The sequence below is a fragment of the Rhodanobacter sp. IGA1.0 genome, from assembly GCF_040208325.1.
GTDB lineage: Bacteria > Pseudomonadota > Gammaproteobacteria > Xanthomonadales > Rhodanobacteraceae > Rhodanobacter > Rhodanobacter spathiphylli.
In genome coordinates, this window is record NZ_CP157948.1 from 284,251 (window position 1) to 739,245 (window position 454,995).

Annotated in this window: 396 protein-coding genes, 2 tRNA genes, 1 other RNA gene, 2 pseudogenes and 2 riboswitches (2 of these 403 cut by a window edge); of the genes and pseudogenes, 208 read left to right on the plus strand and 193 right to left on the minus strand. The window is 67.8% G+C overall.

All coding sequences use genetic code 11. The features are described from left to right. Positions 1-574, plus strand: the 3' portion of a protein-coding gene (locus ABNK63_RS01240) for a YbaY family lipoprotein (protein WP_350016462.1). It extends 308 nt beyond the left edge of the window; only the last 574 of its 882 coding nucleotides appear in the window; its start codon lies beyond the left edge, outside the window; it ends in the stop codon at positions 572-574. A gap of 267 nt (positions 575-841) precedes the next feature. On the opposite strand, the gene ABNK63_RS01245 is transcribed toward ABNK63_RS01240, so the two are convergent. From ABNK63_RS01245 to mnmG, 4 genes are all read right to left on the minus strand, one after another. After that, positions 842-2,695 (minus strand): autotransporter domain-containing protein, encoded by a 1,854-nt coding sequence (locus ABNK63_RS01245; protein WP_007808665.1) that lies wholly within the window; start codon positions 2,693-2,695, stop codon positions 842-844. A gap of 86 nt (positions 2,696-2,781) precedes the next feature. Next, positions 2,782-5,115 carry a Tex family protein gene (locus tag ABNK63_RS01250; protein ID WP_350016463.1) on the minus strand — a complete coding sequence of 778 codons (2,334 nt, stop codon included), beginning with the start codon at positions 5,113-5,115 and terminating at the stop codon, positions 2,782-2,784. Positions 5,116-5,266: 151 nt separating this feature from the next. Further along, positions 5,267-6,046, minus strand: a complete 780-nt coding sequence (locus tag ABNK63_RS01255) for an RDD family protein (protein WP_007808670.1) — start codon at positions 6,044-6,046, stop codon at positions 5,267-5,269. 63 nt (positions 6,047-6,109) lie between these two features. After that, the gene (gene mnmG, locus ABNK63_RS01260; protein ID WP_350016464.1) at positions 6,110-7,987 is read right to left on the minus strand and encodes a tRNA uridine-5-carboxymethylaminomethyl(34) synthesis enzyme MnmG; all 1,878 of its coding nucleotides are present in this window, start codon (positions 7,985-7,987) and stop codon (positions 6,110-6,112) included. Positions 7,988-8,593: 606 nt separating this feature from the next. Here mnmG and ABNK63_RS01265 point away from each other — a divergent pair. Beyond that, entirely contained in the window at positions 8,594-8,779 is a 186-nt protein-coding gene (locus ABNK63_RS01265; protein WP_007808674.1) for a hypothetical protein, read from the plus strand. A 92-nt stretch (positions 8,780-8,871) separates the two neighbouring features. On the opposite strand, the gene pepN is transcribed toward ABNK63_RS01265, so the two are convergent. Then, positions 8,872-11,526 (minus strand): aminopeptidase N, encoded by a 2,655-nt coding sequence (gene pepN, locus ABNK63_RS01270; RefSeq protein WP_050981450.1) that lies wholly within the window; start codon positions 11,524-11,526, stop codon positions 8,872-8,874. A 66-nt stretch (positions 11,527-11,592) separates the two neighbouring features. Here pepN and ABNK63_RS01275 point away from each other — a divergent pair, with 66 nt between their 5' ends. Then, complete coding sequence (locus ABNK63_RS01275; protein ID WP_007808678.1) at positions 11,593-12,594, plus strand: aldose 1-epimerase; 1,002 nt, start codon at positions 11,593-11,595, stop codon at positions 12,592-12,594. Next, positions 12,588-13,541: a pyridoxal-phosphate dependent enzyme gene (locus tag ABNK63_RS01280; protein WP_238530943.1), complete on the plus strand. Its 954-nt coding sequence runs from the start codon at positions 12,588-12,590 to the stop codon at positions 13,539-13,541. The genes ABNK63_RS01275 and ABNK63_RS01280 overlap by 7 nt, the downstream gene beginning before the upstream one ends. Here ABNK63_RS01280 and ABNK63_RS01285 read toward each other — a convergent pair whose 3' ends face one another. Next, positions 13,542-14,423, minus strand: coding sequence for a DMT family transporter (locus ABNK63_RS01285; protein ID WP_007808682.1), 882 nt, complete (start codon positions 14,421-14,423; stop codon positions 13,542-13,544). It lies immediately after the preceding gene. Between the two features lie 79 nt (positions 14,424-14,502). Here ABNK63_RS01285 and ABNK63_RS01290 point away from each other — a divergent pair, with 79 nt between their 5' ends. The 7 genes from ABNK63_RS01290 (at position 14,503) to ABNK63_RS01320 (ending at position 20,510) form a co-directional block, all read left to right on the plus strand. Then, positions 14,503-15,090, plus strand: coding sequence for a DNA-3-methyladenine glycosylase I (locus tag ABNK63_RS01290; protein ID WP_007808684.1), 588 nt, complete (start codon positions 14,503-14,505; stop codon positions 15,088-15,090). 45 nt (positions 15,091-15,135) lie between these two features. After that, positions 15,136-15,813, plus strand: coding sequence for a hypothetical protein (locus ABNK63_RS01295; protein WP_007808687.1), 678 nt, complete (start codon positions 15,136-15,138; stop codon positions 15,811-15,813). 107 nt (positions 15,814-15,920) lie between these two features. After that, positions 15,921-16,802 (plus strand): threonine/homoserine exporter RhtA, encoded by an 882-nt coding sequence (rhtA, locus tag ABNK63_RS01300; RefSeq protein WP_040673367.1) that lies wholly within the window; start codon positions 15,921-15,923, stop codon positions 16,800-16,802. 110 nt (positions 16,803-16,912) lie between these two features. Further along, complete coding sequence (locus tag ABNK63_RS01305; protein ID WP_007808691.1) at positions 16,913-17,419, plus strand: hypothetical protein; 507 nt, start codon at positions 16,913-16,915, stop codon at positions 17,417-17,419. Between the two features lie 46 nt (positions 17,420-17,465). Beyond that, entirely contained in the window at positions 17,466-18,533 is a 1,068-nt protein-coding gene (locus tag ABNK63_RS01310) for a histidine kinase (RefSeq protein WP_007808694.1), read from the plus strand. Continuing rightward, on the plus strand, positions 18,530-19,273 hold the full coding sequence (locus tag ABNK63_RS01315; protein ID WP_007808695.1) for a LytTR family DNA-binding domain-containing protein: 744 nt from the start codon (positions 18,530-18,532) through the stop codon (positions 19,271-19,273). The genes ABNK63_RS01310 and ABNK63_RS01315 overlap by 4 nt, the downstream gene beginning before the upstream one ends. A gap of 109 nt (positions 19,274-19,382) precedes the next feature. After that, positions 19,383-20,510, plus strand: a complete 1,128-nt coding sequence (locus tag ABNK63_RS01320) for an acyltransferase (protein WP_350016465.1) — start codon at positions 19,383-19,385, stop codon at positions 20,508-20,510. Positions 20,511-20,528: 18 nt separating this feature from the next. On the opposite strand, the gene ABNK63_RS01325 is transcribed toward ABNK63_RS01320, so the two are convergent. Next, positions 20,529-22,052, minus strand: coding sequence for a LytTR family DNA-binding domain-containing protein (locus ABNK63_RS01325; RefSeq protein WP_350016466.1), 1,524 nt, complete (start codon positions 22,050-22,052; stop codon positions 20,529-20,531). A gap of 348 nt (positions 22,053-22,400) precedes the next feature. Between ABNK63_RS01325 and ABNK63_RS01330 the strand changes: the two genes are divergently transcribed. Next, positions 22,401-23,687, plus strand: coding sequence for an alpha/beta hydrolase (locus ABNK63_RS01330; protein ID WP_350016467.1), 1,287 nt, complete (start codon positions 22,401-22,403; stop codon positions 23,685-23,687). Between the two features lie 48 nt (positions 23,688-23,735). Here ABNK63_RS01330 and ABNK63_RS01335 read toward each other — a convergent pair. Further along, positions 23,736-24,023: pseudogene (locus ABNK63_RS01335) on the minus strand (malonyl-[acyl-carrier protein] O-methyltransferase BioC); the annotation flags it as partial. Between the two features lie 307 nt (positions 24,024-24,330). Between ABNK63_RS01335 and ABNK63_RS01340 the strand changes: the two are divergent. After that, positions 24,331-25,290: an IS30 family transposase gene (locus ABNK63_RS01340; protein ID WP_350016373.1), complete on the plus strand. Its 960-nt coding sequence runs from the start codon at positions 24,331-24,333 to the stop codon at positions 25,288-25,290. Positions 25,291-25,496: 206 nt separating this feature from the next. Here the strand turns inward: ABNK63_RS01340 and bioC are convergent, their stop codons facing one another. From bioC to bioB, 5 genes are all read right to left on the minus strand, one after another. After that, the gene (bioC, locus tag ABNK63_RS01345) at positions 25,497-26,375 is read right to left on the minus strand and encodes a malonyl-ACP O-methyltransferase BioC (protein WP_350016468.1); all 879 of its coding nucleotides are present in this window, start codon (positions 26,373-26,375) and stop codon (positions 25,497-25,499) included. A 10-nt stretch (positions 26,376-26,385) separates the two neighbouring features. Next, positions 26,386-27,159 (minus strand): pimeloyl-ACP methyl ester esterase BioH, encoded by a 774-nt coding sequence (gene bioH / locus ABNK63_RS01350; RefSeq protein WP_350016469.1) that lies wholly within the window; start codon positions 27,157-27,159, stop codon positions 26,386-26,388. Then, positions 27,156-28,151: a sulfurtransferase gene (locus tag ABNK63_RS01355; RefSeq protein ID WP_350016470.1), complete on the minus strand. Its 996-nt coding sequence runs from the start codon at positions 28,149-28,151 to the stop codon at positions 27,156-27,158. The genes bioH and ABNK63_RS01355 overlap by 4 nt, the downstream gene beginning before the upstream one ends. A gap of 28 nt (positions 28,152-28,179) precedes the next feature. Further along, positions 28,180-29,391: an 8-amino-7-oxononanoate synthase gene (gene bioF, locus ABNK63_RS01360; protein WP_350016471.1), complete on the minus strand. Its 1,212-nt coding sequence runs from the start codon at positions 29,389-29,391 to the stop codon at positions 28,180-28,182. Positions 29,392-29,541: 150 nt separating this feature from the next. After that, on the minus strand, positions 29,542-30,579 hold the full coding sequence (gene bioB / locus ABNK63_RS01365) for a biotin synthase BioB (RefSeq protein WP_007808711.1): 1,038 nt from the start codon (positions 30,577-30,579) through the stop codon (positions 29,542-29,544). A gap of 149 nt (positions 30,580-30,728) precedes the next feature. On the opposite strand from bioB, the gene ABNK63_RS01370 reads away from it, so the two are divergent. Further along, positions 30,729-30,935, plus strand: coding sequence for a hypothetical protein (locus ABNK63_RS01370; RefSeq protein WP_007808713.1), 207 nt, complete (start codon positions 30,729-30,731; stop codon positions 30,933-30,935). An 8-nt stretch (positions 30,936-30,943) separates the two neighbouring features. Further along, a complete protein-coding gene (locus tag ABNK63_RS01375) occupies positions 30,944-31,651 on the plus strand; it encodes a ComF family protein (RefSeq protein ID WP_007808715.1) in 708 nt (235 codons plus the stop codon). A 7-nt stretch (positions 31,652-31,658) separates the two neighbouring features. Here ABNK63_RS01375 and ubiA read toward each other — a convergent pair whose 3' ends face one another. The 16 genes from ubiA to ABNK63_RS01455 form a co-directional block, all read right to left on the minus strand. Next, entirely contained in the window at positions 31,659-32,552 is an 894-nt protein-coding gene (ubiA, locus tag ABNK63_RS01380; protein ID WP_350017173.1) for a 4-hydroxybenzoate octaprenyltransferase, read from the minus strand. Between the two features lie 285 nt (positions 32,553-32,837). Further along, positions 32,838-33,689: a hypothetical protein gene (locus ABNK63_RS01385; protein ID WP_350016472.1), complete on the minus strand. Its 852-nt coding sequence runs from the start codon at positions 33,687-33,689 to the stop codon at positions 32,838-32,840. Positions 33,690-33,692: 3 nt separating this feature from the next. Next, entirely contained in the window at positions 33,693-34,931 is a 1,239-nt protein-coding gene (locus ABNK63_RS01390; RefSeq protein ID WP_350016473.1) for a hypothetical protein, read from the minus strand. 200 nt (positions 34,932-35,131) lie between these two features. Further along, positions 35,132-36,745 (minus strand): threonine ammonia-lyase, biosynthetic, encoded by a 1,614-nt coding sequence (gene ilvA, locus ABNK63_RS01395; protein ID WP_350016474.1) that lies wholly within the window; start codon positions 36,743-36,745, stop codon positions 35,132-35,134. Then, positions 36,742-36,990, minus strand: coding sequence for an acetolactate synthase small subunit (gene ilvN / locus ABNK63_RS01400; protein WP_158755904.1), 249 nt, complete (start codon positions 36,988-36,990; stop codon positions 36,742-36,744). Before ilvN ends, ilvA begins: the two co-directional genes overlap by 4 nt. Positions 36,991-37,160: 170 nt before the next feature. Continuing rightward, positions 37,161-38,987, minus strand: coding sequence for a biosynthetic-type acetolactate synthase large subunit (gene ilvB / locus ABNK63_RS01405; protein WP_350017174.1), 1,827 nt, complete (start codon positions 38,985-38,987; stop codon positions 37,161-37,163). A 180-nt stretch (positions 38,988-39,167) separates the two neighbouring features. Further along, positions 39,168-40,178 (minus strand): ketol-acid reductoisomerase, encoded by a 1,011-nt coding sequence (ilvC, locus tag ABNK63_RS01410; protein WP_350016475.1) that lies wholly within the window; start codon positions 40,176-40,178, stop codon positions 39,168-39,170. Continuing rightward, positions 40,175-41,878 (minus strand): dihydroxy-acid dehydratase, encoded by a 1,704-nt coding sequence (locus tag ABNK63_RS01415; RefSeq protein ID WP_350016476.1) that lies wholly within the window; start codon positions 41,876-41,878, stop codon positions 40,175-40,177. The genes ilvC and ABNK63_RS01415 overlap by 4 nt, the downstream gene beginning before the upstream one ends. A 284-nt stretch (positions 41,879-42,162) precedes the next feature. Then, the gene (leuB, locus tag ABNK63_RS01420) at positions 42,163-43,341 is read right to left on the minus strand and encodes a 3-isopropylmalate dehydrogenase (protein WP_007808731.1); all 1,179 of its coding nucleotides are present in this window, start codon (positions 43,339-43,341) and stop codon (positions 42,163-42,165) included. Next, positions 43,338-43,919, minus strand: coding sequence for a 3-isopropylmalate dehydratase small subunit (leuD, locus tag ABNK63_RS01425; protein WP_350016477.1), 582 nt, complete (start codon positions 43,917-43,919; stop codon positions 43,338-43,340). The genes leuB and leuD overlap by 4 nt, the downstream gene beginning before the upstream one ends. An 82-nt stretch (positions 43,920-44,001) precedes the next feature. Then, entirely contained in the window at positions 44,002-45,411 is a 1,410-nt protein-coding gene (gene leuC / locus ABNK63_RS01430; protein WP_350016478.1) for a 3-isopropylmalate dehydratase large subunit, read from the minus strand. After that, positions 45,411-46,361, minus strand: coding sequence for a branched-chain amino acid transaminase (locus ABNK63_RS01435; protein ID WP_350016479.1), 951 nt, complete (start codon positions 46,359-46,361; stop codon positions 45,411-45,413). The genes leuC and ABNK63_RS01435 overlap by 1 nt, the downstream gene beginning before the upstream one ends. Further along, positions 46,358-47,956, minus strand: a complete 1,599-nt coding sequence (locus tag ABNK63_RS01440) for a 2-isopropylmalate synthase (RefSeq protein WP_350016480.1) — start codon at positions 47,954-47,956, stop codon at positions 46,358-46,360. Before ABNK63_RS01440 ends, ABNK63_RS01435 begins: the two co-directional genes overlap by 4 nt. Before the next feature lie 452 nt (positions 47,957-48,408). After that, positions 48,409-49,728, minus strand: a complete 1,320-nt coding sequence (thrC, locus tag ABNK63_RS01445) for a threonine synthase (RefSeq protein ID WP_007808741.1) — start codon at positions 49,726-49,728, stop codon at positions 48,409-48,411. Continuing rightward, the gene (locus ABNK63_RS01450; RefSeq protein WP_350016481.1) at positions 49,725-50,717 is read right to left on the minus strand and encodes a homoserine kinase; all 993 of its coding nucleotides are present in this window, start codon (positions 50,715-50,717) and stop codon (positions 49,725-49,727) included. The genes thrC and ABNK63_RS01450 overlap by 4 nt, the downstream gene beginning before the upstream one ends. Further along, the gene (locus ABNK63_RS01455; RefSeq protein WP_350016482.1) at positions 50,714-51,865 is read right to left on the minus strand and encodes a homoserine dehydrogenase; all 1,152 of its coding nucleotides are present in this window, start codon (positions 51,863-51,865) and stop codon (positions 50,714-50,716) included. The genes ABNK63_RS01450 and ABNK63_RS01455 overlap by 4 nt, the downstream gene beginning before the upstream one ends. Before the next feature lie 398 nt (positions 51,866-52,263). Here ABNK63_RS01455 and ABNK63_RS01460 point away from each other — a divergent pair, with 398 nt between their 5' ends. From ABNK63_RS01460 to ABNK63_RS01475, 4 genes are all read left to right on the plus strand, one after another. Then, positions 52,264-53,019: a c-type cytochrome gene (locus ABNK63_RS01460; protein ID WP_350016483.1), complete on the plus strand. Its 756-nt coding sequence runs from the start codon at positions 52,264-52,266 to the stop codon at positions 53,017-53,019. Further along, positions 53,016-54,308 (plus strand): cytochrome c, encoded by a 1,293-nt coding sequence (locus ABNK63_RS01465; protein WP_350016484.1) that lies wholly within the window; start codon positions 53,016-53,018, stop codon positions 54,306-54,308. The genes ABNK63_RS01460 and ABNK63_RS01465 overlap by 4 nt, the downstream gene beginning before the upstream one ends. A 908-nt stretch (positions 54,309-55,216) precedes the next feature. Further along, the gene (locus ABNK63_RS01470; RefSeq protein WP_350016485.1) at positions 55,217-55,531 is read left to right on the plus strand and encodes a hypothetical protein; all 315 of its coding nucleotides are present in this window, start codon (positions 55,217-55,219) and stop codon (positions 55,529-55,531) included. 244 nt (positions 55,532-55,775) lie between these two features. Continuing rightward, on the plus strand, positions 55,776-56,078 hold the full coding sequence (locus tag ABNK63_RS01475; protein WP_350016486.1) for a hypothetical protein: 303 nt from the start codon (positions 55,776-55,778) through the stop codon (positions 56,076-56,078). Positions 56,079-56,623: 545 nt separating this feature from the next. Here ABNK63_RS01475 and ABNK63_RS01480 read toward each other — a convergent pair. After that, complete coding sequence (locus ABNK63_RS01480; RefSeq protein ID WP_350016487.1) at positions 56,624-58,651, minus strand: bifunctional 2',3'-cyclic-nucleotide 2'-phosphodiesterase/3'-nucleotidase; 2,028 nt, start codon at positions 58,649-58,651, stop codon at positions 56,624-56,626. 251 nt (positions 58,652-58,902) lie between these two features. On the opposite strand from ABNK63_RS01480, the gene ABNK63_RS01485 reads away from it, so the two are divergent. The 4 genes from ABNK63_RS01485 to ABNK63_RS01500 all read left to right on the plus strand — a co-directional run bounded on the left by ABNK63_RS01485 (position 58,903) and on the right by ABNK63_RS01500 (position 63,075). Then, entirely contained in the window at positions 58,903-60,600 is a 1,698-nt protein-coding gene (locus ABNK63_RS01485) for a sulfatase-like hydrolase/transferase (protein ID WP_350016488.1), read from the plus strand. A 122-nt stretch (positions 60,601-60,722) separates the two neighbouring features. Continuing rightward, complete coding sequence (locus ABNK63_RS01490) at positions 60,723-60,980, plus strand: hypothetical protein (RefSeq protein ID WP_238530868.1); 258 nt, start codon at positions 60,723-60,725, stop codon at positions 60,978-60,980. Between the two features lie 83 nt (positions 60,981-61,063). Beyond that, positions 61,064-61,810, plus strand: a complete 747-nt coding sequence (locus ABNK63_RS01495; RefSeq protein WP_350016489.1) for a lysoplasmalogenase — start codon at positions 61,064-61,066, stop codon at positions 61,808-61,810. Next, positions 61,807-63,075: a sterol desaturase family protein gene (locus ABNK63_RS01500; protein ID WP_350016490.1), complete on the plus strand. Its 1,269-nt coding sequence runs from the start codon at positions 61,807-61,809 to the stop codon at positions 63,073-63,075. The genes ABNK63_RS01495 and ABNK63_RS01500 overlap by 4 nt, the downstream gene beginning before the upstream one ends. 69 nt (positions 63,076-63,144) lie before the next feature. On the opposite strand, the gene ABNK63_RS01505 is transcribed toward ABNK63_RS01500, so the two are convergent. After that, positions 63,145-65,643, minus strand: coding sequence for a TonB-dependent receptor (locus tag ABNK63_RS01505; RefSeq protein WP_350016491.1), 2,499 nt, complete (start codon positions 65,641-65,643; stop codon positions 63,145-63,147). Positions 65,644-65,840: 197 nt separating this feature from the next. Here ABNK63_RS01505 and ABNK63_RS01510 point away from each other — a divergent pair, with 197 nt between their 5' ends. Next, a complete protein-coding gene (locus ABNK63_RS01510; protein WP_350016492.1) occupies positions 65,841-67,340 on the plus strand; it encodes an amino acid permease in 1,500 nt (499 codons plus the stop codon). A 186-nt stretch (positions 67,341-67,526) separates the two neighbouring features. On the opposite strand, the gene ABNK63_RS01515 is transcribed toward ABNK63_RS01510, so the two are convergent. Beyond that, complete coding sequence (locus ABNK63_RS01515; RefSeq protein ID WP_350016493.1) at positions 67,527-68,600, minus strand: GGDEF domain-containing protein; 1,074 nt, start codon at positions 68,598-68,600, stop codon at positions 67,527-67,529. Positions 68,601-68,884: 284 nt separating this feature from the next. Between ABNK63_RS01515 and ABNK63_RS01520 the strand changes: the two genes are divergently transcribed. Both ABNK63_RS01520 and ABNK63_RS01525 read left to right on the plus strand, forming a co-directional pair. Further along, complete coding sequence (locus tag ABNK63_RS01520) at positions 68,885-70,786, plus strand: M61 family peptidase (protein ID WP_350016494.1); 1,902 nt, start codon at positions 68,885-68,887, stop codon at positions 70,784-70,786. Between the two features lie 152 nt (positions 70,787-70,938). Beyond that, positions 70,939-71,015 (plus strand) — tRNA-Arg (locus ABNK63_RS01525). 265 nt (positions 71,016-71,280) lie between these two features. Here the strand turns inward: ABNK63_RS01525 and ABNK63_RS01530 are convergent. After that, entirely contained in the window at positions 71,281-71,475 is a 195-nt protein-coding gene (locus ABNK63_RS01530) for a hypothetical protein (RefSeq protein ID WP_162098627.1), read from the minus strand. A gap of 664 nt (positions 71,476-72,139) precedes the next feature. On the opposite strand from ABNK63_RS01530, the gene recC reads away from it, so the two are divergent. From recC to recD, 3 genes are read left to right on the plus strand one after another with little or no spacing between them, the layout of a single operon-like run. Beyond that, positions 72,140-75,802, plus strand: coding sequence for an exodeoxyribonuclease V subunit gamma (gene recC / locus ABNK63_RS01535; protein ID WP_350016495.1), 3,663 nt, complete (start codon positions 72,140-72,142; stop codon positions 75,800-75,802). Further along, entirely contained in the window at positions 75,799-79,422 is a 3,624-nt protein-coding gene (locus ABNK63_RS01540) for a UvrD-helicase domain-containing protein (protein ID WP_350016496.1), read from the plus strand. Before recC ends, ABNK63_RS01540 begins: the two co-directional genes overlap by 4 nt. Continuing rightward, entirely contained in the window at positions 79,419-81,287 is a 1,869-nt protein-coding gene (recD, locus tag ABNK63_RS01545) for an exodeoxyribonuclease V subunit alpha (protein WP_350016497.1), read from the plus strand. The genes ABNK63_RS01540 and recD overlap by 4 nt, the downstream gene beginning before the upstream one ends. A gap of 21 nt (positions 81,288-81,308) precedes the next feature. Here recD and ABNK63_RS01550 read toward each other — a convergent pair whose 3' ends face one another. Next, positions 81,309-81,461, minus strand: coding sequence for a DUF3309 family protein (locus ABNK63_RS01550; protein WP_350017175.1), 153 nt, complete (start codon positions 81,459-81,461; stop codon positions 81,309-81,311). 397 nt (positions 81,462-81,858) lie between these two features. Here ABNK63_RS01550 and ABNK63_RS01555 point away from each other — a divergent pair, with 397 nt between their 5' ends. The 3 genes from ABNK63_RS01555 to ABNK63_RS01565 all read left to right on the plus strand — a co-directional run bounded on the left by ABNK63_RS01555 (position 81,859) and on the right by ABNK63_RS01565 (position 86,629). Continuing rightward, positions 81,859-84,294 (plus strand): TonB-dependent receptor, encoded by a 2,436-nt coding sequence (locus tag ABNK63_RS01555; RefSeq protein WP_350016498.1) that lies wholly within the window; start codon positions 81,859-81,861, stop codon positions 84,292-84,294. Between the two features lie 3 nt (positions 84,295-84,297). Beyond that, complete coding sequence (locus ABNK63_RS01560; protein WP_350016499.1) at positions 84,298-85,341, plus strand: alpha/beta hydrolase; 1,044 nt, start codon at positions 84,298-84,300, stop codon at positions 85,339-85,341. A gap of 223 nt (positions 85,342-85,564) precedes the next feature. After that, a complete protein-coding gene (locus tag ABNK63_RS01565) occupies positions 85,565-86,629 on the plus strand; it encodes a glycerophosphodiester phosphodiesterase (RefSeq protein ID WP_350016500.1) in 1,065 nt (354 codons plus the stop codon). A 45-nt stretch (positions 86,630-86,674) separates the two neighbouring features. On the opposite strand, the gene ABNK63_RS01570 is transcribed toward ABNK63_RS01565, so the two are convergent. From ABNK63_RS01570 to ABNK63_RS01580, 3 genes are all read right to left on the minus strand, one after another. Continuing rightward, the gene (locus ABNK63_RS01570; RefSeq protein ID WP_350016501.1) at positions 86,675-87,244 is read right to left on the minus strand and encodes a hypothetical protein; all 570 of its coding nucleotides are present in this window, start codon (positions 87,242-87,244) and stop codon (positions 86,675-86,677) included. 159 nt (positions 87,245-87,403) lie between these two features. Continuing rightward, on the minus strand, positions 87,404-88,228 hold the full coding sequence (queF, locus tag ABNK63_RS01575) for an NADPH-dependent 7-cyano-7-deazaguanine reductase QueF (protein ID WP_350016502.1): 825 nt from the start codon (positions 88,226-88,228) through the stop codon (positions 87,404-87,406). A 121-nt stretch (positions 88,229-88,349) separates the two neighbouring features. Then, the gene (locus ABNK63_RS01580; RefSeq protein WP_007804266.1) at positions 88,350-89,342 is read right to left on the minus strand and encodes an aldo/keto reductase; all 993 of its coding nucleotides are present in this window, start codon (positions 89,340-89,342) and stop codon (positions 88,350-88,352) included. 103 nt (positions 89,343-89,445) lie between these two features. Between ABNK63_RS01580 and ABNK63_RS01585 the strand changes: the two genes are divergently transcribed. Beyond that, a complete protein-coding gene (locus ABNK63_RS01585) occupies positions 89,446-90,345 on the plus strand; it encodes a LysR family transcriptional regulator (RefSeq protein WP_007804264.1) in 900 nt (299 codons plus the stop codon). 123 nt (positions 90,346-90,468) lie between these two features. On the opposite strand, the gene ABNK63_RS01590 is transcribed toward ABNK63_RS01585, so the two are convergent. Further along, positions 90,469-91,221, minus strand: coding sequence for a glutathione S-transferase family protein (locus tag ABNK63_RS01590; RefSeq protein ID WP_350016503.1), 753 nt, complete (start codon positions 91,219-91,221; stop codon positions 90,469-90,471). Positions 91,222-91,481: 260 nt separating this feature from the next. On the opposite strand from ABNK63_RS01590, the gene ABNK63_RS01595 reads away from it, so the two are divergent. After that, positions 91,482-93,818: a DPP IV N-terminal domain-containing protein gene (locus tag ABNK63_RS01595; RefSeq protein WP_350016504.1), complete on the plus strand. Its 2,337-nt coding sequence runs from the start codon at positions 91,482-91,484 to the stop codon at positions 93,816-93,818. 60 nt (positions 93,819-93,878) lie between these two features. On the opposite strand, the gene ABNK63_RS01600 is transcribed toward ABNK63_RS01595, so the two are convergent. The 8 genes from ABNK63_RS01600 to glnK form a co-directional block, all read right to left on the minus strand. Beyond that, on the minus strand, positions 93,879-95,777 hold the full coding sequence (locus ABNK63_RS01600; protein ID WP_350016505.1) for a M56 family metallopeptidase: 1,899 nt from the start codon (positions 95,775-95,777) through the stop codon (positions 93,879-93,881). 1 nt (position 95,778) lies between these two features. Next, positions 95,779-96,165, minus strand: coding sequence for a BlaI/MecI/CopY family transcriptional regulator (locus ABNK63_RS01605; protein ID WP_007804256.1), 387 nt, complete (start codon positions 96,163-96,165; stop codon positions 95,779-95,781). A 99-nt stretch (positions 96,166-96,264) separates the two neighbouring features. Further along, positions 96,265-96,708 carry a nuclear transport factor 2 family protein gene (locus tag ABNK63_RS01610; protein WP_350016506.1) on the minus strand — a complete coding sequence of 148 codons (444 nt, stop codon included), beginning with the start codon at positions 96,706-96,708 and terminating at the stop codon, positions 96,265-96,267. Positions 96,709-96,756: 48 nt separating this feature from the next. Continuing rightward, positions 96,757-97,626, minus strand: coding sequence for an AraC family transcriptional regulator (locus ABNK63_RS01615; RefSeq protein WP_350016507.1), 870 nt, complete (start codon positions 97,624-97,626; stop codon positions 96,757-96,759). A 33-nt stretch (positions 97,627-97,659) separates the two neighbouring features. Further along, entirely contained in the window at positions 97,660-98,685 is a 1,026-nt protein-coding gene (locus ABNK63_RS01620; protein ID WP_350016508.1) for a ribonucleotide-diphosphate reductase subunit beta, read from the minus strand. 149 nt (positions 98,686-98,834) lie between these two features. Continuing rightward, complete coding sequence (locus tag ABNK63_RS01625; RefSeq protein WP_007804247.1) at positions 98,835-99,059, minus strand: hypothetical protein; 225 nt, start codon at positions 99,057-99,059, stop codon at positions 98,835-98,837. Between the two features lie 16 nt (positions 99,060-99,075). After that, a complete protein-coding gene (locus ABNK63_RS01630) occupies positions 99,076-101,514 on the minus strand; it encodes a ribonucleoside-diphosphate reductase subunit alpha (protein ID WP_350016509.1) in 2,439 nt (812 codons plus the stop codon). A gap of 151 nt (positions 101,515-101,665) precedes the next feature. Beyond that, positions 101,666-101,881, minus strand: a riboswitch (cobalamin riboswitch). An 89-nt stretch (positions 101,882-101,970) separates the two neighbouring features. Then, the gene (gene glnK, locus ABNK63_RS01635; RefSeq protein ID WP_007804243.1) at positions 101,971-102,309 is read right to left on the minus strand and encodes a P-II family nitrogen regulator; all 339 of its coding nucleotides are present in this window, start codon (positions 102,307-102,309) and stop codon (positions 101,971-101,973) included. 182 nt (positions 102,310-102,491) lie between these two features. Between glnK and ABNK63_RS01640 the strand changes: the two genes are divergently transcribed. The 3 genes from ABNK63_RS01640 (at position 102,492) to ABNK63_RS01650 (ending at position 106,274) form a co-directional block, all read left to right on the plus strand. Next, complete coding sequence (locus tag ABNK63_RS01640) at positions 102,492-102,752, plus strand: accessory factor UbiK family protein (protein WP_040672624.1); 261 nt, start codon at positions 102,492-102,494, stop codon at positions 102,750-102,752. A 161-nt stretch (positions 102,753-102,913) separates the two neighbouring features. Beyond that, a complete protein-coding gene (locus ABNK63_RS01645; protein ID WP_083845887.1) occupies positions 102,914-104,407 on the plus strand; it encodes a YifB family Mg chelatase-like AAA ATPase in 1,494 nt (497 codons plus the stop codon). 79 nt (positions 104,408-104,486) lie between these two features. Further along, positions 104,487-106,274: a sodium:proton antiporter gene (locus ABNK63_RS01650; RefSeq protein ID WP_007804237.1), complete on the plus strand. Its 1,788-nt coding sequence runs from the start codon at positions 104,487-104,489 to the stop codon at positions 106,272-106,274. 92 nt (positions 106,275-106,366) lie between these two features. Here the strand turns inward: ABNK63_RS01650 and aceA are convergent, their stop codons facing one another. Continuing rightward, positions 106,367-107,665: an isocitrate lyase gene (gene aceA / locus ABNK63_RS01655; RefSeq protein ID WP_007804234.1), complete on the minus strand. Its 1,299-nt coding sequence runs from the start codon at positions 107,663-107,665 to the stop codon at positions 106,367-106,369. Between the two features lie 48 nt (positions 107,666-107,713). Continuing rightward, entirely contained in the window at positions 107,714-109,327 is a 1,614-nt protein-coding gene (gene aceB, locus ABNK63_RS01660) for a malate synthase A (RefSeq protein WP_007804232.1), read from the minus strand. A gap of 122 nt (positions 109,328-109,449) precedes the next feature. Here aceB and ABNK63_RS01665 point away from each other — a divergent pair, with 122 nt between their 5' ends. After that, positions 109,450-110,487 carry a LysR family transcriptional regulator gene (locus ABNK63_RS01665; protein WP_007804229.1) on the plus strand — a complete coding sequence of 346 codons (1,038 nt, stop codon included), beginning with the start codon at positions 109,450-109,452 and terminating at the stop codon, positions 110,485-110,487. Between the two features lie 26 nt (positions 110,488-110,513). Here the strand turns inward: ABNK63_RS01665 and ABNK63_RS01670 are convergent, their stop codons facing one another. From ABNK63_RS01670 to ABNK63_RS01700, 7 genes are all read right to left on the minus strand, one after another. Next, positions 110,514-111,110, minus strand: coding sequence for a 1-acyl-sn-glycerol-3-phosphate acyltransferase (locus ABNK63_RS01670; protein WP_007804227.1), 597 nt, complete (start codon positions 111,108-111,110; stop codon positions 110,514-110,516). Beyond that, a complete protein-coding gene (gene arfB, locus ABNK63_RS01675) occupies positions 111,107-111,529 on the minus strand; it encodes an alternative ribosome rescue aminoacyl-tRNA hydrolase ArfB (protein WP_007804225.1) in 423 nt (140 codons plus the stop codon). Before arfB ends, ABNK63_RS01670 begins: the two co-directional genes overlap by 4 nt. A 128-nt stretch (positions 111,530-111,657) precedes the next feature. Beyond that, a complete protein-coding gene (locus ABNK63_RS01680) occupies positions 111,658-112,410 on the minus strand; it encodes a pseudouridine synthase (RefSeq protein ID WP_350016510.1) in 753 nt (250 codons plus the stop codon). Positions 112,411-112,431: 21 nt separating this feature from the next. Further along, a complete protein-coding gene (gene ubiB / locus ABNK63_RS01685) occupies positions 112,432-114,081 on the minus strand; it encodes a ubiquinone biosynthesis regulatory protein kinase UbiB (RefSeq protein ID WP_350016511.1) in 1,650 nt (549 codons plus the stop codon). After that, on the minus strand, positions 114,078-114,728 hold the full coding sequence (locus ABNK63_RS01690; RefSeq protein WP_350016512.1) for an SCP2 sterol-binding domain-containing protein: 651 nt from the start codon (positions 114,726-114,728) through the stop codon (positions 114,078-114,080). Before ABNK63_RS01690 ends, ubiB begins: the two co-directional genes overlap by 4 nt. Positions 114,729-114,852: 124 nt before the next feature. Continuing rightward, a complete protein-coding gene (gene trmL / locus ABNK63_RS01695; protein ID WP_007804216.1) occupies positions 114,853-115,326 on the minus strand; it encodes a tRNA (uridine(34)/cytosine(34)/5-carboxymethylaminomethyluridine(34)-2'-O)-methyltransferase TrmL in 474 nt (157 codons plus the stop codon). A 32-nt stretch (positions 115,327-115,358) separates the two neighbouring features. Further along, positions 115,359-115,580: a hypothetical protein gene (locus tag ABNK63_RS01700; RefSeq protein ID WP_007804214.1), complete on the minus strand. Its 222-nt coding sequence runs from the start codon at positions 115,578-115,580 to the stop codon at positions 115,359-115,361. A 273-nt stretch (positions 115,581-115,853) separates the two neighbouring features. Here ABNK63_RS01700 and ABNK63_RS01705 point away from each other — a divergent pair, with 273 nt between their 5' ends. Next, positions 115,854-118,730 (plus strand): pitrilysin family protein, encoded by a 2,877-nt coding sequence (locus ABNK63_RS01705; RefSeq protein ID WP_350016513.1) that lies wholly within the window; start codon positions 115,854-115,856, stop codon positions 118,728-118,730. A 142-nt stretch (positions 118,731-118,872) separates the two neighbouring features. Further along, positions 118,873-119,271, plus strand: coding sequence for a DUF4156 domain-containing protein (locus ABNK63_RS01710; RefSeq protein WP_007804210.1), 399 nt, complete (start codon positions 118,873-118,875; stop codon positions 119,269-119,271). Positions 119,272-119,340: 69 nt separating this feature from the next. Here the strand turns inward: ABNK63_RS01710 and ABNK63_RS01715 are convergent, their stop codons facing one another. After that, complete coding sequence (locus ABNK63_RS01715) at positions 119,341-122,853, minus strand: patatin-like phospholipase family protein (protein WP_350016514.1); 3,513 nt, start codon at positions 122,851-122,853, stop codon at positions 119,341-119,343. A 166-nt stretch (positions 122,854-123,019) separates the two neighbouring features. Here ABNK63_RS01715 and pssA point away from each other — a divergent pair, with 166 nt between their 5' ends. After that, positions 123,020-124,420, plus strand: a complete 1,401-nt coding sequence (pssA, locus tag ABNK63_RS01720; protein WP_007804206.1) for a CDP-diacylglycerol--serine O-phosphatidyltransferase — start codon at positions 123,020-123,022, stop codon at positions 124,418-124,420. A gap of 65 nt (positions 124,421-124,485) precedes the next feature. Here the strand turns inward: pssA and ABNK63_RS01725 are convergent, their stop codons facing one another. Together ABNK63_RS01725 and ABNK63_RS01730 are read right to left on the minus strand one after the other, a co-directional pair. Next, positions 124,486-125,085, minus strand: a complete 600-nt coding sequence (locus ABNK63_RS01725; RefSeq protein WP_350016515.1) for a GNAT family N-acetyltransferase — start codon at positions 125,083-125,085, stop codon at positions 124,486-124,488. Positions 125,086-125,104: 19 nt separating this feature from the next. Next, on the minus strand, positions 125,105-125,311 hold the full coding sequence (locus ABNK63_RS01730) for a DUF465 domain-containing protein (RefSeq protein ID WP_007804203.1): 207 nt from the start codon (positions 125,309-125,311) through the stop codon (positions 125,105-125,107). 136 nt (positions 125,312-125,447) lie between these two features. Between ABNK63_RS01730 and ttcA the strand changes: the two genes are divergently transcribed. Then, positions 125,448-126,308, plus strand: a complete 861-nt coding sequence (gene ttcA, locus ABNK63_RS01735; RefSeq protein WP_007804201.1) for a tRNA 2-thiocytidine(32) synthetase TtcA — start codon at positions 125,448-125,450, stop codon at positions 126,306-126,308. A gap of 33 nt (positions 126,309-126,341) precedes the next feature. Further along, on the plus strand, positions 126,342-127,544 hold the full coding sequence (locus ABNK63_RS01740) for an amino acid aminotransferase (RefSeq protein ID WP_350016516.1): 1,203 nt from the start codon (positions 126,342-126,344) through the stop codon (positions 127,542-127,544). Between the two features lie 93 nt (positions 127,545-127,637). Here the strand turns inward: ABNK63_RS01740 and ABNK63_RS01745 are convergent, their stop codons facing one another. Next, positions 127,638-130,232, minus strand: a complete 2,595-nt coding sequence (locus ABNK63_RS01745) for a LuxR C-terminal-related transcriptional regulator (protein WP_350016517.1) — start codon at positions 130,230-130,232, stop codon at positions 127,638-127,640. Positions 130,233-130,604: 372 nt separating this feature from the next. On the opposite strand from ABNK63_RS01745, the gene ABNK63_RS01750 reads away from it, so the two are divergent. From ABNK63_RS01750 to ABNK63_RS01785, 8 genes are all read left to right on the plus strand, one after another. Continuing rightward, positions 130,605-132,125 (plus strand): M4 family metallopeptidase, encoded by a 1,521-nt coding sequence (locus ABNK63_RS01750; protein WP_350016518.1) that lies wholly within the window; start codon positions 130,605-130,607, stop codon positions 132,123-132,125. 100 nt (positions 132,126-132,225) lie between these two features. Beyond that, positions 132,226-137,616, plus strand: coding sequence for a hypothetical protein (locus tag ABNK63_RS01755; RefSeq protein ID WP_350016519.1), 5,391 nt, complete (start codon positions 132,226-132,228; stop codon positions 137,614-137,616). 74 nt (positions 137,617-137,690) lie between these two features. Next, a complete protein-coding gene (locus tag ABNK63_RS01760) occupies positions 137,691-138,899 on the plus strand; it encodes a TIGR03032 family protein (protein ID WP_350016520.1) in 1,209 nt (402 codons plus the stop codon). Further along, the gene (locus ABNK63_RS01765; protein WP_350016521.1) at positions 138,896-139,360 is read left to right on the plus strand and encodes an EF-hand domain-containing protein; all 465 of its coding nucleotides are present in this window, start codon (positions 138,896-138,898) and stop codon (positions 139,358-139,360) included. The genes ABNK63_RS01760 and ABNK63_RS01765 overlap by 4 nt, the downstream gene beginning before the upstream one ends. 9 nt (positions 139,361-139,369) lie before the next feature. Continuing rightward, on the plus strand, positions 139,370-139,945 hold the full coding sequence (locus ABNK63_RS01770; RefSeq protein WP_007804188.1) for a hypothetical protein: 576 nt from the start codon (positions 139,370-139,372) through the stop codon (positions 139,943-139,945). Positions 139,946-140,105: 160 nt separating this feature from the next. Then, complete coding sequence (locus tag ABNK63_RS01775) at positions 140,106-141,041, plus strand: recombination-associated protein RdgC (protein ID WP_350016522.1); 936 nt, start codon at positions 140,106-140,108, stop codon at positions 141,039-141,041. A 116-nt stretch (positions 141,042-141,157) separates the two neighbouring features. Further along, the gene (locus ABNK63_RS01780; protein WP_007804184.1) at positions 141,158-141,928 is read left to right on the plus strand and encodes a YgjP-like metallopeptidase domain-containing protein; all 771 of its coding nucleotides are present in this window, start codon (positions 141,158-141,160) and stop codon (positions 141,926-141,928) included. A gap of 98 nt (positions 141,929-142,026) precedes the next feature. Then, complete coding sequence (locus tag ABNK63_RS01785) at positions 142,027-142,605, plus strand: isoprenylcysteine carboxylmethyltransferase family protein (RefSeq protein ID WP_350016523.1); 579 nt, start codon at positions 142,027-142,029, stop codon at positions 142,603-142,605. Between the two features lie 179 nt (positions 142,606-142,784). Here the strand turns inward: ABNK63_RS01785 and ABNK63_RS01790 are convergent, their stop codons facing one another. From ABNK63_RS01790 to ABNK63_RS01830, 9 genes are all read right to left on the minus strand, one after another. Beyond that, the gene (locus ABNK63_RS01790; RefSeq protein ID WP_007804180.1) at positions 142,785-143,372 is read right to left on the minus strand and encodes a sterol desaturase family protein; all 588 of its coding nucleotides are present in this window, start codon (positions 143,370-143,372) and stop codon (positions 142,785-142,787) included. Between the two features lie 304 nt (positions 143,373-143,676). Then, complete coding sequence (locus ABNK63_RS01795) at positions 143,677-144,621, minus strand: alpha/beta fold hydrolase (RefSeq protein WP_350017176.1); 945 nt, start codon at positions 144,619-144,621, stop codon at positions 143,677-143,679. Positions 144,622-144,742: 121 nt separating this feature from the next. Continuing rightward, complete coding sequence (locus ABNK63_RS01800) at positions 144,743-146,596, minus strand: M1 family metallopeptidase (protein ID WP_350016524.1); 1,854 nt, start codon at positions 146,594-146,596, stop codon at positions 144,743-144,745. 229 nt (positions 146,597-146,825) lie between these two features. Beyond that, positions 146,826-147,467 carry a glutathione S-transferase family protein gene (locus ABNK63_RS01805; protein WP_350016525.1) on the minus strand — a complete coding sequence of 214 codons (642 nt, stop codon included), beginning with the start codon at positions 147,465-147,467 and terminating at the stop codon, positions 146,826-146,828. Positions 147,468-147,558: 91 nt separating this feature from the next. Next, complete coding sequence (locus ABNK63_RS01810; RefSeq protein ID WP_350016526.1) at positions 147,559-148,035, minus strand: DUF2269 domain-containing protein; 477 nt, start codon at positions 148,033-148,035, stop codon at positions 147,559-147,561. Then, complete coding sequence (locus ABNK63_RS01815) at positions 148,032-149,324, minus strand: DoxX-like family protein (RefSeq protein WP_350016527.1); 1,293 nt, start codon at positions 149,322-149,324, stop codon at positions 148,032-148,034. The genes ABNK63_RS01810 and ABNK63_RS01815 overlap by 4 nt, the downstream gene beginning before the upstream one ends. A 44-nt stretch (positions 149,325-149,368) precedes the next feature. Continuing rightward, positions 149,369-150,322 (minus strand): prolyl aminopeptidase, encoded by a 954-nt coding sequence (gene pip, locus ABNK63_RS01820; protein WP_350017177.1) that lies wholly within the window; start codon positions 150,320-150,322, stop codon positions 149,369-149,371. 219 nt (positions 150,323-150,541) lie between these two features. Further along, positions 150,542-152,236, minus strand: a complete 1,695-nt coding sequence (gene acpA / locus ABNK63_RS01825; RefSeq protein ID WP_350016528.1) for an acid phosphatase — start codon at positions 152,234-152,236, stop codon at positions 150,542-150,544. A gap of 23 nt (positions 152,237-152,259) precedes the next feature. Further along, positions 152,260-152,754, minus strand: a complete 495-nt coding sequence (locus tag ABNK63_RS01830) for an Lrp/AsnC family transcriptional regulator (protein ID WP_056716064.1) — start codon at positions 152,752-152,754, stop codon at positions 152,260-152,262. Positions 152,755-152,894: 140 nt separating this feature from the next. On the opposite strand from ABNK63_RS01830, the gene ABNK63_RS01835 reads away from it, so the two are divergent. Both ABNK63_RS01835 and ABNK63_RS01840 read left to right on the plus strand, forming a co-directional pair. Then, positions 152,895-153,812: a DMT family transporter gene (locus tag ABNK63_RS01835; RefSeq protein ID WP_350016529.1), complete on the plus strand. Its 918-nt coding sequence runs from the start codon at positions 152,895-152,897 to the stop codon at positions 153,810-153,812. A gap of 19 nt (positions 153,813-153,831) precedes the next feature. Continuing rightward, a complete protein-coding gene (locus ABNK63_RS01840; RefSeq protein ID WP_350016530.1) occupies positions 153,832-154,530 on the plus strand; it encodes a glutathione S-transferase family protein in 699 nt (232 codons plus the stop codon). 14 nt (positions 154,531-154,544) lie between these two features. On the opposite strand, the gene ABNK63_RS01845 is transcribed toward ABNK63_RS01840, so the two are convergent. The 3 genes from ABNK63_RS01845 to ABNK63_RS01855 all read right to left on the minus strand — a co-directional run bounded on the left by ABNK63_RS01845 (position 154,545) and on the right by ABNK63_RS01855 (position 156,713). Further along, positions 154,545-155,159 (minus strand): hypothetical protein, encoded by a 615-nt coding sequence (locus ABNK63_RS01845; RefSeq protein WP_007810395.1) that lies wholly within the window; start codon positions 155,157-155,159, stop codon positions 154,545-154,547. Continuing rightward, entirely contained in the window at positions 155,159-155,425 is a 267-nt protein-coding gene (locus ABNK63_RS01850; RefSeq protein ID WP_007810393.1) for a DUF2249 domain-containing protein, read from the minus strand. The genes ABNK63_RS01845 and ABNK63_RS01850 overlap by 1 nt, the downstream gene beginning before the upstream one ends. Before the next feature lie 262 nt (positions 155,426-155,687). Beyond that, positions 155,688-156,713, minus strand: coding sequence for an acyltransferase family protein (locus ABNK63_RS01855; protein WP_007810392.1), 1,026 nt, complete (start codon positions 156,711-156,713; stop codon positions 155,688-155,690). Positions 156,714-157,102: 389 nt separating this feature from the next. Here ABNK63_RS01855 and ABNK63_RS01860 point away from each other — a divergent pair, with 389 nt between their 5' ends. After that, a complete protein-coding gene (locus ABNK63_RS01860; protein WP_157582390.1) occupies positions 157,103-159,328 on the plus strand; it encodes a reprolysin-like metallopeptidase in 2,226 nt (741 codons plus the stop codon). A 118-nt stretch (positions 159,329-159,446) separates the two neighbouring features. Here ABNK63_RS01860 and ABNK63_RS01865 read toward each other — a convergent pair whose 3' ends face one another. From ABNK63_RS01865 to ABNK63_RS01885, 5 genes are all read right to left on the minus strand, one after another. Next, complete coding sequence (locus tag ABNK63_RS01865; RefSeq protein WP_350016531.1) at positions 159,447-160,154, minus strand: TMEM175 family protein; 708 nt, start codon at positions 160,152-160,154, stop codon at positions 159,447-159,449. A gap of 39 nt (positions 160,155-160,193) precedes the next feature. Continuing rightward, the gene (gene ubiE / locus ABNK63_RS01870) at positions 160,194-160,961 is read right to left on the minus strand and encodes a bifunctional demethylmenaquinone methyltransferase/2-methoxy-6-polyprenyl-1,4-benzoquinol methylase UbiE (RefSeq protein WP_007810385.1); all 768 of its coding nucleotides are present in this window, start codon (positions 160,959-160,961) and stop codon (positions 160,194-160,196) included. Between the two features lie 28 nt (positions 160,962-160,989). Further along, positions 160,990-163,632, minus strand: a complete 2,643-nt coding sequence (gene plsB / locus ABNK63_RS01875; protein WP_350016532.1) for a glycerol-3-phosphate 1-O-acyltransferase PlsB — start codon at positions 163,630-163,632, stop codon at positions 160,990-160,992. A gap of 31 nt (positions 163,633-163,663) precedes the next feature. Next, positions 163,664-164,590: a hypothetical protein gene (locus ABNK63_RS01880; RefSeq protein ID WP_350016533.1), complete on the minus strand. Its 927-nt coding sequence runs from the start codon at positions 164,588-164,590 to the stop codon at positions 163,664-163,666. A 294-nt stretch (positions 164,591-164,884) separates the two neighbouring features. Continuing rightward, positions 164,885-165,781, minus strand: a complete 897-nt coding sequence (locus ABNK63_RS01885) for an HAD family acid phosphatase (protein ID WP_350016534.1) — start codon at positions 165,779-165,781, stop codon at positions 164,885-164,887. Positions 165,782-165,919: 138 nt separating this feature from the next. On the opposite strand from ABNK63_RS01885, the gene ABNK63_RS01890 reads away from it, so the two are divergent. Next, a complete protein-coding gene (locus ABNK63_RS01890; protein ID WP_007810381.1) occupies positions 165,920-166,951 on the plus strand; it encodes an AI-2E family transporter in 1,032 nt (343 codons plus the stop codon). Between the two features lie 43 nt (positions 166,952-166,994). Here the strand turns inward: ABNK63_RS01890 and ABNK63_RS01895 are convergent, their stop codons facing one another. Continuing rightward, on the minus strand, positions 166,995-168,977 hold the full coding sequence (locus ABNK63_RS01895; RefSeq protein WP_350016535.1) for a UvrD-helicase domain-containing protein: 1,983 nt from the start codon (positions 168,975-168,977) through the stop codon (positions 166,995-166,997). 104 nt (positions 168,978-169,081) lie between these two features. Here ABNK63_RS01895 and ABNK63_RS01900 point away from each other — a divergent pair, with 104 nt between their 5' ends. From ABNK63_RS01900 to ABNK63_RS01910, 3 genes are all read left to right on the plus strand, one after another. Then, a complete protein-coding gene (locus tag ABNK63_RS01900; protein ID WP_350016536.1) occupies positions 169,082-170,425 on the plus strand; it encodes an NAD(P)/FAD-dependent oxidoreductase in 1,344 nt (447 codons plus the stop codon). A gap of 130 nt (positions 170,426-170,555) precedes the next feature. Beyond that, the gene (locus ABNK63_RS01905; protein WP_350016537.1) at positions 170,556-171,188 is read left to right on the plus strand and encodes a thymidine kinase; all 633 of its coding nucleotides are present in this window, start codon (positions 170,556-170,558) and stop codon (positions 171,186-171,188) included. Positions 171,189-171,210: 22 nt separating this feature from the next. Next, positions 171,211-171,981, plus strand: coding sequence for a hypothetical protein (locus ABNK63_RS01910; protein ID WP_350016538.1), 771 nt, complete (start codon positions 171,211-171,213; stop codon positions 171,979-171,981). 68 nt (positions 171,982-172,049) lie between these two features. Here the strand turns inward: ABNK63_RS01910 and ABNK63_RS01915 are convergent, their stop codons facing one another. The 6 genes from ABNK63_RS01915 to ABNK63_RS01940 form a co-directional block, all read right to left on the minus strand. Then, the gene (locus ABNK63_RS01915; protein WP_350016539.1) at positions 172,050-172,649 is read right to left on the minus strand and encodes a nitroreductase family protein; all 600 of its coding nucleotides are present in this window, start codon (positions 172,647-172,649) and stop codon (positions 172,050-172,052) included. A 252-nt stretch (positions 172,650-172,901) separates the two neighbouring features. Next, complete coding sequence (gene mutM / locus ABNK63_RS01920; protein ID WP_350016540.1) at positions 172,902-173,729, minus strand: bifunctional DNA-formamidopyrimidine glycosylase/DNA-(apurinic or apyrimidinic site) lyase; 828 nt, start codon at positions 173,727-173,729, stop codon at positions 172,902-172,904. A gap of 213 nt (positions 173,730-173,942) precedes the next feature. After that, positions 173,943-174,440, minus strand: a complete 498-nt coding sequence (locus ABNK63_RS01925; RefSeq protein ID WP_350016541.1) for a hypothetical protein — start codon at positions 174,438-174,440, stop codon at positions 173,943-173,945. 3 nt (positions 174,441-174,443) lie between these two features. Beyond that, the gene (locus tag ABNK63_RS01930; protein WP_350016542.1) at positions 174,444-175,799 is read right to left on the minus strand and encodes a GldG family protein; all 1,356 of its coding nucleotides are present in this window, start codon (positions 175,797-175,799) and stop codon (positions 174,444-174,446) included. Continuing rightward, positions 175,799-176,554 carry an ABC transporter permease subunit gene (locus tag ABNK63_RS01935; RefSeq protein WP_350016543.1) on the minus strand — a complete coding sequence of 252 codons (756 nt, stop codon included), beginning with the start codon at positions 176,552-176,554 and terminating at the stop codon, positions 175,799-175,801. Before ABNK63_RS01935 ends, ABNK63_RS01930 begins: the two co-directional genes overlap by 1 nt. Further along, a complete protein-coding gene (locus ABNK63_RS01940; RefSeq protein ID WP_350016544.1) occupies positions 176,551-177,312 on the minus strand; it encodes an ABC transporter ATP-binding protein in 762 nt (253 codons plus the stop codon). The genes ABNK63_RS01935 and ABNK63_RS01940 overlap by 4 nt, the downstream gene beginning before the upstream one ends. Positions 177,313-177,475: 163 nt before the next feature. Here ABNK63_RS01940 and ABNK63_RS01945 point away from each other — a divergent pair, with 163 nt between their 5' ends. Both ABNK63_RS01945 and ABNK63_RS01950 read left to right on the plus strand, forming a co-directional pair. Continuing rightward, positions 177,476-178,669: a fatty acid desaturase gene (locus tag ABNK63_RS01945; protein ID WP_350016545.1), complete on the plus strand. Its 1,194-nt coding sequence runs from the start codon at positions 177,476-177,478 to the stop codon at positions 178,667-178,669. A 75-nt stretch (positions 178,670-178,744) separates the two neighbouring features. Then, positions 178,745-179,857, plus strand: coding sequence for a saccharopine dehydrogenase NADP-binding domain-containing protein (locus ABNK63_RS01950; protein WP_350016546.1), 1,113 nt, complete (start codon positions 178,745-178,747; stop codon positions 179,855-179,857). Here ABNK63_RS01950 and ABNK63_RS01955 read toward each other — a convergent pair. From ABNK63_RS01955 to rpmB, 4 genes are all read right to left on the minus strand, one after another. Continuing rightward, positions 179,847-180,263 (minus strand): thiol-disulfide oxidoreductase DCC family protein, encoded by a 417-nt coding sequence (locus tag ABNK63_RS01955; protein ID WP_007810361.1) that lies wholly within the window; start codon positions 180,261-180,263, stop codon positions 179,847-179,849. The genes ABNK63_RS01950 and ABNK63_RS01955 overlap by 11 nt on opposite strands. Continuing rightward, positions 180,253-180,828: a DUF4166 domain-containing protein gene (locus ABNK63_RS01960; protein ID WP_350016547.1), complete on the minus strand. Its 576-nt coding sequence runs from the start codon at positions 180,826-180,828 to the stop codon at positions 180,253-180,255. The genes ABNK63_RS01955 and ABNK63_RS01960 overlap by 11 nt, the downstream gene beginning before the upstream one ends. Positions 180,829-180,917: 89 nt before the next feature. After that, the gene (gene rpmG / locus ABNK63_RS01965; protein WP_007810357.1) at positions 180,918-181,085 is read right to left on the minus strand and encodes a 50S ribosomal protein L33; all 168 of its coding nucleotides are present in this window, start codon (positions 181,083-181,085) and stop codon (positions 180,918-180,920) included. A gap of 10 nt (positions 181,086-181,095) precedes the next feature. Continuing rightward, positions 181,096-181,332, minus strand: coding sequence for a 50S ribosomal protein L28 (gene rpmB / locus ABNK63_RS01970; RefSeq protein ID WP_007810354.1), 237 nt, complete (start codon positions 181,330-181,332; stop codon positions 181,096-181,098). 292 nt (positions 181,333-181,624) lie between these two features. Between rpmB and secB the strand changes: the two genes are divergently transcribed. The 7 genes from secB to ABNK63_RS02005 all read left to right on the plus strand — a co-directional run bounded on the left by secB (position 181,625) and on the right by ABNK63_RS02005 (position 191,526). After that, positions 181,625-182,128, plus strand: a complete 504-nt coding sequence (gene secB / locus ABNK63_RS01975) for a protein-export chaperone SecB (protein WP_007810352.1) — start codon at positions 181,625-181,627, stop codon at positions 182,126-182,128. 9 nt (positions 182,129-182,137) lie between these two features. Further along, on the plus strand, positions 182,138-183,163 hold the full coding sequence (locus ABNK63_RS01980) for an NAD(P)H-dependent glycerol-3-phosphate dehydrogenase (RefSeq protein WP_350016548.1): 1,026 nt from the start codon (positions 182,138-182,140) through the stop codon (positions 183,161-183,163). A 263-nt stretch (positions 183,164-183,426) separates the two neighbouring features. Continuing rightward, complete coding sequence (locus tag ABNK63_RS01985) at positions 183,427-186,444, plus strand: DEAD/DEAH box helicase (RefSeq protein WP_350017178.1); 3,018 nt, start codon at positions 183,427-183,429, stop codon at positions 186,442-186,444. A 121-nt stretch (positions 186,445-186,565) separates the two neighbouring features. After that, positions 186,566-187,231 carry an ABC transporter ATP-binding protein gene (locus ABNK63_RS01990; RefSeq protein WP_350016549.1) on the plus strand — a complete coding sequence of 222 codons (666 nt, stop codon included), beginning with the start codon at positions 186,566-186,568 and terminating at the stop codon, positions 187,229-187,231. After that, positions 187,215-189,107, plus strand: a complete 1,893-nt coding sequence (locus ABNK63_RS01995) for an HlyD family efflux transporter periplasmic adaptor subunit (protein WP_350016550.1) — start codon at positions 187,215-187,217, stop codon at positions 189,105-189,107. The genes ABNK63_RS01990 and ABNK63_RS01995 overlap by 17 nt, the downstream gene beginning before the upstream one ends. Next, positions 189,104-190,297, plus strand: a complete 1,194-nt coding sequence (locus ABNK63_RS02000; protein WP_350016551.1) for a hypothetical protein — start codon at positions 189,104-189,106, stop codon at positions 190,295-190,297. The genes ABNK63_RS01995 and ABNK63_RS02000 overlap by 4 nt, the downstream gene beginning before the upstream one ends. Next, positions 190,294-191,526, plus strand: coding sequence for an ABC transporter permease (locus ABNK63_RS02005; protein ID WP_350016552.1), 1,233 nt, complete (start codon positions 190,294-190,296; stop codon positions 191,524-191,526). The genes ABNK63_RS02000 and ABNK63_RS02005 overlap by 4 nt, the downstream gene beginning before the upstream one ends. A 15-nt stretch (positions 191,527-191,541) precedes the next feature. Here the strand turns inward: ABNK63_RS02005 and ABNK63_RS02010 are convergent, their stop codons facing one another. The 4 genes from ABNK63_RS02010 to glk all read right to left on the minus strand — a co-directional run bounded on the left by ABNK63_RS02010 (position 191,542) and on the right by glk (position 194,995). Further along, a complete protein-coding gene (locus ABNK63_RS02010; RefSeq protein WP_007810339.1) occupies positions 191,542-191,856 on the minus strand; it encodes a hypothetical protein in 315 nt (104 codons plus the stop codon). 112 nt (positions 191,857-191,968) lie between these two features. Then, positions 191,969-192,652: an HAD family hydrolase gene (locus ABNK63_RS02015; RefSeq protein WP_007810337.1), complete on the minus strand. Its 684-nt coding sequence runs from the start codon at positions 192,650-192,652 to the stop codon at positions 191,969-191,971. A gap of 24 nt (positions 192,653-192,676) precedes the next feature. Beyond that, positions 192,677-193,921, minus strand: coding sequence for a hypothetical protein (locus tag ABNK63_RS02020; RefSeq protein ID WP_040673629.1), 1,245 nt, complete (start codon positions 193,919-193,921; stop codon positions 192,677-192,679). 57 nt (positions 193,922-193,978) lie between these two features. Further along, a complete protein-coding gene (glk, locus tag ABNK63_RS02025) occupies positions 193,979-194,995 on the minus strand; it encodes a glucokinase (RefSeq protein WP_007810333.1) in 1,017 nt (338 codons plus the stop codon). Between the two features lie 160 nt (positions 194,996-195,155). Between glk and hemB the strand changes: the two genes are divergently transcribed. From hemB to pyrC, 3 genes are all read left to right on the plus strand, one after another. Continuing rightward, the gene (gene hemB, locus ABNK63_RS02030; RefSeq protein ID WP_350016553.1) at positions 195,156-196,148 is read left to right on the plus strand and encodes a porphobilinogen synthase; all 993 of its coding nucleotides are present in this window, start codon (positions 195,156-195,158) and stop codon (positions 196,146-196,148) included. A 48-nt stretch (positions 196,149-196,196) separates the two neighbouring features. Then, positions 196,197-196,700: a hypothetical protein gene (locus ABNK63_RS02035; RefSeq protein WP_350016554.1), complete on the plus strand. Its 504-nt coding sequence runs from the start codon at positions 196,197-196,199 to the stop codon at positions 196,698-196,700. A gap of 766 nt (positions 196,701-197,466) precedes the next feature. Further along, positions 197,467-198,519, plus strand: coding sequence for a dihydroorotase (gene pyrC / locus ABNK63_RS02040; RefSeq protein WP_350016555.1), 1,053 nt, complete (start codon positions 197,467-197,469; stop codon positions 198,517-198,519). Positions 198,520-198,648: 129 nt separating this feature from the next. Here pyrC and ABNK63_RS02045 read toward each other — a convergent pair whose 3' ends face one another. The 5 genes from ABNK63_RS02045 to ABNK63_RS02065 all read right to left on the minus strand — a co-directional run bounded on the left by ABNK63_RS02045 (position 198,649) and on the right by ABNK63_RS02065 (position 204,122). Further along, positions 198,649-200,016: a glutamate--cysteine ligase gene (locus tag ABNK63_RS02045; RefSeq protein WP_007808142.1), complete on the minus strand. Its 1,368-nt coding sequence runs from the start codon at positions 200,014-200,016 to the stop codon at positions 198,649-198,651. Positions 200,017-200,166: 150 nt separating this feature from the next. Then, a complete protein-coding gene (locus tag ABNK63_RS02050) occupies positions 200,167-201,246 on the minus strand; it encodes an acyltransferase (protein ID WP_007808141.1) in 1,080 nt (359 codons plus the stop codon). 71 nt (positions 201,247-201,317) lie between these two features. Beyond that, complete coding sequence (gene rho / locus ABNK63_RS02055) at positions 201,318-203,153, minus strand: transcription termination factor Rho (protein WP_350016556.1); 1,836 nt, start codon at positions 203,151-203,153, stop codon at positions 201,318-201,320. A 187-nt stretch (positions 203,154-203,340) separates the two neighbouring features. Continuing rightward, the gene (trxA, locus tag ABNK63_RS02060) at positions 203,341-203,667 is read right to left on the minus strand and encodes a thioredoxin TrxA (RefSeq protein ID WP_007808139.1); all 327 of its coding nucleotides are present in this window, start codon (positions 203,665-203,667) and stop codon (positions 203,341-203,343) included. A 218-nt stretch (positions 203,668-203,885) separates the two neighbouring features. Continuing rightward, a complete protein-coding gene (locus ABNK63_RS02065) occupies positions 203,886-204,122 on the minus strand; it encodes a hypothetical protein (protein WP_157582156.1) in 237 nt (78 codons plus the stop codon). 98 nt (positions 204,123-204,220) lie between these two features. On the opposite strand from ABNK63_RS02065, the gene ABNK63_RS02070 reads away from it, so the two are divergent. From ABNK63_RS02070 to ung, 5 genes are all read left to right on the plus strand, one after another. Then, positions 204,221-205,972, plus strand: a complete 1,752-nt coding sequence (locus ABNK63_RS02070; protein ID WP_350016557.1) for a DEAD/DEAH box helicase — start codon at positions 204,221-204,223, stop codon at positions 205,970-205,972. Between the two features lie 148 nt (positions 205,973-206,120). Then, positions 206,121-206,798 carry a cell division ATP-binding protein FtsE gene (ftsE, locus tag ABNK63_RS02075; RefSeq protein WP_007808137.1) on the plus strand — a complete coding sequence of 226 codons (678 nt, stop codon included), beginning with the start codon at positions 206,121-206,123 and terminating at the stop codon, positions 206,796-206,798. Continuing rightward, entirely contained in the window at positions 206,795-207,784 is a 990-nt protein-coding gene (gene ftsX, locus ABNK63_RS02080; RefSeq protein ID WP_350016558.1) for a permease-like cell division protein FtsX, read from the plus strand. Before ftsE ends, ftsX begins: the two co-directional genes overlap by 4 nt. A 120-nt stretch (positions 207,785-207,904) precedes the next feature. After that, positions 207,905-208,747, plus strand: coding sequence for a response regulator (locus ABNK63_RS02085; RefSeq protein ID WP_007808134.1), 843 nt, complete (start codon positions 207,905-207,907; stop codon positions 208,745-208,747). Then, the gene (ung, locus tag ABNK63_RS02090; protein ID WP_350016559.1) at positions 208,744-209,454 is read left to right on the plus strand and encodes a uracil-DNA glycosylase; all 711 of its coding nucleotides are present in this window, start codon (positions 208,744-208,746) and stop codon (positions 209,452-209,454) included. Before ABNK63_RS02085 ends, ung begins: the two co-directional genes overlap by 4 nt. Here ung and thiD read toward each other — a convergent pair. Genes thiD through thiC form a run of 7 tightly spaced genes read right to left on the minus strand, consistent with a single transcriptional unit; the run spans position 209,400 to position 215,599 of the window. Beyond that, the gene (gene thiD / locus ABNK63_RS02095; RefSeq protein WP_238530924.1) at positions 209,400-210,218 is read right to left on the minus strand and encodes a bifunctional hydroxymethylpyrimidine kinase/phosphomethylpyrimidine kinase; all 819 of its coding nucleotides are present in this window, start codon (positions 210,216-210,218) and stop codon (positions 209,400-209,402) included. The genes ung and thiD overlap by 55 nt on opposite strands. Positions 210,219-210,229: 11 nt before the next feature. Beyond that, the gene (locus ABNK63_RS02100) at positions 210,230-211,216 is read right to left on the minus strand and encodes a HesA/MoeB/ThiF family protein (protein ID WP_007808131.1); all 987 of its coding nucleotides are present in this window, start codon (positions 211,214-211,216) and stop codon (positions 210,230-210,232) included. Further along, a complete protein-coding gene (locus tag ABNK63_RS02105; protein ID WP_350016560.1) occupies positions 211,213-211,821 on the minus strand; it encodes a thiamine phosphate synthase in 609 nt (202 codons plus the stop codon). Before ABNK63_RS02105 ends, ABNK63_RS02100 begins: the two co-directional genes overlap by 4 nt. Further along, on the minus strand, positions 211,818-212,588 hold the full coding sequence (locus ABNK63_RS02110; protein ID WP_350016561.1) for a thiazole synthase: 771 nt from the start codon (positions 212,586-212,588) through the stop codon (positions 211,818-211,820). Before ABNK63_RS02110 ends, ABNK63_RS02105 begins: the two co-directional genes overlap by 4 nt. A gap of 3 nt (positions 212,589-212,591) precedes the next feature. After that, the gene (gene thiS / locus ABNK63_RS02115) at positions 212,592-212,789 is read right to left on the minus strand and encodes a sulfur carrier protein ThiS (protein ID WP_007808128.1); all 198 of its coding nucleotides are present in this window, start codon (positions 212,787-212,789) and stop codon (positions 212,592-212,594) included. 12 nt (positions 212,790-212,801) lie between these two features. Next, complete coding sequence (locus ABNK63_RS02120) at positions 212,802-213,761, minus strand: FAD-dependent oxidoreductase (protein WP_350016562.1); 960 nt, start codon at positions 213,759-213,761, stop codon at positions 212,802-212,804. Between the two features lie 5 nt (positions 213,762-213,766). Further along, positions 213,767-215,599 (minus strand): phosphomethylpyrimidine synthase ThiC, encoded by a 1,833-nt coding sequence (gene thiC / locus ABNK63_RS02125; RefSeq protein WP_350016563.1) that lies wholly within the window; start codon positions 215,597-215,599, stop codon positions 213,767-213,769. Between the two features lie 69 nt (positions 215,600-215,668). Continuing rightward, positions 215,669-215,769, minus strand: a riboswitch (TPP riboswitch). Positions 215,770-216,071: 302 nt separating this feature from the next. On the opposite strand from thiC, the gene rpoH reads away from it, so the two are divergent. Continuing rightward, complete coding sequence (gene rpoH / locus ABNK63_RS02130; RefSeq protein ID WP_040673288.1) at positions 216,072-216,935, plus strand: RNA polymerase sigma factor RpoH; 864 nt, start codon at positions 216,072-216,074, stop codon at positions 216,933-216,935. Between the two features lie 95 nt (positions 216,936-217,030). Here rpoH and ABNK63_RS02135 read toward each other — a convergent pair whose 3' ends face one another. Together ABNK63_RS02135 and ABNK63_RS02140 are read right to left on the minus strand one after the other, a co-directional pair. After that, positions 217,031-218,404, minus strand: a complete 1,374-nt coding sequence (locus ABNK63_RS02135) for a S41 family peptidase (RefSeq protein ID WP_007808120.1) — start codon at positions 218,402-218,404, stop codon at positions 217,031-217,033. Between the two features lie 131 nt (positions 218,405-218,535). Beyond that, complete coding sequence (locus tag ABNK63_RS02140; RefSeq protein WP_238530925.1) at positions 218,536-219,672, minus strand: peptidoglycan DD-metalloendopeptidase family protein; 1,137 nt, start codon at positions 219,670-219,672, stop codon at positions 218,536-218,538. 175 nt (positions 219,673-219,847) lie between these two features. Between ABNK63_RS02140 and ABNK63_RS02145 the strand changes: the two genes are divergently transcribed. Beyond that, positions 219,848-220,621, plus strand: a complete 774-nt coding sequence (locus tag ABNK63_RS02145) for an NRDE family protein (protein ID WP_350016564.1) — start codon at positions 219,848-219,850, stop codon at positions 220,619-220,621. A gap of 107 nt (positions 220,622-220,728) precedes the next feature. Next, positions 220,729-222,417, plus strand: a complete 1,689-nt coding sequence (ligB, locus tag ABNK63_RS02150) for an NAD-dependent DNA ligase LigB (RefSeq protein WP_350016565.1) — start codon at positions 220,729-220,731, stop codon at positions 222,415-222,417. Positions 222,418-222,573: 156 nt separating this feature from the next. On the opposite strand, the gene ABNK63_RS02155 is transcribed toward ligB, so the two are convergent. The 5 genes from ABNK63_RS02155 to dinG form a co-directional block, all read right to left on the minus strand. Continuing rightward, positions 222,574-222,975, minus strand: coding sequence for a YchJ family metal-binding protein (locus tag ABNK63_RS02155; RefSeq protein WP_007810019.1), 402 nt, complete (start codon positions 222,973-222,975; stop codon positions 222,574-222,576). Between the two features lie 194 nt (positions 222,976-223,169). Further along, positions 223,170-223,763, minus strand: coding sequence for a DUF938 domain-containing protein (locus ABNK63_RS02160; RefSeq protein WP_007810017.1), 594 nt, complete (start codon positions 223,761-223,763; stop codon positions 223,170-223,172). A 12-nt stretch (positions 223,764-223,775) separates the two neighbouring features. Continuing rightward, positions 223,776-223,973 (minus strand): hypothetical protein, encoded by a 198-nt coding sequence (locus ABNK63_RS02165; protein WP_350016566.1) that lies wholly within the window; start codon positions 223,971-223,973, stop codon positions 223,776-223,778. Positions 223,974-224,055: 82 nt separating this feature from the next. Then, a complete protein-coding gene (locus ABNK63_RS02170) occupies positions 224,056-224,616 on the minus strand; it encodes a HutD family protein (RefSeq protein ID WP_350016567.1) in 561 nt (186 codons plus the stop codon). Then, on the minus strand, positions 224,613-226,730 hold the full coding sequence (gene dinG, locus ABNK63_RS02175; protein ID WP_350016568.1) for an ATP-dependent DNA helicase DinG: 2,118 nt from the start codon (positions 226,728-226,730) through the stop codon (positions 224,613-224,615). The genes ABNK63_RS02170 and dinG overlap by 4 nt, the downstream gene beginning before the upstream one ends. A gap of 218 nt (positions 226,731-226,948) precedes the next feature. Here dinG and ABNK63_RS02180 point away from each other — a divergent pair, with 218 nt between their 5' ends. After that, positions 226,949-229,900, plus strand: a complete 2,952-nt coding sequence (locus ABNK63_RS02180) for an EAL domain-containing protein (RefSeq protein ID WP_350016569.1) — start codon at positions 226,949-226,951, stop codon at positions 229,898-229,900. Between the two features lie 9 nt (positions 229,901-229,909). On the opposite strand, the gene ABNK63_RS02185 is transcribed toward ABNK63_RS02180, so the two are convergent. The 4 genes from ABNK63_RS02185 to ABNK63_RS02200 form a co-directional block, all read right to left on the minus strand. Then, entirely contained in the window at positions 229,910-230,563 is a 654-nt protein-coding gene (locus ABNK63_RS02185; RefSeq protein WP_350016570.1) for a DsbA family oxidoreductase, read from the minus strand. A gap of 77 nt (positions 230,564-230,640) precedes the next feature. Continuing rightward, a complete protein-coding gene (locus ABNK63_RS02190; protein ID WP_350016571.1) occupies positions 230,641-232,284 on the minus strand; it encodes an NAD(P)/FAD-dependent oxidoreductase in 1,644 nt (547 codons plus the stop codon). Positions 232,285-232,371: 87 nt separating this feature from the next. Further along, the gene (locus ABNK63_RS02195) at positions 232,372-232,878 is read right to left on the minus strand and encodes a DUF1993 domain-containing protein (protein ID WP_007810005.1); all 507 of its coding nucleotides are present in this window, start codon (positions 232,876-232,878) and stop codon (positions 232,372-232,374) included. After that, on the minus strand, positions 232,875-234,257 hold the full coding sequence (locus ABNK63_RS02200; protein ID WP_350016572.1) for a TCR/Tet family MFS transporter: 1,383 nt from the start codon (positions 234,255-234,257) through the stop codon (positions 232,875-232,877). The genes ABNK63_RS02195 and ABNK63_RS02200 overlap by 4 nt, the downstream gene beginning before the upstream one ends. Before the next feature lie 127 nt (positions 234,258-234,384). On the opposite strand from ABNK63_RS02200, the gene ABNK63_RS02205 reads away from it, so the two are divergent. Continuing rightward, complete coding sequence (locus tag ABNK63_RS02205) at positions 234,385-236,121, plus strand: hypothetical protein (protein WP_007810001.1); 1,737 nt, start codon at positions 234,385-234,387, stop codon at positions 236,119-236,121. A 40-nt stretch (positions 236,122-236,161) separates the two neighbouring features. On the opposite strand, the gene ABNK63_RS02210 is transcribed toward ABNK63_RS02205, so the two are convergent. Together ABNK63_RS02210 and hemH are read right to left on the minus strand one after the other, a co-directional pair. Beyond that, positions 236,162-236,992, minus strand: coding sequence for an alpha/beta hydrolase (locus ABNK63_RS02210; protein ID WP_040673592.1), 831 nt, complete (start codon positions 236,990-236,992; stop codon positions 236,162-236,164). Further along, positions 236,985-238,121: a ferrochelatase gene (hemH, locus tag ABNK63_RS02215; RefSeq protein WP_040673591.1), complete on the minus strand. Its 1,137-nt coding sequence runs from the start codon at positions 238,119-238,121 to the stop codon at positions 236,985-236,987. Before hemH ends, ABNK63_RS02210 begins: the two co-directional genes overlap by 8 nt. A gap of 129 nt (positions 238,122-238,250) precedes the next feature. On the opposite strand from hemH, the gene ABNK63_RS02220 reads away from it, so the two are divergent. From ABNK63_RS02220 to tatC, 4 genes are read left to right on the plus strand one after another with little or no spacing between them, the layout of a single operon-like run. Then, positions 238,251-238,940 carry a lipid-binding SYLF domain-containing protein gene (locus ABNK63_RS02220; protein WP_050981476.1) on the plus strand — a complete coding sequence of 230 codons (690 nt, stop codon included), beginning with the start codon at positions 238,251-238,253 and terminating at the stop codon, positions 238,938-238,940. Positions 238,941-239,000: 60 nt separating this feature from the next. Further along, positions 239,001-239,240: a twin-arginine translocase TatA/TatE family subunit gene (gene tatA, locus ABNK63_RS02225; protein ID WP_007809992.1), complete on the plus strand. Its 240-nt coding sequence runs from the start codon at positions 239,001-239,003 to the stop codon at positions 239,238-239,240. Positions 239,241-239,257: 17 nt separating this feature from the next. Beyond that, positions 239,258-239,707 (plus strand): Sec-independent protein translocase protein TatB, encoded by a 450-nt coding sequence (gene tatB, locus ABNK63_RS02230; protein WP_007809989.1) that lies wholly within the window; start codon positions 239,258-239,260, stop codon positions 239,705-239,707. Further along, positions 239,694-240,443 carry a twin-arginine translocase subunit TatC gene (gene tatC / locus ABNK63_RS02235; RefSeq protein ID WP_007809987.1) on the plus strand — a complete coding sequence of 250 codons (750 nt, stop codon included), beginning with the start codon at positions 239,694-239,696 and terminating at the stop codon, positions 240,441-240,443. Before tatB ends, tatC begins: the two co-directional genes overlap by 14 nt. A gap of 16 nt (positions 240,444-240,459) precedes the next feature. Here tatC and ABNK63_RS02240 read toward each other — a convergent pair whose 3' ends face one another. Both ABNK63_RS02240 and ABNK63_RS02245 read right to left on the minus strand, forming a co-directional pair. Further along, complete coding sequence (locus ABNK63_RS02240) at positions 240,460-242,634, minus strand: primosomal protein N' (RefSeq protein WP_350016573.1); 2,175 nt, start codon at positions 242,632-242,634, stop codon at positions 240,460-240,462. 387 nt (positions 242,635-243,021) lie between these two features. After that, complete coding sequence (locus ABNK63_RS02245; RefSeq protein ID WP_350016574.1) at positions 243,022-244,242, minus strand: DUF3667 domain-containing protein; 1,221 nt, start codon at positions 244,240-244,242, stop codon at positions 243,022-243,024. A 107-nt stretch (positions 244,243-244,349) separates the two neighbouring features. Between ABNK63_RS02245 and ABNK63_RS02250 the strand changes: the two genes are divergently transcribed. Beyond that, positions 244,350-245,735 (plus strand): MATE family efflux transporter, encoded by a 1,386-nt coding sequence (locus ABNK63_RS02250; protein ID WP_350016575.1) that lies wholly within the window; start codon positions 244,350-244,352, stop codon positions 245,733-245,735. Positions 245,736-245,781: 46 nt separating this feature from the next. Further along, complete coding sequence (gene sppA / locus ABNK63_RS02255) at positions 245,782-247,641, plus strand: signal peptide peptidase SppA (RefSeq protein WP_350016576.1); 1,860 nt, start codon at positions 245,782-245,784, stop codon at positions 247,639-247,641. A gap of 17 nt (positions 247,642-247,658) precedes the next feature. Here sppA and ABNK63_RS02260 read toward each other — a convergent pair whose 3' ends face one another. After that, the gene (locus ABNK63_RS02260) at positions 247,659-247,862 is read right to left on the minus strand and encodes a hypothetical protein (protein ID WP_007809979.1); all 204 of its coding nucleotides are present in this window, start codon (positions 247,860-247,862) and stop codon (positions 247,659-247,661) included. 102 nt (positions 247,863-247,964) lie between these two features. On the opposite strand from ABNK63_RS02260, the gene ABNK63_RS02265 reads away from it, so the two are divergent. Then, entirely contained in the window at positions 247,965-248,747 is a 783-nt protein-coding gene (locus ABNK63_RS02265) for an SDR family oxidoreductase (protein ID WP_350016577.1), read from the plus strand. Between the two features lie 40 nt (positions 248,748-248,787). Here ABNK63_RS02265 and ABNK63_RS02270 read toward each other — a convergent pair whose 3' ends face one another. Further along, a complete protein-coding gene (locus ABNK63_RS02270; protein WP_007809975.1) occupies positions 248,788-249,732 on the minus strand; it encodes a DegV family protein in 945 nt (314 codons plus the stop codon). A 195-nt stretch (positions 249,733-249,927) separates the two neighbouring features. Between ABNK63_RS02270 and ABNK63_RS02275 the strand changes: the two genes are divergently transcribed. Continuing rightward, on the plus strand, positions 249,928-250,719 hold the full coding sequence (locus ABNK63_RS02275) for an AMP nucleosidase (protein ID WP_007809973.1): 792 nt from the start codon (positions 249,928-249,930) through the stop codon (positions 250,717-250,719). Between the two features lie 105 nt (positions 250,720-250,824). Here ABNK63_RS02275 and ABNK63_RS02280 read toward each other — a convergent pair whose 3' ends face one another. Further along, complete coding sequence (locus ABNK63_RS02280; protein ID WP_350016578.1) at positions 250,825-253,824, minus strand: TonB-dependent receptor; 3,000 nt, start codon at positions 253,822-253,824, stop codon at positions 250,825-250,827. Positions 253,825-254,686: 862 nt separating this feature from the next. Next, positions 254,687-255,298: pseudogene (gene grxD, locus ABNK63_RS02285) on the minus strand (Grx4 family monothiol glutaredoxin); the annotation flags it as partial. Between the two features lie 114 nt (positions 255,299-255,412). Here grxD and ABNK63_RS02290 point away from each other — a divergent pair. Further along, the gene (locus tag ABNK63_RS02290) at positions 255,413-256,111 is read left to right on the plus strand and encodes a TetR family transcriptional regulator (protein WP_350016579.1); all 699 of its coding nucleotides are present in this window, start codon (positions 255,413-255,415) and stop codon (positions 256,109-256,111) included. Beyond that, positions 256,095-256,880 carry an SDR family oxidoreductase gene (locus ABNK63_RS02295; RefSeq protein WP_350016580.1) on the plus strand — a complete coding sequence of 262 codons (786 nt, stop codon included), beginning with the start codon at positions 256,095-256,097 and terminating at the stop codon, positions 256,878-256,880. Before ABNK63_RS02290 ends, ABNK63_RS02295 begins: the two co-directional genes overlap by 17 nt. A 17-nt stretch (positions 256,881-256,897) precedes the next feature. Here ABNK63_RS02295 and ABNK63_RS02300 read toward each other — a convergent pair whose 3' ends face one another. Together ABNK63_RS02300 and ABNK63_RS02305 are read right to left on the minus strand one after the other, a co-directional pair. Continuing rightward, a complete protein-coding gene (locus ABNK63_RS02300) occupies positions 256,898-257,506 on the minus strand; it encodes an SGNH/GDSL hydrolase family protein (protein WP_350016581.1) in 609 nt (202 codons plus the stop codon). Between the two features lie 5 nt (positions 257,507-257,511). Further along, the gene (locus ABNK63_RS02305; RefSeq protein ID WP_350016582.1) at positions 257,512-258,753 is read right to left on the minus strand and encodes an aminotransferase class I/II-fold pyridoxal phosphate-dependent enzyme; all 1,242 of its coding nucleotides are present in this window, start codon (positions 258,751-258,753) and stop codon (positions 257,512-257,514) included. A gap of 171 nt (positions 258,754-258,924) precedes the next feature. On the opposite strand from ABNK63_RS02305, the gene rsgA reads away from it, so the two are divergent. The 5 genes from rsgA to aceE all read left to right on the plus strand — a co-directional run bounded on the left by rsgA (position 258,925) and on the right by aceE (position 267,070). Next, a complete protein-coding gene (gene rsgA, locus ABNK63_RS02310; protein WP_007807475.1) occupies positions 258,925-259,980 on the plus strand; it encodes a ribosome small subunit-dependent GTPase A in 1,056 nt (351 codons plus the stop codon). A 63-nt stretch (positions 259,981-260,043) separates the two neighbouring features. Further along, entirely contained in the window at positions 260,044-260,532 is a 489-nt protein-coding gene (locus ABNK63_RS02315) for a hypothetical protein (protein WP_350016583.1), read from the plus strand. Next, positions 260,529-261,818 (plus strand): flavohemoglobin expression-modulating QEGLA motif protein, encoded by a 1,290-nt coding sequence (locus ABNK63_RS02320; RefSeq protein WP_350016584.1) that lies wholly within the window; start codon positions 260,529-260,531, stop codon positions 261,816-261,818. Before ABNK63_RS02315 ends, ABNK63_RS02320 begins: the two co-directional genes overlap by 4 nt. A gap of 104 nt (positions 261,819-261,922) precedes the next feature. Further along, positions 261,923-264,214: an NADP-dependent malic enzyme gene (locus ABNK63_RS02325; RefSeq protein WP_007807468.1), complete on the plus strand. Its 2,292-nt coding sequence runs from the start codon at positions 261,923-261,925 to the stop codon at positions 264,212-264,214. 156 nt (positions 264,215-264,370) lie between these two features. Next, positions 264,371-267,070 carry a pyruvate dehydrogenase (acetyl-transferring), homodimeric type gene (gene aceE / locus ABNK63_RS02330; RefSeq protein ID WP_007807466.1) on the plus strand — a complete coding sequence of 900 codons (2,700 nt, stop codon included), beginning with the start codon at positions 264,371-264,373 and terminating at the stop codon, positions 267,068-267,070. An 80-nt stretch (positions 267,071-267,150) separates the two neighbouring features. Here aceE and ABNK63_RS02335 read toward each other — a convergent pair whose 3' ends face one another. The 4 genes from ABNK63_RS02335 to ABNK63_RS02350 all read right to left on the minus strand — a co-directional run bounded on the left by ABNK63_RS02335 (position 267,151) and on the right by ABNK63_RS02350 (position 270,521). After that, positions 267,151-267,483, minus strand: a complete 333-nt coding sequence (locus ABNK63_RS02335) for a hypothetical protein (RefSeq protein ID WP_007807459.1) — start codon at positions 267,481-267,483, stop codon at positions 267,151-267,153. Between the two features lie 87 nt (positions 267,484-267,570). Continuing rightward, positions 267,571-268,239 carry a glutathione S-transferase gene (locus ABNK63_RS02340; protein WP_350016585.1) on the minus strand — a complete coding sequence of 223 codons (669 nt, stop codon included), beginning with the start codon at positions 268,237-268,239 and terminating at the stop codon, positions 267,571-267,573. Positions 268,240-268,308: 69 nt separating this feature from the next. Next, positions 268,309-269,226, minus strand: coding sequence for an arginine deiminase-related protein (locus ABNK63_RS02345; RefSeq protein ID WP_350017179.1), 918 nt, complete (start codon positions 269,224-269,226; stop codon positions 268,309-268,311). Between the two features lie 29 nt (positions 269,227-269,255). After that, positions 269,256-270,521: an MFS transporter gene (locus tag ABNK63_RS02350; RefSeq protein WP_350016586.1), complete on the minus strand. Its 1,266-nt coding sequence runs from the start codon at positions 270,519-270,521 to the stop codon at positions 269,256-269,258. 146 nt (positions 270,522-270,667) lie between these two features. Between ABNK63_RS02350 and ABNK63_RS02355 the strand changes: the two genes are divergently transcribed. Then, complete coding sequence (locus ABNK63_RS02355; protein WP_350016587.1) at positions 270,668-270,970, plus strand: DUF3247 family protein; 303 nt, start codon at positions 270,668-270,670, stop codon at positions 270,968-270,970. 3 nt (positions 270,971-270,973) lie between these two features. Here ABNK63_RS02355 and ABNK63_RS02360 read toward each other — a convergent pair whose 3' ends face one another. Further along, positions 270,974-272,173: an acyltransferase family protein gene (locus tag ABNK63_RS02360; protein WP_350016588.1), complete on the minus strand. Its 1,200-nt coding sequence runs from the start codon at positions 272,171-272,173 to the stop codon at positions 270,974-270,976. A 144-nt stretch (positions 272,174-272,317) separates the two neighbouring features. Here ABNK63_RS02360 and ABNK63_RS02365 point away from each other — a divergent pair, with 144 nt between their 5' ends. The 3 genes from ABNK63_RS02365 to ABNK63_RS02375 all read left to right on the plus strand — a co-directional run bounded on the left by ABNK63_RS02365 (position 272,318) and on the right by ABNK63_RS02375 (position 274,528). After that, entirely contained in the window at positions 272,318-273,184 is an 867-nt protein-coding gene (locus tag ABNK63_RS02365) for a LytTR family DNA-binding domain-containing protein (RefSeq protein ID WP_350016589.1), read from the plus strand. Positions 273,185-273,263: 79 nt separating this feature from the next. After that, positions 273,264-274,001, plus strand: coding sequence for a hypothetical protein (locus ABNK63_RS02370; RefSeq protein WP_350016590.1), 738 nt, complete (start codon positions 273,264-273,266; stop codon positions 273,999-274,001). Positions 274,002-274,069: 68 nt separating this feature from the next. Further along, a complete protein-coding gene (locus tag ABNK63_RS02375; protein WP_350016591.1) occupies positions 274,070-274,528 on the plus strand; it encodes a DUF6491 family protein in 459 nt (152 codons plus the stop codon). Between the two features lie 22 nt (positions 274,529-274,550). Here ABNK63_RS02375 and ABNK63_RS02380 read toward each other — a convergent pair whose 3' ends face one another. Then, the gene (locus tag ABNK63_RS02380; RefSeq protein ID WP_007807445.1) at positions 274,551-274,967 is read right to left on the minus strand and encodes a universal stress protein; all 417 of its coding nucleotides are present in this window, start codon (positions 274,965-274,967) and stop codon (positions 274,551-274,553) included. 268 nt (positions 274,968-275,235) lie between these two features. On the opposite strand from ABNK63_RS02380, the gene ABNK63_RS02385 reads away from it, so the two are divergent. From ABNK63_RS02385 to ABNK63_RS02425, 9 genes are all read left to right on the plus strand, one after another. Further along, positions 275,236-275,694, plus strand: coding sequence for a hypothetical protein (locus ABNK63_RS02385; protein ID WP_040673132.1), 459 nt, complete (start codon positions 275,236-275,238; stop codon positions 275,692-275,694). A gap of 101 nt (positions 275,695-275,795) precedes the next feature. Next, positions 275,796-275,957 (plus strand): hypothetical protein, encoded by a 162-nt coding sequence (locus tag ABNK63_RS02390; protein WP_350016592.1) that lies wholly within the window; start codon positions 275,796-275,798, stop codon positions 275,955-275,957. After that, complete coding sequence (locus ABNK63_RS02395; RefSeq protein WP_350016593.1) at positions 275,957-276,430, plus strand: hypothetical protein; 474 nt, start codon at positions 275,957-275,959, stop codon at positions 276,428-276,430. Before ABNK63_RS02390 ends, ABNK63_RS02395 begins: the two co-directional genes overlap by 1 nt. Before the next feature lie 53 nt (positions 276,431-276,483). Then, on the plus strand, positions 276,484-277,338 hold the full coding sequence (locus ABNK63_RS02400; protein WP_007807438.1) for an energy transducer TonB: 855 nt from the start codon (positions 276,484-276,486) through the stop codon (positions 277,336-277,338). 92 nt (positions 277,339-277,430) lie between these two features. Then, positions 277,431-278,270 carry an energy transducer TonB gene (locus ABNK63_RS02405; protein WP_007807436.1) on the plus strand — a complete coding sequence of 280 codons (840 nt, stop codon included), beginning with the start codon at positions 277,431-277,433 and terminating at the stop codon, positions 278,268-278,270. A 121-nt stretch (positions 278,271-278,391) separates the two neighbouring features. Next, on the plus strand, positions 278,392-279,150 hold the full coding sequence (locus ABNK63_RS02410; protein WP_350016594.1) for a DUF2884 family protein: 759 nt from the start codon (positions 278,392-278,394) through the stop codon (positions 279,148-279,150). A gap of 84 nt (positions 279,151-279,234) precedes the next feature. After that, positions 279,235-279,810, plus strand: a complete 576-nt coding sequence (locus ABNK63_RS02415) for a DUF924 family protein (protein ID WP_350016595.1) — start codon at positions 279,235-279,237, stop codon at positions 279,808-279,810. A gap of 56 nt (positions 279,811-279,866) precedes the next feature. Then, positions 279,867-280,175 carry a DUF2845 domain-containing protein gene (locus ABNK63_RS02420; RefSeq protein ID WP_350016596.1) on the plus strand — a complete coding sequence of 103 codons (309 nt, stop codon included), beginning with the start codon at positions 279,867-279,869 and terminating at the stop codon, positions 280,173-280,175. A gap of 116 nt (positions 280,176-280,291) precedes the next feature. Continuing rightward, on the plus strand, positions 280,292-281,143 hold the full coding sequence (locus ABNK63_RS02425) for a mechanosensitive ion channel domain-containing protein (RefSeq protein ID WP_007807428.1): 852 nt from the start codon (positions 280,292-280,294) through the stop codon (positions 281,141-281,143). Positions 281,144-281,172: 29 nt separating this feature from the next. Here the strand turns inward: ABNK63_RS02425 and ABNK63_RS02430 are convergent, their stop codons facing one another. Continuing rightward, positions 281,173-284,760, minus strand: a complete 3,588-nt coding sequence (locus ABNK63_RS02430) for a M1 family aminopeptidase (RefSeq protein WP_350016597.1) — start codon at positions 284,758-284,760, stop codon at positions 281,173-281,175. 95 nt (positions 284,761-284,855) lie between these two features. Continuing rightward, positions 284,856-285,740 (minus strand): ABC transporter ATP-binding protein, encoded by an 885-nt coding sequence (locus ABNK63_RS02435; RefSeq protein ID WP_007807425.1) that lies wholly within the window; start codon positions 285,738-285,740, stop codon positions 284,856-284,858. A gap of 226 nt (positions 285,741-285,966) precedes the next feature. Between ABNK63_RS02435 and aceF the strand changes: the two genes are divergently transcribed. Together aceF and lpdA are read left to right on the plus strand one after the other, a co-directional pair. Further along, the gene (gene aceF, locus ABNK63_RS02440) at positions 285,967-287,370 is read left to right on the plus strand and encodes a dihydrolipoyllysine-residue acetyltransferase (RefSeq protein ID WP_350016598.1); all 1,404 of its coding nucleotides are present in this window, start codon (positions 285,967-285,969) and stop codon (positions 287,368-287,370) included. 14 nt (positions 287,371-287,384) lie between these two features. Then, positions 287,385-289,196 carry a dihydrolipoyl dehydrogenase gene (gene lpdA / locus ABNK63_RS02445; protein ID WP_007807423.1) on the plus strand — a complete coding sequence of 604 codons (1,812 nt, stop codon included), beginning with the start codon at positions 287,385-287,387 and terminating at the stop codon, positions 289,194-289,196. A gap of 167 nt (positions 289,197-289,363) precedes the next feature. Here the strand turns inward: lpdA and ABNK63_RS02450 are convergent, their stop codons facing one another. Then, positions 289,364-289,867: a Spy/CpxP family protein refolding chaperone gene (locus ABNK63_RS02450; RefSeq protein ID WP_007807422.1), complete on the minus strand. Its 504-nt coding sequence runs from the start codon at positions 289,865-289,867 to the stop codon at positions 289,364-289,366. Between the two features lie 133 nt (positions 289,868-290,000). On the opposite strand from ABNK63_RS02450, the gene ABNK63_RS02455 reads away from it, so the two are divergent. Beyond that, entirely contained in the window at positions 290,001-290,702 is a 702-nt protein-coding gene (locus tag ABNK63_RS02455) for a response regulator transcription factor (protein WP_350016599.1), read from the plus strand. Next, a complete protein-coding gene (locus ABNK63_RS02460) occupies positions 290,699-292,051 on the plus strand; it encodes a HAMP domain-containing sensor histidine kinase (RefSeq protein WP_007807420.1) in 1,353 nt (450 codons plus the stop codon). The genes ABNK63_RS02455 and ABNK63_RS02460 overlap by 4 nt, the downstream gene beginning before the upstream one ends. A gap of 951 nt (positions 292,052-293,002) precedes the next feature. On the opposite strand, the gene ABNK63_RS02465 is transcribed toward ABNK63_RS02460, so the two are convergent. Further along, entirely contained in the window at positions 293,003-293,299 is a 297-nt protein-coding gene (locus tag ABNK63_RS02465) for a hypothetical protein (protein WP_157582045.1), read from the minus strand. A 666-nt stretch (positions 293,300-293,965) separates the two neighbouring features. Between ABNK63_RS02465 and dapB the strand changes: the two genes are divergently transcribed. Beyond that, positions 293,966-294,766: a 4-hydroxy-tetrahydrodipicolinate reductase gene (gene dapB / locus ABNK63_RS02470; RefSeq protein ID WP_007807418.1), complete on the plus strand. Its 801-nt coding sequence runs from the start codon at positions 293,966-293,968 to the stop codon at positions 294,764-294,766. Between the two features lie 4 nt (positions 294,767-294,770). Here the strand turns inward: dapB and ABNK63_RS02475 are convergent, their stop codons facing one another. After that, positions 294,771-295,250 (minus strand): hypothetical protein, encoded by a 480-nt coding sequence (locus tag ABNK63_RS02475; RefSeq protein ID WP_350016600.1) that lies wholly within the window; start codon positions 295,248-295,250, stop codon positions 294,771-294,773. Further along, positions 295,247-295,822 (minus strand): sigma-70 family RNA polymerase sigma factor, encoded by a 576-nt coding sequence (locus ABNK63_RS02480; RefSeq protein ID WP_007807416.1) that lies wholly within the window; start codon positions 295,820-295,822, stop codon positions 295,247-295,249. The genes ABNK63_RS02475 and ABNK63_RS02480 overlap by 4 nt, the downstream gene beginning before the upstream one ends. A gap of 123 nt (positions 295,823-295,945) precedes the next feature. Here ABNK63_RS02480 and ABNK63_RS02485 point away from each other — a divergent pair, with 123 nt between their 5' ends. Beyond that, positions 295,946-296,272: a DUF6249 domain-containing protein gene (locus ABNK63_RS02485; protein WP_007807415.1), complete on the plus strand. Its 327-nt coding sequence runs from the start codon at positions 295,946-295,948 to the stop codon at positions 296,270-296,272. 59 nt (positions 296,273-296,331) lie between these two features. Then, positions 296,332-296,958 (plus strand): trimeric intracellular cation channel family protein, encoded by a 627-nt coding sequence (locus tag ABNK63_RS02490; RefSeq protein ID WP_040673152.1) that lies wholly within the window; start codon positions 296,332-296,334, stop codon positions 296,956-296,958. Positions 296,959-297,010: 52 nt separating this feature from the next. Here the strand turns inward: ABNK63_RS02490 and ABNK63_RS02495 are convergent, their stop codons facing one another. Beyond that, positions 297,011-297,961 (minus strand): DUF4892 domain-containing protein, encoded by a 951-nt coding sequence (locus ABNK63_RS02495; protein ID WP_350016601.1) that lies wholly within the window; start codon positions 297,959-297,961, stop codon positions 297,011-297,013. Positions 297,962-298,379: 418 nt separating this feature from the next. On the opposite strand from ABNK63_RS02495, the gene ABNK63_RS02500 reads away from it, so the two are divergent. From ABNK63_RS02500 to ABNK63_RS02570, 15 genes are all read left to right on the plus strand, one after another. Next, complete coding sequence (locus tag ABNK63_RS02500; RefSeq protein WP_007807412.1) at positions 298,380-298,664, plus strand: hypothetical protein; 285 nt, start codon at positions 298,380-298,382, stop codon at positions 298,662-298,664. Positions 298,665-298,780: 116 nt separating this feature from the next. Beyond that, entirely contained in the window at positions 298,781-300,361 is a 1,581-nt protein-coding gene (locus tag ABNK63_RS02505; RefSeq protein ID WP_350016602.1) for a pilus assembly protein TadG-related protein, read from the plus strand. Between the two features lie 47 nt (positions 300,362-300,408). Further along, positions 300,409-301,380, plus strand: coding sequence for a hypothetical protein (locus ABNK63_RS02510; RefSeq protein ID WP_350016603.1), 972 nt, complete (start codon positions 300,409-300,411; stop codon positions 301,378-301,380). Positions 301,381-301,401: 21 nt separating this feature from the next. After that, positions 301,402-302,313 (plus strand): TadE/TadG family type IV pilus assembly protein, encoded by a 912-nt coding sequence (locus ABNK63_RS02515; RefSeq protein WP_157582039.1) that lies wholly within the window; start codon positions 301,402-301,404, stop codon positions 302,311-302,313. Further along, on the plus strand, positions 302,303-302,965 hold the full coding sequence (locus ABNK63_RS02520; RefSeq protein WP_007807407.1) for a hypothetical protein: 663 nt from the start codon (positions 302,303-302,305) through the stop codon (positions 302,963-302,965). Before ABNK63_RS02515 ends, ABNK63_RS02520 begins: the two co-directional genes overlap by 11 nt. Positions 302,966-302,982: 17 nt before the next feature. After that, a complete protein-coding gene (locus ABNK63_RS02525) occupies positions 302,983-303,189 on the plus strand; it encodes a hypothetical protein (RefSeq protein WP_007807405.1) in 207 nt (68 codons plus the stop codon). A gap of 4 nt (positions 303,190-303,193) precedes the next feature. Then, entirely contained in the window at positions 303,194-303,985 is a 792-nt protein-coding gene (gene cpaB / locus ABNK63_RS02530) for a Flp pilus assembly protein CpaB (protein ID WP_007807403.1), read from the plus strand. Between the two features lie 2 nt (positions 303,986-303,987). Beyond that, complete coding sequence (locus tag ABNK63_RS02535; RefSeq protein ID WP_350016604.1) at positions 303,988-305,340, plus strand: pilus assembly protein N-terminal domain-containing protein; 1,353 nt, start codon at positions 303,988-303,990, stop codon at positions 305,338-305,340. A 10-nt stretch (positions 305,341-305,350) separates the two neighbouring features. After that, positions 305,351-307,069, plus strand: coding sequence for an ATPase, T2SS/T4P/T4SS family (locus ABNK63_RS02540; protein WP_350016605.1), 1,719 nt, complete (start codon positions 305,351-305,353; stop codon positions 307,067-307,069). Continuing rightward, a complete protein-coding gene (locus ABNK63_RS02545; RefSeq protein WP_007807398.1) occupies positions 307,066-307,914 on the plus strand; it encodes a type II secretion system F family protein in 849 nt (282 codons plus the stop codon). Before ABNK63_RS02540 ends, ABNK63_RS02545 begins: the two co-directional genes overlap by 4 nt. Then, complete coding sequence (locus ABNK63_RS02550) at positions 307,911-308,801, plus strand: type II secretion system F family protein (RefSeq protein ID WP_350016606.1); 891 nt, start codon at positions 307,911-307,913, stop codon at positions 308,799-308,801. The genes ABNK63_RS02545 and ABNK63_RS02550 overlap by 4 nt, the downstream gene beginning before the upstream one ends. Before the next feature lie 8 nt (positions 308,802-308,809). Then, positions 308,810-309,151: a DUF192 domain-containing protein gene (locus tag ABNK63_RS02555; protein ID WP_235580623.1), complete on the plus strand. Its 342-nt coding sequence runs from the start codon at positions 308,810-308,812 to the stop codon at positions 309,149-309,151. Then, positions 309,136-309,648 (plus strand): tetratricopeptide repeat protein, encoded by a 513-nt coding sequence (locus tag ABNK63_RS02560; RefSeq protein WP_350016607.1) that lies wholly within the window; start codon positions 309,136-309,138, stop codon positions 309,646-309,648. The genes ABNK63_RS02555 and ABNK63_RS02560 overlap by 16 nt, the downstream gene beginning before the upstream one ends. After that, positions 309,645-310,301, plus strand: coding sequence for a TadE family protein (locus ABNK63_RS02565; protein ID WP_350016608.1), 657 nt, complete (start codon positions 309,645-309,647; stop codon positions 310,299-310,301). The genes ABNK63_RS02560 and ABNK63_RS02565 overlap by 4 nt, the downstream gene beginning before the upstream one ends. Beyond that, positions 310,298-310,948 (plus strand): hypothetical protein, encoded by a 651-nt coding sequence (locus ABNK63_RS02570; protein WP_350016609.1) that lies wholly within the window; start codon positions 310,298-310,300, stop codon positions 310,946-310,948. Before ABNK63_RS02565 ends, ABNK63_RS02570 begins: the two co-directional genes overlap by 4 nt. A gap of 4 nt (positions 310,949-310,952) precedes the next feature. Here ABNK63_RS02570 and dinB read toward each other — a convergent pair whose 3' ends face one another. From dinB to ABNK63_RS02585, 3 genes are all read right to left on the minus strand, one after another. Beyond that, positions 310,953-312,026 carry a DNA polymerase IV gene (gene dinB, locus ABNK63_RS02575; protein ID WP_350016610.1) on the minus strand — a complete coding sequence of 358 codons (1,074 nt, stop codon included), beginning with the start codon at positions 312,024-312,026 and terminating at the stop codon, positions 310,953-310,955. 58 nt (positions 312,027-312,084) lie between these two features. Beyond that, complete coding sequence (locus ABNK63_RS02580) at positions 312,085-312,990, minus strand: hypothetical protein (protein WP_350016611.1); 906 nt, start codon at positions 312,988-312,990, stop codon at positions 312,085-312,087. Positions 312,991-313,075: 85 nt separating this feature from the next. Next, positions 313,076-313,399 (minus strand): hypothetical protein, encoded by a 324-nt coding sequence (locus tag ABNK63_RS02585; RefSeq protein ID WP_350016612.1) that lies wholly within the window; start codon positions 313,397-313,399, stop codon positions 313,076-313,078. A 116-nt stretch (positions 313,400-313,515) separates the two neighbouring features. Here ABNK63_RS02585 and ABNK63_RS02590 point away from each other — a divergent pair, with 116 nt between their 5' ends. The 7 genes from ABNK63_RS02590 (at position 313,516) to ABNK63_RS02620 (ending at position 323,516) form a co-directional block, all read left to right on the plus strand. Continuing rightward, positions 313,516-314,853, plus strand: a complete 1,338-nt coding sequence (locus ABNK63_RS02590) for an amino acid permease (protein ID WP_007807381.1) — start codon at positions 313,516-313,518, stop codon at positions 314,851-314,853. Between the two features lie 14 nt (positions 314,854-314,867). Continuing rightward, the gene (locus ABNK63_RS02595) at positions 314,868-317,000 is read left to right on the plus strand and encodes a beta-agarase (RefSeq protein WP_350016613.1); all 2,133 of its coding nucleotides are present in this window, start codon (positions 314,868-314,870) and stop codon (positions 316,998-317,000) included. Between the two features lie 246 nt (positions 317,001-317,246). Then, positions 317,247-317,867, plus strand: coding sequence for a transcriptional repressor LexA (gene lexA, locus ABNK63_RS02600; RefSeq protein WP_040673126.1), 621 nt, complete (start codon positions 317,247-317,249; stop codon positions 317,865-317,867). After that, positions 317,867-318,490 carry a translesion DNA synthesis-associated protein ImuA gene (imuA, locus tag ABNK63_RS02605; protein ID WP_007807376.1) on the plus strand — a complete coding sequence of 208 codons (624 nt, stop codon included), beginning with the start codon at positions 317,867-317,869 and terminating at the stop codon, positions 318,488-318,490. Before lexA ends, imuA begins: the two co-directional genes overlap by 1 nt. A 12-nt stretch (positions 318,491-318,502) precedes the next feature. Beyond that, positions 318,503-319,903: a DNA polymerase Y family protein gene (locus ABNK63_RS02610; protein WP_040673124.1), complete on the plus strand. Its 1,401-nt coding sequence runs from the start codon at positions 318,503-318,505 to the stop codon at positions 319,901-319,903. Further along, complete coding sequence (locus ABNK63_RS02615) at positions 319,900-322,968, plus strand: error-prone DNA polymerase (protein ID WP_350016614.1); 3,069 nt, start codon at positions 319,900-319,902, stop codon at positions 322,966-322,968. Before ABNK63_RS02610 ends, ABNK63_RS02615 begins: the two co-directional genes overlap by 4 nt. A gap of 119 nt (positions 322,969-323,087) precedes the next feature. After that, on the plus strand, positions 323,088-323,516 hold the full coding sequence (locus tag ABNK63_RS02620) for a hypothetical protein (protein WP_040673122.1): 429 nt from the start codon (positions 323,088-323,090) through the stop codon (positions 323,514-323,516). Between the two features lie 39 nt (positions 323,517-323,555). Here the strand turns inward: ABNK63_RS02620 and ABNK63_RS02625 are convergent, their stop codons facing one another. The 3 genes from ABNK63_RS02625 to ABNK63_RS02635 are packed head-to-tail and all read right to left on the minus strand — an operon-like array spanning position 323,556 to position 325,345. Further along, positions 323,556-323,960 carry a hypothetical protein gene (locus ABNK63_RS02625; RefSeq protein ID WP_007807369.1) on the minus strand — a complete coding sequence of 135 codons (405 nt, stop codon included), beginning with the start codon at positions 323,958-323,960 and terminating at the stop codon, positions 323,556-323,558. Next, entirely contained in the window at positions 323,957-324,427 is a 471-nt protein-coding gene (locus tag ABNK63_RS02630) for an Mpo1-like protein (protein ID WP_350016615.1), read from the minus strand. The genes ABNK63_RS02625 and ABNK63_RS02630 overlap by 4 nt, the downstream gene beginning before the upstream one ends. Positions 324,428-324,448: 21 nt before the next feature. Next, positions 324,449-325,345, minus strand: coding sequence for a phosphoribosylaminoimidazolesuccinocarboxamide synthase (locus tag ABNK63_RS02635; protein WP_007807367.1), 897 nt, complete (start codon positions 325,343-325,345; stop codon positions 324,449-324,451). 124 nt (positions 325,346-325,469) lie between these two features. On the opposite strand from ABNK63_RS02635, the gene ABNK63_RS02640 reads away from it, so the two are divergent. From ABNK63_RS02640 to rpe, 3 genes are all read left to right on the plus strand, one after another. Continuing rightward, positions 325,470-325,796: a c-type cytochrome gene (locus tag ABNK63_RS02640; RefSeq protein WP_007807366.1), complete on the plus strand. Its 327-nt coding sequence runs from the start codon at positions 325,470-325,472 to the stop codon at positions 325,794-325,796. Then, on the plus strand, positions 325,793-326,605 hold the full coding sequence (gene djlA / locus ABNK63_RS02645; protein WP_350016616.1) for a co-chaperone DjlA: 813 nt from the start codon (positions 325,793-325,795) through the stop codon (positions 326,603-326,605). The genes ABNK63_RS02640 and djlA overlap by 4 nt, the downstream gene beginning before the upstream one ends. Before the next feature lie 187 nt (positions 326,606-326,792). Continuing rightward, positions 326,793-327,473 carry a ribulose-phosphate 3-epimerase gene (gene rpe / locus ABNK63_RS02650; protein ID WP_007807364.1) on the plus strand — a complete coding sequence of 227 codons (681 nt, stop codon included), beginning with the start codon at positions 326,793-326,795 and terminating at the stop codon, positions 327,471-327,473. A gap of 144 nt (positions 327,474-327,617) precedes the next feature. Here rpe and ABNK63_RS02655 read toward each other — a convergent pair whose 3' ends face one another. After that, a complete protein-coding gene (locus ABNK63_RS02655; RefSeq protein WP_350016617.1) occupies positions 327,618-328,265 on the minus strand; it encodes a class GN sortase in 648 nt (215 codons plus the stop codon). After that, positions 328,256-330,217 (minus strand): marine proteobacterial sortase target protein, encoded by a 1,962-nt coding sequence (locus ABNK63_RS02660; RefSeq protein ID WP_350016618.1) that lies wholly within the window; start codon positions 330,215-330,217, stop codon positions 328,256-328,258. Before ABNK63_RS02660 ends, ABNK63_RS02655 begins: the two co-directional genes overlap by 10 nt. A gap of 649 nt (positions 330,218-330,866) precedes the next feature. Between ABNK63_RS02660 and pdsR the strand changes: the two genes are divergently transcribed. From pdsR to trpE, 4 genes are all read left to right on the plus strand, one after another. Beyond that, complete coding sequence (gene pdsR / locus ABNK63_RS02665) at positions 330,867-331,556, plus strand: proteobacterial dedicated sortase system response regulator (RefSeq protein WP_007807361.1); 690 nt, start codon at positions 330,867-330,869, stop codon at positions 331,554-331,556. Continuing rightward, positions 331,556-332,134, plus strand: a complete 579-nt coding sequence (locus ABNK63_RS02670; RefSeq protein WP_350016619.1) for a hypothetical protein — start codon at positions 331,556-331,558, stop codon at positions 332,132-332,134. The genes pdsR and ABNK63_RS02670 overlap by 1 nt, the downstream gene beginning before the upstream one ends. 27 nt (positions 332,135-332,161) lie before the next feature. Beyond that, entirely contained in the window at positions 332,162-334,186 is a 2,025-nt protein-coding gene (locus ABNK63_RS02675) for an ATP-binding protein (RefSeq protein ID WP_007807358.1), read from the plus strand. Positions 334,187-334,277: 91 nt separating this feature from the next. Beyond that, entirely contained in the window at positions 334,278-335,750 is a 1,473-nt protein-coding gene (trpE, locus tag ABNK63_RS02680) for an anthranilate synthase component I (RefSeq protein WP_193385062.1), read from the plus strand. 46 nt (positions 335,751-335,796) lie between these two features. On the opposite strand, the gene ABNK63_RS02685 is transcribed toward trpE, so the two are convergent. Both ABNK63_RS02685 and ABNK63_RS02690 read right to left on the minus strand, forming a co-directional pair. Further along, positions 335,797-336,105: a hypothetical protein gene (locus ABNK63_RS02685; protein ID WP_350016620.1), complete on the minus strand. Its 309-nt coding sequence runs from the start codon at positions 336,103-336,105 to the stop codon at positions 335,797-335,799. Beyond that, complete coding sequence (locus ABNK63_RS02690) at positions 336,102-336,770, minus strand: hypothetical protein (RefSeq protein WP_007807353.1); 669 nt, start codon at positions 336,768-336,770, stop codon at positions 336,102-336,104. The genes ABNK63_RS02685 and ABNK63_RS02690 overlap by 4 nt, the downstream gene beginning before the upstream one ends. Before the next feature lie 171 nt (positions 336,771-336,941). Here ABNK63_RS02690 and ABNK63_RS02695 point away from each other — a divergent pair, with 171 nt between their 5' ends. From ABNK63_RS02695 to ABNK63_RS02710, 4 genes are all read left to right on the plus strand, one after another. Beyond that, positions 336,942-338,498, plus strand: coding sequence for an efflux transporter outer membrane subunit (locus tag ABNK63_RS02695; protein WP_350016621.1), 1,557 nt, complete (start codon positions 336,942-336,944; stop codon positions 338,496-338,498). Then, positions 338,495-339,670 (plus strand): efflux RND transporter periplasmic adaptor subunit, encoded by a 1,176-nt coding sequence (locus tag ABNK63_RS02700; RefSeq protein WP_350016622.1) that lies wholly within the window; start codon positions 338,495-338,497, stop codon positions 339,668-339,670. The genes ABNK63_RS02695 and ABNK63_RS02700 overlap by 4 nt, the downstream gene beginning before the upstream one ends. Continuing rightward, on the plus strand, positions 339,667-342,786 hold the full coding sequence (locus ABNK63_RS02705; RefSeq protein WP_350016623.1) for a CusA/CzcA family heavy metal efflux RND transporter: 3,120 nt from the start codon (positions 339,667-339,669) through the stop codon (positions 342,784-342,786). The genes ABNK63_RS02700 and ABNK63_RS02705 overlap by 4 nt, the downstream gene beginning before the upstream one ends. Before the next feature lie 76 nt (positions 342,787-342,862). After that, positions 342,863-343,597 (plus strand): hypothetical protein, encoded by a 735-nt coding sequence (locus ABNK63_RS02710; RefSeq protein ID WP_202946797.1) that lies wholly within the window; start codon positions 342,863-342,865, stop codon positions 343,595-343,597. Here ABNK63_RS02710 and ABNK63_RS02715 read toward each other — a convergent pair. The 8 genes from ABNK63_RS02715 to ABNK63_RS02750 form a co-directional block, all read right to left on the minus strand. Further along, positions 343,587-344,354, minus strand: a complete 768-nt coding sequence (locus ABNK63_RS02715) for an N-acetylmuramoyl-L-alanine amidase (RefSeq protein ID WP_007807343.1) — start codon at positions 344,352-344,354, stop codon at positions 343,587-343,589. The genes ABNK63_RS02710 and ABNK63_RS02715 overlap by 11 nt on opposite strands. Next, positions 344,354-345,409, minus strand: a complete 1,056-nt coding sequence (locus ABNK63_RS02720) for a serine hydrolase domain-containing protein (RefSeq protein ID WP_350016624.1) — start codon at positions 345,407-345,409, stop codon at positions 344,354-344,356. Before ABNK63_RS02720 ends, ABNK63_RS02715 begins: the two co-directional genes overlap by 1 nt. 31 nt (positions 345,410-345,440) lie before the next feature. Then, complete coding sequence (locus ABNK63_RS02725; protein WP_350017180.1) at positions 345,441-346,127, minus strand: M15 family metallopeptidase; 687 nt, start codon at positions 346,125-346,127, stop codon at positions 345,441-345,443. A gap of 215 nt (positions 346,128-346,342) precedes the next feature. After that, positions 346,343-347,860, minus strand: a complete 1,518-nt coding sequence (locus tag ABNK63_RS02730; RefSeq protein WP_350017181.1) for a serine hydrolase — start codon at positions 347,858-347,860, stop codon at positions 346,343-346,345. Positions 347,861-347,939: 79 nt separating this feature from the next. Beyond that, complete coding sequence (locus ABNK63_RS02735; RefSeq protein ID WP_350016625.1) at positions 347,940-349,151, minus strand: dipeptidase; 1,212 nt, start codon at positions 349,149-349,151, stop codon at positions 347,940-347,942. Beyond that, positions 349,148-350,449, minus strand: a complete 1,302-nt coding sequence (lysA, locus tag ABNK63_RS02740) for a diaminopimelate decarboxylase (protein WP_350016626.1) — start codon at positions 350,447-350,449, stop codon at positions 349,148-349,150. The genes ABNK63_RS02735 and lysA overlap by 4 nt, the downstream gene beginning before the upstream one ends. A gap of 80 nt (positions 350,450-350,529) precedes the next feature. Continuing rightward, entirely contained in the window at positions 350,530-353,592 is a 3,063-nt protein-coding gene (locus ABNK63_RS02745) for a TonB-dependent receptor (protein WP_350016627.1), read from the minus strand. Between the two features lie 53 nt (positions 353,593-353,645). Continuing rightward, a complete protein-coding gene (locus ABNK63_RS02750) occupies positions 353,646-355,172 on the minus strand; it encodes a transglutaminase-like domain-containing protein (RefSeq protein ID WP_350016628.1) in 1,527 nt (508 codons plus the stop codon). 165 nt (positions 355,173-355,337) lie between these two features. Here ABNK63_RS02750 and ABNK63_RS02755 point away from each other — a divergent pair, with 165 nt between their 5' ends. The 11 genes from ABNK63_RS02755 to ABNK63_RS02805 all read left to right on the plus strand — a co-directional run bounded on the left by ABNK63_RS02755 (position 355,338) and on the right by ABNK63_RS02805 (position 366,626). Continuing rightward, complete coding sequence (locus ABNK63_RS02755) at positions 355,338-356,489, plus strand: DUF819 family protein (RefSeq protein ID WP_350016629.1); 1,152 nt, start codon at positions 355,338-355,340, stop codon at positions 356,487-356,489. Between the two features lie 26 nt (positions 356,490-356,515). Continuing rightward, complete coding sequence (locus tag ABNK63_RS02760) at positions 356,516-357,925, plus strand: SH3 domain-containing protein (protein WP_350016630.1); 1,410 nt, start codon at positions 356,516-356,518, stop codon at positions 357,923-357,925. A 145-nt stretch (positions 357,926-358,070) separates the two neighbouring features. Further along, complete coding sequence (locus ABNK63_RS02765; RefSeq protein WP_007807323.1) at positions 358,071-359,168, plus strand: dipeptide epimerase; 1,098 nt, start codon at positions 358,071-358,073, stop codon at positions 359,166-359,168. Then, complete coding sequence (locus ABNK63_RS02770; protein WP_350016631.1) at positions 359,168-360,016, plus strand: MurR/RpiR family transcriptional regulator; 849 nt, start codon at positions 359,168-359,170, stop codon at positions 360,014-360,016. Before ABNK63_RS02765 ends, ABNK63_RS02770 begins: the two co-directional genes overlap by 1 nt. Positions 360,017-360,119: 103 nt before the next feature. After that, the gene (locus ABNK63_RS02775) at positions 360,120-360,905 is read left to right on the plus strand and encodes a L,D-transpeptidase family protein (protein ID WP_350016632.1); all 786 of its coding nucleotides are present in this window, start codon (positions 360,120-360,122) and stop codon (positions 360,903-360,905) included. Next, on the plus strand, positions 360,902-362,152 hold the full coding sequence (locus ABNK63_RS02780; protein ID WP_350016633.1) for a dicarboxylate/amino acid:cation symporter: 1,251 nt from the start codon (positions 360,902-360,904) through the stop codon (positions 362,150-362,152). Before ABNK63_RS02775 ends, ABNK63_RS02780 begins: the two co-directional genes overlap by 4 nt. Positions 362,153-362,203: 51 nt before the next feature. Next, entirely contained in the window at positions 362,204-363,328 is a 1,125-nt protein-coding gene (locus ABNK63_RS02785) for an FAD-dependent oxidoreductase (protein WP_007807314.1), read from the plus strand. Between the two features lie 83 nt (positions 363,329-363,411). Beyond that, positions 363,412-364,008 carry an aminodeoxychorismate/anthranilate synthase component II gene (locus ABNK63_RS02790; protein WP_007807312.1) on the plus strand — a complete coding sequence of 199 codons (597 nt, stop codon included), beginning with the start codon at positions 363,412-363,414 and terminating at the stop codon, positions 364,006-364,008. After that, positions 364,005-365,075 (plus strand): anthranilate phosphoribosyltransferase, encoded by a 1,071-nt coding sequence (gene trpD / locus ABNK63_RS02795; protein ID WP_007807310.1) that lies wholly within the window; start codon positions 364,005-364,007, stop codon positions 365,073-365,075. Before ABNK63_RS02790 ends, trpD begins: the two co-directional genes overlap by 4 nt. A 61-nt stretch (positions 365,076-365,136) precedes the next feature. Next, positions 365,137-365,931, plus strand: a complete 795-nt coding sequence (trpC, locus tag ABNK63_RS02800) for an indole-3-glycerol phosphate synthase TrpC (protein ID WP_007807308.1) — start codon at positions 365,137-365,139, stop codon at positions 365,929-365,931. Positions 365,932-365,936: 5 nt separating this feature from the next. Continuing rightward, a complete protein-coding gene (locus ABNK63_RS02805) occupies positions 365,937-366,626 on the plus strand; it encodes a haloacid dehalogenase-like hydrolase (RefSeq protein WP_350017182.1) in 690 nt (229 codons plus the stop codon). Between the two features lie 29 nt (positions 366,627-366,655). On the opposite strand, the gene ABNK63_RS02810 is transcribed toward ABNK63_RS02805, so the two are convergent. Both ABNK63_RS02810 and crp read right to left on the minus strand, forming a co-directional pair. Continuing rightward, positions 366,656-367,402: a sulfite exporter TauE/SafE family protein gene (locus ABNK63_RS02810; RefSeq protein ID WP_007807305.1), complete on the minus strand. Its 747-nt coding sequence runs from the start codon at positions 367,400-367,402 to the stop codon at positions 366,656-366,658. A 92-nt stretch (positions 367,403-367,494) separates the two neighbouring features. Then, positions 367,495-368,196: a cAMP-activated global transcriptional regulator CRP gene (gene crp / locus ABNK63_RS02815; RefSeq protein WP_007807303.1), complete on the minus strand. Its 702-nt coding sequence runs from the start codon at positions 368,194-368,196 to the stop codon at positions 367,495-367,497. Between the two features lie 288 nt (positions 368,197-368,484). Here crp and speD point away from each other — a divergent pair, with 288 nt between their 5' ends. Further along, positions 368,485-369,270 (plus strand): adenosylmethionine decarboxylase, encoded by a 786-nt coding sequence (gene speD / locus ABNK63_RS02820; RefSeq protein ID WP_007807301.1) that lies wholly within the window; start codon positions 368,485-368,487, stop codon positions 369,268-369,270. 95 nt (positions 369,271-369,365) lie between these two features. Here speD and coq7 read toward each other — a convergent pair whose 3' ends face one another. Then, complete coding sequence (gene coq7 / locus ABNK63_RS02825; protein WP_350016634.1) at positions 369,366-370,007, minus strand: 2-polyprenyl-3-methyl-6-methoxy-1,4-benzoquinone monooxygenase; 642 nt, start codon at positions 370,005-370,007, stop codon at positions 369,366-369,368. A gap of 290 nt (positions 370,008-370,297) precedes the next feature. On the opposite strand from coq7, the gene rplM reads away from it, so the two are divergent. From rplM to ABNK63_RS02845, 4 genes are all read left to right on the plus strand, one after another. After that, positions 370,298-370,726 carry a 50S ribosomal protein L13 gene (gene rplM / locus ABNK63_RS02830; protein WP_007807297.1) on the plus strand — a complete coding sequence of 143 codons (429 nt, stop codon included), beginning with the start codon at positions 370,298-370,300 and terminating at the stop codon, positions 370,724-370,726. Between the two features lie 9 nt (positions 370,727-370,735). Beyond that, positions 370,736-371,128, plus strand: coding sequence for a 30S ribosomal protein S9 (rpsI, locus tag ABNK63_RS02835; protein ID WP_007807295.1), 393 nt, complete (start codon positions 370,736-370,738; stop codon positions 371,126-371,128). 12 nt (positions 371,129-371,140) lie between these two features. Next, positions 371,141-371,214 (plus strand) — tRNA-Gln (locus ABNK63_RS02840). Positions 371,215-371,396: 182 nt separating this feature from the next. After that, positions 371,397-373,295: a chloride channel protein gene (locus tag ABNK63_RS02845; protein WP_350016635.1), complete on the plus strand. Its 1,899-nt coding sequence runs from the start codon at positions 371,397-371,399 to the stop codon at positions 373,293-373,295. 64 nt (positions 373,296-373,359) lie between these two features. On the opposite strand, the gene rpiA is transcribed toward ABNK63_RS02845, so the two are convergent. The 6 genes from rpiA to ABNK63_RS02875 all read right to left on the minus strand — a co-directional run bounded on the left by rpiA (position 373,360) and on the right by ABNK63_RS02875 (position 375,980). Further along, the gene (gene rpiA / locus ABNK63_RS02850) at positions 373,360-374,001 is read right to left on the minus strand and encodes a ribose-5-phosphate isomerase RpiA (protein ID WP_007807292.1); all 642 of its coding nucleotides are present in this window, start codon (positions 373,999-374,001) and stop codon (positions 373,360-373,362) included. A 34-nt stretch (positions 374,002-374,035) separates the two neighbouring features. Beyond that, positions 374,036-374,488, minus strand: coding sequence for an EVE domain-containing protein (locus ABNK63_RS02855; protein ID WP_350016636.1), 453 nt, complete (start codon positions 374,486-374,488; stop codon positions 374,036-374,038). Then, positions 374,485-375,105 carry a 5-formyltetrahydrofolate cyclo-ligase gene (locus ABNK63_RS02860; protein ID WP_007807287.1) on the minus strand — a complete coding sequence of 207 codons (621 nt, stop codon included), beginning with the start codon at positions 375,103-375,105 and terminating at the stop codon, positions 374,485-374,487. The genes ABNK63_RS02855 and ABNK63_RS02860 overlap by 4 nt, the downstream gene beginning before the upstream one ends. Positions 375,106-375,172: 67 nt before the next feature. Continuing rightward, positions 375,173-375,359: non-coding RNA, 6S RNA (gene ssrS, locus ABNK63_RS02865), on the minus strand. 67 nt (positions 375,360-375,426) lie between these two features. Then, positions 375,427-375,741, minus strand: coding sequence for a cell division protein ZapA (locus ABNK63_RS02870; RefSeq protein ID WP_007807286.1), 315 nt, complete (start codon positions 375,739-375,741; stop codon positions 375,427-375,429). Beyond that, positions 375,741-375,980, minus strand: coding sequence for a TIGR02449 family protein (locus ABNK63_RS02875; RefSeq protein WP_007807283.1), 240 nt, complete (start codon positions 375,978-375,980; stop codon positions 375,741-375,743). The genes ABNK63_RS02870 and ABNK63_RS02875 overlap by 1 nt, the downstream gene beginning before the upstream one ends. Before the next feature lie 110 nt (positions 375,981-376,090). Here ABNK63_RS02875 and ABNK63_RS02880 point away from each other — a divergent pair, with 110 nt between their 5' ends. Both ABNK63_RS02880 and ABNK63_RS02885 read left to right on the plus strand, forming a co-directional pair. Further along, positions 376,091-376,654: a UPF0149 family protein gene (locus ABNK63_RS02880; protein WP_007807279.1), complete on the plus strand. Its 564-nt coding sequence runs from the start codon at positions 376,091-376,093 to the stop codon at positions 376,652-376,654. 71 nt (positions 376,655-376,725) lie between these two features. After that, positions 376,726-377,991, plus strand: a complete 1,266-nt coding sequence (locus tag ABNK63_RS02885; protein WP_157582056.1) for an aminopeptidase P N-terminal domain-containing protein — start codon at positions 376,726-376,728, stop codon at positions 377,989-377,991. Positions 377,992-378,151: 160 nt separating this feature from the next. Here ABNK63_RS02885 and cydX read toward each other — a convergent pair whose 3' ends face one another. The 7 genes from cydX to ABNK63_RS02920 form a co-directional block, all read right to left on the minus strand. Then, positions 378,152-378,292 (minus strand): cytochrome bd-I oxidase subunit CydX, encoded by a 141-nt coding sequence (gene cydX / locus ABNK63_RS02890; protein WP_007807273.1) that lies wholly within the window; start codon positions 378,290-378,292, stop codon positions 378,152-378,154. 15 nt (positions 378,293-378,307) lie between these two features. Continuing rightward, a complete protein-coding gene (gene cydB, locus ABNK63_RS02895) occupies positions 378,308-379,438 on the minus strand; it encodes a cytochrome d ubiquinol oxidase subunit II (RefSeq protein WP_007807271.1) in 1,131 nt (376 codons plus the stop codon). A 117-nt stretch (positions 379,439-379,555) separates the two neighbouring features. After that, a complete protein-coding gene (locus ABNK63_RS02900; protein WP_350016637.1) occupies positions 379,556-381,133 on the minus strand; it encodes a cytochrome ubiquinol oxidase subunit I in 1,578 nt (525 codons plus the stop codon). After that, positions 381,130-381,360, minus strand: coding sequence for a cytochrome oxidase putative small subunit CydP (gene cydP, locus ABNK63_RS02905; protein WP_007807266.1), 231 nt, complete (start codon positions 381,358-381,360; stop codon positions 381,130-381,132). The genes ABNK63_RS02900 and cydP overlap by 4 nt, the downstream gene beginning before the upstream one ends. An 82-nt stretch (positions 381,361-381,442) precedes the next feature. Next, entirely contained in the window at positions 381,443-382,759 is a 1,317-nt protein-coding gene (pepQ, locus tag ABNK63_RS02910) for a Xaa-Pro dipeptidase (RefSeq protein WP_007807264.1), read from the minus strand. Between the two features lie 286 nt (positions 382,760-383,045). Continuing rightward, positions 383,046-383,393: a PilZ domain-containing protein gene (locus tag ABNK63_RS02915; RefSeq protein WP_007807260.1), complete on the minus strand. Its 348-nt coding sequence runs from the start codon at positions 383,391-383,393 to the stop codon at positions 383,046-383,048. Beyond that, on the minus strand, positions 383,390-385,762 hold the full coding sequence (locus ABNK63_RS02920; protein WP_350016638.1) for a DUF1631 family protein: 2,373 nt from the start codon (positions 385,760-385,762) through the stop codon (positions 383,390-383,392). Before ABNK63_RS02920 ends, ABNK63_RS02915 begins: the two co-directional genes overlap by 4 nt. Before the next feature lie 392 nt (positions 385,763-386,154). Here ABNK63_RS02920 and ABNK63_RS02925 point away from each other — a divergent pair, with 392 nt between their 5' ends. After that, on the plus strand, positions 386,155-386,976 hold the full coding sequence (locus ABNK63_RS02925) for a LysM peptidoglycan-binding domain-containing protein (protein ID WP_238530909.1): 822 nt from the start codon (positions 386,155-386,157) through the stop codon (positions 386,974-386,976). A gap of 47 nt (positions 386,977-387,023) precedes the next feature. Here ABNK63_RS02925 and ABNK63_RS02930 read toward each other — a convergent pair whose 3' ends face one another. The 5 genes from ABNK63_RS02930 to rph all read right to left on the minus strand — a co-directional run bounded on the left by ABNK63_RS02930 (position 387,024) and on the right by rph (position 392,068). Continuing rightward, positions 387,024-388,733, minus strand: a complete 1,710-nt coding sequence (locus tag ABNK63_RS02930) for a protein kinase (RefSeq protein WP_350016639.1) — start codon at positions 388,731-388,733, stop codon at positions 387,024-387,026. 10 nt (positions 388,734-388,743) lie between these two features. Further along, a complete protein-coding gene (locus tag ABNK63_RS02935; RefSeq protein WP_350016640.1) occupies positions 388,744-389,328 on the minus strand; it encodes an FHA domain-containing protein in 585 nt (194 codons plus the stop codon). Between the two features lie 107 nt (positions 389,329-389,435). After that, the gene (gene hemW / locus ABNK63_RS02940) at positions 389,436-390,617 is read right to left on the minus strand and encodes a radical SAM family heme chaperone HemW (RefSeq protein WP_350016641.1); all 1,182 of its coding nucleotides are present in this window, start codon (positions 390,615-390,617) and stop codon (positions 389,436-389,438) included. Beyond that, positions 390,614-391,216, minus strand: coding sequence for an RdgB/HAM1 family non-canonical purine NTP pyrophosphatase (rdgB, locus tag ABNK63_RS02945; RefSeq protein ID WP_350016642.1), 603 nt, complete (start codon positions 391,214-391,216; stop codon positions 390,614-390,616). The genes hemW and rdgB overlap by 4 nt, the downstream gene beginning before the upstream one ends. Before the next feature lie 120 nt (positions 391,217-391,336). After that, positions 391,337-392,068, minus strand: a complete 732-nt coding sequence (rph, locus tag ABNK63_RS02950) for a ribonuclease PH (protein ID WP_007807245.1) — start codon at positions 392,066-392,068, stop codon at positions 391,337-391,339. Between the two features lie 91 nt (positions 392,069-392,159). Here rph and ABNK63_RS02955 point away from each other — a divergent pair, with 91 nt between their 5' ends. From ABNK63_RS02955 to ABNK63_RS02985, 7 genes are all read left to right on the plus strand, one after another. Beyond that, complete coding sequence (locus ABNK63_RS02955; RefSeq protein WP_007807243.1) at positions 392,160-393,020, plus strand: YicC/YloC family endoribonuclease; 861 nt, start codon at positions 392,160-392,162, stop codon at positions 393,018-393,020. A gap of 96 nt (positions 393,021-393,116) precedes the next feature. Continuing rightward, positions 393,117-393,749, plus strand: coding sequence for a guanylate kinase (gene gmk, locus ABNK63_RS02960; protein ID WP_040673107.1), 633 nt, complete (start codon positions 393,117-393,119; stop codon positions 393,747-393,749). A 74-nt stretch (positions 393,750-393,823) separates the two neighbouring features. Next, entirely contained in the window at positions 393,824-394,660 is an 837-nt protein-coding gene (locus ABNK63_RS02965; protein WP_007807241.1) for an ATP-binding cassette domain-containing protein, read from the plus strand. Beyond that, positions 394,657-395,430, plus strand: coding sequence for a lipid asymmetry maintenance ABC transporter permease subunit MlaE (mlaE, locus tag ABNK63_RS02970; protein WP_007807240.1), 774 nt, complete (start codon positions 394,657-394,659; stop codon positions 395,428-395,430). Before ABNK63_RS02965 ends, mlaE begins: the two co-directional genes overlap by 4 nt. A 34-nt stretch (positions 395,431-395,464) precedes the next feature. Next, positions 395,465-396,316 (plus strand): outer membrane lipid asymmetry maintenance protein MlaD, encoded by an 852-nt coding sequence (gene mlaD / locus ABNK63_RS02975; protein WP_007807239.1) that lies wholly within the window; start codon positions 395,465-395,467, stop codon positions 396,314-396,316. 50 nt (positions 396,317-396,366) lie between these two features. Next, positions 396,367-397,044, plus strand: coding sequence for an ABC transporter substrate-binding protein (locus ABNK63_RS02980; RefSeq protein ID WP_007807238.1), 678 nt, complete (start codon positions 396,367-396,369; stop codon positions 397,042-397,044). Further along, on the plus strand, positions 397,041-397,355 hold the full coding sequence (locus ABNK63_RS02985) for an STAS domain-containing protein (protein WP_007807237.1): 315 nt from the start codon (positions 397,041-397,043) through the stop codon (positions 397,353-397,355). Before ABNK63_RS02980 ends, ABNK63_RS02985 begins: the two co-directional genes overlap by 4 nt. A gap of 106 nt (positions 397,356-397,461) precedes the next feature. Here ABNK63_RS02985 and ABNK63_RS02990 read toward each other — a convergent pair whose 3' ends face one another. Next, a complete protein-coding gene (locus tag ABNK63_RS02990) occupies positions 397,462-398,289 on the minus strand; it encodes a VacJ family lipoprotein (RefSeq protein ID WP_007807236.1) in 828 nt (275 codons plus the stop codon). Between the two features lie 195 nt (positions 398,290-398,484). On the opposite strand from ABNK63_RS02990, the gene rpoZ reads away from it, so the two are divergent. The 7 genes from rpoZ (at position 398,485) to ABNK63_RS03025 (ending at position 406,849) form a co-directional block, all read left to right on the plus strand. Further along, positions 398,485-398,775 (plus strand): DNA-directed RNA polymerase subunit omega, encoded by a 291-nt coding sequence (gene rpoZ, locus ABNK63_RS02995; protein WP_007509529.1) that lies wholly within the window; start codon positions 398,485-398,487, stop codon positions 398,773-398,775. Positions 398,776-398,901: 126 nt separating this feature from the next. Further along, complete coding sequence (locus tag ABNK63_RS03000) at positions 398,902-401,067, plus strand: bifunctional (p)ppGpp synthetase/guanosine-3',5'-bis(diphosphate) 3'-pyrophosphohydrolase (RefSeq protein WP_007807234.1); 2,166 nt, start codon at positions 398,902-398,904, stop codon at positions 401,065-401,067. A 191-nt stretch (positions 401,068-401,258) separates the two neighbouring features. Further along, positions 401,259-401,642, plus strand: a complete 384-nt coding sequence (locus ABNK63_RS03005; protein ID WP_007807232.1) for a RidA family protein — start codon at positions 401,259-401,261, stop codon at positions 401,640-401,642. Between the two features lie 95 nt (positions 401,643-401,737). Further along, positions 401,738-403,852: an ATP-dependent DNA helicase RecG gene (recG, locus tag ABNK63_RS03010; protein WP_350016643.1), complete on the plus strand. Its 2,115-nt coding sequence runs from the start codon at positions 401,738-401,740 to the stop codon at positions 403,850-403,852. A 129-nt stretch (positions 403,853-403,981) separates the two neighbouring features. Further along, positions 403,982-404,917, plus strand: a complete 936-nt coding sequence (locus tag ABNK63_RS03015) for a nucleoside hydrolase (RefSeq protein ID WP_350016644.1) — start codon at positions 403,982-403,984, stop codon at positions 404,915-404,917. Between the two features lie 81 nt (positions 404,918-404,998). Further along, positions 404,999-405,253, plus strand: a complete 255-nt coding sequence (locus tag ABNK63_RS03020) for a type B 50S ribosomal protein L31 (protein ID WP_007807226.1) — start codon at positions 404,999-405,001, stop codon at positions 405,251-405,253. Positions 405,254-405,553: 300 nt separating this feature from the next. Beyond that, positions 405,554-406,849 carry a citrate synthase gene (locus tag ABNK63_RS03025; protein WP_007807225.1) on the plus strand — a complete coding sequence of 432 codons (1,296 nt, stop codon included), beginning with the start codon at positions 405,554-405,556 and terminating at the stop codon, positions 406,847-406,849. A 63-nt stretch (positions 406,850-406,912) separates the two neighbouring features. On the opposite strand, the gene ABNK63_RS03030 is transcribed toward ABNK63_RS03025, so the two are convergent. Together ABNK63_RS03030 and ABNK63_RS03035 are read right to left on the minus strand one after the other, a co-directional pair. After that, a complete protein-coding gene (locus ABNK63_RS03030; RefSeq protein ID WP_350016645.1) occupies positions 406,913-407,587 on the minus strand; it encodes a hypothetical protein in 675 nt (224 codons plus the stop codon). A gap of 67 nt (positions 407,588-407,654) precedes the next feature. Then, entirely contained in the window at positions 407,655-410,180 is a 2,526-nt protein-coding gene (locus ABNK63_RS03035; protein WP_040673103.1) for a penicillin-binding protein 1A, read from the minus strand. Between the two features lie 272 nt (positions 410,181-410,452). Here ABNK63_RS03035 and ABNK63_RS03040 point away from each other — a divergent pair, with 272 nt between their 5' ends. The 11 genes from ABNK63_RS03040 to ABNK63_RS03090 all read left to right on the plus strand — a co-directional run bounded on the left by ABNK63_RS03040 (position 410,453) and on the right by ABNK63_RS03090 (position 422,825). After that, positions 410,453-411,511, plus strand: a complete 1,059-nt coding sequence (locus ABNK63_RS03040) for a pilus assembly protein PilM (RefSeq protein ID WP_350016646.1) — start codon at positions 410,453-410,455, stop codon at positions 411,509-411,511. Beyond that, on the plus strand, positions 411,511-412,230 hold the full coding sequence (locus ABNK63_RS03045; RefSeq protein WP_350016647.1) for a PilN domain-containing protein: 720 nt from the start codon (positions 411,511-411,513) through the stop codon (positions 412,228-412,230). The genes ABNK63_RS03040 and ABNK63_RS03045 overlap by 1 nt, the downstream gene beginning before the upstream one ends. A 2-nt stretch (positions 412,231-412,232) precedes the next feature. Then, positions 412,233-412,892: a type 4a pilus biogenesis protein PilO gene (gene pilO / locus ABNK63_RS03050; protein ID WP_007807213.1), complete on the plus strand. Its 660-nt coding sequence runs from the start codon at positions 412,233-412,235 to the stop codon at positions 412,890-412,892. Next, the gene (locus ABNK63_RS03055; protein ID WP_350016648.1) at positions 412,889-413,434 is read left to right on the plus strand and encodes a pilus assembly protein PilP; all 546 of its coding nucleotides are present in this window, start codon (positions 412,889-412,891) and stop codon (positions 413,432-413,434) included. The genes pilO and ABNK63_RS03055 overlap by 4 nt, the downstream gene beginning before the upstream one ends. A gap of 55 nt (positions 413,435-413,489) precedes the next feature. After that, positions 413,490-415,649 (plus strand): type IV pilus secretin PilQ, encoded by a 2,160-nt coding sequence (locus ABNK63_RS03060; protein ID WP_350016649.1) that lies wholly within the window; start codon positions 413,490-413,492, stop codon positions 415,647-415,649. A gap of 180 nt (positions 415,650-415,829) precedes the next feature. Beyond that, positions 415,830-416,825 (plus strand): MoxR family ATPase, encoded by a 996-nt coding sequence (locus ABNK63_RS03065; protein ID WP_007807207.1) that lies wholly within the window; start codon positions 415,830-415,832, stop codon positions 416,823-416,825. Then, on the plus strand, positions 416,822-417,757 hold the full coding sequence (locus ABNK63_RS03070) for a DUF58 domain-containing protein (protein WP_350016650.1): 936 nt from the start codon (positions 416,822-416,824) through the stop codon (positions 417,755-417,757). Before ABNK63_RS03065 ends, ABNK63_RS03070 begins: the two co-directional genes overlap by 4 nt. Beyond that, positions 417,754-418,260, plus strand: coding sequence for a DUF4381 domain-containing protein (locus ABNK63_RS03075; protein ID WP_350016651.1), 507 nt, complete (start codon positions 417,754-417,756; stop codon positions 418,258-418,260). Before ABNK63_RS03070 ends, ABNK63_RS03075 begins: the two co-directional genes overlap by 4 nt. Next, positions 418,253-419,239, plus strand: a complete 987-nt coding sequence (locus tag ABNK63_RS03080) for a VWA domain-containing protein (RefSeq protein WP_007807202.1) — start codon at positions 418,253-418,255, stop codon at positions 419,237-419,239. The genes ABNK63_RS03075 and ABNK63_RS03080 overlap by 8 nt, the downstream gene beginning before the upstream one ends. After that, positions 419,236-421,128, plus strand: coding sequence for a tetratricopeptide repeat protein (locus tag ABNK63_RS03085; RefSeq protein ID WP_350016652.1), 1,893 nt, complete (start codon positions 419,236-419,238; stop codon positions 421,126-421,128). Before ABNK63_RS03080 ends, ABNK63_RS03085 begins: the two co-directional genes overlap by 4 nt. Continuing rightward, positions 421,125-422,825 carry a BatD family protein gene (locus ABNK63_RS03090; protein ID WP_350016653.1) on the plus strand — a complete coding sequence of 567 codons (1,701 nt, stop codon included), beginning with the start codon at positions 421,125-421,127 and terminating at the stop codon, positions 422,823-422,825. Before ABNK63_RS03085 ends, ABNK63_RS03090 begins: the two co-directional genes overlap by 4 nt. Before the next feature lie 36 nt (positions 422,826-422,861). On the opposite strand, the gene ABNK63_RS03095 is transcribed toward ABNK63_RS03090, so the two are convergent. Beyond that, entirely contained in the window at positions 422,862-423,380 is a 519-nt protein-coding gene (locus tag ABNK63_RS03095; RefSeq protein ID WP_350016654.1) for an O-acetyl-ADP-ribose deacetylase, read from the minus strand. Between the two features lie 71 nt (positions 423,381-423,451). On the opposite strand from ABNK63_RS03095, the gene ABNK63_RS03100 reads away from it, so the two are divergent. The 4 genes from ABNK63_RS03100 to ABNK63_RS03115 all read left to right on the plus strand — a co-directional run bounded on the left by ABNK63_RS03100 (position 423,452) and on the right by ABNK63_RS03115 (position 429,127). Then, positions 423,452-423,907: a MarR family transcriptional regulator gene (locus ABNK63_RS03100; protein ID WP_007807192.1), complete on the plus strand. Its 456-nt coding sequence runs from the start codon at positions 423,452-423,454 to the stop codon at positions 423,905-423,907. A gap of 205 nt (positions 423,908-424,112) precedes the next feature. Beyond that, on the plus strand, positions 424,113-425,225 hold the full coding sequence (locus tag ABNK63_RS03105; RefSeq protein WP_350016655.1) for an efflux RND transporter periplasmic adaptor subunit: 1,113 nt from the start codon (positions 424,113-424,115) through the stop codon (positions 425,223-425,225). Positions 425,226-425,495: 270 nt separating this feature from the next. Continuing rightward, complete coding sequence (locus tag ABNK63_RS03110) at positions 425,496-428,621, plus strand: efflux RND transporter permease subunit (protein WP_350016656.1); 3,126 nt, start codon at positions 425,496-425,498, stop codon at positions 428,619-428,621. A gap of 116 nt (positions 428,622-428,737) precedes the next feature. Further along, positions 428,738-429,127, plus strand: coding sequence for a hypothetical protein (locus ABNK63_RS03115; protein WP_007807187.1), 390 nt, complete (start codon positions 428,738-428,740; stop codon positions 429,125-429,127). Between the two features lie 47 nt (positions 429,128-429,174). On the opposite strand, the gene ABNK63_RS03120 is transcribed toward ABNK63_RS03115, so the two are convergent. The 3 genes from ABNK63_RS03120 to ABNK63_RS03130 form a co-directional block, all read right to left on the minus strand. Further along, a complete protein-coding gene (locus ABNK63_RS03120) occupies positions 429,175-430,611 on the minus strand; it encodes a M20/M25/M40 family metallo-hydrolase (protein ID WP_350016657.1) in 1,437 nt (478 codons plus the stop codon). 150 nt (positions 430,612-430,761) lie between these two features. Next, positions 430,762-431,175 carry a large-conductance mechanosensitive channel protein MscL gene (mscL, locus tag ABNK63_RS03125; RefSeq protein WP_350016658.1) on the minus strand — a complete coding sequence of 138 codons (414 nt, stop codon included), beginning with the start codon at positions 431,173-431,175 and terminating at the stop codon, positions 430,762-430,764. 77 nt (positions 431,176-431,252) lie between these two features. Next, positions 431,253-431,939 (minus strand): fumarylacetoacetate hydrolase family protein, encoded by a 687-nt coding sequence (locus tag ABNK63_RS03130; protein ID WP_350016659.1) that lies wholly within the window; start codon positions 431,937-431,939, stop codon positions 431,253-431,255. Positions 431,940-432,105: 166 nt separating this feature from the next. Between ABNK63_RS03130 and ABNK63_RS03135 the strand changes: the two genes are divergently transcribed. The 4 genes from ABNK63_RS03135 to ABNK63_RS03150 all read left to right on the plus strand — a co-directional run bounded on the left by ABNK63_RS03135 (position 432,106) and on the right by ABNK63_RS03150 (position 436,896). Continuing rightward, positions 432,106-433,392 carry an efflux RND transporter periplasmic adaptor subunit gene (locus tag ABNK63_RS03135; RefSeq protein WP_238530908.1) on the plus strand — a complete coding sequence of 429 codons (1,287 nt, stop codon included), beginning with the start codon at positions 432,106-432,108 and terminating at the stop codon, positions 433,390-433,392. A gap of 67 nt (positions 433,393-433,459) precedes the next feature. Next, positions 433,460-434,146, plus strand: coding sequence for an ABC transporter ATP-binding protein (locus ABNK63_RS03140; RefSeq protein WP_350016660.1), 687 nt, complete (start codon positions 433,460-433,462; stop codon positions 434,144-434,146). A 250-nt stretch (positions 434,147-434,396) separates the two neighbouring features. Then, a complete protein-coding gene (locus ABNK63_RS03145; RefSeq protein WP_007807178.1) occupies positions 434,397-435,557 on the plus strand; it encodes an ABC transporter permease in 1,161 nt (386 codons plus the stop codon). 10 nt (positions 435,558-435,567) lie between these two features. Continuing rightward, on the plus strand, positions 435,568-436,896 hold the full coding sequence (locus ABNK63_RS03150; RefSeq protein ID WP_350016661.1) for an ABC transporter permease: 1,329 nt from the start codon (positions 435,568-435,570) through the stop codon (positions 436,894-436,896). A gap of 43 nt (positions 436,897-436,939) precedes the next feature. On the opposite strand, the gene ABNK63_RS03155 is transcribed toward ABNK63_RS03150, so the two are convergent. From ABNK63_RS03155 to ABNK63_RS03165, 3 genes are all read right to left on the minus strand, one after another. Then, positions 436,940-438,328: a TIGR00366 family protein gene (locus tag ABNK63_RS03155; RefSeq protein WP_350017183.1), complete on the minus strand. Its 1,389-nt coding sequence runs from the start codon at positions 438,326-438,328 to the stop codon at positions 436,940-436,942. Positions 438,329-438,549: 221 nt separating this feature from the next. Next, positions 438,550-439,461, minus strand: a complete 912-nt coding sequence (yedA, locus tag ABNK63_RS03160) for a drug/metabolite exporter YedA (RefSeq protein WP_007807173.1) — start codon at positions 439,459-439,461, stop codon at positions 438,550-438,552. Positions 439,462-439,564: 103 nt separating this feature from the next. After that, a complete protein-coding gene (locus ABNK63_RS03165) occupies positions 439,565-439,837 on the minus strand; it encodes a hypothetical protein (RefSeq protein ID WP_007807171.1) in 273 nt (90 codons plus the stop codon). Positions 439,838-439,914: 77 nt separating this feature from the next. Here ABNK63_RS03165 and ABNK63_RS03170 point away from each other — a divergent pair, with 77 nt between their 5' ends. Beyond that, on the plus strand, positions 439,915-440,271 hold the full coding sequence (locus ABNK63_RS03170) for a Rieske (2Fe-2S) protein (RefSeq protein WP_350016662.1): 357 nt from the start codon (positions 439,915-439,917) through the stop codon (positions 440,269-440,271). Positions 440,272-440,444: 173 nt separating this feature from the next. Here the strand turns inward: ABNK63_RS03170 and ABNK63_RS03175 are convergent, their stop codons facing one another. The 7 genes from ABNK63_RS03175 to ABNK63_RS03205 all read right to left on the minus strand — a co-directional run bounded on the left by ABNK63_RS03175 (position 440,445) and on the right by ABNK63_RS03205 (position 446,874). Further along, the gene (locus ABNK63_RS03175) at positions 440,445-442,559 is read right to left on the minus strand and encodes a YjbH domain-containing protein (RefSeq protein WP_350016663.1); all 2,115 of its coding nucleotides are present in this window, start codon (positions 442,557-442,559) and stop codon (positions 440,445-440,447) included. A 262-nt stretch (positions 442,560-442,821) separates the two neighbouring features. After that, the gene (locus ABNK63_RS03180) at positions 442,822-443,595 is read right to left on the minus strand and encodes a capsule biosynthesis GfcC family protein (protein ID WP_350016664.1); all 774 of its coding nucleotides are present in this window, start codon (positions 443,593-443,595) and stop codon (positions 442,822-442,824) included. After that, positions 443,592-444,305 (minus strand): YjbF family lipoprotein, encoded by a 714-nt coding sequence (locus tag ABNK63_RS03185; RefSeq protein ID WP_350016665.1) that lies wholly within the window; start codon positions 444,303-444,305, stop codon positions 443,592-443,594. Before ABNK63_RS03185 ends, ABNK63_RS03180 begins: the two co-directional genes overlap by 4 nt. Before the next feature lie 103 nt (positions 444,306-444,408). Continuing rightward, on the minus strand, positions 444,409-445,428 hold the full coding sequence (locus ABNK63_RS03190) for a polysaccharide biosynthesis/export family protein (RefSeq protein WP_350016666.1): 1,020 nt from the start codon (positions 445,426-445,428) through the stop codon (positions 444,409-444,411). 171 nt (positions 445,429-445,599) lie between these two features. Continuing rightward, positions 445,600-445,869, minus strand: a complete 270-nt coding sequence (locus ABNK63_RS03195) for a hypothetical protein (protein WP_350016667.1) — start codon at positions 445,867-445,869, stop codon at positions 445,600-445,602. Positions 445,870-446,081: 212 nt separating this feature from the next. Beyond that, complete coding sequence (locus ABNK63_RS03200) at positions 446,082-446,405, minus strand: hypothetical protein (RefSeq protein ID WP_350016668.1); 324 nt, start codon at positions 446,403-446,405, stop codon at positions 446,082-446,084. A 193-nt stretch (positions 446,406-446,598) separates the two neighbouring features. Next, a complete protein-coding gene (locus ABNK63_RS03205; protein WP_350016669.1) occupies positions 446,599-446,874 on the minus strand; it encodes a hypothetical protein in 276 nt (91 codons plus the stop codon). Between the two features lie 300 nt (positions 446,875-447,174). On the opposite strand from ABNK63_RS03205, the gene ABNK63_RS03210 reads away from it, so the two are divergent. The 7 genes from ABNK63_RS03210 to ABNK63_RS03240 form a co-directional block, all read left to right on the plus strand. Further along, positions 447,175-447,609, plus strand: coding sequence for a low molecular weight protein-tyrosine-phosphatase (locus ABNK63_RS03210; protein ID WP_350016670.1), 435 nt, complete (start codon positions 447,175-447,177; stop codon positions 447,607-447,609). Positions 447,610-447,652: 43 nt separating this feature from the next. Next, positions 447,653-449,857: a polysaccharide biosynthesis tyrosine autokinase gene (locus tag ABNK63_RS03215; protein ID WP_350016671.1), complete on the plus strand. Its 2,205-nt coding sequence runs from the start codon at positions 447,653-447,655 to the stop codon at positions 449,855-449,857. Between the two features lie 394 nt (positions 449,858-450,251). Further along, positions 450,252-451,529 (plus strand): Vi polysaccharide biosynthesis UDP-N-acetylglucosamine C-6 dehydrogenase TviB, encoded by a 1,278-nt coding sequence (gene tviB / locus ABNK63_RS03220; RefSeq protein ID WP_350016672.1) that lies wholly within the window; start codon positions 450,252-450,254, stop codon positions 451,527-451,529. 14 nt (positions 451,530-451,543) lie between these two features. Further along, positions 451,544-452,554 (plus strand): NAD-dependent epimerase, encoded by a 1,011-nt coding sequence (locus tag ABNK63_RS03225; protein ID WP_350016673.1) that lies wholly within the window; start codon positions 451,544-451,546, stop codon positions 452,552-452,554. A gap of 42 nt (positions 452,555-452,596) precedes the next feature. After that, positions 452,597-453,781, plus strand: coding sequence for a hypothetical protein (locus ABNK63_RS03230; protein ID WP_350016674.1), 1,185 nt, complete (start codon positions 452,597-452,599; stop codon positions 453,779-453,781). Further along, a complete protein-coding gene (locus ABNK63_RS03235; RefSeq protein ID WP_350016675.1) occupies positions 453,775-454,338 on the plus strand; it encodes an acyltransferase in 564 nt (187 codons plus the stop codon). Before ABNK63_RS03230 ends, ABNK63_RS03235 begins: the two co-directional genes overlap by 7 nt. Position 454,339: 1 nt before the next feature. Further along, positions 454,340-454,995 carry the start of a hypothetical protein gene (locus ABNK63_RS03240; RefSeq protein WP_350016676.1) on the plus strand. 676 nt of this gene lie beyond the right edge of the window, so only the first 656 of its 1,332 coding nucleotides appear in the window; it begins with the start codon at positions 454,340-454,342; its stop codon lies off the right edge, out of view.

Below are 454,995 nucleotides of genomic sequence, written 5' to 3' on the forward strand. Positions count from 1 at the left end.
CTTCAACCCGGCTGACGTGAAGCCGAACGACCTGTACGTGATCCAGGCCACCATCACCGACGGTGATCGCCAGTACACCATGCCGATCCAGGCGCCGGTGCTGGCCAAGGGCAGCAACAACGACGCGGTGGCGATCCAGTTGCAGTCGGAGCAGACCCCGTCGGAGAAGCTGCTGGCCGAATTCGGCGAGGTCAAGGCGCAGATCGGCGGCATGAAGATCAGCCATGGCACCAAGCTCGAGGCCAATGACTCGCGCGGCTGGCAGCTGTTCCGCCAGGCCGGCGAAGTGAAGTACATCCGCGAGGAAGTCGACTACGGCGACAAGGGCTACACCAGCACCGACTATGCCTACAAGAACGGCAAGCCGTGGGTGATCGTGCAGGAAACCAAGGCGAACCGCGACGGCAAGCCCAGCGCAACCGACCGGGCCGGCTGGAGCGAGGACGGCACCTTGGTGCTCAAGCAGCACCAGGTCGGCGCCGACGTGCAGCCGCTCGACGCCGCCGCTGCCGCCACCATGAAGAAGGACGCGCTGTCGATTCTCAGCCTCGCCACCGGCGGCAAGAACAAGTAAGCCGTCCGGACGTCCAAAAGAAAAGCCGCCGGGAGACCGGCGGCTTTTTTGTGCCTTGCGAAAACTCGGAGCCTGTGAAGAAACCCACTTCCTGTGGTTTTCTTCCATCGCAAGTCCGGTACATGCCGGGACGTGCTCACGTGAATCCGTCATTCGCGTGACCGATCCACGTCCGGCCATCGGGCAACTGCTCCTGCGTTGCCTCAACTCGGGCATCCATGCCCTCGCCATGGCCGGGCTCCGGGGTTGAAAAAAAAACACAACCTCTCAGAACTTGATCCGGAAGCCCATGTTGAAGGCGTTGTAGCGCTGGCTGGTATCGCTGAAGCGGGCGTTGTAGCCGATCCAGCTGGTGACCTTCGGGGTGAGCTGGGCGGACAGGCCCAGGTCGGCCGTGCCCCAGGCCTTGTCCGGAATGAAGCCGACCATCGAGAACGAGCCGTTCATGCTGTTCAGGCCGGTGGTGACCGCGCGCACGGAGTCAGCCTTGCTGTCGCGCGTCCAGGCCAGTTCGGCATAGGGCGACATGACCAGGTTGGCCACCTGCCACTGACCCTGCAGTCGCCAGCCGATGCTGCCCAGCAAGGCGCGGCGGCGCTGCTTGCCGAACCACATGGCAGTGGCGTCGCTGCCGATCTCGGCGTAGCCGTCGACCTTCGCGTCCTGCCATTCGAGGCTGGCAAACGGGCCGGTGCGGATGTCGTCGAAACTGAACCACCAGCCGCCGTTGATGTTCGCGCCCAGGTGCGAACCGTCGGTGTTGCCGACTTCGCTGATGCGCGCCGCGCCGACCTGGAAATTGCGTTCGATGTGCTTGAAGTTGGACTGGCCGTAATGGACGATGCCGCCCACGTAGCCGCCGCCGGCCTGCCACGTCACGTAGCCGAGGCCCGAGTAGTCGACCAGGTGGTAGCCACCGCCGCCGTTCATGTGCGCGGTGTCACGGGCGATGCCCAGCGCCACGCCGGCGGACAGGTTCTCGTTGACCCGCACGTCGTAGCCCAGCGTGAAGTGCGCGTTGTCGCTGTTCACCGACGGCGAGCTGGGGCTGGCATCGAAACGCTGCTGGGCGTAGTCGATGTTGACGAAGGCGCGGGTGCCTTCGCCCAGGCTGTCCTGCAGGATCTGGTTGTGCAGGGCACGGCCGTAGGCGCTGATCGCGGACAACGGCGCTTCGCCGAGCAGGGAGATCTGTTGCGGCGCGGCCAGTTCGGACGACACGACCTGGCCGAGCATCCGGTGCGCGGCGGTCGTGGGGTGGACGCCGTCGGCGAACAGGTAGTTCTGGTCCGCGCCGGCGGCGACCAGAGTCGTGCCGTCGCAGTCGTGGGAGCTGGACGTGGTGCAGGCAGGCGTGGTGACGTTCACGAAACCGTACTTGCCCGGATCGGCCAGCACCTGGTCGAACAGCGCGTAGGCATTCACCGCCAGCGTGTGGTCGCCCAGGCCGGCATTGAGGATCTGGTTGTAGGACTGCGACACGTCGGTGAGCACGCCGCTGATGCCGGGCACCAGCGCCTCGTTCGCCCGGGCCGACGGGGTGGCGCCGATGTTGGGCAGGTTGAACACCACCAGGTGTTGCGCGCCAGCCTGCTTGAGCTGGTTGATCAGCGCCACTTCCTGGGTGGCTGCGGCGTTGATGTTCGTCGTCGCCTGCTGCAGGGTTTCGCCGTAACCGGGGATGACCACGCCCACACCGTACTGGGTGGAGTGATAGAAGATGTCGTTCGCGCCGCCCCAGATCATGTACAGGCTGTGCGGATCGGCCCTGGCGCCGTTGGCCAGATAGCCGTTGACCTGCTGGGTGATCGTCTGGATCTGCGGTGCGGGATCGCTGTTGGTGGTGACGCCGGCGCCGCCGTAGGCGTAGTCGCTGCCGCCCAGTCGGGACGGCTGCAGGTCGAGGCCCAGCTGGTCGGCCACGTTCTGCACGGCAACCTGGCCGGGATTGGTGGTGAACTTGTCGTAGGCGCCGGCGGTGTTGGGCAGGTTGCCCGCATCACTGAGGCTGTCGCCGAACACCACGACATGGTTGAAGGTGGAGCGATCGGTGGCCTGCGCGGCGTTGGCCAGCAGCATGGCGGCGGCGATCGCGCCGGCCAGATGACGTGTGCGAAGCATGCATGGACTCCTGGAGTAGCGGCCCCGGCAGGGGCCGCGTAGATATTCACTAAAGTAACGGAAAGCCTGCGGCTGCACCATCGACGTCAGTTCTTGCGGGCTTTCGCGAAAGCGTCCGCGAAGGCGCCGCTGGCGGGAGGCGGCGTGGGCATGGGCAGTCCTGCGCCACGGCTGGGCGAACGGCCATCGCGTGGTCCGCGGCCGTCCGCTGCGCCGGCGCCGCGTTCGCGCGTCTGTCCGGGCTCGTCGTCCAGCCGCATGCTGAGGCCGATGCGCTGGCGCGGCAGGTCGACCTCCATCACCTTCACCTTGACGATGTCGCCGGCCTTCACCGCGTCGCGCGGGTCCTTGACGAAGGTATGCGACAGCGCCGAGACATGGACCAGGCCATCCTGGTGCACGCCGATGTCGACGAAGGCGCCGAACGCGGCCACGTTGGTGACGCGGCCCTCGAGGATCATGCCCGGCCGGAGGTCCTTCACGTCCTCGACGCCTTCGGCGAAACTCGGCGCCACGAACTCCGGGCGCGGGTCGCGGCCGGGCTTCTCCAGTTCCTTCAGGATGTCGCGCACGGTCGGCACGCCGAACTTCTCGTCGGTGAACTGTTCGACCTTCAGCCCGCGCAGGAAGCCGGTGTCGCCGATGATGTTGCGCACCGCGCGGCCGCACTGGGCGATGATCCGCTCGACCACCGGATAGGCTTCCGGATGCACCGAGCTGGCGTCCAGCGGGTTGTCGCCGTTCGGCACGCGCAGGAAACCCGCGCACTGCTCGAATGCCTTGTCGCCCAGCCGCGGCACTTTCAGCAGCGCCTTGCGGTTGGCGAACGGACCGTTGGCGTCGCGGTGCTTCACCACGTTCTCGGCGACGCTGGCGCTGAGCCCGGCGACGCGGGACAGCAGGGCGGCCGAGGCGGTGTTGACGTCCACGCCGACGGCGTTGACGCAATCCTCGACGCGGGCATCCAGCGCCCGGGCCAGCTTGATCTGGTTCACGTCGTGCTGGTACTGGCCCACGCCGATCGCCTTCGGCTCGATCTTCACCAGTTCGGCCAGCGGGTCCTGCAGGCGGCGGGCGATCGACACCGCACCGCGCAGGGTGACGTCGAGGTCGGGGAATTCCCTGGCGGCGGTTTCGGACGCCGAATACACCGAGGCGCCCGCCTCGCTCACCACGATCTTGGCGATGGTGTGCGAGGCGTCGGCCTTGGCCAGGCCCTTGATCAGTTCGCCGGCCAGCTTGTCGGTCTCGCGCGAGCCGGTGCCGTTGCCGATCGAGATCAGGTCGACGCGATGCTGCTTGCACAGCCGCGCCAGCGAGGCCAGCGATTCGTTCCACTGCCGCTTCGGCTCCAGCGGGTAGATGGTGTCGGTGGCGAGGACCTTGCCGGTGGCGTCGACCACGGCGACCTTGCAGCCGGTGCGGATGCCGGGGTCCAGCCCCATCACCGTCTTCGCGCCCGCCGGGGCGGCCAGCATCAGGTCCTTCAGGTTGTCGCCGAACACGCGGATCGCCTCGTCCTCGGCGGCCTCGCGCACGCGGCCGAACAGGTCGAGGGTGAGGTGCAAGTGCAGCTTCACGCGCCAGGTCAGGCGCACGGTTTCGCGCAGCCAGGCATCGGCGGCGCGGCCGCGGTTGTGGATGTTGGCATGTGCCGCCACGCGGCCCTCGGCTTCGGCGTGGCCCTGCTCGCTGTCGGCGGCAGGTGCCAGTTCGATCTCGATCACGCCTTCGTTGCGGGCGCGCATCAGTGCCAGCAGGCGGTGCGAGGGAATCTTGCCGATCGGCTCGACGTGGTCGAAGTAGTCGCGGAACTTCGCGCCCTCGTTCTGCTTGCCCTCGACCACGGTCGCGCGGATCTGCCCCTGCGTCCACAGCCAGTCGCGCAGCTCGCCGACCAGGTGGGCGTCTTCGGCGATCGATTCCATCAGGATCGCGCGGGCGCCATCCAGCGCCGCGCGCACGTCGGCGACGCCTTTCTCCGCGTCGACAAAGGACTCGGCGAACGCTTCCGGGGTCAGCGTGGGATCGTCGCGCAGGCCCAGCGCCAGCGGTTCCAGCCCCGCCTCGCGGGCGATCTGCGCCTTGGTGCGGCGCTTGGGCTTGAACGGCAGGTACAGGTCTTCCAGCCGCGCCTTGGTGTCGGCGGCGAGCAGGTCGGCCTTCAACGTGTCATCGAGCTTGCCCTGTTCCTCGACGCTGGCGAGGATCGCCGCGCGGCGTTCTTCCAGCTCGCGCAGGTAGCGCAGGCGTTCCTCCAGCAGGCGCAGCTGGGTGTCGTCAAGGCCGCCGGTGACCTCCTTGCGGTAGCGTGCGATGAACGGCACGGTGGCGCCGCCGTCGAGCAGTTCGACCGCGGCGCGGACCTGAGCGGTGCTGGCGGCGATATCGGTGGCGATGCGTTGTTCGATGCTTTGCATGAGCGACTTTCGATTCCTTGCAACGGCGCGTGGCGCCGGATAAACGGGACTGACCCCCGATGATAACAAGTGACCCCGAGGGTGCTGCCCGCCAAACAAAACGGCGCCGCGGATCGACCGCGGCGCCGCTGCCGTGCGATTCAGCCCGGGATCACGCGTTGAACGAGTTGTTCTTCCTGGCGGCGGGCGCGCCGTTGAACTCGCTGGCGCGGCCGTTCAGCACCAGGGTGCCGCAGATCATGTCGTGCAGGCCCTGCTTGCGCTGGGTCCAACCGGCCATCAGGAAGCCGACGCCGAGGATGATCGCGCTGAGGAACTTGGCGAAATAGCGGCCCAGTGCCTTCAGGAAGCTGATCCGGTTGCCGTCCAGATCGGTGACCCGGATGCCCAGCGCCAGCTTGCCCACCGTGCCCTGCCAGGCCGAGCTTTCGCAAACCACGAAATAGAGGATGCCCACCACCATGATCAGCAGCATCGCCGGCCACATCGTGCCGTAGTAATGCGCATTGGCGGCCATCATCGCGTCCGGGTTGCCGGCGCCATCCAGGATCGCCTGCTGCAGCGCGGCCTTCGCCGCGGTGCCACCGAACGCCTTCTCGATCAGTACCTGCGGGATGTACAGGATGATCGCGTCGAGGATGTAGGCGGCGAAGCGCTTCCAGAAGCCCGCATAGTCTTCCAGCGCGGCGGCCGTGGTCTGCGGCAGCAGCGGTGCGGCAGGCGCGGCGTACGGATTGCTGCCCGCGGCGGCTGCAGGGGGTGCCGCGCTTACCGCGTCGGGAAACAGCACCGACAGCGGCTGCCAGTCGGCGAGGCCTTCGTACCAGGCCAGGTCGGCCGGGCTGACCTGGCCGCTGCGCAGCCACTGGCGCACGTCTTCTTCCTTGTAGGGGCCATGTCGTTCACCGTCGCGGCCGATCCAGATTTCCATTGCGCACTCCCCATGCTGGTCAAAGTGGGCATGATGCCATGACCGGCCGCGATTGCCGCAAGCTCAGGCCGCGTTGCGGCGCTTCAGGTGCACCAGCAGCAGCGAAATCGCGGCGGGCGTCACGCCGCTGACGCGGGCGGCCTGGCCGACGGTGGCCGGCAGCGAACGCTTGAGCTTCAGCAGCACTTCGGCGGACAGCCCGCGCACCTTGTCGTAGTCGAACCCGGCCGGGATCGGCAGGTGCTCCTGGCGTCGCTGGCGCTCGATCTCCTCGCGCTGGCGCTCGAGGTAGCCGGCGTACTTCACCTGCACCTCGACCTGCGCCACGACGTCCTCGGCGGTCAGCGTCGGCCCCAGTTCGGCGACCTCGGCAAGCCTAGCGTAGTCGAGTTCGGGACGGCGCAGCAGGTCGGTCGCGCTGGTCTCGCGGGTGACCGTGATGCCGAGCTGCCGCTGCACGGCCGCGCCCAGCGCATTCGTCGGCGAGATCCACAGCGAGCCCAGCCGCTGCAGTTCGCGCTCCACCGCGTCGCGCTTGGCGCGCAAGGCATCGAAGCGCGTCTGCTCGACCACGCCCAGCTCGAAACCCCGTTCGGTGAGGCGCAGGTCGGCGTTGTCCTCGCGCAGGTGCAGCCGGTATTCGGCGCGCGAGGTGAACATGCGGTAGGGCTCGATCGTGCCGTTGCTGGTGAGGTCGTCGATCAGCACCCCGATGTACGCCTCGTCGCGACGCGGATACCACGGTGCCTTGCCCTGCACGGACAGCGCCGCGTTGAGGCCGGCGATCAGGCCTTGCGCCGCGGCTTCCTCGTATCCGGTGGTGCCGTTGATCTGGCCGGCGAAGTACAGGCCGGGGATCGCCCTGGTCTCCAGCCACGGGTTCAATCCGCGCGGGTCGAAGTAGTCGTACTCGATCGCGTAGCCGGGGCGGGTGATGTGGGCGTGCTCGAAACCCCTGATCGACTGCACCAGGGCCAGCTGCACGTCGTACGGCAGCGACGTGGAGATGCCGTTCGGATAGATCTCGAAGGTGTCCAGCCCTTCCGGCTCGATGAAGATCTGGTGCGAGGACTTCTCGGCGAAGCGCACTACCTTGTCCTCGATCGACGGGCAATAGCGTGGACCCACGCCCTCGATCTGGCCGGTGTACAGCGGCGAGCGGTCCAGCGCGCCGCGGATGATCTCGTGCGTGCGCTCGGAGGTATGCGTGATCCAGCAGCTGACCTGGCGCGGGTGCTCCTCGCGCGAGCCGAGGTAGGAAAACACCGGTGCCGGCGTGTCGCCGGGTTGCTCGTCGAGACCGTCGAAATCGATGCTGCGCAGATCGATGCGCGGGGGCGTGCCGGTCTTCAGCCGGTCGGCGGCCACCGGCAGTTCGCGCAGCTTTTGCGCCAGCGTGCTGGCCGGTGGATCGCCCGCGCGGCCGCCGGCGTACTGCGCCTGGCCGATGTGGATCTTGCCGGCGAGGAAGGTGCCGGCGGTCAGTACCACGCTGCGGGCGCTGAAGGTGAGGCCCATCTGGGTGACCACGCCGCAGACGCGGCCGCCCTCGATGATCAGGTCGTCCACCGCCTGCTGGAACAGTTCGAGGTTGGGCTGGGTCTCCACCATGTAGCGGATCGCCGCCTTGTACAGGGCGCGGTCGGCCTGGCAGCGGGTGGCGCGCACGGCCGGACCTTTCGAGGCGTTCAGGGTGCGCCACTGGATGCCGGCGCGGTCGGCCGCATGCGCCATCGCACCGCCCAGCGCGTCGATCTCCTTGACCAGGTGGCCCTTGCCGATGCCGCCGATGGCCGGGTTGCAGCTCATCTGTCCGATCGTCTCGATGTTGTGGCTGAGCAGCAGGGTGCGCGCGCCCGTGCGGGCGGCGGCCAGCGCGGCTTCGGTGCCGGCGTGGCCACCGCCGATCACGATGACGTCGTAACGGGTCGGGTGGTGCATCAAACTGACCTGAGCGTGCAAAAAGTGACGAAACGGGGCGACATGGTAACGCCATCAAGGGTTTGAGCGCCCGACCCGACGGATGGCACGCTTCCTGCTTTGAATACGGCAGCACTTTCCAGGGCAGACGCTGCGCGACTACGCGCGCCGAGATCGAACTGACAGGGGTTCGATCGCGTACCGGGAAAGGAAGCAAGACGGCACCCCTCGGGGTGCCGTCGTCTTTTGTGCCATCCGAACCGCTCTGATGCCTCCGGATCGACCAAATGACGAGGCCCCGCGGTGGTGGCCGCGGGGCCTCGTGCTTTTAGATCTGGCGCTCGGCGGTCTCAGGAACAGGGGGAATCCAGGATGACCGTATTGCCGAACGCCAGAAACCGGAAATTCGCTGAAACGAAAGCAGCGTCTGCCGTCTCGTGGTGCGGGTCGATATTCACCGAAAATGCGTGAACAAAGGGTGACTGAAAAGGAGTTTTGTGTCCGATCACGGCAGCTGATGACGTGCTGCGTCAGTCGTGTGATCCATGCCCGGAAAAACTGTGATGCACATCACACATGGCATGGCGGTTGCATCCATTTCGCTACCAACCACGAAGGGGATATGTCATGGACATGAGCTTCGATTTCCAGCCCGTCTATCCGCATCATGACCTGCTGGTCGAACTGGGTCAGGTCGAAATGGACATCGACGAGCTGTACGACCGCAATGACAGCGAGCGTGACGCGCTGCAGCCCGACCTGGAATCGCGCATGCAGAGCCTGCTGGACGCGCTCGATCATCTGGCCGTCTGAATGAAAGACCCCGCCCACGTGCGTGGTGACACCACCACGCACCGCAGGGCGAGATACCGGGGCAGCCCCACTGCGCGGCACCCCGTCGACGGTCAGTGATTCAACACGCTGCCGATGATTTCGGCGAGGTTGCGGGACAGCCCGCGATGCGCCGCCAGCTCCACGATCACCGTACGCGCCGCCTCGCGCCGCCGCGACTCCAGCCGCTGCCAGCCATTGAATGCCGTGGCCAGTCGCGCCGCGACTTGCGGATTCAACGCATCCAGCGACACCAGGCGCTCGGCCAGCAGGCGATAGCCGGCACCATCGATGCGATGGAAGCCGCTGGGGTTGTTGCGCACGAACGCGCCCAGTAGCGACTGCACCCGGTTCGGATTCTTCAGCGTGAACGCGTCGTCGCGCTCCAGCAGTTGCACGCGCTCAAGCGCGGGCTCGCCCGGCAACTGCGCCTGCACCGCAAACCACTTGTCCAGCGCCAGCGCATCGCCGGCATGACGTGCGCGGTATTCGAGCAGGGCCGTGGACGCCTGCGGCGCGCCACCGCGCACCAGCACGGACAGCGCGGCGAGGCGATCGGTCATCCCCGGCGCGTCGCGGAACTGTGCAGCCGCCAGTTCGGCCGCGCCGTCACGGTCCAGCAAAGCCAGCAATTCCAGCACGCGGCGCTTGAGCCTGCGACGCGCCTGGCTGACGGCATCCAGCGCGATGCTGGTGTGCGCGGCCAGCGCGGCGTAGCGCTGGCGCAGGGCGTCGGCGCCCAGGCGCGCGGCCAGCCGCTGCTGCAGTTCCTGGCGCAACTGGTGAATGCGCTGCGGATCGATCGCCGACTCGCGCTCGGCCAGTTCCACCTCGCCCGGCGGGGTCAGCAGGTCGGCCAGCAAGGCGTCGTCGATCGTGGCGTTGCCGAACAGCGAGGCCAGCGCATCGCACCAGGCCAGCAAGGCGTCGGACGCGTTGCCGTCGCGCAGGTTCTCGTAGGCGCGCGCCGCCAGTTGCTGGCCGGCTTCCCAGCGGTTGAAGCCGTCGATGTCGTGGGCCAGCAGCAGGGCCAGCTCGTCCGGCGCGTAGTCGCACTCCAGCACCACCGGCGCGGAAAAGCCCCGCAGCAGCGACGGCACCGGCGCGGTGACCACGTTGGTGAACACGAAGTCCCGCTCGGCCTGATCCAGCACCACCACCATCTCGTTCGATGATCCGGACGTCTGGCCGTCCAGATGCAGGGGCAGCATGTCGCCGTGGCGGGTGAACAGCGCCAGCTTCACCGGGATCGGCAGCGGCGGCCGTGCCTCGGCGCCGTTGCCGCCAGGCGCGCGCTGGCCCAGGCTCAGCGTGTAGGTATGCGCGGCTGCGTCGTACTGGCCGTGAGCCTTCAGTCGCGGCGTGCCGGCCTGGCCATACCAGGCCAGGTACGGGGTGAGGTCGGTGCCGTTGGCTTCGCCCAGCGCGGCGAGGAAGTCCTCGATCGTGGCGGCGCGGCCGTCGTTGCGCTCGAAATACCGGTCCATGCCGCGACGGAAGCCGTCCTGACCCAGCGCACCGGCCAGCATGCGCACCAGCTCCGAGCCCTTCTCGTAGACGGTGGCGGTGTAGAAATTGTTGATCTCGCTGTACTGCGCCGGGCGCACCGGATGCGCCAGCGGGCCGGCGTCTTCGGGGAACTGGGCGCGACGCAGCAGCGACACGTCCTCGATCCGCTTCAGCGGCGCCGAGTTCATGTCGGCCGAGAAGCTCTGCTCGCGGAACACGGTGAGCCCTTCCTTCAGGCTCAGCTGGAACCAGTCGCGGCAGGTGACGCGGTTGCCGCTCCAGTTGTGGAAATACTCGTGGGCGACTACCGCTTCGACGTGGCGGTACTCGTCGTCGGTGGTCGAATCCGGATCGGCCAGCAGGCACTTCGCGTTGAAGATGTTGAGGCCCTTGTTCTCCATCGCGCCCATGTTGAAGTCATGGGTGGCGACCACGTGGAACACGTCCAGGTCGTAGTTGCGGCCGTAGGCCTGCTCGTCCCAGCGCATCGAGCGTTCCAGCGCGTCCATCGCGTAGTGGCAGCGGTCGATCGCGTCGGCCTCGGCCCAGATCTTCAGCTGCACCGCGCGGCCGTCGGCGGTGACGTAGTCGCGCTCCAGCACTTCAAGCCGGCCGGCGACCAGGGCGAACAGGTAGCTCGGCTTGGGATGCGGGTCGACGAAGCGCGCCCAGTGCCGGCCGCCCTCGAGCTCGCCGGCGCCATCCGGATTGCCGCCGGCCAGCAGCACCGGGAACCGCTCGCGATCGGCACGCAGGGTGACCGTGTAACTGGACAGTACGTCGGGCCGGTCGGGGAAGAAGGTGATGTGGCGGAAGCCCTCGGCCTCGCACTGGGTCAGCAGGAAGCCGGCCTCGCGCGAGCCGGACAGGTACAGGCCTTCCAGCGCGGTGTTCGCCGCCGGGCGCAGCCGCACACGGGTCTCCAGCACGCTGCCGTCGTGGGCGCCGTCGACTTCCAGCACGTTGCCGGCGTAGCGGTAGGCGGTGGCCGGCAACGGCACGCCATCGAGGCTGATCGACAGCAGTTGCAGGTTTTCGCCGTCAAGGCGCAGCGGCGCATCCTGCGCGGGGTCGCGGCGCAGGCGCAGGCGCGAACGCAGTTCGCTGGCGTCGATGCCAAGGTCGAAATCCAGCTCGACCGTCTCCACGCGCCAGGCTGGCGCACGGTAGTCGCAAAGACGGATCAAGGCCGGGGCGGCTTGCTCGGGGAGTGCATGCATGGGGGAGAGATGGGGCGTGGGGAACGAAAAGGATACCATGCACCTGTTAAACCACAGGAAAATCCCATGGGTGCGACGCGCTACACCGCCCGGCTCAGCCGCCTTGGCGATCAGGACATCGTGGTGCTGACCGACGTCGACGGCGGTCGCTGCATCCGCATCGCGCGACGTGGCGCGGCCCTGCTCAGCTTCGAGGCCGATGTCGACGGCACAACCCGCGACCTCGCCGCCGGCTATGAAGACGCCAGCGAGATCGTGCACCGGCCGGGTTCGCGCTTCGCGATCATGGTGCCGTTCGCCGGCCGCATCGCCGATGCGCGCTACGACTTCGACGGCCAGCCGCAGGATCTCGATCCGGGCGTCACTGGCGCCGATCGGGCCAGCCGCCACGGCTTCGTCCGCGACGCGGTGTTCGAGGTCGCCGATCTCGGTGCGGACGACGATGCCGCCCGGGTCACCTTGCGCACCAGCGCGATCCGCCCGCAACCGGGTTATCCGCACGCGATCGACCTGGCGGTGACGTTTGTTCTCGACTACGCCGGGCTCACCCTGGAGGCCGTCATGCGCAACGTCGGCGACAGCGCGGCGCCATGCTTCTTCGGCTGGCACCCGTACTTCCGCGTGGCCGATGGCGAGGTCGACGACTGGCAGCTGCAGATTCCCGCGCAGACCCTGATCCGCACCGGCGCCGACCTGATCGCGCTGGCCGGCGCCGAGGCATATGTACCGCTGGACGCTGCGCCGGCGCTGGATTTCCGCCGGCCGCGGCTGCTCGACGACAGCATCCTCGACCAGGGCTACACCGACCTGGCGGCCGACGCCGATGGCCGCATCCGCACCCGCCTGGTCGACCCGGCCAGCGGCTTCGCCATCGCGGTATGGCAGGAGCGCGGCGTGATGCATGCGTTCACCGCCGACACGGTGAGTCGCGATGCGCGCCGCGCGATCGCGCTGGAGCCGATGGAATGCATGGCCGACGCGTTCAACCGTCCCGAATGCGCCGCGGCGATCCGGCTGGGGCCCGGCGCCGAGCGCATCTTCCGCTGTGGCGTGGAGATCGAATCGTGAAAGATGCCCTGCCGCGTTTCGACGACATCCGCGATGCCGCCGCACGCATCGCACCGCACGCGCGACCCACCCCGATCCTGCGCAGCGCCCGGCTGGACGCGCTGGCCAACGCCGAGCTGCACTTCAAGGGCGAGCACCTGCAGCGTGGCGGCGCGTTCAAGTTCCGCGGCGCCTGCAATGCCGTGTGGTCGCTCGACGACGCCACGGCGGCGCGCGGCGTGGTCACCCATTCCTCAGGCAACCACGGCAACGCGCTGGCGCTGGCCGCGGCCACCCGCGGCATCGCCGCCCACGTGGTGGTGCCCGAGGGCGCGGTGCGCGCCAAGCTGGAGGCGATCGAGCGCGCCGGCGCGATCCTGCATCGCTGCGCGCCGACCCAGGCGGCCCGCGAGGCGAAGTGCGCCGAGGTACAGCGCGACACCGGCGCCGAGCTGGTGCATCCGTATGCCGACACGCGGGTGATGGCCGGGCAGGGCACGCTCGCCCTCGAACTGCTGCAGCAGGCCGGCGCGCTGGACGCGCTGATCACCCCGGTCGGCGGCGGCGGCCTGGCCAGTGGCGTGGCGATCGCCGCCCACGGCATCGACCCGGCGCTGGCCCTGTTCGGCGCCGAGCCGCTGGGCGCCGACGACGCGGCGCGCTCGCTGGCCCAGGGCACGCGGGTCACCAGCGTGGTGCCCGACACCGTCTGCGACGGCCTGCGCGCCCTGGTCGGCGAGCGCAACCTCGACGCGCTGCGCGCTCATCATGTCGAGGTGATCACGGTCAGCGACGCGGAGACCATCGCGGCGATGCAGTTGCTGTGGTCCGAGCTGAAGCAGGTGGTCGAAGTGTCCAGCGCCACCGTGCTGGCGGCGATCCTGCAGCAGCCGCAACGCTTCGCCGGCAAGCGCGTCGGCGTGGTGCTGACCGGTGGCAACGTGGATCTCGCCGCGTTGCCGTGGTGATCAGGCGCGGCGTTTCGCACCCACGCCGCTGACCGCCACCAGCCCGGCCAGCACGAACACGATGCCGAGCAGCTCCATCATCGACGGCTGCTCGTGCAGGATCAGCCAGGCCAGCAGCACGCTGACGATCGGAACGCCCAGGCTGGAAATGCTGGCCACCGTGGTCGGCAGCCGCTGCAGCACGATCGACCACAGCCACCAGGCCAGGCTGGAAGCCAGCAGCACGCTGTAGGCCAGCCCCGCGACGAAGGCCGCGTTCCACTCGATCGCCCGCTCGGGCACGGCCAGCGCGATCGCGCCCAGCGCCACGCCGCCCAGCAGCATCTGCCACGCGGTGAGGTTGAGCACCGACGGCGCGTGCCGCTGGAACATCCGCTTGCTGAGCACCGTGCCGGCCGCCCAGGCCGCGCCGCCGGCGATCGCCAACGTGGTGCTCAGCGCGCTGCCCAGGTCATGCCACGGTTCGATGATGCAAAGCAGCCCGATCGCCGCCAGCCCCACGCCGATCCAGTGGCGTCGCGTGGGCCGGTCGCCCAGCACCAGCCAGGCCAGCAGCACCGCCCAGAACGGCATGGTGTAGGCGAGCAGGGCGACATGGCCGGCGCCACCGCCGATCAGCGCCCATTGCTCCAGCCCCTGGAACGCGGTGGTCTGGCACAGCCCGATCAGCAGGGTGGGCAACAGCGGCGGTGGCCGCAGCGATTGCCGCGACAGCAGCAGCGCGCCGAACAGCACGGCAGCGCCGAGCAGGTAACGCAGCGCCGCGAAATGGAACGGGCCGGCATACGCCAGCACCTGTTTCATCACGACCCAGCTGTACGCCCAGATCAGGATGGTGACGAACAGCGCGGACAGCGCGCCGCGTGAGGGCGAGGGCGACATGGGAAACCGGGCGCGGATGGGGCGACAAGTCTAGCGGGCTGGGTTAGCTTGTGCGGCACCTCGTGAGCACAAGCCAGCCATGACCAGGACCACCGAACCGCACCGTTGCCAATGGGCCGCCGCCGGCGACGCCCTGATGCGCGACTACCACGACACCGAATGGGGCACGCCGCTGCACGACGACCGCGGCCTGTTCGAGTTCCTCTGCCTGGAAGGTGCCCAGGCCGGCCTGTCGTGGCGCACCGTGCTCAACAAGCGCGACAACTACCGCAAGGCCTTCCACGATTTCGAGATCGCCCGGGTGGCTGCGATGACCGATCGCGAGCTGGAAAAATGCCTGCTCGACCCCGGCATCATCCGCAACCGCCTCAAGGTCTCCTCGGTCCGCGACAACGCCGTCGCCGCGCAGAAGGTGATCGGGGAGTTCGGCAGTCTGGACGTCTGGCTGTGGTCCTTCGTCGACGGCAAGCCGCTGCGCAATCGCTGGCGCGAGCAGGCCGAGGTGCCGGCCAGCACCGAACTGTCCGACCGCATGAGCAAGACGCTGAAGAAGCGCGGCTTCCGCTTCGTGGGCACCACCATCTGCTACTCGCTGCTGCAGGCCACCGGGATGATCAACGATCACCTGGTGGGCTGCTTCCGGCACAGGGCCTGCACGGAAGCTTGAGTCGCCGGGCCACAGGCTGAACCTTCGAATCCCCGGAGTCTTCGCATGCGCAATCTGGATTTCAGTTCGTGGCACGGGCTGCTCACGACGCTGCTCGGGCTGGCGGTGATCACCCTGATCGGCGTCGGCATCCGCCTGCTGGCGATGCAGACGATCCAGCAGCGGCGCGAGCGCGAGAACCGGCAGATCAACGAACGCCTGCGCACGCTGATCGCGGCGTACAAGACGCTGGGCGGCTCGTTCACCGGGAACCTCGCGGTCGACCCCAGCCACCTGCGAGACCTGCGCCGCCGGGCCGAGCCGGACGGCACTTCGGCGGCTGAACCGATCGGTCACGAAGGCGCCGGCAGCGACCGTTCGCGCCGCATCCGCGATGCGGTCGAGGCGGCGTTGTCGGACATCATCCTGCTGGGCACCGAAGAACAGGTGCAGCTGGCGGCGAAGGCCGCCGCGGACATGGTGGCCGGGCGTCCCGCCCACATGGCCGAACTGGTCGCGTCGCTGCGCAACTTCATCCGCCGGGTGCTGGACCTGGAACCGGTACCCTCCGGCCTGGCCATCCCGCAGCAGGGGCCGACCCGGATACCTGCATCGCGCGGCAAGGGCGACGGCGGTGCGAAGGATGGCGCCAGGGGAGGCGGCGGCAAGGGCATGGGCGGCGGTGCGGGCGGCATGGGCCTCGGCGCGAGCGGCGGCGATGACGACCACGAGCCGCGTCACTGAAGGCGTGGTGCCGGCGCTGATGTGAGCCACGCGGCGAGCGGTGCCGGCAGTAGGCGACCGACCCCGCTGCAGGCATCATGGCCGTCGTTGCCCCGTCGGCCCCACCCGTGTCCCCACGTTCCGACTACGCCCCGGTGTTGTTCGCCGTCGCCATGCTGCTGGTCAGCATGGTGTCGTACCAGTGCGGCGCCGCGCTGGCCAAGCAGCTGTTTCCGCTGATCGGTGCGCAGGGCGCCACCGCATGCCGGCTGGGTCTGGGCGCACTGATCCTGCTGCTGGTGCGGCGGCCGTGGCGTTCGCCGCGGCGCGTGCGCGACGTGCGTGCGCTGTGGGGTTACGGGCTGTCGATCGGCGCGATGAACCTGGTGTTCTACATGTCGCTGCGCACGATCCCGCTGGGCATCGCGGTGGCGCTCGAGTTCACCGGACCGCTGGCGCTGGCGCTGTTCGGTTCGCGTCGCTGGCTGGATTTTGCGTGGATCGCCCTGGTGCTGGCGGGACTGGCCCTGCTGTTGCCGTTGCGCGGGCAGGCGCACGCGCTCGATCCGATGGGCGTGATGTACGCGCTGGCCGCCGGCGTGGGCTGGGCGCTGTACATCGTGCTGGGCCAGAAGGCGGGCGCGGCGCACGGCGCGGACACGGTGACCCTGGGCAGCTGCATCGCGGCGCTGCTGGCCATCCCGTTCGGCGTCGCGCACGCCGGCAGCGCACTGTTCGCCCCGGCGTTGCTGCCGCTGGCGCTGGGCGTGGCCGTGCTCAGCTCGGCCCTGCCGTACTCGCTGGAGATGCTGGCGCTGACCCGCCTGCCCACGCGCAGCTTCGGTACCTTGCTGAGCCTGGAACCGGCCATCGCGGCACTCGCCGGCGTGGGCTTCCTCGGCGAACACCTGAGCGTGCTGCAGTGGCTGGCGATCGTGGCGATCATCGTCGCCGCGGCCGGCACGGCGCTCAGCGTGCGCCGGCCGGTGGCCGAGCCGCCGCCCAACTGAGCGTCCGCCTTCGTCTCGTCGACGGCAGCGCACGGCTCGTCGCACGACGCTCGCCGCAGCGGCATGCCGCCGGCTTCAATGCGGTCTCGACCCCACTTCAGGAGAGACGCATGCGGAAGATCATGGTGGTTTCCGGTTTGCTGGCCGGCCTGGCCTGCGCCGGCGTGACTGGCCCGGCGCGGGCAACGGACGATGCCGCGGCGCAGGCGCAGATCGGCCAGCTGGTGAAGCACTTCCAAGCCGCGATCATCGCCCACGACAAGACCGCGCTCGAAGGCATGTTCGTGGCCGAGGGCGGTTCCTGGTTCGAGGTGCTGGGCGAAGATGCGTACCGGCACATCAAGGCGAGAAAGCCGGATCTGTCGCGCGTCCACGCCGACGACCATCGCCACTTCGCGGCCTTCATCGGCGACAGCAAGCAGCCGATCGAGGAGCAGTTTTCCAACGTGCGCATCCAGACCGACGGCGCGGTGGCGTCGGTGTATTTCGATTTCGTGTTCCTGGTCGATGGCAAGCGCAACAACGTGGGCAGCGAAACCTGGCAACTGGTGCATACGGGCGAAGGCTGGAAGATCAGCGCGATGGCCTATTCGAGTTACCCGGATCGCACGCGCTAAAGTGGCGGGCAAGGTGCGGCTCGCGCGCCGTTTCTCAGGAGTCCGCATGATGCGTGTCGCCGCCGCCCGCGATGGGGCGGCCTCCATCTGGCTGCCGTGGCTGGCCGGCGCGCCGCTGGTGCTGTGCATGACGGTGATGGCCTTGCCGGAGATCGGCCACGAGCATGCGCTGGCGTTTCGCGGCGTCTATACGATCGCCTACCTGCTGTGGACCTTGCCGCTGGCCGTCGTGCAACGCTCGCTGCAGCGTCGCGTGAGCTGGCCACTGACCGTGTTCGCCCTGCTGGCGCTGACCTATCTGATGTCGATCGCCAACAACGCGATCGCCCTGCTGCTCGCCGTGCACTGGAAGGCCGTGCCGGCCTACGACTGGCATCGTCTGTTCGGCGGGCTGGATGGCTGCTGGCTCGCGCTGATCGCGTTCTGTGCGATCCATGCGGTGGTCGATCGCTACCAGGCGTTGCAGGCCGAGCGCAGCCGCGTCAGCGAAGCGCTGGCGCTGGCCCGTGACGCCGAGCTGCGCGCGTTGCGCTACCAGTTGCACCCGCACTTCCTGTTCAACACGCTCAACGCCATTTCCACCCTGGTCGCCGAACAGCGCGGCGCGGATGCGAACCGCATGCTGGCGCGGCTGGCCGACCTGCTGCGCGCCACGCTGGAACGCGGCGAGGTGAACGAGATTCCGCTGGCCGAGGAGTTGGCCCTGACCGGCCACTACCTGGACATCGAGAAGATCCGCCTGGGTTCGCGACTGACGGTGGATCTGCGCGTGGGCGCCGACCTGTTGCAGGCGGCGGTGCCGGCGCTGTTGCTGCAACCGCTGGTCGAGAACGCGATACGCCACGGCATCGCGCCGCGCAGCCACGGCGGCCGGCTGAAGTTGCAGGTGGAGCGCGTGGGCGGGCAGCTGCAGCTGCGCATCGACAACAACGGCGTGGCCTCAGCGGTCGATGCGAGGGCCACGCCGCGGCCGGCGATCGGCCTGCACAACGTGCGCGAGCGGCTGGCCCATCTTTACGGCAGCGCGCACGAGTTCGACTTTGCGCTGGCAGCGGACGGGGATTGCAGCGTGCGGATCACGATGCCGTTCCGCCCGATGACGGTCGCCGCGTGAGCCTGCGTGTGCTGATCGTCGACGACGAGCCGCTGGCGCGTGCCGGCGTCCGCGCCCGGCTGGACGGCCATGCCGACGTCAGCGTGATCGGCGAGTGTGGCGATGGCGCGTCGGCGCTGGCCTCACTGCGCTCGCAGCCGCCGGACCTGCTGTTCATCGACGTGGAGATGCCGGGGCTGAGCGGCCTGGAGGTGCTGGAAGCGCTGGCACCGGAGCAGCGCCCGCTGACCGTGCTGCTGACCGCCTACGAGCAGTTCGCGCTGCGCGCCTTTGAACTGCGCGCGCTGGACTACCTGCTCAAGCCGGTCGACGAGGAGCGCTTCGCCGATGCGCTGGAGCGGGCGCGCGACATGCTGGCCTTGCGTCGGGGTGAGGGCGCTGGCGTGCAGGCGCCGTGTCATGCCACGCGCTTCCAGGTGCGCCTCGGTCACCGCGTGCAACTGGTGCTGGCCGAAGAGATCGACTGGATCGAGGCGCAGGGCGACTACGCCGGCCTGCATGTGGGCGCGCACATGCACCTGTTGCGTGAGCCGCTGCAACGGCTGGGCACCCGGCTCGACCCGGCGCAGTTCGCGCGCATCCACCGCTCGACCATCGTGCGGCTGGATCGGGTGGCCGAGATGCAGGCGCTGTCCAACCGCGATCATCTGCTGCGCCTGCGCGACGGCACCGTGCTGCGTGCCAGCCGCACTCATGTCGATGCGCTGCGGGCGGCCTTGCTGACGGGCGAACCCGCCTAGCACCCGCCACACGATTGCCCGCCGGTTGCCCCGGTTTTGCCCTTATCGACGCGGGCCGTCTGGTCAGACTCGCAACCTTCCACGTTTCACCCCGATACCAGGAAACCTCATGCAGCGACTCCCCGGACTGGACCTGCTGCGCAGCTGGGCGATCGTCTGGGTGATGCTGTTCCACTCCTACATCGTGGGCGGCGTCGGCGAGCATTTTTCCTGGCTGTCGAACTACGGCTGGATGGGCGTGGACCTGTTCTTCGTGCTCAGCGGCTACCTGATCGGCTACCAGTTGCTGGCGCCGCTGGCGCGGGGCGAGCCGCTGGCGTGGCGGGATTTCTATCGCCGCCGCGCGTTCCGCATCCTGCCGGCGTTCCTGGTGGTGCTGGCCATCTATGTCGCCTTCCCGACGTTGCGCGAAGCGCCCGGCCTGCAGCCGGCATGGCAGTTCCTCAGCTTCACCCTCAACCTGCTGATCGACTACCAGCACAACCAGGCGTTCTCGCACGCATGGTCGCTGTGCGTGGAGGAACATTTCTACCTGCTGTTCCCGTGGCTGGCGTTCTGGATGACGCGCCGGCCGTCCACGCACCGCATGGTGGCCTTGGGGCTGGCGGTGGTCGCCTTCGGCATGATCGTACGCGGCTACGTCTGGCTGCACGACATGGCGCCGCTGCGCGACCAGGACGGTCCGGCGTTCGGCCTGCGTTTCGTCGAAGGCATCTACTACCCGACCTGGGCGCGGCTGGATGGCTTGCTGGCGGGCGTGGCGCTGGCGGCGCTGCGGATCGGCCGGCCGCAGCTGTGGCGTCGCTGGCAGGCACGTCGCAGCCTCCTGCTCGTGGCGGGCATCGCCGTCTTCGCTCTGGCGCTCTGGCTGTTCCACGATCGCCTCGGCTTCTGGCCGTCCGTGCTGGGCTACCCGCTGCTATCGATTGCGCTGGCGCTATGCGTCGCTTCCGCCACGGCATGGCCGGCGCATTGGTCGATTCCCGGTGCGGGCTGGCTGGCGCGAACTTCCTACAGCCTTTATCTGAGCCACAAACTGGCGCTGCATGCGGTGGCGACGTGGGTCGTGGGGCCTTGGCACGTGCACGGAATGGCAGCGTTCGCGCTGTACGCCGCCGGGGTGCTGAGTGTGGGCGCTGCATTGCATTACGCGGTGGAGCGGCCGTTCCTGCGCTGGCGTGAGCGCATCGATACCCGCCAACCGATCGGCGCCGCGCGGGCTTCCATCACCTCATGATGCGTCGCGGCCTTCGCACTAATCCGAACCGATGGTCCGTCGCACCATCGGCATGATCCGACGGCTCACTGGCACGACGGCTCCCGTGCTGATGCGCAGCTGGCCGATGCCGGAAGATTCCCGGCGGAGCGACTCGACGAAGGCGGTATTGACGATATGCGAGCGATGCACGCGCAGGAAAGCAGACGGCAGCTCCCTTTCCATCTCGTTGAGGCTGCCGTTGTGCAATCGCTTGCTGCCGTCGGCGAAGTTGAGTTCGACATAGTCTCCCGCGCCACTGCAATGGGTGATCTGGTCGGTTGAAACGAGCTCGATGCGGCTGGTGTCGACAATCCGGATCGTCTGCGATGGCAGCTGCTTTGGGGTGCGCGCCTGGTCCAGTGCGGCCTCGAGCTGCCGCGCGTGGCTGGCCAGCGCAATCCCCAGCTTCTGTTCACGGGCAAGCGCGGCGGCCTGCTGTGCGAACAGGAACAGCAGCAGTGCCGCGACCAGGTAGAAGAAGGCGACGTCGAGAAACTTTCCACCCAGGAAGAGGCTGAGTGCGCCGAACACGACCAGCGCAACGCAGTACACGGCAGCCCCTGGCTTGTGCTTCCACGACCAGCATGCGGTGCCCAGCGCGCAAGACAGCACCGGGCACAGCATCGCAAGCAGGGCCTTGCCGTCATAGGAAGCGGTCAGCACCACCCCTGCCACGGTCACCAACGCGACCACCGCGAACGACAGCCACGGTCGTCGCGGCTGGAACCTGCGAATGACATGGGCGGTCAGGCACAGCCCGAACCCGAGTGAGCACAGAACGATCAGCACCAGCCGCAGATCGTGGAACGGATAGCGATAGGCCAACAAGCCGCGTGAGGCCTCGGCCAGCAATTGCCCGGCGGCGAACAGCGAGATCAGGCAAAGCAGCGCCGCGCCCGCACGGTCGCCCCCGCGAAATGTCCCGACGCCGAAGTACAACGCGCCCAGCAGGAAGATGCCGAAGGTACCCAGCGAAGGCCAATAGGCGCGAAGAATCAGGTCCGTCGGGTTGGCATACGTGCCGATCATCAACGCCTGCATGGGTGAGTCCAGGCGAAGGAATCCCGAGACCCCCGACAGCTGCAGGGCGATCTCGTTGGCGCCCGCGTGGAGCAGGCCTGACGGAATCGGGATCACCGCATCCATCCGGCCCGGCGTCTCGCTGCGCCGACCGGCTCCGGGCCGGCCATTGCTGCCGATCAAGCGGCCGTTCACCCACGCGGTACTCGCCGCCTTGCCGGAAATGAACAGGCCCAGCGGGGGCGACTGTTCCAGCATGCTGCGGGGAACGGCAACGGTTGCCCGCAGCCAGAGCGTGCCGTGTTGGGGATCGACCGTCGGGATCTTCTCGGTCCGGCAGCCCGGAGCAGAGAAATCCGGCGGTGCGGTTTCGGCTTGCTGCGCCGGGCAAGTGATGACGTTGTCCACGTCGATCCACTGCGTCGATTGCGCCGCCGCCGATAACGGCAGCCAGGGCAGACACAGGCAAAGAAAAAGCGCGAGGCGGGAAATAGTCGACATACCGTCGGGCGAATATACCGTGCCGCCGTCAGGACGATGGCCGCCGCTCACCGAACCGACGCCGCCGTTGGCAGATCGGCCAGCGGTCGAGGCATCCGGCGCGCTTAGGCTGGCTCCATTCCATCAACGACCTGGAGCCTTCCCATGACGCATGCCCCCGTAAAACGCGCCGGCCTGAAACAGGCACTCATTGCCGTTGCCTGCCTCTGCCCGTTCGGCGCAGCCAGTGCGACAACACCCAAGGCGGTCGCCCAGACCTTCGTCTTCAAGAGCGTCGACGGGCAGACCACCGAGGCGATCCACGGTTCGTTCCAGGTGCCGGAGAACCGCGCCGATCCGCACAGCCGCATGCTGACCCTGCGCTATGTCCGCTTCCCGGCCACTACCAGCAAGCCAGGGGCGCCGATCGTCTATCTGGCCGGTGGCCCGGGCGGCTCCGGTATCGAGACGGCGAAACACCGACGCTTTCCGCTGTTCATGGCCATGCGCCAGTTCGGTGACGTGATCGCCCTGGACCAGCGTGGTACCGGTGCCTCCGATGACACGCCGGTGTGCAAGGCGTCGAAGACGCCCTCGGAATCCCAAGCCCTCACCGACCAGGCCTTCGCCGCCGCCTACCGCGCCGCGGCGCTCGAATGCGCGGCGTTCTGGAAAGCCAGGGGCGTTGACCTGCGCGGCTACAACACCAACGAGAGCGTCCGCGACCTGGACGCGTTGCGTCGCCACCTGGGGGCCGGGAAGATCACGCTCTGGGGCATTTCTTACGGTACCCATCTGGCACTGGCTGCGCTCAAGTCGATGAGTCCCCATCTGGACCGCGTCGTGATCGCCAGCGTCGAAGGGCTCGATCAGACCGTCAAGCTGCCAGCGCGCACCGACGCCTATTTCGATCGCCTGCAGGCCGCGGTGGACACCAACCCTGAAGCCCAGGCGGCTTATCCCGATATCAAGGCGTTGATCGCGCGCGTCCATGGCGCGCTGCAAGCCAAGCCGGTCATGCTGCACCTGAAGGACGCCAACGGGAAGGACGCCGCTGTGCTGCTGCAGCGTCGCACCCTGCAGATGATCGAGGCCGGAGCCATCTCCGACCCTGAAGGCGCGGTGCAGATGCTCGCGGTCTATCGCGCCGCCGACGCGGGCAACTACCAGCCGATCGCGGGCATCATGCAAAAGTACTTTTCACCCGGCGCGCCACTGGAAATGCAGGCGATGCCGCTGGCCATGGATGTGGCCTCCGGCATCGACGAAAAGCGCCTGGCGCTGGTCGAGCAGCAGGCCCGCACCGCGCTGCTCGGCGACCTTCTCAACTTCCCGATGCCGCAACTCGGCGGCGTGCTTCCGCAGCTCGATCTTGGCGATGCGTTCCGCACGGCGCCGCACAGCCACGTGCCAACCCTGCTGCTCAGCGGAACCCTGGATGGGCGCACCTATCCCGACAGCCACCGCGAAGCTACCGCAGGCCTGGACCACCTGCAGGCGATCACGGTGGTCAATGCCGGCCACAACCTGTTCATGGCGACACCGCAGGTCACGACGGCGATCGAGCGTTTCATGCGCGGCGAACCGGCGGCATCAACGCAGATCATCGCGCCGCTGCCTGATTTCAAGCCGGTGCTGCCGCCGTCGAAGAAATGAAGCGGTGGGTCGTGCCGGCCTCAGGCAAGACCGAAGGCCGGCTTCGCGCTACTTTCGTCGCGAGCCACGCAACGAATCGAGTGAGAACGTGGCCACCTCGCCGCCCGGCACGCGACGCGGCTGGCCGATCGGCGGGCCCCAGGCGTGGGCGCTGACCACTTCCCAGGTGGCCGGGATGCGGCCGTCCACGCGCATCGTTTCGTAGGCGGCCAGCATGCGCTGGTAGCGTGCCTTGCCGGCGAGGCCGCGCGAGCGCGCGCGGTCGGCGTTGGTGGCGCCCAGGCCTTGCAGTTCTTCCAGCAGCTTGCGCGGTTCGCTGTAGGTGAGGGTGTAGCGGGAACAGTCAGAGGGTCACCATTTCGCCGTCCGTGTCAACACCGTCAGAGGGTCATGTCTTGCTTTAACACGTCACGGGGTGTTGATTACCAGCCATCTTCTGCAATGCCCGGATGGTCATGCGGCAAAGCAAAGCCTGATGCTGAGGCTTTTTCAGCAAGAATGTTTAGTAGTTCATGGATTTAATGCCACATGGTAAATCGTGTAAAGATGTTCGGCGAGTTCAATTCTGAAGTGCACCACCCCCAGCGGTAGAGCGGCGCAGGTGCGGTAGCCTGCACAGCTTCACCGCCAAGTGGAACTGCACATGAGCTACACACACCTGAGCCAAGACGAACGCTATCAGATTCAGCATTTCCATGGGGGCGGCTTTTCAGCTCGAGAGATCGGCGCGGAGTTGAAGCGCGCGGCGACGACAATCAGTCGCGAGCTTCGACGCAACTCGAGCGAGGCGGCCAAGTATCACGCGCGGGCTGCACAGCGACAGGGCGCCAAGCGCCGGCGTGCGGCGAGCGCGCAACCTCGGATCGGACCGGAGCAGTGGGCCACCGTGGAGGCACGGCTGACAGTCGAGCAATGGAGCCCTGCGCAGATTGCCAGCGAGGTGTCCATCAGCCACGAACGTATCTATCAGCACATTGCTGTCGATCGTCAGCGGGGTGGCAAGTTGTGGCTACATCTGCGCTGCCGCCGCAAGCAACGCCGCCGACGTCATCGCTGTGGCACTCCGCGGCAGCGTCAACGCTTCCACGGGCGGCGCATCGCCGAGCGGCCGGCTATCGTGGAGAGCCGCAAGCGGGTGGGTGACTGGGAAGGCGACACCATCGTGGGCAAGGGGCTTGCGCGGGTCGTGACGCTGGTCGACCGCAAGTCCGGCCTGCTGCGCATGCGGCTCGTACCCAACGGCGAGGCCGACACGGTCATGCGCGCCATCGTCCATGCCCTGCATCCCCTGCGGGCTCGCGTGCATACCCTGACCTGGGACAACGGCAGCGAGTTCGCCGAACACGCTTTGGTCGATATTGCCTTGGTTGCCAAGAGCTATTTCGCCGAGCCGTACTCATCCTGGCAGCGCGGCACCAACGAAAACACCAACGGGCTGATACGGCAGTACCTGCCCAAAGGGTGCGACCTCAGTGTTTACTCCGACGCCGACATTCAAGCGATTGAAGACAAGATCAACCAACGGCCACGAAAGCGTTTAGACTTCCGTACACCACAATACGTTTTCGATGCTTCCTTCAATCGTGGTGCACTTCGTAGTTGAATCCGCCAACCAACAAACCGGCCGCCAGCGTGAGGTTGTAGGCTGGCGCGGTCTGCTGGCGAGCGCGCCCGTCATGGGCAGGCAGGAACCGTTTAACTACCTCCGTCCCCTTAAATTCCCGGCTCGACCGTCCGCTGTCCAGCGACGACTACATCTGCCGCACCGTGACGCTGCCCGCGTCCTATACGCCGGGGCGCTGAAGGGGCTCAGCGTCGCCGCGAGCCGCGCAGTGAGTCGATCGAGAACGTGGCTACTTCTCCGCCCGGCACGCGACGCGGCTGGCCGATCGGCGGGCCCCAGGCGTGCGCGCTGACGACTTCCCAGGTGGCCGGGATGCGGCCGTCCACGCGCATCGTTTCGTAGGCGGCCAGCATGCGCTGGTAGCGCGCCTTGCCGGTGAGGCCGCGCGAGCGCGCGCGGTCGGCGTTGGTGGCGCCCAGGCCTTGCAGTTCTTCCAGCAGTTTGCGCGGCTCGCTGTAGGTCAGGGTGTAGCGGAACACGTCGAGCACGGGGTCGCGCAGGCCGGCGGTGAGCATCGCGTCGCCGACGTCGTGCATGTCGAGGAAGCGGGCCACGTGTGCTTGCTGGTCGGCTTCGGCCCAGGCCGCGCGCAGTTCCATCAGGGTGTCCGGGCCGAAGCTGGAGAACGCCATGAAGCCGCCGGGCTTCAGCACGCGCATGCATTCGCCGAACAGCGCAGGCAAATCGTCGACCCACTGGAAGCACAGGTTGGAATACAGCACGTCGACGCTGTGGTCGGCCAGCGGCAGATTCGTGGCTTCGGCGCAGACGCGGCGGAACGGCTTCAGCCAGCTGTTGTGCTGCCTGGCGGCCTGCAGCATCGGCAGCGCCAGGTCGATCGCGATCACTTCGGCCTTGGGGTATTTCTGCTTCAGCAGCGCCGTGCCGCGACCGGTGCCGGCGCCGACGTCAACCACCCGCGCGGGCGTCTCCAGATAGAAATCCAGACGTTCCAGCAACGCCGCCTGCACCTCGCGCTGCAATGCGTCGTGCTGTTCGTAGCTGCTGGCGGCGTGGCCGAAGTTGCGGCGCACGCGCTGTTGATCGAGTTGGAACGTACTCATCGGATCAGGCTCATCGAACGAAAGTTGCCAGCAGCGGCTGCAGTGCCTGCACCACCGCGTCGGCATGGCCGAAGAAGGGCGCGTGACCGGCCTGCTGGACGTCGGTATACGTGCCGCCGCACTGGCTGGCCGACCATTGCATCGCCTGCGGCGGCACCAGCCGGTCACGGCGGCCGCTGATCCAGGCGTTGTGCACGCGCAGGTCGGGCAGGGCGGCGCGGCGGTCGCTGGTTTCCAGGATGCGGATGCCTTCCTGCAATACGCGCAGGTCCGGCTCGCCGCGGGCGAACACCAGTTCGCGCAGGTGGCGCAATTCGGCGCGCGGATCGGCGCTGCCCATGGTTTCCAGGGCGAGGAAACGATCGAGCGTGGCGCGGTAATCGGTTTCCAGATCACTGGCCAGTTGATGCACCAGCTGGGCATCGCTGCCGTGCGGCCAGCTGGCATCACGCACGAAACGCGGCGTGGCGCACAGCATCGCCAGCGCACGTACCTGGCGCGGCATCTCCAGCGCGGCGGTCAGTGCGATGGTGCCGCCCAGCGACCAGCCCAGCCAGATCGCCGGCGGCGTCGCGGCGGCGATCGCGGCGGCGCAGGCGCGCGGTTCCAGCGGCAGTCCGCAGTCGCGCGAGTAGCCGTGGCCGGGCAGGTCGACCACGTACATCGTGCACTGGTCCTCCAGTGCCTCGACCAGCGGTGCCAGCACGCCGCCGTGCATCGCCCAGCCGTGCAGCAGCACGAGTTGCACCGGGCCGTGGCCGCGCTGGTCGATGTACAGGCTCATGCCCCGCCCTCATGAAGCATCGCGCTTGTTGCGTTCGCCCCTTCTCCCCCTCGGGCGACCCTTGGGGAGTCCCCTTGCGGGTGAGAAGGTTGGGATGAGGGGCGGGTGCTCGCTGGGAAGTCCATCGAAGCCGGCTCTGAATCAGCTCCTTCCTCGGCGTGGCCCCTCACCCCAGCCCTCTCCCCGCGGGGGGGAGGGACTGGTACGCGCTTCGAATCAGCCTCTTCCTCAGCGTGTTCCCTCTCGTCAATCGCAGGGAGAGGAGGCGAAGGCAGGAGCGCTTTGTCTATGGCCACGCGTCCGTCGAACACGAAGCAGTCGCCCTGCCAGTGCTTGCCGTCGGTCTGTTCCAGATACTTCAGGATGCCGCCTTCGAGCTGGTAGACGTGCTGCAGGCCCAGGTCCTGCATGTGCAGTGCGGCCTTCTCGCAGCGGATGCCGCCGGTGCAGTACGAGACGATGGTCTTGCCGTCGTAGCGCGCGCGATCGGCGGCGATGGCGGCGGGGAATTCGGTGAAGCTGGCGATGCGGTAGTCGACGGCCTGCGGGAATTTGCCGAGTTCGGTCTCGTAGTCGTTGCGGGTGTCGAGCAGCACCAGTTCGCGGCCGTCGTCGTCGTGGCCCTGGTCGAGCCAGCGTTGCAGCGTGGGCGCGTCGACCGCCGGCGCGCGACCGCCTTCGGGGCGGATCGTGGGCAGGCGCATGGTGATGATCTCGCGCTTGATGCGCACGCGCAGGCGGCCGAACGGCACCTCGGCGGACAGCGATTCCTTCGGCGCGACATCGGCGAAGCGGGAGTCGTCGTGCAGGCTGGCCATGAAGCCGTCGATCTGCGCGCGGCTGCCGGCGAGGAACAAGTTGATGCCTTCGGGCGCCAGCAGGATCGTGCCCTTCAGCGCCAGCGCCTCGCAGCACGCGAACAGCCGCTCGCGCAGCGCGGGCAGGTCGTCCAGGCTGATGAACTTGTAGGCGGAGATGTTGACGATCGACATGCGGGGGAATCGGCAGAGCAGGCGGCGATTATACGGGGTCGCCGCCGGCTGCCCGGGATGCGGCCGGCAGACGCAGCGTTTCCAGCGCGGCCAGCAGCCGGTCGACGTGGGCCTCCTCGTGTGCCGCGGACAGCGTGATGCGCAGCCGCGCCTGGCCCGCGGGCACGGTCGGCGGACGGATCGCGGTGACCAGCAGGCCTTGCCGCTCCAACGTCTGTGCCGCGGCCAGCGCGGCGTCGGCGCCGCCCAGCAGCAGCGGCTGGATCGCGCTGGGCGAGGCCGCCAGCGGCAGGCCGAGTTCGGCGGCACCGTGGCGGAAGCGCCTGATCATCGCCGCGAGCTTTTCGCGTCGCCACGCCTCCTTCTGCGCCAGTTGCACTGCTTCCAGCGCGGCCCCGGCCAGCGCCGGCGGCATCGCGGTGGTGTAGATGTACGGTCGCGCGAACTGGACCAGACCTTCGATCAGCGGGGCCGAGCCGGCCACGAAGGCGCCGCTGCAACCGAGCGCCTTGCCCAGCGTGGCCATCAGCAGCGGCACCTCGTGCTGGCCGAGGTTCGCGGCACCGAGGCTGCCGGCGCCGTCGTCGCCGAGCACGCCGAAGCCGTGCGCATCGTCGACCAGCAAGGTGGCCTGCTCGCGCGCGCACAGCTGGGCCAGCTCGCGCAGCGGCGCGACGTCGCCATCCATGCTGAACACGCCATCGGTGGCGAGCAGGGCGGCTGCGTTCGGGTGGGCGGCGAGTTGCCGCGCCGCGGCGTCCACGTCGGCGTGCGGATAACGCTTCAGCTCGGCGCCGCTGAGCTTCGCGCCATCGAGCAGGCAGGCGTGGTTGAGCTTGTCCTGCACGCAGAGGTCGCCGCGCGCGAGCAGTGCCTGCAGCACGCCGAGGTTGGCCATGTAGCCGGTGGAAAACAGCAGCGCCCGTTCGCGCCCGGTCCAGGCTGCCAGCGCCTCCTCCAGCTCGGCGTGTTCGCGGCGATGCCCGCAGATCAGATGCGCCGAGGTGCTGCCGACGCCTTCCTCGCGGGCGGCGCGGTTGAGCGCGGCGATCAGCTGCGGGTGTTGCGCCAGGCCGAGGTAGTCGTTGCTGCAGAACGACAGGAGGCGCCGGCCGCCGATCTCCAGCCATGGCCCCTCGGCGCGGTCGATGGTGCGCAGGCGGCGGCGCAGGTTGGCGCTTTCGCGTTCGGCCGTCTGGACGGCCAGTCGGTGAAGGAGGTCAGGGCGGGGCGTGGTCATTGTTCGGCACAGGTTGAAGAGCACCCCCTCCCAACCTCCCCCTGCGATGCAGGGGGAGGAGCCAAGCCGGTGCTGCACGCTGTGCTCCCTCCCCTGCTTGCCCCAAAGGGACTTCCTTCGGTCGCAGGGGAGGGTTGGGCTGGGGTGCTCTCAAGCCGCCGCACTGCAGCCGCAACCCTGCCCGCAGCTTTCGCCTTCGCCGATGTCCGCATGCACGGTACCCGCACTCTCGACCACGTCCATCGGATGCAGGTCGAGCCGGCGGAACAGCGCGCGATCGGCTTCCACGTCCGGGTTGCCGGTGGTCAGCAACTTCTCGCCGTAGAAGATCGAACCGGCGCCGGCGAAGAAGCACAGCGCCTGCACCGCGTCGTCCATCTGCTGGCGGCCGGCGGACAGGCGCACGATGGACAGCGGCATCAGGATGCGCGCCACCGCGATCGCCCGCACGAACTCGAACGGATCGAGCGGCTCGGCATCGCCCAGCGGTGTGCCGGGCACCGGCACCAGCTGGTTGATCGGCACCGATTGCGGATGCTCGGGCAGGTTCGCCAGCGCCTGCAGCAAGCCGGCGCGCTGTTCGCGCGTCTCGCCCATGCCGACGATGCCGCCGCAGCAGGTCTTCAGGCCCGCGTCGCGCACCTGCTCCAGGGTGACCAGGCGGTCCTGGTATTCGCGGGTGTGGATGATCTCGCCGTAGAACTCCGGCGCGGTGTCGATGTTGTGGTTGTAGTAGTCGAGGCCGGCATCCTTGAGCTGCTGCGCGTGGCCGTCGCCGAGCAGGCCCAGCGTGGCGCAGGTTTCCAGCCCCAGGTCCTTCACCGCGCGCACGATCGCGGCGACCTTGGGGATGTCGCGATCCTTCGGTCCGCGCCATGCCGCGCCCATGCAGAAGCGGCTGGCGCCGGCGGCCCTGGCGGCGCGGGCGCGTTCCAGCACGTCGTCGACGTCCATCAGCTTCTGCGCGGCGACGCCGGTGTCGTAGCGCGCCGCCTGCGGGCAGTACGCGCAGTCCTCGGGGCAGCCGCCGGTCTTGATCGACAGCAGGGTCGACACCTGCACCGCGTTCGGGTCGTGGTGTTCGCGATGCACCGTGTGGGCGCGATGCAGCAGTTCGTTGAACGGCAGCGCGAACAGCGCGGACACCTCGGCGCGGCTCCAGTCGTGACGGAGGACGGTTTCGGCCATGGAATGCCACTCGCTTCAGGAACAAGCGCGAGAGTGTGGGAGCCGCTCCGAGGTGTGTCAACCAGGCCATGTCGATCGTGGTTGACGAGACTTGGCCACTCCGCTCCCGCTACCATCGCGCCTTCGCGATACCAACTGGGGGCGGTCGGATGAGTGAAGGGCAAGGCAGTACGGGCAACGTGCTCGCGGCGATCTGCAGTTTTTTCATTCCCGGCCTGGGCCAGCTGGTGCAGGGGCGATTGCTCAAGGCGATCATCATGTTCGTGCTGGCGGCGGTGTTGTGGATCGTGCTGCTGGGCTGGCTGATCCATCTGTGGTCGATCCTCGACGCAGCACTGTACAAGCCCGCGCGCTGAGCCCCCGGATGAACTTCCTGGCCACGCCGTGGCGAACCCTGCAGCGCTTCGTGCTGCCCTTGCATTGCCTGCTGTGCAACGCCCGCGGCGAGCACGACATCGATCTGTGCCAGGCCTGCGCCGCCGAATTGCCCCGCAACGGCAGTTGCTGCGCGCGCTGCGCACTGCCGCTGGCCACGCCGGCGGCAGTGTGCGGCGAATGCCAGCGCAGCCAGCCACCATGGGACAGCGCGTGGGCACCCTTCCGCTACGGCTGGCCGCTGGATCGACTGGAATCGCGCTACAAGTTCTCTTCCGATCTCGCCGCTGGCCGCGTGCTGTCGATGCTGTGGCAGCGCGAACCGCAACCGTCCCGCTTGCCCCAGCTGTTGCTGACCGTGCCCCTGCATCGCAGCCGCCTGCGTCGGCGCGGCTACAACCAGGCGCTGGAGCTGGCCCGCCCGCTGGCCAGCAAGCTTGGCGTGCCGCTGTCGCATGACGCCCTGCTGCGTCGTCGCTCCACCACCGCGCAGACCGAACTCGACGCCGTCGCCCGTCGCCGCAACGTGCACGGCGCCTTCGCGCTGCGCGAAGGCGTCACCCTGCCCGCGCACGTGGCGATCCTCGACGACGTGATGACCACCGGCGCCACCCTGGCCGAATGCACCCGCGTGCTGCGCCGCGCCGGCGTGCGGCAGGTCGACGTGTGGGCGCTGGCGCGGGCAGGCAACCGCTAAGAGCGGACTACTTCACCGCCAGTGCCAGCACGATGCCGATCCACACCGCCAGGCCCAGCCAGTTGTTGTGGCGGAAGGCGGCGAGGCAGGCGTCGCGGATGCGGTCGCGGATCAGCCAGTGCTGGTAGCCGAACAGGCCGGCCGCGACCAGCAGGCCCAGCCAGTACGGCCAGCCCAGCGCGGCGCGCTGGCCGATGAAGAACATGGTCAGCAGGAAGGTGCCCATCAGCATGCCGAGGATCGGCAGGTCGGCATCGCCGAACAGGATTGCGGTGGACTTCGCGCCGACCTTGAGATCGTCCTCGCGGTCGACCATCGCGTACTCGGTGTCGTAGATCACCGACCACAGGATGTTGCCGATGAACAGCAGCCAGCCGACCGGCGGCACGCTGCCGGCGACCGCGGCGAACGCCATCGGGATCGACCAGCCGAATGCAGCGCCCAGCACCACCTGGGGCAGGTAGGTCCAGCGCTTGGTGAACGGGTAGATCGCCGCCAGCGCCGCGCCGGCGAACGACAGCTCGATGGTCAGCCGGTTGGTGAACAGCACCAGCACGAAGGCGAAAGCCAGCAGCACGGCGAACACGATCAGCGCCTCGCGCGGGGTGACCCGCCCCGAGGCGATCGGTCGTCCGGCGGTACGTTCCACCTGGGGGTCGAGCTTGCGGTCGGCGTAATCGTTGATCGCGCAGCCGGCCGCACGCATCGCGAACACGCCCAAGGTGAAGATGACCAGCGGCTTCCACGGCGGGAAGTCGCCCGCGGCCAGCCACAATGCCCACCAGGTCGGCCACAGCAGCAGCAGCGCGCCGATCGGCCGATCCATCCGGGTCAGCACCAGATAATCCAGCGCCTTCTCGCGATACGGCGCCGGCAGCCTCTGCAGCAGCCAGTTCAGCACCCGCGTGGCGCGGGTCGAACTGTCCGCCGGCTGCGCGGCTTTGGGGGCAGCTTTCTTCACACCCGGCCGCGGCCGCAGCGCCGGCGAAGTTGAAGGCGAGGCGGCAGGCTTGCGTCGCTGGCGTTTGCGGGGTGGAGGGGCCATCCGCCGAGTTTAGCGTGCCAACCGGGGATGGACAGCATGGCGGGTCACGAACGGCAACAACAGGAGCAACGACAGGGCGGGATCGGGTTCACCTTGCCGAACAGCAGGACGTGAACCTGGCCTGCGTCAGAGATGATCGTTTCAGTCGGCACCGGGCAGCGCCTTGCGCTGGCAGGCAATGGATTTCACCAGCGTCTCGCAGTCTTCCAGAAACAGATCCCACCAGTCTTCCCATGGTTCGGAGTTCATGCGGACGATGTGAAAGTCCACCGTCAGCAGCACGTCGGGCAACAGCGTCGTGGTGTAGTTGAGTGCTTCCGGCATGGCCGGTCTTGGTGCCCAGAGGTAGCGCAGCCAATGCATGGCATTGCAGGTCAATACTTCGTAGCTCAGGGGCGGGGCCAATAGGCCGTTCTCGATAATGTGGTCGATCTGGTACTGCGGCAGCGGATCGCCGGTAATGGTCTTGCCGTTAAAAGCCTCGTCGCGCACCTTCCAGTTGGGGCCGCCCTCGGACTCCAGATAGGCGGTGTAGTCATGCCGCAGGTAGTCCTCAAGCAGGGTCGTGTCATCGGGCTTGAGTTGGATGTCGTGCTTGACCCGTTCGAGTTGCCAATGGGCCGTTATAACGGCATAGGGCGGATGCGGGACGGGGTAGAAGCGCGAGCTGTGCCAGCGTGGCAGGTGGTAGATCCAGTTGCTGAGGCCTAGCTTGATCATCGGGTGGTACGTGCGCGAATCACTGAGGTTTGATTCTTTGAAAGCGTTGGTGTCAAGGCTGACGCGATCGGAGTCGGGTGTACCCATGCCCTCGCCGAAGGCGGCCGAGGGTTCGAGAAAGCGCAGGATGAATGACCCGCAATCAACTTGCCGGGGTATGACACGGGCTACTGGAATGCCGCCTTGTGGGGCATGAAACGCTGCAGTGGCACGTTTGTACCAAGGGCGCGGAGGGCGCTTGAAGGGAGCGGCTGATACGGGGTGCTTGGTCATCGCTCAAGCCATCTCGGAGGGGTGGAACTGCCGCGCATAACGAGCAAGCTCATGATGGCCGGTGAACGCCAATTGTTCCACATAGGTGTCCAGACCCAGATAGGGCAGGGAATGCGGACTGGCGAGTGGGTCATCGCCGAGCACCAGGCCGCGGAACTTCAGGGATCGCGCCAGCCCGCCCAGGCTGAGATCATTCGGACCGGCAAGGTTGGGCACCAAGTCGAACGGATTGTTGCGCACGTGCTCGATTGTGATACCGGCGCGGGTGCAAGTGAGTTCGGCCCGCTTGATGTTGCAGCCGGCGCTGTGCAGGCAGACGCTGTGGCAATCCAGACGCATGCCGTAGTGCTTCAATGCAAACTCGACGGCGGTGCTGAAAATGATGGCACCCTGGCTATGCGCCACCCATCGCGTGCGGTGGCCGCGCTGTTGCGCCTCCTTGAGCACGGCGGCCAGATGCTGGCTGTTGAGACTGCAGGCAACGACGCTCTGCTTGTCGTAGGCGCACTCGAACAGATCCCGACGCGCACCGTCGGTGGGGTTATGGAACAGGGTGTAACTGTCCACAGGATGGGTCGCCTCGGTGTAGGCCGTTTCGAGGTGCGTGCCCATCAGCCAGGCGGCCTTGCCCAAGTTATTCAGCATGCCGTTGACGGCCGCGTGGAGGGTGTCAACGCGATGGGTAGGCAAGGGGGCTCTAGTGTCCCAACTACGAGCCAAAGCATCGACGACATCTCCGGGCTCGTTGCCCAAGCGGTTGAACTCAGGCGTAAAGCGGGCGCTACCGGCTCTGTCCACGCGGTACAACGCATTGCGTTGCACTGAATCCGGCAAATCCGGTCGCAGTAATTCCCGGTCCATGAAAATGTCCGCTATCAGCACCGGTTCGCCCGGCCTCATCGCGTAGCTGATCTTGTAGTGGTAACCCTTGAACGGATACCGGCTGGGCAGCAGCCGCTGAAACCAGTTTCTGCGACCAATGTCGGCGTCGATCCGGTTGGGGTGCTTGGCGATTTCCAGTAGCTCGTCCGCCACCTTGCGGCGGTCGAAGTCGTTCAGTGCGCACAGCATCTGCAACGCCTGGTCGCCAAGCAGGAGTTTCTTGTCGAGCGTGCGGAATGTGGGGCTTTGCGCACCGAACAAGGCGGCGATCTGCGGTGCCTTGGCCGCGGCGTCATGCCATGCATGGTTTTGCGCGGCGCGCTGGCGCAACTGTTCACGGCTCAGCAATTGTCGACTCATCGTCACGGATCCTTGTGATGGTGTGGCGGCGCAGGCGGAGCGCAGCCGGTGGTCCAGCTTCCAGCTTGGAAACAACCAGGACAGCAGCAAGGGCAGGTGTCGAGAAGACCGTGCCCTGGCGGAAGATATCATCGCCGCAAGAAGACGGACGCTTCGGTTTCCAGTTTCGGCGACGCCGGGCGTTTCGCCGACAAGCTCAATCAGATTTGCCTGTCGCCATGCGGGATATCCGTGCTTCCTGGCGGAAACGGCACATCGTCGACCGCGCCGTCGCGCAACAGCAGTCGATAGGCCGGATGTTCGCTGTCGTTGCGGTGCGGATAGCCGAGCGTGGCGAGGAAGCTCTGGAACAGTGGCCGCTCGGCGGCGGGCACCTGGATGCCGACCAGGATGCGGCCGTGGTCGGCGCCGTGGTTGCGGTAGTGGAACAGGCTGATGTTCCAGTCCGGGTGCAGTTTGGCGAGAAAGTCGGTGAGTGCGCCGGGGCGTTCGGGGAATTCGAAGCGGTACAGCAGTTCGTTCCGTGCCAGCACGGAGCGGCCGCCGATCATATGGCGCAGATGCAGCTTGGCCAGTTCGTCGTCGGTGAGGTCGAGCACGTCGAACTGCTGCGCGCGGAACGCCGCGGCCAGCGCCTCGCGCTCGTCGCGGCTGGCGATGCGCACGCCCACGAAGATGTGCGCGAGGCGGGCGTTGCCGATGCGGTAGTTGAACTCGGTGATGTCGTGCCGGCCCAGCGTGGCGCAGAAGCGGCGGAAACTGCCGCGTTCCTCGGGAATCGTCACCGCGAACACCGCCTCGCGCTGCTCGCCGACCTCGGCGCGCTCGGCGACGAAGCGCAGGCGGTCGAAGTTCATGTTGGCACCGGAGACGATCGCCACCAGCGCGCCACCGCCGCCGTGCGTGGCCACGTAGTGCTTCAGCCCGGCCAGCGCCAGCGCGCCCGATGGTTCGGCCACGCTGCGGGTGTCCTGGTGGATGTCGCGGATCGCGGCGCAGATCGCGTCGGTGTCGACGCGCAGCATCATGTCGACGTGCTGGCGACACAGCGCGAAGGTCAGCGCGCCGACCCGCTTCACCGCGGTGCCGTCGGCGAACAGGCCGACCTCGTCCAGTGTGATGCGCCGGCCAGCTTCCAGCGAGCGCGCCATCGCATCCGAATCCGCCGCCTGCACGCCGATCACCTTCACCTCGGGCCGCAGCGCCTTGATGCATGCGGCGACGCCGGCGAGCAGCCCGCCGCCACCGACCGGCACGAACACCGCCTCGAGCGGACCGGGATGCTGGCGCAGGATCTCCAGGCCGATCGTGCCCTGGCCGGCGATTACCGCGGGGTCGTCGAACGGATGCACGAACACCGCGCCCCGCTCGGCCTGCCACCGGGCGGCGGCGGCCTGGGCGTCGCTGTACGAATCGCCGGTCAGCACCAGCTCGACCATCGCGCCGCCGAAGCGGCGCACCGCGTCCACCTTCACCCGCGGCGCGGTCACCGGCATCACGATGGTGGCGCGGATGCCCAGCTTCGCCGCGGCCAGCGCCACGCCCTGCGCATGGTTGCCGGCCGAGGCGGCGACCACGCCGCGTGCGCGCTGCGCCGCATCCAGCTGCACCATGCGGTTGTACGCGCCGCGCAGCTTGAACGAGAACACGCTTTGCTGGTCCTCGCGCTTGAGCAGCACGGGCCGGCCCAGCCGCCCGCCCAGCAGCGGCGCCGCTTCCAGCGCGGAGGCCTGCGCCACCTCGTAGACGCGCGCGGCAAGGATCTGCGCCAGCAGGTCGGCAGTGTCGTCGGGCAGGGGCGCGACGGCATTCATGCCGCGAGTGCGGTGGCCGGATGCGCCACCTGCAGCACGTCGACCAGCTTGCGGGTCTGCTGCAGGATCTGGCTCAGGCCGGCGTCGTCGCACTGCAGGCTCAGGGTGAGCCGCGAGACGGCGGGGTCATGCGTGGCCGCCACGGTCAGCGTATCGATGTTGTAGCCCCGCGCGGCAAACAGCCCGGCCACGCGCACCAGCGCGCCGGCTTCGTTCTGCAACAGGATGGACAGGGTGTGGTTCATGGCGGTGCTCCGGTAGCGAGGTCTTTTTTCCGGATAGAAACTTTCTCGGCCGTCATTCCCGCGAAAGCGGGAATCCATGTGGACGTTCTGCAGGGGCAAAGTGGATTCCCGTTTTCGCGGGAATGACGGTGTTGAAGGTTTCCAGGTTGGAAAAGGGAAAAGTCAAAAGCTCAGAACATGTGCGATGCAGCGGTCTCGCGCTTGACCGGTGCCGCACGCGACGCAATGAACTCGCCGGTGATCATCTGCGCGTAGCTGGCGCCGGGGCCGACCATCGGATACACGCCGGCGTCGGGATCGATCATCACTTCCAGGAAGGCCGGGCCGTCGAAGGCGAGGAAGTCGGCAATCGCCGGCTCCAGTTCGTCCACGCGCTCCAGCCGCCGCGCCCAGCCGAAGCCGTCGGCCTGGGCGGCCAGCACGAAATCCTTCTTGTGCAGGCTCTTGTCCGACGCGGCAAAACGGCCCTTGAAGTACAGCTTCTGCCACTGCCGCACCATGCCGTCGCCGACGTTGTTGAGCACCACGATCTTCAGCGGCAGGTTGTAGGTGGTGACCGTCTCCAGCTCGCCGATGTTCATGCGGATGCTGGCGTCGCCGTCGATGTCGATGACCAGCTTGTCCGGATGGGCGAACTGCGCGCCGATCGCCGCGGGCAGGCCGAAACCCATCGTGCCCATCGAGCCGGAGGTCAGCCAGTGCCGCGGCGCGCGGAAGTCGAAATACTGCGCCGCCCACATCTGGTGCTGGCCGACGCCGGTGCTGACGATGGCGCGGCCCTGGGCGTGGCGGTTGATCGCCTCGATCACCGCGTACGGCTGGATCAACGCGCTGGCGCGGTCGTAGTTCATCGCGTGCACGCGTTTCAGTTCGGCCACGTGGGCGTGCCAGGCGTCTAGCCCCGGCCGCAGGCCATGGCTGCGGCCGTAAGCGGTGAGCCGCTCCAGCGCGCGCTTCAGCGGACCGACGTGGTGCCAGTCGACCTGCTTCACCTTGCCGATCTCGGCCGGATCGATGTCGACCTGGGCGATGAACTTCGCCTGCGGGGCGAACTTGTGCGGCACGCCGGCCACGCGATCGTCGAAGCGCGCGCCCAGCGCCAGCACGAAGTCGCAATCCTCCACCGCGTAGTTCGCGTACGCGGTGCCGTGCATGCCGAGCAGGTGCAGCGCCAGCGGGTCGGTGCTGTCGAAGCCGCCCAGTCCCATCAGGGTGGTGGTGACCGGCAGGCCGAACGCGTCGACGAAGGCGCGCAGCGCAGCGGCGGCCTCCGCCGCGATCACGCCACCGCCCGCATAGATCAGCGGCCGCCGCGCCTGCATCAGCGCGGCGAAGAACGCCGCGCACTCGGCGTCACCCAGCGCCGACTGCTCCACCGCACGCAGCCGCGCGCGATAGCCGGCCAGCGCCAGCTCGCCGCTGCCGCGCCAGGCGAGCGCGGCGTTCTGCACGTCCTTGGGCACGTCCACTACCACCGGGCCGGGCCGGCCGCTGCGTGCCAGGGTGAATGCGGTGCGCAGGGTCGCTTCCAGTTGCGCCGCGTCGGTGACCAGGAACACGTGCTTGGCGCAGGCGCCCATGATGTTGCTGATCGGGGCCTCCTGGAATGCGTCGCTGCCGATCGCCGCGGTGCCGACCTGGCCGCAGATCACCACCAGCGGGATCGAGTCGGCCATCGAGTCGCGCACCGGCGTGACCATGTTGGTGGCACCCGGCCCGGAGGTGACGATGGCCACGCCGACCTTGCCCGACGCGCGCGCGTAGCCGGCCGCCATGAATCCTGCACCCTGCTCGTTGGCCGGCACGATCAGCGGCATCGGCTCGCTGCCATCGGCGCGCGGGTGCAGGGCGTTGTAGCGGAATACCGCGTCGTACACCGGCAGGATCGCGCCGCCGGAATAGCCGAACAGCACGCCCACGCCCTCGTCGGCGAGTACCTGCACGATCACTTCGGCGCCGCTCATGTGCTGGCCGGCCAGCGGATGCCGGTCGGTCATGGTTTCGGCTTGCAGTGCGGGTGCATTCACAGGAAAAGTCCCCAAAGATTCGATGCCGTGCTCCCTCCCCTGCGCAGCGGGGGAGGGTCGGGGTGGGGTGCTCTTGATCTTCAAGTCAAAGTCAGGAGCGTTACCCCCTCCCAACCTCCCCCTGCGGTGCAGGGGGAGGAGCAAGGTGGCTCAGCCGGCCTTCTTCAGCGGCGCGACGGCGGCGGGTGCGGTGTTCGGCTGCAACCACGGCATCCGCGCGCGCAGCTTCGCGCCCACCTGTTCGATCGGGTGATCCAGGTCGGCCTGCTTCAGGCGCTTGTAGTTGGGCAGGCCGGCGGCGTATTCGGCCGTCCAGTTGCGGGCGAAGGTGCCGTCCTGGATGTCGGTGAGAACGTCCTTCATGCGTGCCTTCACGCCGGCGTCGACGACCCGCGGGCCGCTGACGTAGTCGCCGTACTGCGCAGTCTCGGAGACGAACTCGAGCATCTTGCTGAGGCCACCCTCGTAGAACAGGTCGACGATCAGCTTCAGCTCGTGCATCACCTCGTAGTAGGCGATCTCCGGCTGGTAGCCGGCCTCGACCAGCGTCTCGAAGCCGGCGATCACCAGCTCGCTGGCGCCGCCGCACAGCACCGCCTGCTCGCCGAACAGGTCGGTCTCGGTCTCTTCCTTGAAGTCGGTCTTGATGATCATCGCGCGGCCGCCGCCGATGCCGTCGGCGTAGGCTTTCGTCTTCGCCTCGGCCTGGCCGCTGGCGTCCTGGTGCACGGCCCAGATGCACGGCACGCCGCGGCCGCGTTCGTACTCGGTGCGGACCAGCGCGCCGGGGCCTTTCGGCGCGACCAGGATCACGTCGATGTCGCTGCGCGGATTGATCTGCCCGAAGTGCACGTTGAAGCCGTGCGCGAACAGCAGCGCGGCGCCGGACTTGATGTTCGGCTCGATCGCCTCGCGGTACAGCGCCGGCTGCACCATGTCCGGGGTCAGCACGGCGACCAGGTCGGCGCCGCGCACGGCCTCGGCCGGTTCCAGCACGGTGAAGCCGTCGGCTTTCGCCTTGTGCGAGGTGGGGCCGTTCGGGCGCAGGCCGATCACCACGTCGAGGCCGGAGTCGCGCAGGTTGAGCGCGTGCGCGCGGCCCTGGCTGCCGTAGCCGAGCACGGCGATGCGGGAAGAGGCGAGGATGGAATGGCTGCTCATGCGGTAGCTCCCTGGTTGGATGTTTCAGTGCGTGGCGTGCGGTCGGGTACACGGGTGTCGGGGTGGGTGGTGGCGCCGTCGGAGGCCGAGCCGACCAGCAGCGCGTACTTGGCCAGTGCGCCGCGGCTGACCTTCGGTGCCGGTGGCTGCCAGTGCGCGCGGCGTGCGGCGAGGTCGGCGTCGGTGCGCAGTTCGCGCTGGCCGGCATCGATGGCGATGCGATCGCCGTCGCGCAGCAGGGCGATCGGTCCGCCGCGCGCCGCCTCGGGCGCGACGTGGCCGACCATGAAACCGTGGGTGGCGCCGGAGAAGCGGCCGTCGGTGATCAAGGCCACGTCATCGCCCAGGCCGCGGCCGACCAGGGCCGCGGTGACGCCGAGCATCTCGCGCATCCCGGGGCCGCCAGCGGGGCCCTCGTTGCGGATCACCAGCACGTCGCCGGCGCGGATGCGGTCGCCCTGTACCGCGGCAAACGCTTCTTCCTCGCTCTCGAAGACGCGCGCCGTACCTTCGAAACTGCCGCTCTTGCCGGGAATCTTCAGGATGCAGCCTTCCGGCGCCAGGTTGCCGTACAGGATCGAGTAGCCGCCGCGCGGCTTCAGCGGGGCGCTGACCGGATGCACCACGTCCTGGTTGTCGGCGCGTGGCGCCGCGGCGACTTCGTCGAACAGCGAGCGGCCGGTGACGGTGGGCGTGTCCTCCAGCATGCCCGCGGCGATCAGCTCCTGCGCCACCCGCGCGCTGCCACCGGCGCCGAACAGTTCGACCGCGGTGTAGCGGCCGCCGGGCAGCAGGTCGGCGATCACCGGCGTGTGCACGGAGGCCGGCTCGAAATCCTCCAGCGTCCACTCGACGCCGGCCTCGCGGGCGATCGCCAGCAGGTGCAGCACCGCGTTGGTGGAGCCCGCGGTGGCGGCAACCATGCGGGCGGCGTTGCGCATCGCGGTGCGGGTGATCAGGGCGCGCGGCGTGCGGTTCGCGCGCAGGCATTCCATCACCAGTTCGCCGCAGCGGAACGCCGCCGCGCCCTTGGCCGGATGGGTGGCGGGGATGTCGTTGAAGCCGACCGGCGACAGGCCCATCGTGGTCAGCACCATCGCCATGGTGTTGGCGGTGAACTGGCCGCCGCAGGCGCCCGCGCCGGGGCAGGCGTCGCGCTCGACCGCGGTCAGCTCCTCGTCGCTGATCCTGCCCGCGCCGTGCGCACCGACCGCCTCGAACACCTGCTGCACGGTGATCGGATGGTGGTCGTGGGTGCCGTGCGCGATGGTGCCCCCGTACAGCGCCACCGCCGGGATATCCAGCCGCGCCATCGCCATCGCCGCGGCGGGAATGGTCTTGTCGCAGCCGCACAGCACCACCATCGCGTCGAGGCAGTGGCCGTCCACCGCCAGCTCGATCGAGTCGGTGATCACCTCGCGGCTGATCAGCGACGAACGCATGCCGGGCGTGCCCATCGCGATGCCGTCGGTGACCGCGATGGTGTTGAACTCCACCGGCGTGCCGCCGGCGGCGCGGATGCCGGCGGCGGCCTCGACCGCCAGCTCGCGCAGGTTGAGGTTGCACGGGCTCACGTTCGACCAGGTATGCACCACCGCCACCAGCGGCCGCGCGATCGCCGCATCGTCGAGGCCGGTGGCGCGCAGCATCGCGCGGGCGGGAGCGCGGTCGGGGCCGCTCTTGATCAGGTCACTGCGCATGGAAAAGCTCCGAAGGACAAATTCCCTTCTCCCCGCTGGGGAGAAGGTGCCCCGAAGGGGCGGATGAGGGGCGGGTGCTCGCCGTAAAGCTCATCGAAGCGAGCTCGCCTGGACCGCGGAAGTCCGAAAAAAAAGCGCCCCCGGCGTGCAGAGGGAGGTTGGCCGGACGGGACAGGGGGCGGCGCCATCACGGCGACCACGAACCGTCCTGGCCGCTGGCACGCCAGGGGCAGCAGAAAGCGCGGACACCTCCGTGTGTCCGCCGGGGAAAGCGTGGGTGCGCATCAGCCGCATGCGCGCGCTCCGCAGAAGAACGCGGCGGCGTTGTCGGCGTGATCCTCGATCGCGGCCAGCACCGCATCGAGCACCTCGGCAGTGCCGGCCTGTCCGCCGATGTCGCGGCTGTGCGGGCCGTGCCGCAGCACCTGCTCCACTGCCGCCTCGATCGCGACCGCCTCGGCCTCCAGCTGCAGCGAGTGGCGCAGCAGCAGCGCGGCGGAGAGGATCGCGCCGACCGGGTTGGCCACGCCCTGGCCGGCGATATCGGGTGCCGAGCCGTGGATCGGTTCGTACAGGCCCATGAGGGTCGAGGCGGCCGCAGGCCGCACCGAACTCCCTTCTCCCGTTGCCGGGAGAAGGTGGCCCGCAGGGCCGGATGAGGGGGCTCGATCGCCAAGCGACGCTGACGGCAGCAGCCCCAGCGAGCCGGCCAGCGCGGCGGCCTCGTCGGTGAGGATGTCGCCGAACAGGTTCTCGGTGACCACCACGTCGTAGCGGTTCGGCCGGGTCAGCAGCAGCATCGCCATCGAGTCGACCAGTTGGTGTTCGAGCTTCACGTCGGGGTAGTCGGCGGCGATGCGCTGCACCGTGCTGCGCCACAGCCGAGAGGTCTCCAGCACGTTGGCCTTGTCGACCGAGGTGACGTGGCGGCGGCGATCGCGGGCCAGCTCGAAGGCGCGGCGCACCACGCGCTCGATCTCGGCCACGGTGTACCTGCACTCGTCGGTGGCGGCGTCGGCGCTGCGCGTGCGTGCGCCGAAGTACATGCCGCCGGTAAGCTCGCGCACGAACAGCACGTCGACATGCCGGAGCCGGTCGTTCTTCAGCGGCGACAGGTTGGCCAGCGACGGATGCACCTGCAGCGGCCGCAGGTTCGCGTACACGCCGAGCGCGGCACGCAAGGCCAGCAGGCCCTGCTCGGGTCGCACCGGCGCGTTCGGGTCCGACCACTTCGGGCCGCCCACGGCGCCCAGCAGCACGGCGTCGGCGGCCTGGCACGCCGCCAGTGAAGCGGACGGCAGCGGCTCGCCGGTGGCATCGATGGCGCCGCCGCCGATCAGCTGCTCGTCGAAGACGAACTCGTGCCCGTAGCGCGCGGCCACGGCATGCAACACGGCCACCGCGGCGGCGGTGACCTCGGGGCCGACGCCATCGCCGGGCAGGGTAACGATGCGGGCTTTCATGCTGCTTGCTCCTGTTGTTCGTAATGGGCGATCGCCTTTTCGTGCTGCAGCAGATAGCCGAGCTGGTCGACGCCGTTGAGCAGGCAATGCCGCGCGAACGGCTCCAGGCGGAACGGGATGCGGCCGCCGTCGGGCAGGGCGATGAACTGTTCGCGCACATCGATCGCCAGTTCGATGCCCGGATGCTTGAGCAGCCAGCGGTGCTCCAGTTCGTCGATGACGATGGCGAGCAGGCCGTTCTTCAGCGCGTTGCCGCGGAAGATGTCCGCGATCTCGCTGCACAGCACCGCGCGGATGCCGTAATCGAGCAATGCCCACGGCGCGTGTTCGCGCGAGGAGCCGCAGCCGAAATTGCGCCCGGCGACGAGGATCGAGCAGCCGCGCGCCTCCGGCCGGTTCAGCGGGAAGGCCGGGTTGTCGCTGCCATCGGCCTGGTAGCGCCAGTCGTGGAAGCACAGCTGGCCCAGTCCCTCGCGGGTGGTGGTGGTGAGGAAGCGCGCCGGGATGATGCGATCGGTGTCGATGTTCTCGTCGGGCAGCACGGCGGTGCGGGATTGGATATGGGTGACGGGTTTCATTCGGATCTCCTCGAACTGGCAGCCTTGGCTCCTCCCCATGCTTGCAGGGGAGGGGGCAAAGCGGAGCGGGTCGTACTCATGCTCATGCCGCGACCTCCACCAGGTACTCGCGTGGATCGGCAATGCGCCCGGCCACCGCACTGGCGGCCGCGGTCGCCGGGCTCGCCAGCACGGTGCGCGCGCCCTTGCCCTGGCGGCCCTCGAAGTTGCGGTTGGAGGTGGACACCACCAGCTGGCCCGGCTGGGCCAGGTCGCCGTTCATGGCGATGCACATCGAGCATCCGGGCACGCGCCACTCGGCGCCGGCGGCGGTGAACAGGTGGTGCAGGCCTTCGCGCTCGGCGTCGCGGCGCACCGCCTCGGAGCCGGGCACCACCAGCATGCGCACGCCGTCGGCGACGCGGCGGCCACGCAGCACGCGGGCCGCTTCGCGCAGGTCGGACAACCGCGAGTTGGTGCAGCTGCCGATGAACACCACGTCCACCGGCGTGCCCTGCATCGGCTGGCCGGGGCGGCTATGCATGTAGTCGAGCGCGCGGCGTTCCTGCGCATTCGTCGCCGCCGGCACCGGCGCGTCCATCGCGATCGCCATGCCGGGATGGGTGCCGTAGGTGACGGTGGGTTTCACCGCGCCGGCGTCGATGCGCACCTCGCGGTCGTAGCGTGCGCCGTCGTCGCTGCGTAGCGCGCGCCATTGCGCCACCGCGTGCTCCCACGCTTCGCCTTGCGGTGCACGGGGACGTCCTTTCAGCCACGCGAACGTGGTGTCGTCCGGGGCGATCAGCCCGGCGCGTGCGCCGGCCTCGATCGACATGTTGCACACGGTCATGCGCTCGTCCATCGTGAGCGCCTCGATCGCCGCGCCCCGGTACTCCAGCACGTAGCCGGTGCCGCCGTCGACGCCGATCGTGCCGATGATGTGCAGGATCAGGTCCTTGGCGCCCACGCCCGGCGGCAGCTGGCCGTCGACATGGATCGCCATGGTCTTGGGCCGGCGCTGCAGCAGGCATTGCGTGGCCATCACGTGGCCCACCTCGGTGGTGCCGATGCCGAACGCCAAGGCTCCAAATGCGCCATGGGTGGAAGTGTGGCTGTCACCGCAGACGATGGTCATGCCGGGCTGCGTGGCGCCCAGCTCGGGGCCGATCACGTGCACGATGCCGCGGTCTTCGCTGTCCCAGCCGTGCAGCTCGACGCCGAACTCGCCGCAGTTCGCCTCCAGTTGCGCGACCTGGGCCTGCGCCTCGGCGTTCGCATACGGCCGGCTGCCGTCGTCGTTCGTCGGCAGGGTCGGGGTGGAGTGATCCAGTGTGGCCAGCATGCGATCGGGCCGGCGCAACTTCAGCCCGCGCTGGCGCAGTTCGCTGAACGCCTGCGGCGAGGTGACTTCGTGCACCAGGTGCAGGTCGACGTAGAGGATCGCCGGCGTGTCCGCGGTTTCGGCGGCGACGACGTGGGTGTTCCAGATTTTTTCGAAGAGCGTCTCGGCCATTACGCAGCCTCCTGTGCCGTAGCTTTGTTGTGCACCAGGCTCAACCAGTCGTGGCGATCTTCGGTGCGGCCGTCGAACAGCCCGAAGAAGGCCTGCTGCAGCGCCTTGGTGATCGGCCCGGGCATGCCCTTGCCGATCGCCTTGCGGTCGACCGAACGCACCGGGGTGATCTCGGCGGCGGTGCCGGTCATGAACACTTCGTCGGCGGAATACAGCGCCTCGCGGGGCAGCTCGCGTTCTTCCACCACGATGCCCAGGTCCGCGGCCAGGGTGATCACGCTGTCGCGGGTGATGCCGGCCAGGATGCCGGCGCTGGATGGCGGGGTGAGCAGCTTGCCGCGCTTCACCACGAAGAGATTTTCGCCGGCGCCTTCGCTGAGCAGGCCGTTGTGGCCCAGCGCGATGCCTTCGTCGTAGCCGTTGCGGCGCGCCTCCAGCCCGATCAGCTGGCTCGACAGGTAATTGCCGCCGGCCTTGGCCCAGCTCGGGATGGTGTTCGGCGCGGGACGGTTCCACGAGGACACGCAGACGTCGGCGCCGCGCTCGGCCGCCTCACCCAGGTACGCGCCCCAGTTCAGCGCGATCAGCGCCACGTCGACGGGCGCGTCCGCCTTCGCCAGCACGCCCAGCCCGCCGGCGCCGCGGAACACGATCGGCCGCACGTAGGCCGACGGCATCGCGTTGGCGCGGATCAGCTCCAGGCAGGCGGCGTTGATCTCGTCCTCGCTGTAGCCCACCTCGATCTCGTAGACGCGGGCCGATTCGAACAGCCGCCGCGTGTGCTCGGCCAGGCGGAAGTAGGCCGGCCCGCGCGGCGTGGCGTAGACGCGCTCGCCCTCGAACACCGACGAGCCGTAGTGCAGCGCGTGGGCGCTGACGTGGACGTTGGCCTCGGCCCACGGCTTGATCCGGCCGTTGTGCCAGACGAAAGGTGTGTGGCCAGGGTTCATGCGGTGGCTCCCAGGTTGCGGGTGGCGGGGGCGGCGGACGCCTGTTGTTCGATGCGATTGACGATCAGCAGCGCGGCCAGCGCGGCGGCTTCGACGATGTCGGTGCTGTCGCCGTGGCCGCGCCAGTCGCGTCCGGCATGGCGGGCGCTCAACTGGGCATGGCCCGGCGCGTCGGCGCCTTCGCCCATGGCGTCGATCTGGAAACGGGTCAGTTCCAGCGGCGTGCCGGTGGCGCGTTCGATCGCGCGCAGCACGGCGTCGACCGGGCCATCGCCGATCGCCGCTTCGGCGGCGTGATGCCCGTCGTCGTGGCTCAACCTGACCGACGCCGACGCGCTGCCGCCGAAGTGCGAGTTGGCGTGCAACTGCACCAGGTGCCACGGGCCGTCGGCGTCCGGGTCGCGGCCCAGCGCCAGCGCTTCCAGGTCTTCGTCGTGCAGCTCGCGGCCGTGGTCGGCGAGGATCTTGAAGCGGGTGAAGATGTCGTCCAGCGCGGCGTCGTCGGGCGTGTAGCCCATCGCCTGCAATCGCTGGCGCAGCGCGGCGCGGCCGGAATGCTTGCCCATCACCAGGCTGGTCGCGGCGATGCCCACGTCCTGCGGCCGCATGATTTCGTAGGTGCCGCGATGCTTCAGCATGCCGTGCTGGTGGATGCCCGATTCATGGGCGAACGCGTTGGCGCCCACGATCGCCTTGTTGCGCGGCACCGCCTGGCCGGTCAGCTCGGTGAGCAGGCGCGAGGTCGGATACAGCTGGCGCGTATCGATGCGCGTGTCCACCCCGAAGTGCGGCGCACGCACCTTCAGCGCCATCACCACTTCCTCCAGCGCGGCGTTGCCGGCGCGCTCGCCGATGCCGTTGATGGTGCATTCCACCTGGCGCGCGCCCGCGCTCACCGCGGCCAGGCTGTTGGCCACCGCCATGCCCAGGTCGTCGTGGCAATGGCTGGAGAAGATCACCCGCTCCGCTCCCGCCACGTGGCGGCGCAGGTACTCGAACAGCGCCACGATTTCCGACGGCGTGGTGTAGCCCACCGTGTCCGGCGCGTTCAGCGTGGTGGCGCCGGCCGCCACCGCGGCACTGAACACCTCCGCCAGGAATTCGGGCTCGGTGCGCAGCGCATCCTCGGCGGAGAATTCCACTTCGTGGCAATGGTCGCGGGCGCGTTCGATGGCGCGCACCGCGGTGTCCAGCACCTGCGCCCTGCTCATGCCCAGCTTGTGTTCGCGGTGCAGCGGGCTGGTCGACAGGAACAGGTGGATGCGCGCGTGCCGGGCCGCCTGCAGCGCGCGGGCGGCGCTGTCGATGTCGCCATCCTGGCAACGCGCCAGGGCGCATACCGTGGTGCTTTTCAGCGTGCCGGCGATTTCCGCAACCGCAGCAAAATCGTCTGGCGAAGCCTGTGGAAAGCCGGCCTCGAGCACGTCCACGCCCAGCGCCTCGAGCTGCTGCGCCATGCGCAGCTTGGCCCGCCGGTCCATCGAGAAACCGGGTGCCTGTTCGCCGTCGCGCAAGCTGGTGTCGAAGATCCGCACGCGTTCGGCGACTACGTCGTCGTCGCTGGCGGGGGCGTCGTGCTGGTCGGGGTTTTTCATCATGGCTCCGCTGTGTGGGCGTCGCCGAAGGCATAAAAAAACCCCGCATCCGTTACCGGGTGCGGGGTTCTTTGGGTGTTTTCAGGTGTTTTCTATTTACCTGGACACATGCCCTCAGCCCGCACCTCCGTTGGTAATGAGGAGTACGAGTACGAGGGCAAGAAGGAGCGTGCCGCGAGCCTGCAGCAGGCCGGCAACCGTCAGGAGACGGTTTCCATTGGCGAGGCTGCGGTGGCTGTTGCGCTGCGACATGTGATCGACCGTAAGCGATGCCCGCATCGGCTGTCAACAAAAATCTTATGACGAAATCTTCTAAGCGGTCAAAATCGCGTTCGGACGGCTATCCGTCCAAATGGATGCAGATGAAACCATCGGCGAAATCCGCATCCCGGTCGAACCCTGCCGAATCGGTGGCGTTCCGCGCGCCCTGCAAGACGCCCCGGGTCGGCACATCAGGCTTCGAAGGCGGCCAACAATCGGGCGCGCAGCGCGGTATCGCTGGCGGCGACGGGTTCGGCATGGGACCGGCGCGCGAGCATGTTCGCCAGTGCCGCGGGCACCTCGACCGGATGCTCGATCAGCGGCTCCACGATGCTTTCGAACTTGGCCGGGTGGGCGGTGGCCACCACGGCCCAGGGCCGCTGGTCGCCGCTGCCGCGCAGCCGGTCGAGACGGTGCATGGCCGTCGCGGTGTGCGGGCAGATCACCTCGCCTTGCCCGCGCGCATGCTGACGGATGGTCTGCCGGATCGTGTCGTCGTCCACGCTCTGCGCCAGCAGCAGCCGGCGCAACGCCGCTTCGTCGGGAAACGTCCAGCGCAACCGTTCGAAATTGCTGGGTGCGCCCACGTCCATCGCGTTGGCGATGGTGGCCACCGCTTCGCGCGGCCGGTAGTCCTCGCCGGCGAAGAACTCCGGCAACGTCGCATTGGCGTTGCAGGCCAGTTGCACCTCGCCGATCGGCGAGCCGATCTCGCGCGCCCACAGGCAGGCCAGCGCATTGCCGAGGTTGCCGGTGGGCACGATGAAGTCAAGCGGCGTGCCGTGTTCGCGCCACCAGCCCAGGGCGGCATGGGCGTAGTAGCTCATCTGCGGCAGCAGGCGGCCGAGGCTGATGCTGTTGGCCGAGGACAGCGGCATCTGTGCCTGCAGTTCGGCGTCGTTGAGCGCGGCCTTGACCATGCGCTGGCAGTCGTCGAAGCGGCCGGCCACGCGCAACGCGGTCACGTTGTCGCCGAAGCAGCCGAGCTGGTGCGCCTGGCGCGGCGAGACCAGGCCATCGGGATACAGGATCACCACGCGCACGTTCGGCTGGCGATGGAACGCTGCGGCCACCGCGGCGCCGGTGTCGCCCGAGGTGGCGACCAGGATCGTCAGTGGTCGCGCATCGCTGCGTGGCAGACGACGCAGGCAGGCGGCGAGGAAGCGTGCGCCGAAATCCTTGAACGCCGAGGTGGGACCGTGGAACAGCTCCAGCAGAAAGGTGCCCGGATGCGCCGGCAGTGCGCGCAGCGGCGCGTCGAAGGTGAACGCCTCGGCGCAGATCGCGGGCAGGTCGTCGGCCAGGGCATCGCCGGCGAAGAACGGCGCCAGCAAGGTGGCGGCGGTGTCGGCCAGCGTGCCGTGCGGGTCGAACGTGGCCGGGTCGAGGCGCGGCAGCCGTTCGGGCACGTACAGTCCGCCATCCGGCGCCAGCCCGGCGGCGATCGCCTGGCTGATCGGCACGGTCGGCGCGGCGCTGCGGGTGCTGTGGTAGCGGATGGACGCGTTCATGCGTCGTCCCCGAGCGAATCGATCAGCGTGGCCGCCGGCCCGTTGACCGGCGACACCCACGCATCGCTGTCCAGCCCGGCGTCGGCGAACGCGGCCTGCATCGCCACGCTGGCCGCCTCGGCGTCGCGGCGGTTGTCGTACCAGCCGAACACGCTGGGGCCGGCGCCGGAGATGCTGGCGCCCAGGGCGTGGTGATCGAGCGCGGCCTGTTTCACCTGCGCGAAATGGGGGATCAGCGGCGCGCGGCGCGGCTCCACCAGTACGTCCTTCAAGCCCTCGCGCACCAGTGCAGCATCGCCGCGATAGCAGCCGGCCAGCACCAGGGCGAGATGGGTGCTTTGCGCCACGAACTCGCCCAGCGCGTAGTTGCCGGCCAGTGCCGCGCGGGCCCTGCGCGTTTCCAGCACCACGTGCGGATGCACCAGCGCGCAGTGCCAGGCGTCGGGCACGTCGATGCGCAGCAGGCGCTCGTGGGTGGCCAGCACCAGCCCGCCGAGCAGCATCGAGCCCAGGTTGTCGCCGTGCCGGCTGCCGCTGGCCACCGCCTCGCCGTCCAGCGCGAACGCATACAGCGCCTCGCGCGAAAGCGGCGGGTCGAGCAGGGCGTTGGCCGCCACCAGCGCCGCCACGCACGAGGCGGCCGAGCCGCCCATGCCCGAGCCCAGCGCGATCCCCTTGTGCAGCACCAGTTCGAAACCGCAGGGCAGGTCGAGCGCGGCGCGCAGCGAGAGCAGGGCGGTGCCGGCGGTGTTTGCGCGCGGGTCGGTGGGCAGGTCGGTGACGCAGCCGTGGATCGCCGCGATGCGCACCTCCGGCTCGTCGATGCGACGCACTTCGGCGCGATCGCCGGCGCCGGCCACGCTGTGGCCGAGCAGGTCGAAGCCGACGCCGACGTTGCCAACGCTGGCGGGGGCGAAGGCGCAGGCGACGGGCGGGCGGGCGGCGGGGTGCGATGAAGCCATGACGGGTTCCGACAAGGAGGAGTTCATGCGCGCGCCTCCAGCGACTCGGCGATGCGCAGCAGGTCGGTGAACACGCCGGCGGCGGTCACTTCCGGACCGGCGCCGGGGCCTTGCACCGACAGCGGATTATCGCAGTAGCGACGGGTGGTGAACTGCACGATGTTGTCGGTCAGCCGGGTATGCGCGAAGGCGTGGCTGGCGGGCAGCACCTGCAGCCGCACGCTGGCGCGGCCGTGCCGGTCGAGCCGGGCCACGTGGCGCAGCACGCCACCTTCGGCATGCGCCTCGGCCAGCTTCGCGGCCATCGGCGCGTCCAGTTCGTCGAGCCGCTGCATGAAGTCGTCGCGCGGCAGCGCGGCCAGCGCCGGCGGCACCAGGCCCTGCAGATCGACATCCTCCAGCGACAGCGGCCAGCCCGCCTCGCGCGCCAGGATCACCAGCTTGCGCGCCACGTCCAGGCCGGACAGGTCATCGCGCGGATCGGGCTCGGTATAGCCCAGCGCATGCGCCTCGCGCACCAGCGCGGAGAACGGCTGGCGGCCGTCGTGGCGGTTGCACAGCCAGGCCAGGGTGCCGGAGAACATGCCGTCCACCGCCAGCAGCTCGTCGCCGGTGTCGAGCAGGTCGCGCAGCGTCTGCACCACCGGCAGGCCGGCGCAGACGGTGGCCTCATAGCGGAAGCGCGCGCCGCCGGCGCAGGCCGCGCGGATCGCCTGCCAGCGCGGCAGCGGCCCGCTGCCGGCCAGCTTGTTCGGTGTCACCACGTGCAGGCCGCCGGCCAGCCAGCGCGGATAGTGCGCCGCCACCTCGTCGTTCGCGCTGCAGTCGATCAGCAGGGCGTGGCGGCCGTCGTTGCCGCGGACGTGTTCGGCGAACGCGTCCAGGTCATTCGGCCGCCAGACCTGCGCGCCGTCGTGGCGGGCGTTGAGCTCGGCGTCGTCGCAGTCCAGCCACATGCGCTTGCTGGCCACCACGCCGCACAGCTTCAGTTCCAGTCCGCTGTCGCGGGCCAGTCGTGCCTGCGCCGTGCGCAACTGTTCCAGCAGCGCGCTGCCGACCCGGCCGGGACCGATCACGCCGATCGCCAGCACGCGGCGACGCGTGCTGGCGGTGTGTGGCGGCATCGGCGGCCGCAACGGAAAATGCTGGACTTGCTCGGGTGCACAGGTGATCACGACGGCCTCTCCCTTGGAGGCCCGATCTCGCTGGCGTGTCGGTGTGAGCCGGCCCGCCTCGTCGAGGGCGGGCCGTTGCGTGTAGAAAACTTACCTACGCACGACACCCCGCCCGGAACCCGTGGTACCGGTACCGGTGGTAATCGTGGTGGTGGTCATCGCGGCGACAACGCCGGCGCACGACGCCATGCGACCGGTGTGGACCGGTGCGCGGTGCATGCGTGCGGGCGTGGAAAGCGGCGACATGTGCTCGACCTTACGGGGATTGCTGCGCCGCGGTCAACAGATTCATCTGCAACCTTTTCGTGGCGGGAACCGGGCGGAATGGCGACGCCGCCGGCCTGCGGCAGGTTGTCGCGAGCCCGAAGCGGCCGCTTGCGCAGGCCTACAATTGGCGGATGAACCTGTCCCTTTCCCTGCGCACGAAGCTCCGCGCGGGCGTCGTGCTGCTCGCCTTCGGCGCCGGCGCCGCGGCGTCCGCCGCCACCCCGCAGAGCGCCGCGGCGCCGGTGCCCGACACCACCGAGCAACGCGTCGCCGCGTGCACCAGCTGCCATGGCGCACACGGTGCGGGCACGCCGGACAACGTGCTGATCCCGCGCTTGGCCGGCAAGCCGGCGGGTTATCTGTTGCAGCAGCTGGAATACTTCCAGACCGGCCAGCGCCAGCACGCGCCGATGGAATACGTGGTGCGCCAGCTCGGTCCGGCCTATCTGCGGCAGATCGCCGAATACTTCGCGCAGCAGGACGTGCCGTATCGCAAGCTGCCGGTGCCGCCGGTATCGAGCGAAACCCTGCGCCGCGGCGAACAGCTGGTGCTGCGCGGCGACTCCACCCGCGGCGTGCCGTCGTGCGTCAGCTGCCACGGCGCGAAACTGACCGGCGTGCAGCCGATGATGCCCGGGCTGATGGGCCTGTCCTACGACTACCTCAGCGCGCAGCTGGTGTCGTGGCGCACCCGCACCCGCGCGGCTGAAGGCCCGTATTGCATGGGCGTGGTGGCCAACCGCATGCGCGAATCCGACATCACCGCGGTAGCGGCATGGCTGGCCAGTCAGCAACCGCCGTCCGACCTGCACCCGGCACCGGCCAGTGCGCAGACCGAGCCGTTGCCCGGCTGGTGCGTGATGGGCCACAGCGGGGTGGCGCCATGAACCGGCTGCGACGTGGCTGGTGGTGGCTGGCCTTGCTGTTGCTGGTCGGCGTGCTGGCGTGGGTGTTCGCCGGTCGCGGCCAGCTGGCAACGTCGTCGCCGGCGCAGCGTGATGCCGATGCCGCCGCACTGCATGATCCGGCCATCATCGCGCGGGGCGAATACCTGGCCACCGCCGGCGATTGCGCGGCCTGCCACACCGCCCGCGACGGCCAGCGCTACGCCGGTGGTCGCGCGCTGGCCACGCCGTTCGGCGACGTGCCCGCGCCGAACATCACGCCCGATCCGGAAACCGGCATCGGCCAGTGGAACTTCGACGACTTCTGGCGCGCGCTGCACGACGGCAGGGGTCGCCATGGCCAGCTGCTGTATCCGGTGTTCTCCTATACCTCGTTCACCAGGGTCACCCGCGACGACGCGCTGGCGATCTTCGCCTACCTGAAATCGCTGCCGGCGGTGCAGCGCCCCAACAGCGAGCCTGGCCTCGACTTTCCGTACAACGTGCGCAAAAGCCTGCTGGCGTGGCGTGCGCTGTACTTCAAGCCGGGCGTGTTCCAGACCGAACCGGCGAAGTCACCCGAATGGAACCGCGGTGCCTACCTGGTGCAGGGCCTGGGCCATTGCAACGAATGCCACACCACGCGCGATTCGCTGGGCGGCATCGAGCAGGATCGCCACCTCACCGGCGGCCAGATCCCGGCGATGAACTGGTACGCGCCCGACCTCAGCACCCAGGCCGGCGGCGGCCTCGCGGGCTGGAGTGCGCCGGACATCGTCGACCTGCTGAAGACCGGCCAGTCGTCGAAAGGAGCCGCCTTCGGACCGATGGCCGACGTGGTGCGCCTGAGCACCCAGCACATGACCGACGCCGACCTGCAGTCGATAGCCGTCTATCTGCAATCGCTGCCGCCACGCGCACCGGCCGTGGCCGCCGCGCCGTTCAAGCGCGCGGCCAGCCACGAGCAGGGCGGCAAGCTGTACGCCCAGCGCTGCGCCGACTGCCACGGCGACAACGGCCAGGGCGTGGCCGGCATCTATCCGCCACTGGACGGCAACACTTCGGTCACCGAACCCACCGGCATCAACGCCACCCGCAGCGTGCTGCTGGGCGGCTTCGCCCCGGTCACCGCGGGCAACCCCCAGCCCTATTCGATGCCGCCGTTCGCGCAGCAACTGAGCGACGAGGACGTCGCGGCGGTGGTCAGCTACATCCGCCAGTCGTGGTCGAACCAGGCGGGGGCAGTGCAAGCCGCGGACGTGAGCACGTATCGGCATACGCCGATCGATTGAGGCGCGCCTTTCCCCCTCCCCTGCTTGCAGGGGAGGGCCGGGGTGGGGTCTGCTTTTGATCTTGCTTCCTTGATTCTTCGTGCCTTGCCGTCATCAAGAGCAAAAGCTTTCGTCCTCCTTCGGAGGGCGAGTCACTTTCTCTTTGAGTGGCCAAAGAGAAAGTAACCCAAGAGAAAGGCCACCCCGCTTCCGCGCCTTGCGGACATCCTGTCCGCAAGGTCCGCGTGCGGGTTACGGGGTTTGTCGACAGTCCATCCATGGACTGACGCCAAACTGGTCGGCATCCATGCCGACCACCCTGCGGGCTGATCCTCCACCCGCCCGCCGCTGCAGAGGGGCCCCGGGTAGAGCAGCGGGCCATCGTGGCCCGCACTCGGTGCGCAACCGCTGCGCGGTTGCGAGAGCTGAAAAGCGAAGAGCGAAGAGCGAAGAGCGAAGAGCGAAGGCGGAAAGTCTGCCGTCGGCAGGGCTGTCGACGGGCACAAACGAGTGACGGTGCGCGTCGTTCGTCTGAGGCGTGCGGCAGCGCCTCGCCTGTCTCCCCCCCCTGCCTGCCTCTGAAGGGACTTCCGTCGGTCGCAGAAAGGGTTTGGGGTGGGGTCGCTCTTGCTCTTCGGAGCCCTGCGAATGGCTTGATTTCGGCCTCAGGGAGGCGTTCAAAAGCGAGCCCGCACCTCAGGCTCGTTGCACTACTTCGCCCGGCAAACGCCCGCCGAACCTTGGGAAGTGTCTGCTTGACGCGCAACAGGCCAGCGCTGAACATCCGTGGCATATGCCCCCAATGCGGGGCCCAGCAAGCGTCGGACGGGCGGGTCGATGAGCTTCGATTTGGGTGTGTGGTACCCGCATGATCGCCTCACGGAGAAAGAGGCCGGCTTGCTCTATGCACGCTTGTGCTAGGACGAGGCGTGATCGAGCCGCATGCCTCCGTCGACGCTTTCTACGCCGAACTGACTGCGAAGCATCCCGAAATCGACACGATCCCGGACGACCTCGTCGACGACCACGATCTTTGTCCCTGGAGCTGTGCGCTCGATCGCTCTCCCGGGCACGTCATCATGCCGTCTGTCTGGTCAAAAGCAGAATACGTATCCGTTTTCGTTCACTCGCTCGCACGGAAGCATGGGCTGGCCGTATATGACCCGCAGGCCGAGCGCATTACGTATCCGGATAGCAACACTTCACCAACAGAAACAAGGCGGCCCTGGTGGCGGTTCTGGTGAGTCGTCCAGCATCTTGTTCAGGGCGAACGACTTCGCCGACGCTCAACTTCAGCGTCAGGCTTCCAATTCTGCGCGAACCACTTCAACGAATGTCATGGACCCTCTGCTGCTGGAAATGTATCCGCAACCGCCTCATCGAGTACGTTGAGTGGGTGGTGGAATATCAAGTCTAGAATGAGCCACGACTGGGTGTGGGCGACCACGCGGGTTCCGCTATAACTTTGTCAGAATAATGGGAAAGCGCATGCGCTCCAATATCTTTACCCGTCATCCAGCTCTCCATGTCGCGCACACCGTTTTCATCGCTTTAGCAGTTGTCAATTTCCTGGTGTTTGCCGCAGTGGCGTATCGCCTTGGCGGCGATGCGTTGAGCGGCAAAGTAGAGGCGGGTGAATACTTCCTGGGCGCCAAAGGTGGCTACACCGAGGTTTCCAGGGAAGTGTTCGAATACAGCAAGATGCACGAACTATCTGTAGTGGTGACATTGCCGTTGGCAATCCTTACAGGTCTTTTGTTCGGCGTGCCCAGGAAATCGGGCGACGCGTAACCAACCGTTCAAGCGGATGCGCGAAAACCCGCGTGCCGCCTCATTCCAGCGTAAGGCACATGCATACACGACTTCTAAAGAAAATGCGTCGGCGGCGCCGCGTCTTCCGTCTCGGGGTCATGGTGGGGATGTTTGGCGCCGGGATGATGTTGGTGTACTTCGTCTTGGGGATGACATCCGTTCACGGTGGCCGCCACGCACGGTTGCTTTGCCTCGGCTTTGCTCCGGCTCTTCTGAAGAGTGCGGGCCACGATGGCCCGCTGCTCTACCGGGGCCCCTCTGCAGCGGCGGGCGGGTGGAGGATCAGCCCGCAGGGTGCCTGACATGGATGTCAGGCAGTTTGGCGTCAGGGCAGGATGCCCTGTCGACAAACCCCGGAGCCCGACCGCAAGGCGCGGAAGCGGGGTGGCCTCTCTTTGGGCCACGTTTCTCTGGCCACTCAGAGAAAGGTGGCTCGGCTGCCGCAGGCAGACGAAAGCTTTTCGCTCTAATCGAACAATGAAAGGCAGAGCGGCGGGCAGTGCCCGCCCTACACGCTGCATCGCTTAATGCGAGAGGTCGATCGCGTAAATCGCCGTCCCATCCCCGTTGTCCTTCACCAATCGAATGTTCGTCAACCCGGCAGCCTTCGCCACACCGAGCTTGTTCTCCGCGCCGGTGAACACCACAGGCCCGCGCACTTTCAAAGGCGCGAAGTTCCATGAGGTGGGCTCGAGGTCGGCAACGCCGATCTGCTTCCTGTGCTCGATCCACTTCGCCAGGATCTCGCGGGTGCCGTCGGGTGCGGCAAGCACGATGTTGCTGCCGTCGAGGCCGGGGAAGTGGCCGCCGCCGCTGGCGCGGTAGTTGTTGGTGACGATGATGAACGGGTCGCTCGGCGCCACCGGCTTGCCCTGGTAGCTCAGCGTGGTGATGCGCTGGCCGACCGGTTTCGACACGTCGATGACGTAGTGGATGCCGCCCTGGATCTGGTCGAAGTTGTAACCGACGAAGCGGCTGTTGATCAGCGGCTGCTCGCCTGCCTTGGCCGGGTCGATGCGGTTGAAGCGGCCGGCGGATTTTTCCAGCCAGGCCTTGAGGCCGGCGCCGTCGGTCTTCACCGCGGCCAGGGTGTTCGGATAGAAGTACAGGTCGGCGGCGCTGCGCAGGGTGAGCGGGCCGGCGGCGACGTCGGTGTAGTCGTCGGGGCCGCCGAAGCCGGTGCGGAAGGCGGCGGCGGCGGACAGCACCGGCACGTCGGCCAGCTCGGGGTGCGAGCGGGGAAGTTCAGTGCGCACGTAGTCGGCCTGGGCGGCGTTGACCGGCGCCAGTGCGCTCATGTTGCCCTCGTCGGCGAAGTAGCTGCTCATTTGCACGCTGCTGTTGCCGATCGGCGTGTTGACGTAGGTGATGGCTGCTTCATGGGCCTGTTGCACCAGCGGCGCGATGGCCGGATCGGCCGGCACGCACTCGACAGCTTGCGAGCCCGACTTGTTCGGGCTGCCTGACTTGCTGCAGACCGGGCGCACTTCGCTGTGGCTCTCGTCGCGGTCGACCACCCAGCGGCCACCCTGGCGATCCAGCACCAGCCGGATCACGCCGAGGTCCTTGCCGAAGAAGCCGCCCATCACCGCAGGAACGCCGCGGACCAGGCCGCGCTTCGCATCGACGTCCTTCATCCCGGCGTAGTGCGGGCCGGGGAATTCGGTGTGCGAGTGGCCGAGCAGCAGGGCGTCGATGCCGGGCACGCCGGCCAGGTACCAGCCCGCGTTTTCCATCTGCGGCGTGTACGGGGCGGTGTTGAGGCCGCCGTGCAGGATCGCCACGATCAGGTCGGGGTGCTGCGCCTTGAGCTCGGGCAGGTATTTCTGCGCCGCCTCGACGACGCCACTGACGGTGACCTTGCCGGCCAGGTTCTGCTTGTCCCAGTCCATGATCGGCGGCGGGGTGAAGCCGATGATGCCCACCTTCAGCGGCACCTCGATGCGGCTGCCGTCCGGGGTGTAGGCGCTGATGGTTTTCGTCACCACGGTCCACGGCTTGAAGATCGGCTTGCCGTCGCGCGCGCCGTAGACGTTGGCCAGCACCAGCGGGAAGTGCGGGCCGGCGCAGCGGTTGTCGTGGCCGCCGTCCACGTTCATCGGCGTGCCGGTGACCTGCGACAGGAAGCCGAGGCCGTAGTTGAACTCGTGGTTGCCGGCGGTGCCGCCGTCGTAGCCCATCGCGTCCATCGCCTGGTAGACGGCCAGTTCCTGCGCGCAGCCGACCGGCTTCACCAGCGCCTGGTAGTCGGCCAGCACGCTGCCCTGGATGGTGTCGCCGCTGTCGAACAGGAAGGTGTTGGGAAATTCGGCACGGGCGCGGCGGATCAACGTGGCGGTGCGCTCGTAGCCCAGCGATGGGTCCGGCTTCAGCTTGTAGTAGTCGTAGCTGAGCACGTTCGAATGGATGTCGGTGGTTTCCAGGATGGCCACGTTGGCGCGCGCGCCGTCGGCCAGCCGGTTGCCGTGCCACGGCAGGCCGGCGCAGCCGGCGAGCAGGGCGCCGGCGAGGGCGAGCAGGGGAGTGGTGGTGCGCAACAGGCGTGACGACATGGGGATTCCGGGGCGGGGAGCTTGGGTCAGGCCGCAGAAACTAGCAGATCGGCATGGCCGGATGCGTGCCGGGGCCGATGAATGGCTCCGTGCCGGCGCGAGTCCGCCGCCGCGCAGCACGGCGGCCAAGACCGTAAGATGACGGCTCGGTGACAAGGGCGTGAGTGGCAGGGTTTGCAGTCCGGACGATTTCCGCTGCCCACGCCCATAGCGTCCTACAGGGGGACTGACCAGGCATGCGTCGATTATTTTTGCGCCCATCGCGAGCCGGTGTGGTGGTGTTGTGCGCGCTGGCGTTTCTGGGCGGCTGCATCGCGCTGACGGCGTGGCAGGAACCGCTGCCGCTGCAGCGCGCCTTCATCATGGCGCTGATGCTGTGCAGTTGCGGCGTGCTGCTGCTGGCGTTCGGGCGTTTTGCCAGCGGACTGGTGGTGGGCGGCGGGCTGTTCCTGCTGCTGAAGTCGGTGGCAGTGCTGAAGCTGCGTTATCTCGATTCGCAGCTGATGCCGTCGGACTTCATCTACTACGTGCGCACCAGCCTGATCGACACCTTGCGCCACTACCCGCACCTGTACACCGTCGGCCTCGCGCTGTGCCTGCTGCTGCCGCCGCTGCTGTACCTGGTGTGGCGCTGGGACTGGCGCCTGCTGGCCGGCTTGCGAGCGTCGCGGGCGCTGCCGATCCGGCTGGGCGGGATCGCGGCCTGCGCGCTGGGTTTCTGGCTGTGCATGCTGCCGGCCGGGCCGTTCGCCCGGGCCCATGCGCGCAATGCGTGGCAGAAGATGTCCGACGACGCGCAGCTGACCAATTTCTTCGTGAACCTGCGCGATGCCGACGTGCAGTTGCCGCCGATGGCCAGCGACGAGGTGGCCGAGCGCGACTGGGGCGCCACCGCGTCGGGCGCACCGGCCAGCCGGCCGCCGCCGTATCCGGACATCGTGCAGGTGCTGGAGGAAAGCACCTTCGATCCGTCGAACTACACCGACTGCAACGTGCCGGCGTGCCGGGTGGCGATGTTCCGGCCCGATGCCCGCACGCGGGGGCACGGCGTGCTGCGCGTGCATACCTTCGGCGGCGGCACCTGGGTCAGCGAGTTCGCCGCGCTGACCGGCATGCCGCAGGACATCTTCGGCTCCGGCGGCATGTATGCGCCCTACGTGCTGGCCCCCAACGTGCACGATGCGCTGGCGCTGCAACTGCGCCGGCTGGGTTACCTCACCATCGGCGTGTATCCCACCGGCGCCAGCTTCATCAACGGCGACAACGCGTACCGCGCCTATGGTTTCGACCATCTGTACGGCGCCGACGAACTGGGCCTGGAGGAATGGGAGGAAAGCGACGCGCAGATGTTCGCCGCGGCCAAACGCTTGTACGACAAGCTCAGGAAGCCGGGGCAGCCGGTGTTCATCATGATCCTGACCTTGAACCAGCACGGCCCGCACGACCACCAGCCGATGAACAAGCTGCCGGCGCCCTACCGCAACCTGCTGCGCGGGCTTGCGCCGGGCATGGCGCTGAACTTCGACACCTACCTGTCGCGGCTGCACGATTCGGACGTGGCGATGCGCGGGCTCGAACGCGCCTTCCTCGACCGCCCGCAGCCGACCGTGCTGGTGCACTTCGGCGACCACCAGCCCTCGTTCAATGGCGGCATCCGCGACCTGCAGCGGAACACGCCGCCCGCGCTGGCGCCGTATCACGACTACCTGACCTACTACATGGTGAAGAGCAATTTCGCCGGCCCGCCGCTGCCGGCGTATCCGATGCTCGACATCGCCTTCCTGCCCGGCATGGTGTTGCAGGCGGCCGGCGTGCCCACCGATGCGTATTTCACCGCGTCGCGCGAATTGCGCACGCGCTGCAGCGGGCTGTACGACGACTGCGCGATTCCCGGGGTGCTGGCTTCGTACCACGCCTGGACGATCAACCGGCTGCATGTCTACCAGTGACATCCCGGGGCAGTTTGCGCCGCCCTCCCGTCGCGGCGCCGATCCACGCCGGCGCCATGTGACGCAGCGAGGCGGCGTCGCGGCGGAAAGCTGAATGGCAAGTGTCTTGCTTCGTTTCCGGCATGAAAGACCGTCTGCCACCATCCCCGAACCCCACGCCCGATGACCCGCCCGTCGACCCCACGCTGGAACAGCAGATGGCCGAGTGCGGGCTGTCCGGCGACGAGCGCCGTTTCCTGCGTCATCTGCATGTGGCGGAGAAACAATTGAATGAGGCCTTCAGCCAGGCGCGCCAGGGCGGCACGCTGGAGGCGCGGGTCAGCGAGGTCTATCGCGAGATGTACGGCAGCCCGCGCCGACGCGCGACCGCGCCGCGCTGAGCGAGGCCGACCCGGCGTTCAAGCCTGGCCGACAGGTGGCGGCATCCGGCTATGATCGACGGCAGTCGTCCACGGGGCCACGCATGTCCGTTCTTGCCTTCGATACCGCCGCGCCACGCTACCCGCGGGGACTGGCCGCGGCCATCCTGCTGGCGGCGTTTGCCGCCATCGCCGGCGCGCTGCTCGCGGCCAGCCATCCGTCGCCGGCATGGCAGTGGCTGCACTGGCTGGGCAAGCCGCTGGCCACCGTGCTGATCTTCGTGCTGGCCTGGCAGTCGCGGCCGGCCCAATCGCCGCGCTACCGGCGGCTGGTGCTTGCCGGCATCGCCTGCTCGCTGCTGGGCGACGTCCTGCTGATGCTGCCGGGCGACCTGTTCGTGCCGGGGCTGCTGGCCTTCCTGTGCGGCCATCTGTGTTTCATCGCCGCGTTCACCGGCGACTGCCGCTTCGCGGCGCGGCCGTGGCTGCTGCTGGCCACGCTGGGTTTCGGCGCGGTGAACATGGTCCTGTTGTGGGGCGCGATCGGGCCGGCGCTGCGCATTCCGGTGATCGTCTACGTGGTGGTGCTGGCCAGCATGGGCGGCCAGGCGCTGGTGCGCGCACGGGTGCTGGCCCAACGCGGCGACCCGCAGGCGCCGGCGGCACGTCTGGCGGCGCTCGGCGGCCTGACCTTCATGCTCAGCGATTGCCTGCTGGCGTGGAACCGCTTCGATGGTCCGCTGCCGTGGTCCAGCCTGTGGGTGCTGGCGGCGTACTATCTGGCGTTGTGGTGGATCGCGCGCTCGGTGCAGCGCGTCGAGCCTTCGATCGAGAAAGAGGCGGCGAAGTGAATACGCAGGAACTCATCATCACCTGGGCCACACCGGTCTTCTTCCTGCTGATCGGCATCGAATTGCTGGTGGCGAAACTGCGCGGACGGCAGGCATACGCGGCCAACGATGCGATCAACAGCATCGGGCTGGGCGTGATCTCGCAGCTGGTCGGCGTGTTCACCAAGCTGGTGACGATCGGCATCTATGCCTGGTGCGTCGAGCACCTGGCGCTGTTCGCGCTGCCGGAGAACAGCCTGTGGGTGTGGGCCGGCGCGCTGCTGTTCTACGACTTCTGCTACTACTGGCTGCACCGCATGGGCCACGAGGTGAACATCCTGTGGGCCGCCCACGTGGTGCATCACCAGAGCGAGCACTACAACCTGTCCACCGCGCTGCGCCAGACCGGCAGCGGCGCGCTGCTGGGCTGGGTGTTCTACCTGCCGATGGCGATCGTCGGCGTGCCGCTGAAGGTGTTCGTGGTGGTGGCGCTGATCGACCTGCTGTACCAGTTCTGGGTCCACACCGAACAGATCGGCCGGCTCGGCTGGTTCGACCGGGTGTTCTGTTCGCCGTCCAACCATCGCGCCCATCACGCGGTGAACGATCGCTACCTGGACCGCAACTACGGCGGCATCCTGATCGTGTGGGATCGCCTGTTCGGCACCTTTGTCGAGGAGGATGACAGCGACAAGCCGGTCTACGGCACGCGCTCGCCGCTGCGCAGCTGGAACCCGCTGTGGGCGAACGCCGAGGTGTACTGGAAGACCGCGCAGGACGCGTGGCATGCGAAGCGCTGGCGCGACAAGCTGCTGGTGTGGATCAAGCCGCCGGGCTGGCGTCCCGTCGACGTGGCGGCGCGCTTCCCGAAACCGGACTTCACCATGCCCACCGAGCGCTTCGATCCGCCCCTGTCGCGGCCGCTGAAGCTCTACGTGCTGGCGCAGTTCGCCTTGTTGCTGGGCATGGCCACGCAGTTCCTCGGCATGGCCGGCAGCGCCGGCTTTTCCGCCCTGCTGCTGTACGCGCTGTACCTGGTCGCCAGCCTGTGCGTGGTCGGTGCGTTGATGGAAGGCCGGCGCTGGGCGGTGTGGGCCGAAGGCCTTCGCATGCTGGCCACCGCCGCCGTGCCGCTGCTCGGCAGGCGCTGGTTCGGGATCAGCCATCTGGACGGCCATATCGCGCTGGCCATCGCCGTGGTGTTCGGACTCAGCGCGCTGGCGCTGCCCTGGCTGGGCGGACCGCACCCGTCGTCTTCGCTGCGTCACGACGCTGCGACGGGGTGACGTCTCTCAAGAGCACCCCTCAGCCCTCCGGGCAGCTCCCCTGCGGGCAGGGGAGCGACGGCGGGTCGGTCAGAACTTCACGCGCGCTTCCACGCCCCACATCCGCGGGGGCGTGACGTAGGCGTACGGCGTGCCCAGCACCGACTGCGAGATCGTGCCCAGCCCGCTGACGTACTGCTTGTCGAACAGGTTCTGCACGTAGGCGCCGAGGCCCCAGCGGCCGTTCGCCGCGTTCCAGTCGAGGCGCAGGTCGGTGCGTTGCTGCGGCTCGCCCAAGTCGAAGTTGGTCGGCAAGGCGCACTTGCCCTGGTAGACCGAGGCATCGTTGCAGCGCATGCGCCCGCGATAGCCGTAGTTGGCGTGGAAGCTCAGCTCGCCCCGGGCCACGCCGTGCCAGGTGTAGTCGCCGCTGAAGCTGTAGGAGAACTTCGGCTCGTCCACCGGCTGGCCGGAGACATCCAGGTAGAGCGCGTCGCCGTTGGCGTCGACGCCGGCCGGCACGCGTGCGGTGGAGTATTTCGAGTCGATGTAGCTGCCGTTGAAGCCCAGCCGCAGATCGTCCAGCGGCACCCATTGCACCTGCAGGTCCACGCCGGTGGCGTCCTGGCTGGTGTTGCTGACCTGGTAGGTCGGCACGCCGAGGCCGTCGGTGGACGGCACCACCACCAGGGTCTGCTTGTCGGTGTAGCGGTAGTGGTAGATCGAGGCATTCAGCAGCAGGTGCTGGTCGGGGAAGGTGCTCTTGATGCCGAGCTCGGCGTTCCACACTTTCTCCGGCTGGAACTGCGAACCGGGCTCGGTGCCGTTGTAGCCGCCAGCCTTGTAGCCCCGGGCCAGCGACAGGTAAGCCATCGTGTCCGGGGTGAACTTGTAGTCGGCGACCAGGCGCGGGCTCAGGTCGTTCCAGCGGTTGTCCTTGCTGACCAGCTGGCCGACCGCGTTGGGGAAGATCTGGTTCTGGGTGAGGATGGCGCGCAGGGCGTCGGCACTCAGCGCACCGCCGGTGAGCAGCGGCGCCAGCGCCAGGATGCCGGCGGCGTCGAGCTGGTCGACCGTCGCGTCGAGCTGGGGCGCGTAGCGCACCGGCGTGTACCAGTCGAAATACTTGCGGTCGTGGGTGTAGCGCAGGCCGGTGGTGATGTTGAGCTTGTCGGTGACATGCCAGATCGCATCGCCATACACCGCGTACGAATTGAAGTGGCCGTGGTTGCTGATCGTCTCGGTCCATGGGTCGCCGAGCAGGCGGTAGGGCAGGCCGAACGCCTGCAGCAGCGAGTCGAAGTAGTGGAACAGCGTGCCGTCCGGCGTGAAGTTGGCGCCGAGGCCGCTGTTGATCGCCAGCGTGTCGTAGGTGTCGGTGTTCACCGTGGCCAGGCTGGTCTGTTTGGCGCGTTCCATGTAATAGCTGGCGCCGGCGACCCAGTCGACCCGCTCGTTGCTGCCGTTGAGCTTGAACTCCTGGTACAGCGTGCGCCCCTCGCTGATCACGCCGGTGTCGAGATGGGTGGTGACGTGGTTGGTGCCGTCGCCGTCCTCGACGTGCGAGATGTTGTAGGCCGCGTAGTTGGTGGTCGAGCTGAAACCGCCCCAGTCGAAGCCGTGGTCGAAGGCCAGGGTCCAGCCGTTGTACTGGCGTCGTTCGCGGCCGCTGTCGCTGTCGTTGAAGAACGGCGCGTGGCGCGGGTCGTACCAGGTCGACGGATCGGCCGGGAACGGCGCGCGCTGGTACAGGTCGGTGGAGGACAGCGGGATCAGGCCCACGTCCATGCGCGATGGCTGCTTCAGGCGATCATGGTCCCACGACAGGTGCACGGTGCTGTCGGGCGTGACCTGCCAGCGCGCCACCATCCGCGCGCCCCATTCGTCGTCCTTGCCGTAGTGCTGGCCGGTGACGGCATCCCTGAGATAGCCGTTGCTCTGGTTGTCCAGGAAGCTCATGCGCACGGCCAGGTCCTGGTTCACCGGCACGTTGAGCAGGGCGTCGCCGTAGCGCCTGCCGTACTCGCCGTAGCGCACGCGGGCCTTGCCCTCGAGCTTGTCGGTCGGCTCGTTGGTGACGATCGAGATCGCGCCAGCGGCGGTGTTGCGGCCGAACAGGGTGCCTTGCGGGCCTTTCAGCACCTCGACCCGGGCCACGTCGTTGAGCGCCATCAGCGCGCCGCCGGAGCGCGTCTGGTAGACGCCGTTGACGTAGACGCCGACGGCCGAGTCGGTGCCGATGCCGAAGTCGTTGGTCTCGATGCCGCGCATGCGGTAGGTCGGCTGGGTCGGGTCGCTGCCGTCGATCACCACGCCGGGCACGAACAGGTTGGTCTGGCTGAGATCGGTGGCGGCGATGATGTCGAGCTGCTTCGCGGTGACGATGTCCATCGCGATCGGCACGTCCTGCACTTCCTGTGTACGGCTCTGCGCGGTCACCGTGATCTTGCCCAGCTCGGTGGCATTCGTGGTGGCCGCTGCCGGCGGCGGGCTGGTGTCCTGCGCCGAAGCGTTGGCCGACACGCCGAACGAGCCGGCAAGCAGGGCGCAGGCGATGCCGGCAGCCAGACGATGGGTGCGGATGAACATGGATGTATTCCCCGGGTCGTGGTCGCCTCTATCGCCGCCCGCCCGCGGGCCGGTCGTGGATGCGTGGACGCATGTTCGCCCGCGTCGCGCGCAGGTGTACAGGTGCAGCGCAGCATGCCGCGCACGGGCCAACACGATGGGCGGTATTCGCTATGATCGCCGCTGGTTTCCGGCGGTCATGCGATCAGGGGTGTGCAATGGGTTTCCTCGGCAAGCTGGTGCGGCACAAGACGATCGAACAGTTGCAGGCCGAAGCCGGCACCCGCAGCGACTTCCGTCGGGTGCTGGGCCTGTGGCAACTCACCGCGATCGGCATCGGCGGCATCATCGGCGTGGGCATCTTCGTGCTGGCCGGCCAGCAGGCGGCGATGAACGCGGGCCCCGCGGTGGCCATCAGCTTCCTGATCGCCGGTTTCGGCAGCGCCTGCGCGGCGTTGTGCTACGCCGAGTTCGCCGGGCTGATCCCGGTCACCGGCAGCGCCTATACCTACGGCTACGCGGTGCTCGGCGAGTTCGCCGCGTGGATCATCGGCTGGGACCTGCTGCTGGAATACGCGCTGGTGGTCGCGGTGGTGGCGATCGGCTGGTCCGGCTACGTGCAGGTGCTGCTGAACTCCGCCGGCGTGCACCTGCCGGAGTGGGCGCAGCAGAGCATGAGCGCGCAGACCATGCAGTATTACCTGCAGCAACTGTTCGGCCTGCACGGCTCCGCGGCGATCGCCGGGCCCAGCGACGGCCACCGCTTCAACGTGATCGCGGCGGCGGTGTCGATCGGCGTGGCGATCCTGCTCACCGTGCGCACCGAGTGGGGCGCGCGCTTCAACACCCTGGTGGTGGCGATCAAGGTGATCGGCGTGCTGCTGGTGGTGCTGGTCGGCGTGTTCTACATCGACCCGGCGAACTGGCATCCGTTCGTGCCCGCCCGCGTGGTCGACGCCGCCAGCGGTGTCGGCCACTTCGGCTGGTCGGGCGTGCTGACCGGCGCCAGCGTGGTGTTCTTCGCGGTGTTCGGCTACGACACGCTGACCACCGCGGCGGAGGAGTCCAAGCACCCGCAGCGCGACCTGCCGCGCGCGGTGCTGCTGTCGCTGGCGATCGCGATGGTGCTGTACATCGCGGTCTCGCTGGTGCTTACCGGCATCACCCACTACAGCAACCTCGGCGGCGAGGCGTCGGTGTCCGACGCGTTCGAACAGATCGGCCTGCACTGGCTCAGCGTGGCCATCGCCGCGGCGGCGGTGATCGGCGTCACCAGCGTGCTGTTCGCCTTCATGCTGGGCGCGGCGCGGATCTGGTTCGCGCTGGCCCGCGACGGCTTGTTGCCGGCCTGGTTCGCCAAGGTCAGCCCGCGCTTCGGCACGCCGGCGCGGCCGACCCTGATCCTCGGCGTGTTCACCGCGCTGGTCGCCGGACTGCTGCCGATCGGCGAGGTGGCCGAGCTGGTCAACATCGGCACGCTCAGCGCCTTCATCATCATCTGCGCCTCGATCATGCTGCTGCGCGTGCGCCGGCCGGACCTGCAGCGCAACTTCCGCACGCCGGCGGTGTGGTTCACCGCGCCGCTGGGCATCGCGTTTTCGGCGGCGCTGATCTACGGCCTGCCGTGGATCACCTACGAGCGCTTCATCATCTGGATGGCGCTGGGCTGCGTGATCTACTTCGCCTACGGCATCCGCCGCAGCAAGATGGCCGGCTGATCTGGCAGGCCGGGCGGGCGCCGGCGCCGTTGCTCAGGGCCTGTGAAGAAAACCACTTCCTGTGGTTTTCTTCTATCGCGAGTCCGGCGCATGTCCGGACTCGCTCACATGAAACAGTCCCTTGCGTGACTGCTTCATGCTCGGCCGTCCTTGGCCGACCTGAGAGGTTGAAAAACTCACAACCTCTCAGTCGACCGTGCTGGCCACGCGGTCGCGGCCGGCGCGCTTGGCCTGGCGCATCGCCCGGTCGGCGCGGACCAGCAGGGTCTCGATCGCTTCGCCGTCCCGGCATTCGACCACGCCGATGCTGACGCTCATGCGCCCGTCGGGGCGCTGGATGGCGTGGATCGCCAGCCGCAACTGTTCGGCCCGTTGGGTCGCCTGGGCCAGGTCGAGGCCGGGCATCAGCATCGCGAACTCCTCGCCGCCGATGCGCCCGATCAGGTCGTCCGGACGCATCTGCCGACGCATCGTGCCGGCCATCGCGATCAGCGCGGCGTCGCCGGCGGCGTGGCCGAAGTCGTCGTTGAGCGGCTTGAAGTGGTCGGCGTCGAGGTAGAGCACGCAGGCGGGCAGCCCGCGGTGCCGGATGTCGGCCAGCGCCAGCCGCGACAGCTGCAGGAAGCGGTTGCGCAGCAGCAGCCCGGTCAGCCCATCGGTATTGGCCTGCTCGCGCAGGCGGCGCTCCAGCCGGAACTGCTCGAACAGCGTGCGCGCCATGAACGCGCGCAGCACCGCGGCCAGCACGATCGCCACCGCCATGTAGATCAGGTACTGCACCACCTGCACGTCGTCGCTGTTGCCCAGCAGCAGCATCGGCAGCGGGCCCAGCGCGCAGACGATCATGCCGGCGACGAAATCCCAGCGGCCGAGCCAGATCACCGACGAGACCACGGGCAGCAGCAGGCCCGGCAACACCATCGTCTGCCGATGCGGGTTGCCGAACGTATTGAGGTTGATGCTCACCTCCAGCAGCACCACGAACAGCAGGGTCAGCGCGCTGAGCAGGTGTGGCCGGCGCGCCTGCCGGGTGGACAGCGTCACCAGCGCCAGCGGCAGCAGCGGCAACGCGCGCAGCCAGCCTGACAGGAGCGGCCTTTGCAGCACGCTGCTGGCCAGCACGGCGACCAGGTAGACGATGGTCGCCACCAGCATCAGCGCATGGATCATCGGCCCCATCCGCTGCGCGAGGTACTTGCGGTAGTCGCGCTGCTGCAGGCTGTCGTCGTGGCGCGGAAGGTGGTCGAGCAGGTCGTGCATGAAGTTCCCGAGCGGTGAAGCCGAAGATGTCAGCGTGGATCGCAGCAAGATGGGTGCCAGATCCGGCGCAAGCACGGGGCGTGGCGTGGCGGCCGCGCTGGTCGTGACCTTCGGCAGGGGTGAAGGCGGTCGCGGCCGGTCTAGCATCGGGGTCTGGACTCCTGCCATGACAACTTCCCGTCGCAGGGATTCCCGGGCCCCGTCTGGCCCGAGCCGCGTCATGTCGTGACTACGGCAGGCGCGGCAGCGTTCGCCAGGCTCCCCTTTTCCATCCGGAGAACGCATTGAAAGTCACCCGCCTCGCTTCCGCCCTCGTCGCCGCCAGCCTGGGCCTGGCCAGTTTTACCGCATTGGCCGATGTCCCGGCGCCGCAGGATGTGCCGTACCACGGCACATTGAAGATCACCGTGGACGCCACCGACGTGGCGCACCGGATCTTCCGCGTGCACGAGACCGTGCCGGTCGCGGCCGCCGGCCCGCTCACCCTGCTGTACCCGCAGTGGCTTCCCGGCAACCATTCGCCGACCGGCCCGATCGACAAGATGGCCGGGCTGGTGGTCAAGGCCAATGGCCAGGTGCTGCCGTGGACGCGCGATCCGCTCAACGTGTACGCCTTCCATGTCGACGTGCCGCAGGGTGCGAGCAGCGTGGACGTGACGTTCCAGTACCTCTCGCCGCAGGATCGCAGCCAGGGCCGCGTGGTGATGACCCCGGAGATGCTCAACCTGCAGTGGAATACGGTGACGCTGTATCCGGCCGGCCACTACGCCCGCCAGATCCAGACCGAAGCCAGCGTGAAACTGCCCGTGGGCTGGCAGGCCGGCACGGCGCTGGACGTGGCCTCGAAGGACGGCGACACGATCCACTTCAAGCCGATCGACTACAACAACCTGGTCGATTCGCCGATCTACGCCGGCAAGTATTTCAAGCGCATCGATCTCGATCCGGGCGCGAAGGCGCCGGTGCACATGAACATCGTCGCCGACGCGGCGAAGTACCTGGAAACGAAGCCGGAGCAGATCAAGCCGTTCCGCGAACTCGTGCAGCAGATGTACAAGATGTACGGCGCGCACCACTACGACCACTACGATTTCCTGGTCTCGCTCAGCGACAAGATGAGCGGCAACGGCCTGGAGCATCACCGCTCCAGCGAGGACGGCACCTCGGCCGACTTCTTCACCGAGTGGAAGAAGAACGCGCTGGGTCGCGACCTGTTCTCGCACGAGTTCAACCATTCCTGGGACGGCAAGTACCGCCGCGGCGCCGACCTGACCACGCCGAACTTCAACGTGCCGATGAGCGACACCCTGCTGTGGGTGTACGAGGGCCAGACCCAGTTCTGGGGCCAGGTGATGGCGGCGCGTTCGGGCCTGTGGGACACCGACCAGACCCACGACATGCTGGCTTACGTCGCCGCCACCTACGACAAGGGGCGTCCGGGCCTGGCCAGTTTCCGCAACGTGCAGGACACCACCAACGACCCGGTCATCGCACAGCGCGCACCGCTGCCGTACCGCAACTACCAGGCCAGCGAGGACTACTACTCGGCCGGCCAGATGATCTGGCTCGACGTCGACGGCAAGCTGCGCGAGCTCAGCCGCGGCAAGAAGAGCATCGACGATTTCGGCAAGTCGTTCTTCGGCATGGAGAACGGCAAGTGGGACGTCAACACCTACACCTTCGAGGACGTGGTCAGGACGCTCAACGACATCGCGCCGTATGACTGGGCGAAGTACCTGCGCACGCGGCTCGACGGCCATGGTCCGCTGATCGGCGGCATCGAGTCGCACGGCTGGAAGCTGGTCTACACCGACAAGCCGTCCGACGCGGTGAAGGCGATCGAGGCGCGCCGGCATTCCGCCGACCTCACCTACTCGCTCGGCCTCTCCATCGGCAAGGCCGGCGCCATCGGCGACGTGCTGTGGGACGGCCCGGCATTCAAGGCCGGCATCTCGCCCGGCATGACCGTGATCGCGGTGAACGGCCACGACTACGACGCCGATGCGCTGAAGGAAGCCGTCACCGCCGCCGCGACGGACAGGAACCAGCCGGTCGAGCTACTGGTGAAGAACTTCGACGAGTACCAGACCATCCGCATCGACTACCACGATGGCCTGAAGTACCCGCACCTGGTCCGCGACACCAGCAAGCCGGACACCCTGAGCACCCTGCTCAAGGCCCGCTGAGGCCGTTCCGGCCTCATCGGGCATTGCGCTTCCCGCGTTCGCCTCCTCTCCCGCTGGTGGGAGAGGAGCGAGGTAAGGGAAGCGCATGCCCGCCCGCGGCAACTCGGCTATACTGCGCTCCCCGCGGGCCACTGCCCCGCGCGGCCACACATGCGCCTGTAGCTCAGCTGGATAGAGTACTGCCCTCCGAAGGCAGGGGTCGTGGGTTCGAATCCCGCCAGGCGCACCAACAGAGCCAACGACTTGGGCCACCTTTTCTGGTGGCCTTTTTCGTTGCATGGACGTTGGTATGGAACTCGAAACGAAAGCGTGGCCACAAGGGCCGCTCGAACTGCCTTGGGCCGGTCATTGACCACCATATGGCCGTGATGAAGACGGTGGAAATCGCCACGTGCCAGTGTTTTTCAGTTCAAGTCTGGGGACATGCCACAGCTTTGAGCTGCGACCTGGAGAGGGGATGGCAAGTGCCTATGAGGTCACATTCGTCCCTGTGGTCAGCGGATATTCTCGGGACGCTCCAGCATGGAGCCTTTGTCTTTGGAAAGGAAATCAGAATGCGTACTTCTGCTTATCTCGCCAGCCTCGCTGCTTTCGGCCTCGCTGCGGTTTTCCATGCGCAACCAGCCCGTGCAGCCATCGACTGTGCCCACTGTCAAGAGGTATATAGCCAATGCTTGTCGCAGGGTCATGACGAAGCGTATTGCGAGGCGCACGTTGCTCCGGCCTGCCTCAGGCAATGCGCGCTCGTTTCGGCAGGTGGTCAGAAAGATCCTTTCGCCCTCGATACCACGACGAAGGCATTTGCAATGAGCAAGGGCAAATCAGCTGCAAACCTTCTCGTCGCAGTTCAGTAAGTCATGTCAGCTGGAGTCCTTGGCAACAGGGGCTCCAGCTATCGTTCGACTGGTCGACTGACCTCACCCCCGAGAAACGGAGCCCTTGCCGCGTCGCTCGATCCGCGCAAGGAGGAGAGCGTGATCAAGAAGGTACGGGCACGCTACATGTTGCAAGCCGCAACTGCAGACGATGATGCGCGGACATGGCATTCGCACCCTGTGCAACAAGTGATCTCCAATGACACCACCGACAACAACCGTGGCGTGCCGATCGCGTCGAACCTATTCGTCGGTCCACGATGCCATGCTTGGCCGATGCGACTCCCTTCAATTGGTACCCCGCTAAAATGTGGGTCGCCGGTTCGTCCTGAATCTGGGGTTCGACTAGCGTGAGCCTGTCGAAGCTGTCATGTGGGATCTCGTCGCTGTAGTCGCCACTCATTGCAATCCGCGCTGGTGCTGGTGAAGATCGGGCGGATGGATCGTGGGTGATCCGGCAGCATCCGGGAGCACGGCAGTGACGGCAGCACGTGGCGAAATTCGCGAGGTGGTGGGCGAGCGGCAAACCACCGGGCTGCTGATCTATCGCGCCAGTCGGCTGGAGAAGCTGCTCGATCCGCTGGTGCAGTTGCTGGCGGTGACCCAGCCGGACAACGTGCTGGCGCCGCAGACCATCATCGCGGCGCATCCGGGCATGCGGCACTGGTTGAACGGGGCGCTGGCGCGCAAGTACGGCGCGGGCGGGATTGCCGCGAACCTCGACATCCTGCTGCCCAGTCCGTGGATCGATCGGCTGGCGCGGCAGCAGCTGGGCCAGCGCGCGGTGTCGTTGCCGCGCTACCAGCGCCAGCACCTGCGCTGGAGCATCCATGAAGTGCTGGGGGGCGACGTGGCGGCGCTGGGCATCAGCGATGCACGGATCGCCAGCTACCTGCGCGCCGACCGCACGCATCCGTCGGGCGGGGTGGCGGATCAGGCGCGCCGTCGCTTCCAGCTGGGCGACCGGCTGGCTCGGATCTACTCGCAATACCTGGTGTATCGCCCGGACTGGTTGCGCGGCTGGGAGCGCGGCCACTTCAGCCTGGTGACCGGAAACGCCGCCGAGCCGGTGCTGACGTCCACCGAACAGCGGCTGCTGGCGCCGCTGTGGAAGCACCTGCATGACAAGCTGGGCGCCCATCGCGGCGACGTGGTCGGCGACCTGATCGAGCAGCTCGGTCGCGTCGAGGCCGGCGGCGAGGCGCTGCACGTGTTCGGCGTCAGCCACCTGGCGCCGTCCGAACTGGCGGTGTTGCGCGCGGTGGCACGGCATCGGCTGGTCGCGCTGTATGTGCCCGATCCCTGCCGCGAATATTGGGGCGGGCTCGGCCGCACGCTGCCCGCGCTGCGGCTGCAGGGCGCCGAGGAACAGGCGCGGCTGGACGCGGCCGAAGGCAACGACTACTGGGCGGACCAGGCGCATCCGCTGCTGGCCAGCTGGGGGCGCATGGGCCAGCACTTCATCATGGAGCTGGCCGCGGGCGAGGGCGATGTGTTGTCCGACGTGCGCCATCGCGAGGACGAGCAGGCGCTGCACGGGATGAATCGTCTGCAGCGCGTGCAGCAGGGCATCCGCGCGCTCGATCCGTCACTGATGCAGGTGCGGCTCGACACGCCGATCGATCGCGCCGCGCGCGCCGATGCCTCACTGCGCGTGCACAGCTGCCACACCCGCCTGCGCGAACTGGAGGTGCTGCGCGACCAGTTGCTGGACGCGATCGCCGGTACCGATGCCGACGGCCAGCCGATCCGTCCCGCCGACATCGTGGTGATGGCGCCGGACATCCAGGCGTACGTGCCGCTGATTCCCGCGGTGTTCGGCGTGGCCGGCCATGCCGGCGGGCTGTTGCCGTACCAGCTGGCCGACGTGGCGGTGTCGCGCAGTCATCCGCTGTTCGGCGCGTTCCGCAAACTGCTGGACCTGCCCGGCACGCGGGTCACCGCGCCCGAGGTGGTGGACCTGCTGGCGGTGCCGGAAATCTGCCGTCGACTGGGCCTGGATGCGGCCGGCGTGGATGAGCTGGCCGAATGGCTGAAGGCCAGCCGGGTGGCGTGGGCGCTCGATCCCGCGTTTCGGGCGCGCTTCGGCGTGCCGCCGATCGCCGAACACACCTTCGGCTGGGCGATGGATCGCATGCTGGCCGGCTATTTGATGGCCGACGCCGCCGAGGCCGAGCGGCAGCCGTCGGTGCATCTGCCCGACGGCACCGAGCTGGCGCCGCTCACCGGCATCCACGGCCCGGCCGCGGGTTACCTGGGCGCGCTCGATCACCTGCTGCAGGAAGTGCAGGCGCTGTGCGACCTGTCCGCCGAAACGCGCCTCGCCAGCAACTGGGCGAGCGAACTGGAGCGCCGCTTCGAGGCGCTGTTCCGCATCGATCCGATGGATCGGGCGGCCCGCGATGCGCAGGCGATGGTGCTCGGTTTCATCCGCACCATCACCAGCGAGCCGACGGCTGCCGGCGAGGACCCGCTGCTGCACTTCAGCGTGGTGCGCGACCTGCTGGTCGAGCGGCTGTCCGCCGTGCCCGAGCAGCAGCGTTTCCTGATGGGCGGCATCACCTTCTGCGGCATGGTTCCGCAGCGCGCGATCCCGTTCAAGGTCGTCGCGGTGCTCGGCCTCAACGACGGCGACTTCCCCCGTTCGGGCAGCGACGCGGGGCTGGACCTGATGGCGCGCTATCGCCGCCTGGGCGATCGCGACGTGCGCAGCGACGATCGCTACCTGTTCCTGGAAACCCTGATGTCGGCGCGCGCACGCCTGCACCTGAGCTACATCGGCGAAGGGGTGAAGGACGGCAAGCCGCGCAATCCGGCGCCGCCGCTGGCCGAACTGCTGGCCGTGCTGGATGCGGCCGCGGGGCTGCGTCCCGACGACGAGGCCGACCGGCCGTGGCTGCTGCGGCATCCGCTGCAGCCGTTCGACAGCCGCTACTTCGACGGCGGCGATGGACGGCTGTTCTCCTACAACGCGCTGTTCGCCGGCATGCATGGCCGCGGCGACCAGGCCGATGTGGCGCCGTTCCTCGACCCCGGCGGCGCCGCGGGAATCGACCCCGGCGCGACGATCGCACTGCGCGAACTGCATGCGTACTACCGCGACCCCGCCAGGCAACTGCTGGAACACCGCATGCAGGTCAGCCTGGACGCGCTCGCCGACGATCGCCTGCCCCAGGACGAACCGATCGAAGCGCGCTTCGCCGCGCTCGACACGGTGGCCAGGAAGCTGTTCTTCAACGACGCGCTGCCGGGCTGGCCGCATGCCGCGTGGCCGCCGGCCACCGCGCCGGACTGGCTGCGCCTGGGTGGCGTGATGCCGCCGGGCCGGGCCGGCCAGCAGGCCTGGCAACAGGAGAGCGCCGTGGTCGGCCTGTTGCTGCAGGAAGCCGCGAAGCTGCCCGGTTTCGAACACGCGGCACCGGCCGGTGGCAGTTGCGGCATCGATGTGCCGATCGGCGGCTGCCGCGTGACCGGCCAGGTCACCCACGTCCATCGCAGCAGCATCGACGGTGGCGAATGCTGGCAACTGTTGCGCGTGTTCGGCGGCAACGGCGACCGGCTGAAGAAGGAGGCGGAGCTGGGCTTCCGCGAGCGCGTGCCGATGTTCCTCGACTGGGCGCTGCTGCGCCTGCACAGCGCCCGCGCGGGCGGCACGCTGCCCGCGCTGCGGCTGCGTCCGCTGCTGGACGGCGACGAGCGCCCCTGGCAGGACGGCATCAACGACTGGGACGCACGCTTCATGGCGGCCGATGACGCCGGGCGCGCGGCGCGGCTCGGCGAACTCGAACGGCGCCTGCAACAGTTGCTGGGCTGGTGGATCGAGGCGCAGTCGGCGCCGCGCTGGTACTTCCCGAAGTCGGCGTGGGCGGCGATCAGCGAGCGCATCTATCCGAAGAAGCGCAGCAGTCGTTCGAGTGACGTCGAGGCCGCCGACGAGCCGGCGCGGATCGACATCGGTTCGAGCTGGATCGCCGGTCATGGCGGCGTGGGCGAACGCGATTACGCACCCGGCTACAGCCATCTGCTGGCCGGTGAGGTGGACTTCGCCCAAGGCAGCGCGGAGCTGGCCGCGCTGGCGGAATTTGCGCTGACGCTTTATCGCTGCATCAGCTTCGACGCCAGCGCCGAGGTGTCGGCATGAGCACGGCAGCGGTCATCGATTGGCGCAGCCTCGACCTCGCCGATGGCGGGCGCAGCCTGATCGAGGCCAGCGCCGGCACCGGCAAGACCTGGACCATCGCGGTGCTGTATCTGCGATTGCTGCTGGAGCGACAGCTGTCGCCGCGGCAGATCGTGGTGACCACGTTCACCGACGCGGCCGCGCAGGAGCTGCGCGAACGCCTGCGCGGCAAGTTGCAGTGGGCCGTGTTGCGCGCCAGCGAGAACCTCGCCGAAACCGACGACGCCGGCAGCGACGAGGGCAGCGACGGGCAATGGCTGCGCGCGCGCTGGCGTGACGATGCCGAGCTGCGCGTGCGCGATCTGCAGCGCCTGCGCCTGGCCCTGGCCGAGATGGATGTGGCGCCGGTCAGCACGCTGCACAGCCTGTGCCGGCGCATCCTGGCCGATCATCCGTTCGCCTGCGGCGTGGCCTTCGTGATGGGCGACATGGTCCCCGGCGAAGCGCTGCTCGACGAAGTGGCCGCCGACCTGTGGCGGCGCCTGCAGCAGGCCGATGCCGGCGACCCGCTGGTGATGCTGGCCGCGCAGGCGGGCGACGAGTTGAGCCTGGCAAGACTCACCCGGCGGCTGAAGGTCTGCCTGGCGCCCGGCGTCAGCGTGAAGAGGGCATCGGCGGCCGAGGTCGACGCCGCGCTGGACCCGGCATGGGCAGCACGGCTGCGCGCCGTCGTCGCCGACGGCACGCATTTCCGCAAGGGCTCGCTGTTGCCGGAATACTGGAGCGAGCTGGCCGACTTCCTCGACGACCGCGCGCGCATGCCTGGCGCCAAGGCGTGCGCGGGGCTGAAGGAAGCCACGGCGTTGACCGGCGTGCTCAAGGGCAGCAAGGACAACGGCGAGCTGATCGCGCTGGCGGTGTTCGCCGAGCGCTGCGCCGAAATCATCGAAAGCCTGCGCGCCGGCTTCTGGCACGAGCTGGCCGCGCTGGCCCGCGCGGAAATGCGCTCGCGCCTCGCCGCGCGCCACCAGCTGACGTTCGATAGCCTGATCCAGTCGGTCGGCGACGCGCTGGCCCGCGAAGCGGAGCGCGCCGGTGATCGCCCGCTGGCCGATGCCCTGTTCAAGGCGTGGCCGGTGGCCCTGGTCGACGAATTCCAGGACACCGACGGCCAGCAATACGGCATCCTCGATGCGATCTACCGCGAGCGCGACGGCGGCACCCGCGGCCGGCTGGTGATGATCGGCGATCCGAAACAGGCGATCTACCGCTTCCGCGGCGGCGACATCCACGCCTACCAGCGCGCTGCCTCGGCGGTCGACGCGACGGGCCGGCTGACGCTGGACACCAACCATCGTTCCAGCGCGGCCCTGGTCCGGGCCTTCAACCAGTTCTACGCGGTGGGCGGCACGGCGCTGGATGCCGCGGGCGAGAGTCGCATCGCCTACGAAAGCGTGAACTGGACCGAGCGGCGCGCCGGCCAGCCGTACACGATCGATGGCGAACCGTGCCCCGCGCCGCTGGTGATCCACTACCGCAGCGATCCGCCGTCGTCGCAGCCGGCGCGTCGGGCCGAGGCGCTCGAGGTCTGCGCGAACCAGATCGCCGCCATGCTGCAGTCGGGCACGCATCGCATCGGCGGCGAACCGGTGCAGCCTTCGGACCTGGCCGTGCTGCTGCCCACCGGCAACGACATCATCAGCCTGCGCGATGCGCTGCGCGAACGCGGCGTGCCCTGCGTGACTTCCTCGCGCAGCAGCGTGTTCGACACCGAGGTGGCCCGCGAGCTGCAGGTCGTGCTGTACGCGATCGCGCATCCCGCCGAACTGGGCGCGTTGCGGGCGGCGGTGGCCACGCGGCTGTGGGGCGCCAGCTTCAGCGAGCTGCAGCGCTGGGGCGACGACGTGGCGCAATGGCAGCCGGTGGCGGACACCTTCCGCAGCTGGAGCCAGCAACGGGCCGAACGGGGCATCCTGCACGTGGTCGGCCAGCTGATCGATCGCCTGGCCGCGCGTTACCTGCAGACCATGGCCGGCGAGCGCGTGCTGACCGACCTGCGCCACCTCGGCGAATTGCTGCAGGCGCAGAGCGAGCAGCTCACCGGCATCGAGGAACTGCTGGCATGGCTGAAGCAGTGCCGCGAGGATGGCGCGGCCAGCGACAACGACGCCGCCGACGCGGCGCAGCTGCGCATCGAATCGGACAGCGCCCGGGTGCGCCTGATGACGCTGCACGCCAGCAAGGGCCTGGAGTTTCCCATCGTGTTCCTGCCGCTGATGTGGAACCACGGCGAACGCCCAGGCGACGGCATGTCCGTGGTCAACGATCCGCGCAGCGGGCAACGCCTGGCCGAGTTCTCCGCCGCGGCCCGGGCGCGCGAGGCGCAGGACCTTCAGGACGAACGTTTCCGCGTGCTGTACGTGGCGCTGACCCGCGCCATCCACGCCTGTCACCTGTTCGCCTTGCCGCCGCAGCGGCCGGCCAGCGCCAGCAGCAAGACGCCGGCCAGCGGCACCAGGCGCAGTGCGCTGGACGTGATGCTGGAGCGCATCGATCCCGCCCTGGGTTCGCCCGAACTGCGCGACGCCACGCCGGACATCCGCTGGATCGACGGCTGGCATCCGCTGGCGCGACACGACTTCAGCGGCGCCGCCGCGCCTGCCGTCGAGCGCCACGCGCGCGCGCTGCCGCCGCCGCGCTCCGGCCCGCTGGAGGCGAAGCACAGCTTCACCACGCTGACCCAGGGCGAGCATCGCGACGCGGTGAATCCCGGCGCCGCCGCCGGCGACGAGGATGCAGCGGGCAACGTCGAGCTGGCCGATGCCGACGCCGTGGTGGCGGTCGAGCAGCCTTCCCCGATGACGGCGACGGAAGCCCATCCCGGCCTGCTCGCCCTGGCCGGCGTGCGCGGCACCGACTTCGGCAACGCGGTGCATGCGGTGTTCGAGCATCGCGAGGTGGGCGCGCCGATGTCGGCGCAACGCGAGCTGATCGCCCAGTGCCTGCGCGACGCCGGCGTGCGACGCAAGGACATCGAGCAGTCCGCCCTGGTCGACCTGCTGGTCAGCCGCATCCAGGATGCACTGGACGCGCCGCTGGGCATCGCGGCGTCTCCCGCGTTGTGCCTGGCCGATCTTGCCGCGGCCGACCTGCGCGCCGAGATGGGCTTCCACTTCGCGATGGATCGCGTGTCGATGCCGCGCCTGCGCGCCGCCTGCGCCGCCCATGGCGAAGCCGAGCTGGTGCCGGCCAGCCAGCGTGTGCTGAGCGGCCTGATGAACGGCAAGATCGACCTGATCTTCCATCACCACGGGCGTTATCACGTGCTCGATTACAAGGGCAACTATCTGGGCGACACCCTGGCCGACTACGCGGGCGAGGCCTTGCGCGCCCAGATGGACGCCAGCCACTACCGCTTCCAGGCGCTGCTCTACACCGTCGCGGTGGATCGCTATTTGCGGCAGCGGCTCGGCGCGGATTATCGCCGCGAAGAACAGTTGGGCGAATGCGTCTACTTGTTCATCCGCGCGGCGGGGCTGGCGCCGGATGCGGGCATCTGGCGGCATCGTTTTTCTGCCGACCTGCTCGACGCGGTCGGCGAGGTGCTTGCCTCCGGACCGACCACCACGGAGGCCGCATGAACACGCCTGCACGCAGTTACCACTTCCGTCGCCTCGCCGGCGACGTCGCGCCGCCCGACGCGTGGCGCATGCTCGACGCCACGGTGGCGCGCTGGGTGCTGGCGCACGGCGGCTCGCCGCTGCTGGCGCGGATCGCCGGCTGGGCCAGTCATGCCGAAGGCCATGGCGACAGTGCGCTGCTGCTCGACGGCGAGGCGGCGACGCGCCACGGCATGCGGGCCTGCTCGAACGATGACATCGACGCGTTGCGCGCCGAGTCGATGGTGGCGCTGGCCGGCGACGGCGATGCGGGCGGCACGCCTTTCGTGCTCGATCCGCCGCACTTCTATCTGCGTCGCAACTACCTGCATGAAACCGCCGTCGCCCGGCATGTGCGCCAGCGCCGCGCGTCGTCACTGGCGGCCGGCGAGGTCGACCTCGCGGCGATCGACGCGCTGTTCCATGGCGACGCCGACGAGCGGGTGCGGCCGCAGCGCCAGGCCGTGGCCCAGGTGCCGGGCAAGCGCCTGTTCGTGCTGACCGGCGGCCCCGGCACCGGCAAGACCACCACCGTGCTGCGCATGCTGATGATGCTGATCAGGGAGCGCACCGCGCGGATGCAGGCGGCGCCCGTGATCCGCATCGGCGCGCCCACCGGCAAGGCCGCGCAGCGCCTGTCCGAGTCCCTGCGCGATGGCGCCGCGCGGATGCGTGCCCAAGCGAATGCCACACACGATTTCGACTGGCAGGCGCAACTGGACGGCGCGCTGGGCGCCGAGGCCAGCACCCTGCATCGCCTGCTGGGCAGCCGCGGCCGGCATGGCGGCTTCGTCCACCACGCCGACAATCCGATCCCCGCCGACATCGTGATCGTCGACGAGGCTTCGATGGTCGACCTGGCCATGCTGCGCAACCTGCTCGACGCGCTGCGCGAGGACGCCGCGCTGATCCTGGTCGGTGACGCCGACCAGCTCACCTCGGTCGGCACCGGCTCGGTGCTGCTCGACCTGGTCGGCGCGATGGAAGCCGAACATGCGCCGGACCTGGTGCGCCTGAGCCACAGCTTCCGCGCCGACCAGTCGCTGGTGCCGATCAACGAGGCGATCCGTCGCGGCGATGCGGCCGCGTTCGCTGCGGCGTGGCGCGACGCCGGCGACAAGGCGATCCGTCGCCCGCTGGCCGACGCACAGGACCTGGCCCGCGCGCTGGCCCGCTGGAGCAACGCGGTGGCTGCCATGCTGCAGGAGGCGGGCGCGCTCGACGTGGTGGCGAAGGCCGACCAGCGTGGCGTGCTGAGCGCATTGGATGCGTTGCGCCAGCGCCAGTTGCTGTGCGCATTGCGCGAGGGCGAGTTCGGCGCCGCGACCGCCAACGCGATCATCGAGCGCAGGTTGAAAGGTCGCCTGGGCGTGGCGCCGGATGACGAGTGGTATCCCGGCCGCGCGGTGATGATTACCCGCAACGACTACACCGCCGGCCTGTTCAATGGTGACGTGGGCCTGTGCCTGCGCGACGAAAACGGCAACCTGGCGATCTGGTTCGAAGTGACCGTGCAGGGCGGCGCCGCGATCGACGGCGAGACGCTGGCCACCGGCGCGGCCCATCACGCCGGTCGCCGCGCCGTCGCTTTTTCGCCGGCCGGCCTGCCCGAACATCAGGGCGCGTTCGCGGTCACCATCCACAAGAGCCAGGGTTCCGAATACGACCACGTCGCCGTGCTGCTGCCGCCGGACCCGCAGCACCGCATCCTGTCGCGGCAGTTGCTGTACACCGGCATGTCGCGGGCCCGGCAAGGGGTCGAGCTGTGGGCTGCCGACGCGGCCTGCGACACCGCGCTGGCCACGCCGGTGCGTCGTGCCAGCGGACTGGCCGCGCGCATCGCCTGACGCGCGCGACCGGGTCCGCGGTCAGAACACGCCGAGCAACCAGAGCACCAGCACGATCACCACGACCAGGCCCAGTCCGCCCACCGGACCGTAACCCCATGAGCGGCTGTAGCCCCAGGTCGGCAACGCGCCGATCAGCAACAGCACGAGAACGATGACAACCAGCAGGGACAGGGACATGTGATGCTCCTCGGTGCGCGCGCCCCCGATGGGCGCGGCGGCCACCGCGCGGTGAGGCGGTGCAGGCAGACCATCGCAGGCGCGCGGTGGATGAACCGTCAAGCGGCGCGGCCTGCGTGATCACGGGGCAGTCACGGCCGCGCTCGCGGGTGCCACGATTTCCTGGCCAGCATCGCCAGCGCGAACGGCACGCCGCTGCCGCAACGCAGCAAGCCTGCCGCGCCTCGTCCGTAGTAGCTTGCGTGACAACGGGGCTGCAATCATCGACCCGGGGGACGGACGATGCGACAGGTGGGGCGGGCCCGGCCAACGGGACATGTGCCTGTCATGCACGGACGACAATAATGAAACGCCGCCTTCGCTGGCGGCTCGTGCTTTTCCTGGGGAAGTCATGTCGAATCCGAATCCGCGTGCAGGCGCGCTGGCGCCATCTCGCAACTGGTTGTCCTGGTCGATCCGCTGCCTGCTGCTGGGGCTGGCGCCCATGGCGGTGCAGGCGCAACAGGCCGGCGACGCGCCGGCGCCGGCGGACAGTGCGCCGTCGGTGGCCAACGCGATCAATCTCAACCGGGTCACCGTGACCGCGCAGAAGCGCGAGCAGCAGGTGGTCGACGTGCCGATCTCGATCTCGGCGTACTCCGACGACTTCATGCAGCGCTTCGGCATCAGCGACGTGGAGACGCTCAGCCGCTACGTGCCCGGCGTGCAGGTGCAGGTGCAGAGCCCGAACAATCCCGGCATCGCGGTGCGCGGCATCACCACCGACGACGGCGCGGCGACGGCGGCCAGCCGCGTGTCGATCTTCCAGGACGGCGTGGACATCAGCCGTTCGCGTGGCTCGATGGTGTCGCTGTTCGACATGGACCGCGTCGAGGTGCTGCGCGGACCGCAGGGCACGCTGTTCGGCCGCGGCGCCGAGAGCGGGGCGATCTCGCTGATCCAGAACAAGGCGCAGGCCGGCAACTCGGGCGGCTTCCAGAGCGAATTCGGCAATTTCTCCAGCCGCAAGCTCACCGGCTGGATCAACACGCCGATCTCCGACAACGTCTTCGCCCGGGTGGCGGTGCACAACGCCTACCACGACGGCTACGTCGAGAACCTCAGCGGCGGCCGGCTCAGCGGCGAGGACACCAAGGCGATCCGCGCCAGCCTGCATTTCAACGTGGGCAGCGGCAGCGGCATCGACCTGATCGCGAACTACCAGCGCGACACCCCGCCGGGCACCGACTTCCACAGCGGCATCGTGCCGAACCGCTACGGCTCGACCGACGTCTATGGCGCAGCCGATCTCGATCACGGCGACCAGCTGGGCCTGCGCCGCAAGGTCTACGGGCTGACCGCGATCGGCGACTTCGCGCTGAGCGACAGCTGGCGGCTGTCCAGCACCACCGGCCTGCGCAAGTTCAATTCGATGGAGAAGTTCGACGCCGACGGTTCGCAGGTCAACATGCTGAACTTCGCCGAGCATTCGAAGAGCCACCAGCTGAGCCAGGAGTTGCGCCTGAACTACGACGCCGGCGGCAGCTTCACCGGCTTCTTCGGCGCCAACTATTTCTACGAGAACGGCAGCGAGGCGGTGCCGTTCAGCACCGACGAGCGCAGCCTGCTGCTGCAGCTGCTGGCGCTGGCGCCGACGCTCGACGGGTTGTCCGACTCCACCCGCCAGCTGATCGCCCTGCTGGGCCCGGCGCCGCCGCTGCTCGATGCCAACTACCAGCCGAACCAGCCCTACAGCGCGATCCCGCTGCTCGGCGTGCCGCTGAACACCAACGAGCAGGAGGCGTATACCAACTACGGCCGCACCCGCTCGTACGAGGCGTTCGCCGACGGCACCTGGCGCCTCAATGACCGCTTCGACATCACCGGCGGCCTGCGGGTCAGCCGCGAGGAGCAGGCCGGCGCCTACCAGGTCACCAACGCCTCGCCGGCGTCGGGCATCGGCACCACGCTGGCGCTGTTCGGCGCGGGCTTCAACGGCGTTACCGGACCGAACAACCTGTTCGTGCCGACCAACGGCCGGCTGCACAACGAACACGACAGCACCTCGGTGGTCGGCCGCCTGATCGGCAGCTTCCACATCAACGAGGACACCAACAGCTACCTCAGCGTGTCGCGCGGGCGGCGGCCCAACGTGCTGGCCTTCAACGTCAACGAGGCGGGCACCGGCTACGACAAGGTGGTGCTGCCGGCCGAGACCATCCTGAGCTACGAAGTGGGCCTGAAGGGCGAAGGCGACGGTGGTCGTTTTGCCTACGACCTGTCCGCGTTCTATTACGACTACAACAACTTCCAGAGCACCGCGTTCCAGGGCGGCCGGCTGCTGACGCTCAACGCCGGCCGCGCCAGCGTGCCCGGCTTCGAGGCTTCGTTGCAGCAGGCATTCAGCGATCGCTTCAGCGGCTTCTTCAACTACAGCTACCTGCACGCGCGTTTCGCCGACAAGGACAACCAGGGTCGCCAGCAGGGCTACGCCGGCAACCACCTGCGGCTGGCGCCGGACCACACCGTGGCGATCGGCGTGCAGTGGAACCAGCCGCTGGCGGAAGGTCGCAACCTGTACGTGCGGCCCAGCTACACCTGGCGCTCGAAGATCTATTTCGAGGACAACAACAACCCCGCCTATGTGCAGCCGGCGTATGGCCTGCTGAACCTGCGCGCCGGCGTCACCTTCGACAAGGGACGCTGGGATCTTTCGGTGTGGGGCGCCAACCTGCTCGGCAAGAAGTACCTGGTGGATGCCGGCAACGTGGGCGAGAACTTCAACCTGGCCACCTACATCCCCGGCGCGCCGCGGACCTTCGGCATCGGCATCAGCGGCAAGTTCTAGCCGATGCGCAAGCGTCGCATCGTGCTGGCGGTGGTGCTCGCGGTGGGCGCCGTCGCGGCGCTCGGGCCTCGCGCAAGGAAGCGCGAGCTGACGGTGACGCTGCCGCCGGTGCCCGAGGCACCGCAGCGGCTGCAGGCCTGGGTGGACGCCCACGAAGCCGCCCAGCCGGGCATCCGCCCGGACAACCAGGCGCGCATCGTGTGGGCCGATCCGCAGCACCCGGCGCGCACCGCCTGCGCCATCGTCTACCTGCACGGCTTCGGCGCCAGCCAGGGCGAGGGCGCGCCGGTGCATCGCGAACTGGCCCGCGATTTCGGCTGCAACCTCTACCTCAGCCGGCTGCCCGGCCACGGCCTGGCCGCAGCGGACGCGATGCGCGGGCTGGACGCGCAGCAACTGGTCGACGGCGCGGCGCGGGCACTGGCGATCGGTCACGCGCTGGGCGACCGGGTCATCGTGATCGGCACCTCGATGGGTGGCGCGCTGGCGATGCAGCTGGCTGCGCAACAGCCGCAGGCGGTCGACGCACTGGTGCTGTGGTCGCCGCTGGTGCGCGAACGCGACGACCGGCTGGCGCCGATGTTCTGGCCATGGGGCGGCACCTTTCTGCGTTATGCCTACAACCACGGCGACGAGGTGGTGCCGCAGACGGGCGATTCGGCGTACTGGTCGAAGTCGATCCACATGGACGGCTATCGCAGCGTGGCGGTGCTCAGCCGCAGCGTGCTCAACCCGCGCATGTTCGCGAAGATCCATGCGCCGGCATTCGTGGGTTACTACTACCGCGACGAGAAGAACCAGGACCCCACGGTGTCGGTGCCGGCGATCCTGGGCATGTTCGACCAGCTGGGCACCGCGGCGAAGTATCGACGCAAGCAGGACTTCCCCGATGCCGACGCGCACGTGATCGCCTCGTCGGTGTATTCGAAATCGGTCGAGTCGGTGCACCGGCGCAGCCGCGAGTTCCTGCACGACGTGGTCGGGCTGCCCTACGCGGATGACACTCGCGGGTCATCTGCCGCCGCCACACTGGACCGCGGTCGCTGAGCGGTTGTGAGGCTTTGAACTTCTCAGGTCGGCCAGGGCGAGGGCACGGATGCCCGAGCGCCGAGCATGAAGCAGTCAGGCAAGTGACTGTCTCGGGTGAGTCCGGCGCGTACCGGACTCGCGATGGAGGAGAACCACAGGAAGCGGTTTTCTTCACGGACACTGACCGGAGCAATCCATGCATCGCTTATGCTTCGCCATCGCCGTTTTCTGTGGAGTGCTCATGCCTGTGGTCGCCATCGCCGCCGAGAAGCCGCTGGCCGCAAAAGTGCTGGTGATCGGCCACCGCGGCGCCAGCGCCCTGCGCCCCGAGCACACGCTGGCCTCCTACGAAAAAGCCATTGCCGACGGCGCCGACTACGTCGAACCGGACCTGGTGATGACGAAGGACGGCGTGATGGTGGCGCGCCACGAGAACGAGATCGGCAGCACCACCGACGTGGCCAGTCATCCGGAATTCGCCGCCCGCAAGACGCGCAAGACCATCGACGGCGTGGCGGTCGACGGCTGGTTCAGCGAGGACTTCACCCTGGCCGAGCTGAAGACGCTGCGCGCGCGCGAGCGGCTGCCCAAGCTGCGCAGCACGCAGTACGACGGCCAGTTCCCGATCGCCACGCTGGACGAGATCATCGCGTTCGTGGCGGCCGAATCGGCAGCGCGCGGGCGCGTGATCGGAATCATCCCGGAGATCAAGCACGGCACTTACTTCCGCGGCATCGGCCTGCCGATGGAGGACCAGCTGCTGGCCACGCTGGCCGCACACGCCTATACGCGCACGGCGCCGGTGGAGATCCAGTCATTCGAGATCGGCAACCTGCAGTACCTGCACGGCAAGCTGGCCGACGGCACGCACGGCAACATCCGGCTGCTGCAGTTGCTGGGCGACGCCGACGAACAGCCGTACGACGTGACCGCCGTGGGCGGCCAGCTCGACTACGGGCAGATGATGACGCCGGCCGGGCTGCGCACCATCGCCACCTACGCGAACGCGATCGGCCCCGGCATCCGCGCGATCATCCCGCTGAAGTTCGATCACCTGCTGGGCGAGCCCACCGCGCTGGTGCACGACGCGCACGCCGCCGGCCTCGAGGTGCATCCGTACACGTTCCGGCCCGAGAACTATTTCCTGCCGCTCGACCGGTGGCAGGGCATCGATCCGCGCAACGTCAACGAGGCCGGTTCGATCGCCGAGATCCGCACCTATCTCGCCACCGGCATCGATGCGTTCTTCACCGACGACCCGGCAATCGGGCGCAAGGCGCTGGACGGGATGAACAGCGCGAAGTGAGGGAGCGGGGGCGAGAGACGACTTCCGCCTCCCGCTCCGTCCGCTTCAGCGGGCGGCGATCTGGAACTGCTGCTTCGTCACCGGCTTGCCGTCGAGCGAGATCTCGACCTGGTACTTGCCGGCCGGCCACAAGTCGGGGTTCTGCACCTTGAACGTGGTGATCGCCGGGCCATCGGTGGCGATCGACTGGCTGATGTTGCTGACCAGCTGGCCCTGGCCCTCCAGGTAGCTCCATTTCGCGTTGAGCGTGGCGCCGCCGGTGCTGCCTTCGGTGGCGACGCTGGCGTAGATCGCCTTGTCGTTGCTGGCAAAACTGTCGCCGGGGCGGGTGACCTGGTGGTCGGCGTTCACCGCGCTGCCCAGGGTGAGCTTGGCCACGCTGAACGGCGTGGGCGGCGGCAAGGTGGAGGCGGCGACCGCGATGCTGGCGGCGGTGGCTGGCGCCAGCGCGCTGGATGCCGCCGGTGAAACGGGCGCTTGCGCCACCGGTGCCGTGGAAGCCGGCGCCGGCGTGGGGGCGGGCGGCGGTGGCTCGTGCTTGCCGCAGGCGCTCAGCAGCAGGGCGCCGGCGAAGGCGACGCCGCAAAGCGCACCGGAACGCGGGAAGGATGTCATGCAGGTTTTCATGGGAACTCCGCTGTCGATCACGTGGCGGCGCCCGTCGCGGGCGTGGCCAGTGCAGCGAGGCTAGCTCGGCCGATCTGAAGCGCCGATTACCGGAGGTTGCCGTGGCCGGCGAACTTTCACGCGGCGGCCACGCGCTGCGCGCACAGCCTACTGGCGCACCGTGCGCGGATTGTCCGGCGTGGCCGGCGTGCTGCTGCGGAACGGGTTGATGTCCAGTCCGCCGCGGCGGGTGTAGCGCGCGTACACGCTGAGCTGCCGGGGCGCGCAGCGCTGCGTGAGGTCGACGAAGATGCGCTCCACGCACTGCTCGTGGAATTCGTTGTGGGTGCGGAACGAGACCAGGTAGCGCAGCAGGCCCGCATGGTCGATCGGCGCGCCGCGATAGGCGATCTGCACGCTGCCCCAGTCGGGCTGGCCGGTGACCGGGCAGTTCGAGCGCAACAGGTGCGAGACCAGGGTTTCGGCCACCGGCGTCGCCGTGGCGTCGGCCTGGAGGAAGTCCGCGTCCGGCGGTCCGTAGCTGTCGATGGCGATGTCCTGCTCGTCGAGCAATTGGCCGTCCAAAACGCTCACCGGCAGGCTGGCGCCGCCGGCGGCATGCAGCTGCACGCTCACCACGGCTCCCGCCGCGGCGGACAGGTCGTGCAGCAAGGTGTCAGTGAGGCTGGCCGCGTCGGCGATGCGCTCCTGGGCGAAGCCGTTGAGATACAGCTTGAACGACTTCGACTCGATGATGTTGGGCGAGGCCGCCGGCACGTGGAACTCGGCCAGGGCCACCTGCGGCTTGCCGCGCAGGTCGAGCCACGACAACTCGTAGGCGTTCCAGATGTCCACGCCGTGGAACGGCAGCACGTCGCCCAGGCCGATCTCGGCGCGCTTGTCGGCGCGGGGGATCGGAAACAGCAGGCCGGGATCGTAACGGTCGGCGTAGACGGTGTCCTTGCCGAGCGGGGAATGTTCGGGAGTGCTCATGCGGTGGAGTTTAACTGCTTGCGCTCCGCCTTCTGCGTTCAGGCACTTCGATGTCAAAAGCACCCCACCCCGGCCCTCCCCTGCGGGGCAGGGGAGGGCGTTCACGAGTACGCAGCAGGCTTTACACGTTGACCATGTGCATCATCGAGTCGACGTAGCGGTTGCCGGCGACGGCATCGGGCGGGAAGATCGCATCGATCGCGGCGAGCTCGGCGGCGGTGAGTCGCACGTCGAGCGCACCCAGGTTTTCGTCCAGCCGCGAGCGCTTGCGGGTGCCCGGAATCGCCAGCACCTCGTCGCCCTGCGCCAGCACCCAGGCCAGCGCCAGTTGCGCGGGCGAGCAGCCCTTGTCGGCGGCGAGCGACTTCACCTGCTCGACCAGCTGCAGGTTGCGGGCGAAGTTGTCGCCGACGAAGCGCGGGCTGCTGCGACGGTAGTCGTCGGCGTCGAAATCGTCGGGCGAGCGGATCGCGCCGGTGAGGAAGCCGCGGCCCAGCGGCGAGTAGGCGACCAGGCTGACACCGAGCCGCTGGCAGGCGGCGAACATGCCGTTGTCCTGCGGGTCGCGCGTCCACAGCGAGAATTCGCTTTGCAGCGCCGCGATCGGATGCACCTTGCAGGCGCGTTCCAGCGTGGCGCCGGACGCTTCGCTGAGGCCCAGATAACGCACCTTGCCGGCGGCAACCAGTTCGGCCATCGCGCCCACGGTTTCCTCGATCGGTACGTTCGGATCGACGCGGTGCTGGTAGTACAGGTCGATGGTGTCGATGCCCAGCCGCTGCAGGCTGGCGTCGCAGGCGGCGCGCACGTAGTCAGGGCGGCCGTTGACGCCCCGTGCGGCGGCGTTGTCCGGGTCGCGCACGATGCCGAACTTGGTGGCGATGAAGGCCTGCTCGCGACGGCCCCTGATCGCCTTGCCGACCAGCACCTCGTTGGTGTGCGGGCCGTACACGTCGGCCGTGTCGAGCAGGTTCAGGCCGCGATCCAGCGCGTGGTGGATGGTGGCGATCGATTCGGCATCGTCGTGGGCGCCGTAGAACGCGCTCATGCCCATGCAGCCGAGGCCGAGGGTGGAGACTTGCGGGCCGTGGCGGCCGAGCGTGCGGGTCTGCATGGTGTCGCTCCGTGGTTGAAGGTGGACGCATGGTGCACCCGGGCGGCCATCGGATAAATGTTCAATAATGGCCATCACCATTCAATCAACGGCAACAATGGCCATGGACCGACTCGAAGCGATGCGGCTCTATACGCGGATCGTCGAACTGGGCAGCTTCACCGCCGCGGCCGATGACCTGAACCTGCCGCGCGCCACCGTCACCCATGCGATCAAGCGGCTGGAGGCCCGCCTCGGCGCGCAGCTGCTGTTGCGTACCACCCGCCGCGTACGCAGTACCCGCGATGGCGAGACCTATTACGGGCATTGCGTGCGGCTGCTGGCCGACATGGACGAGGTCGAGGCCGATTTCCGCGAGGCCCTGGTGCAACCGAAGGGCCGCCTGCGCGTCGACCTGCCGGCGACGCTGGCGCGGCTGCTGGTGATTCCCGCGTTGCGCGACTTCTTCGCGCGCTATCCGCTGATCCAGCTCGACATCGGCACCGGCGACCGCTTCGTCGACCTGGTTCGCGAGGGCGTCGATTGCGTGCTGCGCATCGGCGAGCTGGGCGATTCGGGCATGGTCGGACGCCGCGTGGGCTTACTGCAGCAGGTTACCGTGGCCAGCGCCGCCTACGTGCGCCGGCACGGCCTGCCCGAGTCGCTGGCCGCGCTGCACGATGGCCACCTGGCGGTGAACTGGTTGTCGCCGACCACCCATCGCGCCGAACCACTGGAATTCATGGTGGGCCGCAAGCGGCGCGAAGTGACCCTGCCCGGTTGCGTCAGCGTCAGCGGCGTGGATGCCTATCTCGGGTGTTGCGAGGCCGGGCTGGGCATCGCGCAGATGCCGCGCTATCGCATCGGCGACGAATTGAAGAGCGGCCGGCTGCGCGAAATCCTGCCGGCGCATCCGCCACCGTCGTTGCCGATGACCATCCTGTATCCGCAGCAGCGGCAGATGCCCGCGCGCCTGCGCGTGTTCGTCGACTGGCTGGTGGAGTTGATGGCGCAGCAGCGCTGAGGCCTGATGCTCGTCCCCCTGCGCGCAGGGGGAGGTTGGGAGGGGGTTGCCCGGGCTGGCGAGGGGCTGAAGATCAAAAGCACCCCTCCCCAGCCCTCCCCTGCGTTGCAGGGGAGGGAGTCGTCAGGAAGCGCGGGGCGGGCCGGGGCGTGGCGCGCTGGTGCCCAGCGTGTCGCTGGTCAGCGGGGCGCCGGCGGTGATCAGGGCGCCGCGCTGTTCGGCCAGCGGCAGGCGCAGCATGCAGTCCTCGAAGCGGGCCAGTTTCTGGAACGCGGGCTGGGCCTGCACCTGCGCCACCAGGGCGGCCATCCGCGGCCAGCGTTCGGCGTCGATCGCGTAGCGCACGAACGAGGCGGTGCGGAAAAAACTGGCGAGGCTGATGTCGGCGATCGACAATGCGCCGAACACGAAGCCGTCGTCCGGCAGTTGCTGCTCCAGATAATCGAGCGCGGCGGGAATCTCCACTTCGAGCGCGTGCTGTACCACGACCTCGTTCGGCGCTTCGCCGAAGATGTGGCGCTTGATCGCCAGCTGGTGGAACAGCCGCCAGATCAGGCCGTCGGCCAGCCGCGTGTCGGCGTATTCCTCCAGCCAGCGGGCGCGGGCGCGATCGGCGATGTCGCGGGGGTAGAGCGAGGGCGTGGGGTGCTGGTCCTCCAGGTACTGGCAGATCACGCTGGAGTCGCTGAGCACCAGGTCGCCATCCACCAATACCGGGATGCGGCGCAGCGGACTGAGCCGGCTGAATTCGTCGTTGCCCACGAACGGCGCGATCGGATCGACTTCGTAGTCCAGCCCCTTCAGTTCCAGGCAGGCCAGCACCTTGCGCACGTAAGGGGAAATGTAGTTGCCGATGATTCTGAGGCGTTGCGCCACGGTTCATCTCCTCCGGACCGGATGCCGCAGCGTGCGATGGCCGTCGCCCGCGCGTCAAGCTGGCCGGCCCGCGGCGCCGTGGTCGGTCGTCACGCACCGATCGATGTCCGTGCGGCAGCGTATTTTTTGCGGCATGGACCGACAGTCGGGACCAATGGCAGGGGTGCCATTGGTCATGCGCACGCTAGCATCGGGCGTTCGGTTACATCTGGGCCATGGTCGGCAGTCGCAGCAATCCGCTTTCGCAAGGGGAACGCAACATGAGTTTGATGATCGGCAGTTCGCGCGTGCTGGGCGCGCTGGTATTGGGGTCGTTGTCCGCCGGTGTCGCCGCGCAGGGGCGAACCCTGAGCGCGAACGACTATGCACAGGCAGAGCGTTTCATGGGTTACAACACCGCACCGCTGGTCGACCACGCGGTGCAGAAGGTCGACTGGCTCGATGCCGGTCATTTCTGGTACGTCGACCACGACGCCACCGGCGACCACTTCGTCCGGATGGACGTGGCCAGCGGCAAGACCGCGCCGCTGTTCGACCAGACCAAGCTGGCGGCGGCGCTGGCCAAGGTCGGTGGCAAGAGTGTCGACGCCGGCAAGCTGCCGGTGCGCAGCTACAAGCGGATGGCCGATGGCCGCATCGATGTCGGCGTGAGCGGCAAGCATTACGCGTGTGACCTCGCCGCCGTCGAGGCCAGCTGCGCCGATCTTTCGAAGCTGGTGAAGACCGGCGACGAGCCGGGCGCGCTGTCGCCCGATGGCAGGAGCGAGGCGTTCATCCGCGGCTGGAACCTGTGGCTGCGCGACGTCGCCAGCGGCAAGGAAACCCAGCTCACCACCGACGGCGTCGAGAACTTCGGCTACGCCACCGACAACGCCGGCTGGAAGCACACCGACAACGCGATCGTCGAGTGGTCGCCCGATTCGAAGCAGATCGCCACCTTCCAGCAGGACCAGCGCAAGACCGGCGAGATGTACCTGGTCAGCACCAACGTCGGCCATCCGAAGCTGGAGAAGTGGAAGTACCCGCTGGTCGGCGACAAGGACGTGACGATGATCGAGCGCGTCATCATCGATGTCGCCGCGAAGAAGGTCACCCGCCTGCAGATGCCGCCGGACCAGCACCGTTCCAGCCTGTGCGACGACGTCAGCTGCGGCCCCGACGGTGGCTGGGACGACGTGAAGTGGGCGGCCGACGGCAAGACCCTGGCCTTCGTCTCCACCTCGCGCGACCACAAGCATGAATGGTTCCGCATCGCCGACACCGCCACCGGCAAGGTGCGCACCGTGTTCGAGGAGAAGGTGCCGACGTATTACGAGAGCGGCAACGGCGCGGTGAACTGGCGCTACCTGCCCGAGACCCACGAGGCGATCTGGTTCAGCGAGCGCAACAACTGGGGCAACCTGTATCTCTACGACCTCAACACCGGCAAGCTCAAGCGGGCGATCACCAACGGCGACGGCAACGTCACCGAGGTGCTGAAGCTCGATGCGAAGACGCGCACCGTGTGGTTCCGCGGCGTCGGCCGCACGGCGGGCGTGAATCCCTACTACCAGCAGTTCTTCAAGGTCAGCCTGGACGGCGGCAAGCCGGTGCTGCTGACGCCGGAGGCAGCCGACCACACGGTCACGCTGTCGCCGGACGGCAAGGCCTTCGTCGACGCGTACTCCACCCCCACCACGCCGCCGGTCACCGTGCTGCGCAGCGCCGACGACGGCCGCAAGCTGGCCGACGTGGCCACCGCCGACATCACCCGGCTGAAGGCCACCGGCTGGGTGCCGCCGATCCCGTTCACGGTGAAGGGCCGCGACGGCAAGACCGACCTGTACGGCATGATGTTCAAGCCGAGCCACTTCGATGCCTCGAAGAAGTACCCGATCATCGACTACATCTACCCGGGTCCGCAGACCGGTTCGGTGCGTGGGCGCAGCTTCTCCTCCGCCCGCGCCGACCACCAGTCGGTGGCCGAGCTGGGCTTCATCGTGGTGGCGATCGACGGCATGGGCACGCCGTGGCGTTCGAAGGCCTTCCACGACGCCTACTTCGAGCACGTCGAGGACAACACCTTGCCCGACCAGGTGGCCGGGCTGAAGGAGTTGGGCAGGAAGTATCCGTGGATCGATCTCGACCGCGTCGGCGTGTGGGGCCACTCCGGCGGCGGCAACGCCACCGCAGGCGCGATGTTCCACTACCCCGACTTCTTCAAGGTCGGCTGGGCCGAGAGCGGCAACCACGACAACCGCAACTACGAGGACGACTGGGCCGAGAAGTGGCAGGGCCTGCTGGTCACCGACAAGGACGGCAAGACCAACTATGACGCCCAGGCCAACCAGAGTTTCGCCAAGGACCTCAAGGGCCACCTGATGCTGGTGCACGGCACGATGGACGACAACGTGCCGCCGTCGAACACCTTGCTGGTGGTCGATGCGCTGATCAAGGCGAACCGCAACTTTGATCTGCTGATGATCCCGAACGCCCACCACGGTTACGGCGAAGCCACTCCGTATGCCACCCGTCGCCGCTGGGACTACTTCGTGCAGTACCTGGCCGGCAATACGCCGCCGGCGGAGTATCAGCTGAAGGCGTGGCCCTGGCGTTGAAACCGGCCTCGACGCCGTGACGGCACGGCGTCGAGCCAACCCGGAGGGTTGCCCTGACCCTCAGCGCAGGCTGGTCTTCTGCGCCAGCCCCTTGGCCAGGGCTTCGTCCAACAACTGGCTCATCGACTGATCGGCCGCCTGCTGCGCCTGCTGCTGCTGGCGGTCGAGCGCCTGCTGTTGCTTCTCGAAGCCGGCCTGTTGGGCTTCCAGCGACTGTTGCTGGGCGGCCAGGCGTGCCTCCAGTTCGGCGTGGCGTTGGTCGAGCTGCGCCTGCGCCGCGTCCATCTCGGCCTGCCGTGCATCGAGCTCGCGCTGCTGCGCCTGTGAATCCGCTCCGCTCGCCGCGACCGAGGCGATGCGCGCCGCCATCTTCGCCTGTTGCCGCGCCAGCCCGGCCTGTTCCCGTGCGAAGGCGGCATCCTGCGCAGCAAGCCCTGCCTGCCGGCCGGCGATCGCGCCCTGCTGGCCGGCGAGCTCGCCCTGTTGCCGCGCCAGCGCAGTCACCGGTGCGTAGATGCGGCTGGCACGTTCCAGCATGGCCTTGTCGTGGATCACGTAGGCCTCGCTGCCACGACGAAACCACAGTATCGACTTGTTGCTGGCGCGGAGCTTCTTCACCGCATCGAGATCGGCGTTCGAGCCGTTGACGGTGATCATCGCGTCGCCATCGAACAGGGCGAAGCCATTGTCCGCGTGATCCGTGGTGTCGATGTCGACGTGCCGCGCGGAGAGGCCGCTGTCGCGAGGCGGTGCCGGCGGCGCGGGAGGTGGCGGTGGCGGCGGCGGTGGGCTCATCGCCGGCAGTGCCGACGGCGGCGGTGGCGGAGGTGGTGGCGTCGCGACGGGCGTAACGGTCGACGTCATGGGTGCCATCGGGGCGAGCGGCGCCAACGGCGCCATTGCCGTCGTGCTGGCCGCCGGCCTGGCGTGGTCGTGCTTGTCGCTGGCGGCGGTGACGCGGTAGGGCAGCACGCCGATCAGGGCGATTGCGGCGACGAGCAGCCAGCCGCGCGTGCGGGACGTTGGCTGGTTTGCGTTTTGCTGAAGCATGGTCAGTCGCCTCTTCAGGTTGTGGAAGGTGGGGGATGCGCCGGCCAGGCCGGCATGGACGGGTTGGGCCACGCCGAGGCGCAACAGCAGGCGGCCGTAGTCCCGCGGCGTTGCCTGGTCGTGCTGCACGACCTGCGCATCGCAGGCCGACTCGCGGTTCAGTGCGTACTCGCGCATCGCCCAGCGCACCAGCGGATGGAAGCAGAACAGCCACTGGGCGAGCGCCGGAATCCAGCCCAGCCAGAGGTCGCCGCGGCGCAGGTGGACGAGTTCGTGGGCCAGCGCCATCGAGGACTCGTCGGCATCCAGCGTGTCGCGTGCCGGCAGCAGCACGGTGGGCCGCCACAGGCCGATGACCTGGGGCGAGACGATCGCGTCGGATACACGAAGCTGCGGGCAACGGCGCAGGCCGAGTTGGCGGGCCTTGCGTACACACAGCGCCTGCATCGCCCGGTCGCCGGTCGGTTGCGAGCCGAGCAGGACCTGTCGCGTGGCGCGCCATTCGCGCAGGCTGCGCGAGGCCAGCCACAGCAGCACCACCAGCCACAGCGCGACCACGGCGGCGCGCCAGGAAAGCACCGGTGCGGTGGCGGTCGCGACGGACGAGGCATGCAGCACGGCATCATGGCCGGCCAACGCCGTGGCGTGGTAGGCGACCGGATGGGCAAGCTGCACCGTTGCTTCCACCGCTGGCGCCGGCAACCACGGCAGTTCCACCGGGGCGTGCCACAGCAGGCCCAGCAGCAGCTGGGCGCCAACCAGCCACCACAAGGTGCAGCGCATCGCCGACGACAGGCGCGGCAACAGTCGTCCAAGCAGGTGGACCAGGCCGATCAGGACGATCGCCTGGATGGACGTCCACAGCATGCGGGTGAGCAGGGTCTCTGCCATGGCATTCAGCGCATCCATCTCACGACTCCTTCCGGCGCGACTGCAGCTGGGACACCAGTGCCTCGAGCTCGGCCAGTTCGTCGTCGCTGACCTCGGCGTGTTCGGACATCCACGCCACGAACGGCGAGACCGAACCGCTCAGGGTCTTTTCGACGAAGCTGCCCACCGCGCTGCGCATCGCCTCGCCGGCGCCGGTGACCGTGCTGTAGCGGAACATGCCGCGCAGCTGCTTGCGCTTGAGATAACCCTTGCCGCGCAGCCGTTCCATCATGGTCAGCACGGTGGAGCGGGCCAGCCCGCGCGGCTCGCCGAAACTCGCGGCGACCTCGCCGACCGAGGCGGCGCCGCTTTCGTCGATGTGCTGCAGCAGCGCCAGTTCCTGGTCGCCGATGGAAGGTTTGCGCATGACGGGCTCCGCTTGACTACAGATGTAGGCAAGCTACGCCATGCCTACATCTGTAGTCAATAGCCTTGGCGGCCGCCCTGCCGAAGGTCATGCAGCGCCCTACGGTGTCGGCACGCGGGTCGCCTGGGTGAAGATCACCTGCCAGTGGCCGTCGCGCTCGCGCCAGATGTCGGCGAAGCGCAGGCGTGCCTTGAACGGCTTGCCCTCGCTGGTGCCCTCCAGCGTGACCACGCCGCCCAGCACGGCGCCGCCGGGCCAGTGGCGCACGACCTCGTGCTCGATCGTGAACGGTTTCAGCGAGTAGCCGGGGGCGGTGTAGTCGCGGATGAAGTCCGCCTTGTTCTCGACCCGGGCGCGGCTGTTGAACAGCACGTAGTCGTCGGCGAGCAGGCGTTGCAGCGCTGCGCCATCGCCTTCGACCTGGGCGCGGTCGAACGCGGCCACCGCGCGGGCCAGCGCGGGCGGCAGCGAGGCGTGCGGCGCGGTTGCCGCGGCAGGAGCGATACCCAGCATCAGCGCGAGCAAGGTGGCGGACAGTTTCATGGTGGCCTCCGGCAAAGGCCCGGCAATCGGCCGGGCATGGCGCCGACGCTAGGACTCCGGCCGGTGTGCCGCTATCAAATTCTTGCCCGTGCGGACCAGCGTCGGCGGACGCAGGGTCTCGCGCGCAACGCGCGGGGTCAGTCCGACATGCCGCCGGAAGGTGGCGCCGAAATGGCTCTGATGACTGAAGCCGAGCTCGCTGGCCAGGGCGGCGAGGTTGTCCGCGCCGTGGGCGAGGCGGTCGAGCGCGAGCGCGATGCGCAAGCGCGTGCGGTAGGCGACCAGGCTGCTGCCGCAGGCGCGGCGAAACAGGCGGGAAAGGTGGAACGGCGAGCAACCGGCGTGGGTGGCCAGGTCGGCCAGGCCGACGGCCGAGGTCGGGTCGGCCAGCAGTACTTGCTGCACCCGACCCAGTCGACGCCGAGTGGAGGGAGACAGCGATGCGAGGCTGGTCGCCGCATCGTGCCCCAGCACGGCTGTGCAGAGCCCGGCGGCTGCCTCCTCCACCCGCAGACTGTCGCGCTCGCCGCGGGCGAGCGCCGCATGGAGCGCACGATGCCGGTACTGGTCGATGGCCTCGACCGGACGCGCCGCGTCGGCCGACCCGCGCAGGCGCCGGCCGAACAGCGCCTCCTCGTGTGCGGGCGCCACCTCGAAACCACTGCCGGCGTCGCCGCCCTCGAACGGGTGCGAGATGCGGTAGCTGTCGCCGGCGCGGTAGAGCAGCGCGGTGGCGGGGTCGCCCACGTATTCCGCCCCGCGCAGGTGGTAACCGAAGCCGCCGCGCCGCAGCAGCACCAGGTGGGTGCGCTCGTCGCCTCGTTCGCAGCCGCAACCGCCGCGCGGGTGGCTGCAGTCGATGTCGGTGATCCGCAGCAGCGGACTGTCGAACAGCACGGTGAGACGGGAGGCGCCCATGGTTCGCTCGCTCGCGGCAGGGCGCCCAGCGTCTCAGAACGCCATGTCGAATGCCACCTCGCCCTGCACGCCGACCTGATACGCCGAGACGCGACGCTCGAAGAAGTTGGCCAGTTCCTGCACGTCCTGCAGGTCCATGAAGTCGAACGGATTCTTCGCACCGTATTTCTTCGGCAGGTCGAGCTGGACGACGCGCTGGTCGGCGCAGTATTCGAGGTACTGGCGCATGTCCTTCACCGACATGCCGGCCACGCCGCCGGACAGCACGTCTTCGGCGAACTGCGTTTCGCAGGCGATCGCGTCCTCCATCATCTCCTCGATCTGCGCGCGCATCGCGTCGTCGAACAGCTCCGGCTCCTGTGCGCGAACGGTGCGCACCACGTCGAAGGCGAACGCCATGTGGCAGCTCTCGTCGCGGAACACCCAGTTGGTGCCCGCGGCAAGGCCGTGCAGCAGGCCGCGCGAGCGCAGGTAGTAGACGTAGGCGAACGCGGCATAGAAGAACAGGCCTTCGATGCAGGCGGCAAAGCAGATCAGGTTGAGCAGGAACTGGCGCCGGTGCTCGCGCGTCTCCAGCCGTTGCAGGCCCTGGATCGAATCGATCCACTTGAAGCAGAACGCGCCCTTCTGCCGGATCGACGGAATCGTCTCGATCGCCGCGAACGCGGCGTTGCGCTCCGTCGGGTCAGGGATGTAGGTGTCGAGCAGGGTCAGGTAGAACTGCACGTGCAGCGCTTCCTCGTACAACTGGCGCGACAGGTACATGCGCGCTTCCGGCGCGTTGATGTGCTGGTACAGGTTCAACACCAGGTTGTTCGACACGATGGTGTCGCCGGTGGCGAAGAACGCCACCAGCCGCTGGATCAGGTGGCGGTCGGCCGGCGACATCTTCGTGTCGAGGTCGCGCGTGTCCATCGAGAAGTCCACCTCCTCGACGGTCCAGGTGTTCCTGATCGCGTTGCGGTACATCTCGTAGAAGCCGGGGTAGCGCATCGGACGCAGGGTGAGTTCGAAGCCCGGGTCGAGGATGTGGGCGTTGCGAGTGGGTTGGGCGGACATGGTGTGGCTCCTCGGATACATGGATTTTCGTTCGTCATCCCGGCGAAAGCCGGGATCCAGTGCCTCTGCGTCGCGCTGGAAGACGCTGGATGACCAGCTTCGCTGTTGAAAAGCTCTTCCAGCATTCGCTGGAATGACGGTGGGGTGCCTTAGAACTTTCGTGCGTAGTCGTCATGCACGAAGCGGCTGACATAGGTGGCGAGGCCGCGGCCGGCACGCGCGAGTTGCCGCAGGTTCGCGACGTGCTCGGGGCCGGTGGCCTCGTCGGTGTATTCGTAGGTGTCGCCGTTGATGAAGCGGATGCGGATGAAACCGTCACCGCACTCGTAGGCGGTGACACCGGAGTTGCCGTCGAGATTGCGGTAGCGTTTCATCGCGACACCTCTCGCGTTATTGGCAGGCTTCGCAATACTCCGGGTTCTCCAGTGAACAGAACACCGCGGCGGTGGCCTGGGCCTGGTCGGGCAACGACGAGACGGTGGTCTTGGCGATCTTCGTCGCCGGTCGCGAGCGCAGGTAGTAGGTGGTCTTGATGCCGGCCTTCCACGCGTACATGTACATCGAGCTCAACTGGCCGATGTTCGGGTTTTCCATGAACAGGTTCAGCGACTGGCTCTGGTCGATGTACGCGCCGCGCGCCGCCGCCAGCTCGATCAGGGCCTTCTGCGGCAGTTCCCACACCGTGCGGTAGATCGCGCGCAGGCGTTCGGGGATCGCGGCGATGCCCTGGATCGAACCTTCGGCCAGCTTGATCGCGTCACGGATGTCGGACGTCCACAACCCCAGCGCCTTCAGCTCGTCGGCGAGATGACGGTTCACCTGCAGGAAGTCGCCGGACAGCGTCTCGCGCTTGAACAGGTTGCTGACCTGCGGCTCGATGCATTCGTAGCAGCCGGCGATGGACGCGATGGTGGCGGTGGGGGCGATCGCGATCAGCAGCGAATTGCGCAGGCCGTGCTGCCTGATCTGTTCGCGCAGGGCATGCCAGCGCGTGTCGTCGTGCGGCGTGGCCTGCGGCCAGTGGTCGAACTGCAGCTCGCCGCTGGCCGCGCGGCTTTCGGCGAAGCCGGGATGGGCGCCTTCGACCCGGGCCAGTTCGCACGATTGCGACAGCGCGTGGAAATAGATCTCCTCGGCGATGCGGGTGGACAGTGCCAGCGCCTCGGCGGAGTCGAACGGCAGGCGCAGCTTGAAGAACACGTCCTGCAGGCCCATCACGCCGAGGCCCACCGGCCGCCACTTCATGTTGGCGGTGCGCGCGGTGGCGATCGGGTAGTAGTTGAGGTCGATCACCCGGTTCAACTGGCGCACCGCGGTACGCACGGTGGCGGCGAGCTGGTCGTAATCGAACGCGCCATCGGTGACGTGTCGCGCCAGGTTCACCGAGCCGAGATTGCACACGGCCGTCTCGTCGACCGAGCTGACTTCGAGAATCTCGGTGCACAGGTTGGACAGGTGGATCACGTTATCGGGTTTGGCCGTCTGATTGGAGGTGGCGTTGCAGCGATCCTTGAAGGTCATCCAGCCGTTGCCGGTCTGCGCCAGCGTGCGCATCATGCGGGCGTACAGCTCGCGCGCCTTCACCGCTTTCACAGCGAGGCCGTCGGCTTCGGCCTTGCGGTAAGCGGCGTCGAACGCCTCGCCCCAGCTGTCGACGAAGTGCGGCACCACTTTCGGATCGAATAGCGACCAGTCGCCGTCGTTCTCGACCCGGCGCATGAATTCGTCGGGAATCCAGTTGGCGATGTTGAGGTTGTGCGCGCGGCGCGCGTCGTCGCCGGTGTTGTCGCGCAATTCGAGGAAATCCTCGATGTCGGCGTGCCAGGATTCCAGATACACGCAGGCCGCGCCCTTGCGCTTGCCGCCCTGGTTCACCGCGGCCACCGAGGCGTCCAGCGTCTTCAGCCAGGGCAGCAGACCATTCGAGTGGCCGTTGGTGCCGCGGATCAGCGAGCCGCGCGAGCGCACCCGCGAATAGGCCAGGCCGATGCCGCCGGCGAACTTGCTGAGTTTGGCCACGTCGGCGTACTTGTCGTAGATCGACTCCAGCGAATCGACCGGCGAGTCGAGCAGGTAGCAGGAGCTGAGCTGCTCGTGCGCGGTGCCGGCATTGAACAGGGTCGGCGAGCTGGCGATGTATTCCAGCGACGACAGCAGCCGGTAGAGTTCGAGCGTCTCGCCGATCTCGTTGCCGCCCAGCGCGCAGGCGATGCGCATGAAGAAATGCTGCGGCGTCTCGATCACCAGGCGCGTTTGCGGATGGCGCAGCAGGTAGCGGTCGTACACCGTGCGCAGGCCGAAGTATTCGAAGCGGCGAGTGGCCAGCGGGTCGATCGCGTCGTTGAGCTTGCGCGCGTTGGCGGCCACGAAGTCGCGCAGGCGATCGTTGAGGATGCTTGAGCTCGCGCCGCGCGCGATCGACTGCGAGAAACTCTGGATCTCCTGGCCGCTGACCTCCTTGTCGATGTACGCGGCGAGCAGGCGCGCGGCGAGCTGGCCGTATTCAGGTTCTTCCGCGGTCAATGCGGCGGCGGTGCGGATCGAGAGCTGATCCAGCTCGGCCGTGGTGGCGCCGTCGTACAGGCCGCCGATGGTCTTCAGGGCGACCCGTAGCGGATCGACGCCGTGCAGGCCTTCGGCGTTGCGCGTCACCGCGCGCACGATCTTGTTGACGTCGACGGCTTCCTGGCCGCCGTTGCGCTTGGTCACGCGCATGGAGGCCGCGCTATGCGGTGGGGTCAGCGCGAACGCAGTTTCGTTGTCTTGGGTCGGGGGTGTTTCGGCGCGCGCGACGGCGCGCTCCCGTTCGGCGGTATCGAGGGCTTGCATGGCAGGTAGCTCCGGCTGGACATCAAACGCCTGCTCCCGCGCGCAGGGCCTGATAGCGACGGATTCCGGAGGCGACGCGCAACCGGGCGCCGGGCGGCGACCTGCTCCACGACGCACTTCCCCGCGGAAGCCGTCACTACTCAACGGGACACGTTCGTCCCGCTGTGCCGGCAGGTCTTCGGACTTGCGGACGAGGATCAGAGCGATCCGCCTAGTTGCTCCCGCTTCCCAGCCACGGAGGGCCAGTGCATGTGGGGGCGTTCGTTTCCGCTTTACCGCTGCGGGGCAGTTCCGGAGTCACACCGGATTCCCTTTTAAGCCCGACCGATGTCGCATCGGGTCGGGCACCGACGCCCACAACATATCGTGTGATCCCGGAAGGGTCAACCCAACAACTTGTGCATAAGTCGTGTTGCAGCCCGGGTGCGCCGAGTGCCGGCGCGGGCTGTGGCGGCGTTACAGCGCGTCGTGATCCAGCTCGCCGGTGCGGATGCGGATCACCTGTTCCAGGGTGCTGACGAAGATCTTGCCGTCGCCGATCTTGCCGGTGCGGGCGGAGCTCTGGATCGCCTCGAGCACGCGGTCCAGCTGATCATCGGCCACCGCCACTTCCAGCTTGATCTTGGGCAGGAAGTCCACCACGTATTCGGCGCCGCGGTAGAGCTCGGTGTGACCCTTCTGGCGGCCGAAACCCTTCACCTCGGTCACCGTGATGCCCTGCAGGCCCACTTCCGCCAGCGCCTCGCGGACGTCGTCCAGCTTGAACGGCTTGATGATCGCCACGACCAGCTTCATGGGTTTGGTTCCTTGCCAGGGCATCGATTGCGTCGGAGGGCCATTTTGCCTGCCTGCCGGAACATTGTCGCCTGATCGCGACGGGTGTAGGACAATCCTTACAACTATTGATGGAGCGTACCGATGGCGACGCCGATTTGCATTCACCTAATATTCAATTCGACGAGTGCGAGGCGCTATCCATGATGGATAGGCAGGATATCGACCAGATTGCCCTGCGACTTGTGTCGTTGGTACCGCCAGGGTTGGCACAGGCGCATCAGGATTTGCGAACCAACTTCCAAGATGTTCTGGCGCAAGGATTGCGCCGCCTCGACCTGGTCACCCGCGAAGAATTCGAAGTCCAGTCCCAGGTACTGGCGCGTACGCGCGCCAAGGTCGACGAATTGGAGCGACACGTGGCCCAGTTGGAGGCTGCGGTGGCTGCCCGCGCGGGTTCGTAAAACCGCCTCCCGGGAGCCGCCTCCGATCCGTCACCCTCACCCCGAGAACGATCGGAGGCGGTTATTTATTCAGCGTTGCTGATGGAGCCGTCCATGTCCATGCCCGTCAGCACCACGCCCTCCGCGCCTCCCCCCTTGCCGTTCCATCGACCCGCGGCCGCATGAGTCTTGCCGTTACCCTCAGCCGTGCACAGGAAGGAATCGCCGCACCGCAAGTGATGGTCGAGGTGCATCTTTCCGGTGGTCTGCCGTGCACCAACATCGTCGGCCTGCCCGAGGCTGCGGTGCGCGAGGCGCGCGATCGCGTGCGCGTGGCGATCCAGAACACCGCGTTCGAATATCCCGGTCGCCGCGTCACCGTGAATCTCGCGCCAGCGGAACTGCCCAAGGACGGCGGTCGGTTCGACCTGCCGATCGCGCTGGGCATCCTCGCCGCCAGCGGCCAGGTGCCGCGCGAGAAACTCGACGACTGTGAATTCCTTGGCGAGTTGGCGCTGAGCGGCACGCTGCGCAGTGTATCGGGTGTGCTGCCGGCCCTGCTGCGCGCGCGGGCGCGCGGGCGCCGGGTGGTGGTGCCGCGGGAGAACGCCGCCGAAGCGGCGCTGGTGGCCGACGTCGACGTGCGCGTGGCCGATACGCTGGCCGAGGTCTGCGGCTGGTTGCGGGGCGCCCACGAGCTGTCGATGCCGGTCGGCATTCCCAGCAACGGCGGTGCGGAAGACGGCCCCGACCTGGCCGACGTGCGCGGGCAGTTGCAGGCGCGCCGCGCGCTGGAAATCACCGCCGTGGGTGGCCACCACCTGCTGCTGATCGGCCCGCCCGGCACGGGCAAGACCATGCTGGCCGAACGCCTGCCCGGCATCCTGCCGCCGCTGAGCGAGTCCGAAGCGCTGGAGACCTGCGCCGTGCTGTCGGTGGCGGGCCAGGCGACCGACCTGGTGCACTGGCGACGCCGCCCGTTCCGTTCCCCCCATCACACCGCGTCCGCGGTGGCCCTGGTCGGCGGCGGTTCGTACCCGCGGCCGGGCGAGGTGTCGCTGGCGCACAACGGCGTGCTGTTCCTCGACGAGCTGCCGGAGTTCAGCCGGCACGTACTGGAGGTGCTGCGCGAGCCGATGGAGTCGGGCCACATCATGATTTCGCGGGCGGCGCGGCAGTCGACCTTCCCGGCTCAGTTCCAGCTGGTGGCGGCGATGAATCCGTGTCCCTGCGGTTACGCCGGCGACCCCCGCTGCCAGTGCACGCCCGACCAGATCCAGCGCTACCGCGGGCGCATTTCCGGCCCGCTGCTGGACCGCATCGACCTGTGCGTGGAAGTGCCGCCGGTGCCCCTGGCCGATCTGGGTGCGCCCCGCAGCGATCGCGACGAGGACTCCGCCACGGTGCGCGCGCGCGTGCTCAACGCGCGGCGGCAATCGCTGATGCGGGCGGGTCGGCCGAACGCGGAAATCAGCACCCGTGAGCTGGAGCGCGATTGTGCGCTGGGCGCCCCCGAGCGGCGCTGGTTCGAAGCCGCGCTGGAGCGGCTGGGCCTGTCCGCACGCGCGTATCACCGCGTGCTGCGGGTGGCCCGCACGATCGCCGACCTGGACGGTGGCGCCGCCCTGCTCGAACGCGAGCACCTGGCCGAGGCGCTGCAGTACCGCCGCTTCTGAGCACCGGGGAAAACCTGCGTGACTGGACGTTCCGGGACGCGCATGTTTCGATAGCGCCCGGATCTTCCCAGGGAATGCGATGACTATCGAGCTCAGCCTGATGCTCGCCGGCATGCTGGTGATCGGCTTCCTGGCGCAGTGGCTGGCATGGCGGGTGAAACTGCCGGCAATCGTGTTCCTGCTGCTGGCCGGCATCATCCTGGGGCCGGTCAGCGGCGTGCTGCAGCCGGACAAGCTCTTGGGCGGGTTGCTGTTCCCGATGGTCTCGCTGTCGGTGGCGCTGATCCTGTTCGAAGGCAGCCTGACCTTGCGCTTCCACGAACTGCCGGGCATCGGCAAGGCGGTGCGCGGGCTGGTCAGTTACGGCGCGGTGGCATCGCTGCTGCTGCTGGCGCTGGCCGCCCATCTCGTCGCCGGACTGGCCTGGCCGATTTCCCTGCTGTTCGGCGCACTGGCCTGCGTGACCGGGCCGACGGTGATCGCGCCGATGTTGCGCACCCTGCGCCCGAACGCACGCATCGCCAACACGCTGCGCTGGGAAGGCATCGTGATCGACCCGCTGGGTGCGCTGTTCGCGGTGCTGATCTACGAGGCCATCGTGTCGCGCCAGGAAGGGCACACCATCGGCATCTTCGTCGCCACGATCGGCTGCGGCGTGGGAATCGGTGCGCTGTCGGCGTGGACGATGGCCTTCTTCCTGCGTCGCCAGATGATTCCCGAATACCTGCAGAACTACGCGGTGCTGGCCGCGGTGCTGCTGGCCTTCAGTGTTTCCAACACGCTGACCCACGAGTCCGGCCTGCTGGCGGTGACGATCATGGGCATCGCGCTGGGCAACCTGCGCGGTGTGCACATCGACGACATCCTGGACTTCAAGGAAAGCCTGACCACGGTGCTGGTGTCGCTGCTGTTCGTGCTGCTTGCCGCCCGGCTGCAATGGCCCTTGCCCGACGGCATGCTGGGCGCCGGCATCACCCTGTTCGTGATCGCGCAATTGCTGGTGCGGCCGGTGACCGTGGCGCTCGCCAGCTTCGGCAGCAGCCTGAGCTGGCGCGAGCGCGCGCTGATCGGCTGGGTGGCGCCGCGTGGCATCGTGGCCGCGTCGGTGTCGGCGTTGTTCGCGCTGCGCCTGGATGCGCTGGGGGTGGCGGATGCCGAGGCGCTGGTGCCGCTGGTGTTCACCCTGATCATCGGCACCGTGATCCTGCAGAGCGCGACCGCCCGCCCGCTGGCGATCTGGCTGAAGGTGGCCGAGCCGGAGCCGCGCGGCGTGCTGATCTTCGGTTCCGACGTGGTGGCCCGCGCGATCGGCAAGGCGCTGGACGAGGCCGGCTTCCGCGTGGTGCTGGCCGACGACGACTGGGATGGCATCCGCCTCGCGCGGATGGAAGGACGCGCCACCTTCTTCGGCAACCCCGCCTCACCGCATGCCGAGCGGCATCTGGACCTGACCGGCATCGGCCGGTTGCTGGCGGTGTCCACCCATCGCGAGCGCAACTCGCTGGCCTGTGTGCACTACCGGCAGGAATTCGGGCGCGAAAAGGTCTACCGCCTGCGCAATCTCACGCCTCAGGAAAACACCGACCGTGCTGCGCTTGCCGGCAGCCTGCTGGCGCCGCCGCTGTTCGACGAGACGATGACCCATGGCCGCTTCGCCGAGATGCTCGAGCAGGGCTGGCGGATCAAGTCGACGCGACTCAGCGCCACCTTCGACTGGCCGCACTTCATCGAGCAGTACGGCTCGAACACGGTGCTGATGTTCGGCGTCGAGGAAAAAGGCGCCCTGCGGGTAGCCTCGGCCAAGCGCGAACTGGAGCCGAAGCCCGGCTGGACCGTAATCGCACTGGTGCCGCCCAGCGAGAAGTGAGGAACAAGGAGAGAGGAGTGAGGGAAAGCGAGAGCAGTCCGTGCCTTTGCTCTCTCTGACTCCCCACTCCCCTGCACTCGCTTCTCTTCTTATCAGGCCGCCGAAGCCTGCTTGAATTGGGCTTCTTCGGTCGAGCCTTTCAGTGCGGTGGTCGACGACTGTCCCTGCTGGATCGCCTGGGTCACGGCGTCGAAGTAGCCGGTGCCCACTTCGCGCTGATGCTTCACCGCGGTGAAGCCGCGGTCGGCGGCGGCGAATTCCTTTTCCTGCAGTTCGACGAAGGCGCTCATCTGGCGGCGAGCATAGCCGTGCGCCAGGTCGAACATGCCGTAGTTGAGGCTGTGGAAGCCGGCCAGGGTGATGAACTGGAACTTGTAGCCCATCGCGCCCAGTTCCTTCTGGAAGTTGGCGATGGTGGCGTCGTCCAGGTTCTTCTTCCAGTTGAAGCTGGGTGAGCAGTTGTAGGCCAGCATCTTGCCGGGGAATTTCGCGTGGATCGCTTCGGCGAAGCGGCGCGCGTCGTCCAGGTTCGGCTTGCTGGTCTCGCACCAGATCAGGTCGGCGTATGGCGCGTAGGCGAGGCCGCGGCTGATCGCCTGGTCCAGGCCGGGCCTGACGCGGAAGAAGCCTTCGACGGTGCGTTCGCCGGTGATGAAGGCCTTGTCGTTGTCATCGATGTCCGAGGTGAGCAGGTCCGCGGCGTCGGCGTCGGTGCGCGCCACCAGCAGGGTCGGCACGCCGGCCACGTCGGCGGCCAGGCGCGCCGCGTTCAACTTGTCGACCGCCTCGCGGGTCGGCACCAGCACCTTGCCGCCCATGTGGCCGCACTTCTTCACGCTGGCCAGCTGGTCCTCGAAGTGCACGCCGGCGGCGCCGGCCTCGATCATCGCCTTCATCAGCTCGAACGCATTCAGCACGCCGCCGAAGCCGGCTTCGGCGTCAGCCACGATCGGCACCAGCCAGTCGCAGTCGTCCTTGCCTTCGGCATGATGCAACTGATCGGCGCGCAGCAAGGTGTTGTTGATGCGCTTCACCACCAGCGGTACCGAGTTGGCCGGGTACAGCGACTGGTCGGGATACATCTCGCCGGCCACGTTGGCGTCGGCGGCGACCTGCCAGCCGCTCAGGTAGATCGCCTGCAGGCCGGCCTTGACCTGCTGCATCGCCTGATTGCCGGTGAGTGCCCCAAGGGCATTGACGAAGTCTTCCTTGTGCAGGGATTTCCACAGCCGCTCGGCACCATGGCGGGCCAGCGAGTGCTCCACGTGCACGGTGCCGCGCAGGCGCACCACGTCCTCGGCGGAGTAGTTGCGCTGCACGCCGGTCCAGCGCGGATTGTTGTTCCAGTCCAGGGTGATCTGTTCGGCGGTCGGCAGGGTCGTGGTCTTCATGGCATGGCTCCGTGGGACGATGATTCGTGGCAGGCGGATCGGTGGGACTCAGGCGAGCTGGTCGTAGGCGGGCAGGGTGAGGAAGTCGCCGAGTACCTCGGCGTGGGTCATCGCCGAGAGCAGGGCAGCGGCCGCGTCGGCGCGGGCGGCGCCCGGGTGCTGGCTGTCACGCAGTCGGTGGGTGTGGCAGGCCAGCGCGTGATCGAACAGGGCGAAGTCGATCGGTGCGTGGTCGGGGAATGCCAGGGCGTCCGTGCCCGGGCCGTCGGCGTGGTGCAGCCACTGCCACAACTGGGCGCGGGCAATTTCGGCGGTGGCGGCGTCTTCCATCAGGTGATGGATCGGCACGCAGCCCAGGCCGTCGAGCCAGGCGGCGGTGTAGCGCAGGCACACCTCGACGTTGTTGTCGAAGCCGGCTCGGGTGATGGTGCCGTTGGGCGCGGCGAGCAGCTGCTCGCGGCTGACCTGCACATCCCGGCGCAGCACGCCAAGCTGGTTGGCGCCGGGCATGTGCTGGTCGAAGACCTGCTGCGCCACGGGCACCAGCGCCGGGTGCGCCACCCAGGTGCCGTCGTGGCCGGCCTGCACCTCGCGCAGCTTGTCGGCGCGCACCTTGGCCAGCGCTGCTTCGTTGGCGGCTTCGTCGCCCTTGATCGGGATCTGCGCGGCCATGCCGCCCATCGCGAAAGCGCCGCGGCGATGGCAGGTCTGGATCAGTAGTTCGGAATACGCCTTCAGGAATGGTGCGGTCATCTGCACCTGGCTGCGCTCGGGCAGCAGGCGGTCGCGATGGCCGCGCAGGGTCTTCAGATACGAAAAGATGTAGTCCCAGCGGCCGCAATTGAGGCCGACCGCGCGACGGCGCAGCGCATGCAGGATCTCGTGCATCTGGAACGCCGCCGGCAGCGTCTCGATCAGCACGGTGGCCTTCATCGTGCCCACCGGCAGCTGGAGTTCGTTCTCGGCATCGGCCATCACCGCATCCCACAGCGCGGCTTCCTCCATTGCCTCGAGCTTCGGCAGGTAGAAATACGGGCCACGGTCACGGCTGTGCAGGGCGCGGGCGTTGTGCAGCACGAACAGGGCGAAGTCGACCAGGGCGCCGGACATCGGCTCGCCATCCACGCTGAAGAACTTGTCGTGCAGGTGCCAGCCGCGGGGACGCACCACCAGCACGGCGGGGTTGTCGCCCACGCGGTAGTGCTTGCCCTCGGGCGAGGTGAAATCGATCGAGCCGTTCACCGCGTCGCGCAGGTTGAGCTGGCCGTCGAGCTGGTTGGCGAAGGTCGGCGCCGAGGAGTCCTCGAAGTCGGCCATGAACACCTTCGCGCCGGAGTTCAGCGCGTTGATGATCATCTTGCGCTCGACCGGGCCGGTGATCTCGACGCGCCGGTCGCGCAGCGCCGACGGGATCGGCGCCACGCTCCAGTCCGATTCGCGGATCGCCGCCGTGTCGGCGCGGAAGTCGGGCAGGCCGCCGGCGTCGTACGTCGCCTGGCGCTCGCGTCGCGCCTGCAGCAACTTCTGGCGGGTCGGTTCGAAGCGGCGGTGCAGCCGGGTCAGCAAGGCCAGCGCTGCCGGGGTCAGGATGCTCGCGTAACCGGCCGGGTCGGCATGAATCTCGATGGCGCCGAGTTCGAGTCTTTCCTGCGGTACTGCCATGGTGTCGCTCCGTGTCGGGAATGACTCGAAGCTAGGTACAAATCAGCTATTTGACAAAGTGAATGTTTCAATCATTACTATGAGCAAATGCAATACATACTCCAAAGTATTGAAATATGGCGATGAAAAAGCACAACGCGGCGCTGAACGGAGCGAAAAAGCCGCGCCGCAGCGCAGCAAGGAAGCGTGGCGAGTCCGTGCCGGCGGAGAACGGCGGGCGCTACTACTACAAAGGCAATCGGCACAAGCAGTTGCGTGCCTTCGTCAGCGTGGTGAAGCTGGGTACGCTGACCCGCGCGGCCGAAGCGCTGTACCTGTCGCAACCCACCATCAGCCTGCAATTGCAGGCGCTGGAGCGGGAACTCGGCATGAGCCTGCTGGAACGGCGCCGGCGCCGCATCAACCTCACCGACGCGGGCGAGGCGTTGTATGAACTGGCGCGGCCGCTGGTCGAAGGCTGGGACACACTGGATCGCGACTTCCAGGCCAGGGTGAAGGGGCTGCAGGCCGGTCGCCTGACCATCGCCGCCGGCACCTCGACCATCCAGTACCTGCTGCCCGACCTGGTGCGCCGCTACCGCGAGCGCTTCCCCGCGGTGCAGTTGCAGCTGGCCAACGTCACCGGCAAGGACGGCATGGCGATGCTGCGCGCGGACGAGGCCGACTTCGCCGTGGGCTCGATGCTCGACGTTCCCAACGACATCGCCTGGGCGCCGGTGCAGCACTACGACCCGATGCTGATCATGCCGCCGGGCCATCCGCTGGCGGCGAAGGAGCGGATCACCCTCGAAGACCTGTCACCTTACGGCCTGATCCTGCCGCCGCAGCGGCTGTCCACCTATCGCCTGGTCGACCTGGTGTTCCAGCAGCAGCAGGTGCCGTATCACGTGGCGATCGAGGTCGGCGGCTGGGATGTGATCAAGGAGTACGTGGCGATGGGCATGGGCATCTCCATCGTCACCGGCATCTGCATCACCGCTGCCGACAGCGAACGGCTGGCGGTGCGCAACATGAAGCAGTTCTTCCCCCAGCGCAGCTACGGCGTGGTGATGCGCAAGGGCAAGTTCCTCAGCGCCGAGGCGCGGGCCTTCATCGACCTGGTGCGCCCCGGCCTGCTGACCCATCGCGAGCACGATGATCCGGGCCATTCGCAGCGTTGACGGGGCGGCAAGGCGCGCGCATCCCGTCACACGTTGCGGCGCTTGCCACGGAACGGCGCATAGAACGCGCGCAGGCGGGCGAGATCCGCTTCCAGGTCGTCGCTGGTGTGGAACAGCGGGCCGACACCGATGGTCTTGTCCGGATAGTTGAACCAGGCCGTGACGATGGGTACGCCGGCCTCGTGGGCGATGCGCCAGAAACCGCTCTTCCAGCGCGCCACCGGCTTGCGCGTGCCTTCGGGCGCGATGCCCAGCCACAGCGATTCGTGCTGCTGCAGCTGGTCGATCATCTGCTCGACCACGCCCTTGGCGGCGCCGCGGTCGATCGGCATGCCGCCCAGCTTCAGCAGCAGCTTGCCCAGCGGGCCGCGGAACAGCTCCTGCTTGCCCATGAAATGGATGTCGGCGCCGATGCCGACCTTCATCAGCAGGCCCCACACGCCATCCCACCATGAGGAGTGCGGCGCCGCGATCAGCACCGCGCGGCGCACGTCGGGAAACTCGCCGACCAGGCTCCAGCCGCACAGCCGCAGCACGCCGCGACAGAGTCGGCGACGCCAGTTGTCGGCCAGATGCGGCATGCCCGGCGGCAGTTGCGCGGGGCTGGGCAGTTGTCCCTTCATTCGAGATCCGGCTTGCGTGAACGGGACTGCTTGATCTGGCCGCGTTGCTGCTTGCCCACCAGGCGACGTTCCTTCGAGGCGCGGGTGGGGCGGGTGGCCAGGCGCTTCTTCGGCGGCACCAGCACGCCGCGGATGATCTCCACCAGCCGCTCGCGCACGTCATCGCGATTGCGTCCCTGGTCGCGGAAGCGGCGGCCCTGGATCACCAGCACGCCCTCGGCGGTCAGCCGGCGATCGCGGCGCTGCAGCAGACGCGTGCGGATCTCCTCAGGCAGCGACGGTGAGCCGGCCACGTCGAAACGCAGTTCCACCGCGCTCTCGGTGCGGTTCACATGCTGCCCGCCCGGGCCGTCGGCGCGCAGGAAGCGCTCGACCAGTTCGGACTCGGGCAGGGCGATGCTGTGGCTGACGGTCAACATGCCCGGCAGTTTACGGGCAAGCGAAAGGCGGGGCGAGGGATGCCTGATCCCGACCGCGCCGAGCGCGGTGCCGCAGCCGTGGAGTCGAAACGCTGCGCCGCGTGTTCTCCGGTTTCGCCGCTGCGCGGCTACGCCGGGGACGAACCGGGGGGTGGCGGGAGATCGTTCGGCGACGCCACGATGTCTTCGGGCCGGGGCCAGCCGAACCGGGCGAGCAGGTGCGTGTAGGCCTGATCCAGCGGAGCTTCCAGCTGCATCGGCACACCGGTGACCGGGTGGTGGAAATCCAGCCGCCATGCATGCAGCAACATCCGATGACAGCCGAAGTGCTGCTTGTACAGGCGGTTGTGGTCGCCGCGACCGTGCTGGCAATCGCCGATCACCGGGTGATGGACATGCGCCAGGTGCTTGCGGATCTGGCGGAAGCGGCCGCTTTCGGGTTCGGCGAGAACCAGCGCGTAGCGCTGCTGTGGATAGCGGCCCAGTTCGATCGGCACCTCGATGGTGGCGAGGCGCCGGTAGCGGGTGCGTGCCTCGCGGCGCGGGCCGGTTTCGCGCGAGCCGGGCAGCGGATAGTCGATCACGTCCTCGACCGGTTCGGGCCAGCCGCGTACCACCACCAGGTACTGCTTGTGCATGCTGCGGGCCATGAACTGTTCGCCCAGCGCCGCGGCGACCTCCTTGCTGCGCGCCACCAGCAGCACGCCACTGGTGGCGCGGTCGAGCCGGTGCGCCAGGTAGACTGTGTCGCCGATCTGTTCGCGCAGCAGGTCGATCAGGAATTCCTCGGCATTGCCCACCATCTTCGAGCGATGCACGGCAAGGTTCGCGGGCTTGTTGACCGCGATCAGTGCGTCGTCCTGGTACAGGATCTCGATCATGGCTCGGTGCGCTCGCCGCGATCAGCGCGCGCGCGGCCAGCCGATCGCGAAGGCCAGCAGGCCGGCGACGCCGGTGCCGAGAGGCGGCCAGATGCCGTGGTGCGGCGACAGCGTGCCCAGCAGGGTCGCGCCGATCAGCAGCGTGCTGCCGAGCAGGCTGCAGGCGATCAGCTTGTGCTGGCGTCGGGCGTTGTCCAGGCTCAGTTTCAGCGCCAGCGGGTCGCTCAGCACGCGCCGTTCGCCGCGACCGATCTGGCGCAGTGCGTCGCGCACCAGCTCGGGGAATTGCGGTGCCTCGTGCAGCCATTCGGGCAACCGCTTGCGCACCTCGCGCAAGGTGCGCAACGGGCTGTAGCGTTCGCGCAGGATGCGTTTCAGCACCGGGTGCGCCACCGCCCAGATGTCGATCTCCGGATCGAGCATGCGGCCCACGCCCTCGATGTTGAGCAGGGTCTTCTGCAGCAGGATCAGCTGCGGCTGCAGGGTCAGCTCGAAACGGCGCGCAGTCTGGAACAGCTTCACGACCAGCTCGGCCAGCGAGATCTGCGACAGCGGACGGGTGAAGTACGGCTCGCACACCGTGCGCACGGCGGCTTCCAGCTCGTCCAGGCGCACGTCGGCAGGCATCCAGCCCGCGTCCACGTGCAACTTGGCGATGCGGGCATAGTCGCGTTCGAACAGCGCGATGAAGTTCTGCGCCAGCCAGTACTGGTCGGCCTCGGGCAGCGAACCCATGATGCCGAAATCCAGCGCGATGAAGCGCGGTTCACCGGTGCGCGCCGGGTCGACCCAGATGTTGCCGGGGTGGGCGTCGGCGTGGAAGAAGTTGTCGCGGAACACCTGCTCGTAGAACACCCGCACGCCCTTGACGGCAAGCGCCTTGCGGTCGAGTCCGGCGGCGTCGATCGCGGCGATGTCGTCGCTGCTGAGGCCGTGCACCCGTTCCAGGGTGAGCACGCGGGTGGCGGTCAGGTCCCAGTGCACCTCGGGCACGTAGAGGTCCACGCCGCTGGCGAAGTTGCGCCGGAGCAGGCTGGCGCTGGCGCCTTCGCGCTGCAGGTCCAGCTCGTTCTCCAGCATCTTCTCGACTTCGGCCACCACGTCCAGCGGGCGGATCTTGTCGGCGTTCGGGTGCCAGCGCTGGGCCAGTTCGCCCAGCGAACGCAGCAGCTTCACGTCGCGGCTGATCTGCGCATCGATGCCCGGGCGCAGCACCTTGACCACCACTTCGCGGCCGTCGTGCAGGGTGGCGGCATGCACCTGGGCAATCGAGGCGGAGGCCAGCGGTGTTTCATCGAATTGGGCGTAGAGACGGCCAATCGGCAGTTTCAGTTCCTGCTCGACGATCGCGCGTGCTTCGCTGCCCGGGAACGGCGCGACCTGGTCCTGCAGCAGGGCCAGCTCGTCGGCGATGTCGGCCGGCACCAGGTCGCGGCGGGTCGACAACACCTGGCCGGCCTTGACGAAGATCGGCCCCAGTTCGGTCAGCGCATGACGCAGGCGCGCGCCGCGCGGCAAGCCGTGGATGTCGACGCGCGGCTTCGCCACCAGCGGCCGCAGCAGCTTCAGCGGACGATAGAGATGCGCCGCGTCGACCAGTTCGTCGAGCCGGTACGCCAGCAGCACCGAGGCGACCCGCAGCAGCCGCGGCACGACCTTCAGCGGCGTCACGCGGCGTTGCCTGACACGCGCTGCAGCAGTCGCTGCACGCGTGATTCGAGTCGTTCGCTGCGTTCACGCAGCTCGTCCACGCCGTCGAGGAAACCCTCCACCTCGCCCGGCGCCATCGCCACGCGCGCCTCGTCGCGCAACCAGTCCGCGCCATCCTCGGTGAGGTGGCTGGCGGTTTCGCGGGCGTGGGCCAGGCCCTTGCGCACCGTCCTGGCCAGCGGCACGCCAAGCACGTCGCCGAACGTGCGCGCGAACGCCTCCTCGAAATCGGGAGCGAACTTGCTGGCCAGCTTTTCCAGCCGGCGCGCCAGCTCGGCATCGCCGGCGATCTCCACCTTGCCCGGAGCGATGCCGTCGTCGTCGCGGCGGAACATCATCGCCAGCAGACTGCCCGGTGAGGCGGCGACCTTCAGCTGGTCATCGGCCTGCGGTGGGCCCACCTTGAGGCGGGCGTCCTCGACGGTGATGGCCAACGCGATCTCGGGTCCGCACAGATGCAACTGCACGCTGCGTCCATGCAGCGCGGCCAGCTTCTGCTGCGTGTCCGGATCGAGCGACAAGGTGTGGTTCAGCGCGGTTTCCAGCGCTCGGCCGGCAAGCTTGCGCAGCGGTTGCGGCAACCAGGAGTTGGGGGTGGCGGCGTTCATCTGCCGATTGTAGCGGGGCGGCGCGGGCGCCGTCGGGAATGGGGAATCGGGAATCGGACAGGCTAAGGGCAAAGCAGCGGCGCACGTCCCTTTCAATCTCGCGGAAGAGCGCTCTGCCGATTCCCTATTCCTGGCTGCCGGCTCCGACGAAGCCGAGCTGCCGCCATGCCTCGTAGACGGCCACGGCCACCGTGTTCGACAGGTTCAGGCTGCGGCTGTCCGGACGCATCGGCAGGCGCAGGCGTTGCTCGGCGGGAATCGCCTCGAGCACGGCTGCCGGCAGTCCGGCGGTTTCGCAGCCGAACAGCAGGGCGTCGCCGTCGGCAAAACGCGCCTCCACATGGGCGACACGGCCGCGGGTGGTGAAGGCGAACACCCGGGGCGCGCCGATCGCATCAAGGCAACTGGCCAGGTCGTCGTGCACCGCGAGCCTTGCGTACTCGTGGTAGTCCAGCCCGGCGCGGCGCAGGCGGGCATCGTCAAGTTCGAAGCCCAGCGGACGGATCAGATGCAGCCCAGCGCCGGTGTTCGCGCACAGGCGAATCACGTTGCCGGTGTTCGGCGGGATCTCGGGATTGAACAGGATGACGTGGAGCATCCGCCATTATCGCCGTACGGCATCGCCCGGGATCAACCGTTGAGCGGCGACGCCGTGCCGAGCTGGGCGCACATCACGCCGTCGGGCGGCAAGGCGCAACTGCTCGGCGCCGCCAGCAGGATCGTCCGCAGCGAATGGCTGCCGGCCAGCCGTACCGAGGCGGGCGTGGTGGTCACCATGGCGCCGAAGATCAGGCCGCATACCGCCAGGCAGGCGATGAACAGTCCGCGCAACATCAGGGTTTCGAATTTCATGAGCTTGTCTCCGACGAATGGGGGAAGAGTCCCTGCACGGACAAGAGAGCAATCCGCGTGCCAACGGTTGCAAACGCTCCAAGTGCTTGATTTGACGCGGTCATCACGGTGGCTTCGGGCCGGCAATCCTGTCCGCGGACACCGCTGTCGACCGCCGCCGGACAGCCGGACACGCTGGCGGACGCCCCCGGCGTACCCTGCCGCAAGTCATTTGCGACACCCGTCCCGCGCCGCTAGCCTGTGTCGACTTATCCGTGAAACAGGAGGTTCACCGTGACAAAGAAACCACTCGCCCTGCTGATCGCCGGCGCGCTCACCCTGGCTGGCGGCATGCCGCTGGCATGGGCCGCTCCCGCTGCCGCCGCCGCGACGACTGCCGCCGCCTCGCAGCAGATTCCCGAGCTGGCCTACAGCCGTTTCACCCTGCCCAACGGCCTCACCGTGGTGGTGCACGAAGACCACAAGGCGCCGGTGGTGGCGGTCAGCGTCTGGTATCACGTCGGTTCGTCGTATGAGCCGAAGGGCAAGACCGGTTTCGCGCACCTGTTCGAGCACCTGATGTTCCAGGGCTCGGAGAACCACAAGGACGAATACTTCAAGCCGTTCGAACTGGCCGGCTCCACCGACCAGAACGGCACCACCTGGCTCGATCGCACCAACTACTTCGAGACGGTGCCGACCAGTGCGCTGGACATGGCGCTGTGGATGGAATCCGACCGCATGGGGCACCTGCTGGGCGCGATCGGCCAGCCGCAGCTGGACGAGCAGCGCGGCGTGGTGCAGAACGAGAAGCGCCAGGGCGAGAACCAGCCATACGGCCGTGCCGGCGAGCTGATCCAGGCCGAGGCGTTCCCGGCCAACCATCCCTACCACCACGACACCATCGGCTCGATGGACGACTTGAACGCCGCCTCGCTGGGCGACGTCAAGCAGTGGTTCCGCGACTACTACGGCGCGGCGAACACGGTGGTGGTGCTGTCCGGCGACATCACGCCGGCGGTGGCGAAGGAAAAGATGCAGAAGTATTTCGGCGACATCGCCGCCGGCCCCCAGGTGCCGCGGCCGCAGCCGTGGATCGCGCCGCGCGACAGCTCCACCCGGGGCACGATGACCGACAACGTGGCGCAGACCCGCATCTACCGCGAGTGGAACGTGCCCGGTCGCGGCAGCAACGACGAGAACCTGCTGGAACTGGCCGCCGCCGTGCTCGGCGGCAGCAAGACCTCGCGGCTCTACCAGCGGCTGGTCTACCAGGACAAGCTGGCCGACGATGTCTCGGTCGACGTCGAGCAGCATGTGCTGGCCAGCATGTTCAACCTGCAGGTGGACGTGAAGAAGGGTGTCGATCCGGCGAAGGTCGAGGCCGCCATCGCCGACGAGTGGCAGAAATTCCTGAAGACCGGCCCCACCGCCGACGAACTGGCGCGGGTGAAGACCGAGACGCGTGCCTCCTTCGTGCGCGGCCTGGAAAAGGTCAACACGCAGGCTTCGATTCTCGCCCAGGGCCAGCTGTATCACGGTGATCCGGGGCAGTACCTGAAGGACTTCAACGCGTTCATGGCGGCGACCCCGGCCAGCGTTAAGGCGGTGGCCGACAAGTGGATCAGCAAGGGCGACTACACCTTGACCGTCGTGCCGGGCAAGGTCGACGCCACCGACATGGCCAAGATGGCCGGTCGTGCCGCCGCCAAGGGTGCGCCGGCGCCGGTGCTTTCAGCCAGGGGCGACTTCAAGACGGTGGCCAGCGACGTCGATCGCGGCAAGGGCGTGCCCGAGGTCAGCAGCTTCCCCGACCTCAGCTTCCCGAAGCTGCAACGCGGCAAGCTCGACAACGGCATCGAGGTGGTCCTGGCCGAACGCCACACCGTGCCGGCGGTGCAGTTGCAGCTGCTGTTCGACGCGGGTTTCGCCGCCGACCAGGGGCGCAAGCTGGGCACCTCCAGCTTCACCATGAACATGCTCGACGAAGGCACCAGCAGCCTGGACTCGGTGGAGATCGCCAAGCGCAAGCAGCGTCTGGGCGCGATCATCGCCAGCGGTTGCGGGCTGGATTACTGCAACGCCTCGCTCAATGCACTCGATGACCAGCTCAAGCCCTCGCTCGACCTGTTCGCCGACATCGTGCGCAATCCGGCCTTCCGTGACGGCGACACCAGTCGCCTGCGTGGCCAGTGGCTGGCGCGCATCGCGCAGGAAAAGAGCCAGCCCACCGGCATCGCCCTGCGGACCCTGCCGCCGCTGCTGTACGGCAAGGACCACGCCTACGCGATCCCGTTCACCGGTTCGGGCACCGAGGCGTCGATCAAGTCGCTGACCGCGGCCGACATGCGCAGCTTCATGGACGACTACATCCGCCCGGACAACGTGAAGATCCTGGTCGCCGGCGACACCACGCTGGACCAGATCATCCCGCAGTTGAACGCGGTGTTCGGGGACTGGAAGGCACCGGCCGGCAAGGTGCCGGTGAAGAACATCGGCCAGGTCACGCCGCCGCAGCAGGCGCGCGTGTTCCTGGTCGATCGTCCCGGAGCGCAGCAGACGCTGATCCTTGCCGGCAGCCTGGCGCCTTCCACCGAAGCGGCCAACAACCTGGAAATCCAGACCATGAACGGTGCCTTCGGCGGCACCTTCACCTCGCGTCTCAACATGAACCTGCGCGAGGACAAGCACTGGGCCTACGGCGCCTTCAGCTTCCTGCAGAACGCGGTGGGGCAGCGTCCGTTCATGCTGTACGCGCCGGTGCAGACCGACAAGACCGCGCCATCGATTGCCGAGATGCTGAAGGAGGCCAACGGCGTGATCGGCGACAAGCCGCTGACCGAGGCCGAGATCAGCAAGGTCAAGGTCGGCGACGTGCGCAGCATGCCGGGCGAGTACCAGACCACCTCGGCGGTGATGGATGCGATGCAGGGCATCGCCCTGTACAACCGCCCGGATGACTACGTGCAGACCCTGAAGTCGCGCATCGAGGGACAGACCGACGGCGCGGTGGAGGCGGCGGCGAAGCAGATCATCCACCCGGACCAGCTGACCTGGGTGATCGTCGGCGACCTGGCGAAGATCGAGTCGCCGATCCGTGCGCTCAAGCTCGGCCAGGTGCAGGTGCTCGATGCCGACGGCAAGCCGGTGGCGGCGAAGCCGGCCAGGTGAGCCTGCATGCGGCGCCGGCATGAACCGGCGCCGCATGTCGTGCGGCCGCCGCGGGACGCGTCCGCGCCACCGCGTTACGATGGAGGCCGGATCGCAAGGTCCGGCCTCTTCCATATTCCAAGTCACTGTTGCGGAGCCCTCCATGCGCAAGACCCTGCTGTTGCTCGTCCCCGTGTTGCTGCTGAGCGCCTGCAACTGGGGCATCACCATGGACCCGGCGGCGAAGAACGTGCGCACCGCCTGGAGCGGCGACGTCTCGGCCTGTCGCGACCTGGGCAAGGTCACCGTCTCGGTGATGGATCACGTCGGCCCGGTCGACCGCAACGACATCAAGGTGCGCGACGAACTCGAAGTGCTGGCCCGCAACGAGGCCGCCAAGATGAATGCCGACACGATCAAGCCGCTGGCCGAACCCGACGCGGGATCGCAGCCCTGGGGCGCGTATCAGTGCGGTGCGCGCGTGCCGAGCGCCAACCCGGCGGGCCATGCCGCGCCGAATTCGACGCCCGGCAACGCGCAGACATTCCCGATCCGGCACTGACCCGATCCAGCACGGAGTCGCCAGGCCGGCCCCCACGCACCCCCCGCGTTGAGTGGCCTCACGGGGCAGTCAGGGTTTCGCCGTGGCGGGAATCCACAGCTCGATCACGTTCGGTTCGCCGCGGATGGAGAGCGGGAACGGCACGGCCTGGGGCGCGCGGGGCGAGTCGAACGGACGGGTGGCGCCCATCCATGCGCTGATCGCCGACGCGCACTGGGTGCCGGCATCGCTGTAGAGCACGGTGGGCACGTGCCACTGGAACGGCAGGGTGCGGCCACGGCTGGCGGCGCTGGCGGTGACGTTCTCGATGCCGGGCGTGGCCACGCCCAGGTCGCGCAGCTGGGGCAGCAGGGTCTCGGCTGCGGCGCGCTCGGCCTCGTCGTAGATCTGCGCATAGACCACGAAACGGCGCGAGATGCCCTGGGTGCAGGCGCGGCGTGCGGCGTCGGCCAGGGTGGCGGCGTTCGCCGGTGAGGCGTGGGCGACCGTGGTGGCGGCAGCAGTCGGGCGTGCCGTCCGGACCGGTGGCGGCGTTGCCGTTTCGGGCGGCGGCGGAGGCGGCGGTGGGGGAACATCTCGCGCGGGCTCCGGTGCCGATGCCAGCGTCGGGCTTTCGGACGGCATGTCGTCGACGGTGACGGGTGTCGTGTCGGTGGCGGATGTCGTGGTTGCGGAGTCCGGGGAGGGGTTCGCGCCCGCCACGACGGGTGCGTCGGGATCGAGCGCCACCACCGGTGGCCAGTCACGGTAGCCGACCATGGCGCGTTCCCAGCGGGTCAGCGAGGGGGCGCCGCCGAGGATGGTCAGGTCGTTGTTGCAATTGAGCGCGAGCTGGCCCGGTGGCAGTTTGGCGCATTTCGCCTGCAGCGAATCGACCAGGCCGTCCACCATCAGGCGGATCGAGTCCGGGTACGGCGGCGGCCCGGCCTGGGCGCGGAACAGCTGCACCGAGGCATCCATGCTGCCGTCGAAGGCGGCATCGTCGCCGATCGCCTTGCCCAGGTCGCGGGCGGCCTCGGTGACCAGTTTCTGCTGTTCGATGCCCTGTTTCAGGTGGGCATCCCACGCTTGCCAACCGGCCAGCGCCAGGCCGGCGATCGCGCTCAGTCCGAGCGAGGCGCCGACCGTGGCGGTGACCCGCTGGCGCAGCGACATCGCGCTCTTCTGCACGTCCGGAGCGAGCGGACCGATGCTGGCGGCGACCCCGTCCAGCGCCAGCGCGGGAAGTGCGTCGAGGATCGCGCGATCGAGCGGCCTGCCCAGCAGTTCGCCCAGCTGGCAATAGCTTTCCCATTGCGCCTCGTCGAAGAACTGGTCCTCCGTACCCTGCTGCGGGAAACGCATGTCGCGGTTGGCGTAGCCGACGATGTCGAGCGGCGAGTCCGCCGGCTGGCGCGGTTTCACCACCAGCAGGGCGCCGGTGTTGCCGCTCTGGTAGCGGATGCGGGCCAGCAGCAGGCTTTGCGTGCCCGGCCCCGGCATCACGCTGTCCGGCGTGCCGAGCCGGTCCAGCAGCGCGGGCTCGACGGTGCCCGGCGCGAGGCTGGCCGGGTCGATGAATTCGATGATGGCGGCATAGTCGATGCGCGCCTTGCGGACCAGGTTTTCGACGTCGGCGAACAGATAGTTCGGGTCGGCACCGCAATCGGCCAGCACGATCAGCTTCAGCTCGCGCTTGAGCAGGGCATAGACACCGGTGTTGTCGAAATGCCCGCCGTCGGACAGGTACCACACCGGCCCCTGCAGGCCGGGAAAGCGCGCCAGCATTTCCTGCAGGGCCGCCCGCGACTTGCCGAGCCATGACCATGACAGCGACGGCTTGCCGAGCCGGTTGCGCCACCAGTAGCCGAGCCGGAGGCCGCTCAGGAAGGTGAGCACGGCCACCCCGGGGCGGGTCATCGAACCCATGCCGGAACCGGCGGCGGCACCGGAGATGGCGATCCACTCGGCCAGCGTGGTGCCCTGCAGCGTTTCGCCGGCGCCCGCAGGCTGCGTTCGTGCGGGCCGGGTCCCGGTTTCCACGCCGAACGGACCGACGGTGAGGCAGATGCCCTTGCGATCGGCGTTGAACGCCTCGGTGCGATCGTCGACGGTCTGGTTGATGCAACAGTTGATCAGGTGGATCGGGCCGCCGTGCAGGTGCGGCGTGTAGTCGGGCAGTGCCACATCGTCGTGGTCGAGCAGTTCGGTCACCTTGACCACCGCCTGTGCGCTGGCGGAGTCCGTCGACTGCAGCGGCGAGACGGGGAAGCGCGTCGGGCCGGCGACGGCCACCGGCTGGTTGCCCACCGCGACGTAGGTGCGCGCGATGCGCGAGCGATAGAACGCGTGCAGCGACGAGCGGTTGATCGCCTGCAGGTTGCGCCCGGTCAGCCCCGCATAGGCAAGGCACGGCACCACTACGGCCAGCCAGCGCAGCCAGGCCGCTGGCGCGGACGTGGTGGTGCCCATGAAGAACAGCAGGTACTGCAGCGCGCTGAGCCAGAACAACAGCAGCAGGCCGAGCAGCAACAGGCCGCACAGGTTGGCGATCAGGGCCAGTGGCAGGCGCGCCAGGCTGGGCTTGCCGTTGTGCGGCTGCAGCGCCGGCAGGGCAAAGCGCGCCACCGCCACCAGCAGCGCGATCATGCCCGCGCCGTTCCACCCGGGAGCGCGCAGGGCGCCCGATTCCAGCAACCAGGCGAGGAACCAGCCGAGCAGGTCGGCGACGCCCAGCAGCAGCAACAGCAGCAGGCACTTCAGCAGGAAGGTGAGGCTGATCGTGTAGCGCACGCGGTCCTGGGCGGGTTGGCTGCCGCGGACGCGCGTCCACAGCCATGCCAGTGGAATGGCCAGCAGGATCACGCCGGCCACCTGCATCAGGCCCGGGCCGTGGCTGCTGTCCAGCGGCGGGGCCAGCCACAGCAGGCCGCCGCCGAGCGCGGCGGTCACCACGACGATGGCCAGGTCGCCCGCCAGCGAGCCGTCTTCCGGATCGCGTGCCCACCAGTAGGCGAAGGCGCAGGCCGCCGACAACCAGCCCAGCGGAACCAGGCCCAGCCACCACAGGTTCACCGTCAGCCATGGCAGGTGTTGAGCGTAGACCGGGTAGCAGAGCAGGTGTGGCAACACCACCGCCGATGCCAGCAGCGCCAGCAGCACGGCGATCTCGAACTGGGTGGCCACGAAGCCGCGCAGTTGCCCGGTGGCAGCCTGCAACAGGTCGCCTGCGCCGGCGGGCGTCAGGTAGCGACCGTTACTGCGCAACCACCACAGCAGCAGCGACCGGTCATTGGCCAGGCCCTGTTCGACCTGTTGCGGCGTGGTGGCGGCGTTGAACAGACGTCCAAACGCCGCGCCGATGTAGCCGCCACCGGAGACCGTCGACAGGTAGTCGAAACGGTGCAGCACGCCGTTGCGCGCCAGCGCCCGCAACAGGCCCAGGCAGAAGGTGGCGCTGCGCACGCCGCCACCGGACAAGGCCAGGCCGGCGTGTGGCGCCTGCGGCTCCACCCCGGCGCGATCGCGCCGCATGCCGAACAGCTGTGCTTCCGTCGAAGCCGGCTCGCCAGGCGAGGGCGGTGCTTCCCCGTTCTGATTCATGGCTTGCTCTCCCCCGGGCCTCGATGCCCCTGCCATGCCGCGGGTGAGGTTATGCGCCCGGGCGTCGCCCGCGGCAAGTGCCGTCGGCGGCGTGGAAGCCGCGCCGCGGTGTAGGCGCATCCGCCGTGGTTTGCGATGATGGGCGTTGTCGTCCATCGTTGTGGCCATGAACAAGCTGATCTCCGCTCCCGGCCGCATCGCGCGGCGCATCCTGCCGTTCCCCCGCAGGCGCAAGCCGGGCGCCTCGACGCAGGCGATGCCGTTCTTCGCGGTGCCCGCCGGCGCCATCGCCACCCTGCCTGACCCGGCTGCGTTCCGGCAGACCCTGCTGCGACTCATCGGCCAGGCTACCCGGCGCATCGTGATCGTGGCCTTGTACCTGCAGGACGACGATGCCGGCCGTGAAGTGCTCGATGCGCTGTACGCGGCGAAGGCGCGCGCGCCGGATCTGCAGATAGCCGTGTTCGTGGACTGGCATCGCGCCCAGCGCGGCCTGATCGGCAAGCAGAAAAGCGCGGGCAACGCGGGCATGTACCGCGAGTACGCGGCGCGGCTGGGGCCGGGGGTGGAGATCTACGGCGTGCCGGTGCAGAACCGCGAACTGTTCGGCGTGCTGCATCTGAAAGGCTTCGTGATCGACGATGCGGTGCTCTACAGCGGCGCCAGTCTCAATGATGTCTATCTCGCTCGGCATGGGCGCTACCGGCTCGACCGCTATCACCTGCTGCAGCACGCCGGCCTGGCCGACGCGATGGCCGGTTTCGTGCAGAAGCATTTCAACGGCAGCGATGCGGTGCGGCGCCTGAACGTGGCGGACGTGCCCTCGACGAAGTCGTTGCAGCCGGCGATCCGCGAATTCCGCCAGGCATTGCAGCGGGCGAGCTACGAGGTGCCGCAGGCCAGCCTGGTCGACGGCACGGTGGCGGTGACGCCCCTGCCGGGCTTCGGCCGCAGCGACAACACGCTGAACGAGGTGCTGCTCGACTTGCTGCGTGGCACGCGCCAGCGACTGATCGTGCTGACCCCGTACTTCAACCTGCCGCGGCCGGTGCGCGCGGTGCTGGGCCAGCTGCTGCGTCGTGGCTGCACGATCGACATCATGGTCGGCGACAAGACCGCCAACGATTTCTACATCCCGCCGGGCGAGCCGTTCAAGACCATCGGCCTGTTGCCCTACCTGTACGAAAACAACCTGCGCCGCTTCGCCCGCGCGCACCGCCGCCAGATCGACAGCGGCCAGCTCAACCTGCACCTGTGGCGCGACGGCGACAACAGCTATCACCTGAAGGGCCTGCTGATCGACGACGACGTGGCCGTGCTGACCGGCAACAACCTCAATCCGCGCGCGTGGTCACTGGATCTGGAAAACGCACTGATCCTGCGCGACCCGTCGCGCCTGCTGCAGGCACAACACGAAGCGGAGTGGGCGGCCTTGCGTCGGCACGCCACGCGACTGGTCGACTACCAGGCGCTGGAGAGCCCGCGGCAGTATCCGCCCGAGGTGCGCAAGCTGCTGAAGCGACTCAGCCGCAGCCAGCTCGACCACCTGCTCAACCGGCTGATGTAGGAGCGTATCCCGTGCGCGAACGCTTTTCGTGACGTGACGAAGAGCCATTGCGCATGGGTGCGCTCCTACGATGCCGCCAGCCGGCTCAGCCGCATCTCCAGCCAGTTCGACACGTTCGGCCATTCCCCGGCGAGGATGCTGAAGCACACGGTGTTGCGCAGGCTGCCGTCGACGCGGCGCCGGTGGGCGCGCAGGACGCCCTCGCGCTGCGCGCCAAGACGCTCGATCGCGCGCTGCGAATCCTCGTTCAATTCGTCGGTGTGGAAGGCCACCGCCACGCAGTCCAGGGCCTCGAACGCGTGCTCCAGCAGCAGCCGCTTGCAGGCGGTGTTGAGGTGGCTCTTCTGCCAGCGCTTCGCGTACCAGGTGTAGCCGATGGCGAGCCGTGGCAGCGCGGCGTCGATCTCGTAGTAGCGGGTGCTGCCGACGATCTGGCCGCTGCCGGACTCGCGGATCGCGAACGGCAGCATGTGGCCTTCGGCCTGGCCTTGCAGCGCCCTGGCCACGTAGTCACCGGTCTGCCCCGGCGCCGGGACGCTGGTGACCTGCAGGTTCCACAGCTCGCCGTCGGCGGCGGCCGCCTCCAGTGCCGGCACGTGTTCCAGGCTCAGCGGTTCCAGCACGACGTATTCGTCGTGCAGACGGATCGGGGCGAACGGGGCCATCGGGGATTCCAGTGGGCGCTCAGGCGTCGAGGTCGGGGATCAGCTTGCTCTCGAGCCGCGCGATGTGGTCCTTCAGCAGCAGCTTGCGTTTCTTCAGCCGGGTCAGCTGCAGCTCGTCGCGACCGATCGCCGAGGCGAGCTGGTCGATCGCGGCGTCGAGGTCGCGATGCTCCATCCGCAGCTCGGCGAGCAAGTGGACGATTTCTGCGTGATCCTGGACCTGCATGACGGTGATGAGGCTGGGCGGCGATCTCCCAAGTGTACCGCCGATTTGCCACGCCGATTTGCCGCCGTGCCCATGGATTCGGCCCGGCGGCGGCGAGGTCGCTACAATGGCAGGCTCCCGTTGCCGATCGCCCGACATGTCCGCCCCGTTGCCCATTTTCCGCCCACCCGCCGCCGACGGCGGCAAGCTGGCCCGGCGCCTGCGCCGCCAGGTAGGCCAGGCGGTGGGCGATTTCGGCATGATCGAGGAGGGCGACAAGGTGATGGTGTGCCTGTCCGGCGGCAAGGATTCGTACACCTTGCTGGACCTGCTGCTGCAGTTGCAGGCGAAAGCGCCGGTGCGCTTCGAACTGATCGCGGTGAACCTGGACCAGAAGCAGCCGGACTACCCGGAACATGTATTGCCGGACTACCTGACCGCCCGCGGCGTGCCGTTTCACATCATCGAGCAGGACACCTACAGCACGGTGACCCGGGTGATTCCCGCGGGGAAGACCATGTGCAGCCTGTGCTCGCGGCTGCGTCGCGGCGCGCTGTACACCTGGGCGGCGGCCAACGGCATCACCAAGATCGCGCTCGGCCATCATCGCGACGACATCCTCGCCACGTTCTTCCTCAACATGTTCTACCAGGCGCAGCTGAAGGCGATGCCGCCGAAGCTGCGCTCGGACGACGGCCGTCACGTGGTGATCCGCCCGCTGGCCTATTGCCGCGAGGACGACATCGCCGAGTACGCGGCGCAGCAGCAGTTTCCGATCATCCCGTGCAACCTGTGCGGCTCGCAGGACAACCTGCAGCGCCAGGCGGTGGGCCGGATGCTGGCCGAGTGGGAACGGCAGCAGCCCGGGCGCAGCGAGAACATCTTTCGCGCGCTGACCCATGTGTCACCCTCGCAACTGGCCGACCGCCAGCTGTTCGACTTCAGCTTCGGCGCCACGCCCGCCTCCGTCGCCTGGCCGGTCGACGGCACGGACGACACCGCCACCACGCAGGCCTGAACCCTCCCCGTCACCTCACTTCGAGTAACCGCCGTGTCCTACTTTGCATCCGTTGAAATGGCTCCGGGCGATCCGATCCTGGGTCTCACCGAGACCTACCTCGCCGACCCCCGGCCGGGCAAGATCAATCTTGGCGTGGGCATCTATGTCGACGAACAGGGCCGCATTCCGCTGTTGCCGAGCGTGCACGAGGTGGAGAACGCGCTGGCCGCCGCGGCCAAGCCGCGCGGCTACCTGCCGATCGACGGGCTGGCCGCGTACAACCGGCTGACCCAGCAACTGGTGTTCGGCGAAGCATCGCCGCTGCTCGCCGCCGGACGCGTGGCCACCGCGCAGACCATCGGCGGCAGCGCCGCGCTGCGCGTGGCCGCGGACCTGCTGAAGCAGGTCGGCGGCGCCGGCGCGAAGATCGCCATCAGCAACCCGAGCTGGGGCAACCACCACGTGGTGTTCCGCACGGCGGGTTTCGAATTGCTGGAATACCGCTACTACGATCCGGCCACGCACGGCCTGGATTTCACCGGCATGCTGGAAGACCTGGGCAGCCTGGAGCCCGGCACCGTGGTGCTGCTGCACGCGTGCTGCCACAACCCCACGGGCGTGGATCTGGACGCGACGCAATGGACGCAGCTGATCGAGCTGCTGAAGGAGCGCAAGCTGCTGCCCTTCGTCGACATGGCCTACCAGGGTTTCGACCGGGGCACCGAACAGGACGCCACCGCGGTGCGCCTGCTGGGAGAGTCGGGCATCGAGGCCTTCGTGGTCGCCAATTCGTACTCGAAGTCGTTCTCGCTGTACGGCGAGCGGGTCGGCGCCCTGTCGATGGTCGGTGTCGATCGCGACGAGGCCGCGCGGCTGCAGTCGAAGATCAAGCAGGTCATCCGCACGATCTACTCCAGCCCGTCGACGCACGGCGCCGCGCTGGTCGCCGGCGTGCTGGGCAGCAGCGAACTGCGCGCGCGCTGGGAGCAGGAACTCGGTGGCATGCGCGGGCGCATCCACGCGATGCGCGCGGGCTTCGTCGAAAAACTGGCCGCACTGGGTGCGCCGGACTTCGGCTTCATCAACCGGCAGGCGGGCATGTTCTCCTACTCCGGCCTGAGCAGGGCGCAGGTGCACCGTCTGCGCGACGAATACGCGATCTATGCCCTCGACAGCGGACGCATCTGCGTGGCGGCGCTGAACCAGGCCAACCTCGACACCGTGGCTGCAGCCGTTGCGCAGGTCATTCGCTGAACCCACCCAGGTTCTCGCGAGCGCTTGTCCATGGCGTTGACGTTGCGACTGGCGTGCGGGCAAGGGGAACTCCTGCACGCACGTCGGCTTGTCTCAATTCACCACCAGGCCGAGCACGCGGGCGCGATCGACAGCATGGCGGCGGGTGCCGGCCGAAAGTTTCTGGAACAGGTTCTTCAGGTGCCATTTCACGGTCTCGGCACTGATGTCGAGGTGGCGTGCGATCAGCTTGTTCGACAGGCCTTCCTGCAACAGCTTGAGTATCTCCGCTTCCTTCGCGGTCAGCAGGCCGGGTTGCCGAGGCATCTGATCCGTTGAGGGCAAGGTGGCTGTCGGCGAAGCGGCTGGCTGGTCCGCACGCCCCACTATCCGCAGTCCGGTGCTGTTCCTGTGCAGCTCCACGGCCATCTGGACGGCCAGCGGATGGGTCTCGGCGAGCAGCCTGGCATTGCCGCCCAGGCTCGCCAGTGACAGCACTTCGCCCAGCGAGGCCAGTGCGGTGTCTGCATGTTGCTGACGTGCCACCACCGCGCGAAGGACCTTGACCGTCCAGCCATCACGAGTCCGTTGCAGTTGGCGGGCCAGCCGGTCCGCCGTATCCAGTTGCCGATTCGCGCTTGCCGCATCGTGACTCGCCAGCGCCGCGTAGGCCCTGGCGATGCTCGCCCCGAGCTGATAGTGCGGCAGCAACGGCAGCTGATCTTCCTGCTGGAACGCCGGCGCCAGCCGATCCAGCAGGGGCATCAGTTCGCCCACCATGTCGCTGCGTTCGGCCAGGGCGTGGATGCGAATCCTCTCGGCCAGGCCGTGCAACTGCAATCGCGGCAAATGCCGGCGGCTGGCCAGGGCATCGAGGCTGTCCAGTGCATGCAGCGCGCGCCGCTCGTCACCCTGGCCGAGGGCGATCCGCACCAGGGTGCGATACGCGGTCAGAATCGCATCGGGGTAGCTGCTCTCGATGACGTCGAGGCGATTGGCGAGCAGTGCCTGCGCCGCGGCGAGCTGGTCGCGCTCCAGCAGGGCAGCGGCGAGCACGGCGGCATACAGACACGCGACCGTGCTGCGTCGTCCATCCTCCTTTTCCGCCAATGCCAGCGCAGGGCGCAACACGGCCTCGGCCTGATCGGCGTGGCCATCCCTGAGATGGCTCAGCCCGGTGATGGAAAGGGCCGACGCCGCCGCCAGCCGCATGGAGCCGGCGTGTCCATACGCCGCTATCTTTGCGGTGGCGGTACGGACATCGGCGCTCGAACCCGTATGCAGCGTCAGCAGGGCACCGCAGTTCAGGGGCGCGACAAAGTACAGGGGGTCCACGATCAGTCCGGGCAACTGTGGCCATCGGGACAGCAACTGCGGCAGCAGACCCAGGTTGTCGGCATAAATCGCCGCGCCGCCGGCGACGCGCAATGCCAGCCAGAGCAGCCGGGGCGACGTCGCCGGGTCGTTGGCGATGTCCAGGGAGATCCGCAACGCTTCCGCATTGCCGTCGCCGAGCGCGTTCACCCATGCCGCGACCAGCCGCAGCGACACGTTTTCGGCAAGGACCTTCGGCGGGATGCGATCCAGCCATTCGCGCGCCTCGGCCAGTTTTCCCTCGGTGCCGAGCGCCCACAGCGATTGCGCCGCGTAGGTGTGGGCGAGGGCTTCATCCCCGGCCGCCAGCGCGTGGCCCGCCGCCTCGGAAAAGCGCCCGTGCGAGGCCAGCCAGCGGGAGGCGCGGACATGGAGTTCTACCCGCTCGGCCGCTGGCAACTGTTCGAACCGGCCCATCAGGAAATCCCTGGCGAGCGGATGCAGGCGAACCCAGTCGCTGGTTTCGCCCACCATCATGATCGGCGTTTCCAGGATCAGATGGTCGAGCCGGCCTGCCGCGTCCGCGCAACCCGTCACGGCCTCGCAGAGCTCCGCGTTCATGTGCCCGAGGATGGCCGAGCGGACGAGGAAGTCGGTGGTGTGCGGGGGCAGGCGTGAAAAGAGCGACTCCACGAAATAGTCCTGCAGACTTTCCCGACGGGCGGAGAACGTGGCAATGGCCGCGGACGGGTCGGCTTCACGCTCGATCTTCGCGATGGCGAGCTGCAGGCCGACCGGCCAGCCCTCGGTCAGGTCGTGCAGCTTCGCGCGCAGGTCCAGATCCAGGCGCGGTCCAAGTCGGCGTTCAAGTATCTCGACCGATTCGTCGAACTGCAGCCGCAAGTCGTCTGTTTTCAGCACGGCGAAATTGCTCTTCGCAGCGAGTTCGCTGGTCTGCAATGGCAGGGGCGTTCTCGATCCGATCACCACATGCAGATTCGCCGGCGCATTCAGCAGCAGATACTGGATCGCTTCGTGCACGGTCGCCGCGGGCAGCCTTTCCGCGTCATCGATCATGAGCACCGTTTCGGCCTGCAGCTGGGCGATTTCCGCCAGCAACGCCGTCAGCGCCTCGACCTGCTGGCCGATCCCGCTCGCGTACTGGTCGGCAATGATGTCGAACGCCTTCCGCCCGCTTGCGCGGCGGATGGCCTGCAGCAAGCCTTCAACGAATCGGGTCGGCTGATCCTGCGCATCGGCCCCCAGCCACGCCACCAGGGCCTGCTCTTCCATCCAGCGCCGCCGCCACTGCAGCAACAGCGTGGTCTTGCCGAAGCCGGCCGGCGCGACAACGGCGATCACGGTCCGCTCGTGCATCTCGTCCAGGAACTGCAACAGCCGTTCCCGATCCAGCGCATTGCGTGGAAGGCGCGGTGGCGTGGTCTTCAGGATGATGTCGGGTGCGGACATCCGCGCAGATTACTCGATCCCCCAGGCGCCGGCGTGGCGCTGCCGCACCCTGCCGCGCGCCGTTCGCGGCAGGGCGAAGATCGGCTGTCGTGCCCGGATTTCCGCTGATTCGGGGGCTTGGCGCGGGCGCACCCCCCGCACACCCGGATGCCCCCCCCTTGTTGGGGGGTGTGGCGTGGCCCGGGAAGTCGTTCTACTCGGGGGTGCATGCCTGACCGTGGCGGCGGCCAAGGGCCCGTCCACGCAGGATCGTCAACTCGGGGGAGTCAGATGTCTTTGAAATGCAAAGTGCTGCCAATGGCAGCAATGGTCTTCTGTGCCAGCCAGGCGCACGCTGTCGACACGGCGCAGGCAGCCGTCAATCGCGCTCTCGATCTGGTTCACAGCCATGGCGCCTCGGCGCGCGCCTCGGTCAACGATCGCTACACCAGCCGCGGGGTGCTGGTCGACGCGGACGGCACCGAACATGTGCGCCTGGAGCGGACCTACAACGGCTTGCCGGTGATCGGTGGCGACCTGGTCGTGCACTCGCGCAACGGCAGCTATCGTTCCACCTCCGTCAGCCAGGGCGCGCCCCTGAATCTGTCGATCCGGCCGGTGGTCGGGTCGGACGAGGCCGCGGTCATCGCCGGCGCGGAATTCGGCAGCGGGTTCGTCGGAATGCCGGAGCGCACGCTGTCGGTGTATGCACGTGGCCACGGTGCGCCGCGACTGGCCTGGCGGGTTCGCATGCACGACGCGCAGGCCGACATGACCTACATCGTCGATGCCCGCACGGGTGCGCTGATCGAGCGCTGGAGCAACCTCGAAACGACCGCCGTCACCGGCCGGGCGAACACGCTGTACTCGGGAAATGTCCCGCTGGTCACCAACTCGGTCATCGGCGGCTACGAGTTGCGCGATCCGACCCGCGGCAGGATGCGCACCATCGATGGCTCCAACAGTCGCACCTCGGGCCAGATCTACAAGGACAGCGACAACGTCTGGGGCAACTCCACGACGCTGGACCTGGCCACCGCCGCCGCCGACGCCGAATACGGCGCTTCGATGACCTGGGACTTCTACAAGACGACCTTCGGGCGCAACGGCATCGGCGACGACGGCAAGGGTGCCTACAACCGGGTGCACTACGGCACCAAATACAACAATGCGTTCTGGTCGGACGCCTGCTTCTGCATGACCTACGGCGACGGCGATGGCGTCAACGTCGGTCCCCTGGTCGCGCTCGACATCACCGGCCACGAGATGAGCCACGGCGTCACGGCGCGCACCGCGGGCCTGATCTACTCGGGGGAATCCGGCGGGCTGAACGAGGCCAATTCGGACATCCTCGGCAGCATGGTCGAGTTCTACGCGAACAACAGTCACGACACGCCCGACTACATGATCGGCGAGTCGATCGTCCCGGCCAACGTACCCGGCAGCCCGGGCCAGCACGCGCTTCGCTACATGTGGAAGCCCAGCCTGGACGGCCGTTCGCCCGACTTCTACGTGAGCAACATCGGCAGCCTGGACGTGCACTATTCGTCGGGCGTGGCCAATCACTTCTATTACCTGCTGGCCGAGGGCACCACGCCGAAGACCTTCAGTGGCGTGGTCCACAGCTCGCCGACCATCAACGGCGCAAGCCTGCCCGGCATCGGGCGGACCAAGGCGCAGAAGATCTGGTATCGCGCGCTGACGGTTTACTTCACCTCCAGCACCGACTACGCGGCTGCCCGCGTCGCCACGATCCAGGCGGCGAAGGACCTGTACGGAGCCACGTCGGCCGAAGCGAATGCGGTTGCCGCCACGTGGACCGCGGTCAACGTGCTGTAAGCGGCCAGCTGCGGCGCGATCGCCACCAGGCCAACCATCACCGCCGGCGCGGGACCAGCCAGGTCCCGCGCCGGATCGATAGCCGATAGTCGGGGACACCATGAACCAATCCACGCAGCGCGGCGCACCGCGCAGAACGCGCGTACTCGCCAGCCAGCCCGTTGCCCCCATCAGCCGCGCGATCCGCGCGGCCCTGGCCGTATCGGCCACCATGCTGACCCTGTTTGCGCCCGCCGCGAGCTGGGCTGCCGATAGCGGCACCTGCAGCTACGACGCCGTCAGCAATACGTACGCCTGCAACGGTGATTTCAGCCAGCCGATTGCCGATGCCGGTTTCATCCCGCCGGCTGACCTGACGGTCGTACTGGGTGACCAGCTGCCGAGCAGCGTGCATCCGGACGCCGGGTACATCGGCATCGACGCGGCGTGGGCTGGCGACATTTCCATCCTGGTCAATGCCGGCAGCAGCATCCAGACCGCGGGCGCCGACGGCATCCATGCCTATGGTTCCGATGCCACGACCCGGGTGTCCAACTACGGCAGCATCGCCACGGCGGTAACCGCCGAGGATGCCGAAGCGATGGACATCGGTGGCGTTCACGACGTCACCGTCGTCAACGGCGGCAGCGTGCTCGCGAGTGACGCCGACGGCGGTCATGACGTCATCGGCGCCAGCGTGTTCTCCGACTATGGCAGCGTCCAGTTCGACAATCTCGCCGGGGCCGTGATCGGCGCCAGCGCCTACGACGGCAGTGCCACCGCACTGCTGGCAGCCAGCCAGGGCTATTACGGCCAGCTCGCCATCAGCAACGCAGGCGTGATCAACGCTGACTCGATCCACGGCGATGCCAGCGGCATCGTCGCCTCGGCGGCCAGCCAGGGCTACGCGAACATCCAGAACAGCGGCAGCGTCCAGGCCAGCGGCTACGCCAGCGCCGTGGGCATCGAAGCCTACGGCGAGTACAGCAGCACGGTCGACAACAGCGGCGATGTCGGCGCCGCCGCCAGCGCGGCGGGCGGTGCGACGGCCTACGGGGTGAGCAACCTCTCCTATCACCTGTCCTACCTCTACAACGACGCGCCTGGCACGATCACGGCCACGGCCCATGCCGGCTACGGCGGAGCGGTGGCGGTGGGTGCCTATGTCGTGGGCGGCGATGTCAGCACGCTGCACAACGACGGCAGCATCACCGCCAGCGCGAAGAGCGACTTCGGCTCCGCGCAGGCATACGGCGCCGTGGTCGAGGGCTACAGCGGGGTCGGCCTGCTGATCAGTGGCGGCGATGTCGACGCCAGCACCGTGGCGGGCATCGGCGGCTACGCGCAGGCCACCGGCGACCTGGTGGTCGCGGCGGTGGCGAGCATCTTCAACGATGGCAACGCCAGCGCCACGGCCACCGCCGGCGCCGCCGGCGTCGCGATCGCCACGGGCCTGCACGCCGAGGGCACCAACACGGCGATCAACAGCTATGGCGACGTGAGCGCCACGGCCAAGGCCGTGGGTGGCGCAGCCAGCGCCACCGGTACGTATGCCTACGGTCATTCGGGCTCGGCATCCTTCTACAACACCGGGGACATCTCGGCGCAGGCATCCGCCTATGCCGGCGTGGCCGAGGCCACCGGGGTCAACTCGATCGGCATCTACAACGCCTACGCCACCAACCTGGGAACGATTTCCGCCACGGCTTCGGGTGCCCAGGCGACCGCCGCCGGCGTGGTCAACCAGTCGTACTTCGAGGCGGCCACCAGCAACGCCGGCCGGATCACCGTGACGGCATCGGGCACCGTGGCGCCTTACGGTCAATATGAAGCGGTGGCGGTCGGCGTCTACACGTTCGCCACGATCTACGATGCCATCGTCGACAACAGCGGCTCGGTTTCCGTCACCAGCTCCGCGCTGGCCGACATCGACGACACCGGCGGCTTCCTGGTGGCCAAGGCGATTGGCGTGCGCGCGGTGAATCCCGCTGGCTACGGCGAAGCGCTGGTGACCAACACCGGTGACGTCGGCGCCTCGGCGGTCACCGGCCAGGGCTATGCGTCGGCCTGGGGCGCCATCGCCCAGTCCGGTTCCTACGGCTACGGCCAGGCAGAGATCGACAACGACGGTTCGATCGCGAGCAGCGCCCAGTCGGGCGCGGGCAACTCGGTGACCATCGGTGCGTACGCGCACAGCGGAAGCACGGCGATCATCGTCAATCACGGGGACATCAGCGCCACGTCGCAGGCCGGGCGTGGCATTCCCTACGTGTCGCTCGCCACCGCGTACGCCACCGGCGCCCAGGTGTACGGATTCGCCTATGGCGGCGGCGAAGCCAGCATCAGCAACGACGGCAGCATCGAAGCCGACGCGTCCCTCGCCGGCGGCATCGTTGCCGCGACCGCGCTGAAGACTTTCGGATCGAGTTCCACGGTCGACAACGCCGCGGGCGCCACCATTGCCGCCACGGCCGAAGCCACCCTGTTCGGCGGCGTCGGCGCGGTGGCCGTCGAAGCCGGCGGACTCTACGGCGTCGCCGTGGCCAACGACGGCAACATCAGCGCATACGCACGTGCACACGCCTATGCCGACGGTGTGCACGACTATTACGGCGCCAGCCGCGCCATGGCCGTCGAGGCCATCGCCAACTACCGGGGCAACGTGTCCGTGGTGAACCACGGCGACATCGCGGCCCACGCGGTCGCCGAAAACGGCATCACCTTCTTCAATGCCGGCGCGGGCGCCACCGGCGTGAGCACGTATGCCAAGTACGCCGCGACGGTCGAGAACGCCGGCGACATCTCCGCCGTGGCCGAAAGCGAGCTGGGCATCGTCGGCGCCTACGGCGTGATGGGCCGCGGCAAGTACTACACCCATGTGGCCAACGACGCCGGGTCCAGCATCGTGGCCTCCGCCAGCACCGCCAGCCTCGCCAGCGACCAGTACGGTGGGCGCGCCGTTTCCTTCGGCACCCATGTCTTCGGCACCGATCACGGCGTCACCTACAACGCCGGCAGCATCGTCTCGCACGCGGTCGTCACTGCCGACGGCGGCGAGAACGAAGGTCGCAGCCTGGCCAGTGCCTGGGGCAGCGCCGTCGGTGCCTATTCCTCGATCCAGACCGGCGAGGTGGTCAACGTCGGCGACATCGAGGCGGCCGCCTCGGCCGACTTCGGCTACGCAAACGCGTTCGGAACGTATGTGCTGTCGCACTACGATTCGAGCACGTCCAATGCCGGAAGCATCCAGTCGACCGCCAGGTCCGACCACGGCCACGCGTTTGCGGTCGGCAGCTACGCGTTTGCGCTGCACCAGCAGTACCACGTGGACTGCGACGAGAACGGCTATTGCGACTATTCCAACCCCACGTTCACCCCCGACGCCGGCACGGCTTCGCTGGATAACAGCGGCGGGATCATGGCGGTGGCCACGGCGCAAGGTGGCAGCGGACAGAGCTACGGCGCCTCGGTGCTCGGTGCATTCGTTTCGGGCATCACCAACAGCGGGCACATCGGCGCCAGCGCCGACGCCGATGACGCACGCGCCGTCGGTGCCCTGACCAACAGCGTCTACGGCTACTCGACGGTGCAGAACAGCGGCAGCTTCGAGGCGATCGCATCCGGCGGGACGGCCAGCGCCAGCGGCGTGTTCGCCGCCGGCGCCTACGGCAACGCCGACAACGGCCAGTTCGCCGCGACGATCGACAACCAGGGCAGCATCCTGGCCAGGGCGACGGGCACGACTACGGCCACGGCCATCGGCATCGAATCGGTCGGCTGGAAGGATGCGGGCATCCGCATCGACAACGGTGGAACGATCGGTGCGGCCGCCTACGGCGCGGACGCCACCGCCACCGCGGTGTCGATGGATGCCCGTGGCGCCAACGTGCTGACCAACACCGGCAGCATCGCTGCCTACGGTGACGGCACGCGGATCGCGGTCTCGTCCGGCATCGGTGCGACGGCCACGATCGCCAACCAGGGCTCGATGGTCGGCGCGGTCGTCACCGGCGACCTCGATGACAGCTTCGACAACGCGGCCGGCGCCAGCTGGCAGGCCATCGGCAGCTCCGATTTCGGGGCGGGCGACGACCACGTGGTGAATCGCGGCACGCTGTTCATGGCCGATGCCTCGATCAGCCTCGGCGGATACGTCAACGGCAACACGTTCGACAACTTCGGCACGATCAGCGTGTCCGGCGCCACCAACCTGATCGACATGGACAACCCGTTCCCGGTGTCCAACAACGGCGTGATCAGCTTCGTCGATGGCGCGCCCGACGACGTGCTGACCGTGGCAGGCGATTTCGCCGGCCAGGGCTCGCTCGATGTCGACGTCAGCGGGCTGCACCAGACCGGCGACCGCCTGTACGTCGATGGCAACGTGATCGATTCGACCCGCCAGGTCATCAACGTGAACCTGATCGACATGCCGACCACGCCGACGGTCGACATTCCGCTGGTCATCGCGAGTGGCACCCGGGGCGGAAGCTTCACGCTGGGGCAGACGCAATCGCAGGCCCGGGGTTTTGTTGCGCTGGATTTCGGCCTGAAGACGGCTGGTGGCACGACATCGCTGGTGATGGACGTCACCGGCCTGAACGCTGCCGGTTCACTGGCGTCCGCCCTGACGCCGGGTGCGCAGAGCCTGGTCAATGCGGAAGTGGGCACCTGGCGTCAACGCATGGGCGTGGTGCCGGAGCAGGGCAAGCGTGGGCTGGCACCGTGGGTGCGCACGTTCTCCGACAGTGGCGACATCCGCCCGGGAAGCAGCAGCAATTTCGGCGCCAGTGGCAACGCCGCGTTCCACCAGACCAATCGGGGCCTGGAGTTCGGGCTCGATACGCGCCTGTCCGACCATCTGTCGGCAGGCGTGCTGATCGGCAAGTCCGATGGCAGCCAGCGCATGGCCGACGGCAGCGGCTCCGATCGTCTGGACGGCAGGACGTTCGGCCTGTACGGCACGTGGATGGCGGACAACAGTTTCTACTTCGACGTTTCGCAGCGCTGGACCGGCATCAAGGCGCACCTGCGCTCGGGGATGGTCGCCACCACCACGGACGCCGACGCGGCAGTCTTCAACGTCGAGGCCGGCGTCACCGCGTGGACCCTGGCCGGTGTCCATGTCATGCCCCAGCTGCAGTACACCCGCACCCGCATCGAAGGCATCTCGTCGCTGCACCTGCAGCAGTCGGATTTCGTCGATCACGGTGGCGTGTCATCGCGTGGCCGCGCCGGCCTGGCTTTCGACAAGACCATCCAGGGCGCGCGCTTCAGCTGGACCCCTTATGGCTCGGTCAATGCCGTGCGCGAATTCAGGGGCAACCACAGCTACGCGATCAACGGCGGCCTGCTCGGTGCCACCAGCACCCGGGGTACCAGCGCGATGGTCGAGCTCGGTCTGGGTGCGCGTCGGGGCGGCCTGTCGCTCACCGGTGGCGTGAACTGGACCGATGGCGGCGCGCTGCAGAACGTTCTGGGTGGGCAGTTGGCCGTGCGTTACAGCTGGTAAGGCCGGACACCTCCGGCCGCGCAGTTTTTTGAAGTCCGCCCCGACAGCCGGGGCGGACGTGAGGAGTAGCAATCGTGGTCAAGAAAGCCATCCCGGGGCAGGGCAGCCCGGAATCCATCGACGAGAACGACAACGGAGCGGTGCTGCAGACGGTGGACGCCGGGCCCGTGGCCGCCGCCGTGCCGGCGCCACCGCCGCCAGCGGGCAAGCCGGCGCTCGACCTGATGAACCTGAAGGTGGAGAAGAGCTGTTCGCGCGGCCTCGCCAGCTGGCTCGCCGGCAACAAGCTTTCACTGGCGATATCGTCCTACCAGAGCGGACGCCTGTATCTGGTCGGCAGCGATCCCCAGGGACGCGTGTCGTTTTTCGAGCGCATCTTCGAGCGGGCGATGGGCATCGTCGGCAACGCCCAGCGGCTCTACCTCGGCGGCCTCTATCAGCTGTGGCGCTTCGAGAACGTGTTGCGCCCGGGCGAGTCGATCCACCAGCAGTTCGACAAGTGCTACGTGCCGCGCAACGCGCAGACCATCGGTGACCTGGACATCCACGAGCTCGGCATCCGCAGGAACGGCAAGGTGGTTTTCGTCAACACGCGCTATTCGTGCCTGGCCGAACTCAGCCAGACCCACAGCTTCAAGGCGATCTGGAAGCCGGATTTCGTCAGCAAGCTGGCACCGGAGGATCGCTGCCACCTCAACGGCCTGGCCATGGTCGATGGCGAGCCGCGATACGTGACGGCGGTGTGCCGCGGCGACAGTGTCGACGGCTGGCGCGATCGGCGGCATGACGGCGGCGTGGTGATCGACATCACCACCAACGAGATCGTCTGCGAAGGTCTGTCGATGCCGCACTCGCCGCGCTGGGCCAATGGCAAGTTGTGGCTGCTCAACGCCGGCACCGGCCACATCGGCTGGGTCGATTTCGCGGAACGGAAATTCGTGCCACTGGCCTTCGTGCCCGGCTTTGCGCGGGGCCTGTCGATCATCGGCAACGTCGCCGCCATCGGTCTTTCCAAACCGCGCAACCAGCGCTTCGAAGGGTTGCAGCTCGACGGGGAACTGCGCCGGCGCGACGCCGATCCCTGGTGCGGCGTGCAGATCGTCTCGCTGGGCAACGGCGACGTGCTGAACTGGATCCGCTTCGAGGGCGACATCAGCGAGATCTTCGACATCTGCTTCCTGCCCAAGGTGCGCAACGCGATGGTGGTCGGCCTGCGTACGGCGGAGATCCGCGAGTTGATCACCTTCGAGTCCGAACTCGAAGGCGCGGAGGCCGCTCCATGAGCCTGGGCAAGCTTCCCGGTACGGTGGCGACCGCCCTGGTGCTGTGCGCAGCCAGTGCGGCCTCGTCCGCCGCGCCCGCTGCCGCGACAGGCGGGGTCGCCACCGCCCCGCTGCCGCCGCCGGCGACGACGGCAGCGTCGATTTTCCATGCGGTGGACGCCAACAAGGACGGCGCATTGTCGCCGCAGGAGTTCGCCGCGGGATACGCCGCCGTGCAGCGGCTGATGACCCTCGAAATCCGCTTGCGCGAACAGTTCGGACGGGTCGATGCCGATCACGGCGGCTCCATCGACGCCGGCGAATACGCCAGGCTGATGCTGGTCAGGCGCGCGGGTGCAGCCGCTCCGCCGCTGGCCGCATTCGACGCCGACGGCAACGGGTCGCTGAACTTCGCCGAGTACGTGGTCGCGATCCGCCGACTGGCCGCGCTGCGGCCGGCGCCCGCGCCTGCGGGGAAATAGGGAAAAGCCATGTCGCACCCATCCGCGGACGTCCGCCCGAATGCCGATCCCTCCTTCGAGATCATCCCGGTCTGGCGGAATGTCTCGCCCGGGGTGATCGCCGAGCTGTCCGGCCTGTGGGCGCAGACCGGTGCGATTGGCGATCCGGCCAGCGCGGCCACGCGCGGGCAGCAGGCGGTATGCATCGGTCGCGACGCCAGTGGTGCAATTTGCGCGGTGGGCACTGCGGTCATCCGGACCCTGCCACGGCTGCGCCAGCCGATGTACTTCTATCGCCAGTTCTTCGCGCCGGGGTTTCGCGGCCAGCGGCAGACCGTGCCGTTCTTCAGGCGCGCGTGCGACATCCTGCAGGCCCATGACGCGCAGCTCGCTGTCCCCGAGGCGCTCGGCGTGCTGGTGGAACTGGAGAACACCCTGCTCGCGGCACGCTACGTCCACGCCTGCGACCCGCATTCCGGCACCACCTTCATCGGCTACTCGCCACGGGGGCTGCAGTTGCGGGTCTCCTACTTCGACCACGCCCGCCTGTTCCCGCCCGCCCTGCCGGGCCGGCGCCGCGAAGGCCGCCTCCCGACCCGGGAGTGAAGGGCTCCGGCCGGCCAACATCCCCGCTGCTATAGTTCGGGGTCAGCATGGCGGGCGCGAGGCATCGACATCCTTCGCGCGGACTTCCACATCACGGGAATCTCCGCGCCGGACGCGACTTGCCCCCACTGCGTGCCCTTCAACTACCGAGTTTTCATGCATGGCCACAGGCAGCAACGTCTTCTTCCGCAATCTCACCCTGTTCCGTTTTTCCCCCGCCGTTGCCACTGATCTCGACCGCCTCGACGAGGCGCTGGCCGAACATCGCCTGCGCCCGTGCGGTCCGCTGGAAATGTTCACCAAGGGTTTCGTGCCGCCGGTCGGGCGCGGCGAGGGCGAGCCGCTCACGCATTCGGTGAAGAAATGCACCCTGCTCACCGTGGGCGGCGAGGACAAGCTGCTGCCGGCCGCGGTGATCAATGACGAGCTGCATCGGAAGGTGCAGAAGATCGCCGAGGAAGAGGGACGCAAGGTCGGCGGCCGCGAGCGCAAGCGGATCAAGGAAGACCTGCTCAACGAACTGCTGCCGCGCGCCTTCGTGCGGCAGTCGCGGATGTCGGCCTATGTCGACAAGAAGAACGGCTGGCTGGTGCTGGACACCTCCAGCCGCAAGTCGGCCGAGAACGCGCTGAGCCAGGTGCGCGAGGCGCTGGGCAGCTTCCCCGCGGTGCCGCTGGCGCCGGAGGAAGGCCCGCGGGTGCTGATGACCGACTGGCTGGCCACCGGCAACCTGCCGGCCGGGCTGGCGCTGGGCGACGAGTGCGAGCTGCGCGACCCGGCCACCGCCACGGGCGCGATCGCCCGCTGCCGCCGGCAGGACCTGGACGCCGAAGAGGTCAAGGAGCACCTGCGCAACGGCAAGCAGGTGTTCATGCTCGGTCTCACCTTCGATGAGCGGATCAGCTTCGTGCTGGGCGAGGACCTGACCATCCGCAAGCTGAAGTTCCTCGACGTGGTGATGGACGAGATGGGCGACAGCCAGCAGGACGCCCAGGCCGAACTGGACGCCAGTTTCGCCCTGCTGACGCTGGAACTGGAGCGCCTGCTGGGCAAGCTGGAAGAGTGGTTCGGCCTGCCGCGCCCGGCCGATAGCTGAACGAAATATCCATACCCGTTTCACCCGCGCCCGCGCCATACTGGCAACCCCGTCGCTTTCCGGCGAAGGGGTTCCCCGTTCGATCTACATGAGCCCAGGCAAGAGCAGGCAGGATCATGGCGCAGCATCTGGAAGGCGACTGGCTGGAACTGGCCACGGTAGGCGGCAGCCTGATCCGGGTGCTGAAGTCCGCCCATCCGCGTGCGCGCCGCCTGCGACTGACCATCACGCCGCAGGGCGCGCGGGTGACCTATCCGGTCGGCACCCATCCGGCCCAGGTCAACGCCTTCCTGCGCAACCATGCCGAGTGGCTGGAACAGAAGCTCGATGAGCTGAACCTGATCGTCGAGCCGCTCCCGCCGCTGCGGGTAGGCTATCCCTGCAACTTCCCGCTGCGCGGCGAGATGGCGGCGCTGGACTGGGCCGAGGGTCCGTATCCGCGGATCGAGGCGCATGCTGGCGGGCTCACCCTGGTGATCCCGCGCCCGCACACCCGCGCGCTGCCGATCGCCCGCGGCCTGCTGGCCTCGCACCTGGAATCGCTGATCCGCCGCGACGTCTCGCGCTGGCTGGCCGCGTACGTGCCGCTGCTGGGGCTGGCGCCCACGTCGCTGCGCATCCGTCCGATGAAAAGCCTGTGGGGCAGCCTGGATACGCGCGACCGCATCAACCTCGACCTGGCGTTGGCGCTGGCACCACCGGCGGCGCTGCGCTACGTGCTGGTGCACGAACTGTGTCACCTGAAGGTGCGCAACCATTCGCCGCGGTTCTGGGCCCAGGTGGAAAACCTGCTGCCCGGCTGGCGCGAGCAGCGTGACTGGCTGCGCCAGCACGGCGCCATCCTCAAGGCCGAACTCGACCGGCTGGTCGACGACGTGGCCGACTGAGCCGGCGTTCGGCGCGCGCCGCCTTGCGGGCTGCCGCGGATACCTTGATCATCACGGCCTGCCGACAACGCGGCAGTCGACACTTGGTGGAGCAGACCATGCCATTCCCGACCCAGAGCGTGCTCAATGCGTCGTGGATTCTCTTCGTGGCGTACTGGATCTGGAGCGCACGCAAGGTCAAGAACACCCGTCGCACGGAGCCGGCCGTGTCGCGCTTCCTCAAATACTGGCTGCCGCTGCTGCTGGCGGCGCTGCTGCTGGAGCCGGGCCGCCTGTACGAAGGCGGCGTGCTGGCGGCGCGCTTCGTGCCCGCGGCCGGCTGGGTCGTGGCGCTGGGTACGCTGATGACCGCGGCGGGGCTGCTGTTTGCCTGCTGGGCGCGCCACGTGCTGGGCAACAACTGGAGCGCCGTGGTGCAGGTCAAGCAGGACCACGAGCTGATCGAAAGCGGCCCGTACGGGCTGGCGCGCCATCCGATCTACACCGGCCTGCTGCTGGCCTTCCTGGGCACGGCGGTGGCGCTGGGCGAATGGCGCGGCCTGCTGGCGTTCGCCATCGTGGCGGTGTCGTTCTGGTACAAGCTGCGCCTGGAGGAACGCTGGATGCGCGAGCAGTTCGGCGCGGCCTATACCGACTACATGCGGCGGGTGAAGGCGCTGGTCCCCGGCGTTTTCTGAAGGCCGACGTCCTGCGGCTGCGCGTGTCCCGAGCGATCCGGTCGCGCACGCGGCGCATTCGCATCCGGGCGGGCAGTGTCGGGTCAGCTGGTCTTGCGTCGCCGTCCCGGGGCGCTCGATGCCCTCGCCACGGCGTGCCCGGGCACGCGGAAAAACCGGCGCGGGGAAACCCTGCGCGTTCAGCCCTTCCTGGGCTGGCGCACGTACTTCGTGCCCAGCAACACGTCCCACAGCGACGAGGTCACCCCGAAATTGGTTTCGGGATGGTAGTGGTGCACGTGGTGTGCCCCGGCCCAGCGGCGCAGCAGCGGCTGCTTGAAGCGCACGTGGTGGATGATGAAGTGGCTGAGGCCGTACAGGATGTAGCCGAAGGTGATCGAGCTGGCCAGCAGCAGGGCGAAGCCGGTCGGCATGACCAGCACGAACACGCCGGCAAGGACCAGCAACACCACCGGCGGCAGGAAGAACGGCAGCGAGTCGTAGCCCAGCGGCCGGGCATGGTGCAGGTCGTGGCCCTGGGTGAACAGCGGGATGCGCGTGTGGAACAGCCAGCGATGGAAGAAGTATTCGATGAAGCTGAAGGCGAACAGGCCCAGCCCCAGCGCCAGCAGGGCAGTAAGGGCGCCCCCGTCATGCTGGCGCCAGCCCGATACCAGCAGCAGCAGGCACAACGCGCTGTCGATCGCCACCTCGGCCCAGTAGTTGGTCCGGGTCGAGGACATTCGCACGATGGCATCCACGCCGGTGCGCCAGAGGCTTTGGTTCATCGGTCGCTGCATTGTTCCCTTGCCACGCGTGGATACGCCGGAATGCGGCGCGATAACCTCATTCTCCCATGTTGTCACGTGCAATTCACGACAACCAGGCCGCATTAACGGTGTCTATTCAGTATTCCCGGGCCGCCGGCACCCGCCGTCCGCTTAAAGTCTGTGAAGAAAACCACTTCCCGTGGTTTTCTTCTATCGCGAGTCCGGCGCATGTCCGGACTCGCTCACATGAAACAGTCACTTGCGTGACTGTTTCATGCTCGGCCGTCCTTGGCCGACCTGAGAGTTGAAAAATCACAACCTCTCAGTGCGACAGGGCGAAGCCGGTGAGGATCTGCGCGGTCTGCTCGGGCTTTTCCAGCATCGGCATGTGATTGCAGCCGTTGATGGTGCTGCTGCTGATCGCGCTGGAGGCACTCAGGCCGTTGCGCAGGCTGTCCAGCGCGGAGATGTCGACGATGCGGTCGTCGTGGCACCACAAGCCCAGCACAGGCATGCCCAGCTGGCCCAGCCGGTTCTGCACCGCAAGATATTCCGACGGATCGCGCAGCGCATTGAAGTTGCGTTCGATGAACGCCCGGTCGCGCCGGTTGCGCTTGACCATGACGTCGACAAAGCGCCCCGGCAGGTCGAGCGGCTGCTCGAACGCCAGCGAGATGGCGCGCTCGAAGCCGGCGCGATCGTCGTAGACGAACGGGTTCCTGCCGGCCAGCACCTCGCGGTCGAACGCATTCTGCTTGCCCTTGAGGCCGAACGCATCGACCAGCGCCAGGCTGGCCACGTGCTCGGGATGTTCGCTGGCGTATACCGCGGCGATCGCGCCGCCCATCGAGTGGCCGACCAGCACGAAACGCTGCAGGCCCAGCGTGTCGACGAAACTGTCCAGCCGCGCCGCCTGCGACTCGACGGTGTAGCTGGCGGCGCTGTCGCGCGAGGAATCGCCCCAGCCGGGCAGGTCGGGGATGATCAGGTGGAAGTGCGGCGTGAGCTCCCTGGCCACCTTCAGCCACACGCTGCGATCCGCGGCAAAACCGTGCAGCAACACGATGGTGGGACCCTCGCCGCCTTCGTCGTAGACCCAGCGCGTATCGCCCGCCTGCACCGAATGCGTCTCCAGGTGCGCCGCCATCGCCTCGCGCTTGATGTTCGCCTGCAGCAGCCATTGCGGCGCGAACAGGTAGCTACCGCCCAGCACGATCACCAGCAACGCGACCAGCCACGCCAGGAATTTCAGCCGGCGCAACAGCATGCGTTTCCATAACGGGGTGGCGGTACTTGTCGATGGCTGCATGGAGGTTCTGCGTCGTTCGTTAGTGGGAACTGCTCCCTCCCCTGCAAGGCAGGGGAGGGCTGGGGAGGGGTCAGCCTGGTTACTTCGCCTTCTTCGCCTTGGCGATGATGTTCTCCACCACCTGCTGGGTCAGCGGGTGGTAGCCGTCCTTCGCCTTCGCGTAGACCTGCTCGGCCCAGGCCAGCCCTTCGGGCGTTTTCACGAAGGCCCGGTACAGCGGGGTGGTGAGGTACATGCGGCCGATCCGGGTCATGTGCTCGGCGGCGGCACTCCACACGGCCCTGTCGCCGGCGGCGATCGCGTGGCTGTACCAGCGCATGCCGATTTCCGCGTTCGGCGTGCCGGTGAGATGCCACGCGGCGTCCAGTTCCTGCATCTTCGCCAGCGGCGGCGCGTCCGGCAGACGGTCGAGGAAGTACATCCACTCCTGCGTGTTCCAGCCCTTCGCATCGAGCGAGCCGGCGGCCAGCGAGCCGGCGAGGAAGTCGCTGCGCTCCTTGTCGATCGCGTTGAAGCGCGGCGACTCGGGCAGCGGCGCATCCTTCGGAATGCCTTCGCCGTAGACCCAGGCCTTCACCTCGTCCCAGCTCATCTTGCCGGGATACTTCTCGATCAGGTTCGGCTTCATGTAGTCGAGCATCTGCTCGGTGGTGATGCTGTGCCAGGCGAAGTGGGCGAAATAGCCCTTCAGGTAGTTGTCGAAGTTCTCGCGGCCGAAGCGCTGCTCCAGCGTGCGCAGGAACCACGAGCCCTTGTCATAGGCCACGTCGGACAGCGAATCGTCGGCGCCCACGCCCCGCGGATCGGGCGCCAGCTTCTGCGAGTTGGCCGGCATCTCGCCGATGCCCTTCTGCAGCGCGCGCGCCGACAGCAGCGCCTCCTCGTCGGCCAGCGGCTTGCCGTACACCGCCTCGGTGATGCGGCCCTGCACGTAGGTAGTGAAACCCTCGTTGAGCCAGATGTCGCGCCACGCGGCGGATGTCACCAGGTTGCCCGACCACGAGTGCGCCAGCTCGTGCGAAACCAGCGAAACCAGGCTCTTGTCGCCGACCAGCACGGTCGGCGTGGCGAACGTCATGTTGGGGTTTTCCATGCCGCCGTACGGGAACGACGGCGGCAGCACCAGGATGTCGTAGCGGCCCCAGGCATACGGGCCGTACAGCTGTTCGGTGGTGGCGATCAGCTTCTCGGTGTCCTCGAATTCATGCGCGGCCTTGTCGACCACCGACGGTTCGGCATAGACGGCCGAACGCGGTCCGGTTTCCTTCACCGCGATGTCGCCGGCGCCGATCGCCAGCAGGTAGGACGGGATCGGATGCGGCTGGTCGAACTTGAAGTCGCCGTCCAGCGGATGCTTCGCGTCGTTGATCGCGCTCATCACCACGCGCACGTCCTTCGGCGCCTTGACGCGGGCGTCGTAGGTGAAGCGGATCGCCGGCGAATCCTGCAGCGGCACCCACGAGCGAGCGTGGATCGATTCGGACTGCGAGAACATGAAGGGCAGCTTCTTGTCCGCCGTCTGCGCCGGGGTCAGCCACTGCAGGCCGGTGGCGGTCGGCGCGGTGGTGTAGACGATGCGCACCTGCGCCGGATGCTTCGGCGCGCTGATCGTCAGCTTGCTGCCCAGCTGCTTGTCGCGCGGCGAAAGAATGTATTGAAGCCGGGTTGCCTTGCCGTCGGCGGCCAGCGCCTCGATCTTCGCGATCTTCAGGTCGCGCGTGTCCAGCACCAGCGACTGCGCCCGCGGATTCTTCCAGTCCAGCTTCAGCGTGGCCTGGCCGTCGAGCTGCTTGTGCGGAAAGTCGATCGTGAGGTCCAGATCCAGATGGGTCACCCGCACCTGATCGGGCTGCGCGTAGGAATTCGGATCGTTGGCGTAAGCGGCCAGCGGCAGGATCAATGCGCCGAAGGCGAAGGCGGGAAGAAGTCGCATGGAGAAACTCTCGGGCCGGAAAACCCGAGTATGCCATTGCTGCCGTTGGCGCCGCCCGTGACGAAAGCCGTGGCTGAGAGTTTGTGAAGAAAACCACGGTCCTGTGGTTTTCTTCTATCGCACGTCCGGTACGTGCCCGGACGTGCTCACGCGAATCAGTCACTTGCGTGACCAATCCGCGGTCGGCCCCTCCTTGGCCGACCTGAGAGGTTGAAAAACTCACAACCTCTCAGGGCAGTTCGTTCGCCGAATGCGGGTCGATCGCGTACGGATGCATCTTCGCGAGGAAGCCCGGCTGCGCCTCGACCCGCGCCACCCATGCGCGGAAATGCGGGTACGCCTGCAACGACAGGTCGGCTTCTTCCGCGCGGCTGGCGTAGGCGAACAGCGCGATGTCGGCGATGCCGTAATCGCCGCCGGCGATGAAAGGCCGCGTCGCCAGCTCGTTCTCGAGGATCTCCAGCGTGCGCGCGGCGGCGCGGCGTTTCGTCGCGATCAGTTCTGCCGAGCGACGCGCCAGCTTGCCGGTCATCGTCCAGTGGCGCAGCGCGCCGATCACCGACTCCACCCGTTCCTGCTCGAAGCACAACCACTGCTGCACCCTGGCGCGGCCGAACGCATCATCCGGCAGGTACGGCGTGCCGTCGGCGAGATACATCAGGATCGCATTCGACTCGGCCAGCACCCGACCATCGTCCAGCTCGATCGCCGGTACCGTGCCGGTCGGATTGATGCGCCGGAACTCCGCGCGTTGGCCCTCGCCCTCGAAGATGCTGACCGTCACCGTGCGGTACGGCCGATCGAGATGATGCAGCAACTGGCGCACCTTCCAGGCGTTCTGAGAGGGCAGGTAGTCGTACAGCGTGAGCATGGGAAATTCCGTCGCGGCCAGGGCGACGCCGATGCTGGTCGACCCGACGGGTTCGCGATATCCGTTTCTTGCGTTGCGAATGCCGGCAGCATCACCCCCACAACACCGGCTTCGCCACCATCAGCCAGAACGTGGCGATCACGGCGAGGAAGGCCGGCCAGCCCAGTGCGAACCAGGTGCGCATGCAGCGATGGTAGGCCGGCGGCAGGGCGGTGCCGTCGCGCAGTGCGGCGGCGGCCAGGTTGCGCGCGCGCCATTGCAACCAGACCACTGGCAGCCAGCAGGCGCCGGCCAGCAGGTATAGCGCGATGGCGGCTTGCAGCCACGGCGTGTGCAGGTCGAAACCCATCAAGCGCATCAGCAGGTAGCCGGACAGCGGCTGCACGATCACCGCCGGCGTGGTGAACAGGAAGTCCGCGCGCACGGTCAGCCGCGTGGCCACCGCGATCGCGGGGAGCTGGCCGCTGCGGTGGGTGAACCACATGAAGAAGGCCGTGCCCAGTCCGGTGCCGAACAGCAGGGTGGACGAGAGGATGTGCACGGTTTTCAGCAGCACGTAGGCATTCATCGGCGTTGTTCCGTCGCCAGCAGCAGCGCCAGTGCCGCGACCAGCGGCAGGTTCTTCAGCAGGCCGCCGAACGGGTCCAGCCAGTGGACGGGCCAGGCGATGCCGATGCCGAAGGTGTAGCCGAGCAGCATCGCCAGCATCAGGCCCAGCACCAGATGCGGCCGCCAGCGCAGCAGGCACAGCGCGCCCAGCAGCAGGTCGGCGCTGGCGGTGATGCGCGCCAGCGCGAGCAGGCTGCCGGCGGCGAGTGAACTGCCGTGCGTGGCGGCGACCACGTCGGTTGCCGGGGTCAGCCAGCCGACCACGCCCGAACCGATCCACAGCAAGGCCATCGACACGCGCAGCAGCGGCAGGCAGAAATACAGCCGCGCATGCCAGCGGTCCTGCACGTGGCTGGGCGCTTCGGCCAGCGCGCGTGGCAGTGATCGCGGAGTCAGGCCGAGGCGCTCGCGCAGGCGGGGGACGGCATCGGCGGCGCCGGCGTTGCCGCGTTCCAGCATGCGCCCGATGGTGTTGCCGAGCGGGCCGTTGCCGAGGTGTTCGCCCAGCGCGCAGGCCAGTCGCACCAGCGGCATCGGCACGGCGAGCGCGTATGCGTGCCCGAAGCCGAGCCAGCGTCGCCAGGCCAGCAGGTAGTCGCGCAGGGTCAGCACCTCGGGGCCGACCAGTTCGAGCACTTCGCGGGCGACTTGCGGTCGGGCCAGCGCGGCGACGACGGCCAGGCCGACGTCTTCGGCGGCGATCGGCTGCAGCGGCTGCGCGCCGCGGCCGGGCAGGGGCAGCAGGCCGGGTAGCCCGGCCTGCGCACGCAGCAGCGAACTGCCACCGTACGAGCCATGCGCGCTGTAGACCAGCGACGGGCGCAGCACCAGCCAGTCCAGTTCCAGCGCGGCCAGCGCCGCATCGGCACGATGCTTGGAGGCGATGAACTCGCCGTCGGTGGGATCGCCCAGTGCGGAGACCTGGATCACCCACCGCACGCCGGCCTGCACGCAGGCGCGGAACAGGGCCAGCGGCGCCTGCTCGTGCACCGCCGCGTAGCTGTCGGCGCCGCGCTCGCGCAGGATGCCTGCGCAGTTGACCACCGCCTCGATGCCGGCGAGGCGGGGCAGCCAGTCTTCGCTGCGCAGGTCGCGGGCCATGTCGCAGGCGATCGCGTCGAGTCCGGGGAAACGCGTGTCGAGGCGCGCGCCTCGCACGGCGCAGACGACGTCATGGCCCGCGGCGACCAGCGCCGCCACGATGTGCGCGCCGATGAAGCCGTAGGCGCCGGTGACCAGCACGCGCATGGACACTCCCTGTTTGCCTTGCGGGGGAACGATGAAGGTGCGCTTCAGGCGTAGCGGTCGGCCAGCCGATCCATCGCCTGCACCAGCTGGTCGACGATCGCGGGATCAGCGGCGCTGTGGCCGGCCAGCACCACGTGCAGCTCGGCTTCGGGCCAGGCCTGGCTGAGGTCGTATGCGCTCGTCATCGGGCAGATGATGTCGTAGCGGCCGTGCACGATGGTGGCGGGGATGTGCCGGATGCGTTCGATGTCGCGCAGCAGCTGGTTCGGTTCGAGGAAGATGCGGTGGCGGAAGTAGTGCGCTTCCATGATCGCCAGGCTGACCGCCTTGTGCGGGTCCTCGAAGTCGCCACCGCCGTGGGGATCGTGCAGCAAGGTGGTGCTGCCGCCTTCCCATGCGCTCCACGCCTGCGCTGCGGCAAGCCGGGTCGCCTCGTCATTGCTGGTGAGCCGGCGCCAGTAGGCTTCCAGCATCGAGTCGCGTTCGGCTTCGGGAATGAAGGCGAGGAAGCGCGCCCAGCGCTCGGGGAAGATCTGCGAGGCGCCGCCATCGACTTCGTTGAACCAGCGCAGTTCCGGTTCGCGGCCGAGGAAGATCCCGCGCAGCACCAGACCGAGCACGCGCTCGGGATGCGTCTGCGCATAGGCCAGCGCCAGGGTGGAACCCCACGAGCCGCCGAACACCACCCAGCGCTCGATGCCTAGGTGCTCGCGGATCGCCTCGATGTCGGCGACCAGGTGCCAGGTGGTGTTGTCGGTGAGTTCGGCGAACGGCGTGGACTGCCCGGCGCCGCGCTGGTCGAACAGCACGATGCGGTAGCGCGCCGGATCGAAGAAGCGACGGTGATAGGCGGACAGGCCGGCACCGGGGCCGCCGTGCAGGAACACCACCGGCAAGCCGTCAGGGTTGCCGCATTCCTCGATGTGCAGGGTGTGGATCGCGTCGACGGCGAGGCGATGGGTCTGGTAAGGCTGTATCTCGGGATAGAACTCGCGCATGGGGTTCATTGCGTTTCGCTGGAAAGCTGCAGCTTACGGGGAAATCGGCTTCGATGAAGTTCGACGCGGCGTGGACCCCACCCCTGCCCTCCCCTGCGGAGCAGGGGAGGGTATCCCGGTGGCGATGGAGTTTCGGGTGGCTCGTTCTGCTCCTCCCCCTGCCTGCAGGGGAGGCTGGCGACCGAAGGGAGTCCCTTCAGGTGAGGGATGCTCTGGGGCTCAACTGAACTGCAGCGCCGCGGTGAGGTCGCCGGGTGGCGGGCCGCCGGCGGCGATCATCGAGGCGTCGCGCAGTTTCAGGCCGGGCAGTTGCCTGAGGCCGAAGCGGCGGGTGAGGAAGCGCAAGATCGAGCCGGTGTCGTAGACGGTGTGGTCGACGAAACCCTTCTTCGCGTGGGGCGACACGATGATCGCGGGGATGCGCGAACCCGGTCCCCAGCGATCGCCCTTCGGCGGCGCCACGTGATCCCACCAGCCGCCGTTCTCGTCCACGGTGATCACCACCAGCAGGTTCGGCCACAGTGGACTTTTCTGCAGCGCCTCGACCACCTGCGCCAGATGTTCGTCGCCGGCATCCACGCTGGAATAGCCCGCGTGCATGTTCAGGTCGCCCTGCGGCTTGTAGAACGACACCGGCGGCAGCGTGCCGGCCTCGATCGCGGCGATGAAGTGGTTGCTGTCGGCGTGGTTGCCTACGCCGGCGTCGCGCAGGTGCTGCGCGCGTGCCGGCGTGCCCGGCGCGAAACTGCGGAAGTAGTTGAACGGCTGGTGGTGGATCTGGAAGTTCGGTACTTCCGGGAACGCCTTGTGGTCGCCGTCGCCATGGCCGTCCAGCGCGAGCTGCCAGCCGCCGGCGTACCAGGCCCAGTCGACGCCGGCGTCGGACAACGCATCGCCGATGCTGGCGTGCACCTGCGGCGGCAAGGTGTTGTGGCTGTCCGGGTCGGCAAAGCGCGGATCGTGCTTGTCGTGGCTGAAGGCGGGCGCGTAGGCCGGCCCCATCGTGTTGACCGCCCAGAAGTCCGGCGTCAGTGCGTCGCGCGAGGCGAACTCCGGGCGACCCTGCATCGCGCTGGCGGGCGAATCCTCGGCCATCACGCGCTGGAGGCCGGTCGGGTCGTCGCCTTCGACGGTGGCGATCTGGATCTTCGCCGGGTGCCGGTCGGCGTGCGGGAAATACGGCGGCTGCGCGGCGACCAGGTAGTGATGATTGAGGAAGGAGCCGCCGAACGCGCCCATGAAGAAGTTGTCGCACAGGGTGAATTGCCCGGCGAGTTTCCACAGCCGCAGATTGGCCGCGCCGTCGCCGTAGTGGCCCATCGTCATCGCGCCGGTGTTGCCCCAGGCCACGAAGCCGTCGTTCCTGCCGCCGTTGATCTGCAGCTGGTTCTCGTAGAAGCGGTGCACCAGGTCGCGGGTGATCACGCCGTGCGGCAGTGCGTCGCCGTCGGGCGTGCGCAGGACGAAGGGGCGGTTGGGCAGGCCGCGGATCGCGTCTTCGCCGATCTGGTAGTGACGTCCGTCGACGGTCTGCGCGTGTGGCGCCAGGCCGCCCCATACCGGCGGCAATGCGTCGAGCAATCGACCATCGCGATCGCGCTGGCGGTAGGCGGGTGAGTCGAGCGCCTGCAGCGGTTGCGCCAGTCCGGGGAAGTTCGCGAACAGGTTGTTGAAGCTGCGGTTCTCGGCGTACAGCACCACCACGTGGTGGATGTGCTGGCGCAGCTGTGCATCGAGTGCCGCGTCGCCTGCGCCTGGCGCCGCGGCTGCGCCGCGCTCGCCGAACGGCTGGCAGCTGCTCACGCCGAGCGCGGCTCCGGCCATCGCGAGGCCGCCGAGCAGGCGGCGGCGTTGCGGATCGGCGGGCGCGTCGACAGTGGTCGAAGGGGGCGGGGTGGCGGGCTTGTCGGTCATGGGGTGGGTCGCAGGGGAGAGGGTCAGTCGCGTGACGCGGCGAGTGCGGCGTTCCACATCGCGCGGGTCAGCGGGCGGTGTTCGTGCGGCGTCTGCAGCACGATCAGGGTAGTGGTGCTGTTGCTGGCGCCGGTCTTGAGCAGGCGGTCGAGCACCGATTCCAGGTGGCCGATCGACATCGCCACCACATGCAGCAGGGCGGAGTCCTCGCCGGCCAGGCGGCGACACTCGAGCACTTCGGGGATGTCCTCCACCAGTGCGCCGATGCGCGCGCAGGTGACGCCGTCGCAACGCAACCGGATCATCGCGCTGATGCCGTAGCCCAGCCGCCTGGGGTTCACCGTGGCGCGGTAGCCGCTGATCACGCCGGCTTCCTCCAGCCGTTTCACCCGCTCGGCCACCGCCGGCGCGGACAGCCGCACCTTGCGGCCCAGCTCGGCGTAACCCAGGCGCGCATCCTGCTGCAGCGCTTCGAGCAGCTGCCAGTCCTTCGCGTCCAGTTCGAGCTTTGATTCCATGACTTTCGATTCCAAGGCAGGATCAGGTATCGATGAATTCGATCGCTGGCGAAACAGCGCGAAAACGCTTCGGTGCATTATTCCTCGGCGCGAGCGGCAAGACTAGGATGCGCACTTCCCCGTTTCAGGAATGCGTCCCCATGGGTACCGTTGAACGTCTCGATGGCCGCGCGCTGCTGGCCATCGCGATCGCCCTGCTCACCTGGTCGTCGGCGTATGCCGCGATCGCCTATGCGTTGCCCTCGTTCACGCCGGGCGAGGTGGCCTTTGCGCGGCTGCTGACCGGCTCGCTGTGTTTCGCCGTCCTGCTGTGGGTGAAGCGGGCGCCCCTGCCGGCGCCGCGTGACTGGCCGCAGCTGGCTGTGCTCGGCGTGCTCGGCCTCAGCGTCTATCACCTGTGCCTGAATTACGCCGAGACGCGGATCGCCAGCGGTACTGCCTCGATCCTCATTTCGCTGGTGCCGGCCGCCACGGCGGCGGTGTCGGCGTTCTGGATCGGCGAGCGCCTGACCTTGCGCACCTGGGTCGGCCTGGCGCTGGCCCTGCTCGGCACGGTGCTGGTGGTGCTGGCCAGTGGGCAGCGGGTGGAGGTGGACCCGCACGCCTTGCTGGTGCTGGTCTGCGTCGCCGTCTCGGCGGTCTTCTTCGTGGGTCAGAAGGCGCTGTTCGCCCGCAGCAGCATGGTCGGCGTCACCGCGTTCGCGATGTTCGCCGGCACGCTCGGCGCGCTGCCGTTCGGCTGGCATCTGCCGCAGGCGCTGGCGGCCGCGTCGTGGTCGCACATCGGCGCGCTGCTGTGGCTGGGCATCGCGCCCACCTTCGTCGGCTACCTGGCCTGGAACATGGCGGTGCACCGTGCTTCGGCTTCGCAGGTCAGCAGCTTCATCTACCTGTCGCCGCCGATCGCGCTGCTGATCGGCTGGTTGTGGCTGCACGAAGTGCCGAATGCGCTGATCCTGGTGGGCGGGGCGGTCACCATCGGCGGCGTGGTGCTGGCCAATGCGCGGCGGCGGCCCGTGCGGGTCGTGCCGCCGATCGAAACCTGCGAACAGAACTGACCACGGGAGGTTGCACGACATGTACCAGCTGCACATCGCCAACAAGAACTATTCGTCGTGGTCGTTGCGGCCGTGGCTGCTGCTCAGCGAGCTTGGCATCCCGTTCGAAGAACATCTGGTGACGTTTGCCCAGGGCAACGGCGCCAGCTGGCAGGCGTTTCGCGCGTTCTCGCCCAGCGGCAAGGTGCCGTGCCTGCACGACGGCGAACGCGTGGTGTGGGATTCGCTGGCGATCGCCGAATACCTGGCCGAACGTCATATGGACGTATGGCCGTCCGATCCGGACGCGCGTGCCTGGGCGCGTTGCGCCGCCGCGGAGATGCACGCGGGCTTCGCGGCCCTGCGCAACCGGTGCGGCATGAACTGCGGCCTGCGCATCCGCCTGCCCGACGAGCTGCCGGCGGCGCTGCAGGTCGATATCGCACGCATCGATGAATTGTGGAGCGAAGGGCTGGCCCGGTTTGGCGGGCCGTTCCTGGCCGGCGCGAAGTTCGGTGCCGTCGATGCGTTCTTCGCGCCGGTGGCCTTCCGCATCCAGAGCTACGGCCTGCAGCTTGGCGCGCCATCCTCGGACTATGCGCAACGGCTGCTGGCGCTGCCCGGCATGCGCCGCTGGTATGACGCCGCGCTGCAGGAGAGCTGGCGCGACGAGGAACACGAGCGCGAGGCGCGGCAGTCGGGCACGGTCTGGCAGGACCTGCGCGTGCCGGCGAGCTGAGGCGCGCCGCGCGCTCAGTTCAACCGGGTCACGCGAACGACGGCGGGATCGTCGGCATGCTCCAGCAGCAGGCACTTCACCCGCTCCTGCCACGCCTGGCCGAAGGCCGCGCGCTGTTCCGGCGTGGCCTGCGGGTCGAGTGCCGCCCCCAGCAGCGGACGCAGGCTGGCCGGCGCGGGGACATCGCCGAGATCCAGCGCCACCGACACGCTCTTTCCGTTGTCGCGTCGATGCACCCGCAGGCCCGCACCTGCGTCAGGCGTGGAGAAGTGCAACAGCGAATGCCGGGCGAAGCGGCCGGCAATGCCGTGAAAGCCGTTGGCTGCGGCGGCGCCGGTGACTAGGGTGAACACCTGGCCGATCACGCCGTTGACGCCCTCGTCTTCCGCGCCGCTCATTTCCACGCTGACGCCGCCGCGCTCGGCGGGGCCATCGGGATAGAGCGCGCGCAGCGCGGCACGCGCCATCAGCCAGGCGCCGGCTACGGTGGGGCAGGAGTGGCCGGCCAGACGCACGGCGTCGATGTAGTGGTAGTCGAGCAGGCCGTCGTCGGCCGCGCCAAGCAGGTCCGCCAGCGGATCGCGCAAGGTGATCGCCGGCGCCTGGTCGAAGAAGGGCGGATAGCGCATCACTCCACCGGCAGGCCGGTGATGCCGAAGTCGATCACCACGGCGTCCGCATCGCGCTGGCGGTAGGTCACGCTGAGGTTGTCGCCGAGGCGTTCGCGCAACTGGGCGATCAGCGGGATCGGGTCGTGGTCGTTGACGAAGCGCATCGTCTCACCCGAACGCAGCGCGCCGATCGCACCGAAGATCGCCGAATGGCGGAAGCGGCGGGCCACCCCGCGGGCGTCGAAAAGATGGGTGTTTTGTTCTGCAATGATGTCGCTGGCCATGGGGCGGGCTCGTCGGGAAAGGGAGCCCAACATACGCCGCGCGTCGCGGCGGGCCACTGATCTGGATCACGTCCACCCGGCGCGAATCGCCTTCCATGCAAACGGAAAACTGCTCGCCGGGTCGATCGGGGGAGGGACGGCGATGAATGCGCAGGTTGCGGCCGATGACGACGAGCCGGGGCGGGTTTGCCTGGGCCGGTTGACCTGGCGGGAGTCGATCAGCTTCCGCCAGGTCGAACGCGATGGCCGTTCCGGCGACACCTCAGCTGGCACCCGTCACCTTGTCGGCCGCGGGCGCAGGTCGGCTGCGGAACAGCCACTGGTAATTCATGATCGGGTGGAACAGGGGCGCCACAGCCGCCAGCAGCGTCACCAAAAGCAACGTCGCCCCGATGACCACGCCCAGGCTCTGCCCGACACCCAGGTGCCGGAACAGCTTCCAGATGCCGTATGCGGTGGCCAGCTTGATCAGAAGCCCATGCAGCAAGTACACCGAAAGACTCTCTCGACCCATCTTTTCAAACGGACTTGCTGCGCGAGGGGTCAGTCGCAGTACCGCCCATACGCCTGCGGCGGATGCCGCAAGCAGGCCCGCCTGGATCGCGCCTCCCCAAAGATTGGTGTAGGGAGCGAGACCGAAAAGCCATTTGGCGCTGAGCTCGCGGATCAGCCAGGCGAAACCGGCAAGCGCCAGCAACACGCCGACGGCTGCGAGGCGCGGCCCTTTGATCTTCGTGCCATGCAGATAGCCCGCGACGAAGAATGGAAAGAACACCAGCGTGCGCGACAGGCTGAACGAGTAGCCGACGTCGTTGAGGTAGCCAGAAAGCACGGCCAGGGTGCAGGCGACCAGGAGCGGTCTGGTAAAGGAAAGTGCCGGGATCAGCATGATCCGCCAGCAGGCCAGGCTCATCAGATACCAGAGTATCCAGTTGGGGCTTGTCACGGAGTAGACGAATGGCTTGCCAAGCAGCCACGCGTCGAAAGCGAGATAGATCGCCTGGAAAACCAGGAATGGCAGAACCAGCCTGGTCAGCCAGCGTGTCCCCTGTTCGATGCCGAACTTCGGCCGGGACAATGCACCGGACAGATAGATGAAGGCCGGCATGTGGAAAAGATAGATGAACTGATAAATAGCCAGAACGACAGGCGACTTGTAGCGCCACTCTTCCATGCAATGCCCCAGGACAACCAGCGCGATCAGGATGAACTTTGTGTTGTCGATCCAGGAGCTGCGTTGCGGGTCTGCGACCTGCGCGGATATTTCTTTTGCCGGGGAGCTGATCATGGCCTGCTGTCTTCGATGGCCGGAAGAGAAGACGCGCGTCGAAGTCACGCCAGATGGAAGCGCAGCATGCAGGCAGTGGCTGACGGATGCAACGGCGCATGCCGTCGAGAGCCCGAGTGGCCGACCGCATGTCTCCGCAAGATCATCGGGCGGGCACTGGTCGATACGCGGAAGCCGCCGCGGGGGGCGGCTCGCCGTTCATCTCCCGCGAGCCTTGGCGGCGCGTTGCCGAATCCGCGATCGTGTGGACGAAAATTCTCCTCTTCGACGCGTATATTCTCGCTTTTACCCGACTTGCGGGATGACGACGGTTGCCCGTGTGATGACACACTGGTGGTCGGAGTCGGCCTGTTCCGGCGATCCACGTGATGAAATGGAGGACGCAGACAATGCGCCGCAGCTATCCCGTACTACTTCTGCTGGCGATGTTGCCTGCGGCTCACGCGGCGAACCCGTCGCTGTTGCGTGTTGATACGGCGCCTGTCCGTGCGCTACTTGCCACGCCGGCAAGAACGCCGGTCTTGCTCGATGAAAACGCAGCACTTGCCGCGATGCAGGATGGTGGCCTGTGGCTGGACAGCCCGACGGGCGGACGCAGTTACGTGCGCTACGTGCGGCACGAAACCTTTCCCAATGGCGACTGGACCTGGATCGGCAGCGTCGATACGCAGCATGGTCCGCAGTCGGTGGTGCTGACCTTCGGCGCGCATGCCAGCTTCGGCAATATCCCGCAGGCCACCGGCGCCTCCCTGCGCGTCTACACGGATCGCTCGGGCAGCTGGCTGATGGCGCCGGCGACCCAGTCGCGGCTGCGGCAGCGCGCGTTGGGACCAGGCCGCAACGATGCGCGGATTCCCCCACGCGACGCGCGAAAGGCATCGTTCGCGACCGCAGGAATGAGCCTGGCGGCACAGCAGGCGGCGATCAGCCCGCCAACCTCCCCGCCGACCGGCACCACCCTGGTCGATGTGCTGGTGGCCTACACACCGGACATGGTCCAGCAGCTGGGTTCGACCGACAACGTGCTGACCCGCATCCACTACCTGATCAGCTACGCCAACCAGGCCTATGCAAACAGCCAGGTCGACATGCGCGTGCGGCTGGCGCGCGCGGTCCCCGTCGACTACACCGCCGCCACCTCCAACGAGCAGGCACTGGACGACCTGACCACGGTCGGCGGCACCACGGCGCTGGAGCCGTTGCATGCGCTGCGCGACCGCTACGGCGCCGATCTCGTCGCGCTGTTGCGTCATTTCGACAACGCACGGGATGGCAGCTGCGGCAACGGCTGGCTCAGTGGCGGTGACGGCACCTCGATCACCGACCACTACGATTTCTCGGCCGGTTATGGCTTTTCGGTGGTGAGCGACGGCTCCGACGAGAGCGGGTACTACTGCGAAGACAAGTCCTTCACCCACGAACTTGGCCACAACATGGGCCTGGCCCATGACGTGGACAACGCCGACGGCACCGGCGCCTATCCGTATGCCTACGGCTACAAGAAGACAGTCGGTTCGGGTGGCTTCGGCACCATCATGGCCTACGAGGACGCGGGACAGGATTCGACCCAGGTGTTCTCGAGCCCGCAGCTGACGATCTGCCAGAATTTCCCCTGTGGCGTGCAGAATCAGGCTGACAACGCGCGCGCGCTGCGGCAGACAGACTGGCTCATCGGGGGCTTCCGGCACAACCGGATCGCGCCATTCAACGCCGATGGCGACACCACCTCCGATCTGCTCTGGCACAACCCGAACGATGGCCGGATGGTGTATTGGCCGATGCTTGGGGCAGGCCACGATGGTTATCGCAACCAGTCAGTCAGCACCTCGCTGCGGCTGCTCGGTACCGGCGATTTCAATGGCGACGGCTTCGTCGACCTGTTGTGGGCCGACAGCAGTCGTCGCATGACCATCTGGCTTGGCGGTCGGAATGCCGGCAAGAGCGACTACGTCGCCAGCAGCTTCGGCACCTACAACAGCAATGACTGGTATCTGGCCGGCATCGGTGACGTCGACGGCGACGGCAAGGACGATCTGGTCTGGCACAACCAGGTGCAGGGTACGCTCGCCTACTGGCTGATGGACGGTTCCAGCAGGAAGTCGGCGCGCAGCATCGGCGTCAACAAGGCCTACCGTGTTCTGGGCGTCGGTGACTTCAACGGTGACGGACTGGTCGACGTCCTGTGGGGCAATGCGCAACGCACGATGTATGTGTGGCTCGGCAATGGCAGCACGTTCTCGATCAACGCCTTCGGCACCTACAACGCCGGTGGCTGGAAGCTGAAGGGCACCGGTGACGTCGACGGCGACGGCAAGGACGACCTGCTCTGGTACAACCAGAGCCTTGGCACCTTCGCCTACTGGACGATGAATGGGGCCAGCAGGAAGGGAACGAAGAGCTTCAAGGTCAATGCGGCTTACGACGTGCTGGCCACCGGCGACTTTGACGGCAACGGCATGGTGGACATCATGTGGGGCAACGCTTCACGAGTGCTGTACGCCTGGCTCGGCAATGGCAGCACCTTCGACGTGCAGGCGGCCGGAAGCTACTCGACGGGCGGCTGGAAGGCGATCAATCGCAAGGGCGTGACCGACGCGGACATGGCGACGCCCTGAAGCGAGGAAGGTGGCAGCGGCGCGACCGTCTCCGTTCCGCCGTGTCGAATGCGCAGGGAATGCATGAACGGCGAGGCTGGAAGGCGAGGCCGGGAAAGGCAAGGCGACGATGGAGACGCTATGCCGCCGAACCGGGCACGCTGGTGCCGGCGGGTTCGCCGGCCGGCTCCATCGGGGCCGGCGGCTTCGCGATGTCGCCGGCCTGCCGGGCGGCTTTCTGCGCACGGGCGCGGGCGAGGCGGGCGAACAATCGGGTCAGCAGGGGAATCGTCAGCAGCACGAAGTTGTTCGGTCCTTCCCAGAACCATGCCAGCCCCAGCGACATCGCCGCCGCTACCGGCAAGCCCCACGCCCGTCCCAGTGCCCCGGCCACGTCCACGGGGCTGATGTCGGCATGCAGGAAGCCCGAACGCAGCGCACGGCCGAACAGCCAGCGCTGGAGCAGCGCTGCCAGCAACAGCGTGGCGGAATAGAACATTTCCGGCACGCGCGACAGCGGGTTCGAACTCATCAGCGCGGTGGCGAAGGGCATGAACGCGATCACCAGCAGCATCAGCAGGTTCGGCAGCATGACACTAGGACTGTAGGCGGAGATCATGCCGAATACGCGGTGGTGTGCCGCCCACAACGCGCCGATCACCAGGAAACTCAGCACGAAGCCAAAGATGCTCGGACCCAGCGCGGCGAGTTCGGAGAGAAACACCTGGTCGCTGGCCAAGCCCAGTCGCGGGACATGGATTTCGATCACCAGCAGGGTGATCGCGATCGCGAACACCGCGTCGGAGAAGAAGACCAGGCGTTCCAGCTGGTGGTTGTGGCTGCTCATGCGGCGACGGCTCTCGGGGCGATACGGTCGATATCCGGCTCAGAACTTGTATGCGCGATGGATCGCCACGATGCCGTTGGTGAGGTTGCGCACCTCGACGCGGCCGAAGCCGGCGCGCTCCATCATGCCTTTCAGGGTTGCCTGGTCGGGATGCTTGCGGATCGACTCGGCCAGGTACTGGTAGCTGTCGGCGTCGCCGGCGAACAGCTGGCCGAGCTTCGGCAGGATCCTGAACGAGTGGAAGTCGTAGAGCTTGCCGAACAGCTCGCTCTGCACTTTCGAAAATTCCAGCACCAGCGCGCGGCCGCCGGGTTTCAGCACGCGGCAGATGTCGGCCAGCGCCTTGTCCTTGTCGGTGACGTTGCGCAGGCCGAAGGCCATGGTCACCGCGTCGAAGCTGTTGTCGGGGAACGGCAGCGCTTCGGCGTTGAGCTGGGCCCAGCGCAGGCCGGAAACCAGGCCGCGGTCGGTCATGCGGTCGCGGCCGACGCCGAGCATGGCCGCGTTGATGTCACCCACCACGATGTCGCCCTGGTCGCCGACGACCGGCTTGAGCAGGGCGGCGATGTCGCCGGTGCCGCCGGCCAGGTCGAGCACCCGGTCGCCCCGGCGCACGCCGCTGGTGGCCACGAAGTGGCGCTTCCACAGCCGGTGCGTGCCGAACGACATCAGGTCGTTCATCAGGTCGTAGCTGCGTGCGACCGAGGTGAACACCTGGCCGACCAGCTTCTGCTTGTCGCCCACGGGCACGTCGCGGAAGCCGAAGTGGGTGGTCGATTCGGGCGTGGTCTTGGGCTGTTCGTTCATGGCCGGCAATGCTACAGGAACGCCGTGGTCAGGCGTCGGGAGTGGGGCCGCGACGATCGTCGCCGCTGCGCCGTTCGTGTTCGTGCTGCTCGGCGTCGACGTGGCGCCGGTGCAGGTCGGCGGCGGAGGCGTCGTCGGGCAGCGCCTGCACGGGCACGGCATCAACCGGTTCCTCGGTGGCCGTTTCCCGCTCGCCGCCGGGGGTGATCTTCAGGATCGAGTGGCGCACTTCGCGCGACAGGATCACCCGCGCATCGCGCACCATGCCTTCCAGCGCGCTGTCGTAGTCGAGCTTGCCGTCGGCATCGGTCCACACGATGCGCCGCTCGCGCAGCTTCTGGATGAAGCCGCGGAACAGCGCCTTGTCGAAGAATTCCGGCGCGCTCAGTTCGTTGAGCAGGGACAGCCGCTGCGCGGTCAGCGTGCAGGCACTTTCCAGTTCGCCGCCGCTCATCGTGTGCGGACCGTTCTTGGCCAGCGCGGCGATGGTGATGTAGTAGCGCTCGAACGCCTGGATCAGGCTGCGGGCGATCACCTTGAGCTGGAACGCACCGTCGTCCTGGCCCGGGCTGCGTTCGAGGCTGCGGCCGTCGTTGGTGGATTCGAGCAGGCCGCGGCGCACGAAGAAGTCGATGGTCGCTTCCAGCTGCGCCACGAAGCCGTCCGCATCCCATGGCAGGAACAGCTCGCCCTGGATGAACGGGTAGATGATCTGGCCCAGCCGCAGCACCGAGGCCCGCGACATGCGGCGGTTGTTGAGGAAGCAGCAGGCCACCCATGCCGCGGTGGCGTTGAGATGCAGCACGTTGTTGCGGAAGTAGCTGAGCAGCACCGCCTGCTCGGCACCCACCGTCAGCACGTCGCCCAGCGGATGCTGCACGCGCTGGATCCAGCCCATCTGTTCGCCGTAGGCGATGATCGCGGCCGGATTCATCGGCGTCAGCGTGACCCGGTCCGAGTACGGCAGTTCTTCCAGCATCGCCTTGCCCAGCTCCAGCTGGGTCAGCAGGTCGGCCTCGGCCATCGCGTGCTTGGGCGTGGCCAGCAGGGCCAGCGCCAGCAGGTTGATCGGGTTGACGTCGGCGGCGCGGTTGATGTTGATCTGGATCTGTTCGGCCAGCCGGTCGGTGACGCTGTTCAGCCACTCGGGCTTGACGTCGGGATCGGCACCGGCGGCGCGCCAGTCGCTGCTGGCCGCGTCGAGCAAAGGGGTCAGCTCGATCGGCTCGCCGAAGTTCAGCGCCACGTGGCCGTAGCGCTGGCGCAGCACCTTGAGGCCGCGCAGCAGGCCGATCAGCGACTCCTTCTCCTTCGCCTGGCCGCTCAGCTCGCCGGCGTAGGACTTGCCCTCCATCAACTTTTCATAGCCGATGTAGACCGGCTGGAACAGCACCGGCCGGCGCGGCGCGCGCAGGAACGCGCGCACCGTCATCACCAGCATGCCGGCGCGCGGCGCCAGCAGGCGGCCGGTGCGCGAGCGACCGCCCTCGATGAAGTATTCCATCGGCACGCCGCGGTCGATCAGCTGCGCCACGTACTCGTTGAACACCACCGAATACAGCGCATTGCCCTTGAAGCTGCGGCGCAGGAAGAACGCGCCGCCGCGGCGCAGGATCGGGCCGATCACCGGCAGGTTGAGGTTCACGCCGGCGGCGATGTGCGGCACCACCACGCCGGACACGTGCAGCTGGTAGCTCATCAGCAGGTAGTCGGCGTGGCTGCGGTGGCAGGGCACGTAGATCACTTCGTGGCCGGGCGCGGCGGCGCGGGCCTTGTCGAAGTGGTGCATCGCGATGCCGTCGTACAGCTTGTTCCAGAAGTTGCTGAGCAGGAACGAGGCCGAGCGCACCACCGGATGCGAATAGTCGGCGGCGATCTCCAGCAGCAATTTGTTGGCCTTGCGCCAGGCCTTGGCGTGGCTGATCTTTTCCTTGGCGGCGGCCGCGGCGATTGCCGCGCGCACCGGTTCGGCGTTCAGCACCGAGTCGACCACGGTGCGCTTGTGCGACAGGTCGGGACCGATCACCGCCGCACGGATGCGATGGAAATGGGTGCGCAGAACACGGGCGACCTTGCGCGCGAAACGCTCCGGCGCGATCGTGCCGGACTCGTCCAGCATCTGCCGCAGCGACACCGGCGCGGAGAAGTGCACCACGGTGTCGCGTCCGTTCAGCAGCAGCGCCAGCAAACGTCCAAAGCGGCCCACCATCACCCAGTTCTCGGAGAACAGCACGCGGAACCAGCCGCTGTCGCGGCTGGGCGCGCGGCCGACGTAGATCGACACCGGCACGATCTGCACGTCGAGCTCGGGCTGGCCTTCCAGCGAATGCACCAGCTGGCGCAGCGGCTCGCTGGCGGCACGCTTGCGGTTGCGTCCGAACAGCCAGCCGTCGCGGCGGGTCAGTGCGAACACCGAGCGGCGCCGGCGGGTGCCGGACAGCGCCTGCATCGGGCTGGGCAGGCCGGCCTCGCGGCAGGCGCGCTGCAGGATCAGCGCGTCGGAAAAGCCGTCACGCTCGATCACGTAGCAGACCGGCACGCCGGCCTGCAGCAGGGTCGCCGGTTCGGCCGGATCGCGGCGGATGCGCACCCAGGGCTGCAGCAGCTGGCCGGCGAGGTTGAACCACCAGGGAGCGGGTTGGCGGGCAGGAGCGTCCGCGGTCGTGATCATGGGCATCCGCCTATTCTAACGGTTGGGCGGATCAGTCTTTCGTTACGGGGCTGGCCGCGGCGGCGACCGTGCCGGCCACGGCCGCCTGCTGCTGCAGCCGGGCGTGCGAGCGGCGGGCATTCGCCAGCAATTCCTCGTTGTACCAGCGACCGTTTTCCTCGACCATTTCCGCTTCGGCGGACAGCGGCTTGCCGAGCAGGGTGTAGTCGATCTTCACCACGGCGTGGCCGTTGCCGTTCGTCAGCGGGGTGAGGCGGACTGAGTCCAGCGTCTGATCGATCGACAGGCCGTAGATCGCCAGCAGCTGCTTGGCGCCCGCGTAGGCGGTCGCGTACCTGGTCATGGTGGTGTCGAAATCCAGGCTGCGCAGCTGGTCGGCATCCTTGATGTCCAGCTTGCGGGCGGTGGCCACGGCCACGCCGATCGCCTGTTTCGCATGGGCCGCGTCGAACCACGGGGCCTGCTGCGCCCACGGCAGCAAGGTGTCCAGCACGCTGCCGAGCTGGGCTTTCTGCGTCTCGCCCAGGCTCGGGCTCCGCGCGATGGAACGCTTCAGGATCGCCTCGCCCACGCTGGCCAGTACCGGCAACTGATCCTGGTACTGCTGCTGCATCTGCGCCAGCTTCGGCTGCAGTTCCGCATATAGGGTGTCCTCCGCGTCCGGGGCCGTCAGCTTGCGCAGGGTTTCGCTGAAGCGGGCGCGTTGCCCGGCGCTGTCCGGCTGGGCGTGGCGCTGTTGCAGGGCCCAGTCCGCGCGCATGCTGGCGTAGTCGGCTGGCGGCAGCAGGTGCTTCCACAGCCCGTTGAGGTCACCGCTGCGGAGCAGGTCCACCGACGACTGCAGCGCCGCTTCGGGCGTGCTGCCGCCGGCCTGTGCCGGCTCGTCCTTGCCGTGGCAGCCAGCCAGCAGCAGGGCGGCGAAGAGCAGCAGGGCGTGACGCAGGACGGGCAGGCGCATCGAATCGGTTCTCGCGTGGGGAGCGGGCGCGGATGCGCCGCCTGGCGGGCAGGCGCGCAGGGTAAGGGGCGTGGCGAGGGCGAGACAAGCGCGGCTGCAGGTTTTTGCGAGGCCGCCAAAAGAAAACCCCGCGGGCGCTGGCCTCGCGGGGAAATCCGGCAGGGCCGGAAGGGAAATGGCCTTGCCTGCAATGCACTTCGGTCAGCAGGTGTCGGCAGCGAGATATTAACGATTCGTCAAAGCTGAGGCAACACTTTTCTTTTGTGTTGCAAGTTATTGATTTGATTGCGTGGATCAGTGCGTGCGCAAGGCCTCGATCTTCTTCTGGCGACGCTGGTCGGGCGAGGCGGACCAGTCGTTGTCGAACAGCGCCGGTTCCCACGAGCCGTAGGTGGGATTGGGCAGCACGAACCAGCGCGTGCCGATCCACGGCAGGTAGTCGGCCACCGCCTTGCGCCGGCCGTCGAGCGTGTTCAGCGGCACGTCGACGAAGTCGCCGATCTGGTCGCCGAACTGCATCAGCACGCGGTAGTGCCGGGCCACCAGCTGGCGGCGGCAACCCTTCTCCGAGCCGGCCTGTTCGCAGCCCTCGACCACGGTGCCCAGGCCCAGGAACGATTCCGGGCCGGCAACCGGCAGGCCGGCCTTGCGCAGGTTGGCCAGGGTCACCTGATCCAGATCCTTCGCGCGGTTGGAGATGTAGATCACCGCGATCCCGTGCTTCGCCGCGAACTGGGTGAACTCCACGGCGCCGGGCAGGGCGCGGGCGATGGCCTCGCGGCACCAGGCGGCCCACTCGGCCTCGTTGTACTCGCGGTTGCCCTGGATCATGCGGGCAGCGGATGGCGAGTTGTCCAGCACGGTTTCGTCGATGTCCAGGATCACGGCGGGCTTGAGGCCCTTCAGCGGCGTGGTGCGATCGTTGCGGCCCAGCGCATCCCAGTGGCGGTCATGCAGCGCGGCCAGCAGGCGCGACTGAGCGTCGCGGTAAGTCTGCAGGTAGATCAGGTCATGTTCGATCGCGTGCTGGCTCCACGCCACCGCGTTGAGGTTGTCGTTGGCGGCGACCGTCGGCGTGGCGACAGGTGGGGACGCCGCGGGCGGCGTGACGGCCGCGCGCTGCGTGGGTGCGGCGGCGCAACCGGCCAGCAGGGCGAACGCGAGCAGGGTCGAGGAAAGACGCAGTGACATGGGGAATCCTTGGCAAGACGAACTGGAGCTGATGCGGTACGAGAGCATGAACGGAGTCTACGACAGTCGCATGGCGGGGCTGGCCGCGGCGGCGGCCTGCTGACAGACTGGCGTCCCCGCCGCCACGACTTCACCCGCATGGATTCTTCCCTGCCCGCCTCGCGCGCGCCTTCGCCGGCCATCCGTTACGCGAGCTACGTGCTGACCGCGGCGGTACTGCTGCTGGTCATCGAGATCCACCTGCTGCCGGCGCTGCTGGCCGGCCTGCTGGTGTTCGAACTGGTCCAGGCGATGGTGCCGTTGCTGGGGCGGCGCATTTCCGGCGACCGGGCACGCGTGGTGGTGGTGGCGGTGCTGGGCGCGGTGGTGGTGGGCCTGCTGATCCTGCTGATCCTGGGCGCGATCAGCCTGTTCCACAACGAGATCGGCAACCCGCAGCTGCTGTGGCAGCAGCAGTTGATGCCGCTGGTGGAAAAGGCCCGCGCCCAGTTGCCGCCGCTGCTGGTGAACAACCTGCCCGACAGCATGGACGACCTGCGCGTGGGCGCGATCGAACTGGCGCGCAAGCACGCGGCAACCCTGCAACTGGCCGGCAAGGGCGCGGTGCGCGTGTTCGTGCACATCATCATCGGCCTGGTTCTGGGGGCGATCGTGGCGCTCAGCCGCACCCGTCCCGCGCACCAGATGGGGCCGTTGTCCGCCGCGCTGAGCCAGCGTTGCCAGCGCCTGGCCGAGGCCTTCCACAATATCGTGTTCGCCCAGATCAAGATCTCGCTGATCAACACCGTGTTCACCGCGATCTTCCTGCTCGGCGTGCTGCCGTTGATGGGCATCCATGTGCCGCTGGCCAAGACCCTGGTGGTGGTGACCTTCGTGGTCGGCCTGCTGCCGGTGCTGGGCAACCTGATCTCCAACACCGCGATCGCGGTGGCGGGACTGTCCGTGTCGCTGGGGGTGGGCATCGCCGCGCTGGTGTTCCTGATCCTGATCCACAAGCTGGAATACTTCCTCAACGCGCGCATCGTGGGCACCCAGATCCGGGCGCGCGCGTGGGAACTGCTGGTGGCCATGCTGCTGATGGAAGCCGCGTTCGGCCTGCCGGGCGTGATCGCCGCGCCGATCTACTACGCCTACCTGAAGAGCGAACTGGAAGCGGAGAACCTGCTGTAAGCGTGGGCGATGCCTGGTTGAATCCCGAATCCCGAATCCCGAATCACCCGCTGGCCAGCATCGCCTTGATCCGCGCCATGTGCGACTCGGCGGTTTCGCGGGTCACTTCCTTGTCCGCTTCGGGGTCCTTGCCCTGCCAGTGCAGGTCGTCCTGCGGCAGTTCGTGCAGGAAGCGGCTGGGCTGGTTGCGGTGGACCTCGCCGTAGCGTTTGGTCTGCGCGCACCACGACAGCGTCAACAGCTCCTTGGCGCGGGTGATGCCCACGTACATCAACCGGCGTTCTTCCTCGACCCGACCTTCGTCGATCGCGCCTTCGTGCGGCAGGGTGCCGTCTTCGCAGCCGACGATGAAGACGAAGCGGAACTCCAGGCCCTTGGCCGCGTGCATCGTCATCATGCGCACCGCGTTGCCCGGCTCGTCGCGATCGGCGTGGCTGAGCAGGGCCAGCTGCGAGGCGAGGTCGCCCGCCGTGTTGCCACCTTTCTGCATCGCGCGGAACCAGCCGGCCAGTTCCTGCAAGTTGCCCAGCTTGCGCTCGCGCGCGCTGGCGTCGGGCGTGCCGGCGATGATCTGCGCGGCGTAGCCGGTGCGCTTCAGGATCAGTTCGACCAGGTCGGCGGCGTTCTCGTGCAGCGAGGCGCTGCGCAGTTCGTCCAGCAGGTTGGCGAACGAGGCCAGCGCCGCCGCCGGGCGCGGGGTTAGCTGGCGCAGCACGCCGTCGCTGCGGGTGGCGTCGAGCAGGGACGAGTGTCGCGACTGCGCAAGCTGGCCCAGCTTCTCCAGCGTGGTCGCGCCGATCTCGCGTTTGGGCACGTTCACCACGCGCAGGAAGGCGGCGTCGTCGCTGGGATTGGTCAGCAGGCGCAGGTAGCACAGGATGTCCTTCACCTCGGCGCGGTCGAGGAAACTCAGCGCGCCGGTGAGGTGGTAGGGAATCCGCGCCAGGCGCAGTACCTTTTCCAGCGGCCGCGCCTGGAAGTTGCCCCGGTACAGGATCGCCATGTCGTCCCAGCGCGCCTTGTGTTTCTCGGCCAGGGTGGTGGCGATCGCGGCGACGCGCTCGGCCTCGTGTTCGGCTTCCTTGCATTCCAGCACGCGGATCGGCGCGCCTTCGGGGTGCTCGCTCCACAGCTTCTTTTCGTGCAGGTGCGGGTTGTTGGCGATCAGCTTGTTGGCCGTGCGCAGGATGCGCTTGCCGCAGCGGTAGTTCTGCTCCAGCTTGATCACGCGCAGGTTCGGCCAGTCGCGGCCGAGCTGGTCGATGTTCTCCGGGTTGGCGCCGCGCCAGGCGTAGATCGACTGGTCGTCGTCGCCCACGCAGGTGATCCCGCCGCGCTCGCCGGTCAGCGCTTTCAGCAGGCGGTACTGCGCGTCATTGGTGTCCTGGTATTCGTCCACCAGCAGGTAGCGGAAACGCTCGCGCCACGCCTCGCGGCATTCGGCGTCGGACTCCAGGATGCGCAGCGGCAGCCGGATCAGGTCGTCGAAATCCACGGCGTTGAACGCGCTCAGGCGCTGCTGGTACAGGTCGTAGATGGTGGCGGCCTCGATCTCGCGCGGGCTGCGCGCGGCGGCCAGCGCTTCCTCCGGCGACAGCCCGCCATTCTTGGCGCGGCTGAGCAGGTTGCGGATGCCGAACAGCACGTCGTTCTTCACGCCCTTGGGCGCCAGCTCCTTGACGATGCCGCTGCTGTCGTCCGCGTCCAGCACCGAGAAGCCGCGGCGCAGGCCGGCGCGCGCATGCTCGATCTGCAGGAACTTCAGGCCCAGCGCGTGGAAGGTGCTCACGGTGAGCGCGGCCGCGTCCTCGCTGCTGACCAGCTTCGCCACGCGCTCGCGCATCTCCTTCGCGGCCTTGTTGGTGAAGGTGATGGCGGCGATCTTGTGCGCACTGAGCTTGCGGCGCTGGATCAGGTACGCGATCTTCTGGGTGATCACGCTGGTCTTGCCGGAACCGGCGCCGGCCAGCACGAGCAGCGGCCCCTCGCAGTGTTCGACGGCGGCCTGTTGTTGGGGGTTGAGCATGGATTGGAACAGTGCGTGATGCGGAGGCCGATGTTAGCAGAGCCTCGCTGGCGCGCCGCCGCGCATCGGCCATAATCCGCCCACGACAGTCGCTGGGGAGAGGCATGGCGGAGCAGCAGGCAGAGCAGCAGGTGGAACAGTGCGACGTGGTGGTGATCGGTGGCGGCCCGGGCGGCAGCACCGCGGCGACGCTGCTGGCGCGCAAGGGCTACAAGGTGATCGCGCTGGAAAAGGCCCATCACCCGCGTTTCCATATCGGCGAGTCGCTGCTGCCGATGAACCTGCCGGTGTTCGAGCGCCTCGGCGTGCTGGACAAGGTGCGCGCGATGGGCGTGTTCAAGCCCGGCGCCGATTTCGAGGCGGACAACGAGCGCGGCTACAACACCTACGCGTTCGCCCGCGCGATCGGACAGAGCCCGCCACATGCGTACCAGGTGTGGCGGCAGGATTTCGACAAGATGCTCTACGACCACGCCCGCGAATCCGGCGCCGATGCGCGCGAGGGCCACGAGGTGGTGCAGGTCGAGCAGCGTGGCGCCCGCGAGAGCTGGCTGGACGTGAAGACCGACCAGGGCGACAGCTACGCGATCCAGGCCCGCTACGTGGTCGACGCCAGCGGCCGCGATGCCTTGCTGTCGTCGAGGAAGAAGCTGCGCCGCAAGAACGACCAGCACCAGAGCGCGGCGATCTTCGGCCACTTCCGCGGCGCCGAAACGCGCGCCGGCGAAGACGCGGGCAACATCAGCATCTACAGCTTCGGCTACGGCTGGATGTGGATGATTCCGCTGCCCAATGGCGTGATGAGCGTGGGCGCGGTGTGCCGGCCGGAGTACCTGAAACAGCGCAAGGGCCGCAGCGTCGACTTCCTGCTCGAAACCTTGAAGCTCAGCCCGGCGCTGTGGGCGCGCCTGCAGCACGCCGAGCTGATCGACAACGAGGTGCGCGTCACCGGCAACTACTCCTACGACTCCACCTGCATGGGCGGGCCGGGCTGGATCCTGGTCGGCGACGCATTCGCCTTCCTCGACCCGGTGTTTTCCTCCGGCGTGTACCTGGCGATGAGCGGCGCCGAGCAGGCGGCCGAGGTGGTCGACCAGGCGTTGCGCGAGCCGTCGCGCGAGCTGTCGCTGCTGCGCAAGCTGGAAAAGCGCCAGCGCGCCGGCATGGCCCGCTTCTCGTTCTTCATCTACCGCTTCAACGGCCCGGTGATGCAGCAGATGTTCCGCCAGCCCCGCAACACCTGGCAGCTGGAGCAGGGCGTGATCTCGATGCTGGCCGGCGACCTGTTCGACACACCGAAGGTGCTGTGGCGGCTGCAGCTGTTCAAGCTGGTCTACGCGATCTGCGGCATGCGCGACTGGCGCCGCTGGCGTGACGAGCATCGGTATCGACTGGCCCAGGCGCGCTTGCGCTTCACCGGCGGCAATACGCCCTTGGATCGGGAATAGGGAATGGGGAATCGGGAACAGGAAAAGCCCCGGTGATCGCGGTCGGGCGTCTGTGAGAAACTGGGAACATGGCCTGGTCGCCGCGCCGCTCTTGCCATTCCCGATTCCCCATTCCCGATTCACGGCACCCATGGCCAAGCTCTATTTCTATTACTCGGCGATGAACGCCGGCAAGACCACCACGCTGCTGCAGAGCGCGTACAACTATCACGAGCGCGGCATGCGCACGCTGATCCTCACGCCGGCGCTGGACAACCGTTTCGGCGAAGGCGTGGTGGCTTCGCGGATCGGCCTGAAGGCGAATGCGCGCCGTTTCACCAATGACGGGGACCTGTTTGCGCTGGTCGAGGCGGACATCGCGGCGCGCGGTGCGCTGAACTGCGTGTTCGTCGACGAGGCGCAGTTCCTCAGCAAGGCGCAGGTGTGGCAGATCAGCGACGTGGTCGACCGGCTGAACATCCCGGTGCTGGCCTACGGCCTGCGCACCGACTTTCGCGGCGAGCTGTTCGAGGGCAGCCGCCACCTGCTGGCCTGGGCCGACAACCTGGAAGAGATCAAGACGATCTGCCACACCGGCCGCAAGGCGACCATGGTGGTGCGCGTGGATGAGCATGGCCGTGCCGTCACCGACGGCCCGCAGGTTGAGATCGGCGGCAACGACCGCTATGTCTCGGTGAGCCGCGCCGAGTTCAAGAAGATCAGCGCGGGCGACGGCCGCATCGAGTTGCAGCAGACCGTGCTGCCGCTGGGCGAGCGCGAATGAACCGAACCATCAAGGAATCTGCATGAGCGAAGTCACCCCCGCCGTCAGCTGGCCGCGACCGTACTGGCAGCCTGGCGAAGAAGAGGCCGTGCTGCAGTTCTACGTGTTCGGCAAGTTCGAGCCCGAGCTGCTGATCCCGTCGCCCCGCTACGGCAGCCCGGGCCTGCCCGCCGGTGTCGAGATCCAGCGTTTCCAGAACGCGGTGCTGCGGCAGTGGGAAGGCTATCCGCTGAATGGCGCCCTGGGCCAGCTGATCAGGGAAGACACGCCGGCGGCGTACGAGAACGCGCGCATCGCGCCCGAGGTGCTGGTGGTGCGCGGCGTGCTCAAGGACACGGACACCCTGGACTACCTGCGCGACACGCTGGGCGTGCTGGCCGGCATGCTCGACGTGGGCGGCACGGCGATCCTCGATCCGCAGATCCTCACCCTGTTCGACGCCGACCACTGGCGCCGCCACTACCTGGTGAAGGATGGCGCGCCGCCGCGCAACCACGTGCTGATCCTGCGCAGTGGCGAGGAAGCGGCCGATCGGTCGTGGATACACACCCGCGGCATGCGCAAGTTCGGCCGTCCGGATCTCAGCCTGCACAACGTGCCCGAGGGCGACATCGATCGCGCCGGCGTGCTGTGCGAACGACTGGTGGAACTGTTGTCGCTGGGCGCGAACTTCGCCGCCGGCCAGGAACTGGAGGTCGACGGCCTGGCCGAAGGCCTGGTCGCGCAACCCGGCGGCAGCCTCGACGATCCGGATTTCAACAACAGCCATATCGCGTTCCACTGGCCGCAGTAAGCGCCGCCACGGCCGCAACGACAAAGGGCGACACCGCGGTGTCGCCCTTCTTGCGTCAGTAGGACGGCTTAGCCCTTGACGATGAAACGCTGGCTGTCGTCCATGAAGGCCTTCTCGCCGAAGCCGCCTTCGTGCGAACCGAATGGCATCTGCGCGCGCAGTTTCCACGTCGCCGGCACATTCCATTCCAAGCGGGTCGCCTCGTCCGCCACCGGGTTGTAGTGCTGCAGGCTGGCGCCCACGCCGGCCTCGGTCAGCGCCAGCCACACGGCGAACTGGGCCATGCCGCCGGCCTGTTCGGACCACACCGGGAAGTTGTCCGCGTACAGGGCGAACTGCTCCTGCAGACCCTTCACCACCGACTGGTCCTCATAGAACAGCACCGTGCCGACGCCAGCGGCGAAGCTGTCGAGCTTGGCGGCGGTGGGGGCGAAGGCGTCGGCCGGCACGATCCTGCTCAGCTCGGCCTTGGTCAACGCCCAGAACTTCTCGCTCTGCTCGCCGAACAGGATCACGGCGCGCGAACTCTGCGAGTTGAACGACGACGGCGTATGCCGGATGGCTTCCTTGATGCGCTGGGTCAGCGCGTCCTTGTCCAGCGACACGTTCTTGCCCAGCGCGTACTGGGTGCGGCGCTGCTTGAGCGATTCGATCAGGGTGCTGTTCATGGGGATTCCTCGGGCAATGGGGTCAATGCATGGGAATCGCGGATTGGAGAAGGCTTGTTTGAGAAACAGTGCAGGGAGGTCTTGTTGTCCCTTGCGACCACGGAAAAATCTCGCTTCGTCGCCTTCATCGCTGTATTTCGCGATCCATGGCGAATATGTTAGGCCCGAAAAGCAGCCTGGCTAGCCGGCGACTCGTGGTTAGTCTGTTTCCAAAAAGAAACAATGAGCGGAACACGCGCCGGCCGGCCCGCTTCAACGCTGGCAGTGCGGACACCAGAACGTCGAGCGCTGGCCCAAGGTGACCTGGCGGATCGGCGTGTTGCACACCCGGCAGGGTTCGCCGGCGCGGCCATAGACCATCAGCTCGCGGAAGAAATAGCCCGGTGCGCCGTCGGGGCTGATGAAGTCGCGCAAGGTGGTGCCGCCGCGCTCGATGGCCCAGGCCAGCAGGCGCTTCACCTCGGCGGCCAGTCGTGCGTAGCGTGCGCGCGAGACCTTGCCCGCGGCGAGCCGGGGATCGATGCCGGCGTAGAACAGCGCCTCGCTGGCGTAGATGTTGCCCACGCCCACCACGACGGCGTTGTCCATCAGGAACAGTTTCACCGCCGCCGTGCGTCCGCGCGACAAGTGCCACATCAGGTCGCCGTCGAAGGCGTCGGTCAACGGTTCCGGCCCCAGCTTCGCCAGCAGTTCGTGGGTCTCGCCGGGCGCCTGCCACAGCAGGCAGCCGAAGCGGCGTGGATCGGTGAAGCGCAGGATGCGCGGCGCCTGCCCCGTCGTGCGTTCCAGCGCGATGTCCACGTGATCGTGCTTGCCGATGGGCGCGTCCGGCGGCAGCACGCGCAGCACGCCGGTCATGCCCAGGTGCAGCAGCGCGCTGCCGGCTTCGGTGTGCAGCAGCAGGTATTTCGCCCGGCGTTCCACCGCGTCGATGCGCTGGCCGGGCAGTATGGCGCTGATCTCCGGCGGAATCGGCCAGCGCAGGTCGGGACGACGCAGGGTCACCCCGGTCACGCGCCGGCCGATCAGGTACGGCGCGATGCCGCGACGGGTGGTTTCGACTTCGGGCAGTTCGGGCACGTTCGATCCGGTCGCTCAGAGTTTGTGAAAAAAACCACTTCCTGTGGTTTTCCTCTATTGCACGTCCGGTACACGCCCGGACGTGCTCACACGAATCAGTCATTTACATGACTGCTTCGCGCCCGGCCATCGGGCAACCGCTCCTGCGTTGCCTCAACTCGGGCATCCATGCCCTCGCCGTGGCCGGCGTGAGAGGTTGAAGCTCACAACCTCTCAGTGCAGCTCGGTCACGGCGATGGCCGGCGATCGCGGCATGTAGCGCGACGACACCAGCGCCACCCGATCCCCCACCCGCACGTAATGCTGCGGCCCGGTGACCGAGCTTTCGCCGAACTCGAGCCTTTCGCCATCCAGCACCAGCACCGCGCGGGGCGGCTGCAGGCCTATCTTTGCCGGATCGAAGTCGCTGGCCGGGCGCCAGCTCAGCACATGGGCGGCGGCGATGCCGGCGAGATCGTCGAGGCGGTCATCCTTGGCGACGCGGCCGGGCGTGCCGTCGGTGCGCCACCAGTGGCCGTCGTCGTGCTTGCGGTAATCCAGCGGGGCGGCGCCCGGCAGGGTGAGGCTGATCTGCGTGATGGTCGCCGGGTCCAGCATGGTCAGCGGGCCGGTTTCCCGGCTGGCATCACGCTGCAGTTGCCAGCCGGCCACGCCGAGCAGGACCAGCACGCCCAGCAGCAAGAACAGATTGCGACGCTGCGCGCGCTTCATCGCTCAGCGCCGCCGCCGACGCCACACGATGGCGCCGCCGATCAGCAGCAACAGCAGCGGCAGCGCGATCAGGAAGCCGAAGCTCAGCGCGTTCAACTCCCCCTGCGAGATCTGCAGCAGCCGGTCCGGCGCGCCCCGCGGCGGCAGGTTGACCAGCTTGTCGTCGCCGAGCAGCCAGTCGAACACGCGTTCGCCCAGTGCGCGATTGCCGCCATTGCCCAGGTAGGTGTTGGACAGGAAGTCGCCGTCGCCGATCACCACCGCGCGCTGCTCGCTCTTGTCCGGGCTGGGCGACAGCCGGCTCAGGGCGAAGCCGAAGTCCAGCGGACCCTTCAGCTCGCCCACGTCGGCATCGAAGCGGATGTCGGACGACTTCGCGTTGTCGATCGGCTGGAATTCGGTCCAGCTTTGCGCGCTGGAACGCAGGAACGGCGCGAACGCCCAGCCGCTCTGGTCGAGCTGCGCCAGCGCGGAGGCCTGCGGAAACAGCGTGGTCAGGCTGAAGCCGCGGGTGATCGCCTGCGCCGGGTAGTCGCCCAGGGTGATCAGGCGCGGGTCGTGCAGCCCCAGCGCGGCACCCGAACCATCGACCAGCACGCCGGGCAGCACGCGCACGCCCAGCGTGGCGGCCAGCGGCCCGAGGCCCAGGTCGTCGTTGGCCGGCTCGGACAGCCACAGCAGGTTGCCGCCGTTGGCCACGTAGTTGACCAGCGCCTGCACCGCCGCCGGCGGCAGCGCCACTTCCGGACTGGCCAGCACCACCAGGTCGGTGTGCTCGGGCACGGCGCTGACCTGGCTGAAGTTCAGCGGCACCGCGCGCATGCCGCGACTTTCCAGCTGGGCGATGAAGGTGCCCAGATCACCATTGCCCTGGCCGTCGGCGCGGCGCTCGCCGTCGCCGGTGACGAAGGCCACGATGCGGTCGCGGCCGCGCAGCAACCGTTCCAGCGCATTGGTGAGGCTGCGCTCGGACAACTCGTCCAGGCGTTGCTCGCGATCCTGGTAGTGCAGGATCAGCGCGCCGTCGACCGTGATGCCCAGCTCGCGCATCTTCGCCGGGTCCAGTTGCGGGTCGACGAAGCGCAGCGTGAGGTCGGGCTTCACCGCCTGGTAGCGCTGCAGGAAGCCGGCGACGGTCTGGCGCAGGTCGCCCTGCGGCCGCGCGTAGCTGACGATTTCCACCGGGCCCTGCAACTGCGCCAGCACGGCCCGACTTTCCGCCGACAGGCTGGTGCGGCCGTTGGCGGTCCAGTCGGACTGCTTCGCGTAACGGGTCGAGAGATAGCCCAGCGCGACGCAGGCCAGCACCAGCAGCGCGGCGAACAGCCAGCCGTCCAGACGTCTGAACAGGTCTCGCATCAGCCACGCTCCCGGTCGGCGGCGAGCCGGCGCGCCGCCAGCGCCAGCGACAGCGCGGCCAGCAACACGAACCACGCGACGTCGGTGCTGGACACCAGTCCGCGCAGCAGCGGCTGCAGGTGCGAGCTCATTGCCAGCCAGTTGATTGCGCCGCCGTTGACGCCGGCCAGCTGCGCGCCCAGGTTCACGCTCCACAGCGCCAGCGCGATGACCAGGGCGGCGGCAGCCGCAATCGCCGGATGCGAGGCGAAGCTGGAGCAGGCCACCGCGATCGCCGCCAGCGTGGTCAGCATCAGGGCGAGGCCCAGGCTGGCGGCGGCCAGCTTGCCCCAGTCGAAGTGGGTGGCGTGCATCAGCACCAGCGGCATCGCCAGGGTCAGCGCCAGCCACAGCAACAGCCAGCCGAGCAGGGCCAGGTACTTGCCCAGCACGATGCGCGAAGCGGGCACGCCCGCGGCGAACATCAGCGGCAAGGTACCGTTGCGACGTTCGCCGGCGATCACCGACATGCCCAGCAGCGGCACCACCAGGAAGGCCAGCTGGGCGAGCTGGCCCAGCAGCGGCACGCCGACCAGGTCGACGAAGCCGGGGCCGTCCGGCTGGGCGGCGCGCTGGATCTGGCCGGCCAGGAAATTGCCCAGCAGCAGGGTGAAGTTCCAGGCCAGCCAGGCCAGCGTCAACGCCGCCAGCACCCAGGCCAGCGGGCGCACCAGCAACCGGCGCCATTCCAGTCGTGCCACCGCAAGCAGGGTCATGCGGCCTGCGCCTTGTCGCTGCCGTTCATCGCAATCCCGAAGAAGGTCTGTTCCAGTGCCGCGTGGTCGTCGGCCAGCACGGCGCCGTCATGGCGCAGCGTGCCCTCGTGCAGGATCGCCACGCGATCGCATACCGCGGTCACCTCGGCCAGCAGGTGGGTGGACAGGATCACCGCGGTGCCGGCGGCGGCCTGCTCGCTGATCAGCGAGCGCAGGGCGGCGACCTGCACCGGATCGAGCGCGTTGGCCGGTTCATCCAGCACCAGCAGGGCCGGGCGATGCAGCAGCGCGCAGGCCAGCCCGAGCCGCTGGCGCTGGCCTTGCGACAGCACGCCGGCCAGGCGCCGGGCCAGTGGCTGCAGTTCCAGCCGCTCGATGATCGCGCTGCGGGCCGCGCGCAGGTCGCTGCCGTTCATGCCGCGCAAGCGTCCGTGCGCGTCCAGGTGTTCTTCCACCGTGAGCTCGGCCCACACCGGCGCACACTCGGGCAGCCAGCCGATCTGCTGGCGGGCGAGTTCCGGATATTCGAGGAAATCCTCGCCGTTCAGCTGGATGCCGCCGCTGTCCGGGCGCAGCGCGCCGGCGATCATCGACAAGGTGGTCGACTTGCCGGCGCCGTTGACGCCCAGCAGGCCCATCACCTCGCCGCTTTTCAGCGCCAGGCTGAGCTCGCGCACGGCCTGGCGGCCGGCGCGTCGGCGGCTGAGGCGATCCAGTTGCAGCACGGTCCTGGGTGAGGCCGGAACGATGGTGGTCATTGCCTGATTGTCATGGCGCCCCCATCCTGAAACAACAGGCGCGTGAATAACGTCGCCTTAGCTTCCACGGCTTGACCAACTGCTATCATTCGTGGTTCGCAACATGCTGGTGGGTACGGAAGCCCCTGATTTACACTGACTTGTCCCTCATCCGGTGCCTTCCATGCTCGACGCGGTAATCAATTTCCTCAACGATGGTCTGACCGGCGCAAGCTGGGGCCAGATCGCCGTGTACATGCTGGTGATGACCCAGCTCACCATCTTCACGGTGACCCTGTACCTGCATCGCAGCCAGACCCACCGCGGCGTGGATTTCCACCCCGTGCTGGCGCACTTCTTCCGTTTCTGGGGCTGGCTCACCACCGGCATGGTCACCCGCGAATGGGTGGCCGTGCATCGCAAGCACCACGCCAAGGTCGAGACCGAGGAAGACCCGCACAGCCCGATGATCTACGGCATCAGGAAGGTGTTCTGGGATGGCGTGTCGCTGTACCGCGACGCCTGCGAGAACAAGCAGGACATGGAGCAGTACGGCCGCGGCACCCCCGACGACTGGGTCGAGAAGCACGTCTACGGCGCGCATCCGTATTGGGGCCCGACCCTGATGCTGTTCATCAGCGTGGCGCTGTTCGGCGTGATCGGTGCGGCGCTGTGGGCGCTGCAGATGGTGTGGATTCCGTTCTGGGCCGCCGGTTTCGTCAACGGCATCGGCCACTGGGCCGGCTATCGCAACTTCGAAAGCGCGGACACCGCGCGCAACCTGATCCCGTGGGCGTTCTGGATCGGCGGCGAAGAGCTGCACAACAACCATCATGCGTTCCCCAGCTCGGCCAAGTTCGCCCTGCGCAAGTGGGAATTCGACATCGGCTGGGCGGTGATCTGCGGCCTGCGTGCGGTGGGCCTGGCCAAGGTGCTGCGGGTGGCGCCCACCCTCGACATCCGTCCGAACGTGCGCCTGCCCGATGCCGAAACGCTGAAGGCCGTGCTGACCCATCGCTTCCAGGCGATGACCGACTACTACCGCGGCGTGATCCTGCCGACCATCGCCGAAGAGGCGCAGCATGCCGGCGAAAGCCTGAAGTCCACCCCGCGTCGCCTGCGTCGCGCCCTGGCCGACGGTGGCCGCTGGCTGGACAGCGAAGGCCGTGACCGCATGCAGGCGGTGCTCGCCAGGCGTCCGACGCTGGCCACCGTGGTCGAGTTCCGCAGCCGCCTGGCGGCGCTGATGGAGCAGCGCGGTGCCGAGCAGGCGCTGAAGGGCCTGCAGCAGTGGATTCACGAAGCGGAGGAAAGCGGCATCCGGGCGCTGCAGGAATTCGCCCAGCGGCTGAAGGGCTACGGCGTGGCCACGGCCTGATCGGAAGCCAGCATGTTTCAGCAGAACCCGCCGTCCGGCGGGTTTTGTTTTTCGGGGATCGCCACGGGGGAATGGATGGCCTTGCGCGTAGTGTTGATCGGCGCCACCGGCGTGTTCGGTTCGCGGATCGCCCGCCAGCTGGCCGGCGATCCGTGCTTTCAGCTGGTCGTCGCCGGCCGACGGGCGCAGAGCCTGGCGGCGCTGCGTGAGGCGCTGGGCGATGCATCGGTGCAGCTGGCTGCGCTCGACGTGGCCGCGCCGGGTCTGGCCGATGCGCTGGCCGCGTTGCGGCCGCAGCTGGTGATCCACGCGGCCGGTCCGTTCCAGCAACAGGACTATCGGGTGGCCGAGGCGTGCCTGGCTTGCGCCAGCGACTACATCGACCTTGCCGATGGACGCGACTTCGTCGGCGGCATGAGCCGCCTGGACGACCGTGCACGGGAAGCCGGTCGCCTGCTGGTCAGCGGCGCCTCCACGGTGCCCGCGCTGAGCAGCGCGGTGGTGGATGGCCTGTTGCCGCGCTTCGCTGCGCTCGACGTGATCGAGCACGCGATCAGCCCAGGCAACCGCACGCCGCGTGGCGACGCCACGGTGGCGGCGATCCTGGGCTATTGCGGTCGCCCGGTGGAACTGTGGCGCGACGGTCGCTGGCGGCGGGGCCACGGCTGGATGCTGACGCGTCGTCCGCGGTTTGCGTTCGGCCCGCGCTGGGTCGGCTTGTGCGACGTGCCGGATCTGGCCCTGTTCCCGTTGCGCTATCCGGGCGTGCGCACGGTGATCTTCCGGGCAGGGCTGGAGCTGAAGCTTCTGCACTTCGGCACGCTGGCCGCGGCGTGGCTGGTGCGACTGGGGCTGCTGCGCGACCTGGCCCGCCACGCCACGCGCCTGCGCCGGATCAGCGAATGGTTCCTCGGCGCGGGCAGCGACGTCGGCGGCATGCTGGTCGAGCTGCGCGGGCGCGACGCCCAGGGGCGGGCGCTGAAGTTGCGCTGGTCGTTGCGCGCCGGTGCCGGCGATGGCCCGCAGATTCCCGCCACGCCCGCGGTGGTGCTGGCCCGCAAGCTGGCCGACGGCAGCCTGTCGGCACGCGGGGCGATGCCGTGCATGGGCCTGTTCACGCTCGACGAGGCGCTTGAAGCACTCGATGGCTTCGCGATCCAGACGCAGCTGGAAGCGCTTACGGGCTGAAACGCGCGCGTTGTTCCGGCGTGGGCACGAAGCAGCTGCGGCTCTGTCCGAAGATCCGGTAGCGGTGGCGGGCCACGAAGCGATAGGCCGGGTCGGCGAGCCAGCGCGGCACCCGATGCAGCGCATGGCCCAGCCAGCGCCAGCGACGCTGGCCCAGGCTGCGCAGGATCTGCACGATCGCCCGGGTGTCGGTGTAGCCGTACTGGTCTTCGACCAGCAGGAACGACAGCGGCGAGTCCGGGTCCAGCCCGTGCGCCAGCAGCAGGGCGCGGCCGTGCTCCGATTGCATCGCGGCGAAGTGGTAGCGCGATGCGCGATCGTGCTTCAGCAGGAAGCGCACCCAGCGACTGCACAGCAGGCAGACGCCGTCGAACACGATCACCGGTGCGGCGGTTTCAGCCTTCATCCGGTGTTGCCCCGGTTTGCGAAGGTTCCAGCCAGCCGTGGTAGGCGACCAGCTGGCCCAGCCACGGCAGCCGCACGTCGACGCTGAACTGGTAGCGACCGTCACGGATGCCGCTGCGCGAAAGCACCTGGCCATGCAGCGCCCGCGGGCAGGGCAGGCCGAGGAAGTGCACGCTGCGCAGCTGCCAGTCGATCGCGTCACCGTCCTGGCGCAGGGCGAAACCCAGCCGGGCCGGTCCCAGCGTTTCGAACAGCAGGGGCGAGCCGTTGCGCCGGCCCAGCGTGGAGCGCATCCGCCTGCTGGCGAAACGGCGGGTCCAGACCTCGCGGTCGTTGCGGCGTTCGATGGTCAGTGCCAGTGCCTGCGCCGGGCCTGGCGACGGCAAGCCCAGCAGCCGGCGCAACCAGCGTGCGGGCAGGCGGGGGTCGCCGGTGATGTCGGCCAGGCCGCTGGCCTGCAACCGTGGCGACGAGCCGTGCATGGCCTGCACCGCCGCTGGCAACTGTCGCCAGCTCTCGTCGCCGAGCAGCTCGGGAAACAATGCGATCAACGGGGCGGGACTCATCCGGCGATGATGCGTGGCAGTCGCCGGCCCGGCAAGCAGGCAAAAGAAAACCCGCCACGGGGGCGGGTTTTCTTCGGCGCGTCGATCAATTACTTGATCTTGCCTTCCTTGTACATCACGTGCTTGCGAACCACCGGATCGTACTTCTTGAACTCGAACTTTTCCGGGGTGTTCTTCTTGTTCTTCTGCGTGGTGTAGAAGTGACCGGTGCCGGCCGTGGAGATCATGCGGATCTTGTCTTGGGTCTTGTTAGCCATGGTTTGATCCTCAGACCTTTTCGCCGCGGGCGCGCATGTCGGCAATCACGGCCTCGATGCCATTCTTGTCGATGGTGCGCAGGGCGTTGTTGGAAACGCGCAGCTTGATCCAGCGATTCTCGCTGGCCACCCAGAAACGACGCTCATGCAGGTTGGGCAACCAGCGGCGACGGGTACGGTTGTTGGCGTGCGAGACGTTGTTGCCGCTCATCACACCCTTACCGGTGACTTGACATACACGGGCCATGACGACCTCCGTAAATTTTTTTGACACCCGTTGGCCAGGGTGTGATCGGCCCAGCGGCGCCATGCGCCACGCGATGCTGGAGGTCTTGCGTCGCGTGAGCGTGAGGTCCGTACCGCGTGGCGGACCGCCCGGAAACACCGGGTCGACAGAGGCGAGCCGCGTATGATCGCAGAAAAACAGCGCCCTGCGCAATCTTTGCCGCATTTGGCGGTCCCCGCCGGCGTGCGCGCGGCGGGGATGTATGGAACAATCGTCCTCTTTTATTCAAACGACCCGACTCGAGGAACGCCCGATGGCACAAGAGATCACCAACGACCAGGCCAACGGCCAGTCCAGTCAGCCGCAGCTGGTGATGCAGAAGATCTACGTGAAGGACGTGTCCTTCGAGGCGCCGAACGCGCCGCAGATCTTCCAGGAGATCGACGAGAAGGATCAGCCGCAGGTGCAGCTGAACCTGGGCCAGAAGGCCACCGATCTGGGCAACAACATGTACGAAGTGGTGCTCAGCCTGACCCTGACCTGCACCATCGGCCAGCGCACCGCGTACCTGGCGGAAGTGGAGCAGGCCGGCGTGTTCGGCATCGCCGGCTTCAGCGAGGCCGACCAGGCCGGCATCATCGGCAGCTACTGCCCGAACCTGCTGTTCCCGTACGCCCGCCAGGTGATTTCGTCGCTGGTGCTGGAAGGCGGCTTCCCGCCGTTCCTGCTGCAGCCGATCAACTTCGATGCGCTGTTCGCGGAACAGCAGCGCCGCGCGATGGGCGGCGACGAAGCCCCGGCCACGCTGAACAGCTGAGTCCGGCCCATGCCTGACCACCCGAAGCTGACCGTTCTCGGCGCCGGCTCCTGGGGCACTGCGCTGGCGGCCCTGATCGCACGCAACGGCGTGCCCACCACCTTGTGGGGGCGCGATGCCGGGGCCCTGGCGGCGATGGCGGCCGCTCGCGTCAACCAGCGCTACCTGCCGGACATCGAGTTGCCGGAGCAACTGGGCTACGAAAGCGACCTGGCCCGCGCCGTGCGCGGCGCCGGCATCGTACTGATCGTGGTGCCCAGCCATGCCTTCGCCAGCATGCTGGACGAACTGGCACCGCTGCTCGATGCGGATACCGCGATCGCCTGGGCCACCAAGGGTTTCGAGCCGGGCACCGGCCGTTTCCTGCACGAGCTGGTGGCGGAGAAGCTGCCCGGTCGCGCGGCGGCCGTGGTCACCGGGCCCTCGTTTGCGAAGGAAGTGGCGTCCGGCCTGCCCAGCGCCGTCACCGTGCACTCGGACGATGCGGCGTTCGCGCAGCAGCTGGCGACCCTGCTGCACGCGCCGAACCTGCGCGCGTATTCCGGCGGCGACGTGCTGGGCGCCGAGCTTGGCGGGGCGATGAAGAACGTGCTGGCGGTGGCCACCGGCATCGCCGACGGCATGGACCTGGGCCTCAACGCCCGCGCCGGCCTGATCACCCGCGGCATGAACGAGATGCTGCGGCTGGGCGTGGCGCTGGGCGCGCGGCCGGAAACCCTGATCGGGCTTTCCGGCCTGGGCGACCTGGTGCTGACCTGCACCGGCGACCTGTCGCGCAACCGCCGGCTGGGTCTGGCGCTGGGCCAGGGCATCGCGATCGACGAAGCGGTGCGCCGGATCGGCCAGGTGGTCGAAAGCATCCTCACCGCCGACGAGGTGGCACGGCTGGCCGACAAGCACGGCCTGGACCTGCCGATCAGTGCCGGCGTGCGCGCCGTGCTGCATGGCGAGGTCACTCCGGTGGCAGGGCTCAAGGCGCTGATGGCGCGCGAGCAGAAGCCGGAATATCCGCACGGGCTGTTCGGCAACGCCTGAGAGGTTGTGATTTTTCAACCTCGAAGCCCGGCCAGGGATGGCCGGACGCGGATCGGTCACGCAAGTGACTGATCCGCGTGAGCACGTCCGGGCGTGTACCGGACGTGCGATAGAAGAAAACCACAGGAAGTGGTTTTCTTCACCGGACCTGATTCTCCCCCGCGCCCCGGTCCGCATTGGCCGGGGATGCGATCGCAACGATCGCATCCAGCCCGCGCGCTGCTAAGCTCAATGTTTTGGTCATCGCCACGGACCGCATGCGCATGCAGCAACCGGACGAGAAACAGCACGCCGCCAGCGCAGCATCCGGCGACGACGAAGCCCTGCCGCAGGCATGGCGACGGCTGCTGGCTGCGCCCCGGCCGACCGCGACGGACGAGCCGGGCGTGCTCGGTTTCTTCCTGGAAGTGATGCCCGAAGAGAATGCCCCGTTCGCGCGCCTGGACGTGGCGCCGGTGCTGCTCGGCGTGGTCGAGCACGGTCGCTACGCGCGGCCGGTGCCGCTGGACAGTCGGCACCTGGCGCAGTCGCCGCTGCAGCCCCACGAGCAACGCCTGGCCGCGACCATGCTCGGCCTGCCGCAGAACGTGCGCAAGGGGCGCAGCTATGCGCGCATGGGCGGCCACGTCGGCGACACCCTGTTGGCCGAGATCCTCGACACCGCGCCCTGTTTCCTCGGCGGGCTGGCTGGCCTGCGCCTGTCGCGCGGCAAGTCGCACCAGCTCAACTGGCACTGGAAGATGGAGCCGGACGGCAGCCAGCGCCTGTTGCCGGTGCTGCCGCACAGCCAGCGCCTGCTGCGCATCGACTGCCTGTGGTATCTCGATGTGGAGCGCGCCACCGTGGGCCGCTTCGATGCCGCCGGCGAGGAGACCCACTGGCTCGACCTGCCGCCGCTGAAGCATGAGCACGGTCGCCGCCTGCGCAGCCGCTTGAGCGGCAGTCGCCTCGCCACGCGGGTGCCGCCGCCCCAGGTGTTCGGCGAGGTGCGCCGCTCGGAGCTGGCGCCCAAGCCCATCCTGATCCTGCACGCGCTGACCCGGCATGCCCGGCTGGCCGCCGGCACGCCGCCGCTCGGCTACGCCAGGCTGGCCTTCGACTACGCCGGCGAACGCCTGCCCGGCCGCGGTGGCGAACCGCTGGTGCGCCGGGTGCGCAACGGGCAACTGGTGGAGATCAACCGTCGCCGCGCCGAAGAACTGACCGCGATGGAACAGCTCGAGCGCGCCGGCCTCACCCCCGGCGTGGATACCGAAGGCCTGCCATGGGACGTGGCCGAGACCTTGCCCGACGACGCGTGGCTGTTTCCCGGCACCGGCTATGCCGGCGCGCTGGAGGTCAACACGCCCGCCCGCTGGCTGGCGCTGCGGCCCAAGCTGGAGGCCGAGAACTTCCAGGTCGAGTACGCGCCCAGCTTCCCGTTCGAAGTGCTGGAAGGCCCGGTACAGTGGTACGGCCACGCGGTGGAGGACGCCGACGACCATGCCTTCGACCTGGAAATCGGCATCGAGCTGGATGGCCAGCGGCACAACCTGCTGCCCGCCGTGGCGCAGGCGCTGGCCGAGCATCAGCTGAACCTGAGCCCGGCGCCGAACGAACCGGAAGACGCGGTGTGGTACGCGCCGGTCGATGCGCGCCGGCGCGTGCCGGTGCGACTGAAGGAACTGCGCGGCCTGCTGGCGCCGCTGGCCGAATACCTGGAGAAGCCGCGCAAGAAGCTCCACCTGCCGCGGGTGCAGGCAGGCCGGCTCGAAGAGCTGGCCGCGGCGATGCCCGGCGGCAGCCAGCTGGAAGCGGCCGAGCCGTTGCTCGGCTTCGCCGCGCGCCTGCGCGATGCCGCCGAGCGCGCCAGCGATGCGGTGCCCGAAGGCCTCACCGTCGAGATGCGGCCGTACCAGCGCGAAGGCCTGCGCTGGCTGAATGCGCTGGCCGAGGCCGGCGTTGGCGGCGTGCTGGCCGATGACATGGGCCTGGGCAAGACGCTGCAGCTGATCACCCATCTGCTGTCGCTGAAACAGGGCGGTGCGCTGAGCCAGCCTGCGCTGATCGTGGTGCCGACCAGCCTGATCCCGAACTGGCAGTCGGAAATCGCCCGCTTCGCGCCGATGCTGCAGGTGCTGACCCTGCACGGCCCGCAGCGCGCCGAGGAGTTCGACCAGCTGGGCGCGCAGGACATCGTGCTGACCAGCTACGCATTGTTGCCGCGCGACGTGGTGGCGCTGCGCCAGCAACCGTTCGCGCTGATCGTGCTGGACGAGGCGCAGCAGGTGAAGAACCCGCGCACCCAGGCGCGCCGCGCCTTGCTCAGCCTGCGCACGCCGCGTTATGTCTGCCTTACCGGCACGCCGCTGGAAAACCATCTGGGCGAGCTGTGGTCGCAGGTCGACCTGGCGGTGCCCGGCCTGCTCGGCGACGAGAGTGCGTTCCGGCGTTTCTACCGCGTGCCGATCGAGAAGCAGCACGACGAGGAATGCCAGCAGCGGCTGAACCTGCGCATCTCGCCATTCATCCTGCGCCGGACCAAGTCGCAGGTGGCCAAGGAGCTGCCGCCGAAGACCGAGATCACCCGCCGCGTGGTGCTGGAAGGCCGCCAGCGCGAGCTGTACGAAGGCCTGCGCCTGTCGCTGGCCGAGGAACTGCGCGAGGTGATCGCCGAGCGCGGCATTTCGCATTCGGGCATCGTGGTGCTGGACGCGCTGCTGAAGCTGCGCCAGGTCTGTTGCGATCCGCGCCTGGTGAAGCTGGAGGCCGCGCGTGGCGTGCATGAATCGGCCAAGTTCGAACTGCTGATGGACATGCTGCCGGCGCTGCTCGACGAAGGCCGCAAGGTGCTGCTGTTCTCGCAGTTCACCGGCATGCTGAAGCTGATCGCCGCCGAGCTCGATCGCCGGCGCATCCGCTACGTCACCCTCACCGGCGACACCCGCGATCGCGCCGAGCCCGTGCAGCGTTTCCAGAGCGGCGACGTGCCCCTGTTCCTGCTGTCGCTGAAGGCCGGCGGCGTGGGCCTGAACCTCACCGCCGCCGACACCGTGATCCACTACGACCCGTGGTGGAATCCCGCCGCCGAAGCGCAGGCGTCCGACCGCGCCCACCGCATCGGCCAGGACAAGCCGGTGTTCGTGTTCCGCCTGATCACCTCGGGCACGGTGGAGGAGCGCATCGAGGAACTGAAGGAGCGCAAGGCCGAACTGGCCGCTGCCGTGCTGGAAGGCGGTGGCAGCCGGCAGAAGCTCAGCTTCGACGAAGGCGACCTGGACGCGCTGCTGGCGCCGGGCTGAGCCGCTTCGGCAGGTGCGACGCGGCGGTGGATCTCCGCCGTGGCACAGATACTTGTCAAAGCAGTCATCAACCGCAACACTCGAGGAAGTGCTTGACGGGGGCGGCAACACGATGGTGCGCATGGAGGCGGTGACACGTCATTACCGGATCGGCGGGCAGCTCATCGCCGCGCTGGACGGGGTCAGTTTCGCGGTGCCGCAGGGCCAGTTCATGGCCATCGTCGGGCCGTCCGGTTCGGGCAAGTCCACCTTGCTCAACATGCTTGGTTGCCTCGATCGGCCGGACAGCGGTCGTTACCTGCTGGATGACGTCGACGTCTCCACCTTCGACGACGAGCGCGCCAGCGATTTCCGCAACCGCCGCATCGGTTTCGTGTTCCAGTCGTTCCACCTGCTGCCGCGCCTGAGCGTGCTGGAGAACGCACTGCTGCCTCGGCGCTTCCTGCGCGGCTCCGACGAAGGGCTGGAACAGCGCGCCCACGAACTGCTGCAGCGGATGGGCCTGCAGCGGCACCTGGCACATCGCCCGGGGCAGCTGTCCGGCGGCCAGATGCAGCGCGTGGCGATCGCCCGCGCGCTGCTGATGAAGCCGGCCCTGCTGCTGGCCGACGAGCCCACCGGCAACCTCGACTCGAAGAGCGCCGCCGATGTGCTGGCCCTGCTCGCCGAAGTGCATGGCGACGGCCAGACCGTGGTGATGGTCACCCATGACGCCGACGTCGCTGCGCGGGCGCAGCGGCAGATCAGCCTGCGCGACGGGAGGATCGAGCATGATTCGGCGGCTTGAGGCGCTGGCGCTGCTGCTCCTGCTGCCGTCGCTGGCGTCGGCGACGGTGTTCAGCGGCGAGGTGCAAGTGGCCGGCGCGCAGGAGATCTTCACGCCGCCCTCGATGAGTTCGCCAGTGGTGTTGCGCTATTACATCGCCGACGGCGCGAAGGCGAAGCCCGGCGACGTGCTGCTGCGCATCGACGCCGGCCCGGCCGAGACCCAGCTGCGCACGCTGCAGGCGCAGCTCGACCAGGCCATCGCCAAGAACGCCAAGGAAATCGCCGAGCTCGAACTGAAGCAGGCCGACGCTGAACTCGCACTCGCCGATGCCCAGGCCGAACGCGACACCGCGGCGGTGGACGCGGTGATCCCCAAGTCGCTGATCTCGGCGCTCGACTACGACCGCCACCAGGGCGAGATGCAACGCACCGAACGGGCGCTGGCGCTGAAGAAGCAGGAGGTGGCCCAGGCCATCGCCGCGGTGACGAGAAGGCGGCAGGACAGCGAGCTGGAACTGGGCAAGCAGCGCGCCTCGCTGGATTTCTACCGGAAGCAGGTGGCCGGCGCGGTGGTGCGCGCCAGCCACGCCGGCACCGTGGTGCACGGCTTCGACGACGTGTTCGGCAATGGCGGCCGTTACGAGGAGGGTTCGACCAGTTTCCCCGGCGTCAAGGTCGGCGAGCTCGTGGGCGAGGCCAGCGGCTACACCGTGCGGGCCTGGGTGCTGGAACCGGATCGCCCGGGCCTGCGCGTGGGGCAGCCGCTGCAGTTGCACGTGGACGCGCTGCCGGGCAGCAGCCTGCGCGGCAGCATCACCAGCATCGCCGGTGCATCGGCCAGCAAGGATGCCTGGGGCGACGGCCGCTACTTCGAGGTCGACATCGCCTTGCCCGCCGGGATGAAGCTGCCGTTGCGCCAGGGCATGAGCGTTCGCGTCGACAGCGACCTCGATGATCCGCAGCCACACGCCGGCGCGTCGGGTGGCGGCATGCTGGCGCCGCTGAAGGCCGATGGCGAGGTGTTCGCCCAGCGCAGCCTGGCGATCTCGCCGCCGTCGGTGGATGGCCTGTGGCAGATGACGGTGAGCCAGATGGCCGGCGATGGCGAGTCGGTGAAAAAGGGCGACATGCTGGTGGCGTTCGAGGCCTCCGAGGTGGTCAAGAACCTCACCGCCAAACAGGGCGAGCTGGCCGAAAAACGCCGCAAGCAGGAACAGCTCAAGCTCGACCTGGCCGATCGCGCCCGCGAAGCCGAGCTGGCCACCGCGCAGGCGCGCGCCGAGATGGAGAAGGCCCAGCGCAAGGCCGACCAGCCGAAGGACTACATCGCGCGGGTGGATTACCAGAAGCTGGTGGTGGCGCGGACCAAGGCAGAGCGGCGGCTGAGCCTGACCGCGCAGCGACAGCAGGTGGCGGCGCGCGAGCGCAGCGCCGAGCAGGCCATGGCCGATGAGGACGTGGACGCGCTGGAAACGGAGGTCGGCAAATTGCAGGAGTCGCTGGGTGCGCTGACCGTCAAGGCGCCGCGCGACGGCATCGTGGTGCACGAGGACAGCTGGCAGGGCGGCAAGGTCGATGTCGGCACGCAGATCTGGCGCGGCCAGTCGGTGGCGCAGATGCCCGACCTGTCGACGCTGGCCGTGCGCGCCGCACTGCCCGAGCGCGAGCTCACCCGGGTGAGCAGGGGACAGCGCGTGCGCGTGCTGGTGTCCGGCGGCGATCGCAGCCTGTCGGGCGTCGTCGCCGAAATCGGCGGCACCGTGCACAGCAAGTCGCGGGTCGAGGCGATACCCGTGGTCGACCTGATCATCCATCTGGACCAGGGCCAGCCACGCCTGAAGCCGGGCCAGCCGGTGCAGGTCGAGATCACCGCGGCGGTGGGAGCGAAACGATGAGCCGGTACGCTTGGCTGCTGCTGTTCCTGCTGGGCGGATGCACCCATGCAGACGCCGATCACACCGTGCTGGAACAGGCGCACGCGGGGCCGCTGGAATTCAGCGTGCTCGGCGAGGGCGAACTGCATTCGACCCGACCGACGCCGCTGCTGGTGCCCGGCAAGCAATGGAGTTCGCGCCAGCTGAACTGGATGCTGCCCGACGGCAGCACGGTGGAAAAAGGCGAGCTGGTGGCGCGGTTCTCCGCCGACCAGAGCAAGCAGGACCTGCTGGAAGCCCAGATCGACCTGCAGCGCAACGCGTTGGCGCGTGCCGGCAAGCAGGCCGAACTGGATGACAAGAATGGCCAGCTCGATGTCGACCTGATCCAGGTGGCGGCGCAGCACGCGATCGCCGCGCGCTACGCCAACGCCAGCCTGGACGCGATGGCGCGCAACGACATCCTCGACGCGGTGCAGGATGTGCACTACCTCGACGTGCGCCAGCGCATCCTGCAGTGGCGCGAGGACCAGTCGGCGTCACGGGGAGCCGCCGAGCTGGCCGTGCTGGATGCCCAGCGCAACAGTTTCGAAACCCTGGCGAAGCAGAAGCAGGCCGATCTGGAGGCGCTGGAACTGCGCGCCCCGCATGCCGGCGTGCTGGTGCTGGAAAGGGACTGGAGCGACCAGGTGCCGCACGTGGGCGGCAGCCTCTACGCGGGCAACACCTTCGCCAGCCTGCCCGACCTGGCGGCGCTGGAAGTGCAGCTGAGCGTGCCGCAGATCGAGGCCCAGGGCATTCGCGTGGGCGACGTGGTGCAGCTGCATCGCTGGGGCATCCCGGCGCAGACGGTGAGCTCCCGCATCAGCTGGATCGCCTCGGCGGCGCAACCGCGCAGCCGCGACAATCCGGTGAAATACCTGTCGCTCAAGACCACCCTGCCGGCTGACGTGGCGCGGCGCTACGGCTGGATTCCCGGCCAGCGCTTCGTCGGCAAGATCATCCTGTTGCAGGCGCAGGGCTACAGTGTGCCGAACATGGCCTTGAGTCACGACGACGGCCACGACAGCGTGCAGGTACTGGCCGGCAACGAAGTGCGCACGAAGCGGCTGAAGCTGGGCGTGCGTGGCGCCACCCGCACCCAGGTGCTCGACGGACTCCGGAGCGGCGACCGCATCCTGCTCGCCGGCAAGGCCGGGGAAGAGAAATGATTTCCGCATTGTGGCGCGAGGCCATCGAGGAACTGTCGCGGCGCAAGCTGCGCACCCTGCTGACCCTGCTCGGGATGATCTTCGGCGTCGGTGCGATCGTGGCCATGCAGGGCGTGGGCGAAGGCAGCCGGCGCGAGGCGCTGAAACTGGTCGACAGCCTGGGCCTGCACAACCTGATCGTGGAAGCGAAGAGCCAGGATGGCGATGCGCTGAAGGAAGCCCGTGCCCGCAGCATCGGCCTCACCGTGGCCGATGCGCGGGCGGCGCTCGACGTGGTGCCGTCGGCCGAACGCTACGCCGCCGAAAAGCGGGTCAAGCGCTGGGACGTCTACAGCGATGACGGACATGCCGACGCCGAGATCAGCGGCATCAGCCCGGACTACTTCCAGCTTGCCTCGCTGCATCTGGCCGAGGGCCGCGCGCTCTCCGCGGACGACGATGCCGGCCTGGCCCCGGTGGCGGTGCTCGGCCACCAGGTGGCGCACGACCTGTTTCCCGATGGCAAGCCGCTGGGCCGGCTGTTCAAGGTCAACCAGGTGTGGCTGCGCGTGGTCGGCGTGCTGGCCGATCGCGACCTGGGCCAGGACAAGTTCGAGGGCGTGGCGCTGGGGGCGGAGAGCAATCGCGTCTTCGTGCCGCTGGCCAGCGCCCGGGCGCGCTTCCGCTTCCAGCCGATGGAGGACGAGGTCGACCGCTTCCTGTTGCGCCTGAAGGACCCCGAAGGCCTGGCTGCCGGCGCTCGCGTGCTGACCGTCCTGCTCGACCAGCGCCATGCCGGCGTGGGCGATTACCGGCTGATCGTGCCGCAGCAGCTGTACCGGCAGAACCAGAAGACCCAGCGCATCTTCAGCGTGGTGATGGGCTCGATCGCGGGCGTGAGCCTGCTGGTCGGCGGCATCGGGATCATGAACATCATGCTGGCCAACGTGCTGGAACGCCGCCGCGAAATCGGCCTGCTGCGGGCGATCGGTGCGCGCCGCCAAGACATCGTGCAGCGCTTCCTGCGCGAGGCGCTGGTGATCTGCCTGGCCGGTGCGCTGGCCGGCCTGCTGTTCGGCGCCCTGCTGGCCTACGCGATCGCGGCCTTCGCCGGCTGGCAGGTGGCGTGGGCACCGATCGGCGTGATCGCCTCGGTGCTGGCCTGCGTGCTGATCGGGCTGGCCTTCAGCATCTACCCGGCACGCCAGGCGGCGGCACTGGACCCGATCGCGGCGATCCGCGACGAGTAACCGGCAATCCGGGCGTCAGGACGACTGCGGCGGCAGTCGCGTGCGCAGCAGGGCGTCCACCGACTGCTGCCATTCCGGCGAGCCGGGTTGCGACTGGGGCGCTTCCTCACCCAGCTTGCGCTGCACAGCCTGGTTCCATTCGGCCGAACCCTGATCCGGGCCGTGGCCGTCGTCGCTGATATGCAGGGATTGATCGACCCAGGCATACCAACCGGCCGAGCCGAGCGCGGCATTGGCCTTCGCCACCTGGGCGGTGCCGGCTGCCGGCGGCGCCGGCGAGCAGGCGGCGAGCAGCAGGGCGAGCGGCAGACTGGCGAGAAGTCGACGCATGGGCGGCTCCCTTGGCGATGATTGCACGATGCAGCGGAGCCTACTGCGTCGCCCGTGGCCGGTGATTAATTTTTCATGAGATGGCGCGTGGCGATTCAGCTGCCTTGCGCGTTCAATCGCGCGCCGCCACTTCGTCCACATGGCGCAGAAGGTCGGCCGGATCGTCATACACGCGGAACGCGCCCGATTGCTGCAATTCGGCCAGGCCGTAGCCGCCGCTGAGCACGCCCACGCCCAGCGCCCGGGCACGCTGGGCGGCCAGCATGTCCCACACGCTGTCGCCGATCACCAGCGACTGGCGGATGTCCACGCCGAGGCGTTCGGCGGCGGCGATGAACAGGTCCGGGTCGGGTTTGGCATGACGCACCTGGTCGCGCGTCACCACCGGCACCTTCGCCGGATCGACGCCAAGCGCCTGCAGGTTCGGCGCGGCGGTTTCCATCCGCCCGCTGGTGGCGATCGCCCACGGAATGTCCTGCGCGGTGAGGTAGTCCAGCAGTTCGCGCGCGCCGGGCAGCGGTCGCACGGCACCTTGCGCATGCTGTCGGTTGAACGCCTCGGCATGCCAGCGGCGTAGTCGTTCGAGGCGGTCCTCGGTGATCTCCAGCCCGGTCTCGCGCAACAGCATGTGCGAGAACAGCCCGCCGCTCATGCCGATCTTGCGATGGATGCGCCACACCGACAGCTCCACGCCCTCGCGATCCAGCGATTCCTTCCACGCCAGCACGTGCTGGTACACGCTGTCGATCAGGGTACCGTCGAGGTCGAACAGGAAGGCGGTGTCGCGGCGGGGCATGGGCGGTTCTCCGTGAAACGGCGGTCAGCGCAACAGCTTGATCCTGCGCATGCCGCGCCGGATCGCGTCGAGGTTGCCACCGGGCGGCCAGCCGACCACGGTGTCGACGACGGTACCGTGGTCGAGGAAGTAGAACACCGGGGTTTCGATGCGCTCGACCATCGGCAGCGCGGAGCGGTCGTAGGCGACGCCGAGCCGCAGCGCGGGGTGCAGCTGGTTCCATTCGCGCAAGGCGTCGAAGGCGGTGACTTCATCCGGTGGCGCCACCCATTGCCCGAACTCGCGGAACAGATCGCTCAGCAGCGGGTCCGCCTCGATGTCGTGCGCGGCGCTGGCGGAAAAATGGCATCCGGTCGAGGCCAGCACGATCACTTGCGCCGGCGCGCGGATGTTGAAGCGGAAGCGCACCAGCTCGCGTTTGCGCGTCCCCGGGGTGACCACCCACAGGCTGGGCTGGCCCTTGCGAATGCGGTTGAACGTGCGCATCGATGGTGGCGGGTTGCGTTCGAGCGCGGGGTGGGCGGCGAGCAGCGCGCGCGCTTCGTCGTCGTGATGCGCGGTGAGCAGCGCGTCATGGAAATCGGCGAGCTGCGGCCGGTCGATCCGATGCCGGCGTTGCAGTTCGGCAAAGTCGCCGCGCATGTCGGCGAGGTAGGTCGGCTGGCCGGTAAGGCGGAAGGCCAGGTTCGCGGCGCGGAACAGGAACTCCGTGTCGCGGTCGCCGAGTGCGTGCCGTTGCGCGTCGTTCTGTGCAGGTGCGAAAGCCGCGGCGTATTCCTGCACGACTGTCGGTGTCTGTGCTCCATCGACCTCGGCCTGATCGACGGCCTTCAGCAGGCGATCGTAGGCGGGCTCCAGCGTGCTGGTCGCGGGTGATTCCGGCGCCCGCGTGGTCAGCGCGTCCAGGTCGATCGCGTAGTTCTGCGCACCGAACAGTTGCAGCAACACGTAGGCCTGCTCACGGGTGAGCTCGTAGCGCAGGTCGGCAAGGCTCATGCCGCCCAGGCCGTGTTCGCGGTACACCAGGCTGTCGATGAAGCGGCGCCTTGCGCCAGGCGTCAGCCAGCTCAGTGGCGAGCTTTCGGGTGGCGTATCGCGCTGATAGGCGTCCAGCGCCGCGCGCGAGGTGATCGGCGTGGCCGGGATGGCCAGTACCGCGTCGCGGGTGACGCCGGGATCCGATGCCGGCGCCGCCAACGCGGCGAACGGCAGCGCGGCGAACGGCAGCGCCAGCAGGCACAGCAGGCGAACGATGGTGGAGCAGGACATGCACATTCCTCGCAATCCGTCGGAAGGATACGTGTTCGCCCGTGGCGTCGCCGCGGACTAACGCGATGGCAGCAGCGTGCGGCCCGATTCCAGCACCGCCAGCGCCGCCGCGCCCAGCAGGCCCGGCTCCGGATTCATGATCGCCTGGGTCGGCACTTTTTCCATGATGTCGCGGAAGCGGCCCTTGGCCTCGAAGCGTTCGCGGAAGCGGCCGCGTTCCAGCCACGGCAGCAGGATCGGGATCAGCCCGCCGGTGAGATACACGCCGTCCCACGCGCCCAGCGTCAGCACCAGGTCGCCGGCGACGCTGCCGAAGATGCCGGCGAAGGTTTCCACCGTGCGCGTGCACAGCGGGCAGCTGCCGTCCTTCGCGCGGGCGGTGATGTCTTCCGGTTTCAGGTCGGCCGGTATCGCGCCGACCATGTGGCAGATCGCGTCGTAGAGGTTGACCAGGCCCTGGCCGCAGATCAGCCGCTCGTTGGAGACGCGGCCGTACTTGTGGTTGAGGTAGTCGAGGATCGCGATGTCTTCCGGCGTGTGCGCGGCAAAGCCGGCGTGGCCGCCCTCGGTCTGCAGCACGCTGCAGTGGCCGGCGCGCACCAGCAGGCCGCCCACGCCCAGGCCGGTGCCCGGCCCGACGATGGCGAAGGTCTGCTCGGCCTCGGCGCCGATCACCGGTCGCGGCAGCGTGCCCACGTCGACCAGGTCGTCGCCGTGCAGCAGGGTCACCGCCATGCTCTGGGCGGCGAAGTCGTTGACCAGATGCACATACTCCAGGTCCAGCGCGCTGGCGGTCTGCTGCGCCGAGATCGCCCACGGATTGTTGGTGACCTTGACCGTCTCGCCATCCACGATGCGTCCGGCCGCAGCCACGATCGCGCGGCGCACTTCCAGGCCGGTGTCGGCGAGGTACTGCTTCGCGGTGGAAACCAGCGAGTCGTGCTCGGCCACGCGGTAGCGCCGGATGCTGTCGGTGATCAGCGGCTTGTCGCGCGAGGGGTCGGCCACGCCGAAACGGACATTGGTGCCACCGAGATCGACCAGCAGGGTGGGGGCGCTGCGAGACTGGCTCATGGAGCTTCCTGACGACGTGAAGCGACAAGCCTGCCGGCCCGCTGGCGGTTAGTCCAGTGTTTTGCTCACCGTACGGCGCAGAATGGCCGGGCCGGCACATTCGGTGGAGGCTTGCCGCAACGGCGTAAAATGGCCCGATGCCCCGCCACGAGACCACGCCATGAGCTTCCCCGCCATCCGCATGCGCCGCATGCGCCGCGACGCCTTTTCCCGCGCCCTGATGCGCGAGCACACCTTGCTGGCCAGCGACCTGATCATGGTGGCCTTCGTGATCGAGGGCGAAGGCCAGCGCGAAGCGGTGCCATCGATGCCCGGCGTCGACCGTCTCTCCATCGACGAGTTGCTGAAGCTGGGTGGCGAATGCGTGCGCCTGGGCATCCCCGCACTGGCGCTGTTCCCGTCGCCCGGTGCCGACGTGAAATCGCTCGACGCCAGCGAGGCGTGGAACCGCGACAACCTGATGCATCGCGCCACCCGCGCGCTGAAGGCGGCGTATCCCGAACTGGGCCTGATCGGCGACGTCGCGCTCGACCCGTACACCACCCACGGCCAGGACGGCCTGATCGACGACACCGGCTACGTGATGAACGAGCCCACCGTCGAGGCGCTGATCAGGATGTCGCTGGCCCAGGCCGAGGCCGGCATGGATTTCGTGGCGCCGTCGGACATGATGGACGGCCGCATCGGTGCCATCCGCGAAGCGCTGGAAGACGCCGGCCACATCCACACCCGCATCCTCGCCTACTCGGCCAAATACGCCTCCGCCTTCTACGGCCCGTTCCGCGACGCGGTCGGCTCGTCGGCGAATCTCGGCAAGGGCAACAAGCACACCTACCAGATGGATGTCGGCAACAGCAACGAAGCGCTGCACGAAATCGAGCTGGACATCGCCGAGGGCGCCGATGCGGTGATGGTGAAGCCGGGCATGCCGTATCTGGACGTGCTGCGCCGGGTGAAAGACACGTTCGGCGTGCCGACCTTCGTCTACCAGGTCAGCGGCGAGTACGCGATGCTGAAGGCGGCCTCGCAGAATGGATGGCTGGACGAGAAGTCCGTGGTGCTGGAATCGCTCACCGCGTTCAAGCGGGCGGGGGCGGATGCGATCCTGACCTACTACGCGATTGATGCGGCAAGGTGGTTGCGCGGCGAGTAGCTGAGGTTAGGAAGCAGCAGAGCGTGTCGATTCTCCGAGGTCACCAGCATGGTCGGCGATGAAATCAGTGAGCCTTCGCCGTTCGGCATGCTGCGCTACGCGGAAAATTACCGACTTGCTGCCGAACGAGTGATTGGTGATTGCAGTCCACTCGAAAGCAGACTGCTGATGCCTTCTTACAATCTCATCGCCCAGTCGATTGAGTTGAGTCTGAAGGCCTATCTGCTCTCGAAGGGCTTGACCAGCAGGCGGCTGCGTGGACCGCTTCTTGGACATAACCTCGATGGCCTGATCGCTGAGGCTGAAGGCCTCGGTCTTAACGACCTGGTTTCGCTCGATGACCTTGATCGGCAACTCGTGTCTAGCTTGAGTAGACATTACGAGACGCATGAGTTTCGCTACATAAGGACTGGAGCCAAGGAACTCCCATTCTGGTCCTTGATTTCTCCGCTGGCGAAAAGGTTCACGCACGAACTGCATGACTATTGTTTGGCGCTTTTGATAGGTGAGGCGGGTGCTCGCAAGCGGATTGAAGCTTGCGGGAAGTTCTAGCGCTGGATCAGAGTCAGATCCAGTTTGCCGTGAGCCTTGATGTTTCCTGAAAGCAAGAGCTTTCGTCTGCCTGTGGCAGCCGAGTTACTTTCTCTTTGCGTGGCCAAAGAGAAAGTAACCCAAGAGAAAGGCCACCCCGCTTCCGCGCTTTCCGGGCTCCTGCCCGGAAAGTTCGCGGTCGGGCTACGGGGTTTGTCGACAGGGCATCCTGCCCTGGCGACAAACTGGCCGGCATCCATGCCGGCCACCCTGCGGGCTTTCCTTCGCCCGCCCGCCGCTGCAGAGGGGACCCCGGGTAAAGCAGCGCGCATCCTGCGCGCACTCTTCAGAAGAGCCGGATCAAAAGCCAAAGCAGAAGCCACGGCAAAGCGGCGCTTTGCTGTGGCTGTTGCTTTCCAGCTTCATCACCGAGTGCGGGCCAGGAAGGCCCGCTGCTCTACCCGGGGTCCCTTGCGCGGCGGTGAGGCGGGGTCGACAGGCCGCGTAGCGGGCGAGCCCATGGATGGACTCGCCTCTTCGCGCGGGCAGGAGCCCGCTCGAAAAGCCCGGCCCCGACTCACGGACTTGCCGGGCAGGAGCCCGGCAAGCGCCAAGCGGGGTGCTCTTTCTCTTTGGTTACTTTCTCTTTGAGCACGCAAAGAGAAAGTAACTCGGCTGCCGCAGGCAGGCGAAAGCTTTGCATGTTAATGGATGCACCCGGCGCAAGCCCGAAGCACCCCCGCGCGATACCATTACCATCTCCGATCGAAGCTCGAGTCCGCCTGCCATGACGCCAACCCGCCTGGAAATCACCCGCCCCGACGACTGGCACCTCCACCTCCGCGACGGCGAAGCGCTGGCCTCGGTGATCGGCCACACCGCCGAACGTTTCGCTCGCGCCATCGTGATGCCGAACCTGAAGCCACCGGTGACCACGGTGGCGCAGGCCGATGACTACCGCCGCCGCATCCTGGCCAGTCTGCCGAAAGGCTCGAGCTTCCAGCCGTTGATGACGCTGTACCTCACCGAGAACACGGCGGTCGAGGAGATCGCGCGGGCCCGGGCCAGCGACAGCGTGTTCGCGGTGAAGTATTACCCGGCCGGCGCCACCACCAATTCCGATTCCGGTGTGCGCGAGCTGTCGCGGGTGTACGACGTCCTGGAAGCCATGGAGAAGCACGAGCTGCCGTTGCTGCTGCATGGCGAAGTCACCGATTCCGACATCGACATCTTCGATCGCGAGCGCGTGTTCATCGAGCGCCACCTGCTGCCGCTGCGCGAGCGATTCCCCGCGTTGCGCATGGTGCTGGAGCACATCACTACGCGCGATGCGGTGGCATTCGTCCGTGCCGCGCCCGCCAACGTGGCGGCCACGCTCACCGCACATCACCTGCTGCTCAATCGCAATGCGATCTTTGCCGGCGGTATCAATCCGCACCACTACTGCTTGCCGATTCTCAAGCGCGAGACGCACCGCGCAGCACTGCTGGAGGCAGCGACCAGTGGCGACACCCATTTCTTCCTCGGCACGGACAGCGCGCCGCATTCGCGCGAGGCGAAGGAGACGAGCTGCGGTTGTGCGGGTTTGTACACCTCGCACGCGGCGCTGGAGTTGTACGCCGAGGCGTTCGAGCAGGCAGGCCGACTGGATCAGCTGGAGGCGTTTGCCAGTTTCCATGGGCCGGACTTCTATCGGCTGCCGCGCAACACCGAACGCGTCGTGCTGGAGCGCAAGGCGTGGGTCGTGCCGGACAGCTATCCGTTTGCCGGTTCGGTGTGCAAGCCGATGCGCGCCGGTGAATCGGTCGCCTGGTCGATGGTGGAGCAGGGCTCGTTCTGATCAGGCGGGCAGAGGCAATCAGGCGCCTTCATCGAAACTGTCCGGAACCTGCGTGTCCGGACTGGCGAACAAGATCAAGAGCGGACCCCACCCGGCCCTCCCCTGCGAGCAGGGGAGGGCGCAAATTTTTCAGTAGGCGAATTCGCGGAATACCGGATCGACGCTGCCGTTCCACGCGCCATGGAACAGTTCCAGCTTGCGTTCGGCCGGGGTCTGGTTGGCCTGCACGATCTCGATCAGCGGTTCGAGGAAGATGCTTTCGTCGGCACCGTGCTTGTTGAGACGGGCGCGCCGCTTGAGGCCGTGGGCGGCGATCTTCAGGGCTTCCTCGGCCAGGTCGCGCACCGTGCCGCCGCGGAATGGCAGCTTCAGCGCATGCTTCGGCACGCCGTCGCGCAGGGCATGGCGCTCGACCGGTGAGAAGTCCCTGACCAGGTCCCAGGCGGCATCCAGCGCTTCCTGGTCGTAGAGCAGGCCGACCCAGAACGCGGGCAGCGCACACAGCCGGTTCCACGGACCGCCATCGGCGCCGCGCATTTCCAGGTACTGCTTCAGGCGCACTTCCGGGAAGGCCGTGGTGAGGTGGTCGGCGAAGTCCTTCATGGTGGCGTGCGTGCCGGGCAGCGCGGCCAGTTCGCCGGTCATGAACTTCTTGAAGTCCTGGCCGGCAAGGTCGAGGTACTGGCCGTTCTGCAGGCTGAAGTACATCGGCACGTCGAGGATGTAATCGACGTAGCGCTCGTAGCCGAAGCCGTCGGCGAAGACGAAGTCGAGCATGCCGGTGCGATCCGCATCGGTATCGGTCCAGATGTGCGAGCGATACGACAGATAGCCGTTTGGACGTCCCTCGGTGAACGGCGAGTCGGCGAACAGCGCGGTGGCGATCGGCTGCAATGCGAGGCTGGTGCGGAATTTCCTGATCATGTCCGCTTCGGACGAGAAGTCCAGGTTCACCTGCACCGTGCAGGTGCGCGTCATCATGTCCAGGCCGAGCGAGCCGACCTTGGGCATGTACTCGCGCATGATCTTGTAGCGGCCCTTGGGCATCCACGGCATCTCGTCGCGGCGCCACTTCGGCTGGAAGCCCATGCCGAGGAAGCCCAGGCCGAGCTCGTCGGCCACCGAGCGCACGTCCTTCAGATGCGAGTTCACCTCGCAGCAGGTCTGGTGGATCGTCTCCAGCATCGCGCCGGACAGTTCCAGCTGACCGGCAGGCTCCAGCGTGATCGAGGCGCCGTTGCGCGACAGCGCGACCGGGTTCTCGCCCTCGCGCGCCACGTCCCAGCCGTAGCGGGTGGCCAGCGTCTCCAGCAGGACCTTGATGCCGCGATCGCCCTCGAAGGTGGGCGGGCGCAGGTCGTCGGTGCGGAAGCCGAACTTCTCGTGCTCGGTGCCGATGCGCCAGGCTTCGCGGGGCTTCTCGCCCGCAGCGAGGTAATCCGCAAGCTGCTGGCGACCCGCGATCGGGATGCTCTTCACGGCACTGGGTATGGACACGGGCAAGGCCTCGCTGGGGGAGCCGACACTATGGGGGCGACGTATGTCGACGAAAAGGGGTCTGGTGGCATACGGGCCGGACGGCATATTGGAGCACCACGCAGCCGGGTACGCCCTGCGCTGGATCAGCTGCTGGCCTCGTGTGCTCGGTCAGGGGGCGGAGTCGGGGAACCAGGCGCGGAGTCGCCGTTTCAGCGCCAGCGCCGGGGCCTCCACCGCATGCCACGAGCACCATGCCACCAGCAGGGTGGTGACGGCGGCCACGGTTGCCGTGGCCGGATACGAAGGCGGCGCCGGCCACAGATGCACGCTGAGCTGTTGCACGAAGTAGGCGTACAGATAGGCGCCGTAGGACAGGTCGCCGAAGCGGGCCGCCGAACGCAGTCCCGGCGTGCTTTGCTGTCCGAACCACAGGGTGAACGGCACCAGCACCGCCCATTGCGCCAGTCGCGCGTGTTGCAGCAGGGCGGCGGCCAGCAGGCAGGCCGCCGCGCCAACCGCCACGATCAGGCGCCGCCGGCTGATCTCGACGGCGTACTGGCGCGCGCAGACGCCGCCCAGGAAGAACGCCGTGTAGAAGTAGCAGAGGTTGTCGAAGCTGTTGTCGCGGGAGTGCCCGGGCAGCGTCTTGACGTACATCACCGCGACCACGAGCAGCGCAAGCAGGCTGAAGATCCTCCGGCGCAGGCCGATGGCGCCGAGCACGGCGACATAGGCATAGCATTTCGCCTCCAGGGGTATCGTCCACCAGCTGCCATTGACCGCCGACAGGATCGCGCTGGCCGGCGCCGTGGCGAATACGCCCGGCAGCGTGTAGTAGCCGCGCAACTGGGCATTGAAGGTGATGAAGCGACGGGTCTCGCGGCCGAAGTAGTCGTGCAGCGGCAAGCTGGTGAGCGCGGCTGCGGCGACCACGATGACCAGGGTGGCGACGATCAGCGCAGGCCAGATGCGCAGGAACCGGCGCATGGCGAAACGCATGATGTGCGGGTCGTGGTACCAGCTCTCGGTGACCAGGTAGCCACTCATGGTGAAGAACATCGCGACCGCGATCGAGCCGAGCGTCATGCCTTCGGCCAGGGTGGCCTCATGCAGGCCGAGCAGCACGAACTGGTGCGAGGCCAGCACCATCAGCGAGGCGACCAGCCGCAGCCCGTCGAAATTGTTGGCATGTCCGCCGGAGGGCGAAGGACGAGGGAGATTGATCACGAAGATCCTTTTCACCGCCATGCCGATGGCTCCGCGCATCGCCCGAAGCCATCGCCACGAACAAACAGGGCCGGCATGGCCGGCCCTGTTCTTCAGCGCTTCATGGAGTTGAAGAACTCGTCGTTGGACTTGGTGTTCTTCATCTTGTCGAGCATGAATTCCATCGCGCTCAACTCGTCCATCGGGTGCAGCAGTTTGCGCAGGATCCAGATCTTGGCCAGCATGTCCGGCTCGATCAGCAGGTCCTCGCGGCGGGTGCCGGAACGGTTGATGTCGATCGCCGGATAGACGCGCTTCTCGGAGATGCGGCGGGACAGGTGCACTTCCATGTTGCCGGTGCCCTTGAACTCCTCGTAGATCACCTCGTCCATCTTGCTGCCGGTTTCGGTCAGCGCGGTGGCGATGATGGTCAGGCTGCCGCCTTCCTCGACGTTGCGCGCGGCGCCGAAGAAGCGCTTCGGGCGCTGCAGCGCGTTCGCGTCCACGCCGCCGGTGAGCACCTTGCCGGAGCTGGGGATCACGGTGTTGTAGGCTCGTGCCAGGCGGGTGATCGAGTCGAGCAGGATGATCACGTCCTTCTTGTGCTCGACCAGGCGCTTGGCGCGCTCGATCACCATCTCGGCGACCTGCACGTGGCGCACGGCCGGCTCGTCGAAGGTGGAGCTGATGACCTCGGCGCGCACGGTGCGGGCGATCTCGGTGACTTCCTCCGGACGCTCGTCGATCAGCAGCATGATCAGGTGCGATTCGGGATGGTTGTACTGGATCGCCTGGGCGATGTTCTGCAGCATCATCGTCTTGCCGGATTTCGGCTGGGAGACGATCAGGCCGCGCTGGCCCTTGCCGATCGGTGCGATCAGGTCGAGGATGCGGCCGGTGATGTCCTCGCTCGATCCGTTGCCGCGCTCCAGCTTGAACGCCTTGCGCGGGAACAGCGGGGTGAGGTTCTCGAACAGCATCTTGTTCTTCGACGCCTCCGGCGGATCGCCGTTGATGTCGTCGACGCGCAGCATGGCGAAGTAGCGCTCGCCTTCTTTCGGATGGCGCACGCGGCCGGTGATGTAGTCGCCGGTGCGCAGGTTGAAGCGGCGGATCTGGCTGGGCGACACGTAGATGTCGTCCGGGCCGGCCAGGTACGACTCGTCGGCCGAGCGCAGGAAGCCGAAGCCGTCCTGCAGGATTTCCAGCACGCCTTCGGCCCAGATGCCGCCGCCGGAGCGGGCGTGCGCCTTGAGCACGTTGAAGATCACGTCCTGCTTGCGGGCGCGGGCGACGCCTTCGTGCACGCCCAGCGACTCGGCGAACTCGAGCAGTTGCGGCGCCTTCATGCGCTTGAGCTCGGTGAGGTTGATCAGGCGGGTGTCGCTGCCCGGATCGGCGTTGTCGTCGTCCATCGGCAGGCCGTTCGGGTTGGGCCGCGGATGGTTCTGCGGACGCCCCTGCTGCTGGTTGTTGCGCTCGCCGCGGTCACCGCGTTCGTTGCGCCGGCGGCGACCACGACCTTCGCGGGCGCCATTGTTCTGGCCGCCATTCGGATTCGGATTCGGGTTGGCCCCGGGCGCCGCTGCCGGGTTCGGTCCGCCCTGGTTCGCGGCCTGGTTCGGATTCGACGAGGGCGCATTCTGCTGGCCGTTCTGCTGGCCTGCGTTGTCGCGCGGTTCCTGCGCTGCGCGCGGTGCGGCAGGCTCGGTCGTGGTCATCGGCAGGCTCGCCTGGGCAGGTGCTGGCGCGGGTGCCGGAACAGGTGCCGGAGCAGGCGCTGGCGCCGCGGCCTTTTCGCCGCCGGCAGCCTTCTCGGCGTTCGCCGCGGCGATTGCCGCGGCGCTGCGCCGGGGCGTGCGGGCGCGCGGCTCGGGCTTGCCCTCGACCACGGGCCTGGTGTCGACACTTTTGGCGTCGTTCGGAATTTTGTTATCGGTATCGGACACGGGCAATCCTCGCGGGGCGCCGTTGAATTACAGGAGGGAGGGTGTGCGTCGCGCGGAGGGCGCAAGGGGACAGGACTGTCCCGACGGACGCGAGGAATCTAGCACCCGTCGTGGTTCGGCGTAAAGCCTCGCGAGCCTGCCGAGCGGCGCCGGACAGGCTGCGGATGACGGATCTGCAACGGGTGGATCAGATGGCCTTGTCGATCATCTGGGTCAGCTGACCCTTGCTGACGGCGCCGATCTGGGTCGCCTCGACCTTGCCGTTCTTGAACACCATCAGGGTCGGGATGCCGCGTACGCCGTAGGTGCGCGGGGTCTGCTGGTTCTGGTCGATGTTGACCTTGACGATGCGCAGCTTGCCTTCGTACTGGCTGGCCAGCTCGTCCAGCATCGGCGCGATGGCCTTGCACGGACCGCACCATTCCGCCCAGAAATCCAGCAGCACGGGGGTTTCGGACTTGAGCACCTGCTCTTCGAAGGCGTCGTCGTTCACATGGGTAATCAGGTCGCTCACCGGGGATCTCCGTGGCAGGGGGCCAGAACTGGCAGGCCGAAAACAATGGGGTGGTCGGGGCGGAAAAACAAGGAGTGACGACGGGCGGGGCCGTCATCGGCTACACTCAGGCGCCCACGAAGCGCGGGTTGAGCCGGAAACAGGTCTTGCCGGGACGGCAGATCTTCATTCCAGCGCAACTCCGGGCACGATTCAAGGGTGGCCTTCCAGGCCGCCTGTCAGACCGCCGGCAAGGACGGCGTCGCGGGAATCTGGATGGCAGAGGTCCAGCGAGCGAGGCAATGCAGATTTGGCCAGGTTTTCCGCCCGCCTGAGGCGAACAGCCGCAGCTGTTCAACGAAGGGAACGGGAAAGTTGACCAAATCTGCGCAGCCGCAGCCGCTGGCACTCTGCCAGGCAGCCTCCCCCGCGTCGCGAGCCTGTTGGCCCTGACGATTGAACGCTTCGCTGCGCATCGCGCACCCCGTCCTGCACCGTTTCGCGCCGAGGTTCGGCCGCCGAAACGGGTGCAGCGCATCACGCCGCCGTCAGGCCAAGGTCCCGAATTCCCCATATGTCCCAAACCGTACTCACCGAAACCTTCTTCACCAACTTCGATCTTCATCCGCTGCTGCAGCAGGGCCTGGACGACAGCGGCTTCACCCGCTGCACGCCGATCCAGGAAATGACCCTGCCGCTGGCGCTGGCCGGTCGCGACGTCGCCGGCCAGGCGCAGACCGGCACCGGCAAGACCTGCGCCTTCCTGGTCGCGCTGATGAACCGCCTGCTGACCACGCCCGCCGTGGCCGAGCGCAAGGACAGCGACCCGCGTGCGCTGATCATCGCGCCGACCCGCGAACTGGCGATCCAGATCGACAAGGACGCGCGCAACATCGGCCAGCACACCGGCCTGAAGACCGCGCTGATCTATGGCGGCGTCGACTACGACAAGCAGCGCCAGCAGCTGAAGGACGGCTGCGACATCATCATCGCCACCCCGGGCCGGATGCTCGACTACCACAAGCAGGGCGTGTTCAACCTCAACAGCGTCGAGGTGATGGTGATCGACGAGGCCGACCGCATGTTCGACCTCGGCTTCATCAAGGACGTGCGCTTCATCTTCCGCAAGCTGCCGCCGCGCGAACAGCGCCAGGTGCTGCTGTTCTCCGCCACCTTGAGCCATCGCGTGCTGGAGCTGGCCTACGAGCACATGCACGAGGCCGAGAAGCTGGTGGTGGAAAGCGACAACGTCACCGCCGACAAGGTGCGCCAGGTCGTCTACTTCCCGGCCAAGGAAGAAAAGATGCCGCTGCTGCTGAACCTGATCGACAGGCACCAGCCGAGCCGCAGCATCATCTTCGTCAACACCAAGGCGGCCGCCGAACGGATCACCGAGCGGGTGAAGCGTCACGGCTGCCGCGTCGGCGCGATCTCCGGTGACGTGCCGCAGCTGAAGCGGCAGAAACTGCTGCAGCGCTTCCAGGAAGGCCAGCTGGACATCCTGGTCGCCACCGACGTGGCCGCCCGCGGCCTGCACATCCCGGCGGTCAGCCACGTGTTCAACTACGACTTGCCGCACGATGCCGAGGATTACGTGCACCGCATCGGCCGCACCGCCCGGCTCGGTGCCGAGGGCGACGCGATCAGTTTCGCCTGCGACCTGTACGCGATGTCGCTGCCGGATATCGAGACGTATATCGGGCAGAGCATCCCCGTCGCATCGATGGACCCCGACCTGCTGGTGATGCCGAAGCCGCGCGCGGTCGACGCCGAGTTTGCCGCGAATGCCGCTGCCGACAGCGCCGAGTTCGGCGACGTGGTGCCGCCGCGTCCGGGCGAGAAGCCCCGGCGCGGCAGTGATTCCAGCCGTGGTGGCGAGCGTGGCCGCGGTCCCCGCAGCGGCGGCGCGTCGCGGCCGCCGCGCGAGCGCAAGCCCGCCACCGAGACGGCCGTCGCCAGCGAACAGCCGGTGGCCGTGGCCGTGCACAAGACCGAGGCGGTCGCCGGTGCCGGTGGCGATGTCGCCGCCGAAGGCACGCGCAAGCCGCGCCGTCGTCGTGGTGGCCGCAATCGTCGCCGTGAAGGTGCGCCGGCCGACGGCGTGGCCACCAACGGCCAGGCCGGCGCCGTCGCCGAGGGCAATCGCGCCCCGCGTGGCGAGCGTCGCCCGCCGCGCGAGCGCAACGTCACCCAGCCCACCGAGAGCCCCGCGCACAGCCGGCCCTCGCGCCAGGTGGCGGTGACCTCGGGCAAGGCCGTCGAGCAGACCCATCCGCAGAAGCCGGGCCTGTTCCGCCGCCTGACGAAGCTGTTTACCGGCCGCTGAAGCCCGACCGGGGCGGGCCCGCGGCCCGCTCCCGTTCCGCCGCGTTCCGAATCAACCGCGGCGGATCGGCGTGGCAAGACGTCATCTTGATGCCGGCATCCCTTATCCTTGCGGTTGATACGAAGCAACGCAGGCTCGGGGACGCTCGGTGATCCAATTCGACCAGGTCAGCAAACGCTACGAGGGCGGCCACGAGGCGCTCTCGCAGTTGTCGTTCGAGGTGCCCACGGGCGAGATGGCCTTCGTCACCGGGCATTCCGGCGCCGGCAAGAGCACCTTGCTGAAACTGCTGGGGCTGATCGAACGGCCATCGCACGGCACGATCAGCGTGGACGGCAAGAGCCTGGCGAAGATCCGTCACAGCGGCATACCGAAGTGGCGTCGGCACCTGGGCATGGTGTTCCAGGATCATCGCCTGCTGCTCGATCGCAGCGTGTTCGCCAATGTCGAGCTGCCGCTGGTGATCGGCGGCATCGCCCGGGCCGAGCGTGCGCGACGGGTGCGCGCGGCGCTGGAGAAGGTCGGCCTGCTCGCCTACGAACGGCAGCTGCCGGCCACGCTGTCCACCGGCGAGCAGCAGCGCGTCGGCATCGCCCGCGCCATCGTGGCGCGACCCAGCCTGCTGATCGCCGACGAACCCACCGGCAACCTCGACCCGCAACTGGCGGTGGAAATCATGGGCCTGTTCGACGAATTCCAGCAGGTCGGCACCACCGTGCTGATCGCCAGCCACGACCTGCCGCTGATCAAGCGCATGAAGAAGCGGGTGATCGTGCTGGACCATGGCCGGCTGGTCGCGGACCTCGCGGCGCAGGAGGTGTTGTGAGCGAGTCTTCCGGATCCGTGCGGGTGGCGGCGGATGCGCCGCAGCGCAACGGCCACAGCCGCGGCAGCCGTTTCGGCAGCTGGCAGGAGCACCATCGCTGGAGTGCCGGCTCCAGCCTGCGCCGGCTGGCATCGCGTCCGCTGGGCAGCCTGCTGACGATCGCCGTGATGGGGCTGGCGCTGGCCTTGCCGCTGGCGTTCTACCTGCTGCTGGGCAACGTGCAGCAGCTCGGTCAGGCGCTGGGCCAGAGCCAGTCGATCAGCGTGTTCCTGCAGCCGGGGCAGGGCGCCTCGCAGGCACAGTTGCTGGTGAAACAGATCGGCGACCGGCCCGAGCTGGCCGCGGTCAGCGTGAAGACTCCGCAGCAGGGCATGGACGAACTGGCGAAGATGCAGGGTTTCTCCGGCGCGCTGCAGACGCTGGACGACAATCCGCTGCCCTATGTGCTGCAACTGCAGCCGCGCGACGGGATCACGGCGCAGGCGCTGGAACAGCTGGTGGTGGACGTGCGCGGCATGCGCGGCGTCGAGCTGGTGCAGGACAGCGGAACCTGGCGCCAGCGCCTGGATGCGCTGCTCGGCGTGGGCAATCGCGTGGTGCTGGTGCTGGCCTCGCTGCTGGCCCTGGCCGCCCTGCTGGTGGTGGGCAACACGGTGCGGGTGGACATCGCCAGTCGCAGCGAGGAGATCAGCGTGCTGCTGCTGGTCGGCGCCAGCGGCGCCTTCATCCGGCGGCCGTATCTGTATGCGGGGATCTGGTATGGCCTGTTCAGCGGCGTGCTGGCCGCCTGCGTGGCGGTGCTGATCGAATGGACACTGGCCGCGCCGGTGGCCCGGCTGAGTCACGCCTATGATGACAGGCTGCAGGTCGGCGGCCTGCCGGCGTGGTTGCTGCTGGCCGTGCCGCTGGTTGCCGCGGCGCTGGGCTGGCTCGGCGCGCGCCTGGTCAGTGCCTGGCAATTGCGCAAGGCGGGCTGGGAGCGGTGACGTGAATCGCAGCGCCGGGGGCGGCATTCGGTGCACTATGCGCTTTCAGGCTTGTGCAGGGGATGCGCTTGCAGGTTCTCTGGCCGGGGATGGCCACGGGTCAAGTGGATGAGCCAAGCAATGAGTACGAAGATCAGCAGCCGTCTGCTCACCGACGCACCGCGGGTGCTGGTGGTCGACGGTTCGCGCGTGGTGCGGCAGTTGATCACCCGGGTGCTGCAGGCCGAGCTGCCCGGGGTCGAGGTGGTCGGTTGCGGCAGCGGCGCCGAGGCACAGCAGGTGCTTGGCGAGGGCGTGTTCGATTTCATCACCATCGCGCTGCGGCTGCCCGACATGGACGGGCTGGAGCTGGCGCGTTTCGTGCGCGAGTCGGCGCCGCAGACCTATGTGCCGATCGTGGTGGTTTCCGGTGACGTCGAGGGACGCCTGCACAGCCGCTCGCTGGGCGAGCACGTCACCGATTATTTCGACAAGTCGCTGGGCTTCCAGGCGCTGGCGGAATTCATCCGCGGCTATGTGAGCCCGGACACCAGCGCCGAGGGTGTGGTGCTGTATGTCGAAGACAGCCGCGTGGTGGCGCTGGCCACCCGCCGCATGCTGGAGAAGGTCGGTCTTACCGTGCGTCACGTGGTCAGCGTGGAAGATGCGCTGGCGCTGATGGAAACCTCGCGCGCGCAGGGCGAGGTGGGTGCCGACGTGGTGCTGACCGACGTCAGCCTGAAGGGCGAACTGACCGGCGGCGACCTGCTCGAACACATCCGCAACGAGTTCGGTTACGGCAAGGGCCGGCTGCCGGTGCTGGTGATGACCGGCGACGAGAACCCGGCCAACCAGGCCGCGCTGATCAAGTCCGGCGCCAACGACCTGGTCGAGAAACCGGTCGAGGAAAAGTTGCTGATCACCAAGGTGCTGTTCCAGTTGCGCGTGGCCAGGCACCTGCGCGAGCACACGGCCGAGGCATGAGCGGGGCGGCGAAGGTCCGGCTGGAACCCTCGTGGCTCGCGCGTATCGGCGACTACCTGCAGCGTCCGGACATGCAGGCGCTGGCGGCCTTCCTGCGCGACGAGATCCATCACGGCAAGCGCATCTATCCGCCCGGGCCGGAGATTTTTTCCGCATTCGCGCATACGCCGTTCGAGGCGGTGCGGGTGGTGATCCTGGGACAGGACCCCTACCACGGCCCCGGCCAGGCGCACGGCCTGTGCTTCTCGGTGCGCCCCGGTGTGCGGGTGCCGCCGTCGCTGGACAACATCTTCAAGGAAATCCAGCGCGACCTCGGCATCGCGCGCCCCGATCATGGTTGCCTGACGCCCTGGGCCGACCGTGGTGTGCTGCTGCTCAACAGCGTGCTGACGGTGGAGGAGGGCCGCGCCGGCGCGCACCAGGGCAAGGGCTGGGAAGGCTTCACCGATGCGGCGATCGATGCGCTCAACCGCGAGCGCGAAGGCATCGTGTTCCTGCTGTGGGGCAGCTACGCGCAGCGCAAGGGCCAGCTGATCGACCAGGCTCGCCACTGCGTGCTGAAGTCGGTGCACCCCTCGCCGCTGTCGGCGCACCGCGGCTTCCTCGGTTGCGGCCATTTCTCCGCGGCCAACCGCTACCTGGAAAGCCGCGGTCAGTCGCCGATCGACTGGTCTTTGCCGCCCCGGGCTTCGCTTCCTGCCGCTTGAGATGAAGACGGCCCATGCTGGCGACCCACAAGCACGGCTCGCACATGGGCTTTCGCGCGACCAACGGCATCGGCCAGCGGATCGCCACGGGCCATGCCGGCCGCGATGCCCGCCGAGAGCATGCAGCCGGTGCCGTGCAGTTCGCCGGTGTCCACCCATGCCGCGGCGAAGCGTTGCGTGCCGTCGGCGGTAACCAGCAGGTCGACCGCTTCCGGCAGCGCGGCATGGCCGCCCTTCATCAGCACCGCGCGCGCCCCGAGCGCGAGCAGGGCGCGGCCCTGCGCCGCCATGTCCGGCTCGCCTTGAGCACACGTCGTGCCGAGCAATGCAGCCGCTTCGGCCAGGTTCGGCGCAAGGCAATCGGCCAGCGGCAGCAGGCGCGAGCGCAGCAGGTGCAGCGCGCCCTCGTCCAGCAGTCGGGTGCCCGAGGTGGCGATGAGCACCGGGTCGATGACCACGAAGGGCGGGCGGCGGCGCTCCAGCTGTCTGGCCACGGCCGCGACGATATCGGCGTTGGCCAGCATGCCCAGCTTCACGGCGCGCACGTCGATCTCGTCGAACACGGCGTCCAGTTGCGCGTGCACCATCGCGGCGGACATCGCCTGTACGGCGCGGATGCCCCTGGTGTTCTGCGCGGTGACCGCAGTCACCGCGGTAGCCCCGTCGACGCCGAAGGCGGCGAAGGTCTTCAGGTCGGCCTGGATGCCGGCGCCGCCGCAGGAGTCGGAGCCGGCGATGGAGAGCACGCCGGCTGCCGTCGTCACGCGTCTGCGCGTCACGACGGCAGGCCGGCGAGCGTCACCAGCGCCAGTTGGCGGTAGCCACGGGATTGCAGCTGTCGGGCGGCGCGCCATGCGCGCAAGCCGCTTTGGCAGCACAGCACCACACGGTGGTTGGTGGGAGGGTATCCGGCAGCGAATTCGGCGATGCGTTCGGCGGTGAAGCGCAAGGCGTTTGCCAGCGGCGAGGTCGGCGCTTCGTCAAGGCTGCGCAGATCGATCACGACGTCACGGGGCATGACGTCATCGACGTCGATGAAGCGCAGCAGCTCGCCTTCGGGTTCGCCGGCATGGTAGAAATCGAAGCCGCCGAACGCCAGCCGGCCGGCGTCGAAATTCGTCAGTCGGCCCAGCGGCGAGGGTTCGATGTCCAGCAGCCACTGCAGCACGAACTGCGCCTGCAGGCTGCCGAGCAGGCCGACCACGCTGCCCAGCACGCCGGTGCTGCTGCAGCTGGCGGCGCGTGCGGGCATCTCGGGAAACACCGCGCGGTAGCTGGGTGCGCCGGCGCAGAAGCCGGCGACGTAGCCGGCCAGGCCGACCGCCGACGCGCTGATCAGGGGCGTGTGCTGTTGCAGGCAGGCGTCGCTCAGGACGTAGGTGGCGGCGAGACTGTCCGCGGCATCGACGACGATGTCGGCGGCGCCGACCAGCGCCGTCGCGTTGCCCGGCGTCAGCCGTTGCGCCAGCGCCTCCACCGCGATGTCCGGGTTCAGGCGCAGCAGCGCAGCGCGCGCCGCGTCCACCTTGCGTGCGCCGATGTCGGCCATCGTGTAGAGCGGTTGCCGGTGCAGGTTGCTTTCTTCGACGCGGTCGGGGTCGACCACGATCAGCCGGCCGATGCCGGCGGCGGCCAGGTAGTGCAACACGGGACAGCCGAGGCCGCCGGCGCCGACCACCAGCACGCGGGCCGCGGCGAGTCGGGCCTGGCCGCTCGGGCCGACTTCGGGCAGGGCGATCTGGCGCGCGTAGCGATCGGTCATCCGCGCGCGCCGGTGAGGGCAACCCAGTCCGCGACGCGGATGGCCGGTTCGGGATGCCGGGTCACATCGCTGACCACGGCGACGCTGTCCGCGCCGGCGTCGAAACATCCGGCGGCGCACTCCAGCGTGATGCCGCCGATCGCCACCAGCGGCAGCCTGCCGACCCGCCGTTTCCACTCGGCGATGCGCGGCAAACCCTGCGGCGCCCACGGCATCGCCTTGAGCGTGGTGGGATAGATCGGACCCAGCGCCACGTAATCGGGGTCACAGGCCAGCGCGTGATCGAGTTCCGCGTGATCGTGCGTGCTGATGCCGAGGCGCACGCCACGCGCGCGGATCGCCTTCAAATCGGCATCGGGCAGATCCTGCTGTCCGAGGTGGATGAAGTCGGCGCCTTCGTCCAGCGCGATCTGCCAGTGATCGTTGACCACCAGCTGCACCTGCCGCGCGCGGCAGACCGCCAGCGCCGCACGCACTTCACGACGGACCTGCGCCGGCGGCCGTTCCTTGATGCGCAACTGCAGCAGCCGGATGCCGAGCGGGGCAAGTCGGTCGACCCAGTCGACGCTGTCCACGATCGGGTAGAACGCGGGCAGCGCGTTCATGCCAGCCACGCCGTGCCCGCCACTGGCGTCGAGGGCACGGCGAAATCGCGCGGCTCCATCGGTTGCGCCTCGAAGCCGGCGCGGCCCGCCTCGATCGCCCGGGCGAACGCCCCGGCCATCGCCACCGGGTCGCCGGCCATGGCCACCGCGGTGTTCAGCAGCACGCCGTCGACGCCCAGTTCCATCGCCTGCACCGCGTGGGACGGTCGACCGATGCCCGCGTCCACGATCAGCGGCACGTCGGGGAAGCGGGCGCGCAGCGCGCGCAGGCCGAACACATTGTTGAGTCCGCGGCCGCTGCCGATCGGCGCGCCCCACGGCATCAGCACGCGGCAACCGGCCTGCAACAGACGATCGGCCACCACCAGGTCCTCGGTGGTGTACGGAAACACCTCGAAGCCGTCGGCGGCCAGTTCGGCCGCGGCCTCGACCAGGCCGAACACGTCAGGCTGCAGCATGTCGGCATCGCCGATCACCTCCAGCTTGATCCATGCGGTGTGGAAGATGTCGCGCGCCATCTTCGCGGTGGTCACCGCCTCCTTGGTCGAGTAGCAGCCCGCGGTGTTCGGCAGCACGCGCACGCCGAGGTCGCGGATCAGCGACCAGAAGTCCTGGCCGCTGCGCTGCGTGCCCGCTTCGCGCCGCAGCGACACGGTGACCACCTCGCTACCCGAGGCGCGCACCGCCTCGGCGAGGACCGCCGGCGAGGGGTAGCGCGCGCTGCCCAGCAACAGGCGCGATGCCAGTTCGATGTCGTAGAGCTTCATCGCTCAGCCGCCCTGCATCGGGGCGAGCACTTCCACCGCATCGCCATCGGAAAGGAGCGCCTGTTCGCGCGCGCCTGCGGGCACGAACACGCCGTTCACGGCGGTGGCGACGGCGGCCTGCCGATAACCGAGCACTTCGAGCGCCTGTGCCAGGTCGGTGACGTGCAGGTCGTGGCTGACGCCATTCACGCGGATGTGCATGCGGGAGTTTCCTCAGGTGTGGTGGAAAATCAGCCGTGCGGCCTGTTGCGCCATGGCCGGGGCCAGCAGGAAGCCATGACGGTAGAGCCCGTTGAGGTACACGTTGCGACCGTGCCTGAGCACGCGCGGCAGGTTGTCGGGGAAGGCCGGGCGCACGCCCACGCCCAGTTCCAGGACCTCGGCCTCGGCGAACGCCGGGTGCAGCGCGTAGGCGGCGTTGAGCAAGTCCATCGCCGAACGCACCGTCATCGGATCATCGCTGACGCTTTCCAGCAGCGTGCCGCCGAGCATGAAGACGCCGTCGCCGCGCGGCACCACATACAACCCGAAGCGCGGATGCAACAGGCGCACCGGGCGCGTGAGCCGGATGTCGGACGAGCGCACGACGATCATCTCGCCACGCACGCCGCGCAGATCTTCCAGCGTGTCGCGCGCAGCAAGGCCGCGGCAGTCGACTGTCCGGTCCGCATCGATGCGCGCGACGTCGGCGTCCACGCCGTAGCGGATCGTCACGCCCATGGCCGCCAGTTGCGCGGCCAGCGCCGGCAGCGCATGACGCGGATCGAGGTGGGCTTCGTCGGGAAAGAACAGGCCCTGGCGGAAACGTCCGGCCAGCTCCGGTTCCAGCGCGCCGATGCACTCGGCATCGATCGGTTCGAAGCGCTCGGTACGCCGGCCGAACAAGTCCAGCTCGCCGGCGTCGCGGCTGGCCGCGACGACCAGGGTGCCGCGCTGCACGGTACCGGCGAAATGGCGCTGCCACCACGCGATGGCGGGCGCGCCCAATGCGGCCACCTGCGGCTCGGCGGTGGCCTGCTCGCACCACGGCGCCAGCATGCCGCCGGCGACCCACGCGCAGGCCCGTGCGTGGTCTGGCGCGCGCTCGACGATCTCCACCCGGGCGCCGCGCCCGGCCAGCTCGATCGCCGTGACCAGGCCGGCGACGCCCGCGCCGAGGATGCCGACGTGCATGGCGGCTACTCCGCGGTCGGCACGTAGAGCGTGGCGCCATGTTCGATGAACTCGCGCGACTTGCCGTCCAGGCCGGCCTGCAGCACGGCCTCCTCCATCTCGCGTACTTCGCGGCGCAGGTCCCGGGTGATCTGCATCGAGCAGAACTTCGGCCCGCACATCGAACAGAAATGCGCGACCTTGTGCGCCTCCTTAGGCAGGGTGGCGTCGTGGTAGGCGCGCGCCGTGTCGGGGTCGAGCGACAGGTTGAACTGGTCTTCCCAGCGGAATTCGAAACGCGCGCGCGACAGCGCGTCGTCGCGGCGCTGCGCTGCCGGATGGCCCTTGGCGAGGTCGGCGGCGTGCGCGGCGATCTTGTAGGTGATGACGCCGGTCTTGACGTCGTCGCGATTCGGCAGGCCGAGGTGTTCCTTCGGCGTGACGTAGCAGAGCATCGCGGTGCCGAACCAGCCGATCATCGCCGCGCCGATGCCCGAGGTGATGTGGTCGTAACCCGGCGCGATGTCGGTGGTCAGCGGGCCCAGCGTGTAGAACGGCGCCTCGGCGCAGTGCTGCAGTTGCTTGTCCATGTTGAGCCGGATCTTGTGCATCGGCACGTGGCCGGGCCCTTCGATCATCACCTGGCAGCCGTGTTCCCACGCGATCCGGGTCAGCTCGCCCAGGGCTTCCAGCTCGGCGAACTGGGCCGCGTCATTGGCGTCGGCGATCGAGCCGGGGCGCAGGCCGTCGCCCAGCGAGAAGGCCACGTCGTAGCGGCGCATGATCTGGCAGATCTCGGCGAAGTGTTCGTACAGGAAACTCTCGCGGTGATGGCTCAGGCACCAGCGCGCCATGATCGAGCCGCCGCGCGAGACGATGCCGGTGACCCGCTGCGCGGTCAGCGGCACGTGCTGCAGGCGCACGCCGGCATGGATGGTGAAGTAGTCCACGCCCTGCTCGGCCTGCTCGATCAGGGTGTCGCGGAAGACCTCCCAAGTGAGCTTGGCCGGATCGCCGCCGACTTTCTCCAGCGCCTGGTAGATCGGCACGGTGCCGATCGGCACCGGCGCGTTGCGGATGATCCACGAGCGGATGTTGTGGATGTTGCGGCCGGTGGAGAGGTCCATGATGGTGTCCGCGCCCCAGCGGATCGCCCACACCAGCTTCTCGACCTCCTCGGCGACGCCGGAGGACACCGCCGAGTTGCCGATGTTCGCGTTGACCTTCACCAGGAAGTTGCGCCCGATCACCATCGGCTCCAGTTCGCCGTGGTTGATGTTGGCCGGGATGATGGCGCGGCCCAGCGCGATCTCGTTGCGCACGAACTCCGGCGTGACGAAGGAGGGCAGGGCCGCACCGAACGCCTCGCCATCGGCCAGCCGGGCGACGGCATCTTCATGCACCTGCGTGCGCGCCAGATTCTCGCGCTGGGCCGCGTAGACCATTTCCTCGGTGATGATGCCGGCGCGGGCGAACTCCAGCTGGGTCACCGGTTGACCTGCTTCGCCCATGCGCAGCGTGCGCTGCGCGGGACACGGCGCCACCAATCGTTCCGCGCCGACCCCGCCGTTGTCTTCCGGGCGGGCGGCGCGGCCCTCGATGGTCGCGAAGCCGCGCGCCGCGATCCACGCGTCGCGCAGCGGCGGCAGGCCGGCGGCGAGATCGATCCGCGCGTCGTCGTCGGTGTACGGCCCGGACGGATCGTAGACCTGCAGTGTCGGCGTCAGCGGGTCCTTCAGCGTGATCTCGCGCATCGGCACGCGCAGCGACGGATGCCCGGGCGGAGTCACGTAGACCTTGCGCGAGCCGCGGACTGGCCCGGTGGTAACGGTCGACGGTGCGGCTGCGGGATGGTTCATGGATCTCCTCCTTGGATGGAGATCCGGGGCGTGACGCTGCAACGGCGCACGGGCGCGCCGACTGGGGCCGCCCATGGTGATTCCCGTTCCTACGCCGGCATGACCCGGATCAGGTTCAAGGGTCAGCTCGCGCTATCTCAGCCCCTTGCGGGGCACCCCTCGGAATGCGCCGGAGGATGGCGGCGGGGTCGAAGGCTGTCAAGCGGATGGCACGACCTCTGGCACTCGCGACGACGGGGAAACCGCGTTCCGATGCGAACGTGGGAGACCCCTCGGGTCGATCGCGACGCGTCTGGACGTAACTCCGGCCAGGCTGGGGACGAAGGAAAGAAAGGGCTGGAAAGAAAGGGCTGGACAGTCCAGTTCAATATCTGTACCATTCGGTTCATTAAAAGCCCGGAACCAAACGCCGGACTTAGCACTCCAACCACCCGAGTGCTAAACTTTGATGTCATTGCAGGAGGTTCCATCCATGTCTCAAGCCTTGGTGACCGCCAACTTCCCGCTGCCGAGTGTCGTCGGCAGCCTGGATGCGTACATTTCCGCGGTCCATCGCATTCCGGTGCTGAGCTCGGAAGAAGAGCAGGCGCTGTCACGCGACTATCTCGAGGACGCCAACCTGGCGGCCGCGAAGAAGCTGGTGATGTCGCACCTGCGCTTCGTGGTGCACGTGGCGCGTGGCTACAGCGGCTACGGCCTGCAGCTGGCCGACCTGATCCAGGAAGGCAACATCGGCCTGATGAAGGCGGTCAAGCGTTTCGACCCCGACCAGGGCGTGCGCCTGGTCAGCTTCGCGGTGCACTGGATTCGTGCCGAGATGCACGAGTTCATCCTGAAGAACTGGCGCATCGTGAAGGTCGCCACCACCAAGGCGCAGCGCAAGCTGTTCTTCAACCTGCGCAAGAGCAAGAAGCGCCTGGGCTGGATGAACGCGGCGGAAGTCAGCACGGTGGCGAAGGATCTGGGCGTGCCCGAGGCCACGGTGCGCGAGATGGAATCGCGCCTGTCCGGCCGCGACATCGGTTTCGAGGCTCCGGCTGACGCCGATGACGACGCCAAGCCGGCTCCGGCGGCGTTCCTGATCGACGACGGTGCCGATCCGTACGAGAACGTGGCCGACGAGGACTACGCCGACAACCAGATGCAGACGCTGACCGATGCGCTGAGCCATCTGGACAAGCGTTCGCGCGACATCATCCAGCGCCGCTGGCTGGATGGCGACAACAAGGCCACGCTGCAGGATCTGGCCGACGAGTACGGCGTCTCCGCCGAGCGCATCCGCCAGGTCGAGGCGAACGCGATGAAGAAGATGCGCGGCTTGTTCGCCACGGCTTGATCCGATTCTCGTAGCGACGCCCGCCCAGGGATGGACGGACAGCAAGACGGCCCCGCGAGGGGCCGTTTTCGTGTGGGCGACTGCAGACGGCGCGCCTAGCGCCGTACCGCCGCGGGCTGGCGCAGCGCCATGCCCTTGAGCACGTTCAGTGCCTGCGACAGGGCGTAGTCGCTGGTGGCCAGTTTCCCGTCGGCGGCGCTGCCGTCGTCATTGATGTCGGTGCCGGCCTGGGCCTTCTCGTTGGCCAGATGGTTGGGCAGGTCGGCCTCCGAGCTGATCAGCACCGGGCCGCTGTCGGCCTTGTTGACGGTGAGGTCGGCCAGCGCGATGTCGGGCTTGATCCCTTCGGCCTGGATCGAGGTGCCGTTCGGCGTGTAGTAACGCGCGGTGGTGATCTTCACGGCGTGGTCGGCGTCCAGCGGCAGCACGGTCTGCACCACGCCCTTGCCGAACGTGCGCTGGCCCATGATCAGGGCGCGATGGTTGTCCTTCAGCGCGCCGGAGACGATTTCGGCGGCCGAGGCGGTGCCGTTGTTGGTCAGCACGATCAGTGGCGCGCCGTCGAGCTGGTCGCCGGGGTGCGCCTTGAAGCTCATGTTGGCGTCCTGCAGACGGCCGCGGGTGGTGACGATGGTGCCGGCGTCGAGGAAGTCGTCGCTGACGCCGACCGCGGCGGTAAGCAGACCACCCGGGTTGTTGCGCAGGTCGAGCACGGCGCCCCTGGGTGCGCCGTTCTTCCTGATCAGTTCGGCCAGCTTGTGCTCGAGATCGCTGGCGGTGTCTTCCTGGAACTGGCTGATCCGCACATAGGCGTAACCGGGCTCCAGTTCGCGCACCTTGATGCTGCTCACCGAGATGTTCTCGCGCACCAGTTGCAGATCGATCAGCTTGTCGCTGTTCGGATGCACGATGGTCAGCTCGATCCTGCTGCCCGGCTTGCCGCGCAGCTGGCGGAACATCTCGTCCACGTTCTGCGCGTCGACCACCGTGCCGTTGATCTTGACGATGTTGTCGCCGGCCTTGATCCCGGCGCGCGCGGCCGGCGTGTCGTCGATCGGCGAGACGATGCGCAGGCCGCCGTCGACCTGCAGCACCTCGATGCCCAGCCCGCTGTATTCGCCGGTGGTGTCCTCGTTGAGCTGGGTCAGGCCGTCCTTGTCCAGATATTCGCTGTGCGGATCGAGACCGGCCAGCATGCCGGTGATCGCGGCCTTCATCAGGGTCTTGTCGTCGACCTTCTCCACATACGCCTGGCGCACGACCTCATAGACGCGGCTGAAGTTGCGGATGTCATCAAGGTCCACCGCGCTCGGCGCACTGGTGGCCGTGCTGCTGGTGGCGGGCAGGTCGACCGGAGCGGCGACGCTGGCGCTGCCGGCGGGCGTGTCCTGGGCGTGGCTGGCCGGCAGCGCCAACGCAAGCGGAGCGGCCAGCAGCAGGGCGAGCGGGAGACGGGAGGTTGGACGCATGAAGGATGACTCCGCACAACGGACAGGCAACGCGCTCGCGCGCGGTGAAAAGGGGCACCGCCACTGGGACAACCGAACCCCGACGGAATTCCGCGCAGGCGTGCCTAGCCTGCGTTCCCGCCGCATCGGCGTCAACGGCGCTGACTCAGCCAGCTGCGCGGGTCGACCGGCTTGCCGTTCTTGCGCAGCTCGAAATACACGCCGGTGTTGATGCCGGTGGGCGGGCTGGCGGTACCGATCACCTGGCCGGCCTCGACCTGGTCGCCGACGTCGCGCAGCAGGCTTTCGTTGTTGCCGTACATGCTCATCCAGCCATTGCCGTGGTTGACGATCAGCAACATGCCGTAGCCGCGCAGGAAGCCCGCGTAGATCACCTTGCCGCGCGCCACCGCATGGATGTCGCTGCCGCCGCCGGCCTTGATCAGCACGCCGTTGCCGTAACTGTTGACCACGCCGCTGGCCGGCCATGGCAGGTTGCCGCGGATGTCGGCAGCGGCGCCGCCCACCTCGATCGGCGGCGGTGGCTTGCGTCCGGGGTGCCTGCGCAGCGCTTCGGCGCGCTCGGCGGCGGCGCGCCGGGCGGCCTCGTCGATTGCCCTCTGCAACTTGTCGAGCAGGTTGTTCAGCGATTGCGCGTTCTGTTTCAGGGCGGCCAGCTTCTGCGCCTGGTCCTTGTACTGGGCGTCGGCGGCGGCGGCCAGCTTCTGCTGCGCGGCACGCTGCTGGCCGAGCTCGGCGGCCTGCTGTTCGCGCTTCGCCTTGACCGCCTGCAGCGCCTGCTGCTCGGCGGTGATCGAGCTTTCCAGCTGTTGCAGGGTGGCCAGGTCGCCCATCAGCTTCTGTACCCGCTGCACGCGGTCCTGCTGGAAATACTTCGAGTACACCAGCGCCCGCGCGATGCGCGCCACGTCTTCGTCGCCCAGCAGCAGGCGCAGGTCCGAGCCGTGGCCCAGCGCATAGGTGGCGCGCAGCAGGTCGGCGATCGCGGCCCGCTGGCTGTGCAGGTTCTGGTTCAGCACGCCGCGTTGCTGCTGCAGCTGTTCGAGCTGGGCCTGCTTGGCGGCCAGTTCGGCGTCCGTCTGGCGCACCACCCGGGCCGCGCTGGCCAGCGCGGCTGCCTGGCTGGCCAGTTTCGCATTCACGCTGTCGCGGCGGGCCGCGGTGTCGGCCTGCTGCTGCGCCAGCGCCTTCATCTTCTGCTGCAGCTCGGCCAACTGCTTCTTCGCCGCGGCCTGTTCGGCGCTGCTGCCCTGGGCCGGGCGGGCCATCGCCGGGGAGTGGGACACGCCCAAGGCCAGCAGCAGGGCGAGCAGGGCGGGGGCGAATGAACGGGCGACGCGAGGGCGTTTGGGCATGGCCCGATTATCGCCGAGCAGGCCGCCCGTGGGCGAACCGGCGGCGAGCCGCTGGAGATCGCCGCCCCGCATGGCGTAGATTCGGATGATGTGCCTGATCGCTTTCGCCTGGAAAATCCACCCGCGCTGGCGCCTGCTGCTGGCCGGCAACCGCGACGAATTCCATGCGCGCCCGAGCCTCGCGCTGGCGCGCTGGGACGACCTGCCGGTCATCGGCGGCCGCGACCGCGAGGCCGGCGGCACCTGGTTGGGGGTGAACGAAGACGGGCGCTGCGGCGTGGTGACCAATGTGCGTGATCCGGCGGACCCGCAGCGGGGTGCATCGCGGGGCCTGCTGATCACCGACTATCTCGCCGGCAAGGTCGATGCACCACGCCATGCGCAGAATCTGCTGACTGCCGGCGCGCAGTACCGGCCGTTCAACCTGCTGACGTTCGACCCGCATGCCGCGTTCTACCTGGGCAATCGTCCCGAGCCGCGCATGCAGCCGGTGACGCCGGGCGTGCACGGCCTGTCCAATGCCGACTTCAACACGCCGTGGCCGAAAACGCGCGCCCTGATGCGGCGACTGCAGGCGTGGATCGACAACGGTGACGAAGCGGATTTCGGCGACCTGTTCGATGCGCTGGCCGACGAGCGGCAGGCGCCGGACGATCAACTGCCTGATACCGGGGTGGGGCTGGAGCGCGAACGCTGGCTGTCGTCGGCCTTCATCCGCGGCGAACGCTACGGCACCCGCGCCAGCACGCTGGTGGCGATCGGTCATGACGGCAAGGGCGTGATCGTCGAGCGGCGGTTCGGTCCGCTGGGTAGCTTCGAGGGGGAGACGACGCTGCACTTCACCAGCCCGTCGCCGGGCTGAGCCGAGGCCGGAAGCTCGGCACCTACGCGCGCCATCGGCATCCTCGACTGCCCGCATGGCGGCGGGGCAGCTAGCCTGCCTGCAACGTCCACGGAGGGGAGAAACGCATGCGTGCAGGGAAGCTGTCGATGATCGCGTTGCTGGTGCTGGCTGCAAGCGTGGCGCGCGCCACGGATTGTCCCGGCTGGTCGCCGGCGCAGGCGCGCGCCGAGATGCTGGCGCTGCATGATCGCCTGGATGGCTGGAACCACGCCTATCGGGTCAGCGGCCAGTCGCCCGTCGACGACGCCGTCTACGACCAGGCGCAGCAGCGGCTGGCGCAGTGGACGCGCTGCTTTCCCTCGCAGGCGCCAAAGGCGCTGGCGCATCTTGCCGATGCCGGCGGCGCGGCAAGCTCGCCGGTGGCCCAGACCGGCCTGGCCAAGGTGCCCGACGCAGCGGCCCTGGCGACGTGGATGCAGCAGCGCGGCCAGCGCGACCTGTGGGTGCAGCCGAAGGCCGACGGCGTGGCGGTGACCCTGCTTTACATGGACGGCCACCTGCGCCAGGCGACCAGTCGCGGCGATGGCCTGCACGGCTCGGACTGGCTGGAAAAGGCGCGGCGCATCGAGGCGATCCCGAAGACGCTGCTGCATGCTCCGAAACGCGTGGTGTTGCAGGGCGAACTGTACTGGCGCCTTCCCGGTCACGTGCAGGCGGGGGACGGCGGAGCGAATGCGCGCTCGGCGGTCGCCGGCGCGCTGGCGCGCGATACGCTGGATGCGGATACCGCCGCACGGATCGGCCTGTTCGTGTGGGACTGGCCCAGCGGTCCGGCCGACATGCCGGCGCGACTGGCCGGGCTGCAGGCGATGGGGTTGGCCGACAGCGTGACCTATACACATGCCGTCACCTCACTGGACGAGGTGCAGCGCTGGCGCGAACAGTGGTATCGCCACGCGATGCCGTTCGCCGCCGACGGCACGGTGGTACGCCAGGGCCATCGCCCGCCGGCCTCGAGCTGGCAGCCGGCGCCGCCGACGTGGGCGGTGGCGTGGAAGTACCCGGCGGCGTCGGCGCTGGCCCAGGTGCGAGCGGTGGACTTCACGGTGGGCCGCAGCGGGCGCATCACCCCGGTGCTCGAACTCGAGCCGGTGCAGCTGGACGATCATCGGGTGCAGCGGGTCAGCGCGGGCTCGCTCAAGCGCTGGCAGGAACTCGACATCCGTCCCGGCGACCAGGTCGAGGTGGTGCTGGCCGGCTTGACCATTCCGCGCCTGCAGTCGGTGGTCTGGCGAGCGCGCCAGCGCGTGCCGGTGACGCCGCCCGATCCGGCCCGGCATGGTCCGCTCAGTTGCTGGCAGGCCGGTCCGGGTTGCGAACAGCAGTTCCGTGCGCGACTGGTCTGGCTGGGCGGTCGCCAGGGTCTGCAGCTGGACGGCGTGGGCGAGGACACCTGGCAGGCATTGATCGACGCCGGCCTGATCCACGACTTGCTGGACTGGATGCGGCTCACCCCCGCGCAGCTGTCGACCGTGCCCGGGATAGGCGTCGATCGCGCGGCGGCGCTGGCCCGCGCCTTTGCCGCCGCCCGCGATCGCCCGTTTCCGCACTGGCTGCGTGCGCTCGGCCTGCCCGCGGGCATCGCCAGTGGCCTGTCCGACTGGCAGGCGATGAGCGCCCGCGCGGCCGGTGACTGGCAGGCACTGGACGGCATCGGCGCCGGACGGGCCAACCAGCTGGTGGCGTTCTTCGATTGCGCCGACGTGCGGGCGCAGGCCGCCCGGCTGCACGCAGAAGGCGTGCAGGGCTTCTGAGCGTCAGAGCCTGTGAAGAAAACCACTTCCTGTGGTTTTCTTCCATCGCACGTCCGGTACATGCCCGGACGTGCTCACGCGAATCAGTCACTGGCGTGACCGATCCGCGGTCGGCCGTGCCTGGCCGACCTGAGAGGTTGAAAAACTCACAACCTCTCAGTTCTTCAGTTCGCCGTCGAGGTAATACCAGCGGCCGTCCAGGCGCACGAAGCGGCTGGTCTCGTGCTGGCGTTGCGCGCGACCGCCGCCCAGGCGGTAGCGGGCCACGAACTCGACCACGGCATGTTCGTCATCGATCTGCCGGGCCTGCCGCACCTCCAGCCCGAGCCAGCTGGGCGGCGGTTGCTGCGCCGCCAGTCGCAGCGTGTCCGGCCGGGTGTCGGGATGCCAGCTGGCCAGCAGGTAGTCCTCGCGCTTGAGCACGTAGGCGCTGTAGCGCGAGCGCATCAGTTGCTCGGCGCTGGCGGCGACGCCGCCGTCATGCAGCGATCCGCAACAGGCGGCGTAGCCGGCCGGGTTGCCGCAGGGGCATGGGGTCAACGTATCGATGGACTTCATGCCGCCTTTGTACCCGGTTCGGCGGATTCGTGCAGGCGGGCCTCAGCGCCTGTGAAGAAAACCACTTCCTGTGGTTTTCTTCTATCGCGAGTCCGGCGCATGTCCGGACTCGCTCACATGAAACAGTCACTTGCGTGACTGCTTCATGCCCGGCCCTCGTGGCCGGACTGAGAGGTTGAAAAACTCACAACCTCTCAGCCGCGGCGATGCCACACCCGACAGCGGTTGTTCGCCGGCATCGCGATGTCGGCAACCAGCTGCAGGCCGGCCTGGCTCGCCAAGGCATCGACCGCTTCCGCATCGCGGATCGCCATGCGTTCGCCGCGTTCCTTCAACCAGACGTCGAACGCGGCATTGCTCTGGCTGCTGTAGCGGCCGTCGTAGTTGAACGGGCCGTAGATGACCACGACGGCATCGCTGGCGAGGATCGTGGGCAGTCGCGCAAACAGCTGCCGCACTTCGTCCCAGCACATGATGTGCAAGGTGTTGGCGCTGAACAGCGCGTCGAACGACCCGGCCGGCCAGTGGCCGCCGACGTCGAATTCCAGCGGCGCCGGCGTGTTCGGCAGTCGTGCATCGTCCAGCCAGGCGCGGATGCCGGGCAGGTTTTCGCGGCGGTCGGAACTCTGCCAGGTCAGCTGCGGCAGTGCCGCGGCAAAGTGCACGGCGTGCTCACCGGTGCCGCTGCCGATCTCCAGCACGTGGCGACGATCGGCAAACTGCTCGCGCAGCACGTCGAGGATCGGTTCGCGGTTGCGCTGGCAGGCAGGCGAGCGGGGTTTTTCCACGCCGCGACCGGTTCAGGCCGGATGGCCGCGCAGCACCCGTGCCGGCAGCATCAGCAGCGCGCCGAGGAAGGCGAACACCGCGCTGACGGTGATGCCGACCAGGCGGAACGGAAGAAGCACCAGCCACACGATCGGATAGAGCACCAGCGCGAGCAACGCCAGCGGCCAGCAGAACACCAGCAGCAACAGCCAGAGCAGGAAACCAGCCATCGGTCGTTCCTCGCGATTGGGGACGCCGGAGATTCTAGCGCAGCCAAAACGGCCGCCACAGGTGACTCTCGGCACCCCGCCGTCAGCCGGCCACGGCCCCGACCCGGACGACCAGGGCCACAGTGGCGTCATGCAGGGTGATCTCGACCGCGCCAGCCACCTCGGGGCGCCAGGCGTCGCCGGCCTGCAGGCGCCCGTCGGCGGTATCAATCGCACCGCGGGCACAGAACACCAGGGCGGTGCCGCTGGCCGTCATGCGCGTGCCGGCTTCCGTCCATGCCTGTACCTCGCCACGCACCCGGGCGCGCCGCAGCATCAGGTTGAAGTCGCGGGTAGGGCCGCCGGCCAGGGCCACGACGACCTTCGCTTCGCCGGGAAAGGCGAACGGGACGAACGGGGTGGTCAGCGCATGGATGCGGCCGTCGTCCAGCGTCATCGTGAAGCCGGCGCCGTCGAGCAGGGCGATCTGCCGGTCGATGCCCGGGAAGAGCGAGAACGGCGCCGCGCTGTCGACCTCGGCGATGCTGACCCGCCAGTCGAAATCGTCGCTGTTGGCCAGTTTCGGATGGACGGCTATTTCGCGGGTGCGGCCCAGGCCATTCTTCCACGGCTGCGACGGGCAATCGGCGAGGCGGATGATCATGCGGTTCTCTCGATGACGCGCTCGAACGGCGGCAGCGCCCGCAGCATGCCGGCGCCGTAGCGCTTGGTGACCACGCGGCGATCCAGCAGCACGATGCGGCCGTGGTCGGTTTCGTTGCGGATCAGGCGGCCGCAATATTGGGTGAGCAGGCGGGTGGCTTCGGGGATGCTGACCTCGATGAACGGATTGCGCCCGCGCGATTCCAGCCACTCGGCGTAGGTGGCGCCGACCGGATCGGTGGGCACCGCGAACGGCAGCTGGGTGATCACCACCGTCTCGCAGAACTTGCCCGGAAGATCGAGACCCTCGCCGAACGAGGCCAGCCCGAACAGCGTGCTGCCCTTGCCGGCCTCGATGTCGGCGCAGTGTTCGGCGACCAGCTGCGACTTGCCCAGCGAACCCTGGGCGCGCACCTTGCGCACCTGGGCGATCGGCAGTTTCTGCAGCACGCGGTCGAGCTTCTGGCGCGAGGTGAACAGCACCAGGTTGCCGGCATCCCAGTCGAGGTTCTCGGCCAGCCACTCGCTGATTTCCTCGGCGTGCGCCTCGCGTGCGTCGGGCAGCGTGCGCATCGCCGGCACTTCCAGCCTTGCCTGTGCCGCAAGGTCGAACGGCGAGGGCAGGCTCAGCGTCACCGCGTCATTGGGCAGGCCCACGGCGTCGGCGAACCCGCGGAAATTGCCGCCCGCGCTGAGCGTGGCCGAGGTCATCACCACGCCGCTGGCGTTGTCCCACAGCACGTTGCGCAGCAGTCCTGCCGCGGATACCGCCGAGGCATGGCAGACCAGTTGCTGGTCCGCGCCCAGCGTCACCCAGCGTGCCATGGGCGGGGCATTGTCGGCATCGTCACTGGACCACGCACGCCAGCACGCGGCCTGTTTGGCGATGCGCTCCAGCGCCAGGCCCAGTTCGCGCGACAAGGCTTCCTGGGTCGGCCCGCCGTCGGTCATCTCGACCACGGCGCGACGCACCGCGGCCAGCCAGCGCTGCACCTCGCCGGTGAGCAGGTCGAGCATGCGGGCGTGTTCCACCCACGGTTCGGGCAACTGCCCCAGCGAGCCCCGGTACATCGGTTCGTTCTCGGCCGGATCGGGCAGCCAGGCCAGGCGGATTTCCTTCTCCAGTTCCTCCAGCGTGTTGCTCAGTTCCTGCAGCTTCTCGTCGCCCTGGTCGAGGCCGAGCTTGCCCAGGCGTTCCTTGTCGGTCAGCGAATAGGCCGCGTGCACCTGCCGGCCGAGCCGGCTCAGCTGGCGCACGGTGGCGCTCATGTAGACCTCGGCGGCGCCGCGGTCGATCGCCTTGCCCGGCACGTGGTGGCCTTCGTCGAAGATGTACAGCGTTTCGTCCGGCCGCGGCAGGATCACGCCGCCCCAGCCCTGCACGCCCTCGGCGCTGCCTTCGCCCGGCATGGTCAGGTCGGCCAGCACCAGGTCCTGGTTGGCCACGATGATCTCGGCGTCGTCGACCGCACGACGCGCGGCGAAGAACGGGCAGTTCATGAACTGCCCGCACTTGCGTCCGGTGCAGCCGCCGGCGCTGGTGGTGATCATCGGCCGCAGCAGGTCGCTGACCGGTTCGGGCGCGCTGTCCATGTCGCCGTTCCACTCGTTGTGGTCGAACGCCACGCGCAGCTTCGCCAGCGACTGCTTGTCGCGCGCCTGTGGCGGCTTCGCCCACAGCATCAGGTCCGACTCGAAGCCGGCCAGGCCCATCTGCGCGTCATGGATGCTGTTGGCGGCCATCAGCAGGTTGCGCGGGCACAGGTAGCGACCACGGCCCTTGGCCAGCGCCACCTTGGCCTCGATGCCGTTGAGCTGCAGGTACAGCGGGATGTCCCGTTGCACCAATTGCTCCTGCAGCGCCACCGTGGCGGTGGCGATCAGCAGCTTCTTCTTCTGCGCGCGCGCCACCTCGACGCCGGCGATCAGGTAGGCCATCGACTTGCCGGTGCCGGTGGGCGCCTCGATCACCGCCACGCCGCCGGTCTGGCCGAAGGCCTTGGCCACTTCGGCGATCATCTTTCCCTGCGAGGCGCGCGCGCGGAAACCGGGCAGGCCGTCCTTCAGCCGCGCATAGGCGGCGCGGATGGCGTCTTTGGTGGTATCGGCAAGCATGGACGAATCGGCAACCTGTGGCGCGGTCGCGGCTGGGCGTCGGCAGGATCGACGGCCGGCACGGATGACCGGGTACAAAGGCACAGTCTATCGGTATTGCGTGTTCCGCCTCATGCAGGCAGGCTCGGTGGTGCTTGGCGAGGGCTTGCCGCGCCGGTACGAAGCGGTATCCTGACCAACCGGCGTTGGCAGGCCCGGGGCAGGGGGAGTCTTCATCGATGAAGCAGGCGGGTGCGGTTGGCTCGACACCGTACGAGGGAGCGCAGCAGCTGAGCTGGCTGGCCCGGCTGATCATCGCGCATACCCCGGAAGAGGTGGCCGCCGGGGTGGCCGACCTGGTCAGGGCGCATCCGGATTGCCTGGCGGCTGAAGTCCTGTGGGGCGACGGTGCCCTGGAATACGCGCGGCAGCACAGCCCGGGGCTGGTGGCGGCAGCCGACGCAGCCTGGCTCGATGGCGCGCGTGCCACCGCGCAGCCGCTGTGGCATGCCGACGGTCGCCGCGCCGCCGTGCGGCTGTGCGAGCAACCCGAACCCGTGCTGCTGGTGGTGCGCGCGACGCACCCGGCATCCGGCCTGTTCGAGGCCTTGCAGGAATCGCTGACGCTGGCTGGGCAACTGCTGCAGCGGGCGCTGGAATGGGTGGAACTGCGCGATTCGCACGAACAGCTGGAGCGCTCGGAGAACCTGCAGCGGGCGCTGTTCGCGATCTCCGACCTGGCCGGCTCCGAACGCGACATGCCGGCCATGCTGCGCGGCATCCATGCCATCGTCAGCACGCTGATGTACGCGGAAAACATGTTCATCGTGACGCGCAACGCGGGCGAAAACACGGTGCGCTTCCTCTACTACGTCGATGTCGTGGACCCTGCCATCCCCGGCGACGGCCAGGACATGCCGATGAGTGCGATCGAGCACACGCTGACCTGGTACGTGATGCGCGACGGCAATGCGCGGATGGGCGACGCGGAGGAGCTGCGCAACCAGGCGCCGGGTCCGGTGGCCGTGATCGGGCCGGACAGCCACGACTGGCTCGGCGTGCCGATGCTGCGTGACGGTCATGTCGGCGGCGCGCTGGTGGTGCAGAGTTACCAGCAGAACATCGGCTTCAGCGAGGAGGATCTCGCCCTGTTGCAGTTCGTCGGCAGCCACATTCTCACCGCGCTGGAGCGCAAGCAGGGCAAGGACGAACTCGAGCGCCAGGTGCAGCAGCGCACCGTGCAGCTGGCCGAGGCCAACCGCGGCCTGCAGATGGAAGTGGTCGAACGCCAGCGCGCCGAGCATCTGCAGGCGGCGCTGTTCCGGATCGCCGAGATGGCCACCGCCGACATCGATCAGGACGCCTTCTACCGGCGCGTGCACGGCGTGGTCGGCGAGCTGCTGAACGCGGAGAATTTCTTCATCGCGCTGCTTTCCGATGATCGCCAGAAGCTGACCTTTCCCTACTCGGTGGACGCCGTGCTGGCGCCGCCGGCCGAGCGCCCGCTGGGCCGCGGCCTAAGCGAGTACGTGCTGCGCCAGGGCACCGAGTTGCGGCTGGACAATGCGCAGATCGAGGAGCTCGAACGACAGGGCGAGATCGCGCCCGGCCGCATGGGCTCGCCGGCGATGTGCTGGCTGGGCGTGCCGCTGGTCGTCGGTGACGAGGTGATCGGCCTGGTCACCGTGCAGAGCTACCGGCCCGACGTGGTATACGGGCCGGCCGACCAGGAACTGCTGAGTTTTGCCGCATCGCAGATCGCCAACAGCCTGAGCCGCCGGCGCTCGGCCGAGACGTTGCGGCGCGCCTACGGCGAACTTGAGCAGCGGGTGGAGGAACGCACGCTGGCGCTGCGCAAGGAAATCATCGAGCGCGAGCGCATGCAGGACCAGCTGCGCCACCAGGTCATGCATGATTCGCTGACCGGCCTGCCCAATCGCAGCTACCTGCGCGACCGCATCGATCGCGTGCTGGCCACGATGCGGCACAACCCGGACCAGCGCTGCGCGCTGCTGTACCTGGACGTCGACCGCTTCAAGATCATCAACGACAGCCTCGGCCACCTTGCCGGCGATGAAGTGCTGAAGGAAGTGGCGAACCGCCTTGCCGCCTGCGTGCGCCATCCCGACCTGGTGGCGCGCCTGGCCGGTGACGAATTCGCGATCCTGCTGGAACAGGAAGATTTGCCGCCGGCGGCCACCACGGTGGCGCAGCGCGTGCTGGATGCGCTGGGCCCGCCGATGCTGGTGGCCGGCAAGGAACTGCAGGTGACCGCCAGCGTCGGCATCGCGATGGGCGACGACCACTACGCCACCGCTGACGAGATGCTGCGCGATGCCGACATCGCGCTGTATCGCGCCAAGGAACTCGGCCGCAAGCGCTTCGCGATGTTCGACGAGACGCTGGCCAAGAACGTGGTCGACGTGCTGGCGATGGAAGGCGAGTTGCGCCAGGCCTTGCAGCACGACCAGTTCGAGCCGTACTTCCAGCCGATCTGCGCCCTGGACGGCAGTGACCGCGTGCTCGGCTACGAGGCGCTGATCCGCTGGAACCATCCCCGGCGTGGCGTGCTGGTTCCCGGCGATTTCCTGAAGATCGCCGAGGACAGCGGCCTGGTCGAGGCGATCGACTGGCGCATGTTCGAATTGAGCTGCCGGGAACTGCTGCGCCATGGCGACGGCGAGGCGTTCATGACCATCAACGTCTCGGCCCTGCACCTGCGCCACACCGATTTCGACCGCCGCCTGGTGCAGCTGCTGGAAACCACCGCGTTGCCGCCGTCGCGGCTGGTGGTGGAAGTCACCGAGGGCGCCCTGCTGGACAATCCCGAACACGTGCGGGCCACGCTGGACCGCCTGCGGCTGATCGGCGTCGGTGCCGCGCTGGACGATTTCGGCACCGGCTATTCGTCGCTGAGCTATCTGCATTCGCTGCCGCTGCGCATCCTGAAGATCGACCGCGCCTTCGTGCACGAACTGGACAAGGGTGCGAACACCTCGGGGACCACGGTGGTCGCGGCGATCCTGGCGCTGGCGCGGGCGCTGAACATCCAGGTGATCGCCGAGGGCATCGAGACGCCGATCCAGCGCGGCGCGCTGATCGCGATGGGTTGCGAGATGGGCCAGGGCTACCTGCTCGGCCGCCCCGCGCCGATCGCCCGGCCATCGGCGACCGTCGGTGGCGCGGCCTGAGTCCGCAGCTCAGCCGTTCGCAGCAATCTGCCGCAAGGCCTGCTCGAACGCCTCCGGCGGCTGGCCACCGGAAATCAGGTGCTGGCCGTTGACGATGGTGGCCGGCACCGAATGGATGCCGCGCGAGGTGAAGAACCGTTCCTGCTCGCGGACATCGTCGGCGTACTCGTCGCCGGCCAGGATCTGCCGTGCGCGTTCACCGTCCAGGCCCGCCTCGATGGCCAGGCGCTGCAAGGTGTCGTGCGCGCTGACGTCTTCGCCATCGGTGAAATACGCGCGCAACAGGATCTGCTTCAGCGCCAGCTGGCGACCTTCCAGCCCGGCCCAGTGCAGCAGTCGGTGCGCATCGAAGGTGTTGTAGACGCGGCTGCGCCGGTCCATGTTGAAGGTGAAGCCCAGCGCCGCGCCCCGCTCGCGGATCGCCGCGCGGTTGGCGTCGATCTGCTCGGCGCTGCTGCCGTACTTGCGCACCAGGTGCTCGGTGGAATCCTCGCCTGCGGCCGCCATCTGCGGGTTCAGCTCGAACGGCTGGAAGTGGATCTCGGCGCTGATCTCGCCGTCGAGCCTGGCCAGCGCCTGCTGCAGCGAAGCCAGTCCCACCGCGCACCAGGGGCAGGAAACGTCGGAGACGAAGTCGATGCGGAGGGCGGCGGGGGTGGTCATGGCAGGTCTTCGAACGGGGATCGGATGCTCCAGAATTGGGGCGTTGCACGGCTGTTCAATGGCAACGGGGGTGATGCTCACCGGGTGATGCTCAAGGCCACCGCCTCGGCGATCCTGATCCCGTCGACGGCGGCGGAGAGGATGCCGCCGGCGTAACCGGCGCCTTCGCCGGCAGGATACAGGCCGCGGGTGTTGAGGCTTTGCAGGCTGTCGTCGCGCTTGATGCGTACGGGTGAGGAGGTGCGCGTCTCCACGCCGGTGAGGATCGCGTCGGGCATCGCGTAGCCGCGGACCTGCCGCTCGAATGCGGGCAGGGCTTCGCGGATCGCGGCGAGGGCGTAGTCGGGCAGGGCGCTGTCCAGGCTGCCAAGCATTACGCCGGGCTTGTACGACGGCTGTACCTCGCCGAACTCGCGCGAGGCCCGGCCGGCGAGGAAATCGCCGACCAGCTGCGCCGGCGCGCTGTAATTTTCGCCGCCCAGCACATAGGCATGGCTTTCCAGCGCACGCTGCAGCGCGATGCCGGCCAGGGGGCCGCCGGCGGGATCGAACGCGGCAAAGTCAGCCGGTTCGATGCCGACCACCACCGCGGCGTTTGCGTTGCGCTCGTTGCGCGAATACTGGCTCATGCCGTTGGTGACCACGCGGCCCGGTTCGCTGGTGGCCGCCACCACGGTGCCGCCGGGGCACATGCAGAAGCTGTACACCGAGCGGCCGCTGCCCGCGTGGCTGCCCTTGCAGTGGTGCACCAGCTTGTAGTCGGCCGCGCCGAGAATCGGATGGCCGGCCTGCGGTCCGAAGCGGGCGCGATCGATCACCGATTGCGGATGTTCGATGCGGAAGCCGATCGAGAAGGGCTTCGCTTCAAGATAGACGCCGCGGGCGTGCAGCATCTCGAAGGTGTCGCGTGCGCTGTGGCCCAGCGCCAGCACCACATGGTCGGAGCGGATCTGCTCGCCGCTGGCCAGGGTGACGCCGCGCACGCGGCGTTCGCCGTCCGTGTCGGTGTCGATCAGCAGGTCGTCCACGCGCTGGCTGAAGCGGATCTCGCCGCCCAGCGACTCGATCGTCTCGCGCATGTTCTCCACCATCGAGACCAGCCGGAAGGTGCCGATGTGCGGCTTGCTGACGTAGAGGATTTCCTCCGGCGCGCCGGCCTTGACGAACTCGGTGAGCACCTTGCGGCCATGGTGCTGCGGATCGCGGATCTGGCTGTACAGCTTGCCGTCGGAAAACGTGCCGGCGCCGCCCTCGCCAAACTGCACGTTGGACTCCGGATGCAGCTCGCGCTTGCGCCACAGGTCCCAGGTGTCCCTGGTGCGCTCGCGCACGGCCTTGCCCCGGTCGAGGATGATCGGGCGAAAACCCATCTGGGCCAGGACCAGTCCCACGAACAGCCCGCAGGGACCGAAACCGATCACCAGGGGACGATGGGGCAGTTGCGCGGGCGCCTTCGCCACGAAGTGGTAGTCGGTGTCCGGCGTCGGTTGCACGTGCGGATCGTCGGCATGGTGCTGCAGCAGCTCGGCCTCGCGCGGCGTGTCGATGTCCACGGCATAGATCAGCGCGATCGCGCCGCGCTTGCGCGCGTCGTGGCCACGCCGCGCCACGGTGAAGCTGCGGATGTCGGTCGCCGCGAGGTGCAGGCGCTTGCGGATCGCCGCCGCCAGTTCGGCCTCGTCGTGATCGAGGGGCAGCTTGAGGTCGCTCAGTCGCAGCATGGTCCAGCGTTCCGTGAAGGCATCAGTTGCATGCGACGATTTTCGCAGATATCGCGCCGCCGCGAAGGTCGCGGCGGCGCGCGGCGATCAGGCCTGGCCGATGAAGTCGGTCTTGCCGATGTCGGTGCCGGCCTCGCGCAGGATGTTGTACGCGGTGGTGCAGTGGAAGAACAGGTTGGGCAGCAGGAAGTGCAGCAGGTAGGTCTGGCCGTCGAAATTCATCTCGCCGTTGCGCATCTTCAGGTGGATGGCGCGGGTCTCGCTGCCGTCGATCTGCTCGGCGGTGAAGCTCCTGATGTATTCGATCGAGCGCTCGATCCGGCTGTATGCCTGGGCCAGCGTGGTCTCGTTGTCCTCGAAGGACTGCGGCTCGGCGCCGGCCAGGCGGGCGGTGCCGCGGGTGGCCATGTCGCAGGCGATCTGGATCTGCTTGATCAGCGGCAGCATGTCGGGGATCAGTCGCGTCTGCAGCAGCACTTCTTCGCTGACGTTCTTCGCCTTCGCATGTTCCTCGCCCTTCTTCAGCACGTGGGTGAGGTTGCCCAGCGCGCGGACGAAAACGGGAACGGCGGCCTGATGCATGGAAAGTGTCATGGGTGGGTTTCCTGGGGTGGGTGGGTCAGGGGTGGATGGGTCTGCGGATGGGGCGGTGAAGGCGGGTGGAGCGCGGCGAATGGCGGCATGTCGCCGGGCGGGACATCGGGTAGCGGGTCCGCGGGCGGGGCGACGGCGGCGGATTTCCCCGCTCCGCGCGTGGCGCGGGCGGCGATCACCAGGCCGATCAGCATCAGCGTGGCCGAAAGCAGGAAGGCTACACCCGGCAGATGGATGGCTGAACCCGGGGCGATCGACAAGGCGAAGATCTGCGCGAACAGGTACGGCCCGAAGATGCCCGCGAAACTGCCCAGGCTGCCGATCGCGCCCTGCAGCCGGCCCTGTTCGGACGGGTCGACTTGCTGCGTCATCAGCGACTGGATCGGCGGCATCGCCAGACCCCACAGCGCCAGCAGCGGAATGCCGAACAGGAAGACCCGACCCACGTCGGCCAGCCCCATCACCAGGAACGCGCCCACGCCGAACAGCATGCCGGCCAGCAGCACGCGGCGCTCGCCGAAGCGCGGCGCCAGCCTGCCGGTGAGCACCGCCTGCACGAAACCGTCGCAGCCACCGACCAGCATCAGCACGTAGCCGACCGCCTGCGGGCCCCAGTGATAGCGGTAATCCGCATACAGCACGAATACCGTCTGCAGCACGTAGTGCGCGAGGTAGACCAGGAACAGCACCACTGCCAGCTGGAACACCTGCCGCTGGCGGCGCAGCAGTTTCAGCGAGCCGAACGGGTGCGCGCTGTGCAGCTCGATGCGGGCGGTGCGGCGCTCCTTCGGCAGCGATTCGGGCAGGATGAAACAGCCGTACAGGAAGTTGCACAGCGCCAGTGCCGCGGCCACCCAGAACGGCAGGCGCAGCGCGATGCCGCCCAAGAAGCCGCCCAGCCCCGGCCCGATGATGAAGCCCAGTCCGAACGCGCTGCCCAGGATGCCGAAGGCGGCGGCGCGCTTCTCCGCCGGGATGATGTCGGCGACATAGGCATTGGCCGTGCTGAAGCTGGCCGCGGTCATGCCCAGCAGCACGCGCGCCCCGAACAGCAGCCACAGCGTGGGTGCCAGCGCCAGGATCACGAAATCCACGGCCAGGCCCAGGTTGGAAATCAGGATCACCGGCCGCCGCCCGAACCGATCGGACAGCGCGCCCTGCACCGGCGAGAACACGAACTGCACGATCGCGAACACCGTGCTGAACACGCCCACCCACCACGCCGCCCGGGCAATGCCGCCGCCGGCCAGCTGCTCGATCAGGTGCGGCAGCACCGGAATGATGATGCCGAACGCCAGCATGTCCAGCAGCACGGTGACGTAGATGAAGGCCAGCGCGGCGCGATGGCGCGGAGCGACAGGCATCGGCGACTGGTCCATGGGCGTGGCGAGGCGGAGGGACTGCGACGATAGCCGAAGCGGGGGCGCCGCGGCATGTGCATCCGGTCAGGTATCGGCGCGGCATCGGCGCGATACCATGGAGCATTCTCCTGCCAGGACTTCCCTCATGGTTCGACGTCTGCTTCCCGTCTGTCTGCTGCTGGCGCTCGCCGGCTGCTCTTCCCACCAGGACGCGCCGGCGCAGGCGCCGGTGTCGAAGGAGGAACTGGCTCCCGCGCCCGCCGCCAGTGCACCCGCCGCCGCAGCGCCGGATGCCGGCGAGTCCGTCGCGGCCGTGCGCAAGCATCTGGCCGACTATGCCACGGTGAAGCTCACTGCCGACCTGTCGAAGTTCGATGCGCAACAGCAGCAGATGATCGCGTTGCTGGTCGAGGCAGCGGACAGCATGAACGCGCTGTACTGGAAGCAGGGCTGGGGCGACAGGGACGCGCTGCTGGCGAAGATCAGCGATCCGTCGGTGCGCGAATTCGCCGAGATCAACTACGGCCCGTGGGACCGGCTGGACAACGACAAGCCCTTCGTCGACGGCATCGGTCCGCGTCCGGCCGGCGCGCAGTTCTACCCGGCCGACATGACGAAGGAGCAGTTCGAGCAGTCGCCGCTGAAGGACAAGACCGGGCTGTACACCCTGCTGCGTCGCGACGACAAGGGTCAGCTGATCAGCGTGCCCTACCACGAGGCGTACAAGGCCGAACTGGAAAAGACCGCCGGCCTGCTGCGCGAAGCCGCGAAACTGGCGAAGGATGCCGGCTTCCGGAAATACCTCACGATGCGCGCCGACGCGCTGCTCAGCGATGACTACCAGGCCAGCGACTTCGCCTGGATGGACATGAAGAGCAACCCGGTCGACATCGTGATCGGCCCGATCGAGACCTACGAGGACCAGCTGTTCGGCTACAAGGCCAGCTATGAATCCTACGTGCTGATCAAGGACCAGGCCTGGAGCGCGAAACTCGCGCGCTTCGCCAAATACCTGCCCGAGCTGCAGCGTGGCCTGCCGGTGGCCGACAAGTACAAGGCGGAGAAGCCCGGCTCCGACGCCGACCTCAACGCCTACTTCGCCATCTACTACGGCGGCGACGCCAACGTGGGCGCCAAGACCATCGCGATCAACCTGCCCAACGACGAGCAGGTGCAGCTGAAGAGGGGCACCCGCCGCCTGCAGCTGGAAAACGTGATGCAGGCGAAGTTCGACAAGATCATGCTGCCGATCGGCCATGAGCTGATCGCCGACGACCAGCAGAAGAACCTCACCTTCGACGCGTTCTTCCAGAACACCATGTTCCACGAAGTGGCGCACGGCCTCGGCATCAAGAACGTGCTGGACAAGAGCGGGCTCGACAGCAAGGTCACCGTGCGCAAGGCGCTGAAGGACCAGGCCTCCAGCTTCGAGGAAGGCAAGGCCGACATCCTCGGCCTGTACATGGTCAGCAAGCTGGCCGACAAGGGCGAGCTGGACAAGTCCAGGCTGATGGACAACTACGTCACCTTCCTCGCCGGCATCCTGCGCTCGGTGCGCTTCGGTGCTTCCGACGCGCACGCCAAGGCGAACATGGTGCGCTTCAACTTCTTCAAGCAGCAGGGCGCATTCAGCCGCGATGAGACCACCGGCCGCTACCGCGTCGACTTCGACAAGATGACCGCGGCGATGAACGCGCTGTCGGCCAAGCTGCTGACCATCCAGGGCGACGGCGACTACGAAGCGGCGAAGCAGCTCACCGAACAGATGGGCAACGTCGATGCCCAGCTCGCCGGCGACCTGAAGCGACTCGACCAGGCGCACATCCCGGTCGACATCCGTTTCGAGCAGGGGCTGGACGTGCTGGGCCTCAAGCAGCCCTGATGCGTGAGTACGTGAGGACGTAGGGCGGGCAGTGCCCGCCCTACGCGGCGGCGATCCAGTCGGCGACGGCCTGCGGGTGTTCCAGGTGCAGGTGATGGCCACCGTCCATGTGCGTCACGGCGATGTTCGCCACGCAGGCGGCGCGCGCCTGCATCATCGCGTCGGGCAGGTACGAGGTGGCCGGCTGCGCCAGCAGCAGGGCGGTGGGTGCGGTGATGCCGCGCAGCAGGGCCTGCACCTGCGATTCGGCCAGTCGGCTGGCGCTCGATCGGGTCAGCCGTGGATCGCTGCGCCAGCGCCAGCCGCCGGCGGTTTCGATCAGCCCCCGTTCGACGATGGGACGGGCCAGCTCGGCGGCCAGGCCGCTGACCATGCTGCGCGCCTCGACCGCCTGCTCGATGCTGTGGAATACGCGCAGGGGCTTGTCGCTGCGTGGCGCGAGCGTTTCGCGAAAGCGCTGCAGCGTGTGCGAGCCGTCGTCGCCGAGCGGGCCCAGTCCCTCGATCAGCAGCAGCCGCTCGATCCGCTCCGGCCGCGCGCTGGCCACCAGCGCGGCGACGCCGGCGCCCAGCGAGTGGCCGAGCAGGGTATGGCGCGCAAGCTGCAGGGCATCCGCCGCGGCCAGCACGTCGCGCACGTAGTCGAGGAAATGGTAGTTGCTGCCGGCGGGCAGGTGATCGGAATGGCCGTGGCCGGGCAGTTCCAGCGCGATGACATGATGGTGTTGCGCCAGCAGGGGCGCCAGCCGCGCAAAGCTGCCGGCGTTGTCGAGCCAGCCATGCAGGGCCAGCAGGGGCGGCAGTGCGGCGTCGCCCCAGCACTGTGCGCGCAGCGACCGCTGCGGCAGGTCGATCGTGACGAACTCACTCATCGCCGGCACGAATGGCCGTTGCCCGCTGCCCCGCCCGGATGCGCCGTTGCCGTTGCCCGGCGGCATCGTAGTCGGCGGCGAACTCGGGCCAGCCCTGGGTGTGCCGCAGCACCAGTGCGGCGAGGGCGTCGACCTGCTCCTGGCTGTCGTTGAGCGCGGGGATGTAGCGCAGCGTTTCGCCGCCGGCACCGATGAAGAAGTCGCGGTTCTGCATGGCGATCTCTTCAAGCGTCTCCAGGCAGTCCACCGCGAAACCCGGGCAGGCCACGTCGAGCTTGCGCACGCCCTCGGCGGCGAGCCGGCGCACGGTGGCGTCGGTGTACGGATGCAGCCAGCGCTCGCGACCCACCCGCGACTGGAAGCTCACCACCAGCTGTTGCTGGTCCAGCTGCAGGCGCTCGCGCAGCAGCCGTGCAGTGGCGTGGCACTGGCAGAAATACGGATCGCCTTCGTGCAGGTAGCGCTCGGGAATGCCGTGGAAGGACAGCAGCAACTTCTCGCCGCGGCCGTGCGCGGCCCACCAGCGTTCGATACTCCGCGCCAGCGCCTCGATGTGCGCCGGATCGTCGTGATAATCGTTGACGAGGCGCAGTTCCGGCGGCCAGCGCAGCTGCTTGATGGTGTCGGCGACCGCATCGAGCACCGAGCCGGTGGAGGTGCCCGAATACTGCGGGTACAGCGGCAGCACCAGCAGCCGGCGCACGCCTTCGCGCTGCAGCTCTTCGATCGCCTGGCGCACCGAAGGCTCGCCATAGCGCATCGCCAGCGCCACCTTCACCGGCGCCTGTGGCCGTTGCCGGGCGATTTCCGCCTGCAGTGCGGTGGTCAGCGCCTCGCTGCCGAAACGCAGCGGCGAGCCGCGGGTGCCCCAGATCTTTGCGTAGGCGTGCGCCGAGCGCTTGGGCCGCACGCGCAGGATCACCCCGTGCAGGATCAGCCACCACAACCAGCGCGGATACTCGATCACCCGCGGATCGGCGAGGAACTCCGCCAGGTAGGGGCGCACCGCACGGGCCGTCGGCGCGGTCGGCGTGCCCAGGTTGACCAGCAGGACGCCAGCCTGAACGGGCTGAACATCCGGGTCATGGGAATAGCCGGCAAGGCCGGTATAGTTGTTGCGAAATGGCATGGTGGTGATCGTGACGACGTCGATCAGGCGAGTCTGCCACAAGCCCGGCATCCCCACGGCGTCGGGCCGGGTTCCACCCGTGTCCCCGATTCCAGCCGAAACCGATCCCGAACCGAAGCGGAGCTGCCCATGTTGAACAAATCAATGCGACGACTGCTGCTGATCGGCATGGCCCTGTTGCTGCCGGCGCTGGCTGCGCATGCCGAGGATCCGCCGCTGGTGCGAGCCAGCAATGCCGTGCGCGTGATGAACGACATCATGCAGGCGCCGGACAAGGCGATTCCCCAGGACCTGCTGCGCAATGCGCGGGCCATCGCGGTGATTCCGGACATGATCAAGGCCGGTTTCATCTTCGGCGGTCGCCGGGGCGAAGGACTGATCTCGGTGAAGAGCCCGGACGGTACCTGGTCCAATCCCAGCTTCATCACCATGACCGGCGGCAGTGTGGGGTTCCAGGCCGGCGTGTCCTCCACCGACGTGATCCTGGTATTCCGCACCCAACGCGGCGTGGATTCGATCGTCAACGGCAAGTTCACCCTCGGCGCGGACGCTTCGGCCGCGGCCGGCCCGGTGGGTCGTACCGCCAGCGCCTCCACCGATGCGCAGATGAAGGCGGAAATCTATTCGTACTCGCGCAGCCGCGGCCTGTTCGCCGGTGTCGCACTCGACGGTTCGGCGCTGCGCATCGACTATGATGCAAACGCTGCGGTGTATGGCGCCGGCGTGACCCCGCGGCGCATCTTCGAGGGTGGCGTCAGCAACGTGCCGACGCCCGTGGTGGACTTCCGCGACCGCCTCGAAGAGTACACTTCGCGCTGATGCGGAACGCCGGCCCGTGCGGGCTGGCGTTTCCGGTTCGATCCGTTTTCGAGGTAATACATGAGCATCTGGCACCTGATCATCCTGCTGGTCGTGGTCGTAGTGATCTTTGGCACCGGCAAGCTGCGCAACATCGGCTCCGATCTCGGTGGTGCCATGCGCGACTTCAAGAAGGGGCTGAACGGCGACGAGGAAGAAGCCAGGCGCAAGGAAGATGCCGAGCGGCTGCGGGCCGATCCGCCCGCGTCGTCCGCTGGCCAGACCACGCAGAGTCAGCGCGACTCCAGCGATCCGAAGTAAGCCGGCGGGTTGCGGCGATGATCGAGATCAGCTTCGGCAAGCTGGTGCTGCTGGCGCTCATCGCGCTGATCGTGCTCGGCCCGGAAAAGCTGCCGGGCGCGGCGCGCACCGCCGGTGCGCTGCTGCGCCGCATGCGCAGTGGCTGGGACAACGTGCGCGCCGAAGTGGAGCGCGAATTGCAGATCGAGGAAATCAGGCGCACCGCGCGCGAGGCGGCCGCCCGCGCCGAGGCGGCGCAGGCCGAACTGGACGCGGCCGTGCAGAAGGTCCGCGACGTGGGCAACGAGATTCCGCCGTCTGCCGCGACAGCAGTCGAGGCCAGCGGGGAACCCCCGGTCATGCTGCCGCTGGCGCAGGCGCCCCCAACGCCCGCCACCGCAGCCGATGCCGCCGGGTCCGACGATCGTACCGGCGACCTGTTCGCCACGGTGAAGTCTCCCGCGGAGCCGCCGCATGGCCACGCCTGAGCCCGACATCGACCTGCAGCAGGGCCTGTTCTCGCACCTGCTGGAGCTGCGCACGCGCCTGCTCAAGGCCTGCGCCACGGTGCTGCTGGTGCTGCTGGTGCTGGTGCCGTTCGCCAACCGCCTGTACACCGAACTGGCCGCGCCGCTGGTGGCACGCCTGCCGCAGGGCGCGCACCTGATCGCCACCGAGGTGGCCAGCCCGTTCGTGACGCCGCTGAAGCTGGCGTTCTACGCAGCGCTGTTCATCAGCATGCCGATGATCCTGTACCAGCTGTGGGCCTTCGTCAGCCCCGGGCTGTACAAGCACGAGAAACGCCTGGCCCGCCCGCTGCTGGCCGCGGCGCTGGTGCTGTTCTACGTCGGCTGCGCGTTCGCCTATTTCCTGGTGCTGCCGGCGGCGTTCCGGTTCCTCACCGCGGTCACTCCGCAGGGCGTGGAGATGATGACCGACATCACCCACTACCTCGACTTCGTGATGCTGATGTTCTTCGCCTTCGGCCTGTGCTTCGAAGTGCCGGTGGCGGTGGTGGTGCTGGCCGCGGTGGGCATCGTGGACGTGGACAAGCTGCGCAGCGGCCGTCGTTACGCGATCGTGGGTGCGTTCGCGGTCGCCGCCTTCATCACCCCGCCGGACATCACCTCGATGATCATGCTGGCGGTGCCAATGTGCCTGCTCTACGAGCTGGGCGTGCTGGCGGTGCGCTGGCTGGTGAAGCCGACTCCTGCCGGCAGCTGATCGCGCGCCAACGGCTTCAGTACAGATCGATCGGGTCCACATCCAGCGACCAGCGCAGCTTGCGTGCCAGCGGCAGCGCGGCCAGGGCCGTTTGCCACGAGCGCAGCATGCCGTGCAGGCTGCGCCGGCTTTGTGCTTCCAGCAGCAGCTGGGCGCGATGACGCCCGGCGCGCAGCGGCATCGGTGCGGGCATCGGGCCGGCGATCTGCAGCGAGTCGTCCTGCGGCAAGGCCGCGCGTGCGCTGGCCAAGAAGGCGTCCACATCTTCGCGCCGTACCGACTCGGCCCGCAGCAGCACCTGATGGCTGTATGGCGGCAACTGGATCAGCCGGCGTTCGGCCAGCAGTTCGCGCGCCGCCGCCGCATAGCCTTGGGCCAGCAGGCTGCGCAGCAGCGGGTGTGCCGGCTGATGGGTCTGCAGCACCACGCGGCCGGGCTTGCGCGCGCGCCCGGCGCGTCCGGCCACCTGCACCACCAGCTGGGCCAGCCGTTCGCCCGCGCGGAAGTCGATGCTGTGCAGGCCTTCATCGACACCGACGATGGCGACCAGGGTGAGATTGGGCAGGTCGTGGCCCTTGGCCAGCATCTGGGTGCCGACCAGGATCGCCGGCTGGTCGTCGGCCAGCGTTTCCAGCAATTGCTCGAAGGCGTCCCGGCGCCGGGTGGTCTCGCGATCGACGCGCAGCACCGGCACCTGCGGGAACAGCGTGACCAGCGCCTCCTCCAGCCGCTCGGTGCCCTGACCCTGCGGCTTGAGGTCGCCGGCGCCGCATGTCGGACAGGCCTGCGGCGGCCGCTGGCGGTAGTCGCAGTGATGGCAGATCAGTTGGCGCCGACCCGCGTGGAGGGTCAGCGGCCGCTCGCAGCGTGGACAGTCGGCGTGCCAGCCGCAGGCGTGGCACAGCAGCACCGGCGCGTAGCCGCGACGGTTGCGGAACACCAGCGCCTGCTCGCCGCGCGCCACCGTCTCCGCCACCGCGGCCAGCAGGGCGGGCGACATGCCGTGCTCCAGCCGCTGCGCCCGCATGTCGATGATCTGCACCTGCGGCGGCCGGACCGCGCCGGGGCGTGCGCGCAGGTGCAGGGTGCGGTAGCGGCCGGCCTCGGCGTTGGCCAGCGATTCCAGCGATGGCGTGCCCGAGCCCAGCAGCACCGGCACGCCGAGCGCCCGGGCGCGCACCACGGCCAGGTCGCGGGCGTGGTAGCGGAAGCCGTCCTGCTGCTTGTAGGAGCCGTCATGTTCTTCGTCGACGATGATCAACCCGGCCTGCGGCAGCGGGGTGAAGATCGCCGAGCGGGTGCCCAGGATCACCCGCGCCGTGCCGGCGCGGGCACGCAGCCAGGCGCGGGCGCGATCGCCCTCGGACAGGTTCGAATGCAGCACTTCGATCAGCACGCCGAGCCGCTGGCGCAGGCGCCGCACGGTCTGCGGCGCCAGACCGATTTCCGGCACCAGCAGCAACGCCTGCTTGCCTTGGGCGAGCACCTGCTCGATCAGCGCCAGGTAGACCTCGGTCTTGCCGCTGCCGGTGACGCCGTCGAGCAGGAAGGGCTGGAAGCTGCCGAGGCTGGCGCCCACCGTGGCTACCGCCTGCTGCTGTTCCTCGTTGAGTTGCGGCGCCGGCGATGGCGGCGGACGTTGATCCGCTGGCGGGCGTTCGCTGCGTTCGAGCAGGCCGGCCGCGGCGAGCCGCCTGGCCGCTTCGCGCCAGCCCGGCAGGCGCTCGGTCAGTTCCTGTGCGCTCAACGCTGCCGTGGCGAGCAGGGCCAGCAAGGCCTTGCTGCCGCCGCGCCGGTTGCCGGCCTCGTGGGCGTGGTGGCCGGCCGCGGCAAGCGACCAGTATTCGTCGCCGATCAGCGGCAGCGGCTTCGCCTCGCGCAGGGCCAGTGGCAGCGCATTCCCGTAGGCCTCGCCCGGCGCGCCGAGCCAGTAGTCGGCGGCCCAGGCCAGGGTCTGCATCAGTTCGGCGTCGAGCAGCGGCTCGTCATCCAGCAGACGGGTTACCTGCTTCAACCGGCTGCCCTCGACGGCGGCGGCGGGCTCGATCGCCACCACCACACCGACACGCTTGCCGCGGCCGAACGGCACCAGCACCCGACTGCCCACGCCAGCCTCTCCCATGGCCGGTGGCAGGTAGTCGAACAGGGTGGGCAGGGGCACCGGCAGGGCGATGCGCAGGACGGCTGGCATGGGCGACCTCATGGGCGGGTCAGTGTAACCGCCGGCCTCGTCCGGCTGGCCACGCCGTGTGCGGCCCGTCGTACGGAGTTGCGTGAACTTGCTTCCCGTCTATCGAGGAGTCGAGGGTAAGTGGCTATCCCGGGGAGGGTTTTACCCTTATCCACAGCGGCTGTGGATAAGTCTGTGGATGCAACGGGGAGGGGGGGCCGCAAAGGGCGTGGTGGCGCCCTTCATGACGGCTTGACGACGTTTTGGTCACGCAGAAAATTTCTTTTCAATCAAATACATGTAAAATGCGTTCGGGCATGGTTCACACAATTGACAAACTCGCGAGCAGTGCCTTGACAGCTACTTGACGCTGTGCAAAACCGCCGGCAGAGCCTCCGAAAAGCGGGTTCAATGAGCCATGCCCAGCAACGCGGCGATCGTCAGCGCGAAGATCAGCAGCCAGAAGTAGAACCAGCCGATGAACCAGAATTTCACCACGGTCATCGGCCAGCCCTGGTGGTAGATCCGTTTCTGCATGATCAGCAGGCACATCGGTATCCACAGGATCAGCAGGGTCTGCACCCAGCCCAGCACCTCGCCGGTCCACGCCGCATGCGGACGCAGCCAGGTCGACAGCATGCCGACGAGGGTGATCAGCAGCAGGCTCATGAACATGAAGGCGTGGCTGTGCAGGGCCACGATCAGGTGTTCCATGTACAGCCGCCGCCGGAACACGTAGAACAGCTTGAGCAGGCCGGCGAACACCGGGATCAGCACGAACATGGTCATCGGCAGCGCGCCGAAGACGCCATTGATCATGCGTTGCTTGGCTTCGGCGCGGGTCGCGGGGTCGCCGTCCTTGAATGCCCGCACGTTGTCGTGGAAGCGCTGGGCCAGCGTGGTCAGGCGGGCGTTGGCCACGTCCGGCAGCCAGCTGACATGGATCGGTTCGGAGGCTTCCCTGGTGCTGTCGGACCGGGCTTTGGCTGGCGTGGTGCTGTCGACGCTCCGTGCCGGCGCCGGCGCCGGTGCCGGTGCCGACCCCGGCGATCCCGCGACGGAGCTGGCCGGCATCGGGGCGGCGCCCAGCGCAATCAGGCGCAGGTTGGCTTTCCGGCGAAGTTCCTGATCGGCGACCTGGATGCGTTCCAGCGCCTTGGGCGGCAGCACGCCGGTTTCCCGCGCGCTCTGCAGACCGTCAAGTTCCTGCTTCAGCGCCTTGCGCACTTCAGCCGGAGTGGCGGCGTCATCGATCCCCGAGCTGTCGACCTTCACCAGGGGCAGTCCGGTTGCGGGGATCTTGTCGGCAAGCTGGTCGATCGCCAGGTGAAACACGAAGAACGACAGCAGGCACAGCACGAACATCAGCCGGAACGGGGCGATGTAGCGCACCCGCCGACCAGCGAAATATTCCAGCGTGAGAAAGCCCGGCTTCAGCAGCAGTGGCGGCAGCGTGTGCACGATGCGACCGTCGATGTGCAGCACCGTCTCCACGGTCTCCTCGAACATGTGGTGCATCGGCTTGAGCACGCTGTGGATCGACTGCCCGCACTCGTGGCAGAACTCGCCCTGCATCGGGGCGCCGCAGTTGGCGCAATGCAGTCCTTCGTAGCTGGTGAGCTGCTTCATGGCAGTCCGTAGTCCGTCGCAGCGGGGAATAGTCGCACAGGTTGCCCGGGCGGCGGCCGTGACGAATGGCTCAGGTAGAATGGCCGGCTCTGGAGTCTGCTGTGTCGATGAAACCCTTCCGTCCCGAACGTGCCCGTCTGCAGCACGAGGTGCGCGCCACGGTGCGCCTTGCGCTGCCGTTGATCGCTGCCCAGCTGGCGGCGATCGGCAGCAACGTGATCGACACCGTGCTGGCCGGTCACGTCAATGAACACGTGCTGGGCGCGGTGGCGGTGGGCGCGAACATCTGGTCGCTGGCGATCGTCAGCGGCATCGGCATGATGATGGCGGTGCCGCCGTCGGTGGCCCAGCTCGATGGTGCCGGGCGCCGGCCGGAGGTGGGCGCGGTGTTCCACCAGGCGCTGTGGATGGCGCTGGGCATGGGCGTGCTGCTGTGGTTCGCGGTGCGCCACGCGGAACCGCTGATCGATTTCATCGGGGTGACGCCGAGCCTGCGCCACGACGTGCAGCGTTTCCTGCTGGCGATCAGCTGGGGTGCGCCGGCGCTGACCTGCTACTTCGCGCTGCGCGGCCTGTCCGAAGGACTGTCGCTGACCCGGCCCTCGATGTATTTCAGCCTCGGCGGGCTGGTCCTGCTGATCCCGCTGGGCTATGTACTGATGTTCGGCAAGCTGGGCATCCCGCCGCAGGGCGCGCACGGCTGCGGCGTGGCCACGGCGATCGTGCTGTGGCTGGAGATGCTGGCGTTCGGCATCTATGTGGCCTTCCGCCGCAACTACCGCGGGCTGGGGCTGTTCGAGCGTTTCGAATGGCCGGACCTGCGCCGGATCGGCCAGCTGCTGCACATCGGCCTGCCGATGACGGTGACCCTGCTGGCCGAAGCCGGGCTGTTCGTGGCCACCGCGCTGATCATCGCCACGCTGGGCGAGTCGGTGATCGCCAGCCACCAGATCGCGATCAACATCGCCTCGTTCTTCTTCATGATCCCGCTGGGACTGGCGATGGCGATCACCGTGCGGGTGGGCAATGCGGTGGGGCGCGGCGACGAACAGGGCGTGCGCTACGCGGGCTTCTGCGGGATCGGCCTGACCCTGGTGACCCAGCTGGTTTCGGCCGGCTTCATGCTGGGCCTGCCCCATTTCATCGCCACGCTGTACACGCGCGATCCGAAGGTGATCATGCTCGCCGCGCAACTGATCATGCTGGCCGGCGTGTTCCAGTTTTCCGACGGCATCCAGGTGGCCGCCAATGGCGCGCTGCGCGGGCTCAAGGACACCCGCGTGCCGATGGCGATCACCCTGTTCGCGTACTGGGTGGTCGGCATGCCGGTGGGCTGGTGGCTGGCGTTCCACCACGGCATGGGCGCGCGGGGCATGTGGATCGGCCTGATCGCCGGCCTGTCGGTGGCCGCGGTGATGCTGTTCACCCGGTTCTGGCGCAGCGCCTGGAAACAGCGCTGGCGCCGCCACCTGTCGATCACGGCAGCGGCCTGACCCTCGACCCGCTACGCTGGCCCATCAAACACGGATTACCCATCGCATGACCTCACCGCCACCGCTCCGTCGCAACGGCTTCTGGGCCTTTCTCTGCGCCGTGGGGCGTTTCATCAACGGCTGTCGGCTGATCATCATCAACGTGGTGTTCTTCGGCCTGCTGTTCATCCTGCTGCTGGTGCTCGGCGCCGACGTGGACCGCACGGTGCAGTCCGACAGCGTGCTGGTGATCAAGCCGCGGGGGCAGCTGGTCGAGCAGTCCAGCATCGATCCGCTGCAGCGCGCGCTCGACGGCTTGTCCGGCGAAGAGCCCCGGCAGGTGCAACTGCGCGACCTGACCGGCGCGATCGATGCCGCGGCGAAGGACCCGCGGATCAGCCGCATCCTGCTGCTGCCCGACGAATTGCAGGGCGGCGGCTTTGCCGCGTTGCGCGAAGTCGGCGCGGCGCTGGACCGGTTCCGCGCGGCGGGCAAGCCGGTGATCGCCTGGGGCGTGAACCTGGACCAGGGCCAGTATTACCTGGCCGCCCACGCCGACCGGCTGCTGGTCGATCCGCAGGGCGGCGTGATGCTCACCGGCCTGGCCAACTACCGGCTGTTCTACAAGGACCTGCTGGACAAGCTCGGCGTGGACGTCCACCTGTTCCGGGTCGGCGAGTTCAAGAGCGCGGCCGAGCCGTACATCCTCGACCACGCCTCGGCCGAGGCGAAGCAGGCCGACAGCTACTGGATGGGTGGCCTGTGGACGGGCTACCTGGCCGAGGTGGCGCAGCTGCGCAAGCTGGACCCCGCCACGTTGCGCGACGACGTCGACAACCTGCCTGAGCATATCGCGAGCACCCAGGGCAACCTCGCCGAGCTGGCGCTGAACCAGCACCTGGTCGACGGGCTGGCCACACGGGCCGACCTGATCGCGATGATGCGCAAGGAAGGCGTGCCGGCCGACCGCAAGGGCCACGACTTCCGCCAGATCGCGCTGGACCGTTATGCCTCCGCGGTGTCGCGCGATGGCGACCTGCCCGCCGCGGGCGTGGCGATCGTGGTGGCCGAGGGCGAGATCGCCGGCGGCAGGCGCGGTCCGGGTTCGATCGGTGGCGAATCGACGGCGGCGCTGATCCGCGGCGCCCGCGAGGATCGCAAGACCAGGGCGCTGGTGCTGCGGGTCAATTCGCCCGGCGGCGAGGTGTATGCCGCCGAGCAGATCCGCCGCGAGGTCGAGCTGACCCGCGCGGCCGGCATTCCGGTGGTGGTCTCGATGGGTGACGTGGCGGCCAGCGGCGGCTACTGGATCTCGATGAATGCGAACCGCATCTTCGCCGAGCCCAACACGATCACCGGATCGATCGGCATCTTCGGCCTGTATTACACGGTGCCCGGCACGCTGGCCAGGCTCGGCGTGCAGAGCGACGGCGTCAGCACCGGCCCGATGGCCGGCGCGTTCGACATCACCCGCCCGCTCGATCCGAAGGTCGGCACGGTGATCCAGACGATCATCGACAAGGGCTATCGCGATTTCGTGGGCAGCGTGGCCAAGGCCCGGGGCAAGAGCTACCAGGCGATCGACGCCATCGCGCAGGGGCGGGTGTGGACCGGCGAGCAGGCGCTGCAGCGTGGCCTGGTCGACCAGCTCGGCGGGCTGGACGCGGCGGTGGCCGAGGCGGGCCGTCTGGCCCGGTTGGGCAAGGACTATCCGGTGCGCTACGTGGAACCGCCGCAAGGCGGCTTCGAGCGCTTCCTGATGGGCCTCAGCCAGAGCGCCAGCGTGCATGTGCTGCAATCGTTCGGCGTGCGCCTGCCGGACTGGGTCGCCCAGCTGCCGGCGAAAGCCCCCGAACTGCAGTTGCTGCGCAATGCGAAGGCGGGCACGCCGAACATCTATGCGGACTGCCTGTGCCGTCCGCGTTGAGCTGAGGCCGCCAGCGGCTACTGCCCCGCGGCCTCGATCTGCTTGTCCTGCTCGGCGGATTTTTTCTCCAGCGCCTTGCTGACGTCCTTCGCGCGCTGCTCGTCGGCGCGCATCGCGTCGAACGGCGTGCTGACCGCGGCCGGTTTCGCCTGCGGTTCGGGCGGCTTGCGCGAGCATGCGCCCAGCGCGGCAAGGCAGAGCAGGAGCGGCAGCAGCTTCATGGCGATGTCCGTGCGTGATGGATGCGGCGAGTGTCCCGCCAGTGGCGGGCGCCAGGCAAGGAACGCGTTGGCAGCCTGCGTATGAGGCTTTAAGCTGACCGCATGAACAGCCGCCTCGATGCCTGGCAACTGCAAGGCCACAACGCCCTGATCACCGGCGCCAGCAAGGGTATCGGCCACGCCACGGCGCGCGAGCTGGCCGGGCTGGGCGCCAACCTGCTGCTGGTGGCGCGCGATGCGGATCATCTGGAGCAGGTCAGGGTCGAGATCGCCGACGATTTCCCCGCCAGCGAGGTGATGGCGTTCGCCGCCGACGTCAGCGAAGCGGAGGACCGGCTGGCCGTGTTCGACTGGATCGCCGACCTGGGCACGCCGCTGTCGCTGCTGGTCAACAACGCCGGCGGCAACCAGCCCGCCGCCACCCTCGACTATCGCGTGGACGACTGGCGCCGGATCTTCGAGCAGAACCTTTTCAGCGCATTCGAGATGTGCCGGCTGGCGCACCCGCAGCTGGTGCAGCACGCGCATGCGGCGATCGTCAACGTGGGTTCGGTGTCCGGGATGACCCATGTGCGCACCGGCTCGCCCTACGGGATGAGCAAGGCCGCGCTCCACCAGCTCACCCGCAACCTGGCCGCCGAGTGGGCGGTGGACGGCATCCGGGTCAACGCCGTGGCGCCTTGGTACATCCGCACCCAGCGTTCCGAACCGGCGCTGGCCGATGCCGACTACCTCGACGAGGTGCTCGATCGCACGCCGCTGGACCGGATCGGCGAACCGGAGGAAGTGGCCGCGGCGATCGCCTTCCTGTGCCTGCCCGCGGCCAGCTACATCACCGGCCAGGTGCTGGCGGTGGATGGCGGCTTCCTGAACTACGGCTTCTGAGCCAGGCCAGGCCCAGCAAGGCCTGGCGCGCGCGGCGGGATCAGAATTCGGCGACGTGGTCCTCGGCGGCAAAGCCGACCGTGACCGCGCCTTCGCCCACGTTGACCATGCCGGTGATGCTCATCGGCGCTTCCATCAGCTCGACGCCGCATTCCTCGCAGGCCTGGCGCAGCTCGAGATAGCCGGGCAGGTGCTCCAGCACGGCAAGGTCGCCGCCGTAGCTGGCGCACACCATGGGCACGATCAGGCCGGCGCGGACCCGTTTGGTCACGTAGCCGAACAGCGCCTCGGCGCCCTGCTCGAAGCCGCGGACCTTGCCGACCGGGCCGGTTTCGCCCTGGAAACAGCGCAGGATCGGCTTGATGTCGAGCGCCGAGCCCAGCATGGCACTGACCAGGCCCACGCTGCGATCGTTCTTCTTCTTGGCGCGGGCGCGCAGGTAGTAGAGGTCGCGCGGCAGCATGTAGCCATAGCTATGGTTGGCGACATGGGTGAGCCGCTCGCGGATCGCCGCAGGCGGTTCGTCGGCGGCGATCAGGCGGGTCGCCTCGTAGATCGCCGGCGCGGCGCCGGCGAAGATGTTGCGGGTGTCGACCACGCGCATCATGAACGGGCCGGGGACGCCGGCCTGGTCGCGTGCCTGGCGGTAGTTCTTGAGGATGGCGAAGCTGGCCTTGTTGACGTGCTCGTTGATCGGGCTGCGGGTGGCGGTGATGGTCAGGCAGAACACGCAGTCCTGTTCCAGCACCAGTTTTTCCAGGAACAGCTTCTGGACCTCTTCCACCGGGCACGGTTCGGTCTCGGCCGAATGGCTGCGGTTGCCCAGCCGGCGATTGATGAAGCGCTGGATCTCCTCCGGCCGGCGGTCATCCATGAAGACTTCGCGGTCGATCCGGACCGTGATCGGCATCACCGCGATGTCGTGTTTCTGAAGGAACTCCTGCGAAAGATCGCAGGCCGCATCGATTGCCAGACCCATCCGCATCAGGTAGTCCCCCCGCAACATTGATGGCAGGCGAAACATAACATGAGGGCCGTGATTGTGGCGTCTGTCGCGACTTTGGACGAACACCGCGACGATCCGGCTGGTCGGGGGCCGACCGCCCCCCTAAAATGACCCCACTGAACTGGCATCTCGCCGGCGTGGCGTCGCCGGTAACGTGATTCGGGCAATACCCAGATGAAAAGCAAACAGGAAATCGTCTCCAACTGGCTGCCGCGCTATACCGGCACCGCGCTGGAGCAGTTCGGCGAACACATCCTGCTGACCAATTTCGGCAACTACGTGGAACTGTTCGCCCAGTGGCATGGCGTGGAGGTGCAGGGCCGCGACCGGCCGATGCCGAACGCCACTGCCGACGGCATCACCCTGATCAACTTCGGCATGGGCAGCCCCAATGCGGCCACCGTGATGGATCTGCTCGGTGCCATCGAGCCGCAGGCCGCGCTGTTCCTTGGCAAGTGTGGCGGGGTCAAGAAGAAGAATCAGCTGGGCGACCTGGTGCTGCCGATCGCGGCGATCCGCGGCGAGGGCACCAGCAACGACTACCTGCCGCCGGAGGTGCCGGCGCTGCCGGCGTTCCAGTTGCAGCGTGCCGTATCCACCATGATCCGCGACCTCGGCCACGACTACTGGACCGGCACCGTCTACACCACCAACCGGCGCGTGTGGGAACACGACGACACGTTCAAGGATTACCTGCGGCGCACCCGCTGCATGGCGGTGGACATGGAGACGGCGACGATCTTCGCCGCCGGCTTCGCCAACCGGATTCCGTGTGGGGCGCTGTTGCTGGTGTCGGACCAGCCGATGGTGCCCGAGGGCGTCAAGACCGAGGCCAGCGATCGCACCATCACCGCCAAGTACGTCGAGGCCCACATCAAGATCGGCATCGAGGCGCTGAAACTGGTGCGCAGAAACGGACGCAGCGTGAAGCATCTGCGCTTCGAAGAAGAGATCGAGGCGGAATGAGTGGTGAGGCGAGCCGAACGGGAAGCTTCCATCTGACATAAAAAAGGCCGCCGGGGTAACCCGGCGGCCTTCTTGCAACTACCACACGTGTATTACTTCAGATCATCAGAAGTCGTACGACACGCCGAAGCGGAAGTAACGACCCGTCTGCATGCTGTACGGGCGCAGATAGCTTGAGCTGGTCGAGATCGGATAGGTCTGGGTGATCTTCTGGCTGTCGAACACGTTGTTGACCATCGCGTTGAACGCCAGCTTCTTGCCCGCCCACTCCGGCCGGTATTCCGCGCTCAGGCTGAGCGTGTAGGTCCACGGGTTGCGCGTATCACCCGGCGACGACGGCACGCCGTTGCAGAAGTGATAGTACGGACCATAACCCAGACCCGGGTTGGTCAGGTCGGCGCCATAGTAGCCCAGGCAGGTCTTCGGCGAGCCGGACAGGATTGCCAGGTTGCCCGACAGCATCCACTCCGGTGCGATCTGGTACGAGCCGTACGCCTTGATCTGGTGGCGGCGGTCGTTGGCCAGTGCGCCGTTCGCGTAGTCCATGACTTGGGCGTAGTCCCAGTCCACCGTTGCCGACACGTCGGTCTGACCAATGTCCGTGCGCACCTGGCCTTCGCTGTTGCCGTAGCTGCGCGAGAACAGGTAGTCGACCTTGCCGTACCACTTGCCGTCGAACGGATGTTCCAGATACAGATCCAGGCCGTAGTACTTGCGCTTCATCGTGGTGTTGAAGTGGAAGTCGTTCTTCCAGTCCATCTGCACGGTGTAGTAGCCGCCACCCAGCTTCGGAATGTTGAAGTAGGAGGTGCTGCCCGGGTTGATCAGGATGCTCGCCGGCACGCGGGTGGCGTCGTAGCTGTTCGGGTCGATGCCCATCGCGTTCATCTTGGCGATGATCGAGATGTTGTCGCCCACGTCGTCAATCGCGTTGCGCAGGTTGCGGTAGGTCGCCTTGGCGCCATAGACCCAGGAGTCGCCCAGCTTCTTGTCGAAGCCGAAGATGTACTCGTCCTGATATTCCGACTTCAGGTTGGTCGACGCCGAGGTCTTCGGATCGCGGGCCTGGCCGTACTCGCCGTTGGCCGACACCGGTGCACCGGCACCCAGATAGGTGTCGATCGGGGTCAGGCCGGTCGGGATGCCGTTGGCATCAATGCCGGTGTAGGTGTAGTACTGGCGGGTGTACAGCGAGGTACCGGCCGAGCGCAGCGCCACGCTGGTGGGCAGCGCGAGGTAGTAGCGGCCGGCGTTGCCGTAGACCTTGAAGCTGGAATCACCGTTCACGTCCCAGCTGAAGCCCACGCGCGGCGCCCACTGCGGGCTGGTCAGGCGCAGGTACGGTTCGCCCACGGCGTTGTAGTTGGTGAACTGGTCATTGCGCAGACCGAGCTTGACCAACCAGCGATCGTTCACCTGCCAGCTGTCCTCAACGTACTGGGCGCGCTGTGCCACGCGAACCGAAGCGTTGTCGTGGTACTGGTACTTGGCCACGTAGTAGCCATCTTCGCCGCCGGCGTAGCCGCCCGCGCCCGCCACCCACGGCGAGTTCCGCCAGTCGGCGCCCGGCTGAGCCGTGCCCGGACCGCCCACGATGTAGGCATTCGGATCGGTGCCGTCCACCGGCGGGTTGTATTCCCAGGCGTAGCCGAGGCCGCCGTCGGGGAACTTGGTGCCGCCATCGACGTTCTTCTGATCCTGGTTGTCGATACCGGCGGTCAGCGTGTGGTCACCGAGCTTGTAGCTCAGATCGATGCGCAGGTTCGTATTGGTCGAACGATGGTCTGGCAGGTTGATCGTCGACACCGTCTGGCTGTTGGTGATCGGCGAGCCGCCATTCAGAGCAGGGTTCTGTTCGTTGGGAGTGAACAGGTACGGATAGGTCGGATCGTAGTCGGCGATGCTGCTGTACCAGGTGCCCTTCATCTTGCCGTACAGGGCCGTCACGGTCAGGTCGTCGGTGATGTAGCTGGTGAACTTGGCCGAATAGACATCCGCACCGTTCTTGGTATGGGTGTCGTTGCTGTTGAAGCCGCCTTCCTTCAGGGTGGCGTAGTCGAAGTCGTTGAAGACGCCCTGGTAGGACGACTTGTTCGACGCACCGGTCAGCTCGAGGATGTTGCTATCGGTGATGTTCCAGTCCAGCTTGCCGTACCACTTCGGGTTGTCATAGCGGTAGTGGTCGACGAACGGCGCCACGTTCGCACCGGTCGACTCGCCCTGCTGGCGTTCGGCCTCGACGGCCGCGAAGATGAACAACTTGTCCTTGATCAGCGGGCCGCCGACATAGGCGTCGACCGTCGTGGTCCACGACTTGTTGTTCTTGCGGTACTGGCGCAACTTGCCTTGCGAACCGTCCTTGTTGACGTAGTACCAGTTATCCGGATCGGAACGCAGATCCTTCGGGGTCCACTGGATCTGGCCACCGAAGTGCCACTCGTTGGTGCCGCGCTTGCCGACCTGGCTGATCACGCCGCCGTCGGAACGACCGTAAGCGGCGCCGTAGCCGCCGCTCATGATTTCCTGCTGGTCAATGGCGCCATACGGCAGGGTGATGCCGCCGAAGCCGCTGAGCGGATCGGTGGTGTTGAAGCCGTTGATGTAATACGCGTTCTCGGTCACCGAGGAGCCACCGAACGAGACCACCGAGCCACCGGTCAGATTGGTGAACAGGCCGCTACCCTGGACCACGCCAGGAGCCAGCAAGGCGATGGCCTCGGCGCTGCGCGCCAACGGCAGACGGGCCAGCTGATCGGCGGTGATGACCGTGCGGGAGTCGACGCCGCTGACGTCGATGCTGGGCAGGGCATTGGCCTGCACCGTCACCGCCGACAGGGTCTGGGCATTCTGCCCGCCGAACGACACTTCGGTACCCGAGCCCACACGCAAGGTGACGTTGGAGCGCGAGTCGACGGTCTGGCCGTCATGCTGCAGCGTGACCGTGTAGTTGCCCAGCGGCAGGGAGTTCACGGTGTAGTGACCGGTCGAATCCACGTCTACCTGGCGGGTGACGCCGGACGAGCTCTTGACCAGCACGGAATCGCCGGATTGCGCCTGACCAAAGATGCTGCCGGTTGTGGCTTGGGCGTAGACCGCCCCTGTCATGCCGAATCCAACGGCGATGGCAAGTGCTACCGCAGTACGACGCCCCAGCGTCTTGTTGGAGACAGGCCTATGTAAAGTGGACTTCATTAACTCACCCTCCGTTGAGAGGTTTGGCGCAGCTGGTGCGGCGCCTCCCCAAATACGCAGCAAATAAACAGGCTGCAAACTGAATTTGAACAAGTATTTGTTTCCGAAGGCTTCTGCCCTTCCGTGGCCACCCTTTTGACGGTGTGTCCTTTCCGGCTTTCGATGCGCTGGCATCTGTGTTTGACGGTGTACCAAATGTCGTCACAGGCGGGTGCAGTCATCTTCGTGCAGACAAGTTACGACGCACAAAAACGTTACGCAAGAGTTATGAAACCAGAAATAAATCGAACATGGCACCGGTGGCCTGCTTTGTGCTTGTGCGTAAAAACATGTGTAATTCGCATGTATTAACGATATTCATCGGAACAACGCCGGAGTTGCACCCAAGTGCAAAAAATAACGGAGAAATGAGTCGCAAATAATTGCGTATTTACGCCGTTATTTGCGGCGTCGTATTTTATTTATTAATGCATGATGAACGTATTGACGGGCACCAAGCATAAAAAAACGCCCGGGCGAAGGGCGTTTTGAATGCTAGATCACGGCGCGGTCAGGTCTCGGCGCGATCCGCTTCTGTTGCATTGCGACCGGGGCATCCATTCGTTCCTTCTGCCGGGTTCGAACAAAGCGAGAAGCCGCGGCGCCGCCGAGACGGGGCGGCCTCATGGCGCATGAAAGCGTGCGCGTGCGTTCGCCGACCCCGCGGAGGCACGGACGCTTTCGTCGAATCAGGCGAGATCACTGAAGGTCAGTTTGCCGACCCCTTGAATGGCTAGATCTCGGGCGCGCCGGGGAATTTCAGGCTGAGGCCTTCGCCCTGCACGGTGGATACCCAGTCGATCACGATGCCCCGGGCACGCTGTGCGCTGGCCGGATCAAAATGCACTTCCAGGCCGTTGGCCACCGCCACGATGTCGTGCTCGCTGGCCGGCGCCAACTGGAAGCCGGCGCTGTGATCGGGGCCGATCTCCAGATGCAGCGCCACGCCCTGCGCATTCGCGGTGCCCTGGCGGATCGCCTCGGCGGCGGCGTCGGTGATGGTGATGTCCGGCGGCGTGCGATCCGGCGCGGACACGCCGAACAACTGGTGCAGTTCGCCGCTGCCGTACATCTGGCGAATGATGTCGGCGCCGCCGACCAGTTCGCCTTCCACGTACAGCTGCGGAATCGTCGGCCAGTCGCCAAACGCCTTGATGCCTTCGCGGATCTCCGGGTCGTCCAGCACGTTGACCGTGTGGTATTCCGGCAACAGCTCGTTCAGCGTGTTGGTGGCGGCAGCGGAGAAGCCGCACATCGGCTGGCTGCGGTTGCCCTTCATGAACAGCACCACGCGGTGCTCCCTGAGCAGGGTTTCGATGCGTTCGCGGGTGCCGGGATCGAGCGACATGGCGTGATTCCTGAAGATCGGGTGGGAGACCGTCCATGATACCGCGCCTGCGGGGCCGGCTGACTTGACCCGGATCAGGTTGAAAAATGACTTCCGGTCATTTATAAATGACCCATGGTCAACAAGACTTTCGCCATAATCGGTCCAGGGCGGCGCGCCGTCAGCGCCGACCTGAAGGATCGCCGCCGCAGCGAAATTCTTGCCGCCGCGCTGCGGCTGCTGTCGGCGCGACCGTATGCGGCGATCACGATGAGCGACGTGGCCGCGGCCGCCGGCGTGGCCAAGGGCACCAGCTACCTGTATTTCCCCACCCGCGAGGCGCTGTTCCTGCAACTGCTGGCCGAGCACTACCTCGGCTGGTTCGATGCCTTCGATGCGCAGTTGCAGGCGTCCGCCGCCACCGATCTCGACGGCTGGATCGACGAACTGTTGCAGGACTTTGTCCGGCGCCCGCTGCTGCTGCAGCTGATGGGCGTACTGCATGCCGTGCTGGAGCACAACGTGCCGGTGGCCGAGGTGCTGGCGTTCAAGCGGCAACTGGCGCAGCGGGTGAGCGCCAGCGGTGCCGCGCTGGAACAGGTGCTGCAGCTGCCGCCCGGTGCCGGCAGCCGCCTGCTGCTGTGGCTGCAGGCGATCGTCCCCGGTCTGGCGCAGATGGCGGCGCCGCCGGCGCCGTTGCGGGCCGCGCTGCTGGCTGCGCCGGATCTGTCCGGCTTCGTGATCGACTTTTCCGCCGAACTGCGGCGACTTCTGCTGGCCCTGATTGCCGGCTTGCGCACCTGCCCGGAGACCTTGCATGACCCCCGAACCTGATCACCGCACCGCCCTGGTGACCGGCGCCTCCAGCGGGCTGGGCGTGGCCTTTGCCCGCGAACTGGCACGGCGTGGCTGGAACCTCGTGCTGGTGGCGCGCAGCGAGGCGCCGATGCAGCAACTGGCCGACGAACTGCGCGCCGACGGTGCGATGGTGCAGGTGCATCCGGCTGACCTTGCCGACGCGGGCGCGCGCGAAGCGCTGCTGGCGAACCTGGCCAGCGCCGGCGTGCAGATCGATGCGCTGGTCAACAACGCGGGCTTCGGCGTGTTCGGCGAATTTGCCGACACCGACTGGGCGCGCCTGGAAAGCATGCTGATGGTGGACGTGATGGCGCTCACCCATCTGACCCGGCTGTTCCTGCCGGGCATGCGCCAGCGCGGCTACGGCCGCGTGCTGCAGGTGGCTTCGACCGGCGCGTTCCAGCCTACTCCGGGCTACGCCGCCTACGCGGCGGCGAAGAGCTACGTGCTGGCGTTCTCCCACGCGCTGGACGAGGAGCTGCGGGGCAGCGGCGTGCATTGCACCGTGGTTTCCCCCGGGGTCACCGCCACCCGTTTCCTCGAAGTCTCCGGCCAGCGGGCCACCTGGTACCAGCGGCTGACCCGGATGGAGGCGCCGGCGGTGGCCAGGCGCGGCATCGACGCGATGCTGGCCGGGCGCGCCGGGGTGATCACGGGCTGGGTCAACGCCTTGATGGCCCACTCGATCCGGCTGACGCCACGCGTGCTGTCGGCGCGGGTGGCGGGCAGGCTGATGCGCAACTGAGTCGGGGCGGCGGGCGATCAGTCCTGCGTGCGCAAGGCGTCCGCCGCCACCGGTGCGATCGCGGCCAGCCAGCGCCGGTACTGGTCGGCGGCAGGATGCAGTCCGTCTGCGGCGACCAGCTGTGGATGCGCCCGCGAGATGCCGGTGATGTCGACGAAACCGGCACCCGCGCGCGCACTCTCGTGGCGGGCGATCGCGTTGTAGACGTCCAGTTCCGCCGCGATCACCGAGCGGTCGCGGCCCTGTTCGCCGGCGAAGCGGGTGACGCTCCAGTCGGGAATCGACACCACCACCACGCGGGCGGCGCGGCCGCCCGCCAGTGCCGTGGCGCGGGCCAGCAGCGCGGCGAACTGCGTGCGGTATTCGTCGGCCGGCCGGCCGCGATACTGGTTGTTCACGCCGATCTGCAGGCTGACCAGCGCGTAGGGCGGGTGCAGCGCAGCCTGGTCCATGCCCTGCGCCAGTTCGTCGGTGGTCCAGCCGGTGACCGCGATGATCTGCGGCTCGTCGATCGGCAGGCCATCGGCCCGCAGCTGCCGCACCAGCAGGGCCGGCCATCGTTCATCGGCCGCCACGGCCTCGCCGATCGTGTACGAATCGCCGAGCGCGAGATAACCCGTCGGCACGGCGTTCAGGCCACCGCGGCGGCGGGCGACTGCTCGCGCGCCATTCCCGCCAGCACCCGTTCGATGCGCACGAACACCTCATGCAATTGCGCCGGCGGCGGCAGCAGGGTCAGCCGGAAGTGGCGGCTGCGCGGCACGTTGAAGCTGCTGCCGGGCACCACCAGCACCGACTCCTCTTCCAGCAGGCGCAGCGCGAACGCTTCGTCATCGAAGCCGGGGATGCGGTCGGCGCGTACCTGGGGGAAGGCGTAGAGCGCGCCATCGGGTGCGACCAGTTCCAGGTATTCGCTGGCGGCCACGCCGTCGAGCACGGCCCGCCGCGCCTCATGCAGCCGGCCGCCCGGCGCGGTCAGCGTGCCGATCGTGGGCGCGTCCTGCAGCGCGGGCAGCACCGCCCACTGCGCGGTGACGTTGGCGCACAGGCGCAACGCGGCCAGCAGCTGCAGTGCGTCGCGATAGGCGGCGCTGTGGGTCGGGTCGCCGGAAAGACTCATCCAGCCGACCCGGTAGCCGCAGGCACGATGGACTTTCGACAGGCCGCCGAAGCTGAGGCAGGGCAGCTCGCCGGCCACTTCGGCCAGCGGCTGGAACCGGGCGCCGTCGTAGAGGATCTCGTCGTAGATCTCGTCGGCCAGCAGCAGCAGCCGATGGCGCGCCGCGATCGTCACCAGCCGTTCCAGCATCGCGCGCGGGTAGGTGACGCCGGTGGGATTGTTCGGGTTGATCAGCACCAGGGCGCGGGTGCGCGGGCCGATCAGCGCCTCGATCTCGTCCGGGTCGGGCAGGTGGCCGTTGCGCGCCAGGCAGCGGTAATAGCGTGGCTGGCCACCGTTGAGGATGGTGGCGGCGCTCCACAGGGGGTAGTCCGGGCTGGGCAGCAGCACTTCGTCGCCGTCCCGCAGCAGCGCCCGCAGGGACAGGTCGATCAGCTCGCTGACGCCGTTGCCGATGAAGATCCGCTCGGCGTCCACGCCGCGGGCGCCGCGAGCGCGCTGCTGCGCGGCAATCGCCTCGCGGGCCAGCTCCAGTCCCTGCTCGTGGCCATAGGCCTCGCTGTCGTGCAGATGGCTGGCGATCGCCTCGCGCAGGCGCGCCGGCGCCTCGAAACCGTAGCGGCCGGGGTTGCCGATGTTGAGCTTGATGATGTCGCGCCCGGCCGCTTCCAGCTCGCGCGCGCGCCGGGTCAGCGCCCCGCGGATTTCATAGCGCACGTCCGCCAGGTGCGCACTGGGTGTGATCGAGACCAACGCCGGTATCCTTGTCGCAGGTTGATGACGGCGGCGGTCGTGCCGCCGGCAGCCCGATGCTAGCAGCGTGATGCAGTGCAGCGCGAGGGCTGGCCGGCCGTTTTGCGGTTCATCGTCGGGCAATCTTCGGGCAGGGCATAATCAGCGGCACCGTGCCGACTGATCTCCCCCATGAGTGATTCCGAAACGATCGAACGCCTGCGCAGCATCGGCTGGCGTGGTGACCGGCTGCCCGACGGCGGCTTGCGGTTGGCGCGGGTGGTTGCCCAGCACCGGGCCGGCTACGAGCTGCACGACGGCCAGACGCTGTTCGGCGCGCAGCCGGACGGGCGCTATCTCAAGCGCGGCATCGATGCGGGCGAGCGGCCGGTGGTCGGCGATTTCGTCGAAGTGAGCGACGGCAAGCCGCCGCACATCGTCAATGTGCTGCCGCGGCGCACCGTGCTGTCGCGCGCCGCCGCGGGCGAACGCTACGAGCGCCAGCTGATCGCCACCAATATCGACTACGTGCTGGTGCTGACCGGCCTGGACGGCGACTTCAATCCGGCGCGGATCGAGCGTTACTTGTCGCTGACCGAGGACTCCGGCGCGCAGCCGGTGGTGCTGCTCAGCAAGCTGGATACCCGCGACGACGCGGACGCGCAGATCGCCGCCTTGCGCGCACGGCTGCCGGCCGATGTGCCGATCCATCCCTTGAACGGCAAGGACCCGGCCAGCGTGGCCCTGCTGGCCCGCTACCTGGGGCCGGGCGACAGCGCGGTGCTGGTCGGTTCGTCCGGCGCCGGCAAGTCGACCCTGACCAACACCTTGCTCGGCACCGCCACGATGGCCACCGCCGAAGTGCGCAGCCACGACAGCCGCGGCCGCCACACCACCACCCATCGCGCCCTGCTGCAGCTGCCCAGCGGCGGCTGCATGATCGACACGCCGGGCATGCGCGAACTCAAGCTCACCGGCGAGGAGAACCTCGACCTGTTCGCCGACATCGAGGCGCTGGCCGAAGCCTGCCGCTTCGCCGACTGCGGGCACGGCAGCGAGCCGGGCTGCGCGGTGCAGGTGGCGCTGGACAACGGCGAGCTGGCGCCCGGCCGCTGGCGCAACTACCTCAAGCTGCACGACGAGCGCGAGGAGCAGGCGGCCACGCTGGAAGCGCGTCTGCGCAAGCAGCGCGGCGGTCGGCCGATCGAACGGCCGCACGGCCATCGCGGACAGCGCGAGCGCGACTGAAGAGCGCCTGCCAGGATCGCTCGAGGCACCGAAGAGCATCTACTCACCGACGCAGGGGGCCACATGCAACGACTGTCATCCAGCAGCACCGGGTTCTACAAGCGGGTGTTTCCGGTGCTCTGGTTCGGATTCATCGTGCTGTTCTTCGCGTTCTCGCTGTGGGCACGGCTCCAGCCCGGGAGTGCCGACGACAGGCCACCGGACCTGATTTTCCTGGCCATGCCCTTGATGATGGCCGCGATCGGATTCGTCGTCTTTCGTCGACTGATCTTCGACCTGATGGACGAGGTATGGCTGGACGGCGACTGGCTGGTGGTGACCAACCGTGGCGAAAAGCGTCGCGTGCCACTTGCCGACGTGATGAACATCAATGCCACCACGACGACCAATCCCCGGCGAATCACCGTGATGCTGCGCAGCGCGGGCCCGCTCGGCTCCGAGTTCAACTTCATGCCGGCCAGTCCGCGCGGATTGTTCAACCTGTTCAAGCCCGATCCCGTGGCCACCGCGTTGATCCGGCGTGTCGATGCCGCCAGGCAGGCTGCCCGATGAACGCGCCGGCTTCCACCGTCATGCCGGGGCTTGAGCGCTACGCCGCCCTCGACCAGCGCCTGCTGGCGGCGGTGCGCGGCATCCGCATCCTGCCCACGGTTGCGTGGCCGGCGTCGCTGGAAAACCGCATGATCGACGCCTACAGCCGCGGCCGGTTCAGCCTGCCGGAAGTGACGTACGCGCGGCCGGAGCTGGGTGCCGTGCGAGCCGAGCTGGCGGCGATCGAGGCCGCCGCTGGCGGCAGCGATCCGCTCGACATCGACCCGCTGGGCGACTACCTGCGGCGCACCGCCGAGTCCTGGCGCATCGCCGCCGAAATGCTGGAGTCGGTCGGCAGCGCGAGCGTCACCGCGCCGTCGATCGCCCTGTACGGACGTCCGGACGACATGATCCCCGGCAGCCAGCGCAGCAACCTGGACGCCGCCCACTACTTCGTCGCCCTGTCCGACGAGCTGGGCGCCGACCTGCTCGCCGACGACAGCATCGTGAACATGCCGGCCGATGCGCTGCGCGCCGACCTGTCCGCCACGCTCGACGACTTCTTCGGCGCCGGCACGATCAGCGTGGAAGTGGACCCCGAGCTGACCGCCAAGGCCGCCGCCGGCGCCACCCGCATCCGTCTGCGCGGTGGCGACTGCTTCAGCGACTACGATCGCCACCAACTGCTGGCACACGAGGCCTTCGTGCATTCGCTGACCGCCCTGAACGGCCGCCGGCAGCCGCTGCTGGCGTCGCTGGCGCGCACCTCGCCGCGGGTCACCGCCACCCAGGAAGGCCTGGCGGTGTTCGCCGAACTGATGTCCGGCGCCATCGACATCACCCGGCTCAAGCGCATCAGCCTGCGCATCCTGGCCATCGACATGGCGCTGAACGGTGCCGATTTCGTCGAGGTGCACAAGTATTTCAGCCTGTGCGGGCAGAGCACGGCGGACAGCTTCCACTCGGCCCAGCGGGTGTTCCGCGGGGTGCCGCCGGGCGGCGGCGCGGCGTTCGCCAAGGACAACGTCTACCTGTCCGGTCTGCTCACCGTGCACACTTTTTTCCGCTGGGCGCTGCGGCAGCGACGGATGGATCTGCTGCGCCACCTGTTCGCCGGCAAGCTGACCCTGCACGACGTGATCGCGCTGCAGCCGCATTTCGAGTCCGGTGCGATCCTGCCGCCGCGCTGGCTGCCGCCGTGGATGCAGCACGTGCATGGACTGGCTGGCAAGCTGGCCTTTTCGGTCTTCATCAACGGCATCCAGCTGAGCCAGGTGCAGGGCGAGGACTGGCTGGCCGGCGTGTGAATCCGCGGCGTGGTCGGAACCGGGGCAGGCCGCGCCGGTGTTAACATCACGGCACGTCGACTGCACTGTCGGCCGACGCTCCTTCAAGGACAACAACGCATCCCATGAGCCTCCCCGAAGAACTGCGCCTCGCCGCGCTCGAATATCACCGCCTGCCCCGGCCGGGCAAGATCAAGGTCACCCCGACCACCTCGCTGCTGACCCAGCGCGACCTGTCGCTGGCGTATTCGCCCGGCGTCGCCGCGGCCTGCGACGCGATCGTCGAGGACCCGACCACCGCCGCCGAATACACCGCGCGCTCGAATCTGGTGGCGGTGATCAGCAACGGCACCGCGGTGCTCGGCCTGGGCAACATCGGCCCGCTGGCCAGCAAGCCGGTGATGGAAGGCAAGGGCGTGCTGTTCCAGAAGTTCGCCGGCATCGACGTGTTCGACATCGAGATCGACGAGAACGACCCGGACAAGCTGGTCGACATCATCGCCAGCCTGGAGCCGACCTTCGGCGGCATCAACCTGGAGGACATCAAGGCGCCGGAGTGTTTCATCGTCGAGCGCAAGCTGCGCGAGCGGATGAAGATCCCGGTGTTCCACGACGACCAGCACGGCACCTCGATCATCGTCGGCGCGGCGCTGATCAACGCGCTGGTGGTGGTCGGCAAGAAGATCGAGGACATCCGCGTGGCCACCACCGGCGCCGGCGCGGCGGGCATCTCCTGCCTGGACATGCTGGTGGCACTGGGCGTGAAGCCGCAGAACATCCTGGCGTTCGACCGCGACGGCGTGATCCACACCGGGCGCACCAACCTCGACCCCGACAAGCAGCGCTACGCGCGCGACACGAAAGCGCGCACGCTGGCCGAGATCGTCGATGGCGCGGACGTGTTCCTGGGCCTCTCCGCCGGTGGCATCCTGAAGCCGGAGATGGTCGCCACGATGGCCGAGCGGCCGATCATCTTCGCGCTGGCCAACCCGAATCCGGAGATCACCCCGGAAGACGCCAAGGCGGTGCGGCCGGACTGCATCATGGCCACCGGTCGTTCGGACTATCCGAACCAGGTCAACAACGCGCTGTGCTTCCCCTACCTGTTCCGCGGCGCGCTGGACGTGGGCGCCACGGTGATCAACGAGCCGATGAAGATCGCCTGCGTCAAGGCGATCGCGGCGCTGGCGCGGCGCGAGTCGTCCGACGTCAGCGCGCGCGCCTACGGCGGCAAACCGCCCAGCTTCGGGCCGAATTACCTGATCCCGCAGCCGTTCGACCCGCGCCTGCTGCTGCAGCTGCCGCCGGCGGTGGCGAAGGCGGCGATGGATTCGGGCGTGGCCACGCGGCCGATGGCCGATTTCGCCGAATACAACGATCGCCTCACCAGCTTCGTGTTCCGCACCGGCCTGCTGATGAAGCCGGTGTTCGAGCGGGCCAAGTCCGCGCCCGCACGGCTGGTCTACGCCGAGGGTGAGGAAGAGACCGTGCTGCGTGCGGTGCAGGTGGTGGTCGACGAAGGCCTGGGCAAGCCGATCCTGATCGGTCGCCCCGAGGTGATCGACAAGCGCATCAAGCGCGCCGGCCTGCGCATCCAGCCCGGCGTCGACATCGAGATATGCAACATCAACTCCGACCCGCGCTTCGACGACTACTGGCAGCATTACCACCGGCTGATGGAGCGTCGCGGGGTCACGCCGTCGATGGCCAAGGCGGTGATCCGCTCGCGGCCGACCGCGATCGCGGCGCTGATGGTCGAGCGCGGCGAGGCGGACGCGATGATCTGCGGCCTGGTCGGCCAGTACCAGAGCAAGTTGCGCTACATCCGCGACATCATCGGCCTGGACGAGGGCGTGGTCGAACCGTCGGCGATGGCCGCGGTGTCCACCGACAAGGGCACCTTCTTCTACCTCGACACCCACGTGCAGGACGATCCCTGCCCCGAGCAGATCGCCGAGGCCACGCTGCAGGCGTCGATCCGGCTGAAGCTGTTCGGCATCCAGCCCAAGATCGCGCTGCTCTCCGGCGGCAACTTCGGCAGCCGCGACACCTGCGGCTCGAAGAAGATGCGCAAGGCGCTGGAACTGATCCGCGCCCGCGCACCGCGGCTGGAAGTGGAGGGCGAAATGCAGGCCGACGTGGCGCTGGTGCCGGCGCTGCGCGAGAAGCTGTTCCCGCATTCGCGGCTGGAGGGCAAGGCGAACGTGTTCGTGTTCCCCAACCTGGACGCGGCCAACATCGCCTACAACATGACCCGCATGCTGTCGGACGGCGTGGTGATCGGGCCGATCCTGATGGGCGTGGCCAAGCCGGCGCATATCCTGATGCCGCAGTCGACCGTGCGTCGCGTGGTCAACATGAGCGCGGTGGCGTGCGTCGAGGCGCAGATCCGCGCGGCAAATCGTTCGCAGGGCTGAAGTTTCGCGGCGCCCGCCATGCGCCGGCGCATGGCGGGCGGATTGGCTAGCCTCAGGCCCAGCGGCTAGACTTGGACGTTGATTCCCGCCGCACTCCCCGGCGGCGGGCATTCCCCCTCAAGCATGAGCGCTGCAACGGCGCTGCGGAGAATCTTCATGGATCAGCTCGACGATATCCTCAACCAGGACATCGACCCCACCGAAACCCGCGAGTGGATCGATTCGCTCGACGCGGTGATCCATCATGACGGCACCGAGCGCGCGCACTTCCTGCTGGAGAAGATGGTCGACACCACCCGCCGTTCGGGTGGCCATCTGCCGTTCAATCCCACCACCGAATACGTCAACACGATCCCGCCCAGCCAGGAGGCGAAGAGCCCCGGCGACGCGGCGATGGAATGGCGCATCCGCTCGCTGATCCGCTGGAACGCGATGGCGATGGTGGTGCGCGCCAACCGCAAGCCCGGCGAGCTGGGCGGCCACATCGCCAGCTTCGCCTCCAGCGCCACGCTGTACGACGTGGGCTTCAACCATTTCTGGCGGGCGCCCAGCGCCGACCACCCTGGTGATTTGGTATTCCACCAGGGCCATTCCAGCCCGGGCGTCTACGCACGGTCGTTCCTCGAAGGCCGCCTGGCCGAGGACCAGCTCGACCTGTTCCGCATGGAAGTGGTGGGCAAGGGTCGGGCGCTGTCGTCGTATCCGCATCCGTGGCTGATGCCGGATTACTGGCAGGTGCCGACGGTATCGATGGGCCTGGGTCCGATCCAGGCGATCTACCAGGCACAGTTCTTCAAGTACCTGGAGAACCGCGGCCTGGTGCCGAAGAGCGATCGCAAGATCTGGTGCTTCCTGGGCGACGGCGAGTGCGACGAGCCGGAATCGCTCGGCGCGATCTCGCTGGCCGGCCGCGAGGGCCTGGACAACCTGATCTTCGTGATCAACTGCAACCTGCAGCGGCTGGACGGCCCGGTGCGCGGCAACGGCAAGATCATCCAGGAACTGGAAGGCGTGTTCCGCGGTGCGGGCTGGAACGCGATCAAGCTGGCCTGGGGCAGTTACTGGGACCCGCTCCTGGCGCGCGACGACAAGGGCGTGCTGCGCAAGCTGATGATGGAAACCGTCGACGGCGAATACCAGGCCTGCAAGGCGTTCGGCGGCGCGTACACCCGCGAGCATTTCTTCGGCAAGTATCCGGAGACGCGCGAGATGGTCGCCAACCTCAGCGACGACGACATCTGGCGGCTGAACCGCGGCGGCCATGATCCGCACAAGGTCTATGCGGCCTACCACGCGGCGTCCAACACCAAGGGCATGCCCACGGTGATCCTGGCCAAGACGGTCAAGGGTTACGGCATGGGCCTGGGTTCGGGCGAGTCGCAGAACCCCACCCACCAGCAGAAGAAGCTGGACGACGAATCGGTGCGCCACTTCCGCGACCGTTTCCAGATCCCGATCCCCGACGACAAGCTGCACGACGAAGTGCCGTACTACCACCCGGGCATGGATTCGCCGGAAGTGCAGTACATGCTGGAACGCCGCCGGGCGCTGGGCGGCTTCCTGCCGCAGCGCCGGCGCAAGGCCGAGGCCAAGCTGAAGGCGCCGGAGCTGTCCGCGTTCGAGCAGATCACCAAGGGCACCGGTGAGCGCGAGATCTCCACCACGATGGCGCTGGTGCGCGGCATCAACCTGCTGCTGCGCGACAAGCAGCTTGGCGAGCGCGTGGTGCCGATCGTGGCCGACGAGGCGCGCACCTTCGGCATGGAAGGCATGTTCCGCCAGATCGGCATCTACGCGCCGTTCGGCCAGAAGTACAAGCCGCAGGACTCCGACCAGCTGCTGTACTACCGCGAAGACCAGAAGGGCCAGGTGCTGCAGCAGGGCATCAGCGAGGCTGGCGGCATGGCCTCGTGGATGGCGGCGGCGACCAGCTACTCGGTCAGCAACCAGGCGATGCTGCCGTTCTTCATCTACTACTCGATGTTCGGCTTCCAGCGCATCGGCGACCTGTGCTGGGCGGCGGGCGACATGCGCGCGCGCGGCTTCCTGATCGGCGGCACCGCCGGCCGCACCACGCTGAACGGCGAAGGCCTGCAGCACGAGGACGGCCACTCGCACCTGCTGGCCGGTGCGATCCCCAACGTGAAGGCGTACGACCCCACCTTCTCCTACGAGGTCGCGGTGATCCTGCAGGACGGCGTGCGCAGCATGCTGCAGGAGCAGGAAGACCACTACTACTACATCACCGTGATGAACGAGAACTACAGCCACCCCGACCTGCCCAAGGGCAGCGAGGAAGGCATCATCAAGGGCATGTACCTGTTCAAGGACGGCGGCAAGCCGAAGAAGGGCGAGCCGCGCGTGCAGTTGCTGGGCTCGGGCACGATCCTGCGTGAAGTGATCGCGGCGGCCGAACTGCTGGAGAAGGACTTCGGCGTGAAGTCCGACATCTGGTCCTGCCCCAGCTTCGTCGAACTGCGTCGCGACGGCTTCGACGCCGAGCGCTGGAATCGCCTGCATCCGGAAGCGGAGCAGCGCGTGCCGTACGTCACCAGCCTGCTCGACGGACGCTCCGGCCCGGCGATCGCCGCCACCGACTACGTGCGCGAGTTCGCCGACCAGATCCGCGCCTTCATGCCCGACGGCATGCGCTACACCGTGCTGGGCACCGACGGTTACGGCCGCTCGGACACCCGCGCGCACCTGCGTGACTTCTTCGAGGTGGATCGCTACTGGATCGCGCACGCGGCGCTGGCGGCGCTGGCGAAGGACGGCAAGATGAACGCGAAGGACGTGAGCCGGGCGATCAAGGAATACAAGCTCGACCAGGACAAGCCGAACCCGCTTGCCGTCTGAGCCGTCTGGACGTCCCAATGAAAAACCCGCCGATCGGCGGGTTTTTCATTGCGCGGAGGAATAGCGTGGACGGGGCGGATTCAATCCTCGTCGTCGCTGCGGAACGCCCGGCGCAGCAGCAGGAACGCGCCGATGGTGCCGGCCACGATCGCCACGGTGGCCGCCGGATGGCGGTTCACCTTGCGGCGCAGGCGGCGATACTGGTAGTTCGCCTCGTCGGCGAAATCCTCGGCGGCGCGGCTCAGCTGGCGGCGGTAGTCGGCCCGCTTGTCGAAGCGCTGGCGGATGGTGCGGCGCCCGCGTTCCAGCAGGTCCTGCGCGCTGCTGGTGGCGCCGTCGGCGTAATGGCGGGCCCGCTCGCCGGCGCGCTCGGCGGTGTCCTGGAGCTGGCGTCCGATATCGTGTTTGCGCATGATCGTCTCCTTGGCGTCTGAGCCCTCAGGCTGGCAGCGCCACCGTGAGCGAGGCGTAAACAGGAGCGGCGAAAGCGCGGCCTGCATTCAGCCAAGCCGGTAATCGCCGCCCTTTTCCAGTGCGCGTCGATAGGCCGGGCGGGCGTGGATGCGCTGCAGGAAGGCAGCCAGGTTCGGGTGGCTTGCGTCCAGTCCGCCACGGGCGGCGAAGGCTTCCAGCGGAAAACTCAGCTGGATGTCCGCCGCGCCGAAGGCGTCATCGACGAACCACGTCCTGCCGACCAGTGCGCCTTCCAGATAATCCAGGTGCAGGCGCAGCTGCGGATCGACGAACGAGCGCATCACCTTGCGCGCGATGCTCCCGGCGACGGGCCTGACGAAGAATGGCGCCGGCGCGGCCGCCACCTTCCGGAACACCAGCTTCAGCAGCAACGGCGGCATCGCCGAGCCTTCGGCGTAGTGCAGCCAGTAGTTGCAGCGCAACCGCGCCGGCGTGCCGTGGGCGGGAATCAGCACGCCGGCGCCGTAGCGGTCGGCCAGGTATTCGATGATCGCGCCGGACTCGGCCAGGGTCAGTTCGCCATCGGTGATCACCGGCGACTTGCCCAGCGGATGCACGGTGCGCAACTCGGGCGGTGCCAGCATGGTCTCCGGATCGCGCTGGTAGCGCCTGATCTCGTAGGGCAGGCCCAGCTCTTCCAGCAGCCACAGGATGCGCTGCGAGCGCGAATTGTCGAGGTGATGGACCGTGATCATGGTGGCTTCCGCAGGATGATGTGGCACGAGGACAAGCGTGCCGCGCAACGCGCATACGGAAATCGGGGCTCAGTAGATCTCGCCCACGCAGCAACGCAGGCTGCCGCCGGCCTTCTCGATTTCGCCGAGCTCCACCGTCCCCACCGCGAAGCCGTAGTCGCCCAGCGTCGCCAACTGCGTCTCGGTCAGGGACGCCGCGGCGCAGGCGCTCATCCAGACCCGTTCGTCCGACAGGGCGATCGCATTGCCGGCGAAGGCCTGTTTCTGCGCCGGGCTGATCCAGAGCGCACGACCGCCGCAGGCGTCGGCGATCGCCTGCGCGGCGGCGGGATCGCGGAAGCCGTCGGCGGCGATGATCGCGGCGCGGCTGGCCAGCAGGGTCAGCACCACGTTGGTGTGGTATTCGCCCTCGGCCAGTTCGAAGCAGAACATCAGGCGCAGCTCGAACGCCTTCAGCATCGCCCGTGCGCCGGCCATGTCGCAACGCTCGCCGAGGCCGCAGTAGCCGACGCCGCGGGCGCGGTCGATGATCAGCGAACCGGTCAGCTCGGCGACCAGGTCGTCGCAGCCGGACAGGTCGATCTCGTCGTAGCCCAGCATGTCGCCGAAGAACGCGCGGATGTCCGCGCGTTCGGCCTCGCGCTGGCGCACCGGATGACGCATGCGGCCCACGATCAGCCGGCCCGGCGCGGTGGCGAACACGTTGTTGGGAAACACCGCGTCGGGTGTGGCGGGATCGCCGGGGAAGGTGATCACCGGCACGTCCGCCCGCAGGGCCTGCGCCAGCGCGCCGTGCTGGGCCAGCGCCTTGAGCGGGTCGACGACCTGGTCCATGTCCATGTAGCGGTTGTCGCGCGCCGATTCCGCCGCCAGCGCAAACTCCGCGGGCGCCACCATGAAGGCCGCACGTGCCGTCGCGGCGGCGCCGGGCAACGGTGCCAGCGTGGCAAACGCTTCGAGGAATTCGGCGGGCGACGTGGTGATGATCACGGTGCGGTTCCAGACGCGAAGAGACGTCAGAGAATATCCGCTGCCGGTTCTTCCCGCGCGGCGGTTTCCACGTGCAGCCGCTGGCGCCGGCGCAGGGTCGGGAACACCGCCATCCACAGCCCGACCACCACCAGCGTGCCGACGCCGCCGAGCACGGTGGCGTTCACCGCGCCCAGCCATGCCGCCAGCATGCCGGACTCGAACTCGCCCAGCTGGTTGGAGGTGTTGATGAAGATCGCGTTCACCGCGCTGACCCGGCCGCGCATGTCGTCCGGCGTGTCCAGCTGCACCAGCGCGCCGCGGATCACCATGCTGACCATGTCGAATGCACCCAGCGCGAACAGCGCGAGCAGTGACAGCCACAGGGCGGTCGACAGCGCGAACACCAGGGTCGCCACGCCGAAACCCGCCACCGACGCGAACATGATCATGCCGACCCGCCGCTGCATGTCATGGTGCGCCAGCCACACCGACATCAGCAGCGCGCCCACCGCCGGTGCGGCCCGCAACAGGCCCAGGCCCCACGGGCCGGTATGCAGGATGTCCCTGGCGAAGATCGGCAGCAGGGCGGTGGCGCCGCCCAGCAGCACGGCGAACAGGTCCAGCGAGATCACGCCCAGCACGTCGGGGCGGCCACGGATGAAGTGCACGCCGGCAAACAGGGTCTTCAGCGTGGCCGGTTCGCGCTTCGGCGGCGCCTGTTCGTAGCGCAATCGCGCCATCAGCACGATCGACACCAGGTACAGCACCGCGCAGGTCGCGTACACCACGCCCGGGCCGGCCACGTACAGGAGGCCGCCGACCGCCGGCCCCATGATCATCGCCGCCTGGCCGGCCGAACCGTTCACCGCCATCGCGCGGGGCAGCACGGTGGCCGGCACCAGCGCCGGCAGCATCGATTGCAACGCGGGAAATTCGAAGGCCTTGGCGATGCCGATCACGAACACCAGCAGCAGGATGCCCGCCTCGTGGATGCCGTGGGCCAGGCTCATGCCGGCCAGCACGGCGATGGCGATCCATTCCACCAGTTGTCCCAGCAGCACGACGCGGCGTCGTTCGAACTGGTCGGCGACATGGCCGGCCGGCAAGGCCAGCAGCACCGATGGCACGAACTGCACCAGGCCGATCAGGCCGAGGTCGAAGGCGCGGCCAGTGATCGCGTAGATCTGCCAGCCGACCGCCACCGACAGCATCTGGAAGCCGAAGCCCGAGGCGATCCGGGCGCACCAGAAGGCGACGAAGGCGGGGTGTCGAAGCAGCGAATCCGTGGCCGTGGAACGAGGCAGAGGCATGGGGTGTCCTTGCGGGGGCGTCATTATCCCGCGGGCGGGTTCGTCCACAAGCGGCGGCGGTTCAGCTGGCAGACGGCCGATCTTGACGCGCCCTTGCCATGTTCCGGCCTAGCGTCCTGCCCACTACCGAGCCGAAGGACAGTCCCATGGGCCGCCAGGCAAAACATGTCTACACCGACCATGCCAGCATCCGGCAGCTGGAATCACTGGTGGATGAGTTGCCCGCCAACGGCCACGTGGTGCTGCTGCTGAAGGACGGCAGCAGCTGCGACGGCGTGGTCAGCACGCGGCCGAACGTGCAGGTGTTCCGAGATGCCCAGGAGCGCGAAGGCATCAATGCCACCGTGCAGCTCGAACGGCCGGACGTGCCGGAGTGGAGGCGCCAGGTCTGGCTCGACCAGATCGTGCGGGTAGAGCACCTCGACTCGATCATGGCCAGCGAGAACTGAAGCTCAGGCAAGGTCGTCGGCCACGCTGGCCGGGATGGCCCGCGGTGATGCCGCGCGCGCCGGCGCATCCAGGCCGAACAAGGGCCGCAGCCAGCGGCTCCGGCGTATCACGAACTCGTGCAGCAGCGCACAACCGCCCACCGTGGCCAGCACGATCAGGGCGGGTTCGATCACCGGCCCCAGCCCCAGCGGCATCAGCTGCCAGGCGAACAGCAACAGCAGGCTCTGGTGCAGCACGTACCACGGATACACCGCCTCGCGCGCATACGGCAGCCAGCGGAACGGGCGGTTGAGATACGCGTGACCCCAGCCCAGCACGGCCACGATCGCGCTCCACAGGTACAGGTAATGCAGCGCCCGCACCGCCAGCACCAGGGGCGGGGCGGCATCGTCCGGCAGGGTCTCGATGCCCAGCAGGTAGAACGCGAAGCAGCCCAGCGCCAGTGGCAGCGAGGCCCGGCGCAGCCGCGCCAGTTCGGCCCAGATGCCGGTGTCGGTGCCCAGCAGGTAGCCATACACGAACACCGTGGCGTAGATCGCATGGGCGTACCAGTCGCCCCACAGCGCGCCGGTCACCGGGTAGCGGCCGGCCAGCAGGGAACCCCACAGCAGCAGCGGCAGGGCAGGCAACAGCAGCAGGCGCGTGCCGCGCAACTTCAGGCAGGCGTTGCGCAGGCGCTGGCCCGCCCGCGACTCCAGCAACGGCAGCAGGGCCAGCAGCAGCATCGTGTATACCCACAGGTAGGGCAGGTACCACAGGTGGTTCCAGGTGAAGCCGTACTGCCAGCCGGTGAACGCGCCCGCGGGCCACGGGCCGCCGCTCCAGTAGCGCAGCAGGAACTGGCCGAAGCCGGGCTCGACCAGATGGTTCGACAGTCCCTGCACGTACGGCTGGATCGGCACCACCACCAGCACGCCGAACACCAGCGGCAGCAGCAGGCGCAGGCTGCGCTTGCCGGCCAGCCGGCCGATGCTGCCGCGCCGGCGCATGAAGTTCACCGCCAGCCCGGAGACCAGGAACAAGAGCTCCATCCGCCAGCGGTTCAGGAACAGCATCGGGTACTGCAGCCATTCGGCGGTGTGGCTGCTCTTGAGGTGGAAGTCCCAGCCGTCCCCGGCCACGTACAACATCGCGGCGTGGTACAGGATCAGCAGGCCGAAGGCGAGGACGCGCAGTGCGTCGATATCGTGGCGGCGGTTCATGGCGGCATTCCCGTGTGAAAGTGGCCCCAGCCTGGGTCGCCGCGCGCCGCCCGTCCCGTCCTAAGTGACCGCCTGACGGGCCCTGGGGACGAACGGCGGCCGGCAGGGACGAGTGGCGGGGACGACTTCGGTAAACTCCGGCCGATGGGCACGACTCCCGGCTTCGACATCTACCAGCGCTGGCGGCGACCGTTCGAGGTCGCGGTCTGGCTGGTGTTCTTCGCGATCAACGGCGTCTTCAACAGCATCAACTCGGGCATCGACCACGCCGGCGCGGCGGCGTGGGAACCCTGGCTGTGGGAGTGGAGCAGCGTGGTGATGCTGCTGGCGCTGTTGCCGGGGGTGATCGCGCTGGAGCGGCGCTGGCCGATCCGCTTCGACACCTGGCGCCGCAACCTGCCGTTGCATCTGCTGTTCAGCGTGCCGTTCAGCCTGATCCACGTGGGCGGGATGCACGTGTTGCGGAAGCTGGGCTACACCCTCGCCGGTGCGCATTACGACGCGTTCGGCGCCTCATGGTGGATGAATGCGGGCTACGAATACCTCAAGGATGTGCGCACCTATTTCGTGATCGTCGGCGCGCTGGTGCTGTACCGGCTGTGGCTGCTGCGCCAGCAGGGCGAGGCGCGACTGCTGGCCGCGCCGGACGAAGGCGCGCCGGTGGAGCCGGTCGAGCGCCCCGAACGATTCCTGGTGCGCAAGCTGGGCAAGGAATTCCTGCTCAACGCCAACGAGATCGAATGGCTGCAGGCTTCGGGCAACTACGTGAACCTGCGCGTACGCGGTCGCGACTACCCGCTGCGGGCCACCATGGCGGGGATCGAGGCGCGGCTGGACCCGGCCCGCTTCGTGCGGGTGCATCGCGGCTACTTCGCCAACCTCGACTATCTTGTCGAGATCGAGCCGCTGGAAACCGGCGACGCGCGCCTGCAGATGCGTGACGGCACCAGGCTTCCCTGCAGCCGGCGTTACCGCGCCGCACTGCGCGAGCGTTTCGGGCAGCCCGACTGATCGCCCGACCGCGGGCCGGTTGCGCCGCAGCGACGGATCGTTACAAGCTAGCCGTCTGTTCCCCCCAGGTATGCCGCTGATGAATGTCGCCCTTCCCTGTCGCGCCGTGATGGCGTTCGGTCTCGCCGCACTGCTGGCCGCCTGCTCGCAGGGCGGGGCTGCGGCGCCAGACGCCGCACGGCAGCAGGCGCAAGCCGCGAATGCGGACGCCGTGCGCAACCTCGACGCGTATCGTCAGTTGCTGCGCATCCACAACGACGAGATGGCAGTGACGATGGGCAAGGAAATCGTCAGGCGCTTCCCGGACAGCGACGCCGCGAAGGAAGTGCAGCAGACCCTGCCGGCGATCGAGAAGCGCTACACCGAGGCCAGCGAAAGGAAGCGGCTCGAACGCCTGTGGCTGTACCAGGTGGCGCCGATGGCCGGCGGCACGCAATCCACCGCGACCATCGAAAACAGCCAGCCCGCCAGCGGTGACCGCGTGCGGCTGGTGCTGCGCCGGCATACCAGCTGGGGCCAGAGCGTGTTCCTGTATGGCAGCAAGCCCGGCTTCGTCTGCCGTGGCAACTGCAGCATCGCCACCCACGTCGACGGGCGCACGGTGGCGGTGAAGGCGTTTGCGCCGTCCACCGGCGAGCCGGCGCTGATGATCCGCGACGACAAGGCGTTCATCGCCATGCTCGGCAAGGCGAAGAAGCTCAGCATGGACGTCACCCTGGTCGATGGCGAGAAGAAAGAGACCCTGGTCTATGAAGTGGCCGGCTTCGATCCCGCGAAGTGGACCGCCGTGGGCAAGAGCAGGTCCGCCGGGAAATAGCCGGCGGAGTCATCCGCGACACCGCTGCCGCGTTACTGGCAACAGGCATCCCACATGAGGTTGGCGTCATGGACAAGTCATGGCTGATCCCCGCCGGCGCGCTGGCGCTGGCCGCGTTGACTGCAGGATGCTCCAGCGTGCCGTACGCGCAGCGCATGCAGCAGCGGCAGGCGGCGTACGCTGCGGCGGCCGGCGCGCCGGTGCGCAGTTTCAGCTACTTCAGCCTGTACTCGTGGGAGCCGCTGAGCGACACCGAGCTGGCGGTGTATACCCGGCCGAACCAGGCGTACCTGCTCGACCTCGGCGGCTGCCAGGACCTGATGTTCGCCAACACCATCGGGCTCACCTCGAGCATCAACCAGGTGACGGTGGGTTTCGACAAGGTGCTCACCGGCCGCCACAGCTTTCCCTGCACCATCACCGGTATCCGCCCGGTCGACGTGAAGAGCCTGAAGATCGCCCAGGAAAAGCAGCGCAAAATCGAGGCGGCCGCGCGCAGCGCCGCGCCGCCAGCGGCAAAAAACTAGCGGGGCTGCCGAAGACCCGCCGTCAGCGCACCACGGTGACCGGCACGTGGGCGCGTGCCAGCACGTTGCCGGAGACCGAGCCCAGCAGCCATCGCGCCAGGGCGCCGCGCTCGGTGTGTCCGATCACGATGTGATCGATGCCGTGCTGTTCGACCTGGCTGAGCAGGACGTCGCCGGGGCTGCCGTAGATCAGCTCCACATCGACCATGTCGGCCGCATCGGGGACCACCGCGGCCAGTTCCTGCAGCAGTTCCTGTGCCCGCCGGGTGCCGGAGTCGGCGATCATCAGTGCCGAGACGTCGGTGCCGCCTTCGGTCACCTGCAGCACCGATACCACGCGAACCCGGCCACCGGAGCAGCGCGCCAGATCGATCGCGAACTGGAACGCCCGTCGTGACACGTCCGAGCCGTCGTAACCCACCAGCGAGTGCCTGACCATCGTTTCCCTTCGCGCCTGCGCGGCCATCGGGCCGTGGCCTTCGAGTCTAGGAGCGTGGGGAGTGGAAACCAAGCGACGCACGCCGCCTGCCGTGCCTGGCGGTCCATGCATGCCGCCGAAAGCTGAACGGACGGTCATTCGTCTGCACGTCTCTGTCACGCCGCCCTGCACAGGATTCGTTCCACCCGCATCCACGACGGCCGTGCCACCCAGGCTGGCCGCGGGAAGCGCACCAACCGCTGTTCCGCACACTCGAAGGAGAGACCTCATGATCAAGCGTACTTTTGGATTGGCTGCCCTGGTAATGGCCTGCGCGGGTGCGATGACCGTACTGCCGACGAGCTCCGCACAGGCTGCCGAAGCGAGCGTGAAATGCGATCTGGTCTACAACCTGTCGGGCTGGTCGCTGATCTACAAGCATGCCGAAGGCACCGGCATGGTCACCTGCAGCAACGGCCAGAGCGCCAAGGTGAAGATCGCCGTGGTCGGCGGCGGCCTGACGGCCGGCAAGTACCACATTGACAACGGCAAGGGCGAGATCAGCAAGGTGCACGGCATCGCCGATGTCTTCGGCGACTATGCGCAGGCCGGCGCCGAAGCGGGCGTGGTCAAGAGCTCGACCGCGCAGGTACTGACCAAGGGCACCACGTCGCTGGCTCTGGCCGGCACCGGCGAGGGCGTGAACCTGGGCATTTCGGTGGGCAAGTTCACCATCAGCCAGCTCTGATCACGGCCACGGCCTGATCCGGAAGGGCGCCATGGGCGCCCTTCCTTTTGCGTGCGCGTAAACTGCAGCGATTGCGCACACCCGCTCGGAGACTCCTGTCCATGCGTCGTCTTGCTGTCCCGTTTGCGTTGCCCCTGCTGCTCGCCACGAACGGAGCGGCGTTCACCGCCATGCCCCGGGTGGGCAAGGCGGCCCCGGCGTTCCATTTGCAGAACTCGGCCCAGGTACTGGCCGATCTGGCTCCCCTGAAGGCGGCGCACTGATGCCGCTGGCACCGAACGTCGCCGGCGCGGCGAACCGGCGCTTCGCGCCCTGGGCGATCGGCCCCTGGGTCCTGCTGTTGCTGGCCGCGATCGGCTTCGTGCAATACCTGCGGCATGCCGATTACCTGTATCTCGGCGTGGCCGTCGCGATCATCGTGGTCTGCGCCGGCTGCATCCTGCGCCAGGCCTGGTCGCGGCCGGCGATGCAGCTGCTGGCGCTGCTGCTGGCGGTGTGGTCGCTGGTGACCGCGGTGCTGATGCTGCAGCAATCGGGTGACTTCGAGATCGCCCGCCAGCACGCCCGGGCGCAGCCGCAACTCGGCGAGATGGCGCTGTGGATGATCGCGCGGGCACAACGCACCTGGCAGGTCGGCATCGCGCTGAAGCTGGTGGCCATTCCCGCGCTGCTGTGGCTGGCCTGGCAGCTGGGGCGGCCCGCCGTGCGCACGCAATTCCGCTCGCGCCGGCCCTGACGGTCGGTGATACTGCAGCCGGGCACTTGCGCGGATCCGCTTCGGGGGAAGGGATGAAGAACTGGCTGGCGGGGTTGTGCTGTCTGTTGCTTTGCGGCGTGGCATTCGCGTCGGGCCCGGGCGGCGTGCGCAAGCGGGTCCAGGCGAGCATGCTGCTCACCGGGACGATCGTGGTGGCGCCGGACGGCAGCGTGCGCAGTTACGCCATCGATCGCGCCGACCAGGTCGACCCCGCGGCGATGAACCTGGTCAACCGCAGCATTCCCGCATGGAAGTTCGAGCCCGTGCTGATCGCCGGCAAGCCGGTGGCGGCCAGGGCAAAGATGAGCCTGCGGGTGGTTGCCAGACCGATCGGCGATGGCAACTACTCACTGGCCATCAACGGCACGCATTTCGGCCAGGAAGTGCCCGGTCAACATGTCACCTACCAGAATCGCGTGCCGCCCACCTATCCGCCGCAGGCCATCAAGGGGCGCGTGACCGGTACGGTCTATCTGGTGCTGCGAGTGGGACGGCAGGGGCAGGTCGAGGATGCCGAGGCGGAACAGGTCAATCTGGCCGTGATCGCCAGCGACCGGGACATGGTGCAATGGCGCAATGTGCTTGCGAAGTCCGCGCTGGCGGCCGCCAGGAAGTGGACTTTCCATACGCCGACCTCGGGCGAATATGTCAATGCGCCGTACTGGGTTGCACGCGTGCCGGTTGCCTACCATCTGAAAACTCTCGACGAGCCCGAAGTCGATACCTACGGGAAATGGCAGGCGTACGTCCCCGGGCCGAAGGAACTGGTGCCGTGGATCGATAGCAAGCGCCTGCTGTCCGGCAGCGCCGATGCACTGCCGGGCGACGGCATCTATCAGCTCGATCGGGACGGGCTGCAGCTGCTCACGCCGCCGAGCGGCGCCTGACTCCACCGGGGGTATTCCCGACGAATCGTGCAGGTCAGGTGCCTGCCATGGTTGGCGGCTCCGGTATTCCAAGGGCTTGCAGGGGAACACGGATGAAGCGATTTCTGATCGGGCTGTCCTGCGCTTTGCTGTCGGTCGCCGCATTGGCTACCGGCCCGACCGCACTGCGCAAGCGGATGCAGGCCAGCATGCTGCTCACCGGGACGATCGTGGTGGCGCCGGATGGCAGCGTCCGTAGCTACGTCATCGATCACGCGGAAAAAGTGCCGAAGGACGTGGGCAGCCTGATAGAGAGGAATGTGTGGCAATGGAAGTTCGCGCCCGTTCTGGTGAACGGCGCGCCGGTGGCGGCCGAGGCGAAGATGAGTTTTCGCGTCGTTGCCAAACCCGTGGGCGATGACAAATTCTCCATCGGCATCAGCGGCGCCCAGTTTGGCGAGGGCAGCCCGGGGCAGTCGATCAGCATCCGGGAAATGTCCTGGCCGGCTTATCCGGCAGTGGCGGCACGGGCTCGCGTGGAAGGCACGGTCTACCTGCTGCTGCGGGTGGGGCGGCAGGGGGAAGTAAAGGAGGTCGTGGCCGAACAGGTCAACATGGGTGTGCTGGACAACGAGCGCCAACTGGCGCGATGGCGCCCCCTTCTTGCCAAGGCGGCCATCGCAGCCGCCAGGAAATGGACCTTCAATCTGCCCGCATCGGGGCGTGGGGTCGATGACGACAACTGGTTTGTCAGGGTGCCAATCGGGTTTGGCATCGGCCCGCGAGCCGACGACTATGGCCAGTGGGAGGTCTACATACCGGGGCCGCGCCAGCCGATTCCCTGGTTTGACGGAGGGAGGCAGGTCTTGTCCAGCGCGGACGCCTCGCCTGATGGTGCCATCAGCCAGCCCGACCGGGGCTTGAATCTGCTCACTCCGCTGGACGGCGCCTGAGGGCAATGCGGGGAGCAAGGAGCCGGTCGTGAACGTGCGTGCACTTTCCCGGCGAAGGTATTCAGCGAGGGTTGCTGCGTGGGCAGTTATCGCTAGGGAACCGTTTTCCGGGATCGGGTTGATGCCCATGCGTGCGTTTCGAAGCTTCGCCTCTCTGTTGCTGTTGTCGGGTGCGTGTTCGCTGCAGGCGCAGGATCTGGCGGCGACCTGCCATGCCAGCAGCAGTTATGACGTCACCCTGAAACCTGACAGCCTGTTGTTCGACCGGCCTGCGCCGGCGCCGTTCCATGTCGAGTTGCAGCAGGGCGCCCTGCGCACCGATGGCGCCAGCGTGAGCTTGAACGCGGAGAGCCAGGACCGGCTGACGCTGTTCGAGCGCGAGCTGCGCGAGCTGGCGCCGCGCGTGCGCACGGTGGCCCGCAACGGGGTCGACGTCGCGGCGCAGGCCCTGCGCAGCGAGGCCGACGGCATGGGTCTGGGCGCCGATACCCGGGCCGAGTTCCAGCGTCGGCTGGACGCCCATGCGGCGGAGCTGAAACGACGCATCTCGGTCAGCCAGAGCACCCACGACTGGCAGGGCGATGCCGCCAACCAGGCAATGAACCAGATCGCCGGCGATCTGTTGCCGCTGCTGGCGGCCGACCTGGGCCAGCAGGCGATCAACGCGGCGCTGTCCGGCGACCTGCAGGCCGCCGCCACGCTGCGCGATCGCGCCGCCGACCTGGCCACCGAACTGCAGCCGCGATTGCAGGCGCGGTTGCAGGTATTGCGTCCGCAGGTCGAGGCGCTGTGTCCGGCGATCCGCCGGCTTGCCTCGCTGCAGCAGGGCGTGCGAGGCAGCGACGGCCAGCCGCTGAACCTGCTGCAGGTCGGGCCATGACACCCGCGCACCGGGTGCGTGTTTGCATGGTGCGCGTGCTGGCGGGCATGGTCGGAAGCCCCGCCACTGCCTGAGGGAAGGATCATGCAGGCCAGCGCCAGCGATGTTCTCGACTTCTGGTTCGCCGAAGCGCACGCCGAGCACTGGTTTGCCGCCAGCGCCGACTTCGACGGGCAGATCCGCGCGCAATTCGGCGGCGCCGTGCAGGACGCCGCGAACGGACGGCTGGACGGCTGGACGGCCACGCCGTCAGGCTGGCTCGCGCTGCTGATCCTGCTCGACCAGTTTCCCCGCAACCTGTATCGCCACGACCCGCGCGCCTGGGCGACCGATCCGGCGGCGCAGCGCGTCGCATTGTCGGGGCTGTCCCGTGGTGATGACCGCCAACTTCCCGCCATCCGGCGCGTGTTCGCCTACCTGCCGCTGGAGCACGCGGAGAATCCCGCGCTCCAGCGGCGTTCGGTCGAATTGTTCGAGGCGCTGAGGGTCAAAGCACCGCCCGGTGAGGTCGCCCGCTTCGACAATTTTCTGGACTATGCTCGAGGCCATCGCGACGTAATCGAGCGCTTCGGCCGCTTTCCCCATCGCAACGCCGTGCTTGGCCGCGCCAGCACCGCCGACGAGATGGACTATCTGGCCCGGCCGGGGGCGGGATTCTGAATCGCGCAACGCCGTCCGCCTGGCGGCGGCACATTCCACCGACCAGGGAGCAGGTCATGCGTATTCGTCCAGTCATTGTGTTGTTCGCCTTCAGTGCCGCCGTGCACGCGTCCAGTACCTTGCGGGTCGGCAACCAGGTGCTGGTTGCCGGCGACAGCCGCGAACGGGTGGTGGACCTGCTCGGCAAGCCAAGCTCGAAATCGCATGCGCACAAGTCGCGCAGCCACGGCAGCCGCCGCGGCGGCGTGCGGGTGATCGACCGCAACGAGGGTGGCGAGCAGTGGCGTTACCGCCGCGATGGCCACGTCACCGTGGTGACCCTGGTCGACGGCAGGGTCACCGATATCGAGGACGATCGGCTCTGAGGCAGGTCCCCGCGGCGTCGGGGAGTTGTCGGGCACGATCCGTCCGCCTGCGTGCGTGTCACGCGGCTTTTGCGGCGGTTTGCTAGGCTGGTGGCGTTTCCGACCGGACCGAAGCAATGCACGATTTCCTCGACAACCTGCTGGGCCAGGCGCTGTCCGCCAGCGTGATCCATGCGGGACTGAACCTGCTGTTCGCCTTGCTGATCCTGCTGGTCGGCATCTGGGTGGCGGCGCGCATGGCCAACTTCAGCCGCCGCGCGCTGCAGCGAGCGAATGTGGACGACACCCTCAGCGGCTTCCTGCGCAACGTGATCTACGGCGTGCTGGTGGCGATGCTGATCGTGATGGCCCTGACCCGCGCCGGCGTGCCCTCGGCGCCCCTGGTTGCTGCGCTGGGTGCCGGAGGCCTGGCCATCGGCCTGGCCCTGCAGGGCTCGCTGAGCAACCTCGCGTGGGGTGTGTTGCTGGTGATCTTCCGGCCATTCCGCGTCGGCGATTACGTCACCGCCGGCGGAATCGATGGCACGGTGCAGGGCATCAACCTGATGCATACCCTGCTGCTGTTGCCGGACGGACGCGAGGCGGTGGTGCCGAACGGCAAGGTTGGGGGCGACGCCATCGTCAATTTCAACCGTCGCGGCCGGCGGCGGTTCGAGTTGAAGATCGGCATCGGCTACAAGGATGACATCGGTGCGGCGATGGCCGAGATCCGCCGCCTGTTCGAGGTCGACCCGCGCATCCTGCAAGATCCCGAGCCGGGGGTTTGGACAGTCGGGCTCGGCGAGAGCTCGGTGGACCTGGTGGTTCGCGCGTGGACGGGCACCGATGACTTCTGGGCGGTGCAGACCGACCTGCTGCGGGCGATCAAGGAGCACTTCGACGCCGCGGGCATCAGTATCCCGTTCCCGCAGCGCGAACTGACCATCACGCGTGGCGACCTGCCCGGGCCTGCTCCGAGGCAGGCGTGACGTCGGCGGGATGCCACGCGGGTTGACCGCTAGTCGACGGTCACCCCGCGGCGATTGTCGGTGGACACCTTGTCGATCAGCTCGTTGTAGGGATCGACGCCGGCCAGTGCGGGCTTGCCGTCGACCACCACGGTGATCGTGCTGTCGCCGTCCTTCAGCAGGCGTTTCTCCAGGTACAGCGGCTTGCCGTCCCGGCCGCCGCCGGGCGAGGCCGCGAACACGCCGATCTCGATCGGGATGTCCGCGCTGGCCGTGGTTTCCTTGCCGCTGCCGTCCAGGTAGACCTTGCCGGCGTGCAGCTTCAGGGTCACTTCGTATTTCCCGTCCGGCAGTTTCTTCGCACGGGCATCGGTGAGCCGGTTGTCGAACAGGGTGATCTTCCAGAAGAAGTCGTCCAGCAGCGATTTCCACTGCGGCCCGGCGGTCTTGTCCAGCGCGTCCATGAACTCCTGTGAAGTGGTGTAGGGCGGCTGCTGGAAGCCCTTGTCCAGCAGGAACTGCTTGAGCATGCCGTTGAGCTTCGCTTCGCCCAGGTAGTCCTGCAGCGCATAGAAGACCAGCGAGCCCTTGCGATAGTGGATGTACGGCTGGTTCTCCACCTTCGCCAGCGGCTCCTCGGCCAGCTTCTCGGTCGCGCGGCCAACCAGGTAGGCATCCAGTTCGTACTTCAGGAACTTGTGCATCTGGTCGGCGCCGTATTTGTGCTTCATCACCATCAGCGACGAGTACTGCGCCAGCGACTCGCTGAGCATGGTCGAGCCCTGCATGTTCGCGCCGATCACCCGGTGCGCCCACCACTGGTGGGCCACTTCGTGGGCGGTGACGTCGTAGACGTAGTCGATCTTCGACTTGTCGCGCAGGTCGGCGATGAAGCCGATCGATTCGGAGAACGGGATGGTGTTGGCGAACGACTGGGCGAACGCGGCGTAGCCGGGGAACTCCAGGATGCGCAGCTGCTTGAACTGGTACGGCGTGTAGTTGGCGTCGTAGTAGTCCAGCGAGTCCTTCGCGCTCTCGATCATCCGGTCCACGTTCCAGGCGTGCGCCGGGTTGTAGTAGACCGAGATGTCCACGCCCTTCCACTGCACGTGCTTCACCGAGTAGCGCGCCGACAGGTAGGCGAAGAAGTTCAGCATCGGCCGCTGCATGGTGTAGTGGAAGTAGTGCCGACCGTTGGCCGTCCATTCCTTCTGCAGCGTGCCCGGTGCCAGCGCGATCTGGTCGGCGGCGGTGGAGACGGTAGTGTCGAAGTCGATCCAGTCCGCATCGTTGCTGATGTAGGTATTGGCGCGGGCCTTCTCGTCACCCAGCTTCGGCATCCGCGGCACCTCGGCGGACAGGCCGTACTTGCGCCGGTCGTTGCGATCGGTGAGCTGGTACTCGGTCTGGTAACCGAACTGCGGCAGCATGCCGCTGTTGAAGAAGCTGCCGTTGTGCACCAGGAAGGTGGCACCGGTGTCGTTGGTGAAGCCCCTGGGCGCGTATTCCAGGCTGAAGTCGAAATCCATCGACGCCCCCGGCGCCAGCGGCGTCTTGAGGCGGTACACGGTGAAGCCCAGGTCCTTGTCCTCGCTGACCGTGTCGTGCGGGGCGAACTGCAGCGACTTCACGGTGAACTCGTCAGTGAAGTTCACGTACAGCTCGCTGATCGGCGCGGTGGATTTGTTGACCAGGGTGTAGTGGGCGCGGATGTCCAGCCTGCGCCGGTAGGGATGGATGTCCACGTCGGCCTTCACCGCGGTGATGCGCGGTTGCGGGGCGTCCTTGTACTTCGCGTACTTCTTCTCGTAGTCCGCGCGCTGCACCGTCTTCGCGGTGCTGTTGCGGTAGGTGTTGAGCACGTTGGTGTTGCAGTAGATCCACCCGCCGGTGCCGATGAAGCCCAGCGCGGCGACCACCAGCACGATCAGGGCCGGTGCATGCAGGCGGGCGCGGGCTTCGCGCAGGCGGTCGCGCCACGCATCGTCGGTGCCGCGCGCCCAGAACAGCGCAGCCAGCACCAGCATGACCACCGCCAGGCAGGCCCAGTAGCCGTCGAACCACAGTGCACCGGTGAGGAAATGGCCGAAGCCGTTCATGTCCGAATACGGCACGCTGGGACCGCTGCCGTAGTTGTACAGGTTGTGGTCCCAGTGCAGCAGGCCGAAGCCGATCGAGCTGGCCGCCACCCACAGGATGGTCAGCAGGTAGCCCAGGAACTTGTTGTTGGACATCACCTGCAGGAACAGCGCCAGCACCGCGATCAGCACGAACGGAATCGCGTTCAGCGCCAGCATGCCCAGGTACAGGCCCGGCTCCAGGTGCGTGTAGCCGTGCGCCAGCTGCCAGACGATGCCGACCACCGCGCCGATCAGCAGCATCAGCACGATGATGGTCAGCAGGGCGCCGAACTTCGCCAGCAGCGGTACCCAGTCCGGCACCGGGAAGGCGTCCGTGACTTCGGCGGAGTGCTGGCTGCGCTCGCGCCAGACCAGCTCGCCGGCATAGAAGATCACGATGATGATCAGCGGCAGGCTGAAGCTGCCGTTGATCGCGGTGAGCACCTGGTGTGTCACCGGCCACACCGGCGTGCCGTAGATCAGCCCGGACGAAACCAGCGACACCAGCATCAGCACCAGCGACAGCGCCAGCAGCACCAGCAGGGCCACGCCACGCACCACGCCGAGCGTGTCGAACAGGAACTGGGCGCGCAGCTGCTGCAGGTGGATACGCCAGCCGCGGCCGATGCTCACCCGGGGCAGGGTCAGCGCGGCGCCGCTGGCCGGCGGGCGCAGCATCGGCGGTTCGGCGCGCTTCTTGCGGCGCGGCAGCTGCAGGCCCTCGCGATTCGGCCGGAACAGCCAGTAGGCCGCCACGAACAGCACGACCGCCACGCCGATCCACAGCAGACGGTTGAACAGCAGCACGCCGTCCAGAGCGGGCAGCAGATGGTTGCTCTGGTCGGGTGACCAGTAGCGGGTGACGATGCCCAGCGTGCGGCCACCGAACGGGTCCAGCATCGCGGCGATGGTGTGGCTGTCGATGTCCCGGCTGAGATAGCCGGTGACGCCCGACAGCACGAAATACGCGATCACCCCGATATAGGTGGCCAGCAGCGAACGCGTGGTGGTGGCCAGCAGGAACAGCAGCGCGGCGATGAACAGCATGTTCGGGATCACCATCACGCCCAGCGACCACGCATAGCCGTACCAGCTGGCCGGGCCCAGTCGCGCCGCGTCGATCCACGGCATCGCGGCGCCCAGCGCCAGCCCGAGGGCACACACCAGCATGATCGCCAGCGCGGCCAGGTAGCCCGCGGCGAAGCGGCCGCCCAGGTAGGCGCCGCGACTCATCGGCGTGCTGAAAAACAGCTCCGAGGTGCGGTTGTCGAAATCACGCAGGGCGGCGCCGGCCACGAAGATGGTGATCAGGAACACGCTGAGCACGGTGAGCACGCCCAGCAGGCGCACGATCACCAGCGGCGCATTGCGCAGCACGTTGCCGCTGGCGCCTCCGGCAACCACCATGTCGGTGCTGGAAAGCGCGAAGGCCAGCGCGCCGAACGCGGCGGCGACGATCCAGAACAGCGGCGCCTTCAACTGCTGGCGCAACTCGAAGCGGAGTATTTCGAAGAACATGGGTGATCCTGGCTGCTGCAAGGACGCCGTGTGCGCGATGTCCTCCATCGGACGGAACATCGCACGCAGGTGGCCCCTGCGGATTCGGGGCGCCTTCAGGCGGCCTTGGCGGTGGCCTGCGCCCGCAGGCGACCGAAGTAGACGTCCTCCAGGTCCGGTGCGACCGCTTCGAAGCCTTCCTCCGGCTTCGTGTCGGCCAGCACGTGCAGCAGGGTGCGGCCGCCGGCAAGGCGGGTGGACAGGATGTTCATGCGGGCGCGATAGCCGTCCAGCTGGTTCTTGTCGATGCTGCGGCGCCAGACCCGGCCCTCCAGCGAGCGGATCGCCTCGCCCGGTTCGCCGGTCAGCAGCACCTGGCCCTGGCCGATGATCGCCATGCGCGAGCACAGGTCGGTGACATCCTCAACGATGTGGGTGGACAGGATCACCACCATCCGCTCGCCCAGTTCGGCCAGCAGGTTGAGGAAGCGGTTGCGTTCCTCCGGGTCGAGTCCGGCGGTGGGTTCGTCGACGATGATCAGGCGGGGCTCGCCAATCAGCGCCTGGGCGATGCCGAAGCGCTGGCGCATGCCGCCGGAGTAGGTGCCCAGCTTGCGCTTGCGCACGTCCCACAGGTTGACCTGGCGCAGCAGCGCTTCGACCAGGTCGCGCCGCTCGCCTTTCACGGTGACGCCCTTGAGCACGGCGAAGTGATCCAGCATCGCCTCGGCCGAGACCTTCGGGTACACGCCGAATTCCTGCGGCAGGTAGCCCAGCAGGCGCCGGGTGTCCTGCTTGTCGGCCAGCAGGTCCATCTCGTCCAGCCTGATCGTGCCCTCGTCCGGGTCCTGCAGCGTGGCGATCGTGCGCATCAGCGAAGACTTGCCGGCGCCATTGGGGCCCAGCAGGCCGAACATGCCGCCGGGAATGTCGAGCGACACCCCGCGCAGCGCCCGGACGCCGTTGGCATAGGTCTTGGACAGGTCGCGTATCGTCAGCATGGGTTCCTTCCGGTGCCGCGCGGTGCGGCGTGAACATGGGCTCAGGTTAGGCTACGCAAGCGCACGGCGCGTCCGCTCAAGGTCATGGATACGCCGGCGCATGGTGGGGTGCGAAGGCCCGAAGTTACACGATCCGGCATACGCAAGGCACGCCCCTTCGCTATGATTGACGTCTTGTATGCAGCCGCCATCCCCGAGCGGCGCGCCCTCGCCAGCAGGAGTCATCATGGCCGACCTCAAAGAAGCCCGCGTTCCCGACATCGGCCACGCCGACGTCCCCGTCATCGAAGTGCTGGTGAAGGTCGGTGACCGGGTCGAGAAGGAACAAAGCCTGATCACGCTGGAGTCGGACAAGGCCACGATGGAAGTTCCCTCGCCGTTTGCGGGCGTGGTGAAGGAGATGAAGCTCAAGGTGGGCGACGAGGTTTCCGAGGGTGCGGTGATTGCCGTGATTGAAGCCGACGGCGCAGCCGTCTCCGCGTCCCCCTCTCCCGTATCGGGAGACGACCGCAAGGATGCGGGAGGTAGAGCAATGCAGGGAGCGATTGCCGAGGGCAGGGGTGAGGGAGCTCAGGCCCCCGCTCAGCCAACCGCCCCCGCTCAGCCGACCCCCGCGCCAGTAGCCGGCCAGGGCGTGCAGCCGGGCATCGCCCCCGAGGGCGACGTGCCGCCACAGGTGCGCCCGCCGGTCGATGCGCGCGTGGTGATGCCTGGCGACGCGCCCTATGCCAGCCCGGCGATCCGCGCCTTCGCCCGCGAGCTTGGCGTGGACATCCAGCAGGTCAAGGGCAGCGGCCGCGGCGGGCGCATCCAGCGCGACGACGTCAGCGCCTACGTCAAGCACGCGCTGGCCTCCGGCGCGCGTCCGTCGACGGGCGCCGCCGCTTCGGTCGGCGGTCTCAGCCTGCTGCCGTGGCCCAAGGTCGACTTCGCCAAGTTCGGCGAGATCGAGGAGAAGCCGCTGTCGCGCATCCAGAAGATTTCCGGTGCGAACCTCGCGCGCAACTGGGCGATGATCCCCCACGTCACCCAGCACGAGGACGCCGACATCACCGAGATGGAGGCGTTCCGCAAGCAGCTGGGCGCCGAGAACAAGGACCTCAAGATCAGTCCGCTGGTATTCCAGATCAAGGCCGTGGTGGCCGCGCTGAAGGCGTTCCCGCAGTTCAACGCCTCGCTCGACGAATCGGGCGAGAAGCTGATCCTGAAAAAGTATTTCCACATCGGCATCGCGGTGGACACGCCCGACGGCCTGGTGGTGCCGGTGATCCGCGACTGCGAAAAGAAGGGCCTGCTCGAGCTGGCGCGCGAGCTGGGCGAGATCTCGAAGAAGGCGCGTGACAAGAAGCTGGGGCCGGCTGAAATGTCCGGTGGCTGCTTCTCGATCAGCTCGCTGGGCGGCATTGGCGGCACGTATTTCACGCCGATCGTCAATGCGCCGGAGGTGGCCATCCTGGGCGTCTCCAAGGCCGCGGTGAAGCCGGTGTGGAACGGCAAGGAATTCGCACCGCGCACGATGCTGCCGCTGTCGCTGTCGTACGACCACCGGGTGATCGACGGTGCGCTCGCCGCGCGCTTCGCCAGCTTCCTCGCCAACCAGCTCGGCGACATCCGCCGGCTGCTGCTCTGACGGAGGCGATGACGATGGCGAACACGATCGAGATCAAGGTTCCCGACATCGGCGGCCACGACAACGTGCCGGTGATCGAGGTGCTGGTGAAAGCCGGCGACACGGTGGCGAAGGAACAGAGCCTGATCACGCTGGAGTCGGACAAGGCGACCATGGAGATTCCCTCCAGCGCCGCCGGCGTGATCAGGGAAGTGAAGTTGAAGGTGGGTGACGAGGTTTCCGAAGGGGCGGTGATTGCCGTGGTGGAAGTGGCTGGTGAAACGGCTGCGGCGCCGGCTGCGAAAGCGGAAGCGCCCGAGGCCGCTGCACCGATGCCGGCCGCCGTTCCGGCGGCCACCCCTCCTCAGCCCTCCCCTGCGAGCAGGGGAGGGAGCGAATCGGCACCGAAGGCTGCCGCGGCATCCGGTCGCAAGGCCGACATCGAATGCAAGCTGGTCGTGCTCGGTTCCGGTCCGGGTGGCTACAGCGCCGCATTCCGCGCCGCCGACCTCGGCGTCGACACCGTGCTGGTCGAACGCTACGACAGCCTGGGTGGCGTCTGCCTCAACGTGGGCTGCATCCCCTCCAAGGCATTGCTGCATGCTGCGGCGGTGATCGACGAAGCCGCCGCGATGTCCGCGCACGGCGTCAGCTTCGGCGCGCCGAAGATCGACCTCGACAAGCTGCGCAGCTTCAAGACCAAGGTGGTCGGCCAGCTCACCGGCGGCCTTGCCGGCATGGCCAGGGCGCGCAAGGTGCGCACCGTGACGGGCACCGGCATGTTCGTGTCGCCGCATGAAATGGAAGTCCGGACGGCCGAAGGCACGAAGCTGATCCGCTTCGAGCACGCGATCATCGCCGCCGGTTCGCAGTCGGTGAAGCTGCCGGCGTTCCCGTGGGACGACGAGCGCGTGGTGGACTCCACTGGCGCGCTGGAACTGAAGGATGTGCCGAAGAACCTGCTGGTCGTCGGCGGCGGCATCATCGGCCTGGAGATGGCCACGGTGTATTCGGCGCTGGGCAGCGCGGTGACCGTGGTCGAGTTCATGGACCAGCTGATCCCGGGTGCGGACGCCGACCTGATCAAGCCGCTGGCCAAGCGCCTGGGCGGCAAGCTCAAGGGCGTGCACCTGAAGACCAAGGTGGTCAGCGCCAAGGCCACCAAGAAAGGCATCGAGGTCGGCTACGAAGGCGACAGCATTCCCGAGACCACGCTGTTCGACCGCGTGCTGGTCGCGGTGGGCCGCTCGCCGAACGGCGGCAAGATCGGCGCGGACAAGGCCGGCGTCGCGGTGACCGAACGCGGCTTCATCAACGTCGACACGCAGATGCGCACCAACGTGCCGCACATCTACGCCATCGGCGACCTGGTCGGCCAGCCGATGCTGGCGCACAAGGCCACCCACGAAGCGCACGTGGCGGCGCAGGCGGTGGCCGGGCTGAAGAGCCACTTCGACGCGCGGGTGATCCCGTCGGTGGCCTACACCGATCCGGAGATCGCCTGGGTCGGCGTGACCGAGCGCGAGGCGAAGGAAAAGGGCCTGAAGGTCGGCGTGGGCAAGTTCCCGTGGGCGGCCTCGGGCCGCGCCATCGGCATCGACCGCACCGAAGGCTTCACCAAGCTGATCTTCGACGAGGAAACCCATCGCATCGTGGGCGCCGGTATCGTGGGCGTGCACGCGGGTGACCTGATCTCCGAACTGGCGCTGGCGATCGAGATGGGCAGCGAGGCAGCCGACATCGCGCTCACCATCCACCCGCATCCCACCCTGGGCGAGTCGGTGGGCATGGCCGCGGAAGTCTACGAAGGCACCATCACCGATCTGTATCTGCCGAAGAAAAAATAGGCATTCCCGACGAAGGCCGCGAAGAGCGGGAGTCTCGGTTCACTCCGGGCGTGGCGCAGCGAAGTCGAAGGATGATTGCGCGGAGGTCGTCTGCACGCCGCGTCCATGAAGAAGCCCGGACCAGTCCGGGCTTCTTCCATTTGCGCGACCGGTCGGTCGCCGATCACTTACCCGGCTGACGGCTGCGGGTGCTCCGCCCGGAACTGCTTCCACTGGGCGCGGCGGGCCTGCGCCTGCGCCTTGAGCGTGGCTGCCTGCGCCTGCTGCGCCGGGGTCAGCAGCGCGTAGATCTGCGCCCGCAGGTTGGCCATCTGCTGCACCCGCTGCTGGGCGGCCTGGCCTTCGGCCTGGGCCAGCCGGGAAGCGGCGGCCTGGTAGCCGACCTGGTTCGGCGTCATCGATTCGAAGGCGCTGCGCTGTTGCCGCAGGGCGTCGCGCGAGGACTTGTTCTGCTCGCGGCTGCTGCGGATGATCTGCTTGACGCTGGCCTTCTGCGCGTCGCTGAGGTTCAGCTTGCCCAGCATCATCATCTGGCCGTCGCCCCGATGATGGTGGCGCCCATGGCCGAAGTCGCCATGTCCTGCGCCGCCAGCGGGCGCGGCCAGTGCGACGGAGCTGCCGATGGCCAGTGCCGAGGCCAGGGCCAGGCCGAGGAGGGTGTTCTTGCGCATGACGTGTACCTCTGTGGTGGGGAGTTTGTACGCCATCATTTGACGACACCGCTGCGTATATGTTCTTTGCGGACAGGTAAAGATCGGTAAAGAACGTGGTGTCCCGACCGGGCCATCCCATTGAATGGCGGCCATGCAAACTCCGAATCCCCCTCGCATCCTGATTGTCGATGACGACCGCGCGCTGTGCCGGCTGCTGGCGGAGTACCTGCAGCGCGAGGGCTTCGTGGTGGATCTCGCCCACGACGGCGACGCCGCGCTGGCCCGCCTGCGCAACGCTGCCGAGCGGCCCGACCTGCTGATCCTCGACGTGATGATGCCCGGTCGCGACGGCCTGGAAACCCTGCGCGAGCTGCGCATGCAGCACCGCTTGCCGGTGATCATGCTGTCCGCGCGGGGCGAGCCGGTGGACCGGGTGATCGGGCTGGAGCTGGGCGCTGACGATTACCTGGCCAAGCCCTGCCTGCCACGTGAACTGCTGGCGCGGGTGCGCGCGCAACTGCGCCGCAACGCGCCACCGGTGTCCGGCACGCTGCAGGTCGGCAACCTGCAGCTGTTTCCGGGCGAGCGCCGCGCCCAGGTCGGCGGGCAGGACCTGGTGCTCACCGGTGCCGAGTTCCTGTTGCTGCTGGGCCTGGCGCAGCGCGCCGGCGAACTGGTCGACAAGGCCAGCCTGACCCGGCAGGCGCTGGGTCGCGAAATCGAGCGCTTCGACCGCAGCATCGACGTACACGTCAGCCGCCTGCGCCACAAGCTGGCCGACGCATCGCCCGACGCGCCGCGGATCGACGCGGTGCGCGGCTCCGGCTACGTGCTGGTGGCGGCCGCGCCATGAAGCCGATGCGCACTTCGCTGTACTGGCGATTGCTGGTCTGGTTCTGCGTAGCCAACCTGCTGGTGCTGGCGCTGGGCGGACTGTTCGCCCGCCGCTTCATCGAGTTCACCACCAGCATCGAAATCAACTGGGCCGCGCTGGCGCAGGACGCCGACCAGGCCTATGAAAGCGGCGGCCGCGACGCGCTGGCCGCGTGGGTGGCCCAGCAGCGTCAGCAGGGTGTGGAGGCCACCCTGTTCGAGCACGGCGAGATGCTCTACCCGATCCGCCTGGGCGTCTCGGTGCGTTCGCAGCTGCCCGCGTTGCTGTCGTCCGATCGCAGCGTGGTGATGCAGCCGCGGCCCGGTTTCTACGTCGCCGTCCAGCAGGTCGTCGGCAACGACGGCCACGCCCGCCAGCTGCTGGCGATGAGCCACTCGCACGTGCGCCTGCGGCCGCAGACCCGCGAGAAGATCTACCTGGCGATGCAGCTGGCGCTGTCGCTGCTGTTCATCGGCCTGGTCGGCTGGTGGGTGGCGCGCAGCGTGGCACGTCCGGTCGAGGCTTTGCGCCGCGCGACCCGGCGCATGGCCGAGGGCGAACTGTCGACGCGGGTCGGCCGCCAGGGTGGGCTGGCGCATGACGAGCTGGCCCAGCTCGCCGGCGACTTCGACGTGATGGCCGGGCGGATCGAGGCACTGGTCGCGCACGAGCGCGGCGTGCTGCAGGATCTGTCACACGAGCTGCGCTCGCCGCTGGCGCGATTGCAGCTGATCCTCGACCTGTCCCGGCGCGGCGGCGACAGCCCGGAGGGTGCCGCCTACTTCGCCCAGGCCGAGCAGGAAATCGCCCGGCTCGACCGGATGCTGGGCGAGATGCTGGCGCTGTCGCGGATGGAGGGCGGCCTGCCCGGCATGGAGCGCGAGCTGCTGGAGCTCGCCGAGGTGGTGCATGAAGGCGTCGAGCAGTCGCGCCTGGAAGCGGATGCGCAGCGGGTCGAATTGCAGCTGACCGGCGTCGACTCCGCGAAAATTTCCGGCAACGCGATGCTGCTGGAACGGGCGGTGGCCAACCTGCTCGCCAACGCGATCAAGTTCAGCGCGGCAGGTGGTCGGATCGAGGTGGCCCTGCGTGTTGACTCGTCGTTTGCCGAGATCAGCGTGCGCGATCACGGGCCGGGTGTGCCGGCGAATGAACTCGCGCTGCTGTTTCGGCCGTTCTTCCGTGGCAGCAATGCGGCGCGGGCGGAGGGGCATGGCCTTGGATTGGCCATCGTGCAACGGGTGGTGCAGGTGCATGGGGGCACGATCGACGTGGCCAACGCCGAGGGTGGTGGGTTGGAGGTGAGGTTGCGGTTGCCGCTGGCTTGACGGCGTCCGCAAGGTCCGCGTGCGGGTTGCGGGGTTTGTCGACAGTCCATCCATGGACTGACGCCAAACTGTTTTGCATCCATGCGAACCACCCTCCGGGCTGATCCTCCACCCGCTCGCCGCTGGAGAGGGGCCTGGGTAGGGCAGCGAGCCAGGGTGGCACGCACTCGGTACGCAACCGCTGCGCGGTTGCGAAAACCGAAGCGAAGAGCGAAGAGCGAGGCAAAAAGCCTGCTGTCGGTAGGACTGGCGGCGGACGTGAGCGTGCAACCGCACACGTCGATCGCCTGATGCATGCGGCGCAGCGCCCGGCCTTTCTCCCTCCCCTGCTTGCAGGGGATGGCTGGGGTGGGGTCCGCTCTGGATCTCTTTGACTCCTTGCATCTTGCCGATACCTCGATCTGCGGGATATGCAAGGTCGCCCCAGGCCGTCCGAGCCTCTCACATCCTCATGCAAGCCTGCCAAACCGAATAATCAACTCGCTTGACGGGCCCACTTCGAAAGCTGAACATCGAATGCATGTACCCGATATGGGTCCACCAAGCTTCGGGCCATATAGGCAGACGATGAGCCAGCAAAGACACTGCCCGTACTGCGAGAAACCATTCTCCATCGGGTATCTTGAGTTATGCACGTTGCCTCTGTGGCCAAATTTCAGGAGGTGGCGTGGCAGGTGTATTCATTGTGATTGTGGCTTGCAAGCATCAGGCCTTTGGGAAATTTTGACCGGGATCGTGTCAACTGTTGCTCTGGTTGCTGCTTTCGTACTTTTCGTGCCTGTACATCCGAGGCCATCAAACTCGCTGGGCTGGGCATATGCAGTTCTGGCTTTGCCGGCTCTTTATTTTCTTAATGGATCAATCAGATATATGACGATTTCGTATCCGGAACTTTCGTAGCATCGGCCAATCGTTCAAGGCGGATGGCTTCGCCGCCGCTTAACCCCATGGTCATTCTTCATATGGGTGTTCACGCGAATTTGAAAGCGTCGCCACTACTGGTGATCGTGTTCTGCAAAGCTCCCCTTTGCCCTTGGGCGTCATCGCAGCGATTCCGTACTTGTAACGCTTACTGTAGTTGGGGAGCGCGTCGAAATTGACGTCTTTGAGGATGGTCACGCGGAGGTTTCTCGGTTCAGAGGGCACGAAGATATTGAGGGCGGCCTTGAGCTGGTAAACAGCATCATTGCAGCTAACATCGATCCTGCTGCTTAACAGATCATTCGAGGCAGGCGGGACAGTTTCCATGTTTTAGTGGACACCCTGAATGAAATTTTCGGGAGTTCACGCCATGTCCACGAGCCGTCTATCGCTCCTCTGATCAAACGCACCGCCTCAGGTTAGAGCGTGCCTGAGCTGGCCAGCGCGGTTCAAAACCCCGGGTCAGTGTGAACTTTCGAGTGACCGTCCCGAGTACGAAGCCAGCTCCCGCAACACCGTCATCCTTGAAGGAGGGCGAAACACCTGTGCGTGGCGTGCGCGGTGCACTGTGCGTTGCGGCTTTGCTCTTGAGACGGCTCTTCTGAAAAGTGCGGGCCACGATGGCCCGCTGCTCTACCCGGGACCCCTCTGCAGCGGCGGGCGGGTGGAGGACCAGCCCGCAGGGTGGTTCGCATGGATGCGAACCAGTTTGGCGTCAGTCCATGGATGGGCTGTCGACAAACCCCGGAGCCCGACCGCGCGCCTGCGGACAGGCGACGGCATGGATGCCGGAGTTGAGGCAACGCAGGAGCGGTTGCCCGATGTCCGCAAGGCGCGGAAGCGGGGTGCCCCTCTCTTTGGTTCCTTTCTCTCGGGCAAGCGAGAGAAAGGGACTCGCCCTCCGCCAGGAGGACGAAAGCTCTTGCTCCGAAATTGAAATGACCCGGAGTCGCCTGCGACTATGCTTGCCCATCACCCCTCAACGAGACTCCCATGTCAATCAAGATATGCGTCGCCGGTGCCACTGGTTGGGCGGGTTCCGAACTGTCGCGCGGCATTGCCGCGACGGATGACCTCGACATGGTTGCCGCGGTGGCACGGCGACGTGCCGGTGAAACGCTCGGCGCGGTGCTTGGCGAGGCAGGCTTGCAGGCACCGATCTTCGCCAGCGTGGACGCGGCGCTGGCGCAGCCGTGCGACGTGTTCGTCGAGTACACGCGGCCGTCCAGCGCGAAGGCGAACATTCTCGCGGCGCTGGAGCATGGCGCGCATGTGGTGGTCGGCACCTCGGGGCTGACGGACGAGGACTATGCGCAGATCGATGCGCTGGCACGGCAGCGGCAGCGTGGCGTATTGGCCTGCGGCAATTTCGCCTTGACCGCAGTGCTGCTGATCAAGTTTGCCGAGATGGCGGCGAAGCTGATCCCGCAGTGGGAGCTGATCGACTACGCCAGCGCGACCAAGCCCGACGCGCCCAGCGGTACGGTGCGCGAGCTGGCCGGGCGGCTGGGCAAGGTGCGCCAGCCGCTGCTGGCGGTGCCGCTGGAGCAGACCGCGGGTGTTCGCGAGACGCGTGGCGGCACGCTGGCGGGCAGCCAGGTGCATGCGGTGCGGTTGCCGGGCTTCGTGCTGGGGGCGGAGGCGATCTTCGGCATGCCGGACCAGACCTTGACGATCCGCCACAACGCGGGAAGCAGCGCGAAGCCGTATGTCGATGGCGCGCTATTGGCGATACGCAAGGTGCCCGGCCTGGTCGGGCTGCATCGCGGGCTGGATGCGGTGATTGATTGGTAGTGACTCAGCGTTGGTGGCGATGTGTGCGTTGTTGCCACAGTCCCAGTAGCCACGACGCGCCGACGCAACCGGCCAGTGCCAACAGCCAGTGTGTGGCGGGTGCCTGCGGATTCGGTGCCAGCGCAGCGAATGAAGGCAGCCAGGCGCTGCCGTAGATCGCGATCACAGCGATTGCGGCCACCGCCATCGTGGCGGCGAGTACCAGCATCAGCTTGAACTCGAAGGAAGCGCTAGCCGATGCGGCGGGTGACGGAACGGCGCCGACTCGCGCAGCCAACTGCTGCGCAAAATCTGCCGGCAGCGATTCGGTCAGCGGCTGGCGCAGGCTGCGCGCGATCAGCCGGTAGCACCGGCTGCGTGCATCGTCGCCGGCGGGATCGAGCTGCAGCCGTTCGCGCCGCATGGCGCTCTCCTGCGCCTGCCATTCGCGCTCGAGCGCGGCATCGTCAAACGTGGGGATGTGGTCTTCGTCGTGCGGAATCATGCGGCAACTCCTGTCCGTGTTTCGAGCGCGTCGCGCAGGCGCAGGCGCGAGCGGAACAGATGGCTCTTGATCGTGCCCGCGGCCATGCCGGTGATGCGGGCGATCTCGGGTATGGACGTCTCTTCGAGGTAATACAGGGTCAGCAAGGTGCGTTGCAAGGGTGGCAGCGCCTCGATCGCCTCATGCAGGTGCCGTGCGGTTTCCTCGTCGGCGCAGGCGGCCTCCAGGTCGAAACCGTCCCCGATGCTGTCCACCAGCGACTCGCCGTCGTCGCCGCCGGGCTCGACCAGGGCGATGCGCTTGTGTTGCAGGTGGCGCAGCGCGATGGTGAAGGCGATCCGGCCAATCCATGATTTCAGCGCGCTTTCGTAACGGTACTGATGCAGGCACTGGTGCACGCGCAGGAAGGTGTCCTGGCACAGCTCGCGGGCGTCTTCCGGGTTGCGCACCATGCGCTGGATGATGTGCCAGCACAGTCCCTGATACTCGCGCACAAGGCGTTCGAACGCGCCCGGCCGGTTGGCCAGCACGGCGTCGACCAGCGCGCGATCGGCTTGGCGGATGTCATCCATGGGTGCAGAGATACGCGCACGGCTCGAACGGTTGCAAGCAGATCGCTGCAACCGTTGCCGGGTCACCCGTATCTGTGGATATCGAACGGTCGACCTTTTCGGCCATCTGCAAGGGAGCATTCCATGAATTTCGGTGATCTGATTCCGATGGTGTTGTTCGTCTGCATTGTCTACGCCATCAAGGTCGTGGTCGATGCCCGGGTCCGCAGTCGCATGATCGGGGCCGGGGGTTCGGAGGAACTGGTCAAGTCGATCCTGCTCGACGAGGAGCAGCGTCGCCGCCATTCGTCGCTGCGCTGGGGCATCGTGCTGCTGTCGGTGGGCGTGGGTTTCGGGCTGATCCAGTGGTTTGGCTGGCAGGAAGTCACCCCCGGCCTGATCGCCGTGCTGGCGCTGGCCACCGGCGCGGGTAACCTGGCGTTTTTCGCGATTTCGCGCAAGGTCTCCTGAAGCTGGTTCAATAGCGGGCATTCGCCGTGTCGTCGGCATGCCCGCAAGTGAGCCACCGCGTGAACGAGCAACTGTTGTTCAACCTGGTCGACCTGGCCGGCACGTTCGCCTTCGCGATCAGCGGCGCCACCGCCGCGCGGCGCTGCAACCTCGACCTGTTCGGCATTCTGGCGATCGCCTACATCACCGCCTGCGGCGGCGGCATCGCCCGCGACCTGTGCATCGGCGCGGTGCCGCCGGCGGGCCTGTCGGACTGGCGCTACCTGCTGACCGCGGTGATCGCCGCCCTGCTCACCATCGTGGCCTATCCGTGGGTGGAGCGGCTGACCTATCCGGTGCGGCTGTTCGACGCGATGGGGCTGGGCCTGTTCGCGGTGTATGGCGCGCACAAGGCGCTGGTGTTCGGCTACAACGCCGAGGTGGCGATCCTGCTCGGCATGATCACCGCCGTGGGCGGCGGCATGGCGCGCGACGTGCTGCTGGCGCGGGTGTCGATCGTGCTGCAGCAGGAGATCTACGCGCTGGCCGCGCTGGCCGGCGCCGCGCTGGCGGTGCTCGGCGAGTATCTGCACTGGCCCGCGGTATGGGCCACTTGGCTGCCTATCCTGTTCTGCTTCGGCCTGCGCTTTGCATCGCTGCACTGGCACTGGAACCTGCCACGCTTCGGACGTCCGCGGAACGAGTGAGCGCGGCGCGGGCCGCCTGCCGTCGGCGACCCGCTCGGCCGATGTCCGTGGGTTACTGCTCGACCAGTTCGACGCGCCGGTTGCGTGCCTTGCCGTCGTCGTCGCGGTTGCTGGCCACCGGCGCGTACGAGGCCAGCCCCTTCGCCGCCAGCCGGCCCGGCGCGATGCCGTAATCCGCGATGAGCGCCTTGGTCACCGCCTCGGCGCGCTGCTGCGACAGGGCGAGGTTGTGCGCCAGCGCGCCGCTGTTGTCGGTGTGGCCCACGATGCAGACCTTCAGCGCCGGCTGCGTCTTCAGCAGCTTCGCCATCTCCGCCAGCGTGCCGCCGGATGACTTGTCCAGCACCGCGCTGTCGCTGGCGAAGTGGATGCCGTACAGCGCGATGTGTCCGCTTTGCGCCAGGCCCTGGCTCATCGCCTTCGCGTCGACGGTCACCTGGCCGGTGGCCATCGCCCTGGCCTCGACGATCTGCAGCAGGACGCCCACGGGTTGCTGCTCGTTCTGGCTGACCAGCAGCGAAACATCGACGTTGCCGCCGGGTCGCTGCAGTCGGGCGGTCAGCGATTGCACGTTGCCGTCGGCGGATTCCAGGGTGGAGACCATCAGGTTGCGGTCGCCGTGCAGCTGGTCAAGCAGGGGCTCGATCAGCGCGCTGCCGAAATCGAAACCGCCGCAGCCCTCGTCACCGCTGCAATGAAAGCGCAACTGGAAACCGGCGGCCTTCAGCGCCTGGGCGAAATTGCGGTAGACCTCCAGCGCACTCTTGCCGGCCGGCACCGTGTAGGCGATGCGGGTGAGCCGGCCTTCCGCGGGTTCGCTGCGGGCGAAGCGACCGGGCTGGTCGGCATCGTAGCGGCCCAGTGGCAGGGTCGCGGTGCCGTAATCCTTCTGCGCGTAGCCCACGATGACCGAGCCGGCGAAGCGCGACACCACCGGATGGTCGTGGCTGCCGGACACGTCGTGCGGGGGCAGTGCGGCGGCGAGTGCCGATGCCGCCAACAAGGGGAGCGCGAGGGTGGGCAGGAGGACGAGCGGGCGGAGCAGGAGCTTGCGCATGTATCGAGGGTCTCCAGCGACTTTCGAAGAGCGGGCACCTTAGCAAATTCGCCGCAGGTGCCATCGTGATCGCCTGCCGTGTCGCCGCGCCCGTTCAGCTGCGGCGTTTGAATCGCGGCGGATTTTCGCCGTTTGTGTGACACGTTTCGCAAAAAAAGTGCTGCATGCCGCGACCTTCACAAATCTGCAGCAGGCCTTCGGTAAGTTCCTGCGACAGGAGAGGCCATCTGCGAAAGCATGACGTTGGCGCTCCTGCATGGTGCGTGGTCGAGACGACTGACCAGGGGGCGCACCACCTTCCATCGAAGTCTGTCTGGGCCGGCCGTGTCGGCGGTCCCACCATCACTTGAGAAAGGGGTAGCCCATGAAAGCTCGTTTCATTCGCAACACAGGGATCCGTGTCCGCCAGCGTGGCCAGGGCATGACCGAGTACATCATCATCACCGCCCTCATCGCGATCGCCGCCATTGCGGCCGTGACGTATTTCGGCGGCACCGCCCGCGCCCAGATCGGCGGCATGGCCAAGGAGCTCTCCGGCCAGAGCGCAACGCAGGACATCAACCGGGCGAAGAACCAGGGCAACAAGGCCCATTCCGAGGGTACCAAGGACAAGACCCTCAACAGCTACAACAACGCCACCGCCAAGTAAGCACCGCCACGAACTGACGAACCGGATGCGGCATCGCCGCGTTCGCGGGGATGCCCGTCGCGCCGGCAGCGATGCCGGCCTGCACGGGCGTCCGGTTCCCGACATGGGGGTGTGCAATGGCCTGGTCGATCGACGATGGAACAAGCGGCGACGGTGCGAAGCGGCCGTCGCGTGCCGGTGCGCCTGGCCGCCAGCGCGGCCAGGCGCTGGTGCTGGCGATCGTGGCGTTGCTGGTGCTTTGCATCGGCGTGATCGTGGTGTTCAACACCGGGCAGGCGGTGTCGAAGAAGGTGGAGCTGGTCAACGCCGCCGACGCCGCGGCCTACAGCGCCGCCGTGCAGCAGGCGCGCGCGTACAACCTGATCGCCTACATGAACCGTGCCGAGGTCGCCAACGAGGTGGCCGTGGCGCAGATGACCAGCTGGTATTCGTGGACGAATTTCACCCTGCGCGGCACCGACAACTTCAAGGATGCCGTGCAGGCGATCGCGATCATCTTCGACGTCAGCATCGTCGGCGCCGAGGTGGGCGCGGCGCTGCAGGAAGTGGTCACCGCGCTGAATGAAGTGAAGACGGTGGTGAAGACCCTGCGCGACGGCATGCAGGTGGCGTTCTCGGCGGGCGTGACCGCCATCGCGGCGATCAACAAGGCGTACTCCGTCGCCTCGCGCGGTATCGCCACGGTGGAATCGCAGGAGGCGCTGAAGCTGGTGCCCGAGGTGGTCAAGCGCAATACCGACGGCAAGGCGAAGATCGGCGCCCGTGGCTATGCGCTGCTGGAACAGGGCGCGCTCGACGCGCGCGCCTATGTCACCCACTACACGATCCCCACCTCCGGTCGGCGCGATGCCGGGGCCGACCGCTTCGCCAACGTGGTGATGGAGGCGCGCGACGGTTTCTCGCGCGAGCGCAACGGCGGCATCGGCCCGATCCACAAGCGCGGCGGCACCGACCTGGTCGGCTACACCCAGTGGGTGGGCGTGGACACGCTCAACGTCAAGGTCGGCTGGCTGGGCGTGAACGAGCCGCTGGCCTGGGGCGGCGGCGCGGCGGTGAACAGCATGTCGCGCTCGTTCCGCTCGGTGGCCAGCCCGGGCTTCAACAACGGCCGCGGCTGGGACTCGCCGTACGAGATCGATCGCGGCCACTACAAGCGCTACGCCGAAGGCATCGACAACGGCAAGGCGGGCAAGAAGGTGCTGTCGTCCCCCGCCATCGGCGGCAGCAGCAAGGCCTGGCTCAGGAACTACACGCCCGCCAGCAGTCCCGGCCTGCAACCCTACGACGACATCGCCGACAACAAGGCCACCGTGCCCTACGACAACGATCGCAGCGCGAAGCAGAACGGCGTGGAGGCAATGGACGTGGGCCCGGTGTTCACCGTGCTGGTCGAGCAGCCGATGAAGACGGTGCGCACCAGCGACAACGTGCCGGGCATCGGCGGGCCACCGGATTTCGAGGCGCCCGACCAGACCGTCGCCAACGACATGACCGCCCTGTCCTCGGCCCAGGTCTACTTCAGCCGTCCGCGCGGGTTCGGCCTGTTCGACAACGTGATCAGCCCGTCGAGCCGCGAGATGGGCAGCCTGTTCAGTCCCTACTGGCAGGCGCGGCTGATCGATACGCCATGCAACACCCGTCAGGAAGTCGCCATCGCCTATGGCGCCGTGGCCCCGTGCGTGCCGGGCAAATCCTGATGGCCAGCGGCACCTCCTCCCCTCACACCCAGTGGAAACAGCAAGCCATGATCGAAGCAAGAACAACACGGAGCGGCATCGCGCAGGGATCGTGCAGCAGCAACACTCCGGGTCACCGACGCCCCCTGCGGCAACTGTCGGTGGCGTTGTGCACCGTCCTGCTGGCAACCGTGCCGCTGGTCGGCTGCTCGTCAGGCGACGGTGGCGACAGTGGCGGTGATGCGCAGGACGGCGCGGTCAACCTGGCGCAGAAGACGCCGCCGATCCACCTCAACCAGACCAGCGTGCTGCTGCACGATGGCGTGCCCGCGGCGGAACACACCTATCGCCAGGCGCTCGCCCGCTGCAGCGCCGGGGCGGTGCCGGTGAAGCCGCTGGCCGACGACGTGGTGGCCAAGCTGGGCCACACCTATCTGGAAACCTGGTACGACGGCGAGCGGATGGCGGTCAAGGCGGATCGCTGGGACTTCAGGAGCGCCGGTCCGTCTGCCGCGGGCTGCGTGTTCGAGCCGGTGCACGAGGCGCGGCTGACCATCGTCGAGCCGGGCGCGACCACGGTCGCGGACCTGGTCAAGGGCACCGCCACCCGCGAGCGCTCCGACGGCGTGGTCCGTGAAGCCGTTGCCGGCGACGAGGACGGCACGGCACCGGATGACGTGGCACAGGACGACGCGAAGCTGCGGGCCCAGGTCATGGGCGAGCTGCAGAAGCAGGGCCAGGCTGACCTGGTCGGCCAGTCCGCGGGCGAGGCGAAGGTGGCCGGCCAGCCGTGCGTGCGCCTGAGCAGTGCCCAGGGCGAAGCCTGCGTGTGGAGTGGCGGCAGGAAGTGGGGCTTCGTCACCGATACCGCGGCCGACGCCGACCGCATGGATGCGCCGGTCGACAACATCACCTTGTCGAACAAGCCGGCCGACGGCAACGGCTACCAGCTGACCACCGACAGCATGAGCGTGGGTACGCCGATCGACGACAAGGTGTTCGTGCTGCCCGGCAAGCTTGCTGTGACCCCGGCCCGCTAGCGCGAACCGATGGAGACGACGATGCGCCCTGTTCGAACGCGGCCATTGCGCACGGCCACGCTGTCGTCGTCGATCGGCGGCCGGCGCCAGCGCGGGCAGAGCCTGGTGGAGATGGCGGTGGCCTGCATCGTGCTGGTGCCGCTGGCGGCGGGGGTGATGCTGCTGGGCCAGTACATCCACATCAAGCAGCAGACCCAGGCCGCCGCCCGCCAGGCGGCCTGGGCCGCCACCGTCGATCCGGCCCTGGCCGACGCCGGCCTGCCGCGCAAGGCCGCCGTGCAGACCGCACTGCGCGCGCGCCAGTTCGCCGATGCCAAGGCGCCGATCAAGTCCTCCGCGCGCACGCCGGCGGCGTTCGGCGATGCCATGTTGACCAGCTTCGCCAACCAGGCGCTGCTGAAGACTTCCGACGTGTCGTTGAGCGTCTACCAGCAGGAAACCGCGCCGACCTTCCTCGATGGCGCACTGGGCACCGTGGCCAAGGCGACCAGGACGCTGGGCAACCTGCCGCCGAATCCGAAGGGTTTCGTCACCGCCGAAGTGCATGCACGGCCGCAGAAGCTGAAGGGTGCCGATGGCCGGGCGCTGGACTTCCTCGATCCGCTCGACACGGCGCAACTGGACTTCTCGGCCCGCACCGTGCTGCTGGCCGATACCTGGGCGGCCAGCGGCGGTGGCGAACGCAAGAACGGCGAGGCCGCGTCGGGCGCCATGTACAACCGCACGGTACGCGAGGTGATCCGGCCGCTGGTGCCGACCAGTGCGCTGGGCGACAAGGTCGATGACGTGCTCAGCGACGTGATCAACGTGCTGGGCAAGATCCCCATCGTCAACGACCTGTTCACCCCCGGCTTCGACAAGTTCCAGCTGGGCCGGATGGCGCCCGACGCCGTGCCCGCCGACAAGCTGACGAGGTACCGCGATGTGCATTAGGCGTGGCCTGCCGCTGCTGGCCGCCGCCTTGCTGCCCGGCATCGCCGGCGCCGGCACGTGGCCGCAGCCCGACCTGCCGGCCGGCACGGATGCGGCCGACGTTTCCCGGCACATCGTCTTCAACGGGCTGGACATGCATGCCCGCGTGTTCACTTCGTCGCAGAGCCAGGCCGAGGTGGTGGCCTTCTATCGCAAGCTGTGGAACGGCCGGGTGGTGGTGAACCCGATGGGTGCGGCGCAGGTCGTCGGCCACATGGAGGGCGACTACTACGTCACCGTGCAGGTCAGCGCATCGGGCCGCGGCAGCAAGGGCAACATCGGCATCGTCGACGTGGCCACCGCGCCGAAACACTTCGAGCGTGGCAAGGGCCTGCCGCGACCGATGGGCTCCACCGTGTTCAACGACATCGCCTATCCGGACGACCCCACGCCCGCCCGCACCGTGGCGATGCGCAACAGGTTGTCGCCCCGGCAGAACGAGGCGTTCTTCCGCGAACGGCTGGGCGCCGATGGCTGGAAGCCGGCCGATGCGAATCGTTGCGCGGACGATGGCTGCGTCCTGCGCTACGAGCGCGGCGACAGCCGGATGACCCTGGTGATGAGCCCGCTCGACGGCCAGTCGCAAGTGACGATCAACCTGTTGAATCCGTGAACGGGAGGATGACGGACATGTTCATTCGACGGAACGCGCGCCACCCCGCCATGCCGCCGCGGCGTGGCCGCCAGCGCGGCAGTGCGCTGATCGAATACACCGTGGTGGTGCTGTTGCTGGTGACGGTGCTGCTGGCCAATCCCAACGTCATCCGCCAGCTCGCCGACGCGCTGCGCGATGCCTACACCAGCTTTGTCTACGCACTCTCCATTGCCTGGATCTGAACGAATGGAACGACGCATGCCGGCGGTCAACCGCAACTTCCTCTACCTGGGCGGCGCCATCCTGCTCGGCATCGTGGCCAGCCTGATGGCGGTGCACTACATCAACAAGCAGGTCGCCGCGCGCACGCAGACCAGGCCCACCGAGACGCGCCAGGTGGTGGTGCCGGTGCATGACCTGGAGAAGGGCGCCAGCATCAGCCAGGACGACATCGCCGTGCGCGATGTGCCGGCCGAGTTCGTACCTGCCGATGCACTGACGCCCGACAACTACGAGGACTACCTGGGTCAGGTGCTGCGGGTGCCGCTGGCGCAGGGCGCGCCGATCGGCGGCAGCGCGGTGGATCGGGTCACCGATCATTTCTCCAACGTGATCGAGCCGGGCAAGGTGGCGTACTCGATCCAGGTGGACGAGTCCAACTCGGTCTCCGGGCTGATCGTGCCGGGCGACCATCTCGACATCCTGCTGCTGCTCGACGGCGAGGGCAGCGAGCAGATCCGCCCGCTGCTCGGCGACGTGCCGGTGCTGGCCACCGGCAAGCGGGCGAAGGGCCTGCGCAGCAGCCATCCGGATGACGGCGACGACGACACCTACTCGAACATCACGCTCGGGCTCGCGCCGAACGACGCGCAGCGCCTCGGCATGGCGATGAAGGTGGGCGAGCTGCGCGTGATGCTGCGTCCGGCCGGCAACCGGCAGCCGTTCGACCTGAAGACGCTGAGCAGGGCGGAGCTGCTGCGGCTGGGCCGGCCAGTGCATGGCAACGGCATTCAATTCATCATCGGCGGGAACAGTTGAACATGGAAGCAGGCAAACATTCCGGCCGGGCGACGGCGACCTTTCTGGCATGGCTGGCGCTGTGCGCCGCGGTGCTCGCGCTGCCGTTGCGCGATGCGCGCGCGAGCTCCCCGGTGATCGGCGATTCGCTCAGCATGTATGCGGGACAGGCGCTGGTGCAGAGCGCGCCCGGCCCGCTCAAGCGGGTCGCGGTGGGCGACGGCAAGTTGCTGCAGGTCAAGGCGATCGGCAGCCGCGAGCTGGTACTGATCGCGAACCAGCCCGGCGACACCTCGGTGCAGCTGTGGATGGCCGACGGCAGCCAGCGCAGCGTCAGCGTGCACGTGGTGGTGGGCAACAGCGCGGAAGCGGCGGGGATGGTCGAGCGCCTGCTGGGCGAGGACAGCGCGGTCTCGGTCGCCACCGTGGGCGGCAACGTGGTGCTGACCGGGAGCGACCTGTCGCAGGCGGACATGGCGCACATCGCGGCGATCAGGAAGATCTACCCGCAGGTGCTCGACTTCACCAGCGCCAACGCGGTGGAGATGAAGCCCACCGTGATGATGCGCGTGCGCATCATGGAATTCGACAAGAAGGCGATCAACCAGCTCGGCATCAAGTGGGACAGCATGATCGCCGGCCCCGGCGGCGGGCTGGTGCATGACTGGGTCACCAATCCGTACTACCGGATGACCCCGCAGGGCTTTGCCGGCATCGGCGCCGACGGTGGCCCGGCCAACCTGCCGCTGCGGGTGCCCGGCACGCCGTCGTATTTCGGCATCGCCACCTCGATCGCCTCGCAGATCAACCTGATGATGCAGGACGGCAACGCGTGGGAACTCGCCGCGCCGCAGCTGTCCGCCCGCAGCGGCGGCGTTGCCGATTTCCTGGTCGGCGGCGAGGTGCCGATCCCGATCAGCCAGGGCCTGGGCGAGACCACGGTCGAATACAAGCAGTACGGCATCAAGCTGCACATCGCGCCGGTGGTCAACAGCAAGGGCGACATCTCCACCGACATCGAGACCGAGATCAGCAAGATCGATCCCAGCGTCAACGTGCAGGGCTACCCCGGCTTCATCACTCGTCGCGCCAGCGCCCAGCTCAACGTGCACGAGGGCGACACCATCGTGATCTCCGGCCTCGTCGACGCCAGCGCCTCGAAGACCTTCGACAAGGTGCCCGGGCTGGGCGACATCCCGGTGCTGGGCGCGCTGTTCCGCTCGCGCGACTTCCAGCGCAATCGCACCGACCTGGTGATCTTCGTGACGCCGATCGTGATCACCCCCGACTCGCCGGAGAACCGCGAACTGATCGAGAAGAGCGACCGCCTGCGCGACGACTTCCGCAAGGTCGCCGGCAAGGACATCGTGGATTGAAGGTGAAGCCATGTTCGAAGTGCTGATCGAAACCGCCAACCGCGACCCGCGCCAGGTGCGCTGCCTGCACAACGCCTGCGGCATCGGCCGCGGCGAGGACAACCTGGTGGTCCTGCAGGGCTGGAACATCGGCCGCGAGCACGCGATGTTGAGCGTGCGCAAGGGCGGCGTGTTCATCGAGGTGCTGGGCGGCCGCGCGCCGGTGGTGATCAACGGGGCCCGGGTGCAGCGCGAGCACGGCCCGCTGCGGCGCGAGGACATCGTCATCATCGGTTCGTACCGGCTGCGCGTGCTGGTCGACCAGGACGAGGCCGCGCCGGTGAGGGTGCCGCAGCGCGCCGCCAACGCGCCGGTCCATCTGGACCCGGTCGCTTCGCCGCCGGCCGTCGAACCGCCGGCCGCGCCGGTGACCGGCCTTCCCGCGACGCTGCAGCCATCGGCCGACATGCTGGCTTGGCGCACCCGCGTGCACCAGTCGCTGGTGCGGCAGATGGACCTGCGCCGGGTCGACGTGCGCGGCATGACGGACGACGACCTGCGCCAGAAGACCTCGTCGCTGATCGAGGAAATCATCGAGCGCGAGTTTGCCGACGAACTGCCGCGCACGATCAACCGCCGCCGGCTGGCCAAGCAGGTGCTGGACGAGGCGATCGGACTGGGGCCGCTGGAGGACCTGCTGGCGGACGAGACGGTCACCGAGGTGATGGTCAACTGCTCGGACGACATCTACATCGAACGCGCGGGCCGGATCGAGAAGTCCGAGGTGATCTTCACCAGCGACAAGGCGGTGCTGGCGGCGATCGAGCGCATCGTGGCGCCGCTGGGCCGGCGCATTGACGAGAGCTCGCCGATGGTCGATGCGCGTCTGGCCGACGGCTCGCGCGTCAACGCGGTGATCCCGCCGGTGGCGCTGCGCGGGCCCAGCCTGAGCATCCGCAAGTTCAGCAAGCGCAAGCTCAGTGGCGACGACCTGCTGCAGTACGGCTCGGTCAACCGGCAGATGCTGGAGTTCATGCAGGTGGCAGTGCGCGAGCGCAGGAACATCGTGGTGACCGGCGGCACCGGGTCGGGCAAGACCACCTTGCTGAACATCCTTTCGAACTTCATCCCCGACCACGAGCGCATCGTCACCATCGAGGACGCGGCCGAGCTGCGGCTGAGCCAGCCCAACCTGGTGGCGATGGAGGCGCGTCCGGCCAACCTCGAGGGCAAGGGGCTGATCACCATCCGCGACCTGGTGCGCAACTCGCTGCGCATGCGCCCGGACCGGATCGTGGTGGGCGAGTGCCGTGGCGGCGAGGCGCTGGACATGCTGCAGGCGATGAACACCGGCCACGAGGGTTCGCTGACCACCGCGCACGCCAACTCGCCCCGCGATGCGCTGTCGCGCCTGGAGGTGATGGTGATGATGTCGGGCATGGACCTGCCGATGACCGTGGTACGCGAGCAGATCGCCTCGGCGATCGACCTGATCATCCACCAGCGCCGCTTCCCCTGCGGCTCACGCAAGATCACCCACATCTCGGAGATCACCGGCATCGAGAGCGGCACCATCCAGGCGCAGGACCTGTTCACCTTCCGCGCCCGCGACCAGGGCGGCCCCGGCGGCAAGGTACGCGGCGAATACGCGGCCACCGGCGCGGTGCCGGAGTTCTACGAGGAGCTGGCCGATCGCGGGGTGCCGGTCGACCTGTCGATCTTCAAGATCAATGAGGACGATCGCGCATGAGCCTGCTTCCCGTCGCGATCGTGGTGTTTCTCGCCGTCGCCGCGATCGGCTACCTGGCGGCGCGCAGTTCGACGGTGTTCTGGGGGCGCTACCAGGAAGCGTTCACCGAGCAGGCCCGCTTCAATCTCGCCGACATGTTCATGTTCATGGACGAGCGGAACCTGTTTCGCCTCAACGCCGTGGCGATGGTGCTGGTGCCGCTGCTGGTGTGGTTCCTCAGTGGCAACCCGCTGCTGGCCATCGTGACCCTGGTGCTGATCCTGGTGCTGCCGAAGAAGATCTACCGATGGCTGCGCCAGCGACGCATCAACCAGATCCAGCAACAGCTGCCGGACGGGCTGATGATGGTGGCCGGCAGCATGCGCGCGGGGCTGGGTTTCACCCCGGCGCTGGAAAGCCTGGCGCGCGACGTCGAGCCGCCGCTGGCGCAGGAGTTCGCGCTGCTGCTGCGCGAGCAGCGCATGGGCGTGAAGCTGGAAGAGGCGCTGGAACATTTCAACGACCGCGTGCCGATCCAGGACGTGACCCTGTTCGTCTCCGCCGTGGGCATTTCCCGCGAGGTGGGCGGCAACCTGGCCGAGAGCATGGCCTCGCTGGCCGACACGCTGCGGCGGCGGCTGATCATGGAAGGCAAGGTGAATTCGCTGACCGCCCAGGGCCGCCTGCAAGGCATCGTGATGGCGATGATGCCGGTCGGCCTGATCGGCTTCCTCAGCTTCGCCTACCCCGACACGATGCACGAGATGTACCACTCCTACGTGGGCTGGGCGGTGATCGCGGTGGCCGCGGTGATGGAGTACCTGGGCTATCGCATGTGCCGCAAGATCACGAGCATCGACATATGAGCCCGGTCGTCATCCTGCTCGCGGTGGCCATCGGCGGTGGCGTCGGCTTCGCCTTCTGGGGCATCTACGGGCTGCTGCGCGAAGTGCCCGTGGCCGACCGCAATTTCCAGGACCCGCTGCCGTTCGGGCTGCGCCTGATCTGGCCGCTGGTCAACGCCGCCACCCACGTGCTGGCGCCGAAGCTGGGCGCGGACAAGCTGGAACAGGCGCACCGGCAACTGCAGACCGCGGGCCAGGATTTCGTGTTGAGCCCGGAACAGCTGTACGGATTGCGCGTGGTGGGTGCCGGCCTCGTGGCGGCGTTCTTCTGGCTGCTGCTGGGCATGCTCGACCGGCACGGCTACCTGCTCTACGGTACGGCGATGCTGTTCGGCGCCACTGCCGGCTGGTTCTACCCGAGCCTGTGGCTGGGCGAGCGGCGCAGCAAGCGCCGCCGCCTGGTGATCAAGGACCTGCCGGTGTACCTGGACTTCATCACCATGGCGGTGGAGGCGGGGCTGAACATCACCGGCGGCATCGAGCAGGCCACGCAGAAGGGCCCGGCCGGTCCGCTGCGGCAGGAGTTCACCCGCCTGCTGCGCGACATCCGTTCGGGTCTGCCCCGCGCCGAGGCGCTGAAGCGGATGTCCGAACGGATGGAGATGTCGCAGATCTCCAGCTTCACCGGCACCCTGATCCAGGCCGACCGGGTCGGCGCCAGCCTGGGCGCCACGCTGCGGGCGCAGGCCGGGCAGCGCCGCGAGGAGCGTTTCCTGCGCGCCGAGAAACTCGCGCTGGAGGCGCCGGTGAAGATGATGCTGCCGCTGGTGCTGTTCTTCTTCCCGCTGATCTTCCTGGTGCTGGGCTACTTCATCTACCTGCGCATGCGCCAGGAGGGCATCTTTTGAAATCGGGCGTGATTCTTCGCGATGGCCAGCCGATCGTGCCGCAGGCGTGGCGCGCCGATCGTCCATGGAGCCGCCTGCGCGGCCTGCTGGGGCGCCCGCCCTTGCACGGCGGCGCGGCGCAGGCGCTGTGGCTCACGCCCTGCGGCGGCGTGCACACGTTCGGCATGGGCTATCCGCTGGACATCGTTTTCCTGGACCGGGACGGGCGCGTGCTGGAGTGCTGCGAGAGCCTGCCGCCGTGGCGCACCTGCCTGCGCTCCGACGCGTGGCAGACGGTGGAGCTGGCGCCGGGCGGCATCGCCGCGCTTTCGCCCGCACGCGGCGAGGAGTGGACATGGCAGGCACACTGAAAATCCGCATCGCATGCCTGGTCATGCTGCTGGCGCTGGCTGGCTGCGCCGCGTCACCCACGCAGCGTCTGGTCAAGACGGTCGCCCGGCAGCAGCGGGCCGAACAGGCGTACCGCGGCGGCCATCCCGAACAGGCGCTGGCCGACTACCAGGCGCTGGTGCAGCAGTTGCCGCAGAACGCGGACTTCTGGTTTCGCCTCGGCAATGTCTACGTGCGGTTGCAGCGTCCCGACGACGCGGTCGACGCCTACCAGCACGTGCTGCGCATCGAGCCCGGCCACGCCAAGGCGTGGCACAACCTGGGCATCGTGCGGCTGCGCCAGGCCGAGGCCGCGTTTGCGCAGGGTGCGCAGCATGCGGCCGGCATCGACGCCGGCCTGCAGCGGGACAGCGCGGCGATGGCGCATGGCATTGCCGCGCTCGGTGGCGCCGCGCCGGACACGCCGGCGTCCTCCGCCTCGGCGCCACCGCCACCCGCTGCCGGACGGCGACCATGAACCGGCGTGGGCGCCAACGCGGCCAGGCCGTGGTCGAGACCTGCGTGGTGATCCTGGTGTTCGGCGTGTTCCTGCTGGGCATCCTGCAGGCGATCCTGTTCTACCGGGTCAAGACCACGGTCGACTACGCCGCGCTGGAAGCCGCCCGCAACGGCGCCACCCACAACGCGAAGATGAGCGCGATGCGGGTCGGCCTGGCGCGCGGCCTGATGCCGCTGTACGCGCACAAGGTCGGCAACGGCGAGGCGACCAGGGCGTATGCCGAGGCCTTCGTCGCCGCCAGCAACCCGCTGGTCAGCGAGATCAGGGTGATCAGTCCGACGAAGGCCGCCTTCGCCGACTGGAAGGAGCGGCAGTTCGACGGCGTCGAGGCGATTCCCAACGACAGCCTGGCATTTCGCGCGAAGTCCCCCGGCAGCCGCAGCGGGCTCACCGTGCAGGACGCGAACGTGTTGAAGATCCGCGTGGTGTACGGCTACAAGATGATCGTGCCGGTGATCGACAAGCTGGTGATCGCGATCTTCCGCGAGTCGTTCTACCAGGGCCTGAGTGCCCGGGAAATCGCCATGCTGGAAAGCGGCCGCCTGCCGATCGTGAGCCAGGCGATGGTGCGCATGCAGACGCCGATCCGCGACGCGGGCGTGCTGCCATGAAGCGATGCCTGATCGTCATGGCGTGGGCCGTGCTCGCGCTGCCGGCGTCTGGCCTTCGGGCGGCCGAGCTGCCCGACGTGAAGATCGACGCGGTGCTGCAAGGCAGCGGCATCCGCACGCTGGCCGGACACGATGGGGTCGCCGCCGAAACAATCTGGATCAAGGGCGACAAGACGCGGGTGGACTTCGACGCGGGCGCAGGGCGTCGCGGCCGCATCCTGCGCGGTGGCGATCATGCGTGGCTGCTGATGCCCACGTCGCGGCGGGCCTTGCCGGCCGACCACGTGCGGATCGGCGCGATCACCCGGCTCGACGTGGCCAGGCCGTGCTGGGATCTCGGTTTTGCCTGCGCGGCGGTGGAAAGTCGCCGCATCGCCGGTCGCCCGGCGCACGGCTGGCGCTACCGCCACGCCGGCCATGCCGGGCCCGGCGGCAGCGACAGCGGCGTGTTCTGGATCGATGCCGAATACGGCCTGCTGCTGGCCTTCGAGGCGAAGGACAGCGCCGGCCAGACCCACCGCATGGAAGCCACCGCGGTCGGCTTCGCAAAGATCCCCGAGGATACCTTCGCCATGCCGGAAAGCCTGCGCATGGACGTAAAGAAGGCCGATTCGCGGGCGGACCGCCTGCGTCGTTACGCGCAGTGAGCGGTCAGGCAAACAGGTCGGACTGGGCCTGGTAGCTGTCGCGGTCGACGAAGCCGGACAGGCCCACGCCGACCAGCCGGTAGCGGCTGTCGGCCGGGCGTTCGACCCGCTCGCGCAGGGCGCAGGCGATGTCGCCCAGTTCGTCGGCGGACAGCGGTCGGGTGGACGGCGTGAGGCTGCGGGTCAGGGTGCGGAAGTCGGAGGTCTTCAGTTTCAGCACCACGGTGCGCGCCACCCGCTCGCGCTCGCGCTGGTAGCCGGCCCAGGCCTTGGCGGCGAGCTGGCGGATGTGCGGTTCGAGATCGTCCAGGGTGAGGTCGTGCTCGAAGGTGTCTTCGGCGGAGATCTGCAAGGTGGGACGATCCGGCTGCACCGGGTGCTCGTCGATGCCCAGCGACAACTCGTGCAGGCGCCGGCCCCAGCGACCGAAGCGCTGTTCCAGTTCGGCCAGTGCCAGCGTGCGCAGGTCGGCCACGGTGACGATCTGCAGCGCCGCCAGCTTCGCCTCCATCACCTTGCCCACGCCGGGCAGGCGGCCCACTTTCAGCGGGGCGAGGAAGGCCTCGACCTGGTGCGGACGCACCACGAACAGGCCATCGGGCTTGCGGAAGTCCGAGGCGATCTTGGCCAGGAACTTGTTGGGCGCCACGCCGGCCGAGGCGGTCAGTTGCGTCTCCTCGCGGATCGCTGCCCGGATCGCCTCCGCCGTGGCGGTGGCCGAGGGCAGGCCGGTTTTCGTTTCAGTGACGTCGAGATAGGCCTCGTCCAGCGACAGCGGCTCGATCAGGTCGGTGTGCCGCGCGAAGATCTCGCGGATCTGCCGCGACACCGCCTTGTAGCGGACGAAGTCCGGCGGCACGAAGACCAGTTGCGGGCACAGGCGTTCGGCGCTGACCGCCGGCATCGCCGAGCGCACGCCGAACACGCGTGCCTCGTAGCTGGCCGCGCAGACCACCGAGCGGGCGCCACGCCAGGCCACCGCCACCGGCTTGCCGCGCAGCGAGGGATCGTCGCGCTGCTCCACCGACGCGTAGAACGCGTCCATGTCGACGTGCAGGATCTTGCGTGGCGAAGACATCGGGGGTTGCGGGAATCACGGCGTGCGGGGTGGGGCCATTGTACGCAGCGCCGTCGTTTCAGTGCCGCTGCGCAGCCGCCGGCGGCAGGTTCAGGCGTTGCGCCAGGTGCTGCGCCAGCCGTTCGGCCGCGTGTGCCTGCCCGGCCAGGAACAGGAACGGCTCGATCAGTTCCAGCTCCATGATCAGCAACCGTCCGGCGCTGACCACCCCGTCGACGCGGGCGTAGGCCAGCTCGCCGTGGTTCCGCGTGTCGACGGCGGCCAGCGCCGCAGCGGCCGCGGCAAGGATGGCCGCGTCGGGCTGGACCGCTTCGACGCTGCCGCCGAACTCGCTCTGCACCCGATAGTCGCAGGCGGCCGGACGCTTGATCACCGCGTGGCTGAACTCGCCGCCGAAATACAGCAGCGACCACTCGCCCGCGCTGACGATCTCCGGCACGAACGGCTGCACCAGGAAGTCGATGCCGCAGGGCAGCCGCGCCACCTCGTCGGCGAACGCCGCATCGCCGACCCGGCCGCGCAGCGTGTGCCAGGCGCCGCCGCTGATGCTCGGCTTGATCACCACCTGTTGACCCGGCATCGAGGCCAGCACGTGCGGAAGTTCGCCGGCAGCAGCGAGCCGGGTCGGGATGGTCGCCACGGCTTGCGCCGCCAGCTCGAGCAGGTAGCGCTTGTCGCTGTTCCAGCGCAGCACGCGACTGTCGTTGAAGGTGGCGACGCCGAGCCGGTCGAGCCGGTCCAGCCAGGCGATGAAGTCGGCGTGGTGCTTGTAGTAGTCCCAGATGGTGCGGATCAGCACCGCGTCGAACGACGCCCAGTCGATCGCCGGATCGTTCCACACGCACGACACCGGCGTGACGCCGCGCTGTTCCAGCCGGCGCGCGAGTTCGGCGTCATCAGGCTGGATCGAGGGAAGCTCGGCCGAGGTGGCGAAGGCGAGTCGGCGAGTGGCGGTGGCGGACAAGGTGACACCTCATGCGGGAGCGCAGGACGGCTCTTCGTGGCCATCGGGTGGGCGTGCTGCCGAGTCTCTGCACGGCGGGCGCCTTTCAGTGCTCATGTTCCCATCTCACCTCGATGGCGTCGCCATCCATTGCGCCGGTCCAGTAAGTGCCCAGCCGTACCCAGCCCGAGCGGATGCGCTTGAGCGAGTCGTCGTAGACCGCCACGTGGTAGACCACCTGGGATCTGGACGTGGTGAAGAACATGCCCAGGGGCATCATCAGGCGGCGCTTCGCGTGCAGGATCCGGTAGCTGTTTGCGTCGGCCCAGGACTGCAGCAGTGCGCGCGCCCTGAGGTAATGGCGGTAGCTGTAGCAGCCGGCCAGGACAAGCACGATCAGGCAGAGCGGCAGCAGGCCAAGGTTGTTCATCGTTTGCGGTCTTCCGGAAGGCGGGCGATGGATGAAGCCCGCTCGCGAGTGCGTGAACCGTAGCAGACGGCTGATGGGACTGGCTGAAACGGCCCGGACAATGGCAAGGTAGGCGGATGCTGACCGAACCCGCCAATGCCTATGCCCGTCGCCTGAACACCTGGGACGCCGCGATGATCGTCATCGGCGGCGTGATCGGGGCGGGCATCTTCCTCACCCCGGCCACCGTGGCACGCAGTACCTCCTCCGGGGCCGAGGTGCTGATGTTGTGGGTGATCGGCGGCCTGCTCACGCTGGCCGGCGTGCTGTGCTACGCCGAGCTGGGCGCGCGGCGCCCGCAGGCGGGTGGCATCTATGTCTACCTGCGCGAGGCATTCGGCCTGCTGCCCGGTTTCCTGTTCGGCTGGACCATGGCGCTGATCAACTACCCCGGCAGCGTGGCCGCGGTGGCGACCATGTTTGCCGACTACCTGTGCACGGCGCTGGGCCTGCCCTCGCAGGTCTACGTGAAGCCGGTGGCGGTGGGTGCGATCGTGTTCATCGTCGGCATCAACCTGTTCGGCATCCGTGCCGGCGCGTGGATGCAGAACATCTTCACCGTGCTGAAGCTGATCGCCGTCACGCTGCTGGTGGTCGCCGGCCTGGTGCTGGCACACGGCCAGCCGGGGCCGGCGCTGGCGACGGACACCCTCCATCCGGTGTCGTCCTGGGCGTTTGCCGGCGCGCTGCTGCCGGTGCTGTTCACCTATGGCGGCTTCCACTATCTCAACGATCTCGCCGGTGAGGTGCGCAATCCGCAGCGGACCCTGCCGCGGGCACTGGGCATGGGCATGGTCGGCGTGGTGGTCTGCTACGTGCTGGTCAATTACGCCTACCTGGCCGGACTGGGCCATGCCGGGCTTGCCGCCAGCACGGCGCCGGCGGCCGACCTGATGCGCGGCCTGTTCGGCGACGCCGGGGCCACCGTGATCGCCGTGGGCATCGCCTGTTCCACCTTCGGCTATTGCAGCATCGCGATCGCCGGTGGCGCGCGGGTGCTGCAGACGATGGGCGCCGACGGCGTGTTCTTCCGTGCCGCCGGACGCGTCGACGCGCGCACCCGCGCGCCGCAGATCGCGCTGGCCCTGCTGGGCGGCTGGGCCGCCGTGCTCACCTATTCGGGCAGTTTCAACCAGTTGCTCAACTACACCACGGTGGGCGAGTGGCTCGGCCACGTGTTCGGCATCGGCACGCTGTTCTGGTATCGCAAGCACTTCATCGACCAGCCGGCGCCGTATCGGGTGCCGTTCTATCCGCTGCTGCCGCTGATCTTCGTGATCACCGTGTTCGGCGTGATCGTGGCCAGCGCGATCCATGCCCCGGGCGACGCCGGCATGAGCCTGCTGATCATCGCGCTGGGCGTGCCGGTGTATTACGGCTGGCAGCACTGGGTCCGCCGGCATCCCGTCGGGTAGCGCGGGCACGCGCGATGAGATGGCGCGGCTGGCTCGCCCTGTGTTGCCTTTGCGGCCTGCAGCCCGGCCACGCCGCTGCACCGGCGCTGCCCGATCTGGCCGGTGCCGGTGCGCGGATCGGTCTCGACCAGGTGCGCCGTGTCGACGCGGTGGAACACGCGGCTGACGGCGTGGCGCAGCAGCGCTATGCGTTCCAGCCGGCGGCGCATCCATCGATCGTGATGACGCCGGCGGGCGATGCGTGGGACTGGTCGGGCGCGGGCGAGCTGCATGTGCGGGTGCAGAACGCGATGCCGTGGGCGGTGACGCTGGACATCGAGATCGATGGCACCGGGTCGACGCGTCTGCAGGCGCGCGTGGGCGTGCCGGCCGGGCCGGCGCAGACGCTGGTGGTTCCGCTGCGCGCCACTTCGCCACGCGAACAGGGCATGCAGGTGGGGCCGCCGATGCCGTTCGAGTTGCGCGGCCGGTCGATCCTGCTGGCGACCACCGTGCAAGGCACGCTGGATCGACACCACGTGCGCGCGATTCGCCTGGGCATCCCGGGGCCGCAGGCGGTGCAGACCCTGCTGTTCGGCAAGCTGTCCGTCACCGCGGGCGAGGCCACGCTGCACGAGGCCTATGCCGGCATCGTCGATCGCTACGGACAGTACACGCGCGGCCGCTGGCCGGAGAAGATCGATTCCGATGCCGCGCTGCGCGCGGCGGTCATGGCCGCTCCGGAGGCCGCGAAGCCCGCCGGCGTCGACGCTCATGGCGGACGTCTGGACGGCCAGAAGCTGCGCAAGACCGGCTGGTTCCACGCGCAAAGGCAGGCGGGTCGCTGGCAACTGGTGACGCCCGAAGGCCACCCGTTCTTTTCGCTGGGCGTCAATGCGGTCAACATCGGAGACCAGCGCACCCGCGTCGAGGGGCGCGAGTTCATGTTCACCGGGCTGCCGCCGGACCGTGGCGCATGGGCCGCGTTTCATGGGCGCGGCGACAGCCGGCGTCCGGGCCAGGCTGCCAGCAGCGGCATCGGCCATGACCACGGGCGCTGGTTCGACTTCCACGCGGCCAACCTGTATCGCATCGATGGTGCGGGCTGGTTGTCCGCATGGCGCACGCGCACGCTGGACCGGTTGCAGGCCTGGGGCTTCAACACCCTCGGCAACTGGAGCGATCCGGCGTTGGGCCGGGCCCACCGGCTGCCGTATACGCGCTCGATCAACATCGTCGGCGACTACGCGAATGTCTCCAGTGGCTACGATTACTGGGGCCGCATGCCCGATCCGTTCGATCCCCGTTTCGTCGCCGCCACCGAGGCGGCGGTAGCGAAGGCCAGTGCCGACGTGCGCGACGATCCCTGGCTGCTCGGCTACTTCGCCGACAATGAACTGGCCTGGGCCGGCATCGGACCGCAAGGTCGCTGGGGACTGGCGCTGGGCACCCTGGCGGGCGAGGCGGCAAGCCCGGCCAAGCAGGTCTTCATCGCGATGCTGCGCAAGCAGTACGTGACGCCGCAGGCGCTGGCCGCCGCGTGGGGCATTCCACTGGACTCGTGGAAAGCGCTGGACGCCACCGGCTACGCCGCGCCCGTGCCGAGCGAGGCGCATCCGGCGATTGCCCGCGACTACAGCGCATGGCTGAGCCACTACGCCGACGCCTATTTCCGCATCGTGGCCGCAGCGATCCGCCGCCACGATCCGCACCATCTGTTCCTCGGCGGCCGGTTCGCGGTGTACACGCCCGAAGCCGTCGCGGCCTGCGCGCAGTATTGCGACGTGGTCAGTTTCAACGCCTACGCCGACCTGCCGCAGCACCACATCGACATGGCCCGGATGCAGGCGCTGGACAAGCCGGTGCTGATCAGCGAATTCCACTTCGGCTCGACCGATCGCGGCCCGTTTGGCGCAGGCGTGGTGCCGGTAGGGAACGAGGCGCAGCGCGGCGAGGCCTATGCGAAGTACCTCGCGGCCGCCGCGGCGAATCCGCAGGTCGTTGGCGTGCACTGGTTCGAGTACACCGACCAGCCGGTGACCGGTCGCCTGCTCGATGGCGAGAACAGCCACATCGGGCTGGTGGGCATCACCGACATTCCGTTTGGCGGCTTTGTGCGGGCCGTGCGCCAAGCCAATGAACAGGCGCAGCCATCAGGCGGGCGTTGACGATGGACGCAAAAAAAAACCCGCAGAGGGGGATCTGCGGGTTTCGGGGGGTTCCATCTTGATCGCGTGGAGGAGGAGGGGAGCCTCGCCACGCAGCGGGAAGGTTGTCTCACGACATGGGCTTAATGTACTACGCGGTTTGTTAATGCCGCGTAACTGGGCTGCCACAACGGCTCGCCCGCTTTGCCGATGGGCTCCGCAGCGCCAGACTGTATTTTCACCACAAAAGGTGAAAACATGGCGGCCATGAGCCTGCACCTGACCAGCCGCCAGTCCAACATCCTCGAGTTCATCCGCGCCCGCGTGGCGCGGGATGGTCAGGCGCCCACGCTGGAGGAGATCGGCCAGGCGATGGGCCTGCCCCACGTCAGCGCGGTGCTCAAGCACGTGCGTTCGCTGGAGGCCAAGGGGCGGCTGGCGATCGAGCCGAACCGTTCGCGCGGCATCCGCCTGGTGGACGCGCCCGACGCGCTGGATGCGGACACCCTGGAGCTGCCGCTGGTCGGCCGCATCGCCGCCGGCGAGCCGCTGTTTTCCGAGTCGCGGATCGAGCGCAGCCTGCGCGTGTCGCGTTGGCTGTTCCGGCTCACGCCGGATTACCTGGTGCGGGTGGTCGGCGATTCGATGCGCGATGAGGGCATCCTCGACGGAGATCTGGTCGGCGTGCACGCCACGCCGGTGGCCCGGCACGGCCAGGTGGTGGCGGCGCGCGTCGGCGGCGACCGCTTCACGATCAAGCGGCTGTACTGGCAGGGCGAGGTGATCCGGCTGCTGCCGAACAGTCCCGGTTACCAGCCGATCGACCCCGACCCCAGCGAGGACTTCGCCATCGAAGGCCTGTTCGCCGGTCTGCTGAGGGGCGGCTGATGGCGGCCGTGATGCCCTTGTCGAACCTGCTCGATGCGCGCCGGGTCTGGCGCGGCCGGGCCGAACCGCTGCCGGCCGGCGAGCAGCCCACCGGCTGGGCCGCGCTGGATGCGGTGCTGCCCAGCGGCGGCTGGCCGGCGGCGGCGCTGTCGGAAATCCTGCTGCCGCTGGATGGCGTGGGCGAACTGCAACTGGTGCTGCCCACGCTGGCGCGCCTCAGCCAGGGCGCGCGGGCGGTGGTGCTGGTCGCGCCGCCGTATCTGCCCTGCGTGGCTGGTTGGCGCCAGCACGGCGTGGACATGCGCCGGATCGAGATCGTCAGCGCGACCGAGGCCGACGTGTTGTGGGCGACGGAGCAGTGCCTGCGCTCGGGCAGTTGCGCGGCGGTGCTGGCGTGGCCGCGGCAGGCGGACGATCGCGCGTTGCGCCGGCTGCAGGTGGCCGCCGACGGCGGCCGCGCGCTGGCCTTCGCATTCCGCGACCGACAGCATCTCTCCAATGCCTCGCCGGCCGCGTTGCGGCTGGAGCTGGAAGCGCGGCCGCAGGCGCGGGTATGGGTGCGCAAATGCCGTGGCGGCGCGCTGCCCGCCCAGCCGGTGGCGCTGCCGCGCGCCCTGCATTGATGGTGGGCGCCGATGTTGTGGGCCTGCATAGCGTTGCCGCAGCTGGCACTGGACGGTGTCCTCCGTCGTCGTGCGGACGCGGGCCCACTGGTACTGGTGGCCGGCACCGGACATGCGCGCAGCATCGTGGCGGCGAACGCGGCCGCGCGCGAGGCCGGCCTGCGCGTGGGCCAGCGACTGAGCGCGGCGCAGGCGCTGCTGGCGCAATTCGAGGCACTGCCGTACCAGCCTGAGCGGGTCGATCAGTGGCATCGGTTCCTGGCCGCGGTGGCCTATCGCTACAGCGCCGAGGTGAGCCTGCTGCCCCACGCGATCGTGCTGGAGGTCAGCCGCAGCCTGAACCTGTTCGGTTCGTGGCCGCGGCTGGAAAGCCTGCTGCGCGCCGATCTCGATGCGCTGGGTTTCCGCCACCGGATCAGCGCCGCGCCCACGCCGCATGCGGCGCATGTGCTGGCCGGCGTCGCCGACGGCCAGGCGGTGCTCACCGACGAACAGCTGCGTCACGCATTGCAGCGCATCCCGCTGGCCCAGAGTCGCCTGCCTGCGGCGGCGGCCGAGGCCTTGCCGGGCATGGGCATCCGCACGCTGGGCCAGTTGCTGGCGCTGCCGCGCGACGGCCTGCGCCGGCGTTTCGGTGCGGAGTTGCTGCTCGCGCTGGATCGCCTGACCGGCGCGGCCCCGGCCGGCCTGGAAGCGTATCGGCCACCCGACCGCTTCGACCTGCGCATCGAGCTGACGCACGAAGTCGAAGCCATTGGCGCGCTGGTCTTTCCGCTGCGTCGCATGACGTCCGATCTGTCCGCCTATCTGGCCGGTCGCGACGGCGGCGTGCAGCGTTTCACGTTGCAGCTGGAACATCGCGAGGGACACACCGAGGTGAAGGTGGGCCTGCTCGCGCCCGAGCGCGAGGCCGGCATGCTGTTCGAACTGGCGCGCGCGCGGCTGGAGCAGGTGCAACTGCCGCAACCGGTCATCGCCATGCGCCTGCTCGCGCGCGATCTGCCTGCGTTCGTGCCGGCCGGCCGCGACCTGTTCGACGAGCGTCCCGCCAACGCGTTGCCGATCGAACAGCTGCGCGAACGCCTGCGTGCGCGGCTGGGCGATCGCGCCGTGCATCAACTGGGCAGCACCACCGATCCGCGGCCCGAGCTGGCGCAGAAAGTGACGGCCCACGATGACGGCTGGCAGGAACCCTCGCCGCGACCGACCTGGCTGTTCGAGCGGCCGATTCCGCTGCGCGGTGCCGCGCCGCGCATCCTGGCCGGCCCCGAGCGACTGGAAACCGGCTGGTGGGATGGCGGCGAGGTGTGCCGCGACTACTACGTGGTGGAGACCGCGCAGGGCCAGCGCGGCTGGGCGTTCTGCGCGCCGGGCGAGCGCGACGGCTGGATGCTGCACGGCTGGTTCGCATGAACGCGTATGCCGAGCTGCATTGCCTGTCGAACTTCTCGTTCGGCCGCGGCGCGTCCAGTGCGCGCGAACTGTTCGAGCGCGCGAAAGTTTGCGACTACGAGGCGCTGGCGATCACCGACGAGTGTTCGCTGGCCGGCATCGTGCGCGCGCTGGAAGCCTCGCGCGCCACCGGCGTCAAACTGATCGTGGGCGCCGAATTCCAGCTCGACGACGGCCCCAGGCTGGTGCTGCTGTGCGAGAGCAAGGCCGGCTATACCGCGCTGTGCAATCTGATCACCCGCGGCCGCCGCGCCTCGGTCAAGGGCACCTATCGCCTGCATCGCGCCGATCTCGCCGATGGCGTGCCGGGCACCTTCGCGCTGTGGCTGCCCGGGCGCGAGCCCGATGTCGCCCACGGCCGCTGGATGCGCGACACCTTCGCCGGGCGTGCGTGGCTGGCGGTGGAACTGCATCACGGCCCGGACGACGCCGGGCGCCTGCGCGAGCTGCAGCGACTCGGGCACAGCCTCGACCTGCCGCTGGTCGCCGCCGGCGACGTGCACATGCATGTGCGTCGCCGGCTTGCGCTGCAGAACACGCTGACCGCGATCCGCCATCGCGTGCCGCTGGCCGAAGCCGGCGCGCTGATCTTCCGCAACGGCGAGCGCCACCTGCGCCGGCGCGAGGCACTGGCGGCGATCTACCCGGACGCGCTGATGCACGAAAGCACCGCCATCGCCGCGCGCTGCACGTTCAGCCTCGACGAACTGACATACCGCTATCCCGCCGAGCTGGTGCCCGAAGGCCACAGCGCCAGCAGCTGGCTGCGGCACCTCACCGAAAAGGGCATGCGCTGGCGCTGGCCGAATGGCGTGCCAGAGAAGGTTCGCGCACAGATCGAGCACGAACTGGGACTGATCGAGGAGCTGCAGTACGAGTCCTATTTCCTCACCGTGCAGGACATCGTGCACTTCGCCCGCAGTCAGAAGATTCTCTGCCAGGGCCGCGGCTCGGCGGCCAACTCCGCCGTGTGTTTCGCGCTCGGCGTCACCGAGGTCGACCCGGCGCGGATGAACCTGCTGGTGGAGCGCTTTATCAGCAAGGAGCGCAACGAGCCGCCCGACATCGACGTGGATTTCGAGCACGAGCGGCGCGAGGAGGTGATCCAGTACATCTACGCCAAGTACGGTCGCGAGCGCGCCGCGCTGGCGGCCACGGTGATCTGCTATCGCGGCAGGAGCGCCGTGCGCGACGTGGCCAAGGCGCTGGGCTTGCCGCCGGATCAGGTGGATCTGTTGAGCGGCATCTTCGGCTGGCGCGGTGAGCAGTCGCTGGACGAGCGCCTGCGCGAACACGGTTTCGATCCGCAGGGCGCGGTGCTGCGCCGGGTGCTGAAACTCACCGCCGAGTTGCGCGACATGCCGCGGCACCTGTCGCAGCACGTGGGCGGTTTCGTGATCAGCGACGCGCCGCTGGCCGAACTGGTGCCGGTGGAGAACGCGGCGATGGCCGATCGCACCATCATCCAGTGGGACAAGGACGACCTCGACACCATGCGCCTGCTCAAGGTCGATTGCCTGGCGCTGGGCATGCTCAGTTGCGTGCGCCGTTGCCTGGATCTGCTGCGCGCGCATCGCGGCCAGGATTACAGCCTGGCGACGCTGCCGGCCGAAGACCCGCGAACGTACGAGATGATCCAGCGTGCCGACACCGTCGGCGTGTTCCAGATCGAGAGCCGCGCGCAGATGGCGATGCTGCCGCGGCATCGCCCGGAAAATTTCTACGACCTGGTGATCCAGGTGGCAATCGTGCGGCCCGGCCCGATCCAGGGTGACATGGTGCATCCGTACCTGCGCCGTCGGCGCGGCGAGGAGCCGGTGGACTATCCGTCGGAGGATCTGAAGGCGGTGTTCGAACGCACCCTGGGCGTGCCGCTGTTCCAGGAGCAGGTGATGAAGCTGGCGATCGTGGCGGCCGGCTACACGGCCGGCGAAGCCGACCAGCTGCGCCGCGCGATGGCGGCGTGGAAACGTCATGGCGGCATGGAGCACCATCGCGAGCGGATCATCCGCGGCATGCTCGAACGCGGTTACACCGCCGAGTTTGCCGCGCGATTGTTCGAGCAGATCAAGGGCTTCGGCAGCTACGGTTTTCCCGAGAGCCACGCGGCCAGTTTCGCCGGCATCGTCTACGCCAGCTGCTGGTTGAAATGCCACGAGCCGGCCGCATTCGCCTGTGCCCTGCTCAACGCACAGCCGATGGGTTTCTACGGGCCCAGCCAGATCGTGCAGGACGCGCAGCGCCACGGCATCGCGGTGCGCCCGGTCGACGTGCGCCACAGCGAGTGGGACTGCACGCTGGAGGACGACGCACGCGATCAGCCGGCGCTGCGGCTAGGGCTGCGCCAAGTGCGCGGTTTTCGCGAAGATGTCGCCGAACGGATGTCGGCGGCGCGCGCCGCGCGTGCCTTCGTCGACGTGACGGATCTGTGCGCCCGCACCGGCATCGACCGCCGCCAGCAGGAACTGCTGGCCGAGGCGGGCGCCTTGCGCGGCCTGGCGGGTCATCGCCATCGGGCGAAGTGGGCGGTGGCCGGCGTCGAGCCGCAGCTGCCGCTGTTCGGACGCGCCAGCCCGGCGGAAGAGGCCATCGCGCTGCCGGTGCCGTCGGTCGCGGAAAACCTGCAGTCGGACTATGCGCGTACCGGGCTCAGCCTCGGCCCGCATCCGCTGCAACTGATCCGTTCGCGCCTGCGCGCGGCGCGTTTCGCCGACTCGCGCAGCCTGCGCGGCCAGCGGCATCAGAGCCTGGTGCGCGCCGCCGGCCTGGTCACCCAGCGCCAGCGCCCGCAGACCGCCAGCGGCGTCACCTTCATCACCATCGAAGACGAGCACGGCGCCATCAACGTGGTGGTCTGGAGCCAGGTCGCCGAGCGGCAGCGGCGTGCGTATCTGGAGGCGCGCCTGCTCGGCGTGGAAGGGCAATGGGAGTGCGTCGACGGCGTGGCCCACCTGATCGCCCGGCGGCTCACCGACATGAGCGCGTGGCTGGGCGAGCTGGACAGTCGCTCGCGCGATTTCCATTGAATGTTCCGCGTGCGCAACCCGTGCGCTGTCGCGCGCCGCGGAATCGGGTAGGCTGACGCCACCGTCGCGACCGGCATGGGGATGCCGTCGCGCGGTTCTCTTTCCAATCCGGGGGATTTATGGGTACTTCTTCGTTGGCTGCATTGGCCGGCATGGGCCTGTTCGCCATGCTGGTGATGATCGTGGTGGGCATCCTGGTGGCGGCACTGGTGCTGAGCGTCGCCTTCCGGCTGGTGGTCGGCGTCATGCCGTCCTACCTGCGTGCGCTGGGCGCGGTGGTGCTGAGCTGGGTCGCGGGCGCCGTGGCGATGGTGATCATCGGCATGGTCAGCTCCGGTGGCGGCGGCGGACTGCTGTCGCTGATCGTGCAATTCCTGGTCGGCGCCTTCGTGGTGAACTATCTGCTGCTGTCGCAGAACGGCAGCCAGATCGGCTTCGGCAAGGCCTGCCTGGTGCAGGTGATCTACCTGGTGATCTTCCTGGTGCTGGCGATGATCTTCGCTGCGCTGATGGCGGTGTTCTTCGGCAGCATGCTGGCGCACGGATGATGCATCGAAGGGGCGGGACACCCGCCCCTTCGTCGTGTTTCAGGCCAGGCTGGTGGCCACGCCGAAGCTGATCGCCATGATCGCGGCCACCGCCATGCAGGCGCTGCCCGGGCGGATGCGGTGGGCATCGATGCGCGGCACCAGCCGCCACAGCAGGACGGCGCCGATCAGCATGTCCAGCACCAGCATCCAGCGCAGCAGGCCGGAACTCAGCAGCGCGCCGTAGGGCGGGTGCAGGTGGCCTTCATGGGCGGCCACGCCGACGACCAGCAGCAGGCCGATCATCGTCCACAGCAGGCAGGCCAGGTAGATGCGGTTGAACACCACCGCGCAGCGCTCGGTCCAGCGCAGCACCGACCAGCCGATCAGGGCGAACACCAGCGCCGCCATGCTGCTGTAGAGCACCCACCACAGCAGGGTGCTGATCACCGTGAGAAGCGTCATGTGATCTGCTTGAACCCCAGTTTGCGAAACAGCTTGGCCATCAGCCAAGCCGGGCCGACCAGCAGATAGGAAAGGTCGGTGAGGAAGCTGGGCTTGCGTCCCTCGTACTTGTGCCCGATGAACTGGCCGATCCAGGCCACCACGAATACGCCGATCGCGAGGTAGCACAGCTGCGCGGCGCCGAGCCGGTAGTACAGGAAGTTGGTGAGCAGGCCGAACAGGGCGAACACCACCAGCAAGCCGAGCGCCAGCCGGTGCGAGCGCCGCCAGTACCAGTAGAACGCCAGCACCATCACCAGCACCGCCCACGAGCCGGGACGCAGCTGGCCGATTGGCACCGGGATCGCCCACAGCAGCGCGATCACCGACCACAGGATCGGCGGCACGCAGAACCAGTGGAACATCTGGTTGGTCGGGTTCTGGTGGTCGCCGCTGTAACTGTCGAGCCAGTCCTGCATGGTGCGCATGGCGTTCCCCCGTTGAACGTTTCAGTCGAGCCGGATGCCTGCCAGGCGCTGCAGGGCTTCGGCATATTTGGCGGCGGTGCGGGCGATCACGTCGTCCGGAATCACCGGGCCGGGCGCGGTCTTGTTCCAGTCCTGCGTTTCCAGCCAGTCGCGCACGAACTGCTTGTCGTAGCTGGGCGGGCTGATGCCCACGCGGTATTCGTCGGCGGGCCAGAAGCGCGAGGAATCCGGGGTCAGCATCTCGTCCATCACGTACAGCTTGCCGCTGGCATCGGTGCCGAACTCGAATTTGGTGTCGGCGATGATGATGCCACGTTCGGCCGCATAGGCGGCTGCCCAGCGATAGATCGCCAGGGTGGCGTCGCGCACCTGGCCGGCCAGTTCGCTGCCGACCGCATCGATCACCGCGTCGAAGCTGACGTTCTCGTCGTGGTCGCCCACGGCGGCCTTGGTCGACGGCGTGAAGATCGGTTCGGGCAGTTGCTGCGCCTGCTGCAGGCCGGCCGGCAGCGCGATGCCGCACAGCGTGCCGGTGGCCCGGTAATCCTTCCAGCCCGAGCCGATCAGGTAGCCGCGGGCGATGCATTCCACCGGCACCGGCTTCAGCCGCCGCGTCACCACCGCGCGCTTTTCGTACAGCGCGAGATCGGTGCCTGGCGGCAGCACGTCGGCCAGCGGCACGTCGAGCAGGTGGTTCGGCACCAGGTGGGCGGTCTTGCCGAACCAGAAATTGGACATCTGGGTGAGCATTTCGCCCTTGCCCGGGATCGGGTTGGGCAGCACCACGTCGAACGCCGACAGGCGATCGGTGGCCACCATCAGCAGGCGGTCGTCGTCCAGCGCATAGACATCCCGCACCTTGCCGCGGTGGATCAGTTCGAGTCCGGGAAGGTTCGATTGCGGCAGGATGGTGGGCACGGCAGCGGGTTCCACGTGGCGGGGAAGCAACCATTCTAGCCGTTGCGACAGCGTCGCCGGTAACGCGCTGTGGGGTTTCGGGGGCACTGCTAGAATTGGCGTCCTTTGGCCCCATGTGTTGCCGATGCGCATTCCATTGATCGCGGTGCTGGTCCTGCTCGCCGCCCCCACGCTCCACGCCGGCACGCCGGCAGCCCCGGCCCGGCTCGGCCTGTGTGCCGCCTGCCACGGTGCCGACGGCCACGCCAGCATGCCCGGCGTGCCGAACCTGGCCGGGCAGCGGCTTGACTACCTGCGCGACGCGCTGAAGCAGTACCGCGACGGTCGCCGCAACATTCCGGTGATGCGCGCCGCGATCGGCCCGGTCAGCGACGCCGAGCTCGACGCGCTGGCGCGCTGGTACAGCGCGCAGCTTCCCCAACCGCAAGCCCAACCGCAAGGGCAGCCATGAGCTTCACTTATACGCTGTGGTTCGCGTTCTTCGGACTGATCATCGGCCACCTGCCCGGTGCGGTCACCGGCGCGGTGCTCGGTTTCATCTTCGACAACATGCGCTACAGCCAGCGCAAGAACGCCACGCCGGAAGCCGGCGGGTTCGTGGGCCCGCTGTTCACCCTGCTGGGCGCGGTGGCGAAGTCCGACGGCCGCGTGTCGGAGCAGGAGATCGCGATCGCCGAACGGCTGATGACGCGAATGAACCTGGATACCGAGCTGCGCAAGCAGGCGGTGGTCAGTTTCAACGTGGGCAAGCAGCCGGAGTTCGATGTCACCCGCACCATCGCCGAGCTGCGCAAGTGGGTCGGCCTGCGTCGCGACCATGCCTTCCCCGTGCTCGACGTGGTGATCGAGACGGTGCTGGCCGAAGGCAATCCGCCCCCGGAGAAGATGTCGATCCTGCGCCAGCTTGCCTTCGCCCTGCGCATCAGCGACATGGAGCTGATGGCGCTGATGGCGATGAAGGGCTATGCATGGAATGCCGGCTCCGGCGGTCCGCGCGGCGGCAACCAGCATTACGGCAGCGGCGGTGGCTACGTGCCGCCGCAGCGCACCCCGCAGGGGCCGGACCCGTACGCGGTGCTGGGCATCGACCGCAACGCCGACGAACGCGCGATCAAGCGCGCCTACCGCAAGCTGATCTCCGAACACCACCCCGACCGCCTCGGCGACCTGCCCGAAGACATGCGCAAGCGCGCCGAATCGCGCGCCAGCGAGATCAATGCCGCGTATGACCGGATCAAGGAACAACGCGGCTTCAAATAGACGAGATGCGCTCCCTCCCCTGCAAGGCAGGGGAGGGCCGGGGTGGGGTCGCTCTTGATCTTCAAATCAAAAGCGCACCCCCTCCCGACCTCCCCCTGCTTGCAGGGGGAGGAGCAAAGCGTCAACGTCGTGGCAGACTTGAAGTTCGTTTTCGCGCACCCGTCGTACTCTTTATCCAGGCCCTGTCATGCCCAAGCAATCCCCCATCATCGCCCCTTCGATCCTCGCCGCCGATTTCGCCCGGCTCGGCGAGGACACCGCCGCGGCGCTGGCCGCCGGTGCCGACTGGGTGCATTTCGACGTGATGGACAACCATTACGTGCCGAACCTCACGATCGGCCCGATGGTGCTGCAGTCGCTGCGCAAGTTCGGCATCACCGCGCCGATCGACGTGCATCTGATGGTCAAGCCGGTGGACCGCATCGTGCCGGACTTCGCCAAGGCCGGCGCCAGCCTGATCAGCTTCCATCCGGAGGCCAGCGAACACATCGACCGCACGCTCGGCCTGATCAGGGAATCCGGTTGCCAGGCTGGCCTGGTGTTCAATCCGGCCACGCCGCTGGATCATCTCGACTACGTGATGGACAAGCTCGACATGATCCTGATCATGTCGGTGAACCCGGGTTTCGGCGGCCAGAAATTCATCCCGGGCACGCTGGACAAGCTGCGCCAGGTGCGCGAGCGGATCGAGGCCAGTGGCCGCGACATCCGGCTCGAAGTGGATGGCGGTGTCACCGCGCAGAACATCGGTGCGATCGCCGCCGCCGGCGCCGACACCTTCGTGGCCGGCTCGGCGATCTTCCACGCCGCGGACTATCGCGCCGAGATCGAGGCCATGCACCGGGCGATTGCCGGATCGCGCACATAAAAATCCCGACGCAGTGAACGGCTGCGCCGGGATAAACGTCGTCGGAGACGTGAGAGGAAACACCATGATTGGTGTGCCGGCACGGCCACTACGGGGAGGGACTCACGCCGTGCCGGCACGTTCCACGGCAAGGAACCGCACCAATCACCAGTTCTGACCGGGCTGGTCAGCTTTGGTTCCCGCGATGCGGGGCGAAACCGCCATGCCGTCATTCAGTTTCAGCCGGCGCGCCTGCACCACGTAGCGCAGCGGGCCGCCCGGGACCACCGCATCGAACGGATAGCAGGTGACCAGCCATAGCCCGTCCATGCTGTCGCGGGGCGGGATGCGCGCCTGCCGGCTGTCGATGACGCGGCTGTCCGTCACCACGTAGTCGCTGCTGCCGCGCGGGCCGTCCAGGACCAGCCGGTCGCCCGGGTGCAGCGAGGGCAGGAAGCGGAACTGGGTGTCGCGATGCGCGCTGATCACGCCGAGTCCCGCAGCACCCGGGCGCACGCCGCCGTTACTCCAGCCCGGGCCGAACGCCAGCGCCTGGCCGCTGTCGCCATCCAGCACGATCAGGTCCTGATGCAGGCGCGGTACGCGCAGCCGCGCCAGCGGCGCGATGTCGGCCCACGGCCACGGCCGCTGCGCCAGCCGTCCGTGATCGGAGCGCGCCCAGGCCCGCTCCAGCAGCAGCTGCGCCAGCGCGGCCTTGGCGTGGATCCAGACGCCGTCCAGGCCCAGCCCCGCGGCCAGCATCAGCGCGCCGAACATCAGCGCGCGCCATGCCCGCTGCCGGATCATCGGCATGCCCGTTGCCGCCACCACGCCAGCGACGCCAGCAGCAGCGCCAGCAGGGCCAGCCAGAGTTCCAGCTCGGCCGCCGTGGCGGTCTGCGCGAAGTGGGTGCCGGCGGGCATCACGTTGGGAATCTGCTGGTGCTTCAGCGCGGCATCGGCGCTGCGCGCCGGGGTCCGGTCCACCGCCACCAGGCTGGTATAGGCGCTGACCAGATGGGCGTCCAGCGCGGTGCGGGTGATCGCCTCGACCAGCTCCGGCGCATCGCCGCCGCGGGCCAGCTGGTCGGACAGGTCGGCGATGCGCGACTGCGCCCACAGCCGATCCAGTCCCGCGGCCGGCCTGGCGGCGGACAGATCCGCGGGCACCGTCCACGCCCGCTCGGCCAGCTGGCCGTGCACCTGCACGCGGTCGACCGGCGCGGCCAGCCGGGCGGTGACCAGCAGCGGCTCGCCCAGGTACAGGTCGGGCAACTGCCGCGGATAGACGTCGCTGCCGGCCGGCCAGTCCACCTTGAGGTCGCGCAGGGCAGGGTGATCCAGCCGGGCCAGCAGGCTGACCATCGCCTTGCCCACGTTGCCGGTGTCGGTGACCAGGGTTTCGCTGCCGCGACCATGACGCGCGGCGGCCTGCAGGAAGCCTGCGTTCGGCGCATTGCCGATGCCGATCGGGAACAGTCGCGAATCACCCAGCTGCTCGTCGATCAACTGCATCAGGCCGTTCGGATCGTCGACCGCGCCGTCGGTGGCGAACAGCACCTGGCGCACGTAGCCGGGCGGCGCATGGCCGGCCAGCGCGAAGCGCAGCGCCGGCGCCATCTCGGTGCCGCCGTTGGCCTGCAACTGGTCGACCCAGGCGCGGGCTTTCTGCAACGCCTCGGGCGTGGCGGCCACCGCTTCGCTGGACCACGGGTTCAGTGTCGAATTGAATTCGGCCACGTTGAAGCGGTCGCCCGGCTGCAGCTGGCTCAGCGCCAGATCCAGCGCCGCGCGCGCCTGGCGGATCGATTCGCCGCCCATCGAGCCGGAGGTGTCGATGATCAGGATCAGCTCGCGCGGCAGGCGCTGCGCCTGTTGCTGCGGCGGCATCAGCATCAGCATCGCGTAATGGGCGCCATCGATGTCCTGGCGGAAGCTGGCCACGTTGGGCTGGGTTTGCGGCTGCGGCTGCCAGCTCAGCACGAAGTCGCGGTCCGGCAGCACGCTGGCGTCGCGCAGGCGAATGTCCCAGCGCTGGTCGTGCCGCGTGCTGATGATCGCGTGACTGGAGCTGTCCACGCTGGCCAGCGGCACGCCGGCATCCAGCTGCACCGCGATGTGCGTGCGCAGCGGCGCCTGCGCGTTGTCGTCGGCAAACACCTGCGGCGTGTCGATGCCGGCGTCCCCGGGCCGGGCGCCGTCGCGCATGTGGTAGCGCGGGGTGAAGGTCAGCGGAAAGCGCAGCGAGAACCTGCCCGCGCCGTAGTCGACGCGCTGCCAGTAGCGCAGCACGATCGTCACCGTTTCTCCCGGCGCAACGTTGGTCACCGCAGTGCGGAACAGGTTGCCCTCGTCGGCTTCGACCAGGGCCGCGCGCTTGCCGCTGTTGCGTGCCTGTTCGAACACCTTCTTCGCCGCTTCCTTGCGCTGGATGTCGGCCACGACACGGCGTTCGCCGATCTCCAGCGACATCGAATACACCGCCGCGCCGTCGGGCAGCGGCAGCAGGTACTGCGCCTCCAGCCAGTCCTTGCCGCTGTTGCGGAACTGCTGGCGCAGCTGGACTTCGGCAACCAGTCCGCTGACCTTGTACTCGACATCGGTGTCGAGACTGGCAAGCGCCTGCAGCTGGCCGCTGGCATCGCGCCAGCGCAGTTCGCCGCTGCCCGGTTCGGTGGCGTGCGCGGCGAGCCCGAACGAGGGGCCGGCGAACAGCAGGCCGGCGAACAGCAGCAGGTGAAAGAAGAGTCTGGATGATGCGCGCATGGCCGTCCCTTGGTCGTTGGCGGGGTTGTTGGCGGGTGCTACGGCTGCATTGCCGCATCCGGCGCGGCGCGGGCCGCGTCGGGAATGCGGCGGCTTGCGGCGCAATCGGGGCAGAACGATGGCAGGCGCTACGGACAAAAAAATCCCCTCGCGAGGAGGGGACAAGGAACCACCATGTCGGACGGAACAGGGGAGGCCGGAACTAAAGCGGTTGCCAGTCCGCGTCGGGCTCGTCCTGGCCAACGCCCGCTGCGCTTCCCTGCGCAGCGAACGTGCCAGTGCCTTCCACGGCGGGCGGAAGCAGGCGGAACAGGGGGAATCGGTGGAGGGTCATGACAGTCTCCCGAATCAGGGGTGGAGCATCAGATGCCGAGCAGCAAGCCCAGCAGCAGGGCGCCCAGCGCCAGGGTGATGCGCAGCGGTTCGAAGCCGTGCAGTTCGGCATTCGCGTCGCGCGGGTCGGTATCGAGTTTCATGAGTTTTCTCGTCGGGGGGCGACTCCATCAAAACGCCGGTGGCGGCGCGTGCGGCGGCGGCGAGCGGCCGGTTTGCCGTTCGCTTGTGGCAAAACGCGGGCATTCGTCGCCGATGGCTTGCGTCCGGGTGCTTCGCATAGCACGCTGCGCCCACCATTCGAAGGGAACGCATCATGGGCCGCAGCATTGCCATCGTCGAAGACGAACCGTTGATCCGCGCCAACTACGTCGAGGCGCTGAACCGCTTCGGCTACGACGCGCGGGGCTACGGCTCGCGCCAGGAGGCGTCCAGCGCATTCGCGATGAAGCTGCCCGAGCTGGTGATCATCGACATCGGCCTGGGCGACGAGCCGGAAGGCGGTTTCGACCTGTGCCGCGAGCTGCGCGCGAAATCCTCGACGCTGCCGCTGATCTTCCTCACCGCGCGCGATTCGGATTTCGACGTGATCTCCGGCCTGCGCCTGGGCGCCGACGACTACCTCAGCAAGGACACCAGCCTGCACCAGCTGGCCGCGCGCATCGCCGCGCTGTTCCGCCGCATCGAATCGCTGAAGGCGCCGGCTTCCAGCGAGACGGTGATCGAGCACGGCCCGCTGAAGCTGGAATCCGAGCGCATGCGGATCACCTGGAACGACGAGGAGATCCCGCTCACCGTCACCGAGTTCTGGATGGTGCACACGCTGATCCGCTTCCCCGGCCACGTGAAGAACCGCGACCAGCTGATGCGCGAGGCGGAACTCGTCGTGGACGACGCCACCATCACCTCGCACATCAAGCGCATCCGCAAGAAGTTCATCGCGGTGGCGCCGGAGTTCGACGCGATCGAGACCGTGCACGGCGTGGGCTACCGGTGGAAGCCGTGATGCGTGGCGCATGGCTGGTCGTGGCGTGGTGCGGATGGGCCACGCTGGCGCAGGCCGCGACGCCGACGGATGACGTGCTGGCCCGCGGCGCCCGCGACGGCAGCGCGCCCGCATGGGCGATCAGCGTGGCCACGCCGGCCGGCTGGACGCGCGACTGCTGCACCTACGCCCGCGCCATCGGCGTCAATGCGGTGCTGTACCAGGGCGAATGGAGCGGCAAGCCGCAGCGGGTGATGGTGCTCAACGTGTGGCCGCGCGAGCTGGGTACGCTGGCCGATGAAGTGCAGGCCGATCGCAAGCGCTACCTGCAGCACGACCCGGTCGGCAAGGCCTCCACCTTCGTCGTGCGCCATCCGGCGATGCCGTGCGAGGCTTCGGTGTACGAAGGCAGCGACCACGTCGACGACGTGCTGGTGTTCTGCGACCCCGGCGCCGCCAGCGGCGTGCGGCTGAGCTGGTCGATGGCCTTCGACGATGCCGATCCCGCGCGCCAGGCGCTGCTCGATGACTTCATGCGCGTGGTGGTGGCCAGCCGCTGGATGAAGGACACCGCGGCACCGGCCACGCATGCACCCTGATCTTCCTCGCCCTGATCGACCGCTCCGATGAGCCTGCGCCGCAAACTGCTGCTGGTTGCGCTGTGCACGCTGGCCCTGCCGATCGCGGGCTGGCTGTACGTGCGGCAGATGGAAACGCTGCTGCGCGAGGGCCAGGCGCAAGCCCTGCTGGCCTCGGCCAATGCGGTGGCGCGCAGCCTGGTGGTGACCGGCGCGCTGCCGCCGGTGAGCGCCAGCAACTGGTACGTGGAATCGAGCGCGCAACCGATCACCGTCGATGGCTACGGCGACGACTGGGCGCCGCTGACGCCGTGGAGCCAGTCGCTGGGGTCGCACGGCAAGCTGCTGCTGGCGGGCGACGACAACTGGCTGTACCTGTATGCCGACGTGCGCGACACCCGTCGCACGCGTGCCGATGCCGATGATGCGAACGCGCTGGCGGCCGACCACCTGATCCTGGCGCTGGGCAATGCGAACGGCCAGCGCCGCTACCTGGTGGCCAGCGCGGCGCCCGGTGCGCTGGCGGCGCGCCCGCTCGATCCGCCGGTCGACGGCCTGCCCGAAATGATCCCCGCGCAATGGCAGGAGGATGGCAGCGGCTACCGCGTCGAACTGCGGTTGCCACGCAGCCTCGCCTTGCGCCGCCTTGGTGTCGGCATCTACGACGCGACGGCCGGCGGCGACCGCATGGCAGCCGACACGCGCCCGCTGCTCGACTACTCGGACAAGTTGTCCGGCGAACTGGCCCAACTGGTGCCCGACCAGGTGCAGGCGCGCGTGCTGGCGCCGCAGGGCTGGTTGCTGGGGCGCAGCGGAAGGTTGAACACCTTGCCGGGCAGCGATGGCCAGCCGGGCTGGTTCGCCGCGCTGGTCTATCGCTCGCTGCTGGCCAACCGCCTTGAGGATGCCAACCTGTGGGCGCAGGACGTGCCGCGGCTGGACAGCGGCGAAGTGCGCCGCGCCGCAGGCGGACAGCCCGCCACGGTGTGGCGCAGTGGCGAGGAGCGCGGCAGCGTGGTGCTGGCCGCCGCGGTACCGATCGAGCGGGCCGGCAAGGTCGATGGCGTGCTGCTGCTGGAACAGCCCAGCCGCACCGTGCCGTTGCTGGCCAACCGTGCCCTGCTCGGCCTGTTGCTGACCAGCTTCGGCGTACTGCTGGTGGCCGGCGGCATCCTGCTGTGGTTCGCCACGCGGCTGAGCCTGCGGCTGGGTCGCCTGCGCAACGCGGCCGAGCGCGCCCAGTTCAACGATGGACGTCTGGACGGCCTTTTCGACAGCGGCAAGTTCCCGATGACCGACGCGCCGGACGAGATCGGCGACCTGGCCCGCAGCTTCGAGCGGCTGTTCGAGGTGGTCGGCAGCTATACCGACTACCTGCGCACGCTGGCCTCGAAACTCTCGCACGAACTGAACACGCCGCTGGCGATCGTGAAGTCCTCGCTGGACAACCTCGAACACGCCCTGCAGGCGCAGGACCGCCTGCCCGCCGACGCGCAGCCCTACCTGGCGCGCGCCCGCGACGGCGTGGCGCGGCTGGGCGCGCTGGTGCGCGCGATGAGCGAGTCGAGCCGGATGGAGCGCTCGATCACCGCGGCGGAGCCGGAGGATGTCGACCTGCGCGAGGTGGTGCGCGGTTGCGCCGAGGCCTACCGGCCGCTGATCGGCACGCGCCGCCTGGCCTGCGAACTGCCGGCCGGCCCGATCAACCTGCACTGCGCGCCCGAGCTGATCGCCCAGGCGCTGGACAAGCTGCTCGACAACGCGCTGTCGTTCACTCCGCCCGACGGCTGGTTGCGCCTGAGCCTGGCGGCCACGCCCGACGGCGCCGAGATCGAGCTGGCCAACCAGGGCCCGCCGCTGCCGGCCGCGATGCAGGGCCGGCTGTTCGATTCGCTGGTCAGCCTGCGCGACAAGGCCACCCCCGGCGACGCGCCGCACCTGGGCCTGGGCCTGTACGTGGTGCGCCTGGTGGCCGAACGCCACGGCGGCGTGGCCAGCGCCCGCAACCTCGACGACGGCAGCGGCGTGGCGTTCTCGTTGCGCCTGCACGGAATGCCGCGGCCGCGGTTGTGAACCGCGCCGTTCGCTCACGCTGTCGCCGGCTCTGCCCTACAATCGGCGATCCTGCCAGCCACGGATTGAGCACGTGATCTCCCCAGACAAAATCAGCCGGGACGAATTCGACGCGCTGGTTGCCCAGGGCCACACCCGCATACCGCTGGTGCGCGAGGTGTTCTCCGACCTCGACACGCCGCTGTCGGTGTACCTGAAACTGGCCGATGGCCCGTACACCTTCCTGTTCGAATCGGTCGAGGGCGGCGCCACCTGGGGACGCTATTCGATCATCGGCCTGCCGGCGAAGCGGGTGTATCGCCTGCGCGGCCACGAGCTGGAGGTCGAGGATTCGGGCGAGGTCACCGAACGTCGCCACCTCGATGATCCGCTGGGCGAAATCGAGAAACTGCGCGCACAGTACGACGTGCCGCGGCTGCCGCAGCTGCCCGCGTTCTCGGGTGGCCTGGTCGGCTACTTCGGCTTCGAGACGATCGGCTACATCGAGCCCCGGCTGGCCCAGTGGGATCGCGCCGACGAGCTGGGCACGCCCGACGTGCTGCTGATGCTGGCCGAGGAAGTGGCGGTATTCGACAACCTCAAGGGCCGGCTGTACCTGATCGTGCACGCCGATCCGTCGCAGCCGCAGGCGTACGCCGAGGCGCAGCGCCGGCTCGATGCGCTGGTCTACCGGCTGCGCCAGGGCGGCGCGTCGTACCCCCAGCTGACCCAGTCGGTCGCGTTGGACGAGGGCGACTTCAAATCCTCCTTCACGAAGGAGGAGTTCGAGGCGATGGTCGAGAAGGCCAAGGAATACATCCGCGCCGGCGACATCTTCCAGGTGGTGCCGTCGCAGCGGCTCAGCGTGGGTTTCAACGCGCGACCGGTCGACGTGTACCGCGCGTTGCGCGCCCTGAACCCGTCGCCGTACATGTATTTCGTCGACCTGGGCGATACCCAGATCGTGGGTTCCTCGCCGGAAATCCTCGCCCGGCTGAAGGACGGCAAGGTGGTGGTGCGCCCGCTGGCCGGCACCCGCAAGCGCGGCGCCACCGACGAAGAAGACCAGGCACTGGAAGCCGAGTTGCTGGCCGATCCCAAGGAACGCGCCGAGCACGTGATGCTGATCGACCTGGGCCGCAACGACATCGGCCGGATCAGCGAGAACGGCACGGTCGAAGTCAGCGAATCGTTCGTGATCGAGCGCTACTCGCACGTGATGCACATCGTCTCGCAGGTGCAGGGCACGGCCAAGCCGAACCTGAGTTACATGGACGTGCTGAAAGCCACCTTCCCGGCCGGCACGCTCAGCGGCGCGCCGAAGATCCGCGCGCTGGAGATCATCCAGGAACTGGAACCGTACAAGCGCAACATCTATGCCGGCGCAATCGGCTGGATCGGCTGGTGGGGCGACGCCGACACCGCCATCGCGATCCGCACCGCGGTGATCCAGAACGGCCGCCTGCACGTGCAGGCGGGCGCCGGCATCGTCTACGACTCCGATCCCGCCGCCGAGTGGGAAGAGACGATGAACAAGGGCCGCGCGCTGTTCCGCGCGGTGGCGCAGGCGGCGAAAGGGTTGTAGCGCTACTGCCGCATGCGGCCACCGTCCGGGAGCAGGCGTCGGACGGTCAGCGCCAATGCCTGGATGCCCACAACGCGATGGCCACGACGACGACGACGATGCCGAGGATGCGTTCCCGGCGCGACTTCGCCGTGGCGATCAGGGCGGCCTGACTGATCACGATCGCGGCCAGCAGCAGCAGCGCGAACATCGCGCCGTTGTCAGAGCCGGCATCCGGCGGTGCGGTGATCGAGGGATCCATCTGCTGCATCCAGTCGTAGCGATGGACGGGCAGGGCAAGGAACACCAGTGCTCCCCACGCGAACAGCGCCCACGCGGCGATCCTGGCGAAAAGTCGGGTCGTTGCCGGTTTCACTTGAGCAGACCGCTGAAGCGGGGCCAGAACTTCACGATGAAATCGCCGTAGCTGGTGTTCTTGCGGATCTGCTCCAGGCTCAGGCCGATGCCGCGGTTGTAGCGCGCTCCTGCAATGCGAACCTCATCCATGCCCAGCGCGGGCGGCTGCGTCTGCAGTCCGTCGTGATCGATGAGCATGCGCAGGTGACGGGCGACCAGTGCGATGTTGAACACATCCTTCTGCAGGCAGTCCGCAAGGTTGCTCAACTGTGCGTGCGACATCCGGGCCGGGTCCATGCCGAGGGTCTGCGATGCCGTGCGCAATTGCATGCTGACCGAGCCGAACGATGTCCTGGCCGGGTGATGGGTCACCGTGAGGTGCCGATCAATCCAGTCCGGGCCGCTCCAGTCGAACGAGCGCACGTCGAAGGCCACCCGATCGATGGAGTCGGGATCGCCGCCCACCTCGATCCAGCACACGCCTGCCAGAAGTTCGGCTGGCATGGCGTATTGCGCCGCGTTCGAGGTGATCAATTTCCGGTTGTGCCGGACCCACGCATCCTTGAAACGCTGGATGAAGGGTATGCCGCCGCCGAGTCGTTCCGGCACCAGCTTCCAGGCGAACAGATCCAGCCATCCCCAAGTCGGGGAGCCGTTGGATACGGGGCACGCAAGGTCCGTCATGGTGCGGGTTCTCGGTCCGGGTCATGGCCGGGAGATGCGCCACGTTAGGCGGGCGGTCCGCAATTGACAAGCGGATTCGACGTAATTTCTTGCAGGCTTTCGCCACGGCTTGGTACGTTATATCGTTGCGGCCCCGATCTTTCCGTGCAGACGCCTCCGCATGAACAATCCGTGGTTCGAGCGCTTGCCGGTGCCGTCGAAGTGACGGCTGCGATGTTCGGGCGGGTGCGTTCCCCGGGGCGGCTGCTTGTCGCGGCCATCGCCGCGCTGGCGATCGGCGGTTGCGCGGTGGGGCCGGATTTTCATCGGCCGTCTGCGCCGGACATGGCCAGCGTGGCCGCGGGTCCGCTGCCCGCCAGCACGGCCAGCGCGAACGTGGCTGGCGGCCGGGCGCAACATTTCGTCGCCGGCGCGGATATTCCCGCGCAGTGGTGGACGCTGTTCCATTCCACCGCATTGAACGCACTGGTCGAACAGGCGCTGGCGCACAACGCCGACCTCAAGGCGGCGCAGGCCGCGTTGGACGTGGCGCGCGAAACCACGCGGGCCGGACGCGGCGCCCGCTACCCCAGCGTCAGCGTCGGCATGTCGGCCAGCCGCGAGCAGGACCCGCCCGGCGCGCTGGCGCCGGTGCCCAGCAACAACGCGTTCCTGTACAACCTGTTCACCCCGCAGGTCAGCGTGTCGTATGTGCCGGACGTGTTCGGGCTCAACCGGCGCACGCAGGAGTCGCTGCAGGCGCAGCAGCAGGCGGTGCGTTTCCAGATGCTGGCCACGCGCATCACGCTGAGCACCAACGTGGTGGCCGCGGCCGTGCAGCAGGCGTCGTTGCGGGCGCAGGTCGGGGCGACGCGCGAGCTGGTCGGGATCAACGCCCACATGGTGCAGATCCTGCAGTACCAGCGGGACAAGGGTTATGCCGGCGGGCTCGAGCTGGCCGCGCAGCAAGCGCAGCTGGCGCAGGTCAGGGCGAGCCTGCCGCCGCTGCTGACCCAGCTGGAGCAGCAGAACCACCTGCTGGCGGTGCTGACCGGGCAGTTGCCGGAGCAGGCGTCGTCGCCGTCGTTCAATCTCGCCGCCCTGCAGCTGCCGCAGGCGTTGCCGCTGAGCCTGCCTTCGACGCTGGTGGTGCAACGTCCCGACGTGCGCCAGGCCGAAGCGAACATGCATGCGGCCAGCGCCCAGATCGGCGTGGCCATCGCCAACCGGTTGCCGAACCTTTCGCTGAGCGCGAATGCGGGCAGCACGGCGTTGGCGATCAACCAGCTGTTCAAGTCCGGCACCGGCTTCTGGAGCGTGGGCGCGGACCTGGCTGCGCCGATCTTCCAGGGCGGCAGCCTGCTGCATCAGGAGCGGGCGGCGAAGGCCGCCTATGCGCAAGCCGCCGAGGAATATCGGGGCACGGTACTGACCGCATTCCAGAACGTGGCCGACGTGCTGTCAGCGTTGCAGCACGACGCCGAGGGCCTGCAGGCCGCGGCCGGCGCGGAGCAGGCCGCGAAGCTCACCCTGGACTTGTCGCGGCGCCAGTACCAGGCCGGCTACGCCGGCTATCTGTCGCTGCTTTCCGCAGAGCAGGGCTACCAGCAGGCGCGCATCGCGCTGGTGCAGGCACAGGCCAGTCGCTACGCCGACACCGCCGCGCTGTTCCAGGCGCTGGGTGGCGGCTGGTGGCATGCGGACGACGCTTCTTCGGATCAGCCAAGGCACAACCCGGGACATCGATGAAAAGCAGATCCTCTTCGGTGGCGCCTCGCACGCCGCCCGTTCGCCTGGCCTGCCTGCTTGCGCTGGGCATGCTCATCGGCGTGGCAGGTTGTTCCTCGAAATCCGCCGCGCCGCAGGTTGCGGCGGCCGACACGCCGAAGAACGTGACGATGACCGCGGCACAGCGCCAGCACATCCGCCTGCTCACGCTGGCGCCGGCGAGTTTCCATCGCACGGTCGACACCACCGGCGTGGTGGATTTCGACAACGACCAGGCCACCAGCGTGCTGGCGCCATTCTCCGGCCCGGTGGCGCGACTGCTGGTCGCGCCGGGCGACAAGGTGCGCCAGGGCCAGCCGCTGGCGCTGGTGGATTCGCCGGACTTCTCCGCGGCGATCGGCAGCTATCGCAAGGAGCTGATCACGGCGCGGAATGCGCGGCGGCTGGCCGACGCCGACAAGGACCTGCTGCAACACGAAGGCGTGTCGCGGCGCGAAACCGAGCAGGCGCAGATCGACGCGGCCAGCGCCGAGGCCGATCGCGATGCGGCGCTGCAGGCGCTGGTGGCGCTCGATGTCGATGCGGCCACGATCAAGGCGATCCAGGCCGGTCGCACGGTGGCGCGGGTGCAGGGCGTCATCCGCGCGCCGATCGCCGGCACCGTGGTGGACAAGCTGATCACTCCCGGGCAGCTGCTGCAGGCCGGCAGCACGCCGTGCTTCACCGTGGCCGACCTGTCGAAGGTGTGGGTGATGGCGCAACTGTCGGCGGCGGAACTGGCCGGGATCGGGGTCGGTGATCCGGCGCAGGTGGATGCCGGCACGCCGGGCGAGGAGTGGCCCGGCACGGTGGACAACATCGCCGCGGTGGTGAACCCGGATACCCGGGCGATCGCCGCGCGCATCGTGGTCAACAACCCCGAGGGTGTGCTGCGCAAGCAAATGTACTTGCGCGTGCGCATCCAGTCGCGCCAGGCCGGCGAGGGCCTGCGGGTTCCCGCCTCGGCGTTGCTGCGCGACGACGAGAACCTGCCGTTCGTCTACCTGCTGCAGCACGATGGCAGCTTCGCCCGTCGCCATGTCACCATGGGGACGCGCAGCGGCGACGGCTACCTGATCAGCGAAGGCCTGCGGGCCGGCGACCGCATCGTGGTCGACGGCGGCATCTTCGTGCAGTTCATGCAAAACCAATGAGCGAGCACCTGCCGCCCATGCCGCCGCGCGCGGCGTCGCTGATGAACCGGCTCGTCGGCGCCTCGCTGGCGCAGCGTTTCCTGGTTGCGCTGCTGGTGCTGGTGCTGGTCGGTGCGGGCGTGCATGCGCTGCACCGGCTGCCGGTGGATGCGTATCCCGACCTGTCGCCGCCCAGCGTGGAGATCGTCACCCAATGGCCCGGCCACACCGCCGAGGAAGTGGAACGGCTGATCACGGTGCCGGCCGAGCAGGGCATGACCGGCATTCCGAAGACCGACAACGTCCGCTCGATTTCGCTGTACGGCCTGTCGGTGGTCACGCTCACCTTCGACGACGGCACCGACAATTATTTCGCGCGCCAGCAGGTGTTCAACCGGCTCGGCGACCTCGACCTGCCCGACGGGGTGAAGCCGTCGGTGTCGCCGCTGTCGTCGCCGTCGGGGCTGATCTATCGCTATGTGCTGCAAAGCTCCGACCGCTCGCCGATGGAGCTGAAGACCTTCGAGGACTGGGTGGTCGAGCCGCAGTACCGCGCCGTGGCGGGCGTGGCCGACGACTCCGGTTTCGGCGGCGGCAGCATGCAGTACCAGGTGTTGCTGGACCCGGCGAAGATCGCCGGGGTCGGGCTCACCGCGCAGCAGGTGCAGGCCGCGCTGGCCGCCAACAACGGCAACGCCGGCGGCGGCTTCTACGCGCAGGGCGGCCAGTTCTACTACGTGCGTGGCGTGGGCCGGCTGCAGACGCTGGAGGACATCGGCAACGTGGTGCTGGCCGTGCACGACGGCACTCCGGTGCTGGTGAAGGACGTCGGCCGCGTGGTGATCGGCGTCGCGCCGCGGCTGGGCCAGTTCGGCTTCGAGCAGAAGAACGACGCGGTCGAGGGCGTGATCTCGCTGCGCACCGGCGAGAAGACCCAGGACGTGCTGAAGCGGGTCGAGGCGAAGACGAAGGAACTCAACGAACAGATCCTGCCGAAGGACATCAAGGTCCATCCGTTCTACGACCGCAGCGATCTCGTCGCGGTGACCACCCAGGTGGTCAGGGACAACCTGCTGCGCGGCATGCTGCTTGTCGTGGTGGTGCTGATCTTCTTCCTGTACGACGTGCGCGCCGGGCTGATCGTGGCGGTGACCATCCCGCTGTCGCTGCTGGTCGCGTTCATCGGGCTGGACCTGCAGGGCGCGTCGGCCAACCTGTTGTCGATCGGCGCGATCGACTTCGGCATCCTGGTCGACGCGGCGGTGGTGATGGTGGAGAACATCCACCGCCAGCTCGCCGATCGCGAAGGCACGAAGTTCAACCTGATCGAGGTGATCCGCGACGCGGCGGCCGAAGTCGATCGCCCGCTGTTCTACGCGGTGGCGGTGATCGTGGTCAGCTTCCTGCCGATCTACGTGCTGTCCGGCCCGTCCGGCACGCTGTTCAAGCCGATGGCCGACACCATGGTGTTCGCACTGATCGGTTCGCTGGTGGTCACCCTGACCTTGCTGCCGGTGCTGTGCTCGTGGCTGATGCGCAAGGGCGTGCGCGAACGGCGCAACCGCGCGTTCGAGGCGATCAGGTCGGTCTACATCCGGGGACTGGACTTCTGCCTGGCCCGGGTGTGGCTCACCACGATCGCCTCGGCCCTGCTGCTGGGGCTGTCGCTGCTGCTGATCCCGCGCATCGGCGCGGAGTTCATGCCGCACCTGGACGAGGGCGCGCTGTGGGTGCGCGCGACCATGCCGTACACCATCTCGTTCGACGAATCGGCGAAGATCACCCCGCAGATCCGCGACATCCTGCGTTCGTTCCCCCAGGTCACCACGGTGGCCTCGGAACTGGGTCGGCCCGACGACGGCACCGACTCCACCGGCTTCTTCAACGTCGAGTTCTACGTCGGGCTGAAACCGTATTCGCAGTGGACCGGAAAGTACCGCAACAAGGCCGAGCTGACCGCAGCGATCAACCAGAAGCTGCAGAGCTTCCCCGGCATCACCTTCAACTACACCCAGCCGGCCGAGGATGCGGTGGACGAAGCCGAGACCGGCCTGAAGAGCGCGCTGGCGGTGAAGGTGTTCGGCCCCGACCTCGACACGCTGCAGGCGAAGGGCAAGGCGATCAAGCGCGTGCTGGAACAGGTGCGCGGCATCCGCGACGTGACCCTGGTGCAGGAGCTGGGCCAGCCCAGCCTCAGCATCCGCATCAAGCGCGCGGCGATCGCCCGTTACGGCCTCAACGTGGACGACATCAACGGCCTGATCCAGACCGCCATCGGCGGCGACGTGGCGACCGAGGTGATCCAGGGCGAGAAGCAGTTCGACCTGGTGGTGCGGCTGGACCGGCAGTATCGCGACAACGCCGAGGCGATCGGCAACATCCTGGTGGCCACGCCGGGCGGCCAGCAGCTGCCGCTGAAGGAATTCGCAGATATCGAGGTGACCAACGGCGCCTCCTTCATCTACCGGCAGGACAACTCGCGTTACATCGGCGTGCAGTTCTCGGTGGAAGGCCGCGACCTGGCCGGCGCGGTGGAGGACGCGATCGCCCAGGTCAATGCGAAAGTGAAACTGCAGCAGGGCTACCGGCTGGACTGGGGCGGCGAGTACAAGGAATACACCGCCTCGCGCGCACAGCTGAACCTGATCGTGCCGCTCACCGTGGGGCTGATCTTCCTGCTGCTGTTCACCCTGTACAGCAACTTCAAGTTTCCGTTCATCACCGTGCTCGGCGTGGTGCTGTCCGCGCCGGCCGGCGGCATCATCGCGCTGTGGCTGACCGGCACACCGTTCTCGGTGTCGTCGGGGATCGGCTTCCTCGCGCTGTTCGGGGTCTCGGTGCAGACCGCCGTGGTGTACATCTCCTACGTCAACGAACTGCGCCGCAACGGTGTCGAGGTGGCCGAGGCAATCCGCGAAGGCGCGATCCTGCGCCTGCGCCCGATCATGATGACGGCGCTGGTGGCGGCGCTGGGCCTGTTGCCGGCGGCGCTGGCCACCGGCGTGGGCACCGATACACAGCGGCCGTTCGCCCTGGTCATCGTCAGCGGCCTGTTCACCCGCCTGCTGATCAGCGTGTTCCTGATGCCGGCGCTGTACGCGCTGGTGGCGCGGCCGGGCGACCGGCTGGAAGTGTGAGGCCACTTCCGGCAGGCTCGGGTTTTCCCGGGAGTCGCGCGTCGCTGCCCGTGCGGCAGGCGCGCGACAGATGACCATGACTCGATCGCTGCGGCGTGCCACCTCGGTTGTCCTGTTCTCGCTGCTGGTCGGCAGCGCCGCCGTCGCACGCGAACCGGTTGCCGGTGGCTGGCGTGATACGCCGCAGGGACGGATGCAGGCGCAGCGGATGCTGCAAACCCTCAATGCCGACCTGCTCGGCCATGACAGCGCCACGCTGACGCTCGAACGCTGGTGCGCCGTGCATCGGATGGCGTCGCCGGCGCGCGTGGTGGCGCACCGGGTGCGCGGCGTGGACAAGCCGCTGCCGCCCGAGCTGCGCGCGCAACTGATGGCGGGAGCCGACCAGCGGGTGAAATACCGACGGGTGCAACTGGCCTGCGGCGACCAGGTGCTGTCGGAGGCGGACAACTGGTATCTGCCCGGTCGCCTCACCGCGGCGATGAACCACCAGCTCGACAACAGCGACGTGCCGTTCGGCAAGGTGGTGCGGGCGCTGCATTTCCGGCGCAGGACACTGAGCGCCCGGGTGCTGTGGTCGGTGTCCGCGGCAGCCGGCACGCAGGCGATTCCCCACGCGATCCTGCAGCATCGTGCGCTGCTGTACGACGCAGGCAACCGGCCGTTCAGCGCCCTGATCGAGACCTATACCGACCAGGTGCTGGCGTTTCCGCTGCGGGCTGCCACGCCGGCCATGATGCCGCGCTTCGAGGACGCGGCGTCCGATCTACGGCGGATCGCCGGGCCGTCCGCGAAAACGCTCAGTCGCTAAGCGGCGTGCCGCGTTCGACGATCTGCGCCAGGTTGTAGAGGATGCGCAGATCCTGCGCGTCGAGCTCATCGCCGCCGATGCCGCGGTAGTGGTTGTGGAACGCGCGCACCGCCGCGGCACGGTCTTCCAGCGGGTAGCCGACCAGGCCCAGCGCCATCCACGGATCAAAGCCTGAGGGCGGATCGATCAGTTCGCCCTGCGGCCACAAGCCGAAGCCGGCGGCAGCCAGTTGCGGCCACGGAAACAGCGGGCCGGGATCGTCCTTGCGCGTGGGCGCGAAATCCTGGTGGCCGATGACCTGCGTGCGCGGGATGTGCAGGCGCGTGGTGAGGTCGGTGAGCAGGCGCAACAGGCTGTCGATCTGCGCCTGGGCAAACGGCGAATGGCCGTCGTTGTCCAGCTCGATGCCGATCGAGGCGGAGTTGATGTCGGTGATCGTGCCCCAGTGGCCGCCGCCGCCGTGCCAGGCGCGCAACTGGTCGGACACCAGCTGGTAGATGTGGCCGTCGCTGCCCACCAGGTAGTGCGAGCTCACCGGGCCGCCGCTGTTCTTCGTGCGCAGCGTGTCCAGGCTTTCCTGCGCCGAGTGCTGGTTGGTGAAGTGCACCACGATCAGCACCGGCCGGCGGATGTCGTGGTTGGGCGAGGGCACCCAGGTCGCCAGCGGGTTGCGCGGCGGCGCGTGGGCGCAGGCGGCGAGCAGGGCGACCAGCGCCAGGACGGCGACGCTGCGCGACAAACGGAGCGGACGGGACATCACGGTTCCTGCAGGTAAGGCTGCGCGATCGCCAGCGCGGTGCGGTACGGTTCCGGCCCGTTGCGGTTGCTGAGCAGGATCACGGTGAGGTGCTGCTTCGGCCAGCGCACGATCACGTTGCGGAAGCCGATGCTTTCGCCGGAGTGCCACAGCGTGTCGCCGGTGATGCGCCAGCCGTAGCCGTAGCTGGCCTCGTACGGTTCGCCGGTGACCTTCACGTGGGGGCTGAAGGCCAGCTGGCGCGAGGCGTCGCTGAGCAGGCGGTTGTCGTACAGCGCGGCGTCCCACTTCGCCATGTCCTCGACCGAGGAATAGATGCCGCCGTCGCCGCGGGTGGCGCTGGTGACGCTCTGGTCGGTGCGCGTCCACTGGCCGTGCTCTTCGCTGTAGCCGTAGGCGCGATGCTCCACTTCCGGACCACCGCTCATGTACATCAGGGTGTGGTCCATGTGCAGCGGACGGAAGATGTGCTGCTGCAGGTACAGCGGCAGGCTGACGCCGGAGGCGCGTTCCACCACCAGGCCCAGCAGCACGTAGCCCGAGTTGCTGTAGCGATAGCTCGTGCCCGGCGCGAAATAGCTCTTCGAGGTGGCGGACAGCATCCGCAGCACGTCGTTGTCGCTGACCTGGGCGGTGGTGCCGGGCGGAATCAGGTCTTCGTAGTCGACCAGGCCGCCGGTGTGCGTCAGCAACTGGCGCAGGGTGACGGCGGAGTCCGTCTCCGGCAGCGTGGGCAGCCAGCGACGCACCGGGTCGTCGAGGTGCAGCCGGCCGCTTTCGGCCAGCAGCAGGATCGCCGCCGCGGTGAACTGCTTGCTCACCGAGGCGAGCCGGTAGTTGGTGGCCGGCGTGGTCTCGTCATGGTCCTCGAGATTGGCCAGGCCGTAGCTGCGGCTGACGATGGCCCTGCCGTCCTTGAGCACCAGCAGCGAGGCGCCGGGCACGTCGCCGGCGTAGCGCGCCATCAGCGCATCGGTGGGATCGACCGGCTTGGTGGCGGAGGCGCAGCCGCCGAGCAGGACGGCAACGGCGAGGCTGGCAAGGGGTTTGTACATGGCATGTCGCCTTTGCGCTGCGGGTTTCGGGTCACTGCACCGGCACGTCGTAGAGCGTGTGCGGCGTCGGTTCCGGGTCGAGGGTGTAATGCCACCACTCCATCGGATAGTTGCGGAAGCCCTCGCGCTCCATCGCGTCGCGCAGCAGCAGGCGGTTCGCGTGCTGCTGCGGCGTGACGTCGGGCGTGTCGGTGTGCGCGCGCACGTCGAAGAAGTCGAAATCCGTGCCCATGTCCAGCGGCATGCAGCGGCTGCCGTCGGCGGCGCACTGTTGCATGGTCAGGTCGATGGTGGCGCCGCGGCTGTGGCCGGAGCTTTCCGCGATGTAGCCGTGCAGGAGTTCGGACTTGTCCAGGCGCGGGTAGTGCTGCGGCTTGGTGCGCTGGTCGGAAAGATCGTGGGCCCAACGCACGAAATGCGCCACCGCGCGGGCGGGGCGGTAGCAGTCCCAGATCTTCAGGCGCTGGTGGCGCGTGCGCAGGTCACGCTCGACCCGCGCCAGCGCTTCGGCGACCGGACGCAGCAGCAGGCAGGCCGGGGCGCGATAGCCGTCCGCCGGCGTGCCCATGAAATTGTCGCTGCCGGCGTACTTGATGTCCTCGGCGATGTCGGGCACCAGCGTGCGGATGTCGACCAGGTTGGCTTCGGCGGCGGTTTTCGCGGGCGACAGGGCGGGTTTGTCCTGGGCGTGGAGGCTGCCGATGCAGAGGCCGAACATCAAGGCCAAGACAACCTTCCTTCCCCCGCTGGCGGGGGAAGGTGCCCGGAGGGCGGGTGGGGGCACACGCCGACCCCAAGCCCCCCATCCGCCTTGCGTGCCGCTCCTGCGGCACGCCCTTCGGGCCGGCTTCGCCGTCCGCTTCGGCATCCTGCCTTCGCAGTTGGCACCTTCCCCCGCCAGCGGGGGAAGGGGTTTTGCGAGGGGCGCGTCCTTCATGGGCAGTCTCCCGTGCGCTGGAAGTCGAGGTCTTCGTAGTCGGAGCTGAAGTCGCCCTGCGGATCGAGCTTGGCCATGCGCAAGGTGGTCGGCGTGCCGGCGGAGGCGGCGTGGAAATCGAGCCATGCATCGAGCTCGCCGCCGTCCCAGTGCACCAGGTAGCGCTCGCCCAGGCGCATCACGGTGCCGGTCAGCGAAGGCGACTTCGTGGCGGCGAAACGGACCTTGCCGTCGCGCGGGCACAGCGAGACGCCGCCGAACCACGGGTCGCGGTAGGCGCCGGTCCATGAGGCGAGTTCGGTGGTGGTGGCCGGGCGTTGTGCCGAGGTGTCCGGCGCCGTGGCGTCGGCGGGGCGTTGCGCGGCCCGTTGCTCCAGCGCGTCGGCGTACCAGTTCACGTCCCGCGGTTCGGCCGGCGCGGTGAAGTGCTTGGTCAGCATTTCGCCGAGCACGGTGCGCGCATCGTCCGCCTCGCCGTTGATCATGAACACGAAGCCGCTGTTGCGATCCGGCAGCAGGGCCAGCATCGAGTACATGCCGTTCAGGGTGCCGGTGTGCCAGACCAGCCACTGGCCGTCCACGTCGGTCATGCGCCAGCCGTAGCCGTAGGCCATCACGTGCGAGTGGTCCCAGGCGCGGCGTTGCGCGGAGACCGGAATCAGCATGTGCGGCGCCTGCAGCACCTCGCGTTGCACCGGCGACAGCCACTGCAGCTGTGCGTGGGTCGGCACCAGCCAGTTGCGCGCCCAGCTCAGCATGTCGGTGAGGTCGCAGCGGATGCCGCCGGCCGGCGCGGAGGTGATCGCCGGGATCGCGGCGGCTTCCGGGATCGGCACGTTGCGCTCGCCGTCGCGGCGATGCGGCGTGGCCACGTCGCCCACCGTGTCGCGGTTCCACGCGCCGACCTGGCAACGGTCCAGCTGCAGCGGCGCGAACACTTCGCGATGCATCAGCGTTTCGTACGACGCGCCGCCTGCGGCGGCGGCGACTTCGCCGGCCACCACGTAGAGCAGGTTGTCGTACTGGTATTGCGAACGGAAGCTGTAGCCGGGCTTGATGAAGCGCAGGCCGTGGATGATGTCGGCGCGGGTGAACGCGTTCGGCTCCGGCCACAGCATCAGGTCGCCGCCGCCCTCGGGCAGGCCGCTGGAATGGGTGAGCAGGTCGGCCACGCGCATGTTCGCGGTGACCCACGGATCGTGCATGCGGAATTCCGGCAGGTACTTCGTCACCGGATCGTCCCAGCGCAGCTTGCCCTGGTCGACCAGGCGGCCGAGCAGGGCGGTGGTCATCGCCTTGCTGTTGGAGGCGATCTTGAACAGCGTCTGCGGGGTGATCTTCCGGCCGGAGCCGGCGACGGTTTCGCCGGCAGTGCGGGTGTAGACGACCTTGCCGTTCTCGATCACGCCCACGGCGATGCCGGGCAGGTGGTAGCGGGCGATGGTGGCGTCGACGATCTTGTCGTAGGCGGGGTTGGAGGTTTGGGCGACGGCGCCGGGCGGGACGGCGAGCAGGAGCGCAAGAGAAAGAGCAAGAGCAAGAGCACCCCACCCCAGCCCTCCCCTGCGGTGCAGGGGAGGGAGCAATGCTTGATCAGTGCTGTGCATGGCGCTCGACCTCGCCCCACACGCGCAGCAGGTTGCCGCCCCACAGCTTGGCGATATCCGCGTCGCTGAAGCCGGCCTGGCGCAGGGCGGCGGTGACGTTGCGGGTTTCGCTGGCGTCTTTCCAGCCGGTGATGCCGCCACCGCCGTCGAAGTCGGAGGAAATGCCGACGTGGTCGATGCCTGCCACCTCCACCATGTGGCGGATCTGCTCCACGTAGTCGTCCAGCGTGGCCAGCGGGTATTTCTTCTGGATCTCGGCCATGCCCGCTTCCATCTCGGGGCGGTAGTCGTCGCTGTCGCTGTCGTACTTCTTTTCGCCGGCCTGTTTCGCCACGGCGTCCTGCAGCTTCTTTTCCGCGGCCTCGCGGCCCGGGTCCTTCTTGAGGAATTCCTTGTAGGCGACGGCGTCGATCACGCCGCCCTTGGCGGCGATCGCCCGCAGCAGGTCGTCGGGCAGGTTGCGCGGATGGTCGAGCACGGCGCGGGCGCCGGAGTGGGTGGCGATGATCGGCGTGGCGGAGGCCTTCAGCGCGTCGCGCACGCAGTTGTCCGAGGCGTGCGAGATGTCGATCATCATGCCGAGCTGGTTGGCCCGCTTCACCACGGCGCGGCCGAAGTCGCTCATGCCCCGGTCGCCGGCGCTGTTCATCGCCGGCTCGCCGTGCTCGGTGTCGGGCAGCGAGCTGGTGCACAGGTCGTTGTTGCCGACGTGGACCAGGCCGACCGAGCGCGCGCCGCGGTCGTACGCGGCGTCGAGGCGGCGCAGGTCGTGGCCGAGCGAGTAGGCGTTCTCGATCTCGATGGTGGCCGAGAGCAGGCCGGCCTTGTGGTTGGCCAGCAGTTGCTCGGGCGTGGTGGCCAGGCGGATGCGGTCGGGATACATCATCAGCATGCGGCCGATGCCGTCGTACTTCTGGCTGGCCTGCTGCACCGCCTTGGCGTAGCCCGCGGCGTCGAGCTGGTGCTGCGGCACCCAGATCACGAAGAACGCCGCGTTGAGTCCGCCGCGTTCCATCTTGCCCAGGTCGACCAGCAGGCGGGTGTCCTTGCCGGCGTCGAAGCGCGGCTCGCCCATGTAGTTGAACGGGATGTCGACGTGGCTGTCGATGGTGACCGGCGGGTCCTGTACGGGCCGCGCCGATACGGCGGTGCTGGCGGCCAGTGCGGCGAGCAGGGCAAGGCGGAGGATGGTGTTCATGCGGTCTCCCATTGGCGGGCCGGCTGCTCGCCGGCAATCATTTCCTCGAAGTGCTGGCGGCGCCGCACGATGGCATAGCGGCCGTTCTGCAGCATCACCTCGGCGGCCAGCGGTCGCGAGTTGTAGGTGGACGCCATCGATGCACCGTACGCGCCGGTGGCCCTGATCAGCAACAGGTCGCCCGCATCGCAGCGGGGCAACTCGCGGCCGCGGGCGAAGGTGTCGCCGGTTTCGCAGACCGGGCCGACGATGTCGTAGGTGGTGACGGGGCGGCCCTCGTCGATGACCGGGACGATGTCGTGCCAGGCGTCGTACAGGCTGGGGCGCTGCAGGTCGTTCATCGCCGCGTCCAGCACCAGGAACTGGCGCTGCTCGCCCGGCTTGACCCGGATCACCCGGGTCAGCAGCACGCCGGCCTCCGCCACCAGGTAGCGGCCGGGCTCCAGCAGCAGGCGGCCGTGATAGCCGGCCAGCGCTGCGCGGATCACGGCCACGTAGTCGGCGGCGGCCACCGGCTGGTCCACGCCGGCGCGGTAGCACACGCCGAGCCCGCCACCGACGTCGATGCTGCGGATCGGGTGGCCGGCCTGTTCGAGCTCGCGCCAGAACGCGGCGACGCGCTGCAGCGCGAGCCGGAACGGTTCGACGCTGAGGATCTGCGAGCCGATGTGCACGTGCAGGCCATCGAGTTGCACGTGGCTCAGCGACTTGCGTTCGGCGAACCAGCGGCGCGCCTCGTCGATGCTGACGCCGAACTTGTTCTCCGACTTGCCGGTGGAAATCTTCGCGTGGGTCTGTGCATCCACGTCGGGGTTGATGCGCACCGCGGCGCGCGCCACCACATCCTGGGCCCGGGCCACGCGTTGCAGGGTGAGCAGTTCGTCGTGCGATTCCACGTTGAAGCGCTGGATGCCGACGTTCAGCGCGCCGGCGATTTCATCCGCATTCTTGCCGACGCCGGAGAACACGATGCGTTCGGCGGGGATGCCTGCATGCAGCGCGCGGCGCAGTTCGCCCACCGAGACGATGTCGGCGCCCACGCCGGCATTCGCCATCAGTTGCAGGATGGCCAGGTTCGAATTGGCCTTCACCGCGTAGCAGATCAGTGCGTCCAGCCCGTGCAGGGCGGCGTGCAGTTCATCGATGCGCTGGCGGATCGCGCTGGCCGAGTAGGCGTGCAGCGGCGTGCCCATGCGTTCAGCCAGCCGTGGCAGGTCGACGCCATCGAACAGGCGGGACTCGTCGGTGGTTTCTGAGATCGGCGCCGGCGATGCGGGACGGCTGGTTTGCGGAAACATGGCAGGTACGCCGTCTTTCGGGAAAGGGGTTTCAAAAAAGTGCGGCCCGCCAGCCGGCGGGCCGCGATCGGGGAGGTCGATCAGAAGTTGACGGACATGGTCAGCTGGGTGAACCGCGGCGACTGGAAGCCCAGCGGCTGGCGGAACGTCGGATTGAGCTGGCCGACGCCAGTATCGTTTCCTTGGTCGTCAATCACGTCGCCGATGTCGGTCTGCAGGTCCTGGTCCACCCGGGTGGTGCGCTTCTGGTTGAGCAGGTTGTAGACGGCCAGTTTCACCCGGAACTCTCCACCGTCAAATGGCTTCACGTAGGTGATGCCGGCGTTGAGGTTGTAGGTCCACGGCAGGCGGCCGTACTTGCCGCGCGGTGAGCGCTCGTAGACACGTTCCGCGGAAAACGGCGAGTTGCAGTTATCCACGCAGATGAAGTAGCTGTGGTAATTCTTGGTGTCGTAGGGATTGCCCACGCCGAAGCCGGTGATCGGGCCGCCGGAGGCCACGTTGAGGTCGGCGCCGAGCTGCCAGTGAGGAGTCAGCGCATAGGCGCCGCGCAGCTTGAACTGGTGACGGCGGTCGTTCGGCAGGTAGCCATCGCCGCCCATGTTGACCCACGGATCATCGAAGTTCTCGGTGCGGCCAGTGTCGTCGAAGTTGGTGTCGGAGTTGACCGGGCCTTCCGCGTTGCCGCGGTTCCACGACATCGTGTACGAGGCGTTCATCGACCACTTCTCGTCCCACGCACGGTCCAGTTGCAGCTCGACGGCCGCGTAGGTGCGCTTGGGCTTCACCCAGCCATGTTGCCCGATGTAGGTCATGATCGGTTCGTTGTTGGCATCGACGCCGTCCTGGCGATACATCGCCCAGCCTTCCTTCGCGGTATCGACAGTGAGGTAACCGTCAGGCGTGCCGTCGCAGTTGGTGTCGCCCCACACGGTAACTTTCGTTCCCGGGTTGGCCATCACCCAGCCGATGTAGCCGTCTTCACCACATTGGGCGGTGGCGCTGATTTCCATGTCGTCGATCGCGTTGTGCAGGCGACGATAGGTGCCCTTGACGCCCCACGACCAGCTGTTGCTGATCAGCTGCTGGAAGCCGAGGATCGCCTCGTCCTGGTAGACCGGGTCCATGTTCTTGTCGACTTCCGAGCGCAGGTCGCCGACGGTGCCGTCGCCCTGCGAATCGTCGACCGCACCGATCTGCGGGCCGAGCTTCGGGATGGCGTACTCGACGCCGTTGAGGGTCTGGTAGTCCCAGCCGTCGAACGCGTAATAGGTGCGCTCATCGAGCAGGCCGCCGGCCTGCTTGATGTTGATCACGTTGGCCACCGGCAGGTAGTAGCGGCCGAGGTTGCCGAACAGCTTGGTACTGCCGTCACCCTTCATGTCCCAGGAGAAGCCCAGTCGCGGGGCGATCTGCCGGTCCATCTTGATGTAGCTGCGGCCTGCCGCGTCCTGGTTGTCGAAGCTGTCGTTGCGCACGCCGAGGTTGAGCACCAGGTTGGGCGTGACCTGCCAGTTGTCCTCGATGTAGTAGGCGGCGTTCTTGGTGGTGAACGTGCCGGAGATCTCGTAGCGGCGGGCGCGGATGTAGGAGTCGTAGCCGGCCGGCACCACGCCGCCGTTCGGGATGGTGGTGCCGGCGTTGGCCGCATAGAGGTTGTAGTAGTACGCACCCGGGCCGGCGTAGTAACGGCTGTAGTCGGAGGTGTCGTTCTCGTGGTCGTAGCCGAAGCGCAGCAGGTGGTCGCCCAGCGTCCATTCGAAGTCGGCGCGCGCCTGCTTGCGGATGTCGTTGCGATCGTAGACGGTGGAATTGCTGGTGCAGCCCAGCGCGACGCCCGGGTCGTGGAGCTGCAGGAAGGCGTTGTTGCCCGACACGTAGTTGCAGCTGATGTCCAGCTGCGAGCGGGTGAACGCTTCGCGTTCGTTGCGGCCGTACATCAGCTTCATCGACAGGTCGTTGGTGAGGTAGCTGGTCCAGGTCAGCGCCCAGTCCTTGCCGCCGGTGTCGGAGAAGATCTTGTTGCTCAGGGCGTCGATGGTGTTCGTGTCGTAGTGGTAGCCGTAGACGTCGCCGGTGTTCTTGTTCTTGTTGGAGAACGCCATCAGCTGCAGAGCGTTGCTGTCGGTGATGTTCCAGTCGATCGTGGTGCCCCAGAAACCGGTGTTGGCGCTGTTCGAGGTGAGCGTGTTGCCGGGGTCGTTGGTATTGCGCGGGCTGCTGCCGCGGGCTTCGTACATCGCGAAGATGAACAGCTTGTCCTTGATGATCGGGCCGGACGCCCAGACGTTCGTCTTCACCAGCGAGTCCTGGTCGCGGCTGGCGGTGATGTAACGCTTGCCCTCGGCGTTGTACTGGTCATCGGCCCGCGAATGCCAGTTGCCCGGCTCCAGGGTGATCTCGACGCCGCCCTTCAGCTCGTTGGTGCCCGAGCGCGCCACCGCGTTGACCACGCCGCCGGTGGTGCGGCCGAACTCCACCGAGTAGCCGCCGGTCTTGACCTGGAACTGGTCGTAGAAGGCGAACGGGGCTTCGGAGAAGCCATTGCGGTTGTAGAAGTCGGTGACGTTGAGGCCGTTGACGTAGAAGGAGTTCTCGGCGATCGATGAGCCGCCGAAGGAAATGCCGCCGAAGCCCGCGTTGCCCTTGACCACGCCCGGCGCCAGCAGGGCCACCGAGGTGACGTTCTGGTCGACCGGCAGGCGCACCAGTTCGGCGCGCGAGACATTGGTGGCCGACTCGGTCGAGGTCACGTCGATCACCGGCAGGCCGTTGCCGGTGACCTGGATCGCCGACAGGTCGGTGGCGCTGGGCGAGGCGCCCAGGTCCAGCGTGGTGGCATTGCCGAGGCTGACGGTGACGGTGCGCGGCTGACCAACCGGCTGGCCATTCACGCTGGCGCTGACGGTGTAGTCGCCGACGGGAAGGAACGGGAAGCGGTAGTTGCCGCGCTGGTCGGCGGTGATCGTGCGGGTCAGCCCGGTGGCCGGATTCACCGCGGTGATCACCGCGCCGGCCTGGGCATGGCCCACCACCGAACCGTCATTGTTGCCGGCGAAGGCCGCCGGCGTTGCCAGTGACCCCAGGCCGAGGCCCAGCGCCATGCAAAGTACGGTTCTGCGCAAGCTGCGACTGTTGCTCATTTCCCCATCTCCCCATCGACGCCGTCGATGCCATGTTTATTGAAGGCTTTCTGTTATTTGCCGCTGCGTCCCTGCGCCGCCGGCAGAAGCTGCCAGTCGAAGTCGTAATCCAGCTGATCGAAATAGATGTTGCCGCCGCGCCACTCCGCCTCGCCGCGCTGCGAGTCCACGTTGTCCGAGCGGAACTGCTGCTTGGCCGGCTGGAACGGACGGTCGTAGTCGCTGTTGAAGGCGATGCGGTATTCGTCGAGCCCGCCGAGGTAGAACCATTCCAGCGCCGGGTCGTCCGCGGGCGACGGATGCAGGCGGCCGGTGGTGACGTCCATCGGCACCCAGCCGTAGGGTGCGAGGTAGGCGAAGCCCCAGTCGTGGATGTTGCTGTAGCCGCTGCCGTCACTGGAGAACACCATGCCCGACTGCCAGCGCGTGGGGATGCCGTTGAGCCGCAGCAGGGTCATCAGCAACAGGGTCTGCTGGCCGCAGTCGGCATGGCCGGCGTGCAGGGCGTAGTCGCTGATGTTGGAGATCGTCGAGTATTCGCGGGCGCCGGCCCAGGGAATCCGGTCGACCGCGGCGAACAGTTTCTGCGCGATGCGGTACGGGTTCTTCTCGTCGCCGACCACCTTGCGCGAGAACGCGCGCATCGCCTCGGTGAACACGATGTGCGGCGAGCGCTCGGCCACGAACGGCGCCAGCTCGGGGGTGATCGTGGCGGGTACCACGCGGTCCGGATCGATCGCGTGGTACTGCGCGTACTGGGTCAGTTCCCAGGTGACCGAGAACACGGTCTTCTGCCCGGCCACCGCTGGCTTCTCCAGATACGCGGTGCGCTGCGGCGCGGACTCGGGCGCGATGCGGTGCTGCGCCGGCACGCTGGCCACGTAGCGGATGTCTTCCTGCTGGCCGGGTATCGCCTGCGGATACGGAATCCAGGCGCGCACGATTTCGCCGGCGGGGACGGCGTCGGCGGCGACGGTCAGCGTCTGCGTCATGCGCAAGCGGCGCGGCAAAACGCTGCTGCGATGTCCGGCCAGCGCCGCCTTGTAGATCGCGCGCTGGTGATCGTTCAACGCTTCCATCGGGCCGTCGCTGATCGGCGTCTGCACGGCGCGCCGCGCCACCGCCTCGGCGCTGAGCCGGAACAGGTTGCCCGGCGAACGCTTGAAATAGAGCGTCTTGCCGTCGATCAGCTGATGCTCGAACAGGCCGGCCGCGTTCCACTTGGCGAACTCGGCGTCGGTGAGGTCGGGGATCTGCTTGCGCACGCGCGCCTTGACGTCGTCGGCGCTCAGGGTGAAGTCGAGCAGGATGCGGCGCATGCGCTCGCGCTGGAACGCCAGTTGGTGCTGCGTGTCGGCCGGCACGCCGGGTTGTGCCAGCGCAGCGGTGATCGCTGCTTCGGCCGCCTGGAAATGGCCGGCGTCGATCTGGGCGATGATGGGGGCGGTGGTTCCGTTGCTGGCATCCGCGCCGGCGAAGGCGACGGGGCTGGCAAGCAGCAGGGCGAACAGGCACGCCACCAGGCGCAGCCTGCGTGTGGGCTGACGTGTTGCCAGTGCGACAGGTAGCAACGTATCCATCGACAAACGTCCCCGCGATTGACCCCTGAAACGGTTGTGTAACACGCTTGCAAATGCCGGTCAATAATTTATGCTTCGGTTGAACTCAACAAGAATCAGCTATTCCTTGCTGGCCGCACACCGTCAGCCTGTGGATGCCCGCAAACGATCCACGAGGGGGTGCACGTGATCCATACGGTCTGGCCTTATCTGGCGCTGATGTTGCTGGTCGCGGGGCTGTTTCCGGCGATCGAGCGCCGCTTCGGCTGGAAGATCTTCTCGGTGCTGCCGCCGATCGTGCTGACCTACCTGCTGGTCACCGCGCTGGCGGTGTCGGGGCTGTGGCAGGTCAATGCCGAGATCAAGGCGGCGCAGTCGATGCTGGTGTCGCACATGGTGCCGGCCCTGCTGTTCCTGCTGATGATCAACTGCGACCTGCGCGCGATCTGGCGGCTGGGGCCGCGCGTGCTGGGGGTGTTCGCCTGCACCTCGGTCAGCCTGCTCGTGGCCTTCATCGCCAGCTTCCTGATCTATCGCCACTGGTTGCCGGGCAACCAGTGGCAGCCACTGGCCGCGCTGTCCGGCAGCTGGGTCGGCGGCACCGCCAACATGATCGCGGTGAAGCAGGCGATCGCCATGCCCGACGACCTGCTGGCGATGTCGCTGCTGACCGATGCGCTGTGCTACTCGATGTGGGTGGTGGTGCTGTTCTCGGTGGCACGGCTGGCACCGGCGTTCAACCGGTGGACCCGGGCCAGGTCCAGCGGCGACATCCCGCTGGCCGAGCCGAAGACCAGCGCGCCGACCACTTACGACAGCGTGCTGCTGTGGCTGGGCATGGCGCTGGCAGTGGCGGCGCTGTCGGGCTGGCTGGCCGGCTGGCTGCCGGTGTCGGGCATGGTCAGCGCCACCACCTGGACCATCCTGCTGGCCACCGGTTGCGGGCTGGTGGTGGCGCATACGCCGCTGGCGCGGTTTCCCGGCGCCGGCACGATTTCCAGCGCGATGCTGATCAGCGTGGTGGCGGTGCTGGCCTCGCAGAGCAATTTCCACGGCATCGCCGCGGCGCCGCTGTACCTGCTGTGCGGAGCCACCGTCATCGCGATCCACGCGGTGCTGCTGGTCGGCTTCGCCAAGCTGTTCCGCTTCGATCTCTACCTGTGCGGCATCTCCTCGCTGGCGCATATTGGCGGCGTGGCCGCCACGCCGATCCTGGCGGCCAGCTATTCGGCCGCGCTGGTGCCGGTGGGTATCCTGCTGGCCTTGCTCGGTTACATCCTGGGCACCGGTTTCGGCCTGCTGGTGGCGACGATCATGTCGACACTGGCGCTACCGTGACGCGTATTCGATACAGGATCGGAACGATGCGATTTTCCCTGATTGCCGCCAGCGTGCTTGCCTTCGCCTTCGCCTTCGCCGGCGCACCGCTGCAGGCGCGCGAGGCGAATGACGCGCTGACCATACCGCCGTCGGGCGTGCTGGGCGTGGGCGAGGCGCAGCTGACCCCGCAGTTCTGGATCGGTCTGCAGGCGCAGCCCGACCGGGTGATCATGGATCGCGCCACGATCGAGGCGGAGAACGCGAAGCTGCTGCAGCTCGACCCGTCGATGCACGACCTGCGCAAGCTGCCGGCCACGCTCTCCCGCGAGCAGGTCAGTGGCTGGATCACGCATGTTTCGGAGCGCCCCACGCACCAGCGCTACGACGTCGAGGGCAAGCCGGTGCCGTCGGCGACGTTCGATGCGCTGGTGGCGGATCTCGCCCTGGACAAGGTCCCGGCCAGCCAGCCCACACGTTATGGACTGATCGTGCAGCGCGCCGCGTTCCGCGCGTTTCCGACCGACCTGCGCGTGTTCAGCTCGAACGATGACACCGACATCGACCGCTTCCAGGAAACTGCCGAGTTCCCCGGCGTGCCGGTGGTGATCGCACATGCCGGTGCCGACGGCCGGTGGCTGTTCGTGCTGAGCCCGCGCTACGCCGCGTGGACGAAGGCGGAGAACGTGGCCGAGGGCAGCGCGGGGCAGGTCTTCGGTTACGTCGACAAGTCGCCGTACCGGGTGATCACCGGAGCCAGCGAGCGCACGGTGTTCACCCGCGAACGTCCCGAGCTGTCGCAGCTGCAACTGGACATGAGCACGCGCGTGCCGCTGGCCGGCGGCCTGGCGCCGGACCAGCCGGTCAACGGGCAAACGGCGTACGCCGCGTACACGCTGGAACTGCCGTGGCGCGATGCCGCCGGCAAGCTGCAGTTCTCGCCCGCGCTGCTGCAGAAGAACACCGACACGGCCGGCGACTACCTGCCGCTGACCCCGGCCAACATCCTCCACCAGGCTTTCAAGTTCCTCGGCGAGCGCTACGGCTGGGGGCATGCGTACGACGGCCGCGACTGCAGCGGTTTTGTTTCCGACGTGTATCGCAGCATGGGCGTGCAGATGCCGCGTGATACCAGCAAGCAGTCGATCAGCCCGGCGCTGGAGCATCGGCTGTTCACCGACAAGGACAGCCGTGAGGCACGCCTCAAGGCCGCGCATGAACTGCAGGTGGGCGACCTGGTCTACATCCCGGGCCACGTGATGATGGTGATCGGCCAGTACAAGGGACAGCCCTGGGTGATCCACGACGTGGGCGGCATGAGCTATCGCAAGGCCGATGGCAGCAAGGCCCATGTCAAGCTCAACGCGGTATCGGTGACGCCGTTGCTGCCGATGCTCTACAACGACAAGCAGACCTTTGTCGACCGCATGACCAGCATCGTGCGCATCCGGCCATGAAGGAAGTCCACTCACTCTCTCGCGGCGTCATTCCCGCGCAAGCGGGAATCCACTTTGCTTTTCGGGTCAGCGGCAAGATGGATTCCCGCTTGCGCGGGAATGACGTCGTGAAGTGTCATCGCACAGGATCAGAGCACGTCAAATCATGAAAATCACCGACATCCAGTTCGGCATGCTGCGGGTGCCGCTGAAGACCCCGTTCAAGACGGCCCTGCGTACCGTCTCCACGGTGGAAGACATCGTGGTGATGGTGCACACCGACAGCGGCGAGATCGGCTATGGCGAAGCGCCGGCCACCGCGGTGATCACCGGTGACACCCACGGCTCGATCATCGACGCGATCCGGCACTACATTTCGCCGCGGCTGATCGGCCAGGAGATCGCCAACCTCAACCACATCACCCAGCTGATCCAGTCCTCGATGGAGAAGAACACCAGCGCCAAGGCGGCGGTGGAGATCGCGGTGTACGACCTGTGGGGCCAGCTCTACAACGCGCCGCTGTACAAGCTGCTCGGCGGCGGCGATCCGGTGATCACCACCGACATCACCATCAGCGTCGACTACATCGACAAGATGGTGGCCGACTCGATCTCGGCGGTGGAGCGCGGCTTCGAGTCGCTGAAGATCAAGGTCGGCAAGGACATCGGCGTCGACATCGAGCGGGTCAAGGCGATCTACGCCGCAGTCGAAGGCCGCGCGCTGCTGCGGCTGGACGCGAACCAGGGCTGGACCGCCAAGCAGGCGGTGTACGCCTTGCAGACGCTGGAAGACGCCGGCATCAAGCTGGAGCTGATCGAGCAGCCGGTGAAGGCGCGCGACCTGGCCGGCATGCGCTACGTCACCGAACGCGTGCACACGCCGGTGATGGCCGACGAGAGCGTGTTCGGTCCGATGGAGGTGATCGAGCTGATCCGCCTGCGCGCGGCCGACATCATCAACATCAAGCTGATGAAGACCGGCGGCATCTCCAACGCGATCCGCATAGCCGACATCGCCGGCATGCACGGCATCGAATGCATGATCGGCTGCATGCTGGAGACCAGCATCAGCGTGGCGGCCGCCGTGCACGTGGCGGTGGCCAAGGCCGACGTGATCACCAAGATCGACCTCGACGGACCTTCGCTGGGCCAGTTCAACCCGGTCGACGGTGGGGTAATCTTCAACGAATCGGAGATCTCGGTGACGGACGCACCCGGCCTGGGCATCCGCGAGATACGGGGCCTGGAGAGGATCGAAGACTGATGTCGCCGCTGGTCAAAATCCGTTCGGAACGCGACCAGATGTCGGCAGTGGAGCGGCGCATCGCCGACTTCGTGCTGGAGAACGCGCAGCTGCTGCGCGACTACTCCTCGCAACAACTGGCCAATGCGCTGGGCATCAGCCAGTCCAGCGTGGTGAAGTTCACCCAGAAGCTGGGTTTCAAGGGCTATCCGGATCTCAAGTATTCGGTGGGCGAGGCGATCGCCCGCGCCGACAACAGCGACGCACCGCAGCTGGCGACGGCCAGCGACGGCGATGCCGGTGGCTCGACCCTGTGGCGGCGCAAGTCCGAGGCCGAGGAGGCGACCCGGCTGATCAACCCGCCGGAAACGCTGCAGGCGGTGGCCGAGGCGATCGCCCAGGCGGGCCGCAGCGGCAAGGTGTTCATCATCGGCCTGGGCGAAGACGACATCTACGCGCGCAACTTCGCGCTGCGGCTGTCGCTGCTGGGCATCCTGACCGTGCACAATTTCGACACCGCGCGGATGACCGCCAACATCTCCGTCGCCGGCGCCGGCGACGTGCTGCTGGTGTTCTCCGAGCACGGCAACCATCCGGCGCTGGGCAAGATCGCCCGCTACTTCCGTGAGCGCCGTGGCCAGGTGATCACGGTGACCCGGCACACCGCCAACCCACTGCGCACGCTGGCCGACCTCGCCCTGGTGGTGTCCGCCCACGACGAGCTGCCGTACATCCAGCCGCTGCTGTACCAGTCGGCGCTGCAGCACCTGCTGGACGGCCTGTTCGTGCAGCTGTGCGAAGGCGGCGACGACCGGCACGCGCAACTGCTGGCCAACCTCGATCGCATCCAGCTGATGCTGGAGCCTTGAAGGCGGGGAACGGGGAACGGGGAACGGGGAGTGGCAGGAGCCCGTTTGCCGGTGATGCTCCTGCAGATGACCGGATGATGATGGTTTACCGGATGGAAAGCTGATGACTGATAACCGCCGAACCCTTGCCTTGCTGACGTTCGCCGTCACCCTCGCCGGCGTCGCGCACGCCGGCACGGCGAAGACGCCGTGGCATGACGCGCGCCAGATGATCGTGGTGACCACGGCCGGCTGGAACGTGGACCATGGCACGCTGCGCACGTTCGAGCGGGCAGGCGATGGCTGGCGCGAAGTGCGCGCCGCGGTGCCGGTGACCGTCGGCAAGAACGGTGCCGGCTGGGGCCTGGGGCTGAACGCGCCGCAGACCGACGGGGGCGGCCCGGTCAAGCGCGAGGGCGACAACCGCAGCCCGGCCGGGGTGTTCCGCATCGGCGACAGCTTCGGTTATGCCGCCAGCGTCGACACCGCGATGCCGTACCTGGCGCTCAACGCCACCGAATACTGCGTCGACGTCAGCGGCGCGAAGCATTACAACCGCATCGTCGACGCCAGCGTGGTCGGCGCCGCGGCGGTCAAGGGTTCCACCGAGCCGATGCGGCGCGACCTGCACGCGCACGGCGACCAGCGCTACCGCATGGGCTTCGTGATCGAGCAGAACCCCGCGAACGTTCCGCAGGCCGGCAGCTGCATCTTCGCCCACCTGTGGAAGTCGCCCAGCGACGCCACCGCCGGCTGCACCGCGATGACGCCGGCGGTGATGCAGTCGCTGCTGGCGTGGCTGAAGCCGGAAGATCATCCGGTGTTCGTGCTGCTGCCGCAGGGCGAGTACGAGCGCCTGCGCACGGCATGGCAGTTGCCGGCCATCGCCGCCACGGATGCCGCCCGATGAGTGCGACGTCCCGCGTGCTGACCGGACTGGCCGCGGGCGCGGTGATCGGCCTGCTGCTGGCCGGCTGGAACGAAACCGCGGCGCTGCAGGTGGCCAATGTGGTGCAGCCGATCGGCAAGCTGTGGCTGAACGCGCTGCAGATGACCGTGGTGCCGCTGGTGGTGGCGCTGGTGGTGGTGGGCGTCAACACCGCCAGCGACGCGGCGGCGTCCGGGCGCATCGCGCGGCGGGCGATCGTGACCTTCCTGCTGATCCTGACCGGCGGCGCGCTGTTCGCGGCGCTGGCCGCGCCGCTGGTGTTCTCGCTGTTTCCGCACAATCCCGCCCTGGTCGTGGCGCTCGATCACGCCAGCGTGCCGGCCGCCGCGCAGGCGGCGCCGAACTGGATCGATACGCTGGTGGCGATCGTGCCCAGCAACGCGATCATGGCCGCGGCGCAGAGCGCGATGCTGCCGCTGGTGGTGTTTGCGCTGTTCCTGGGTTTCGCGCTGACCCGGATCGAGTCGGCACGTCGCGCGATGCTGGTGGAATTCTTCCAGGCGATCGCCGACGCGATGATCGTGATCGTGCGCTGGGTGCTGTGGGTGGCGCCGCTGGGCGTGTTCGCGCTGATCCTTTCGGTATGCGCCCGTTCCGGGCTGGGCATGCTCAGCGCGCTGGGTGTCTACGTGCTGGTGGAGTGCCTGCTGTACCTGTCCGTCACCGTGATGATGCTGCCGGTGGCGCTGTTCTTCGGCGGCGAACGGCTGCGCCGCTTCGTGCCCGCACTGGTGCCGGCGCAGGTGGTGGCGATCAGCACGCAGTCGTCGCTGGCCTCGTTGCCGGCGATGCTGGAAAGCGCCGACCGCCGGCTTGGTTACCCGAAACAGGTGGCTGCGCTGGTGCTGCCGATGGCGGTGAGCCTGTTCCGCCTGACCAGCCCGGTGCAGTACGTCACCTCGGCGGTGTTCATCGCCTGGGCCTACGGCGTCGACCTGTCCACCGCGCAGCTGCTGGCCGGCGCGCTGCTGGCGGTGGTGATCAGCCTGGGCTCGGTGGGCTTGCCGGGGCAGGTCACCTTCGTCGCCACCAACCTGCCGGTGGCGCAGGCGATGGGCCTGCCGCTCAGTCCGCTGGGCCTGATGCTGGCGGTGGACACGATTCCCGACGCGCTGGCCACCCTGGGCAACGTCACCGGCGACCTTGCCGCCACCAGCGTGGTCAATCGTCAGTCACGGCAAGTCGGGAATGGCGAAGCAGAGCCCTAGAACCCCCGCCTTTCCCGCTCCCCATTCCCCATCTTCAACCCCGAGCTCGAAATGGATCTGATCGAAACCGACGTGATCGTGATCGGTGCCGGCATGGCCGGCGCCTCGGTCGCCTACTTCCTTGCGCCGCATGCGCGCGTGCTGGTGCTGGAGCGCGAGTCCTACGCCGGCATGCATTCGACCGGCCGCTCGGCAGCCCTGTTCAGCGAAACCTATGGTTCGGCCCAGGTGCGTGCACTGACCCGCGCCACCCGGCCGTTCCTGGCTTCGCCGCCGGCCGGCTTCACCGCCGAGCCCATCCTCGGTCCGCGCGGCGCCACCCTGGTCGGCAACGCGGCGCAGGTGGATGACGTCAGCGCGTTGTACGAGGCGATCCGGCCGTTCACGCGCGACATCGAGCTGCATGACGCAGCGCAGTTGCAGGCCGCCGTGCCGGTGCTGCGGCCGGAGTTTGCGCAGATCGGCCTGCACGAGCCGGGCGCGGCCGACATCGATGTCAACGAATTGCATCAGGGTTTCCTGCGCGGGCTGCGCGCCCGCGGCGGCCAGTTGCGGGTGGACGTGGCGATCCGGGCGATCGAGCGCGATGCCGGCGGCTGGCGCGTGGAGGCTGGCGAGCACGCGTACCGCGCGCCGTTGCTGGTCAACGCGGCCGGCGCCTGGGTCGACCAGGTGGCCAGGCTCGCCGGCGTGGCGCCGCTGGGCATCGTGCCGAAGCGGCGCTCCGCCTTCGTGTTCGATCCGCCCGAGGCGCTGGCCACCGCGCGCTGGCCCTTCATCAACGACTTCGGCGAAACCTTCTATTTCAAGCCCGACGCCGGCCTGTTGCTGGGCTCGTGCGCGAACGCCGATCCGGTCGAGCCGCACGACGTGCAGCCGGAGGAATACGACATCGCGCTGGGCATCCACAACATCGAGCAGGCGACCACGATGACGATACGCCGGCCCCGCCGCAGCTGGGCCGGCCTGCGTTCGTTCGTCGCCGACGGCGACCTGGTCGGCGGGTTCGCCACCGATGCGCCCGGCTTCTTCTGGGTCGCCGCGCAGGGCGGCTACGGCATCCAGACCAGCGCCGCGATGGGCGAAGCCTGCGCCCACCTGGCGCTGGGCCTGCCGCTGCCGGCGCCGCTGGTGGATGCGGGACTGTCGGCGGCGATGCTGGCGCCCCGCGGCTGAGCCAGCTTCCCCGTCGGCGCGGGCGCGGCAGGCGCACTGTGGTTATCATGACGCACTGCGCCAATGCCACGAAGCGATGCCCCATGCTGCTGATGATCGACAACTACGACAGCTTCACCTACAACCTCGTGCAGTACCTGGGCGAGCTGGGTCAGCAGGTGAAGGTGGTGCGCAACGATGCGCTGGATGTCGCCGGCATCCGCGCGCTGCGCCCTTCGCACATCATGATTTCGCCCGGACCGGGCACGCCGGATGATTCGGGCGTGTCGCTGGACGTCCTGCGCGAGCTGGCCGGCGAGATCCCGGTGTTCGGCGTGTGCCTGGGCCACCAGGCGATCGGCCAGGTGTTCGGCGGCAAGGTGATCCGGGCCAAGCAGATCATGCACGGCAAGACCTCGCCGGTGATCCATCGCGGCCAGGGCGTGTTCGCCGGCCTGCCCAATCCGTTCGAGGCGACGCGCTACCACTCGCTGGTGGTGGAGAAGTCGTCGCTGCCCGATTGCCTCGAAGTCACCGCCTGGACGGAAAATCCGGACGGCTCGATCGACGAGATCATGGGCCTGCGCCACAAGACACTGGCGGTCGAGGGCGTGCAGTTCCACCCCGAGTCGATCCTGACCCAGCACGGCCACGACCTGCTGCGCAATTTCCTGGGGCAGCCGCTGCGGGCCGCGGCATGAACGGTTCCGCCCAGACCATCACGATCACGCCGCAGGAAGCCCTGCAACGGCTGATCGAGCATCGCGAAATCTTCCACGACGAGATGATCGCACTGATGCGCCAGATCATGAACGGCGAGGTGAGCCCGCTGATGACGGCGGCGATCATCACCGGCCTGCGGGTGAAGAAGGAAACCGTGGGCGAGATCACCGGCGCGGCGCGGGTGATGCGCGAGCTGTCGGCGAAGGTCGATGCGCCGGCACATCCGCATTTCCTGGATATCGTCGGCACCGGCGGCGATGGTGCGTCGAGCTTCAACATTTCCACCGCCTCGATGTTCGTGGCGGCGGCGGCCGGCGCGCGCATCGCCAAGCATGGCGGTCGCAGCGTGTCGTCGAAGTCGGGCAGTGCGGACGTGCTGGAGGCGCTGGGCGCGTCGATCGAGCTGGCGCCGGCACACGTCGCCGCGTGCATGGCCGAGACCGACATCGGCTTCATGTTCGCGCCGAACCATCATCCGGCGATGAAGGTGGTGGCGCCGGTGCGCAAGGAAATGGGCGTGCGCACGCTGTTCAACATCCTCGGCCCGCTGACCAACCCGGCCGGCGCCCCGAACATCCTGATGGGCGTGTTCCATCCCGACCTGGTCGGCATCCAGGTGCGCGCGCTGCAGCAGCTCGGCGCGCGGCATGCGCTGGTGGTGTGGGGCCGCGACGGCATGGACGAGATCTCGCTGGGCGCGGCGACCCTGGTCGGCGAACTGCGCGACGGCGTGGTGCGCGAGTACGAGGTGGAGCCGGAGGATTTCGGCCTGGCGATGGCCTCCAGCCGCAACCTGCGGGTGGAGAACGCGGAGGAATCGAAGGCGATGCTGCTGGGCGCGCTGCAGGGCGAGGCCGGCGTGCCGCACGACATCGTCTGCCTCAACGCGGGCGCGGCGCTGTACGCCGCCGACGTGGTCGCTTCGATCGCCGACGGCATCGAGCTGGCCCGCGCCACGATTGCCAGCGGTGCCGCGCATGCGAAAATGCAGGCCTTCGTGGCGGTCACCCGTCGACTTTCCGGCCTGGTGCCCGTGGGCGTTTGAACTTCGCCGACGTCGCCATCGCCTTCATCGCGCCACCTGCGCACCATCCAAGTGAGATGCCATGACTGACATCCTCAATCGCATTCTTGTCCGCAAGGCCGAGGAAGTGGCCGAGCGCCGCGCCCGCGTGCCCGAGGCCGAGCTGGTCGCGCGCATCGCCGAGCTGCCGCCCACGCGCGGTTTCGGCGCGGCGATCGAGGCGAAGATCGCCGCGGGAATGCCGGCGGTGATCGCCGAAGTGAAAAAGGCCAGCCCCAGCAAGGGACTGATCCGTGGCAATTTCGATCCCGCCGCGATCGCGGCCAGTTACGCGGCGGCCGGCGCGGCCTGCCTGTCGGTGCTGACCGACAGCGACTTCTTCCAGGGCAGCGAGGCGTTCCTGCAGCAGGCGCGCGAAGCCTGCGCGCTGCCGGTGTTGCGCAAGGATTTCATCATCGATGCGTACCAGGTGTACGAGGCGCGGGCGATCGGCGCCGACTGCATCCTGCTGATCGTCTCGGCGCTGGATGACGACATGTTGCTGCAGCTGTCGCTGCTGGCGGCCGAGCTGGACATGGACGTGCTGTGCGAGGTGCACGACGAGGAAGAGCTGGAGCGCGCGCTGGCCCTGCCGGTGCCGCTGATCGGCGTCAACAACCGCAACCTGCGCAGTTTCGAGACCTCGCTGGAGACCTCGCTGGCGCTGCAGGAGCTGATCGAATACGACCGCGTGCTGGTGGCCGAGTCCGGCATCCACACTCCGGAGGACGTGGCGCGCCTGCGCGAAGGGGGCATCCAGGCGTTCCTGGTCGGCGAGGCGTTCATGCGCGCCGAGGACCCGGGCAGCGAACTGCGGCGGCTGTTCTCGCTGCCGTGACCGTGATGCCGGAGCTGGAGACCCTGACCGCCGATGTCGAGGCGGTCGCGCCGCGGGTGGTGCTGTTCGATTTCGACGGCGTGCTGTTCCGCGGCGACGCGTTCCATCTGTTCATCCGCGAGCGTTATCGCCGCTCGTGGTGGCGCTGGTTGCCCGCCGTGCTGGTGGCGCCGTTGCTGCTGCTGATCCTGCCGTTCTCGTGGCGCGTGCCGATGCATGTGCTGGTGCGCATTGCGCTGTTCGGGCTGGGCGAGCGCCGTTACCGGCTTGCCGCGGAGACGTTTGCCGCCGATCTCGCACGCCGGCCCCGGCAGTTTCATCGCGACGCCTTGCAGGCGTTGCGCCAGCATCAGCTGCAGGGCGATCGGGTGATCGTGGTGACCGGTTGCGAGCACACCCTGGTCAGCGGGATCGTGCAGCAACTGGGGCTGACCGGCCTGGACGTGCTGGCCTCGCAACTGCGCCCCGGCTGGCTGGGCATGCACGTGCACTGGCACAACGTGGGCGGGCGCAAGGTGCAGCTGCTGGCGAAGCAGGGTCTGTCGGCATGGCAGGTCGCCTACGGCGATTCGATGCATGACGTGGCGATGCTGAAGGTCGCCGCCGAGCCGGTGCTGGTCAATGGCACACCGACCCTGTGCAAGAAGGTCGAGAAGGCGCTGGGCCGTACGGTCGCCCGCGTCGAGTGGTTCTGAGGACGATCCGCAGGTCGCGCGGTTTCCGTCTATCGAAGCAGGGTCTGCACCAGCTGGCCCAGGCTGATCAGCACGATCAGGCTGCCGACGGCCGCCATCACCGCGCGTTCGGGCAGGTGCCGCACCAGCCAGGCGGCGAATGGTGCGGCGATCACGCCACCGGTGAGCAGGCCCAGCACGATCGACCAGTGGCCGATGCCCACATGCAGCACCAGGGTGGCGGAGACGCAGAGGGTGACCACGAACTCGGCCGCGTTGACCGAGCCGATCGTGCTGCGCACGGCGCCGCCGCGGGCGAGCAGTGTGCTGGTGGCCAGCGGTCCCCAGCCACCTCCGCCGATCGCGTCGAGCAACCCGGCAAGAAAGCCCAGCACGCCGCTGTGCTGCACCTGGTGCCGGGTCAGCCGCTTGCCGAAGGCGCGCAGCAGGATCATCGCGCCGAGGATCAGCAGGTAGGCATTGACCCAGGGGCGGATCGCCTCGCCGGGCACGCTGGCCAGGAAGGTGGCGCCGAGGATGCCGCCGATGGCGCCGGGAATCGCCAGTTGCCAGAACAGCGTCCAGCGCACATTGCCGAACCACGCGTGCGAGGCGCCGGAGACGCCGGTGGTGACCACTTCGGCCGTATGCACGGTGGCACTGGCCACCGCCGGTGGCAGGCCCAGCGCCAGCAGGATCGAGTTGGAGACCAGGCCGTAGGCCATGCCCAGCGCGCCGTCGACCAGCTGGGCGAGCAGGCCGACACCGACGAAGATGAAGAACTGTCCGTAATCCAAGCGTGGTCTCGCAACTGGCGGCGGAAAGCCATCCTCAACCAGTCGTCGTAAAAAACCGGTTCAGGCAGGGCTTCCCGGGAGTGCGCCAGCGATCAGCGGGTGCCGCGCACCACGATGGTCTTGCCGGACACGTCGATCATGCGCTGCTCTTCCAGCTGCTTGAGCACGCGGCCGACCATTTCGCGCGAGCAGCCCACGATGCGGCTGACTTCCTGGCGCGAGATGCGGATCTGGGTGCCGTCCGGATGGGTCATCGAATCCGGCTCCTGGCACAGGTCGAGCAGGGTGCGCGAGATGCGATTGGTGACGTCCATGAAGGCCATCCGGCTGACCTGTCGCGACGTGCGCAGCAGACGGTTGGTGAGCTGGGCGCCGATCGCGAACAGGATCTTCGGGCACTCCTCGCGCAGCGGGCCTTCCATCAGCTGGAACAGGCGCTCGTAGCTGATCTCGGCCATCTCGCAGGCCGTGCGCGTGCGCACCATCGACTCGCGCTGGGCCTGTTCGACGAACAGGCCCATTTCGCCGATGAACTGGCCGCGGCTGATGTAGGCGAGGATGAGTTCGCGACCCTGTTCGTCCTCGGTGCACACCGCCAGCGAACCGTCCACCACGTAGTACAAGGTGTTGGCCGGGTCACCCGGACGGATGATGGCCGTCTTGCCCGGGTAGCGGCGGCGATGGCACAGCCCCAGGAAACGTTCCATCGCGGCGGGGTCGGGAGCGAAGCCCAGGGGGGCCTGCGAGCGTTCGAAAGCTTGTTGGAGCTGGTACTTGAGCTGAGCCACGGGCATCCCCTACAGGTAATTCTTGTCACGCCGGGCATCATGGCCACATGTCGTACACGTCCGTCGGGACATCATGACAGGCTTGCTCATTATGACAAAGCCGCGGATTCCACGCAGGTTCTAATTCCTTCGCTTTTGCCGCATACTTCGCGGTCTTTCGACAGCAGCCAGCACATCGCTGTCGTTCACAAGGGTCGTGCAGGCACCTGCCTGTACTCCAAACCAATGCCGCGGGGACCCTTGTCGCTAACCCGCCTCTGATGTTGGCCGATATCCGGTCATGGAGCGCCGCCCGTGGTCAAACCACTTCCCCGTCTGCGTCTGCAGGGTTTCAACAACCTGACCAAGGCGTTGAGCTTCAACATCTACGACATCTGCTATGCGGTGTCGGAAGACCAGCGTCGCCGCTACATCGAGTACATCGATGAGCAGTACGACGCCGACCGGCTGACCCAGATCCTCACCGACGTGGCCGAGATCATCGGCGCGAACATCCTCAACGTGGCGCGCCAGGACTACGACCCGCAGGGTGCCTCGGTGACGATCCTGATCTCCGAGGAGCCGGTGGTCGAGAAGCTCGGTCGCGACACCATCTCCGGTGCCGTGGTCGCGCACATGGACAAGAGCCACATCACCGTCCACACCTATCCGGAAACGCATCCGCACAACGGCATCGCCACCTTCCGCGCCGACATCGACGTGGCCACCTGCGGCGTGATCTCGCCGTTGAAGGCGCTGAACTACCTGATCGACAGCTTCGAGTCGGACATCGTGATCGCCGACTACCGCGTGCGCGGCTTCACCCGCGACGTGAAGGGCAAGAAGCACTTCATCGACCACAAGATCAACTCGGTGCAGGACTACCTGGCGCGGCACATCCGCCAGAAGTACGAGATGTTCGACGTCAACGTGTACCAGGAAAACATGTTCCACACGAAGATGCACATCAAGGACTTCGACCTGGACACCTACCTGTTCGAGGCCCACGCCGACGACCTGTCGTTCAAGGAGCGCCAGCGCATCGAGTCGCTGCTGCGACGCGAGATCGAGGAACTGTTCCACGGCCGCAACCTGATGTGACAAAAGCCCGCCGAAAGGCGGGCTTTTTTTTTCAGGCATGCGCCCGCCGAAAGGCGGTTTTTTTCAGGCATGCGCCCGCCGAAGGGCGGGTTTTCCTACAGCCGGTAGGCCACCGTCTTCATCACCATCGAGCTGGCGTGCATCAGCTGCGGCAGCGGAAACGGCAGGTCGATGCCGCCGCGTTGCTGCGCGGCCTGCGCATGGCGGATCTCGTCGGCCTGCATCCGGGTCAACACGGCGCGCGATCGCTCGTCCTGGGGTGGCAGCTGCTGCAGATGATCGGCCAGGTGGGCCTCGACCTGGCGCTCGGTCTCCACCACGAAGCCCAGGCTCAGCGCGTCGCCGGCCAGCGCGGCGGCGGCGCCGATCGCGTAGCTGCCGGCATACCACAGCGGGTTGAGCAGGCTGGGGCGGCTGTCCAGTTGCTGCAGGCGTTCGGCGCACCAGGCCAGGTGGTCGGTTTCCTCGGCGGCGGCATGCAGCAGGTGCTCGCGGTTGTCCGCGTCGCGGGCGAGCGCGGCCTGGCCCAGGTAAAGCGCTTGCGCGCAGACCTCGCCGGTGTGGTTGATCCGCATCAGGCCGGCGGCGTGGCGGCGCTCGGCCTCATCAAGTTCGCTTTCGGCAAGATCGGCGGATGGCGAGGGGCGCTGCGCCAGCGGCGCGCCGCCGACCGCTTCCAGTGCGCGCTCGCAGCCGGTCAGCAGACGGTCGAGGCGGCTCAGGTTGCGTACGCTCATGCGTTGTTCTCCAGCTAGAGGATCGGTCAGCAGATCAATGGGGGTTGCTTCGGCCACGGCAACGGCGCCTCACGCCAGCGGCAAGGTGCCGGGGACCCCAACGGCCATGCGGGTTGCGCCCGGGAACCCTGGGGGGTCTTTTCAAGCGGCCCGGTGGTCATGCTATCATTGCCAGCTCACAGCCCGCCGGTCGGTGGGCTTGCGCCGTGGATGAAGGCTCCGCTATCATCTCGCGCCTTTGATCCACCGATTACGCGTACCGCCTCACGGCGGCAGACAGGTATTCTGAAATGAAAACGTTTAGCGCCAATGCAGACAACGTCAAGCGCGACTGGTTCGTGGTTGACGCCACGAACAAGACGCTCGGTCGCCTGTCGACCGAAATCGCCCACCGTCTGCGCGGCAAGCACAAGCCGGAATACACCCCGCATTGCGACACCGGCGATTATATCGTGGTGATCAATGCGCAGAAGGTGCACGTTACCGGTGCCAAGCTGGACGACAAGATGTACCACCGCTTCACCGGCTACGTCGGCAACCTGAAGACCACCAGCCTGAAGGACCTGCTGGCGACCTACCCGGAGCGCGTGATCGAGATCGCCGTCAAGGGCATGCTGCCGAAGAACCCGCTGGGTCGCGAGATGTATCGCAAGCTCAAGGTCTACGGCGGTGCCGAGCATCCGCATACCGCACAGCAGCCGCAGGCGCTGGAAATCTAAGGAAATATCATGAGCATCCAGCAGAATTACGGCACCGGCCGCCGCAAGACCTCCGCCGCTCGCGTGTTCCTGCGCAAGGGCAAGGGCGAAATCATCGTCAACGGCAAGACGCTCGAAGCCTTCTTCGGCCGCGAGACCTCCTGCATGATCGTGCGCCAGCCGCTCGAGCTGACCGACAACACCGACAAGTTCGACATCAAGGTGACGGTTGCCGGTGGCGGCATCACCGGTCAGGCCGGCGCGATCCGTCTGGGCATCGCCCGCGCGCTGGTCGAGTACGATGAAAGCCTGAAGTCGCCGCTGCGCAAGGCCGGTTTCGTGACCCGTGACGCCCGCGAAGTCGAGCGCAAGAAGGTCGGTCTGCACAAGGCACGTCGCGCTACCCAGTTCTCCAAGCGCTAAGCTCAGTTCCACAGCCCCGTCGCCAAGCGGTAAGGCACCTGACTCTGACTCAGGCATCGGTGGTTCGAATCCATCCGGGGCTGCCAATACAAACGCCGTCGCTCGCCGCAAGGCGTGGCAAGTCGGCCGAGAAGCCCGCCATCCGGCGGGCTTTTTCGTTGGCGAGGGGCGTTGGCGCAGGATCTTTCGTCGCCGCGCGTGCTTCCGTGCCCTTCGGTTATGCACTGCAGCAGCGTAAAATTTCCGCCTTTGACTCGTGAGCACCCTGATGACGACGGCAAGCGACAGCGATCCCGGCCGCCCGGCGGTCCGCACCGAGGGCAGTACCGACGCGTTGCCGCTGGCGCCGACCATGGGCATGAGCCTGGATGCGGCGCGGATGCCGCGCCGCTCCACCCTGGTCGATCGACGGGTGTTGCGCATCACCGCGGTGTCGATCGTGCTGGGCGTGCTGGCTGCGCTGATTGCGCGATTGCTGACGGCTCTTATCGGCGTGGTGACCAATCTGGCCTTCTACGGCCGCTGGTCCACCGCGTTCTCCTCGCCTGCCGACGCGGTACCCCGACTGGGCTGGTGGGTGGTGCTGGTGCCGGTGGTCGGCGGCCTGATCGTGGGCGTGATGGCGCGCTGGGGTTCGCGCGCGATTCGCGGCCACGGCATCCCCGAGGCGATGGAACAGGTGCTGCTCAACGAGTCGAAGATTCCGCCGCGGATCACCTTCCTGAAGCCGGTCTCCTCGGCGATCGCGATCGGCACCGGCGGTCCGTTCGGCGCCGAGGGTCCGATCATCGCCACCGGCGGCGCGCTGGGTTCGTTCATCGGCCAGGTGCTGAAGGTGACCGGGAGCGAGCGCAAGGTGCTGCTGGCAGCGGGTGCGGCGGCGGGCATGGCCGCGGTGTTCTCGGCGCCGATCGCGGCCGTGGTGCTGGCGGTGGAGCTGCTGCTGTTCGAGCTGCGCCCGCGCTCGCTGATCCCGGTGGCGCTGGCTTGCGTTGCTTCGACCGGCACGCGTTACCTGTTGCAGGGTTCGACCGCGGTGTTTGCGATGGGGGCGGTGACGTCGCCGGGAGCGATGGCCTTGCTCGTCTACGTGCTGCTCGGCGCGCTGATCGGCGTGGTCAGCGTGTGGACCACCCGCATCGTCTACGGCATCGAGGACCTGTTCGAGAAGCTGCCCATCCACTGGATGTGGTGGCCGGCGATCGGCGGACTGGTGGTTGGTGTGGTCGGCTACTTCGCGCCGCTGACCCTGGGCGTGGGCTATACCAACATCGAGGACATCCTCAACGGCAGGCTGACGCTGACCGCGCTGGCCTTCCTGTGCGTGATGAAATTCATTTCCTGGTCGATCGCGCTGGGCAGCGGCACCTCGGGCGGCACGCTGGCGCCGCTGTTCACCATCGGCGGTGCGCTGGGCGCCCTGGTTGGCCTCGGCATCGCCGCCGTGGCGCCGCAATTCGGCGTGGACCCGCGCATTGCCGCCCTGGTCGGCATGGCGGCGATCTTCGCCGGCGCCTCGCGCGCGCTGCTCACCGCGGTGGTGTTCGCGTTCGAGACCACCGGCCAGCCCGCGGGACTGCTGCCGTTGCTGGGTGGCTGCACCGCGGCCTACCTGGTCTCGGCCCTGATGATGCGCAACACCATCATGACCGAGAAGATCGTGCGGCGTGGCGTGCGCGTGCCGTCCGAGTACGTGGCCGACTATCTCGACCAGGTCGGGGTGGGCGAGGCCTGCACGCGCGACGTGGTGACCCTGGGCAGCACGCAGACGCTGGCTGAAGTGCGGCGCTGGCTGGCCGAGGACGTCGCACAGACCCAGCACCAGGGGTACCCGGTGCTGGACGAGCGCCGCCGCGTGCTTGGCGTGCTGACCCGACGCAGCCTGCTCGACCCGCAGTGGCACTACACGCTGAGCCTGGGCGAACTGCTGACCCGGCCGCCGATCGCGGTCAGCGAGGCACATTCACTGCGCGAGGCCGCGGATCACATGGTGGCCGAGAGCGTGGGCCGGCTGGTGGTGGTGGGCAAGGATGACCCGCACAAGCTGGTGGGCATCATCACCCGCGGTGACATCCTGGCGGCCCATGCGCGCCGCCTGCGCGAAGCGCGGCACTCGGCCCGCCACCTGCGTTTCCGCGACGGCCTGAAGCCGCGGCCGGCGCAGTAAGGTGCTGAAACAAAAGACGGCCCGCAAGGGCCGTCTTTTTTCGGGAAGCGGACGATGCGACGAATCACATCTCCCGGTCGCCGATCAGCACCACGTCGGCGGGACGCCGCGCGAACAGACCCACGGTGACGATGCCGGCCAGCTGGTTCAGCTCGCTTTCCAGCGCGGCCGGGTCGACGATCTGCCAGCCGTGCACGTCGATGATCCAGTTGCCATTGTCGGTGACCACGCCGTCGCGCCAGACCGGGTTGCCGCCGCGCTTGACGATCTCGCGGCCGATCAGGCTGCGCGCCATCGGGATCACCTCGATCGGCACCGGGAACTTGCCGAGCAGGTCGACCCGTTTGCTGGAGTCGATGATGCAGACGAACTTCTCGCTGGCCGCCGCCACGATTTTCTCGCGGGTCAGCGCCGCGCCGCCACCCTTGATCAGCCGCTTGTACGGATCGCATTCGTCGGCGCCGTCGATGTAGATGGTCAGCGGGCCGGCGGCGTTGAGGTCCAGCACCGGAATGCCGAGGCGCTTCAGCTGCGCGGTCGATTGCTCCGAGCTCGACACCGCACCCTGGATGCGGTCCTTCAGGTCGGCCAGCGCATCGATGAAGAACGCCACGGTGGAGCCGGTGCCGACGCCCACGATGGCGCCGTCCTCGACGTAGCGGATGGCGGCTTCGCCGGCCAGCTTCTTCTCGTTTGCGTTGCTCATGGATGGATTCCGGTGAAAGGTGACGGGGCGGCGCTCATTCCAGCGCCAGGATGCATTTCCAGTGCGCCGCATCGACCGGCATCACCGACAGCCGGTTGCCCTTGCGCAGCAGCGGCATCTCGGCCAGCGCAGGATCGTTCTTCATTTCGTCGAGGCTGATCGTGCGCTTGAGCTTCTTCACGAACTTCACGTCGACCAGCATCCAGCGCGGCTTGTCGCGCGAGCTGCCGGGGTCGAAATACTTGCTCTCCGGATCGAACTGGCTGGGATCGGGGTACGCGTCGGAGGCCACCTCGGCGATGCCGACGATGCCGGGCACGGCGCAGTTGGAGTGGTAGAAGAACACCTTGTCGCCGGGACGCATGCCGTCGCGCATGAAGTTGCGCGCCTGGTAGTTGCGCACGCCGTCCCAGGCCTCGCGCTTCTTGCGCTTGAGGTCGTCGATCGAGAACGCGTCAGGTTCGGACTTCATCAGCCAGTGGTTCATGGATGAGTCTCACTGTCTTGCTGCGCGAGGGTGCAGTCGATCAGCTCGCGGTCGGTGGCGACGAAATCCAGCGGAACATCCCAGGGTTCCTCATTTACGATTTCCAGTTCCTGGAAGTCGTAGGCAATGCCGACTAGCAGCGGCTCGGTGGGGCGTACCTGTTCGTTGAGGAAGGCGAAGCCGCGGTCGTAGTAGCCGCCGCCGTGGCCGAGCCGGTTGCCGCGACGGTCGAAACCGAGCAGTGGCACCAACACCAGGTCGATCTGGAACGGCTCGAACAGTTCGGGCGGATCGACCGGCTCGGGAATGCCGTAGCGATTGGGCTGCACCTGGTCGCCGGCCTTCCATGGTGCGAAGCGCAGTTTCCGGCCCGCGCCGATCACCGGCAGCAGGAATTGCTGGCCGCGCGTGGCCAGCGGCGGGATCACCAGGTTCAACGGCAGTTCGCCGTGGCTGGCCCAGTAGCCGGCCACGCGCGCGTCGGTGAAATACTCGGGCAGTTGCTCCAGGCTGCGGCGCAGGCCCTGGGCCGCGGCGATGCGTTCGGCCGGAGGCAGGGCGCGGCGACGTTCGGCCAGTTGCTGGCGCAGATCGCGGCGTTGGGCGTTGACGTCCACGTGGCGCGCGGCTCCGGCGTGATCGTCCCGGTCGTGGCTCGACGATCGGAACGGGGAATAAGAAGTGGCGTAGACCGCGATGCCGCTGCCCACCGAACGACCTTGATCCAAGATGGATCAGGTGGGAGGGTTACATGGCCTAAAGGCTTTCCGCACGCGGCGGACATGCACAACAACCGATGTGAAACCGACCCGGGGCCGTATGTAGGAACAAGGCAAATGTAAGAGTGTGCTGGCGCACATCGCAGAAAACGCCGGGTGCCATTTTAGGCGCTTGGTCCGCAATGTGCCACTGGGGCGATGGATGTCGCAGGCTGCGGTTCAGCGCCTCGGCACTTCGTGCTCGAACGCGTCGTCGAGCTTGCGCTGCAAGGTGGCAAGGCCGTCGCTCAGGCGCTGTTCCCGGCTTTCATGCTGCTTGCGCAGGCCGAGGAATTCGTGCGCCACGCTGATCGCGGCCAGCACGGCCAGTCGTTCGAAGCTGGGTGCCTTGGCGTTCGCACGCAGTTCGCGCATCTTGCGATCGAGAAAGCCGGCGGCTTCGAGCAGGCCTTCGCGTTCTTCCGGCGCGCAGGCGATCAGGAATTCGCGGTCGATCAGTCGCAGCGCGACCGGTTCACTGGCGGGTGTGCTCATCAGCCGTTGCTCTCCAGCGACTTCAGGCGCTGGATCATCGCCTCGACGCGGCTGCGGGCCTGTTCGTTGCGCGCCATCAGGCCGGCGCGCTCGCCGGACAATTGTTCCTGGCTCTGCCGCAGGCTGCGGTTTTCCTCGTTCAGCCGGCGCACCGTCTCCAGCAAATGGTCAAGCTGGCGGGCCAGCGCGGCCAACTGCTGGTGAACCGGATCGGACGGGGCGGGATCGGGCGTGCTCATGCCCGAAACTATAGCAGGACGTTGCGGGAAATCTGCGAGCCGGTCGACGGGTGCGGAGGGCGCCGCCCGGTGCATTAAACTGGCCGCCATTCTTGCGAAGGAGCACCGCCATGGCGGCTACCGGGCCGATCGGCCACGATGATATCGATGCGCTGGTCATGCGTCTGCGACTGGGCACCGAAGCCAGCGAACTGCACGGGTCGCTGTGCGGCTACCTGGCCGGCGGCGCCCGTCCGCAGGGCGGCGACGTGCTTGCCGCCCTGCAGCTGGATGGCGAGGCGACCGACCCCACGGCCGAGGATCTTGCGCTGCTGCAGCGACTGACCCGCCAGTGCGAGCGCGAGCTGGCCGACAGCGAACTGGGCTTCGAGCCGCTGCTGCCCGATGACGATCGCCCGCTGGTCGAACGCGCCGAGGCGGTGGTGGACTGGTGTCGCGGCTTCCTCGGCGGCTTCGGCCTGGCTGGTACCGCGGCGCACGCGTCATTGTCGGAGGAGGCGCAGGAGATCCTGCGCGACTTTGGCACCATCGCCGCCTCTTCGTTCGACTTCAACAACGAGGACGAAGACGAGGATGCGCTGATCGAGGTGCAGGAGTTCGTTCGGGTCGGCGCGCTGCTGCTGCATGCCGAGTGCAACCGGCATGATCCGGCGTCCAGCGGCAGCGTGCATTGATACCGGTCGAACACGGCTCGACCCCTGCGGCGATCGACCCCGAGGAATTCGCCCGTCGCCGTCGCCAGCTGATGAAGATGGCCGGCGAGGACGCCGTGCTGCTGGTCGCCGCCGCGCCCGAGCGCATGCGCAACGCGGACGCCGCCTGGCCGTACCGGCAGGACTCGGACTTCCACTACCTGGCCGGCTTCCCGGAAAGCGACGCCGTGCTGGCGCTGTTGCCCGGGCGCCAGCACGGCGAAGTGGTGCTGTTCTGTCGCGAGCGCGATGCCGAGCGCGAGCGCTGGCACGGCCATGCGATCGGCACCGAACAGGCGGTGGCCGGTTACGGCATGGACGATGCGTTCCCGATCGATGACATCGACGACATCCTGCCCGGCATGATCGAGGGCCGTGCCCGCGTGTACTGCCATTTCGGCCGCGAGCCCCAGTTTGACGCGCAACTGCTGGGCTGGATGCGCCGCCTGCGCCAGTTGCGCGGCGGCGGCGTGGTGCCCAAGGAATTCGTGGCGCTGGGCCACCTGTTGCACGACCTGCGGCTGTACAAGTCGAGGGCCGAACTGCGACTGATGCGCGCGGCGGCGGGGATCGCGGTGGAAGCGCACATGGCGGCGCTGGGCGCGGCCAGGCCCGGACGCCACGAGTACGAAGTGGAGGCCGAACTGCTGCGGGTCATGCGCAGCCGGGGCGCGGTGCCGGCGTTCGTGCCGATCGTCGCTGGCGGCGCCAACGCCTGCGTGATGCACTATCAGAACAACCGGGCGCGACTGTGTGACGGCGACCTGCTGCTGATCGATGCGGGCGCCGAGTGGGATTGCTACGCTTCCGACATCAGCAGGACGTTTCCCGTCAACGGCCGTTACAGCCGCGAGCAGCGGGCGCTGTATGAAGTGGTGCTGGCCGCCCAGCTGGCGGCGATCGACGAGGTCCGTCCCGGCCGTCCGTTCAACGCGGCGCATCTCGCGGCGGTGCGCGTGCTGAGCGAGGGCCTGTGCGAGCTCGGCCTGCTCAAGGGCAGCGCCGATGCCGCGGTGGCCGATGGCAGCTATCAGCGGTTCTTCCCGGCCAAGACCGGCCACTGGCTGGGACTGGACGTGCATGACGTGGGCGACTACCGCATCGACGGCGAGTCGCGCCTGCTCGAGCCGGGCATGGTGTTGACCGTCGAGCCGGGGTTGTACGTGCCGCCGGACGACCGCTCGGTGGCCGAGCGCTGGCGCGGCATCGGCATCCGCATCGAGGACGACGTGGCGGTCACCCGCGACGGCAACGAGGTGCTCACCGCGGCGATGCCCCGGCAGGCCGAGGAGATCGAGGCACTGCTGGCCGCGCGCTAGGAGCGTGGGTCGCAGGAACCGTTCGGTCTGCAAAGTCGCCTGCTTGGTCCATTTTTCCGCCGATTCTTGACCCATAGAATGACTATGGGCCGGCGAATCGTCGAAAAACTGTCCCGGCGCAGGCAACTTTTCGCCACGAACGTTTCTGCGACCCACGCTCCTAGCTCAATTCGTCCGGCAGTTCGGCATCGGTCAGTTGGCGATTCGCCTCGTCCGTGGCGTGCACCTCGTACCACATCGCGTTGAGGATGGCGAAGGCGCAAGCCAGGCCCAGGCCGAGGATCCACGAGAAATACCACATCGGTTCGTACTCCTTTCAATAACCGCCGTGCGCCTTGCGCACCTGCTCCAGCGTCACCCGTCCGCGCATCACCCGATAGACCCAGCCGGTATAGAGCATGACGATCGGCAACAGCACCGCGGTGGCCAGCAGCATCAGCTGCAGGGTCCCACGACTGGATGAGGCATCCCATACGGTCAGGCCGGACCGCGGGTCCAGGCTGGAGGGCAGCAGGAACGGAAACAGCGCAAACCCGGCCGAGGCGATCGTGCCGCCCACCATCAGGCTGCTGGCGATGAAGCCGGCCAAACTGCGCCGGCCGATCAGGGCCTGCACGCCCACGGCCGAGGCCAGTGCCAGCAACGGTGCCAGCCAGAACCAGGGATACTGCATGTAGCCCGCAAACCAGCTGCCGCCCACCGCGACCTGCTTGAACAGCGGGTTGGCCGGGCCATCGGTCACCACCGGCCCGGCGATGGCATGGCCGGGGATGCCCCAGGCCAGCCACACCCCGGCCAGCACGTACAGCACGGCGAACAGCAGGGTGGTCCAGCGTCCGACCACCACCGCCCGCGCCGCGATGGCGTGGTCGGCCTTCATCGCGGCGAAACAGCTGCCGTGCGCCAGCAGCATGGCCAGCGAGACCAGGCCGCACAGCAGCGCGAACGGGTGCAGCAGGTCGAAGAAGCTGCCCTGCCAGCTCATCCGCAGATCGCCGTCGAAGCGGAACGGCAGGCCCAGGAACAGATTGCCGAACGCCACGCCGGCCACCAGCATCACCACCAGTCCGGAGCCGCTCAGCACCCAGTCCCACAGGGAAGCCCAGCGCGGGTCGTGGATCTTGCCGCGGAAGTTGAAACCGACCGGGCGCAGGATCAGCGCCAGCAGCACCAGCGCGATGGCGAAGTACATGCCCGAGAACGACACCGCGTACAGCATCGGCCACGCCGCGAAGGCGGCGCCGCCGGCCAGGATGAACCACACCTGGTTGCCTTCCCAGGTCGGCTCGATGCCTTCCAGCAGCACCTGTCGTTCCTCGTTGTCGCGGCCCAGCAGCTTCAGCAACGCGGCGACGCCGAAGTCGAAGCCGTCCATGATCGCGAAGCCGATCAGCAGCGTGCCGAGGAGGGCCCACCAGATCACCCGCAGGCTTTCATAATCAAACATCGCCTTTCTCCTTTGCCTCAGCTGCCCCTCGTGGAGAGGATCGAGGTGAGGGGCGGGTGCTCGCCATGGTGCTGATCGAAGCACGCTTCAACGTGTGCACGTCGCCAGCCCAGCCCATCATCCCAACCCTCTTTCCGCAGGCAAGAGGGGGCCATCCGTGGACGGCCAGATGCCCAGGCCATCCGGCCCCTTGCGCACGAACTTCAGCATCAGGAACACGTCGACCACCGCCAGCGCGGTGTAGAACAGCACGAAACCGCCCAGCGAAGTCATCACCTGGCCCGCGCTCACCGATGACACGCCCAGCGCGGTGGGCAATACACCCTCGATGGCCCACGGCTGGCGGCCGTACTCGGCGACGACCCAGCCCAGTTCGATCGCGACCCAGGGCAGCGGCAGACTCCACAGCGCCAGACGCAGGTACCAGCGCTGCGTATCGAGCTTGCGGGTGCTGGCCTTCCAGAACGAGAACGCGAACAGCGCGATGAAATAGAAGCCGCAACCGACCATGATGCGGAACGCCCAGAACAGTACCGGCACGTTGGGGATGGTGCTGTCGGCGGCCTTCTGGATATCCGCCGGCGTGGCCTGGCGCGGGTCGTCGACATACTTCTTCAGCAGCAGCGCGTAGCCCAGGTCCTTGTCGTGCGCGGCCAGCGTGGCCCTGGCTTTCGCATTGTTCCTGTCCTGACGCAGCACCAGCATGGCGTCGTAGGCCTGGATGCCGGTGCCGATGCGACCCTTGGCGGTCTCCACCAGCTCGGCGATGCCGGGCATCGCCTCGTCGATCGAGCGGGTGCCGATCAGGCCCATGACCCAGGGGATTTTCACGGCATAGTCCGTGCTGCGTCGCTGCACGTCCGGAAGTCCAAACACGGTGAACGGGGCCGGCGCCGGTTCGGTGTGCCACATCGCCTCGATCGCGGCCATCTTCATCTTCTGGTTCAGCGACACCGTGTAGCCCGAGGCGTCCCCCAGCACCACCACCGACAGCGCCGCGGCCAGGCCGAAGCTCGCGGCCACGGTCATCGAGCGTTTGGCGAAATCCACGTTGCGCCCGCGCAGCAGGTACCACGCGCTGATCGACAGCACGAACATCGCACCCAGCACGTAACCGGCGCTCACCGTGTGCACGAATTTTTCCTGCGCCACCGGGTTGAAGAACACCTCGGAGAACGAGGTCACCTCCATCCGCATCGTGGTCGGGTTGAATTCCGAGCCGACCGGGTGCTGCATCCAGGCATTGGCGACCAGGATCCACAACGCCGACAGGCTGGTGCCCAACGCGAGGAACCAGGTCACCAGCAGGTGCTTGATCCGCGAGATGCGATCCCAGCCCATGAAGAACACGCCGATCAGGGTGGCCTCCAGGAAGAACGCCATCAGTCCCTCGATCGCCAGCGGCGCGCCGAAGATGTCGCCCACGTAGTGCGAGTAGTACGCCCAGTTCATGCCGAACTGGAATTCCATGGTCACTCCGGTGGCCACGCCCATCGCGAAGTTGATGCCGAACAGCACGCCCCAGAAGCGCACCATCTGCTTCCACACCTCGCGTCCGGTCATCACGTAGACGCTCTCCATGATGGCCAGCATCCACACCAGGCCCAGGGTCAGCGGCACGAACAGGAAGTGGTACATCGCCGTCAGCGCGAACTGCAGGCGCGACAGCGTGACGACATCGGCATCGATGATCATGGGCGGGTTTCCGCGGCGGCTTGGGGTGCGGGGGCGAGTCGCCGAGCGATCGCCTCCGCGCTGGTGTCAGGCTTCGGCTGCGGCGCAAACACGACCCACCAGATCAGCGTCAGCGCCGCGATCTTCAGCGCGATGATCGCGAGCAGTTCAAGGCTCAACCGCCGCAATGGCTGCGGCGACGTGCCGAAGGTCTCGGCGGACATGCTGGAAACCGGGGAGCTGGACATGCGACGAATCCGGGCCTTGCCTGACCGTCAGCATACGCCGCGGCGACGTCTCGGCCATGTGGACGAATGTCGCAGCAGCGGCTTACGGCATGCCGAACGCATCCCGGGTGAGGTTTTCCGGTTCGCCATCGGTGCATGCCACGTCGTCCTCGATGCGGATGCCGCCGTACTGGCGAAAGTGGTCGACCTTCGCCCAGTCGATGTCGGCCGCGACCGGCTTGTCGCGCAGTTCGGCCAGCAGCATGTCGATGAAGTACAGGCCGGGCTCGATCGTCACCACCATGCCCGGCTCCAGCACGCGGGTCATGCGCAGGTACGGATGGCCGTCCGGACGCGCGATGCTGCCGCCGCGTTCGCCTTGCTGGAAACCGGCCACGTCGTGCACCTGCAGGCCGATCGGATGGCCCAGGCCGTGCGGAAAGAACGCGCTGGTCACGCCGGATTCGATCGCGCTTTCGGCGCTCATGCGCAGGAAGCCATGCTCGCGCAGCACGCCGGCCAGCACGTGGTGGGCGTGGATGTGCAGCTCGGGGTAGCTCTGCCCGGCGCGCACTTTCGCCGCGAAGCCGCGCTGCGCGGCGTCGACGCTGTCGATCAGCGCCTGGAATTCGCCTGCGTGCGGCGAGGCGTAGGTGCGGGTGATGTCGCTGGCGTAACCCGCCGCGCTGGCGCCGGCGTCGATCAGGAACGAGCGCGACGCCGCTGGCGGCGTGCGGTCGAAGTGCGTGTAGTGCAGCACCGCGCCGTGTTCGTTCAAGGCCACGATGCTGGCGTAGGGCAACTCGGCATCGATCTGTTTCGCGGCGGCGAGATAGGCCATGTGGATGCCGAACTCGCTTTCGCCGGCGCGGAACGCCGCTTCGGCGGCGCGATGGGCGCGCGTGCCGATGCGGCTGGCTTCGCGCATCAGGGCCAGTTCGTACGGCGTCTTGTAGCTGCGGTGCCAGTGCAGGTAATCGAGCACGGCCGGCGGGTTGTTCGCCTCCACGCCATCGGTGACGGGGCAGGCGGCGGCGATCACCGCGCGCCTGCCGGCGGGCAGTTGGGCGATCGCTTCGGCGGCGCTGCGCACGATCACGATGTCGAAGTGCTCCACCCAGTAGCCGTGGGGCGCCGCAGGTACCACGTGCCAGTAGTCGCGCGGTTGCACGAAGACCAGCTTCGGCTTGCTGCCCGGCGTGTACGCGATCCAGCTGCCCGGCGCGTCGGTCAGCGGCAGCCAGTGCCTGAAGTGCGGATTGGCCACGAACGGGTAGTCCTGGTCGTCGAGGAACTTGCCCGGTGGCGTGCCGGCGGCGACCAGCAGGTGGTCGTAGCCGCCCAGCGCCAGCGCGCGGTCGGCACGTTCGCGCACGGTGGCGAGGTGCTGAGGATACAGCGGGGCGAACAGGTCGGACATGGAGACTCCTGCGACGACGAATCATTGCGCGGCCGCCGCGCGGATGCGGCGGGTGCGAACGCTTCGCCATGGATCGGGGACGGGCGGGCCAGGCGTCATGATGACGCCGCCACGCCGCGACTTCCAGTCGGGGCCTGTGAAGAAAACCACTTCCTGTGGTTTTCTTCCATCGCACGTCCGGTACATGCCCGGACGTGCTCACGCGAATCAGTCACTGGCGTGACCGATCCGCGGTCGGCCGTGCCTAGCCGACCTGAGAGGTTGAAAAACTCACAACCTCTCAGGGTCAGGCCTGCGCCAGCCAGCTTTCGAGGCGTGCGGCGTCGGCGTCGCTGATCGCCACGATGCGATAGCCGGCCCAGATCTGCCCGGAACTGGCGGCCGCTTCGTGCCACTGCTCCTGGATGCCGACCTCGATCGGTTGCGACTGGGTCAGCATCCGGCCCGAGCCGGGCAGGGTCATGCTGACCTGGTACAAGGCTTCGCTGCGCGGTGCCTGGGCGCTGATCAGCAGCATGCCGGTGCTGGAAAGATTGCCGAGGTGGCCGATCGGCAGGCCGCTGATCACGTCGGTGACGATCGCATTGACGGAGGCGCGCTTGCGCTCGGCGCGCCGCTGGTTGCTGGTGCTCATGCGCGGGCGCTCCCGGACGGCGGGCGTCGTGGCTGCAGGCTGCCGGTGAGGCTGCGCCATGCGCGGTCGAGCAGGCTGTCCGGCTGGGCCGGCACTTCGCAGACGCGGCCGCTGGCGACTTCATGGGCAAGCTGGGTCAGGCTCATTTCCTCGCCGCGCTGGCCGCGCCGGCTGACCAGCAGGCAGCGGCCGGACATCGGCGAGTACCACGCCAGCTTGCGCCGGGAGATCTGTCCGCTGGCCGGGTCGATGAACTCGAACCAGCTGCCGAACGGCAATTCCTTCAGATGCTGCTCGATGCGCCGCAGCCGCGGATCGGGCGGGGCGTCCTGCTGCGGTGCAGCCGCCGCGACCGGCGCCTGCGGTGTTGCCGCATCGCCGCGGGCCGCCGGCGCGGTCGCGCTCCTGCGCGCCGGTGATGCCGCGGCTGCCACCACGGCGGCCGCCGGGCTCGCCGCCGGTTCGTGGCTGGACTGTTGCTCGCCAAGTCGCTGGTGCTGCTTCAGCCGCAACGCCAGGTCGGTGGCGCTGGGCAGTTCCGTGGAGGGGTCCGGCGTGCCGGCGCCCAGCAGCCGCTGGGCCACCTGCACCGCCTCTTCGGCGTGCATGCCGATCTGCTGCAGGCCCGATTCCACTTCCGTCTGCAGGTGCAGGCGATCGTTGACCGGCAGGCGGCCGAGCAACTGGTCGGTGATCTTCAACTGCTCGCGGAACGCGTCGCTCTGTTCGCCATGGCGCAGCAGGGTCAGCGCCAGCACGTCCGACCAGGCGCGGTCGAGCAGGGCGCGCAACAGGCCGCGCGGTGGCGATTGCGCGAAACGCTCGGCCATCAGCTCGCTGGCGCGGCGACGTGCCTGGTCGAGCCGCTCGCGGCCCTGGGCCGCTTCCACATGGCGCCGCTCGGCGGCCTGCGCCTTGCGCGTGAGCAGGGCCAGATGATGCTCGATGTCGGCCAGCAAGGTGGTGTACAAGCCGGCGCTGGGCGGCTCCTGGTTGGCGCGGCTGACCAGCTGTTCCAGCTTGCTCGCCAGCGGCCGGTTGCTTTCGTCATCGCTGCCGTCCAGCCAGTCGTTCGCGGCGGCGGTGACCGTATCCAGCAGCCGGCGTGCCGGATGCTCGCGCTTCTCGAAGAAGCCGTGGTCGGCCACGGCCATGCGCAGCACCGGCAATTGCAGATCGGTCAGCAGGTGGCTGGCGTTGCCGCCCTGCTGCAGCTGATGGCCCAGCTGTTCGAACAGGCGCGCGACCAGTTCCACCGTGTCGCCCTGTTCGTCGCTGAGCTGGGTGCGCGGGGCGCCGGCGGGTTTGCCGAAATTGAGCTGGGCGACGAGCTCCTCGCGCAGGCGGGCGGCGCTGCGCAGCTCGCGGCTGGCCTGGTCGGTGACCTGGGCGAGATGCTGCTGCAAGGCGCCCAGTGCCGACTGCAGTTCGTCCTCGCTGGCCGCGCGTCCGCCGGAGCCCCCGCTGAGGCCACCCTGCACGGCGCGTTGCTGCGCCAGCAGGTCGCGCAGGGACTCCAGCACCTCGATCGGTGCTCCCGGCGTGCCACCGGACGGATGGACCGGCGTGGCGCTTGCGCTTGCCGGTGCCGTCGCGGTTTCGCCGGCGGCATCGCCGCTCGCGCTGCTGGTGCGGGATCGCTTGCCGATGTGCCGCGGGATCGGGATGCTGCGCAGCTGCGGCAGGATGCCGTCGGCCTTGAGCTGGGCGTTGATGTTGTCGTACAGCGGGGCCAGCGCCTGGATCACCCATTGATCGAAGTGCTGCAACAGCAGCAACTGATGCTTGAGCGGCAGCTCGAACCCGCCGCTGGCGGCGTGGCAGGCCCTGGCCATGGCGTGGGGACCCAGCGGCAGCGCCGGGCCTTCCAGCGGTGGCGCGCCGATCAGCACCGCCAGCCGGTAGCCCAGTTCGTACAGGACGTTGCTGTGGCGAACCTCGCCACGGGCGCCCAGCTGTTCGAGCGTCATCGCCACTTCCTGCTCGCCCGGGTCGACCAGCTCGAGCGCCTGCCACGGCTTCTCGTGGCCGGCCGGCTCGGCCGCCGCCGGGGCGCTCTCGCCAACCTGGTCCAGCGCGGCCCCGAGCTGTTCCATGAAGCGCTGGGCGAACGCGGCACGATCCTGCAGAACGCGCTGCCGGCTGGCGAAGCAGTCCTGCTGGACGCCGGCATTGTGGGCACGCTCGGCCAGCGCAAAAAGCTGCTTCTCGAATTCGCCCAGGCAGCGACGCAGGGGTTCCTGCAGCCCTTCCACGCACAGCGTGTAGCTGGTTTCGAACAGGCGCTGCGCGCGCGCAGGCCAGCGCGCGCCGCCGCGACCGCCCTGATGCGACGCAAACGGGTGACGTCGATCGTGTCCGACATCCATGCAAGTGCCTGTAAATTCCCCCGGAGCGGCCAGTTTATGCTGGTTTCCACGGCCATGTCATGCGGAGGCCGCAATCCGGGGGAGCTGGCCGGCGAGGGCGCAGTGGACGCTGGGTGGGGTGGTCGCCCAAGCCGCCGGGGCGGATCTATATTGTGTGGCCGGACCGGTTGCGACGACGTTGCGTTGACCCTCGCTCGGGCAGGTTGGGAAACGCCGTGCCATGTCAGGGGTCGGCGTGCAGCGCGGTGCCGGACAGGGCAGGGGGCAGACAGGCAGTGCAAACGACATCGACAAGATCCTGGCGTCGCCGCCGGCCATGGCAGTGGATGGCGCCGTGCGCGCCACTCCTGCTGGTGCTGGTCGTATCCGGCTGCATGCGGGGGACCCGCTCCGTGGTGGTCAGCCCATCGGCCTCGCGCGCCCCGGGCATCGGCGAAACGGGGCGTGCCGATGCCTCGTTCGCAACGATTGTCGACGAGCTGCAGCGCGGTCATTACGCGGAAGGCGAACAGGCGCTGCGCCGGCATCTGGCGAGGCATCCGGGCGATCGCGCGGCGCAGGCCATGCTGCGCCAGCTCACCGGCGATCCGCAGCAGTTGCTCGGCCGCGCGTCGCAGCCCCATGTGGTGCAGGACGGCGAATCCTACAGCTTGCTGGCGGCCCGCCATCTCGGTGATGCCAGCCGGTTCCTGATCCTGGCGCGCTACAACGGTTCGACCAACCCGTCGCGATTGCAGGTGGGCCAGACGGTGCGGTTGCCGGTATCCGGGGCCGGTGTCCTGGCGGAGCCGGTGGCGGCTGGCACCGGCGAAGCCGGCGACGGCCACGCGAGCGAGCCGTCGGCACCGGCGCAGGCGGATGCCCGACGCCCCGCGGAGGCTGTCGCGGAATCATCGGCGCAGAAGGCGCGACGCTTGCAGAAGGAAAGCATGGCCCTGCTGGGGCAGGGACAAAGGCAGCAGGCGCTGGCGCGCCTCGACGAGGCGTTGACCATCGATCCGCGGCTGCCGCCGGGCGGGGCCGCGGCGGCCTCCCTGCGCAAGGATCTGCTGGCCGGATGCCACCAGCGGGCCATCGTGCTGTATCGCGACCAGCAGCTGGACCCGGCCATCGCGTTGTGGGACCACGTGCTGGCCATCGATCCGGGCTACGAGCCGGCCACCGTCTACCGCGCCCGCGCGCTCGAGCTGAAGCAGCGGCTCAAGCAGTTCTGACTCGCGGGCGCGGGCAGCCGTCAGGCACCGCCGGATGGCGTCGTCGATCAGGGCTTGTGGCTGGCGCCGTCGTCCTCCGCCACCGGCAGGATCAGCGTGGGCCGCGTGACGTCTTCCACGGGGGTGGCGGCAGCCGTTTCTTCGGGGCCTTGCCGGCGGGCCTGCAGGGCGCCGTTCATCAGGTTGAACGCGGCGAACAGCCGGCCCAGTTCATCGCGGCGGACCAGCCGGATGCGGTAGCGGAAGTCGCCCCGGGCCACCCGCAGCATCGCGTTGCCGAGCAGGTCCAGCAGGGTCAGCAATTGCCGGGACAGCCAGTACGTTGCGCCGATCACCGCGACAAGCGTCACCACCAGCACGGCGATGATGACCCACAGCGTGGTCTTGCGGGCCGCCCGCAATGGCGCGTCGCTGATGCCCAGATGCAGTTCGCCCACCGTGGCCGTCTGGTAATGGATCGGCACGTCGAACAGCAGCATCGCGTCGCGGCCGGGGGCGCCGGTGTCGCTGCTGCGATAGCTGTCGATATCGTCCGATCGCGACAGCGGCTTCCTGCCGGTCAGCGCCGGCAAGCGGGTGCCGACCTGGTCGGCCTGCGTGCTGGCGATGATTTCGCCGTAACGATCGGCGATGGCGAGGTAGTGGATCTGCTGGTTGCGGGCAATGCTCTCGACCAGCGCGCGGGTGGCGGCGCGATCGCCGAGCAGCAGGTTCTCCGCCGATTCGTTGGCGATCATGCGCCCCAGCGAGCCGCCGAAATCCAGCGCCAGGCCGGTGACCGCGGCGCCCTGCTTGGCGTGGATCGCCGCCAGCCCCAGCAGCAGGGTGAGGCTGAGCGTGGCGCCGAGGACGCCGACCCAGCGCAGGCGCAGCGAGGTGATGTGGCTGGTCAGCGGCCGTTCGCGCAGGCGCTCGTACTCGCGGCGGGCCAGCCGCAGGTCGGCGACGACTTCGCTCCCCCGCTGATAGCGCTCCGTTGCCGCGGGTGCCAGCAAGGTTTGCACGATGCCGACCAGGATCGACGGCGTGGACGGATCGCGTGGCTGGAGCGAGGGGCCGGGCAGGTGCCGGCGCGCATGGATCAACTGCCGGATGTCGCTGGTCTCGGGCCAGGGCAGCTTGCCGGTGAGCAGCCAGTACAACACCACGCCCAGCGAGAACAGGTCGCTGCGTGCGTCGGTCGGGTCGCCGCGCAGCTGTTCCGGCGCCATGTAGGCGGGCGTGCCGGCGATCTGCGTGCGGGTGGTACCGGGCCCGTCCTGCACGCCGCGTCGTTCGGCGATGCCGAAATCGTTGACCCTGGCGTGTTGCCAGCCCTCGGCCAGCATGATGTTCTCGGGCTTGATGTCGTGGTGCACGACGCCCTGGGCATGGGCATAGTCCAGCGCGGCGGCGACCTGCCCGGCCAGCTCCATGATCGCCGGCAGTGATGGAAAGCCGTCGCGGCTGACGCGGCTGGCCAGCGTCTCGCCGGAGAGCCGCTCCATCGCGATGTAAGGGCTGCCGTCGTCGGCCTCGCCCACGTCGAAGATGGTGACGATGTGGGGATGGGTGAGGTGGCCGGCGGCTCGCGCCTCGACCAGGAAGCGATCGCGATAGACGGGGTCGGCGGCAACCTCCCGATGCAGGCACTTGATCGCCACCGCACGCTGGATCTCGGGGTCGAAGCCGGCGTAGACGACGGCCATCGCGCCCTCGCCGAGCACGCCGTCGATGCGGTAGCGGCCGACCTTTGGGGGGATCTCGCGCGCGGTCACGGCAGCGGGTTCAGACCAGCGACCAGGCCAGCGCGACCAGCGCGACCAGCGCCACGAGCACCAGCGCGCCGACCGCGATCCGGCGTCCGTTTGCGGCGCGGGGTTCAGCATGTTCGCGGGTCAGGAACACGAACTCCGCGTGCCCCAGCCGGATGTGGTCGCTGTGCTTCAGCGTCGTCATGTGGATGCGCTTGTCATTCACGAACGTGCCGTTGGTGGACAGCGTGTTCATGATGATGTGGCGGCCCTGCTTGTTGGTGATCCAGGCATGGGAGGCGGACACGCTGGGGTCGTCGATGACGATGTGGTTGTCGTTGCCCCGGCCGATGGTCTGCCTGCCCTCGTCCAGGGTGAAGCGCCGACCCGCCAGTTCCGGGCTGATGCCTTCGAGTACCGGCTGGTGCACGCTGGCCAGGCCATCCAGGGGCGCTTCGGCCTCGCGGGTGTACCGGCGCAGCGTCTCGGTCGAAAAGAAGCGGGTTCCCTGCGGTCCGGAGGAGCGCTGGTCGGCAGGATCCGCCGGTGTCTGATTGTGGCCGTTCATGGAGATCCTGTGGATCGATTTCGTGGTCACTATAACCAACCGTCCGACCATGCGGACACCTCCCGGCGAGGCGTGACCCGCCGGTTCATCCCATCATTCAGCCATCGCGTGAGGGTGGTGTCGATGACCTCCCGAACCCGTGCCGCCGGGCGATCGCCTCAATCGAGAAAGCTGGCGATGACATCGTTGAGGAAGCGCTGGCCGAGCGCGGTGGCGTGCAGGCGCTCCGGATCGTCGCGCAGCCAGCCGCGCTGGCGGGCGGCGGCCAGGCCGGTCGCGATGCGTTCGACCGGCAGGCCGGTGCGCTCGGCGAAGGCCGCCATCGGCACACCATCGATCAGTCGCAGCGCGTTGAGCATGTATTCGAACGGCAGCTCGCCGGCCTCCACCCGGTTGTCGCCGCCGACGCGTGCGGGGCCGGCGGCGGCGTCCATGTAGGCGCGCGGACCACGGGTTTTCCAGCGTCGGTGGATGTCGCCGCTGGCGGCGTCGCTGAGCTTGCCGTGGGCGCCGGCGCCGATGCCGAGGTAGTCGCCGAATTGCCAGTAGTTGAGGTTGTGCACGCAGCGCCGGCCGGGCCTGGCGTAGGCGGAAATTTCATACTGGCCGTAGCCGGCGGCGGCCAGTTGCGCCTCGCACGCTTCCTGCATCGCCCAGGCGTGGTCGTCATCGGGCAGCGGTGGCGGGTTGGCGGCGAACACGGTGTTCGGTTCCAGGGTGAGCTGGTAGTGCGAGATGTGGGTGGGCTGCAGCGCGACGGCGCGTGCCACGTCGGCAAGGGCGCCATCGAGATCCTGCTGCGGCAGCGCGTACATCAGGTCGAGGTTGATGTTCTCGTAGCCGGCGTCCTGCGCGGACTTCACTGCGACCTCGGCCTCGTTCGCCGAGTGGATGCGGCCGAGCCGGCGCAGCTTGTCGTCGTCGAAGCTCTGCACGCCGAACGAGATGCGGTTGACCCCGGCGGCCAGGTAACCGTCGAAACGGCCATGCTCGACCGTGCCGGGATTGGTTTCCAGGGTGATCTCCGCATCGTCGGCCAGCGGCATGCGCTCGCGCACGCCGTCGAGCAGGCGGGCGATCAGCTCCGGCGAAAACAGGCTGGGCGTGCCGCCGCCGAAGAACACGCTGATCAAGGGCCGACTGACCACCGGCCGACCTTCCAGCGCCGCGGCGAAATCCGCGCGGTCCGCGTCGAGGTCGGCCAGCAGATGGTCGATGTACCCGGCATACGGCGGTGGCTCGCTGCGCAGGCCGTGCGAATTGAAATCGCAGTACGGGCACTTCTTCACGCACCACGGCATGTGGACGTACAGCGACAGCGGTGGCGCGATCAGGCTCATGCGTGATGGCGTTCGCGCAGCCGCTCGTGCAGTTTCACCAGCGCCTGGCCGCGATGGCTGAGCCGGTTCTTCAGCGCGTCGTCCATTTCCGCCACGCTCTGTTCGTAGCCTTCGGGGAGGAACACCGGGTTGTAGCCGAAGCCGCCCGTGCCGCGCCCCTCGGTGAGGATGCGGCCGTGCCAGCGGGCTTCGGCGATCAGCGGGGCGGGGTCGTCGGCATGCTGCAGCAGCACCAGCACGCAGATGAAGAACGCGCCGCGCTGATCGGTCGGCACGCCGTCGAGTTCGCGCAGCAGCTTCGCATTGTTCGCCGCGGCATCGCCGTGGCCGCCGCTGTAGCGCGCCGAGTACAGGCCGGGTGCGCCGTGCAGGTGATCGACGCACAGGCCGGAATCGTCGGCCAGTGCAGGCAGGCCGCTGGCCTGGGCGGCGTGGCGTGCCTTGAGCAGGGCGTTCTCGACGAAGGTCAGTCCGGTCTCGTCGGCGTCGCTGATGCCCAGGCTGGTCTGCGGGATCACGTCGAGCCCGCTGTCGGCCAGCAGCGCGCTGAATTCCTTCAGCTTGCCGGGGTTGCTGCTGGCCAGCACGATGCGTTGCATGGTGATGTGGTTTCCTTGAGTCCGGTTGCCCTCACCCCTTGCCCTCTCACCCGCAAGGGGACTTCCTTCGGTCGCCGCAGGCGGGAGAGGGGAGTGATTGTCGCGCTGCACGCGACGGCTTCAATGGGATAAAAGCGCCGCACGTTGCGCGGCAACCAATTCGCCGATGCCTTTTTCGGCCAGCGCCAGCATCGCGTCCATTTCGTCGCGACGGAACGCATGGCCTTCGGCGGTGCCCTGCACTTCGATGAAGCCGCCGCCGTCGTTCATCACCACGTTCATGTCGGTGTCGCAGTCCGAGTCCTCGGCGTAGTCGAGGTCGAGCACCGGCACGCCTTTGTAGACGCCCACCGAAACCGCGGCGATCGCGCCGATCACCGGATTGCGCTTGAGGTTCTCGCGCTTCATCAGCAGGTTCACTGCGTCGACCAGGGCCACATAGGCGCCGGTGATCGCCGCGGTGCGGGTGCCGCCGTCGGCCTGCAGCACGTCGCAGTCCAGCGTGATCACCCGTTCGCCCAGCGCCTGCCGGTTGATGCAGGCGCGCAGGCTGCGGCCGATCAGTCGCTGGATCTCCATGGTGCGGCCGCCCTGGCCGCCGCGCGCGGCTTCGCGCTGCATGCGGGTGTTGGTGGCACGCGGCAGCATGCCGTACTCGGCGGTGATCCAGCCCTCGCCCTTGCCGCGCAGCCAGGCCGGCGCGCGATCCTCGATGCTGGCGGTGCACAGCACGCGGGTGTCGCCAAAGCTCACCAGCACCGAGCCTTCGGCGTGGCGGGTGTAGTGGCGTTCGATGCTGACGGCGCGCAGCTGGTCGCTGGCGCGGCCGCTGGGGCGGGAGACGGAATTCATGGGGCAGATCCTGGGGGCAGCCTGGCCGGATTGGGCAAGCAGGATCGGAGAGTTTACCATTGCGTCCTTTCCCCACGCCCGGAAGGCGCCGATGATCCGCAGCATGACGGCCTATGCCAGCGCCGAAACCACCGGCCCCGCCGGTACGCTCGGCTGCGAGCTGCGCACGGTCAACCACCGCTACCTGGAGCTGAGTCCGCGGCTGCCGGACGACCTGCGCGCGTTCGAATCGCAATTGCGCGAGCGGGTGGCGAGCAAGCTGTCGCGCGGCAAGCTGGACCTGACCGTGCGACGTACCGGCGACGCTCGCAGCGAATCGCTGCAGGTGAACCGTGCGCTGCTGGCGCGCCTGTCGGAGTTGAACCTGGACATGGCCGCGCTGTTCCCCGGTCTGCAGGTGCAGTTCACCGAACTGCTGCGCTTCCCGGGCGTGATGCAGCAGGCCGAAAGCGATCCCGAGGCGCAGCAGGCCGCGCTGTTCGACGTGCTCGACCGCGCGCTGGATGCGCTGACCGCCACCCGCGAGCGCGAGGGCGCCAAGCTGGGCGAGATCCTGCGCGAGAAGCTGGACGGCATCGAGCGCGTGGTCGCCGAGGTGCGTGGCTGGATGCCGGAGATCCGCGCCGCGCTGCGCACCCGCCTGGAAACGCGCCTGGCCGACCTGAAGCAGCCGGTCGAACCGGGCCGGCTGGAGCAGGAACTGGTGCTGCAGATCACCCGCACCGACGTCGACGAGGAACTGGACCGGCTCAGCACGCATATCGCCGAGACGCGCCGCGTGCTGGGGCTGGAGGAGCCCGTCGGCCGCCGGCTGGATTTCCTGATGCAGGAGTTCAACCGCGAAGCGAACACGCTGGGCTCCAAGTCGGTCGACGCGCGCAGCACCAATGCGGCGGTCGAGCTGAAGGTGCTGATCGAGCAGATGCGCGAACAGGTGCAGAACATCGAATGAACATGGGCTTGCTGATCTCGATTCCGCGCAGGCCGTGGCTCCTCGCCCCGACCCTCTCCCCGGAGGGGAGAGGGTGCGAATGTGCTGCACACCATCATGAATATTGAGGCGGCGGGCACGCTGTTCGTGGTTGCCGCGCCCTCGGGCGCGGGCAAGTCCACCCTGGTGAACGCGCTGCTCGAGCGCGAGAGCGCGATCTCGCTGTCGGTGTCGCACACCACGCGGCCGCCGCGTCCCGGCGAGATGTACGGGCGGCATTACTACTTCGTCGAACGCGAGGAGTTCGAGCGCGAGGTCGCCGAAGGCGTTTTCCTGGAACACGCCGAGGTGCATGGCAACCTCTACGGCACCTCGCGCACCACGGTACAGGGACTGCTGGCGCAGGGGCGGGACGTGCTGCTGGAGATCGACTGGCAGGGCGCCGAACAGATCCGCCGCAGCAAGCCCGATTGCGTCAGCGTGTTCATCCTGCCGCCGTCGCGGGCGGAGCTGGAGCGGCGCCTGCGCGGTCGCGGCTCGGATGCGCCGGAGGTGATCGAGCGCCGCCTGCGCAACTCGCGCGGCGAGATCGCCCACGCCCATGAATTCGACTACGTCCTGGTCAACGACGTGTTCGACGATGCGCTGGCCGACCTGCAGGCGATCGTGCGGGCAGTGCGCCTGCGCAGCGCGCTGCAGTGGCAGCGGCACGAAGCCCTGATCGCCGAGCTGCTCGCCCCTGGCAGCTGAAACGCCGGCCGTCGCATGGTCTTCGCACCGCGCATCGGCTACCTTGTCCGCTTTCTCCACGTCGTTTGCCGCCCATGACCGACCCCGTTCGCGCCACACCCGACGACCCCACCCTGGTGCGGATCCGTGGCCTGACCACGGTGCTCAACGGCAAGACCATCTTCGACGCGCTGGACATGGACATTCCGCGCGGCAAGGTCACCGCGATCATGGGCCCCAGCGGCACCGGCAAGACCACCCTGCTGAAGCACATCACCGGGCAGATGCGTGCCGATGCCGGCAGCATCCACGTCGGCGGCCGCAACGTCGCCGGCTTGTCGCGCGAAGAGCTGTACAAGCTGCGCGAGGGTGTCGGCTACCTGTTCCAGAATTCCGCGTTGCTGACCGACTTCGACGTGTTCGAGAACGTGGCGTTCCCGCTGCGCCAGCACACGAAATTGCCCGAGGTGCTGATCCGCAACCTGGTGCTGCTGAAATTGCAGGCGGTGGGCCTGCGCGGCGCCGCGCGACTGATGCCCAACGAGCTGTCCGGCGGCATGGCGCGACGGGTGGCGCTGGCGCGGGCGATCGTGTTCGACCCGCAACTGATCCTGTATGACGAGCCGTTCGTGGGTCTCGATCCGGTGGCGCTGAACCAGGTATTGAAGTTGATCCGTACCCTGAACAAGACGCTCGGCATCACCAGCGTGCTGGTGTCGCACGAACTGGACGCGGTGCAACAGATCGCCGATCACGTGATGCTGCTGTCCAACGGCAAGGTGGTCGCGCAGGGCGATCCGAGGACGATCGCCGGCGACGGCTCGCCGTGGACGCGGCAGTTCTTCGGCGGCGAGGCGGACGGCCCGATTCCGTTCCGCTATCCGGCCGGTGACTACGCCACCGAACTGGGCCTTGCCGGAGTGACGAAATGAGCGCGCGCGGGCAGCACGGCAATGTGGTGACCCAGTCGCTGACGCAGATCGGCCTTTGCGGCCTGTTCCTGCTCACCTTGCTGGCGGCGATCCCGCGCAGCTTCCGCTACCTGCGCGAGACCACGCGCCAGCTGTGGTTCGTCGGCGCGATGAGCCTGACCATCATCATGGTCTGCGGCCTGTTCGTGGGCATGGTGCTGATGCTGCAGCTGTACCACGTGCTGTCGATTTTCGGCGGCACCTCGGCCAGCGGCATGGTGGTGGCGTTGTCGGTGTACCGGGAGCTGGGCCCGGTGGTCACCGCGCTGCTGTTTGCCGGCCGCGCCGGCACCGCGATCACCGCCGAGATCGGCCTGATGCGCGCCACCGACCAGATCTCGGCGATGGAGATGATGGCGGTCGACCCGATCGCCTACGTCGCCACGCCGCGCTTCCTGGCCGGGCTGATCGCGATGCCGCTGCTGTGCTGCGTGTTCTGCGCGATGGCGGTGTTCGGCGGCCACCTGGTCGGCGTCACCTGGCTGGGCATCGACAACGGCACGTTCTGGTCGAACATGACCGCGGTGGTCGACGTGCATACCGACATCGTCAACGGCGTGCTGTTCAAGAGCCTCGCCTTCGGTGCGGTGGTGTCGCTGATCGCGGTGTTCCAGGGCTTTACCACGCCACCCACCAGCGAAGGCGTGGCGTATGCCACCACGCGCACCGTGGTCGCCTCATCGATCGCCATCCTGGCGCTCGATTTCGTGCTCACCGCTTTCCTGATGTAACTGCCATGACCCATCGTTTTCCGAGGATTCTGCCGTGAGCCAACCCAGAAGTTCGTATGCCGTCGGCACCGGCCTGTTCATCGTGCTCGGTTTTGCCGCGCTGGCCTACCTGGCAACCCAGACCAGTTCGGTGGCTAACGTCCACCAGGGCGACAGCTACACCGTCCAGGCGCAGTTCACCAACATCGGCCAGCTGAAGGAACGCGCGCCGGTGAAGATCGCCGGGGTGCGGGTGGGCCAGGTGCAGTCGATCACGCTGAAGCCCGATCACGACGTGGCCGACGTGACGCTGTCGATCGACCGCAGCTACAACCACATCCCGCAGGATTCGGTGGCGACGATCTTCACCAGCGGCCTGCTTGGCGACCAGTACGTGGGCATCGAGTACGGCAGCGCGAAGCAGGCGGTGGCCAGCGGGGGCACGCTGGCGCGGACCAGGTCCACCCAGCCGCTGGAAGAGATGCTGGGCAAGTTCTTCGGTGCCGGCGGCGTGGTCGACAACGTGGGCGGCAGCTATGCGGTGAAGGCCAGCTTCACCAACGTCGGCACGCTGTCCGCCGGCGCGCCGGTGAAGATGGCCGGCGTGGTGATCGGCAGCGTGCAGTCGGTGCATGCCGATCCGGTCAAGCTCAACGCCGACGTCGTGCTGTCGATCGACAAGCGCTACGACGCGATCCCCGACGATTCGGCCGCCGCGGTGTTCACCAGCGGTTTGATCGGCACCCAGTATGTTGCGATCCAGCCGGGCGGTTCACCCGACGCGCTCAAGGACGGCGACGAGATGATCCTGACCCAGTCCGCGATGCAGCTGGAGGACCTGATCGGCAAGTTCCTGGTGAACGGTTCGTCCAGCGACAAGAAAGATGCCGGCAACGGCAGCAAATAGCCCGCCATCCCCGTCGGCTCGACGAGCCGGTACCGCTTGAGGAGTTACCCATGTTGCGCAGACTGGCCCTTGCCACCGCGATCGCCTTCGGCACCGTCGTCGCCGCCCCGGCGTTTGCCCAGACGCCCGCGCCCGCCGCGGCGGATGCCAGCCAGCCGACGCCGGCCCAGGTCGTGCAGACGATCGCCGACCAGCTGGCCTCGGCGATCGAAGGGCATCGCGACGAGCTGAAGAAGAACCAGGAGAAGCTCATCAGCGTCATCGATGAGGTGTTCCTGCCGCATTTCGATCTGGACTACGCCTCGATCCTGGTGCTGGGCCAGCATGCCCGCGAAGCGTCGCCTGCCCAGCGCGAGCGTTTCGCCAAGGCGTTCTACAACTCGATCACCCACCGCTACGCCGAAGGCCTGCTGAATTACACCCGTGGCCGGGTCAAGGTGCTGCCGTTCAAGGGCGACCTCAACGACAAGCGCACCGTGGTGCGTACCCAGGTGGTGCTGGACGACGGCAAGCTGGTGTCGATCGACTATGCGTTCCGCAAGGGCCGCAATGGCGACTGGAAGGCCTACGACGTGATCATCGAGGGCATTTCCTATGTCACCAACTATCGCAACCAGGTGGATGCGGAAATCCGCAAGGTCGGCATCGAGCAGCTGATCACCAACCTCGAGACCCAGGGCGAGAAGGCGCTGGAGACGATGGCCAAGGACAACAAGGACAAGCCGTGACGAGGGCCGTCGCTGCTTCCGGCTTCCGCCTGGACGTGGGCTCGCCGGCAACCCTGGCGGTGGCCGGCGAGCTCGGTTTTGACACGGCGAAGGACGCCCTGCAGGCGATGCAGTCTGCGCTGGCGGCCGACGTTCGCATCAACCGCCTCGACCTGGCCGGGGTGACCCGCAGCGACAGCGCCGGGCTGGCCTGCGTGCTTGCCGTGGTGGCCGATGTGCGTGGCCGTGGCCGATCGCTGGAGGTCACCCGCATGCCTGCGGGGATGCAGGCGCTGGCCCAGGTCTGCGAAGTCGACCGGATGATCGGCTGACCCGACGGAGCGGCAAAATGAAAAGGGGCCTCGCGGCCCCTTTTTCGTGGTCATCCGATCGTTCCCTGGGGAGCGCATCGGCACCGCCTCGGCGAGGCCGGCCCGGTCAGCGCTGGCTCGATTGGCCCGGATGGCTGTTTTCCCACTGATGCTGCTGGTCGAGCAATTCCTCGGGATCGAAGTTCTGCTCGTCCAGGCCCTGCATCTGCTGGATGATCTCCACCGGCGGATTGCCGTCGTAGATCTTGTACAGGCGCTGCTGCCGGTAGGCGTCGCGGATGAACACGTAAGGATCATAGGCGGACTGCAGGAAGCCCTCCGCGTCGATCGCGCGCGAGCGGATGGTCACCAGGTACATCATCTGCGGCATGTACTGCAGGCCGTTGTAGTGATGGTTGTTGGCGAACAGGGTCAGCGGATCGAAGAAGTAGCTGTCCACCGGGCGCTGCCAGATGTCGCGGACCGTGCTGGGGCCGAGCAGGGGCAGCATCAGGTAATCGCCTTCCGGCGCGCCCCAGCGCGCCAGGGTGACGCCGAAATCGTTGTCTTCCAGCGGCAGGCCCAGCTGGCTGGCCGGATCGAAGAAGCCGCCGATGCCCAGGGTCAGGTTGACCAGGAACCGGCCGGTGCTCTGCAGCGCCTGCTTCGGCCGCGCCTGCAGCAGGTCGTTGGCGACCGTGATCGGCATCCGGATGTTGGTGAAGAAGTCGCTGAACGAGCGGCGCACCGGCGGATTGGTCACCTTGCGGTAGCCCAGCGCGACGGGACGGATCACCGCCTTGTCCACGGCGTCGTTGAACTTGTAGGCGCCGCGGTTGAACTTCTCCAGCGGATCGTCGGTGCGCGGCTTGGCAATCGTGCAGCCAGCCAGCAACGCGATCGCCAGCACGGGCAACCAGCGGCCAAGCAGGGAGGAGCGAAGCGAAGAAGGCATCAGTGCAGGGTTCGCGTCGGGGGACAGTTAAGTGTACTGTCTGGTTTTGTATCTTGCACGGTTTTCGGCAGGTTTTTGTCCAGCGCGTCCATCCGTGGCCAGCCGGCCATGATACGCGCCGTGCGCATTGCCAGCAAAGCATCCGCTCAACTACACTGTCAGACCATATAAGTCTCTATTCCCTAAGGAATTCGCATGGCCCGTATTACCGTGGAGGACTGCCTTGAGGTGGTCGACAACCGTTTTGAACTGGTCCTGATGGCGACCAAGCGCGCGCGCCAGCTGGAAAAGGGCGCCGAACCGGCCGTCAATCCGGATCACGACAAGCCCACCGTGCTGGCCCTGCGCGAGATCGCTGCGCGCCGCATCGATCAGGCCACGATCGACCAGATCGACAAGGCCGAGCGCGAGCGCGCCGAGCGTGAGGCGCTGGAGTGGGCGGCAGCGGAAGTGGACGACGATCTCTCCAAGGGTGGCGACGACTGATGGATGGCGGCTGCTGTAGCACGTGCTCGCGCGACATCGGCATGACCGGTGTCATCCAGCGCGCACGTCCGGCAGTCGCACGCGCCATCCGGCTCGAGGTAGGCGCCTGAACAGGCGCCGGCAACGATGACTGCGGCCACCCATCCCGCCACGGTCGACCTGTCCGCGCTGCCACCGTATGCGCTGGCCCTGAAGGAACGCATCAACTACCTGCCCGAAGCGCAGGTGACGCGGGTCATGCGCGCGTTCCAGATCGGCGCGCAGGCGCACGCCGGGCAGGAGCGCAAGAGCGGCGAGCCGTACATCACCCATCCGGTGGCGGTGGCCGGCATCCTGGCCGAACTGGGGCTGGACGCCGAGACGATCATCGCGGCGATCCTGCACGACACCCTGGAAGACACCGAGCTCAGCCGCGAGGACATCGCCGCCGAGTTCGGCGAGGTCGTGGCCGAACTGGTCGACGGTGTCACCAAGCTGGACAAGATGCGCTTCGGCACCCGCCAGGAAGCCGATGCGGAAAGCTTCCGCAAGATGCTGCTGGCGATGGCGCGCGACATCCGGGTGATCCTGATCAAGCTGTCCGACCGGCTGCACAACATGCGCACGCTGGGCGCCAAGGACGGCTCCTCGCGCCGGCGCATCGCCCGCGAAACGCTGGAGATCTTCGCGCCGATCGCGCAGCGCCTGGGCATGAACAAGTTCAAGGCCGAGTTGCAGGACCTGGGCTTCCACGCCCTGTATCCGGACCGCTATCGGGTGATCAGCGAGCGCATCCGCGCGGCGCTGGGCAACCGACGCGAGGCGATGGGCAAGATCGAGGCGGCGCTGACTGCGCGCCTGCAGGCCGACCACTTGCCGGCCCTGGTGGTGGGGCGGATCAAGTCGCCATGGAGCATCTATTCGAAGATGCGTGGCGAGCACAAGAGCTTCGCCCAGCTGATGGACGTCTACGGTTTCCGCGTGGTGGTCGACAGCGCGATGAGCTGCTACATGGCGCTCGGCATGGTGCACGCGCTGTACAAGCCGGTCGACAAGCGCTTCAAGGACTTCATCGCGATTCCCAAGGCCAACGGCTACCAGTCCCTGCACACCGTGCTGCTGGGGCCGTTCGGCGCGCCGATCGAGGTGCAGATCCGCACTGCCGAGATGGATTCGGTGGCCGAGAGCGGCGTGGCGGCGCACTGGGCCTACAAGACCGAGAGCGGCCCGGCCAACAGCGCGCAGGCGCGTGCGCGGGAATGGCTGTCATCGCTGGTCGACAGTTCGGCCAACACGGTGTCGTCGTCGGAGTTCATCGAGAACGTCAAGATCGACCTGTTCCCCGACGAGGTCTACCTGTTCACGCCGCGCGGCGACATCCTGTCGCTGCCACGCAATGCCACCGCTCTGGATTTCGCCTACGCCGTGCACACCGACGTGGGCGACCACGCGGTGGCCGCGCGGGTCGACAAGCGGCTGCTGCCGCTGCGCACCAGGCTGGAATCCGGGCAACTGGTGGAGATCATCACCGCGCCGTCGGCGGTGCCGAACCCGGCGTGGCTGGAAGTGGTGGTGACCGGCAAGGCGCGTGCCGCCATCCGCCAGTACCTGAAGCACCTGCAGCACGAGGACGCGGTGGATTTCGGCCATCGCATGCTCGATCGCGCGCTGGACGCCCTGGGCAGCAGCCTCGATGGCGTCCCGCCGGCGGTGCTCGACCGCTTCCTGGAGACCTCCAAGCTCAAGCGGCTGGAAGAATTGCTGTCCGACATCGCGCTGGGCAACCGCATGCCCGACGTGGTGGCCAGCCAGTTGCTCGCCTCGCGCGGCAAGAAGGCCGGCAAGCCGCAACTGCCGGCGCACACGCACGAGAAGATCCGCATCACCGGCGCCGAGCGCGGCGTGCTCAGCTTCGCCAACTGCTGCCACCCGCTGCCGGGCGACGACATCATCGGCTACCTGTCCTCGGGCAAGGGCATCGTGGTGCATCGCGAGGAATGCCCGAACGTGTTCGAGCTGAGCAAGTCGCCCGAACGCCGCGTGGCGATCGAATGGGATCGCGACGTGCAGGGCGATTATCGGGCCGAGCTGCGCATCGAGGTGATCAATCGCCCCGGCGTGCTGGCCACCGTGGCCGCCGCGATCGCCGCCGCCGACTCGAACATCGAGAACGTGGAGTACGTCGAACGCGACTCCGCGGCAGCCACCCTGCTGTTCGCGATGGAAGTGAAAAGCCGCAAGCACCTGGCCGACGTGATCCGTCGCGTGCGCCGCACCGGCGTGGTCAGCGGGGCGTATCGGTATCCGCTGTAAGCCGGGAATCGGGAATGGAGAATCGGGAATGGTTCGCCGTTTCGATGCTCCGGGGTTTGCATGGCCACGACGACGCGATAACTTTCCCTATTCCCGATTCCCGATTCCCGATTCCCGATTCCCGATTCCCGATTCCCGATTCCCGATTCCCGATTCCCGATTCCCGATTCCCGATTCCCTGAGGAAACCCCATGTCCCGCAGCATCATCACCACCGAACAGGCGCCGGCCGCGATCGGCCCGTATTCGCAGGCGGTACGAGCAGGCAACACCGTCTACTTCTCCGGGCAGATTCCGCTGGACCCGGCCACCGGCGCGCTGGTCGATGGCGATGTCACCGCGCAGACACGGCGCGTGTTCGACAACCTCACGGCGGTGGCCACGGCCGCCGGTGGCTCGCTGGCGCAGATCGTGCGGGTGGGCATCTATGTCACCGACCTGGCGAACTTCGCCGCGGTCAACGCGGTGATGGCCGAGTACTTCCAGCAGCCGTATCCGGCGCGCTCCACGATCGAGGTATCCGCGCTGCCGAAGGCGGCCCAGGTCGAGGTGGATGCGGTGATGGTGCTGCCCTGAGCGACATCGGCTGATCCAGTGCGAGGCCGGCGCCGACAGCGTGCGTCGCCGTCCGGCTTACGACGGATGCGGATGCTCGGGTAGGCTTGTCGTTCATGGCCACACGTCCCGCCCGCCCCGCAGTCCCCGTCGACACCGATCCCGGCCTCACGCCGGTCGGCAAGCTGCCGGGAGTGGGGCCGGCGCTGGTCGCGTCGCTGGCCCGGCTGGGCCTGGAGCAGGTGCAGGACCTGTGGTTCCACCTGCCCTTGCGCTACGAAGACAAGACCCGGGTCACCCCGATCGCCGACCTGCGCCCGGGTGAACGGGCCCAGGTCGAAGGCGTGGTCGAAGCGGTCGAGCGGGGTTTTCGCCATCGACCCCAGCTGAAAGTGGCGATCGGCGACGACAGCCGGCAGACCCTGCTGCTGCGCTTCTTCCATTTCAATCGCGCCCAGGCCGAGCAGTTGCTGCCGGGTGCGCGACTGCTTTGCTATGGCGAGGTTCGTCATGGCGCGCAGGGCCTGGAAATGGTGCATCCGACTTACCAGCGTCTGACCGGCGAGGCCGTGGCGGCCGTCGACGACCTGCTCAGCCCGGTCTATCCGACCACCGAGGGGCTGGGGCCGAAGCGGCTGGCCGGGGTGATCGGCAAGGCGTTGGCGCTGCTGCCGCCCGCGGCCCGGCTGGAGCTGATTCCGTCGGCGCTGTGCGCCGAACATGGTCTTACGTCGCTGCGCGACGCGCTGCTGTACGTGCATCGGCCGCCCCCGGATGCGCGCCTGGACCAGCTGGTGCTGGGCCGGCACCCGGCGCAGCAGCGACTGGCGTTCGAGGAGTTGCTGACCCAGCACCTGAGCCTGCGCCGCATACGCGAGGCAGTGCGTCGCCGCCGTGCGCCGAAGCTCGGTGGTGACGGCGAGCTTCGCCGGCAGTTGCTGGCCAGCCTGTCGTTCCGGCTGACGGCGGCGCAGCAGCGGGTCACCGGCGAAGTGGCTGGCGACCTGGCGCGCAACCATCCGATGCTGCGACTGGTGCAGGGCGATGTCGGCAGCGGCAAGACCGTGGTGGCGGCGCTGGCCGCGCTGGCGGCGGTCGAGGCCGGCCACCAGGTGGCGTTGATGGCGCCGACCGAGCTGCTGGCCGAACAGCACCTGCACAATTTCCGGCACTGGCTGCAGCCGCTCGGCATCGAGGTGGAGTGGCTGGCCGGCAAGGTCACCGGCAAGGCGCGCCAGCAGGCGCTGGCCCGGGTCGCTGGCGGTGCACCGGTGGTAATCGGCACGCACGCCCTGATGCAGGAGGGCGTGGCGTTTGAGCGGCTCGGTCTGGTGATCGTCGACGAACAGCACCGCTTCGGCGTGCAGCAGCGACTGGCCTTGCGCGACAAGGGCAGGGACGGACAACTGGTGCCGCACCAGCTGGTGCTGACCGCGACGCCGATCCCGCGCACGCTGGCGATGAGTGCGTATGCCGACCTGGATGTGTCGTCAATCGACGAACTGCCGCCCGGTCGCACGCCGGTGCAGACCATCGCGATCTCCAACGCGCGACGGGTCGAGGTGATCGAGCGCATCCACGCGGCCTGCGGCGAAGGTCGCCAGGCCTACTGGGTCTGCACCCTGATCGAGGAATCCGAACAGCTGCGTGCGCAGGCGGCTGAAGTGGCGCACGCGGAACTGTCGGCCGCCCTGGCGGGCTTTCGCATCGGCCTGATCCACGGCCGCATGAAGCCGAAGGAAAAGCAGGCGGTGATGGATGCATTCAAGGCTGGCGAGCTCGCCGTGCTGGTGGCCACCACGGTGATCGAAGTCGGCGTGGACGTGCCGAACGCCAGCCTGATGGTGATCGAGAACAGCGAGCGGCTGGGTCTGGCCCAGTTGCACCAGCTGCGCGGCCGCGTCGGCCGAGGCGCGGTGGCCTCCAACTGCGTGCTGCTGTACCAGCCGCCGCTGGGTCAGCTGGCACGCGAGCGCCTGCAGGTGATGCGTGAAACCAGCGACGGCTTCCGCATCGCCGAAAAGGATCTCGAACTGCGCGGGCCCGGCGAAGTGCTGGGTACCCGCCAGACCGGGCAGCTCAGTTTCCGCATCGCCGACCTCACCCGCGACGCACACCTGTTGCCGGCCGTGCAACAGGTCGGCGAACGGATGCTGGCGGAGCATCCGCAGCAGACCATCCAGTTGATCGAGCGCTGGATCGGCGGCGCCGCCCGTTACGCGCATGCGTGAAGGGTGGAGCGGGAACGGGGAACGGGGAACGGGGATGGACCGGGATAGTCGCCGCTCTGGCCCTTCTTCCCTGTTCCCCGTTCCCTGTTCCCTTTAAGCTACTCAGCTGATCTCACCCGACCCGTCCACATGACCAAGCCGCAACTCCTGATCGATACCGATCCCGGTGTCGACGACGCCCTCGCCATCCTGATGGCTTACGCCCATGCCGATCTGGCCGGCCTCAGCATCGCCGCGGGCAACGTGGGCCTGGGCCACACCGTGCGCAATGCGCGCACCCTGGTCGACCTGGTGGGCATGACGACGCCAGTCTTCGCCGGGTGCGCCATGCCGCTGGTGCGCGCACCGGAAGAAGACGCCGCCTTCGTGCATGGCCAGGACGGCTTCGGCGACGTGGGTTTCGCCGAGCCTGCCGCCGCGGTGTCGGCCGAGTCGGCGGCGCTGGCGCTGTTGCGACTGACCCGCGAGCGGCCCGGCGAGCTGACCCTGGTGGCGCTGGGCCCGCTGACCAACCTGGCGCTGGCGCTGCGGCTGGACCCGAGCCTGCCCGAACGGGTGGCGCGACTGGTGGTGATGGGTGGTGCGGTCACCGGCCACGGCAACACCGGCAAGGTGCCGGCGGAATTCAACATCGGCTTCGACCCCGAGGCGGCCCACGTGGTGTTCGAGGCGTTCCCGGCATTCGACCTGGTCGACTGGGAAGCCACCCTGCGGCACGCCTTCGACGATGCCGAGTTCGACCGCTGGCTGGCCGCCGGTGACCATCGCGCGGATTTCTTCGGGCGGATCGTGGCCACGGCGCGCCGTTACAACGCCCTGCACGAACGCACGGGACTGGTCGCCGCGGACGCCCTGGCGATGGCCGTCGCGCTGGACCCCTCGATCGTCACCCGCAGTGAAAAGCGGGCGGTGGCGGTGGAACTGGATGGCCGCCTGACCCGCGGCGCGACGGTGGTCGACTGGGCGGCGCGGCTGGGCCGGCCGGCCCAGGCGAACATCGTGCTGGAGGTGGACCAGGCGCGCTTTGCCGCGATGGTGAAGCGTGCGCTGGGCGTGCCGGGCTGATCCGGGGGCTAGGGCGACTTGCACAGCCAGGCGCATCCTCGTTACAATGCCGCTCTTTTCACCACCGCTTTAGAGCCAGCCATGAAGCCTGATATCCATCCGAATTACGTCCCGGTGGTGTTCCAGGACCTGTCGTCCGACTTCTCGTTCCTGACCAAGTCGACCATGTCCAGCAAGGAAACCATCAAGTGGGAAGACGGCAACGAGTACCCGCTGATCAAGGTGGATATCTCCAGCCATTCGCACCCGTTCTACACCGGCAAGCAGAAGACGCTTGACGTGGGCGGCCGCGTCGACAAGTTCCGTCGCCGTTACGCGGGCTCCGTCAAGGAGTAATCGCCGGTCGTTGCGGGCCGGTCGCTGCAGGCGCCTGGCGCCGGTCAGCCGACCCGATCGCCGAAGCGGTTCGAAGACACGGGGCAGGCGCAGGCCTGCCCCGTGTCTTTTTGCGTCCGGCATTCGACCATTCGCCATCGAATGTGCACGTGGCCTTGTGCGATAATGGCCGGTGAGCTGACGCCAAGGCGTTCGTTGCTTCGGCTGTTTTCCCCGGCCGTCGAAGCCAGGCATTCCGCACCGGACGGCGTCGCCCCTGGCGATGGCCGCCGGTGATGACCCACATGCAAGGAGATTTCCGTGTCCGATCCCAAGATCGTCAAGTTGGTGGATGAGTCGACCAGTCGCAGCAGCGAGCTGCCCCTGGTCAGCGGCACGCTGGGACCGGCGTGCATCGACATCGCCACCCTGTACAAGGACACCGGCCACTTCACCTACGACCCGGGTTTCGGCAGCACCGCCAGCACCAAGAGCGCGATCACCTACATCGATGGCGACAAGGGAGTGCTGCTGTATCGCGGTTACCCGATCGAGCAGCTGGCCGAGAAGTCCAGCTTCCTCGAAGTGGCCTACCTGCTGCTGAACGGCGAGCTGCCCAAGGCGGACGAGTTCGCTGCGTTCGAGCACGATGTCTCGCATCACACGATGCTGCACGAGTCGCTGAAGAACTTCTTCCAGGGCTTCCACCACGATGCACACCCGATGGCGATGCTGGCCGCCGCCGTCGCGTCGTTGTCGGCGTTCTACCATGACGACCTCAACGTCGACGACCCGGCCGACCGCAAGCTCGCCGCGATCCGCCTGATCGCCAAGATGCCGACGATCGCCGCTGCCTGCTACCGCTATTCGATCGGCTGGCCGTCGCGTTATCCGCGCAACAATCTCGAGTATGTCGATCGCTTCCTGCACATGATGTTCGAGGTGCCGAGCGAGCCGCTGCAGATGAACCCGGTCGCGGCCAAGGCGCTGGACCTGCTGTTCATCCTGCATGCCGACCACGAGCAGAACGCGTCGACCTCGACGGTGCGCCTGGTCGGGTCCACCGGCGCCAACCCGTACGCGTCGATTGCCGCCGGCATCACCGCGCTGTGGGGTCCGGCCCACGGCGGGGCGAACGAGGCCGTGCTCAAGCAGTTGGAGGAGATCGGCAGCCCGGACAACGTCGAGTCGGCGATCCTGCGGGCCAAGGACAAGAACGACAGCTTCCGCCTGATGGGCTTCGGCCATCGCGTGTACAAGAACTTCGATCCGCGCGCGAAGATCATCCGCGAGATGTGCCACAAGGTGCTGGCCGAGCTGGGCGTGAAGGATCCGCTGCTGGACGTGGCGATGAAGCTGGAAGAGGCGGCGCTGAAGGACGAATACTTCATCGAGCGCAAGCTGTACCCGAACGTCGATTTCTACTCGGGCATCATCTACAAGGCGCTGGGCATCCCCACCGAGATGTTCACCGTGATGTTCGCGATCGCCCGCACCGCCGGATGGATCGCGCACTGGATCGAGCAGCATGAAACGCCGGGGTCGCGGATCGGTCGTCCGCGCCAGGTCTATACCGGCGCCGACGTGCGCGACTTCGTGCCGACGACGAAGCGCTGAGCATCTGCGGTTGAAGGAAAGCCCCGGCCATGGCCGGGGCTTTTTCATGCGGGACGGATCGCTTCAGCGCAGGGCGGCGCTCAACTGCTGCTCGAAACCCTCGGCGGGATCTTCCGCCAGCAGCAGTTCCACCTGGGTCAATGACGCGCGCCGCATCGGCCGGTCGTCGGCGCGATCCAGTGGCGCCCGGCGCAGCGCGTCGCGCGGCAACACGGTGAGGTCGAACGGCAGCTCGTCGGCGTCGAACAGCAGCACCTGATATTCCGGCTGATCCTCGTCGCGGCCGTAGCGCAGCCGGCGCACCTGGGTATCGAACGGCACGCCGTGTTCGCGCAGGTAGAGCATCACGGCTTCAGGATCGTCGCTGTAGACGTGCAGGCACACGGCCGAGTGGGCGTCCGCCGTGCCTTCCAGCACCGCGCCGACCAGGCGTGGTTCGAAGGCGGCCAGGAAACGCATCGCGTCGAGCGCCGCCTCCCGGCGTTGCCGCAGCAGTTGCGGCTGGCTGTCGCCGAGGAACAGGCGCTGATGTTCGCGCAGGGCCTGCTCGATCTCCTGGTTGCGCGGCAGTGCCTGGGTGTCGAGGATGCCCAGGCGTTCCGCCGCCTTCAGCTTGGCGTGGTGGAAATCGCGGATGCCGTGCTCGCTCATCAGCCGTGCCGCTTCCTGGGCGATGCGGACGCGGTTGCGTTGCAGGCGGTCGTGCGTGTGGATGCGGTGGTGCTCGCCTCGTGACATGGACAGGGCGCTCCTCATCGTGCGGTAACCGGCAGCTTCCATCGGACGGGCCGCTGCCGGCGAGGGTTCAGAAGATGTCGTAGGCGTGTTGCTGGTCCTGCTCCTTCTGCTGGGCGGCCTGGCTGCGCAACCGGTCGACGTCCTCCACCTTGAACATCTCGTTCATGGCATCGGGATCACCCGCGCCGGAAGGCAGTCCGCTGTAACGGTTGATCATTACCGTACTGATTCCCGGCGGCATCGGCAACGTGCTGGATGGCTGGTCCTTGAGCGCGCTGCCCATGTAGGACATCCAGATCGGCAGCGCCGCCTTGGCGCCGAATTCGCCCCGGCCGAGCGAGCTGTAGTCGTCGAAGCCCACCCACACGGCGGTCGACAGCTCGCCGTCGAAGCCGACGAACCAGGCGTCGCGGTGGTCGTTGGTGGAGCCGGTCTTGCCGGCCAGGTCGTCGCGCCCCAGGGCGCGGGCGGCCGAACCGGTGCCACGCAGGATCACATCCTTCATCAGCGACACCATCAGGTAATCGTTGCGCACCTCGATCACGTGTGGTGCCAGCACCGGAGCATGCGCGCCGGCGCCGTGCGCATCGGCCGGAAGCACGGCTTCGCCCACGCCGTCGACGCTGCTCGAACTGGCCGGCTCGCCGGCCTGGCTGGCCAGGTTGTTGGCTGGCGTCGGATTCATGTCGGCTGGCGGCGGGCCGGGCGGATTGGTGTCCAGCAGGCGCTCCTGGCAGTTGCGGCAGGCACGGGCAGGGTTCGCCACGTAGACCGGCGTGCCGTTGCGGTCATCGATCTCGTGGATGAAATACGGCGTGACCAGGTAGCCGCCATTGGCGAACACGGCGTAGCCGCGGGCCATGCTCATCGGCGACACCGAGGCGGTGCCCAGCGCCATCGACAGGTTGGCCGGGATCGCGTCCTGCGAGAAGCCGAAGCGGGTCGCGTACTCGCGCATGAAGCGCACGCCGATGGCGTCGAGCAGACGCACCGAGACCAGGTTCTTCGACTGCACCAGCGCCTCGCGCAGGCGCATCGGGCCGGCGAACTTGCCGTCGTCGTTGGAGGGCGTCCAGATACCGTTCGGGCGTGACGGGTCGGGCAGGGCCAGTGGCGCGTCGTTGATGATCGAGGCCGGGGTAAAGCCACGCTCGAACGCCGCCGAGTAGAGGTATGGCTTGAAACTGGAGCCGGGCTGACGGGCGGCCATGACCGCGCGGTTGAACTTGCTGCGTACGAAGCTGAAGCCGCCGACCAGCGCCTGGATCGAACCGTCCTCGGGATTCACCGAGGTCAGCGCGGCCTGCGCGGCGGGGATCTGCGCCAGCTGCCATTCACCCTTGTCGTCGCGGGCCAGGCGAATGATGTCGCCGCGCTTGAGCACGGCGTCGACCCGGGTCGGCGTGGCTCCGACCCGGTCGTCGCTGATGTGCGGACGCGCCCAGGCGAGGGCGGCCAGATCGAGGATCGCGCTTTCGTGACTGGACAGGTAGACGGTCGCCTGCCGGGCGTCGCTGGCGGTGACGATGCCCGGCTGCATGCCCGAGATGCTGCCGTAGCTGCCCAGCAGGTTGTCGAAATCGGCTTCGCCCGCGCTTGCCGGCAGATCCTGGTGGGCTTCCGGGCCGCGCCAGCCGTGGCGGCGGTCGTAGGCGATCAGCCCTTCGCGCACCGAATCCACCGCGGCCTGCTGCCGGCCGCTCTGCAGCGTCGTCTTCACCACGTAGCCTTCGGTCAAGGCGTCGTTGCCGAAACGGTCGAGCACCTGCCGGCGCACCATCTCGGCCAGGTAGGGGGCGTCCACCTCGATCGGCTGCTCATGCGGAAAGGCGTGGTTCGGCTCGGCGATCGCCTGCTCGTAGACGGGCTTGGTGATGTAGCCGTGGCGCAGCATCTCGCCCAGCACCCAGTTGCGCCGCGCAATCGCCCGCTTCTGCCCGTTGATCGGATTGACCACCGAGGGCAGCTGGAAGGTCGAGGCGATCAGCGCGCACTCGGCCACGCTGAGCTGGTCCAGGGTCTTGCCGTAGTAATACTCCGCTGCGGCGGCCACGCCATAGGAACGGTGGCCGAGGAACATCTTGTTGAGGTACAGCTCGAGGATCTGGTCCTTGCTGAGCTCGTGCTCGATGCGCAGCGCGATGAAGATTTCGGTGAGCTTGCGCGAATACAGCTTCTCGGGGCTCAGGAAGAAGTTGCGTGCCACCTGCTGGGTGATCGTCGAGCCACCCGGGCCCTTGTCGCCGCCAGTCACCACCACATGCCAGCCGGCTCGCGCGATGCCATGCCAGTCCACGCCGGGGTGGTGGTAGAAGTCGGCATCCTCGGCCGAAAGCACCGCATGCTTGAGCCGGTCGGGCACCTTCTCGATGTCCACCGGGATGCGCCGTGTCTCGCCGAAACTGGCGATCAGCTTGCCGTCGGCGCTGACCACCCGCAGCGGGACCTGCATGGGGTAGTTCTTCAGCTCGGCCACCGAGGGCAGCCGGGGAGAGATCAGCCAATACGCCACACCAACCGCGATAACTGTCAGGAGCAAACCGGAAAAGGCCAGGAGCAGAGCCCAGCGCAACAAGCGTTTGAAAATTTGCATGGTGTGGAGATAGCGAGACCTGAGTCAAAACATGGCAGAGTATAGATGTAGCAGTATTCGTCGCATGAGGCGTGGTTTGCCAAAGCTGGAACCGGCCCGCCGAAGCAAGGGTCGAGCCAAGAAGGGGTTTGGCCCAAATGTGGCCCGGATCACGCCAATCACTTGAGAAAGTTTCCGTAGACCGTTGCCATTGCATTAATTTTTCGATTTAATGCCACTGCGCACCCCGCCAGGTTTCTGGCTACGGGCGTCAGCGGCAAGGGGGAAACACCGTGGGGCTCTTTACACCGAAGAAGCCGGCGCTGATTGGTGTCGACATCAGTTCGACTGCCGTCAAGCTGCTGCAGCTAAGTCAGGCGGGTGGCCGTTATCGCGTGGAGCACTACGCGGTCGAGCCGCTGCCGCCGAACGCCGTGGTCGAGAAGAACATCGTCGAGGTCGAGGCGGTGGGTGACGCGATTCGTCGCGCGCTGGCGCGCTCGGGCTCCAAGCTCAAGCACGCGGCGGCGGCGGTGGCCGGCTCTGCCGTGATCACCCGCATCATCCCGATGACCAGCGAGCTGTCCGACGATGACCTGGAAGGCCAGATCCAGGTCGAGGCGAACCAGTACATCCCGTATCCGATCGACGAAGTCAGTCTCGACTACGAGGTGCTTGGTCCGGTCCGCGACAACCCCGACATGAACAACGTGCTGCTGGCGGCCTCGCGCACCGAGAACGTCGACATGCGGGTGGCCGCGCTGGACCTGGGCGGACTCACCGCCGCGGTGATCGACGTGGAGGCGTTCGCGATGGAGAACGCCTTCGCGATGATCGCCGACCAGCTCAATGTCAGTCGCGAAGCCCTGGTGGCCGTGGTCGACATCGGCGCCACCATGACCACGCTGTCGGTGCTGCGCAACCAGCGCACCATCTATTCGCGTGAGCAGGTCTTCGGTGGCAAGCAGCTGACCGACGAGATCATGCGGCGCTTCGGCCTTTCCTACGAGGAAGCCGGCCGCGCCAAGCGCAAGGGCGGCCTGCCCGAGTCCTACGAGACCGAGGCGCTGGAGCCGTTCAAGGAATCGCTGATCCAGCAAATCAGCCGTCTGCTGCAGTTCTTCTTTGCCGGCAGTGAGTACAGCAAGGTCGACCAGGTCGTGCTGGCCGGTGGCTGCGCGTCGATCGAAGGCCTTGGTCCGATGCTCGAAGAGCAGCTCGGCGTGCCCTGCGTCGTCGCCAATCCGCTGGCCCGCATGTCGCTGTCGCCTCGGGTCCAGGCGCAGTCGCTGGCGCAGGATGCCCCCGCGTTGATGATTGCGGTGGGCCTCGCCTTGAGGAGCTTCGACTGATGGCACACGTCAATCTACTTCCGTGGCGCGCCGAGCGACGCAAGCAACGCGAGCGCGAGTTCTACATGCAGCTGGTCGCGGCCTTCGTGGTCGGCCTTGGCGCGTTGCTGGTGTGGATGTTCTGGATGGACCAGCGCATCGACAACCAGAATGACCGCAACGCCTACCTGCAGACCGAGATCAAGCAGCTCGACGTGCGCATCGCCAAGATCAAGGAGCTGGAGAATGTGCGCGAGCACCTGCTGGCCCGCAAGCAGATCATCGAGCAGTTGCAGGCCGACCGCTCGCAGATGGTGCATCTGTTCGACGAACTGGTGAAGACGATCCCGACCAGCGCTCGCCTGACCGGACTCAAGCAGAGCGGCCAGTCGATGTCGCTCGACGGCGTGGCGCAGTCCAACGCCAGCGTGGCCGAATACATGCGCAACATCGAAGTCTCGCCGTGGATGGGCCATGCCGACCTGCGTCAGACGCAGAACACGCATGACGCCTCCCGCATGCCCTACTCGTTTGGCCTGAACGTGCAACTGAGCAAGCCGAAAACCGACGAAGTCGACTCCACCAAGACACCGCTGCCGCCCGCGGGCAGCAGCTCCAGCGCCACGCCGGCGGTGCCGGCACCGCTGGGTGCGGCGGCCAAGGCAGTGACCACGCCCGCGGCCCCGGTGACGCCGGAAGCCAAGCCGGTCGGTGCGCCCGCTGCGAAGGGAGGTGTCTGATCATGAGTTTCCTCAGTGATATCCAGAACCTCGATCGCAACAACGTTGGTGGCTGGCCGCAGTCGGTAAAGATCTTCTTCACCACGCTCCTGTTCGGCCTGGTCTTGCTGGCCGGCTGGTACTTCGTCATCAGCGACCAGCAGGACAGCCTGAATTCGCTGGTCGGCAAGGAAGGTTCGCTCAAGCAGGAATTCGCCACCAAGCAGGCCAAGTCGGTCAATCTCGAGGCGCTGCAACAGCAGCTCGACGAGATGCAGGACATGCTGCGCCAGTTGCTGCGCCAGCTGCCCAGCAAGACCGAGATGCCGGAGCTGCTCACCGACATTTCGCAGACCGCGCAGTCGGCCGGCCTGGAGACCGACCTGTTCCAGCCCGGTCCGGAGACGCCCAAGGACTTCTACGCAGAGCGGCCGATCGCCCTGAAATTCAGCGGCACCTACCACCAGTTCGGCACCTTCATCAGCGGCGTGGCTTCGTTGCCGCGGGTGGTGATCCTGACCCTGCACGACGTGTCGCTGACACCGAAGGCGGCGGGCGACAAGGGCGCGAACGGGCAACTGGTCCTGCAGGGCACCGTCAAGACCTATCGCTACCTCGATGACGATGAGAGCGCGGCATCAAGCAAACCCGCGGGCAAGAACAGGGCGGGGGGCCGGAAATGAACAAGCAGACATTCATCAAGCCGGCACACGCTGCACGCTTCGCACTGATGCTGGGCGCCGTGCTGGTCCTCGGCGGCTGCACCCGCGGCATGTCCGACCTGCGCAGCTGGGTTGCGCAGGAAAAGGCCAAGAAGGGCGCGCCGATCCAGCCGCTGCCGGTGATCAAGACTTTCGAGACATTCAAGTACGACGACCAGGATCGCCGTGACCCGTTCAGCCCGAGCACGGCCGAGCTGGACAACAACACCGCCGCTACCAGCGGTCCCAGGCCGGACGCCAACCGCGCCAAGCAGCCGCTTGAGCTGTTCGCGCTGGACAGCCTGAAGATGGTCGGCACGGTCGGTGCCGGCGGCAGCATGGAAGTGCTGGTCAAGGACCCGGGCGGGGTGATTCACCGCGTCCATGTCAACGAGTACATGGGTCAGAACTACGGGCATATCACGGCGATCAGCGAAGACCATATTGATCTGGTCGAACTGGTATCCAACGGTAATGGTGGCTGGATGGAACGTCCTGCCAGCATCGCGCTCGACGCGAAATAGGTAGACAGGGGCTGATGCAATGAGCAACCAAATCCAATCCGTGCGGGGCCGTGTCATGCGCCATGCAAGCCGTTACATGCTGATGGGCCTGCTGATCGCTGGCGCCACCTGGACCAGCGCTGCGATGGCAGCCACCACCACGCTGAAGAACATCAGCTACGACGCACTGCCCGGTGGCAGCGTGGAGTTGCACATGGACTTCGGCAATGGCCCGGTGCCGGATCCGAAGATCTTCACGACCGGCAACCCGCCGCGCATCGCGGTGGACTTCGCCGATACCGACAACGCGGCGCCGCGCCACCTGGACATCGGCAAGGGCTCGACCTCGGGCGTGTCCGCTGTCTCCGCTGGCGGTCGCACCCGCGTCGTCGTGGAACTGATGCGTGAGTCGAGCTACCGCTCGCGGATCGACGGCAGCAGCCTGATCCTGACCGTGAACAACGGCAGCGCCGACCAGGCGGTGACCACGGCCGCCACGATCGACCCGACCAAGGCACTGCCGTCCTCGTCGAACGGTCCGGCCATCTCCAACATCGACTTCCGTCGTGGCCCCAACGGCGAAGGTCGCGTGCTGATCAACTTCAGCGGCAGCGGCGCCAATGCCGAAATGACCCGCAGCGGCGACAAGGTGCTGGTCACCATCGATCATGCCAACCTGCCGGCCAACCTGGCCCAGCGTCTGGATACGCTCGACTTCGCCACGCCGGTGCAGTCGATCGTCACCCGTACCGGCAACGGTGGCGGCGCGCGCATGGAGATCGCGGTCAAGGGCAACGTGGAAACGTCCGCCTACCAGACCGCCGACCAGTACGTGGTCGAAGTGGCGCCGAAGAAGGCCGACGCCAAGCAGACGCAGCTGGGCAAGCTCGACCAGGAGCCGAACTACAACGGCAAGCGCGTCACCTTCAACTTCCAGGACATCCCGGTGCGTTCGGCGCTGCAGCTGATCGCGGACATCTCCGGCCTCAACCTGGTCGCTTCGGACAGTGTCGGCGGCAGCGTCACCCTGCGTCTGGTCAACGTGCCGTGGGATCAGGCCCTGGACGTGATCCTGCGCGCCAAGAGCCTCGACAAGCGCCGCAACGGCAACGTGGTCTGGGTCGCTCCGCAGGCCGAGCTGGCCAAGTACGAACAGGATCTGGCCGATGCCAAGCTGAAGGCGCAGGACACCGCCGAGCTGGTGACCGACTACGTGCCGATCAGCTACGGCAAGGCGTCGGACATCGCCACCTTGCTCACCACCGGCAGCAAGCAGGGCCAGGGCGGTGGCGGCGGCAGCAGCGGCAGTAACACCCAGCGCGGCTTCCTCTCGCCCCGCGGCAGCGTCTCCTTCGACGTGCGTACCAATACCCTGCTGCTCAACGACACGCCGGAGAAGATCCGCCAGTTGCGCGAGCTGATCGCGGTGCTGGACAAGCCGGTGCAGCAGGTGCTGATCGAATCGCGCATCGTGGTCGCCACCGACGACTTCACCCGTGAACTGGGCGCGAAGTTCGGCATCAGCGGCAAGCAGACCAATCCGAGCGGCCAGGTGCTGCAGTTGGGCAGCGGCGTGCCCAGCGCGATCGGCGACAACAGTGCTCCGGGCACGGTCGGCTCCGGCGGCCTCAACGTGAACCTGCCCACCACCCTGAAGGGCGGCAGCTTCGGCCTGGCCATCCTCGGCGCGAACTATGCGCTGGACCTGGAACTCTCCGCCGCCCAGACCGAAGGTCGTGGCGAGGTGATCTCCAGCCCCCGCGTGATCACCGCCAACCAGCAGGAAGCGGTCATCCGCCAGGGCCAGGAAATCGGCTACGTGACCTTCCAGAACAGCGCCGGCGGCGGCGCCGGCAGCGGTACCGCCACGGTCCAGTTCAAGGACGCCGTGCTGGAACTGAAGGTCACCCCGACGATCACCGCCGACAACCGCGTCTACCTGATGATCAACGTCAAGAAGGATGCGCTGGCCGGTTACGTCGACGCCCCGGGAAGCGGCAAGATCCCGACCATCGACACGCGTGAAGTGAACACCTCGGCCCTGGTCGACAACGGCCAGACCGTCGTCCTCGGTGGCATCTACGAGGTCAACAAGTCCAACACCATCACCAAGGTGCCCGGTCTGGGCGACATCCCCGGCATCGGTGCCCTGTTCCGCAGCACGTCGCGGGTCAACACCAAGGCCGAGCTGCTGATCTTCGTGACGCCGCGGATTCTCAGCGACACCTTGCAGTAAGTTCTGGCAGCACCAGGAAAAGAGGCGGCTTCGGCCGCCTCTTTTTTTATGCGTGACGGCTGGCATGTGCCCGGCGATGGAATTTCCGGCATGGTTGATGGTCTGTAGCACGCCGAGCGAACTTGCGGTCAGGTCGACCCATTGATCAGACCGCCTTCGCCTCAAACCACGGAACGCCTCATGGATACACCCGAAACCGGGCCTTCGAGCCACCTGCAAACCTCCTTTGCGCAGCTGCGCGACGATCTGCAGCAATGCATCATCGGTCAGCCGCACCTGGTCCAGTGCCTGCTGGTGGCGTTGCTGGCGGACGGCCACCTGCTGGTCGAGGGCGCACCCGGGCTGGCCAAGACCACCGCGGTCAAGGCGCTCGCGGCGCGGATCGAGGCGGACTTCCACCGCGTTCAGTTCACCCCCGACCTGTTGCCGGCCGACCTCACCGGCACCGACGTCTTCCGTCCGCAGTCGGGAAGCTTCGAATTCGAGCGCGGACCGCTGTTCCACAACATCATCCTCGCCGACGAGATCAACCGGGCGCCGGCGAAGGTGCAATCGGCCCTGCTCGAGGCGATGGCCGAGCAGCAGATCACCGTCGGTCGTCGCACCTGGCAGCTGCCCGAGCTGTTCATGGTGATGGCGACGCAGAATCCCATCGAGCAGGAAGGCACGTTCACCTTGCCCGAGGCCCAGCTTGACCGCTTCCTGATGCACGTGACGATCGGCTACCCCGATGCCACCGCCGAGCTGGCGATCCTCAAGCTCGCCCGTGAACAGGCCAGTCGCCGGGCCCATCCGGTGGCCGCCGCTCCTGCGCTGTTGAGCCAGGCCGACGTGTTCGCCGCACGCGATGCGGCGATGGCGGTGCACATGGCGCCGGCGCTGGAGGAGTACCTGACCCAGCTGGTGCTGGCCACCCGCGATGCCGGGCACTACGGGCCGGAACTGAAGCGCTGGATCGCCTGGGGCGGCAGCCCCCGCGCCACCATCGCGCTGGATCGCTGTTCGCGGGCCCAGGCGTGGCTGTCGGGGCGCGACTACGTGCTGCCCGAGGATGTGCACGCGGTTGCCCACGAAGTGCTGCGCCATCGCGTGCTGCTCAGCTACGAGGCCGAGGCCGAAGGCGTGCGGCCCGACCAGGTGATCGGTCGCCTGCTGGATCTCGTGCCGCTGCCGTGAACGCCGTCGTCTCTCGAGCCGCCGACGGCGATGGACTCAGCCGGGTATCGCTGTCCGAACTGATCGCCTTGCGCGCCAGGGTCGGCAAGGTGCGGCTGGCTCCCTTGCTTAGCCGTGCCGCCCGCAGCGGCCAGCAGTCCAGCCGTCTATACGGCCGCGGCATGGACTATGCGGAATCGCGGGTCTACCAGGCCGGCGATGACGTGCGTCGGCTCGACTGGCGGCTGACCGCGCGCAGCGGCAAGCTGCATACCAAGCTGTTCCAGGAGGACCGCGAAGGCTGCCTGCTGATCCTGCTCGACACGCATGCCAGCATGCGTTTCGGCACCCGCGTGCGCTTCAAGTCGGTGCAGGCCGCGCGCGCGGCGGCGGCGGCGGCCTGGTGCGCGGTGCGCGCCGGCGAACGCGTCGGCGTGATGGCGTTCGGGCACGCCGACCAGCTGGTACGCCCCCAGGCTGGCCCGCGCGGTGCGCTGGCGGTGTGCGGCGCCATGGCCGAGTGGGATGCGCACGCTGCACCGGATCGACTCGAACCGCTTTCCGATGCGCTGGCGCGTGCCGGTCGCGTCCTGCACGGCGCCAGCCGCGTGCTGCTGATCAGCGACGGTTTCAGTTGCGACGATGCGGCACGCAAGCGGCTGCTCGATCTGGGCCGCCATGCCCAGGTCAGCATGCTGGTGGTGGCCGACGTGCTGGAACTGGTGCCGCCGCCGCCGGGCCGTTACCCGCTGGAGCACGCCGGCGAACGCTGCGAGGTGATGCTGCAGTCCGAGCGCCAGCGTGGCGATTTCCAGCGCGTGCTGGGGGCCGGGCAGGCGCGGCTGGGTGAACTGGCCCGTTCACTGGGGCTGCGCTGCAGCAGCATCGACACCACGGCGGATGCCTTCGACGCGGTGAACGGCCTGCTCGGCACGCGGAGAGGCGCTCGATGATCGCGCCCGGCGGCCCGCAACTGCGCGACATCCATCTGCCCGTCGAGCCGGCGTGGTGGCCGCCTGCGCCGGGCTGGTGGGCGCTCGCGGTCATCGCGCTGCTGCTCATCGGGGTGGCGATTGCGTACGCCCGCAAGTATCGGGATGTGCTGCGCCGGCGGCGCGAGGTGATGAGCGAGCTGGAGCGGATGGCCGCGCAATACGCGCGGGATGCCGACGCGGCGCGACTGGTCAGCGGGTTGCATCAGCTGCTGCGCCGGGTCGCGCGTCGTCACGATGCGCGTTCCACCCGGCAGCGCGGCGAGGACTGGCAACGCACGCTCGCGCGGGTGCCGCTGGATGCGGCGACGATGGCGCAACTGGCGGAGCTGGAGCAACACCTCTATCGACCGCTGACGGCGTTCGACCCCGTCGCGACAATTGGCGCTGTGCGCCGCTGGCTGCAGCAGGCGCTGCAGCCGCGCCGCTGGAAGCCGCTGTCCCCGGAGCAGTCCGATGGCTGAGTTCGCCTGGCCCTGGGTGATCGTGTTGTTGCCGCTGCCGTGGCTGCTGCGGCGCTGGCTGCGTCCCGTCGCGCCCGGCCAGGCATTGCATCTGCCGCAACCCGGCGTGCGCCTGGCCAGCGTGGCCGGCCAGCGAGCGAGTGGACTGACGCCGTGGCTTCTGGCGCTGGCCTGGCTGTGCCTGCTGGCGGCCGCGGCGCGACCGCAATGGGTGGGCCCGCCGCAGGCGCAGCAGCGCAGCGGACGAGCGCTGATGCTGGCGGTGGACCTGTCCGGCAGCATGCGCACCGGCGACATGCAGCTGGCCGGGCAGCAGGTCAATCGCTTCGCGGCGGTCGAGGCGATTGCCGGCGACTTCATCGCCCGCCGCAACGGCGACGAGATGGGGCTGATCCTGTTCGGCAGCCAGGCCTTCCTGGTGACGCCGCTGACCTACGATCTTTCCGCCGTGCGCGCGCAACTGCAGGGCGCGGCGGTGGGGCTCGCCGGCACCGAAACGGCCATCGGCGACGCCATCGCGGTGGCCGTCAAGCGCCTGTCGGCCTTGCCCGAGCAGGCTCGCGTGCTGGTACTGCTCACCGACGGCGTCAACAACGCGGGCAACATTGCGCCCCGCGACGCGGCCCGCGCCGCGAAGGCGGCCGGCGTGCGGATCTACACCATCGGCATCGGCGCCACGCAGCTGCGCATCCCCGGCTTCTTCGGCAGCCAGCTGGTCAATCCTTCGGCCGACCTCGACGCCGACATGCTCACCGACATCGCCACGCAGACCGGCGGCCGCTTCTTCCGCGCCACCGACAGCAGCGAACTGGCCTCGGCGTATCGGGCGATCGATGCGCTGGAGCCGATGCCGCAGCACGGTCCGGCGTTGCGCCCGCGCCACGAACTGTTCCGCTGGCCGTTGCTGGCGGCCATCGTGCTGCTGTTGCTGGTGGTGCTGCCGCAGCGCCTTGCACGCGTGCCGGAGCGGCCGGCATGAACGAGTTGCTGCAGCAGTTCCATTTCCTCCGGCCGGGCTGGCTGCTCGGGCTGCTGGCGCTGCCGCTGATCGGCTGGTTCGGCACGCGCCGCGATGGCGGACAGGTTGCGTTGTCGCACCTGGTCGATGCAGCCCTGCTGCCGCATCTTTTGCGCGGGCGTGCCCGCCACGCGCATCTGCCGGTGTGGCTGTTCGCGCTGGCATGGATGCTGGCTGCGCTGGCGCTGGCCGGGCCGACCTGGAGCCGCATCGAACAACCGCTGTATGCCAGCCGCCCGGCGCAGGTGGTGGCGATCTCGCTGTCGCAGCACATGCTGGCCCGCGACGTCGCGCCCAGCCGGCTGGATCGCGCGCGCTACAAGGCACGCGACCTGCTGCATGCGAACCGGGACGGCCTCAACGCGCTGGTGGGTTACGCGGGCGAAGCCTTCGTGGTGGCGCCGCTGACCGCCGACGCACACAGCCTGGATGACCTGCTCGACGCGATGGCGCCCGACACCATGCCGGTGGATGGCGACAACGCCGCCGCCGCGATCGAACGGAGCGTGACGCTGATCCACGATGGCAAGGCCGGCGGTGGTTCGCTGGTGCTGATCACCGACCAGGCCGATGCCGCGGCGCAGGCGGCGGCGCGCAAGGCAAACGCCGCGGGTGTGCACGTGTCGGTGCTCGGCGTGGGCACGCCCGCCGGCGGTCCGGTGCCCTCGCCGGATGGCGGCTTCCTGCGCGACGCGGGCGGCAACATGGTGCTCTCGCGCCGCGATGACGCCGCGCTCGGCGCACTGGCCGCCGCCGGTGGCGGACGCTACGTGGTGATGAGCGCCGACCAGTCGGACATCGAAGCCTTGCACGGCGAGCTGCGCCACACCCGCCCGACCCTGGCCGAAGGCCAGGTCGGCGACGAGTGGCAGGATCGCGGACCGTGGTTGCTGCTGCCGCTGTTGCTGATCGCCGCGATGGCATTCCGTCGCGGCTGGTTGCTGGCCGTGCCGCTGCTGGTGCTGCCGCTGTTGCCCGGCACCGCCTCGGCCACCAGCTGGAAGGACCTGTGGCAGCGCCCCGACCAGCAGGCGGCGCAGGCCCTGCGCCAGGGCGACGCGAAGCGCGCCCTGCAGCTGGCCCGCGATCCGGCCTGGCGCGGCGCCGCCGCTTATCGTGCCGGCGACTACCAGGCGGCGGCGCAATCCCTGCACGAGGTTCCCGGCAGCGACGGCGCCTACAACCTGGGCAATGCGCTGGCGAAACAGGGCGAATACAAGCAGGCGATCGCCGCCTATGACGAAGCCCTGAAGCGCAATCCGGCCAACGCCGATGCCAAGGCGAACCGGCAGGCGGTCGAGGACTGGCTGCGCCAGCAACAGCCGCAGTCTCCGCAAGACCAGAAGGAGCACGAAGGCCACGACGGCAAGAAGAACCAGTCGTCGGCGGGCGAGCAGGGCAAGGCTGGGCAGCAAGGTTCGCAGGGCCAGCAGAAACAAGGCGAGGGCCAGGATCAGCCGTCCGGACAAGCCGGCAAGGGCGACCAGCCACAGGACGAGAACGGCAAGCGCGATTCGTCGCAGGACCCGTCCGACAAGGAAGGCGAGAACCAGGCCAAGCCGCAGACCGCGCAGGAACAGGCCGAGCAGAAGGCGCAGGCCGAACGTGCGCAGCAGGCGTTGAAACAGCAGATGGATGAGGCGCTGGCCCGGCAGGCCGGGGACAAGAGCAAGGACGGCCACCAACTCGGCGCGCTGGCCAAGGACGATCCGCAGGCGAAGCTGCCGGCGGATCTGCGCCACGCGCTGCAGCGCGTGCCGGACGATCCCGGCGCGCTGTTGCGGCGCAAGTTTCAGCTCGAGTACCAGCAGCGCCACGGTGGCGCCACGAACGAGGATGGAGAACCGTGATCCTGCGAAAGTTCATCGGCGGATGCCTGCTGGCGCTGGCCTTGCTGCCGGCGCTGGCACTGGCCGGCGACGTCTCCGCCACGCTGGATCGAAACGATGTCCAGCTGGGCGAGACGGTGACGCTCAACGTGCGCGTCAACGGACAGGGCATGGGTGTCCAGGCGCCCGACCTGGGCGCGTTGAACCGGGATTTCCAGTTCCTCGGCAGCTCGCAGAGCCGCAGCTACAGCGTGGTCAACGGCAAGGCCAGCGCCGAGCTGACCTTCGGCATCGCGCTGCGCCCGCGGCACACCGGCGTGCTGCAGATTCCCGCGTTGAGCGTGGCCGGCAGCCAGACCACGCCGCTGCAACTCACGGTGACGGCGCCCGACCCGAATGCGGCCAGCGCTTCGTCGAAAGACGTGTTCATGGAATCGCAGATCAACCCGGCGCAAGGCTATGTCGGCCAGCAGTTCACCTACATGACGCGGCTGTACTACGCCGCCCGCATCGGCGGCGACGCGCCGCAGCCGCCGCAGGTCGCCGGCGTGGAAATCGTGCCGCTGGGCAAGAGCCTCAACTACGACACCGAGCGCGGCGGCCGCAGCTATCACGTGCTCGAACAGCGCTATGCGGTGACGCCGCAACATGCGGGCAAGGTGGAAATTCCGCCGGTCGATTTCGAAGGCCAGGCGGCCGATCCGAGCGACCCGGACAGTTTCTTCGGCGCCACCGTGCCGGTCAGCGCCAGCGCCCCGGCGCAGACCCTCGACGTGAAGGCGGCGCCAGCGGACTTCGGCGGCAGCACATGGCTGCCCGCGCGCGAACTGAGCCTGAGCCTGGACGGCTGGCCCACGGCGCAGGATGCCGCGCCGCGGGTCGGCCAGCCGTTCAACCTCACGATGAATCTGCAGGCCACCGGACTGTCGCAGGAAGCGCTGCCGGCGCTGAGCCTGCCGCCGCTGGATGGCGCCACCGTCTACCCGGACAAGCCGGTGAGCGGCAATCGCCAGGACGGCGAATGGGTCACCGGCCGGCGCCAGCAGTCGTTCGCGATCGTGCCCGAACGCGCCGGCCCGCTGACCATTCCCGCCACCACGCTGAAGTGGTGGAACGTGGTCAGCGACAAGATGGAAGTGGCGCGGATACCCGCCCATACGATCGAGGTGCTGCCCGCCGTGGGTGCGCCAGCCACGCCGCCGGCAGCATCGGCTTCCACCGCGGCGGTGACGGGCGACCATACTGTGGCCACCGGCTCGACGAACGGGGCGGCAAGCACGCCGTGGCGCTGGATCGCGCTGGCCAGCCTCGGCCTGTGGCTGCTCAGCCTGGCGGCATGGTGGTGGTGGCGTCGCCGTTCCGCTGAGCCGGCGACGCCAGTCGTGCCCGCGCGGTCGTCCGCACGAAATGCCCAGCTGGCGTTCCTGGCCGCCGCGCGCGGCAGCGATGCGGCGGCGCAGGCGCGCAGCCTGTTGGCGTGGGCGCGGGCGGAACGTCCCGCGATCCAGCATCTGGGCGAGCTGTCGGCGGCTCTGGATGATCCGCGCCAGCATGCGGCGATCGCCGCGCTGCAGCGGCGACACTACGCCGGCACCGCCGTGCCGGAGACTGACGCGAATCTGCCCGAGGCATTCAGGCGCGGCTTCGCGTGGCGTGCGGCAAGTGCGGCAGGCAGGGACTCCGGCCTGGCGCCGTTGTATCCGTTCAAGCTGGACTGACCGTTGCGTCGCCGCGTGGCGATGGCGACAGCATCCCTAACTGGCCAGTGCCTGTGCGAACACCGCGCGCATCGCCTCGCTGAAGCAGCACAGCGTGACCTCGATGACCTCGTCGTCGGCCAGCTCCTCGCGCAGCGCGCGCACCGCCACCGCGGCGGCAAGTTCGGGCGGGTAGCCGTAGACGCCGCAGCTGATCGCGGGAAAGGCGATCGTCCGCAGTTCCCGTTCGCGCAGCAGGCGCAGCGCATTGCGATGGCACTGGCCCAGCAAGCGCGCTTCGTCATGGTGGCCGCCATGCCAGACCGGCCCCACCGTGTGGATCACGTGCCGCGCGGGCAGGGCGAAGCCCGGGGTGATGCGTGCCTCGCCGGTGGGGCAGCGCACGCCGGGAGCGGACTCGGGGAGCGCGCGACAGGCGGCCAGCAGGCCGGGGCCGGCGGCGCGATGGATCGCACCGTCGACACCGCCGCCACCGAGCAGGCCGGGGTTGGCCGCGTTGACGATGGCGTCGACGTCGAGGCGGGTGATGTCGGCGTGGAGGGTGCTGATCGGCATGGCTTCGCGCAATGGACGGCTTGCCCTATGCTTCAGGCAGGCATTCTGGCGCGCTGGGGTAGCAACGCATCATGGCGAAAACGGAAGACATTTCCTTTGGTTACCTGCTCAGCGACGTGACCCTGCTGTTCCGCAAGCACTTCGATCGTCGCGCGGTGAAATTCGGGCTGACCCGCGCCCAGTGGCGTGCCACCAAGATGTTGTACCACCGCGAGGGCCTGCGGCAAAACGAGCTGGCCGAGTTTCTGGAAATGGAACCGATCGCGGTGGGCCGCGTCATCGATCGCCTGCAGGCCGCCGGCTTCGTCGAGCGCCGGCCCGACCCCAAGGACCGCCGCGCCTGGCGCCTGTACGTCACCGACCAGGCCAAGGTGATCGTGGGCGACATGGAGGTGATCGCGCGGGAGCTGCGCCGGGACGCCACCCGCGGCATCGACCACGACGCCCTGAAGAACGCGCTGGCGGTGATCAACCAGATCAAGGAAAACCTGCAGGCGCTGGAGCAGGGCGCCGGCGCCGACGATTGATCATCCCGCGGCTGACCAGTGCCATCAGTCGCGGTCATGACTTGCGCCATGCGGGGCATAGTGGGCGATGTCCCGCCGCCGCGGGTCAACCGGAGGCGCGCTGCCGCGTTGAAACGTGGCTGCGCCAGCACGGCCAGAGACCCGCTTCGCCATCGGGCGATCCGTCGTCGTCGCATCAGGCAAGAAGACCGAGAATCCACCCCGCATGTCCTGGAAAAAAATCGTCCTCGCGCTGGCCGCCCTGCTGGCGGTCGCTGTCGCCGTCCACTTCGGGCGCGGCGGCGGAGGCGGGACCGACCCGGTTCGGGCGCCCGCGGCGGTGCCGGTGGAAGTGGCGACGGCCACCCAGGGCGACATCGAGTTGTCGTTGAAACTGGTCGGTCGCGTCGAGCCATGGTCGACGGTGACCTTGCGTGCACGGGTGTCGGGCCAGCTGCAGTCGCTGTCGTTCACGCCCGGCGCGCTGGTGCGCAAGGGCAGCGTGCTGGCGCAGATCGACCCTGCCCTGCTGAAGGCGCAGCTGGACCAGGCGCGTGGCAACGTGTCGCGCGACCAGGCGCTGTTGCAGAAGGCCGAGGCGGACCAGCGGCGCTATGCCGACATGCTGGGCAAGGGTTTCGTCTCCAGGGCCGACTACGACCTGTACCAGGCCAACCTCGCCGTGGCCAGGGCCAACCTGCAAAGCGATCGCGCCGCGCAGGAACTGGCGCAGACCCAGCTGGACTATGCGCGGATCGTGGCGCCGTTCGACGGCATCGCCGGCGCGCCGCTGGTCTATCCCGGCGCGCAGATCAGCGCCGACGGCACCGACATCGTGCGGCTCAACCAGGTCGAGCCGGTGCGTGTCGCGTTCAACATTCCCCAGGACAGCCTGCCGGCCGTGCGCGCCGCGCGGCAGAGTGGTGCGCTCGACGTGCAGGTGGCGATCTCCGGCGATCGCGCCGCGCCGCTGACCGGCGCACTGGACTTCATCGACAACGCGGTCGATACCAGCACCGGCACCATCGTGCTGAAGGCGCGCTTCGACAACGCCGAGCACCGGCTCACGCCGGGCCAGTTCGTGCAGGTGATGCTGCCGACCACGCGGCTGACCAACGTGGTCAGCGTGCCGGTGCATGCGCTGCAGAGTTCGACCAACGGCAGCTTCGTGTTCGTGCTCGGCGCCGACGGCAAGGTGCAGCAGCGCGCCGTCACCACCGGGCCGACCAGCGCGGGGCGCACGGTGATCGACAAGGGCCTGAAGGCCGGCGAGAAGGTGGTGACCGAAGGCCAGATGCTGCTGGTCGACGGCAGCGCCGCCACCGTCAAGCAGGGCTGAGAGCCTGCTTATGGTCTCCAAGCATCCCGCGTTGTCATCGAGTGGCCGCCAGGTGGTAGTGCGTGGCGCAGCGCCTGACTGGCCGTCAGGTCAAGCTGCGCGCTGCCGCATGGCGGCCACTCGATGGCAACCCGAAGGGCTGGGTCTGTTTGCCCACATGCCGGCGTCATCGCTCAGTCGTGGACTGACGTCCACTCCCTCATTCTTCCTTGGCCTGCGCGCAAACAGTTCCCGGCGCGGGGTGCTTGGAGACCATAAGCAGGCTCTACCATGAATATCCCGGAGCTCTGCATCCGCCGCCCGGTGATGACCACGCTGCTGATGACGGCGCTGCTGGTGTTCGGCCTGGTCGCCTATCCGCAACTGCCGGTGAACGAGCTGCCGAACGTCGACTTCCCCACCATCAGCATCAGCGCCAGCCTGCCCGGGGCGTCGCCGGAGACGATGGCCTCGGCGGTGGCCACGCCGCTGGAAGGCAAGCTGTCGACGATCGCCGGGATCAGCTCGATGAGCTCGACCAGCGCGCTGGGTTCCACCTCGATCACGCTGACCTTCGAGCTCGACCGCAACATCGACGCGGCGGCCCAGGACGTGCAGTCGGCCATTTCCTCGGCACTGCGCCAGTTGCCGAAGGAGATGACCACGCCGCCCACGTTCCGCAAGGTCAACCCGGCCGATGCGGCGATCCTGTACCTGGCGATGAGCTCGTCGACGATGCCGTTGACCCAGGTCGACGAATACGCCGAGACGGAACTGGCGCAGCAGTTGTCGATGGTCGACGGCGTGGCCCAGGTCAGCGTGTACGGTTCGCAGAAGTACGCGGTGCGGATCAGCGTGGACCCGGACCGGCTCGCCGCCGCCGGCATCGGCATCGACCAGGTGCAGAACGCGATCGCCGACGCCAACGTCAACCAGTCCACCGGCTCGCTGTATGGCTCGCGCCAGCAGCTGCCGATCCGCAGCGACGGCCAGCTGCAGCGCGCCGCCGCGTACAACGACGTGGTGGTCGCGTATCGCAACGGCGCGCCGGTGCACGTGGGCGACATCGGCGTGGCGCGCGACAGCGTGCAGGACGACCAGAAGTCCAGCTCGTACAACGGCACCCGCGCGATCGTGCTGGCGATCCAGCGCCAGCCCGGCGCGAACACGGTGGCCACGGTGGACCGGATCAAGGCCGTGCTGCCGAGCTTCCGTGCCAGCCTGCCGCCGTCGGTGAAACTGGAGACGCTGTACGACCGCTCGCAGTCGATCCGCGCCTCGGTCGACGACGTGCAGTTCACCCTGCTGCTGGCCGGCGCGCTGGTGGTCTTCGTGATCTACCTGTTCCTGGGCAGCCTGTCGGCCACGCTGATCCCCGCGGTGGCCTTGCCGATCTCGGTACTGGGCACGTTCGGCGTGATGCACGCACTGGGCTACAGCCTGGACAATCTCTCGCTGCTGGCGTTGACCCTGGCGGTCGGCTTCGTGGTCGACGACGCGATCGTGATGCTGGAGAACATCGTGCGCCACATGGAGGCCGGCATGCCGCCGTACGAAGCGGCGTTGCAGGGCGCCGGCGAGATCGGCTTCACCATCTTCTCGATGACGCTTTCGCTGATCGCCGTGTTCATCCCGGTGATGTTCATGGGCGGCATCGTGGGTCGGCTGTTCCACGAATTCGCGATCGTGATCAGCATGGCGATCCTGATTTCCGGCGTCGTGGCGATCACGCTGACGCCGATGCTGTGCAGTCGTTTCGTCAAGGCGCATGACCATGGCGATGTCGACAGGAGCAGGAAGAGCTGGCTGGTCGGCGGCTTCGACCGCGGCTTCAACGCGGTGCAGCGCGGCTACGGCGACAGCCTGCGCTGGTGCATGGACCGGCCGCGGCTGGTGCTGGCCGCGTTCGGCCTCAGCCTGCTGGCCACCGCGCTGCTGTTCTACGTGACGCCGAAGGACTTCATTCCGGCCGGCGACAACGGCACCCTGCACGTCAACACCGAGGGGCCGGAAGACGTGTCCTTCGATGGCATGTTGGCGCGGCAGCAGAAGCTGGTCGACATCGTGGCCAGGGATCCGAACATCGCCGGCTACATGTCCAGCATCGGCGCCGGCGGCTCGCGCAGCACGGTCAACAACGGTTCGATCCTGCTGCTGCTGAAGCCGGCGAACCAGCGCAGGCTGGACGTGGACGGGATCACCGCCGAGTTGCGCCGGAAGCTCGCAGCGGTCACCGGCATCCGCGCCTATATCCAGAACACGCCGGCGATCCGCATCGGCGGGCGCCAGTCCAAGGCGCAGTACCAGTACACCTTGCAGTCGATCGACATGCCGGCGCTGTACGACTGGAGTGGTCGGGTCACCCGTGCGTTCGCCGCCTTGCCGGGCTTCGAGGACGTCACCAACGACCTGGACCTCAACAGCCCCTCGATCGTGGTCAAGGTCGACCGCGCCAAGCTGGCGCCGCTCGGTCTCACCATGGCCCAGGTGCAGACCGCGCTGGGCATCGGCTTCGGCGAAAACCAGATCTCCACCATCTATGGTTCGGCCACCCAGTACTGGGTGATCCTGCAGGTCGAGCGCAAGCTGCAGGACGATCCCTCGGTGCTGTCGCAGCTCTATGTCACCTCGGCCAGCGGCGCGCTGGTGCCGCTCAGCGCAGTGGCCAGCTTCAGCCGCGAACCGCAGGCGCTGACCGTCAATCACCAGGGCCAGCTGCCGGCGGTCACGGTATCGTTCAACCTGGCCCAGGGCGTCAGCCTCAGCGACGCGGTGGCCCGCATTGATGGCGCCGTCCAGACGATGGGCATGCCGGCCACCATCAGCGGCAGCGTGCAGGGCACTGCGCAGGCGTTCCAGCAATCCCTGCAGGGCATGGGCATGCTGTTGCTGCTGGCGGTGTTCGTGATCTACCTGGTGCTGGGCATCCTGTACGAAAGCTTCATCCACCCGCTGACCATCCTGTCCGGCCTGCCGGCGGCGGCGGTCGGTGCGCTGCTGACCCTGGTGATCTTCCACGCCTCGCTCGACCTGTTCGCCTTCGTCGGCATCGTGATGCTGATCGGCATCGTCAAGAAGAACGCGATCATGCTGATCGACTTCGCGCTGGAGCGGCAGCGCGAGGAGGGCATGCTGCCGGCGCAGGCGATCTTCGAGGCCTGCCGCGTGCGTTTCCGCCCGATCATGATGACCAGCATGGCGGCGATGGCCGGCACCCTGCCGATCGCGCTGAGCATCGGCGCCGGCGCCGAAGTGCGTCGTTCGCTGGGCCTGGCGGTGGTCGGCGGGCTGATCTTCTCGCAGGTGCTGACGCTGTACCTGACGCCGGTGATCTACATCGCCATGGATCACCTGCAGCAGCGCTTCGGGCGCAAGCCGCACGTCGATGCGGCCGCCTTGCCGAACGGATCGCGCTGACGCGACGAATATGGCCCGCACGCCCGCTCGTCCGTGAAGGGGGCGCGGCGGCATCTACACGACAACGTCGCCCGGGTTGCGCTAGGGTCACCGCGACCTTCAACGGGAGTCATGCCATGTCACGCAACAGCATCCTCGTATCCGCCGCCTTCGTCGCCCTGCTGAACGCCGGTTGTGCCGTTCGCGCCAGCGAGCCGGGCCAGCTGGACGCCGCGGCGCTGCAGGCACAGGCCGCCAAGCCGTGGGACAAGGCCAGCCTGATGCACACGACCGTGGTTCTGGGCAGCTATCGCGGCGTGCCGGTGGTGGCCGAGCATCCCTGTTCGGACGTCTGCCCGCAGTACACCGTGCGGATCATCCACTACCAGCTGCCGGCGGATGCATCCTGCGCCAGCGTGGGCGGCGTGGAGAAACAGGTGCTGGTGCCGATCGCGATCACCGTGCGGCCGAAGACGTTCTGCGTGCCCGAACCGCTGGTGGCTTCGGGGGCGTATTACGCGAAGTAGGCGACGCGCTTGCTCCCTCCCCTGCAAGCAGGGGAGGGAGCCAAGAGCTACTCGCCGGCGCCGTCCTTGGCGAATGCGCCGGGCGCGGAACCGAAGTCGCCGTCCGCCTGGGCGGCCATGTACGAGAACGCGGCGTATACCGCCACGTTCTGGGCCAGTTCCTCCGGGTCGATCTTGTCCAGCGTGTCGGCGGCAGTGTGGTGCCAGTCGAAATACTTCGTGCCGTCCTGGGTCAGCGACAGCGCGGCCATGCCCTTGCCGTGCATCTGCGACAGGTCGGAGCCACCGCCACCGGGACGCCCGGCGTCGTACGCCACGCCGAGCGGCGCAAGCACCCGGGCGATCTGTTCGATCGCTCCGCGCGCCTCGGGCTTGACGCTGGCGCTCATCCGCCAGACCTTGCCCGCGCCGAAGTCCGATTCGGTGCCGAGCTGGAATTTCGCCACCTCGTCCGCGTGCTTTCCGGCATAGGCGCGGCCGCCCCACAGGCCCATTTCCTCGTTGGCGAAGGCGATCACCCGGATGGTGCGGTCGGGACGCTGCGGCAGGTCGCGGATCAGCTTGCCGGCAGCCATCGCGATGGCCACGCCGGCGGCGTCGTCGATCGCGCCGGTGCCCGGGTCCCACGAATCCAGATGGCCGCCGATGGCGACCACCTGGTCAGGATGCTTCGCGCCAGTGACCTCGCCGATCACGTTGGCGCCGGTGTATTCACCCTCGATGCCGCAGTCGAGGTCGAGCCTGACCGTCACCGGCTTGCCGTAGGCCAGTACCCGTCCGAGCTGGTCGGCGTCGGGATTGGATATCGCGGCGGCGGGGATCGCCTTGGCCGGATCGCGGAAACCGGTCACGCCGGTGTTCGGCGTGCGGCTGTGCGGGTCGGTGCCGGCGGTGCGCAGCAGGTAGCCGACGGCGCCCTTGGCCTGCGCCAACACCGGGCCCTGCACGCGGATCGGTGAGCCGACGCCGTAATCGTGGCCGTCCCGGTAGCGCTGCATGCGGTAGTCGACGAAGACGATCCTGCCCTTGACCGTGTCCGGGTCGGCCGCCTTGAGCGCGTCGAGGCTGTCGAACTTCACGACCTGCGCGGTGAGCCCGCCCTTGGGCGTGCCCGGCGAATAGCCCAGCGCGGTCAGCACCATCGACTGCGGGAACGGCGAGACGATCGCGCCGTGCTCGCTGCGGCGCACCCACTTCGGGTAGGTCACTGGCTCGGTGTAGACCTTGTCGAAGCCCAGCGCCTTGAACTTGGCCACCGCCCAGTCCACGCCGCGCTGGTCGGCTTCGCTGCCGGCCAGGCGCGGGCCGACCTCGGTAGTCAGCGACGTGACGATGCGGTAGCCGGTGTCGTCGCGCATCGCCTTGTCGCGCAACTGTTCGGCCGTCTTTACGGCCGTGGCGGGAATCGTGGTGTTGGCGGCGCTGGCGATGCCGCTGGCCAGCAGCAGGCTGGCGGCGAGCAGGGTGAGGGGGAGACGGCGCATCGGGAGACTCCGCGGAGGAAACCCCGATTATGGCGCTCAGGTCAGGCGGCGCTTAGGCCAGAAGTCATGGGTGGGGGACGGGGAACGGGGAGAGCGATGCGGCTTCGGCTTCCGCTCTTTGTTCCCCGTTCGCCGTTCCCGCTTGTTCCGTCAACCCGGCCGATGCTTCAACAGGTCGCGGATCTCGGTCAGCAGCGCCACGTCGGCGGGCGGGGCGGCCGGCGCTTCTTCCTGCTTGCGGCTGAGCCGGTTGATCGCCTTGATCACCATGAAGATCGCGAACGCGATGATGATGAACTGGATCAGGGTGTTGATGAAGGCGCCGTACTGGATCGCCACCTCGGCCACCTTGTGCGCCGGGTCGCTGGCGTCGGCCGGCTTGAGCACCCACTTCTTGTCGCTGAAATCGATGCCGCCGGTGAGCCAGCCGATCGGCGGCATGATGATCTGGTCGACCAGGGAGCTGACGATCTTGCCGAACGCGCCGCCGATGACCACGCCGACCGCCAGGTCGATGACGTTGCCGCGCATGGCAAAGGCCTTGAACTCGCTGAGCATGCTCATTGTCTGGTACTCCCTTGGTTTGCCCGGTTGGCGGGCCGAATGTAGCGCAACCCGCCGGGCTCAGGGGCTGTCGCCGATCACGCGATGCACCCGTCGAGTGCCGCCACGCCGACCAGTTCGGCGTGAAAGCGGTCGCCCCGCTGCAGGGCGGCGACGCCGGCGGGCGTGCCGGTGAAGATCAGGTCGCCGGGCTTCAGTTCGAACAGGGTGGACAGCGCCGCGATGATCTGCGGCACGCCGTGCACCATCTCGCCCAGCCGGCTCTGCTGGCGCAGCTCGCCGTTGACGCTGAGCCGCAGCACGCTGTCGTCATCCAGTGCCGCCTCGTGCGCGGGGCGCAGCGCGGACACCGGCGCGGAATGATCGAAGGCCTTGGCCACGTCCCACGGATGACCCTTGGCCTTGGCCTGTGCCTGCAGGTCGCGACGGGTCAGGTCCAGCCCCACGCCGTAGCCGAAGATCAGTGCGGCAGCCTGTGCCGGGGCGATGTCGCGGCCGCCGCCGGCTAGCGCCACCACCATTTCCACTTCGTGGTGCAACTCCGTCGTCATCGAGGGATACGGCACGTCCGCGCCGTCGCTGACCACCGCGTCGGCCGGCTTGCAGAAAAACATCGGGGCGGACTTGTCCACCACCGCGCCCATCTCGCGGGCGTGCTCGGCGTAGTTGCGGCCGATGCAGAACACGCGGCGGATCGGAAAACGCTGGTTGCTGCCGATGATCGGCAGGCTCGGGACGGCGGGAGTGGCGATGGCGTAGGTCATGCGGCAAGCGTAGCAAAGGCAGGCCCGTCGGCGCAGGCGGCGGAGCAGGGGGCACCGGGCCTGTCGATCCGTGGCGGCACCGTTCGTCGACAGACAGTGGGGTGGATGACAGCTGTCATGCCCGATGATTGATGCCGGATCATGGCGACGACCCGGCGCGTCGTTCATGCTTCGTCCCATGGGGAACATGGCCTGGAACGCGGGAGTGGATGTGGACAACACCGAGCTGCTGAAGGAACTGCGCATCGAGCGCCATCAACGCGAGGAACACGGCGGTGGCGGCGCCCGCTGGCCGTGGATCGTGGCCGCCGGGCTGGTCCTGGTCGTGCTGCTCGGCGGCGGCGGCTGGCTCTGGCTGGGTCATCGCGCCGTGCCGGTGCAGACCGCCACGGCGGTGGCGGCCAGTGCGGACAGCGACGCCGGCGCCGTGCTGCAGGCGACCGGTTACGTTACCGCCCGTCGCCAGGCCACCGTGTCCGCCCAGATCACCGGCACGCTGACCGCGGTGCTGATCGAGGAAGGCGACCACGTGAAGCAGGGCCAGGTGCTGGCCCGGCTGGACGACAGCGGCTACCGGGCCAACCTCGCCGCGGCCCGGGCCCAGGCCGACGCGGCGCATGCCCAGGTCGCCCAGTACCAGGCGCAACTGGCCCAGGGCGTGGCCGATGCGCGGCGGCTGCAGTCGCTGGTCGGTCGCGGGCTGGTCTCGAAGCAGAGTGCCGAGCAGGCGCAGACCCAGGTGGACAGCCTGCGTGCCCAGCTCGGCGCGCAGCGCCAGCAGGCCAAGTCCGCCGATGCGCAGGCCGCCGTGGCCCAGGTCAATTTCGACTACTGCGTGGTGCGCGCGCCGTTCAGCGGCGTGGTCACCACCAAGGACGCGCAGGTGGGCGAGATCATCTCGCCGCTGTCCGCCGGTGGCGGCTTCACCCGCACCGGCGTGGGCACCATCGTCGACATGAGTTCGCTGGAAGTGGACGTGGACGTCAACGAGGCCTATATCGGCCGGGTCAAGCCGGGCATGTCGGCCGAAGCCGTGCTGGATGCCTACCCGGACTGGAAGATTCCCGCCCGCGTGGTCGCCATCGTGCCCACCGCCGACCGCGGCAAGGCCACCATCAAGGTGCGCGTGGCGCTGGAACAGAAGGATGCACGCGTGGTTCCCGACATGGGCGTGCGGGTGTCCTTCCTGGAAGAGCGGCCCGATGCCGCCGCGCCGGTCCCGCAAGGCGTGCTGGTGCCGGCCACGGCGATCGTGCAGCGCGACGGCCGCAGCGTGGTGTTCGTGGTGGACGGCGGCGCAGTGCGCCAGCGCAGCGTCAGTCCCGCGTCGCAGACCCGGGGCGAGTTGCGCCTGCTGCCGGCCGCGGTGAAGCCGGGCGACAGCGTGGTGCTGGCCCCGCCAGCCGACCTGCACGACGGTTCGGCCGTGCAGACGAAAACGGCCACGCCATGAGTCATGAACAGATGTCCTCTTGCGGCGGCCTCCGCCGCGACCGTCACGAAGCCTTCGGAGAAACAGCATGGGCACCCTGATCGATATCCAGAACCTGGCCAAGACCTATGAGCGTGGCAAGCAGAAGGTCGAGGTGTTGCACCACGTCAACCTGGCGATCGCCGAGGGCGACTTCCTGGCCCTGATGGGCCCGTCGGGTTCCGGCAAGACCACCTTGCTCAACCTGATCGGCGGGCTCGATACGCCCAGCGCGGGCAGCATCAGCGTGGGCGGCCAGCGCATCGATCAGCTCGGTGGCGGCGCGCTGGCCAAGTGGCGTGCGTCGAACGTGGGCTTCATCTTCCAGTTCTACAACCTGATGCCGATGCTGTCGGCGCAGCGCAATGTCGAACTGCCGCTGCTGCTGACCAAGCTGTCGGCGTCGCAGCGCCGGAAGAACGCGGCGATCGCGCTGCAGCTGGTCGGACTTTCCGATCGCGCCAGCCACAAGCCCAGCGAACTGTCCGGCGGCCAGCAGCAGCGCGTGGCGATCGCCCGCGCGATCGTCTCCGATCCACGCCTGCTGGTCTGCGACGAACCCACTGGCGATCTCGACCGCCAGTCCGCCGAAGACGTGCTCGGCCTGCTGCAGCAGCTCAACCGCGAACACGGCAAGACCATCGTGATGGTCACCCATGATCCGAAGGCGGCCGAATACGCCAGCCAGACGCTGCACCTGGACAAGGGCACGCTGGTCGAGCAGGCCACGGCGTGATGGACATGTTGCTAAGAGCGACCCCACCCCGGCCCTCCCCTGCGATGCAGAGGAGGGAGCGCAGCGGCTTTGCCCCTCCCCCTGCTTGCAGGGGGAGGTTGGGAGGGGGCAAGGCTTTTGACCTTGCGATCAAGAGCGACCCCACCCCAACCCTCCCCTGTAAACAGGGGAGGGGGCTTTACGCGCACTTCTCCGGCTTCCGCGTCGCCATGCCGACGTGGCAGCACCGTGATCCGCAGAGGATTCCGTCATGAAATATCTCCACCTGATCTGGGCCGCGCTGTTCCGGCGCAAGACCCGCACCATCCTCACCCTGGTCTCGATCATCGCCGCGTTCCTGCTGTTCGGCATGCTCGACGCGGTGCGCACCTCGTTCGACCAGGCGGGTAAGAGCGCCAATGGCGCCGAACGCCTGCAGACCGGCTCGAAGCTGTCCTTCATCCAGACCCTGCCGTCGTCGCTGGAGCTGCCGATCGGCAAGGTGCCCGGGGTCAAGGCGGTGGCCTACGCGAACTGGTTCGGCGGGGCCTACCAGGACCCGCACAACCAGATCTTCAGCTTCGCGGTGAGCCCGAACTACATCGACCTGTTCCCCGAGGTCGAGGTGCCGGCGGCGCAGCGCAAGGCGTTCGACGAGACCCGCACCGGCGTGCTGGTCGGCGAGGATCTCGCGGCGAAGTATCACTGGAAGGTCGGCGACAAGCTGCCGCTGCAGTCCACCATCTTCCCCACCCATGACGGCAGCAAGAACTGGTCGTTCGACATCGTGGGCATCCTGCACCCGAAGGACAAGAACGCCGGCGGCATGTTCAAGCAGCTGATCCTGCTGCACTGGAAATACTTCGACGACAGCACGCCCTACAACCGCGGCTCGGTGGGCTGGTACGTCAGCCGCGTCAGCGACGTGAACCAGGCCGACCGCGTGGCCAAGGCGATCGATGCGATCTCGGCCAACTCCGACCACGAGACCCGCACGCAGACCGAACAGGCCGCCACGGCCAACTGGATCAAGCAGCTGGCCGACATCGGCCTGATCGTCAGCTCGATCATGGGCGCGGTGTTCTTCACCCTGATGCTGCTGTCGGGCAACACCATGATGATGGCCGTGCGCGAACGGACGTCCGAGCTGGCGGTGCTGAAGACGATCGGCTTCTCCAGCGCCAGCGTGCTCGGCATGGTCCTGGCCGAATCCGTGCTGCTGTTGCTGATCGGCGGGGTGATCGGGCTGGGCATCGCCACCGCGCTGATTCCCGCGGTGGCGGCCGGCAGCGGGCTCGGCCTGCCGCCGGTCGGCGCGGGCAACTGGGTGCTCGGCATCGTGCTGATGGCCGTCATCGGCCTGGTGGTGGGAGTGATACCCGCGGTGCGCGCGATGCGCCTGAACATTGTCGATGCACTGGCCGGCCGCTGAGGAGATCACCATGAACAAGTTCGGAAATTTCATGATCGGCCTGGGCCTGGTCGTTGCGCTGGTGGTGACGCTGGGCATATGGGTGCGCCTGCCATGGCCGGCGGTGCTGGGCCTGGCCGTGCTGTTCGCACTGTGGATGGCGCTGACCCGACTGGGCCGCCAGGCATCTTCGGTCACGGCGGTCGGCGTCAGCACCTTGCGCCAGCGGCTGGGTTCCTCCTCGGTGATCGTGATCGGCATTGCCGGCGTGGTCGGCGTGCTGGTGGCCTTGCTGGCGATGGGCGAGGGCTACAGCGAAACGCTGCGCAGGACCGGCAGCACCGACACCGCCATCGTGATGCGCGGTGCCTCTGCGTCGGAAGTGATGTCGGTGCTGGAACGCGACAACGTGGTGGTGATCCCGCAGGTCGCCGGCATCGCCCGCGACGCCCAGGGCAAGCCGATCGCCTCGCCGGAGATCGTGGTCGCCGCGAACCTGCAGCTGAAGGGCGGCACCGAGGACGACGTCGGCAGCGTGCAGTTGCGCGGCATCGGCGACGAGGCATGGACGGTGCGGCCGAACGTCAAGGTCGTCGCCGGGCGCAAGTTCAAGCCCGGCATGCATGAACTGATGGTGGGGCAGGGCGCGCAGCGCGAATTCGCCGGCCTCGAAGTCGGCCGCCAGGTGAAGCTGGGCAACCAGCTGTGGACCGTGGTCGGCCAGTTTGCCTCCGGCGATGCGCTGGATTCGGAGTTGTGGGCCGACGCCAACGTGGTCGCCGATGCCTATCGCCGCGGCGGCAGCCGCAACTCGGTGACGCTGAAGCTGGCCGACCCGAACGGCTTCGACGCATTCAAGGCTTCGCTCGAAGCCGACCCGCGGCTGAAGGTCGACGTCGACACCACCCTCGACTACTTCAGCAAGCAGTCCGAAGGCACCAGCAAGATGATCCAGGGCATCGGCATCACCGTCGGCGTGATCATGGCGATCGGCGCGATCTTCGGCGCGCTCAACTGCATGTTCGCCGCCGTCGCCGCCCGCGCCCGCGAAATCGCCACGCTGCGCGCGATCGGTTTCCGCGGCACGCCGGTGGTGGTGGCGATCATGCTGGAAACGATGCTGCTGGCGCTGATCGGCGGCCTGCTCGGCGGCGCCCTGGCGTGGCTGATCTTCAACGGCTACACCGCCTCCACGCTGGCGGCCGGTTCGGTGGGCAAGCTCAGCTTCGAGTTCAGCGTTACCCCCGCGCTGCTGTGGAGCGGCCTGAAATGGGCACTGGCGATCGGCTTCATCGGCGGCCTGTTCCCCGCCGTGCGCGCCGCGCGCTTGCCGGTGACCACGGCGCTGCGCGAGCTGTAAACGCAAACCGCAGGAGCGCACCCTGTGCGCTCCTGCGGGTGTTTCAGTGCATCACCGGCGGCACATAATCCAGCGTCATCCCCAGCAGCCACAGCAGGCCCAGCACCAGTGGCACGTGCACCACCAGTTGCACGAAGGTGTAGCCGACCACGTCGCGGGCTTTCAGTCCCAGCACGCCCAGCAGCGGCAGCATCCAGAACGGGTTGATCAGGTTCGGCAGCGCCTCGGCCGCGTTGTAGACCTGCACCGCCCAGCCCAGGTGCACGTGCAGATCGTTCGCCGCCTGCATCACGTACGGCGCCTCGACCAGCCACTTGCCTCCACCGGAGGGCACGAAGAAACCGAGGATCGCCGAGTACGCGCCCATCACCGCGGGGAAGCTCTCGGTGCCGGCGATGTGCACGAACAGGTTCGACAAGCGGTGCGCCAGGGTGGAACCGTCGGCGCCGGGTACGTGGGTCAGCAGGGCGGCGATTCCGCCGTACAGCGGGAACTGGATCAGCACGCCGGCGGTGCCGGGCACCGCGCGATGCACCGCATCGAGAAAGCTGCGCGGGCGCCAGTGCAGCAGGATGCCCAGGGTGAGGAACAGGAAGTTGTAGGTGTTGAGGTTGGCGATCGCACTGATCGCCGGCTTGCTGGCGAACTCGTGGCCGAGCCAGCCCAGGCCCAGCAGGCCGATCGCCAGCGACAGCAGCGGGCTGTATTCCAGCCATTCGCCCGGGCGCGTGCGCGGCGGCAGCGCCGGGGTCGAGCTTTCGCCGATGTCGAAATCCTGCGCGGTGCGCGCGTTCGCATCCGACGGCGCGGTGAACCAGCAGACCAGCAGCGACACCACGATCAGCACCGCGGTCAGCACGATCGACTGCCACAGGAAGATCGTCTGGCTGAAGGGCAGCACGCCGGTGATCGCCAGCAGGCCCGGCGGCATGCTGGCCGGGTTCGCCTGCAATTGCGCGGCGGACGACGACAGCCCCATCGCCCAGATCGCACCCAGGCCCAGATACGCCGCCGCACCGGCGGCGCGGTAATCCATGCGCAGGTCGCTGCGCCGCGCCAGCGCGCGCACCAGCAGGCCGCCGAACACCAGCGAGAAGCCCCAGCTCAGCAGCGACGCCAGCATGCTGACCAGGGCGATGTAGACGACCGCCCCACGTCCCGTGCGTGGTGCCTGCGCCAGCACATCAATGAAGCGCGCCACCACCGGTGCGGTGGCCAGCACGTAGCCGCCGATCACCACGAAGGCCATCTGCATGGTGAACGGTATCAGGCTCCAGAAGCCGTCGCCGAACGCCCCGACCGTAGCCATCGGCGTGGCGCCGAGCGCGAACGCGGCCAGCGCCACCAGCACCACGCCCAGCGCGGCAAACACCCATGCATCGGGAAACCAGCGCTCCGCCCACGCCGCGCTGCGCAGCGCGACGCGCGCCATCCAGCCATCCCGTCCTGCATTCATGTCCGCTCCCCCGCTTCAATAAAACCATGCCAACGCCGCCCCCGCTTCAATAAACCCACGCCAACGCCGCCCCGCGGCGTTACGTTCGCCCTTCCCCCTGCAAGGCAGGGGGAAGTTGGAAGGGGGTAAGCTTTTGATTTGAGCTCGGAAGAAGAGCCCCCCTCAACCGAAGTCCTTCCCCTGGCTGCCCGACACCCTCAACGTCTCTGTTTCGCCAGCGTGATCACCACCAGGCCGCCCAGGATCACCGCCATGCCCAGCAGATCGTACGGTCCGAGCTGCTCGCCGGCCAGCAGGATGCCCAGCAGCACGGCGACCGGCGGATTCACGTAGGCATAGCTGGTAGCCAGCGCGGGACGCGCGTGCTTGAGCACGTACAGGTAGGCGCTGAACGCCACGATCGAACCGAACACCGCCAGATAGATCAGGGCCAGCGTGGCATGCATCGTGGGATGCGCCGGCAGGCGTTCGCCGCTGAGGAAGCCGAACAGCAGCAGCGCGACGCTGGCGGTCAGCATCTGCGCGGCGGTGTTCATCGGGCCTTGCGGCATGTCGCGTCGACGGCTCCAGGCCGAGCCGAACGCCCAGCACATCGCCGCCACCAGCAGCGCGATCGCGCCGAGCCGCGAACCGGACAGGCTGCTGCCCAGGTTCAGCACGATCACGCCGACGAAGCCGATCACCAGGCCGATGCTCTCGCGCCGGTTCGGCCATTGCCCGTACATGCCGGTGAACAGCGCGGCGAACAGCGGCATGCTGGCCACCGCCACCGCGGCGATGCCCGAGCTGACCCGCTCCTCGGCAAAGCACACCAGGCCGTTGCCCATGCCGAGCAGCAGCAGGCCGGTGAACGTGGCGTTGCGCCATTGCAGCGGCGTCGGGGCCGCCATGCCGCGCCAGCGCAGGAAGCCATAAAGCGCGATGCCAGCCCCCAGGAAGCGGATGCCCGCCAGCAGGAATGGCGGATAGCTTTCCAGCGCGAACCGGATGCCCAGGTAGGTCGACCCCCAGATCACGTACAGCGCCAGCAGCGACAGCGGAATCAGGACGCGGGGATCAGTCAGGCTGCGCGGCCTTGTGGCCGCGGCGGAGGCAGAGGTGTCGTGCATGGGGGCGGATCGTGTGGGGACGGCGCATTATCCATCCCTGCGGCGGCGTGCGCCCCTGCCGGACGACTCAGAGTCTGCGCGAGGTTGAAAAACCCACGGCCTCTCAATGCGCGACGGGGCGACCCTGGCGGATCACCACGAATTCGCCTTCCAGCACGGCCGGCTGGCCATTGCCGGTCGCCTTCCGCTGCACCGGCGAACGTCCCTGCTTCCACTGGCGCACGGCCAGCAGCACGATGCCGCCAACCAGCAGCACGCCAGCCACCACCAGCCCGAACACCAGCAGCACACCCAGCACGGCCACGCCCAATACCAGCGAGAGGGCGCGCGCCAGCGGATGGCGAGGACGACGAAGGGGAGGCAGGGAGAAGTGCATGTGTTAAAAATCCGTGTGGTAAAATCAACGACTTACGCGACCACCATGGGGCCAACCGCCCCCCGAGGCAAGTGCCGATGGATATACCCACCCCCGCCGAATTGTCGCAACCCCCGGCACTGTGCCGGCTCGACGACATCCCCGACGGCGGCGCCACCGCGGTGGACGCCAGCCTGGTCGACGGCGAGGAAAGCCTGATCCTGCTGCGCCGTGGCGAGCAGGTGCACGGCTATCTCAATGTCTGCCCCCACGCCGGCCGTCGCCTCGACTACGCCCCCGGCAAATTCCTGCTGAAGAACGACACCCTGATCTGCGCCGTGCACGGCGCCACCTTCAACCAGGCCGACGGCTTGTGCATCGCCGGGCCCTGCCGCGGCGAGCACCTGCGCACGGTGGCGGTGCAGGTGGAAGAGGGTGAGGTGCGGCTGGCGTAGCGCGGCGGCTTTGGCTCCTCCCCCTGCTTGCAGGGGGAGGTTGGGAGGGGGTAGCTCCGGGTGGCGAGGAAGCAAGATCAAGAGCGACCCCACCCCAGCCCTCCCCTGCGAGCAGGGGAGGGAGCCGCGCCGCTTCGCCTCTCCCCTGCATGCGGGGGAGGGCTGGGGTGGGGTTACTCGGTGATCTTCTGCAGGTTGTCCTGCAGGGGGTCGCTGTCGCGGTCGCTGGTCAGGTCGTAGAGGTTGTAGCGCTTGGCCAGGCGGGCGCCGCCGTCGCGCAGCAGGGGCTGCCACAGGATGTTGGCGCTGCTGGTGTGCGAGCTGGGCAGCATCAGGTCGAACGGGATCGACAGGTAGATGCCCTTGTCGAAACTGCCTTCGCCGAACTGCTTCGCCGAGACATTGGTGAACGTGGCATATGCACCCATGCGCACGCCGTTGTGGAACTGCCGCGACACGTCGATGGTGGCGCCCCGGTCACCGGCCAGGTAGCGGCCGTAGCTGAGCGCCAGGGTGACGTCCTTGTAGCCCAGGTCGAAGTAGCCGGTCACGTGGCCGGTGGCGACGTGGTAGCGGCGGAACGAGAAGTCCTGGTCGAAGCCGCGCTGCTTCACCCAGTTGGCATCGACGCCGATCGCCCAGCGCTCGCCCATCGGGCGGTACAGCACTTCGCCGCCCACGCCGCCGTACATGCTTTCCAGCATGCCGCCGTATAGAAGGCCATACAGATCGGTGCCCAGGCGACGGCTGGCGGTCAGCTGGAACACCGGCATGGTCAGCCGCGAGCTGGTCAGGTACTCGCGCACGTAGGTGCGCACGCGGGGCAGGTTGCTGGGGGCGTCGTACTTGAAGTGGTCGTAGTTGTTAAGCAGGTTCGCGCTGAAGTTGCCGCTCCACCACAGGTTCGGGGTGAAGTGGAAGTTCGCGTCGTAGTTCGCGTACACCTGGTACAGGATGAAGGCATCGGGGCCGCCCAGCGACTGCGCGTAACCCACCGCCAGGCTGCCGCTGAACTTCTTCGGCTCGGCACGGTACAGCACGTCCTCGCGCTGTGGCAGCGGCGGGTTCTGCTCGACGCTGCGGCGGAAGTCGCGCAGGTCGATGTCGTAGTTGAGCAGTTCGTCGAAGCGCTGCCGATGCACGCTGGTTGCCACGATCGGCAGGCCTTCGCGGGTGGACACCACGGTGTACCAGTCGGTGCCCGGCGCCAGCTGGTTGTCCAGCACGCGAGCGGTGCGACCCAGCGCCTTGGCCGGATAGAAGTAGCGCTGCTGTTCGCCGGTCACCACCACTTCGCGGCCACGGCGGCTGATCTTCGACACCTCGATGCCGGCGTTGTCGCGCAGCTGCTTGCTCACGGCCGTCCAGTCGACCTGCTGCGGGGTTTGCGTGGGCGGCTTGCCGGCGCGCTCGGGTACAGGCGGATCGAGCAGCTTGGTGGGGCCGCTGCTTTGGGCGAGGTTCGTATGCAAGGTGAAGCCGAACATCGCCACGCGCCCGCGTTCCAGCGCAAGGCTGAAGTCGACGTTGCGGTTCAAGCGGTAGACCGCGCCGATGTTGATCGGCGTGCGTTGCGGCTGGTTGTTCCCCTGCGGCTCGTGCTTGTAGTCGTTGCCGTCGTATTCCAGCTTGAGGATCAGCGGCTGCCATGGTGTCTGGTAGCTGATGCCGCCGAACAACGCGGCGCGCCCCCGGAAATAATCGTGGCTGTTGAACTGGCCGCCGGGATTGTTGCCGCGACCGGGACGCGTATCGAAACGGTCGCTGATCAGCGAGAACGGGTTGCGGACATCGCCGCGATTGCCCATGTAACCCCAGGCCATGCCCAAGCTGGCATCGATCGGCCCGAAGCGCTTGCTGGCCACCACGTATTCGCTGGAGAACAGGCCGGTGCCACCCAGGTCGCGAATGCCCACCGACACGGCGGGCAGATAGTGGCTTTCACGCCACAACCGCACCTTGGCGTCGATCGACTTGTCCTTGTAGCTCTGGTTCCCCGCTATTGCTCCGTACAAACGATTGCTGATGCTGATGTAGCGAAAGCTGCCTTCGAGCCACGGCAGCGGCTGCAAGGTGAAGTTGTAGCGGGTATACGGCGACGTGCGGCTGGCGGTGAAGCCCACCTCGCCTTCGTCGGCCATGCGCGCGGTGGGCGTCTGCAGCAGGCCGGCGCCGCCCCAATCGCTCTGGGTCGGCGCGTTCTGCGCGTGCACCGAACAGGTCATCAGCCAGCCGGCCAGCGGCAGCAGGCAGGTGCAGTGACGGCGGATGTGCTGGAGGGTGTTCAAGCCTGTGAGGTCCGTGGCGTGGTGCGGTGGTGCGATGTGCCTGATGCGATGGGCAGGGGTTGGTGCAGGCGGGCAAGGAGATCAAGAGCGACCCCACCCCGGCCCTTTCTGCGACCGAAGGAAGTCCCTTTAGGGGCAAACAGGGGAGGGGGCACAAGCAGCGGCGCGCTCCGGCTCTTCTCCCTCCCCTGCTTGCGACCGAAGGAAGTCCCTATGGGACAGGGGAGGGTTGGGGTGGGGTGTTCTTCGCGAACTACCATCATCACGGCGACCTCTCCGGCCCCGGCAACACCTGCGTCGCCAGGAACGCGGCGATGTCGCTGTTCATCGTGGCGTCCACCTTGCTGGCGGCGCTTTCGCGCAGCGGCACATAGATCACCGCGCCCGGCGCCAGGGCCTGTGCCTCGCTGCGATTCCACAGGGCCACACCCTGCACGAACACACGGCCGTCCGGCTCGATCACGTAGATGCTGTCGCGATCCGCGGCATCGCCGAGCGGGCATGCGCCCAGGTACAGCCGCGCATCCTGCAATGGCACCAGCGGCAGGGTGCACGCCTGCTGCACGGCGCCGACCACCCGGATGCCCTCGGGACGCAGCGGATAGAACAGCTCGTCGCCGGCGGCCAGCAGGTGATTCTCCGGTGCATTCACTTCCACCGCGCGCGGATCGAGCAGCGCCGGCGACTCGCGTCCGGTCACCGGCAGCGCGCCGATCCAGCTGCGCAGCGCCGCGCTGCTCGCGGCCAATGCCTGGTCGTCGCCTGCCAGCGCCCGCTGTTGCAGGCTGGCCAGGTCGAACAGCACGCCGGCTTTCAGGCGCTGCTGGGTGGCCAGCAAGCCTGGCCGCAACCAGGCCGCGCCTTTCATGTAGGCCTGCGGCAGCGGCTGCGCGGCAATGGCGGCGTCGCTGAGGCGGGCAGGGCCGTTCAATTCCGTGTGACCCGGGTGCGCCACCGCGCCGCTCACCTGGACCTGTACCGCCGCGGCCGCCGTCGACCAGGCCAGCATCAGTGTCACGAAGCATGCGCGGTTCATGGCTGCGGCTCGCGGTAGGGGCGCAGTTGCACCAGTTGCAGACTCAGGCCGGGCGCCACCTGCTGGTCGCTCTTCCAGATGAAACCGTCGCGCGGGTCCACCCAGTAGTGGTTGGTGACGCGGTAATGCAGCGAGGGCACGTCGAGCTGCTCGTCTACCCGCAGCAGGTCGTGAGTCTGATCGAGGATGCTGACCTGCTCGCGACCCGCCGGCGTCAGCGTGGCGTCGACCGGCACGCCGTAGCGATATCCCGGCGACCAGTCCTTGCCCATGCGGTAGCTGACCGGCCCGCTGAGCGTCTGCAGGCCGCGCGCGAACGGATCGTCGGCAGGCAACTGCACGCCGTCCAGGTTCTGTCCCAGTCCGGTGGTCTGCACCACGCGGCCGTGCTCGATGAACACCACCACGCCGTGGTTGCCGTACCACGCCTGGCGTCCGCCATCGACGTTGCCCAGGATCAGCACCGCGCTGCCTTCCGGGCTGCTCGCCTGCATCTGGAAGTACGGCTTGGCCGCCACCTCGGCCGCGGTCGGCTGTACCTGCGGCCGGCCCTTCACCGCAAGTCGCATCGCCTTGATCGAGGAGCGCGACAGCTCGCTGCAACCATGCAGGCCGAGCAGCAGCGGACAGGCCAGCAGCAACAGCCAGGGCAGCGTGCGCGCGACGGCGGGCCGTGCCGTCGACGCCGTGGTGCGTTCGCTGTTCGTCAACTCGTCTGCGGGCAAACCGGTGCTCCCCTTCCCTGATCAGTACAGAGTAATTCGTGGGGCGGGCCATGCCCGCCCCGTGCAAGGGCATTCCTGCCGGTCGCGCTCAGAAATCCTTGTTCGCATTGGCCGCGGAATTGATCAGGCCGGAGAATGGCAGCAACTGGCTGAAGAAGCGGTTCCAGCGGGTCACGCCGGCCGGTCCCACGAACACCACGTCGCCCGGCTTGACCATGAACTGGTCGGCCAGCGCGAAGGCGGCCGGCGAGCGCGCGTCCAGGCTGAACACCTTCGACGGCGCCTGTTCCAGATCCCTGACGCCGCGGATCACGTACACCGCCTTGCCCTTTGAACTGAGCGGGTTGAGGCCGCCCGCGCGTCCCAGCGCCTGGGTCAGGCTGAGGTCGGAAGTCTTGAAGTTGATCGCCATCGGCTTGACCACTTCACCCACCACGTACGCTTCCTGGCGATCGTTGTACGGCAGGAACAGGCGATCGCCGGGCTTCAGGTAGATGTCCTGCGCCAGCTTGCCGCCGCCGTTCAGCGCGTCCAGGTCCAGCTGGTAGTCCTGGCCGTCGCGGGTCAGCACCAGGCCGGAAAGATTGGCCTGCTCGGTATTGATGGTGGCCGTGCCCAGCGCCTGGGCCAGGGTCAGCGGCACCGCGGTGATCGGTTGCGGGTCGGTCTTGACGAAGGCGCCCTGCAGCAGCACGCGCTGGCTCTGGTAGCCGATCACGCTGACGTCGACCTGGGGCTTCTCGACATACGCGGCCAGCTTCTTGCTGATGGCTTCGCGCAATCCCTCGATCGTCATGCCGGCCACCTTCAGCGCGCCGACGTACGGGTAGAACAAGGTGCCGTCGGAACGAACCAGGCGGCCATTGGCCAGGGTCTGCTGCTGCGGGCCGGCCGGCGAGGTCAGCTCGGGGTGTTCCCACACGGTGATGTACAGCGTGTCGCCTGCGCCTATCCGGTACGGCTCCGGCTGATACGACAGCAGGGCCGGCGCCACGGCCGTGGCCTGGGCGCTGGCGCGATCCATGGCGATCAGCTTCGGCGTGATCGGCACCAGTTCGACCTGGCTGTTGTCGACCGTGTCGCCACGGGAGAGTTCGCTGGTCGACATGTGCTGGCCCGGCGCCAGCGCACAGCCGTTCAACAGGGCGAAGCAGGCAACGAGGAGGAGGGCAGGGGATGTTTTCACGATGGAAGAGGACTCAAGGCGACGAGGGAACGACAGACACGACAAACGTGCCGAGCGAAGTCGGCACGTTTGTTCGCGATCAGCCACAGGATATCAGTGGGTGCCGGTGGTACCAGGTACCGGATGCGAATCGTCGCGAGCGACGCCAGCCACCACACCGACCGTCGCGACTACGGCAATGGTCACTGCAATCACCTGGCCTGCCGTGATGCCGCCCGTGGAGGCGCCACTGGCGGCGTTGGCACCAGCCACCGTCGGCTGGGCTGGCGGGTTCGGAGCGTTGTCCGGTTGCGGCTGCGCCGCCATGGCCAGGCCGGAAGCCATCAGTCCAGCGGTCAGAAGTGCGGGAAGAATCATTTTCATGTGGTGCTCCTTGTGACCGGCGTTCGGGAAAATATAACGCGGGCAGTATAGCGAGTCGTCGTGAAGGAACCATGTACGCGAGGGCTGGTGTAGTGAAGGTGAAGGCTGACAGGGGACAGCTCAGAGCGGGAGCACCCCACCCCGGCCCTCTCCTGCCGAGGCAGGGGAGGGGGTGGGCAAGCCCAAGGAAGGGCCGCCCGACTGGATGCGTGTCAATGCGTGCCGGTGGTGCCGGTGGTTCCCGTGGTTCCGGTAGTGCCCGTGCCTCCGGTGCCGGGCACATGTCCGTGGCTGTCGTCGTTGCCCGCTCCTGCGACGACGGCGACTACGGCGGTCACGGCAATGCCGGTGGCGATGGCCTGGCCCGTCGTGATGCCGCCGGTGGAGGCGGACCCGGCGGCTGCGGCGCCGGCGACGGCCGGGGAGGGCGAGGGGTTCCGGTTGTCCTGGGCGCCTGGCGGCGCCGGTTCCGAGGCCTGGGCCATTCCCGCGGCCAACAGGCCGGCGGCCAAAAGACTTGCAAGCATGGTTTTCATATTGGGCCATCCCACGGCACCGGGATCCCGCCTGTCACCTGACCATACCAAAGCAAGGTTAAGGAATGATGTACGGCAAGGACGAACCTTCGATCACCCGGGCTGGGCCCTCCGGATAGGGCACAGTTGTGCGTTGCGCGCACAAAAAAAGCCGCGCCAGAACTGGCGCGGCTCTTGAAACGATGCGCGTCGCTCAGTTCGTGCCGGTGGTGCCGGTGGGCGGCGGGGTGCTGGTCTTGTGATCGTTGCCGCCGCTGGAAGCAGCCACGATGGCGCCGGCGACAACCACGCCACCGATCACGTAGAACGGGGTCATGTCACCCAGCGACTGCGTCGTGGCGGTCTTCGCGCCTGCAACCGCGGGTGCGGGCGGAGGCGGCGGGGCAGCGGGCTGCTGCTGATCAGCGGACTGGGCCAGCGCGGAGCCCATCAGGCCTGTCGCCAGAAGCGCAACGATCATCTTCTTCATGAATTTTTCCCCGGGAGGTATGGCGTCAAGCGGATGTGAAATCCGCGCTCGGGCAGTATACCTACAAATTTGCAGGGGTACATACATGAACCAGTCAGGCTGGGGCCTCCAAGCTGGCTGGGCTTCGGTTATCATGTCGGGCTGTTCGGGAAACGTGCACACGTCGCGGTTGTGAAGATGTCTTCACGAAACGTCGCACGATACCGTCAGGAGCTCCAGGGGGAGTGTTCAACAATCCACAGGAGCGCGGGTCACCAGGGCATCAGGCCGGCCTGCCAGGCAATCGAGGAGTCATCGAGGGTGTTCAAACGGATCTTGACTGTCTGCATAGGCAACATCTGCCGCAGCCCCACCGCTGAATACCTGTTGCGCGAGCGCTTGGCATCGAAGGACATCGAGGTGAGCAGTGCCGGTTTGCGCGCCATGACCGGCTACCCGATGGATGCCACGGCAATGCAGGTGATGGGTGAACACGGCATTGACGGCGCAGCCCATCGTGCGCGACAGCTGACGCCCGCGATGCTGCGCGAAGCCGATCTGGTGCTGGGCATGGAGAAAAGCCACATCGACGCGATGGTGCGGCTGGCTCCGGAAGCCAGCGGCAAGATTTTCGTGTTGGACAAATGGGTGCAGGCGCGGGACGTCCCCGACCCGTACCGCCAGCAACGTCCTGCGTTCGATCATGTATACGATTTGATCACGCAAGGTGTTGATAGCTGGCTGCGCTACCTGTAATCCCACCCTTCTATATATATATACAGACCAGGAAAGCCCCTGCATGGCCGCTACGCAAACCCCGTCGTCCAGCGACGACGAAATCGATCTGGGCGAACTGCTCGGTACCCTGATCGACCACAAGTGGCTGATCATCATCGTCACCAGCGTGTTCTTCGTGGTCAGCGTGGCCTACGCGCTGCTGGCCACGCCGATCTACCAGGCCAACGCGATCGTGCAGGTCGAGCAGAAGGTGCCCAGCCTGCCGGGCCTCAGCGATCTCACCCAGACCCTGGGTGCCTCCAGCTCCGAAGCCACCACCGAAATCGCGCTGATCACCTCGCGCACGGTGGTCGGCGGTGCCGCCGACAACCTGCACCTGGCCACCAGCATCACCCCGCGTCATTTCCCGCTGGTCGGCAACTTCATCGCCCGTCGCTATGTTCCGGCACAGCCCGGCGCCGTGGCCGCCCCGAAGTTCGGCATGAACAGCTACGACTGGGGTGGTTCGACCCTGGATATCTTCCAGCTCGACGTGCCGTCGGGCTTGCTGGGTCGAACGCTGACCCTGGTGGCCGGCGGCAACGGCGCCTACAGCCTGCTCGATGACGACGACAACAAGCTGCTCGACGGCCAGGTCGGCAAGTCGGCCAGCGGCCACGGCGTAACCATCCAGGTGAAATCGCTGCTGGCCAATCCGGGCACGCGCTTCGACGTGGTTCGCCAGCGCGACCTGGCGGTGATCAGCAAGTTGCAGCAGGACATCAATGCCAGCGAGCAGGGCAAGGACTCCGGCATCATCGCGCTCACATACAACAACGCCGACCCGGTCCTGGCGACCAACCTGCTGGATCAGGTCAGCGAGATCTACGTCAAGCAGAACGTGGACCGCAACTCCGCCGAGGCGGCCAACAGCCTGAAGTTCGTCAAGGAGCAGCTGCCCAACGTGCGCCGCGACCTGGAAAAGGCCACCGCTGCGCTGAACGCGTTCCAGACCCAGGCGCACTCGGTCGACATCACCATGCAGACCAAGGGCCTGCTGGACCAGACCGTCGCCATCGAAAGCAGCATCCAGCAGCTGCGCATGCAGCAGGCCGACATCGAGCGCCGCTTCACCCCCGAGCATCCCGCCTACAAGGCATTGATGCAGCAGATCGGCCAGCTGCAGGCGCAGAAGGACGCGATGGAGAAGCAGGTCGGCCAGCTGCCCGACACCCAGCAGGAGCTGCTGCGGCTGACCCGCGACGTGCAGGTCAGCAACGAAACCTACACCAGCCTGCTCAACCAGGCGCAGCAGCTCGACATTGCCCGTGCCGGCACCGTGGGCAACGTGCGCATCATCGACAAGGCGGCGGTGGACACCAGCCATCCGGTGAAGCCGAAGAAGGCGATCATCGTGCTCGGCGGCACCTTCCTGGGCGGCTTCCTGGCCGTGGCCTTCATCTTCCTGCGCCAGATGCTGAACCGCGGGGTGGAAGACCCGGCCGCGATCGAGCAGCTCGGCCTGCCGGTGTACGCCTCGATTCCGCTGAGCGAGCAGGAGATCGCCATCTCGGTGGCGGACCAGCACCGACACGGCAGCAACGGCAAGCAACACCTGCTGGCCGTGAATTCGCCGGCCGACCTGGCTACCGAGGCGTTGCGCAGCCTGCGCACCAGCCTGCACTTCGCCCGGCTGGAAGCGAAGAACAACCTGCTGATGATCTCCGGTTCCAGCCCCAACGCCGGCAAGACCTTCGTCTCGGCCAACCTCGGCGCCGTGATCGCCCAGGCCGGACAGAAGGTGCTGCTGATCGACGCCGACATGCGCAAGGGCAGCCAGCACAAGGTGCTGGGTGGCAAGCCGGAGAACGGCCTGTCCGAACTGATCGCCGGGCAGATAGACATCGCCGCCGCCCTGCGCCGCGTGGAAGGCGTCGAAGGCCTGCACTTCATCGCTCGCGGCAAGGTGCCGCCGAATCCGTCCGAGCTGTTGATGAACGCCAAGTTCACCGCGCTGCTCGACAAGCTGATGCCGCTGTACGACCTGATCATCATCGACACCCCGCCGATCCTGGCGGTGACCGACGCGGCCGTGATCGGCCACCACGCCGGCACCAGCCTGCTGGTGGTGCGCTTCGGCCTGAACCAGGCACGCGAGATCGCCCTGGCCAAGCAGCGTTTCCAGCAGAACGGCGTGGAAATCAAGGGCGCCATCTTCAACGCGGTGGAGCGCCGCAGCGCCGGTTATTACTCCTACGGCTACTACGAATACAAAACCGCGAAATGACGCGTGCCGCTCTGCCTCCCCCTGCCTGCAGGGGAGGATCGAGGTGGGGTCGCTCTTGCCGCTGCTTTGCTTCCTCCCCTGCCTGCAGGGGAGGACCGAGGAGGGGTCGCTCTTGCCGCTGCTTTGCTTCCTCCCCTGTCTGCAGGGGAGGACCGAGGAGGGGTAGCTTTTCCGCTCCGTCTCTGGTTTTCAGCGCCACAAAAAAGCAAAGACCGAATCGTTCCGTTAGCCATAGCCCATCACTTCGACTGTCACCCTCGCGAGACTCCAATCCACCCCGCATCGCCCTTGCAACACGAAAACCCCATAATCAGCGGTCGAGCCCGCACCAACGGCTCCCCTGTCGTCCGGCCACACAAGACAAGCCCGCTCCAATTCATCCAACGGAAGCCACATGCACTCACTGGAAAACACGAAGATCGCCATCATTGGCCTCGGTTACGTCGGTCTGCCGCTCGCCGTAGAATTCGGCAAACACTTCGATACGGTGGGCTTTGATATCAACACCGCACGCATCGAAGAGTTGCGAAGTGGACATGATCACACTCTGGAAGTGGATGCCGTGGAACTTGCCGCCGCACCACGCCTGAGCTTTAGCGCCGACTTGGATGCTATCCGTGGGTGCAACGTCTACATCGTCACTGTGCCCACCCCGATCGACTCGGCTAAGCGCCCCGATCTGACCCCGTTGGTCAAGGCTAGTGAGAGCTTGAGCAAAGTGCTCAAACAGGGCGACGTCGTGGTGTATGAATCCACCGTGTATCCCGGCTGCACCGAAGAAGTCTGCGTACCGATCCTGGAAAGGGTTTCCGGTCTTATCTACAACCGCGATTTCTTCGCCGGCTACAGCCCCGAGCGGATCAATCCGGGCGACAAGTTGCATCGCGTTACCACCATCCTCAAGGTGACATCAGGCTCTACACCGGAGGCGGCTGATTTTGTCGATCGCCTTTACAGTTCGATCATCACCGCAGGCACGCACAAAGCCAGCTCCTTGAAAGTCGCCGAGGCTGCCAAGGTAATCGAGAACACCCAGCGCGATCTCAACATCGCCCTTGTCAATGACCTTGCCATCCTGTTCAACAAGCTCGGCATCGACACACTGGAAGTACTGGAGGCCGCCGGCACCAAGTGGAACTTTCTGCCGTTCCGTCCGGGCTTGGTCGGCGGCCATTGCATCAGCGTCGACCCCTACTACCTGACTCACAAAGCACAGGAAGTCGGTCACCATCCAGACGTTATTTTGGCTGGGCGTCGAACCAACGACGGCATGGGGCCTTATATTGCCCATGAAGTTATTCGGCTAATGGTGCGCAAGGGTATCAACCCGGTCGGTGCACGCATCTTGGTACTGGGCCTCGCGTTCAAGGAAAACTGTCCGGACCTGCGTAACACTCGTGTCGTGGATATCGTGCAGGCATTGAATGGGTACAACGCCGCGGTCGATGTTTACGATCCGTGGGTGAACGCTATGGAGGCCGAGCATGAATACTGCATTACACCAATTACGCAGCCGCAACCTGGCGTCTATGACGCGGTGATCGTCGCCGTCGGTCACCAAGAATTCGTCGACATAGGTGCTGACGGCATTCGAGCCTTGGGCAAACAGGATTCAGTGCTCTATGACGTCAAGTACGTATTGCCGCGCACTGCCGTCGATGGTCGTCTCTGAATCTGGACTAAAAAATGAAAGTATTGGTTACAGGCACTGCTGGGTTTATCGGCTCCCACGTCGCCATCAAACTGCTTGAGCGCGGCGACACAGTCATTGGTTTCGATAGCCTCAACGATTATTACGACGTCAATCTGAAGAAGGCACGCCTCGCGCGCTTCATGGAACACCCCAACTACACGCACGTCCAGGCCGATCTGGCGGACCGCGCCACAGTTGAGGATACCTTTGCCATTCACAAGCCCCGGCGCGTGATCAATTTGGCAGCGCAGGCCGGGGTCCGCTACGCCGCGGAAAATCCCCATGTCTACGTGGCCAGTAACGTAACGGGCTTCCTGCACATCCTGGAAGGTTGCCGTCGGCACGGTGTGGAGCATTTGGTGTACGCCTCGACGAGTTCGGTCTATGGGGCAAATCGAGCGATGCCTTTCAGCGAGCATCAATCCACCGAACATCCGTTGACGCTATACGCGGCAACCAAAAAGGCCAACGAACAGATGGCGCATAGTTATGCGCACTTGTATGGCATCCCCACGACTGGACTGCGATTCTTCACGGTGTACGGTCCTTGGGGTAGGCCGGACATGGCGTTGTTCCTATTCACTAAAGCCATTCTTGCTGGAGAGCCCATCAAAGTTTTCAACCACGGTCATCATCGCCGCAGCTTCACCTATGTCGACGACATCGTTGAGGGCGTGATCCGCACCTTGGACACAGTGTCCGAAAAAGATCCGCGCTGGAACGCTATGGCGCCCGACCCAGGCCGAAGTGGCGTAGCGCCATACCGCGTGTTCAACATCGGCAACGAGCAACCCGTGGAGCTGTTGCGCTACATCGAGGTATTAGAGCACTGCATCGGACGCAAGGCGCAGATGGAATTGATGCCGCTGCAGGCGGGCGACGTACCAGACACCGAGGCGGACGTGTCCGAGTTGATCCAAACCGTGGGCTACAGGCCTGCCGTGTCGGTGGAAGAGGGAGTAGCCCGGTTCGTCGAATGGTACCGCGAATACTACGGGGCCTAAGCGGTGCTTTCGCACGTTGTCCGATACTCCACTTGGCAACTAATGGCGCAGATTTTGTCGGCGTCTACAATGCTGGTGCTGACAGCACTCCTGCCGGCTTCGCCGTTGGCGACCTACGGTTATGCGCTCAGCCTCAGTAGCCTAGCTAGCTCTTTTGCCACGCTGAGGCTGGAGCAAGCCATATTGGTCGCGCGCTCCGATGCTGAGTCGGACGACCTGGCTTGGGGCGCGCTGGTATCCGCGCTCATCCTGGCAGCGGCCATAGTGCTTCTCGATCAGGCAGGTGCGTTTGGGAGCCAAGCTGGTAGCTATACCGCCGGAGCGATCTCGGCGTTTGCTATGTCTGCAGTGAATATATCTCAGCAGGTTTTGATACGAAGGGACAGATCCGGTTACGCCGGACGCATCGCAGTGTTCAGATCTTTCACCGTATCTGCGTGCGTTATTGGGTTTGCGTGGCTGGGGTCCCGCGCGAACGCCAACGCTGTCCTGCTTGGCTTGTCCATCGCGTCGGGAATGGTGGCGGCAGGATGCTTGCTAGAAGTAATGCGTATTACAGGGGCTAGACCATCCTTTGGATCAATACGCGCGGCAGCGAGGGTTTACTCCGACGTGTGGATGTCGTATCTCGGGCAATCCATACTGAGCGGAATATCGCTGAACGCCCCGTACTTTGCCATTTTTCACTTTGCAGAACCACGCTACGCAGCGGCCTACCTCCTCGCCGATCGGGTAGTTAGGATGCCCGTTACATTGCTTTCCAATTCGGTGAGATCTCATCTGACCCATCAATTCCGACTGCTCATTGAGAGGCGTCAAGCACATGTGGGGAGGGGTATTCTACGAAAGTGGTCGGTTTCGCTCGCTGCAATGGGTTGGGCTGTACTGCTGCTTGGCGGTTTGGCATTGTGGATGTTCGGAATGCACTTGTCCGAGGAGAAGTGGCGGCAAGCTGGCATGGCAGTGATGGTCATGAGCGCTTGGGGCGGCTCCGTGATCTCCAATCCGCCCGCGTCTGCAACGCTCACTGCATATCGCAAGACAGGTTATATTTTTCGTATGCAGGCCGCAGAACTTCTGTTGCGAGTCGTCATTATCGCAGCGACCGCCCTATATTTGTTTGATGATGAATTCTACTTTGGCCTGTTTCTGATTTTCACGCCAGGAATCATTTATAACTTTCTCCTCTGGCACAAAGCGTCCCAAGCTTGGAAAATTACATGTTGATGCGATATCTGCAGACTAAGGGAGTTGGCTGGCGCGCGCAGCTGAAGTTCCCCGTGTCGATGCTCGGCGTGCGCCGTAACATCAGTCTCGCGAATGGTGTTGTGGCCGATCGCTTTTCGAGCTTGCTGTGCGATAGGTTTGGGGAGATAAGAATAGGGCGCGATAGCTACGTTGGTCGCTTCGCCGTCCTTAAAACTTATCGCGGATTCATTAAAGTTGGTGCCAATACAAGTATCAACGCTTTTTGCTTCATTAACGGCTGCGGAGGGGTTCGCATAGGCGACGACGTGCGCATCGCCGCACATTGCTCAATAATAAGCTCCAACCATGTTTTCTCGGATCCAAAAAAGCCTATCCGTACGCAAGGCCTTATAGCCTTGGGGGTGACGATTGAAGACGACGTGTGGCTGGGAACGGGCGCTCGGATATTGGACGGTGTGACCATAGGCAAGGGTGCGGTAGTGGCCGCGGGTGCGGTCGTAGTACGCGACGTAGCGCCCTACAGTGTTGTTGGCGGCGTCCCAGCGAGATTAATAAAAATGCGCGGGAGCGAATAGCTTGAACGACATCGTTTTTGCCTTCCTCCTCATTGTTGGCGTCTTCAATATCTTTTGGATTGGGGCTGAGTTTGTCGCTCGGAAAAAGCTTGTTGGATTGCATATTTTTGCGTTGTTCTATTCGATTTCCTATTTCATTACGCCATCAGTTGAACACTTTTTGCCAGCAGCCATGGGGGATGAGGCAATCTGGGCTGCAAAATATAACGGAGGCAATCAGTTCTTTACCGTGGTGTTTGTTTTATTGGGTTATCTCGTCTCCGTTATGGCCTATCGTGTGACCATGAGGATGCGGCGGATCCGTGAGCGACAACCCAGAGATGAGAAAAAGCCAATGCTGATCTTCGTTTGGCTTTGTCTTATTCTGTCCACAATATGCATTGTCGTGTATTCAAGTCAATACGGCGGGCTGTTGGCCGCACTTAAGGATGCGGCCATGATACGTGCTGGCGGTGGCGACGATTTACTGCAGACCGACGGTAACTTTCTTTTCCTCAAGTACCTTATTCCAGTTAGTGCCTTTTCATTACTTGGACTGGTTGCGCTAAAGGTAGAATATGGTTATTCGAATGCGGTATTGGTGATTATTTGCACAATAGTGGTAATACTTGGCTTCCTGATGATGGCTGGCCGTAATCGCTTCCTAGGCTTGGGATT

Excerpts from the sequence above, each read along its gene's own strand:
- ABNK63_RS01245 (WP_007808665.1), bottom strand. The coding sequence starts at position 2,695 with ATGCTTCGCACACGTCATCTGGCCGGCGCGATCGCCGCCGCCATGCTG.
- ABNK63_RS01250 (WP_350016463.1), bottom strand. The coding sequence starts at position 5,115 with ATGCAAAGCATCGAACAACGCATCGCCACCGATATCGCCGCCAGCACC.
- ABNK63_RS01255 (WP_007808670.1), bottom strand. The coding sequence starts at position 6,046 with ATGGAAATCTGGATCGGCCGCGACGGTGAACGACATGGCCCCTACAAG.
- mnmG (WP_350016464.1), bottom strand. The coding sequence starts at position 7,987 with ATGCACCACCCGACCCGTTACGACGTCATCGTGATCGGCGGTGGCCAC.
- ABNK63_RS01265 (WP_007808674.1), top strand. The coding sequence starts at position 8,594 with ATGGACATGAGCTTCGATTTCCAGCCCGTCTATCCGCATCATGACCTG.
- pepN (WP_050981450.1), bottom strand. The coding sequence starts at position 11,526 with ATGCATGCACTCCCCGAGCAAGCCGCCCCGGCCTTGATCCGTCTTTGC.
- ABNK63_RS01275 (WP_007808678.1), top strand. The coding sequence starts at position 11,593 with ATGGGTGCGACGCGCTACACCGCCCGGCTCAGCCGCCTTGGCGATCAG.
- ABNK63_RS01285 (WP_007808682.1), bottom strand. The coding sequence starts at position 14,423 with ATGTCGCCCTCGCCCTCACGCGGCGCGCTGTCCGCGCTGTTCGTCACC.
- ABNK63_RS01290 (WP_007808684.1), top strand. The coding sequence starts at position 14,503 with ATGACCAGGACCACCGAACCGCACCGTTGCCAATGGGCCGCCGCCGGC.
- ABNK63_RS01295 (WP_007808687.1), top strand. The coding sequence starts at position 15,136 with ATGCGCAATCTGGATTTCAGTTCGTGGCACGGGCTGCTCACGACGCTG.
- ABNK63_RS01305 (WP_007808691.1), top strand. The coding sequence starts at position 16,913 with ATGCGGAAGATCATGGTGGTTTCCGGTTTGCTGGCCGGCCTGGCCTGC.
- ABNK63_RS01310 (WP_007808694.1), top strand. The coding sequence starts at position 17,466 with ATGATGCGTGTCGCCGCCGCCCGCGATGGGGCGGCCTCCATCTGGCTG.
- ABNK63_RS01320 (WP_350016465.1), top strand. The coding sequence starts at position 19,383 with ATGCAGCGACTCCCCGGACTGGACCTGCTGCGCAGCTGGGCGATCGTC.
- ABNK63_RS01325 (WP_350016466.1), bottom strand. The coding sequence starts at position 22,052 with ATGTCGACTATTTCCCGCCTCGCGCTTTTTCTTTGCCTGTGTCTGCCC.
- ABNK63_RS01330 (WP_350016467.1), top strand. The coding sequence starts at position 22,401 with ATGCTGACCCTGCGCTATGTCCGCTTCCCGGCCACTACCAGCAAGCCA.
- ABNK63_RS01340 (WP_350016373.1), top strand. The coding sequence starts at position 24,331 with ATGAGCTACACACACCTGAGCCAAGACGAACGCTATCAGATTCAGCAT.
- bioC (WP_350016468.1), bottom strand. The coding sequence starts at position 26,375 with ATGAGTACGTTCCAACTCGATCAACAGCGCGTGCGCCGCAACTTCGGC.
- bioH (WP_350016469.1), bottom strand. The coding sequence starts at position 27,159 with ATGAGCCTGTACATCGACCAGCGCGGCCACGGCCCGGTGCAACTCGTG.
- ABNK63_RS01355 (WP_350016470.1), bottom strand. The coding sequence starts at position 28,151 with ATGTCGATCGTCAACATCTCCGCCTACAAGTTCATCAGCCTGGACGAC.
- bioF (WP_350016471.1), bottom strand. The coding sequence starts at position 29,391 with ATGACCACGCCCCGCCCTGACCTCCTTCACCGACTGGCCGTCCAGACG.
- bioB (WP_007808711.1), bottom strand. The coding sequence starts at position 30,579 with ATGGCCGAAACCGTCCTCCGTCACGACTGGAGCCGCGCCGAGGTGTCC.
- ABNK63_RS01370 (WP_007808713.1), top strand. The coding sequence starts at position 30,729 with ATGAGTGAAGGGCAAGGCAGTACGGGCAACGTGCTCGCGGCGATCTGC.
- ABNK63_RS01375 (WP_007808715.1), top strand. The coding sequence starts at position 30,944 with ATGAACTTCCTGGCCACGCCGTGGCGAACCCTGCAGCGCTTCGTGCTG.
- ABNK63_RS01385 (WP_350016472.1), bottom strand. The coding sequence starts at position 33,689 with ATGACCAAGCACCCCGTATCAGCCGCTCCCTTCAAGCGCCCTCCGCGC.
- ABNK63_RS01390 (WP_350016473.1), bottom strand. The coding sequence starts at position 34,931 with ATGAGTCGACAATTGCTGAGCCGTGAACAGTTGCGCCAGCGCGCCGCG.
- ilvA (WP_350016474.1), bottom strand. The coding sequence starts at position 36,745 with ATGAATGCCGTCGCGCCCCTGCCCGACGACACTGCCGACCTGCTGGCG.
- ilvN (WP_158755904.1), bottom strand. The coding sequence starts at position 36,990 with ATGAACCACACCCTGTCCATCCTGTTGCAGAACGAAGCCGGCGCGCTG.
- ilvB (WP_350017174.1), bottom strand. The coding sequence starts at position 38,987 with ATGACCGACCGGCATCCGCTGGCCGGCCAGCACATGAGCGGCGCCGAA.
- ilvC (WP_350016475.1), bottom strand. The coding sequence starts at position 40,178 with ATGAGCAGCCATTCCATCCTCGCCTCTTCCCGCATCGCCGTGCTCGGC.
- ABNK63_RS01415 (WP_350016476.1), bottom strand. The coding sequence starts at position 41,878 with ATGCGCAGTGACCTGATCAAGAGCGGCCCCGACCGCGCTCCCGCCCGC.
- leuB (WP_007808731.1), bottom strand. The coding sequence starts at position 43,341 with ATGAAAGCCCGCATCGTTACCCTGCCCGGCGATGGCGTCGGCCCCGAG.
- leuD (WP_350016477.1), bottom strand. The coding sequence starts at position 43,919 with ATGAAACCCGTCACCCATATCCAATCCCGCACCGCCGTGCTGCCCGAC.
- leuC (WP_350016478.1), bottom strand. The coding sequence starts at position 45,411 with ATGGCCGAGACGCTCTTCGAAAAAATCTGGAACACCCACGTCGTCGCC.
- ABNK63_RS01435 (WP_350016479.1), bottom strand. The coding sequence starts at position 46,361 with ATGAACCCTGGCCACACACCTTTCGTCTGGCACAACGGCCGGATCAAG.
- ABNK63_RS01440 (WP_350016480.1), bottom strand. The coding sequence starts at position 47,956 with ATGAAAAACCCCGACCAGCACGACGCCCCCGCCAGCGACGACGACGTA.
- thrC (WP_007808741.1), bottom strand. The coding sequence starts at position 49,728 with ATGAACGCGTCCATCCGCTACCACAGCACCCGCAGCGCCGCGCCGACC.
- ABNK63_RS01450 (WP_350016481.1), bottom strand. The coding sequence starts at position 50,717 with ATGAACTCCTCCTTGTCGGAACCCGTCATGGCTTCATCGCACCCCGCC.
- ABNK63_RS01460 (WP_350016483.1), top strand. The coding sequence starts at position 52,264 with ATGAACCTGTCCCTTTCCCTGCGCACGAAGCTCCGCGCGGGCGTCGTG.
- ABNK63_RS01465 (WP_350016484.1), top strand. The coding sequence starts at position 53,016 with ATGAACCGGCTGCGACGTGGCTGGTGGTGGCTGGCCTTGCTGTTGCTG.
- ABNK63_RS01475 (WP_350016486.1), top strand. The coding sequence starts at position 55,776 with ATGCGCTCCAATATCTTTACCCGTCATCCAGCTCTCCATGTCGCGCAC.
- ABNK63_RS01480 (WP_350016487.1), bottom strand. The coding sequence starts at position 58,651 with ATGTCGTCACGCCTGTTGCGCACCACCACTCCCCTGCTCGCCCTCGCC.
- ABNK63_RS01490 (WP_238530868.1), top strand. The coding sequence starts at position 60,723 with ATGAAAGACCGTCTGCCACCATCCCCGAACCCCACGCCCGATGACCCG.
- ABNK63_RS01495 (WP_350016489.1), top strand. The coding sequence starts at position 61,064 with ATGTCCGTTCTTGCCTTCGATACCGCCGCGCCACGCTACCCGCGGGGA.
- ABNK63_RS01505 (WP_350016491.1), bottom strand. The coding sequence starts at position 65,643 with ATGTTCATCCGCACCCATCGTCTGGCTGCCGGCATCGCCTGCGCCCTG.
- ABNK63_RS01510 (WP_350016492.1), top strand. The coding sequence starts at position 65,841 with ATGGGTTTCCTCGGCAAGCTGGTGCGGCACAAGACGATCGAACAGTTG.
- ABNK63_RS01515 (WP_350016493.1), bottom strand. The coding sequence starts at position 68,600 with ATGCACGACCTGCTCGACCACCTTCCGCGCCACGACGACAGCCTGCAG.
- ABNK63_RS01530 (WP_162098627.1), bottom strand. The coding sequence starts at position 71,475 with ATGACCCTGCGACAAGCATTGGCTATATACCTCTTGACAGTGGGCACA.
- ABNK63_RS01540 (WP_350016496.1), top strand. The coding sequence starts at position 75,799 with ATGAGCACGGCAGCGGTCATCGATTGGCGCAGCCTCGACCTCGCCGAT.
- recD (WP_350016497.1), top strand. The coding sequence starts at position 79,419 with ATGAACACGCCTGCACGCAGTTACCACTTCCGTCGCCTCGCCGGCGAC.
- ABNK63_RS01555 (WP_350016498.1), top strand. The coding sequence starts at position 81,859 with ATGTCGAATCCGAATCCGCGTGCAGGCGCGCTGGCGCCATCTCGCAAC.
- ABNK63_RS01560 (WP_350016499.1), top strand. The coding sequence starts at position 84,298 with ATGCGCAAGCGTCGCATCGTGCTGGCGGTGGTGCTCGCGGTGGGCGCC.
- ABNK63_RS01565 (WP_350016500.1), top strand. The coding sequence starts at position 85,565 with ATGCCTGTGGTCGCCATCGCCGCCGAGAAGCCGCTGGCCGCAAAAGTG.
- ABNK63_RS01570 (WP_350016501.1), bottom strand. The coding sequence starts at position 87,244 with ATGACATCCTTCCCGCGTTCCGGTGCGCTTTGCGGCGTCGCCTTCGCC.
- queF (WP_350016502.1), bottom strand. The coding sequence starts at position 88,228 with ATGAGCACTCCCGAACATTCCCCGCTCGGCAAGGACACCGTCTACGCC.
- ABNK63_RS01580 (WP_007804266.1), bottom strand. The coding sequence starts at position 89,342 with ATGCAGACCCGCACGCTCGGCCGCCACGGCCCGCAAGTCTCCACCCTC.
- ABNK63_RS01585 (WP_007804264.1), top strand. The coding sequence starts at position 89,446 with ATGGACCGACTCGAAGCGATGCGGCTCTATACGCGGATCGTCGAACTG.
- ABNK63_RS01595 (WP_350016504.1), top strand. The coding sequence starts at position 91,482 with ATGAGTTTGATGATCGGCAGTTCGCGCGTGCTGGGCGCGCTGGTATTG.
- ABNK63_RS01600 (WP_350016505.1), bottom strand. The coding sequence starts at position 95,777 with ATGGATGCGCTGAATGCCATGGCAGAGACCCTGCTCACCCGCATGCTG.
- ABNK63_RS01605 (WP_007804256.1), bottom strand. The coding sequence starts at position 96,165 with ATGCGCAAACCTTCCATCGGCGACCAGGAACTGGCGCTGCTGCAGCAC.
- ABNK63_RS01610 (WP_350016506.1), bottom strand. The coding sequence starts at position 96,708 with ATGAAACTGTCCGCCACCTTGCTCGCGCTGATGCTGGGTATCGCTCCT.
- ABNK63_RS01615 (WP_350016507.1), bottom strand. The coding sequence starts at position 97,626 with ATGGGCGCCTCCCGTCTCACCGTGCTGTTCGACAGTCCGCTGCTGCGG.
- ABNK63_RS01620 (WP_350016508.1), bottom strand. The coding sequence starts at position 98,685 with ATGTCCGCCCAACCCACTCGCAACGCCCACATCCTCGACCCGGGCTTC.
- ABNK63_RS01625 (WP_007804247.1), bottom strand. The coding sequence starts at position 99,059 with ATGAAACGCTACCGCAATCTCGACGGCAACTCCGGTGTCACCGCCTAC.
- ABNK63_RS01630 (WP_350016509.1), bottom strand. The coding sequence starts at position 101,514 with ATGCAAGCCCTCGATACCGCCGAACGGGAGCGCGCCGTCGCGCGCGCC.
- glnK (WP_007804243.1), bottom strand. The coding sequence starts at position 102,309 with ATGAAGCTGGTCGTGGCGATCATCAAGCCGTTCAAGCTGGACGACGTC.
- ABNK63_RS01640 (WP_040672624.1), top strand. The coding sequence starts at position 102,492 with ATGATGGATAGGCAGGATATCGACCAGATTGCCCTGCGACTTGTGTCG.
- ABNK63_RS01645 (WP_083845887.1), top strand. The coding sequence starts at position 102,914 with ATGAGTCTTGCCGTTACCCTCAGCCGTGCACAGGAAGGAATCGCCGCA.
- ABNK63_RS01650 (WP_007804237.1), top strand. The coding sequence starts at position 104,487 with ATGACTATCGAGCTCAGCCTGATGCTCGCCGGCATGCTGGTGATCGGC.
- aceA (WP_007804234.1), bottom strand. The coding sequence starts at position 107,665 with ATGAAGACCACGACCCTGCCGACCGCCGAACAGATCACCCTGGACTGG.
- aceB (WP_007804232.1), bottom strand. The coding sequence starts at position 109,327 with ATGGCAGTACCGCAGGAAAGACTCGAACTCGGCGCCATCGAGATTCAT.
- ABNK63_RS01665 (WP_007804229.1), top strand. The coding sequence starts at position 109,450 with ATGAAAAAGCACAACGCGGCGCTGAACGGAGCGAAAAAGCCGCGCCGC.
- ABNK63_RS01670 (WP_007804227.1), bottom strand. The coding sequence starts at position 111,110 with ATGAAGGGACAACTGCCCAGCCCCGCGCAACTGCCGCCGGGCATGCCG.
- arfB (WP_007804225.1), bottom strand. The coding sequence starts at position 111,529 with ATGTTGACCGTCAGCCACAGCATCGCCCTGCCCGAGTCCGAACTGGTC.
- ABNK63_RS01680 (WP_350016510.1), bottom strand. The coding sequence starts at position 112,410 with ATGATCGAGATCCTGTACCAGGACGACGCACTGATCGCGGTCAACAAG.
- ABNK63_RS01690 (WP_350016512.1), bottom strand. The coding sequence starts at position 114,728 with ATGAACGCCGCCACCCCCAACTCCTGGTTGCCGCAACCGCTGCGCAAG.
- trmL (WP_007804216.1), bottom strand. The coding sequence starts at position 115,326 with ATGCTCCACGTCATCCTGTTCAATCCCGAGATCCCGCCGAACACCGGC.
- ABNK63_RS01700 (WP_007804214.1), bottom strand. The coding sequence starts at position 115,580 with ATGAAATTCGAAACCCTGATGTTGCGCGGACTGTTCATCGCCTGCCTG.
- ABNK63_RS01710 (WP_007804210.1), top strand. The coding sequence starts at position 118,873 with ATGCGCAAGACCCTGCTGTTGCTCGTCCCCGTGTTGCTGCTGAGCGCC.
- ABNK63_RS01715 (WP_350016514.1), bottom strand. The coding sequence starts at position 122,853 with ATGAATCAGAACGGGGAAGCACCGCCCTCGCCTGGCGAGCCGGCTTCG.
- pssA (WP_007804206.1), top strand. The coding sequence starts at position 123,020 with ATGAACAAGCTGATCTCCGCTCCCGGCCGCATCGCGCGGCGCATCCTG.
- ABNK63_RS01725 (WP_350016515.1), bottom strand. The coding sequence starts at position 125,085 with ATGGCCCCGTTCGCCCCGATCCGTCTGCACGACGAATACGTCGTGCTG.
- ABNK63_RS01730 (WP_007804203.1), bottom strand. The coding sequence starts at position 125,311 with ATGCAGGTCCAGGATCACGCAGAAATCGTCCACTTGCTCGCCGAGCTG.
- ttcA (WP_007804201.1), top strand. The coding sequence starts at position 125,448 with ATGTCCGCCCCGTTGCCCATTTTCCGCCCACCCGCCGCCGACGGCGGC.
- ABNK63_RS01750 (WP_350016518.1), top strand. The coding sequence starts at position 130,605 with ATGGCAGCAATGGTCTTCTGTGCCAGCCAGGCGCACGCTGTCGACACG.
- ABNK63_RS01755 (WP_350016519.1), top strand. The coding sequence starts at position 132,226 with ATGAACCAATCCACGCAGCGCGGCGCACCGCGCAGAACGCGCGTACTC.
- ABNK63_RS01765 (WP_350016521.1), top strand. The coding sequence starts at position 138,896 with ATGAGCCTGGGCAAGCTTCCCGGTACGGTGGCGACCGCCCTGGTGCTG.
- ABNK63_RS01770 (WP_007804188.1), top strand. The coding sequence starts at position 139,370 with ATGTCGCACCCATCCGCGGACGTCCGCCCGAATGCCGATCCCTCCTTC.
- ABNK63_RS01775 (WP_350016522.1), top strand. The coding sequence starts at position 140,106 with ATGGCCACAGGCAGCAACGTCTTCTTCCGCAATCTCACCCTGTTCCGT.
- ABNK63_RS01780 (WP_007804184.1), top strand. The coding sequence starts at position 141,158 with ATGGCGCAGCATCTGGAAGGCGACTGGCTGGAACTGGCCACGGTAGGC.
- ABNK63_RS01785 (WP_350016523.1), top strand. The coding sequence starts at position 142,027 with ATGCCATTCCCGACCCAGAGCGTGCTCAATGCGTCGTGGATTCTCTTC.
- ABNK63_RS01790 (WP_007804180.1), bottom strand. The coding sequence starts at position 143,372 with ATGAACCAAAGCCTCTGGCGCACCGGCGTGGATGCCATCGTGCGAATG.
- ABNK63_RS01795 (WP_350017176.1), bottom strand. The coding sequence starts at position 144,621 with ATGCTGTTGCGCCGGCTGAAATTCCTGGCGTGGCTGGTCGCGTTGCTG.
- ABNK63_RS01800 (WP_350016524.1), bottom strand. The coding sequence starts at position 146,596 with ATGCGACTTCTTCCCGCCTTCGCCTTCGGCGCATTGATCCTGCCGCTG.
- ABNK63_RS01805 (WP_350016525.1), bottom strand. The coding sequence starts at position 147,467 with ATGCTCACGCTGTACGACTACCTGCCCTCTCAGAACGCCTGGAAGGTG.
- ABNK63_RS01810 (WP_350016526.1), bottom strand. The coding sequence starts at position 148,035 with ATGAATGCCTACGTGCTGCTGAAAACCGTGCACATCCTCTCGTCCACC.
- ABNK63_RS01815 (WP_350016527.1), bottom strand. The coding sequence starts at position 149,324 with ATGCGCGTGCTGGTCACCGGCGCCTACGGCTTCATCGGCGCGCACATC.
- pip (WP_350017177.1), bottom strand. The coding sequence starts at position 150,322 with ATGCGCGAGTTCTATCCCGAGATACAGCCTTACCAGACCCATCGCCTC.
- acpA (WP_350016528.1), bottom strand. The coding sequence starts at position 152,236 with ATGACCGACAAGCCCGCCACCCCGCCCCCTTCGACCACTGTCGACGCG.
- ABNK63_RS01830 (WP_056716064.1), bottom strand. The coding sequence starts at position 152,754 with ATGGAATCAAAGCTCGAACTGGACGCGAAGGACTGGCAGCTGCTCGAA.
- ABNK63_RS01835 (WP_350016529.1), top strand. The coding sequence starts at position 152,895 with ATGGGTACCGTTGAACGTCTCGATGGCCGCGCGCTGCTGGCCATCGCG.
- ABNK63_RS01840 (WP_350016530.1), top strand. The coding sequence starts at position 153,832 with ATGTACCAGCTGCACATCGCCAACAAGAACTATTCGTCGTGGTCGTTG.
- ABNK63_RS01845 (WP_007810395.1), bottom strand. The coding sequence starts at position 155,159 with ATGCGCTATCCGCCCTTCTTCGACCAGGCGCCGGCGATCACCTTGCGC.
- ABNK63_RS01850 (WP_007810393.1), bottom strand. The coding sequence starts at position 155,425 with ATGGCCAGCGACATCATTGCAGAACAAAACACCCATCTTTTCGACGCC.
- ABNK63_RS01855 (WP_007810392.1), bottom strand. The coding sequence starts at position 156,713 with ATGATCAGCTCCCCGGCAAAAGAAATATCCGCGCAGGTCGCAGACCCG.
- ABNK63_RS01860 (WP_157582390.1), top strand. The coding sequence starts at position 157,103 with ATGCGCCGCAGCTATCCCGTACTACTTCTGCTGGCGATGTTGCCTGCG.
- ABNK63_RS01865 (WP_350016531.1), bottom strand. The coding sequence starts at position 160,154 with ATGAGCAGCCACAACCACCAGCTGGAACGCCTGGTCTTCTTCTCCGAC.
- ubiE (WP_007810385.1), bottom strand. The coding sequence starts at position 160,961 with ATGAACGAACAGCCCAAGACCACGCCCGAATCGACCACCCACTTCGGC.
- plsB (WP_350016532.1), bottom strand. The coding sequence starts at position 163,632 with ATGATCACGACCGCGGACGCTCCTGCCCGCCAACCCGCTCCCTGGTGG.
- ABNK63_RS01880 (WP_350016533.1), bottom strand. The coding sequence starts at position 164,590 with ATGCGCCTGCCCGTCCTGCGTCACGCCCTGCTGCTCTTCGCCGCCCTG.
- ABNK63_RS01885 (WP_350016534.1), bottom strand. The coding sequence starts at position 165,781 with ATGTCACTGCGTCTTTCCTCGACCCTGCTCGCGTTCGCCCTGCTGGCC.
- ABNK63_RS01890 (WP_007810381.1), top strand. The coding sequence starts at position 165,920 with ATGGATTCTTCCCTGCCCGCCTCGCGCGCGCCTTCGCCGGCCATCCGT.
- ABNK63_RS01895 (WP_350016535.1), bottom strand. The coding sequence starts at position 168,977 with ATGCTCAACCCCCAACAACAGGCCGCCGTCGAACACTGCGAGGGGCCG.
- ABNK63_RS01900 (WP_350016536.1), top strand. The coding sequence starts at position 169,082 with ATGGCGGAGCAGCAGGCAGAGCAGCAGGTGGAACAGTGCGACGTGGTG.
- ABNK63_RS01905 (WP_350016537.1), top strand. The coding sequence starts at position 170,556 with ATGGCCAAGCTCTATTTCTATTACTCGGCGATGAACGCCGGCAAGACC.
- ABNK63_RS01910 (WP_350016538.1), top strand. The coding sequence starts at position 171,211 with ATGAGCGAAGTCACCCCCGCCGTCAGCTGGCCGCGACCGTACTGGCAG.
- ABNK63_RS01915 (WP_350016539.1), bottom strand. The coding sequence starts at position 172,649 with ATGAACAGCACCCTGATCGAATCGCTCAAGCAGCGCCGCACCCAGTAC.
- ABNK63_RS01925 (WP_350016541.1), bottom strand. The coding sequence starts at position 174,440 with ATGAAGCGCGCGCAGCGTCGCAATCTGTTCTTGCTGCTGGGCGTGCTG.
- ABNK63_RS01930 (WP_350016542.1), bottom strand. The coding sequence starts at position 175,799 with ATGCGAGACCTGTTCAGACGTCTGGACGGCTGGCTGTTCGCCGCGCTG.
- ABNK63_RS01935 (WP_350016543.1), bottom strand. The coding sequence starts at position 176,554 with ATGACCCTGCTTGCGGTGGCACGACTGGAATGGCGCCGGTTGCTGGTG.
- ABNK63_RS01940 (WP_350016544.1), bottom strand. The coding sequence starts at position 177,312 with ATGACCACCATCGTTCCGGCCTCACCCAGGACCGTGCTGCAACTGGAT.
- ABNK63_RS01945 (WP_350016545.1), top strand. The coding sequence starts at position 177,476 with ATGCTCGACGCGGTAATCAATTTCCTCAACGATGGTCTGACCGGCGCA.
- ABNK63_RS01950 (WP_350016546.1), top strand. The coding sequence starts at position 178,745 with ATGGCCTTGCGCGTAGTGTTGATCGGCGCCACCGGCGTGTTCGGTTCG.
- ABNK63_RS01955 (WP_007810361.1), bottom strand. The coding sequence starts at position 180,263 with ATGAAGGCTGAAACCGCCGCACCGGTGATCGTGTTCGACGGCGTCTGC.
- ABNK63_RS01960 (WP_350016547.1), bottom strand. The coding sequence starts at position 180,828 with ATGAGTCCCGCCCCGTTGATCGCATTGTTTCCCGAGCTGCTCGGCGAC.
- rpmG (WP_007810357.1), bottom strand. The coding sequence starts at position 181,085 with ATGGCTAACAAGACCCAAGACAAGATCCGCATGATCTCCACGGCCGGC.
- rpmB (WP_007810354.1), bottom strand. The coding sequence starts at position 181,332 with ATGGCCCGTGTATGTCAAGTCACCGGTAAGGGTGTGATGAGCGGCAAC.
- secB (WP_007810352.1), top strand. The coding sequence starts at position 181,625 with ATGGCACAAGAGATCACCAACGACCAGGCCAACGGCCAGTCCAGTCAG.
- ABNK63_RS01980 (WP_350016548.1), top strand. The coding sequence starts at position 182,138 with ATGCCTGACCACCCGAAGCTGACCGTTCTCGGCGCCGGCTCCTGGGGC.
- ABNK63_RS01985 (WP_350017178.1), top strand. The coding sequence starts at position 183,427 with ATGCAGCAACCGGACGAGAAACAGCACGCCGCCAGCGCAGCATCCGGC.
- ABNK63_RS01990 (WP_350016549.1), top strand. The coding sequence starts at position 186,566 with ATGGAGGCGGTGACACGTCATTACCGGATCGGCGGGCAGCTCATCGCC.
- ABNK63_RS01995 (WP_350016550.1), top strand. The coding sequence starts at position 187,215 with ATGATTCGGCGGCTTGAGGCGCTGGCGCTGCTGCTCCTGCTGCCGTCG.
- ABNK63_RS02000 (WP_350016551.1), top strand. The coding sequence starts at position 189,104 with ATGAGCCGGTACGCTTGGCTGCTGCTGTTCCTGCTGGGCGGATGCACC.
- ABNK63_RS02005 (WP_350016552.1), top strand. The coding sequence starts at position 190,294 with ATGATTTCCGCATTGTGGCGCGAGGCCATCGAGGAACTGTCGCGGCGC.
- ABNK63_RS02010 (WP_007810339.1), bottom strand. The coding sequence starts at position 191,856 with ATGCGTCGACTTCTCGCCAGTCTGCCGCTCGCCCTGCTGCTCGCCGCC.
- ABNK63_RS02015 (WP_007810337.1), bottom strand. The coding sequence starts at position 192,652 with ATGCCCCGCCGCGACACCGCCTTCCTGTTCGACCTCGACGGTACCCTG.
- ABNK63_RS02020 (WP_040673629.1), bottom strand. The coding sequence starts at position 193,921 with ATGTCCTGCTCCACCATCGTTCGCCTGCTGTGCCTGCTGGCGCTGCCG.
- glk (WP_007810333.1), bottom strand. The coding sequence starts at position 194,995 with ATGAGCCAGTCTCGCAGCGCCCCCACCCTGCTGGTCGATCTCGGTGGC.
- hemB (WP_350016553.1), top strand. The coding sequence starts at position 195,156 with ATGAGCTTCCCCGCCATCCGCATGCGCCGCATGCGCCGCGACGCCTTT.
- ABNK63_RS02035 (WP_350016554.1), top strand. The coding sequence starts at position 196,197 with ATGGTCGGCGATGAAATCAGTGAGCCTTCGCCGTTCGGCATGCTGCGC.
- pyrC (WP_350016555.1), top strand. The coding sequence starts at position 197,467 with ATGACGCCAACCCGCCTGGAAATCACCCGCCCCGACGACTGGCACCTC.
- ABNK63_RS02050 (WP_007808141.1), bottom strand. The coding sequence starts at position 201,246 with ATGGCGGTGAAAAGGATCTTCGTGATCAATCTCCCTCGTCCTTCGCCC.
- ABNK63_RS02065 (WP_157582156.1), bottom strand. The coding sequence starts at position 204,122 with ATGCGCAGCGAAGCGTTCAATCGTCAGGGCCAACAGGCTCGCGACGCG.
- ABNK63_RS02070 (WP_350016557.1), top strand. The coding sequence starts at position 204,221 with ATGTCCCAAACCGTACTCACCGAAACCTTCTTCACCAACTTCGATCTT.
- ABNK63_RS02085 (WP_007808134.1), top strand. The coding sequence starts at position 207,905 with ATGAGTACGAAGATCAGCAGCCGTCTGCTCACCGACGCACCGCGGGTG.
- ung (WP_350016559.1), top strand. The coding sequence starts at position 208,744 with ATGAGCGGGGCGGCGAAGGTCCGGCTGGAACCCTCGTGGCTCGCGCGT.
- ABNK63_RS02100 (WP_007808131.1), bottom strand. The coding sequence starts at position 211,216 with ATGACCGATCGCTACGCGCGCCAGATCGCCCTGCCCGAAGTCGGCCCG.
- ABNK63_RS02105 (WP_350016560.1), bottom strand. The coding sequence starts at position 211,821 with ATGAACGCGCTGCCCGCGTTCTACCCGATCGTGGACAGCGTCGACTGG.
- ABNK63_RS02110 (WP_350016561.1), bottom strand. The coding sequence starts at position 212,588 with ATGAAGCTCTACGACATCGAACTGGCATCGCGCCTGTTGCTGGGCAGC.
- thiS (WP_007808128.1), bottom strand. The coding sequence starts at position 212,789 with ATGCACATCCGCGTGAATGGCGTCAGCCACGACCTGCACGTCACCGAC.
- ABNK63_RS02120 (WP_350016562.1), bottom strand. The coding sequence starts at position 213,761 with ATGCACGTCGGCATCCTCGGCGCGGGCGTCGCCGGCCTGGTCACGGCG.
- thiC (WP_350016563.1), bottom strand. The coding sequence starts at position 215,599 with ATGAACCATCCCGCAGCCGCACCGTCGACCGTTACCACCGGGCCAGTC.
- rpoH (WP_040673288.1), top strand. The coding sequence starts at position 216,072 with ATGTCTCAAGCCTTGGTGACCGCCAACTTCCCGCTGCCGAGTGTCGTC.
- ABNK63_RS02135 (WP_007808120.1), bottom strand. The coding sequence starts at position 218,404 with ATGCGTCCAACCTCCCGTCTCCCGCTCGCCCTGCTGCTGGCCGCTCCG.
- ABNK63_RS02140 (WP_238530925.1), bottom strand. The coding sequence starts at position 219,672 with ATGGCCCGCCCGGCCCAGGGCAGCAGCGCCGAACAGGCCGCGGCGAAG.
- ABNK63_RS02145 (WP_350016564.1), top strand. The coding sequence starts at position 219,848 with ATGTGCCTGATCGCTTTCGCCTGGAAAATCCACCCGCGCTGGCGCCTG.
- ligB (WP_350016565.1), top strand. The coding sequence starts at position 220,729 with ATGCGTGCAGGGAAGCTGTCGATGATCGCGTTGCTGGTGCTGGCTGCA.
- ABNK63_RS02155 (WP_007810019.1), bottom strand. The coding sequence starts at position 222,975 with ATGAAGTCCATCGATACGTTGACCCCATGCCCCTGCGGCAACCCGGCC.
- ABNK63_RS02165 (WP_350016566.1), bottom strand. The coding sequence starts at position 223,973 with ATGGCTGGTTTCCTGCTCTGGCTGTTGCTGCTGGTGTTCTGCTGGCCG.
- ABNK63_RS02170 (WP_350016567.1), bottom strand. The coding sequence starts at position 224,616 with ATGATCATCCGCCTCGCCGATTGCCCGTCGCAGCCGTGGAAGAATGGC.
- dinG (WP_350016568.1), bottom strand. The coding sequence starts at position 226,730 with ATGCTTGCCGATACCACCAAAGACGCCATCCGCGCCGCCTATGCGCGG.
- ABNK63_RS02180 (WP_350016569.1), top strand. The coding sequence starts at position 226,949 with ATGAAGCAGGCGGGTGCGGTTGGCTCGACACCGTACGAGGGAGCGCAG.
- ABNK63_RS02185 (WP_350016570.1), bottom strand. The coding sequence starts at position 230,563 with ATGACCACCCCCGCCGCCCTCCGCATCGACTTCGTCTCCGACGTTTCC.
- ABNK63_RS02190 (WP_350016571.1), bottom strand. The coding sequence starts at position 232,284 with ATGCTGCGACTGAGCGACCTCAAGCTGCCCCTCGATCACGACGAGGCC.
- ABNK63_RS02195 (WP_007810005.1), bottom strand. The coding sequence starts at position 232,878 with ATGACACTTTCCATGCATCAGGCCGCCGTTCCCGTTTTCGTCCGCGCG.
- ABNK63_RS02200 (WP_350016572.1), bottom strand. The coding sequence starts at position 234,257 with ATGGACCAGTCGCCGATGCCTGTCGCTCCGCGCCATCGCGCCGCGCTG.
- ABNK63_RS02205 (WP_007810001.1), top strand. The coding sequence starts at position 234,385 with ATGGTTCGACGTCTGCTTCCCGTCTGTCTGCTGCTGGCGCTCGCCGGC.
- ABNK63_RS02210 (WP_040673592.1), bottom strand. The coding sequence starts at position 236,992 with ATGAGTGAGTTCGTCACGATCGACCTGCCGCAGCGGTCGCTGCGCGCA.
- hemH (WP_040673591.1), bottom strand. The coding sequence starts at position 238,121 with ATGCCATTTCGCAACAACTATACCGGCCTTGCCGGCTATTCCCATGAC.
- ABNK63_RS02220 (WP_050981476.1), top strand. The coding sequence starts at position 238,251 with ATGTTGAACAAATCAATGCGACGACTGCTGCTGATCGGCATGGCCCTG.
- tatA (WP_007809992.1), top strand. The coding sequence starts at position 239,001 with ATGAGCATCTGGCACCTGATCATCCTGCTGGTCGTGGTCGTAGTGATC.
- tatB (WP_007809989.1), top strand. The coding sequence starts at position 239,258 with ATGATCGAGATCAGCTTCGGCAAGCTGGTGCTGCTGGCGCTCATCGCG.
- tatC (WP_007809987.1), top strand. The coding sequence starts at position 239,694 with ATGGCCACGCCTGAGCCCGACATCGACCTGCAGCAGGGCCTGTTCTCG.
- ABNK63_RS02240 (WP_350016573.1), bottom strand. The coding sequence starts at position 242,634 with ATGCCAGCCGTCCTGCGCATCGCCCTGCCGGTGCCCCTGCCCACCCTG.
- ABNK63_RS02245 (WP_350016574.1), bottom strand. The coding sequence starts at position 244,242 with ATGAAGCAGCTCACCAGCTACGAAGGACTGCATTGCGCCAACTGCGGC.
- ABNK63_RS02250 (WP_350016575.1), top strand. The coding sequence starts at position 244,350 with ATGAAACCCTTCCGTCCCGAACGTGCCCGTCTGCAGCACGAGGTGCGC.
- sppA (WP_350016576.1), top strand. The coding sequence starts at position 245,782 with ATGACCTCACCGCCACCGCTCCGTCGCAACGGCTTCTGGGCCTTTCTC.
- ABNK63_RS02260 (WP_007809979.1), bottom strand. The coding sequence starts at position 247,862 with ATGAAGCTGCTGCCGCTCCTGCTCTGCCTTGCCGCGCTGGGCGCATGC.
- ABNK63_RS02265 (WP_350016577.1), top strand. The coding sequence starts at position 247,965 with ATGAACAGCCGCCTCGATGCCTGGCAACTGCAAGGCCACAACGCCCTG.
- ABNK63_RS02270 (WP_007809975.1), bottom strand. The coding sequence starts at position 249,732 with ATGCGGATGGGTCTGGCAATCGATGCGGCCTGCGATCTTTCGCAGGAG.
- ABNK63_RS02275 (WP_007809973.1), top strand. The coding sequence starts at position 249,928 with ATGAAAAGCAAACAGGAAATCGTCTCCAACTGGCTGCCGCGCTATACC.
- ABNK63_RS02280 (WP_350016578.1), bottom strand. The coding sequence starts at position 253,824 with ATGACAGGGGCGGTCTACGCCCAAGCCACAACCGGCAGCATCTTTGGT.
- ABNK63_RS02290 (WP_350016579.1), top strand. The coding sequence starts at position 255,413 with ATGGTCAACAAGACTTTCGCCATAATCGGTCCAGGGCGGCGCGCCGTC.
- ABNK63_RS02295 (WP_350016580.1), top strand. The coding sequence starts at position 256,095 with ATGACCCCCGAACCTGATCACCGCACCGCCCTGGTGACCGGCGCCTCC.
- rsgA (WP_007807475.1), top strand. The coding sequence starts at position 258,925 with ATGAGTGATTCCGAAACGATCGAACGCCTGCGCAGCATCGGCTGGCGT.
- ABNK63_RS02315 (WP_350016583.1), top strand. The coding sequence starts at position 260,044 with ATGCAACGACTGTCATCCAGCAGCACCGGGTTCTACAAGCGGGTGTTT.
- ABNK63_RS02320 (WP_350016584.1), top strand. The coding sequence starts at position 260,529 with ATGAACGCGCCGGCTTCCACCGTCATGCCGGGGCTTGAGCGCTACGCC.
- ABNK63_RS02325 (WP_007807468.1), top strand. The coding sequence starts at position 261,923 with ATGAGCCTCCCCGAAGAACTGCGCCTCGCCGCGCTCGAATATCACCGC.
- aceE (WP_007807466.1), top strand. The coding sequence starts at position 264,371 with ATGGATCAGCTCGACGATATCCTCAACCAGGACATCGACCCCACCGAA.
- ABNK63_RS02335 (WP_007807459.1), bottom strand. The coding sequence starts at position 267,483 with ATGCGCAAACACGATATCGGACGCCAGCTCCAGGACACCGCCGAGCGC.
- ABNK63_RS02340 (WP_350016585.1), bottom strand. The coding sequence starts at position 268,239 with ATGATCACGGTCCATCACCTCGACAATTCGCGCTCGCAGCGCATCCTG.
- ABNK63_RS02350 (WP_350016586.1), bottom strand. The coding sequence starts at position 270,521 with ATGCCTCTGCCTCGTTCCACGGCCACGGATTCGCTGCTTCGACACCCC.
- ABNK63_RS02355 (WP_350016587.1), top strand. The coding sequence starts at position 270,668 with ATGGGCCGCCAGGCAAAACATGTCTACACCGACCATGCCAGCATCCGG.
- ABNK63_RS02360 (WP_350016588.1), bottom strand. The coding sequence starts at position 272,173 with ATGAACCGCCGCCACGATATCGACGCACTGCGCGTCCTCGCCTTCGGC.
- ABNK63_RS02365 (WP_350016589.1), top strand. The coding sequence starts at position 272,318 with ATGGGCACGACTCCCGGCTTCGACATCTACCAGCGCTGGCGGCGACCG.
- ABNK63_RS02370 (WP_350016590.1), top strand. The coding sequence starts at position 273,264 with ATGAATGTCGCCCTTCCCTGTCGCGCCGTGATGGCGTTCGGTCTCGCC.
- ABNK63_RS02375 (WP_350016591.1), top strand. The coding sequence starts at position 274,070 with ATGGACAAGTCATGGCTGATCCCCGCCGGCGCGCTGGCGCTGGCCGCG.
- ABNK63_RS02380 (WP_007807445.1), bottom strand. The coding sequence starts at position 274,967 with ATGGTCAGGCACTCGCTGGTGGGTTACGACGGCTCGGACGTGTCACGA.
- ABNK63_RS02385 (WP_040673132.1), top strand. The coding sequence starts at position 275,236 with ATGATCAAGCGTACTTTTGGATTGGCTGCCCTGGTAATGGCCTGCGCG.
- ABNK63_RS02390 (WP_350016592.1), top strand. The coding sequence starts at position 275,796 with ATGCGTCGTCTTGCTGTCCCGTTTGCGTTGCCCCTGCTGCTCGCCACG.
- ABNK63_RS02395 (WP_350016593.1), top strand. The coding sequence starts at position 275,957 with ATGCCGCTGGCACCGAACGTCGCCGGCGCGGCGAACCGGCGCTTCGCG.
- ABNK63_RS02400 (WP_007807438.1), top strand. The coding sequence starts at position 276,484 with ATGAAGAACTGGCTGGCGGGGTTGTGCTGTCTGTTGCTTTGCGGCGTG.
- ABNK63_RS02405 (WP_007807436.1), top strand. The coding sequence starts at position 277,431 with ATGAAGCGATTTCTGATCGGGCTGTCCTGCGCTTTGCTGTCGGTCGCC.
- ABNK63_RS02410 (WP_350016594.1), top strand. The coding sequence starts at position 278,392 with ATGCCCATGCGTGCGTTTCGAAGCTTCGCCTCTCTGTTGCTGTTGTCG.
- ABNK63_RS02415 (WP_350016595.1), top strand. The coding sequence starts at position 279,235 with ATGCAGGCCAGCGCCAGCGATGTTCTCGACTTCTGGTTCGCCGAAGCG.
- ABNK63_RS02420 (WP_350016596.1), top strand. The coding sequence starts at position 279,867 with ATGCGTATTCGTCCAGTCATTGTGTTGTTCGCCTTCAGTGCCGCCGTG.
- ABNK63_RS02425 (WP_007807428.1), top strand. The coding sequence starts at position 280,292 with ATGCACGATTTCCTCGACAACCTGCTGGGCCAGGCGCTGTCCGCCAGC.
- ABNK63_RS02430 (WP_350016597.1), bottom strand. The coding sequence starts at position 284,760 with ATGTTCTTCGAAATACTCCGCTTCGAGTTGCGCCAGCAGTTGAAGGCG.
- ABNK63_RS02435 (WP_007807425.1), bottom strand. The coding sequence starts at position 285,740 with ATGCTGACGATACGCGACCTGTCCAAGACCTATGCCAACGGCGTCCGG.
- aceF (WP_350016598.1), top strand. The coding sequence starts at position 285,967 with ATGGCCGACCTCAAAGAAGCCCGCGTTCCCGACATCGGCCACGCCGAC.
- lpdA (WP_007807423.1), top strand. The coding sequence starts at position 287,385 with ATGGCGAACACGATCGAGATCAAGGTTCCCGACATCGGCGGCCACGAC.
- ABNK63_RS02450 (WP_007807422.1), bottom strand. The coding sequence starts at position 289,867 with ATGCGCAAGAACACCCTCCTCGGCCTGGCCCTGGCCTCGGCACTGGCC.
- ABNK63_RS02455 (WP_350016599.1), top strand. The coding sequence starts at position 290,001 with ATGCAAACTCCGAATCCCCCTCGCATCCTGATTGTCGATGACGACCGC.
- ABNK63_RS02460 (WP_007807420.1), top strand. The coding sequence starts at position 290,699 with ATGAAGCCGATGCGCACTTCGCTGTACTGGCGATTGCTGGTCTGGTTC.
- ABNK63_RS02465 (WP_157582045.1), bottom strand. The coding sequence starts at position 293,299 with ATGGAAACTGTCCCGCCTGCCTCGAATGATCTGTTAAGCAGCAGGATC.
- dapB (WP_007807418.1), top strand. The coding sequence starts at position 293,966 with ATGTCAATCAAGATATGCGTCGCCGGTGCCACTGGTTGGGCGGGTTCC.
- ABNK63_RS02475 (WP_350016600.1), bottom strand. The coding sequence starts at position 295,250 with ATGATTCCGCACGACGAAGACCACATCCCCACGTTTGACGATGCCGCG.
- ABNK63_RS02480 (WP_007807416.1), bottom strand. The coding sequence starts at position 295,822 with ATGGATGACATCCGCCAAGCCGATCGCGCGCTGGTCGACGCCGTGCTG.
- ABNK63_RS02485 (WP_007807415.1), top strand. The coding sequence starts at position 295,946 with ATGAATTTCGGTGATCTGATTCCGATGGTGTTGTTCGTCTGCATTGTC.
- ABNK63_RS02500 (WP_007807412.1), top strand. The coding sequence starts at position 298,380 with ATGAAAGCTCGTTTCATTCGCAACACAGGGATCCGTGTCCGCCAGCGT.
- ABNK63_RS02505 (WP_350016602.1), top strand. The coding sequence starts at position 298,781 with ATGGCCTGGTCGATCGACGATGGAACAAGCGGCGACGGTGCGAAGCGG.
- ABNK63_RS02510 (WP_350016603.1), top strand. The coding sequence starts at position 300,409 with ATGATCGAAGCAAGAACAACACGGAGCGGCATCGCGCAGGGATCGTGC.
- ABNK63_RS02515 (WP_157582039.1), top strand. The coding sequence starts at position 301,402 with ATGCGCCCTGTTCGAACGCGGCCATTGCGCACGGCCACGCTGTCGTCG.
- ABNK63_RS02520 (WP_007807407.1), top strand. The coding sequence starts at position 302,303 with ATGTGCATTAGGCGTGGCCTGCCGCTGCTGGCCGCCGCCTTGCTGCCC.
- ABNK63_RS02525 (WP_007807405.1), top strand. The coding sequence starts at position 302,983 with ATGTTCATTCGACGGAACGCGCGCCACCCCGCCATGCCGCCGCGGCGT.
- cpaB (WP_007807403.1), top strand. The coding sequence starts at position 303,194 with ATGGAACGACGCATGCCGGCGGTCAACCGCAACTTCCTCTACCTGGGC.
- ABNK63_RS02535 (WP_350016604.1), top strand. The coding sequence starts at position 303,988 with ATGGAAGCAGGCAAACATTCCGGCCGGGCGACGGCGACCTTTCTGGCA.
- ABNK63_RS02540 (WP_350016605.1), top strand. The coding sequence starts at position 305,351 with ATGTTCGAAGTGCTGATCGAAACCGCCAACCGCGACCCGCGCCAGGTG.
- ABNK63_RS02545 (WP_007807398.1), top strand. The coding sequence starts at position 307,066 with ATGAGCCTGCTTCCCGTCGCGATCGTGGTGTTTCTCGCCGTCGCCGCG.
- ABNK63_RS02550 (WP_350016606.1), top strand. The coding sequence starts at position 307,911 with ATGAGCCCGGTCGTCATCCTGCTCGCGGTGGCCATCGGCGGTGGCGTC.
- ABNK63_RS02560 (WP_350016607.1), top strand. The coding sequence starts at position 309,136 with ATGGCAGGCACACTGAAAATCCGCATCGCATGCCTGGTCATGCTGCTG.
- ABNK63_RS02565 (WP_350016608.1), top strand. The coding sequence starts at position 309,645 with ATGAACCGGCGTGGGCGCCAACGCGGCCAGGCCGTGGTCGAGACCTGC.
- ABNK63_RS02570 (WP_350016609.1), top strand. The coding sequence starts at position 310,298 with ATGAAGCGATGCCTGATCGTCATGGCGTGGGCCGTGCTCGCGCTGCCG.
- dinB (WP_350016610.1), bottom strand. The coding sequence starts at position 312,026 with ATGTCTTCGCCACGCAAGATCCTGCACGTCGACATGGACGCGTTCTAC.
- ABNK63_RS02585 (WP_350016612.1), bottom strand. The coding sequence starts at position 313,399 with ATGAACAACCTTGGCCTGCTGCCGCTCTGCCTGATCGTGCTTGTCCTG.
- ABNK63_RS02590 (WP_007807381.1), top strand. The coding sequence starts at position 313,516 with ATGCTGACCGAACCCGCCAATGCCTATGCCCGTCGCCTGAACACCTGG.
- ABNK63_RS02595 (WP_350016613.1), top strand. The coding sequence starts at position 314,868 with ATGAGATGGCGCGGCTGGCTCGCCCTGTGTTGCCTTTGCGGCCTGCAG.
- lexA (WP_040673126.1), top strand. The coding sequence starts at position 317,247 with ATGAGCCTGCACCTGACCAGCCGCCAGTCCAACATCCTCGAGTTCATC.
- imuA (WP_007807376.1), top strand. The coding sequence starts at position 317,867 with ATGGCGGCCGTGATGCCCTTGTCGAACCTGCTCGATGCGCGCCGGGTC.
- ABNK63_RS02610 (WP_040673124.1), top strand. The coding sequence starts at position 318,503 with ATGTTGTGGGCCTGCATAGCGTTGCCGCAGCTGGCACTGGACGGTGTC.
- ABNK63_RS02615 (WP_350016614.1), top strand. The coding sequence starts at position 319,900 with ATGAACGCGTATGCCGAGCTGCATTGCCTGTCGAACTTCTCGTTCGGC.
- ABNK63_RS02620 (WP_040673122.1), top strand. The coding sequence starts at position 323,088 with ATGGGTACTTCTTCGTTGGCTGCATTGGCCGGCATGGGCCTGTTCGCC.
- ABNK63_RS02625 (WP_007807369.1), bottom strand. The coding sequence starts at position 323,960 with ATGACGCTTCTCACGGTGATCAGCACCCTGCTGTGGTGGGTGCTCTAC.
- ABNK63_RS02630 (WP_350016615.1), bottom strand. The coding sequence starts at position 324,427 with ATGCGCACCATGCAGGACTGGCTCGACAGTTACAGCGGCGACCACCAG.
- ABNK63_RS02640 (WP_007807366.1), top strand. The coding sequence starts at position 325,470 with ATGCGCATTCCATTGATCGCGGTGCTGGTCCTGCTCGCCGCCCCCACG.
- djlA (WP_350016616.1), top strand. The coding sequence starts at position 325,793 with ATGAGCTTCACTTATACGCTGTGGTTCGCGTTCTTCGGACTGATCATC.
- rpe (WP_007807364.1), top strand. The coding sequence starts at position 326,793 with ATGCCCAAGCAATCCCCCATCATCGCCCCTTCGATCCTCGCCGCCGAT.
- ABNK63_RS02655 (WP_350016617.1), bottom strand. The coding sequence starts at position 328,265 with ATGCCGATGATCCGGCAGCGGGCATGGCGCGCGCTGATGTTCGGCGCG.
- ABNK63_RS02660 (WP_350016618.1), bottom strand. The coding sequence starts at position 330,217 with ATGCGCGCATCATCCAGACTCTTCTTTCACCTGCTGCTGTTCGCCGGC.
- pdsR (WP_007807361.1), top strand. The coding sequence starts at position 330,867 with ATGGGCCGCAGCATTGCCATCGTCGAAGACGAACCGTTGATCCGCGCC.
- ABNK63_RS02670 (WP_350016619.1), top strand. The coding sequence starts at position 331,556 with ATGCGTGGCGCATGGCTGGTCGTGGCGTGGTGCGGATGGGCCACGCTG.
- ABNK63_RS02675 (WP_007807358.1), top strand. The coding sequence starts at position 332,162 with ATGAGCCTGCGCCGCAAACTGCTGCTGGTTGCGCTGTGCACGCTGGCC.
- ABNK63_RS02690 (WP_007807353.1), bottom strand. The coding sequence starts at position 336,770 with ATGACGGACCTTGCGTGCCCCGTATCCAACGGCTCCCCGACTTGGGGA.
- ABNK63_RS02700 (WP_350016622.1), top strand. The coding sequence starts at position 338,495 with ATGAAAAGCAGATCCTCTTCGGTGGCGCCTCGCACGCCGCCCGTTCGC.
- ABNK63_RS02705 (WP_350016623.1), top strand. The coding sequence starts at position 339,667 with ATGAGCGAGCACCTGCCGCCCATGCCGCCGCGCGCGGCGTCGCTGATG.
- ABNK63_RS02710 (WP_202946797.1), top strand. The coding sequence starts at position 342,863 with ATGACTCGATCGCTGCGGCGTGCCACCTCGGTTGTCCTGTTCTCGCTG.
- ABNK63_RS02715 (WP_007807343.1), bottom strand. The coding sequence starts at position 344,354 with ATGTCCCGTCCGCTCCGTTTGTCGCGCAGCGTCGCCGTCCTGGCGCTG.
- ABNK63_RS02720 (WP_350016624.1), bottom strand. The coding sequence starts at position 345,409 with ATGTACAAACCCCTTGCCAGCCTCGCCGTTGCCGTCCTGCTCGGCGGC.
- ABNK63_RS02725 (WP_350017180.1), bottom strand. The coding sequence starts at position 346,127 with ATGTTCGGCCTCTGCATCGGCAGCCTCCACGCCCAGGACAAACCCGCC.
- ABNK63_RS02735 (WP_350016625.1), bottom strand. The coding sequence starts at position 349,151 with ATGAACACCATCCTCCGCCTTGCCCTGCTCGCCGCACTGGCCGCCAGC.
- lysA (WP_350016626.1), bottom strand. The coding sequence starts at position 350,449 with ATGTTTCCGCAAACCAGCCGTCCCGCATCGCCGGCGCCGATCTCAGAA.
- ABNK63_RS02745 (WP_350016627.1), bottom strand. The coding sequence starts at position 353,592 with ATGAGCAACAGTCGCAGCTTGCGCAGAACCGTACTTTGCATGGCGCTG.
- ABNK63_RS02750 (WP_350016628.1), bottom strand. The coding sequence starts at position 355,172 with ATGGATACGTTGCTACCTGTCGCACTGGCAACACGTCAGCCCACACGC.
- ABNK63_RS02760 (WP_350016630.1), top strand. The coding sequence starts at position 356,516 with ATGCGATTTTCCCTGATTGCCGCCAGCGTGCTTGCCTTCGCCTTCGCC.
- ABNK63_RS02765 (WP_007807323.1), top strand. The coding sequence starts at position 358,071 with ATGAAAATCACCGACATCCAGTTCGGCATGCTGCGGGTGCCGCTGAAG.
- ABNK63_RS02770 (WP_350016631.1), top strand. The coding sequence starts at position 359,168 with ATGTCGCCGCTGGTCAAAATCCGTTCGGAACGCGACCAGATGTCGGCA.
- ABNK63_RS02775 (WP_350016632.1), top strand. The coding sequence starts at position 360,120 with ATGACTGATAACCGCCGAACCCTTGCCTTGCTGACGTTCGCCGTCACC.
- ABNK63_RS02780 (WP_350016633.1), top strand. The coding sequence starts at position 360,902 with ATGAGTGCGACGTCCCGCGTGCTGACCGGACTGGCCGCGGGCGCGGTG.
- ABNK63_RS02785 (WP_007807314.1), top strand. The coding sequence starts at position 362,204 with ATGGATCTGATCGAAACCGACGTGATCGTGATCGGTGCCGGCATGGCC.
- ABNK63_RS02790 (WP_007807312.1), top strand. The coding sequence starts at position 363,412 with ATGCTGCTGATGATCGACAACTACGACAGCTTCACCTACAACCTCGTG.
- trpD (WP_007807310.1), top strand. The coding sequence starts at position 364,005 with ATGAACGGTTCCGCCCAGACCATCACGATCACGCCGCAGGAAGCCCTG.
- trpC (WP_007807308.1), top strand. The coding sequence starts at position 365,137 with ATGACTGACATCCTCAATCGCATTCTTGTCCGCAAGGCCGAGGAAGTG.
- ABNK63_RS02805 (WP_350017182.1), top strand. The coding sequence starts at position 365,937 with ATGCCGGAGCTGGAGACCCTGACCGCCGATGTCGAGGCGGTCGCGCCG.
- crp (WP_007807303.1), bottom strand. The coding sequence starts at position 368,196 with ATGCCCGTGGCTCAGCTCAAGTACCAGCTCCAACAAGCTTTCGAACGC.
- coq7 (WP_350016634.1), bottom strand. The coding sequence starts at position 370,007 with ATGAGCGTACGCAACCTGAGCCGCCTCGACCGTCTGCTGACCGGCTGC.
- rplM (WP_007807297.1), top strand. The coding sequence starts at position 370,298 with ATGAAAACGTTTAGCGCCAATGCAGACAACGTCAAGCGCGACTGGTTC.
- rpsI (WP_007807295.1), top strand. The coding sequence starts at position 370,736 with ATGAGCATCCAGCAGAATTACGGCACCGGCCGCCGCAAGACCTCCGCC.
- ABNK63_RS02845 (WP_350016635.1), top strand. The coding sequence starts at position 371,397 with ATGACGACGGCAAGCGACAGCGATCCCGGCCGCCCGGCGGTCCGCACC.
- rpiA (WP_007807292.1), bottom strand. The coding sequence starts at position 374,001 with ATGAGCAACGCAAACGAGAAGAAGCTGGCCGGCGAAGCCGCCATCCGC.
- ABNK63_RS02855 (WP_350016636.1), bottom strand. The coding sequence starts at position 374,488 with ATGAACCACTGGCTGATGAAGTCCGAACCTGACGCGTTCTCGATCGAC.
- ABNK63_RS02870 (WP_007807286.1), bottom strand. The coding sequence starts at position 375,741 with ATGAGCACACCCGCCAGTGAACCGGTCGCGCTGCGACTGATCGACCGC.
- ABNK63_RS02875 (WP_007807283.1), bottom strand. The coding sequence starts at position 375,980 with ATGAGCACGCCCGATCCCGCCCCGTCCGATCCGGTTCACCAGCAGTTG.
- ABNK63_RS02880 (WP_007807279.1), top strand. The coding sequence starts at position 376,091 with ATGGCGGCTACCGGGCCGATCGGCCACGATGATATCGATGCGCTGGTC.
- ABNK63_RS02885 (WP_157582056.1), top strand. The coding sequence starts at position 376,726 with ATGAAGATGGCCGGCGAGGACGCCGTGCTGCTGGTCGCCGCCGCGCCC.
- cydX (WP_007807273.1), bottom strand. The coding sequence starts at position 378,292 with ATGTGGTATTTCTCGTGGATCCTCGGCCTGGGCCTGGCTTGCGCCTTC.
- cydB (WP_007807271.1), bottom strand. The coding sequence starts at position 379,438 with ATGTTTGATTATGAAAGCCTGCGGGTGATCTGGTGGGCCCTCCTCGGC.
- ABNK63_RS02900 (WP_350016637.1), bottom strand. The coding sequence starts at position 381,133 with ATGATCATCGATGCCGATGTCGTCACGCTGTCGCGCCTGCAGTTCGCG.
- cydP (WP_007807266.1), bottom strand. The coding sequence starts at position 381,360 with ATGTCCAGCTCCCCGGTTTCCAGCATGTCCGCCGAGACCTTCGGCACG.
- pepQ (WP_007807264.1), bottom strand. The coding sequence starts at position 382,759 with ATGTCCGACCTGTTCGCCCCGCTGTATCCTCAGCACCTCGCCACCGTG.
- ABNK63_RS02915 (WP_007807260.1), bottom strand. The coding sequence starts at position 383,393 with ATGAGCACCAGCAACCAGCGGCGCGCCGAGCGCAAGCGCGCCTCCGTC.
- ABNK63_RS02920 (WP_350016638.1), bottom strand. The coding sequence starts at position 385,762 with ATGGATGTCGGACACGATCGACGTCACCCGTTTGCGTCGCATCAGGGC.
- ABNK63_RS02935 (WP_350016640.1), bottom strand. The coding sequence starts at position 389,328 with ATGGTCGGACGGTTGGTTATAGTGACCACGAAATCGATCCACAGGATC.
- hemW (WP_350016641.1), bottom strand. The coding sequence starts at position 390,617 with ATGAGCCTGATCGCGCCACCGCTGTCGCTGTACGTCCACATGCCGTGG.
- rdgB (WP_350016642.1), bottom strand. The coding sequence starts at position 391,216 with ATGCAACGCATCGTGCTGGCCAGCAGCAACCCCGGCAAGCTGAAGGAA.
- rph (WP_007807245.1), bottom strand. The coding sequence starts at position 392,068 with ATGAATTCCGTCTCCCGCCCCAGCGGCCGCGCCAGCGACCAGCTGCGC.
- ABNK63_RS02955 (WP_007807243.1), top strand. The coding sequence starts at position 392,160 with ATGATCCGCAGCATGACGGCCTATGCCAGCGCCGAAACCACCGGCCCC.
- gmk (WP_040673107.1), top strand. The coding sequence starts at position 393,117 with ATGAATATTGAGGCGGCGGGCACGCTGTTCGTGGTTGCCGCGCCCTCG.
- ABNK63_RS02965 (WP_007807241.1), top strand. The coding sequence starts at position 393,824 with ATGACCGACCCCGTTCGCGCCACACCCGACGACCCCACCCTGGTGCGG.
- mlaE (WP_007807240.1), top strand. The coding sequence starts at position 394,657 with ATGAGCGCGCGCGGGCAGCACGGCAATGTGGTGACCCAGTCGCTGACG.
- ABNK63_RS02980 (WP_007807238.1), top strand. The coding sequence starts at position 396,367 with ATGTTGCGCAGACTGGCCCTTGCCACCGCGATCGCCTTCGGCACCGTC.
- ABNK63_RS02990 (WP_007807236.1), bottom strand. The coding sequence starts at position 398,289 with ATGCCTTCTTCGCTTCGCTCCTCCCTGCTTGGCCGCTGGTTGCCCGTG.
- rpoZ (WP_007509529.1), top strand. The coding sequence starts at position 398,485 with ATGGCCCGTATTACCGTGGAGGACTGCCTTGAGGTGGTCGACAACCGT.
- ABNK63_RS03000 (WP_007807234.1), top strand. The coding sequence starts at position 398,902 with ATGACTGCGGCCACCCATCCCGCCACGGTCGACCTGTCCGCGCTGCCA.
- ABNK63_RS03005 (WP_007807232.1), top strand. The coding sequence starts at position 401,259 with ATGTCCCGCAGCATCATCACCACCGAACAGGCGCCGGCCGCGATCGGC.
- recG (WP_350016643.1), top strand. The coding sequence starts at position 401,738 with ATGGCCACACGTCCCGCCCGCCCCGCAGTCCCCGTCGACACCGATCCC.
- ABNK63_RS03015 (WP_350016644.1), top strand. The coding sequence starts at position 403,982 with ATGACCAAGCCGCAACTCCTGATCGATACCGATCCCGGTGTCGACGAC.
- ABNK63_RS03020 (WP_007807226.1), top strand. The coding sequence starts at position 404,999 with ATGAAGCCTGATATCCATCCGAATTACGTCCCGGTGGTGTTCCAGGAC.
- ABNK63_RS03030 (WP_350016645.1), bottom strand. The coding sequence starts at position 407,587 with ATGTCACGAGGCGAGCACCACCGCATCCACACGCACGACCGCCTGCAA.
- ABNK63_RS03035 (WP_040673103.1), bottom strand. The coding sequence starts at position 410,180 with ATGCAAATTTTCAAACGCTTGTTGCGCTGGGCTCTGCTCCTGGCCTTT.
- ABNK63_RS03045 (WP_350016647.1), top strand. The coding sequence starts at position 411,511 with ATGGCACACGTCAATCTACTTCCGTGGCGCGCCGAGCGACGCAAGCAA.
- pilO (WP_007807213.1), top strand. The coding sequence starts at position 412,233 with ATGAGTTTCCTCAGTGATATCCAGAACCTCGATCGCAACAACGTTGGT.
- ABNK63_RS03055 (WP_350016648.1), top strand. The coding sequence starts at position 412,889 with ATGAACAAGCAGACATTCATCAAGCCGGCACACGCTGCACGCTTCGCA.
- ABNK63_RS03060 (WP_350016649.1), top strand. The coding sequence starts at position 413,490 with ATGCGCCATGCAAGCCGTTACATGCTGATGGGCCTGCTGATCGCTGGC.
- ABNK63_RS03065 (WP_007807207.1), top strand. The coding sequence starts at position 415,830 with ATGGATACACCCGAAACCGGGCCTTCGAGCCACCTGCAAACCTCCTTT.
- ABNK63_RS03075 (WP_350016651.1), top strand. The coding sequence starts at position 417,754 with ATGATCGCGCCCGGCGGCCCGCAACTGCGCGACATCCATCTGCCCGTC.
- ABNK63_RS03080 (WP_007807202.1), top strand. The coding sequence starts at position 418,253 with ATGGCTGAGTTCGCCTGGCCCTGGGTGATCGTGTTGTTGCCGCTGCCG.
- ABNK63_RS03085 (WP_350016652.1), top strand. The coding sequence starts at position 419,236 with ATGAACGAGTTGCTGCAGCAGTTCCATTTCCTCCGGCCGGGCTGGCTG.
- ABNK63_RS03095 (WP_350016654.1), bottom strand. The coding sequence starts at position 423,380 with ATGCCGATCAGCACCCTCCACGCCGACATCACCCGCCTCGACGTCGAC.
- ABNK63_RS03100 (WP_007807192.1), top strand. The coding sequence starts at position 423,452 with ATGGCGAAAACGGAAGACATTTCCTTTGGTTACCTGCTCAGCGACGTG.
- ABNK63_RS03105 (WP_350016655.1), top strand. The coding sequence starts at position 424,113 with ATGTCCTGGAAAAAAATCGTCCTCGCGCTGGCCGCCCTGCTGGCGGTC.
- ABNK63_RS03110 (WP_350016656.1), top strand. The coding sequence starts at position 425,496 with ATGAATATCCCGGAGCTCTGCATCCGCCGCCCGGTGATGACCACGCTG.
- ABNK63_RS03115 (WP_007807187.1), top strand. The coding sequence starts at position 428,738 with ATGTCACGCAACAGCATCCTCGTATCCGCCGCCTTCGTCGCCCTGCTG.
- ABNK63_RS03120 (WP_350016657.1), bottom strand. The coding sequence starts at position 430,611 with ATGCGCCGTCTCCCCCTCACCCTGCTCGCCGCCAGCCTGCTGCTGGCC.
- mscL (WP_350016658.1), bottom strand. The coding sequence starts at position 431,175 with ATGAGCATGCTCAGCGAGTTCAAGGCCTTTGCCATGCGCGGCAACGTC.
- ABNK63_RS03130 (WP_350016659.1), bottom strand. The coding sequence starts at position 431,939 with ATGACCTACGCCATCGCCACTCCCGCCGTCCCGAGCCTGCCGATCATC.
- ABNK63_RS03135 (WP_238530908.1), top strand. The coding sequence starts at position 432,106 with ATGCTTCGTCCCATGGGGAACATGGCCTGGAACGCGGGAGTGGATGTG.
- ABNK63_RS03140 (WP_350016660.1), top strand. The coding sequence starts at position 433,460 with ATGGGCACCCTGATCGATATCCAGAACCTGGCCAAGACCTATGAGCGT.
- ABNK63_RS03145 (WP_007807178.1), top strand. The coding sequence starts at position 434,397 with ATGAAATATCTCCACCTGATCTGGGCCGCGCTGTTCCGGCGCAAGACC.
- ABNK63_RS03150 (WP_350016661.1), top strand. The coding sequence starts at position 435,568 with ATGAACAAGTTCGGAAATTTCATGATCGGCCTGGGCCTGGTCGTTGCG.
- ABNK63_RS03155 (WP_350017183.1), bottom strand. The coding sequence starts at position 438,328 with ATGGCGCGCGTCGCGCTGCGCAGCGCGGCGTGGGCGGAGCGCTGGTTT.
- yedA (WP_007807173.1), bottom strand. The coding sequence starts at position 439,461 with ATGCACGACACCTCTGCCTCCGCCGCGGCCACAAGGCCGCGCAGCCTG.
- ABNK63_RS03165 (WP_007807171.1), bottom strand. The coding sequence starts at position 439,837 with ATGCACTTCTCCCTGCCTCCCCTTCGTCGTCCTCGCCATCCGCTGGCG.
- ABNK63_RS03170 (WP_350016662.1), top strand. The coding sequence starts at position 439,915 with ATGGATATACCCACCCCCGCCGAATTGTCGCAACCCCCGGCACTGTGC.
- ABNK63_RS03180 (WP_350016664.1), bottom strand. The coding sequence starts at position 443,595 with ATGAACCGCGCATGCTTCGTGACACTGATGCTGGCCTGGTCGACGGCG.
- ABNK63_RS03190 (WP_350016666.1), bottom strand. The coding sequence starts at position 445,428 with ATGTCGACCAGCGAACTCTCCCGTGGCGACACGGTCGACAACAGCCAG.
- ABNK63_RS03195 (WP_350016667.1), bottom strand. The coding sequence starts at position 445,869 with ATGAAAATGATTCTTCCCGCACTTCTGACCGCTGGACTGATGGCTTCC.
- ABNK63_RS03200 (WP_350016668.1), bottom strand. The coding sequence starts at position 446,405 with ATGAAAACCATGCTTGCAAGTCTTTTGGCCGCCGGCCTGTTGGCCGCG.
- ABNK63_RS03205 (WP_350016669.1), bottom strand. The coding sequence starts at position 446,874 with ATGAAGAAGATGATCGTTGCGCTTCTGGCGACAGGCCTGATGGGCTCC.
- ABNK63_RS03215 (WP_350016671.1), top strand. The coding sequence starts at position 447,653 with ATGGCCGCTACGCAAACCCCGTCGTCCAGCGACGACGAAATCGATCTG.
- tviB (WP_350016672.1), top strand. The coding sequence starts at position 450,252 with ATGCACTCACTGGAAAACACGAAGATCGCCATCATTGGCCTCGGTTAC.
- ABNK63_RS03225 (WP_350016673.1), top strand. The coding sequence starts at position 451,544 with ATGAAAGTATTGGTTACAGGCACTGCTGGGTTTATCGGCTCCCACGTC.
- ABNK63_RS03230 (WP_350016674.1), top strand. The coding sequence starts at position 452,597 with ATGGCGCAGATTTTGTCGGCGTCTACAATGCTGGTGCTGACAGCACTC.
- ABNK63_RS03235 (WP_350016675.1), top strand. The coding sequence starts at position 453,775 with ATGTTGATGCGATATCTGCAGACTAAGGGAGTTGGCTGGCGCGCGCAG.